The organism is Streptomyces sp. NBC_01244, assembly GCF_035987325.1.
In the GTDB taxonomy this organism is placed as follows: Bacteria; Actinomycetota; Actinomycetes; order Streptomycetales; family Streptomycetaceae; genus Streptomyces.
In genome coordinates this window covers 2,567,285-3,028,657 of sequence record NZ_CP108488.1, presented here as the reverse complement: position 1 = coordinate 3,028,657, position 461,373 = coordinate 2,567,285, and the positions used below count along the sequence as shown (strand labels likewise).

Here is a 461,373-nt window from a genome sequence, read left to right as displayed (position 1 = left end):
CGCCCGGGTGCTCGGCAGGGCCGTGACCGCCGCCGGGCTGCCGGCCGCGCTGGGCCCCCTGGCCCGGCGGATCGCCGTACGGGCATCCCGCGCGGGCGGAGGGGACCCGGCATCCCGCGCGGGCGGAGGGGACCCGGCCGACCCGGACCTCGTACGCCGCTGCTACCGGACCGGCCGGGTCTGGCGCGGAGCCCTGCTGGAGAACTCCCGCTACCCCGACACGGCCGCCGAGGTGCTGGCGCTGCGCGCGGAGCTGCCGCTGACCGTGCCCGCCACCGTCCTGGCCGGCCACGACCCCGGCGCGCGCCGCCCGGACCTGGCCTGGCTGGGCCGCCAGGCGGCGCTGGCCGATGCGCTGGGCGCCCGGTTCGAGGTGGCGGAGCCGGCCGGACACCTGGTCATGCTGGACCGCCCGCACCATGTGGCGCGGGCGGTCCTGTACACGGCGCGACCGGAGGCTCCGTCGGCTCCGTCGACTCCGGGGGCGGTCTAGCTCCGGGCGTAGACCTTCTCCGCCCAGCCGGCTATCTGCTCCTCCGACAGGTGCTTGGCCAGGTCGGCCTCGCTGATCATCCCGACCAGCCGCTTGTTGTCGATGACGGGAAGCCGGCGGATCTGGTGGCTCTGCATCTCCTCCAGCACCTCGGAGACGTCCGCGCCCGCGTCGATCCAGCGCGGGGTGCCCTGGGCCATGTCGCCGGCCGTGATCTTCGACGGGTCGTGCCCCTTGGCCACACAGCCGATGACGATGTCGCGGTCGGTCAGGATGCCGCAGAGGCGTTCGTTGGAATCACTGATGGGCAGCGCGCCCACATTGAGCCGGCTCATCAGTTGAGCGGCCCGGTCCAGGGTTTCGGTGGCGGGGATCCACTGGGCCCCGGGGTGCATGATCTCTCCGGCGGTGGTCATCGCGTCAACCTCCTGAGCACGCCGTAGCGGCCGGGCGCGGGTGCGCCCGCCTCGGCGTCCTCATCCTCATTCGCCCGTTCGGACCACGCGACCCCAGACGGGCGATACAGGGCCGTACGGGTGACCCCAAGGGTGCGGGCTCGGCGGTGCGGGGGCCCCTGCGGGACCCTGCGGTGTGGGTCCCCTACCCGCCCTTCGCCCGTTCCCCGGGGCTCCGCCCCAGACCCCGCGCCTCAAACGCCGGCGGGGCTGGAAATGCCCGCACGCGTCAGCTGACGCCGGGCAAATCCAGCCCCGCCGGCGTTTGAGGCGGCGGAGCCCCCAGGCGGCGGAGCCGCACACGGACAGTGGGTCACCCCGTGGCCGGCGGCTCCGCTCCGCGTTGCTTCAGCATGTCGGCCAGCAGCTGGAGCTCCGCCTGCTGGGCCTCCACCATGCCCTGGGCCAGCGCCCGCTCGGTCGGGTTCCCGCACTGGGTGGCGCACCCCTGGGCCATCGCGACGCCGCCCTTGTGGTGGTCGGTCATCAGCCGCAGGTAAAGCACCTCGGCGTCCCGGCCCTCGGCGGAGCCGAGCTGCGCCAGCTCCTCCTTGGTGGCCATGCCGGGCATCAGGGCGCCGGGCTTGGTGACGGTTCCGCCCATGGAGTGGCCCTCCATGCCGTGCGCGGAGCCATCGGCCTCCATCCAGGACATCGGCGGCTCGTCGGCCACCACCTTCGGCAGGCCCCACATGTCCAGCCAGCCCAGCAGCATGCCGCGCTGGTTGGCCTGGGTGTTGGCGATGTCGTAGGCGAGGGTGCGCACCGGCTCGTCCTTCGTGCGGTCGCGCACGATGAAGGACATCTCCACCGCCTGCTGGTGGTGCACCGCCATGTCCCGGGCGAAGCCCGCGTCGGCGGAGTAGAGCCCCGGCGTACGGGAGGACGCGGGTGCGGAATCGGCTCCCCCCGCGGTGGCGACCGTGGCCCCCACCGCGAAGAGCAGCGCCAGGCCCACGGCCGAGCCCGCGGCCCAGTACGTACGGGCCGCGGAGCCGCGGCCGGACGTCCGGGTCACTTGTCGGCCAGCCCGTTCGTGCAGGCCGCGCCCGGCTCGGGGGTCTGCGTGCCCTGCACGTACTTGGTGAGGAACGCCGCCACCCGGGCGTCGTCCGCCTTGTCCACGGTCAGCTGCTTGCCCCACGCGCTGAGCATGATCGCGCCGGACTGCTCCTTGACGGGGCTCATCAGCGTGTACGGGCGCTTGGACACCGTGGCGGCGAGCTTCTCCACGTCGGCCGGGGCGGCCTTCTCGTTGTACGTCACCCAGACGGCGCCGTGCTCCAGCGAGTGGACGGCGTTGATCTCGGGGATCGGGTTCTTGTAGACGTCGCCGTCGCAGTTCATCCAGCGGGGGTTGTGGTCCCCGCCGACCGGCGGGTTCATTTCGTACTTCACCGGGGTCTCGACGTGATTGCGGCCGAGCTTCTTGGCGTCCCAGGTCTGCTCGCCGGCGACGGGCGCCTTGAGGGCTGCCTCGTCGGCTTCCTTCTTGTTCTGCTGGTCGATCATCACCCACGCGCCGAACCCGATGAGCGCGGTGACGATGGCGGCCGACGCGGTGATCGCGATGGCCTTGTTGCGCCGGTCGCGCGAACGGTCGGCGCGGCGCATCTCGGCTATCCGCGCCTGGCGGGAGCTGTTGGTTTCGGACTTCCTGCTGGCCATGGCCCTGAATCCTTTTTGCTGAGGGGGGTGGGTGGAGAACGCGCTACCTGAGCGCCGCCGAACCGGACCGGTCAGGTCCGCAGCACTTGGAGGGCGTACAGGTCGGGGCCGCGCGCGAGCGCCGAGGGGGGCCGGATCCACGCCGCGGGCGCGGGGCCCACGGCGGGTACGGGCGTCCCGCCGGCCTCCAGGGCCGCGAGCGGCGCCGGGGGCAGCAGTCCGGGGAGAACGTGCGAGAGCGGGGAGCAGCCGGGCCCGTCGTGCGGCGCCACGCAGACCACGTGCTGCGCGCCGGGCCCGTGGGCGGTGTGCCCGGCCCGCGACACCGTCCCCGCGGCGGCCGGGTGCTCGGCTCCGGCCGGCCAGCACAGGAAGGCCGCGCCGGCCAGCACCCCGAAGGCCATCAGGAGGACGGCATGCCGGAGCGGCGGACGTCTCCGACGTCCCCGCTCGTCCTGCGCATGGCCCCCCATGGGCGCCGATGGTAATGCTCATGACCGGCCCAAGGTCAGTGCGGGGGTGCCACCGGCTTTCCGGGGTGCGTAATCTGGCGGAAACCACCGCTGGCGATACTGGGCCGGCCCGACTGTGCCCGTGCCCCCGCGGCAGTGGTGCACAGGCCGCCTGAACTGCGAGGATGAAGCCATGGACAAGCAGCAGGAATTCGTCCTCCGGACGCTCGAGGAGCGCGACATCCGCTTCGTGCGCCTGTGGTTCACCGACGTACTGGGCTTCCTGAAGTCCGTAGCGGTCGCGCCGGCGGAGCTGGAACAGGCCTTTGACGAGGGCATCGGATTCGACGGCTCGGCGATCGAGGGGTTCGCGCGGGTCTACGAATCCGACATGATCGCCAAGCCGGACCCCAGCACCTTCCAGATACTGCCGTGGCGCGCGGAGGCCCCCGGAACGGCGCGGATGTTCTGCGACATCCTCATGCCCGACGGCTCGCCCTCCTACGCGGACCCGCGGTACGTCCTCAAGCGCATCCTGAACAAGACCTCCGACCTGGGCTTCACCTTCTACACCCACCCGGAGATCGAGTTCTTCCTGCTGAAGGACAAGCCGCTGGACGGCACCCGGCCCACCCCGGCCGACAACTCGGGCTATTTCGACCACACCCCGCAGAACGTCGGCATGGACTTCCGCCGCCAGGCGATCACGATGCTCGAATCCATGGGCATCTCGGTCGAGTTCAGCCACCACGAGGGCGCCCCCGGCCAGCAGGAGATCGACCTGCGCTACGCCGACGCCCTCTCGACGGCCGACAACATCATGACCTTCCGCCTGGTCATGAAGCAGGTCGCCCTGGAACAGGGCGTCCAGGCCACCTTCATGCCGAAGCCGTTCTCGGAGTACCCCGGTTCGGGCATGCACACCCACCTCTCCCTCTTCGAGGGCGACCGCAACGCCTTCTACGAGTCGGGTGCCGAGTACCAGCTCTCCAAGGTCGGCCGCTCCTTCATCGCGGGCCTGCTCAAGCACGCGGCGGAAACCGCCGCCGTGACCAACCAGTGGGTCAACTCCTACAAGCGCATCTGGGGCGGCTCCTCGCGCACCGCCGGCTCCGGCGGCGAGGCCCCCTCGTACATCTGCTGGGGCCACAACAACCGTTCGGCCCTGATCCGCGTCCCGATGTACAAGCCGGGCAAGACGGGCTCCTCCCGCGTGGAGGTCCGCTCGATCGACTCGGGCGCCAACCCGTACCTCACGTACGCCGTCCTCCTGGCGGCGGGCCTCAAGGGCATCGAGGAGGGCTACGAACTCCCGGCCGGCGCCGACGACGACGTCTGGGCCCTCTCCGACGCGGAACGCCGCGCGATGGGCATCGAACCCCTCCCGCAGAACCTCGGCGAGGCCATCTCCCTGATGGAGCGCAGCGAACTGGTCGCCGAAACCCTCGGCGAGCACGTCTTCGACTTCTTCCTCCGCAACAAGAAGCAGGAGTGGGAGGAGTACCGCAGCGAGGTCACCGCCTTCGAGCTCCGCAAGATGATGCCGGTGCTGTAGCTCCGGGGCGCATACGCCGACGGCCGGCCCCCTCGGTCATGAGGGGGCCGGCCGTGCGACGTGACGGTGCACGTCAGCCGCGCAGCACGCGGCCCTGCTTGTCGGTGCGGTCATCCTTCACCAGGAACAGGATGCCGTCGATCAGGGCCCAGAAGCCGAGGCCGCCGCAGGTGACCAGCTGGGCGATGGCCATGCCGGTGTGGCCGGTGTAGAAACGGCCGATGCCGAAGCCGCCGAGGAAGATCTGCAGCAGCCCGGCCGTCAGCTTGGACTTGTCGGAGTACGGCTGACCGTTGGGGGCGATGTTCTGAGACATGCAAAAGCTCCTGGTGAACTGCTATATCGGTGGGGACGTGTGCCGCGACTGCGAGTCGTAGCGGAACTACTGACCTGCGACGGCCGTCCATGGTTGTCCTGCCGCCCACAACGTGATCAACCCGTGATCAACTGCCTGCGTTCCGGACGACCGCCCAGGTCAGGGCCACCCCAACGATGGCCGCCTGACCCCGGATTCCGATCGCCGGTTGGTACTTCCGCCCGCGCAGGCCTTCGGAGACCCAGCGGCCGTAGAGGAAGAGGGTGAGCGGCAGCCCCAGCAGGAACAGCACCGCGTTGTCGTGGAAGGCCGCGGCGAAGTCGCCGTGCAGGATGTCGTAACACATCCGGCTGGCACCGCAGGCCGGGCAGAGCAGGCCCGTCAGCCAGTTGAAAGGGCAGCGGGGAAGCCAGTGGCCGGGCTCGTGCGGATTGGTGCCCCAGAGGTACGCGGCTCCCGCGCCCAGCGCCGCGAGCGAGGCGAGCGGGGCTGCCGCCGGACGGCGGAGCAGCGGCGTGTGCGGGTCGGCCGACATGGGTGCTCCCTCCCTCCTTGGCGTATCCGTCCCCGCACGGGGTCGTGCGTGGGCAACCGGAGGGTCATCTTCGCACTGGGGGTCCGCCCGGTGTCGGGCCGGTGGTCGCAGGGGGCCGCCGGGGGGCGTCGACCGCGGGCCCCCGGGCTTGACCGGGCCGCTACTCGGGTGGCGGTTCCTCGCCGGGAGGGGAGCCGGGCGGGTCGTTCGCCGGGGGGCCGTCGACGGCCGGCAGTCCTGCCCTGGCGCGGACCATGTCCGCTTGGGCGCGCACCATTTCCGCGTTGGCGCGGACCAGGTCGGCATCCCGCTGGCCGCGGGCCTGAACGAGTTTGGACAGACCCGAGAGGACGCCGCCGACCAGGACGCCGATCACGGTCCCGATGCTGACGATCGACGCCACCGCGGCAGGAGCGTCCGAGGGCCCGAGCCCGTTCTCCCGGTAGCTCCCCAGCAGACTTCTCACGCTGATCCAGGCGATTCCCGCGAGCGAGAGCAGGAGGAGGGCGACCAGCGTTCTCAACCGCTCCTGGTTCGCCCCGCCGGCTGTTACGTGCCGGGCCTCTCGGTCGGCGGCCATGCCGTCCCCGCGCCTTCCCCCGGAATGCACTTCCGGCATGTCGGGATCCCGTCCGGACCTTGCCATGAGCGGTTCAATCTACGTCAGGCGGGCGGCTGTTGTCCTGAGTGTGGTGCTGCTCCGCTTCGTGCGCGTCACCAGGCTTCCGCCTCAGGCCCGCGGTACCGCGCGGTGCCAGGTGATGCGGGTGGGGGTGGCGAGGGAGGTGGCCACGTGGAGTTCGGCGTCCAGGCCCAGGACCGCCGTCGTCAAGGCGCCGCCCGATTCCTGGATGCCCGCCGGGGCGCCCGCGTAGAGCATCCCGGACTCGGTCCACGCGGGCGGGCCGCCGAGGCCCGTCGTGCTCACCGTGCCCGAGTCGGCGCGGCCCGCTATGAGGCGGCCCGCCACGCCCACCGCGCCGTAGCCCGCCCGGCCGCCGGCCTCCGTGACGCTGGACACCGACGGCTTCGCGGCGCCGGCCGCGGCCGTGACCACGGCGGTCCGCACGACCCCCGAATCGGGGCGCCGGAAGTAGAGACGGACGCCCGCTCCTTCCGGAGCGGCGGTGAGGGGGACGGTGGTGGCCGGGAGCCCGGTCGGGAAGGGGCCGGCCAGCGGGGCGCCCGGGGCGGGCTGGATCCAGGCCACCACCGAGTGGGTGGTGGCGGCGTAGACGTGGCGCCGCCCGGCGGAGTCGGTCGCCACGACCGGGTCGGACTGGAGGTCGGCGCCCCCCAGGTGCTGCCAGCCGCCGAAGACCCCCGAGGGCTCCTGGGTACGGGCGAGCAGGGTGCGCTTGGAGTCGCGGAGGTACACCGTCAGCCGCCCGTCCGGGTCGGAGACGGCCGAGGGCGCGCTGATCGAGGAGGTGCCGGGCCCGTCCCCGATCTCCGGGGTGCCGAGCGAGACCCACGCCCCGAACGGACCGCCGGGCACGGACTGGGCGGCGTAGACCATCTCGCGCCGGTAGTCCGCGGGCCGGTCGCCGAAGACGGTACGGGTGGCGAGGACGGCGACGCGTCCGTCGGGGAGGCGGGTGGTGGTCGCGCCCGGGTCGATGCCGGTACCCGGCAGCAGTACCGGGCCCTGCCAGGCGGCGCCGGGACCGGTGCCGGCGCCGCGGCTCCAGACGGCCATCTGGCCGTCGAGGACGGCGAAGGCGTACAGCCGGCCGGTCGTGCCCTGCACCAGCCAGGAGGAGTGGTCGCCGCGCGCGTACCGCAGCGACTGGGCCCAGTTGCCGCCGCTCGGGTTGCCCGCCACCTTGCGGTCGCCGCAGCCGGAGGGCGAGCCGCAGTAGTTCTGCTTGTCGTGCCAGCCGTACGTCTTCAGATAGCCGATCTTCGTCGCGGCCGTCTGCGGGTCCAGCGAGTGCGGCAGCGTGCCGTTGAGGTAGCCCAGGTAGCTCTGGACCGTGAAGCGCGGCCGCTGCCCGACCGGGACCCGCGCGGCGTACGAAGCGGCTCCGGCCTGCGCGAACCGTGCCCCGTACATGTGGTCCTGATGGTCGGTGAGCTTGCCGGAGCCGACGAACCGGCCCGGCGTCGGGTCCTGCATGCGTATCGTCGTCGGCTTGTACCGCTCCAGGATCCCCGATATGGCCGCTATCACCTGGTCCTTGGTGTACGTGAACGGCTGCCTGACGGGAGTGCCGGCGGTGAGCTGCGGGACGAGCGCCGGTATCCGGCCGTTCCACAGGCCGCGCATGCTCTGCGGGCTGTCGAAGACGGCGGCGCGGGCCTCGCGCATCTGCAGCCAGACCAGGTTGATGTGCGGCTTCGCCAGCAGGACGTCGAGCTCGGCGTGGCCGCCGCCCGCGGTGGGTATCGACGTACGGCGCCACGGGCTGGTGCGGTCGCCGGTGGCCATCTGCGCGTAGGCGGAGCGTATGCCGTTCTGACGGGCTTCCGCGTAGTGGCCGCGGTCGCTGGGCTGCTCGGGGTCCTTGACCCCGGGGCCCTTGGCCTGGTTCAGACCGTCGGCCTCGCCCGAGGTGAGGTACAGGGTGGTGAGCGGGGTGCCGGCCGCGAGGGAGCGGCTGACGTCCGGGTTCATGAAGAACAGGTCGTCGTCCGGGTGGGCGACGATCTGGACGACCGCACCGGCGGTGGCGCTCACGGGGAGGACGGCCGTGGAGGCGGGTCCCGGGACGGAGTCGGCCGCGGTCTGCTGGCCGGAGGCGACGGCGAGCGCACCAGTGACCCCGATGGTCATCATCGGGACCACCGTCGCGAGGAGGAAGCGTCGGCGGGATACGGGCATCGGCTACGCCTTGAGGTCGTTCCGGCAGGAAGAACCGCGTGAAACTGTCGGTCGGTCAGTGAGAGCTCATTCCGGTCAAGTTGGTTCACCCGGATCGCCGATGACTTCCGATTCGTGGAAATTGCCGCCTGGGCGCGGCTCGTGTGGGCGTTTCGTACGTGTCCTCGGTCACGGTGTGATCGAGCCGCTCGGCGAACCCGCCAGGCCCCACGGTGGGACCGCAGTACGGACCGCAGTACGGACCGCAGTACGGGCCGCGGTACGGGCCGCGGTCCCACCCCGCCGGGCGGGGCGCCGGCTCCCTCCCGCCGCACGGCTGCCGAGAATCCGACAATCCGCCCCATCGGGCATGCGGTGAGTCGAACGCCTGCTCCGGCTAGGCTCTCCCCGGGCGGAAGCGCGGACGCTGCCACCGGCGACACCCGCCGAAGGCGACACCCCCGCAACCGCCCGGCCAGGGCAGAGGCAGGCCGACGTACGCGGGAGGCGGCGGGATGACAGTCCCGGGACGCAGGAGCAGTACCTTCAGCCGGCTGCTGCGCAGCGGGTTCACCGACCCCTCGGCCGCCGCCCGGCTGCTCGACACCGACGCGCTGGCCGCCGTACGCGCCGATCCGGTGCTCCTCGACGCCCTCGGAGCCACCGCCGATCCCGACCTCGCCCTCCTCGGCCTGGTCAGGCTCGCCGAGGCGCAGACCCCCGAGGAGCTGCCCGGCCTCCTCGACACCCTCGTCAGCGCCAAACCCCTGCGCGACCGCCTCCTCGGCGTGCTCGGCGCCTCCGAGGCCCTCGGCGACCACCTCGCCCGCCACCCCCGGGACTGGCAGGCCCTCGTCACCTACGAGGCCGCCGATCTGCACCCCGGACTGCCCGAGTTCGAGAACGGACTGGCCGGCGCCGACGACCCCGTCACCCTGCGCGTCGCCTACCGCCGCTGCCTGCTCTCCATCGCCGCCCGCGACGTGTGCGGGACCATAGACGTAGCCCAGACCGCCGCCGAACTCGCCGACCTGGCCACCGCCACCCTCCGGGCGGCCCTGCGCATCGCGACCGCCGCCGCCCCCGAGGACGCGGCCGCCTGCCGGCTCGCCGTCATCGCCATGGGCAAGTGCGGCGGCAACGAGCTGAACTACGTCTCCGACGTCGACGTCATCTTCGTCGGCGACGCGGCCCCCGGCGCGGACGAGGGCAAGGCCGTCCAGGCCGCCGCCCGGCTCGCCTCCCACCTCATGCGGATCTGCTCCGAGACCACCGTCGAAGGCACCATCTGGCCCGTCGACGCCAACCTCCGCCCCGAGGGCAGAAACGGTCCGCTCGTCCGCACCCTCGCCTCCCACCTCGCCTATTACCAGCGCTGGGCCAAGACCTGGGAGTTCCAGGCCCTCCTCAAGGCCCGCGCCGTCGCCGGCGACGAGGCGCTCGGCGCCGAGTACATCGCCGCCATAACTCCCCTCGTCTGGCAGGCCGCCGAGCGCGAGAACTTCGTCCCCGACGTCCAGAAGATGCGCCGCCGGGTCGTCGACAACATCCCCGCCGCCCAGGTCGAGCGCGAACTGAAGCTCGGCCCCGGGGGCCTGCGCGACGTCGAGTTCGCCGTCCAGCTCCTCCAGCTCGTGCACGGACGCTCCGACGCCACCCTGCACTCCGGCACCACCCTCGACGCGCTGACCGCCCTCGCCGCCGGCGGCTACGTCGGGCGCGCCGACGCCGCCCAACTGCACGACGCGTACCGCTTCCTGCGGGCCATGGAACACCGCATCCAGCTCTACCGGCTGCGCCGCACCCACCTCGTCCCCGAGGACGAGGCCGACCTGCGGCGCCTGGGCCGCTCGCTCGGCCTGCGCACCGAACCGGTCGCCGAACTCAACAAGGCTTGGCGCCGGCACGCCTCCGTGGTCCGCCGCCTGCACGAGAAGATCTTCTACCGGCCGCTCCTCGACGCCGTGGCCCAGCTCGCCCCGGGCGAGACCCGGCTCTCCCCGCGCGCCGCCGGCCAGCGCCTCGAAGCCCTCGGGTACGCGGACCCGGCCGCGGCCCTGCGCCATCTCGAAGCCCTCGCCTCCGGCGTCACCCGCGCCGCCGCCATCCAGCGCACCCTGCTGCCCGTGCTCCTCGGCTGGTTCGCCGACTCCGCCGACCCGGACGCGGGTCTGCTCAACTTCCGCAAGGTCTCCGACGCCCTCGGACGCACCCCCTGGTACCTGCGCCTCCTGCGCGACGAGGGCGCCGCCGCGGAGAACCTCGCCCGGGTGCTCTCCGCCGGACGCCTCGCCCCCGACCTCCTCATGCGCGCCCCCGAGGCGGTGGCCCTGCTGGGCGACCCCGAAGGCCTGGTTCCCCGTACCCACGAGGCACTGGAGCAGGAGGTGCTGGCCGCCGTCGGCCGCGCCGAGAACCCGGAAGCCGGGGTGGCCGCAGCCCGCGGTGTCCGCCGCCGCGAGCTGTTCCGCACCACCGCCGCCGACATCATCGGCTCCTACGGTACGGAGGACAGCCCGGCCGAGGAGGACCACGGAGCCCTGGTCGACCGGGTCGGCCGCGCCGTCTCCGAACTCACCGCCGCCACCGTCGCCGGAGCCCTGCGCGCCGCCGTCCAGGGCCACTGGGGCGACACCCTGCCCACCCGCTTCGCCGTCATCGGCGTCGGCCGCTTCGGCGGGCACGAGCTCGGCTACGGCTCCGACGCCGATGTCCTGTTCGTCCACGAGCCGCGCGAGGGCGTCGACGAACAGGAAGCCGCCAAGGCCGCCCAGCACGTCGTCTCCGAAATGCGCAGGCTCCTCCAACTCCCCACCACCGACCCGCCGCTGCTCATCGACGCCGACCTGCGCCCCGAAGGCCGCTCCGGACCCCTGGTCCGCACCCTGCCCTCCTACGCCGCCTACTACCGCCGCTGGTCCCTGACCTGGGAGTCCCAGGCCCTGCTGCGCGCCGAACCGGTGGCCGGCGACCTCGAGCTCGGTCAGCGCTTCATCGACCTGATCGACCCGCTGCGCTACCCGATGGAAGGCCTCGGCGAGGACGCCGTCCGCGAGATCCGGCGCCTGAAGGCCCGGATGGAATCCGAGCGCCTGCCCAGGGGCGCCGACCCGACGCTGCACACCAAGCTCGGCCGCGGCGGCCTCAGCGACGTCGAGTGGACCGTCCAGCTGATCCAGATGCGGCACGCCTGGGCGGAACCGGGCCTGCGCACGACCCGGACCCGCGAGGCCCTGGCCGCCGCGCACGCGGCCGGCCTGATCCCGACCGAGGAGGCGCAGATCCTGGACGAGGCCTGGGTACTGGCCACCCGGGTCCGCAACGCCGTGATGCTGGTCCGCGGCCGCGCGGGCGACACCTTCCCCTCGGAGGCCCGCGAACTGGCGGCCGTCGGCCGCTACCTCGGCTACGCGGAGGGAACGGTCGGCGACATGCTGGAGGACTACCGCCGCATCACCCGCCGCGCGCGGGGCGTGGTGGACGAGCTGTTCTACGGGGCGTAGCCGCGCTACGGGACCCCGCCGCCGACCCCTGTGCGGCGGCGGGGTCCCGTAGCGCGGAACTCGGGACTCCGGGACTCCCGGGCTACGGGATGGGCTTGTCGTACGACCTGTCCTGGTCGGAGTCGTAGACCTGCTTGCCCTGGGCGTCGTAGCCCTTGACCCGCGGGGCCTTGGTGACGGACCGGTCGAGGATGCCGGTGGCGGCGAACCAGCCGTGGTCCAGGGCGGCTTCGACGGGCGTTCCGCCGTAGCTCACGGTGACCCGGGCGACGCCGGGGTCGACGGTGCCGATGCTGCCCCAGCGGTAGGGCAGCTTCCAGGGGCCCTCGGAGCTCAGCTTCTGCAGGTAGAGCTTGCCCCCGTTGATGTCGGGGCGGACGGGTCCGCCCTCGGGGTCCGAACCCCCGCCGAGCGAGGTGTTGAGACCGGAGGCCTGGCCGTCCTTGACGAGGCAGATGAGCCGGGTCTGCCTCGGGGCCTCCTTGACGGCGACGATGTACCGGCCGTCCCCGGGGGAGTTGTTGTTGCCGGTGCTGCGGTGCGCGAGCAGGATCCGGTAGTCGGAGGCCTTGCCCAGGTCCTCCCGGCCGAAGCCCGACGGAGCGGAGTGCCGCCGGTCGTACGCGAGGCACAGTTCGAGCCCGGCGGCCGCGGCCTGGAGGGTGATCCCGTCGGCGAGCTGTCCGGGGGTCGCGGGCGCGGCCGGTCCCGGGGGCAGCCGGGGCGAAGGCGGCGCCGCGGTCGGCGTCGGTCCGCCGCCCGCCGCGGCCGCGACCGCCGGACCGCCACCGGTGCGGGGGCCGTTGCCGGTGAGGACCAGGGTGGTGACCGGTACGACGGCCAGCGCGACCAGGGCGGCTCCCGCCGCCGCCAGCCTGCGGTTGCGCCGCTCCGCGCGGCCCTGGCGGACGATCTCCGGGTACGGCACGGCGGCGGGCCGCACGGCCTCGGCGCCCCGGGCCATCCAGTCCCTCAGATCCAGCTCGAACTCGTCGGCCTCGTCCCGTCGGGCATCGCCCTGCCCGTGGCCCTGCCCGTCGCCCTGCCCGTGGCCCCGTCCGTGGCCCCGCCCGTCGCCCTGCCCGTTCACAGGACCGCCCCCTCGTTCATCGCAGCGATCCGGCCCAGTCCGGGCCAGGCGCGCAGTTTCGCCAGTGCCTTGGAGGCCTGGCTCTTGACGGTGCCCTGGGAGCACCCCAGGACATCGGCGGTCTCGGCCTCGGAGAGGTCCTCCCAGTACCGCATCACCACCACTGCCCGCTGACGGGCGGGCAGTTGGGCCAGCGCCTCCATCAGCGCCCCGCGCTGGTCGGCCCACGCCGCGGCCTGGTCGCCCACCGACGTGTCCGGCACGCTGGCCGTCAGGCGCTCGGCGACCCGGCGCTTGCGGAACCGGTCGCTGTTGCAGGTGACCAGCATCCGGCGGACGTACGCCTCCGGGCTGTCCATGCGCGCCACGCGCCGCCACGACCGGTACGCCTTCGCGAGCGCGGCCTGGGTCACGTCCTCCGCATCGTGCGGATCGCCCGTCAACAGGTATGCGGTGCGCACCAGATGGCTCCAGCGCGCGGCGACGAACGACTGGAACTGCGCTTCTTCCTCGGCCTGCATCGGCACCTCCTCGCCCCCTTGACCACCACCCGCCCGGATTTGGTTGCCCGGAGGGGCAAACGAATCTCCTTGGTCCGGCCCCGGGTTCCCCGTCAGGTCCCGGAAGAGCCACTTCGGGCCACACCGTGTTCAAGGGGGAGAGGGCCGCCGGCCACCGCCTTCCAGGCCCTGCCACCCGGCCGGAACGGCCCCCTGATCCGTGATCATGGCCTGATATACGCTGCGCGCGTATGTGCATGCACCTCATGCACCTCATGCCCGGGGGGGCCTTTCCACATGACTCTGCATGCCCGCACGGCGCTCGGCGTCGCGCTCACTCCCGTCCTCGCGCTCGCGCTGGCCGCGCCGACCGCCCTCGCGGCGCCGACCGCCCTCGCGGCGCCGACGGCGGCCGCGGCCGTACCGGACCCCGCCCAGGATGCCGCCGCCACGGCCGCGGTCTCCACCGCCCCGGTGCAGCTCGGTCCGTGGACCAAGCCGACCCGGCTGGACCAGCCGATCAGCCGCATGGTGACGGCCAAGAACGGCACCGTGGTGGCGGTGTCGGGCGGTACGGTGCTGCGGCGTCCCGCGGGGGCGACGGGCTGGCTCCCGACGGGCTTCAAGCTGTTGGACACCAGCGCCGTACACCTCACCGCACTGCCCGACGGCTCCGTCCAACTGATGTGGCGGGACGGGAACCTGACCACGGACACGAAGGCCTGGACCGCGATGCTCGCACCGGGCGCCACCGAGTTCTCGGCAGCGCAGCACTTCATCGGGTCCTACGAAGCCCGCGTCGCGGGCAGCGCCTCGGGACACGCCGTCGCCGCCTGGTACGCGTCCGGCAAGGTCTACGCCTCCGAGCGGACGGCCCAGGGAGTCTGGTCGGCTCCGGCCGTCCTGGCCACCGCCGCCCAGCCCCGTGACGCCGGGGAGGTGTCCCTCGCGGTCGCCAACGACGGTACGGCGCTGGTGTCCTGGGGCGGCGTGCTCGTGCGGGGGGAAGCACGCCAGTACCGGACCATGGAGAAGGCCGCCGGCGCATCGCAGTGGAGCGCGCCGCAGGGTCTCGGCCTGGCAGGCTCGCCCCACGACCTGCAGGTCTTCGCACACCCCAAGGGCGGGTTCCACATGGTGTGGAACGGCCGGGCGGAGACCGCACTGTCTCCGGACGTCGCACTGTCCTACGCGCGGCTGGCGGCCGGCACCACGTCCTGGAGCCCCGCCGAGCTGGTTGGCACCGGGACCGCCCACCGTGTCAACGCACCGATGATTCTGCCGAACGGCGACGTCGTCCTGGTGGGTTCGAACCGCGTGCCCTGGTACAGCGTGCGCTCGGAGGCCAAGGGCACCTGGGCGGCGGAGCAGCGTTTCCCGTCCCCCCGCGCCGTTCACCACACTGTGCACAGTGTGCTCGCCGCCAACGGCACTGTGGCCGTCGTCTGGACCCGGGTCAGCGACCTGCGCGACCGCGCCTATGCATCCACGTTCGCGGGCGGCACCTGGTCGGCTCCCACGCTGCTCAGCGAGGCGCACAACTGGAACTTCGAGATGACCGTCGACGGTCAGGGTCGGCCGCTCGTGGCGTTCGGTCAGAACGAGCAGGACGCCGACGGCGTCCACCACACGGTCGGCTACCTCACGACCACCACCCCGCGCGAGCTTCCCGTACGGCGCGACATCACGGGCGACGGCAAGGCCGATGTCCTGGGGCTCTCGACCGCGGGCAACCTCAAGGTCTACTCGGGCACCGGCCTCACCGCGGCCCCGTTCACGGTGCCCGGCTGGGACCCGGCCGCCGAGGTGCTGCCCTTCGGGGACCTGAACGGGGACCGCTGCAACGACGTGTTCGTCCGCCTGCCCGGTGGCGAGGCCCGCATGTACACCCCGGCGTGCGGCGGACTCCCGTCGCCCGGATCGGCGTACAAGAAGATCGCCTCGGACTGGAAGGCCCACAACTCCTTCTCCGCTCCCGGTGACCTCACCGGTGACGGCCGCACCGACCTGCTGGCCCGCGACGCGGCCACCGGCAGCCTCTACCTCTACGCCGACAACGGCGCGGGCGGCTTCGCGGCGCGGGTCAAGGTCGGCACGGGCTGGAACGGGTACAAGAAGATCATCGGTGTGGGTGACCTCACCGGTGACGGCAAGGCCGACCTGCTCGGCCTCGACGCCTCCGGCGAGCTGTGGCGCTACAACGGCACCGGAAACGGCACCGGCACCGGCGTCTTCAAGGACCGCGTCCTGGTCTTCAAGGACTGGGGCGGCACCTACAAGGACGTCGTCGGCGCCGGCGACCTGAACGGCGACGGCAAGGCCGACCTCCTGTCCCGCGACACCGCGGGCCGGCCGTGGCTGAACGCGGGCAACGGCGCCGGAGGCTTCGGCAACCGGACCGCCATCGGCACCCAGCCGATCTGGGACTACACGAAGATCTCCTAGGGCTCGTACGCGACGGGGCGCCCCGGTCAACCGACCGGCCGGGGCGCCCCGTCCCGCAGTTCCAGCCGGTCACCGGCGAACGCCGCCCGGAAACGGGGGTCGTGGGAGACCGCGACCACCGCTCCCGGGTAGCCGGCGAGCGCCTGCTCCACCTCCTCGACCAGCGCGAGGGACACGTGGTTGGTCGGCTCGTCCAGCACGAGGACGTCGGCGGGCCGGGTCACCAGGCGGGCCAGTTCGAGGCGCCGCCGCTGCCCGGCGGACAGCGCCGCGACCGGTACCGGCAGATCCTCCTCACGGAACAGCCCGAGCGTCAGCAGTTCCTCCGCGTGCTCCTCGGGCAGCCCGGGAAGCCCCGCCGCGAACGCGGAGAGCAGCGGGAGCCGGACGGGGGAGTGGGGCAACTCCTGCGCCAGATAGCCGAGTCGTACGTGCTCCGCGCGGCGGACCGTGCCCGTGTCAGGGGTCAGGTCGCCGGCCAGGACCCGTAGCAGGGTGGTCTTCCCGGCCCCGTTCGGCCCCGAGACCAGCAGTCGCTGCCCCGGCCGCACGATGAGGGCGGGGAGGCGGAGCCGGTCGCCGACCCGGACCCCGGAGAGCTCGAGGAGGGGCCCGTCGAGGAGCGGCCCTTCGGGGGCGGCTTCGGGAGCGGCTTCGGGAGCGGCGATCCCGGCGCCGAAGCGCAGCGGCACCGGCGGCGGCGCCACCGGCTCGGCGCGCAGCCGTTCGAGGTGCTTGCGCGCCGCCCTGACCTGCCCGGACAGCTTCGCCTCGGAGGAGCGGCGGTGCTTGCCGAAGCCCTGCCCGGGGTCCTTGGCGGTGCGGTCGAGCCGCTGGCCCGCCGCCGCGACCAGGGCCTCGGTGCGCACCAGGTCCTCCCGCCACTCCGCGTGCCGCTGGGCCCACCGGCCGCGCGCGGCGGCCTTCGCCGCGAGGTAGCCCGCCCAGCCGTCCCCGTACCGCACGACCGTGCGCAGGTCCCGGTCGACCTCCAGGACCGTGCTGGTGATCCGTTCCAGGAAGTCCCGGTCGTGGGTGACGACGACGAGCGTGCCCCGGTGGGCGCGCAGCCGCTCCGCGAGCCAGTCGACGGCCCGCCGGTCGAGGTGGTTGGTCGGCTCGTCCAGGAGCAGGAGTTCGGGCGCGGCGGCCAGGACGCAGGCCAGCGCGAGCCGGGAGCACTCGCCGCCGGAGAGCGAGCCGAGGGTGCGGTCGCGGGTGAGGTGGGCGAGGCCGAGGCCGTGCAGCGCGGCGTCGGTGCGGGCTTCGGCCTGATAGCCGCCGCGTTCCTCGTAGGCGCTCAGGAGTTCGCCGTACGCGTCGAGGGCGGCGGGATCCGGTTCGCCGCCGGAGCCGAGCGCGGTTTCGGCGGCACGGATCCGGTCGGCCAGCTCCCGAAGGCCGGCGAGGGCGAGGTCGACGGCGTCCTGGACGGTCCGCCCGGGCGCGAGGCCGAGGGTCTGGGCGAGGTGTCCGGTGCCGCCGGGGAAGACGGCGGTGACCTCGCCGCCGTCCGGTTCCTCGACCCCGGCGAGCAGCCGGAGCAGGGTGGACTTGCCGGAGCCGTTCTCGCCGATGACGGCGGCCTTCTCGCCGGGCCGGACGGTCAGCGACACCTGGTCGAGCACGACCCGGTCGCCGTAGGTCTTGGTGACTGCGGACAGGGTGAGCTGGGACTGCTTGGGCTGGGATTGCTTGGGCTGGGACTGCTGATGGGCGCGTGCGCGCATGGGGGATCCCCTCGGGGTACTCGGTCTTCCGCCACGTTCTCCTTCTGGGTGCGGGCAGCGCGGGCACGCGGCGGAGGGGCAATGCCCTCACGCCGCGTCCGCGCCGCCGATCAGCGGAAGAAGTAGTACGAGTACGAACCCATGGGGCCAGGGTACTGCGAGGCGAGTCGTTGCGTCTCGCGGATTTCAGCCGGCGCTGCGTGCCGAGGTCACGGCCTCCGCGACCGTCTGCGCCAGCGGCGTCGTGGGGCGGCCGATCAGACGGGACAGGTCGCCGGAGGTGCCGGCCAGCCGGCCGCGCTCGATGGCGAGGTCCACGTCGACCAGGATCGCGGCGAACGGCGCCGGGACTCCCGCGCCGGTGAGGACCGCGTGGTGGGCCTCGGGGGTCACGGCGTGGTACGCGATCTCCCGGCCGGTGGTCTGCGCCACCGCCGCCGCGTACTCCGCGAAGGACCAGGCCACGTCGCCGCTCAGCTCGTACGCCCGGCCGAGGTGGCCCTCCCCGGTCAGCACGGCCGCGGCCGCCGCCGCGTAGTCGGCCCGCGCCGCCGAGGCCACCCGGCCCTCGCCCGCGTTGGAGAGGACCGCACCGTGCGCGAGCACCGGCGCCAGGTTGCCCGTGTAGTTCTCGGTGTACCAGCCGTTGCGCAGGAAGGTGTACGGCAGGCCCGAGGTGAGGATCAGCTCCTCGGTCGCCCGGTGCTCGGCGGCCAGGTCGAAGTCCGCGTCGGGCCCGCCCAGGACGCCGGTGTACGCGAACTGCGCCACCCCGGCCGCCTTCGCCGCGTCGATCACGGCGGAGTGCTGGGCCACCCGCTGCCCGACCTCGCTGCCGGAGATCATCAGGACCCGGTCGCCGGACCGGAAGGCCCCGGCGAGGGTCCCGGGCGCGCTGTAGTCGGCGATGCGCAGCTCGACGCCCAGGGCGGACAGCGGGGCGGCCTTCTCCTTGTCGCGGACGACGGCGGCGATCTCGGCGGCGGGGACGCCCCGGGCGAGCAGTTCGTCGATGACGAGACGGCCGAGGGCTCCGGTGGCTCCGGTGACGACGATGCTCATGGCGGGTTCACTCCTGGTCTGGGCCTTGCTCCCCGTTTCCGGGCTGTGTACTCACCGTACGGTGGGCACTATCGAAACGGCAGTACCCACTTTGAAGTAAGGTACTGGCATGGCAGTAAGTGAGAAGTGGACCCTCGCCGAGGGCATGTGCCCGCACCGGCTCGTCCTGGAGCACGTCACCAGCCGCTGGGGCGTCCTCGTACTGGACGCGCTGCTCGACCGCTCGTACCGGTTCAGCGAACTGCGCCGGCAGATCGGAACGCTCGCCAAGGTCAGCGAGAAGATGCTGACCCAGACCCTCCAGACGCTGGAGCGCGACGGCTTCGTGCACCGCGACGCCAAGCCCGTCATTCCGCCCCGTGTCGACTACTCGCTCACCCCGCTGGGCCGCGAGGCCGCCGAGCGGGTCCGCGCCCTCGCGCACTGGACCGGTGTGCGCATGGAAGAGGTGCAGCGGGCGCGCGAGGCCTACGACGAGTCGAAGCGCGAGGCCGCGGCACTGAACCAGGGCCTGGCGCCGTGAACCAGGGCCTGGCGCCCTGAACCAGGGCCTGGCCCAAGAAGCCGGCGGGACCTCACGCGCCGATGCGCACCAGCGCGAGCGTGATGTTGTCCGGGCCCCCGGCCTCGATGGCGGCCCGCCACAGCTCGAACGCCGCCTTGCCGTCGTCGTGCACGCGCAGCACCTCGTCGATGGCCTCGTCGGGCACCGGGTCGGTCAGTCCGTCGGTGCACACCAGGTAGCGGTCGCCCGTGGACAGCGGGAAGGTCGCCACGTGCGGGGTCAGGACGTGCTCGGCGCGGCTCCCGCCGAGGGTCTGGGTGACGGCCGACGTCGTGCGGTGACCCGGCAGCGGCGGGGGGCTGTCGTCCACGCTGACCTGGCGCAGTCCGTCCGCGGTCACGTGGAACACCTTGCTGTCGCCGACGTTGAACGACAGCAGCGAATCCGGCATGACCAGGGTCCCCGCGACCGTGGTCCCCATCGAGGTCAGCTCCGGACGGCCTTCGGCCGCGGAGTGCACCGCGCGATTGCAGAGGTTCAGCGCGTCCTCGATGGCCCCGGCGCCGTCCAGCGTGGGGCCCAGCAGTGCGAGTTCCCGGACGACCAGCTCGCTGGCGACCTCGCCCGCAGGCTGCCCGCCGAGCCCGTCGGCGACCGCGACGACGAGCGGTTTGCCGAGGGGGAACAGCAGTGTCTGCGGGCTGCGGGTCGTGGTCCCGCACAGCGTCCACGGCCCGATGACCAGGCTGTCCTCGTTGTGCTCGCGGACCAGCCCGACATGGCTCAGAGCGGTCACGGCTATGTACTCCACCACGAGGTCCCGCCTCTCGGCGACGGCAGACGCGTCCTTTCGTCGTCGCCACCATTGTCCCGCCGCCGGGCGCGCGGCGCGTGTCCGCGGCCGCTCCGGGGGTCAGTGCCGCGTCAGTACTGGGTCCCCCCGGCCGTGAACGGGCCGGTCGAGGGGGCCACGCACTTGTCCAGGACGGGCTCCACGCCACCACCCACCGAACCCTCCACGCAGAGCCGTCCGCCGTTCTCGCGGAGGTCGAGGTGGAAGTGCGTGGTCGCACCGGACTGCTTGAGGCCGTGGATGCGCTCGTCCGGGTAGCCGACGGCGTTCAGGGCCGCCCTGACCTTGGCCGGGGTGGGCTCCACGATCTTCTCGACGGCCACGTAGACGTGCTGCTCGTGGCTGACGCCCGCGCACCAGTCGCGGCCGTTCAGCTCCACTTCCGGGCCCGCCGTGGGCGCGATCGGCACGACGCCCGTGTCCACCGGCTCCTCACCGGGCGGTGCCGGCGGGGGAGTGCTCGGCGCACCCACGGGCGGGGCGCTCGACAGGGGGCACGACTGCGCGATGTGCTGCTGTATCTCCGCGAGGACCGGAGAGGACAGGCTTCCCATGGGCTTCGCGGCCGCTGCCGGCGTGGCCGGCGTGGCCGGCGCGGCGGGCTCTCCGCCGCCGGTCGCCTTCGCCGTGCCGCACGCGCCGAGTGCCAGCACGGCGAGGGCCGTCAGGGCGACGGAGAGCAGCGGCCGGTGCGAGGAGCGGGCGAACGTGCTGGTGGAGCCATGGGTTCGGGTCATGCGGACAGTCTCCGATCATGCCGAGCCCGGCGCGTGAGTACGCGTACTCACCTGGGCCGGGGGTACTCGCTCACGTCGTGTCCGCCTCCACGACCGCCCCGGCCCCGCCGCGCCGGTCCCGTGCGTACGCCAGGAACGCCGTCAGGCCCACCTCGAAGGCGGCCTCGGCGCGCCCCGGGCCCTGTGCGGCCAGGGCCTGTGCGAGCAGCGGGGTGTTCGGGGTCGGTTCCCACATGGCGTCCGGGGCCGCGAGGTCCAGGGCCGAGCCCAGGACGAGGTTCTCCAGGCCCGTGAGCAGCGGCATCACCTGCTCCGCGGCGAAGCCGGCCCGGAGCAGGAGGGCCACGGCCTGTTCGTACTGCGCGAGCACCGCGGGTGCCCGTACCGGGGTGGTCATCAGCAGCGGGATGGCCCGCGGATAGGCGGCGAAGGCGGCCCGGTACGAGCGGGCCCAGGTCTCCAGCGCCCGGTCCCAGGGCTCCGGGGCGGACAGGGTGCCCCCGTCGATCGCGGCGCACACCCGTTCGCGGATCAGCTCGATCACCCCGGCCCGGCCGTCCACATGGTGATACAGCGACCCGGTCTGCACCCCGAGCGCCCGGGCGATCTGAGGGACGCTGAACTCACCCTGTTCGGCGAGCAGTTGCAGGGCGGCAGTGCCGATCCGCTCCCGGTCGAGCAGTGGGGTGCGCGGCCGCGCCATCGTATTTCTCCCGCCGTCAGGTCTTCCCGTACGTCAAAACCGGAGGCTACATTGCCGCAAACCGAAAGCCTTTAGGTTTTCGCCTCCCCGCAGCCTGCCGTTCGCAGAAGGGTGCTCCCGCATGCCCGAAACAGCCGAGCCGCCAAGATCCGGAACAAGCACCGGTACCGACCTGCGCCGCGGCGCGCTCGGTACCGCCGACATCTCCTTCTTCGTCGTCTCCGCCGCCGCCCCGCTCACCGTCATGGCCGGCGTCGCCCCCGTGGCGATCCTCCTCGGCGGCATCGGCGCCCCCGCCGGCTACCTCCTCGCCGGCCTCACCCTCGCGATCTTCGCCGTCGGCTTCACCACCATGAGCCGCCACGTCCGCAGTGGCGGCGCCTTCTACGCCTACATCGCCCGCGGCCTCGGCAAGCGCGTCGGCATCGGCGCCGCCCTGCTCGCCCTCATCGGCTACAACGGCATGGAGATCGGCGTCTACGGGCTCCTCGGCACCACCACCGCCGACACCGGGCGGGCCCTCGCCGGCCTCGACATCCCCTGGCTGCCCGTCTCCCTCGCCGGCCTCGTCCTCATCTGGTACGGCGGTTTCCGCTCCATCGACTTCGGCGCCAAGCTGCTCGGCGTCCTGCTCGTCGCCGAAACCGGCATCCTCGTCCTGCTCGCGGGCGGAGTCCTCCTCGAGGGCGGCGCCCACGGACTCTCCGCCGGCTCGTTCGCCCCCGGCGCGGTGCTCGTCCCCGGCACCGCCGCCGTCCTGGCCTTCGCCTTCGCCGCGTTCACCGGCTTCGAGTCCACCGTCATCTACCGCCGCGAGGCCCGCGACCCCGACCGGACCATCCCGCGCGCCACCTACATCGCCGTCGCCTTCCTCGGCCTGTTCTACGCCTTCATCGTGTGGACCGTCATCCAGGCCTTCGGCTCCGAGGAAGTCCTCGCCGCGGCGGCCGAGGACCCCGCCGGCCTCTTCTTCACCGCCATCACCACCTACGTGGGCCCCTGGGCGGCCGACCTGATGCACGTCTTCATCGTCACCAGCGTCATCGCCTCCCTCCTCGCCTTCCACAACGCCATCAACCGGTACGCGCTCGCCCTCGCCGAGGAGGGCGTCCTGCCCGCCGCCCTCGGCCGGATCCACCCGCGCCACGGTTCCCCGTACGTCGCCGGCCTCGCCCAGACCGCGCTCGGCGCCGTCATCGTCCTCGCGTTCGCCCTCGCCGGGGCCGACCCGTACCAGCAGCTCCTGCTCTGGGTGAACACTCCGGGCATGATCGGGCTCATGGCCCTGATGCTGCTCGCCGCCATCGCCGTACCCGTCTACTTCCGCCGCGTCCGGCACGAGGAGGGGCCCTGGCGGACCCTGATCGCGCCCGTCACCGCCGCCGTGCTGCTGGCCGTCGCGATCTGCCTGGTCGTCTCCAAGGTGGCCCTCTTCACCATGGCCTCCACCACCGTCAACACCCTCCTCGTGGCCCTCGTCCCCGCCGTCTTCCTCACCGGGCTCGCACTCGCCCAGCGCCTGAAGACCCGACGGCCCGAGGTCTACGCCCGATTCGCCGAAGAGACCGCAACCGAAGCCCCCCAAGGAGCAGAGCCGTGCCCGCTGCCGACACCGTCCTCACCGGAGCCCGCGTCCGCACCCTCGACCCCGCCCGCCCCGAGGCCCGCGCGGTAGCCGTCCTCGGCGGCGAGATCGTCGCCGTCGGAGACGAGGCCGACGTCCGCGACTGGCGCGGCCCCGGCACCGAGACCGTCGATCTCGGCGGCGCCACCCTCACCCCCGGCCTCACCGACGCCCACAGCCACCCCGTCTGGGGCATCGAGATGGCAGAAGGCACCGACCTCTCCGCCGTCGCCGACCTCGACCAGCTCCGCGCCGCCCTGCGCACCGCGGAGCGGGGCCCCGGCGGCTGGGTCACCGGCTTCGGCCTCGACCACAACGCCTTCGGCGGGCGCCCCGTAGACAAGGCCCTGATCGAGGAGGCCCTTGCCGGAGCCCCCGCCTTCCTGCGCCTCTACGACGGCCACTCCGCCCTCGCCTCCGGCGCGGCCCTGGCCGCCGCAGGGATCACCGGCGCCCGCGCCTTCGCCCAGCGCTCCGAGATCGTCTGCGACCCCGACGGGCGGCCCACCGGCCACCTCGTCGAACACGCCGCCATGGCCCTGGTCGGCTCGCTCGCGCCGAAGCCCACGTACACCGAGCGCCGCGAACGCCTCACCCGGCTGCTCGGCGACATGGCCGCCACCGGCCTGACCGGCGCACACGTCATGGACCTCGGCGACGGGGACGTCCCCGCCCTGCTCGCGACCGCCGAGTACGAGGGGGACCTGCCGCTGCGCCTGAACCTCTCGCCCTGGTGCATGCCGGGCGCCACCGGCGAGGACCTGGAGGAACTGATCGGGCTCCAGCGGCTCACGGGCCGCCACTGGAAGGTCGGCGGGGTGAAGTTCTTCATGGACGGCACCGTCGAGGGCGGCACCGCCTGGCTGGAGCACGCCGACTGCCACGGCCGGGGCACCGACGCCTTCTGGCCCGACCCGCTCGCGTACGCCGAGGCGGTACGGGTCCTCGACGCGGCCGGGGTGCGCACCGCGACCCACGCCATCGGCGACGCGGCGGTCCGCCACGTCCTGGACACCGTGGAGTCCCTGGGCCCGCGGGGCCGGATGCGGCACCGGATCGAGCACATCGAGACCGTCCCGGACGGCCAGCTGAAGCGGTTCGCGGAGCTCGGGGTGATCGCCTCGATGCAGCCGCCGCACACCGCGTACACCCGGGCCGACCACAGCGACGAGTGGTCCAAGCGGCTGGGGGAGGAGCGGGCCGGCCGCGCCTGGCGCTGCCGGGACCTGCGCGAGGCGGGCGCGGTGCTCGCCCTGGGCTCGGACTGGCCCATCGCCCACTACGACGCCCGCCAGGTCCTGGCCACCGCCCGCGACCCCCGCGGCGCGGCCTCGGCCGGTACGGGGGCCTGGACCGGGGCGGCCCTGAGCGGGCTGATGGCCCTGGAGGGCATGACCTCGCACGCCGCGCTGGCGGCGGGGGAGGAAGCGGTGGCGGGCCGGATCGAGGCCGGCTTCCGGGCGGATCTGACCGCCTTCGGCCTGGACCCGGTTCGGGCTCCGGCGGACGAGCTGGCCGGGGCGCCGGTCCGGCTCACCATGTCGGGAGGCCGGATCACCCACAGGGAGGGGTGAACGGGGCCGGGGGCGGGAGGGGCCGGCGCTCAGCGCCGGAAGCGGCCCATCGCCGGGTGGTTCAGCACGGCCGCCGTCACCGGATGGCGGCCGGTTTCCTCGGGCCGGCGCGGCAGCCGGTGCGGGAGGGACCCGTACCAGGCGCGGGAGACGGCGTAGCCGAAGGCCAGGCAGAGCATGCCGCCGACGGCGTCGAGCCAGAAGTGGTTGGCGGTCGCCACGATCACGATCAGTGTCGCCGTCGGGTAGAGCAGGCCCAGGATCCGGGCCCAGGGGGCGGAGGCGACCGCGAAGATCGTCAGCCCGCACCAGAGCGACCACCCTATGTGCATGGACGGCATGGCCGCGTACTGGTTCGACATGTGCTTGAGGTTGCCCGAGGCCATGGAGCCCCAGGTGTGGTGGACCAGCACGGTGTCGACGAAGCCCCGCCCGCTCAAACCCTGCCCGTTCATCAGCCGGGGCGGCGCGAGCGGGTAGAAGTAGTAGCCGACCAGGGCCACGCCCGTGGTGGCGAAGAGGACGAGCCGCGTGGCCGCGTAACGCCCGGGATGAAAGCGGTAGATCCAGACCAGCACGCCGATGGTCATGACGAAGTGGAGCGTGGCGTAGTAGTAGTTCATGCTCACCACGAGCCAGGTCACCGAATTGACGGCGTGGTTGACCTTCTCCTCCACGGCGATGCCGAGCGCCTGCTCCGCCTTCCAGATCCAGTCGGCGTTCGCCAGCGCGGCCGCCTTCTGCTCGGGCACGGCGTTGCGGATCAGCGAGTACGTCCAGTAGCTGACCGCGATCAGCAGGACCTCGAACCAGATCCGGGGTCGCCGGGGGACGCGCAGCCTGGAGAGCAGTGCGCGCTCGGACGACTCCGGGCGGTCCTTGCTCTCGGTCACGGGGGGTGACGAGACGTCCGTCCGGGTATCCAGTGTCTTCACGCTCGCTTCACCCATAGGAAAAGAGTCTGCCAGATGCGGACTCGCCTTCGATCATCCCTTGGGACGGTCTTGGCCGCAGCCCCTCCGCCTCTGGGACGAGCGGAGGCCTTACGTCCCTAGGGGGAACGGCAGGGGCGTCCCTCAGGGGCGCGCGGGCCCTCGGCCCTGCTGGGGGCCCGAGGCGGTGGAACCGCGGACGACCAGCTCGGGGAGGAACACGAACTCGCTGTGCGGGGCCGGCGTACCGCCGATCTCCTCCAGCAGGGTCCGTACCGCGGCCTGGCCCATGGCCTGCACGGGCTGGCGGATGGTGGTCAGCGGCGGATCCGTGAACGCTATGAGCGGGGAGTCGTCGAAGCCGACCACCGACACGTCCTGCGGCACCTTGAGCCCCCGCTGCCGGGCCGCCCGGATCGCGCCGAGCGCCATCATGTCGCTCGCGCACACCACCGCCGTGCAGCCGCGCGAGATCAGCGCGGCCGCGGCGGCCTGGCCGCCCTCCAGCGTGTAGAGGGAGTGCTGGATCAGCTCCTCGACCTCGTCCTCGCCGAGTCCGAGCCGCTCCTTCATGCCGAGACGGAAGCCCTCGATCTTGCGGAGCACCGGCACGAACCGCTTGGGTCCGACGGCCAGCCCGATCCGGGTGTGCCCGAGCGCGGTCAGGTGCGTCACCGCGAGCTGCATCGCGGCCCGGTCGTCGGGGGAGACGAAGGGGGCCTGCACCTTGTCGGAGAAGCCGTTGATGAGGACGTACGGGACGCCCTGACCGCGGAGTTGGTCGTAGCGGCCCATGTCGGCCGTGGTGTCCGCGTGCAGTCCGGAGACGAAGATGATCCCGGAGACCCCGCGTTCGACGAGCATCTCCACGAGCTCGTCCTCGGTGGACCCGCCGGGCGTCTGCGTGGCCAGCACCGGGGTGTAGCCCTGCCGGGTCAGCGCCTGGCCGATGACCTGGGCGAGCGCCGGGAAGATGGGGTTGTCGAGCTCGGGGGTTATCAGGCCGACGAGCCCCGCGCTGCGCTGGCGCAGCCGTACGGGGCGTTCGTAGCCGAGCACGTCGAGTGCGGCCAGCACGGATTCACGGGTGCCTGCGGCCACACCGGGCTTGCCGTTGAGCACGCGGCTGACTGTGGCTTCGCTGACCCCCGCCTGGGCTGCGATGTCGGCTAGCCGTGCGGTCACGGGATTGGACTGTACCGGTCGGACGTTCACCATGACCACCACGTGCACGAATCCGGGGGAAGCCGGACGGTGCGGCCGTCCGTCTCCACCGGGGCGCTGGACAGGACGGGGCGCCCGGGCGAGGGCATTTCGAGCGCGACCGGTCGGGTGTTGAGCGTGCACGCGAAGCCGGGGCGGGTGAAGAGCAGCACCCCCTCGGGCGCGGGCAGCCACTGCATCCCGGGCTCCGCGGGCGCCCCGAGGCCCGGCATCGCGCGGCGCAGTTCCAGGGCGGCGCGGTAGAGCTCCAGGGTGGAGTGGGGGTCGCCGGTCTGCGCTGCGACGCTGAGCCCGCCCCAGCCGGCCGGCTGCGGGAGCCAGCTCCCGGCCGGCCCGAAGTCGTAGGGGGGCTCCTCGCCGGACCACGGGATCGGCACCCGGCAGCCGTCGCGCAGCCCGTCCTGCCCGGCGCTCCGGGTGAAGGCCGGGTCCCGGCGGACGGCGTCCGGGAGGTCGGTCACCTCGGGGAGGCCGAGCTCCTCGCCCTGGTAGACGTACGCCGATCCGGGCAGGGCCAGCATCAGCAGCGCGGCCGCCCGGGCCCGGGCCAGGCTGCCGTAGCGGGTGCGGTGGCGTACGACGTCGTGGTTGGACAGCACCCAGGTGGTCGGCGCGCCCACCGAGGCGGTGGCGGCCAGGGACTCGTCGATGACGGTCCGCAGCGCGGTGGTGTCCCACGGGCAGTTCAGGAAGCGGAAGTTGAAGGCCTGGTGGAGCTCGTCGGGCCGGACGTACAGCGCGAGCCGCTCGGAGGTGGGGGCCCAGGCCTCCGCGACACCGATGCGCGGGACCTCGTAGGAATCGAGCAGCCGCCGCCAGGAGCGGTGGATCTCGTGGACCCCGTCCTGGTCGAAGAAGGGGAGCGGCTCGGTGCCGATGAGGGTGGCCTGCGCGCCGCGGCCGATGTCCGGCAGGCCCGGGGCCTTGACCATGCCGTGCGCCACGTCCACCCGGAACCCGTCGACGCCGAGGTCGAGCCAGAAGCGCAGGACGGCGGAGAACTCCTCCGCGACCTCCGGGTTGTCCCAGTTCAGGTCGGGCTGCTCGGGGGCGAAGAGGTGCAGGTACCAGGCGCCGTCGGGGGTCCGGCTCCAGGCGGGGCCGCCGAAGACCGACTCCCAGTCGTTGGGCGGGAGCTCCCCGGCGGGCCCCCGGCCCGGGTGGAAGTGGTAGCGGTCGCGGGCCCCCGGCTCGCCGGCCAGCGCCGCCCGGAACCAGACGTGCTGCTCGGAGGTGTGGTTCGGGACCACGTCCACGATGACGCGCAGCCCCAGCGCGTGTGCGGCGCGGATGAGGTCGTCGGCGTCGGAGAGGTCCCCGAAGAGCGGGTCGACGGCCCGGTAGTCGGCGACGTCGTAGCCGCCGTCCGCCTGCGGGGATACGTAGAAGGGGGTCAGCCACACCGCGTCGACCCCGAGCCGGGCCAGGTGGGGCAGGTGCTCGCGGACCCCGCGCAGGTCCCCGATCCCGTCGCCGTCGCTGTCCGCGAAGGAGCGTACGTACACCTGGTAGATGACGGCATCACGCCACCAGCCGCCGCTCGCGGTGGCGTTGCTGGAAGCGCTTGCAAGCCGGGAGGCGGTCAACTCGTGGGTCATATCGGGTCAACGCGCGTACGCACCCCCTGGTTGCGGGCCCGGACAGTCGAAGAGGGTTCGAACTAACAGCAAGCTGCGGCAACCGTCCGGACACGTGGATGTAACGATCAACCCTTCTTGCAGAAAGTTCCCGCAAGGTCTTTCGGTCGGCTTTCAGGCTTGTTACGTTCTCGGCAACTCGGGACCGCGAGGCGCGGCCGGGATCATCGAAGGAGTTCATATGCGGCGTGGCATAGCGGCCACCGCGCTGGTCGCGGCTCTGGCGCTCGCGGCGACGGCTTGCGGCGGTGACACCAAGGACGGCGGCAGCAGCGGCGCCAAGGCCGACGGGGAGCTCTCCGGCACGGTCACGTGGTGGGACACCTCGAACGACGCCGAGAAGGCGTCCTTCCAGAAGATCGCCGAGGCGTTCACCGCCAAGCACCCCAAGGTGACCGTCAAGTACGTCAACGTCCCGTACGGCGACGCGCAGAACAAGGTCAAGAACGCCTTCAGCAGCGGCTCCGAGGCCCCTGACGTGATCCGTGCCGACGTGGGCTGGGTCGCCGACTTCGCCTCCCTCGGCTACCTCGCCGAGGTCCCGGCCGACACGGCCAAGAAGGTCGACACCGACTTCCTGCCCCAGGCCGCGGCCAGCGGCAAGTACGAGGGCAAGACCTACGCCGTCCCGCAGGTCATCGACACCATGGGCCTCTTCTACAACAAGAAGATGCTCGCCGACGCCGGCGTCGAGCCCCCCAAGACGCTGGAAGAGGTGAAGACCGCCGCCGCGGCCATCAAGGCCAAGACCGGCAAGGCCGGCCTCTACCTGCGCGGCGACGACTCCTACTGGTTCCTCCCCCTCATCTACGGAGAGGGCGGCGACCTCGTCGACGCGAAGACCAAGACGGTCACCGTCGACAACGCGGCGGGCGTCAAGGCCTTCAAGGCCGCCCGCGACCTGGTCACCTCGGGTGCGGCGATCACCAACGCCACCGACGGCTGGGTCAACATGCAGACCGCCTTCAAGACGGGCGAGGCCGCGATGATGATCAACGGCCCCTGGGCCGTGGCCGACAGCTACGCGGGCGACCAGTTCAAGGACAAGGCCAACCTCGGCATCGCCGCGGTCCCGGCCGGCTCCGTCAAGGCGGGCGCCCCGCAGGGCGGCCACGACCTCGCCGTCTACGCGGGCTCCAAGAACATCGCCGCGGCCAACGCCTTCGTCGACTACATGACCTCGCAGGAGGTGCAGGTCCAGTCCGCCAAGGAACTGAGCCTGCTCCCGACCCGGACCGCCGCCTACGAGCAGCCCGACGTCAAGTCCAGCGAGATGGTCCAGTTCTTCAAGCCGGCCGTGGACAAGGCCGTCGAGCGCGCCTGGATCCCGGAGAACGGATCCCTCTTCGCGCCGCTCCAGGTCGAATACACCAAGGCGATCACCGGGGCGTCGAGCCCGGAGGACGCGGCCAAGGCGGCCGGCGTCGAATTCCGCAAGATCCTCAAGGGCTGGAAGTAACGGAAACCATGGCTGCTCACACCAGCCAGTCGGTGGCGAAGGCCGCGGGCGGCGAGACCGGTCCTGACGCCGGTCCCGCCGCCCGCGGCCGGAGCCGCAGGACTGACAACAGGAACCGTCCCGGGCTGAAGCGGGCCCTGGCCACCCACTGGTACGCCTGGGCCATGATCACCCCCGTGGTGCTCGTGCTCGGCGTGATCATCGGCTGGCCCCTGGTCCGCGGCATCTACCTGTCGCTGACCGACGCCACCGAACGCAACGTCGGCCGCACCATCGGCGCCAACCACATCGAGGCGTCGTACGAGTTCATCGGGCTCGACAACTACGCCGCCGTCCTGGCCGACCCGGTGTTCCTGCAGCGGCTGGTGTGGACGGTCCTGTGGACCGTCGCCTGCGTCTCGATCACCTTCGCGCTCGGCCTCGGCCTGGCCACCGTGCTCAACCGCGAGTTCAAGGGCCGCGCCGCCTACCGGATGGCGCTCATCCTGCCCTGGGCGGTGCCCGGATTCGTCTCCGTCTTCGCCTGGCGGTTCCTCTTCAACCGCGACAACGGCATCCTCAACAAGATCCTCGAAGGCGGCGGCATCTCCGCCGTCCCGTGGCTCGACGACCCGACCTGGGCCAAGATCGCCGTCATCTCCGTCAACGTCTGGCTCGGCGTCCCCTTCATGATGGTCGCCCTGCTCGGCGGAATGCAGTCGATCCCCGGCGAGCTCTACGAGGCCGCCGAGATGGACGGGGCCCGGCCCTGGCAGCGGTTCCGCCACATCACCCTGCCCGGACTGCGCACGGTCAGCATGACCGTGATCCTGCTCTCCACCATCTGGACCTTCAACATGTTCCCGGTGATCTTCCTGCTCACCCGGGGCGGCCCGGGCGACTCCACCGAGATCCTGGTGACCCAGGCCTTCCGCGAGGCGTTCGTGTCGAGCCCGCGCGACTTCGCCGGCTCGGCGACCTGGGGCGTACTGATCCTCCTGCTGCTCATGATCTTCGCGCTGGTCTACCGGCGCTCGCTGCGCAAGCAGGGAGAGGTGTGGTGACCGTGACGACCAACTCCGCGCGTTCCGCGCGTTCCGCGAAGGCGGCCTCCGCCCGTCCCCGCGGCAAGCGCTCCCCGCTCGCCTCCGTCGGCCTGCACTCCACCCTGGCCGTCGCGTCCGTGATAGCCGTCTTCCCGGTGCTGTGGGTCCTGCTGACCTCGCTCAAGCCGGCCAAGCACGCCATCTCCACGGACTTCGTCAAGGAACCGACCCTCGACAACTACCACTACCTGGTGGAGTCGACCTCCTTCCTCTCCTGGTTCGGCAACTCCGTCCTGGTCGCCGGCATCACCACCGTCCTCGGGGTGTTCATCGCCGCCACCACCGGATACGCCGTCAGCCGCTTCAAGTTCCCCGGAATGAAGCCGCTGATGTGGACCCTGCTCATCACGCAGATGTTCCCGATGGCCATCCTCATCGTCCCGCTCTACAACCTCATGGGCGACCTCGGGCTGCTCAACCAGCCGCTCGGCCTGGTGATCACGTACCTCACCATCGCCGTGCCCTTCTGCGCCTGGATGATGAAGGGCTTCTTCGACACCATCCCGGTCGAGATCGACGAATCCGGCCGCGTCGACGGGCTCAACCCCTTCGGCACCTTCTGGCGCCTGATCCTCCCGCTCGCCAAGCCCGGCCTCGCCGTCACCGGCTTCTACGCCTTCATCACCGCCTGGGGCGAGGTCGCGTACGCCTCCGCCTTCATGGTCGGCGAGGACAACCTCACCCTGGCCGGCGGCCTGCAGACCTTCGTCACCCAGTACACCTCCAACTGGGGTGCGATGAGCGCGGCTTCCATCCTCATCGCCATCCCCGCGGCGTTCTTCTTCCTCTTCGCCCAGCGTCACCTCGTCGCCGGGATGACGGCAGGCGCGACCAAGGGCTGACCGCCCCGCGCGCACGGGCCGACCACCCGATGCCTGCCCCCTCTCACCCCCGGCCCGATCTCCCAAGGACGACATGACCCAGCACCTCGCCACTGTGCCTTCGAGTAGTGGCTTCCCCTCCTCCACCGGCACCCAGCCCGGCTGGTGGAGAGAAGCGGTGATCTATCAGGTCTATCCGCGCAGCTTCGCCGACTCCAACGGGGACGGCATGGGGGACCTCGAAGGCATCCGCAGCCGACTGCCCTACCTGAAGGACCTGGGCGTCGACGCCGTATGGCTCAGCCCCTTCTACGCCTCCCCGCAGGCCGACGCCGGCTACGACGTCGCCGATTACCGGGCCATCGACCCGATGTTCGGCGGCCTCCACGACGCCGACGCCGTGATCCGCGAAGCCCACGCGCTGGACCTGCGGATCATCGTGGACCTGGTCCCCAACCACTGCTCCGACCAGCACGAATGGTTCAAGCAGGCGCTGCGCGAAGGGCCGGGCACGCCGCTGCGCGAACGCTTCCACTTCCGCCCGGGCCGGGGCGACGGCGGGGCCGAGCCCCCCAACGACTGGGAGTCCATCTTCGGCGGACCCGCCTGGACCCGGGTCGCCGACGGCGAGTGGTACCTGCACCTCTTCGCGCCCGAGCAGCCCGACTTCAACTGGGAACACCCGGCCGTCCAGGACGAGTTCCGCTCGATCCTGCGCTTCTGGCTCGACCTCGGCGCCGACGGCTTCCGCATCGACGTGGCCCACGGCCTGGTCAAGGCCCCCGGCCTGCCCGACCTCGGCCGCGGCGAACAGCTCAAGCTGCTCGGCAACCAGGTGCTGCCCTTCTTCGACCAGGACGGCGTCCACGAGATCTACCGCTCCTGGCGCCGGGTCCTCGACGAGTACGCGGGCGACCGCATCGGCGTCGCCGAGGCCTGGACGCCCAGCGCCGACCGGACGGCCATGTACCTGCGGCCCGACGAGCTGCACCAGGCCTTCAACTTCCACTACCTGAACACCGGGTGGGACGCGCAGGCGCTGCGCGCCACCATCGACGAGTCCCTCGACGCGATGCGCCCGGTGGGCGCGCCCACGACGTGGGTGCTGTCGAACCACGACGTGGTGCGCCACGTCACGAGGTACGGGGGAGGGGCCGAGGGACTGGCCCGGGCGCGGGCGGCCGCGCTGCTGATGCTGGCCCTGCCCGGATCGGCGTACGTCTACCAGGGCGAGGAGCTCGGCCTGCCGGAGGTCCTCGACCTGCCGGACGGGGTGCGGCAGGACCCGGCCTTCACGCGCGGCGCCGGGCAGGACGGGATGCGCGACGGCTGCCGCGTACCGATCCCGTGGTCGGGTACGCAGGCCCCGTACGGCTTCGGCGACGGCGGCAGCTGGCTGCCGCAGCCGGCCGAGTGGGCGGGCCTGAGCGTGGCCGCGCAGACCGGAGACCCGGACTCGACCCTGGAGCTCTACCGCTCCGCACTGCACCTGCGCCGCTCGCACCCGGAGCTGGGCGCGGGCGACGCGGTGGAGTGGCTGGACGCCCCGGCGGGCGTCCTGGCCTTCCGCCGGGGAGAGTTCACCTGCACGGTCAACACCACGGCCGGGCCGGTACGGATGCCCGCGCCGGGCACCGTACTGCTGGCGAGCGGGCCCCTGCCCGACCCGTCGGAACTGCCGGCCGACACGGCGGTGTGGTGGAGGGGATGACCTCCCCGCTGCGGCTGACGGACATCGCCGCGCAGGCCGCGGTCAGCGAGGCGACCGTCAGCCGCGTGCTCAACGGCAAGGCGGGCGTGGCCTCCGGCACCCGGCACAAGGTGCTGGCCGCCATGGACCTGCTGGGCTACGAACGCCCGGTCCGGCTGCGCCGGCGCAGCAACGGCCTGGTCGGCCTGCTCACCCCGGAGCTGACCAACCCCATCTTCCCGGCGTTCGCCCAGGTCATCGAGCAGACCCTCGCGGGCCACGGCTACACCCCGGTGCTGTGCACGCAGAGCCCGGGCGGGGCCACCGAGGACGAGCTGGTGGAGCAGCTCGAGGAACGCGGGGTCACCGGCATCGTGTTCCTGTCGGGGCTGCACGCGGACTCCTCGGCGGACCCTTCGCGCTACCAGCGGCTCGCGGCGCGGGGGGTCCCCTTCGTCCTCATCAACGGCTTCAACGAGCAGGTCCAGGCCCCCTTCATCTCCCCGGACGACCGCGCGGCGGCGGACATGGCGGTCCGCCACCTGGAGGACCTGGGCCACCGCAGGATCGGCCTGGCCATCGGCCCGACCCGCTACGTCCCGTCGGCCCGCAAGGAGGCGGGTTTCGTCGCGGCCCTCCCCTCGGCCGCGGCCGAAGGCCTGATCCAGCGCACCCTCTTCACGGTCGAGGGCGGCCATGCGGCGGGCGGAGCCCTGCTGGACCGGGGCTGCACGGGCATCGTCTGCGGCAGCGACCCGATGGCCCTGGGCGTCATACGGGCCGCCCGCGAGCGGGGCCTGCGCGTCCCGGAGGACATCTCGGTGGTCGGCTTCGACGACTCCCCGCTCATCGCGTTCACGGACCCCCCGCTGACCACGGTCCGCCAGCCGGTCCGCGCCATGGCCACGGCAGCGGTGGGCGCCCTCCTGGAAGCGGTCGCCGGCACCCCCGTCCAGCGCACGGAGTACGTCTTCCAGCCGGAGCTGGTGGTCCGGGGCTCGACGGGGCAGGGGCCGGGGGCTTAGGGGGTCTGCGGGGGCGGGGCTTCTTCCCCCTCTCACCACCACCCTCAGCCGGTGGTTGCCCACCCGCCCCCTCGGCGATGAGGCGCGGGCACGGAGTGCTGCCGGTGGGGTCGGGGGCCGGCTTGGGCTGCGGGTTGATCTTTGGCTGCGTGGGGTTTCGGGGGGCGTCCCGGTAGTCCAGTGTTCTTTCGGCGTGGGCCGGTCCCTCAAGGGCGCTCCCTTCGGTCGCGTCGCTTCGCGATGGCCTTCGGCCACCCTTGACCGACCGACCCACGCCGAAAAGCCACAAGACTTCCGGGATCCCCCCGGGGAACGGCCGGGAGGGAAGTGTGGGGAGGAGCGGCCTCGTCTGAGATGCGCAGCCCCCTTGGGTCAGGGGTCATCTGGGTAGGGCCCCGGCAGGACCGTGACCTCGGCCGGTACGGACGCGCGGGGCGATCGGAGCATCCAGGACCGGGCGCCTGAACACCCTTCCCGTGACCGTCGACCGCCACCATGAGCGAGAGAGTGGCGAGAAGCCCCTCAGGGTCGGTGGGCGCGACAGATCGCTACGCACTCCCACTCGGCTAAGCGGATGCGGGCCGTCTTGGGCTGGGAAGCCCGGTCACCGGGCACGCGCCCGGATCGGGACGCATGAAATGCCCCCTTCATCGCGTGCTCGACCTCCTCGACCGCATCAAACAGCGCAGGGTGGGTTGAAGGCGAGCGCCGTGAAGTGGTGGCCCCATTGGGCTCTGGTGATTCGGGGGTGCGCGCTCTCGCAGATGCGGGAGGTGACCCTGTTCAGGTCGGTGTCCCACAGGCGGATCGTGAAGTCGTTGCCGCCGGTGGACAGGGTGGCGCCGTCCGGGCTGAATGTCACGGCCGGTACGGGGTTCGCGTGGCCGGTGAGGACGGTGGGGGTCGTTGCTCCGGCCACGTCCCAGAGCAGGGTCTTGCCGTCCGCGGCGCCGGCTGCCAGGCGGCGGCCGGCCGTGTCGAAGGCCAGCCGGTAGAGCCAGGAGCCGGACGCCGGCAGTCGCCGCACTCCGGTCGGGCGGCCGATGGTGTCGGTGTTCATCAGCCACACCGTCTTGTCCGTGCGGTGGAAGGCGGCCAGTCTTCGGCCGTCGGGGCTGAACACGCCGCCGGTCAGCGGGTCCGACCGGTACGGGGACGGCAGTTCCCGCGGGCTGCGCGGATCGCCGATGTCCCACAAGCGCAGGGAACCGGACTCGCCGCTGCTCGTCACCAGCGTCCGGCCGTCCGGACGGAACGAAGCCATGGTGACGTCCGGCCCGTCCTCGGCGATCCGGCTCAGCCGCCTGGGACTGCCCGGATCGGTCAGGTCCCAGAGCCCGGCCGCGCCCAGGGCCCAGACGGCCAGCAGACGGCCGTTCGGGGCGAAGCCGGCGCCGCCGACTTCGCCGCCGCCGGGGCTGAGGACCGACGCCAGGCGCGGTCTCCGGGGATCGGTCACGTCCCAGACGCGGACGGTGGCGTCCTCGCTCGCCGTGACGAGGGTGCGCCCGTCCGGGCTGAACGCCACGCACCGGACGAACCTGCTGTGCCCGCGCAGGACCGACAGCGGCCACAGGGCCCGACCGCCGGTGACCTGCCACAGCCGTGCGGTGCCGTCCCAGCTGGCGCTGGCGAGCAGTCGGCCGCCGGGGGCGTACGCCAGGGACGTGACCACGTCGTCGTGGGTCGCGAGGGACAGGTCACGCAGGTCCAGCAGTCGGTCGGAGGTGGCGAGCACGTGGCCGTCCGGGCTGAACGCGGTCTGGTAGAAGCCGCCCTGGAGCGTGCTGGTCCGTTTCGGGCTCGCGGGGGTGGCCATGTCCCAGAACTGAGTGGAACCCCCGACGGAGACGAGCGTGCTGCCGTCCGGGCTGAACGCCACGGACCAGACGATCGCGGGATGGCCGAGCAGGACGGCCGGTGGCTGCGTGCGCGCGATGTCCCAGACCCGTGCGGTGCGGTCCCAGCTCCCGGTCGCCACGGTCCGGCCGTCCGGGCTGAAGGCCGCCGAGGTCACCGTATCGGTGTGTCCGCGCAGGACGTCCTGGAGGGTGGGATGAGCGGGGTCGGTGACGTCCCACAGTCTGGTGGTGGTGTCGCCGGTCGTTGCCAGCGTGTGGCCGTCCGGGCTGAACGTCGCCGAGGTGACCTCGTGGGTGTGGCCCGGCAGGGTGGCCAGTAGGTGTGGGTGGCGGGGGTCGTTCGCCTTCCACAGCCGCGCCGTACCGTCGGCGTGGCCGGTGGCCAGGATGCCGTCCGGCCTGTACGCCACCCAGGTCGGCGCGGACCGCTGGTCCGGCAGCGTGCCCAGCGCGGCGGGCGCACGCCGGTCCGTCACGTCCCACAGCCGTACCGTGCGTTCGCTCGCCGTGGCCAGGACGCGGCCGCCCTCACCGAAGGCCACCGACATCAGCCGCTCCGGCTGGTTCAAGACGGCCAGTTGTACGGGGTGATGGGCGTCCGTCACGTTCCACAGCCGGACCGTGCGGTCCCAGCTCGCGGTGGCCAGGACCCGGCCCTCGGGAGCGAGGGAGACCGCGACCACGTCGGAGGTGTGGCCGGTGACACGGCTCGTGTACGGCGTCGCGAACGCGCTCATGAGCTGGTCGCGGACGTCGCCGGTGGCCGCCAGCCGGTACGCGGCCAGGTTCAGCTGGACCGAGAGGGAAGGGTCCTGCCGCCGCACCTCGGCCGCGTCCGCGGCCGCCTTCCGGGCAATGGCCACGTTGCGCTGGTGGATGGCCGAGTCGCGCGAGTCGACGGCCAGTCCGCCCGCGGTCGCCGCGATGACCACCAGGACCGTGAGCAGCGTGACCAGCTGCCGCAGGCGGACCGACCGGCGCCTGACCGCCGCCATCTCGCCGGCCTGCGCTGCCCGGCCCGCGTCGAGGAAGCGCCGCTCCCTGGAGGTCAGGCGGCTGCCGTCGGCGGCGGCCAGGTCCAGTGCCGCGGCCAGCCGGGCACCCCGGTAGAGGGCGTGCGGGTCGCGGTCCTGCGCCTCCCACCCGGCGGTCGCGTCGGTGAGCTGACGGTGCAGGAGCAGCCGGTCCCGGTCCTCGGTCAGCCAGCCGCGCAGCCTCGGCCAGCACCGGATGATCGCCTCGTGGGTGATCTCGACGCACCCCTGGTCCAGCGTCACCAGCCGTTGCCGGGCCAGGGATTCGAGCACGAAGGCCGTGTCGGGGGTCGGGTCCAGTTCGTCCCTGGTGATGCGGCGCCGGGTGTCCTCCGTACCGTCGCCCAGCGCGGTCAGCCGGAGGAACAGCGATCGGGCGAGGTCCTGCTGCACGGGGGACAGCCCCCGGTAGGCGGCCTCGGCGGTCTGCGCGAGCGCGTGCTGGATGCCGCCGGCCGCCAGATACCCGCCCAGGGTCAGGCGGCTGCCGCTGCGACGGCGCCAGGTCTCGACCATCGCGTGCGAGACCAGCGGCAAGGCACCCGGCTGACCGGTCGCGTCCGCGACCACGGCCGCCAGCAGCGGGCCGGTCACCGTGCAGTCGGCGAGCATCGCCGGCCGGGTGATGGCCTCGCGCAGTTCCTGACTGCTCATCGGACCGACCGCGATCTGAGCGTCGCGCACCGCCTCGACCAGCCGGGGGTCTTGGACGCAGTGGCCGTAGAAATCGGCGCGCACGCCGAGCACCACCCGGGTGCGGCTGGTCTCCGCCGTGGTGGCCGCGATCAGCATGGCGATGAACGCGTCCCGTTCGTCCCGGTCCCCGCAGAGGGTGAAGACCTCCTCGAACTGGTCGACCACGATCAGCACATCGACGTCGGGGGCCCGGTCGATCACCGTCTGCCGGATCCGCAGGTGCAGCGCCACGGGATCGCCCAGCAGCTCGGCCACCAGCGAGCCGGGAGCCACGCCCGTCTCCGCGGCCAGGTGGACGGCGCACTCCTCCACGGGATGCGAGCCCGGCGTGAACAGCATCACCGGCCACCCCGATGCCCGAGCGCGGGCCACGAGCCCGGCCCGCAGCACCGAGGACTTCCCCGATCCGGACGGTCCGAAGACCGCCAGGAACCGGCGCTCACGCACCTTCGCGACCACCTCGCCGGTCAGCCGCTCGCGCCCGAAGAAGCGGTCGGCGTCTTGCGGCTGGAACGCCGAGAGCCCCGCGTACGGTGCGCCCTGCCGGCTGGTCTCCCCGGGCTCGGCATCCTGTGCGCGCGCGGCGATCTCGGCGGCGACCGCATGCCAGCGGGCTTCCCATACGAGGCGGTCACCCCGGCACGCCTCGATGTACGCGAGCGTGACGCCAAGGCTCGGAAACGTGTGCCCGCCCGCCGCGTCCGACAGGGTCGTGGACGAATAGTGCGCCCTTTTGGCCAGTGCCCGATAAGGCGGCCGTCCCGCTGCCTCGCGCAGCTTTCGAAGGTCGGCGGCGAATTGTGTCAGCGGACCGGTGTCCGGGTCGAGCGGCCGTTCGGGGCGGGGCATGACCTTCCTTCCTGCGTCTTTCCGCAGTCGTGATGGGTGGTGTTTGTCCAGCTGTTGATGTCCGGAATCCCCGTTCCGGCACCGGACATCAACCGGCGGCTAGACATGGCCCAGCGCAACCTGCGCCAGGGCGACACGAAGGAGAATCCATGAGGTCCGTACGGCGACTGATGCTTCTGCTGGCGGCTACCGGACTGCTGGCCGGCGCCACCTTGACGGGCACACCCGCGGCTGCCGCGGCGCCCCTCCTCAAGTCCAACCTGAACGGGAGGTGCGCCGACATCTTCATGTACCACCAGGAGAACGGCGCCTCCGTCGTGGCGTACGACTGTCACGGCGGCTCCAACCAGCAGTGGTACTGGGACGGCGAGCAGATCCGTTCCAACCTGAACGGAAAGTGCCTGGAGATCTACGGCCCCCACATGGAGGACCAGGGCTCCGTGAGCATGTGGGACTGCAACGGCACCCGCCACCAGAAGTGGTTCCGCAACGGCGGCGAGATCCGCAACCGGGTGAACGGAAAGTGCCTCGACATCCTGGGTGGCCGGGCCGACAACGGCCAGCTCCTGGTCAGCTGGACCTGCAACGGTGCGCGCAGCCAGAGCTGGGACTTCTGAGCACCGGCCCGGTCCGGCACCTCACGTGCCGGACCGGGGCCCCCTCCCGTTTCGCATCGCATCATCAGAGGTCCGACTGCGACTTCGGCCTCCCGCACCTGTAGATCCGTCCTGCGCACGTGACGGCCGGTGGTCGCCGGGCCGGGCGGCCGTGCGGAGCGATCCGATGCGCCCACCAACCCCGACGGGCTGGTGGGCGTTCGCGCGCCCATGCCCCGACCTCATCCGGAAACAATTCTGCAATCTCTTGCGCAAGGTCTTGCAGCGCCTCCTCCTGGCACCTACGGTCGCTGCAATCCCCAACCAGGCCGTGACCGGTCCCCACCCGGTCCTGCGCCTCTCCGCCAGGAGGAACACCGCATGTCAACCCGTGCCCGCGCCGCCAGAGCCGCCGCCGCGCTGCTGTCCGTATCCGCCGTCACCGCCGTGACCGCCCTCGCCGTCGTCGGGGGGTCCGCCCAGCAGGCCGTGGCCGCCGCCCCAGGTGAGAAGGACGTCACCGCCGTCATGTTCGAGTGGAAGTTCGACTCCGTGGGGAAGGCCTGCGGGGAGAGCCTCGGGCCCGCCGGGTACGGCTACGTCCAGGTGTCGCCCCCGCAGGAGCACATCCAGGGGGGCCAGTGGTGGACCTCGTACCAGCCCGTCAGCTACAAGATCGCCGGGCGGCTGGGTGACCGTACCGCCTTCAAGGCCATGGTCGACGCCTGTCACGCCGCCGGCGTGAAGGTCGTCGCCGACTCCGTCATCAACCACATGGCGGCCGGGGACGGGGTGGGGACGGGGGGCAGTTCGTACACGAAGTACAACTACCCCGGCATCTACTCCGGTGGGGACATGGACGACTGCCGGTCCTCGATATCGAACTACGGCGATCGCGGGAACGTCCAGAACTGCGAGCTCGTGCAACTCGCCGACCTGGACACCGGCGAGGACTACGTGCGGGGCCGGATCGCCGGCTACCTCAACGACCTGCTCTCCCTCGGCGTGGACGGCTTCCGGATCGACGCCGCCAAGCACATGCCGGCCGCCGACCTCGCCAACATCAAGTCCCGGATGTCGAACCCGAACGCCTACTGGAAGCAGGAGGCGATCCACGGGGCGGGCGAGGCCGTCTCGCCGAGCGAGTACCTCGGGAGCGGGGACGTACAGGAGTTCCGGTACGCGCGGGACCTCAAGCGGGTCTTCCAGAGCGAGAACCTCGCCTACCTGAAGAACTTCGGCGAGGCGTGGGGGCACATGCCCTCCGGGCAGTCCGCCGTGTTCGTCGACAACCACGACACCGAGCGCGGCGGTGACACCCTCAGCTACAAGGACGGGTCCGCCTACACGCTCGGAAACGTCTTCATGCTGGCGTGGCCCTACGGCTCTCCCGACGTGCACTCCGGCTACGAGTGGACCGACCGGGATGCCGGACCGCCCAACGGCGGCACCGTGAACGCCTGTTACGCCGACGGGTGGAAGTGCCAGCACGCCTGGCGGGAGATCTCCTCCATGGTCGGCTTCCGCAACTCCGCGCGCGGCCAGGCCGTCACCGACTGGTGGGACAACGGCGCCGACCAGATCGCCTTCGGGCGGGGAACCAAGGCGTACGTCGCCATCAACCACGAGGGCTCGGCGCTGACGCGGACGTTCCAGACCTCCCTCGCGGGCGGCGACTACTGCGACGTGCAGAGCGGGCGGTCCGTGACCGTGGACTCCGGCGGGCGGTTCACCGCCACCCTCGGGGCCGGGACGGCCGTCGCCCTGCACGTGGGTGCCCGCGGCTGCGGCGCCACCTCGAGCCCGAGCCCGACTCCGACTCCGACGCCCACTCCCACGCCCACCGCCGCTGCCGGTGCCTCCTTCGCCGTCAACGCCACCACCGTCGTCGGCCAGAACATCCACGTCACCGGTGACCGCGCCGAGCTCGGCAGCTGGAACACCGGCGCCGCGCTCAAGCTCGACCCGGCCGCCTATCCCGTCTGGAAGCTCGACGTCACGCTCCCGCCCGGCACGGTCTTCGCGTACAAGTACGTCCGCAAGGACGCCGCCGGGAACGTCACCTGGGAGAGCGGAGCCAACCGCTCCGCGACGGTCCCCGCCAACGGCAAGGTCACGCTGACCGACACCTGGCGCAACTGACCCTCCCGCCCCATCCCGTCCCGCACCCGAGGAGATCCGCCTTGATACGCCCCGCCCTCGCCGGCGCCGCGGGAGTGCTCGCAGCCACCCTGGCCGTGACGCTCCTGCCCGCCCTTCCCGCCGCCGCGGCGGCCGCCGCCAAGGCGCCACCGGCCCCGCCCTCGGACGCCAAACTGGCCGCCGAGGCCGCGCGGCACGACCTGACCCGGGAGCAGTTCTACTTCGTGCTCCCGGACCGGTTCGCGAACGGCGACCCGCGCAACGACCGGGGCGGGCTGACCGGCTCCCGGCTGGAGACCGGCCTGGACCCGACGGACAAGGGCTTCTACCAGGGCGGGGACCTCCAGGGGATCACCGACCGGCTGGACTACATCAAGGGGCTCGGCACCACCGCCATCTGGATGGCGCCGATCTTCAAGAACCAGCCGGTGCAGGGGACGGGCAAGGACGCCTCGGCCGGCTACCACGGCTACTGGATCACCGACTTCACCCAGGTCGACCCGCACTTCGGGACCAACGCCGACCTGGAGCGGCTGATCGACAAGGCGCACGGGAAGGGGATGAAGGTCTTCTTCGACGTCATCACCAACCACACCGCCGACGTCGTCGACTACCGGGAGGCGTCCTACGGGTACCTCTCGAAGGGCGCCTTCCCGTACCTGACCAAGGACGGGGTGCCCTTCGAGGACTCCGACTACCAGGCGGGAGAGGGGAAGTTCCCGAAGACCGACGGCGACTCCTTCCCCCGCACCCCCTTCGTCCCCGCGGCGAAGAAGAACCTCAAGGTCCCGGCCTGGCTCAACGACCCGACGATGTACCACAACCGGGGCGACTCCACCTTCGCCGGGGAATCCTCCGACCAGGGTGACTTCTTCGGCCTCGACGACCTGTGGACCGAGCGTCCCGAGGTCGTGGAGGGGATGGAGAAGATCTACGAGAAGTGGGTCGAGGAGTTCGACGTCGACGGCTTCCGGATCGACACCGTCAAGCACGTGAACACCGGCTTCTGGACCCAGTGGGCCACCGCCCTCGACGCGTACGCGGCCCGGCACGGCCGCGAGGACTTCTTCATGTTCGGCGAGGTCTACTCCGCCGACACGGCGATCACCTCCCCGTACGTGACCCGGGGCCGCCTGGACGCCACGCTCGACTTCCCGCTCCAGGAGGCGATCCGCTCGTACGCCGCCCAGGGCGCGGAGGCCGGAAGGCTGGCCTCCGTCTTCGGCGACGACTACCGGTACACCACCGACAAGGCGAACGCCTACGAGCAGGTCACCTTCCTCGGCAACCACGACATGGGCCGCTTCGGGACCTTCCTGAAGCAGGACCGGCCGGGGGCGGGGGAGCAAGAGCTGCTGGACCGGTACCGACTGGCCAACGAGCTGATGTTCCTCTCCCGGGGCAACCCGGTGATCTACTCCGGCGACGAGCAGGGCTTCACCGGCGCGGGCGGGGACAAGGACGCCCGCCAGCCCCTCTTCGCCTCCGAGGCGGGCGACTACCTGGACGACGACCAGCTCGGAACGGCGCGCACCCACGCGAGCGATGCTTACGATCCGGAGCACCCGCTCTACAAGCAGATCAGTGCTCTCGCACAGCTGACGAAGGACCACCCGGCCCTCCGCGACGGCGTCCAGAGCGAACGTTTCTCCGACGGGTCGGCCTACGCCTTCGCCCGCACCGACACCCGCACGCGCACCGAGTACCTGGTCGCGGCCAACAACGCCACCGCGCCCCGCACCATCGACCTCGACGCCCCGGCAGGCGTCCAGTACGCCGCCCTCTACGGCGGCACGGCCACGCTGATCCGCTCCTCCGCGGCCGGCAAGCTGACCGTCACCCTCCCGGCCCTCGGCTCCGTGGTCCTCCAGGCCACCACCCCCGCCGCCAAGCCCACCACCAAGCCCACCCTGACCCTCAAGGCCCCGGCCCCCGGCGCCACCGGCACCGTCGAGCTCTCGGCCGAGGTCACCGGCGACCCCCTGAGCCGGGTCGTGTTCGCCGCCCAGACCGGCACGGACAAGTGGCAGGTCCTCGGCTCCGCCGACCACGCACCGTACAAGGTCACCCAGTTCGTCGACGCCGAAGCCGCCGCCGGCACCCCGCTGCGCTACAAGGCCGTGGTCGTCGACTCCGCCGGCCGCACCGCGAGCGCCCTCGCCACGTCGGCCACCGGCCAGCTCCCGCCCGTCGAAGTCCCCACCGCCACCCAGCGCGACTACGCGGTCGTCCACTACAACCGCCCCGACGGCGACTACACCGACTGGCGGCTCTACGCCTGGGGCGACCTCGCCGAGGGCGAAGCCACCCCCTGGCCCGCCGGCCACGACTTCACCGGCCGCGACGCCTACGGAGCCTTCGCCCACGTCAAGCTCAAGCCCGGTGCGAGCAGCGTCAGTTACCTCGTCATCGACAAGAACGGCACCAAGGACGTCGCCACCGACCGCACCATCGACGTGACGAAGACCGGGGAGATCTGGCTGGAGCAGGGCAAGGAGCCCGCCCGCACCGACCGCCCCGCCTACCCGCCGCAGGACACCTCGATGGCCGTCCTGCACTACCAGCGCCCCGACGGCGCCTACGAGGGCTGGGGCCTGCACGTCTGGACCGGAGCGGCCACGCCCACCGACTGGTCCAAGCCGGTCCTCCCCGTCCGCACCGACTCCTACGGCGCCGTCTACGAGGTCCCCCTCGCCGCCGGAGCCACCAGCCTCAGCTACATCCTCCACAACGGCGACGCCAAGGACCTCCCGTCCGACCAGTCCCTCGACCTGAAGAGCAACGGGCACGAGGTGTGGATGCTGGGCGGCAAGGAGAAGTACCTCCTCCCGCAGCCCGCCGGCAGCGCCGCGGCCCTGGACCTGACCAAGGCCCAGGCCGTCTGGATCGACCGTGACACCGTCGCCTGGAACGCCCCGCAGGCCGCCGCCTCCCTCCAGCTCCTCGCCTCCCGCGAAGGCGCCGTCAAGGCCGAGAACGGCACCCTGACCGGCGCCGGCAGTGCCCGGTGGCTGCGCCTGGCCACGACCGAGCTGACCGCCGCGCAGAAGCAGAAGTACCCGCACCTGGCCGCGTACGCCGCCTTCACCGTCGACCCGCGCGACCGCGACCGCGTCCGCGAAGCCCTGCGCGGCCAGCTCGTGGCCAGTGCCCGCGCCGCGAACGGCGCCGTCCTCGCCGCCACGGGAGTCCAGCTCGCCGGGGTCCTCGACGACCTGTACGCGACCGCCGACCGCCTCGGCCCGGTGTTCAAGGACGGCCGCCCCACCCTCTCCGTCTGGGCCCCGACCGCCCAGCAGGTGACCCTCGAACTGGACGGCCGCCGCCAGGTCCCGATGCGCCGCGACGACGCCACCGGCGTCTGGTCGGTGCGCGGCGACCGCGACTGGACCGGCAAGCGCTACCGCTTCGCCGTCACCGTCTGGGCCCCGAGCACCGGCCGGGTGGTCCGCAACCTGGTCACCGACCCGTACTCCACCGCCCTGACCACGGACTCCGCGTACAGCCTGGCCGTGGACCTCGCCGACCCGAAGCTCGCCCCGGCCGGCTGGCGCGAGCTGAAGAAGCCCGCGTCAGTCCCCTTCACCTCCGCGCAGATCCAGGAGCTGCACATCCGCGACTTCTCGGTCGCCGACACCACCAGCACCCACCCCGGCCGGTACCTGGCCTTCACGGACACCGCCTCGGCGGGCATGCGCCACCTGCGCGACCTGGCCGCCGCCGGCACCTCGTACGTCCACCTCCTGCCCGCCTTCGACATCGGCACCATCCCCGAGAAGCCCGGGGACCGCACCGAACCCGACTGCGACCTGAAGGTCTACGCCCCCGACTCCGAGGAGCAGCAGGCCTGCGTGGCCGCCGCGGCCGCGAAGGACGCCTACAACTGGGGCTACGACCCGCTGCACTACACGGTCCCCGAGGGCTCGTACGCGAGCGACCCGAACGGCACGGCCCGCACGGTGGAGTTCCGCCGCATGGTGCAGTCCCTGAACGGCGCGGGCCTGCGCACGGTCATGGACGTGGTCTACAACCACACCGTGGCCGCCGGCCAGTCCGACAAGTCGGTGCTCGACCGCATCGTCCCCGGCTACTACCAGCGGCTGCTGGCCGACGGCTCCGTCGCCACCTCCACCTGCTGCGCCAACACCGCCCCCGAGAACGCCATGATGGGCCGTCTCGTCGTGGACTCGGTGGTCACCTGGGCCAAGCAGTACAAGGTCGACGGCTTCCGTTTCGACCTCATGGGCCACCACCCGAAGGCCAACATCCTGGCCGTGCGCGCCGCACTGGACGCGCTGACCGTCGCGAAGGACGGGGTCGACGGGAAGAAGATCGTCCTCTACGGGGAGGGCTGGAACTTCGGCGAGGTCGCGAACGACGCCCGCTTCGTCCAGGCCACGCAGCAGAACATGGCCGGCACCGGCATCGCCACCTTCTCCGACCGGGCCCGCGACGCGGTCCGCGGCGGCGGCCCCTTCGACGAGGACCCGCGCGTCCAGGGCTTCGCCTCCGGCCTGTTCACCGCCCCCAACGCCTCCCCGGCGAACGGCACTCCGGAACAGCAGCGCGTCCGGCTCCTCCACGACCAGGACCTGATCAAGGTCGGGCTGACCGGCAACCTCGCCGGGTACGCCTTCACGGACTCCACCGGCCGGGCGGTCAAGGGCTCCGAGGTGGACTACAACGGAGCCCCGGCCGGGTACGCGGCGGCTCCCGGCGACGCGCTCGCGTACGTCGACGCCCACGACAACGAGACGCTCTTCGACGCCCTCGCGTTCAAGCTCCCCGAGGGCACCTCCACGGCCGACCGGGCCCGCTCCCAGGTCCTGGCCATGTCCGTGGCCGCCCTCTCCCAGGGCCCGGCCCTCTCCCAGGCGGGCACGGACCTGCTCCGCTCCAAGTCCCTGGACCGCAACTCCTACGACAGCGGCGACTGGTTCAACGCCATCCTGTGGGGCTGCAAGGACGGCAACGGCTTCGGCCGCGGCCTGCCCCCGGCGGCGGACAACCGCGCCAAGTGGCCCTACGCGAAGCCCCTGCTGGCAGCGCCCGCACCCGGCTGCGCGGAGATCGGCGGCGCCTCGTCCGCGTACCGGGACCTGCTGAAGATCCGTACGACGGAACCGGCCTTCGCCCTCACCACCACCGCGGCGGTCCAAGCGAAGCTGGCCTTCCCCCTCTCGGGGCCCGAGGAGACCCCGGGCGTGATCACGATGACCCTGGGCGACCTGGTGGTGGTCTTCAACGCCGCCCCCACCGCCCTGACCCAGCGGGTCCCGGCCCTCGCGGGCACGGCCTACGCCCTGCACCCGGTCCAGGCCTCGGGCGCGGACCCGGTGGTCCGCCGGGCGGCCTACGACCCGGCGAAGGGGGAGTTCGCCGTCCCGGCCCGCACGGCGGCGGTCTTCAAGCGGGGGTGACCCGCGTCGGGCAGGGGTACGGGTCGGCCGAGTTGACCAGGGGTACGGGTCAGGCCGAGTTGACCAGGGTGAGCTGATCCAGTCGCTTCTCCAGCAGGATCACCCCGTACACCTGCCCGTCCTTGCCCACCTTGTGGGGGAACTCCCCGACCACCCGGTAGCCCGCGGACTGGTAGTACGCGACCAGCCGGGGGTTCGTCGAGACGCAGTCCAGCCGCGCTCGTTCGCGGCCGGCCCTGGCGATGCGCCGCTCGAAGTGTTCGAGCAGCCGCCGGCCGGCCCCGGCGGGCGCGGCTTCGCGTTCGACCATGAGCCGGTGCACGTAGCCGGCCACGGGCGGCTGGATGCCCCAGGCGTCCTCGTCGGACCACCACAGCTCGTACGCCCCGACGGCGTGCCCGTTGCCGTCCGAGGCGATCCACACCTCGCCCTCGCGCATGACCGCACGGAAGTGGCCGGGGTCCTTCTGCCCGGGCTTCCACTGGTCGATCCCGTGCGCGGCCATCCAGTGGGCGGCCTGGTCGTACAGGGCCACCAGCGTGCCGGCGTCCTTCTCCTCGGCCTGCCGGAACACGATCCCGTCGTCAATGATCACGCGGGCATTATTGCGCACCATTCGATCAAGGACGGTCGGTCAGCGCGGACCGGGCACCGAGGGGCCGGATCCCGTCGGAACCAGGGCCACCAGCCGCCCCACCAGCTCCCCGAACGGCCCGTCGGCCGGCTCGTCCACGAGGATCCGTACGAGGATCCCCGCCATCTCCGCGTCGTACGCGGCGCTCACCGCGGCCAGCGCCGCGAAATCGTGCACCAGCTGCAACTCCAGCTCGGCGCGCGGGATCCGCCGGCCGTCCAGCCAGATCAGCGCCGTCGACTCGGCCAGCGACACCCACGAGCGCACCACGAGCTCCAGCCGGGCGGGCGGAGCCTGCCGGTCGACCCCCAGGTGCGAGAGGATCTGCTCGTACGCCGCCTGCCGCACCTCGTCGATCATCGCGTTGGCCCGGCTGCTGCCGACCGCCGGACCGCCCCGCATCAGCGCCGAGAATCCGGGCCCGTGCTCGTCGACGAAGGCGAAGAACCGCCCCATGACCCGGAGCAACCGCGCTCCGAGCGGCCCCTCCTGGGGCTCCACGAACCGCAGCGCGAGCTCGTCGGCGGCCCGCCGCAGCGCAGCCTCGTAGAGGCTCAGCTTGCCGGGGAAGTAGTGGTAGACCAGCGGCCGCGATATCCCCGCGGCCGCCGCGATCTCGTCGATGGACACATCGTCGGGCGACCGGTGGCTGAACAGTTCCAGCGCCACCCCGATCAGCTGCTGCCGCCGCTCCTCGACACCCATCCTGCGCCGCACCCCGGTTGTCATGCGAACACCCTACTGCGCACTCCCGCAGGGGCTCCCTACAGGTCCAGGACCAGGCGGTCCGAGGCCGCGCGGGAGACGCACAGGAGCATGGAGTCCTCGCGTTCGCCGTCCGTGAGGAGGGTGTCGCGGTGGTCGATGTCCCCCGACAGGACCCGGTGTTGGCAGGTGCCGCAGAAGCCCTGCTCGCAGGAGTACGGGGTACTGGGGAGCTCCCGGCGGACGGCGGTCAGGGCGGATTCCGCCGCCGCCACCTCCACGACCCGCCCCGAGCGGCGCAGTTCCACCGTGAAGGGCTTCGCGTCCCCGCCGGCCGCCGCCGGGGCGAACCGCTCCAAGTGGACCGCGGTGCCCGCCGGTGCGGCCGCCTCGACCGCGGCCATCAGCGGGGCCGGGCCGCAGCAGTAGACCGGCGCGTCCGGTCCGAGCGCGCCGAGCACGCTCAGGTCGGGGAAGCCCGCCTCGTCCTCGGGGACGACCGTGACCCGGTCCCCGTACCGGGCGAGTTCGGCCAGGAAGGGCATCGAGGCCCGCGAGCGGCCCCCGTAGAGCAGGGTCCAGTCCGCGCCGGCCTCCGTCGCCGCCCGGAGCATCGGGAGGACCGGGGTGATGCCGATCCCGCCCGCGACGAAGACGTAGGACGGGGAAGGGACGAGGGGGAAGCGGTTGCGGGGCGGGCGGACCGGGAGCTCCGCGCCCTCCACCAGCTGGGCGTGCGCCTCGCGCGAGCCGCCGCGGCCGTCCTCCACGAGCCGGACCGCGATCGTGTAGCGGCCCCGGTCGGCGGGGTCGCCGCACAGGGAGTACTGGCGGACCAGCCCCGAGGGGAGCCGCACGTCCAGGTGCGCGCCCGGGGCCCACTCCGGGAGCTCCGCCGATTCCAGGGTCAGGGACAGCACCCCGTCCGCCGGCTCCGTACGGGAGACGATCAGCGCCGGGATCCACCGGCGAGGCGAGTACCCCGAGACCGGGGTCTCCAGCGCGGGCAGCGGCCACAGGGGCGAACCGGAGTCGATGCGCCGGCCGATCGCGCGCTTCGCCAGCCATGCGGTGCCCGCGAGCGCGGTCACCGTGAGGGCGCGCCTCATCCGCGGGCACCGCCGTTCGCGCCGGGGGAGGAGGCAAGGTAGGCGACGGCCTGCGCCGTGGACCCCTCCTGCGAGGGGTGGTAGGTGCGCGAGAGGTAGGTCGGGATCGACTTCAGCATCGCGCCCGTGGACGGAAGGGTCCCCTTGCGGCCCGAGCGGTAGAACTGGCCCACCGAGGCCTTGGACCCGGGCGGGAGTCCGGGATCGTGCTCCATGAAGTAGCGCGATCCGCGCTGCCACAGGAAGACCAGCGCGGTGAAGGCCGTGGCCCAGGTGCGCGCCCGGCGCCGGTAGTTGCCGTCCAGGTGCATGAACAGGTCGAAGGCCACCGACCGGTGCTCGACCTCCTCCGCGCCGTGCCAGCGCAGCAGGTCCAGCATCACCGGGTCCGCGCCGCGCCGGTCCAGCTCGTCGGCGTTGAGCACCCAGTTGCCCAGGAAGGCCGTGTAGTGCTCGATCGCGGCGATCATCGCCACGCGCTCCATCAGCCACCACTTGCGGGGTGCGCCCGGCGGCAGCGTCCGGTCGCCGAGCAGCTTCTCGAAGAGCCAGTCGATCTGCGCCGTGTAGGGCGTCGGGTCCAGACCCAGCCGCTTGAGGTGGGGGAGCACGTCGTCGTGCGCGCTCGCGTGCATGGCCTCCTGGCCGATGAACCCGACGACGTCCTCGCGCAGCCGCTCGTCCGTGATGTACGGCAGCACCTGCTTGTAGACGTGCACGAACCAGCGCTCGCCCGCCGGGAGCAGCAGGTGCAGCACGTTGATGGTGTGGTTGGCGAAGGGATCGCCGGGCAGCCAGTGGAGCGGGGTGTCCTCCCAGGAGAAGGACACGTTGCGGGCCTTCAGCTCTATGTGTTCGGACGCCACGGGGGCGGGCGACGCGGGCGGCGTATTAGACATGGCGTCAATGTACTGATGGGTAGAGGGGAGGGAAACCCCTCTGCCGCCACTTCCTTCGGCCCCCGGGGCCGGGCCGGGACTACCTCAACACCCCCGCCTTCGAACCGTCCGTGAGCTTGCCCGTCAGCTCCACCTGCGCCCCCGCCGGAGCCTTCACCGCCAGCCGGTTGCCCACCGCGACCCCGCTCACCCGGCCGCCGCCCACGGTCAGCGAAGCGAACTGCGCACTGCCCGCCGCCAGGACGTACCACTGCCCGGCCTTGGACTTCCACAGCACTCCGGCCAGCACCCGCGGCTCCCGCGGCCCGCACGCCGGTGAGCCCTCGGCCTTCGCCGCCTGCGCCGCCAGCGGCGCACCCGGGGCCAGGAACTGCGCCTGCACCCGGTCCGCCGTGCCCTGCCAGGTCTCCGCGCGGGTGCACAGCCAGGTCGCCGTGCCGTCGCCCTCCGGCAGCGGCTGCTTCGCGTACGTCCACGCGTTGACCGTGCGCACCCCGTGCGAGCGCACCGAGGGCAGCAGGCACGCGATCCGCGACCAGTCGCCCAGCTCCGCGCCCTCCGTCACGTTCCGCTCGGCGCCCGGAGCCCCCGAGGTCAGCCGGGCCGGGGTCAGCTCGCCCAGGTCGGTGATCAGCCGGGTCGCGCCGTCGCCGGTCACGGCCAGGGCGTTCCAACTCGTACAGGTGCCGTCGGGGGCGGGGCTCGGCACCGGCGGAGTGACCCCCTGCGACGTCAGCTCGAGCCCCGTCGGGGCGTCCCCGGGCTTCAGCAGGTCCCGCCGCGTCATGCCCGTCACCCACGGAGCCGCCAGATAGCGGACGTTGCCGTCGACCCGGCTGAGCACCAGGGCCGCCGCCGTGTCCGCCGAGGCGCCGTCGGTCCGGGCGAAGTCGAGGGCGGCGATCTCGGTGCCCGAGCGCGGTTCGGCGTACCGCGCCACGCGCAGGCCGTCGTAGAGCAGGACCACGACGGCCTGGTCCACGGTCCCGGCGAACAGCAGCTGCGGTGGCCCCATCGGCGGCCCGGACGGGGTGCCGGGGGTGGCCGAGACCACGACCGAGCGGCCCGGCCGGGCCCAGACCGCCAGCGCCCGCCGCAGCAGCCCGGCATCGTCGACGCGGTCGCCGCGCGCGGGCCAGGCGGAGTAGTCGGTACGGGAGGAGGTGCCCCAGACCGTGGGCGCGACCCGGACCAGCTGCCCGGGGTCCAGGGCCTGCTCCGCCGCCGCGTTCCTCGCGTAGAGCGGGGCGGCGGCCCCGTCGGCCCCCCACCCGCCGCCGGGCAGCGCGAGCAGCACCCCGCACACGGCGAGGGCGACCCCGGCGGCGATCCCGGCCCGCACGAGCCGGCGGCGGCGCAGCAGGTCGGTGGGCCGGGCCTGCAGCACGCAGGGGTCGAACTCGGGGGAGGCGAACAGCTCGTCGGTCGACGGATCCCCCGACTCCGCGACGGCGGCGGCCGGGTTGGCCACCCCCGCCTCGGTCAGCACCCGCAGCACCTCGGGCTCGGGCAGCCGCTCCAGCGCCCGCAGCACGCACGCGGCCCGGCCCGGCCCGTCGAGGGTGGCCAGCCACTGGTCCAGCGCCAGCTCCTCGGCCCCGCCCGACCGCGGGAACAGCCGCAGCCCCCACACCTGGGGCAGCAGCGGCGGCAGTTGGGCCCGCCGGGGCAGCGCGCGGAACGTCACCGGGATCCCGGCCTCCAGCGCGGAGCGCAGCACCCGCAGCCGCACGTACGCGTACCCGGACTCGGGCCCCGCCCCGCCCCGCTGGCCCGGCACCCCGCCCTGCACCGCCGCCTGCGCGGCCGCCCCGTCCCGCCGCCCGCGCGGCAGGGCGCGCTGGGCCAGCGAGTGGGCGGTGAGCACCCGCCGGTTGCGGCCCAGGGCGGGCGGCAGCACCAGATAGGCCAGCCGCACCAGCCGTGGATAGTGCTCGACGATGGCGGCCTCGGCCTGCTCGACATCGGGCGGGAGGGGGCGGGTGGCGGTATCCGGCGCAGTCACGTTCAGCAGAACGAGCGAATGGTCGGATGGTCACCGGGTCCCAGCGCGCATGTTCGGGCGGGCCCTCCCGGCGCGGCCGGGAGGATCCCGGCGGAGGGCTCAGACGACGAGGCGGGCGCGCAGCGCCTCGACCGTTTCGTCGGGGACGCCGAGGCCCTCGCGCACGTACTTCTCCATCGAGCCGTAGCGCGTGTTCACCTCGTCCAGCGCGGCCTCCAGGTAGGAGGGGAAGACGCCGATCAGCGCCAGCGCGATGTCCGGGTCGCCGCCGGCCGCCGTGAAGCCCTCGATCATCGGGGCGAAGGCGATCCGCACCGCCGGATTGACCGACAGGTACTCGCTCATCAGCGTCTCGGCGTCGGCGCCGAGCAGGGACAGGACCACGGTCGCACCCCAGCCCGTACGGTCCTTGCCCGCCGTGCAGTGGAAGAGCAGCGGCCCGGACCGCGGGTCGGCGAGCTCGGTGAGCAGCAGCCGGTACGCGGCCTGCGCGGAGGCGGAGCTCACCAGGGAGCGGTAGATGCCGGCGAACAGGGCCTGCGCCTTGCCGCCGCCGAGGTGCTCCTCGGCCACCACCGGGTCGGACAGCAGGTCCTTGAGCTGGGCCGCGGGAATCTTCCCCGGGCCGCCGTTGCCCGTGCTGTCTCCCGCCATCTTGTCGGCCAGGGCGTCGGCTATGAGCAGCCGGGCGCCGGCCGGTATCCGGTCGGGGTGATCGCCGCGCTCGGCGCCGGAGCGGAAATCGATGACGGTGCCGATGCCCAGCGCGGCCACCGCCCGGTCGACGTCGAGGTCGAGTCGGTCGAGCTGCCCGGAGCGCAGCGCCAGGCCCGGGCGGACGCGGCGGCCGCCGGCGAGCGGGGTACCGCCGAGGTCCCGGAGGTTGGCGACGGTGGTGGCGGGGGTGGCGGTCATCGTGGCGGCTCCAACGTGATCAGGGAAACGCGATCAGAGAATCGAATGATCGGAGAAGTGGACGGATCGGGACGAAGCGCGTTGGGTGACGCGTGTCATCCCTACGATTTTCGGAGATTTCGCTCCGGAAAGGTAATCGGCGGCCAGTGAGACGCCGAGACCGAGGCCCAGGGCCACCAGGTGCCCGGCGTCGGTGAAGGTCCGCTCCCGCCGCAGTACCGGTCGGACGGCGAGGGCCAGCAGCCCGACCCGGGCGGTGGTGCGCACCGGCCCGCGCGGGAGCGCCGAGGTCAGCGCCCCGAGCACGGTGTTGAACCCGTAGCTGGTACCCACGTCCACCGCCCGCCGGGTCCGGGAGCCGGCCGTCCGGCGGAGCACCCCGTAGACCAGGAGGGTGGCCGTGACGTGCCCGAACAGGAAGGCCGTCGCCGTCCACCAGGCCCCGTAGGCGTACTCGGCGTACCCGAGGACCGCCACCAGCAGGAGCGCGTACGGCAGCGGCATCGGCTCCTCGACGAGGAGGGCGCTGGCCGGCAGGGTCTCCCAGCGGCCGGCGTCCAGGTTGTGGGCGTTCGTGGAGCAGCGGCGCAGCAGCCGCTCCCGCGCCGCCGGATCCAGCCGCTCCAGGGCGTACGCCCCGAGCTGGACCGTGCCCGTGTAGACCGCGCTCATCGGGACCGCCAGCGGCAGGGGGCTCATCGGACCATGATCGGCCACGGGGGCGCCGTTCGGCGAGGCGGGGGGCCGTGGCAACATTCCCAGGTCATGTCACACAGCCCCGCGCCGATGCGCGCCACGCGGGCCGCGATGTTCGCGGCGGTGGCCGTCGCACTGGGTGCGGCGGGGCATTCGTACATGTCCGGTACGGACCTTCCCGGGCTGGTGCTTCTGTCCGCATTCGGGCTGACCGGCGGGCTCGCCTGGCTCTCCGCCGGGCGCCGGCGCGGACCGCTCCCCATCGCCGCGGCGCTGCTCGCGGTGCAGGGGGTCCTGCACCTCCTCTTCTCCTCCGCCTCGGCCGGCGGCCGCCATCAGGCGGATACGGGCATGGACATGGGTGCGGGCATGGGCGCGGGCATGGGCATGGGCGCGGATGCCGGTATGGAGGGCGCGGCCGCCGATGCCGTGCACGGCATGCACTCCATGGACGGCATGGACGGCATGAGCGGCATGGAGGGCATGACCGGTATGGCCGGCATGGGTGACATGGCCGCCGGCCACGCCCATGACGGGCTCGGCATGATCGCCGCGCACGCCCTCGCCGGGCTGTTCTGCGCGCTCTGGCTGGCCTGGGGCGAGGCCGCCGTCTTCCGGCTCGCCGCCGCCCTCGCCGCCGGGGCGCTGCTCGCCGCCCGGCCGCTCTCCCGGGTCCTCGCCCTGCTCCGGGCGCGCGGGATCCCCGTACCGCCCGCGCGGGCGTTCCGGCCCGCCGGGTACGAGCGGCCGCGCACCCTGCGCGGCGCCGTGCACGCGCACACCGCCGAGCGGCGCGGGCCGCCCTCGCGCGGACGGATCCGTATCACGGCCCCCGGCCGTCCTGCCCGCGCCTGACCGAACGGCGCACCCCTGGCACAGGGGGGCGAGACCTGGGGCCGCTCACCCATGTCTTCGCCAACACCTAGGACACCCATGTCTCTCGACGAGGTCGGGGAACTCCGCGCAGCGGACCCCGACGCCCCCGAAACCCCCCTGGCCGCGGCCGCGGCCGAGCCGGCTCCCGCCCGCACGCCCGGCACCTGGGCCGCCCTGCGGCCGCTGCTCCTGCGCCTGCACTTCTACGCCGGGGTGCTGATCGCCCCGCTCCTGCTCGTCGCCGCCACCACCGGGCTGCTCTACGCCGGCTCCTGGCAGGCCGAGAGGATCCTCTACGCCGACCAGCTGACGGTCGACCGCGTCGGCGCGAGCGCGCAGCCGCTCAGCGCACAGGTCGGCGCGGCCGCCGACGCCGCGCCCCAGGGCACGGTGACGGCCGTATGGCCCGCGCCCGAGGCGGATGCCACCACCCGGGTGATCATGGAGAGCCCGGGACTCGCCGAGGGCGAGACCCTCACCGTGTTCGTCGATCCGTATACGGCCGAGGTCCGCGGGCAGCTCACCACCGTCGGGGACGCCCTGCCCCTGCGGGCCTGGCTGAGCGAGTTCCACGCCAGCCTCCACCTGGGCGAGTTCGGCCGGAACTACAGCGAGCTCGCCGCGAGCTGGCTGTGGGTGGTCGCGCTCGGCGGGCTCGCGCTGTGGATCGGCCGCAAGCGCGCCCGTAAGGCCGGCCGTGCCGCGCTCGTAGCGCCCGACCGCACGGCGACCGGCCGCCGCAAGACCCTGTCCTGGCACGGCTCCGTCGGCGTGTGGATCGCCGTCGGCCTCGTCGGTCTCTCCGCCACCGGCCTGACCTGGTCGAGGTACGCCGGCGAGAACATCGGGGAACTCAAGGACGGCCTCGGCGGGGGCACCCCGGCCGTGGCAGCCAAGCTCCCCGGCGCCCCGGCCTCCGACGCGGGCGGTGAGCACGCCGGGCACGGCGCGGCCGGCGGAACCCAGGAGGCGGCGCCCGCCCCGGCGGCGCCGGTCGATGGCATCGGCCTCGACGGAGCGGTGGCGGCGGCCCGGGCCGCCGGAGTCACCGAGTCGCTGCGGATCACCCTGCCCGCCCAGGGCAAGGGGTACGTGCTCAAGGAGCAGGACAAGCAGGTTCCGGTGCACCTGGACGCGGTCTCCGTGGACCCCGCCGACGGCCGGATCATCGACGAACTCCGCTTCGCCGACCACCCGCTGCTCGCCCAGCTGACCCGCTTCGGGATCGACCTGCACATGGGCCTGACCTTCGGGCTCGCCAACCAGCTGGCGCTGGCCGCGCTGGCGGTCCTGGTGATGTTCATGGTCGTCTGGGGCTACCGCATGTGGTGGCTGCGCCGCCCGACCAAGGAGCGCACCCTCTCGGCAGGCCGCCCCCAGCCGCGCGGAGCGTGGCGGAAGCTGCCGGTGACGCTGCTGCTGCCGCTGGCCGCCGCGACGGCCCTCGTGGGCTGGTTCGTACCGATGCTGGGCATCAGCCTGCTGGTGTTCCTGGCGGGGGACCTGGCGCTGGGCTTCGTCGCGTCAAAGCGCACCGCGAAGGCCTAGGCGGCGGGCGGCCGGTCGGGCCGGGCCCCTCTCCCGAGGGGTCCCGGCCCGACCGGCTGTCCGGCTGTCCGGCTGCCCCCGATCAGCCCTTCTTCCAGAGCGTGAGCGTGGTGACGTAGTCGGGCATGGAGCTGAGCGACCCCTTCTCCGTGTCGAGCACGACCTCGGTGATGCGGAGCATCGCCAGGTTCCCGTCGCTGGTCACCGTGCACAGCACGGCGCCCTTCTCGAGCTCCTTGCCCTGCTCCAGCTGGGAACCGGTCAGCGTGGAGGCCAGGGTGTTGGTGGCGGCGGCGTCCTCGCACTCCTCCGGCGTTCCGCCGCGGCTCTTGCCCGTGGCCGTCAGGAAGGTCAGTCCCGCGTCGCTCCACGCCTGGTAGGTGAGTTCCATTTCCTGGTCCTTGCCGATCTCCCCCTTGGGAACGATCTTCGGGGCGTCCAGGTCGACGTGGGTTCCGGTGCCGGTGTAGGGCCCGCGCAGCGTCAGGGGCTTGTCCTGGAAGACCACCGTGTACGCGGCCTTCGGCGCGGCGGAGGCCGAGGGCGAGGACTTCGGCGGGGAGGAGGCCTTGGCCGGATCCGGCGATCCGGACCCGGCCGGGTCCGGGGTCTCCTGCCGGGCGGCGGGGGCCTTCGCGTCGTCCTTGGAGTCGTCCCCGTCCAGCAGCCAGACCGTGCCGGCTCCCGCGCAGACGGCCAGGACGAGGCAGGCGGCGACGAGCCCGCCGCGGAACCCCTTCGGGGCCGGAGCGGGGACCGGAGCCGTACTCGGCGCGGGCGTCGGGTGGTTCGGCCGCGGCGGCCCCGGGGGCCGGGGCGGCGCGAACGCGGTGTCCGCGGCGTGCAACCCGCCGAAGGCGCCGGACGTACCGGCCGGACCGAACCCGCCCGCAGCAGCCGCGCCCGCAGCGCCCACGCCCACGCCCGCAGCGGCCGCGCCCGAGTCCGCGACCGTCGCCGGCGGCGGATTCTGCGCGGCCCGCACGCGGCGGGCGATCTCCTGCCCGACCGGCTCCGGGAGCCAGCCGTCGAAATCGTTCAGCGGCCGCCCGGCGAACAGTTCGCACAGCGCGGCGAGCTCGTCCGTGCCGATCCGCGCCGCCGGATCCGCCGTCAGACAGCGCTCCAGCAGCGGCCGCAGCTCGGCCGGGTAGCCGTTCAGGTCCGGAGGCAGCCGGTCGGTGTTGGCGATCCGCACGCCGAGGGCCGTGGCACCGCCGGTCCCGTACGGATGCCGCCCGGTGGCCGCGACCGCGGCGATGAGCCCGACCGCGAACAGGTCGCTCGCGGGGGTGACCTCGGCGCCCAGCGCGTGTTCGGGGGACATGTACTGCGGAGTGCCGATGACGCCGCCGGTGCGGGTGAGCTGCGTACTGTCGGCGGCCCGGGCGATCCCGAAGTCGATGACGTACGGACCGGCCGCGCCGAGCAGCAGGTTGGCGGGCTTCAGATCGCGGTGCACGACCCCCGCGGCGTGGATGGAGCCGAGGGCTCGCGCCGTGCAGCCGACCAGCTGGAAGACGGCGCTCAGCGGGAGCGGACCGTAGGTGTTCAGGGTGTCGTGCAGCGACAGCCCCGGTACGAACTCCGAGGCGAGCCAGGGCAGGGCGCCCGTGGTGTCGTGGTCGAGGACCGGTACGAGGTGGTATCCCTGCACCCGGCGCGCGGCCCGCACTTCCTGTTCGAACCGGCTGCGGAAGTCCGGGTCCTGCCCGAACTCCCGGCGGATCAGCTTCAGTGCGACCGGCTGCCCGCCGCGGGTGTGCGAGAGGTAGACGGTGCCCATGCCGCCCTCGCCGATCCGGGCGATCAGCCGGTAGCCGGCGGTCTCGCGGGGGTCCTGGGGCTCAAGTGGGGCAAGTACGCTGCCGCTTCCGATGGTCACGACGGAAAAGCCTACGGCAGGAACCGGGCCTGATCAGCACGGATGTGCGAGGAAATCCCCTTTGTGGCGGCCCGAGTTGATCAGCCGGTCCATGGGGGCCCGTACTCCCGTTCCCTCGCGTGAGTACGGGCCCGTCGTCATGTCCGAGGGCCGGCCGACGTCCCCGTCAGGGGGCGTACTTGTATCCCACCCGGCGCACGGTCTGGATCGCGCCGCGGTGGGCGGCTCCCAGCTTGCGGCGCAGCCGCGCGACGTGGACGTCGACCGTGCGGCCGTCGCCGACGTGGCCGTAGCCCCAGACGGTGGTCACCAACTGGTCGCGGCTGTGCACCCGGTGCGGGTGCGCGACCAGGTGGGCCAGCAGCTCGAACTCCAGGTAGGTCAGGTCCAGGACCTCGCCGTCCACCTCGGCGGTGCGCTGCGCGGGGTCGATGCGGACCAGGGCGTCGCCGGTGAGGGGCGTCGCACCGGGGGCCGGGGCGGTGGGAACGGACTGCGGGGCGAAGGAGACCGGCGGCTGCTGATCGGCCGGTACGAGCACCAGGTAGCCGACCATCGGAGGCTGGCCGGGCAGGCTGGGCAGGGTGTGCGCCGGGGCGGGCAGCCAGGTGGCGCCGGGCGGCAGGAAGTCCACGACGCGAGCCACCTCGTCGCGGTCCACGGCCCGCAGGCGGTGGCGCGGACTGGGCGGGAAGGCCGGGTAGGTCAGGGGAGAGGTCGCAGCGGAGGCGGCAGAAGCGAAGGAACGGGTGTTCGCCATGAGTGGTCAGCTCTTTCACGCGGAGTGGTCGGCAGGAGACGTACGTAAAGGCGTCGTCTTGTGTCGTACCGCGCAGACCGAAGGCCTCGGGGAAGGTCGGTTGGAGGTCCCGGAGGCTTTAGAGGGCCGGCGCGTTCTTCGCGCGGCAACACACCCGGTCGAAATCGTGGTCCTGACGGGAAGGCCAGAACGGCTCGAGGTCGCTGCGACCGGTCGAGGGGTGCGAGTAGCTGGCCATGGCCCCATTCAAGCAGATGCGCGGGCGCCGGGGCAGACCCCGTCTCACCTGCTGGAGCGGAATTCCAGATTCCGCGATCATGGCATGAACGGACCATTGCAATCCCGACAAACCGTCACCCGCCCAGCCGCTTCCCTCACTCCGTTCCGGTGGCCCGTATCGGATGGTGGGCGGATCCGTCCCAGGTCCGCGTCGGCCCCGCCGCGTCCGGGGCCGGGAGCCCGGGGCCCCGGGAGCCGCGGACGGCGCGGCGCCCGCCTTCCCCGAGGGGAGGGCGGGCGCCGCGGTGGTGTGTCAGGGGCGGTGTGTCAGGGGAGGCCGGCCGGGATCAGACCAGGCCGTCCTTCTCCAGGGCGGTGCAGCAGGTGTCCGTGATCAGGCGGGTCACCACGTACGGGTCCACGTTCGCGTTCGGGCGGCGGTCCTCGATGTAGCCCTTGCCGTCCTTCTCCACCTGCCACGGGATGCGGACGGAGGCGCCGCGGTCCGAGACGCCGTAGCTGTACTCGTTCCACGGGGCCGTCTCGTGCAGGCCCGTCAGGCGCTCGTCGATGCCCGCGCCGTAGTTCTTGACGTGGTCCAGCGGCTTGCTGCCCTCGCCCAGGGACTCGGCCGCGCAGATGATCGCGCGGTAGTCCTCGCGCATCGCCTTCGTGGAGAAGTTGGTGTGCGCGCCCGCGCCGTTCCAGTCGCCCTTGACCGGCTTCGGGTTCAGCGTCGCGGAGACGTTGAAGTCCTCGGCGGTGCGGTAGAGCAGCCAGCGCGCGATCCACAGCTGGTCGGAGACCTCCAGCGGGCCGACGGGGCCGACCTGGAACTCCCACTGGCCGGGCATGACCTCGGCGTTGATGCCGGAGATCGCCAGGCCCGCGGCGAGGCAGTGGTCCAGGTGCTTCTCCACGATGTCGCGGCCGAAGATCTCGTCCGAGCCGACACCGCAGTAGTAGCCGCCCTGCGCGGCCGGGAAGCCGTTGACCGGGAAGCCGAGCGGGCGGGTGCCGTCGAAGAAGGTGTACTCCTGCTCGATGCCGTAGATCGGCTCCTGAGCGGCGAACTTCTCGGCGACCGGGCGCAGCAGCGCGCGGGTGTTCGACTCGTGCGGGGTCATGTCGATGTTCAGGACCTCGCACAGGACGAGGACGTTGTCGCCGCCGCGGATCGGGTCCGGGCACGAGAACACCGGCTGCAGCACGCGGTCGGAGGCGTGGCCCTCGGCCTGGTTGGTGCTCGATCCGTCGAAGCCCCAGATCGGCAGCGCGTCGCCGTCGCCGAGGATCTTCGTCTTCGAGCGCAGCTTCGCAGTCGGCTCGGTTCCGTCGATCCAGATGTACTCAGCCTTGTAGCTCACGGGCCCCATCCTTCGGTGCGTCGCTCCGGCGCAGACTCTGCGGGTGCTGCGTTGCGTCCTGCGGCTCGCGTACGGCGGTTCACGTCCCTGTGGCTCGCGTACTGCGAATTCGTTCTGCGGTGTAGACCGCAGCGTGCCCGCTCGCGATTTCTCTTCCGTTGCCCGTGTGTGAACCCCGTGTTACCGAGGTTTACGCCGCAGGTGGGCGTGGTCGAGAGGGTTGGCGTCCGGACGCCCGTCCGGGTGGGGCAGACTGGGCGGGTGAGCATTTCGTACGATTTGACGTCCGCCGGAGATGCCGCCGCAGAGGCCGCTTCCGGTCCCCGCCCCCGGGTCGGGCTGCTGGGCACCGGCCCCTGGGCCCGCCGCACGCACGCCCCCGCCCTCGCCGCGCATCCCGGCTCCGAGTTCGCCGGAGTCTGGGGCCGGCGCCCCGAAGCCGCCGCCGAGCTGGCGCGCGAGTTCGGCGTGAAGGTGTACGAAGACCCCGACGCGCTGTTCGCCGACTGTGACGCCGTGGCCTTCGCGCTCCCGCCCGACGTGCAGGCCCCGCTCGCCGTGCGCGCGGCCGCCGCCGGCTGCCACCTGCTGCTCGACAAACCCGTCGCCACGACCCCGGCCGACGCCCGCGCGGTCGCCGACGCCGTGGCCGAGCACCGGGTCGCCTCCGTCGTCTTCCTCACCCTGCGCTTCGCCGAGCCGACCGCCGGCTGGGTGGTGGAGCAGGCGGAGCGCACGGGCTGGTTCACCGCCGCCGCGCACTGGCTCGGCGCGGTCTTCCCGCCGGACGGCGAGCCCAGCGCCTACGCGGACTCGCCCTGGCGCAAGGCCAAGGGCGGGCTGTGGGACGTGGGCCCGCACGCCCTGTCCGTACTCATCCCGGTCCTCGGTGACGTCACCGAGGTCAGCGCCACCCGCGGCCCCGCCGACGTCGTCCAGCTGGCCCTGCGCCACAGCTCCGGCGCCGCCAGCACCGCCGTGCTCAGCCTCAGCTCCCCGCGCGCGGCCGCCGGGGTGGGACTGGAACTGCGCGGGACCGCCGGCGTCTTCGGCCTGCCGGACTGGAGCGACGTACCGGGGGCCTACGGCCGCGCCCTGGACGCGCTCCTCACCTCGGCCCGCACCGGGGTGCCGGACGTACGGGGGGCCGAGTTCGGAGCCCGGCTGACGGAGATCCTGGCGGAGGCGGAGGGGCAGCTGTCGGAGTAGCCCCCGGTTCCCCTGCGGTGCCCGGTCCGGGTGACGCCCCCGCCACGCGTGGCGGGGGCGTCACTTGATGACCGCGTTGGCCGCGATGATGGCCAGTCCGATCGTGGCGTCGGCGACCCCGATGAGCAGGGCCGAGGCGAGCTTGTAGCCGACCCGGAGGGCTACGAAGGCGCCCCAGGCGAACAGCAGCGCGGTGTTCACGCCGAGCCCGACCGCCGTGACCCCGTGCGAGTCCCAGTCGGCGAGTCCGGCGACGAGCAGGAGCAGGACCGTGGGCAGGGTGGCCGCGATCATGGGCCACTCGTTCCACAGCGCGCGCCCCAGGATCCGCCACCGGTGCCCGGCGGATCCGGCCCGATGGGTGCTCATGTGGTGCGAGTATCCGTGCGCGAGACCGGCCGTGGCGGCGGTGACGAGCACCCAGCTGGCGTCGTAGAAGGGGGTGTACTCCCCGCCCTTCTGGTCGAGCGCGGCCAGCAGCCCGGACGCGAGGACGGTCCCGTACACCCCGCCGAACATCCAGTCGGCGCCGCGCCGGGGCGGGGGGAGCGGGGGGAGCGGAGGCGCCGGGAAGCCCGGCGGCACCGGCGGCGCCGGAGGCTCGCCGGGCGTGGTGGGCCTCGGGTGCTGCTGCTCGTTCACGATGGATCCTTTGGTGCGGTACGTCCCCTTTGTGCTGGCCCCACCCTACGAGGCGCGGGGTGGGGCCGAGGTGAAGGCCGGTGACGGGGCCGGGGCGCCGACCGTGGCAGGGAGGCCCCGCCACCGGTGGCGCAGCGGTGGAATACCGTGAATCGCGGGCGACTTGAACCCCACATGGCAACTCTTGCACTCATCGGAAGCGGCAATGTCGGAAGCACCCTCGCGCGGCTCGCCGTGGACGCGGGGCTGAACGTGGTCCTCAGCAACTCCAGGGGACCCCAGACGCTGGACGCCCTGGTCACCGAGCTCGGCCCGCGGGCCCGGGCCGCCACCCCCGCCGAGGCGGCCGCCGCCGGCGACTGGGTCGTGGCCACCATCCCGCTCAAGAACTACCGCGAGCTGCCCGCCGACGCACTGGCGGGCAAGGTCGTGCTCGACACGCTCAACTACTACCCGCAGCGGGACGGGGTCTTCCCCGCACTGGAGGCGGAGGAGACCACCACCAGCGAGCTCGTCCAGGAACACCTGTCCGGGGCACAGGTCGTCAAGACGTTCAGCAACATCTACTTCAAGCACCTGCTCTCCCTCGCCCGCCCGGCCGGCTCCCCGGACCGCTCGGCCCTGCCCCTCGCGGGCGAGGACCCGGCCGCCCGCGCGTCCGCCACCCGCCTCCTCGACCTGCTCGGCTACGACGCGGTCGACGCGGGAACGCTCGCCGAGAGCTGGCGCTTCCAGCGCGACACGCCCGTGTACGTCCTCCCGTACGCCGCGGACCCGGCCGGCCCGGGGGGCATCCCCGAGACCCCGGGGGCCGTCGCCGACGCGGCGGCCGTCCGCACCGCCCTGGCGAAGGCCGTCCGGCCCGGGGGCGCCGCCGGATGAGGATCCTGACGGTCGGAGCCGGCGCCGCGGGCGGCTACTTCGGCGCGCGCCTCGCCCGGGCCGGCCGGGACGTCACCTTCCTGGTGCGCCCCCGGCGGGCCGAGGCCCTGCGGGCGCGCGGGCTGCGGGTGAGCGGGCCGGGGGAGGAGTTCGCCCTCGCCCCGCGGCTCGTCACCGCCGACGCGCTGGCGGACACGTACGAACTCGTGCTGCTGTCGGTGAAGTCCACCTCCCTCGAAGCGGCCGTCCGGGACCTGGCCCCGGCCGTCGGTCCGGGCACGGCGATCCTGCCCCTGCTCAACGGGATGGCCCACCTCGACCACCTCGCGGACCGGTTCGGGGACGCGGCGGTGCTCGGCGGGGTGGCCAAGGTGGTCACCACCCTGAACGAGCACGGCGACATCCTCCGGCTGGCCCCGCCCACCGTGGTGCTCACCGGCGAACGCGACGGCAGCCCCTCGGCGCGGGTGGACGCCGTGCGCGAGGTGCTGGCCGGGGCGGGGATCGACACCCCCGAAGTGCCCGACATCATCGGCGCCATGTGGCACAAGTGGGTCTTCATCGCCACCCTGGCGTCGGTGACCTCCCTGGCGCGCGGAGCCGTCGGAGAGGTCACCGCAGTGCCCGGCGGGACCGGGTTCGGCCTCGCGGTCCTCGCGGAGGCGGCCGCGGTGTCGGCCGCCGCCGGATACCCGGTACCGGAGTCCGAACTCGCCTTCATCGCGCGGACGCTGGCCACACCGGAGTCGCCGCTGACCCCGTCGATGTACCGGGACCTGATCGCCGGGCATCCGACCGAGGTCGAGCACGTGCTCGGCGACCTGGCCGCCCGGGCCCGCGGCCTCGCCGTCCCCACTCCGCTCCTCGATCTCGCCGTCCTCCAACTGCGGGTGCACCAGCGGAGGGTGGCGGTGGGGGAGTAGGGCGGCGGGGGAGCAGGGCGGCGGGCCTCAGGGTCCGAACCCCCGGCCCCTCCGGGTGGCCTCGGGGTCCGGTCAGGGTGATCACCGATGGGCCGTGCGCGCCGGACGGAGGAGTGTTGGTGTCAGAGCCCACCGAGCCGCCTTCTCCAGGAGCCACCGATGAACGCACGCCCCCGCACCGCCCGCCGGATCGCCGTCACCGGCGTCGCCCTGGCGGTCCTCGCCGTGGGTGTGGGCGCCCCGGTCGCACTGGCCGCGCCCGGTGGGTCCGAAGGCTCCGCCGCGACGGCGCTCCACGCCCGGCAGGGGGCCACCCAGGACCCCGCCGCGCTGCGGGCCTTGCTGGCCTCCCTGCCCGACGGGTTCTCGACGGGGGCCCTGGTGCGGCTGTCCGGCGAGGGGCTGCGCACGCCGTGGACCGGGACCGGCGGGCCGGTCGCCGCCGACGCGGAGGTGCCGATCGGCAGCGTCACCAAGCTGTTCACCAACGCCCTGGTGCTGCGGCTCGTCGCGGAGCACCGGATAGAGATCGACGCGCCGGTGCGCCGCTACCTGCCCGACCTGATACCCGGGGCCTACGCCGGAGTGAGCGTCCGGCAGCTCATGGACCACACCGCCGACCTTCCGAAGGTCACCGGCGATTCCACCGACCCGCGGGCCCTCGTCGTCGAGACGTTCGCGCAGGACGCGGCCGCCCGCCCGGGCCGCACACCCGCCCCGGGCGCGGCCCAGCAGTACAACGGGACGAACACCTTCGTCGCGGGCCTGCTCGTGGAGCGGATATCCGGCCGGACCTACGCGGAGGAACTGCAGCGCCGCATCCTGCGCCCCCTGGGGCTGCGGCAGACCCGGATGTCGACGGATCCGCGGATGGCCAGGTTCTGGGCGGAGGGCGGCCTGGTCTCCACCGCGGCCGATCTGGACCGCTTCATGGCCGCACTGCTGGGCGGCCGACTGCTGCCGCCCGCCCAGCAGCGGCACCTGTACGAGGTCCCGGACGTGCCCAACGCCCAGGAGAACAAGTGCCTGTCGCCGAGGGCCTGCTTCAGCGCGGCCGGCTTGATGCGCCACGAGACGGCCGGCACCACGGTCTGGGGGAAGACGGGCTCCGGCCCCGGCTGGTCGACCGCGGTGTTCGCCACCGAGCACGCCGGGCGCAGGCTCGTCTTCGCCTCCAACCCGCGGCCCGGCACGAGCGGGACCCAGCAGGTCGGGCGCGTCGTGGAGTTCGTGAACGCGGGCTTCGCCGGCTAGGGCTGACCCTGGGCCGTGCGGGAGAGGGCCTCTCGGACGGCCTCCTCCGAGCGGGCCACCACCGCCGTGCCGTCCTCGGCCGTGATGATCGGGCGCTGGATCAGCTTCGGGTGCGCCGCCAGGTGGCTGATCCAGGCTCCGCGGGCCTCGTCGGTCTCCTCGCGCGGCAGGTCCCGTACGCCCGTCTCCTTGGCCAGGGGGTCCGAGGTGCGGGTGATGTCCCAGGGCTCCAGGCCCAGCCGGCCCAGGACCTCGCGGATCTCGGCTTCGGAGGGCACGTCCTCCAGGTAGCGGCGGACGGTGTACTCGGCGCCCTCCGCGTCCAGCAGGGTCAGTGCGCTGCGGCACTTCGAGCAGGCGGGATTGATCCAGATCTCCATGCCCGAAAGCTTAGCGAGGTGCTGTCTGGCCAGGTCCTTTGTCAGTGGTCGCCGGTAAAATTCAAGGAGAAGGACAGGACGCCAACTTGCCTTTGGGAGGCTGTAGATGGCCACTGCCATGACCCTGCGCACCATCGAGCCCGTCAAGAAGAAGCCGCTGCCGGCGGGGCTGCCCCGCGAGTGGTACGAGAGCCACAACCGGCGGCTGAAGGCGATGCGCCTGGCGATATCGCTGCTCGACTCGGGCACGTACGACGCCCAGCGCGCCACCAACCGCAAGATCCGCACGATGGCCGTCCGGACGGGGATCCGCCGGCCGTCGAACGTGACCTGCAAGCTGGTCCGTTCCTTCATCCGCGACGCCGGGTAGGCGGGGGCGGGGGCGGGCTGGGCCGGGCCGGCAGGCAGGCCTCAGCCCGCCTCGGGGATCTTCGGGAAGCTGAATCCGTAGCCCTGCTCCTTGAGCCACGGCAGCAGCTTTTCGAGGGCCTCGACGGACTGCGAGCGGTCGCCGCCCCCGTCGTGCATGAGGATCGTCGGCCCTTTGGTCTTCAACTGCTCCTGCACGGTGCTGACGATCGTGTCCGCGCCGGGCCGGTCGAAGTCGCCGGGGTCGACGTTCCAGCCGAGGTTGGCCATCCCGGCGCGGGCCGCGAACTCGCGGCTCTCGGGGGTGAAGGCGCCGCCGGGGGCGCGGTAGTACCAGATGCGGGCGGTACCGCTCGCCTCGTCGATCATCCGCTTCGCGTCCATGATCTCCTTCTCCTGGTACGCGACGTCCTTCTTGTCCATGGCCGTGTCGTGGCCGACCGCGTGGTTGCACAGGCGGTGGCCGGCCGAGGTGATCTCCTTCACCAGGTCCGGATGCTTCTTCGCGTTCGGCCCGGTCAGACAGAAGGTGGCCTTCGCGTCGTGGGCCTCGAGGAGTTCGAGCGCCTTCGGGGTCCACCTCGGGTCCGGGCCGTCGTCGAGGGTGAGGTTGACGACCTTGCCCCCGTCCTCGGCCGCGCGCACCAGGGCCGATCCCACCCGGAGCGGGGCGGGGGCCTCGATCTGCTGGTTCTGCGCCGAATCCGGTTCCGCCACCGCCTCTTCCCCGGCCAGGCCGACCACGATCGCGCCGGTGACCAGGGCGACGGCGCCGGCCGCCGCGATGACCGCCGTGATCCGCTGGTTGTGTTTGTACGGTGCGCGCATCGGTGGGGCCTCGATTTCCGTGCTCTGGGGGCTGGAAAACCCGAGCGAAACACGGAAATTGACCCAAATGGGCGATTGTCATCATGTGGTCATGTGATCAGTACGGCGTGGTCACCGTGCGCCGGGTCCCCCGCCCCGAGCCCGGCCCGGAGCCCGGTCCGGCGCCCCGCCCGGCTCCCCGCCCGGCTCCGGGGACAGGGACAGCACCAGCAGGGCCACGTCGTCGCGCGGCCCGCCCCCGGTGAAGGACCGCAAGTCCCGCCACACCGCCTCGGCCAGCCCCGCCGGATCCGACGCCAGTACGGGCACGCGCGCGGCCAGCGGGTAGAAGTTCCCCGCCGCGTCGCGAGCCTCCGTCACCCCGTCCGTATACATCACCAGCCGGTCCCCGGGGAGGATCCGGAGCTCCGCCGGCGCCGCCGGGGTGGGGCCGGCCAGGCCCAGGCCCAGCGGAGGCCCCGGGTCCACCTCGACCTCCGAGACCCCGAAACCCCGTAGCAGCAGGGGCGGGGGATGCCCGCACGACACGATCCGTACGAGGTCCAGCCCGGGCGGGAACTCCAGCAGCGCCGCCGTCGCGAAGAGCTCCGCGTGCGCCACCGACTCGGCCGCCGAGTCCGCGAGCAGCCGCCGGTCCAGCCGGGCCGCCACCGTCGTGAGCTCCGCGTCGTCCAGGACCCCTTCCCGGAAGGCGCCGAGCAGCGAGGCCACGGTGCCGACGGCGGCCAGGCCGTGGCCCTGGACGTCGCCGATCAGCGCGCGCACGCCGTAGGGGCCGACCCGTACGTCGTACAGGTCGCCGCCGACCAGGGTGCCGTGCTGGGCCGCCCGGTAGAGGCCCGCGCAGCCGACCGCGCCGACCCGTTCGGGGACGGGCGGCAGCACCGCGAGCTGCGCCGCCTCCGCGACGGTGCGCACGCTCACCAGCTGGGCGTCCCGGCGTTTTCGGACCCAGGCGACCACGATGCTGAGCAGCCCGATCACCGCGACGGTCCCGAGGTCGGAGCCCTGGGCGTGGGCGATCCCGAGCGAGGGCAGGCCGATGAGGACCAGCACCACTCCGGCGAAGACGGCGGTCCCGGCGGCCCCGTAGGCGAAGGCGGCCACCGGGGGGAGACCGGCCAGGAAGTAGCCCAGCTCGACGTCGCCCGGGGTGATCCGCTGCACGAACACCAGCACGACAAGGGCCACCGCCGGCGCGAGGCGGGCCCAGCGCGGCGGCGGCGCCCCGCGCAGCCAGCCCGGCTCCTCGCGTCGGCGTCTCACCCCTCCACCCTGATCCCGCCGCCGGAGGCGCGCACGCCGGGTGGCTCCGTAGGGCTGGGGCCGCGACAGTGGTGGCGTGACGGAAACGGATGGTGCGGCGGGGCGGAGCGCGGCGATCAGTACCCGGCTGAACTGGCTGCGCGCGGGGGTGCTCGGCGCGAACGACGGCATCATCTCCACGGCGGGGCTGGTCGTCGGTGTCGCCGGAGCCACGACCTCGCGGACGGCGATCCTGGCGGCGGGGGTCGCCGGGCTGCTGGCGGGCGCGCTGTCGATGGCGGCCGGGGAGTACGTGTCGGTCAGCTCCCAGCGGGACTCGGAGAAGGCTGCGCTGGACGTGGAGCGGCGCGAGCTGGCGGAGTCGCCGCAGGAGGAGCTGGAGGAGCTGACGGGGCTGCTGGTGGGCAGGGGGTTGAGCGAGCCGGTGGCCCGGGAGGCGGCGGAACAGCTGACGGAGCGGGACGCGCTGCGGGCGCACGCGCGGGTGGAGCTGGGGATCAACCCCGACGAGCTGGCCAACCCCTGGCACGCGGCGGTGGCGAGCCTGGTGGCGTTCACGGTCGGGGCGCTGCTGCCGCTGCTGGCGATCGTCCTGCCGGGGGCGTCCCAGAGGGTCCCGGTGACCGTGGTCGCGGTCCTGCTGTCCCTGACCCTGTGCGGGATGCTCAGCGCACGGCTGGGCGGCGCGCCCGCGGCCCGTGCGATCCTGCGCAACGTCACCGGCGGCGCGCTGGCCATGGCGGTGACCTACGCGGTCGGCACCTGGCTGGGAGCGGCCACCTGAGGGGCCCACCGCCACCACACCGGGGTGTACCCGGTTCCGCGCCGGAGCCCATGCGGCGGCGGCCGGGCGGCCCCGCGGTCACGGGTCCGCTGCCAAGATGGGGCCATGCGTATCGCGGTCACCGGTGCCACCGGGCTCATCGGCAGCGCCCTCGGGCGGTCACTGAAGGCGGACGGACACGAACTGGTCCGCTTCGTGCGGCGGGAGCCGGCCGGGCCCGGCGAGGCACGGTGGGACCCCGCGCGCGGGTACGTGGACCCGGCCGGGCTCGCCGGGTGCGCAGCCGTCGTGCACCTCGCCGGGGCCGGGGTCGGGGACCACCGCTGGACGGCCGCCTACAAGCGGGAGATCCGCGACAGCAGGGTCAAGGGCACGGCCGCCATCGCCTCCGCCGTGGCCGCCATGGACGAGCCGCCCGCGACGCTCGTCTGCGGCACCGCCGTCGGGTACTACGGCGACACGGGCGACCGGTGGATCGACGAGGACGCCCCGGCGGGGGAGGGGTTCCTCTCCGAGGTGTGCGTCGCGTGGGAGGCCGCCGCGGCGCCCGCCCGGGACGCCGGGATCCGGACCGTGTTCGCCCGTACCGGACTGGTCGTCTCCGCCGGGGGCGGGGCCTGGGGGAAGCTGTTCCCGATCTTCAAGGCCGGTATCGGCGGCCGCCTCGGCAACGGCCGCCAGTACTGGTCGCACATCTCGATGCACGACGAGATCGCCGCCCTGCGCCACATCATCGACACCCCGGCCCTGGCCGGGCCGGTGAACCTGACCGCCCCCGAGCCCCTGACCAACCGCGAGGTCACCGCCGCGATGGGCCGGGTCCTGCACCGCCCGGCGGTGTTCGCCGTGCCCGCGCCGGTCATGCGCGTGGTGCTCGGGGAGTTCGCCCAGGACGTGCTGGGCAGTCAGCGGGTGCGTCCCGCCCGGCTGCTGGAGTCCGGGTTCGTCTTCCGGTACCCGGGGATCGAGGAGTCGATCAGGGCCGCGCTGGAGGCCTGAAAGGCCCCGGCGCTCCGGGCCGGAAAGCCGCGGGGCTCCAGGGGGAGCGCCCCGGCGCACGCGTGCGACCATCCGTGAGCCGAATGCGACCGCCGTGCGACCGGAGTTGACCGCATCACCCGTAATGGCACACCCAACTCGGGTTCCGCTGGAGTCCGTTGGGGGAAGGAGGTTCCCCACACAGCCGGGCCGACCTCGGGGAGGGGCACGTGCTCAACAGCGCACACGCACACCATGCGGACGTGGTCATCGTAGGAGCCGGAGTCTCCGGACTCGCGGCAGCGCACCACCTGATCGCGGCCGGAGTCACGGTCATCGTCCTGGAGGGCGCCGACGATCCCGGCGGCCGGATGGCCACCGAGACGGTGGACGGCTTCCGGCTCGACCGGATCGGCCAGCTCCTCAACACCGCCTACACCGAACCGGCCCGCACCCCGGGCCTGGAAGGCCTGGTCCTCAAGCCCTTCGCACCCGGCGCCCTCGTCCACAGCGACGGCCGAACCCTGCGCGCCGGCGCCCTCACCCCCGCCCGCGCCCTGACCAGCGGCTCCCTCGACCAGGCCAGGATCGGCGCGGCGCTCGCCCGCCTCGCCGCCCTGCCCGAGGAACGCCTGCTGGCCCGCCCCGAGCGCACCGCGCACGCGGCCCTGAGCTCCAGGAGCCTCGGTACGACGCTGCGCCCGCTCCTCGCCGCGCTCCTGCGCGACCCCGCACTCGGCACCTCCAGCCGCGTCGCCGACGCGGCTCTGCGCACCTTCGCGCGCGGCCGCCTCGCCGTGCCCGAAGGAGGCGCCGCCACCCTGCCCGGACTGCTCGCCGCCGCGCTGCCGCCCGGCACCGTGCGCACCGGGGTCCGGGTCCGCTCCGTCGCCACCAACCTGGTCACCACCGAGGAACACGGCGACTTCAGCTGCCGCTCCGCCGTCCTGGCCACCGGCGCCCGGGCCGCCGCCGAACTGCTCCCGGGCCTGCGCGTGCCCGCCTTCCACCAGGTGACCGTGCTGCACCACGCCACCACCACCCCGCTCGCCTGGGACGGCTCGCTGCTCCTGGACGGGGACCCGGACTGGCCGGTCGCCCACACCGCGGTGATGAGCGCGGTCGACCCGACGCGCGCCCCGGCCGGCCGGAGCCTGGTCACCACCACCGTGCTCGGCCCGCCGCCGCCCACCCGGACGGTCGCGTCCCGCCTGGCCCGGCTCTACGAGACCGCGACCCGCGACTGGGAGCTGCTCGCCGTCCACCACACCCCCGAGGCCGTCCCCGCCATGCCGCCGCCGCAGGACACCCGGCGCACCGTCCGGGTCCTGGCCGGTCTGTACGTGTGCGGCGACCACCGGGACACCAACACCGTCGAGGGTGCCCTGCGCTCGTCCCGCCGCGCCGCGGCCGCGGTCCTCCGCGACTTCGGCATCCCCGTCCCGTCCACCCCACAAGCCGCCCTCCCGGTAGCGGCCTGACCCAACCCCCTACCGGTGCCCGCGGAGCAGCCCCGCCCCCGCGGGCAACCACGCACCTCAGGGGCCGGTGTCGCCTTCCCTGCGGGCAACCCCGCACCTCGGTGTCTGGTCGCCCGCAGGGCAAAAAACCAGCCCCCACCGGTCCGCCCGCAGGGCAAACGGTCCGCAGGGCAAACGGGCCCGCAGGGCAAATTCAGCCCCTCCGGCGTTTGAGGAGCGGGGTCCGGGGCGGAGCCCCGGGAGGCGACCCGCAGGGACTCCACGGCGCAGCCACCCGCCGGGCCGCCGGGCCCCCGGGCCGCGGCCGACACCCCGGCCGACCCGCAGGGTCACGACAAGGCGGCCACCCGGTCCCGATACCCCCGCACCGCCGACGCGTCCCGATACGGCTCGAGCCGACGCTCGAAGTCCCGTACGTACTCCACCGCCCGCACCGACCGCATCTCCATCGCCTGCTGCGCCGCCTCCGCACCCAGCGCGCACGCCTGGTCCAGCTCGCCCAGCCCCAGCCGCGCCGTGGCCAGCACCACCCGGCAGAACAGCCGCGAGCGCGCGTACGAGGGCGCCCGCAGCTGCAGGGACCGCTCCGCGTGCTGCGCCGAGGCCCGGTACTGCTGGAGGTCCCGGTGGCAGTGCCCGAACTCGTCCGCGAGCTGCGCCTCGTCGTAGTCCCGCGCCCAGTGCGGCACGTCGTCCCCCGGCCGGGCCGCGCCCAGCGCCCGCTCGGCCCGCACCAGCGAGGCCGTCGACGCCCTGACCTCCCCGAGCACCGCGTGCCCGCGCGCCTCCGCCGAGTGCAGCAGCGCCTGCACCACCGGCGGCGGCCCCGAGCCCACGCCCTGCTGGGCCACCCGGGCCAGCTGCACCGCCTCCCGGCCGTGCCCGAGGTAGACCGCCTGCCGGCTCATCGTGATCAGCACGTACGCCCCGTACGGCCGGTCCCCGGCGGCCTGGGCCAGGCGCAGCGCCTGGACGAAGTACCGCTGGGCGAGCCCGTGCGCGGCGATGTCGTACGAGGTCCAGCCCGCGAGCCGGGTCAGATCGGCGGCGGCGGAGAACAGCCTGCGCCCGGTGGTCTCCCCGTAGGTGCCGCGCAGCATCGGCTCGGCCTCGTGCTCCAGGTACCGGACCAGGGCCTGGCGGGCATGGCCGCCGCCGTAGGCGTGGTCCAGGGTGCGGAACAGCTCGCCCACCGATCTGAGCGCGGCGATGTCACCGCCCGTCACCCGCTGCCCGGGACCGCGGTCGATCTGCCGCTGCCGCGGCACCGAGGCCCGGCCCGGCAGGGGACGGCTCTGTTCGGGGCGGCCCTGTTCGGGAACGCGCGAGGCGGCCTGCTCGGCGCCCCGGCCGACCCGCTCGTCGGCGCGCCCGATCAGCCAGTCCCGGCTGGGCACCACCAGACCGGCCGGGGTGAAGGCGATCTTGCGCAGTTCGGCGTGCGAACCGGAGTCCTTGCGCCACAGCCCGCTCGCGATGTCGACGGCCTCCTCGGGGGTGGCCGCGAACTCCAGCCCCGCGTACACCGGGGCGCACGCGTCCAGGCCCAGGTCCTGGGCGGACAGCCGCCGCCCCAGGCGCCGGGTGAACACCTCCGCGATCAGCGCCGGGGTCGTGCCGCGCGGCTGCTGCCCGCGCAGCCAGCGGGTCACGGAGGTCTTGTCGTACCGCAGATCGAGACCGTGCTCCAGACCGAGCTGGTCGACACGGCGGGCGAGCCCGGCGTTGGAGAACCCGGCCTCGGCGATCAGTGCCGAGAGCTGCCGGTTGGGGACACGCTGGGCAGGTCGTTCCGTCATCGGCTCCACGGTCTCCTGACGTGACGGACCGGAGTCCCGGCCCTGTGAACGGCGTGAATGTAGCGGCGAACCTTGCCCGTACCGCCCTCTCTGTCCCACATTCATCCGATCGTGTGCAGAACCGGTGGGTCTCTTTACGGACGGACCCCCTCCACCCGCGTACGCTGCGGCCCATGACCCGCCGGCCCACCGGGGAGCTTTCCCCCGGCACTTGCGAGCGCCCCGACGGCGACGACAGCCACGCAGAGTCCACGGCCCTGCCGCGCGTACCCGAGCTGGCCGCGCCCGAGCTGACCGAGGCGGAGTGCAGGCGGTGCGGGACCTACATCGCGGGTCTCGACGGGCGTTACGCGTGCGGGGTCTGCGGCTGGGTGAACGACCACTCCGAAGGGCACCGCCGGCTGCCCCGGGCGGACGAGGACCCGGACCGGCCGCCGAAGGGCCGCCGACGGCCGAAACAGCTCCCCGGACCCCCGGATTCCGGGCCTTTCGCCGTGTCCGGGACGGGCGGCTGACGGGGCCCGCGGGGGCCGCCGTACCCTTGCTTGGTGCGATAGGTGCACACAGCAAGTTCGTCGGCAGGTTCAACGAGGAGGCGCCGCGGTGGCTGAGCTTGGGTTTGTCCGCATGGGCTTCGGCCCGGAGGCCGTCGAATACACGGTGGCCTGGGAAGAGCAGCGCCGGGTGCACGCGGCCCGCTTCGCGGACGAGATCGAGGACACCTGCCTGCTGCTGGAGCACCAGCCGGTCTACACGGCCGGCCGGCGCACCGCCGACAACGAGCGCCCGCTCGACGGCACGCCCGTCGTGGACGTGGACCGCGGCGGCAAGATCACCTGGCACGGCCCGGGCCAGCTGGTCGGCTACCCGATCATGAAGCTGCCCCGCCCGGTCGACGTGGTCGCCCACGTCCGCCGGCTGGAGGACGCGCTGATCCGCACGGCCGCCGAGTTCGGCCTGGAGACCACCCGTGTCGAGGGGCGCAGCGGGGTCTGGGTGCTCGGTGACCCGGTGGAGGAGCGCCCGAAGATCGGCGGCCTCTCGCTGGACTTCGACCCGCGGCTGCACGACGAGGAGTTCGACCCCCGGCTGAACGGCCCCGAGTACGCGCCGTCCAACGCCGGCCAGCGCCGCGAGGACCGCAAGCTCGCCGCCATCGGCATCCGGGTCGCCAAGGGCGTCACGATGCACGGCTTCGCGATCAACGTGAACCCCGACAACACCTGGTTCGACCGGATCGTCCCCTGCGGGATCCGCGACGCCGGTGTGACCTCGCTCTCGTACGAACTGGGCCGCGAGATCACCATCGCCGAGGTGCTGCCCGTGATCGAACGGCACCTGAAGGACGTACTGGAGCAGGCCGAGCCGCGCCCGCGGGAGATAGAGCCCGCTGCGGGCTGATCCCGGGGGACGCCGGGGAATGGGTCGGGCCGCCCGCAGGTTGGCCGAGTGAAGAGCGTATGAAATTACGGGCGTACCCTGGTGGGCGCCGAAGAATCGAAGTCACAGGGAGCCGGTCGTGTCCGCAGTCGCACCCGACGGACGCAAGATGCTGCGCCTAGAGGTCCGTAACGCCCAGACGCCCATCGAGCGCAAGCCCGAGTGGATCAAGACGCGGGCCAAGATGGGTCCCGAGTACACCAAGATGCAGGCCCTGGTGAAGGGCGAAGGACTGCACACGGTGTGCCAGGAAGCCGGCTGTCCGAACATTTACGAATGCTGGGAGGACCGCGAGGCCACCTTCCTCATCGGTGGCGACCAGTGCACCCGGCGCTGTGACTTCTGCCAGATCGACACGGGCAAGCCCGAGGCGCTGGACCGCGACGAGCCCCGCCGCGTGGGCGAGTCCGTCGTCACCATGGACCTGAACTACGCCACCATCACGGGCGTCGCGCGCGACGACCTGGCGGACGGCGGAGCCTGGCTCTACGCGGAGACCGTGCGCCAGATCCACCAGCAGACGGCGGGCCGCGAGAGCGGCCACACCAAGGTCGAGCTGCTCGCCCCGGACTTCAACGCGGTCCCGGAGCTGCTGGAAGAGGTCTTCGCCTCCCGCCCCGAGGTCTTCGCCCACAACATCGAGACCGTGCCGCGCATTTTCAAGCGGATCCGCCCCGGCTTCCGTTACGAGCGCTCGATGGACGTCATCACCCGGGCGCGGGCCTACGGCCTCATCACCAAGTCCAACCTGATCCTGGGCATGGGTGAGGAGCGCGAGGAGGTCAGCCAGGCGCTGAAGGACCTCCACGAGGCGGGCTGCGAGCTCATCACCATCACGCAGTACCTGCGGCCCTCGCCGCGGCACCACCCCGTCGAGCGCTGGGTGAAGCCGGCCGAGTTCGTGGAGCTGGCGCAGGAGGCCGAGGAGATCGGTTTCTCCGGCGTCATGTCCGGCCCGCTGGTCCGGTCCTCGTACCGTGCCGGTCGCCTTTACCAGCAGGCGATGGAGAAGCGCGCGACGGTCTGAATGCGCGCGGAGTGACGCGTGGTGCGGGAGGTATGTGAACTCGCGCACAAAGTCTTACTTACGGGTAACACCGCATCGATGCGGCCCCTAGGCTCTTTCTAGCGAGAGTCCTGGTGGGCCGCATCAAGGTTTCATCACTGTTTGACCAGTCGGTCATGCCCTGGTAACACCAGTCAGTGACGATTGTTCGACGCACCGCACACACGCTCGGCACCCCCCGGCGTGAGCTCCGTGAAAGGGTCGACACCATGCAGGCCGCGCCCGTACGCGCCATCGCCATCCCGTCCTTCACCGACGCCGTCCGCGGCCTGGAGTCGCTGCTCATGAGCGGCGCCCGCCGGAACGCCTGGACGGCCGTGCTCGAAGACCGCCGCAGGGCCCAGGACCGGGTCGAAACCGAGCACGTACTCGAGGCCGCGGCGACCCGGACCGAGAAGGCCACGTAAACTTCGCTGCATGGCGAGGAAGTCAAACGCAGAGACTGCTGCGAACCCCGGGCGACTGAAGCAGATCGCCCTGACGTACAAGATGACGCGCAAGGCCGACCCGAAGGTCGGTCTGATCGTCGCGGGCGTGGGAATCGTCACCTTTGGTGTCTTTCTTGCGATCGGCTTCCTGATCGACCACCCGGTCTACCTGGGCATCCTGGGCTTCCTGGTGGCGTTCCTGGCGATGGCGATCATCTTCGGACGGCGAGCCGAGACGGCCGCCTTCGGACAGATGGAGGGACAGCCGGGCGCGGCCGCGGCCGTACTGGACAACGTGGGCCGGGGCTGGAGCACCACCCCCGCCGTCGCGATGAGCAAGCAGCAGGACATCGTCCACCGTGCCGTGGGCAAGGCCGGCGTGGTCCTGATCGCCGAGGGCAACCCGAACCGGGTGAAGCCGATGCTCGCGAACGAGAAGAAGAAGCTGGCCCGGATCATGCCCGACATCCCGGTCCACGACTTCATCGTGGGCAAGGGCGAGGGCGAGGTGCCGCTCAAGAAGGTCCGTACGACCCTGATGAAGCTGCCCCGTGTGCTGTCCGGGCCCCAGATCACTCAGGTCAACGACAAACTGCGGGCCATGGGCGACTTGCTCAGCAACATGCCGATCCCGAAGGGCCCGATGCCCAAGGGGATGCGCATGCCGCGCGGCGGAAAGATGCGCTGATCCGCTTTTCGTATACGACACAGAGGGGCGCCCCGGGCCGATGGCCCGGGGCGCCCCTCTGTTGTCGGTCCTGGATGGCGTCGGTCCCGGATGGTGTCGGTCCGGGATCCTCGTCTCAGATCCTGACCTGCACGGCGCGGCTGAGGCGGTCGTGCAGGCCGCGGCCGTCGCGGTCCCAGACGAGGGCCGGGATCAGCAGGGCGAGCAGTGCGGTGCGCAGCACCACGCGGCCGAAGCCGAGCCGGCCGCCGTCCTGCGAAACGACCCGGAGGCCCAGGATCCGCTTCCCGGGGGTAAAGCCCACGGTGCCGACCGTCAGGATCGCCAGGGTGACGAAGACCGCCAGTGTCCAGTTCCCCGTGCCGTTCCAGTCACGGCCCGTGATCAGGCCGTACGCGATCAGCTGGCAGGCCATCCAGTCGATGGCCACGGCGCCGAGCCGGCGGCCGAAACGGGCCACCGAGCCGGACCCCTGCTGCGGCAGGCCGAGCTGTTTGCCGGGGTACCCGAAGTCGGCACCCATCCCCTCCGCGGCCTCGCGGGGGCCGGAGAGCCAGGATCCGATTGCTTGCCTCTTGTCCACCCGAACACGGTACCCGTGCCGCTCGGCGCCGTTCCGGCGGGACCCTGGTTAACTTGTGCGAAACAAATGGGTCATGCTTGAGAAACCCCGTCTGCTTATGGTCGGGTCAGCGTGCGGCACCGCACTGACGCACCACTAGCTATAAAAGCCCGCCCCTGCCCCGGGGTCGGGAGTAGGAGGAGTTGGATGTTCAAGAACGCCGACGAAGTGACGCAGTACATCCAGGACAACGACGTCAAGTTCGTTGACGTCCGCTTCTGCGACCTGCCTGGTGTGATGCAGCACTTCACCATCCCGGGGCGCGCGTTCGACCCGAACGAGGAGCTCGCCTTCGACGGCTCCTCGATCCGCGGCTTCCAGGCGATCCACGAGTCCGACATGGCGCTGCGTGCCGACATCACCACCGCGCGCCTGGACCCGTTCCGCAAGGACAAGACGCTCAACATCAACTTCTTCATCCACGACCCGATCACGGGCGAGGCCTACTCGCGCGACCCGCGCAACATCGCGAAGAAGGCCGAGGCGTACCTCGCCTCCACCGGCATCGCCGACACCGCGTTCTTCGGCCCCGAGGCCGAGTTCTACGTGTTCGACAGCGTGCGCTTCGCGACCTCCGCGAACGAGGGCTTCTACCACATCGACTCCGAGGCCGGCGCCTGGAACACGGGCTCCGAGGAGAACAACCGTGGTTACAAGGTCCGCTACAAGGGTGGTTACTTCCCCGTAGCCCCGGTCGACCACTTCGCCGACCTGCGCGCCGAGATCTCCCTCGAGCTGGACGCCCAGGGCCTCCAGGTCGAGCGTCAGCACCACGAGGTCGGCACCGGCGGCCAGGCCGAGATCAACTACAAGTTCAACACGCTGCTCGCCGCGGCCGACGACCTGATGCTCTTCAAGTACGTCGTGAAGAACGTCGCCTGGCGCAACGGCAAGACCGCGACCTTCATGCCGAAGCCGATCTTCGGCGACAACGGCTCGGGCATGCACGTGCACCAGTCGCTGTGGGCGAACGGCGACCCGCTGTTCTACGACGAGGCCGGCTACGCGGGCCTGTCGGACATGGCGCGCTACTACATCGGCGGCATCCTCAAGCACGCCCCGTCGCTGCTGGCGTTCACCAACCCGACGGTGAACTCCTACCACCGCCTGGTCCCGGGCTTCGAGGCGCCGATCAACATGGTGTACTCGCAGCGCAACCGCTCCGCCGCGATGCGCATCCCGATCACGGGCTCGAACCCGAAGGCCAAGCGCGTCGAGTTCCGCGCCCCGGACCCGTCCTCGAACCCGTACCTGGCGTTCTCGGCCCTCCTGCTGGCCGGCCTCGACGGCATCAAGAACAAGATCGAGCCGATGGAGCCGATCGACAAGGACCTCTACGAGCTCTCCCCGGACGAGCACGCGAGCGTCCCGCAGGTCCCGACCAGCCTCGAGGACGTCCTCAAGGCCCTCGAGGAGGACCACGAGTACCTCCTGGCCGGCGGTGTCTTCACCCCCGACCTGATCGAGACCTGGATCGACTACAAGCGCACCCACGAGATCGCCCCGATCGCGCTGCGCCCGCACCCGCACGAGTTCGAGCTCTACTTCGACCTCTAAGCCGTGCCGTGGTCGTGCTGACGCACTGATCGAACGAAGCCCCGTTCCCCTCCTTCAGAGGGGGGCGGGGCTTCTGCGTTGCGCCGGCGCGGCGCTAGCTTCGGGGGATGGACGACACCTGGAAGACCATCGGGGCCCTCGTGGCACGGTTCGACGAGCACGACCGGGAGCGCGGGATGGCGCACGAGGAGAGCGTGACGCTGCAGATCCTGAAGATCGGGGAGGAGTTCGGGGAGGCGGCGCAGGCCGTCATCGGGGCCAAGGGGACCAACCCCCGCAAGGGGAACTCGCACACGTGGAGCGACGTGGAGGCGGAGGTCGCCGACGTCATCGTCACGGCGATGGTCGCGCTGGCCCGGATGCGGCCCGACGCCCCCGCCTTCTTCGCGGAGCACCTGCGGGAGAAGTCCGCCAGGTTCCTCTGACGGGCGCGCCCTCTGACGGGCGCGCTCAGCGCATCAGGGGCATCGCGCCCGTGAGGTCGCGCAGGCAGCGGACCGCGAGTTCCGCAGGGGAGCCGGGGCCCGAGGGCGGGGTGTCCGTGGTGGACCACAGTTCCAGGGAGATGCGGATCGCGTCCGTGGCCGCCGCCGCGAGGAGGCGGACGGCGAGGGGTTCGGCCTCCGGGCCGGCGAGTCGGGCGACGACCGGGACCAGGCGCTCCTCGGAGTCCTGGTTGACCCGGTACCAGACGGCCCGCAGGGCCTCGTCGGTCGTGGCGGCGCGCAGCAGGCCGCGGGTGACCTCAAGGCCCTCGTCGAGGGCCTGGGGGTCCGTGAGGGAGCGGGTGACGGCGCGCTCCAGGGCCTCGGTCAGCGGGGTGCCGGGGTCCTCTTCGGCGAGCAGCGCGCGCCAGGCGTCGCCGCCGCCCGCGAGCAGGGGGGCGACGGCCTCCTGCTTGTTGCGGAAGTAGCGGTAGAACGTGCGCAGCGCGACGCCCGCGCGGTGGGCGATGTCCTCGGCGGTGGTGCCGTCGGGGCCGTGCTCGGCGAAGAGTTCGCAGGCGGCGCGGGCGATGTCGAGCTGGGTGGCCGCCTTGCGGCGCTCGTTCAGCGACGGGGCTCCGGGGCCGGCCTGGGGAGAGTACGGACGAGGGGATCTCACGGGGGAAGGATACCCCGGCCCCGAGGCGGAAATGCATGTTTTGACAGGGTGGCAAAACGTGCCATCGCGGGAGTACGCTCCCCCCATGAACCGTTACGAAGGACGTCGCGTCCTCATCACCGGCGGCGGCTCGGGCATCGGCCAGGCCACCGTCCACCGCATCCTCTCCGAGGGCGGCCGCGTCCACACCGTGGACGTCAACGAAGCCGGTCTCAAGGTCACTGCGGACCGGGCCGCCGCCGACGGCCACGCGGACCGCCTCACCACCGCGGTCCTCGACATATCCGACGAGGCCGCGGTCAAGGCGGGCGTGGCCGCCGCCGTCGACGCCCTCACCGGTATCGACGTACTGGTCAACGCCGCGGGCATCCTGCGCTCCGCGCACACCCACCAGACCACGCTCGAGTTCTGGAACAAGATCATCTCGGTGAACCTGACCGGTACGTTCCTGGTCATCCGCGAGTCGCTCCCGGCGCTGCTCGGGGGCGACCAGCCGGTCGTCGTCAACTTCAGCTCCACCTCGGCGTCCTTCGCCCACCCCTACATGTCCGCCTACGCGGCCAGCAAGGGCGGCATCCAGTCCATGACCCACGCGCTGGCCGCCGAGTACAGCAAACAGGGCCTGCGCTTCGTCGCCGTCGCACCGGGCTCCATCGAGAGCGGCATGACCACCGGCACCGGTCCCGGCCTGCCCGAGGACACCGACTGGAGCCTGTTCGCCAAGCTCGCCCCGGCCCTCGGCCAGGGCTTCGCCGGCCCGCAGACGGTCGCCGGCGTCGTCGCCATGCTGGGCTCCGAGGACGGTGCCTTCATCACCGGCACGGAGATCCGCATCGACGGCGGCACGCACTACTAGGCGGCCCCGTCGGCCCGTCGGCCCCGTCAGCCCCTGAAGCGGTCCCACAGCCGGGGGAAGCGCTCCGCGAGCACGGCTTCGTTCTCGAAGTCCAGCGCGGCGCCCTCCGGCTCCGCCGCCTGCAGCGGGATCCCCAGATCCGGCGCGACCGACCCGGTCAGCTGCTCGTACGCCTCGTCCGCCGCGTACCCCAGCTCCTCGCCGTCCCCGTCGATCTCCTCGTCGAACTCGTCGAGGAGCTCCGCGAGCTGGTCCGGGTCGTGCACCCCGCCCTCGAAGACCTCCCGGCCCTGGCCGATCAGCCAGCACCGGAAGTAGTCGAACGCGTCGTCGCTGGCCCCGTCGAGCAGGACCCAGGCCGCGCCCCACAGGTCCCAGGTGTACGCCCGGTTGTACCGCGACTCGAAGTGCCGGGCGAAGTCCAGGACGGAGTCCGGGTCGAGCTGTGCCAGCCGCTCCACGAGCAGCTCGGCGTGTTCCTCGGGGTCGCCCTCGGCGGCCTCGCGGGTACGGTCGACCATCTCCCAGAACTCCGTCTCGTCCATCACCGCTCAAGCATCACGGGTACACCCCCTCGCCGCCACCGCGCGTGCCGCGAAAGGCCGGTCCGAGACCCCCGCACGGCCGCATGCCCACGCGAAAGGCGGCCCGCTCCCGAAGGAACGGACCGCCTCACGGTCGTTCGGTGCACCGGCCGTACGGGCCGCCGGGGCCTACAGGCCGTAGCGCTCCCGGGCCTCCTTGATGGAGGACGCCGGGACCTCGCCGCGACGGGCGAGCTGGGCCAGCGCGGCCACCACGATCGACTGGGCGTCGACGCCGAAGTGGCGGCGGGCGCCCTCACGGGTGTCGGAGAGGCCGAAGCCGTCCGTACCCAGCGAGGTGTAGTCCTGCTCGACCCACTGGCTGATCTGGTCCGGGACCTGACGCATCCAGTCGGAGACGGCGAGCACCGGGCTGGTGACGCCCTCCAGCGCACGGGTGACGAACGGGGTGCGCATCTCCCCGCGCAGCAGCGCCTCGTCGCACTCCAGCGCGTCGCGGCGCAGCTCGCCCCAGGAGGTGGCGGACCAGACGTCGGCGGCCACGTTCCAGTCGGCGGCGAGCAGTTTCTGCGCGTCCAGCGCCCAGTGGATCGCCGTACCGGAGGCCATCAGCTGGATCTTCGGGGCGTCGGCGGCCGGGGCCGCCTCCGCGAGGTCCGCCGCCGTGTTGAAGCGGTAGAGGCCCTTGAGGATGCCCTCTTCCACGCCCTCGGGCATGGCCGGCTGCGGCTTCGGCTCGTTGTAGACCGTCAGGTAGTAGAAGACGTCTTCCGGCTTCTCGCCGTACATCCGGCGCAGACCGTCCTTGACGATCACCGCGATCTCGAACGCGAAGGCCGGGTCGTAGTTGAGCGACGCCGGGTTCGTGGACGCGATCAGGTGGGAGTGGCCGTCCGCGTGCTGCAGGCCCTCACCGGTCAGGGTGGTGCGGCCGGCGGTGGCGCCGACGATGAAGCCCTTGCCGAGCTGGTCGGCGAGCTGCCACATCTGGTCGGCCGTGCGCTGCCAGCCGAACATCGAGTAGAAGATGTAGAACGGGATCATCGGCTCGCCGTGCGTCGCGTACGACGTACAGGCGGCGATGAAGTCGGCCATGGCGCCGGCCTCGGTGATCCCCTCGTTGAGGATCTGGCCGTCCTTGGCTTCCTTGTAGTACATGAGCTGGTCGCGGTCGACCGGCTCGTACGTCTGGCCCAGCGGCGAGTAGATGCCGGCCGACGGGAAGAGGGACTCCATACCGAAGGTGCGGGCCTCGTCGGGGACGATCGGAACCCAGCGCTTGCCGGTCTCCTTGTCCCGCATCAGGTCCTTGACGAGCCGGACGAAGGCCATGGTGGTGGCCATCTCCTGCTTGCCGGAGCCCTTGAGCAGCGGGGCGAAGGAACGGTCCGCCGGAGCCGGCAGGGCCACGTGCTTGACCTTGCGGGCCGGGGCCGGACCGCCGAGCGCCGCGCGGCGCTCGTTCAGGTACTGGACCTCGGGGCTGTTCGCGCCCGGGTGGCCGTACGGGACCTGGCCGTCGGCGAAGGCGCTGTCCGGGATCGGGAGGCCAAGGAGGTCACGCATGTCCTTGAACTCGTCGATCGTCAGCTTCTTCATCTGGTGGTTCGCGTTCTTCGACTCGAACCCGGCGCCCAGCGTGTAGCCCTTGACGGTCTGCGCGAGGATGACCGTCGGCGCACCCTTGTGCTCCAGGGCGGCCTTGTACGCGGCGTAGACCTTGCGGGGCTCGTGGCCGCCGCGGGAGCTGTGGAAGCACTCGGCGATCTTCGCGTCGGAGAGCACACCGGCCAGCTGCACGAGCTCGGCGTTGGCGCCGAAGAAGTGCTGGCGGATGTAGGCCACGTCGCGGGTCGCGTACGTCTGGAACTGCGCGTCGGGTACCTCGCGCAGGCGGCGTACCAGGGCGCCCGTGGTGTCGAGCTGGAACAGCTCGTCCCAGGCGGAGCCCCACAGCGACTTGATGACGTTCCAGCCGGCGCCGCGGAACTGGGCTTCCAGCTCCTGCACCACGCGGAAGTTCGCGCGGACCGGACCGTCGAGGCGCTGCAGGTTGCAGTTGATGACGAAGGTCAGGTTGTCGAGCTGCTCGCGGGAGGCCAGGGCCAGGGCGGCGGTCGACTCGGGCTCGTCCATCTCGCCGTCGCCCAGGAAGGCCCAGACGTGCGAGTTGGCGGTGTCCTTGATGCTCCGGTTCTGCAGGTAGCGGTTGAAGCGCGCCTGGTAGATCGCGGAGAGCGGGCCGAGGCCCATGGAGACCGTCGGGAACTCCCACAGCCACGGCAGGCGCCGCGGGTGGGGGTAGGACGGCAGGCCGTTGCCGCCGGCCTCCTGGCGGAACTTGTCGAGCTGCTGCTCGGAGATCCGGCCGTCGAGGAAGGCGCGGGCGTAGATACCGGGGGAGGCGTGGCCCTGGATGTAGAGCTGGTCGCCCGATCCGTCGGCCTCCTTCCCGCGGAAGAAGTGCTGGAAGCCGGTCTCGTACAGCCACGCGGCGGAGGCGAAGGTGGCGATGTGGCCGCCGACGCCGTACTTGGAGCCGCGGGTCACCATGGCGGCCGCGTTCCAGCGGTTCCACGCGGTGATCCGGGCTTCCATCGCCTCGTCGCCGGGGAACTCCGGCTCGGCGGCGGTGGGGATGGTGTTGACGTAGTCCGTCTCAAGGAGCTTCGGCAGCGCGAGGCCGGCGGCCTCGGCGTGCTGAAGGGTGCGACGGAGCAGGTATTCGGCGCGGCGCGTACCGGCGGCCTTGGCGACGGCGTCGAGTGAGGCCGCCCATTCGGCGGTCTCCTCGGTGTCGCGGTCCGGGAGCTGGTCGAGCTCGCTCGGAAGCTTTCCTACGGGGTCGGACATCGGTGTGCGCCGCCTTCCGGACAAAGGAGAGGTGGTGAAGAAATCCCTGACGGGCAGGACAGGGTCGTTGGACCCGGTTGGGGTCCGCGGATGACTGTAAGGCGCTGATCGATGATCGATCAAATGAAAGTGACGAAGAAACGTCCATATGACAAAAGTCGGCACCGGGTGCCATGAAAATGGGCACCCAGTGCCGGGCAAAGCGGGATGAAGCGGGCGGTCGAGCGGGTCTCGAAGGGCGAGATCAAGCCCGCGGCGCGCAGCCCAGAACGTGCCGCTTCACGAGCAGGCCGATGTCCGGGTCCTGATTGCGGAAGGCGTCCACCAGGGCCTCGTGCTCTTCGGCGTAGGACTTCTGGACGGTTCCCAGCCACCGGATGGACAGGGCCGTGAAGACCTCGATGCCCAGGGACTCCCAGGTGTGCAGCAGCACGCTGTTGCCGGCGGCCCGCACCATCTCCCGGTGGAAGCCCACGGTGTGCCGCACCTGGGCCGTGCCGTCCGCACCGCGGTCGGCCTCCCACAGGGCCGCCACGTGCGGTTCCAGGGCCGAGCAGTCGGCCGCCAGCCGGGGCGCGGCCAGCTCGGCGGCGATCTGCTCCAGGCCCGCCCGGACCGGATAGATCTCCTCCAGGTCCGCCGCCGACAGGTTCCGTACGCGCACGCCCTTGTTCGGCGCCGACTCGATCAGCCGCAGCGTCTCCAGCTCGCGCAGGGCCTCGCGCACGGGCGTCTGGCTGACCTCCAGCTCCACCGCGATCCGGCGCTCCACGATCCGCTCACCGGGCTTCCAGCGCCCGCTGACGATCCCCTCCACGATGTGCTCGCGGATCTGCTCGCGCAGCGAGTGCACGACGGGTGGGGTGATCATCGGGGCTTCATCTCCTGGTGGGTGTGCAGGGTCACGCGGGGCCTGATGCGTAGACAATACGGCGGAGCCGCTCGTGGCGATGCGTTCCTGGTCAGAGGCGCAGGGTGAGGCTGGTTACAACCATCGGCCCGAGGGGCCAGGGTACGACGACGGCGCCCCCGCCCGGGACGTGTGACCCGGGCGGGGGCGCCGTGCGCGACAGGTGCGCCGCGAAGTGCCTTACAGGCCGAGCTCGACCTCGAACTCGCCGGCCTCGAGGATCGCCTTGACGGCCGAGAGGTACCGGGCCGCGTCCGCGCCGTCCACCAGGCGGTGGTCGTAGGACAGGGTCAGGTACGTCATGTCGCGGATGCCGATGTTCGTGCCCTCGGCGGTCTCGATGACCACCGGGCGCTTGACCGTCGCGCCGATGCCCAGGATGGCGACCTGGTTCGGGGGCACGATGACCGTGTCGAACAGCGCACCGCGCGAGCCGGTGTTGCTGATGGTGAAGGTCGCGCCCGACAGCTCGTCCGGCGTGATCTTGTTGCCGCGGACCTTGGAGGCCAGGTCGGCGGTCGCCTTGGAGATGCCCGCCAGGTTGAGGTCACCGGCACCCTTGATGACCGGGGTCATCAGGCCCTTCTCGGAGTCCACGGCGATGCCGATGTTCTCCGAGTCGAAGTAGGTGATGGTGCCCTCGTCCTCGTTGATCCGGGCGTTGACGACCGCGTGGGCCTTCAGCGCCTGGGCCGCGGCCTTGACGAAGAACGGCATCGGGGACAGCTTGACGCCCTCGCGGGCGAGGAAGCCGGCCTTGGCCTTCTCACGCAGCTTCATGATCTTGGTGATGTCCACCTCGACCACGGAGCTGAGCTGCGCCTGCGAGTGCAGGGCCTTCATCATGTTGTCGCCGATGACCTTGCGCATGCGGGTCATCTTGACCGTCTGACCGCGCAGCTCGGACACCGCGGCGGCCGGAGCCTTCGCGGCATGGCCTCCGGCAGTCACTGCAGCAGCCGGCGCCGGGGCGGCAGCGGCGGCCTTGGCGGCCTCGGCGGCGGCCAGGACGTCCTGCTTGCGGATGCGGCCACCGACACCGGTGCCCGAGACCACGGACAGGTCGACGCCGGACTCCGTGGCGAGCTTGCGCACCAGCGGGGTCACGTAGGCACCCTCGTCACCGGCGGAAACCGGGGCGGCGGGGGCGACCGGGGCCACGGGGGCGACCGGAGCCGGAGCCGCGACGGGCGCCGGAGCGGCGACGGGCGCCGGAGCGGCCACGACCGGAGCCGGGGCGGCGACCGGGGCGGCAGCGGCGACCGGAGCGGCGACCGGAGCGGCAGCGGCGACCGGAGCCGGAGCGGCGGCGGCCGGGGCGCCCGCGGGGGCCGCACCTGCCACGCCGATGACGGCCAGACGGGCGCCGACCTCGGCGTTCTCGTCCTCGGCGACCAGGATCTCCAGCAGGACGCCGGCGACCGGGGCGGGGATCTCGGTGTCGACCTTGTCGGTCGAGACCTCGAGCAGCGGCTCGTCGGCCTCGACGGACTCGCCGACCTGCTTCAGCCAGCGGGTGACGGTGCCCTCGGTGACGGACTCGCCCAGGGCGGGGAGCACGACATCGGTACCGGAGGCCGGAGCGGCGGCGGCCGGAGCCGCGGCCACGGGGGCCTCGGCGACCGGTGCCGGCGCGGCGGCGGCCGGGGCCGCGGGGGCCTCGGCGACCGGGGCCTCGGCGGCGGCCGGAGCGGCGGCCGCGGCCGGCGCGCCCGAGCCGTCGTCGATGACGGCCAGTTCGGCGCCGACCTCGACGGTCTCGTCCTCGGCGACCTTGATGGAGGCGAGGATGCCCGACACGGGGGAGGGGATCTCGGTGTCGACCTTGTCGGTCGAGACCTCGAGCAACGGCTCGTCGGCCTCGACGCGCTCGCCCTCGGCCTTCAGCCAACGGGTGACAGTGCCCTCGGTGACGCTCTCTCCGAGCGCCGGAAGGGTTACGGAAACCGACATGGTTTCAGTTGCTCCTAACGAATGTGCGGATGTGGTCGGTCGTCGCGCCCGTGACGATCAGTCGTGGTTGTGCAGCGGCTTGCCGGCCAGGGCCAGGTGGGCCTCGCCGAGCGCTTCGTTCTGGGTCGGGTGCGCGTGGATCAGCTGCGCGACCTCGGACGGAAGGGCTTCCCAGTTGTAGATCAGCTGGGCTTCGCCGACCTGCTCGCCCATCCGGTCACCGACCATGTGGATACCGACCACGGCACCATCCTTGACCTGGACGAGCTTGATCTCGCCCGCGGTCTTGAGGATCTTGCTCTTGCCGTTGCCCGCGAGGTTGAACTTCGCGGCGATGACCTTGTCCGCGCCGTAGATCTCCTTGGCCTTGGCCTCGGTGATGCCCACGGACGCGACCTCGGGGTGGCAGTACGTGACGCGCGGGACGCCGTCGTAGTCGATCGGGACGGTCTTGAGACCGGCCAGACGCTCGGCCACCAGGATGCCCTCGGCGAAGCCGACGTGCGCGAGCTGGAGGGTCGGGACGAGGTCGCCGACCGCCGAGATGGTCGCCACGTTGGTCTGCATGTACTCGTCGACCAGGACGTAGCCGCGGTCCATCGCGACGCCGTTCTCCTCGTAGCCGAGGCCCTGGGAGACCGGGCCGCGGCCGATGGCGACCAGCAGCACCTCGGCCTCGAAGGTCTTGCCGTCGGCGAGGGTGACCCGTACGCCGTTCTCGGTGTACTCGGCCTTGTCGAAGAAGGTGCCGAGGTTGAACTTGATGCCGCGCTTGCGGAACGCGCGCTCCAGAAGCTTCGAGCTGTTCTCGTCCTCGACCGGCACGAGGTGCTTGAGGCCCTCGATGACGGTGACCTCGGCCCCGAAGGACTTCCACGCCGAGGCGAACTCGACGCCGATGACGCCGCCGCCCAGGATGATCGCGGACTCGGGCACGCGGTCCAGGACCAGCGCGTGGTCCGAGGAGAGGATGCGGTTGCCGTCGATGTTCAGGCCCGGCAGCGACTTCGGCACGGAGCCGGTCGCCAGCAGGACGTGGCGGCCCTGGATGCGCTGGCCGTTCACGTCGACGGAGGTCGGCGAGGAGAGGCGGCCCTCACCCTCGATGTACGTCACCTTGCGGGAGGCCACCAGGCCCTGCAGGCCCTTGTACAGGCCCGAGATGACATCGTCCTTGTACTTGTGGACACCCGCGATGTCGATGCCCTCGAAGGAGGTCTTGACACCGAACTGCGCGGCCTCGCGAGCCGAGTCGGCGACCTCGCCCGCGTGCAGCAGAGCCTTCGTGGGGATGCAGCCGTTGTGCAGGCAGGTGCCGCCGAGCTTGTTCTTCTCGATCAGGGCAACGTCCAGACCCAGCTGGGATGCGCGCAGCGCCGCGGCGTAACCGCCACTGCCGCCGCCGAGGATCACTAGGTCGAAAACGGTGCTGGCGTCGTTCGCCACGTCACGTCCTCCATGCATGTGCGCCGAGCACCGGTCCTCTGTGACCGGGCGGCGGCTGGTATACGGCCGCTTTTTCTTCGGCCCTGTGGTGGGGGCCCTGTCCTGCCGAGAACCCATCTTCGCATTTGTCGGCGGAACGCGGGACGCCGGGCCTGCCCTGGGTCAGGTCGTTCTGCCCGAACCGGGGGTTACCGCAGCGTAGAAACCTACGGATTTCGTTGAGAGTGAACAGGCCCCGGGCCCGATCAGAAAATCTGATCATGCCCGGGGCCTGGTCTATCGCTGTACCGCTGTACCGCTGTACCGCTGTACCGCTCGGCTACGCCGTGGACGTCAGCCCAGGTCGCCGGTGGCGGTGCGCTCGGCCAGCCGCACCAGGGTGCGCACGGCCGAGCCGGTGCCGCCCTTGGGGGTGTAGCCGAACGGGGCGCCCTCGTGGAAGGCGGGGCCCGCGATGTCGAGGTGGGCCCAGGTGATGCCCTCGCCGACGAACTCCTGGAGGAAGAGGCCGGCCACCAGGCCGCCGCCCATCCGGACACCCATGTTGGCGATGTCGGCGGTGGGGGAGTCCATGGTCTTGCGCAGGTCCTCGGGGAGCGGCATCGGCCAGGAGGCCTCGCCGACCTCCTCGGCGATCTCGTGGATGGAGGTGCGGAAGGCGTCGTCGTTGGCCATGATGCCGAAGGTGCGGTCGCCCAGGGCCATCACCATGGCGCCGGTCAGGGTCGCCACGTCGACGATCGCGTCCGGGGTCTCCTCGGAGGCCTTGGTCAGCGCGTCGCCCAGGACCAGGCGGCCCTCGGCGTCCGTGTTGAGCACCTCGACGGTCTTGCCGCTGTACATGCGCAGCACGTCGCCCGGCTTGGTCGCCGAGCCGGAGGGCATGTTCTCCGCGAGCGCGAGCCAGCCGGTGATGTTGACCTGGAGGCCGAGCTTGGCGGCCGCGACGACGGAGGCGAAGACGGCGGCGGCGCCGGCCATGTCGCACTTCATCGTCTCGTTGTGGCCGGCCGGCTTCAGGGAGATGCCGCCGGAGTCGTAGGTGATGCCCTTGCCGACGAAGGCGAGGGTCTTCTCCGCCTTGGCGTGGGTGTAGGAGAGCTTCACCAGGCGCGGCGGGTTCTCGGAGCCCTTGCCGACGCCCATGATGCCGCCGTAGCCACCCTTGATCAGGGCCTTCTCGTCCAGGACCTGGACCTTGATGCCGTTCTCCTTCGCGGCCGCGCTCGCGACGGCGGCGAAGGCCTCGGGGGTGAGGTCGTTCGGCGGGGTGTTGACCAGGTCACGGGCGATGTTGATCTCGGTCGCGACGATCGTGGCGCGCTCGGCCGCGGCCTTGTGCTCCTTGTCGCGCGGCTTGGCGCCGAGCAGGGCGATCTCGGCGAGCGGCTGCTTCGGGCCGCTGTTCTTGTTGCCGTCCGAGGCCTTCCTCTCGCCGCCCTGGTACGCGGTGAACGCGTACGCGCCCAGCAGTGCGCCCTCGGCCACGGCCGTGACGGCGGAGGCGTCGTCCAGGGGGAGTGCGAAGGCGGCCTTCTTGGTGCCGTGCAGGGCACGGGCGGCGGCGCCGGCGGCGCGGCGCAGCGCCTCCTCGTCGTAGGACTCGTCCGTGTCGGGAAGGGCGCCCAGCCCGACCGCCAGCACGACCGGGACCTTGAGGCCGTCCGGGGCCGGCAGCTTGGTGGTCTCGCCTTCGGCGCCCGAGGCACCGAGCGCGTCGAGCACGGCGGCGAGCTTGCCGTCGTACGCCTTGTCCACGGCCTCGGCGCCCGCGGCGACGACGGGGCCCTTGGGGCCCTTCGCCACGCCGACGACGAGGGCGTCGGCGCGCAGCGTCGCCGGTCCGGCAGTGCTGAGAGTCAGAGCAGTCACGGTGGTGAATTCTCGCTTCCGTTTTGGTGGTGTGGGCCGAGTGGGTGGACGGCCGTCCGTAGCGATCGTATTCGGGCCCGATGGCCGCCGGAAATGAGCCTACGCGTACGTACTCGTCCGCACGCCACTCGAAGGTTTGGCAAGTTGTTCGATCACGAGGCGGGCAGGTTCACCCATCTGTGGCTTCTGCTCCAGGTTTGCCTCTCGGACCTGACGAGGTCCGAAACACTCGGACCACTCTCGCAAGGGGACGCGGGGTTCCTTTGCATCATTTCCACAGAGCCTCCCCGGTCTGGCTCAACGCCACAGGCCGAAGTCGAGGATCTGCGGGGGGAAAGGCCGAAATGGTCCACAAGAACCGGATGAACAGGCTCGCCGCCGTCTGCCTCGCGGCTGCCATAGCATCCGTCGCGGTACCCGGAGCGGCCGCGCAGGCGGCGGTCACTCCGCGAGTCGACCTTCGGGTCCTCGTCGTCGACGACGGCGGGAGCTCGGTCGAGGCGATCACGGCGGAGCTCCGCGACACGGGGGTTCCGTACACCCGCGTCGACCTGGCCAGCGGGAGCCGTCCGGTCGTCAACGCGGCGTTCCTCGCCGACACCGTCGACGGGCGGCCGCGCGCCAAGTTCCAGAGCGTGGTGCTGCCGAACGAGAACCCGTTCGGGGCGGGCTCGGCCGAGATGGCCGCGCTCACCGCGTACGAAACGGCGTACGGAATCCGTCAGGTCGACGCCTACACCTGGGCGCACCCGGGCGTCGGCCTGGAGTACACCGACAACGGCGGCTACAGCGGAACCCTCGACGGCACCCAGGCCGCCGTCACCGCCGCCGGCAAGGCGGGCCCCTTCGGCTACCTCGGGGGGCAGGTGGCCTTCGAGGACAACTCGCCGCTGATTCCCGAGAGCTACGGGTACATGGCCAAGCCGCGGCCGGGCTACACCAGCTACCTCGACGCCCCGGTCGGCTCCGGACGGGCCTCGCTCGTCGGCGAGTACGCCCACGACGGGCGCAGCGAACTGGTCGTCACCTTCGGCTACAACCAGTACCAGCAGCAGTTCCGGCTGCTGGCCCGGGGCATCGTCGAGTGGATGACCCAGGGCATCCACCTCGGCCAGGAGCGCAACTACTTCGCGGTCCACGTCGACGACGTCTTCGCCCCGGACGCCCGCTGGAACAAGGAGCTCAACTGCACGCCGGGCGACTACGCCTGCGCCGGCGGCGAGGGCCAGGAGTCCACGATCCGGATGACGGCCGCCGACGCCGTGTACGCGGCGCAGTGGCAGACGTCCAAGAACTTCAAGCTCGACATGCTCTTCAACGGCGGCGCCGGTGAGGAGTGGAAGGCCGAGAATGGCGGGGTCGACGCCCTGACCGCCCAGCTCGTCGCCGACCGGGCGAAGTACCGGTGGATGAACCACACCTACACCCACCCGTTCCTCGGCTGCGTCCAGGACACCACCACCGTCCCGTGGACCTGCACGAAGAACGGCGCCGGCGCGATCAACTGGATGAGCCGCGCCGAGATCTCGGCGCAGATCCGGGACAACAACAACTGGGCCGCCTCCAAGGGCATCACCACCGACCGCACCGAACTGGTCACCGGTGAGCACTCCGGCCTGAAGACCAACCCGCAGCAGGCCCAGGACAACCCCAACCTGGCCGGCGCGCTCGCCGACAACGGCGTGAAGTGGGCGGGCAGCGACAACTCCCGCGAGCCCGCGCAGCGGGCGGTCGGCGCCGCGCTGACCGTCCCCCGGCACCCGATGAACGTGTACTACAACACGGGCACCAACGCCGAGATGGCCGACGAGTACAACTGGATCTACACCAGCCGGGCCGACGGCGGCAGCGGCATCTGCGAGGACAACCCCGCCACCTCCACCTGCCTGCCGGCCCCCCTCGACGCCGCTTCGGGCTACCTGGACCACATCGTCCCGGCCGAGGCCAGGACCGCCATGCGGCACGTCCTGAACAACGACCCGCGCCCGCACTACGTCCACCAGTCCAACCTCGCCGAGGACCGCACCCTCTACCCGGTGCTCAACCAGGTCCTCGACACCTACCGCACGCTCTACGCACCCTCCGCGCCGATCGTGAACCAGAGCATGAAGGACACCGGCGTCGAGTTCCAGCGCCGCGCGGCATGGAACGCGGCGGTCGCCGCCAACCAGGTCACCGCCTACCGCATCGGCAAGGTCGTCACCGTCAAGGCGCCCTCCGGAGTCGTGGCCCCGGTCACCGCGCCCACCGGCACCAAGAAGCAGCTCCTGCTGGGCACCGCGGACTTCGGCACCGCCTACGCCGGCTCCCGCTCCACCTGGACGGCTCCCGAACTGCTCCAGAGCGCCGTCACGCTGAACACGCCCTGACGTTGCCCATGCCCTGACCATCCGGGCGGGCACGTACAAGACAGCCACGCGTACCACCTAGCGCCGGCGCTCCGAGAACCCCGGGCGCCGGCCCCTTTTCCGTCCTTGGGGGGACACACCGCATGAGCCATGGGCGCCATGTCACCATGCTCACCGAAGGCACCTACCCGCACGTCCACGGGGGCGTCAGCACGTGGTGCGACCAACTGGTCCGCGGCATGCCGGAGGTCGACTTCAACGTCATAGCCCTGACCGGCTCCGGACGGGAGCCGGTCACCTGGGAGTTGCCGCGCAACGTCTACCGCCACACCAGCGTCCCCCTCTGGGGCGCCCCGCAGGCCCGCAGACTGCGCTCGGGCCTGCGCGGCAAGGCCAAACGCGGATTCGCCGAGACCTACGAGACCTTCCTGCTCTCCCTGCTCGACCCCGCTCGCGGCGGATTCTCCGAATCCCTGCGCGAGCTGGCCCGGCTGGCCCGCTCCGGGCGGCTCGCCGCGGCCCTGCGCTCCGAATCGGTGCTGCGCCTGCTGATGACCGTCTGGACCCGCCCCGGCCTGGTCACCGCCGCCGCCGAGCCCACCATCCACGACGCGCTCACCGCCACCGACCTGCTGGAACACGCGCTGCGCCCGCTGTCCGTGCGGATCCCGCCCGACAGCGTCGCGCACGCCGTCAGCAGCGGACTGGCCACCCTCCCCGCGCTCGCCGCCAAGTACCTCGACGAGGTGCCCTTCCTCCTCACCGAGCACGGGATCTACCTCCGCGAGCGCTACCTCGGCTACCGCAGCGCCGAACAGCGCTGGCCCGTCAAGGCGCTCATGCTCGGCTTCTACCGCGAGCTCAACACCGAGGGCTACCGGCAGGCCGACCTGATCACCCCGTGCAACCAGTACAACCGCCGCTGGGAGGAGCGCGGAGGCGCCGACTCCGAGCGGATCCGCACCGTCTACAACGGCGTCGACCCGCACGCCTTCCCCGAGGCCGGCCCCGAACCGGAGGTCCCCACCCTCAGCTGGTGCGGCCGCATCGACCCCATCAAGGACCTCGAAACCCTCGTCCGCGCCTACGCGTTCATGCGCGAGGAGCTCCCCGCCCTGCGGCTGCGCCTCTTCGGCCCGGTCCCGGCCGGCTGCGAGGAGTACAAGCTCAGGCTGGAGAAGCTCGCCGCCGAACTGGGGGTGAGCGACGGGATCTCCTACGAGGGCCGCATCGAGAAGGTCGCGCAGGCCTACGCGGCCGGCTCCATCGTGATGCTCTCCTCCATCAGCGAGGGCTTCCCCTTCTCCATCATCGAGGCCATGTCCTGCGGCCGCACCACCGTCTCCACCGACGTGGGCGGGGTCCGCGAAGCCGTCGGCGACACCGGCCTCGTCGTCCCGCCGCGCGAGCCCGAGACCATGGCCCGCGCCACCCTCGCCCTGCTCCGCGACGACGAACGCCGCGCGGAACTGGGCCGGATGTCCCGCAAGCGGGTGGTGGAGAAGTTCACGCTCCACCAGTCCGTGGACGGCTTCCGCCACATCTACCGCGAGCTCGCCGGCCAGCCCGTCCTGCCCGTCCACGCGGGCGACCAGTGGACCCAGCGCCTCGCCGACCCCTGGTACAAGGAACTCGCCGCCGACGGGAGCCTGTGGTGAGCGGATCCCTCTGGCTGAAGCCCCCCGGCCCGGCCGGGGCCTGGGTGCCCGTCGGCCACGCCGCGGCCGCCGGGCGCGGTACGGCGCCCGCCGCGGACGCGGCCGACGCCCTGCCCGGCATCCCCCGGCCGCGCCGCGCAGGCCCGGCCGCCGACCCGATGGACGAACTCGCCGAGCGCCTCGACGTGTTCATCGCCGCCGCAGTCCACCCCGACGAGATCGCCGCCGTCCTGGAATCCGACGGCATGACCGACGAGCACATCCGCCTCGCCTACGGGCGCCAGGACTCCTTCGGTCTCGCCGAGGAGCTCTACGCCCGGGTGCCGCGCTCCTTCCCGGAGCCCGAGAAGGTCCCCGACCCCTGGAAGGTCCCCCTCACCGCCTGCCTCCTGCGCGGGGTGATCTTCGCCCTGCCCGGGCTCGCCTACCTGCTGGGCGCACCCCTGCTGGACGGCCCCAAGGACCGGCTCGGGCTGCCCGCCGGGACGCTCACCCTGCTCGCCGGGGCGCTCATCGGCTGGGTCTGGGACCAGACCCTGTCCCACCGGGCGTACTCCTGGCTCGGCCTCGGCGACCGGGCCGCCGCCGGGCGGACCCTGCTCGCCGGAGCCCCCGCCGGGGCCCTCCTGGGCACCGCCGCCGCGCTGGCGGTACCCGGCGGGCCCCCCTTCTCCTACGCCTTCGCCGCCGGTCAGGCCCTGTACGTCGGGGCCGCCACCGTGCTGCTCGTCCTCGGGCGGGAGCGGCTGCTGCTGGCCGCGCTCGCCCCGATGGCCGCCGGGGCGCTGCTCTCGCTCTTCCTGGAACCGCCCGTCCCCGTCCGGGTGTTCCTGCTGACGGCCTCCCTCCTGGCCGCCTGCGCCCTGGCCGTACGGGAACTGCCGCTGGCCGACGGCGTACGGGCCCTCGTGCTCCGCGTCCGCGGCTGGACGGAGCACCGGCCGGGCGAACGGGGCCCGGTGCGCTGGCAGATGCTGCGCGGCGCCGAGGAGGAGTACGGGCCGCGCGGTCCCCGGCTCGGGGACTCCGTCCCGTACGGGGTGTTCGGCCTGGGCACCGGTCTGCTCGTGCTGTACGCGGCCCTGGGGGAGGTGCTCGCCGGCGGCCCCGCCGAGGCGGTCGCGGCCCCCTCGGCGGTGGCGCTCACCCTCAGCATGGGCCCCGCCGAATGGCTGCTCCACCGGTTCCGCAGCGGCAGCCTCGCCGGCCTGCGCGCGGCCCGCTCGCCCCGGCAGTTCCGGCTGCGGATGCTCTCCACCCTGGCCCGGTGCCTCGCCACCTACCTGGCGGTGCTGCTGGTCCTCGGCCTCACCGGAACCCTGCTCTGGCCCGGCGCACCCGGCCTGACCGGGGTCCGGGTCGCCACCCTGCTGCTGCTCGGGGCCGTGATGTGGACCGGGCTGCTCCTGCAGTCCTTCGGAGCGGTCCGGCCCGCCGCGGTGGTCTGCGCCTCGGCCGCCGTCACGCAGAGCCTGGCCCTGCTCCTGGGGATCGGCCAGCCGCGCGCCGTGCAACTGGCCGTCGCCGGAGCCGCGGCGCTCGCCCTGGGCACGCTGGTCTGCCTGCTGCTCGGCCGCGCGACGGCCCACCGCTGACCACGGCCCCCCCCCGCCGTGTCACCCCCGATGCACGTGAACCCGTACGAGAAGAAGGACCTCATGCTCCTGGTGCCCCTCTACGAGCACCCCGCCGACCGCCCCGAGTACTGGGAGCGGCTCATCCGCTCCGCGGGCCGGCTGCACTCCGTGGTGCTCAACCCCGCCAGCGGGCCCGGCGAAGCCCCCGACGAGCGGTTCGCCGCCGTCGCGGAAAGGCTCCGCGGGGCCGGGGTGCCCGTCCTGGGGTACGCCGACACCGACTACGGGCGCCGCCCGCACGCCGCCGTGGTTCAGGACCTGCTGCGCCACCGCGACTGGTACGGCACGGACGGGACGTTCCTGGACCAGGCCGCGGCCGGCCCGGAGTTCCTGCCGCACTACCGGCGGCTCGTCGTCGCGGCGCGGGCCGCCGGGGCCCGTACGGTCGTCCTCAACCACGGAGTGCACCCGCACCCGGGCTACGCCGAACTCGCCGACCTGCTCGTCACCTTCGAGGGCCCCTGGGACGCCTACCGGGACGCGGCCGTTCCCCCGTGGACCGCGGACCACCCCGCCCACCGGTTCTGCCACCTCGTCTACGCCGTCCCGCCGGGCGCCCCGGCCGCCGAACTCGCCGAGCGGCTGGCGGCCCAGCGGGGGGCGGGGGTGCACTGCGCGGTCCCGGGGACCGGCGCGCACCCGTGGGGGACCCTGCCGTACGCCCTGGAGGCCGCCGGATGAGACGCCCGCCCACCCGCTCGAAGAGCCGCTGCCGCCTGCTGGTCCACGGTGTCGTCGCCGCCCTGCTGCTCGCGGCCTGCACCTCCGGACCGGACCGGGACCGCGACGAGGAGGCCGTGCCCGACGACCTCTCGCCCGCCCCCGCGCCGGGGGAGCGCTGGCAGCCGGCGCCCGGGGGCAGCTGGCAGTGGCAGCTCACCGGGAAGCTCGACACCTCGGTGAAGGCGGCGGTCTACGACATCGACGGGTTCACCACCACCAAGGAGCAGGTCGCCGAGCTGAAGGCGGCCGGCCGGCGGACCATCTGCTACCTCTCCACCGGTGCCTGGGAGGACTTCCGGCCGGACGCCGGGGCCTTCCCTCCGTCGATGCGCGGGGAGGGCAACGGCTGGGAGGGCGAGCGCTGGCTCGACATCCGGCGGCTCGCGGAACTGGAACCGCTGATCGCCGAACGCTTCGACATGTGCCGGAACAAGGGCTTCGACGCGGTGGAGCCGGACAACATGGACGCCTACCGCAACAAGTCCGGCTTCCCGCTCACCGCGGGCGACCAGCTGAACTACAACCGGCTGATCGTGCGGCTCGCACACGACCGGGGCCTGTCGGTCGGGCTCAAGAACGACCTGGACCAGATCCCGGAGCTGGTGGGGGACTTCGACTTCGCCGTCAACGAGCAGTGCGCCCAGTACGACGAGTGCGGCCGGCTGACCCCGTTCATCGCGGCGGGCAAGGCGGTCTTCCACGTGGAGTACGAGCTCCCGGCGAGCCGGTTCTGCCCGGCCTCGCGCGAGCTGAAGCTCAGCTCGCTGGAGAAGAAGTACGACCTCGGAGCCTGGCGAAAGGCCTGCTGACCGCCTGCCTACGGCCTACCGCCTACCGCCTACCGCCTACTGAGCGTCGGCCGGGCCGCCCGCCGCTCAGCCCACCGGAAGGATCGCGTGCACCCGGTAGCCGCCCCCGAAGCGGGGCCCGGCGAAGCAGGAGCCGCCCAGGGCCACGGCCCGCTCGCGCATGCCGAGCAGGCCGTGCCCGCCGCCGGGATCGCCGGGTTCCGGCGAGGGGTCCGCCGCGGAGCCGCCGTCGTCCAGCACGGTCACCTCCACCGAGCCGCCCACCCGCACCACGCTGACCTCGGCTCCGGCCCCCGGACCCGCGTGCTTGCGGACGTTGGTCAGCGCCTCCTGGATCACCCGGTACGCCGCCAGGTCCACGGCGGCCGGCAGCGGAACCGACGCGGCCGGGCCCAGCTGGACCATCACCTTCACCGGGAGCCCGGCGTGCCGGAAGGTTCCCACCAGGTCGTCCAGGACCGCCAGCCCGGGCGCGGGCTCGGTCGGCGCCTCCGGGTCGCCGGACTGGCGCAGCAGCCCGACGGTCGCCCGCAGCTCGTTCAGGGCCGAGCGGCTGGCGTCCCGTACGTGCGCCAGGGCCTCCTTGGCCTGGTCCGGGCGCTTGTCCATCACGTGCGCGGCCACCCCCGCCTGCACGTTGACCAGGGCGATGTGATGGGCCACCACGTCGTGCAGGTCCCGGGCGATCCGCAGCCGCTCCTCGGCGACCCGGCGCCGGGCCTCCTCCTCACGGGTCCGCTCGGCGCGCTCGGCCCGCTCCTGGATGGCGTCGATGAACGCCCGGCGGCTGCGCACCGCGTCCCCGGCGGCCGCGGCCATGCCGGTCCAGGCGAAGATGCCGAGGTTCTCCTGCGCGTACCAGGGCAGCGGTCCGGCCAGCATGGCCACGCCCGTCAGCCCGGCCATGGTGAGCAGGCCGAGCCTCCAGGTGGTGGGCCGGTCGGTGCGGGAGGCCACCGTGTAGAGGGCGATCACCGTGCACATGGCGACGGGTGCCCGCGGCTCCCCGGTGGTCAGCTCCAGCAGCGAGAGCCCGACGGCCACGGCCAGCACCGCGCGCGGCCGCCGGCGCCGCAGCACCAGGGTGCCCGCGCCGAGCACCATGAGGACCAGTGAGAAGGGCTCGGGGGTGCGGGTCCCGAAGGTCGGCCCGTGCTCCCCGTGCGGGTCGGCGAAGGACCCGACGACCATGGCGACGAGCGCCCCGAACGCCAGTACGGCGTCGGTGGCCAGCGGGTGGTCCCGCATCCACTGCCGCGTGGGGGCGAGCGGCCCGAGGTGTGTCGTCACCCCGATACGGTACGGCCCCGCGCGCGCTTTCAGACCCGGGGCGGCGGGGCGGGAGGCGCCGCGGGCCCGGGGGCGGGCGGGCGCCGCCCGAGCGGGGCGCGGGAGCGCTCCGGGCCCCACTTGGCCCGGACCAGGCAGATCAGCATCACCGCGGCGATGGCGGCCAGGTGTTCCTTGCCCGCCAGGTTGTCCTTGAAGAGCAGCTCGCCGATCATGACCAGGATCACGACGGATCCGGTCAGGTACGCCCGGTAGCGCCAGCAGACGTACACGGCGAGCCCGACCACCGCCGCCGAGGGCCCGGTGTCGTTGACGATCCGGTCCGACGCGGGCAGGCCGAAGGGGTGGTCCGGGCCCAGCGAGAGCCCGATCCGCGCGTACGTGGTCCCGGCCAGGGTGGCCACGTAGCCGATGACCAGCGTGCGCCACCAGCCGATGCAGATCTCAGAGATCCCGAAGACGAGCAGGATCTGCGCGAGCGCGCCCCACACCGGCAGGTCCAGCGCCGGGACGAACAGCGACAGCGGGGTCCGCAGCAGGGCCAGCCAGAGCGGGTCGACGGCCTTGACCGACCCGAGGTCCTGCACCGGCTGGAAGCCCCATGAGGTCTGCTGCACGACCTGGAAGACCGCGGTCAGGCAGACCGCGCCGAGGGTCATCGGGATCGCCCGCCACTTGTCGCGGACGAGCGCGTCCCGGACCGTCCGGTACAGGGGCCCCCACTCGCGGCGGGCGAACCGCCGCAGTGAGGCAGTGCTCAACGCTTGCTCTCCAGATGTCTGCGGTGCATCCACTTCGGCAGCCCGGGTGCTTCCAGGAAGCCCTCGGCCCGGCCCGCCGCGATCCCGATCCGCAGCAGGTCCGAACTCTTCTCGAAGAGCATGAACCGCGGTTCCCAGATCGGCCGGTATTTGGCGTTGGCCCGGTAGAGGGACTCGATCTGCCACCAGCGCGAGAAGAAGCTCAGCAGCGAGCGCCACAGACGCAGCACCGGACCGGCGCCGAGCTTCGACCCGCGCTCGAAGACGGAACGGAACATCGCGAAGTTCAGCGAGACCTGTGTGACCCCGATCTCCTTTGACCGCTCCAGGAGTTCGATGACCATGAACTCCATCAGACCGTTCTCGGAATCCCGGTCGCGGCGCATCAGGTCCAGGGAGAGGCCCTTGGGTCCCCAGGGGACGAAGGACAGCACGGCGCGCAGCTCGCCCGCGCCGTCGAAGCACTCCAGCATCACGCACTGGCCGTCGCCGGGATCGCCCAGCCGGCCCAGTGCCATCGAGAAGCCGCGCTCGGTCGCGCCGTCGCGCCAGTCGTCGGCGCGCAGCAGGAGTACGTCCATCTCCTCGGCCGGGATGTCGGCGTGGCGGCGGATGCGGACGGTGTACCCGGCCCGCTTGACCCGGTTGTACGCCTGGCGGACGGTCCGCATGGCGCGGCCTTCCAGGGTGAACTCGTCGGTCTCCACGATGGCCTCGTCGCCGAGCTCCAGCGCGTCCAGTCCGTGCCGGGCGTAGATCTGCCCGGCTTCCTCGCTCGCGCCCATCACGGCGGGGACCCAGCCGTGCTCGCGGGCCTCGGCCAGCCACGGGTCGATGGCGCCGGGCCAGGCCTCGGGGTCGCCGATCGGGTCGCCGGAGGCCAGTGAGACCCCGCCGACGACGCGGTAGGTGACCGCGGCCTTGCCGGTGGGGGACCAGATGACGGACTTCTCGCGGCGCAGCGCGAAGTAGCCCAGCGAGTCGCGGTCGCCGTGCCGGGCGAGCAGCAGACGGAGCTTCTCCTCGTCCTCCTCGCCGATCGGGTCCACGGCGCGGCGCGAGCGGAAGGCCGCGAACAGGACGGCGAGCAGCAGCAGCGTGGACATCACGTTGATCGCCACGTCCACCCAGCCCGGGGTGGTGATCGTGTTGTATGCCTTGTCGTCCGGCGCCAGGGTGACCAGCCGCATCACGCCGTACCGCCAGCGGGCCAGGAACGTGGCGTCCGCGGCGTCCGGATCGGTGTTGGTCGCGCCGACGAGCAGGGCGGCGACCAGCGAGGTCACCAGCAGGCCGACGGAGGCGACCAGGCTGGCCAGCAGCGGGTTGGAGCGGTCTCCCTTGGCGTAGAACTCCCGGCGGCCCAGCAGCAGGGCGCCGACGAAGAGCGCGGTCAGCCCGAAGGCCACCCAGTTCTGCGGGTGGACGCGGAACTCCGGATAGCAGAACTCGTACGAGCCCCCCGAGCACGGGGTGAAGGAGGCCACGGCGGCCATCGCGAAGGCCGCCAGGAGCAGCCCGCTGAGCACGAGGTTCAAGATCCAGGCCGCGCGTTTGCGGCGGCCCATGGTGGCGGTGAGCAGCAGCGAGAACGCCGCGGAGGCGAAGCCCGCCGTGAGCAGGTACGGGGTGTAGAAATCGGCGGTGCTGTGCCGGCGCAGGTCCTGGCCGAGCGAGAACCACACCGCGCTGAGCAGGTTGACGAAGGTGACGGCACGCAAATACCACACCGCGAAGGTGGCGCTGCGCCGCGAGCGGACGCTGCCCCGGCCGCTTCCCCGGGTGTCTCCCTGGGCACTGGTGTTGGCATTGGCATTGGCATTGGCCTGGGGGTTGGCCTGGGCGTTCCCCCGCCCGCCCCCCGGATTGTTTCTGCCGTTCGGATCCCCACCGGTTCCTCGGTCGGTCTTCCGATCGGTCTCTGCGCTGGTCAAACGGACCTCTCCCATAAAAAGCGATGATATGGGGCATCGCGGTCCGTGCTTCGCTCCGGAGGACCGCGGCCTGGTCGAGGCCGCGGGCTCCTGCGACTCATTCGGTGGGCTCGGCCGCTCGTTCGGGGAGTTCCGCCGCGAGTGCGGCGGCCGCCTGGACGAGGGGAAGAGCCAGCAGCGCCCCGGTTCCTTCTCCCACAGTGACGCCGTGGTCGAGCACGGGGTTGAGCGCCATCCGGTCCAGTGCCTTGGCCTGGCCGGGCTCTCCGCTGGCCTGTCCGGCCAGCCACCAGTCCGGGGCCCGGAAAGCGGCCCGCTGGGCCACCAGCCCGCAGGCCGCCGAAACGACCCCGTCGAGGATCACGGGGGTACGGCGCACCGCGCACTGGAGCAGGAAGCCGGTGATCGCGGCGACGTCGGCGCCGCCGACCGTCGCGAGCAGCGCGACCTGATCCCCGAGGACGGGCCGGGCGCGTCGCAGCGCGTCGCGGATCGCCGCGCACTTGCGCATCCAGGTCAGGTCGTCGATCGGCATGCCGCCGCGGCCGGTGACCACGGAGGCGTCGGTGCCGCACAGGGCGGCGACGAGGGTCGCGGCGACGGTGGTCCCGCCGACGCTCAGGTCACCGAGGACGACCAGGTCGGTCCCGGAGTCGGCCTCCTCGTCGGCGATCTGCATCCCGAGGCGCAGCGCGGCCTCGGCCTCCTCGGTCGTCAGCGCGTCCTCGACGTCGATCCGCCCGCTCCCGCGCCGGACGCGGTGCTTGGTGATCTCCTGGGGCAGCAGGTCGAGATGGCAGTCCAGGCCGGCGTCCACGATCCGTACGGAGGCGCCGAACCGCGCGGCCAGGACCGCCACCGGGCTCCGCCCGTCCAGGACGGCGCGCACCAACTCGTGGGCGCTGCCGGCGGGACGCACGGAGACCCCCTCGGAGGCCACCCCGTGGTCGGCGGCGAACAGCACGACGCGGGGCCGCTCGATCGGCTTGACCGGTACCCGCCCCTGCGCGGCGGCGAGCCACTCGGCGAGTTCGTCGAGCCGCCCCAGCGCCCCGATCGGCACGGCCAGCCGTTCACGGCGTTCCTCGGCGTCACGCCGGACGCCCCCGTCGGGGCGCTCGATCAGATCGGAGAAGTCGTCGAGATTCAGCGTGGTCATTTGCCAGAGGGTACAGCGGCCCCCAGGGCCTGTCGTCAAACTCCCGTCTGCCCCGCGACGCCTGGCCCCAGCGGTGCCCGAACGGTCCGTGCGCCGCGTTCCGTTGCCGGTGCCCGCGGCTATTGCTTGAGGACCAGAGCCTGCCCCGCCACCACCAGGAGGACGTGCTCGCACTCCCCGGCGACCCCCGCGTTCAGCCGCCCCAGCTCGTCCCGGAACCGGCGCCCCGACGCGGTCGCGGGGACCACGCCCGAGCCGACCTCGTTACTGACCAGCACCACCGGCCGGCGGGTCGCGCGGACGGCCGCCACGAGCGATGCGGTCCGTTCCCGCAGCTCCGCGGCGCCCTTGTCCGCCCAGACCGCGTCGTCCCAGGCCCCGGCCCGGTCCATGGCGTCCGTGAGCCACAGCGCCAGGCAGTCGACGAGCAGGGCCGGGCCGTCCTGCTCCAGCAGCGGCACCAGATCGCAGGTCTCCACCGTCCGCCAGGAAGCCGCCCTGCGCTCGCGGTGGAGCCCGACCCGCGCCGCCCATTCCGCATCGCCCTCGCGGGTACCGCCGGTGGCCACGTAGACGACCTCCGGGTAGCCGGTCAGCCGGCGCTCGGCCTCGTACGACTTGCCCGAGCGGGCACCGCCCAGGACCAGGGTCCGCCGCGGCACCTCCGGCGCCGGCCGGTACTCCCCGGCCGCCACCGTGGTCCCGTCCGCCACCGTCCGCGCGCCCGCGGCCGCGCACCGGCGCTCCAGTTCCGCTCCCGGCGGGGTGTCGTGGTCCAGGTGGACGGCGATCACGTCCGTCGCCGGGCCCACCGCCCCGCTGGCCCGAAGCCGCGCCAGCGCCTCCGGCCGGCCGAGCACGTCCGCGAGGACCACGTCGTACGGGCGCCGCCCGCTGGTGCCCGAGGTCCCGGCCGGGGCGCCGCCCGGCGGCAGGTACAGCATCCGGGCGCCGTCCGGCCCGGTCACCTCGTACCCGGTGCCCGGCGCGTCCATCGGCACGGCCCGCACCCGGTGCCCCGAGATCACCGCGAGCTCCCGCCCGTCCGGCACCCGCCCTGCCGCCGGCAGCCCCGGCGGCAGCTCCACGGCGGGGCCGTCGTGCGGGTGGGTCAGCAGGACCTGCCGTACGGCGGCCAGCGAATGCCCCGCCCGGGCGCCGGCGAGCACCGCCCCGGGGGTCAGGTCCAGCAGCAGCGCCCCGTCCACGAGCACGGAGGTGGCGGCGCGCGCCCGGGGCCCCACGGAGAGCGCGCAGGCGGCGCAGGGACAGCCGGGGCGGGGCAGTCCTTCGGGTGTGCCGGTGCCGAGCAGAGTGAGTTCCACAGGATGATCCTCCCGCGTCGCCGGGACTGCTGCGCGCCCGGTTAGTCTGCGGGCACACTCAAGGCGAGAAGCGTGTGAGAAGCGGACGAGCAACGGAGGCGGACATGGCGTGGACGTGGCGGTTCGAGACGGCCGACGGCGATGAGACGAGCCCGTCGGTGGTGCCGGAGGAGTTCACCACGCAGGGGGACGCCGAATCCTGGATCGGCGAGTACTGGAAGGACCTCCTCGAGGGCGGTACGGAACAGGTGAAGCTGTCCGACGACAACGGGGTCCAGCTCTACACGATGAGCCTGCGCGAGGCCGCCGAACTCTAACCGGCGCCGACCGGTTCCGGCCGGGTGCGCGAGAGCCCGGACTCCCTCGGGGGTCCGGGCTCTGCCGTGCAAGGGGTGCTCGGGCGCTCGTGCAAAGGGGTGCTCGGGCGCTCAGCCCCGTACGCCGCACAGGTGCAGCAGCGCGGCGACCCCGCGGTAGGGGTCGGTCCGCCCGGCGCGGTCCTCGGCGGCGAGCAGCCTCTCCAGCTCCTCGTCGGCGGGGAGCTGGTCCCCGGCCTCGGTGCCGTCGGTGAAGACGCGCACGCCGTACCAGGTCTGCAGCGGGGCGCCGATCCCCGACAGGGTCGCGGTCAGCGTGGCCAGCCGGTCGGCGCGTACGTCCAGGCCCAGCCGGTTCCTGTAGTCGACGCCGTCGAAGGCCGCCAGCGCGGCCGTCCAGTCGCCGTGCAGGCCGGGCCGCATCGCGAGGGCGTCGCCGTTGCGCACCAGCAGGGACAGCAGTCCGCCGGGGGCCAGCATCCGGGCGAGGCCGGCGAGCATGGCGTCCGGCTCGGGCACGTACATGAGGACGCCGTGGCAGAGCACGACGTCGAAGCTGCCCGGCAGGAAGTGTGCGCCGGTCTCCCGGCCGTCGCCCTCCATGAGGCGGACGCGGTCCTGGATCCCGGGGGGCTCGGCGGCCAGCACCTCACGGGCGACGGCCAGCATGGCCGGGTCCTGCTCCAGCCCGGTCACCATGTGCCCGGCTCGGGCCAGGCGCAGCGCCTGGGTGCCCTGGCCCATGCCGACGTCGAGGACGCGCAGCCGCTGCCCCACGGGGAAGCGGTGCGCGATCTGCTCGTCGACCTGACGGCCGACGAGTTCTTGGCGCACCACGTTGCGGAGCCCGCCCAGGCCTTCGAGCCAAAGCCGGGCCCCGTCCGTGAAGCCACCCCCGCCGAACGCTCCGGGCGTTCCTCGGCTCAGGGCCGTTCCCCGCGCTTGACCTGCGGCTTCGGCAGACGCAGTCGGCGCATCTGGAGCGTGCGCATCAGGCCGTACGCGACGGCGCCGCGCTTGGGCTCGTTCGGGAAGCGCTCGTTCAGGGCCTTGCGCAGGCGGATGAACATGCCGATGGAGTCGACGATGATCAGCGCGATCACGCCGAGCCACAGCAGGAGCGCGATGTTCTGGATGGACGGCACCCGCACCATGCTCAGCACCAGGATGATCACGGCCAGCGGCAGGAACATCTCGGCGACGGAGAAGCGGGAGTCCACGAAGTCGCGCACGTACCTGCGCACGGGACCCTTGTCGCGGTTGGGCAGATAACGCTCGTCGCCATTGGCGAGGGCCTCGCGCTGCTTGGTCATCTCGACCCGGCGGCGCTCACGAGCTCGCTTGGCATCCTCCTTGCGGTTGCCGGTCGAGGCCACCACGGCCTTGCGCTGCGACTGGGCCACAGCACGCTTCGGCGTCGGGCGGCCCTTCGGGGCCTGAGGGTCACGGGACTGCGAGAGGTCGGCGCTCACCTTGTCGGTGGCGGCGTCCTTCTCTTCCTTGGAGGATCGGCTACCAAACACAAAACCCAAGGGTACGTGGTTGAGGGCACGCGCCCCATCCCGGCGGGGAACGATCCGGCAACGGCGGGCGTCCTTCCTGGGGGAAGCACCTACTCCTTACGCCTGACACGGCGGACGAGCAGTCGTCCTGGAGGAGGAGCGCATCCCCGCTCGAACAGTGCGGTAATAGAGACAGGGCCCGTACTGTGGGTCTTGTTGGTGACCTGGAGCACAGTCCGTCTAGAAGGGGGCGCGCGAAGCCCATGAGCGGTGTCATGAAGCGTATGGGGATGATCTTCCGCGCGAAGGCGAACAAGGCCCTGGACCGGGCCGAGGACCCGCGCGAGACCCTCGACTACTCGTACCAGAAGCAGCTGGAGCTGCTTCAGAAGGTGCGCCGCGGCGTTGCCGACGTGGCGACCTCCCGCAAGCGGCTGGAACTGCAGCTCAACCAGCTCCAGGGCCAGTCCAGCAAGCTGGAGGACCAGGGCCGCAAGGCGCTGGCCCTGGGCCGCGAGGACCTGGCCCGTGAGGCCCTGTCCCGCCGCGCCTCGCTGCAGCAGCAGGTCAGCGACCTGGAGGTGCAGCACCAGACCCTCCAGGGCGAGGAGGAGAAGCTGACCCTCGCCGCGCAGCGGCTGCAGGCCAAGGTGGACGCCTTCCGCACGAAGAAGGAGACCATCAAGGCCACGTACACGGCCGCCCAGGCGCAGACGCGGATCGCCGAGTCCTTCTCCGGCATCTCCGAGGAGATGAGCGACGTCGGCCTCGCCATCCAGCGCGCCGAGGACAAGACGGCGCAGCTCCAGGCCCGCGCCGGCGCGATCGACGAGCTGCTGGCCTCCGGCGCGCTCGACGACCAGAGCGGCCTCGGCTCCAAGGACGACATCCAGGCCGAGCTCGACCGCCTCTCCGGCGGGACGGACGTGGAGCTGGAGCTCCAGCGCATGAAGGCCGAGCTGGCGGGCGGCACCTCCGCCCCGCAGTCGGCCATCGAGGGCGGCGCCCCGGGCGCCGGCCAGCAGCCGCAGACCCAGCACCGGTTCGACAAGCAGTAGGACGGGGCCCGTCATGATTGTCCGCATCATGGGGGAAGGTCAGGTGGAGCTGGCGGACAGCCACTTCACCGAGCTCAACAAGCTGGACGACGAACTGCTCGCGGAGATGGAGAGCGGTGACGAGGCAGGCTTCCGGCGCACGCTGGGCGAGCTCCTCGAAGCCGTACGGCGGCTCGGCAGACCGCTGCCCGACGAGGCGCTGGAGCCGTCGGAGCTGATCCTGCCCGCCCCCGACGCCTCACTGGACGAGGTGCGGGAGATGCTCAGCGACGACGGCCTGATCCCGGGCTGATCCCGGGCCGGGCCGCGGGCCGCGACGCGGGCCGCGACGCGGGCCGCGACGCGGGCCGTGGCCGTGGCCGTACGACGTGAACGCGAGGGCCCGTCCCCGAGGGGGCGGGCCCTCGCGCCGTCTCCGTAGCGGCCGCCGGGTCAGTGCGGCTTCTTCGTGACGGCCTTCTGCTCCGGGTCGGGCGTGCCGCCGATGAAGTTCTCGAACCTGCGCCGCGGCGAGGCCCACCGCCGGTCGTGGTGGAAGGCGCGCAGCCCGGCCTTGGCGCGGGCCTTCGGGCGGTTGGCGTAGAACTTCTTCGCGTACGGGGAACCGGGCCGGGCGAGGCGGATCGCGCCGATCAGCGCGACGAAGGGGATGACCGTGCCGAAGAACGCGGTGCGCGGTTTGCCCTTCCACAGGGCGATCAGGGCGAGGAAGAAGTTGGTCGCCGTGTTCATGGCGACCAGGCCGCGGTTGTGCCGCTCGTCCTCGGTGAGGTCGTTGACCCCGAAGGGCAGGAAGCCGCCCAGCACCAGCGCCACGATCGCCGCCGTCAGGACCACGATCTCCACGCTCTTGCGCCCCTGCTCGCTCCAGTAGACGTCGTCCAGGTGCAGGATCAGCGCGAACTCGTCCAGCACCAGCCCCGCGCCCAGCCCGAAGATCACGGCCGACAGCCCCGCCCCGAAGCTGTGCCGGGCGCTGCCGATCGCGCCGAAACCGCCGATGATCACGAGGATCACGCCGGGAACCACGTGGTGGATGTGCATGCCGCCCGGGGTGACGTTCTTGAAGGGTCCCCGGCCCGCCCGGATCATGCGGGTGATCACCCGGGTGACCAGGAAGGACAGGACGAAGGAGACCAGCGCGAGGAGCAGCGGGAGCTTCCCCGGCTCCATAATGTTGCGATACCACCAGTGACCCATGCCACCACCTCACCATTTGGGGCGTTATGGGTAACTTACCGGTCCCGTCGAGCGGGTAGCGTTCGCGCCGATGACAGATTCGTACGACGGCCCGCCCCTGACCCCGCCCCCGGACCGGGCCTCCCTGCTCGACGGGGTCCGCTTCGCCTTCGGCACGCTCACCGTGCTGCCCGCGCGCATCACCCGCTGGGACCGTCCCGCCGCCCGCACCGGCATGGCCTGCGCCCCGCTCGCCGGGCTCGTCGTGGGGCTCCTCGCCGCCGTGCCCGGGGTGCTCCTGCTGCTGTGCGGCGGTGGCCCGCTGCTCGCCGCGGCCGTCACCGTCGCCGTACCGGCGGCCCTGACCCGCGGCCTGCACCTGGACGGCCTCGCCGACACGGTGGACGGACTGGGCAGCGCCAAGCCGGCCGACGCCGCGCTGCGCATCATGAAGCAGTCCGACATCGGCCCCTTCGGGGTGGTGGCGCTGGTGTTCGTGCTGCTGGTCCAGGTCGCGGCGCTGGCCGACGTGTACGCCGACAGCTGGACCCGGGGTGCGCTGGCCGCCGTGGTCGCGGCCGTCACCGCCCGGCTCGCCATGACCCTGGCCTCCCGCGACGGGGTCCCCCCGGCCCGCCCCGAAGGACTGGGCGCGGCGGTCGCCGGAGTCGTCCCCTTCCGCACCGCCGCCCGGGTCGCCGTGCTCACGGTGCTCCTGTCCGCCGCCGCCGCGCTGCCGATGGGCCTGCCGGTCGCCGCGCAGCACGCGGTGGCGGTCCTGGCCGCCCTGTTGGCGGCGGAAGCCCTGCTCCGGCGCTGCGTGCGCCGCTTCGACGGGGTCACCGGCGACGTGTTCGGAGCCCTGGCCGAGGTCTCGGCGACGACGGCCCTGGTGGTACTGGCCCTGGGCTAGGCCGTCTGGCCGGTACCGCCTGGCCGGCGCCGCCGGTCCGGGCCCGCCGCGCGGGACGACGTAGGGTCGGGGCGTGGAAGAGACCTTGAACCAGGCCCCGACGCCCATCCGGGTGCTCCTCGCCGACGACCAGGCCCTGCTGCGCAGCGCGTTCAAGGTGCTCGTCGACTCCGAGGCCGACATGTGCGTCGTCGGGGAGGCCTCCGACGGGGCGCAGGCCTTCGAGCTGGCGCGCACGGCCCGGCCCGACGTCGTGCTCATGGACATCCGGATGCCCGGCACCGACGGGCTCGCCGCCACCCGGCTGATCAGCGCCGACCCCGAACTCGCCGCCGTGCGCGTGGTGATGCTGACGACCTTCGAGGTGGACGAGTACGTGGCGGCGGCCCTGCGGGCGGGCGCCTCCGGGTTCCTCGGCAAGGGCGCCGAGCCGGAGGAACTGCTCAACGCCATCCGCGTCGCCGCCGCCGGCGACGCGCTGCTCTCCCCGGCCGCCACCAAGGGGCTCATCGCCACCTTCCTCGCGCAGGGCGGCGGCGACGGGACCACCCCCGCCGCGGGCGCGGCCCACGTACAGCGCCTCGCCGCGCTGACCGGACGCGAGCGCGAGGTCCTCGTCCTCGTGGCGGCGGGCCTGTCCAACGACGAGATCGCCCGCAGGCTGGAAGTCAGCCCGCTCACCGTCAAGACCCACGTGAACCGGGCCATGTCCAAACTCGGTGCCCGTGACAGGGCGCAATTGGTGGTCATCGCGTATGAATCGGGACTAGTCCGGCCCAGGACCGAGTAATTCCGGGGAGTTCCGCGGGAGTCCGGAGCACTTCGGAGTAGGCCCGCCTACTGCGGACGCGGTATGCCCCGGATAAGGACGGGACCTGGGGGCGACGTCGGCGCGCCCGTGCGCACGAGAGGCTGAGGGGCCCCGCGCGTGCCCGAAGGCACGGCTCCGTCACGCCTCGTAGACGTCACCGCGTCCCTGCAGAGAGATCCCCATAGCCATGTTCCGGCTGTCCCGCTTCAGCCTCGCCCAAAGGGCGCTGGTCGGCCTCGTGTCGCTCGTCGCGCTCCTCTTCGGCGCCATAGCCATCCCGCAGCTCAAGCAGCAGCTGCTGCCCTCCATCGACCTGCCGATGGTGTCCGTGCTCGCGCCGTACCAGGGCGCCTCGCCCGACGTGGTGGAGAAGCAGGTCGTCGAACCGATCGAAGCCATGCTCAAGGGCGTCGACGGCATCACCGGCATCACCTCCACCGCCAGCGAGGGCAACGCCCTCATCATGGCGACCTTCGACTACGGCGACGACGGCACCAAGCAGCTCGTCGCCGACGTCCAGCAGGCCGTCAACCGGGCCCGCGTACGGCTGCCCGCCGAGGTGGACCCGCAGGTGATCGCCGGTTCCACCGACGACATCCCGACCGTGGTCCTCGCCGTCACCTCCGACAAGGACCAGCAGGCGCTGGCCGACCAGCTGAACCAGTCCGTGGTCCCCGTGCTGGAGGACATCGCGGGCGTCGGCCAGGTCACCGTGGACGGGGTCCGGGACCTCCAGGTCACCGTCACCCCCGACGACGCCAAGCTCGCCGCCGCAGGCCTCGACGGCGCCGCCCTGGCCCAGGGCCTCCAGGCGGGCGGCGCCACCGTCCCCGCCGGCTCCTTCGACGAAGCGGGCAAGAACCGCACCGTGCGCGTCGGTTCGGGCTTCACCTCGCTCGCCCAGCTGGAGGACCTGCGCCTCACCGCCGGACCGGGCAAGCCCGCCGTCCGCCTCGGTGACGTGGCCGGCGTGAAGCAGGAGCCCGCCAAGGCCGACTCCCTCACCCGCACCAACGGCAAGCCCAGCCTCGCCCTCATGCTGACCATGGACAAGGACGGCAGCGCCGTCGCCATCTCGGACGCGGTCAAGGACAAGCTGCCCGAGCTCCGCTCCACCCTCGGCTCCGGCGCCGACCTGACCGTGGTCAGCGACCAGGGCCCGGCCGTCGCCAAGTCCATCTCGGGCCTGACCACCGAGGGCCTGCTCGGCCTGGTCTTCGCGGTCGTCGTGATCCTGGTCTTCCTCGGCTCGCTGCGCTCGACGCTGGTCACCGCGGTCTCCATCCCGCTGTCCGTCGTCCTCGCGCTGATCGTGCTGTGGACCCGCGACCTGTCCCTCAACATGCTGACGCTGGGCGCGCTCACCATCGCCATCGGCCGGGTCGTCGACGACTCGATCGTGGTCCTGGAGAACATCAAGCGGCACCTCGGCTACGGCGAGGAGCGGCAGCACGCGATCATCACCGCGGTCAAGGAGGTGGCCGGCGCGGTCACCTCCTCCACGCTCACCACCGTCGCCGTCTTCCTGCCGATCGCCTTCGTGGGCGGCATGGTCGGCCAGTTCTTCGGCCCGTTCTCCATCACCGTCACCGCGGCCCTGCTGGCCTCGCTGCTCGTCTCCCTGACGGTCGTGCCGGTGCTCTCGTACTGGTTCCTGCGCGCGCCGAAGGGCGTCAGCGAGGGGGACGCCGCGAGCATCGAGAAGGCCCGCCGCGAGGCCGAGGAGAAGGAGTCCCGCAGCAAGCTCCAGCAGTTCTACGTACGGGCGCTGGGCCTGGTCACCCGCCGCCGGGCCGCCACCCTGGTCGTCGCCGTCGTGGTGTTCGTCGCGACGCTGGGCATGACCCCGCTGCTCAAGACGAACTTCTTCGACCAGGGCGAGCAGGAAGTCCTGAGCATCAAGCAGCAGTTGCCGCCCGGCACCTCGCTGGCCGCCGCCGACGAGGCGAGCCGCAAGGTCGAGAAGGTCCTGGACGGGACCGACGGGGTCAAGGACTACCAGGTCACCGTCGGCTCCTCCGGCTTCATGGCCGCCTTCGGCGGCGGTACGGGCTCCAACCAGGCCTCGTACCAGGTCACGCTGGAGAACTCGGGCAAGACCGAGTCGGCCAAGAAGCACATCGAGACCGCCCTGAAGGGTCTCGACGGCATAGGCCAGACCACCATCGCGGCCGGCGACGGCTTCGGCAGCCAGAACCTCAGCGTCGTCGTCAAGGCCGGTGACGGGGCCGTCCTCGCCCGGGCCGCCGAGCAGGTCCGCGCCGAGGTGGCGAAGATCGAGGACGTCACCGACGTCCAGAGCGACCTGTCCCAGTCCGTGCCCCGGATCTCGGTCACCGCCACCCCCAAGGCCGCGGAGTTCGGCCTGAACCAGGCCGCGCTCGGCGCCATCGTCGGCCAGGCCGTACGCGGCAACCCGGCGGGCAAGGCCGTACTGGACGACACCGAGCGGGACATCGTCATCAAGTCCGCACAGCCGGCCACCACCCTGGCCGAGCTGCGGGCGCTGCCCGTCGGCCCGGTGAAGCTCGGTGACATCGCCGAGGTCAAGGAGGTCCCCGGCCCCGTCGCGATGACCCGGATCGACGGCGCCCGCGCCGCGACCATCAGCGCGAAGCCGGTCGGCGACAACACCGGCGCCGTCAGCTCCACCCTGCAGTCGAAGATCAAGGCCCTGGACCTGCCCGCGGGCGCCACGGCCACCATCGGCGGCGTCGGACAGGACCAGAGCGAGGCCTTCGGCCAGCTGGGCCTGGCCATGCTCGCGGCCATCGCGATCGTGTTCATGCTGCTGGTCGCCACGTTCCGCTCGCTGGTCCAGCCGCTGATCCTGCTGGTCTCCATCCCCTTCGCGGCGACCGGCGCGCTCGGCCTGCTCCTGGTCACCGGCACCCCGCTCGGCGTCCCGGCGCTGATCGGCATGCTGATGCTCATCGGCATCGTCGTGACCAACGCGATCGTCCTGATCGACCTCGTCAACCAGTACCGGGCCCAGGGCTACGGCGTGATCGAGGCGGTCGTCGAGGGCGGCCGCCACCGTCTGCGCCCGATCCTGATGACGGCACTGGCGACGATCTTCGCGCTGCTCCCGATGGCGCTGGGCGTCACCGGCGAGGGCGGCTTCATCTCGCAGCCGCTCGCGGTGGTCGTCATCGGCGGCCTGATCAGCTCCACCCTGCTGACCCTGCTCCTGGTGCCGACCCTCTACACGATGCTGGAGCTCCGCAAGGAGCGCCGCAGCGCGAAGAAGACGGCCCGCCTGACCGTGGTCCCGGCCCCGTCCGCCTCCGCGGAGGACGAGAGCCCGGTCAAGGTCTGAGGTCTGAGGACGGAGGACGGAGGACTGAGGCCTGACGGCCGAGGTCCGTACGCACCCACACGCCGAAGGGCCGCCCCTCGCACGAGGGGCGGCCCTTCGGTCGTTGTCGCCGGTCGTTGCCGCCGGGCCGGGCTACGGAAGCGCGAGCATCCGCTCCAGGGCGAGCTTGGCGAAGCTCTCGGTCTCCTTGTCGACCTGGATCTGGTTGACGAGGTTGCCCTCGGCCAGGGACTCCAGGGTCCACACCAGGTGGGGGAGGTCGATGCGGTTCATGGTCGAGCAGAAGCAGACCGTCTTGTCGAGGAAGACGACCTGCTTGTCCTCGGCGGCAAACCGGTTCGCCAGACGCTGGACGAGGTTCAGCTCTGTGCCGATGGCCCACTTGGAGCCGGCCGGGGCCGCCTCCAGCGCCTTGATGATGTACTCGGTGGAGCCGACGTAGTCCGCGGCCGCCACGACCTCGTGCTTGCACTCCGGGTGGACCAGCACGTTCACGCCGGGGATGCGGGCGCGCACGTCGTTGACCGAGTCGACCGAGAACCGGCCGTGCACCGAGCAGTGACCGCGCCACAGGATCATCTTGGCGTTCCGCAGCTGCTCGACGGTCAGGCCGCCGTTCGGCTTGTGCGGGTTGTACAGCACGCAGTCGTCGAGGGTCATGCCCATGTCGCGGACGGCGGTGTTGCGGCCCAGGTGCTGGTCCGGGAGGAAGAGCACCTTCTCCCCCTGCTCGAACGCCCACTCCAGGGCCTTCTTCGCGTTGGACGAGGTGCAGATCGTGCCGCCGTGCTTGCCCGTGAAGGCCTTGATGTCGGCCGAGGAGTTCATGTACGAGACGGGGACGGTGGCTCCGGCGATACCGGCCTCGGTCAGCACGTCCCAGCACTCCGCGACCTGCTCGGCGGTGGCCATGTCGGCCATCGAGCAGCCGGCGGCCAGGTCCGGCAGGACCACCTTCTGGGCGTCCGAGGTGAGGATGTCCGCGGACTCGGCCATGAAGTGGACGCCGCAGAAGACGATGTACTCGGCCTCCGGCCTGGCGGCCGCGTCCTTGGCGAGCTTGAAGGAGTCACCGGTGACGTCGGCGAACTCGATGACCTCGTCACGCTGGTAGTGGTGGCCGAGGATGAAGACCTTGTCCCCGAGCTTCTCCTTGGCGGCGCGGGCGCGCGCCACGAGGTCCGGGTCCGACGGCGAGGGCAGGTCGCCGGGGCATTCCACCCCGCGCTCGCTCTTGGGGTCGGCCTCACGGCCGAGCAGCAGCAAGGCAAGGGGCGTCGGCTGGACGTCCAAAGGCTGGTTGTCCAAAGGCTGGGCGGTGGTCACGACACGCACCCTTTCTGTTCTGCGACAAGGGACTTCTGAAGCCACTCTGAAGCCATCGCTTCGACTTCTCGTCTATTTGACGTTATCTATCATAACTGCTTCACGTCACTTTGACGATGCCGATAGTGTCGATGTGACGAATTCGCCCGCCCGGCACGGAGACCTCGTGGGGACCCACCACCGCGCGGGGGTGTGCGAGCATGGAATTTCTGAAACACGCGTCGGGTCCCGGAATGAATCCGCGGTCCCGCTCGTTGCCACCGACGGCAAGAGTCCGACGTTTCCCCGCTCCCGGCGGGGAGCCGCCCACTTCGGGAGTGAATGCAGATGTCCGTACAGGACGAAAAGACCACCGTGAGCGACGGCATCCTCCTGTCCGACGCCGCCGCCGAAAAGGTCAGGACCCTGCTGGAGCAGGAAGGCCGCGATGACCTGGCGCTGCGCGTCGCCGTCCAGCCCGGTGGCTGCTCCGGCCTGCGCTACCAGCTCTTCTTCGACGAGCGCTCCCTCGACGGCGACGTCGTGAAGGACTTCGACGGTGTGAAGGTCGTCACCGACCGGATGAGCTCCCCGTACCTGCACGGTGCGTCCATCGACTTCGTCGACACCATCGAGAAGCAGGGCTTCACGATCGACAACCCGAACGCCACGGGCTCCTGCGCCTGCGGCGACTCGTTCAACTAAGCCCGGAAGGCCCGGCCGCCCCGTAGGGCAGGCCGGGCTCGTAGGGCCGACGAGAGGGGCCCGCCCGCGGACATCCGCGGGCGGGCCCCTCTCGTGCGTCCCGGCGCCTACTGGCGGGGGACGGCCTTGCCCGTGGTCGCGTCGACCACCTTGCGGTCGCCGAGCGGCTGCTGGAGCGTCCCCGTCACCGTCATCTCCTGCGCCAGCATGATGCAGGCCTGCCCCGGCTTGTTCGGGGTGTCCGTGATCTTCACCATCACCGACCCGGGCTGCTCGCGGACCTCCAGGGCGTACGTGCTGCACACCCCGCCCCAGAAGTTCACGGTCAGCGTCCGGTCGGCCGAGGCGTACGAGAAACCGGGCACGGTCTGCCCCTTCGCGCGCGGGTCGACCGGGGTGGGCAGGTCCACCGGGGGAGTCTCCCCGGTCAGGGCCGCCGGCTGGGCCACCGTGTGGCCGGGGCCGCCGCCCTTGCCCGCCACCTCGAACAGCCACGCCGGCACCAGGCCGCGGGCCCCGTCGACCGTGCCCGGGACCAGCCCGAGCTCGGCGCCACGGACCGACTCCGTCCGCGACGGCTTCATCGGCCGGGGCTCCGGGTTGCACGGCAGCGTGTCCGTGGCGCCGTCCGGGGTGTCCGGGGTCAGCGGGACGCTCGTGGCACAGCCGCTCGGGCCGGGGTCCGTGGAGCCGGAGCCCCGGGACTTGTCGTTCAGCCGGGCCAGCGCGTCCACGGCGCCGATCACCGGCTGCTCGGCGGCCCGCACCGGAACCTTCAGCTCGCCACTGCCCGACACCACCCGGGAGTCCGTCCCGACGCCGATCCGGGTGGACCAGCCCTGCGTGGGCAGGCCCCCGATCACCGGGTCGGCCGTCACCAGACGTACGGAGCCCTGCGCGATCCGGGCGTCGAGCGCGGCCGCGCCCTGGCCCACGGCCGCCAGCACGGGCGTGGCGGCGGCCTTGGCGGCCTCCTCGGAGACGGGCGTCCCCGTGGTGCCGCCGTGCTCGCGGCCCAGGTCCTGGGGGAGGGTGGCCGGTCCGCAGGTGTCCTTGCCGCGCACGCAGTCGTCCCCGGTGCCGCCGACCTGGAAGCGGGAGAAGTTCCAGGTCCCGGGAGCCTTGAGGTTCACCGTGAGCCGGGGCCCGGAACCGTCCGCGGTCTCCCCGGCCTGCCAGGTCTCCCCGACGAGCCGCGGCGCGCCGGAGATCCCGAGCGCCGTCGCGAGCCGCGCCACCTCGGCGGAGGTCACCTCACCGCTCGCACTGAAGGCAGGCGCCGTGGCCGGGCCGTCCGGGAGGGGGACGTCGGCCGTGTACGTGACCCCGCCGCCGGAGGGGTCGGGCTCGCCGGGGGCGATGCCGGGCCCGGGCGGAGTGGGCAGCGCGCGGGGCGCGGAGGCCGCGCTGTCGCCCGTACGGCCCTCGCCGTGGGCGGTCGACGCCCAGATGGCGGTGCCGCCGCCGGTGAGCAGGACGGCGGCCGCGATCGAACCGATGGCCCAGACCTGCCGCCGTCGTGTGGCACGTGACGCACCGGGGGTGCCGGGCACCTCGGGTGTCTCGGATGCATGGGGTGCATCGGGTTGTTCGCTGGTCACCGCATCGCTCCTTTGCCCGTCCCGCAGGGGGTGATGCGGGTGTGACGGAACAGACGCGGATCCGGTTCCGCCGGGTCCGGGCGCGATCTCGAAGGAGCCCGCCTACTAGTAGCCGTAGACCGCCGTGGAGGCGATGAGGCGGGCCGAGGCCGCCGGGACGCGGATCCCGCTGATCTGGGAGGGGGTCACCCGATCCGGCCGCGGATCCGCGGGAACCGGCCAGTGCGGGGCCATCCGGGCGCAGTCACCCAGCAGCTGCTCGAACTCGGTGCCCGCCGTGATCTCGGAGGGCCGGGCGTGCCCGAAGCGATCGGTGTAGGTCATGGGGCACGGTAGGCACGTCACCGCGGGTGAAGAAAGAGCTACTACGGGGTAGTTTCTGCCGGTCGGCCACGGTCCGTGGACCGGGTAGTTTTGAATGTCCCCTTGCCTTCCCCCGCAGGAGCGTCCACGCCGTGCGTATCGCAGTCACCGGCTCCATCGCCACCGACCACCTCATGACCTTCCCCGGCCGCTTCGCCGACCAGTTGGTCGCGGACCAGCTGCACACGGTCTCCCTCTCCTTCCTCGTCGACAACCTCGACGTACGGCGCGGCGGCGTCGGCCCGAACATCTGCTTCGGCATGGGGCAGCTCGGCGCCCGGCCGATCCTCGTCGGAGCGGCCGGCTCCGACTTCGACGAGTACCGCGCCTGGCTCGACCGGCACGGCGTCGACACCCAGTCCGTGCGGATCTCCGAGGTCCTGCACACCGCCCGCTTCGTCTGCACGACGGACGCCGACCACAACCAGATCGGCTCCTTCTACACGGGCGCGATGAGCGAGGCCCGCCTGATCGAGCTGAAGGCGGTCGCGGACCGGGTCGGCGGCCTGGACCTCGTCCTGATCGGCGCGGACGACCCCGAGGCGATGCTGCGCCACACGGAGGAGTGCCGCACGCGGGCGATCCCCTTCGCCGCGGACTTCTCGCAGCAGATCGCCCGGATGGACGGCGACAACATCCGCACCCTGATGGAGGGCGCGACGTACCTCTTCTCCAACGAATACGAGAAGGGCCTCATCGAGGCGAAGTCCGGCTGGACCGACGCGGAGATCCTGGCGAAGGTCGGCACCCGGGTCACCACGCTCGGCTCGAACGGCGTCCGCATCGACCGGGTCGGCCACGACCCCATCGTGGTCGGCTGCCCCGAGGAGACCGCGAAGGTCGACCCGACCGGTGTCGGCGACGCGTTCCGCGCGGGCTTCCTCACGGGTCTGGGCTGGGGCGTCGGCCTGGAGCGGGCCGCGCAGATCGGCTGCATGCTGGCCACCCTCGTCATCGAGACCCTCGGCACCCAGGAGTACACCCTGGGCCGGGCCCACTTCATGGAGCGCTTCACGAAGGCCTACGGCGACGAGGCGGCGGCGCAAGTCCAGTCCCACCTCCCGGCGTAGCCCCTCGCGGCGTCCGGCTCCGTGCCCGTCGGCGGGCGGGGCCCGGCGGGCGGGTGCGGGTGGCTCGGCCCTGCGGGGCAGCTCCCCCCGCAGGCAGGTCAGCGGGGGGCGACCCGGATCAGACCGCCCGGCGGACCGTGTACGCAGTACCGAGGGGACGCGGGGCCTCGCCCACATACACCTGCCCCCGCATCGCGCACCACGCCGGGATGTCCAGCCGCGCCACCTCGTCGTCCGACAGGACGGTCACCGTGCCACCCACCGGGACCCGGCCGATGGCCCGGGCCAGTTCGATCACCGGCTGCGGACACCGCAGGCCGAGGGTGTCCAGTTCCAGGGATTCGGCCTCCGGATCGGCGGCCATCACCGGTTCCGCCACGCCGAGTTGCTCGCGCACCCCCGCCACCAGCCCCGGCAGGACCTCCAGGAAGCCGTTGACCTCCGCCGCCGTCGTACCGGCCGGCAGGGACACCCGTACGTTCCCCTCCGACAGCACCCCCATCGCCCGCAGGACATGGGAGGGCGTCAGCGTCGAGCTGGTGCACGAGGACCCGGAGGAAACGGAGTAGCCGGCCCGGTCCAACCCGTGGAGCAGCGTCTCCCCGTCGACGTACAGGCAGGAGAAGGTGACCAGATGGGGGAGCCGGAGGTCGGGATGGCCGACCACCTCCACGTCCGGCACCAGGCGGGCAACCCGCCGCCGCAGCCGGTCCACCAGGACCCGCAGGCGGGCCGCCTCCGCCTCCGCCTCGGCGCGCACCGCCCGCAGGGAGGCCGCCGCGGCGACGGCCGCGGGGAGGTTGACGAAGCCGGGGGAGCGCCCCGACTCCCTTTCGTCGGCGGGGCCTTGGGGGGAGAAGCGCACTCCCTTGCGGACCGCCAGCAGGCCGACTCCGGCCGGGCCGCCCCATTTGTGGGCGCTCGCGCACAGCACGGACCAGTTCCCGGGGACCGGCCCCCAGCCCAGCGACTGCGCCGCGTCCACCAGCAGCGGGACCCCGGCGGCGGCGCACACCTCGGCGACCTCCATCACGGGCTGGACGGTGCCGACCTCGTGGTTGGCCGACTGGAGGCAGGCCAGTGCGGTGGAGGGCCCCACGCGTTCCCCGTAGGAGGAGGCGGAGACCCGGCCGAACCGGTCCACCGGGACCTCCTCGACCCGCCCGCCGCCCGCCGCGTGGAGCTCCGCCGCGTGCAGTACGGAACTGTGTTCCACCGCTGATACGACCAGATGCCCGCCGACACGCCGGCGCCCCGCCAGCACCCCGGCCATGCCCGAGTGAACCGCGTGCGTCCCCGAAGGAGTGAACACGAGCTCGTCGGGGCGGCAGCCCACCACCTCCGCCGCCGCCTCCCGCGCCGCGTCCAGCAGCAGTCGGGCCCGGCGCCCTTCGCGGTACAGCCGGGCCGGATCGGCCCAGCCTTCGTCAAGGGAGGCCTGGAGCGCCTGCCGGGCCACGGGGTGCAGCGGGGCGGCGGACGCGGTGTCGAAGTACGGCATCCGGTCACGCTAACCGGCCGCCGCGCCGACGCCGCGACCGGCGGGCCTGTCGTCAAAGTGCCGTCTGCCCCGCGACGCCTGGCACGCGCTCCAGACGCCGCGGGGCCGCCCTTCGGGCGACGACGGCACTTTGACGACAGGCCCGAGGTCAGGGCCCGTCAGATGCCGTCGGGACCCCGCCATTCGGGGTCCGTTGGGCCGTCCCCCGTACGGCGGATCCATCCCTTCGGGGTCAGTAACGGCGCGTTGGGCACCCTCCCCGCGCGACCCCAAATAGCGTCCAGTAGGGTTTGGTCCGCATAAACATCCAAACCCCTGCCTGCGTCAGGGCCGGCGACCGACCCGAATGCGGCCGCGGCCGGCCGCGCGGGCCGAGACTCTCGGGAAGGCGCTACGTGAGTCCCTACGGCTCCGACCGCTCGCCGCGGCGCCCGATGCGGCGGAAGCTGCTGCAGGCGCTGACTGCGGGCGTGGTCCTGGCGACCGCCACTGGTTGCTCGTATACATGGAAAGACTTCCCCCGCCTCGGATTGCCCACCCCGGTCACTGAAGAGGCGCCTCGCATCCTCTCCCTGTGGCAGGGGTCCTGGGCGGCCGCTCTGATCACCGGCATCCTCGTGTGGGGCCTGATCATGTGGAGCGTCATCTTCCACCGGCGCAGCCGGACCAAGGTCGAGGTTCCCCCGCAGACCCGGTACAACATGCCCATCGAGGCGCTGTACACCGTGGTCCCGCTCATCATCGTCTCGGTGCTCTTCTACTTCACCGCGCGCGACGAGTCGAAGCTGCTCTCCCTCTCCGCCAAGCCGGCGCACACGATCAACGTGGTCGGCTTCCAGTGGAGCTGGGGCTTCAACTACGTCGAGGACGTCGACGGCGATGCGGCGACTCCGAAGGCGGGCGAGGTTCCCAAGGAACTCGCCGCCATCCCGGACCGCTACACCAAGGACTTCCCGGCGGGCGCCGAAGGCGTCTACACCAAGGGCGTCCCGAGCGACCGGAACGCGGAGACCGGCAACCCGGGCCCGACGCTCTGGCTGCCGAAGGGTGAGAAGGTCCGCTTCATCCTGTCGTCCAACGACGTCATCCACTCCTTCTGGGTGGTCCCCTTCCTGTTCAAGCAGGACGTCATTCCGGGCCACACCAACGTCTTCGAGGTCACCCCGACCGAAGAGGGCGTCTTCATGGGCAAGTGCGCCGAGCTCTGCGGTGTCGACCACTCCCGAATGCTCTTCAACGTCAAGGTCGTCTCCCCGGAGGCGTACAAGGCGCACCTGAAGGAGCTCGCGGAGAAGGGTCAGACCGGCTTCCTCCCGGCCGGCATCCAGCAGACCGACCCGGCCCGCAATGCTGAGGTGAACAAACTGTGAGCATCCTCAACCAGCCTCAGGGTGCCGAGGCCGACTCGTACGAGAACGAGTTGCCGGTACGGAGCAAGCAGCCGGGCAATGTCGTCGTGAAGTGGTTGACCACCACCGACCACAAGACCATCGGCACGATGTACCTGCTCACATCGTTCGTGTTCTTCCTCATCGGCGGTCTGCTGGCGCTCTTCATGCGCGCCGAGCTGGCCCGTCCGGGTACGCAGATCATGTCGAACGAGCAGTTCAACCAGGCGTTCACCATGCATGGCACGATCATGCTGCTGATGTTCGCCACCCCGCTGTTCGCGGGCTTCGCGAACTGGATCATGCCGCTGCAGATCGGCGCGCCCGACGTGGCGTTCCCGCGGCTGAACATGTTCGCGTACTGGCTGTACCTCTTCGGTTCGACCATCGCGGTGGCCGGCTTCATCACCCCCTCGGGTGCCGCCGACTTCGGCTGGTTCGCCTACTCCCCGCTGTCGGACGCCGTCCGCTCGCCGGGCATCGGCGCCGACATGTGGATCATGGGTCTGGCCTTCTCCGGCTTCGGCACGATCCTCGGTTCGGTCAACTTCATCACCACGATCATCTGCATGCGCGCGCCCGGCATGACGATGTTCCGCATGCCGATCTTCACCTGGAACGTGCTGCTGACCGGTGTTCTGGTCCTGCTCGCCTTCCCGGTGCTGGCCGCCGCGCTGTTCGCGCTGGAGGCCGACCGGAAGTTCGGTTCGCACATCTTCGACGCGGCCAATGGCGGCGCGCTGCTGTGGCAACACCTCTTCTGGTTCTTCGGACACCCAGAGGTGTACATCATCGCGCTGCCGTTCTTCGGAATCGTTTCCGAAATCATCCCGGTCTTCTCGCGCAAGCCGATGTTCGGTTACATCGGTCTGATCGCCGCGACGATCTCGATCGCCGGCCTTTCGGTGACCGTGTGGGCCCACCACATGTACGTCACCGGCGGTGTACTGCTGCCGTTCTTCTCCTTCATGACGTTCCTCATCGCGGTTCCGACCGGTGTGAAGTTCTTCAACTGGATCGGCACCATGTGGAAGGGCTCACTGTCCTTCGAGACCCCGATGCTCTGGACGATCGGCTTCCTGGTCACCTTCACCTTCGGTGGTCTGACCGGCGTCATCCTGGCCTCGCCCCCGATGGACTTCCACGTCTCCGACTCGTACTTCGTCGTCGCGCACTTCCACTACGTCGTCTTCGGCACCGTGGTCTTCGCGATGTTCGCCGGCTTCCACTTCTGGTGGCCGAAGTTCACGGGCAAGATGCTGGACGAGCGCCTCGGCAAGATCACCTTCTGGACGCTGTTCATCGGCTTCCACGGCACCTTCCTGGTGCAGCACTGGCTGGGCGCCGAGGGCATGCCGCGTCGTTACGCGGACTACCTCGCGGCCGACGGCTTCACGCTGCTGAACACGATCTCGACGATCAGCTCGTTCCTGCTGGGCCTGTCGATGCTGCCGTTCATGTACAACGTCTGGAAGACGGCGAAGTACGGCAAGAAGGTCGAGGTCGACGACCCGTGGGGCTACGGCCGTTCGCTCGAATGGGCGACGTCTTGCCCGCCGCCGCGGCACAACTTCCTCACCCTGCCGAGGATCCGGTCCGAATCCCCGGCATTCGATCTGCACCACCCCGAGATCGCGGCCCTCGACCACCTTGAGGACCACTCCGTGGCCGCCAAGGCCGTCGCTGGTGGCAAGGAGGCCGGCAAGTGAAGATCCAGGGCAGGATGTTCCTGTGGCTCGCCGCCTTCATCCTGATCATGACCGTCGTGTACGGCGTGTGGTCGAAGGAGCCCGTCGGCACCACCGCGCTCGCTCTGGCCTTCGGCCTGAGCGCCATGATCGGCTACTACCTGGCCTTCACGGCCGCGCGCGTCGACCAGATGGCCCAGGACAACCTGGAGGCCGACGTCGCCGACGAGGCGGGCGAGCTGGGGTTCTTCGCCCCGCACAGCTGGCAGCCGCTCTCGCTGGCCATCGGTGGCGCCTTCGCCTTCATGGGCGTCGTCTTCGGCTGGTGGCTGATGTACTTCTCGGCGCCGCTGATCCTGATCGGTCTGTGGGGCTGGGTGTACGAGTACTACCGCGGCGAGAACCAGAACCAGTAGCCGCACCCGCGCCACTGCTTCCCGCAGCGGCCACAGCGTGAGACCAGGGGCCCGGACACCTCCAATGGAGGAGTCCGGGCCCCTCGTTTGCAGTCACCCCGCGCGCCGTAATTGTCATATCTTCATAGCGTTGGCCTCATGAACCAGTCACCGCGTCTTTGGACGGTTATCGGCTGCTCCCTGCTGGTCGCGTCCCTCGGGGCCGGCGCCACCGCATGCGGGTCGGGCGACGACAACCCGCTGTCCGCCCGCCCCTACGACGCGGGCGACCAAGTCGCCCTCAACCAGTCCTCCGGCAGTCGCCCGGTCGACCCGGACCGGCCCCTGGAAGTCACCGCCAAGAGCGGCGACGGCCGGATCACCGACGTCAGCGCCGTGGACACCCACGGACGCCGCCTGGCGGGCGAGTTGTCCGCCTCGGGCGACCGCTGGCACAGCACCGTCCCGATGGCCGCCGGCGTCCGCTACACCGTCCTCGTGAGCACCGAGGACGAACGGGGCGCCCCCGGGCAGCGCACGCTCACCTTCGACACCACCCCGGCGCAGAAGGTCCTCAAGGTGGAATTCGGCCCGGACGAGGGCAAGTACGGCGTCGGACAGCCCCTCACGGCCGAACTCAACGAACCCGTGAAGGACAAGGCCGCCCGCGCCGTCATCGAGCGCGGCCTGGTCGTCGACGCCCCGCCGGACGCCGTGGGCGCCTGGCACTGGGTGGACGACAAGAAGCTCCACTACCGGCCCAAGGAGTACTGGCCCGCCAACACCACCGTGTCCGTCCGGAGCAACCTGGAGGGCATCAAGATCTCCGACGACCTCCACGGCGCCGCCTCCAAGCCGCTGAAGCTGGAGATCGGCGACCGCGTCGAGGTCACCACGGACGCCTCCTCGCACTGGCTCACCTTCAAGCGCAACGGGGAAGTGATCAATTCCATCCCGGTGACCACCGGAAAGCCGGGCTTCTCCACCCGCAACGGCGTCAAGGTGGTCCTCGGCAAGCAGTACTACGTCCAGATGCGCGGAGACACCGTGGGCATCGGCGGCAGCGAGTACTACAACCTGCCCGTCTACTACGCGACCCGTGTCACCTGGAGCGGTGAATACGTCCACGCCGCGCCGTGGTCCGTCGGCTCCCAGGGCTACGAGAACGTCAGCCACGGCTGCACCGGCATGAGCACCGGCAACGCCGCCTGGTTCTACGAGAACATCACCGAAGGCGACATCGTCCGCGTCATCAACAGCATCGGCGACGACATGGACACCTTCGGCAACGGCTTCGGCGACTGGAACATGGACTGGAAGGACTGGCGCGAGGGCAGCGCCCTCCTCAAGGGCACCCAGGAGGGCCGCAGCCCGGTCGACCAGGCCCGCCTGCGCCCGCAGGTGTAACCACCGGGCCAGGAGCGCCGGGAGAGGCCGGGAACGGGGCACGGGTGCCCGTACGGACCGTACGGGCACCCGTGCCCCGCTATGCGCCGGTAAGAGGCTGTGCGGGGCGTACAGCCCCCGTCACGCCGCCGGGGAGAGCCGCGCGCGCAGCAGACCCGCCAGGGCCTGCGCGAAGTCCACCGGATCAACCGGAAGGGTGACCGCGGCGTCCGCGCGGCTCCAGGTGGCCAGCCAGGCGTCCTGCGGACGGCCCATCAGGAGCAGTACGGGCGGGCACTGGAAGATCTCGTCCTTGATCTGCCGGCACACGCCCATGCCCCCGGCCGGAACCGCCTCGCCGTCCAGCACGCACACGTCGATGCCGCCCGCGTCCAGTTCCTTCAGGACGGCCGGCAGCGTGGCGCACTCCAGGAACTCCACCGGCGGCAGGTCGGCGGCCGGCCTGCGCCCGGCCGCAAGCCGCACCTGCTCCCGGGTGCCCGCGTCGTCGCTGTAGACCAGAACCCGCGCAGTCGCCCGCATTTCGTTCCTCCACGTGTCCCGTGAATCACGTTGATGTTGCGCGGGATGCTACTCCGTCCGACCCGGTGTCAACATCGGTTCGCACAGCATCGCCCGAGGGATGGCCGGCGGCGTCCGAAGGGCGATCTGATGGGCCGTTCGGGCCTTGCACACGCCCCTGACACTCCGAACGGCACCCCCCGGGGTGAGGGCGGGATAAGGGACCGACATAATGTCGGTCGTGGCGACAGCAACGACAGTAGATACCGGGCACGCGCACCCGACGGTCAACAGGCCGAACCTCGTCAGCGTGGGAACCATCATCTGGTTGAGTTCCGAGCTGATGTTCTTCGCGGCCCTCTTCGCGATGTACTTCACCCTGCGATCCGTGACAGGCGCCGAGTACTGGACAGAACAGGCTTCGGCCTTGAATCTGCCCTTCTCGGCGACGAACACGACGATCCTGGTGCTTTCCTCGCTCACCTGCCAGCTCGGCGTATTCGCCGCCGAGCGCGGGGACGTGAAGAAGCTCAGGACGTGGTTCATCATCACGTTCGTCATGGGTGCGATCTTCATTGGCGGCCAGGTGTTCGAGTACACCGAGCTGGTCAAGCACGAGGGCATGAGCCTCTCGTCCGGTCCGTACGGCTCGGTCTTCTACCTGACCACCGGCTTCCACGGTCTGCACGTGACGGGCGGTCTCATCGCCTTCCTGCTGGTCCTCGGCCGGACGTACGCGGCCAAGAGGTTCACCCACGAACAGGCCACGTCGGCCATCGTCGTGTCCTACTACTGGCACTTCGTCGATGTCGTCTGGATCGGCCTCTTCGCGACGATCTACCTGATCAAGTAGCGAACACGTCGCCGGGCGGGACCCGGCACTCCATCCAGACACACCGACGCAGAAGATCCTGACACCGGGGTAATCCGTGAAAAAGCTCTCCGCACGACGACGCCATCCGCTGGCGGCGGTCGTCGTTCTACTCTTCGCGCTGGCGGTTACCGGGGGGCTGTACTCCGCCTTCGCGCCCGCGGGCAATGCGAAGGCCGACGAAACCGTCCAGTCCCTCGCCATCGAGGAGGGCCAGAAGCTCTACGCCGTCGGCTGCGCAAGCTGCCACGGAACCGGCGGTCAGGGTTCCTCTGACGGCCCCAGCCTGGTAGGCGTCGGCTCCGCTGCCGTCGACTTCCAGGTGATGACGGGCCGTATGCCCGCCCAGCAGCCCGGCGCCCAGGTGCCGAAGAAGCCCGTCATCTACACCCAGGCGCAGACCGACCAGCTCGCCGCGTACATCGCGTCCCTCGGCGCCGGCCCGATCGTGCCGTCCGAGAAGCAGTACGACCCGGCGGGTGCCGACATCGCGAAGGGTGGCGAACTGTTCCGCAACAACTGCGCGCAGTGCCACAACTTCACCGGCGAGGGCGGCGCACTGACGAACGGCAAGTACGCCCCCAACCTTGAGGGTGTCGAGCCGAAGCACGTCTACGAGGCCATGCTCACCGGCCCGCAGAACATGCCCTCCTTCCCCGACAGCACCATGCCGGAGAAGCAGAAGAAGGACATCATCGCGTACCTCCAGCACGTGAACGGCGAGAAGTCGACCAGCCCCGGTGGCCTCAAGCTCGGTGGCCTCGGCCCCGTCTCCGAGGGTCTCTTCGGCTGGATCTTCGGACTGGGTGCGCTGATCGCTGTCGCCGTCTGGGTCGCGGCCCACACCGCTAAGGCCAAGAAGTCATGAGTAGCCAAGACATTCCCGAAGAGAACCACCTGCCGAGCGAGCAGGGCGACGCGCACCACGGTGCCGCGGCAGTGCCGGACAGCGACCCGTTCGCCGACCCCGGCCTGCCGGTCCACCGGCCGCGGATCCAGGACATCGACGAGCGGGCCGCGAAGCGCTCCGAGCGCACGGTGGCCTTCCTGTTCACCCTGTCGATGCTGGCCACGATCGCCTTCATCGCCTCGTTCGTGACCCTGCCGGTCGACAAGATCGTCTACATCTTCCCCATCGGGAAGGTGAGCGCTCTCAACTTCGCCCTCGGCGTGAGCCTCGGCACGGCCCTCTTCTGCATCGGCGCGGGCGCGGTCCACTGGGCCCGCACCCTGATGTCCGACGCGGAGGTCGCCGACGAGCGCCACGAGATCGCGGCCTCGCCCGAGCTCAAGGCGCAGGTCATGCAGGACTTCGCGGACGGCGCGCGCGAGTCGGCCATCGGCCGCCGCCCGCTCATCCGCAACACGATGTTCGGTGCGCTGGCCCTGCTGCCGCTCTCCGCCGTCGTGATCCTGCGCGACCTCGGCCCGCTGCCCGAGGACAAGCTGCGCAAGACCATCTGGGCGAAGGGCAAGATGCTCATCAACCAGAACACGATGGAGCCGCTCCGTCCCGAGGACATCGTCGTCGGCTCGCTGACCTTCGCCATGCCGGAAGGCCTGGAGGAGCACGCGCACGACTTCCAGACGCAGATCGCCAAGGCCGCCCTGATGATCGTCCGCATCCAGCCGGAGAACATCAAGGACAAGAAGGAACTGGAGTGGTCCCACGACGGGATCGTGGCCTACTCCAAGATCTGCACCCACGTCGGCTGCCCGATCAGCCTGTACGAGCAGCAGTCGCACCACGTGCTCTGCCCGTGCCACCAGTCCACCTTCGACCTCTCCGACGGCGCCCGAGTCATCTTCGGCCCGGCTGGTCACGCGCTCCCGCAGCTGCGGATCGGCGTCAATGACGAAGGTTTCCTCGAGGCGCTCGGCGACTTCGAAGAGCCCGTCGGTCCCTCTTTCTGGGAGCGCGGATGAGCACTGCCACTCAAACCAAAGAGCGCAAGGCTCCGGCCGGCGAGCGCGTAGCCGACTGGGCCGACGGCCGGCTGGGCATCTACAGCCTCGCCAAGTCCAACATGCGCAAGATCTTCCCGGACCACTGGTCCTTCATGCTCGGCGAGATCTGCCTCTACAGCTTCATCATCCTCATCCTCACGGGTGTGTACCTGACGCTGTTCTTCCACCCGAGCATGAACGAGGTCGTGTACCACGGCTCGTACGTCCCCATGCAGGGCGTCACGATGTCAGAGGCCTTCTCCTCGACGCTCCACATCAGCTTCGACGTCCGCGGCGGCCTGCTCATCCGGCAGATCCACCACTGGGCGGCGCTGATCTTCATCGCGGCGATGCTCGTGCACATGATGCGCGTCTTCTTCACCGGCGCGTTCCGCAAGCCGCGCGAGGTGAACTGGGTCTTCGGCTTCCTGCTGCTGGTCCTCGGCATGTTCACCGGTTTCACCGGCTACTCCCTGCCGGACGACCTGCTCTCGGGCACCGGTGTCCGCTTCATGGAGGGCGCGGTCCTGGCCGTGCCGATCGTCGGCACGTACCTGTCGTTCTTCCTGTTCGGCGGAGAGTTCCCCGGCGGCGACTTCGTGGCCCGGTTCTACTCGGTCCACATCCTGCTGCTGCCCGGCATCATGATGGGCCTGCTGGTGGCCCACCTGATCCTGGTGATCTATCACAAGCACACCCAGTACGCGGGCCCCGGCCGGACCGAGAAGAACGTCGTCGGCATGCCGCTGCTCCCGGTCTACATGGCCAAGGCCGGAGGCTTCTTCTTCCTGGTCTTCGGTGTCATCGCGGTCGTCTCGGCGATCGCCACGATCAACCCGATCTGGGCGCTCGGCCCGTACCGTCCGGACCACGTGTCCACCGGTGCGCAGCCCGACTGGTACATGGGCTTCTCCGAGGGGCTCATCCGTGCCATGCCGGGCTGGGAGATCAACCTGTGGGGCCACACCCTCGTCCTGGGTGTCTTCATCCCGCTGGTGATCTTCCCGCTGGTCCTGGCTGTGATCGCGGTCTACCCGTTCATCGAGTCCTGGGTCACCGGGGACAAGCGCGAGCACCACATCCTGGACCGCCCGCGCAACGCCCCGACGCGCACGGCCTTCGGTGTGGCATGGCTGACGTGGTACGTCATCCTGCTGATCGCCGGTGGAAACGACCTGTTCGCGCAGTACTTCCACCTGTCGATCAACTCGATCACCTGGTTCGCCCGCATCGGGTTCTTCGTCGGACCGGTCATCGCGTTCGTCATCACCAAGCGGATCTGCCTCGGCCTGCAGCGCCGGGACAACGACAAGGTGCTGCACGGTCGCGAGACCGGCGTCATCAAGCGTCTGCCGCACGGTGAGTTCGTCGAGGTCCACGAGCCGCTCTCGCAGGGCAAGCTGCACACGCTCACCTCGCACGAGCAGTACGAGCCCGTCGAGATCGGCCCCACGGTCGACGAGAACGGTGTCGAGCGCAAGGTGAAGTCGCTGGAGAAGCTCCGCGTCAAGCTCAGCAAGGGCTACTTCGGGGAGAACAACCAGATCCCGAAGCCCACGGTCGAGGAGTACAAGGAGATCCAGAGCGGCCACGGCCACCACTGATCTCCCGCATCACGGCTTCACACGCTTCATACGCTTCAAGATTCACGCAGGCGCAGTACGCACCACGCATGACTGCTTGAGGGACTGATTTCGGTCAGTCCTGGTGTCGCCACGGCGAGAGCCCCGTCCAGTGTCTGGACGGGGCTCTTTGCCGTCCCCGGGGCTGGATAGGCTGATCCCCTTCCCATTCGACGTGGAATCCTCGATGAGCAGCAGGAGCGGACCATGAACCTGGTGACCCCGGCAGGCGGCGACAGCGTGGCGGCCCGCGGCTGGCCGGGCCTTCTGGACGCCCTGCTGACCGGCCGTGACCTCGGCGCCGACGACACGGCCTGGGCCATGGACCGGATCATGCGCGGGGAAGCCACCGACGCCCAGATCGCCGGCTTCGCCGTCGCCCTGCGGGCCAAGGGGGAGACCGTGGCCGAGATCAACGGCCTGGTCCGCGCCATGTACGAACACGCCAACCTGATCGAGGTGCCGGGCCGGACGGTGGACATCGTCGGCACCGGCGGCGACGGGGCCAAGACGGTCAACATCTCCACGATGTCGGCCATCGTGGTGGCCGGTACGGGCGCCAAGGTGGTCAAGCACGGCAACCGGGCCGCGTCCTCCGCGAGCGGCTCCTCGGACGTCCTGGAGAAGCTGGGCGTCAACCTCGACCTCACCCCCGCGCGGGTCGTGGAGGTGGCCGAGGAAGCCGGGATCACCTTCTGCTTCGCGGTCAAGTTCCACCCCGCGCTACGGCACGTGGCGGCGGCCCGCCGGGAACTGGGCATCCGGACCACCTTCAACTTCCTCGGCCCGCTGACCAACCCGGCGCGGGTCCGGGCGCAGGCCACCGGTGTGGCCGACGCGCGGGTGGCGCCGATCGTCGCGGGCGTCCTGGCGGAGCGGGGCTCCTCGGCGCTCGTCTTCCGCGGTGACGACGGGCTCGACGAGCTCACCACCACGGCGACCTCCCGGGTCTGGTGGGTCCGCGACGGCGAGGTCAGGGAGCAGGGCTTCGACCCGCGCGACATCGGCATCCCGCTGGTTCCGGTCTCCGCCCTGGCCGGGGCGGACGCCTCGTTCAACGCCGACGTGGCCCGCCGCCTCCTGGCCGGCGAGACCGGCCCCGTGCGCGACGCGGTGCTGCTGAACTCGGCGGCGGCCCTGGTCGCCCTGGACCCGGGCACGGGCACCTTGGAGGAGCAGCTCGCCGCCGGTGTCGTACGGGCGGCGGAGGCGGTGGACTCGGGCGCGGCCCGGGCGGCGCTGGCCCGCTGGGCGGCGGCGAGCAACGCGTAGCCGCTGCGGCCGGTGACCGCTGCGGCCGGTGACCGCTGCGGCCGGTGACCGCTGCGGCCGGTGACCGTTCCGACGGGATCCGGCCAAGATCAAGCAACGACCCCGGTCCGCCATGTGGACCGGGGTCTTGCGTTCGGAAGATCATGTGGCAGGATGCTCCTCAGGTCACGAGTGACAGCGTTTAGGCCCCGGCTTGCTGTCCGGCAACCCTCCTTCCGTGGCGGGGTGCCCCGGGTGATGACCAGGTCGTAGGCAGTGAGGTCTACGGCAAGCGCGGATCCCTCGAACGCCAGGGGTCCTGGTCTCTCGAGGAGCGTTTTCCGTGAGCAAGCGAATGCGATAGGGCGACTCCGCCCCTTCTTCACCCCTCTGAACAGGGTCACTTCCGCGTACCCGCAGCACACCTGCGGCAGCACATCCGTGTGCGGCGGCCGATCCGCGTTCCGGGGCACTCCCGTACCCCGAACGGCCGCAGCGCCGTATCCGCGTACGGGCACACCGAAGCCATTCACACCTGCCTGCCGGGAGATACCGCCATGTCCGCAACCCTGTCCGCGTCCTTTGACTCCAGCGTCGCCACCGCCACTGCCGCCGCCCTCGACCCCGCCTGTGCCGAGCCGCTGGCGGTCCTCGGCCGCGAGGTCACCGTGCCGCTCGTCACCGGCGGCGAGGTCACCTACGCCGCCCTCGACTACGCGGCCAGCGCCCCCGCGCTGCAGCGGGTCTGGGACGACGTGGCCGCGTACGCCCCGTACTACGGCAGCGTCCACCGCGGCGCCGGGTACCTCTCGCAGCTCTCCACCGACCTGTTCGAGCAGAGCCGGGTCACGGTCGCGGAGTTCCTCGACTGCCGCCCCTCCGACCAGGTGATCTTCACCCGGTCCACCACCGACTCGCTCAACCTGCTGGCCGCCGTGCTCCCGGCCGACTGCCAGGTCTTCGTCTTCGAGACCGAGCACCACGCCTCACTGCTCCCGTGGACGAACGCCCAGGTCACCTACCTCAACGCCCCGCGCACCCCGGACGAGGCCGTCGCCACCCTGGAGCGCGCCCTGGCCGACCGTGACCCTTACGGCCCCGCGCTGGTCTGCGTCACCGGAGCCTCCAACGTCACCGGCGAGCTGTGGCCCGTCAAGGAACTCGCCGCCGCCGCGCACGCCCACGGCGCCCGCATCGTCCTGGACGCCGCCCAGCTGGCCCCGCACCACCCCGTCTCGGTCCAGGACCTCGATGTGGACTGGGTCGCCTTCTCCGGACACAAGCTCTACGCCCCCTTCGGCTCGGGCGTGCTCGCCGGCCGCGCGGACTGGCTGCAGGAGGCCGAGCCGTACCTCGCGGGTGGCGGCGCCTCCCGCAAGGTCGCCCGCCGCGAGGACGGCGGCGTGGACGTCGAGTGGCACACCACCGCCGCCCGCCACGAGGCCGGCTCGCCGAACGTCATCGGTGTCTACTCCATCGCCTCCGCCTGCAAGGCCCTGAACGAGGCCGGCTTCGAGAACCTCGTCGCCCGCGAGCAGCACCTCATCGCCAAGGTCCGCGAAGGCCTCGCCGAGGTCCCGGCGGTCCGCGTCCTGTCCCTCTTCGGCGACGACGCCCCGCGCGTGGGCGTCATCTCCTTCGTCGTCGACGGCTGGAACAGCTCCCACTTCGCGGCCGCGCTCTCCGCCGAGTACGGCATCGGCGTCCGCGACGGCCTGTTCTGCGCCCACCCGCTGGTCCGCACCCTGCTCGGCAGCGAGCCGCAGGCCCAGGGCGAGTGCGGAGCCCCGGAGGCGGCCCCGGGGGAGCGGTCCCTGAACGCGATCCGCGTCAGCTTCGGCGCCGGCACCCCCGACGAGCACGTGGACCGCTTCGTCCGCGCCGTCAAGGAGCTCGTCGCGGACGGCGCCAAGTGGCAGTACCGCACCGAAGAGGGCCGCTGCGTCCCGGCGGTCTGACGGGCCGCGACGGGGACCGCGGGGGCCAGCTGCCCTGCGGGGCTGTCCCCTACCCGCCCTTCCACCATCCCCCAGACTCCGTCCGGGGGACCCCCAGCCGGGCGCTGCCCGGACCCCGGTCCTCAAGCGCCGGACGGCTGGGTTGGCGCGCCCGGGCTCGGTGCCGGCTGAAGCCCGGGACTGGGGCCCGAGCCCTGCCGAGGTTCCCCGTCCGGCCAGGTCCTACGCGTCCAGGCCGATCGCGAAGGCCGCTTCCAGGTCGTGCTGGGAGTACGTGCGGAAGGCCACGTGCGTGTCCGTCGCCTCCACGCCCGGGATCTTGCTGATGCGGCCGGGGATGATGTCGGCCAGGTCCTCGTGCCGGGACACCCGGACCAGTGCGATGAGGTCGTACGTACCCGTGACCGAGTAGACCTCGCTGACGCTGTCCAGCGCGGCGATGGCCTCGGCGATCTCGGGGATCCGGTCCACGCTGGTCTTGATGAGCACGAGTGCGGTGATCACGGTTGGCTGTCTCCCTCGCCTACTGTCACTGGTCGACCCACTCTAGTCCCACCCCGGTAGCGGGCCCACGCGTAGAGGAAGCCCACCGAGAAGCCCACCACGTGGGCCAGATAGGCGACTCCGGGTCCGCTCGCCGCCCGGTGTGCCGCCAGCCACTGCAGGCCGAACCAGAACATCAGCACGATCCACGCCGGGAACCGCAGCGGCAGGAAGAACAGGAACGGGAACAGGCTCGTCACCCGCGCCCTGGGGAACAGGTACAGGAAGGCACCCAGGACCGCGGAGATCGCCCCGGAGGCCCCGACCAGGGTCTGGTCCGAGGAGGCGTAGGCCGCCGCGTACGCCGCCAGGGCCAGGTAGCCCGTACAAACGTAGAAGCAGAGGAACCCGGCCCGGCCCATGCGCCGCTCCGTCATCGCCCCGAAGACGTAGAGGAAGAGCATGTTGCCCAGCAGGTGCAGCCAGCTCCCGTGCACGAACAGGGCCGTGAGGGGGGTGAGCGCCGCCCGGCCCGAGCCGGTGAACAGCTCGTCCGGGACCACGCCCCAGCGCCGGAAGTACGCCGTGCCCGTGGTCAGGAGCTGATCGCCCGTCCCGTAGACCGGGTTCAGCCCCGACGCCGGGCTCAGTACGAACACCACGCAGCAGCCGGCGATCAGCGCGTGGGTGACCACCGGGCCCCGGGCGGCCTCGCGTACGGCCTGCCACCTTACGATCATGCGACCGAGCATGACCCAGCCGGGCCCACCAGCGGGTGCGGCAGGCCGTAGGGTTACGAGCTACGCACGCACGCGCGCGCCACCCGCGACGACACGGGAGGGTGCGGAGCTTGCGCCATGTGAGCGATAGAAGGAGAGAGCGGCCTGATGACGGTTCCCCTGCCGACCGACACCACCCGGTGGCGCTGCACCCTGTGCGGCAACCTCACGCGCTTCGACGTCACCCGTTCGTCGAAGGTAGTGGAGTACGTCCACCTGGACCTCGCCGGGGAGCCCAAGGTCGAGGAGCGCGAGGTGGTCAATGAGACCATCGAGTCGGTCCGCTGTCGCTGGTGCAACGCGGTGGACCAGATCGAGCTCGTCGACAGGCCGGGCGCGGACTCCTGACGGAGCCCCGCCCACAGGTGAATGACGGTAGGGGTGACGGATTGTGGAGCCAGCAAGCGGCGCTGAGCCGGCCGACGCGGCCGGCGACGCCGCGGAGGTGCTCGACCGCCCGCTGCCGGAAGGCGTGCGGCGCCGGGTCGTCGCACTCGTCTCCGACGCCTTCGGCGGGCTGACGGTCGCGGACCTCCCGGCGCAGTTGCGCCAGTACGCCCGTTTCACCCCGACCCGGCGCGCCAAGTTCGCCGGCAACGCCATGGCCACGGCCGTGGAGAGCGACCCCGTCTTCCGGGGCCGGGTCGCGGAGAAGCTCCGCGAGACGCAGGCCGACCTGGCCACCGCGCTGGAGTCGGGCGCGCCGCCCGCTGCCGCCGATCCGCTGGACGTCGCGGCCGCCGCGTACGTCCTGCGGCCGGCCGGCTGGGTCAAGCTGGTCGCCGCCGCGGGCGAGGAGGCGCAGCGCGCCGACGCCGAGCGGGTCGACGAGGAGGCGCGCCGCGAGATGGAGCGGCTCCGCGAGGAGCTGGCCCACGTACGGGAACTGCAGCGCACGGGTGTCGACCAGGTGCGGGCCGAGCTGGAAGCGGCGCGCAAGGAAGCGGAATCGCTTCAGCGCAAGCTGCGCAGCGCCCTCAGCGACGTCAAGCGGGGCGACGCGGCCCTGCGCAAGATCAACGCGGAGGTCGACGGCATCCGCTCCGAGGCGGCCGCCCAGGTGACCACCGCGGAGAGCGAGACCCGGCGGCTCAAGTCCCGCCTCGCAGAAGTGGAATCGGCGCTGGAGACCTCGCGCCGGGCCACCCGCGAGGGGCGCAGCATCGAGGACATGCGGCTGCGCCTGCTCCTGGACACCGTGCTGGACGCGGCCGCGGGACTGCGCCGGGAGCTCGCGCTGCCGCCGGTCTCCACCCGGCCCGCCGACACGGTGGAGGCGGTGGAGCCGGGCCGGATGACCCCGAAGGACATCGCGGCGCGCGCCCTGTCGGAGACCGACCCCGCGCTGCTGGACCAGCTGCTGGCACTGCCCCAGGCCCATCTGGTGGTCGACGGCTACAACGTCACCAAGACCGGCTACCCGACGATGCCGCTGGAGAAGCAGCGCCTGCGGCTGCTGGGCGGGCTGTCGATGCTCGCCGCGCAGACGGGCGCCGAGATGACCTGCGTCTTCGACGGGGCGGAGCTGGCGGCCCCCGTGCTGCTCGCGCCGCCGCGCGGGGTGCGGGTGCTGTTCTCCAAGCCCGGGGTGACGGCGGACGAGCTGATCCGCCAGCTGGTGCGCGCCGAACCGTCGGGCCGTCCGGTGGTGGTGGTCTCCACCGACCGGGAGGTCGCCGACGGGGTGGCCAAGGCCGGGGCGCGGCCGGTGGCGTCCGCCTTGTTGCTGAAGCGGCTTTCGCGCGTTTCGTAACTGCTGGGCCCAATGCCGGAATTGGTAGGGCCTCGCAGGAACGTACCGTCAAGTCACCGACACAGAGCGTGCGCTGTAGGTAAAGAACCTGGTCGCACGGTGAGTTTTTTGCCGACAGGATTTGAACTGATCACAGAAGGGTCACTAGGGTCAGTCAAACCTTCGTGCGGTAGTTCACTCATTCGGGGTGGCAGCGAAGGTGTCGCTGAGTTTCTAGGACGGATTGCGTCCTTCGGCGGCTCTAGGAAGAAGGAGATCGCCTTCGTGGCGTCCCACCGTCGACCCAAGCAGCCGACCCGCATGCGCACGACCGTGCTCGGCGTCACCGCGGCAGCCGCCGTGGTCCTCTCGGGGCAGGCCGCTCACGCCGCCCCCGCCAAGCCGAACAAGGACGAGGTCAAGGCGAAGGTCGACGCCCTCTACGAAGAGGCGGAGCAGGCCACCGAGAAGTTCAACGGCGCCCAGGAGCGCCAGGACAAGCTCGAGACCGAGATCGGGCAGCTCCAGGACCAGGTCGCCCGCGGCCAGGCGGACCTCAACGCGCTGCGCGGCACGCTCGGTTCGATGGCCAGCGCCCAGTACCGCAGCGGCGGCATCGACCAGTCCCTCGCGCTCTTCCTCTCGGCCGACCCGGACAACTACCTCGACAAGGCCTCCACCCTGGAGCAGCTGAGCGGTCAGCAGGTCGAAGCGGTCCAGAAGATCCAGGCCAAGCAGCGCACCCTCGCGCAGCAGCGCCAGGAGGCCGCGGGCAAGCTCACCGACCTCGAGGCCACCCGCAAGGAGCTCGGCGAGAAGAAGAAGGCCTCCTCGGACAAGCTCGCCGCGGCCCAGGCCCTCCTCAACACCCTGACCGCCCAGGAGCGGCAGCAGATCAAGGACGACGACTCCCGCGCCAGCCGCGGCGCCGGCGAGCGCGTCCCCGATCTCGGCAACGCGAAGCCCTCCGGCCGGGCCGGCGCCGCCCTCGCGGCCGCCAAGACCAAGATCGGCAGCGCGTACATATCCGGGCACGAAGGGCCCAACTCGTTCGACTGCTCGGGCCTGACCCAATGGGCGTACAAGCAGGCCAACGTGTCGATATCGCGCACCACGTTCACGCAGATCAACGACGGCACCCGGATCGGCAGGAGCCAGCTCCAGCCGGGTGACCTGGTGTTCTTCTACGGCGACCTGCACCACGTCGGCCTGTACGCGGGCGGCAACACGGTGCTGCACGCCTCGAACCCGCGCAGCGGCGTCAAGTACGAATCGATCGACAACATGCCGTTCCAGTTCGGCGTGCGCGTCGGCTGACGCCCCCTCCGCCCAGGACCCGACCGGACGCGCCGTACACCGCCCATCCGGGCGAATTCCGAGGCCCCGCTCCGACCACACGCCCCGCCGGTGACCTGCGTCTCCGACGGGGCGTCACTGTGCGTGCCCACCGGAGGTCGTTGGCCGGTGCCCTCCCGCGCGGCTACTGTCTGCCAGCGCGGAACCCCGGCACACGGCCGTCCACGGAGGGCGGACCCGGGTCCCGCTCAGCAGGAGGGAGCGGTTTCACGTGGCGTCCCATCGCCGGTCCGGGCCCAGCGCCCTCGACCGGAACACCAAGGTCACCGTCCTCACCGCCACGGCGGCGGGAGCGGCGGCTCTCATGTCGGGCGCACCCGCCGGCGCGGCCCCCGGCCTCCCGCAGGAGCCCTCCACGGGCACCCGCGCCCAGGTCGACCGGCTCTTCGAAGAGGCCGAACAGGCCACCGAGCGCTTCAACCAGGCCGGCGAGCGCGCCGGCCGGCTGCGCGCCGAAGTCGACCGGGTCCAGGACGCGGTGGCCCGCGGACAGGACCGCATCAACACCATGCGCGGGGTGCTCGGCGCCTACGCCGGAGCCCAATACCGGGCCGGCGGCATCGACCCCTCCGTCGAGCTGATGCTCTCCGACGACCCGGACGACTACCTCGCCAAGGCCGCCGCCCTCGACCGGCTCTCCGGCCGCCAGGCCCGCCGGCTCGACGAACTGCGCGCCGAGCAGCGCCGGCTCGGCCAGGAACGCCAGGAGGCCTCCCGCAAGCTCTCCGAACTCGACGCCCTGCGCGCCGACGTGGCGAAGGAGAAGCGCGCCGTCACCGCCAAGCTCGCCGCGGCCCGCCGGCTGCTGAACGCGATGCCCACGCAGGAGCGCGCCGACTTCGACCGGGCCTCGCGCTCCGGCGGCCGCCCCGACGCCCTGCCGGAGCTCCCCGACACCGAGGCCTCCGGTCCCTCCTCCGGCCGCGCCGTGACCGCCGTGATGGCGGCCCGGTCCGCCGTCGGACGGCCCTACGTATGGGGTTCCACCGGCCCCTCCGGCTTCGACTGCTCCGGACTGATGGTGTGGTCGTACCGGCAGGCGGGCGTGGCCCTGCCCCGCACCTCGCAGGCGCAGCGGCACGCCGGACGGCGGGTTCCGCTGTCGGAGGCGCGCCCGGGGGACCTGGTGACGTACCGCTCGGACGCCAGCCACGTCGGCATGTACGTCGGCAACGGCCAGGTGGTGCACGCCCCGTACCCGGGGGCGCGCGTGCGGTACGACCCGGTCGGGATGATGCCGGTGTCCTCGGTGACCCGGCCCTAGGGGCTGTCGTCACGCTCCCGTCGTCGCCCGAAGGGCGTGCCAGGCGTCGCGAGGCGGACGGGAGTGTGACGACAGCCCCCCGGCGCTGCGCTGCGTACGATCGGGTGATGCTCCCGGTCCTGGGCCCCACCCTTCGCGGGCGCCCGCGCGCGCTGCCGCTGGTGCTGCTGTGCCTGCTGCTGCTGTGCGTGCCGCTCGCCGGATGCGGGTCCGGGCTCGGCGGGTCCGGGTCCGCCTCCGGCTCCGGGGTCCCTTCGGCGGACCCCGCCGAACGGGACGTCCGGAGGGCCGTCGCCGCCTGGTCGGCGGCCCCGCCCGCGGCCCTCGCGGCGATTCCGCTGGAGGGATGGGCGTACGAGGTCTCCGCGGTCCGGGTGGAAGGCGTACGGGCCTTCGCGCGCGCGGAGCTGCGCTACCGGCTCAGCGGATACGACGCCGCCCCGGCCGGCTCCGCCCGCGAAGTGGAGCTCACCCGGGGCGGCGGCTCCTGGGCGGTGACCGCCGACCGGCCCGCCCCGGGAGCCCTGCCGCAGCTGTGGGACCAGGGCCCGGTGTCCGTGGAGCGCGGGGCGCACGCCCTGGTGCTCGGCGGCTCCGGCCAGAGCTCCGGCTCCCTCTCCGAGATCGCCGCCGAAGCCGACAAGGCGGTGCCCGCGGCGAGCGCGGCCTGGCCGCGGCCGTGGGCGGGCCGGGTGGTGGTGCTGGTCCCCGGCTCGCTGGACGCGATGGCGGCGCTGCTGGGGCGGCCCGCGGACGAGTACCGGGGCCTGGGCGCGGTCACCACCGGGCGGACCGGCGAGGGCCCCGCCCCCGCCGACCGGGTCGTGGTGAACCCGGAGGGGTACGGGCAGCTCACGGCGGAGGGCCGCCAGGTGATCCTGACCCACGAGACCACCCACGTGGCCACCCGGGCTGCGACCACCGCCCGGACCCCGCTCTGGCTCTCCGAGGGCCTCGCGGACTGGGCCGCCTACCGTGACAGCGGCCGCACCCCGGCCGAAGCCGCGCCCTCCCTCGCCCGCGCGGTGCGGCGGGGCGACCTGCCGGGGGAGCTCCCCGCCGCCGGGGCCTTCACCTTCGGCGGGGACGCGGACGCACTGGCGCGGGCCTACGAGGGCTCCTGGCTGGCCTGCCGGCTCATCGCCCGCCGGTGGGGGGACGCGGCACTGGTCTCCCTCTACGAGAAGTCCGGCCGGGAGTCCCTCCCGACGGCGCTGGCGGACACGTTGCACACGGACCCCGCGGGCCTGACGCGAGCGTGGCAGCAGGACCTGACCCGGGAGTTCCGCTAGCCGGCGGACCCGGGGGTGGATCCTGCGGCGCCGTTGCCGGGGGCCAGCCCCCGGACCCCGCTCCTCAAACGCCGGAGGGGCTGATTTCGCCCCGGCGGCGTCGGACACCTCCGGTGGTCGGCGGACACGTCCGGGCCGCCGTCGGCCAAATCCAGCCCCTCCGGCGTTTGAGGAGCGGGGTCCGGGGCGGAGCCCCAGGGGCCTCGGGCGCAGCCCTGCTTCCGCCGGTCCGGGCGGCCCCGCACGCAGCCCCGTACGCCGGTCAGAGCCCCGCAGGGCCCCGCTCCGGTAGGGTCGGCAGGCGATGGACAAGACGCTGATCGTGACCAACGACTTCCCGCCGCGGCCGGGGGGCATCCAGGCCTTCCTGCACAACATGGCGCTGCGCCTGGACCCCGACCGGGTCGTGGTCTACGCCTCCACCTGGAAGCACTCGGCCGAGGCCCGCGCCGCCACCGCCGCCTTCGACGCGGAGCAGCCCTTCCAGGTGGTCCGCGACCGCACGACGATGCTGCTGCCGACCCCCAGGGTCACCCGCCGGGCCGTGGGCCTGCTGCGCGAACACGGCTGCTCGTCGGTGTGGTTCGGCGCGGCGGCCCCGCTGGGCCTGATGGGCCCCGCGCTGCGCCGGGCCGGAGCGCGCCGGATCGTGGCGACCACGCACGGGCACGAGGCGGGCTGGGCGCAGCTCCCGGTGGCGCGCCAACTGCTGCGGCGCATCGGCGAGGGCACGGACACCCTGACCTACCTGGGGGAGTACACCCGTTCGCGGATCGCCCCGGCGCTGACGGACCGGGCGGCGGCGCGGATGACGCAGCTCCCGCCGGGGGTGGACGAGAAGACCTTCCATCCGGGGTCGGGCGGCGCCGAGGTCCGGGCGAGGCTGGGCCTGACGGACCGGCCCGTGGTCGTCTGCGTCTCGCGGCTCGTGCCCCGCAAGGGCCAGGACACGCTGATCGAGGCGATGCCGCGGATCCTGGCGGAGCTGCCGGAGGCCGTCCTGCTGATCGTGGGCGGCGGCCCCTACGAGGCCGACCTGCGGGCCCTGGCCGCCTCGACCGGGGTCGCGGAGTCCGTCGTCTTCACGGGCGCCGTCCCGTGGTCCGAACTGCCCGCCCACTACGGGGCCGGTGACGTCTTCGCGATGCCCTGCCGGACCCGGCGCGGCGGGCTCGACGTGGAGGGCCTCGGCATCGTCTACCTGGAGGCCTCCGCCACCGGCCTGCCGGTGATCGCGGGCGACTCCGGCGGCGCCCCGGACGCCGTGCTGGACGGGGAGACGGGCTGGGTGGTCCGCGGCGGGGCCCCGGCCGAGACCGCCGACCGCGTCGTCGCCCTGCTCCGGGACCCGGCCCTGCGCGCACGCATGGGCGAGCGCGGCCGTGCCTGGGTCGAGGAGAAGTGGCGCTGGGACCTGCTGGCGGAGCGGCTGCGCGAGCTCCTGTAGTCCTGCGCGCCGGGCCCACGGCGCCGGGCCCGGCGCAGGGGGCCCTTTCCGTACGGAGGGGGGATTATCGCCCCCGAGGGCCCGATCGCGGGCAGAGTCGATCAAACCGTACGGGCCCGGGTGGTGCCCGCCTACGGTCGAGCCATGTCTGACTGTTACTCAGAAGCGTGTCAGTGCGGGTTATGGCCGGTTGGGCGGAATCCGCTCATGATGCGGCCATGACACCAAACCTGACACGTCGTCATGTTCTCGGTCTCGGCGCCCTGCAGACCGCGGCGGCCCTCGGCTTCACCCGGATCGGCCTGCAGTCCGCGGCCGCCGCCGAGCCCGCGGCCGCGACGTACGCCCCGGCCATCGTCGTCGGCTCCGGCTACGGATCCGCCGTCGCCGCGCTCCGCCTCGGGCAGGCGGGCGTGCGGACCGTCGTCCTGGAGATGGGCCGGCTCTGGGACACCGCGGGCGCCGACGGGAAGGTCTTCCCCGCCACCTCGGCCCCCGACCAGCGCTCGATGTGGTTCCGCAACCGCACCGAGGCCCCGCTCGCCCAGTTCCTCTGGCTGGACGTGGTCAACCGCAACATCAGCCCGTACCCCGGCGTCCTGGACCGGGTGAACTACGGGGACATGTCGGTGTACGTGGGCCGCGGCGTCGGCGGCGGGTCCCTCGTCAACGGCGGCATGGCGCCCACGCCGAAGCGCTCGTACTTCACCGAGGTCCTGCCCCGGGTCGACGCCGACGAGATGTACGGCACCTACTACCCCCGGGCCCGCGCCATGCTCGGGGTCAACGACATCGACCCGGCCTGGTTCGAGTCCACGGAGTGGTACCGGTTCGCCCGGATCTCCCGCAAGCACGCCCAGAAGACCGGCCTGAAGACCACCTTCGTCCCCAACGTCTACGACTTCGAGTACATGAAGCGCGAGGCCGCCGGGACCGCCACCAGGTCCGCCCTCGCGGGCGAGGTCATCTACGGCAACAACCACGGCAAGAAGAGCGTGGACAAGACCTACCTCGCCGCCGCCCTGGGCACGGGGAACGTCACCATCGAGACCATGCAGCGCGTGGTCGGCGTACGGCAGGACCCGGCCGGCGGCTACGTCCTGACCGTGCAGACCAGCGACCTCACCGGCCGCGTCACCCAGGTCCGCGAACTGGGCTGCAGACAGCTCTTCCTCGGCGCCGGCAGCCTCGGCACCACCGAGATCCTGCTGCGCGCCCGCGAGACGGGCACCCTGCCCGGCCTGAACGACAAGGTGGGCCTCGGCTGGGGCCACAACGGCAACGTCATGACCGCCCGCGCCAACCACCTGTGGGACACCGTCGGCGCCAACCAGGCCACCATGCCCGCCCTCGGCATCGACGACTGGGACAACGCCTCGAACCCGGTCTTCGCCGAGATCGCCCCGCTCCCGATGGGGTTCGAGCACTGGATCTCGATGTACCTGGCCATCACCAAGAACCCGGAGCGCGGGCACTTCACCTACGACGCCGCCAGCGACTCGGCGAAGCTCCAGTGGACCCGGGACCAGAACACCCCGTCCGTGCAGGCCGCCAAACGCCTCTTCGACCGGATCAACCGGGCCAACTTCACCATCTACCGCTACGACCTGTTCGGCGACAACAAGAACTTCGCCGACAACTTCACTTACCACCCGCTGGGCGGCTGCGTCCTCGGGGACGCGACCGACGACTTCGGCCGCGTCCGGGGCTACCAGGGCCTCTACGTCACCGACAGCTCGCTGATCCCCGGATCGCTCGGCGTGAACCCCTTCGTCACCGTCACCGCCCTCGCGGAGCGGAACATGGCGCGGGTCCTCGCCGACCCGCGCTGATCAGCGGCCTCCGGCGACGGGGCGCTAGGCGGCCCCGGGTCGCTTCTAGCCCCGGTAGAGGGCTTCGATCTCGTCCGCGAAGTCCTTCGCCACCACATTCCGCTTCAGCTTCAGCGAAGGCGTGATGTGCCCGGACTCCTCCGTGAACTGGGAGGGCAGAATGCGGAATTTCCGCACCGATTCCGCCTTGGAAACCGCCGCGTTGCCGTCGTCCACGGCCTTCTGGACGGCGGCGATCAGGTCCGCGTCCTCGCGCAGCTCCGCCGCCGTCACACCGGCGGGCTTGCCGTTCTCCGCAGCCCACCGGCCCAGGAACTCCTCGTCGATGGTGACCAGCGCCGCCACGAACGGCCGCGCGTCGCCGACCACCATGCACTCCGCGACCAGGGCGTGCGCCCGGATCCGGTCCTCGATGACCGCGGGCGCCACGTTCTTGCCGCCCGCCGTGACGATGAGCTCCTTCTTGCGCCCGGTGATCGCCAGATAGCCGTCCTCGTCGAGCGTGCCGACGTCGCCGGTGTGGAACCAGCCGTCGGTCAGCGCGTCGGCGGTGGCCGACGGGTTGTTCCAGTACTCCTTGAAGATGTGCTCGCCGTGCAGCAGCACCTCGCCGTCGTCGGCGATGCGCACCACCGAGCCCGGGAGCGGCTGGCCGACCGTACCGATCTTCGTCTTGTCCCACGGGTTGAAGGCCGTGGCCGCGCAGGACTCGGTCAGCCCGTAGCCCTCCAGCACGGTGAAGCCGATGCCGCGGAAGAAGTGGCCGAGCCGCTCGCCCAGCGGGGCCCCGCCGGAGATCGCGTACTCGCCGCGCCCGCCGAGGACCGTGTGCAGCTTGCTGTAGACCAGCTTGGAGAAGACCTTGTGCTTCAGCTTGAGCTTGAGGGACGGCCCGCCCGGCAGGTCCAGTGCACGGCTGTACGCGATCGCGGTCTCGGCCGCCGCGTCGAAGATCTTGCCCTTGCCGTCGGCCTGGGCCTTGGCGCGGGCCGAGTTGTAGACCTTCTCGAAGACGCGCGGCACACCGAGGATCAGCGTGGGCCGGAAGGACTGCAGCTCGTCTGTCAGGTTCTTGATGTCCGGTACGCAGCCCAGCCGGATCGGCGCCAGCACGGCCGCCACCTCCACCAGGCGGCCGAACACGTGCGCAGCCGGCAGGAAGAGCAGCACGGAGCACTCGCCGGTCCGGAAGAGCGGACGCAGCCGGGCCACGATGTTCCCGCACTCGGCGAAGAAGCTGCGGTGGGTCAGCACGCAGCCCTTGGGGCGGCCGGTGGTGCCGGAGGTGTAGACGATGGTGGCCGGGTCGTCGGCGCCCGCGAGCGCGCTGCGCTCGTCGACCTCGGCGTCGGAGATCCCGGCGCCGGCCGCCTTCAGCGTCTCCAGGGCACCCTGCTCGATCTCCCAGACCTCGCGCAGCTCCGGCAGCCGGTCGCGCAGGGCGGCCACGGCCGCGGCGTGCCCGGGGGACTCCACGACGACGGCGACGGCGCCGGAGTCGCCGAGGATCCACTGGATCTGCTCGGGGGAGCTGGTCTCGTACACGGGGACCGTGACGGCGCCCGCGCTCCAGATCGCGAAGTCGATCAGCACCCACTCGTAGCGGGTGCGGGAAATCAGGGCGACCCGGTCGCCGGGCCGGATGCCGGCCGCGATCAGGCCCTTCGCCGCGGTGCGGACCTCGGCGAGGAACTCCGTCGCGGTGACGTCCTGCCACGCGCCGCCGACCTTGCGGGCCATGACGGCGGTGTCGGGATGCTGCGCGGCATTGCGGCGGATGAGATCCGTCAGGTTCCCGTCCGACGGGACCTCGTACAGGGCCGGAAGGCTGAACTCGCGCAAGACTGCTGCTCCTCTGGGCGCCATCGCCACCATGTGGACCGACGCGACGTTACCCACCGGTAGGGGGTTCCGGATAGAGGGAACCGGCCAGATGTTCCCTGCGTCACATGTCGCGGCCGTGTCCTGTCGACAGTAGTCGACCCGGTTTGCGACTCGGAAGTAACCGCAGGTCCGGCCGCCTGACCCGATTCCCTCCCCACGGTGGCCCGGCGCGCCTAGGGTGGCCGCATGGGTGGCTCTATGGGTGGTACGAAGAACCGGACACGGATTCACGTCGTCAGCGACGTCCACGGCAACACCGAGGCGCTCGCGCGGGCCGGGGAAGGCGCCGACGCGCTGATCTGCCTCGGCGACCTCGTCCTCTTCCTCGACTACGCCGACCACTCGCGCGGCATCTTCCCCGACCTCTTCGGCGTCGAGAACGCCCACCACATCGTCGAACTGCGCACCGCCCGCCGTTTCGAGGAGGCCCGGGACTTCGCCCGCGGACTGTGGGCCGGGCTGGACCGGGAACGGCTCGTCGAAGGCGCGGTCCGGCGCCAGTACGCCGAAATGTTCGCCGCCTTCCCCCGGCCGACGTACGCCACGTACGGAAACGTGGACATCCCCGGACTCTGGGCCGAGTACGCCGGTCCCGGCCTCACCGTGCTCGACGGGCAGCGGGTCGAGATCGGGGGCCGGGTCTTCGGCTTCGTCGGGGGCGGACTGCCCTCGCCGATGCGCACCCCCTACGAGGTGCCCGAGGAGGAGTACGCGGCCAAGGTGGAGGCGCTGGGCGAGGTCGACGTGCTGTGCTCCCACATTCCGCCGGAGGTTCCGGAGCTCTGCTACGACACGGTTGCGCGGCGGTTCGAGCGGGGGAGCGGGGCGCTGCTCGCCGCGATCCGCCGGATGAGGCCCCGGTACGCGCTCTTCGGCCACGTCCACCAGCCGCTCGCCCGGCGGATGCGGATCGGCGCCACCGAGTGCGTGAACGTCGGACACTTCGCCGCCACGGGAAGGCCGTGGGCCCTGGAGTGGTGAGGTCTTGACGCGCGATAGCCTTCACGCGGCGGCCCAGTGCCGTCCGCACACTTCCTCGAACTCCCCCCGGAGGAGCGACCGCGATGGCGGAACACACCAGCTCGAGCATCATGATCGAGGCGACCCCTGCCGACGTCATGGCCGTGATCGCCGACTTCGCCCGCTACCCGGAGTGGACCGGCGAGGTGAAGGAGGCCGAGGTCCTGGCGAAGGACGACGCCGGCCGGGCCTCTCTCGTCCGCCTGCTGCTCGACGCGGGCGCGATCAAGGACGACCACACGCTGGCGTACACCTGGCCGGCGGAGAACACGGTCAGCTGGACGCTGGACAAGTCCCAGATGCTGAGGCAGCTCGACGGGTCCTATCAGCTGGCGCCGGTCGCGGGCGGTGCGCGCACCGAGGTGACGTACTCGCTGACCGTCGACGTCAAGATCCCGATGCTCGGCATGATCAAGCGCAAGGCGGAGAAGGTCATCATCGACCGTGCGCTGGCGGGCCTGAAGAAGCGCGTGGAGAGCCACGCCGCCCCGTCCTCTTAACGCGCCGCCCGCCTTCTTGCTGCGGTCCCTCGCACCGCTGCGCGGGCTTCGGTCCGCTGCGCCGGACTCCGTCCGTCGGTGGTGGGTCGGTGGTGCGCCACGGCCGTCCCGGTGCGGGGTCCGGTGGGCGGGTGAGGCTGGGTTGGCCCTGCGGGGCAAGGTCCCCTACCCGCCCTTCGCCCGTTCCCCGGGGCTGCGCCCCGGCCCCCCCGCTCCTCAAGCGCCGGAGGGGCTGGATTTTGGCAGGCGGGACTGCAATTGCCCTCAGGTAATTCCAGCCTGTCGCGCACAGCGCACAGCGCACTGCGCACTGCGTGCCGCGCATGGAGGGAGGCGCACCGCGTACCGCGCGCTGTGTGAGCTGCGCGCACGTCCGAGCCGGGGCCGGCTCAATCCAGCCCCGCCGGCGTTTCAGGCGTGGGGTCTGGGGCGGAGCCCCAGGGGGTCCGGGCGCAGCCCCGGGACCCCCTCCCAGCCCGTCCGGCGCTTGAGGACCGGGCCCCGGGCGGAGCCCGGTGGCATGTCCAGCCCGGCCGGCGTTTGAGGTGCAGGTCCGGGCAGTGCCCGGGGGCACACCCAGCCCCGCCGGCGTTTGAGGCGCGGGTCCGGGCAGCGCCCGGGGAACGGTGGAAGGGCGGGTAGGGGACCTTGCCCCGCGCAGCGGCAAGGGTGCTGCGGGGATTTTGCCCCGCGCAGCGGTAAGGGTCGCTGCGGGGACTTCGCCCGGCGCAGCGGTAAGGGTCGCTGCGGGGATTTCGCCCCGTGCAGCGGCGAGGGGGCTGTGGGGGCTTCGCCCCGCGCAGCGGTGTTCCGTGGGCGGGGCTGCGCGCGTGTCGGCCCGGCGTTGGCCGGAGGGGCGGGGCGGAGGCCCTGGGGGCCGGGCGGGCTCCGGGGGCGTGGCAGGCTGGCGGTGGCCGCCATCAGCCCCGCCGGGGATGCGGGGGCCAGGCACACGCGGAGCTAGGAGCAGCATGCACACCCTTCTCGTCACCGGCCCCGGCGGCGCCGGGCGGAGTACCGTCGCGGCGGCCACCGCACTGGCCGCCGCCCGGCAGGGCCACCGGGTGCTCCTGCTCTGCGCCGGCCCCGCCGACCCGCCCGTCGCCCCGGAAGGCACGCTCAGGGTGGCCCGCGTCGACTCCGGCGAGGAGTTCCGCCAGGAGCTGGTCTCGCTCCAGGAGCGCGGCTCCGCGGTGCTCGGGATGCTCGGCGCCCGCCCCCTGCACGCCGACGAGATCACCGAGCTGCCCGGCGCCGAGCAGTTCGCCCTGCTCCGCGCCCTGCGGCGGGCCGCGGCCGAGCCCGGCACGGACCTCGTGGTGGTCGACCTGCCCCCGCTGCACCAGGCGATCACCACCCTCGCCCTCCCCGCGCAGCTCCGCCGCTACCTCGCCCGGCTGCTCCCCGCGGAGCGCCAGGCGGCCCGCGCCCTGCGCCCCGTACTGGCCCAGCTGGCCGGTGTCCCGATGCCCGCGCAGTGGCTGTACGAGGCCGCCGCCCGCTGGGACGAGGACCTGGCGGCCGTCCAGGACGTCCTGGAGGCCCCGACCACCTCCGTACGGCTGGTGGCCGAACCGGGACCCGCAGCCGACGCCGCGCTGCGCCTGGGCAGGCTCGGGCTCGCCCTGCACCGGCTGCCCGTCTCGGCGCTCGTCGCCAACCGGATGCTGCCCGCCGGATCCCCCGACCCGTGGCTGGCGGGACTCGCCGCCCAGCAGGAGAAGTACGCCGCCCGGTGGGCCGGGAACGAGAGCCTTCCGGTGCTGCCCGTACCCCACCTGGGCCGGGACCCGCACGGCCCCGAGGACCTGGCGGAGCTGGCCCCGGCCCCCGCCCCGGCGATCGCGCCCCGCCCCGCCTGGGCCGTCGAGGACCGGATCGCCGAGGACGGGGTGCTGCTCTGGCGGGTTCCGCTGCCCGGCGCCGAGAAGCGGGAGCTGGGCCTGGTCCGGCGCGGCGACGAGCTTCTCCTCACGGTGGGCCCGTATCGCAGGATCGTTCCGCTCCCCGCCGCACTGCGCCGCTGCACCGTCTCCGGCGCGGCCCTCGCCGACGACGAGCTCCGCATCCGCTTCACCCCGGACCCGGACCTGTGGCCCCGAGGGACCGGGAAGCCGTAGTCGGCGCCGTCGGCGCCGCCGGCGTCCTCGGCGGCCTGGGGGGCGTACCGCCGTTCGGGTAACGTCGGAGGTAGTAGGAGTCCGTACCGCACGCCCAGCCGCCGCCGCAGGAGAGTCCGCCATGAGCGAGGCCACCGACCGCCCCACCGATGCCTCAGCCGGGGACGACGCCTGGGCCGAGGCCTGCGCCGAGGACCTCGCCGCCGAGCGGGAGCGCCGCAGGTCCGAGCAGGGCGCCTCCGCGGGCGCCGGCACCGGGACCGCCGCCGAGGAGCTGTTCAAGCTCTTCGAGGCCGTCGCCGACAAGGTGTCCGACAAGGTCTCCGCGCTGAACAACCCGCTGTTCGGCGTCGCCGCGCAGGGCGCCGTACGGCAGTTCGTCAACCAGGCGAAGAGCGCCGCCAAACCCGTCGTCGAGCGAAACCCCGAGGTCTTCGACCACCTCGCGGCGGCCGGCTCCGAGCTGCTCGCCGCCTACCGCTCCGCGGTCGAGGGCCACGAGCGCCGCTGGACGCGCGACGAACCGGCCCCGGGCCCGGGGAGCGGGACCACCGGCAACGCCGCTGGAAACGCCAAGGACCCCCGTGACGAGGGAGACGGCGGCCCGACGGAGCGGATCGATCTCGACTGAACCCCCTCCTCCCTCGGGTACGGTTGACAGCGGCGGGGTTTGACCGGAAACCGAGGGACTAATGGGACTCACCATCGGCGTCGACATCGGCGGCACGAAGATCGCGGCCGGCGTGGTCGACGAAGACGGCACCATCCTTGAGACGTACAAGGTGCCCACCCCGCCGACCCCGGACGGAGTGACGGACGCGATCTGCGCCGCCGTCTCCGAGGTCAGCGCCAGCCACACCATCGACGCGGTCGGCATCGGCGCCGCCGGATACGTCGACGACAAGCGCGCGACCGTACTCTTCGCGCCCAACATCAACTGGCGGCACGAGCCGCTGAAGGACAAGGTCGAGCAGCGCATCGGCCTGCCCGTGGTCGTCGAGAACGACGCCAACTGCGCCGCCTGGGGCGAGTACCGCTTCGGCGCCGGCCAGGGCCACGAGGACGTCATCTGCATCACGCTCGGCACGGGCCTGGGCGGCGGCATCATCATCGGCAACAAGCTCCGGCGCGGACGCTTCGGCGTGGCCGCCGAGTTCGGCCACATCCGGGTGGTCCCGGACGGCCTGCTGTGCGGCTGCGGCAGCCAGGGCTGCTGGGAGCAGTACGCCTCCGGGCGCGCGCTCGTCCGGTACGCCAAGCAGCGCGCCAACGCCACCCCCGAGAACGCGAAGGCCCTCCTCGCGCTCGGCGACGGCACCCCCGACGGCATCGAGGGCAAGCACATCAGCGAGGCGGCCCGCGCCGGCGACCTGGTGGCCATCGACTCCTTCCGCGAGCTGGCCCGTTGGGCGGGCGCGGGCCTCGCCGACCTGGCCTCGCTCTTCGACCCGTCGGCGTTCATCGTCGGCGGCGGCGTCTCGGACGAGGGCGACCTGGTCCTCGACCCGATCCGCAAGTCCTTCAAGCGCTGGCTGATCGGCGGCGCGTGGCGTCCGCACGCGCAGGTGCTCGCGGCGCAGCTCGGCGGCAAGGCCGGCCTGGTCGGCGCGGCCGACCTGGCGCGCCAGGGCTGAGCCCCGCGGCGACCCGTATCGGCGGACTGCCCGCCGCGCCCTCTGGGGTGCGGCGGGCAGTCTCGTTATGTTGCCTCGTATGGAACTCACCGAGCCGCCGAACTCCCGTACCGAAGCCGATGGTTCCGCCGTGATCCGGGTGCTCTCCTACAACGTCCGCTCGCTGCGCGACGACGAGGACGCGCTGGCGCGAGTGATCCGTGCCTGCGCCCCGGACCTGGTGTGCGTCCAGGAGGCGCCGCGGTTCTTCCGGTGGCGCAAGCACGCGGCGCGGCTGGCCTCGAAGTGTGACCTGGTGGTCCTGTCGGGCGGCGCGACGGCGGCGGGACCGCTGCTCCTGTGTTCCCTACGGGCCTTCGTGGAGCGGACCGAGGACATCCTGCTGCCGTTGACGCCGGGCCGCCACCGGCGGGGCTTCGCCACCGCGGTCGTACGGCTGGGCGGGGTCCGGGTCGGGGTGCTGAGCGCGCACCTGTCGCTGGACGGGGCCGAGCGGCTGGCACAGTCGGAACTGCTCCTGGACCGGCTCGCCGGGATGGACGTGCCGTACGTGATCGCGGCGGGGGACATCAACGAGGGGCCGTCGGGGGCGGCCTTCCGCCGGCTCGCGGGGGCCCTGCAGGACTGCCGGGCGGTGGCGCCGTGGGGTGGGGAGCACACGTGGGTGCGGTCTACGCCGCCGCGGCGCATCGATGCGGTCTTCGCCAGTGCGGGGGTGGAGGTCCTCGGCTGCGGTGTCCCCGAGGGACTGCCCGGAGTCACCTCCGCGGACCTCGCCCGCGCGACGGACCACCTCCCGGTCCTGGCCACCCTCCGGCTGGCACCTTCTTGACGCGCCGGTCGGGGTGCTCGCCACCGCCGTCCCGGCGTGGGTCCGGTGGGCGGGTGCGGGTGGTTCGGCCCTGCGGGGCTGGGTCCCCTACCCGCCCTTCCACCGTTCCCCGGGGCTCGGCCCCGGACCCGTTGCCGGGTGCGGCGCCGTTCCCGGGGGCCGGCCCCCGGACCCCTGCTCCTCAAACGCCGGAGGGGCTGGATTCAGCCGAGGCGGGCTGGATGGCGCGGAGCGCCATTTCAGCCTCGCCGGCGTTTGAGGCGCGGGGTCTGGGGCGGAGCCCCAGGGGGTCCGGGCGCAGCCCGGTACCCCGCTTTCAGCCCGTCCGGCGTTTGAGGACCGGGCCCCGGGCGGAGCCCGGTGGCACACTCAGCCCCGCCGGCGTTTGAGGCGCGGGTCCGGGCAGCGCCCGGGGAACGGTGGAAGGGCGGGTAGGGGACTTCGCCCCGCGCACTTCGCCCCGCGCAGCGGTAAGGGTCGCAGCGGGGACTTCGCCCCGCAGGGCCGACCACCCGCGCTCGCCCACCGGACCCCCACCGGGACGGCGGTGGCGGTAGCCCCGCCCAGCCACCGCCGGACGGAGTCCGGCGCAGCGGCGCGAAGCCCAGGAGGCCCGCCAGGGCCGAGTGGTGCGAGCGGCGCGCAAAAAATCAGACCACTGCGCCCCGACCGGGGTCGTCGTCATCGTCCTCGCCCGTGGACATCCGCGCGACCAGCGTGGCGAAGCCGCCAAGGAAGCCGCCGACGCCCAGCGTCGTCAGCCACCAGGTCATCTCCCACTGGAGCAGCACCGCCAGGAGCAGCAGGACCGGTCCGCCGACCACCGCCAGCCAGGCGAACTTCGACGTCGCGTCCGCCTCCGGCAGCTCCGGCTCCGGGGGGACGAAGTGCCCCTCGTCCTTCGCGGCCTCGGGGGAGTCGTCGGGGTCGGCCAGGGAGTGGTCCCGCGGCCCCGCGCCGCCCACGCCCGGGGCGAACACCACCGAGCTGCCCAGAGCCGCCGACGGCGGTTCCGGGGTGGCCGGGGTGGCCGGGGTGGCGGGAGAAGCCGGGGAGGCCGGGTTCGCCGGGTCGGCCGAAGGCGCCGGCGCGGCCGGTTTGACGTCCTCCTCCGGCAGGAGGAGGTTCTCGATCGGCCGGAACGGTCTCGCGCCCGGCGGGTCCGCGGGCTCCTGGCCGTAGCCGGCCACGATCGCCGCCCACGCCGCTTCCTCGTCCAGCGGGGGAACACCCCCGGAGGACTCCTCGTGCTCAGCCACCGCTGGCCGCCCCCTCCCTGCCCAAGCTCTCCGACAGCCGCCCGACGAACGCGTAGCTGTCCGCGAAGATCTGCTCCGCGTCATGGTCCAACGTCGCGACGTGGTAACTCTGTTCCAGCAGCGTCTCGGTGACGTCCGTGGAGGACACCCGCGCCAGGATCCGCGTCGAGTCCGTCGGCCGCACCACGTGGTCCTGCGGGCTGTGCAGCAGCAGCAGCGGCTGTGTCACCTGCGGCAGTTCGGTGTCCAGCATCTGCAGGAACTTGCGCAGCGAGTGCGCGGCCCGGGTCGGGACCCGGTCGTAGCCGACCTCGTCCGCACCCGGCTTGGCGATGTCACTCGCGATGCCCGGCGTCGACCGGACGAAGTGCTTGACCACCGGCAGGGCCACGGCCAGCGGGTCGTGGATCTTGTTGACCGGGTTGACGAGGACGATCCCGCTGATGGCGTCCCCGTGCTTCGCCGCCAGCCGCAGCGTCAGCGCGCCGCCCATCGACAGGCCGAAGACGAACACCTGCTCGCAGCGCTCCAGCAGCTCCCGCAGCGCGCGGTCCACCTCGGCGTACCAGTCCTGCCAGCCGGTGAGCTGCATGTCCTGCCAGCGAGTGCCGTGCCCGGGGAGCAGGGGCAGCGACACCGTCAGTCCCTGCGCGGCCAGATGGTCGGCCCAGGGCCGCATCGACTGGGGGGAACCGGTGAAGCCGTGGCAGAGGAGGACGCCGACCTTTCCGCCCTCGTGGCGGAACGGCTCGGCTCCAGGGAGGACGGGCACCAGGGTCTCCTTAGAGGGGGGCGTGGGGTGCGTAGCGCTGTGTGACTTCACCGTACGCGACGGGGGTGGCACCGACCAGGGTCGTCGGACGGCTCCGGGGACGACCAGGGGATAAGGTCTGTTCGACAGACACAGGAAGGCTTTCGAGTTGATCTACGGCGCAATGAAGTTCTCGATCGGCGGTTCCCTGAAGCTCGCCTTCAGGCCGTGGGTGGAGGGCCTCGAGAACATTCCCGCAGAGGGGCCGGCGATCCTCGCGAGCAACCACCTGTCCTTCTCCGACTCCTTCTTCCTCCCGGCCGTGCTGGACCGGAAGGTGACCTTCATCGCGAAGGCGGAGTACTTCACCTCCCCGGGCGTCAAGGGCAAGCTGACGGCCGCCTTCTTCAAGGGCGTCGGCCAGCTCCCGGTGGATCGTTCGGGTGCGCGCGGGGCCGGCGAGGCAGCCATCAAGAGCGGCATCGACGTCATCGAGCGCGGAGAGCTGTTCGGTATTTACCCCGAGGGGACGCGTTCACCCGACGGCCGGCTCTACCGTGGCAAGCCGGGTGGTCTGGCCCGGGTGGCGCTGGCCACCGGCGCGCCCGTGATCCCCGTCGCGATGATCGACACGGAGAAGATCCAGCCGCCCGGCAAGGTGGTGCCCAAGCTGATGCGCCCGGGCATCCGGATCGGCAAGCCGCTGGACTTCAGCCGCTACCACGGCATGGACGGGGACCGCTTCATCCTCCGCTCGGTGACCGACGAGGTCATGTACGAGATCATGAAGCTTTCCGGCCAGGAGTACGTCGACATCTACGCGACGGCCGCCAAGCGCCAGATCGCCGACGCGGAGAAGGCCGCCGCCCGGAGCGAGAAGGCCGAGAAGGCCGAGAAGGCGGACGCCGCCGAAAGCACCGCGAAGGCCGACCCGGCCGCCGCGGACAGCGACAAGTAGCAGCACACGGGCGGGACCGCCCGTACGGGGTGGGGGAGATGGCGAAGCGCGAGCGCGTCGTACGCATGTCGGTCGAGCAGCCGCTCTGGCGCGCCCTGACGGCCTATCGGCTGCTCACCATGGTCTACGCGGCGCTGCTGTTCGCCTCGGCCTACAAGCAGTTCGACCGCCCCTGGATCGCGGCCTCCTACCTCGCCTTCCTCGCGGGCTGGACCCTGATCACCCTCCCCAAGGTGGCGAACGCCGCCAGTTGCACCAAGCGGTTCCTGGGGGCCGACCTCACCGTCGCCTGCGTCGGAATCCTGCTCACCCCGCTCGCGGACGCCCAGGCGCGGATCGTGGACGGCGGCCCCACCCTCCCCTCGATTTGGACCGCGGGCTCCGTCCTGGCCTTCGCCATCAAGGGCGGCTGGCGCTGGGCCTGTTTCGCCTCGAGCTTCGTCGCCGCCGCCAACCTCGTCCAGCGCGGCGAGCCCACCCGGGACACCCTGCACAACGTGCTCCTGGTGTGGGTGGCCTCCATCGCCATCGGCTACGTCGTCGAGGTGGCCCGGGCCAGTGAAGCCACCCTGGCCCGCGCCCTGGAGATCGAGGCCGCCACCCGCGAACGCGAACGCCTCGCCCGCGACATCCACGACGGGGTCCTCCAGGTCCTCGCGATGGTCCAGCGGCGCGGTACCGAACTGGGCGGGGAGGCCGCCGAGCTGGGCCGGATGGCGGGGGAGCAGGAGGTCGCGCTGCGCACCCTGGTCTCCAGCGGGCTGGCCCGCCCCTCCCGGATCTCCCGCGACGAGTCACTCGGTGCGATCGTGGCCGCCTTCGAGGTGGAGGAACCCGGCGCCGACGAGGGCGAGCTGGATCTGCGGAGCCTCCTCGCCCCGCACGCCGGCTCGCGGGTGAGCTTCGCCGAACCGGGCACCCCGGTGCCGTTGCCGGTGCCCGCGGCGCGGGAACTTGCCGCGGCGGTCGGGGCCGCCCTCGACAACGTGCGCAAGCACGCGGGCGAGGGGGCCAGCGCCTGGATCCTGGTCGAGGACTGGGGCGACGAGGTGATCGTGACCGTCCGCGACGACGGCCCGGGCATCCCGGCCGGCCGGCTCGACCAGGCCGAGGGCGAGGGCCGGATGGGAGTGGCCCTGTCCATCCGGGGCCGGCTCCGTGACCTCGGCGGCAGCGCCGAGCTGGTGTCCGTCCCGGGGCAGGGCACCGAAGTGGAACTGAAAGTACCGAGGGGGAGCACCAAGTGAACGAGTCGAACGAGTCCAGCGGGCAGAACGGTCAGAGCGGGCCGGGCGGGCAGAACGACCTGGCCGGCATCAAAGTCATGGTCGTGGACGACCATCCGATGTGGCGGGACGCGGTCGCCCGCGACCTGTCCGCCGCCGGCTTCGACCTGGTGGCCACCGCCGGTGACGGACCCGAGGCCGTCCGCCGGGCCCGCGCGGCGGCCCCGCACGTCCTGGTCCTCGACCTCAACCTGCCCGGCATGCCCGGGGTTCAGGTCTGCAAGGAACTGGTCGGCGCCAACCCGGCCCTGAGGGTCCTCGTGCTCTCCGCGAGCGGCGAGCACGCCGACGTCCTGGAAGCGGTGAAGTCCGGCGCGACCGGCTACCTGCTGAAGTCCGCGGGCGCCCAGGAGCTCATCGACGCCGTGCGCCGCACGGCGGCCGGCGACCCCGTCTTCACCCCGGGCCTGGCCGGCCTGGTCCTCGGCGAGTACCGGCGCCTCGCCACCGACCCGGCGCCGGCCGCCTCCGACGAGCCGAGGGCACCGCAGCTCACCGACCGGGAGACCGAGGTGCTGCGGCTGGTGGCCAAGGGGCTCTCGTACAAGCAGATCGCGGAACGGCTGGTCATCTCCCACCGCACCGTGCAGAACCACGTGCAGAACACCCTGGGCAAGCTGCAGTTGCACAACCGGGTGGAGCTCGTCCGGTACGCGATAGAGCGCGGCCTCGACGACGCGTAAGGCGGGCCGGGGGCGCGGCAGCCGCTCGTACGAGTGAACGGGTGTACGCAACGCCCCGCGATTCCGCCGGAATTGACCCTTCCCGGCATCTTGCTGTGACCTGAGTCACCACTAGCGTGACCGTCATGCGGGCCCCGCGGCCTCAGCGGGCCCTGTGGCGAAGGGAAATTCCATGAAGGTCGGAGTGCTGACGGGCGGCGGCGACTGCCCCGGGCTCAACGCGGTGATCCGCAGTGTGGTGCGCAAGGGCGTGCAGGAGTACGCCTACGATTTCGTCGGGTTCAAGGACGGCTGGCGCGGCGCGGTCGAAGGCCGCACCGTCCCCCTCGACATCCCCGCCGTCCGCGGGATCCTGCCGCGCGGCGGGACCATCCTCGGCTCCTCGCGCACCAACCCGTTCAAGCTGGACGACGGCGTCCGCCAGATCAAGGAGAACCTCGCCAAGTACGAGGTCGACGCCCTCGTCGCGATCGGCGGCGAGGACACCCTGGGCGTGGCCGCGAAGCTCTACGAGGAGTACGGCATCCCGTGCGTCGGGGTCCCGAAGACCATCGACAACGACCTGTCGGCCACCGACTACACCTTCGGCTTCGACACCGCCGTCGGCATCGCCACCGAGGCCATCGACCGGCTGCACACCACCGCCGAATCGCACATGCGGGTGCTGGTCGTCGAGGTGATGGGCCGGCACGCCGGCTGGATCGCCCTGCACTCGGGACTCGCGGGCGGCGCCAACGTCATCCTCATCCCGGAGCAGCGCTTCGACGTGGACCAGGTCTGCGCCTGGGTGAACTCCCGGTTCAAGGCGAGCTACGCGCCGATCGTGTGCGTGGCCGAGGGCGCGATGCCCAAGGACGGGGACATGGTGCTGAAGGACGCGACGAAGGACTCCTTCGGGCACGTCCGGCTGTCGGGCGTGGGCGAGTGGCTGGCCAAGGAGATCGAGGCGCGGACCGGCAAGGAGGCCCGTACGACCGTACTCGGGCACGTCCAGCGGGGCGGCACGCCGAGCGCCTTCGACCGGTGGCTGGCCACCCGCTTCGGGCTGCACGCGATCGACGCGGTGCGTGACGGGGACTTCGGGAAGATGGTCGCGCTGAAGGGGACGGACATCGTGCGGGTGCCGATCGCCGAGGCGACGGCGAAGCTGAAGACGGTGGACCCGGCGCTCTACAAGGAGGCCGGAGTGTTCTTCGGCTGAGTCGGGAGCGCGGGCGCGGGCCATGGGTCGTAAGGTGACAAACGACCCATGGTCCAATTCTTTGCGCAGTACGGGAGCGAACGTGGAAATCCTGGCATTCGGGGTGACGGCGGACGAGAAGCCGCTCATCGAGGAGGCCTTCGCGGGACAGCACGAGGTGCGCTGTCTGGACGTCTTCCTGAGCGAGGACACCGCCCCCATCGCGGCCGGGTACGAGATCGTGTCGTCGAGCGTCAACGCGGACCTGAACGGCCGGGTGCTGCGGACCCTGGCGGCGGGCGGCACGAAGATGATCGCCCAGCGCTCCACCGGCTTCAACAACATCGACCTGGACGTCGCGCGGCAGCTGGGCCTGACGGTCAGCCGGGTGTCGTACTACTCCCCGTACTCGGTGGCCGAGTTCGCCTGGACCCTGGCCATGGCCGTGAACCGGCGGATCGTACGCGCCTCGAACCGGACGCGGGACTTCGACTTCCGGCTGAACGGCCTGATGGGCCGCGACATGCGCGGCCGCACGGTGGGCGTGCTCGGCACCGGCAAGATCGGCGAGGCGTTCACCCGGATCGCGCACGGGTTCGGCATGAACCTGCTGGGCTGGGACGTGGCGCAGAACCCGGCCTGCGTGGAGCTGGGCATGAAGTACGTGGACAAGGACGAGCTGTTCGCGTCCTCGGACCTGATCAGCCTGCACGTTCCGCTGCTGGAGTCCACGCACCACCTCATCGGCGCCCAGGCACTGAAGGCGATGAAGGACGACGCGATCCTGGTGAACTCCAGCCGCGGCGGGCTGGTGGACACGGACGCGCTGGTCACGGAGCTGCGGTCCGGGCGTTTCGCCGGGGTGGGCCTCGACGTGTACGAGGCGGAGGCCGGGCTCTTCTTCCTGGACAAGTCCCTGGTGGCCGTCGAGGACGACACCCTGGCCCGGCTGATCACCTTCCCGAACGTGGTCGTCACCTCCCACCAGGCGTACTACACCCACGACGCGGTGGGCCAGATCATCGACACCACCGTCGCCAACGTCGCGGACTACCTGGCGGGCCGCCGCTCGGAAAACACCCTCTCGCCCTCTTGACGCACCCCTCGTACCGCTAGATTCGGCCGCGTGTCCATACCTCCTGTCTTCTTCTGGATCCTGCTGGCCCTCGCGGCCGTACTGCTCTTCCACGCCGCCCGGGCGCTGCCACGCGCGCTCCGGGCCGAACCGGGCGCCCGGACCGACCCGTGGCTGACCTTCGCCGACCACGTGCTGTCGGTCCCGCCCACCGTCGCCCTCGCGCTCGGCGAGATGGAGGCGGCCTTCTACGCGACGCTCCTGCTGGGCCCCGTCCTCACCTGGAGCCTGGTCCGCTCCCTCCGCTCCGCCGCCGCGTCGAAGGCGACCGGCTAGGCCTTGGCCGGAGCCCGGACTCCGGCGATCAGGTCGCGGACCAGGTCCGCGCCGTGCAGGGTCAGGACCGACTCCGGGTGGAACTGGACCCCCGCGAAGCCGCCGGAGACGGAGCGCAGCGCGTGGACCTCGCCGGTGGCGGGGTCCCGGGACACCTCGATGCCCCGCAGGGCCAGGGACCGCGCCCGCTCCGCGGAGCAGTGCGCCGCGTACGTGTTGTAGAAGCCGACGACCTCCTCGGCCCCGAACAGCGGGATCCGTGTCTGCGCCCCTTGCGCCGGCTCCGCCTTGCGGACCAGCGGGAGCCCCAGCTCGGCCGCGAGCAGCTGGTGGCTGAGGCAGACCCCGAGCAGCCCGCCCCTGTGCGAGGCCAGGAGCTCCGCCGTCAGCTCGCGCATCGTCCGGATCTTCGGATCGCCGAAGTCCGCCGGGTCGCCCGGGCCGGGGCCGAGCACGATCGGCCCGTCCCAGGCCAGGGCGGCCGCCCGCAGCCCCGGATCGTCGTAGCGGCGTACGGTCACCTCCAGCCCGGCCACCCGCAGCACGTGCCCGAGCATCGAGGTGAAGGTGTCCTCCCCGTCCACCACCAGGGCGTGGCCCGTCACCTCCGCCGGCCGCTCCTGCATCCGCAGCCAGAACGGCGCCAGGTCCTCGCGGCGTGCCGCCAGGGCCGCCTGCACCCGGGGGTCGTCGGCCAGCCGGGCCCCTGCGAATGAGGGCCGCGCCGCCGCCGGGCGCACACCCAGCGCCGCCAGCACCCCCGCCGCCTTCGCGTGCGTCTCGGCCACCTCGCCGGCCGGGTCGGAGTGCCGTACGAGGGTGGCCCCGACGGGCACCCGCAGCGCGCCGTCCGGCGCGATGTCCGCCGTGCGGATGAGGATGGGGGAATCGAGGGTCTGGGCGCCCGAGGCGTCGAGACCCAGCAGGGCCAGCGCGCCCGCGTAATAGCCGCGGCCGACCCCGTCCCGCCCGAGGGGCTCGTACCGCTCGATGACCCGGCAGGCGTTCTGCACCGGCGATCCGGTCACCGTCGCCGCGAACATCGTTTCCTTCAGGACCTCGCGGACGTCCAGGGAGGAGCGGCCGCGCAGCTCGTACTCGGTGTGCGCGAGGTGCGCCATCTCCTTGAGCCGGGGACCGACGACCACCCCGCCCATGTCCCCGACCGTGCACATCATCTTGAGCTCCTCGTCCACCACCATGGACAGCTCCTCGGTCTCCTTGCGGTCGCCGAGGAAGGCGAGGAGGGAGTCGGCCGTCGGCCCCCCGGCCGGATGGCGGTACGTACCGCTGATCGGGTTCATCACGACCGTGCCCCCGGACATCCGCACGTGCACCTCGGGGCTGGCCCCGACGAGGGTGCGCTCCCCGGTGTGGACCACGTACGTCCAGTACGCGCCCCGCTCGCCCTCCAGCAGCCGCCGGAACAACGCCAGGGCGTCGGCGCGGCCGAAGCCCTCGATCCGCCCCTCGTAGGTGCGCCGGATGACGAAGTTCGCGCCCTCGCCCCGGCCGATCTCGTCCTCGATGACCCGCCGGACGGTGTCCGCGTACTCCTCGTCGGGGACGTCGAAGCCGCCGTCGTCGACCCGTACCTCGTGGGCCGGCAGCGCGGCCAGCGCCTCGGCGAGCGGGATCTCGTACGCCTCGTCGGCGACCAGCACGCTCAGCGGCGTGCCGTCGTCGCGTACGTCGAACCCGCGCTCACGGATCTGGCGGAAGGGGACGAGGGCCAGGGCGGGCCGCTCGCCGACGGGCAGGTCGGCCAGGAGCCCGGCCTCGTGGACCGGACCGATCAGCACCTCGACGGTGTCGTGGTCGCGGCCGGGCGTGCGGCGGCGCAGCAGTGCGAAGGGCGGGCAGGTGTCGTCGAGCAGGCGGCTCAGGAGCGAGTGCGAGTGCGGGTGCGGGTGCGAATGCGCGTGCATGGAGTGGGCGTCCTATCCGGTTTCGGAGGGTGGGACGGCCCGGTGTTCCAGCGGCTGTGTCGACTCACAGAACGCGGAAGGCCGCCCCTCGGGGCGGCCTTCGTTTCGCTCGTGTCTTCAGGTACGCGAGAGAAGTGGGCCGCCGGGAGCGGGCCACCACCAGTTCAGGTTCGAGTGCGCGTACATGCCCTGAACCCTAGCCCACCGGTCCGGCCCGGGCTGGTAAACGGGTCAGTAACACAGGGAGAGACATCCGTCTCACGTAGTGGTCGTCGACCGGGAGGTGCGGTGTGACGCCGTAATGTGTGTGGGGTGACCGTGAACGCAGAAACCCAAGCCCCCGCCTCCAAGGCGACCTGGCGAGACCTTCCCGCGGCGCAGCAGCCTTCGTACCCCGATGCCGAGGCCCTGCGCGCTGTCGTCGCGGACCTCGAGTCGTATCCGCCCCTCGTTTTCGCGGGCGAATGCGACCAGCTGCGCGCCCGCCTGGGAGCCGTCGCCAAGGGCGAGGCGTTCCTGCTGCAGGGTGGCGACTGCGCCGAGGCCTTCGATGCCGTCTCCGCCGACCACATCCGCGCCAAGCTGAAGACGCTGCTCCAGATGAGTGCCGTCCTGACGTACGCGGCCTCCGTGCCGGTCGTCAAGGTCGGCCGCATCGCGGGCCAGTACTCCAAGCCCCGCTCCAAGGACACCGAGACCCGCGACGGCATCACCCTGCCGACGTACCGCGGCGACTCCGTGAACGGCTTCGCCTTCACAGAGGAGTCCCGCGTCCCGGACCCCGAGCGCCTGAAGCGCATGTACCACGCGTCGGCCTCCACGCTGAACCTGGTGCGCGCCTTCACCACCGGTGGTTACGCCGACCTGCGCCAGGTGCACGCCTGGAACCAGGACTTCGTGAAGAACTCCCCGTCCGGGCAGCGCTACGAGCAGCTCGCGCGGGAGATCGACAACGCGCTGAACTTCATGAAGGCCTGCGGCACCGACCCGGCGGAGTTCAAGGCCGTCGAGTTCTACGCCTCGCACGAGGCGCTGCTCCTCGACTACGAGGGAGCCCTCACCCGTACGGACTCCCGCACCGGCCGGCTGTACGACACCTCGGCCCACATGGTGTGGATCGGTGAGCGCACCCGCCAGCTCGACCACGCGCACATCGAGTTCTGCTCGCAGATCGCCAACCCGATCGGCATCAAGCTCGGCCCCACCACCACGGTGGACGAGGCGCTCACCTACATCGACCGCCTGGACCCCGACCGCGAGCCGGGCCGGCTGACCTTCGTCGTCCGCATGGGCGCCGACAAGGTCCGCGACAAGCTCCCCGAGCTCGTCGAGAAGGTCACCGCCTCCGGTGCGACCGTCGCCTGGGTCACCGACCCGATGCACGGCAACACCTTCGAGGCGGCCTCCGGCCACAAGACGCGCCGTTTCGACGACGTGCTCGACGAGGTCAAGGGCTTCTTCGAGGTCCACAAGGGCCTCGGCACCCACCCGGGCGGCATCCACGTCGAGCTCACCGGTGACGATGTCACCGAGTGCGTGGGCGGCGGCGACGAGATCTTCGTCGACGACCTGCACCAGCGCTACGAGACGGCCTGCGACCCGCGCCTCAACCGCAGCCAGTCCCTGGACCTGGCGTTCCTGGTCGCCGAGATGTACCGCGACCAGTAAGCGTCGGCGCAGTGTGAGCACCTCGTGACGATGGGGCGCGGATCGAATGTGATCCGCGCCCCATCGTCGTACCCGGGTCTTTTAGGGAACCCTAAGTTTGGGTACGGTTAGGTAAGCCTCACCGAATGCGGGGAGAGGTGGTCGACCCGTTCCGGACAGGGAGGTGAACCGCGTGTACGTCTGCTCTTGTTTCGGGATCACCGACAAGCAGGTCAAGGACCACGCGGCCGCCGGGGCCTGCACCCCCCGCCAGATCGCCTCGGCCACCAAGGCCGGCACCGACTGTGGGTCCTGCGTGCGGACCATCCAGGGCCTCCTCGGCCGCGGGGCCTGCCCGCGCCGTGAGCTGCTGGAGAAGGGCGACGCCGTCGGCGTGCTCGCGGCCGATCCGCTGGTACCCGCGGGCGCCGAGCTCGCCGAAGCCGCGTAGGACGCCGAAACCGAGTGGAACGCCGTGCGGACCGGCTCGGCTGCTAGCTGGGCTGCTCGATGAGCTGCGCGATGTAGAGCGCCTCGCCGATGGACTCGATCAGCTCCAGCTGGGTGTCGAGGTAGTCGATGTGGTGCTCCTCGTCCTCCAGGATCTCCTCGAAGAGCCGCGCCGAGGTGACGTCACCCTTGCCGCGCATGACCTCGATGCCGCGCTTCAGGCGGTCGATCGCTTCGACCTCGACCTGCCGGTCGGCCTGGAACATCTCCGTCAGGGTCTGGCCCACCCGGACGTGGAAGAGGCGCTGGTAGTTCGGCAGACCGTCGAGCATCAGGATGCGCTCGGTGATCTTGTCCGCGTGCTTCATCTCATCGATGGACTCTTCGCGCGTGTACTTGGCGAGCTTCGTCCAACCCTTGTTGTCCTGGATCCGGTAGTGGAGCCAGTACTGGTTGATGGCCGTAAGTTCGCCGGTCAGCTGCTCGTTGAGAAACTCGAGGACCTCGGGGTCGCCCTGCATCGCAGAGGCTCCTTCCAAGCAATGTCAGCAATGTGACGGGGCAGGTGCGCGCATCCTTGCACCGCCACAGGAGGCCGTCCAGTAAGTGCCTCCTTAGTGGGAGTTACCGTGACTTGCCCGAATCCGGGCGAAGCTGGTCATGACCACCCCGCCAAGTCTGTCACCATGGAGACATGGGTCAGCCGGAAAGCCGGGAATCTCCGGGATCAGAGCAACTGGAGCTTCCCCCGGGGCAGCGGTTGCAGCGAGGCTGGCCGGTCACCCACTACGGGCCGGTACCCAAGTTCAAGCCCGAGCGCTGGGAGTTCCGCGTCTTCGGCGCGACGGCCGACGGCGAGAAGCACTGCTGGAACCACGAGGAGTTCGCGGCCCTGCCGTTCGACTCCGTCGAGGCGGACCTGCACTGCGTGACGAAGTTCAGCATGACCGGTGCCGAATGGGGCGGCGTTCTCGCCCGCACGGTCCTCGCCCTCGCTCCGCCGTCCCCGCAGGTCACGCACGTGATGGTGTGGGCCGAGTACGGCTTCAGCTCCAACCTGCGGCTCGCGGACTTCGCCTCCGAGCGGACCGTCTTCGCCACCCACCAGGGCGGTGAACTGCTCACCGCCGAGCACGGTTTCCCGCTCCGGCTGGTCGTGCCCCACCTCTACGCGTGGAAGGGCCCCAAGTGGGTCCGCGGCATCGAGTACATGACCGCCGACCGCCGCGGCTTCTGGGAGGAGCGCGGCTACCACAACATCGGCGACCCCTGGCGTGAGCAGCGCTACTCCTACCAGGAGGAGCCGGGGGACGGTCCCGAGCTGTAGCTCATCGGTTCGGTGGCTCAGTGGTGGTACCGGTGGACCACCGCGTGACCCTTGCCGCGGCCGATCATCCACTTGTTGACCGGCGTCGTGACGACGAAGGCCACCGCGAAGGCGATCCCGAGCGCCGTCCAGAACAGCGCGTCCGACAGCATCGCGTCCATGGCTCCGGGCCAGAGCAGGAGCACCCCGTTGTCGATCACTTCCATGACGGCGATCGAAAGGGTGTCCGCCGCCAACGCCACCCGGATGGCCGTACGGAAGTCCAGGCCGGCCGAGCGGATCCCGCGCAGGGTGAGCGCGTAGCCGAAGAAGAACGCGAGGATGATCGCGAGGACCATCGTCGGGGCGTTCCCCCAGCCGAGCGCGGTGCCGATGACCATGCCGAGCACCTCGCCGATGGCGCACCCGGTGAGGCAGTGGAGCGTGGCCCGCGCGGCGGCGGCCCAGGTGACCTTCCCGCCGCCGGTGGCGGTCCGGCCGTGCTGGTGGCCGTGGTGCTCGTGCCCAGCGTGCCCCTGGTGCTGCTGCCCCTGCTGCTGCTCGTGCGCGTGCTCCATGACAACCCCCTGGCGAGGAACGCCGGATAGCGGCTCTGTCGGTCGATATGACAGAACCGTATACCCCCCCAGGGTATTCCTCAACGGGTCAGCCGAGCTCGCGCAGCTCCTTCAGCAGCGCCACGTCCGCCGCGTGCCCTTCCTTGCCGCCGGGCGTCTCGGTGATCAGGGGCACGCCCTCCATCGCCGGATGCGTGAACAGTTCCGCGAAGGCGTCCCGGCCGATGTGTCCCTGCCCGATGTTCTCGTGCCGGTCCTTGTGGGCGCCCACGCCCTCCTTGGAGTCGTTGGCGTGCACCAGCTTCAGCCGGCCCTCGCCCACCGTGTCCACCAGCAGGTCCAGGGTCTGCTTCGTCCCGCCCGGCTCCGCGAGATCGTGCCCGGCCGCGAAGATGTGGCAGGTGTCGAGGCAGATCCCGAGCATCGGATGGCGGTCGAGGGCGTCGAAGTACGGGCCGAACTCCTCGGCGGTCGAGCACAGCGAGGAACCCTGACCGGCCGTGGACTCCAGCAGCAGGAAGGGGTCGTCGTCATGCGTCAGCTCGTCCAGCAGCGGCAGCATGTGCTCCCTGATCTGCGCGTACGCCGCCTCGCGCGGCCGCCCCCCGGTCGCCGAGCCGGTGTGCACGACCACCCCGAGCGCGCCGATCGCGCGAGCCCGGCGCAGCGAGTGCCGCAGCGATTCCACGGACTTCTCGACGGTCGCCTCGGTGTGCGAGCCGAAGTTGATCAGGTACGGCGCGTGGACGTAGGCCGGGATCCCCTGCGTCGCGCAGGCCTCGCGGAACAGCTCGTCCTGCGCCGGATTGCCGACCGGCGTGGCCCAGCCGCGCGGATTGGCGACGAAGACCTGTACGGCCTCGGCACCCATCTCGCGGGCGTACGCGAGCCCGACCGAGGCCAGCCCGCCCGCGACGGGCACGTGCCCGCCCACCGGATTGCGGCTCATTGAGTTGTTGTTCATGGCGTGCTGTTACAGCCCCTTGGTCCTGATGGTGATGGTGCTGCCCTCGGCGGCGTTCTGGCCCGCGGGGACCGACTGGGAGTCGACGGTGTTGCTGAAGGAGAGGAAGGGCTTGTCGACCTTCACTTTGAAGCCCAGGCCCTCCAGGGTCTTGCGGGCCGCGTCGGCCTCCTGGCCGGTGACGTCCGGGACCGGAATCTGGCGGGGGCCCTTGGACACGGTGAGGGTGACGGTGTCGCCCGCGGCGGCCTGGGTGCCGGCGCCGATCGACTGGTTGGCGACCGTACCGGCGGGGGAGGGGGAATTGACCTCCTCCGGGGCCGTCTCCACCTTCAGGCCGAGGCCCTCCAGGGTGGATCGGGCCTGGTCGAGGGAGATGCCCGTGACACGGGGGACCGGCACCGGGCGGCCCTTGCTGACCACCATCGCGACCAGGGTGTCGAGGGCCCGCTTCTGGCCGCCCGTCGGGTCCGTGCTGATCACCGAGCCCTGTGCCACGTCCTGACTGAAGGCCTGGGTGACGGCGCCCGGGGTCAGGCCCACCGAGGTCAGCTCGGCCTTCGCGGCCTCCAGGGGCTTGCCCTTGAGGTCGGGAACCATGACGACCTCGGGTCCGCGCGAGATGGTGAGCGTCACCGCGCCGTTGCCGCGGATGCGCTTGCCGCCGGCGGGATCCGTGTTCATCACGGTCCCCTTGTCGAAGGCCGCGCTGAACTTCCGGTCGACCCGCTTGACCCCGAGCCCGGCCGCCGACAGCTGGGACTTGGCCTCCGCCTCGGTCTTGCCGAGCAGATTGGGGACCCTCGTGAACTGGCCGGAGCTGATGTACCAGACCCCCGTACCGAGGCCGAGGCAGAGCAGGACGCCGAGCACGGCGAGCAGCACGCCGCCGGGGCGGCGGATCCGGGAGGCGGCCGGCGCCGGGGGCAGGGGCGGAGCCGCGAGCCGGGAGGTGTGGGACACGGGCTCGGCGTGCGAGGCGTGCGAGACGTGCACGGCGTGCGAGGTCACGGGGCGGGGGATCACGCTGGTGCGGTCCTCGGCGGCGGTCCGCTCCGCGGCCCGGGCCTGCGGCGGTACGGCATCCAGCTCGGCGTCGCCGAGCTGGGCGCGGGCGTCCATGGCCAGCCCGAGGAGGGCGGCGGCGTCGTAGGGGCGCAGGTCGGGGTTGCGTGCGGTGGCCTGGGCGACGAGCTCGTCCAGCGCGGCGGGCAGGCCGGGCACGGCGGCCGAAGGGGGCGGGACGTCCTCGTTGAGGTGCTGGTAGAGCACCTGGGCGGGGTTGGTGCCGGTGTGCGGCTTGGAGCCGGCGAGCATCTCGTAGAAGACGACGCCACAGGCGTAGACGTCCACGCGGGTGTCGGTGACGCCGTTCTCGATCTGCTCGGGGGCGAGGTAGGAGACGGTGCCGAGGACGGAACCGGTGGTGTTGGTCACGGAGTCCACGGACCGGACCAGCCCGAAGTCGGCCACCTTGACCCGGCCGTCGTCGCCGATCAGCACGTTCTCGGGCTTCATGTCCCGGTGCACGAAGCCGGCGCGGTGCGCGGCGCCGAGGGCGGCGAGCACCGGTTCGAGGATGTCGAGGGCCGCACGCGGCTGGAGCGCGCCGCGCTCGCGGAGCACGTCGCGCAGGGTGCATCCGGAGACGTACTCCATGGCGAGGTAGGTGTACGGGCCGTGCGTGCCCTGGTCGAAGACGGCCACGACGTTGGGGTGGGCCAGCCGGGCCACGGACTTCGCCTCACGGATGAACCGGTCGACGAAGCCGGGGTCGGCGGCGAGGGCCGGGTGCATCACCTTCAGGGCGAGGACCCGATCCAGGCGTGTGTCGACGGCCCGGTAGACCGTGGCCATGCCGCCGGCCGCGATACGGGCGTCCACGCGGTAGCGGCCGTCGAGCGTCTGCCCGACGAGGGGGTCATCCAGGGTCGTATCCACCCGGCGATTCTACGAGGGCCGGGTGGGGCGCGATCCCGGGTCCCCGGGGTTGCAGCCCAGCTTTGAATCCTCCCTGCCCTGAGGGGCGGGGATTCCTGGCTCACGCAGCCTGGCGGCCCAGCGGGCTGTCAGGTCTTCCGCGATCGGCACCAGCCGGGTTGAGACCAGCCCGGACCAGCATCACGTGGGCGGAGTTCTTGTCCCTGGGGGACACGGCTCCGCACGCGGTGCAGGTGTAGGTACGTTCTGAGAGAGGTAGTGCGTGCTTGGTTCTCGCTCCGCACTGCGCGCAGTCCATGGTGGTGTGCGCGGGATGGACAAGGTGCACGACGCGCCCGTGCTTGCGGGCCATGGCGATCAGCACCGACTTGGTGGCGGTAATCGCGGCGTCGGCGGCCTTGCGGGCCATGGTCGACTTGGCGAGGAACTTCGGCCGGAAGTCTTCCACGGCCAACGCGTCATGATGGCGGACCACGGACTTAGCCCATTTGCGGCCGGTGTCCTGGCGCTGCCGGGCTACCTTCTTGTGGAGCTTCGCCGTCAACTTCTTCGCGGCCCGGTAGCCCCGCGAACCGGGCTTGCCCTTGGCCGGTTTCCGGCGGGCCATCATCCGCTGGTAGTGGGCGAGCCCGGCGGCGGCCTTCCGCCCGTGCTCCTGGTGCGGGAGGTCGTGGGCGTCGCTGGTGGTGGTCGCGATCTCCCGCACACCCCAGTCGATACCGATCACCGCGCCCGTCTCCGGGAGCGGCTGGACTTCGGTGCAGACGACGAAGGACGCGTACCAGTGGCCGAGGCTGTCGCGGTAGATCCGCACCGACGACGGGTCTGTCGGGAGTGCGCGGGACCACACCACCCTCAGGCTGATCCCGCCCGCGACGTGCAGGCGGCCATCCTTGATCCGGAAACCGCGACGGGTGTAATTGAGCGTGGGATCGGCATGGGACTTCTTCTTGAACTTCGGCATCCCCGCCCGCTGCCGCATCGGCAACCGGGCCTTGATGTCCTTGAGCGCCTTGGCCCGGGACTTCCCGAAGTCCCGGATCAGCTGCTGCTGCGGAACACTGCTGCCATCGCGCAACCACGCATTCATGGTGCGGGTTTCGGTCAGCATCTTGTCCAGTCGTGCGGGACCGCACTCCTCGTTCTCGGTGTGGGCTTTCTTCGACCGAGCGGTGCATTCGTTCCAGATCCACCGGCACCGGTCCCACTCACCCAACAGCTTGGCGAGCGCGGTCGACGACACGCGAAGCCGGTAGGTGAACCGGGCGTGCCCGGTCTCTTCCGTCTCCTGAGATGCCGTCACGCGGTCAACCTAACCGTGGTGAACTCGCGGCCGGACCCGTCGCGGATTTGGGACGGCTCCATCGAGCGCTCGTGGGTGACGGAGTCTGAGACGCTCATGTGGATCAAGGCCATGAACTCCCCCTCATTGCCGCAAGCGAGGTCGCGGACACGGTGGCGCAGAAGCCGATGAGGGACGTACTCGTAGCGCTCACTCATCCGACGCTCCCTCAAAGGTGCTGAGGAAGCGCTCCCAGCCGACCAGCGCACGATCGAGTAGGTCCGTACTGGGCTCGACAGCCGCGACCACCGCGGCCGGGGGTGCGTCTGAGGTGCTCACTGTCTCGGAGGCCGAGGTGTCTATGGGGAGCTGACGCATGTGCGCGTTTCCTTTGCGTAGCAGGGGAGCGCCCCGATCGCGCTGGGTAGCAGCTCGACTACGAAGCTAATCGCAGCGATTCTGTGAGTCAAGAAACTCTGCTACTCGCAGAAATTCTGTGCACCTGCGAGACTGGCCGCGACTCGAAGGGAGCACGTATGAGCGAGGGATTCGGCCTGGTCGTGCGCTTCTCGCTGCGCGACCAGGAAGCCGCGACGGCATTTGATGAGCTGTGTGCAACCACCCTGGAGGGCATCAAGAGCGCAGAGCCGGGCACGCTGGTCTATGTGGTGCACGTACCGGAGGGCGATCCTCTAGCGCGAGTGTTCTACGAGCTGTATGCGGATCGCGCCGCGTTCGACGTCCACGAGGCGCAGTCGCACACGAAGTACTTCCTCGCCGAACGGGAGCAGTACCTTGCCGGTGTCGAGGTCACCTTCCTCGACGTGACCGGCGGGAAGGTGACAGCGCAGCAGTGAGTTCCGAGGAGCGGCGTGCCTTTGGCGCGCGAGTGGCCGATCTGCGAAAGCAGCGGAGTATGACGCAGGGGGAACTCGCCACGGCCATCGGCCGTACGGCGAGCTGGCTGTCCCAGGTCGAGCGGGGCATCCAGCCGGTGAACCGTCTGGACGTGCTGAGGCTCCTCGCTGACGGCCTTGGTGTGCCGCTCCAGGTGCTGCAGCCCGATGCCCCAGCCCCGGCAGGGACAGAGACTGCATCCGAACCAGACACGAACGATCTCGATCAGGCTCGTCTGGTGCTCTCCGGGCACTCTGCGCTCGATGTCCTCCTGAACCCGCGTCAGGACTTCAGATCGGATTCCCTTACCGAACTTCGAGCATCGGTTGACAGGATCTGGGAGCTCACGCACGGCGGTCAGTTCGCCGAACTGAGTGCGGCCATAAGCTCGTCGGTTCCGGTGCTGGAGCGGGCCGTGCGAACGGCGCCGGATGAGTACCTACCCGAATTGCATGATCTGCTGGCCAGAATTTACCAAGCCCTGTCTGCGGCTTTCGTTCGCCAGAACGAGGCGGATGCTGCATGGGTTGCGGCGGATCGGGCGATCCGCGAAGCGGAGCTTTCCGGCAGTACCCTCGGCGTCTTCGCTGGGATCTACCGCCTCTGCCACGCCTTCGTTCGTCTGAAGCGCCTCGACCAGGCCGAGCACACCGCCGCCACGGCGGTCAGCGCCCTCCTGCATCATGTCGAGAGCAATGAGCCCACACCTCAACACCTCTCCGTGCTGGGATCGCTGCACCTGATGCTGGCACTCGTGCACGCCCGCTCGGGCGAGAGGGCGTCGACACGGCGCCAGATCGACGCCGCCCGAAGCGTCGCCAGTCTGCTGGGCGAGAACCGTAACGACTTCAATCTTGAATTCGGTCCCACGAATGTGGAGATCCAGGCCGTCTCGACCGCAGTCGAGCTCGGCGATGCCGGCGAGGCGCTCGACATTGCGAATGGACTCCGCATGGACGGTCTGTCCTCCGAGCGGCAGGCGCGTCTGCTGATGGACCTCGGCCGAGCCCACGCGCAACGTCGCCAGTATGCCGACTCGCTCGGCTGCCTGCTGCGCGCCGAGGAGCTGGCACCCGAGGTGATCCACACTCATGCGGCGGCCCGGGCAGTTGTGCGTGACCTCGTACTCGTCGCGGGCCGGACCGCGCCAGACAGCCTCCGTGCATTGGCGGAGCGTACGGACAGCCTCGCATGAGTGCACGACGCGGCGGAAGTCACTGCTGTGACCAGCAGTGCTCAACGGACGCAACCTCCTCACCATGCGGTGAGGGCTGGTTCCAGGCATCAGCCCCGGACGGGCCGGAGTCTGCCCCTACCCGCAGTGAGGCCGGACATCCCTGACCGGCCCGTCCTTGGAATCTTTGGTCCGGCCCGCCACGGAAGGACGATGAGGCTGACGGGAAACCCCCGAAGCCTTCGCCGCTTCCGGCCGGGCCCGGTCCCGTCTTTCCCCGGTCCCGCCTCGGTGCCGAGGGTGGGCGGGTGGGCAGCCACCGGCCCGGGGTGGAGCGCGAGGGGGCTAGGGCCCCACGTGCGCGGGAACCCGTACGCCGCCATCAGGCCCCGCATCCGCGGGAACCCGTACCGGCTCCTCAGAACGCCGGGCGTTCCGGGTCCAGGGTTGCGCGGCCCTCCACCGGGGAGGAGGCTTCCGCGAAGCGGCGTTGGGGGATGCGGCCCGCGCGGTGGGCCAGGCGGCCCGCCGATACCGCGTCGCGCATGGCCGCGGCCATCAGGACGGGGAGCTGCGCCCGGGTCACCGCCGAGGCGAGCATGACCGCCGCGCAGCCCAGTTCCATGGCCAGGGCCACGTCCGAGGCCGTTCCGGCCCCGGCGTCCAGGATGACCGGGACCCCGGCCCGTTCGGTGATCAGCTCGAAGTTGTGCGGGTTGCGGATGCCCATGCCGGAGCCGATGGGGGAGCCGAGCGGCATGATCGCCGCGCAGCCCACGTCCTCCAGTTTGCGGGCGAGGACCGGGTCGTCGTTCGTGTACGGGAGGACGGTGAAGCCCTCGTCGACCAGGATCTCCGCCGCGTCGAGCAGTTCGACCCCGTCCGGGAGGAGGGTGCGTTCGTCCGCGACGACCTCCAGCTTGATCCAGTCCGTGCCGAGGGCCTCCCGGGCCAGCCGGGCCGTCAGTACGGCCTCGCCCGCCGTGAAGCAGCCCGCGGTGTTGGGGAGGACGGCGATGCCGAGGCGGTTCAGGACGGACAGGACCGAGCCCTGGACCGTCGGGTCGAGGCGCCGCATCGCGACCGTGGTGAGTTCCGTGCCGGACGCGACCAGCGCCCGTTCCAGGATGTCCAGGCTCGGCGCCCCGCCAGTGCCCATGATCAGGCGCGAGGAGAAGGTCCGGCCGGCGAGGGTGAAGACGTCGTCCGCCATGGGTTCAGCCTCCCTGGACCGCGGTGAGGACCTCGACGCGGTCGCCGTCGGTCACGGAGGTGTAGGGCCACTGGCCGCGCGGAACCACGGTCTCGTTGAGGGCGGCCGCGACCCCCTTGGTGGCCTCGGTGAGGGTGGCGACCACCGTGGCGAGCATGGTCCCGTCCGCGATCTCGCGCGGCTCGCCGTTGACGGAAATGGTCATGCGAACGACTCCTGTCGCGTGAGGGTCGACGTGGGGGCCGACGTGAGGGTCGACGTGGGGGTCGAAGTGAGGCCGAAACGGCGCGGGGTGAAGGGGCGGGCGATCTCCGGCAGTTCGCCGGTGGTCAGCAGGTCCGCCATCACATCCCCGGTCAGCGGGGTCAGCAGGACCCCGTTGCGGTAGTGCCCGGTGGCCAGGTGCAGCCCCGGGAGTTCCGTCGGACCGAGGAGGGGGGCGTTGTCCGGCGATCCGGGCCGCAGTCCGGCCCGGGTCTCCACCAGGGGGAGTTCGGTGATCCCGGGCACCAGCTCGTGGGCGTCGCGCAGGAGTTCGTAGACCCCGCCCGCGGTGACGGTGGTGTCCCAGCCGAGTTCCTCGCTGGTGGCGCCGAGGACGAGTTCGCCGTTCTCGCGGGGTACGAGATAGACGTGGCTGCCGCGCACCACGGCCCGTACGGTCCGTGACAGGAACGGGGCGTAGGACGGTGGCACCGCGAGGCGCAGCACCTGACCCTTGACCGGCCGTACGGGGGCCACGGCCTCGGGCGGTACGCCGTCCAGCCGGCCGCTGAGCGAGCCCGCCGCCAGCACCACCTGGTCGGCGCGCAGTGCCGTACCGCCGTTGTCGTCGAGGACCGCGCCGCAGGCTCGGTCGGCGGTGGTCAGCAGCCGCGCCGCCCCGGCACGGTGCAGGGTGACCCCGGCCCGTTCGCAGGCGGCCAGCAGGGCGGCCGCGAGACGGCGCGGGTCGACCTGGTGGTCGCCGTCCACGCGCAGGCCGCCGCGTACTCCCGGAGCCAGCATCGGTTCCAGGCGGCGGCACTCGCGGCCGGTCAGCCACTCGGACTCCAGGCCGCAGCGGCGCTGGAGGGCGTGCAGTTCGCGCAGGTGCAGCCGGTCGTCGGCGTCGAGGGCGACGGCGAGGGTGCCGCAGGCGCGGTATCCGATGTCCATGCCGCCGCTGGCTTCGGCGAGCTCGGCGGCGAATTCGGGGTAGCGGGCGGCGGAGGCGAGGTTGAGCCCGAGCAGGGTCTCCTCGCCGTAGTGCAGCTCGGTGACGGCGGCCAGCATGCCGGCCGCGACCTGGGCGGCGCCGCCGCCGGGGGCCGGATCGGCCAGCGCGGTGCGCAGCCCGCGCCGGGCCGCCCGCCAAGCGGTGACCAGGCCGATGATGCCGCCCCCGATGACGAGGACGTCGTAGCCGGGACTCCGGCCGTTCCTGGATGAATGCATGGGCGTCCAGCCCCTCCCTTCGCCGGCATGACCCGGATCAGGTTCGTACGGTCGGAGGCCGGCCAGCCTCCCTCTCAGCCCGGTGCGCCCGGACTCCCGCGATAGGTTCGGTGCCAGAGTAACGCCGAGGCCGACGGCCGGTAAGGCTGCCTCCCCGGTGCCGGCCTCCGCCTGGGCCCCGCCTGGGCTCCGCCGGGCCTCCGCCCGGTCTCCGCTGCGTCTCCGCCCCGGTCTCCGCACGCTATTCCTGGCGAACCGTCAGTTGATTAGGGTGGGCCGCGTGAGCGAGCAGACGCAACAGCAGAGGCAGCAGGCGGACGGCACGGGGCGCGGCGTGGTCGTCGTCGGCGCCGGGATGGCCGGGGTCCAGACGGCGGTCGCCCTCAGGGAGCAGGGCTGGACCGGCCCCGTCACCCTGCTGGGAGCCGAACCCCACCAGCCCTACGACCGGCCCCCGCTGTCCAAGGCGGTGCTCCTCGGCAAGGCCGAGGACTCGGCCTTCGACGTCGACTTCGAGGAGCTCGGCATCGAGCTCCGGCTGGGGGTCGAGGTCACCGGGCTGCGGGCCGCCGACCGGGAGGTGGACACCGAGGCGGGACCGGTCCCGTACGAGTTCCTCGTGCTGGCCACCGGCGCCCTCCCGCTGAACCTGCCCGGCGCGGAGGGCGTCCCCGGGGTGCACCTGCTGCGCACCCTGGACGACGCGGCCCGGCTGCGGCCCGTACTGGCGGACGGTTCGGCGGTGGTGGTGGTCGGGGCCGGGTGGATCGGCGCGGAATTCGCCACCGCCGCCCGCGAGGCGGGCTGCGCGGTGACGGTGGTCGAGGCGGCCGACCGGGTACTGGCGGGCGCGCTGCCGCCGGAGGTCGCCGAGCCGATGGGGCACTGGTACGCCCAGGCGGGCGCCGAGCTGCTGACGGGCGCGCGGGTGGCCTCCGTGGAGCCGGGCCGGGTCCTGCTGGCCGACGGGCGGGAGCTGCCGGCGGAGGCGGTGGTGGTGGGCATCGGCGCCCGCCCCGCCACCGGATGGCTGGCCGGGTCCGGCGTGGAGCTCGGCCCGGACGGAGCGGTCACCGCCGACGAGTGGCTGCGTACCTCGGTGCCCGGGGTGTACGCCGTGGGGGACTGCGCCTCCTTCCCGTCGGCGCGTTACGGATCCCGGTTGCTGGTGCACCACTGGGACAACGCGCTCCAGGGCCCGCGGGTGGTGGCGGCGGACATCCTGGCCGGGGGCTCGGGGGAGCAGGTCTACGACCCGGTCCCGTACTTCTGGTCGGAGCAGTTCGGCCGCTTCGTGCAGTACGCCGGGCACCACACCGGCGCGGAAGCACCGCTGTGGCGCGGCGACCCGGAGTCCGACACCTGGTCGGTCTGCTGGCTGCGGGAAGGCCGGCTGGCCGCGGTGCTGGCGGTGGGCCGCCCGCGCGACCTGGCCCAGGGGCGCCGCCTGATCGAGTCGGGCGCCCTCGTGGACCCGGAGAAGGTCGCCGACCCGGCGGTCGCGCTGAAGTCGGCGGTGCGCTGACCCGGCGGGGCGCGGGCCGGGAACGGGTGCGCCCGCGCGGGGGTTCCGTTCCGAGCCTGGCCGGGCCCCGCCCGGGGCCACTGCCCGGGCCCCGGCCCCGCCCGGCCCCGCGTCAGGTCTCGTTCCGGGCCTGTTCAGGCCCGGCTCGGCCCCGCTCCCGGTGCCGTCCGGACCCCGGACGGGGTCGCTCGGGTACCGGCAGCCAGTCCGAGATGGCAGGCTTGTGCTCGTGACCGAGATTGACGCAAAGATCGATGCCCTTGTTCCCGCCTGGCTGTACCTCCCCGACATCGCGGAGATGCTCGACATCGAAGTGACCAAGGTTCGCCAGCTGGTCAAGGAGGGTCAGCTGCTCGCGGTGCGCCGCGGCGAGAACCGCTCCCTCCAGGTCCCCGCGGCCTTCATCGACGGAGACAAGATCGTCAAGGGCCTGGTCGGGCTGCTGACCGTGCTTCGCGACGACCGCTTCACCGACGCGGAGATCCTGGAGTGGCTCTTCACCGCCGACGAGACCCTGCCCGGCACCCCCGTGCAGGCACTGAGCGAGAATCGCGGTACGGAGGTGAAGCGCCGCGCTCAGGCGCTCGCCCTCTGACCTGACTCCGCCTCACGCGCGGTGTGCGGGCCCCGGCCGGGGCCCGCACACCGCTTACGTACGTACGACACACCACCCGGGGGTACCCATGTCCGCCATCGCCGCCCAGCTGTCCGATGCCCGGCTCTACCTGTGCACGGACGCCCGCAAGCGGCAGGGCGACCTCCCCGAGTTCCTGGACGCCGTCCTCGCCGGCGGGGTGGACATCGTCCAGCTCCGCGACAAGGGCATGGAGGCGGGCGAGGAGCTGGAGCACCTCCAGGTCTTCGCCGAAGCGGCCCGCCGCCACGGCAAGCTGCTCGCCGTCAACGACCGGGCCGACGTCGCGCACGCCATCGGCTCGGACGTGCTGCACCTCGGGCAGGGCGACATCCCGGTGCCCGCCGCCCGCGCCATCCTGGGCCGGGAGGTCCTCATCGGACGCTCCTGCCACTCGGAGGCGGAGGTCGACGCGGCCGCCGCCGAGCCCGGCGTGGACTACTTCTGCACCGGCCCCTGCTGGCCCACCCCCACCAAGCCCGGCCGGTTCGCCCCCGGCCTCGGCCTCGTCCGGCACGCGGCCTCCCTCGTCCAGGACCGGCCGTGGTTCGCCATCGGCGGGATCGACGCGGGGAATCTGGACGAAGTACTGGACGCGGGCGCCTCCCGCGTCGTGGTCGTACGGGCCCTCACCGAGGCCTCCGACCCCGGCGCCGCCGCCGCTGACCTCGCCAAGCGGGTCCGCGCCCGGCTCGGCTAGCAGGTCCGGGACGGCCCCGGCCGCCCGCACCGCGCCACCGCAGGCGTCTCATTTCCGCGTCCAGTCCGTGGACAGCGCTTCGATGGACACCGGACCGCGTCTAACCTCCCGGTATGGCCCTTGGTACCTCTTCCACCTGGTCGGACCGTGCACACACGGTCCGCGACCTCATCGCGTCCGGGCGCTCGTACTCCTTCGAGTTCTGGGCTCCCAAGACGGAGAAGGGCGAGCGCAACCTCTGGAACGCGCTGCGCCGGGTCGAGGCCGTGGCCCCGAGCTTCGTCTCCGTCACCTACGGGGCCGGCGGCTCCACCCGCGGCGGCACCGTCCGGGCCACCGAGCAGATCGCCGCGGACACCACCCTGACCCCGGTCGCGCACCTCACCGCCGTCGACCACTCGATCGCCGAGCTGCGCAACGTCATCGGACAGTTCGCCGACGCGGGCATCCGCAACATGCTCGTCGTGCGCGGAGACCCGCCGGGCAACCCCATGGGCGAGTGGGTGCCGCACCCCGAGGGCGTGCACTACGCGGCCGACCTGGTCCGGCTCGTCAAGGAGTCCGGCGACTTCTGCGTCGGTGTCGCAGCCTTCCCCGAGATGCACCCGCGCTCCACGGACTGGGACACGGACATCCGGCACTTCGTGGACAAGTGCCGCGCGGGCGCCGACTATGCGATCACCCAGATGTTCTTCGATCCGGAGCACTATCTCCGGATGCGCGACAGCGTCGAGAAGGCGGGCTGCGACACCCCGATCATCCCCGAGGTCATGCCTGTTGTGAACATCAAGCAGCTCGACCGGCTCCCGCAACTCAGCAACGCAATCTTCCCCGCGGCCGTGAAAGAGCGCATGCTCGCGGTCAAGGACGACGCGGCCGCTGTACGCTCCATTGGCATCGAGTTCGCCACGGAGTTCTGCGCGCGGCTGCTGTCCGAGGGTGTCCCGGGGCTGCACTTCATCACGCTGAACAATTCCACGGCGACGCTGGAGATCTACGAGAACTTGGGCCTGCACCAGCGGGCCTGACCGGCCGGCCCCGTTCCCCGCGCGGGCGGCCGTACCGAGAGGGGCCCCGCATGGGAATGACGGTCCTCTACATCGCGTTCGGTTTCGTCGCGCTGTGGCTGCTTGCCGAGGTCCTGATGCAGTACAAGGCCCGGCTGCGCTGGCGCCTGCTCGCCTTCGCCGGGTTCGTCGGCGTGGTCGCCGGTGTCGTGCTGCCCTCGGTGCTCGTCATCGGGGCGGGCGCCGTCGCGTTCGCGATCGGCCAGACGCTGGTGACCCTCTCCTTCCGCAAGGGCTTCGTGTCCGGCTGGGCGCTGCGCCGGGGCAAGGCCCCCGAGCCCGAGCTCCCGCAGAGCAGGCGCCGCCGGTCCGGGGGCGGACCGCGTCCGGAGCCGGCCCTGGAGGTGACGGCCCTGGAGTACGGGCCCGACGCGGCCGAGGACGAGGACTCCGACGAGGAACCCGGTCTGTTCACCGCGGGGCCCGTGCGCGAACAGGTCCAGGAGTACCACCCCGGGCAGCCGGCCGACGCGGCCACCTCGTACGGGGCGCCCGGCGAGACCACCACCTTCGCCTCCCCGTTCATCCCGGCCGAGCAGGACGCGCACCAGTACGCGGCGTACTACGACCCGCAGACCCAGGGCGGTTACGACTACACCACCGGCTATCAGGCCCCCGGCGAGCAGCAGGTCTACGCCGCCTACTCGGACCCGTACATCGGCACCGGCGGGGCCGTCGCTCCACAGCAGCCGTACGGCTACGCGGCCCCGTACGGCGGCTACGCCCCGGACTCGTACGCCACGGACCCGTACGCCCCGGACCCCTACGCCCCGGACCCGTACGCGACCGCGCAGCAGGAGCAGTACTCCATGGACACCCCGCCCGGCGGGGTCTGGGTCCCGCAGCAGCGCGACGTGAACCAGCCCTACCCGGCCGAGGACCCGCAGCAGCAGCCCTACCCGTATCCGTACCAGGGCACGGGCGAGTACGAGCAGTACCGCTACTAGGCCGCCCCTTCCGGTTGGTCCCCTCCGGTCGGTTCTTTCCGGTCGGTCCCTTCCGGATCCTGCCTACCGCGAGCCGCGGAAGTCCGCGCCCTCCACGATCAGCCCGGCCACCAGGGCCCCCGTCATTCCCGCATGCGCCAGCCCGCCGCCCGGGTGCGCCCAGCCGCCGGCCAGGTACAGCCCGGGCACGGCGGCGGCGTTCGCCGGGTGCAGCAGCCGGCCCCCGGCCCCGGCCAGCGCGGGCGCGGGCACCCGGCCGTCCACCGAACCCGTGGCCGCCTCGACGTCGGCCGGGGTGCGCAGCTCGTGCCACAGCAGCCGCTCCCGCAGCCCGGGGACGGCCCGCGCGGCCGCCGTCAGCAGCTCCTCGACGGACGGAGCGGGCGCCGACGCCCCGGTCAGCACGGTGTGCACGGTGACCGCCTCGTGCTCGGCGTCCGGCCGGGTGGCCGGGTCGTCGGGGCGCAGTACGGTCACCGGGCCCAGCAGCGTGCGGTGCGCGGCGTCGGCTTCCCGGGCTCCGCGCAGCGCGGCGAACAGGGTGTACCAGCGGGCGGGTTCCGCCGTACGGGCGGACGCGGGGTCCGGGGGGAGCGGGATCCGCAGCCGGCCGGGGTCGACCGCGCAGACCACGTGGTCGGCCGCGACCTCGGTGCCGTCGGCCGTCACCAGCCCGGCCGCCCGGCCCTCGCGCACCAGGACCTCCCGCACCTCGGCGCCGAACTCGAAGGCGACCTTCCGCTCCAGGCACCGCTCGTACACGGCGGTGGCCAGCTCCCGGATCCCGCCGCGCACGTACCAGCTGCCGAAGGTCTGCTCCATGTAGGGCAGCACCGCCGCCGAGGCGGGCGCGGTCGCCGGATCGACCCCGTACGCCCGTACGCGGGAGGTGAGCAGCTCGTCGAAGCCGCCGCCGCCGAGCTCGCGGGCGGCGACCTCGGCCAGGGTCGGCGGCCGGCGGCGCAGCAGTCCGCTCCCGCGCAGCGCGGGGTACGGATCGCGGCCCAGCGCCGACCGGTCCTGCTTCAGGGGCTCCTCCAGGAGCGGCCGGCGGGTGGCGTCCCAGGCGTCCCGGGCACGGCCCAGGACCGCGCTCCAGCGGTCGCCGGAGCCGGGCCCGAAGGCCGCGTCCACGGCGGCGGCGGCGCCGCCGTGCGAGCCGCCGGGGAAGGTGAGGGTACGGCCGTCCGGGAGGAGGTAGCGGACGGCGGGGTCGATCTGGACCAGCTCCGCGCACTCCTCCAGGGGGCGCTTGCCGGTCTTGACGAAGAGATCGCGGTAGACGGCGGGCAGGTGCACCAGCCCGGGGCCGGTGTCGAAGACGAAGCCGTCGCGGGCGTACCGTCCGACGGCTCCGCCGTAGGTCGTCCCGCGCTCGTACACCGTCACCTGATGTCCGGCCACGGCCAGCCGTGCCGCCGTCGCCATCGCGCCCATCCCGGCGCCGATCACCGCAATTCGTGCCATGCCGCTGAGCCTATCGAGCGACGCGGGCCACCTCGGCGGCGAGTCTCTTCTCCTCGCGGCGCTGGGCGCGGCGGCGCAGGTAGCGGCGGATTTTGGCCCAGAGGTAGATCAGCAGGGCGAGTCCGATGATCAGCAGGACGGCGCAGATGATCGCGGCGGCCTCGGGATTGAACATCGCGAAGGTGACGATCCCGCCCACGCCGAGGTCCTCGGCGGTGCTCATGGCGATGTTGCTGAACGGCTCGGGCGAGGTGTTGATCGCCATGCGCGTGCCGGCCTTGACGAAATGGCTGGCCAGGGCGGTGGAGCCGCCGACCGCGCCGGCCGTGATGTCGGAGAGCGAGCCGCTCTGCCCGGCCAGCAGCGCGCCGACCACCGCTCCGGACACGGGGCGGATCACGGTGTGGACGGTGTCCCAGAGGGAGTCCACGTACGGGATCTTGTCGGCGACCGCCTCACAGAGGAAGAGGGCTGCCGCCACGATCAGCACGTCGGTACGTTGCAGGGACGCGGGGACCTCGTCGGTCAGTCCGGTCCTGCCGAAGATGCCGAGCAGCAGGACCACGGCGTAGGCGTTGATCCCACTGGCCCAGCCGCTGGTGAAGACCAGGGGGAGCACACTCATCTGATCATCATGTCCCAGCATCCGGGATCCGGCGCGGAATCGCGGAATCGGGCAGACGCACAGCAGTGAGGGGACGGCCGCCTTCCGGCGGCCGTCCCCTCACCCGAGTCTGTCCGTAGGGCCTACTGCCCCTGTTCGTCACGGCGGCGCTGCCACCGTTCCTCGATACGGGTCATCATCGACCGACGCTGCCGGTTCTGCCCTTGGGGCGAACCGCCTGCACTACCGGAGGCGGGCTGCTCACCAGGCTTGGGTGCCTTGCGCCAACCGGTGACCACGAGCACCGTACAGCCCAGCATGACGAGGAATCCCACCACGCTGATCCACAGTACGTTCGGCACGATCACACCGGTCATGAGGAGCGCGATACCCACCACAATGCCTGCGACTGCCTGGTAGACCCGTCGCCGGGTGTACGTGCGCAGTCCGCTTCCCTCAAGCGCTGTAGCGAATTTGGGATCTTCGGCGTACAGCGCTCGCTCCATCTGCTCGAGCATTCGCTGCTCGTGCTCCGAGAGCGGCACGGGAGTCCTCCTCATCCGTCGGTCGCGGGGGGTAGCGACCAGGGGTCCCCTTCAGGATAGGCGGGGAATCGCCCCCGTGATACCCGCCCTCTACGCCACGTTCTAAAAAAACACTGCCCGTAAAAAGTACCGCTTGGGGAATGCTCAGCGCCGTCTTGAACGGCCCACTGAGGGCGTTATTCCCCAGAGGTCCGCTCGGCATGCCGGGCGCTGACCCCGATCATACGGGTCACGACGCCGGTTCGGAGGGTGAGTGGCGCACCGCGTTCCCGTCAATCCGCAGATCAGGCGGGCTTCTCGCCCAGGACGTGCAGCTGCGTGGCGACCGCGTGGAACGCGGGGAGCTCGGCGGCGGCCTCTTCCAGGCGCAGCAGGGCCTCGACGGCGCCCGGCTCGGTGTCGACCAGGACGCCCGGGACGAGGTCGGCGAAGATCCGGACCCCGTGCACCGAGCCCACGGCCAGACCGGCCTCGGAAACCAGGGCGGAGAGCTGCTCGGCGGTGAAGCGGCGCGGTACCGGATCGCCCGCGCCCCAGCGGCCGGCCGGGTCGGTCAGGGCCGTACGGGCCTCCGTGAAGTGCCCGGCCAGGGCGCGGGCCAGGACGGCCCCGCCGAGTCCGGCGCCGAGCAGGCTGAGGATGCCGCCGGGCCGCAGGGCGGCCACCGCGTTGGCCACGCCCTCGGCCGGGTCGTCCACGTACTCCAGCACGCCGTGGCAGATCACCACGTCGTAGGAATCGCGCTCGACGACATCGAGCAGACCCTGGGCGTCGCCCTGCACCCCGCGGACCAGATCGGCCACACCGGCTTCGGCGACCCGGCGCTCCAGCCCGAACAGCGCGTTGGGGCTCGGGTCGACCACGGTGACCCGGTGGCCGAGGTGGGCCACGGGCACGGCGAACTTGCCGGTACCACCACCCGTGTCGAGCACGTCCAGCACGTCCCGCCCGGTCGCCTTCACCCGGCGGTCGAGCGCCTCCTTGAGGACCTCCCACACCACGGCGGTGCGGAGGGAGGCGCGGGGGCGGGAAGTGTCCGACACGGCTGATGGCTCCTCGGCACGTTGGGTGAGCGGTCGCTGCCCACCCTATTGCCTCTGACTGCCGGGCAGGTCATCCCGCGTCCGGACGCTCCGTCCGAGGCGGCGGCAGGCCCTGGGCCGGGCCTGCCGGCGCCGGCGGGCGGAGCGAGAGCATCCGCTCCACCAGGCGCAGGAACATCGCTACGGCACGCACCAGATCGTCCGCGTCCCGGCCGGTGGCCGCTCCCGCTATGCCGGCCTCCGCCCGTGCCCGGCGGGCCGCGCCGGAGGCGAAGAGCGCGCTCCACTCGGTCAGTTCGGGCGCTATCTCCGGGAGCACCTCCCACGCGCTGCGGATCCGAGGCCTGCGCCGCGGATGTACCGGCTCGGGCCGCCCGCGCGTGGCGAGCACGGCCGCGGCGGCGCGCAGCGCGGCGAGATGGGCGGTGGCGTACCGCTCGTTGGGCCGGGTCAGCCGGGCGGCTTCGGCCAGGCCCTCGTGGGCCTTGGCGAGCAGGTCGAGGGCGGCGGGGGGTGCCGCCGACTTCCGGGGGACGGGGTGGACAGGGGACGGGGACGGTGTGGCCATGACGAACCTCCTGTCGTTGCGTGCGCTTAGCGCTGCCTGGTGTAGCTCCTACGTTTTGAGCCGTTCTTGCATGTCCCCATCGTGACGGCGCCCACTGACAATCGCGCTGACCTGCAGTTTCGCCCCTAGGTCCGGATCCGTGGCCGGTCAACTGCCGCCCTCTGCGCAGCGGGTGCGGCGGAGGATGCTAGTTTTTGAACTGACTGGTCAGTTCAAAAGAAGGGGGAGGGTGTGGACAGCCCGCACGGCGCGGCCGTCAAGGCCGAGGACTTCGGAGTGAAGGGCCCGCGCGGCTGGGTGTTCCGGGGCGTCGGCATCGACGCGGCGCCCGGCTCGCTCATCGCGGTCGAAGGCCCCTCCGGAAGCGGGCGGACCTGCCTGCTCCTCGCCCTCACCGGCCGGATGAAGCCCACCGAGGGCCACGCCGAGATCGGCCGCCACCGGCTGCCGAAGAAGATGGCCGCGGTCCGCCGCATCGCCGCCCTCGGCCCGGTACCCGGGGTCAACGACCTCGACCAGGCCCTCACCGTCGCCGAGCAGCTGCGCGAGGGAGCACTCCTCCAGCGCCGCTACGACGGCCCCGTCCGCGCCCTGCTCCGCCCGCGCGGGGAGCGCCGCGCCTCCACCGCGGCCCGGATCGACGCCGCGCTGGACGCCGCCGGACTGGACGTCGCCGCCCTGCCGAAGGGTCCGCGCACCTCCGTACGGGACCTGGAACGGCTGGAATCCGTACGCCTGTCGGTGGCCATCGCGCTGCTCGGCTCGCCGCGCCTGCTGGCCGTGGACGACCTGGACCTCAAGCTCTCGGGCGCCGAGCGCGCCGAGGCCTGGGACCTGCTGCGCTCCCTCGCCGCCCGCGGGACCACGGTCCTCGCGGTGTGCAGCGAGGCCCCGTCCGACGCGACGGTCCTGCGCACCGGCCCCGAGGCCGCCGCCGACCCGCCCGCGGAACCCGTCACCGACCCGGCCGAGGGATCCGCCGTGGTGCCCCGGCCCATGAACTCCAAGGTCACCTGGGGTGCCGAGTCCACCACCCCGCACGACTCCGACGGCAACACCGGCACGAGCACTGACACCGGCGCCGACACCAGCACTGATGCCGACGCCGACGTCACGGCCGCCGCCCACGACTCGCACGACACGAAGGGGGACGACGATGCGCTCGCCGAAGCTGGCCGCGCTTGAGCTGAAGCGGTTCGGGCGGGGGAAGCTGCCCCGGGCCGCCCTCGTCGCGCTGCTCCTGCTGCCGCTGCTCTACGGAGCCCTGTACCTCTGGTCCTTCTGGGATCCCTACAGCCGTCTCGACAAGGTGCCGGTCGCCCTCGTCAACTCCGACCGGGGCGCCACCGTCGACGGGAAGCAGATCGACGCCGGCGGCGAGATCACCCGCAAGCTGCACGACAGCAAGACCTTCGACTGGCGCGAGGTGAGCGCCGAGGAGGCGGCCGAGGGGCTGGAGAACGGCACGTACTACCTCTCCCTCACCATGCCCGCCGACTTCAGCGCGAAGATCGCCTCCAGTTCCGGCGAGGACCCCGCCACCGGAGCCCTCCAGGTCCGCACCAACGACGCGAACAACTACATCGTCGGCTCGATCTCGCGCACCGTCTTCTCCGAGGTCCGCTCGGCGGCGTCCACCAACGCCTCCCGCGGCTTCCTCGACAAGATCTTCGTGAACTTCTCCGACCTCCACGACAAGACCGCCGAGGCCGCCGACGGAGCCGACAAGCTCACGGACGGGGCGGGCAAGGCGCAGAAGGGCGCCAAGGACCTCGCCAACGGCCTGGACACGGCGAAGGAGAAGAACGGCGAGCTCACCGGCGGACTGAAGAAGCTGAACGAGGCCGCCGGACAGCTGGAAACGGGTACGAAGGACGTCGCGGCCGGCACCCAGACGCTCGCCGACAAGGTCGGCGGCGTCGCCGACAAGGCCCGTCCCTTCCTCAAGGACCCCAAGGGCCTCGCGGCCAGCGCCGAACTCGTCGCCGACACCGCCAAGGTCGTCAACAAGCACCTCGAAGCCTTCGCGAAGGCGGCCCCGGCCGCCGCCACCGTCACCCAGCGCGTCTCCACCGGCGCCGCCGAGGTCTACGCGAAGACCTGCACCACCGGCGCCAAGCCGCTCCCCGAAACCTGCCCGCAGCTGAAGAAGCTCAAGGACGACGCAGCCGAAGCCGCCGAACTCGCCGGTGACGTCGACACCCTGGTCAAGAACGCGAACGGCGACCTCGCCACCCTCCACAAGCAGCTCGCCGACCTGGAGCGCGAAGCCCGGCTCCTCGCCACGAAGGCCCCCGGCCTCTCCGCGGACCTCGAAGCCGCGGTCACCCGGGTGAACGCCCTCAACGACGGCGCCCACAAGGTCTCCGCCGGCATGGTCCGGCTGCACACCGGCATCGGCTCCGCCACCAAGGGCTCCGGCGAACTCGGCACGGGCGTCGGCAAGCTCGGCGCCGGCGCGCACGACCTCGACGGCGGCCTGGTCAAGCTCGTCGACGGCAACGGCGAACTCGCCGGCGGCCTGCACGACGGCGCGGGCAAGATCCCGGCCTACGACCAGCAGCAGCGCGACGCCCGGACCGAGGTCATGGCCGACCCGGTGCGGCTCGCCAACCAGTCCCTGCACAAGGCGCCCAACTACGGCACCGGCTTCGCCCCGTACTTCATCCCGCTCTCCCTCTGGGTCGGCGCGATGGTCGCCTACATGCTGATCGCACCCCTCAACCGGCGGGCCCTCGCCGCCGGAGCCTCGCCCTGGCGGATCGCCTTCGCGGGCTGGCTGCCCGTGGCCGGGATCGGCGCCGCGCAGGTGGGCGCACTGATGTCCGTACTGCACTGGGGACTCGGCCTGCAGATGGCCCGGCCGGCGCTCACCGTCGGCTTCCTGATGCTGGTCACCGCCTGCTTCGCCGCGATCGTCCAGTGGCTCAACGCCAAGTTCGGCGCGGCCGGCCGGATCCTGGTGCTGGCCGTCCTGATGCTCCAGCTGACCTCGGCGGGCGGCACCTACCCCGTCCAGACCAGCCCCGGCTTCTTCAACGCCATCCACCCCTACCTGCCCATGTCGTACGTGGTCGAGAGCCTGCGCCGGCTCATCACCGGCGGCGACCTCGCCCCGGTCTGGCAGGGCTGCGCCGTCCTCACCGCCTTCACGGCCGGCGCCCTCGCGCTCACCGCACTCGCCGCCCGCGGCAAGCAGGTGTGGACGATGGACCGGCTGCGCCCCGAACTGAGCCTGTAGCCCGAAGGGACAGGGTGACCTGTGAGAATCAGCGCCATGGAAAGCAGCAGCACCGGTACGGCCGGGGGCGGCGGCCGCCGCCAGGCCACACGGCAGAAGCTCTACGAAGCGGCCGTCACCCTCATAGCGGAGCAGGGTTTCTCCGCGACCACGGTGGACGAGATCGCCGAGCGGGCGGGCGTGGCGAAGGGCACCGTCTACTACAACTTCGCCAGCAAGAACGACCTCTTCGAGGAGCTGCTGCGGCACGGCGTCGGACTCCTGACCGAGTCCCTGCGGACGGCGGCGGAATCCACCGAGGCCAGGGGCGGGACCCGGGTCGAGGCGCTCGACGAGATGATCCGGGCCGGACTGGTCTTCATCGACCGGTACCCCGCCTTCACCCAGCTCTACGTCGCCGAACTGTGGCGCACCAACCGGACCTGGCAGTCCACGCTGATGGTCGTCCGGCGGGAGGCCGTCGCCGTCGTCGAGACCGTGCTCCGCGAAGGCGTGGAACGGGGTGAGCTGAGCGCGGAGATCGACGTGCCGCTGACGGCCGCGGCGCTGGTGGGGATGGTGCTGGTGGCGGCGCTGGACTGGCAGTCCTTCCAGAGCGAACGGTCGCTGGACGACGTGCACTCGGCGCTGTCGCTGCTGCTGCGGGGCCGGGTGAGCGGGAACCGCTGACGGGTGACCGCTGTGCTTGACCGGTGTGCCAGGTGCCCCCCGATCGGCGGTGCCGCGGGGGCGGTGGGGCCGCGTAGAACTGGTGGGGCGGGTGAGTATCCGTACCTAGACGCGGAAATGAGTACCTGCGCGGATGGGGTGCGGGTCGTCGGCACGCCAGACTGGGGGCGACGGACAGGGACCCGGCTCGCACCGCCGACACGGGGCGGCAGGTGCGGACCGGGTCTCTCCGGCCGACGGGGTGGGAACACGGCCGGGGCCGGGGCTCGGGGGGATCGAGCCCCGGCCCCGGCCCTTTTCGCGTTCCGCGTACGAAGCCCGGCCCCGGCCGCGGGTGGTGCCCCTGCGAGGGGCAAAGTTCCCTACCCGCCCTTCGCCCGTTCCCCGGGCTCTGCCCGGACCCGGTCCTCAAACGCCGGACGGGCTGGATACATCCAGCCTCGCCGGCGTTTGAGGCGCGGGGTCTGGGGCGGAGCCCCAGGGAACGGTGGAAGGGCGGGTAGGGGACAGCCCCGCAGGCTCCGCCCGCCCGCCGTCAGCCGCGGCCGCGCAGCGGGATCTGGGTACGCATCCGGGCCGCGGCCGAAGCCGCGCGGTCGGTCAGTGCCGCCCACCGGGCCGAGGCGGCCCAGCCGACCCGGGCCGCCGAGCGGGGGAGGAACAGCGCGCGCAGCCGGGACCGGCGGGACACCCCGGCGAGCAGCCCGGCGCGGGCCGCCAGGACGTCCCGCGCCAGCTCCCCGTACGAGGGCTCCGCGCCCGGCGGTGCGTACAGTTCCCGCTCCACCGCGCCCGCGACCCGGCGTACGGCATCGGCCGCCTCCGCGTCCAGCCGGCCCAGGGACACCACCCGGTCCGCCGCCCCCCGGGGGGACAGCGCCTCGTCCGGGGTGATCCCGACGTCCCACGCGGTGTCGCCCAGCTCCCGCCAGGCGGCCAGGACCTGCCCCGAGCCGAGCCGCCGCGCCCGCAGCCGGCCGCGCCACAGGAACGGGAGGACCGGCAGGGCGAGCAGCAGGATGCCGGCGGCCGTCCAGGCCAGGACGGTGCCCGCCGAGGGGCCGTCGCCACCCGCGCCCGTGTTCCGCTGCGCCGCGGCCGGACCGCACTCGCCCAGCTTCTTCTGGTCCGCGGGGCAGTCGTCCGCCGTCGAGGGCCCGGCCGAAGGCTGCGCCGCACTCGCGGACGGGGCCGCGGTCGGCACGTTCGGCAGGGTTTGCGGGGTGGCGGGCCGGCTGTAGTCCGGCACCGTGATGCCCGACCGGGGCGTCGGCTCGAAGCGGGTCCAGCCCACGCCCTCGAAGTACAGCTCCGGCCAGGCGTGCGCGTCCCGCATCGAGACGTTGACGACGCCGTCGGACTGCTTCACCCCAGGGGTGAACCCGACCGCGACCCGCGCCGGGATCCCGAGCGTGCGCGCCATCGAGGCCATCGAGAAGGCGAAGTGGACGCAGAAGCCCTCCTTGTCGGCGAGGAACTTGGCGATGGCCTGCGAACCCGTACCCGAGGACACCTTCGTGTCGTAGCGGAACCCGCCGCTCACCGCGAAGTAGTCCTGGAGTTTGACCGCCGCCGAGTAGTCGTCCTTCGTGCCGCGGGTCACCTCGCGGGCCGTCCGGACGACGACCTCCGGCAGATTGTCCGGAACCTTCGTGTACTCGGTCGCGATCTCGGGGTTCGCGGCCGGCGCGCTGCGCAGCTGCGCCGCCGTCGGGTTCAGCAGCAGGCTGCGCACCGAGTACTGCACGCCCTGGGCGTTCTGGAACTTGTCCTTGCCCAGCTGGTCCCCGACGAGCGTCCGCCCGGCCGGTTCGAACCGCCACTTCCCGGCGATGTCCACCCCCGTCGCCGGATACGGCATCGGCAGGTAGCGCTGCGCGTACGTCTGCGCCGAGGAGATGAAGGTCTGCACCTCGGTCGCGCCGTTCAGCACGCCGTCGCTGACCCCGGGCGGGTTGGGCATCCGCTTCGGGACGTCCGTCAGGGCCCGCCCCGACGCCTCCCACTTGATGCCGTTGAACTCGTCCAGCGCCAGGATCCGCAGGTACTGCTCGCTGAGCTGCGGGCTGTCCGTGCGGTAGCGCAGCACCACCCGGTTGTCCTGGGTGTTCAGGCTGCTCTGCAGGGAGACCAGCGGGTTGACCGCCTGGATCGACGGGCCGAGGCCGTTGCCCTCGCCCTCGCCCGTGCCGCCGCCCGTGCCCAGCACTCCGGTGCCCAGGGAGGGCAGCACCGCGGGCACGGCCAGCGCCAGACCCAGCGCGACCGCGCCGATCCGCCGCCCGGTGCGCACCGGGGCGAGTGCCTGTGCGCCGCCGGTGTATCCGGCCGCCACCTTGCCGCGTGAGGGCGCAGCCGCGCCGAAGACCCGCCCCCACTGCGCGAGCCGGTCGCGGCCCTCGGACAGCAGGAGCAGGAGGTAGCCGGTGCCCGCCAGCAGGAAGGAGAACCAGGACGCGCCGCCGGAGCCGGTGGCCGCGCCCGAAAGGCCCGCCGCCACCGAGTACAGCGCGAGGAGCGGCAGCCCGGCCGCGGCGGCCGTCCGTACGGTCACCGCCAGCAGGTCGACCAGCAGCCCGATCAGCAGCACCCCGGACACCAGCAGCAGCCGGATCCCGTCCGTCAGCGGCGCCGGCATCGAGAACTCGTTCACGTCCTGCACGCCCTGGCGGAACAGCGCGCCGAAGTCCGTCACGAGATAGTCCAGCAGTCCGTCGCCGGCGACGGACTGCATCTTCCCGCCGAACAGCAGCATCAGCGCCAGCAGCGATACGAGGACCTGCGCCGCCACGGTCAGCGTCCGGGCCAGCGGCACGCGCCGCGCCCCCGCGCCCACCGCGCTCTGCAGCGCCAGCAGCAGCGCCGCCTGCGGCAGCCAGCCGCCCGATTCCACCAGCGGGTTCAGCGACCAGGCGGTGAACAGCGTCGCCAGGGCCGCGAAGACCGTCAGTCTCGCCCGTCCGCTCATCCCCAGCCCCCCGCCGAACCCGAACCGCCCGCCGTGCCGATCGGCGCGTTGCCCGCCTGCCGCCACAGCTCCCCGAAGGCCACCCCGGGCGGGGCGGCCAGCGCCGTCCAGCCCGCGTCGCGCAGCCCGGCCAGGCGCTCCTCCAGCGGGGGCAGCCCCTGGGACATCACCGAAGCCAGCCCCGGCGGACGCCCGGACCAGTCCGCGGAATCCAGTACGAAGGCCACGGCGCCTCCGCCGCGGCGGCACATCTTGGCCGCCAGTCCCGTCTGTACGTCGTCCAGGTCTCCGAAGAAGGCGATGAGGAGCCCGTCCCCGCCCGCTCCGCCGAGGCCACTGCCGGCGCCGTTGCTCCGTACCGCGTCGCAGGCCCGCGAGAGGCCCGCGCCGTCGGAGTGGCCGACCACCGCGAGGGTGTCCATCAGCAGCCCCGCCGCCTCCGCGGACTCCTGGCCGCCGGAGGTGAAGCCGCCGCCCTCGCGGGGCACGCAGTCCCCGGTATCGGTCAGCAGCCGCACCGAGAAGCCCTGCTCCAGCAGGTGCACCAGGGCCGACGCGGCGGCGGAGACGGCCCATTCGAAGGCGGAGTCGGGGCCGGCGCCCTCGTAGGCGAGGCGCCGGGTGTCCAGCAGGACGGTGGCCCGGCTGCGCTGCGGCTGCTCCTCGCGGCGCACCATCAGCTCGCCGTAGCGGGCGGTGGAGCGCCAGTGCACGCGGCGCAGGTCGTCGCCGCGCCGGTAGCCGCGCGGGATCACGTCGTCCTCGCCCGCCAGGGCCAGCGAGCGGCGGCTGCCGTCTCCGTAGCCGGAGGACTCGCCGGCGAAGCGGACCTGGGGCAGCGCCTCGGTGCGCGGGATGACGGTGAGGGTGTCGTAGGCGGAGAAGGAGCGGGTCAGCTCGACCAGCCCGAAGGGGTCGGTGAGGCGCAGCTGGAGCGGGCCTAGCGGGTAGCGGCCGCGCAGATCGGAGCGGACCCGGTACGACACCTCGCGGCGGCCGCCGGGCTCCACCCGGTCCAGGACGAAGCGCGGCCGGGGCCCCAGCACGTACGGCACCCGGTCCTGGAGCATCAGCAGGCCGGTCGGCATCCGGGAGGTGTTGTCGAGCCGCAGCTGCACCCGGGCCTCGGAGCCGGCGGGCACCCGCATCGGGGTCAGCCGGCGGGTGCCGGAGACCCGGTGGCGGGTGCGGTGCAGGGCCAGGACGCAGAGCAGCGGCAGGACGGCGAGCAGCATCCCGACCCGGAGCAGCTCGGACTGTCCGAGGACGTACGCGCACAGCCCGGCGGCGATCCCGGCGGCCAGGAAGGACCGGCCGCGGGTGGTCAGCCCGGCCAGCGACGCGCGCAGCCCGGCCGTGCTCCCGGCGGACTGCGGACCCCGGCCGCCCGCGTCGTGCGGGGCGCCGGCGCTCATCAGAAGCCCCGGATGCCCGCGCCGGGCGGGATCTCGCCGCGCGAGGGCGCGGCCGGTACGGGGGTGCGCTGGAGGATGTCGGCGACGACCTGCTCGGCGGTGCGCCGGCTCAGCTGGGCCTGCGCGGTGGGCAGCAGCCGGTGCGCGAGCACCGGTCCGGCCAGGGCCTGGACGTCGTCGGGCAGGACGTAGTCCCGCCCGGCCAGGGCGGCGGAGGCCTTCACGGCCCGCAGCAGGTGCAGGGTGGCGCGGGGCGAGGCGCCCAGGCGCAGGTCCGGGTGGCTGCGGGTGGCGGAGACCAGGTCGACGACGTAGCGCCGCACGGGCGGGGCCACGTACACCTCGCGGACGGCTTCGATGAGCTTGCCGATGTCGTGGGCGTGCGCGACGGCCGTCAGATCGTCGAGCGGGGAGAGCCCGCCGTGCACGTCGAGCATCCGCAGCTCGGCCTCGGGGCTGGGGTAGCCCACCGACACCCGGGCCATGAAGCGGTCGCGCTGGGCCTCGGGGAGGGGATAGGTGCCCTCCATCTCCACCGGGTTCTGGGTGGCGACGACCATGAAGGGGCTCGGCAGCACGTAGGTGGTGCCGTCGATGGTGACCTGACGCTCCTCCATCGACTCCAGCAGCGCGGACTGGGTCTTGGGGGAGGCGCGGTTGATCTCGTCGCCGATGACGATCTGCGCGAAGATCGCACCCGGCTTGAACTCGAACTCCCGGCGCTGCTGGTCGTAGATGCTGACGCCGGTGATGTCCGAGGGCAGCAGGTCGGGCGTGAACTGGATCCGCTGGACCGAGCAGTCGATGGACTTGGCGAGGGCCTTGGCCAGCATCGTCTTGCCGACGCCGGGAACGTCCTCGATCAGCAGATGCCCCTCGGCGAGCAGGACGGTCAGCGCGAGGCGGACCACTTCCGGCTTGCCCTCGATCACGCTTTCGATCGATTCCCGCACCTGCTGCGCCGTGCTGGTCAGATCCGCGAGGCTCGCTCGGTCGTCATACGTGGTCACCTGGTTCTCCTCGACCCTTTCCCAGGGCCGGCGCACCATGGCGCATGACCGGCCCACCCCGAAACACCTCAGAAATCGCGAGCAATCAACAACGCGGACACCGGCCCGGAAGTGTTTCCGGGTGACGTCTCCCCGCATTCTTGACGGCGCTTGGCCCTGGTGTCACTCAAGAGGTGGGATCGATCTCCCGCAGGAGCCCGGTGTGCACGTCGAAGACGAAGCCTCGCACATCGTCCTTGTGGGGCAGGAAGGGGTTCGTACGGACCCGCTGCATGGACTGGCGGACGTCCTGGTCCACGTCGCGGAAGGCCTCGACGGCCCAGGCGGGGCGCTGGCCGACCTCGTCCTCCAGCTCGTGCCGGAAGTCCTCGGTCAGGCTTTCGAGACCGCATCCGGTGTGGTGGATGAGTATCACCGTGCGGGTGCCGAGCGCCCGCTGGCTGATGGTGAGCGAGCGGATGGTGTCGTCGGTGACCACCCCGCCGGCGTTGCGGATCGTGTGGCAGTCGCCCAGTTCCAGGCCGAGGGCGGCGTGCAGGTCGAGGCGGGCATCCATACAGGCCACGACGGCCACCTGGAGGACCGGGCGGGCGTCCATGCCGGGGTCGGCGAACTTCGCGGCGTAGACGCGGTTCGAGTCGACCAGGCGATCGGTGACGGAGGGCGCCTCGGCGGCCTTGGGCGCGGAGGCGGCGGGCAGGGGTACGGAAGTCGTCATGCATACGACGTTAGTGGTCACAGCCCGTATGAGCATGGAGTGAGGGTGGACAAAGAAGGTCACCCGGTCCTGTTGTGAGCTAACCCACAGGGGTGAGGCGCACGCAGCCGTCCGGGTGATTCGCGGCATTCGCCGCTTCGGTCGCAGCGGGGCGCACGGCGCGCGGGGCGGTTCGTTGACCGCGGCGACCGTTGCACTAAAGTGACGCGAACCGGCCGGAGCCCGGCCCTGACCGGCCGCCCGGCCCTTTGGTAAGACTCCGCGTGCGCGGCGCGGCGTATGCCTGCCGCGCCGTTATCTGAGAGGGCGCTTTGACTAGCGAGTCCCGACACGTCCCGGTGATGCTCCAGCGGTGCCTGGACCTGTTGGCCCCGGCACTGGAGAGGCCCGGGGCCGTCGTCGTCGACTGCACCCTCGGCCTCGGCGGCCACAGCGAGGCCCTGCTCACCCGGTTCCCCGAGGCCCACCTGATCGGCCTGGACCGCGACAAGGAAGCCCTGCGCCTCTCCGGGGAGCGCCTCGCGCCCTTCGGCGACCGGGTCACCCTCGTCCACGCCATCTACGCCGACCTCGCCGAGGTACTGGACGGCCTGCGCATCCCCACCGTGCAGGGCATCCTCTTCGACCTCGGCGTCTCCTCCATGCAGCTGGACGAGGCCGACCGCGGCTTCGCCTACGCGCAGGACGCCCCGCTCGACATGCGGATGGACCAGACGACGGGCATCAGCGCGGCCGAGGTCCTCAACACCTACGCCCCCGGCGAGCTGGTCCGGATCCTGCGCCAGTACGGCGAGGAGAAGCAGGCCAAGCGGATCGTGTCCGCGGTGGTGCGCGAACGGGACAAGGATCCCTTCACCAACAGCGCCCGCCTCGTCGAACTGATCCGCGACTCCCTGCCGCAGGCCGCGAAGAGGACCGGCGGAAACCCGGCCAAGCGCACCTTCCAGGCCCTGCGCATCGAGGTCAACGGCGAGCTGTCCGGACTGGAGCGGGCCATCCCCGCGGCCGTGGACCGGATCGCGGTCGGCGGCCGGATCGTGGTGCTCTCGTACCAGTCCCTGGAGGACCGCCTCGTCAAGCAGGTCTTCGCCGCAGGCGCGACCTCGACGGCCCCGCCCGGGCTGCCGGTCGTACCGGAGAAGTACCAGCCGAAGCTGAAGCTCCTGACGCGCGGCGCGGAACTGCCGACGGAGGAGGAGATCGCGGAGAACCGGCGTGCGGCGCCGGCCCGCTGCCGCGGGGTGGAGCGCATCCGGGAGGCGCGGCTGTGAAACGCCTGGGGCGGGTGCTGGGGGGACCGGTCGCCGGACAGGCGGCACGGACCCCGTTCGTCCTGCTGGTCGTGGCGCTGCTCGGCGGCGGGCTGATCAGCCTGCTGCTGCTGAACTCGGCGCTGAACGAGGGCTCCTTCCAGCTGAGCAAGCTGAAGCGGGAGACCACCACGCTCACGGACGAGGAGCAGGCGCTGCAGCGGGACGTGGACGGCTACTCGGCGCCCGACGCGTTGCAGCGGCGGGCGCACGAGCTGGGTCTGGTGCCCGGTGGCAGCCCGGTCTTCATCGGTCCCGACGGCAAGGTCGCCGGGGCAGCGTCGCCGGCCGCCGAGCCCCCGCCCCCGTCGCCGCCGGCCGTCTCCGTGTCGCCCGTTTCGGCGTCCGCCGGCGGGGCGGTGCCGAGCCCGGCCGGCGCTCCGGCCCCTGCCCCCTCGGGCACCGCCGCCCCAGCCTCCCCGGGGCAGGCCCCCGCCGCCCCCGCCGCCCCGTCGGGCGGAGCCACGCAGCCTTCCCAGACCCCTGGACGGTGACGTAGTGACGCGTACCCCTGCGGGGCTGGTCCCCTACCCGCCCTTCCACCGTTCCCCGGGGCTCCGCCCCGGACCCGTTGCCGCGCGCGGCGCCGTCGCCGGGGGCCGGCCCCCGGACCCCCGCTCCTCAAACGCCGGAGGGGCTGGAATGGCCCTTCGGGCCATTCAGCTCACAGACGTGCACGTTCAGGCTGACGCCGGCCAAATCCAGCCCCTCCGGCGTTTGAGGAGCGGGGTCTGGGGCGGAGCCCCAGGGGCCCCGGCGCAGCCGGGTTCCGCATACTTCCGGGGGGCTGCCGCATGAGCCCTCAGGAGCCGCCGCGGCGGCGGGTGCCCGGGCCCGGGCGGCCCCGGCCCGGCGGGGACCGGGCGCGGGCTTCCGCGCGGCCGGCCGCCAGGCCCGCCACCCGCCGCCCCGCCCCCGCGAGGAAGCCGCACACGATCCGGCTCGGCGCCCCCAAGCCCCGCCTGCGGCTGGTCAGCGTCGGGCTGACGCTGGTGATGCTGGCGTTCGTCGTACGGCTGCTCCAGGTGCAGGCGGTCGACGCGTCCGCGTACTCCGCCAAGGCCTCCGAGAACCGGTTCGCCAGCCACACCCTGGCCGCCGAGCGCGGGGAGATCACCGACCGCAAGGGCGTGGCGCTGGCCACCAGCGTGGACGCGTACGACATCACGGCCGACCCGCACATGTTCACCGTGCAGGAGAGCAAGGCCCCCGACGCCCCCGAGCAGGCGGCCGCCCTCCTGGCGCCGATCCTCGGTAAGGACGCCAAGGAGCTCACCGCGCGGCTGAAGACGAAGAACACCCGCTACGTCATCCTCGCGCGCCGCCAGACCCCCCAGGTCTGGAACCAGATCAAGGGCCTCAAGAAGGTCTTCGCCGAGAAGGCGTCCGCCGACAAGGCCAACAACGGGCCCGGCGCCAACGTCCTGGCCGGAGTGTTCAACGAGAACAGCAGCAAGCGCGTGTACCCGAACGGCGACCTCGCCGCCGGGATACTGGGTTACGTCAACGCCGAGGGCAAGGGCGGCGGCGGCCTGGAGTCCTCCCTCGACAAGAAGCTGTCCGGCAAGGACGGCGAGCTCACGTACGCCCAGTCGGGCGGCCGCCGCGTGCCGACCGCCGGTTCCAGCGAGAAGCCCGCCGTGCCCGGCGAGGACATCGAGCTGACCATCGACCGCGACATCCAGTGGGCCGCGCAGAGCGCCATCACCGAGCAGGTCGCCAAGTCGGAGGCCGACCGCGGGTACGTCATCGTCCAGGACACCCGCACCGGCGAGGTCCTCGCCATGGCCAACGCCCCCGGCTTCGACCCCAACGACCTGTCCAAGGCCAGCTCCGCCGCCATGGGCAACGCCGCGCTCCAGGACGTGTACGAGCCCGGCTCCACCGCCAAGGTGATGTCGATGGCGGCCGTCCTGGAGGAGAAGAAGGCCAAGCCCGACACCCACGTCGAGGTCCCCAACCGGCTGCACCGCGGCGACCGGCTCTTCAAGGACGACATCGACCACCCGACCTGGTACCTGACCCTCAACGGGGTCCTGGCCAAGTCCTCCAACATCGGCACCATCCTGGCCACCGGCCAGCTCGGCCCGACACAGCCCGAGGCCAACAAGGTCCTGTTCTCGTACCTGGACAAGTTCGGCATCGGCAGGCCCACCGGCCTGAACTACCCGGGCGAGTCCCGCGGCATCCTCGCCCCGCCCGAGAAGTGGTCCACTTCCCAGCAGTACACGATCCCCTTCGGCCAGGGCCTGTCCCTCAACGCCATGCAGGCGGCCTCCGTGTACTCGACGATCGCCAACGGCGGGGTCCGCATCGCCCCGACCCTGGTGCGCGGCACCAGGGGCCCCGACGGCCGCTTCACCCCGGCCCCGGCGCCCGCGAAGAACCAGGTGGTCAGCCAGGAGACCGCCAAGACCCTCGCGGAAATGCTGGAGTCGGTGGTCGACGACCAGGAGGGCACCGGCACCAGGGCCCGGATCCCCGGCTACCGGGTCGGCGGCAAGACCGGCACCTCCAACCGGGTGGATCCGGCCACCGGCCGCTACAAGGGCTACACCGCCTCCTTCGCGGGCTTCGCACCCGCGGACAACCCCCGCATCACCGTGTACTGCGCCATCCAGAACCCCACCAAGGGCAGTTACTTCGGTGGCCAGATCTGCGGGCCCATCTACAAGAAGGTCATGGAGTTCGCCCTCAAAACCCTCCAGGTCGCTCCCACCGGAACCGCCCCCGCCGGACTCCCGGTCACCTACGAAGCCGGCGCGCAGCCCGGCTCCCAGCCGAGCCCGCAGCCCGGCCGGTGACCGCCGTCCCGGCCGGCCCGCCCCAGAAAAGCGTGAGGCCCCATCAGTGACAACGATCACCCCCGAATCCGGGAACCACGCGTCCGCCGCCCCCGAGGCCGGGCCCTCGCTTCGCGAGCGGCCCGCCGGGCCCGGTACGCTCACCGCCGTGCCCCACGCTGATCAGCCCAGAACCACCCAGAACGACGCACCGGCAGCGCCGCCGGGAGCGCCACGTCCCCTGTCCGTCCGCCCGATCCCCCTCGGCGAGCTGGCGGAGCTGCTGGGAGTGGAAGTTCCCGGCGCGCAGACGCGGATCACCGGCATCACGCACGACTCCCGTGCCGTGCGCCCCGGAGACCTGTACGCGGCCCTGCCGGGCGCCAAGCTGCACGGCGCGGACTTCGCCGCGCAGGCGGCCGCCCTCGGCGCCGCCGCCGTGCTGACCGACCCGGCGGGCGCGGAGCGCGCCGCGGCCACCGGACTCCCGGTCCTCGCCGTCGTCGACCCGCGCGGCCGGATGGGAGAACTGGCCGCGGCGGTCTACGGACGGCCGGGCCGGGACCTGCTCCAGATCGGCATCACCGGCACCTCCGGCAAGACCACCACGGCGTACCTCGTCGAGGGCGGACTGCGCGGCGGCGGACGCAGGACGGGGCTCATCGGCACCGTCGAGATGCGCGTCGGCGACGAGCGCATCAAGTCCGAGCGCACCACGCCCGAGGCCACCGACCTGCAGGCGCTCTTCGCGGTCATGCGCGAACGCGGCGTCGAGGCGGTCGCCATGGAGGTCTCCAGCCACGCCCTGGTGCTCGGCCGGGTCGACGGCTGCGTCTTCGACGTGGCCGTCTTCAACAACCTGAGCCCGGAGCACATGGAGTTCCACTCCGACATGGAGGACTACTTCCAGGCCAAGGCGCAGCTCTTCACCGAGCGCCGCGCCCGCCTCGGCGTGGTCAACATCGACGACGAGTACGGCCGCCGCCTGGCCAAGGAGTCGCCGATCCCGGTCGTCACCTTCTCGGCCGCGGGCGACCCGGCCGCCGACTGGCGGGCCGAGGACGTGGTCTCGCGTCACATGGACTCGACCCTGACCCTGGTGGGTCCGGCGGGCGAGCGGGTCACGGCCACCGCCCCGCTGCCCGGCCCGTTCAACGTGGCCAACACCGTCGCCGCCGTCGTCACGCTCGCCGCCGCCGGCCTCGACCCGCAGACCGCCGCCGACGGCGTCGCCGCGGTCCCCGGGGTGCCCGGCCGTCTCGAGCGGGTCGACGCGGGGCAGTCGTACCTGGCCGTCGTGGACTACGCGCACAAGACGGACGCCGTCGAATCGGTCCTGCGGGCCCTGCGCGAGGTCACCACCGGCAAACTGCACGTCGTCATCGGCTGCGGCGGCGACCGCGACACCACCAAGCGGGCCCCGATGGGCGCCGCGGCCGCCCGGTTCGCCGACACCGCCGTACTGACCTCCGACAACCCGCGCTCCGAGGACCCCCTCGCGATCCTCGCCGCGATGTTCCGCGGCGCCGTCTCCGTGCCGCCCGCCGAGCGGGGCACCGTCCTCGTCGACGCCGACCGGGCGGCGGCCATCGCCGCCGTCGTCGCGCGCGCCGAGGCCGGCGACACCGTGCTGGTGGCCGGCAAGGGCCACGAGCAGGGCCAGGACACCGCGGGCGTCGTACGCCCCTTCGACGACCGCGCGGTCCTGCGCGCGGCCATCGAGACCCAAGCACGCCAGCGTCCCCGACAGGCCGAGGTGAACCAGTGATCGCCCTTTCCCTCGCCGAGATCGCCGAGATCACCGGCGGGCAGCCCCACGACATACCGGATCCGTCCGTCATGGTCACCGGTCCCGTGGTCTACGACTCCCGCGAGGTCGCGGCCGGCAGTCTGTTCGCCGCCTTCGTCGGGGAGCGGGTGGACGGCCACGACTATGCCGAACGCGCCCTGGCCGCCGGAGCGGTGGCGGTCCTCGCGACCCGGCCCGTCGGCGTCCCGGCCATCGTCGTCCCCGACGTGGTGGCCGCCCTCGGTGCGCTCGCCCGTGCCGTGGTCGAACGTCTGGGCACCGATGTGGTGGCCCTCACCGGCTCCGCCGGCAAGACCTCCACCAAGGACCTGATCGCCCAGGTCCTGCAGCACCACGCGCCGACCGTGTGGACCCCGGGGAACCTCAACAACGAGATCGGCCTACCGATCACGACGCTGCGGGTCACCGAGGACACGCAGCACCTGGTCCTGGAGATGGGCGCCCGCGGCATCGGCCACATCGCCTACCTCGCCGGACTGACGCCCCCGCGCATCGGCCTGGTCCTCAACGTGGGCACCGCGCACATCGGAGAGTTCGGCGGCCGGGAGCAGATCGCGCAGGCCAAGGGCGAGCTCGTGGAGGCCCTGCCGTCCGAGGCGGAGGGCGGCATCGCCGTCCTCAACGCCGATGACCTGCTGGTACGCGCCATGGCCGGGCGCACGAAGGCCCGTACGGTGCTGTTCGGCGAGGCCGAGGACGCCGACATCAGGGCCACCGAGGTCCGGATGACGGACAGGGGACAGCCTTCCTTCACATTGCGAACACCGACCGGGTGCAGCGACGTGACCTTGCGGCTGTACGGTGAGCACCACGTGTCGAACGCGCTCGCCGCGGCCGCCGTCGCCCACGTACTGGGCATGTCCGCACTGGAGATCGCCACCGCGCTCTCCGGGGCGGGCAGCCTGTCCCGGTGGCGGATGGAGGTCACCGAGCGGGCGGACGGCGTGACGATCGTCAACGACGCCTACAACGCAAACCCCGAGTCCATGCGGGCCGCACTGCGCGCACTCGCCGCGATGGGCGGTGCCGGCAAGGCGAACGGGGGCCGCACGTGGGCGGTGCTCGGCCCGATGGCCGAGCTCGGAGACGACGCGCTCGCCGAGCACGACGCGGTCGGACGGCTTGTCGTCCGGCTCAACGTGAGCAAGCTGGTCGCGGTCGGGGGCAGGGAAGCCTCCTGGCTGCAACTGGGCGCATATAACGAGGGTTCGTGGGGTGAGGAGTCGGTGCTCGTGTCCGACGCACAGGCGGCGGTCGACCTGTTGCGCAGTGAACTGCGCCCGGGGGACGTCGTGCTGGTGAAGGCTTCCAGGTCAGCCGGCCTGGAGCGGGTGGCCCAGGCCCTGCTCGACGGCGAGGTCGCCGGCCGATGAGGCAGATCCTGTTCTCCGGAGTCATCGGACTCTTCCTCACGCTCATCGGCACCCCGCTGCTGATCAAGGGGCTGGCCCGCAAGGGCTACGGCCAGTTCATCCGGGACGACGGGCCGCGCGGTCACGCCGGGAAGAAGGGCACGCCCACCATGGGCGGCATCTCCTTCATCCTGGCCACGCTGATCGCGTACGCCCTCACCAAGGTGATCACCGGAAGCCAGCCGACCTTCTCGGGCGTGCTGGTGCTCATGCTGATGGCGGGCATGGGCGTGGTCGGGTTCCTCGACGACTACATCAAGATCGTCAAGCAGCGTTCGCTCGGTCTGCGGGCCAAGGCCAAGATGGCCGGCCAGCTGATCGTCGGCATCGCCTTCGCGGTGCTCTCCCTGCAGTTCAAGGACGCGCGCGACCTCGCCCCGGCCTCCACCAAGCTGTCGTTCGTCACGGACTTCGGCTGGTCGATCGGCCCGGTGCTGTTCGTGGTCTGGGCGCTGTTCATGATCCTGGCGATGTCCAACGGCGTGAACCTGACCGACGGTCTCGACGGCCTGGCCACCGGCGCCGCCGTGATGGTCTTCGGCGCCTACACCTTCATCGGCGTCTGGCAGTACCAGGAGTCCTGCGCCAACGCGCAGACCCTGACCAACCCGAACGCCTGTTTCGAAGTGCGCGACCCACTGGACCTCGCGGTCGTCGCCGCCGCCCTGATGGGCGCCTGCTTCGGCTTCCTGTGGTGGAACACCTCGCCCGCCAAGATCTTCATGGGTGACACCGGTTCGCTGGCCCTCGGCGGCGCGCTCGCCGGCCTCGCGATCTGCTCCCGCACGGAGTTCCTGATGGCCCTCCTCGGCGGCCTCTTCGTCCTGATCACCATGTCGGTCGTCATCCAGGTCGGCTCCTTCAAGCTGACCGGCAAGCGCGTCTTCCGGATGGCACCGCTCCAGCACCACTTCGAACTCAAGGGGTGGTCGGAGGTCCTGGTCGTCGTCCGGTTCTGGATCATCCAGGGCATGTGCGTGATCGTGGGCCTCGGAGTCTTCTACGCGGGATGGGCAGCCGACAAGTGACCGCCTGGCACGGCAAGAACATCACCGTCGCCGGCCTCGGCGTGAGCGGCATCAGCGCCGCGCGCGCCCTGGCCGGGCTGGGCGCGGTCGTCACCGTCGTGGACGGCGGCGACAGCGAGGGCCACCGCGCGAGGGCCGCGGAGCTGGAGGCGGCGGGCATCTCCGTACGCCTCGCGGACGCGCAGACCCTGCCCGAGGGGACGGACCTCGTGGTCACCTCGCCCGGCTGGAAGCCCGACAGCCCGCTGTTCGCGGCAGCCGCCGCCGCCGGCGTGGACGTCGTCGGCGACGTCGAGATCGCCTGGCTGCTGCGCGAGGTCGCCGAGGACCAGCGCGCCGCCCGGTCCGGTGAGACCCGCAGGGAACCGGCTCCCTGGCTCGCCATCACCGGAACCAACGGCAAGACCACCACCACCCAGATGCTCGCCTCCATCCTCAAGGCGGCCGGGCTGCGGACGGCGGCCGTCGGCAACATCGGCACCCCGATCATCGACGTGGTGCTCGGCGAGGAGCAGTACGACGTACTCGCCGTCGAGCTCTCCAGCTACCAGCTGCACTGGGCGCCCTCGGTGCGCCCCCACTCCGCGGCCGTCCTGAACCTGGCACCGGACCACCTCGACTGGCACGGCTCCATGGAGGCGTACGCCGCCGACAAGGGCCGGATCTACGAGGGCAACACGGTGGCCTGCGTCTACAACGCGTCGGACAAGGCCACCGAGGACCTGGTCGTCGAGGCCGACGTGGAAGAGGGCTGCCGGGCCATCGGCTTCACCCTCGGCGCCCCCGGCCCCTCCATGTTCGGCGTCGTCGACGGCATCCTCGTCGACCGGGCCTTCGTGGAGAACCGCCGGAAGAACGCCCAGGAACTCGCCGAGGTCGCGGACGTCAACCCGCCGGCCCCGCACAACATCGCCAACGCCCTCGCCGCGGCGGCCCTGGCCCGCGCCTTCGGCGTGGAGCCGCGCGCCGTCCGCGACGGACTGCGCGACTTCCGGCCGGACGCCCACCGGGTCAGCCACGTCGACGAGGTCGGCGGGGTCACGTACGTGGACGACTCCAAGGCCACCAACACCCACGCCGCGGAAGCCTCCCTGGCGGCCTTCGAGCCGGTCGTCTGGATCGCCGGCGGCCTCGCCAAGGGCGCCACCTTCGACGAGCTCGTGCAGAAGGCGGCGAAGCGGCTGCGGGGCGTCGTCCTGATCGGCGCCGACCGGGCCCTGATCGCCGAGGCACTGGCGCGACACGCCCCGGAGGTCCCGGTCGTGGACCTCGCACGGACCGACACTGGGGCGATGCTCGCGGCGGTCCGGGAAGCGGCCGGGCTCGCGGAGCCCGGCGACACGGTTCTGCTGGCACCTGCCTGCGCCTCGATGGACATGTTCGCGAACTACAGCAAGCGTGGGGACGCGTTCGCCGACGCGGTGCGTGAACTGGCCGCCGAGCGGGCCTAGGAACGAACCCCTGGGATCCGCTCGATCCAGGGCGGGTTCCCTCCGGCCGGCCGACCGGCTGCTCGCCTCGTACGAGTTGGAGGGGAAGATCACAGATGCCGGCCAAGCAAGTGCTGCCGGGGCGACGGCCGTCCGCCGACAAGGCCCCCAAGGACGCCAGAGCCAGAGCGCCCAGGACCGCCAGGGTGCTGGGCAGGGGCCGCCCCGCGGCGCGGCCCGGGCGGCCCGCCGCCGGCGGGCCGCTGGCCCGGCTGCGGCGCACACAACGGCAGTTGCGCCGGGCCTGGGATCGGCCCCTCACGGCGTATTACCTGATCTTCGGCAGCTCGCTGCTCATCACCGTGCTCGGCCTGGTGATGGTCTACTCGGCCTCCATGATCAAGGCGCTCCAGCTCGGCCTGGGCGACGCGTACTTCTTCAAGAAGCAGTTCCTGGCCGCCCTGATCGGCACCGGACTGCTGCTGCTCGCCTCCCGGATGCCCGTCAAACTCCACCGGGCCCTGTCCTATCCGGTGCTCACCGGCACGCTCTTCCTCATGGTCCTGGTCCAGGTCCCCGGGATAGGAGTGTCGGTCAACGGGAACCAGAATTGGATCTCCCTTGGTGGTCCGTTCATGCTCCAGCCCAGTGAGTTCGGCAAACTGGCCCTCATCCTCTGGGGAGCCGACCTGCTGGCACGCAAGGGCGAAAGGGACCTGCTGAGCCAGTGGAAGCACCTGCTGGTGCCGCTGGTGCCGGTCACCTTCCTGCTGCTCGGGCTCATCATGCTGGGCGGGGACATGGGCACCGCGATGATCCTCGGAGCCATCCTGTTCGGCCTGTTGTGGCTGGCCGGGGCGCCGACCAGGATGTTCGCGGGGGTACTGGCCGTCGCGGGCGTGCTCGTCCTGCTGCTCATCAAGACCAGCCCGCACCGCATGGACCGGCTCGCCTGCATCGGAGCGACCGAACCGGGCAAGAACGACCTGTGCTGGCAGGCCGTCCACGGAATCTACGCCCTCGCATCGGGCGGATGGTTCGGTTCCGGGCTGGGTGCCAGTGTGGAAAAATGGGGGCAACTACCGGAAGCCCACACCGACTTCATCTTCGCCATCACCGGCGAGGAACTGGGTCTGGCGGGGACGCTGTCGGTGCTCGCCCTGTTCGCGGCCCTAGGCTATGCGGGTATCCGCGTGGCCGGACGCACGGAGGACCCCTTCGTACGGTTTGCCGCGGGAGGCGTGACCACCTGGATCACGGCGCAAGCCGTGATCAACATCGGTGCGGTGCTCGGTCTGCTGCCGATCGCCGGGGTCCCGCTCCCGCTGTTCTCCTACGGTGGGTCAGCCTTGCTGCCGACCATGTTCGCGGTCGGACTGCTCATCGCCTTCGCGCGTGAGGAGCCGGCGGCACGGGCGGCGCTCGCGATGCGGAGGCCCAAGAACGGCCGGCCGCGGACCGGGCAGAGATGGAAGTCGATGAGACGGCGCGTCAAGAAGCGTCCGTCCGGAGAGCGGTGAATTTCGGTGCATGTCGTACTCGCCGGTGGGGGGACCGCCGGCCACATCGAGCCGGCGCTGGCCCTCGCGGACGCCCTGCGCAGGCAGGACCCTTCTGTGGGCATCACCGCCCTCGGCACTGAACGCGGACTCGAAACCCGCCTGGTGCCCGAGCGCGGCTACGAGCTGGGACTGATCCCGGCCGTCCCGCTGCCCCGTAGGCCCACGCCCGAGCTGATCACCGTCCCAGGGCGGCTGCGCGGCACCATCAAGGCCGCGGAGGAGATCCTCCTGCGCACCAAGGCCGACTGCGTCGTCGGCTTCGGCGGCTACGTGGCCCTGCCCGGCTACCTCGCGGCCAAGCGCCTCGGGGTGCCGATCATCGTCCACGAGGCCAACGCGCGGCCCGGACTGGCCAACAAGATCGGCTCCCGGTACGCGTTCGCCGTCGCGGTCTCCACCCCCGACAGCAAACTGCGCGGCGCCCGCTACGTGGGCATCCCGCTGCGCCGCTCCATCTCCACCCTCGACCGGGCACTGGTCCGCCCGGAGGCGCGCGCCGCCTTCGGTCTGGACCCGAACCTGCCGACGCTTCTGGTCTCGGGCGGCTCGCAGGGCGCCCGCCGCCTCAATGAGGTGATCGAGCAGGTCGCGCCGACCCTCCAGCGCTCCGGGGTCCAGATCCTGCACGCGGTCGGCCCGAAGAACGAACTGCCGCGTGTCGACAACATGCCCGGGATGCCGCCTTATGTGCCGGTACCGTACGTGGACCGGATGGATCTCGCGTACGCCGCCGCCGACATGATGCTCTGCCGCGCGGGCGCGATGACCGTCGCCGAACTGTCCGCCGTCGGGCTGCCCGCCGCCTACGTCCCGCTGCCGATCGGCAACGGCGAACAGCGGCTCAACGCCCAGCCGGTGGTCAAGGCCGGCGGCGGCCTGCTCGTGGACGACGCGGAACTGACGCCCCAGTGGGTGCTCAGCCAGGTCCTCCCGGTCCTCGCCGACCCGCACCGCCTGTACGAGATGTCCCGCGCCGCCGCCGAGTTCGGCCGGCGGGATGCCGACGAGCTGCTCGTCGGCATGGTGTACGAGGCGATCGCAGCCAACAGAGCCCGCTGACGCGGGAAGCACCGACGCAGGAGGCACAGGAGTGGCCGGAGCGAGCACCGCACAGCGTGGCGGCCCCGGAGCCGGCGGGAAGGGCTCCGGCCCGCTCCGGCGGCCGGGGGCCCCGAAGGCCCCCAAGTCGCCGAAGCCGCCCAAGGGGTCCGGCCCCGGGAAACCCCGCGGGCCGCGCCCCGGCGGGCGGCTCCCGGGAGGACTGCGCCGGGGACCCCTCGTGGTCGCCGGCCTGGTCCTCGCGCTGCTGCTGGCCGCCGGCTGCACCTGGATCCTCTACGGGTCCTCCTGGCTCCGGGTCGAGAAGGTCACCGCCGCCGGCACCGAGGTCCTCACCCGGGAACAGGTGCTGGCGGCGGCGGCCGTTCCCGTCGGCGCACCCCTGATGTCCGTGGACACCGACGAGATCGCGGCCCGGATCCGCGGCCGCCTGCCCCGCATCGATTCGGTCGATGTGGTGCGGGCCTGGCCGCACGGAATCGGGTTGAAGGTGACGGAACGCAAGCCCGTTCTGCTCATCAGGAAGGACGCGCAGTTCGTGGAAGTGGACGCTTCCGGTGTGCGATTCGACACGGTCGGACAAGCACCGACAGGTGTTCCGCTCCTCGAACTGAGCGCCCGGCAGTCTCCGAGCGGCCGCCGGTTCGACGAGGAACGGCTGCTGCACGAGGCCGTCGCCATCGCCGGCGTCCTCCCGGAATCCGTCCGCAAGGAGACCGTGCAGGTCAAGGTCCGGTCCTACGACTCGGTGATGCTGGAGTTGACCGGCGGCCGGACGGTGGTCTGGGGGAGCGGCGAACAGGGCGACGCGAAGGGTCGCGCGCTGACGGCGCTCCTGAAGGCCTCGCCCAAGGCTGACCGATTCGACGTGAGCGTCCCCACCGCCCCGGCGGTGTCCGGTAGTTGACGTCCGGTCGAACAGCGTCGCACCCTGGTTGGCCACCGATACGGGTGATCACATAGGGTGAAAAGAAAAACGGGAGGTTCGGCGTGTTCGTTGAACACGCGCTACTTGTCGACTTAGTGTCCTGTTCGGAAGAGTCCAAGGAACAGACACACTCATAACCCTAAACTTCAGGGTTAGGGTTCGGGTCGGCGTGTACGGACCGTCCCAATTTCGGCATCAGTCGTCGCACCGCAGGCCCGCGAGGCGAACGACACGTAACTCGAGGCGAGAGGCCTTCGACGTGGCAGCACCGCAGAACTACCTCGCAGTCATCAAGGTCATCGGTGTCGGCGGCGGTGGTGTCAATGCCATCAACCGAATGATCGAGGTCGGTCTCAAGGGCGTCGAGTTCATCGCCATCAACACAGACGCCCAGGCGCTGTTGATGAGCGACGCCGACGTCAAGCTCGACGTCGGCCGCGAACTCACCCGGGGCCTTGGCGCCGGCGCCAACCCGGATGTCGGCCGCAAGGCGGCAGAGGACCACCGCGAGGAGATCGAGGAGGTCCTCAAGGGGGCCGACATGGTCTTCGTCACCGCCGGTGAAGGCGGCGGCACCGGAACGGGCGGCGCACCCGTCGTCGCCAACATCGCGCGCTCGCTGGGCGCCCTGACGATCGGTGTGGTCACCCGGCCGTTCACCTTCGAGGGCCGGCGCCGCGCGAACCAGGCCGAGGACGGCATCGCCCAGCTCCGCGAGCAGGTCGACACCCTCATCGTCATCCCCAACGACCGCCTGCTGTCCATCTCGGACCGCCAGGTCAGCGTCCTCGACGCCTTCAAGTCGGCCGACCAGGTCCTGCTGTCCGGCGTCCAGGGCATCACCGACCTGATCACGACCCCGGGTCTGATCAACCTCGACTTCGCGGACGTCAAGTCCGTGATGTCCGAGGCCGGATCCGCCCTGATGGGCATCGGCTCGGCCCGCGGCGACGACCGCGCGGTGGCCGCCGCCGAGATGGCGATCTCCTCGCCGCTGCTCGAGGCGTCCATCGACGGCGCCCGCGGCGTGCTGCTCTCCATCTCCGGTGGCTCGGACCTCGGTCTCTTCGAGATCAACGAGGCCGCGCAGCTGGTGAGCGAGGCCGCGCACCCCGAGGCGAACATCATCTTCGGAGCCGTCATCGACGACGCGCTCGGCGACGAGGTACGGGTCACCGTCATCGCGGCCGGGTTCGACGGCGGACAGCCCCCGGCCCGCCGTGACAACGTCATCGGCGCGGCCTCCACCAAGCGCGAGGAGCCGGCCCCGGCTCCGGTCCGTGCCGCCGAGCCGGCCCGCCCGGCCTTCGGCGGACTCGGCTCGGTCACCCCGCGCGAGGAGCCGGTCCGCAGCGAGCCGGTCCCGGTCGCCGAGGCTCCGGCCCCGCAGGTCCCGACGGCCCGGCCGTACCAGGACAGCCCGGCCGAGGAACTGGACGTCCCGGACTTCTTGAAGTGACCTTGGAGCAGTACAGCGAGAGCGGCGCCCACTTCGCCTTCACCGACCGGTGGGGCGGGGTGAGCGCCGTTCCGTACGAGGAGCTCAATCTCGGCGGCGCGGTCGGAGACGACCCGGCCGCCGTTCGCGCGAACCGGGCCGCCGCGGCGAAGGCGCTGGGCATCGCGCCGGACCGGGTGGTCTGGATGAACCAGGTGCACGGCCGGGACGTGGCGGTGGTCGACGGCCCGTGGGGCCCGGACCGGGCCGATGGGATGAGGCGCAGTCCGGCGGTGGACGCGGTGGTGACCGCCCGTCGGGGTCTCGCCCTCGCGGTCCTCACCGCCGACTGCACGCCCGTCCTGCTGGCCGACCCCGTCGCCGGCATCGCGGGAGCCGCCCACGCCGGGCGGCCCGGACTGGTCGCCGGGGTCGTGGGCGCCGCCGTCGAGGCGATGGTCTCGCTCGGGGCCGACCCCGCGCGCATGGTGGCCCGTACCGGACCGGCGGTGTGCGGGCGCTGCTACGAGGTTCCGGCCGGGATGCGGGCGGCGGTCGCCGAGGTGGTGCCGGCCGCGTACGCCGAGACGAGCTGGGGGACACCGGCCGTCGACGTGGTCGCCGGGGTGCACGCGCAGCTCGCTGAGGCGGGGGTGGCCGACATCGGCCGGTCCCCGGTCTGCACACTGGAGTCGCGGGACCACTTCTCGTACCGCCGCGACCGGATGACCGGGCGGCTTGCCGGATATGTCTGGTTGGACTGAAGAATGACGGATCGTAAGTCCGAGCTCGCCGAGAACCTCGCGCGGGTGGAGGAGCGGATCGGGGCCGCCTGCGCGGCCGCCGGGCGCAAGCGGGAAGAGGTGACCCTCATCGTGGTCACCAAGACCTACCCGGCGAGCGACGTACGACTGCTGGCGGACCTGGGTGTCCGTCACGTGGCGGAAAACCGGGACCAGGATGCGGCCCCCAAGGCCGAGGCCTGTGCGGATCTGCCGCTCACCTGGCACTTCGTCGGCCAGTTGCAGACGAACAAAGTCCGTTCCGTGGCGGGATACGCGCACCTCGTGCAGTCCGTCGACCGCCCCAAGCTCGTCACGGCCCTCTCGGCGGCCGCGGAGGGAGCGGGACGGGAACTCGGCTGCCTGGTGCAGATCGCCCTCGACGCCGAGTCGGGCGAACGGGGGGCCCGCGGCGGCGCGGCGCCCGAGCAGCTCGCCGAGTTGGCGGACCTCGTGGCGGCGGCCCCCGGACTGCGCATCGACGGTCTCATGACGGTCGCTCCGCTGGCCGGGCACTACGCGGGACGCGAACAAGCGGCCTTCGAGCGGCTGGTGGAATTGTCATCCCGCCTGCGCGCGGACCATCCGGCTGCCACGATGGTCTCGGCCGGGATGAGCGCAGACCTGGAACAGGCCGTTGCGGCCGGTGCGACACATGTACGCGTCGGCACTGCGGTACTCGGCGCGAGACCCCGGCTCGGGTAACGTCGCGAAGAAAGTCGGACCACAGCAGAAAATATGGTCATTTCCGCTGATGAGCGGACAGGCCACGTGGATCGCGGGCAGTTGGTGACATTCGTGACACGGCGAGACACCTGCGACAGGGCGATCCACCACAGAGCGGAGGACTCAGAGAATGGCCGGCGCGATGCGCAAGATGGCGGTCTACCTCGGCCTCGTGGAGGACGACCGGTACGACAACCCGGGGTACGACCCCGACGACGAGTTCGAACCCGAGCCGGAGCCGGAGCGGTCGCGCGAGCGGGACCGCCGACAGCCACCCGTTTCGCATCAAACGCCCGTATCGGACGAACCGGTACGAGTTGCCCAGCCTCCGGCACCAAGGGAACCCATCCCAATGCCGGTTGAAAATGGACGTCCTGCGCGAATCGCCCCCGTGGCGTCCATCACACCCGAACGCTCGAATCTGGAGAAGAACGCCCCCGTGATCATGCCCAAGGTCGTCTCCGAGCGGGAGCCGTACCGCATCACGACGCTGCACCCCCGGACCTACAACGAGGCCCGTACCATCGGGGAACACTTCCGTGAGGGCACTCCGGTGATCATGAATCTCACGGAGATGGACGACACGGACGCGAAGCGTCTGGTCGACTTCGCCGCAGGTCTCGTCTTCGGTCTGCACGGCAGCATTGAACGCGTGACACAGAAGGTGTTCCTGCTGTCTCCTGCTAACGTCGATGTCACGGCGGAGGACAAGGCCCGCATCGCGGAGGGCGGGTTCTTCAACCAAAGCTAGACCGATCCGTCAGATACGGGACCGGGTACAGGGCGGAAGCAGGGGAGAGGGAAGCGCGGGATGGGCGTAGCACTGCAAGTGGTTTACATCGCGCTGATGTGCTTCCTCATCGTGCTGATCTTCCGACTGGTCATGGACTACGTGTTCCAGTTCGCACGTTCATGGACACCCGGCAAGGCGATGGTGGTCGTTCTGGAGGCCACCTACACTGTCACCGATCCACCGCTCAAGCTCCTTCGGCGGCTCATCCCGCCGTTGCGTCTCGGGGGCGTGGCACTCGACCTGTCCTTCTTCGTTCTGATGATCATCGTTTACATCCTCATCAGTTTCGTGAGCACCGCTGCGAGAAGCGTGTGAACGATGAGCTCCCCCGCAGGCGCGGGGACAGTCCCGATACGGTCCTGCCGACTGCCGACGACTACGTAGAGGTGAAGAAGACATGCCGCTGACTCCCGAGGACGTGCGGAACAAGCAGTTCACGACCGTCCGCCTGCGAGAAGGCTATGACGAGGACGAGGTCGACGCCTTCCTCGACGAGGTCGAGTCCGAACTGACGCGCCTGCTGCGCGAGAACGAGGACCTGCGCGCCAAGCTGGCGGCCGCCACGCGTGCTGCCGCTCAGAACCAGCAGCAGGGCATGCGCAAGCCGGACCCCCAGGACGGTGGAGGCCAGCGCGGCCCCGGCGCCCCCGTGCCCGCGGCCATATCCGGCCCCCCGCAGCAGCAGCCCCAGATGGGTCAGCCGCAGCTTCCGGGTGGCCCGCCCCAGCTTCCGGCCGGTCCCGGTCAGCACGGCCAGCAGGGTCCCGGCCCGATGGGCAACCCCATGCAGCAGCACACCATGGGTGGGCAGCAGCAGATGGGCCAGCAGGGCATGGGGCAGCAGGGCATGGGCCAGCAGGGTCCCGGCCCGATGGGCAACCCCATGCAGCAGCAGTCCATGGGTGGCCAGAACCCGCTCGGCCAGCAGATGGGCCAGCCGATGGGCCAGCAGATGCAGCCCATGGGGCAGCAGATGCAGCCGATGGGCCAGCAGATGCACCAGCAGCCGCAGCAGCTTCCCCAGCAGGGTCCCGGTGGTGACAGCGCCGCCCGCGTCCTGTCGCTCGCGCAGCAGACCGCCGACCAGGCGATCGCGGAGGCCCGCTCCGAGGCCAACAAGATCGTCGGCGAGGCCCGGTCGCGCGCCGAGGGCCTGGAGCGGGACGCCCGCGCCAAGGCCGACGCGCTGGAGCGGGACGCGCAGGAGAAGCACCGCGTCGCGATGGGCTCCCTGGAGTCCGCCCGCGCCACGCTGGAGCGCAAGGTCGAGGACCTGCGGGGCTTCGAGCGCGAGTACCGCACCCGTCTGAAGTCCTACCTGGAGTCGCAGCTGCGCCAGCTGGAGACGCAGGCCGACGACTCGCTGGCTCCGCCGCGGAACCCCGCCGGTCCCGCGCTGCCGCCGTCGCCGACCCCGTCGATGGCTCCGGCCGGTGCGATGCACTCCATGGGTGGTCCGTCGATGGGTGGCCCGTCGCCGATGGGTGGTCCGTCCCCGATGGCCCCCTCCTACGGTGGCGGCCAGCAGCAGATGTCCCCGGCGATGACGCAGCCGATGGCTCCGGTGCGGCCGGCTGGTCCGCAGCCGATGCAGCAGGCGCCGTCTCCCATGCGGGGCTTCCTGATCGACGAGGACGACAACTAAGCGGTAGCCCGTCGGCAGACGGTCGGGCCGGGCCCGGTTCCCCTTCGGGGGCACCGGGCCCGGCCCGTTTGCGTACCCCGTCCCGGGCGGGCTGGTGCGGGCGCCGCTGCGCGGGGCGAGGTCCCCTACCCGCCCTTCGCCCGTTCCCCAGGCTCTGCCCAGACCCCGCGCCTCAAACGCCGGCGAGGCTGGAGTGTGCCGCGCAGCGGCATCTCCAGCCCGTCCGGCGTTTGAGGACCGGGCCGTGGCAGAGCCTGGGGAACGGTGGAAGGGCGGGTAGGGGACAGAAACACCTGTGGCCCGGACCCCGTGAGGGGGCCGGGCCACAGCCGCGTAGGGCTACGCCTTGCGGAGGCGGAACGTGAGGCCGAGGGGCTCGTCCTCGAACGGGTCGCCGTACGACGGGTCCGCCTCGCCGGAGGCGTAGTCCGTGGCCAGGACCTCGTCCGCGATGAGCGAAGCGTGGTCCGTCAGGGCCGTCACCAGCTCCGGGTCCGACGTGGACCAGCGCAGGGCGATGCGGTCCGCGACGTCGAGGCCGGAGTTCTTCCGGGCCTCCTGGATCAGGCGGATCGCGTCACGCGCCAGGCCCGCGAGCCGCAGCTCCGGAGTGATCTCCAGGTCCAGGGCGACCGTCGCGCCGGAGTCGGACGCCACCGACCAGCCCTCGCGCGGGGTCTCCGTGATGATGACCTCCTCCGGGGTGAGGGTGACGGGCGAGCCGTCCACCTCGATCTCGGCGGAGCCGGAGCGCAGGGCCAGGGACAGCGCCGCCGCGTCGGCCGCGGCCACCGCCTTCGCCACGTCCTGCACGCCCTTGCCGAAGCGCTTGCCGAGCGCACGGAAGTTCGCCTTGGCCGTGGTGTCGACCAGGGACCCGCCGACCTCCGAGAGGGAGGCCAGTGAGGAGACGTTCAGCTCCTCCGTGATCTGGGAGTGCAGCTCGGGGGAGAGGGTCTCGAAGCCCGATACGGCGACCAGCGCGCGGGACAGCGGCTGGCGGGTCTTCACGCCCGACTCGGCCCGCGTCGCGCGGCCCAGCTCCACGAGGCGGCGTACCAGCAGCATCTGCCGGGACAGCTCCGGGTCGATCGCCGAGGCGTCCGGGACCGGCCACGTGGTCAGGTGCACCGACTCCGGGGCGTCCGGGGTGACCGGGACGATCATGTCCTGCCAGACCCGCTCCGTGATGAAGGGGGTGAGGGGGGCGAGGAGGCGGGTGACCGTCTCCACGACCTCGTGCAGCGTGCGCAGCGCGGCCGCGTCGCCCTGCCAGAAGCGGCGGCGCGAGCGGCGGACGTACCAGTTGGAGAGGTCGTCCACGAAGGCGGAGAGGAGCTTGCCGGCGCGCTGGGTGTCGTAGGCCTCCATCGCCTCCGTGACCTCGGTGGTGAGGGTGTGGAGCTCCGAGAGCAGCCAGCGGTCGAGGACCGTGCGGTCCGCCGGCGCCGGGTCGGAGGCCGACGGGGCCCAGTTCGACGTACGGGCGTACAGGGCCTGGAAGGCGACCGTGTTCCAGTACGTGAGGAGCGTCTTGCGGACGACCTCCTGGATGGTGCCGTGACCGACGCGGCGCGCCGCCCACGGGGAGCCGCCGGCCGCCATGAACCAGCGGACGGCGTCCGCGCCGTGCGTGTCCATCAGCTGGATCGGTTCGAGGGTGTTACCCAGGTGCTTGGACATCTTGCGGCCGTCCTCGGCGAGGATGTGGCCCAGGCAGACCACGTTCTCGTAGGAGGACTTGTCGAAGACGAGGGTGCCGACCGCCATCAGGGTGTAGAACCACCCGCGGGTCTGGTCGATGGCCTCCGAGATGAACTGCGCCGGATAACGCTTCTCGAAGATCTCCTTGTTCTTGTGCGGGTAGCCCCACTGCGCGAACGGCATCGAACCCGAGTCGTACCAGGCGTCGATGACCTCCGGCACGCGGACCGCGGTGAGCTCGCAGCCCTCCGCCGTGCAGGGGAAGGTGACCTCGTCGATGTACGGGCGGTGCGGGTCCAGGTTCGACTGGTCCGTGCCCGTCAGCTCGCCGAGCTCCTTGAGGGAGCCGACGCAGGTGAGGTGGTTCTCCTCGCAGCGCCAGATGGGCAGCGGGGTGCCCCAGTAGCGGTTGCGGGACAGCGCCCAGTCGATGTTGTTGTTCAGCCAGTCGCCGAAGCGGCCCTGCTTGACGGAGTCCGGGAACCAGTTGGTCTTCTCGTTCTCCCGCAGCATCGCGTCCTTGACGGCGGTGGTGCGGACGTACCAGGACGGCTGCGCGTAGTAGAGCAGGGCGGTGTGGCAGCGCCAGCAGTGCGGGTAGCTGTGCTCGTAGGCGATGTGCTTGAAGAGCAGGCCGCGCGCGTCGAGGTCCGCGGTCAGCTTCTCGTCGGCCTTCTTGAAGAAGATCCCGCCGACCAGCGGGACCTCCTCCTCGAAGGTGCCGTCGGGGCGGACCGGGTTCACGACGGGCAGGCCGTACGCGCGGCAGACCGCGAGGTCGTCGGCGCCGAAGGCGGGGGACTGGTGGACCAGACCCGTGCCGTCCTCGGTCGTGACGTAGTCGGCGTTCACGACGTAGTGGGCGGGGGCGGGGAACTCCACCAGGTCGAAGGGGCGCTGGTACGTCCAGCGCTCCATCTCCTTGCCCGTGAAGGACTCGCCGGTGGCCGTCCAGCCCTCGCCGAGGGACTTCTCCAGCAGCGGCTGGGCGACGACCAGCTTCTCTTCGCCATTGGTGGCGACGACGTAGGTGACGTCGGGGTGCGCGGCCACGGCGGTGTTGGAGACCAGGGTCCAGGGGGTGGTCGTCCAGACGACCAGCGCCGCCTCGCCCGCGAGGGGGCCGGAGGTCAGCGGGAAGCGGACGTAGACCGAGGGGTCGACGACCGTCTCGTAGCCCTGGGCCAGCTCGTGGTCCGAGAGGCCGGTGCCGCAGCGGGGGCACCAGGGGGCGACGCGGTGGTCCTGGGTGAGCAGGCCCTTGTTGAAGATCTCCTTCAGCGACCACCACACGGACTCGACGTACTCGGGGTCCATGGTGCGGTAGGCGTCGTCGAGGTCGACCCAGTAGCCCATCCGGTTCGTGAGCTCGGTGAACGCGTCGGTGTGGCGGGTCACCGACTCCCGGCACTTGGCGTTGAACTCGGCGATGCCGTACGCCTCGATGTCCTTCTTGCCGTTGAAGCCCAGTTCCTTCTCGACGGCGAGCTCGACGGGCAGACCGTGGCAGTCCCAGCCGGCCTTGCGGGCCACGTGGTAGCCGCGCATGGTGCGGAAGCGGGGGAAGACGTCCTTGAAGACGCGTGCCTCGATGTGGTGCGCGCCGGGCATGCCGTTCGCGGTGGGCGGGCCCTCGTAGAAGACCCACTCGGGGCGGCCCTCGGACTGCTCCAGGGTCTTGGCGAAGGTCTTGCTCTCGCGCCAGAAGTCGAGGACCGCGTGCTCGAGGGCAGGCAGGTCGACCTGGGCGGGTACCGGGCGGTACTGCGGCGGTGTGGTCATGAGGCTGAACTCTTCCTCCGGCGGGGTGTCACTTCCGTCCGGAGGGACGAGAGCCGCCCTCCCCCGAATCAGGGAAAAGCTGTTCCCGCGGTACCACCCTCCTTGGCCTGCGGACCTGTGGTCCGTCGGCCCCCTCATTGGGGTGCGAAGCCGGTTCTACTCGCCCTACGGGTATCCCGGTGGGCTTTCTTCCGGCGGCTCCGGGGTGATCCTTCGCATCGCGCTCGCCCCCGGGCTCTCACCGTCCCCGGGTCGCTCCTGGCTGCGTCCGACGCTACTCGTCCCCATCCATGCTTCTCGCTGGGCCCAGTGTACGGGCCGGGGGGCGCGTCGGCAGACCGGTTTACGGGGCGTGGCGCGGGGGTCCGGGCGGGGCGCGGACCGGGGTCTGGACCGGGGCTCGGACCCGGGCGCGGACCCGGGCGCGGACCGGGCTCGGATTGACCCGAATGGGCCGACGGGCCGTTCCGGGGTGCGGTGGGGCGGGTGGGGCGGATTACCGGGCTCTGCGCTGGGCACAACGGATGCAGGTTGACCTCGATGGACGCGTGCCCCGTTGCCGCGGGGCCGGAGTCGATTTATCGTTCCGGCACGATTCGCGAGCAATGATCACAGTATGTGAAGGGGCCGCGGCCATGGTGGCGAAGAAGACCGCCGGGAGTACTGCCAAGAAGGCTGTCGGGAAGGCTGCGGAGAAGCCGGCGCAGGATCCGGTGACGGAGGTGGCGGCCCCGGATCCGGAGGCCGGACCGGTGGAAGGCACCGCCGCCGGGAAGAAGGCGGCGGCCACGAAGAAGGCGGCGGCCGGCACCAGGACGGCGGCGGCCGGGACGAAGGCCGCCGACGCGAAGAAGGCGGCAGCCGGGAAGGCGCCCGCCGAGGAGACGGCCGCCGTCAAGAAGACGGCCGTCAAGAAGACGGCCGCGAAGAAGGCCACGGCCAAGACGGCCGGGGCCGAGGGGGCGGCGCAGGCCGCGCACGAGACGGGAGCCCGGAAAGTGGTTGCCAAGAAGAGCACCGGCACGGCCAGGAAGACGGCCGCGACCGCGACCAGCGGGCTGCCCAAGGCGCGGGGCACGGCGGGCCTGGCGCCCGGCGAGCTCGCCGTGCGGCCCGGCGAGGACCCCTGGACCCCGGCGGAGGTCGCCGAGGCGCGGGCCGAGCTGGAGAGCGAGGTGCTGCGGTTGCGCGCCGAGCTCCAGGCCTCCGACGCGGCCATCTCCGGGCTGATGAGGGACTCCGGCGACGGCGCGGGCGACGACCAGGCCGACACCGGGACCAAGAACATCACCCGGGAGTCCGAGCTGGCCCTCGCCGCGAACGCCAACTCGATGCTGGAGCAGACCGAGCGCGCGCTGGAACGGCTGGAGGCGGGCACGTACGGCCTCTGCGAGAACTGCGGCCAGCCCATCGGCAAGGCGCGGATGCAGGCCTTCCCCCGGGCCACGCTGTGCGTGGACTGCAAGCAGAAGCAGGAGCGGCGGCACTGAGTGGGGGCTGAGCGGGTCCCGGAAGGGCGCCCGGCGGGCGCCGGAGGGCCGCGGGCCGGCGCAGGCGGGCTCCGGTCGAGGTGTGGCCGGGGCGGCGGCCTGAGGGCGCCCTGACGTACCCTCGTGTCTCGTCAGGGTCCATGAACCTGGCGGGTCGGTCGGCGCGGTGCCGTCCAACAACTGGTTCGAGCTAGTTCGAGGGACTCACGTGGCAGAGGCGGAGCGCATCATCGGTACGCCGGAGGTCGGGGAAGACGGCACCCAGCCCGAATCCGCGCCGCCCAAGGGGCGGCGGCGGATCGTCGCGCTGCTCGTCGTGGCGCTCCTCGCCTACCTCGTCGACCTGGGCAGCAAGATGCTGGTCGTCGCGAAGCTGGAGCACCAGCCGTCGATCCAGGTCATCGGAGACCTGCTGAAGTTCGACGCCATCCGCAACCCCGGCGCCGCCTTCGGCTTCGGCGAGGCCTTCACGATCATCTTCACCTGCATCGCCGCCACCGTCATCGTGGTGATCGTGCGGCTGGCGCGGAAGCTCTACAGCCTGCCCTGGGCGATCGCGCTGGGCCTGCTGCTCGGCGGGGCGCTGGGCAATCTGACCGACCGGATCTTCCGCTCGCCGGGCGTCTTCCGCGGGGCGGTCGTCGACTTCATCGCACCGGCCCACTTCGCCGTCTTCAACCTCGCGGACTCGGCGATCGTGTGCGGCGGGATCCTGATCGTCCTGCTGTCCTTCAAGGGCCTGGACCCGGACGGCACCGTCCACAAGGACTGACCCGGCGAGCGAGCCGCAGGGCGATCGCGGGCCGATCGCGGGCCGAGCGCGGGAATGGTCTTCTGCCGAGTCCTGCATACTCGACAGGTGAGTACGATTCCCGAGATCCGCACCCTGCCCGTACCCGATGGCCTCGAGGGCGAGCGCGTCGACGCCGCGATCGCCCGTATGTTCGGTTTTTCCCGGACGAAGGCGGCCGAACTCGCGGCCGCGGGAAAGGTGCTGGTCGACGGCAGTGTCGTCGGGAAGTCCGAGCGTGTGCACGGTGGCGCCTGGCTCGAAGTCGAGATGCCCGAGCCGCCGCGGAAGGTCGAGCTCGTCGCCGAGCCCGTTCCCGGCATGGAGATCGTCCATGACGACGACGACATCGTCGTCATCATGAAGCCGGTCGGCGTCGCCGCGCACCCCAGCCCCGGCTGGACCGGCACCACCGTCATCGGCGGCCTCGCCGCCGCCGGCTACCGCATCTCCACCTCCGGCGCCTCCGAGCGCCAGGGCATCGTGCACCGGCTCGACGTCGGCACCTCCGGCCTGATGGCCGTCGCCAAGTCGGAGCGCGCGTACACCTCGCTGAAGAACCAGTTCCGCGAGCGGATCGTCGACAAGCGCTACCACGCGCTGGTGCAGGGCCACCCGGACCCGATGAGCGGCACGATCGACGCGCCGATCGGACGGCACCCCAGCGCCGACTACAAGTGGGCCGTGACCCAGGAGGGCAAGCCCTCCGTCACCCACTACGACCTGATCGAGGCCTTCCGCGCCGCCTCGCTGCTGGACATCAAGCTGGAGACCGGGCGCACGCACCAGATCCGCGTGCACATGGCCGCCCACAAGCACCCCTGCGTCGGCGACCTGACCTACGGCGCCGACCCGACCGTCGCGAAGCGCCTCGGGCTCACGCGGCAGTGGCTGCACGCGGTGCGGCTCGGCTTCGAGCACCCGTCGGACGGGCAGTGGGTCGAGTTCGCGAGCACGTACCCGGCGGACCTGCAGAACGCGCTGGACGTGATCCGCAAGGAGAGCGAGTGACCGCCGGCGACGCCTTCGGCGATGCCGGCGGTGTCGCCGTGCGGGTCGTCGTCACGGAGGCGGACCTGAAGGCCTGCTTCGCCGTGCGGACCGAGGTCTTCGTGGTCGAGCAGTCGGTGCCGGAGTCGATCGAGTACGACGCGTACGACGAGATCGCGCTGCACGTGCTGGCCGAGGGGCCGGACGGGGTCGCGCTGGGCACCGGCCGGCTGTTGTACGGGCCCCGGGCCCTGGGCAAGACGGGCTCCCCGGAAGTCGGCTCGCTCGGACGGCTGGCCGTCACCAAGTCCGCGCGCGGGCTCGGGGTGGGGGTCGCGCTGGTACGGGCGATCGAGGCCGAGGCGGTTCGGCTGGGCCTTGCGGCCGTCGACTTGGGCGCGCAGACCCATGCGATGGGGTTCTACGAGCGGCTGGGGTACGTGGCCTACGGGCCGGAGTTCCAGGACGCGGGGATTGCGCACCGGTCGATGCGGCGCCCCCTGCCGTAGTCCGGGTCGGGGTGCGCAGCCCTGCGGGGCCGTCCCCCACCCGCCCTTCCACCGTTCCCCGGGGCTCCGCCCCGGACCCCCCGCCTCAAACGCCGGTGAGGCTGGATTTCGGTCGGCGTGGGCTGGATAGGGCCCGGCGGGGGCTGGATCCTGTCGAGGCCGACACGCGCCCCGGTCCGCGTCGCCGGGCGCGGCGGACTGGCAGTGTGTGGGAGTGGATCAGCTCCTGCTGTTGTTCGTGTTGTTGCTCGGGGCCGTGGTGACGGTGCCGCTCGGGGACCGGCTGGGGCTGCCCGCGCCGGTGTTGATGACGCTCGGCGGGGTGGTGCTCGCCCTGGTGCCCGTGGTGCCCAATGTCGACATCCCGCCCGAGTACATCCTGCCGCTGGTGCTGCCCCCGCTGCTGTACGCCTCCGTGCAGCGGACCTCGTGGCGGCAGTTCGCCGCCAATGTGCGGCCCATCCTGCTGCTGGCCGTCGCCCTCGTCTTCGTCACCACCGTGGTCGTCGCCTTCACCGCGCACGCCCTGGTGCCGGGGCTCTCGATCGCCGCGGCCGTCGCGCTCGGCGCGCTCGTCGCCCCGCCCGACCCCGTCGCCGCCACCGCCGTGGCCGGATCGCTCGGGCTGCCCCGGCGCATGGTGTCGATCCTGGAGGGCGAGGGGCTCTTCAACGACGTCACCGCCATCGTGCTCTACCACGTGGCCATCGCCGCCGCCGTCAGCGGCACCTTCTCGTGGCCCGAGGCGCTCGGCGAGTTCGTGCTGTCGGCCGTCGTGGCCGTCGTGGTGGGGCTCGGGCTCGGCTGGGCCGCCAACCGGCTCATGGGACGGCTCGGCGACGCCACGCTCCAGATCGGGCTGACGCTGCTCGTGCCGTTCGTGGCGTACGTGGTGGCGGAGGAGTTCAGGGGCTCCGGCGTGCTGGCCGTGCTGACCACGGCGCTGTTCCTCGCCGAGTACGCGACCGACGCCGACGACGTGCTGGGCCGGCTCGCCGGGCACACGTTCTGGGAGGTCGTCGACATGCTGGTCACCGGTGTCGCCTTCGGCCTGATCGGGCTGGAGCTGCACAACGTGTTCGGGGCGGCCAGCGGCCGGGCCTGGGAGATGGCCGGGTGGGCGGCGGCCGTGGTCGCGGTGGTGATCGGCGTACGGCTGGTGTGGCTGCTGCCGGCCGGATGGCTCGCGAAACGGCTCCACTCGCGGCGCGACTACGACGAGGAGATTCCGCTGAGCTGGCGGGAGTCCGTGGTCATGTGGTGGGCGGGGATGCGGGGCGTGGCTTCCGTGGCGCTGGCGCTCGCCATTCCCTTCGAGACGGACGCGGGGGAGCCCTTCCCGGCCCGGCAGGAGATCGTCTTCATCGCCTTCGCCGTGATCATGACCACCCTGGTGGTCCAGGGGCTGACCCTGCCGTGGCTGGTCCGCCGGCTCGGCGTGGAGGCCGACCCGGACGCGGAGGCGGAGGTCGCCCGTGCGCTGGCGATCCGCGCCGCCAAGGCCGCGAAGCGGCGGCTGAAGGAGATCGAGGAGGTGGAGGACCTGCCCGAGGACCTGGTGGAGGTGCTCTACCGCAGGGCGTACGACGTGGGCGCCAGGATCAGCCCCGACATGGTGGACGAGGAGCGGCGGGAGGCGTACGCGAAGCGGGTGGAGCGGATCCGCGACGTGCAGCGCATCCAGCGGGAGATGATGTCCGCCGCCCGGCACGAGGTGCTGGCCGCGCGCAGCGAGCCGGGCGCCGATCCGGAGATCGTCGACCGGGTGCTGCGGCACCTGGACGTCCGCAGCCTGCGCAGTCCGTAGGGGCGGTCCGCAGGCGCGCGGTCCCTGCGCGCGGGCCATCCGGGCGGGGTGCGGGGTCCGTACGGCATGGCGCCCGGGGCCGCGCGGTCCCCGGGCGGGATGCTGATGGCTCCCTCTCGCAGGAGAGTTCCGTGAGCGAACCCAGCCCCCGGGCGATCCCGGGGAATCCCGCGTCCGCGGCGGCGGGCGGTGACCTTCCGGCTCCCGGTGTCATCGGCATCGGGCTCGCCGCAGTGCTGACCTTCGCGCTCGCCCAGGGGTCGTGGCAGTGGTTCGCCACCTTCATCGGGGTGACGCTCCTCGCCGTGCTGCTCGCCTTCCAGCGAAGGGCGCAGTGGTCGCCCGGCCTCCGCTCGGCCTACCTGCGCGGCCTGGTCGCGTACGCGCTGATCGTCGGCCTGTGCGTGGCGATCGCGCTTGCCCCCCTGCTCCAGCGCCGGGCCTGGCTGTTCCCGATGCCGGGAACCCGCGGCGAGTGCGGGCTGCTGGGCAGGTACGAGTCCCTCCAGACGCGGGCCGCGCTCGGGAACCTGGCGGGCCGTGACGGCGCGGCCCTGGCGTTCGCGCAGGAGACCCACGCCCGTGCGGCGGTCGCCGAGTGCCTGGCGGCCACGACGACCCTGTGGCTGCCGCTGTACGGGGTGGGGGTGGCGGTGCTGGTGGGAACGGTCGTCTGGTTCCGCGACCGGGCCCGGTCCCGCGCCGGGGACCGGGCCCGCACCGTCCTCCCGGACCGGGCCTGACCCGGGAGGGAACGCCCTACACCTGGTAGCGGTCCGGGGCGAAGAGGTGGAGGTGGGCGGCCACCCACTCCGAGGTGCGGGTCAGGCCCTCCCGGAGGGAGACCTCGGGCTTCCAGCCGGCCCAGTCGCGGGCCCGGGAGTTGTCCGACAGCAGGCGCTGGACCTCGCTGCCGGAGGGACGCAGCCGGGCCGGGTCGACGACGACCTCCGCGTCCCGGCCGGACGCCGCGATCAGGGCCCGGGCCAGGTCGCCGATGGAGATCTCCTCGCCGCTGCCGAGGTTGACCACCTGGCCCAGGGCCCGGTCGCACTCCGCGACCGCGAGGAAGCCGGCCGCGGTGTCGGTCACGTAGGTGAAGTCCCGGGTCGGGGTCAGGGAGCCCAGGCGGACCTCCCGGGCGCCCGAGTGGAGCTGGGCCAGGATGGTGGGGATGACCGCGCGGGCCGACTGGCGCGGGCCGTAGGTGTTGAACGGCCGGACCACCGTCACCGGCAGTTCGAACGCGTGGTGGAAGGAGAGCGCCATCATGTCGGCGCCGATCTTCGAAGCGGAGTACGGGGACTGCGGCTGGAGCGGGTGGCTCTCGGAGATCGGGGCCGTCAGGGCCGTCCCGTAGACCTCGCTGGTGGAGGTGTGGACGAGGCGGCGCACGCCGTGGCGGCGGCAGGCCTCGGCCATGTTCTCGGTCCCGGTGACGTTGGTCTGGACGTACGCGCCGGGCGAGGCGTAGCTGTACGGGATCCCGATCAGCGCCGCCAGGTGAAAGACGGTGTCGCAGCCGGCCACCGCGTCGCTGACCCGGCCCGCGTCGCGGACGTCGCCGGCCCACATCTCCACCGGGCCGCCCGGGTCGGCCAGGTAGCGGGCCAGGTGGCCCTTCTCCGCGTACGGCTTGTAGTGCACGAAGGCGCGCACCTTCGCGCCCCGCGCGACCAGCAGGTCGACGAGGGCGGAGCCGATGAAGCCCTCGGCGCCCGTGACGAGGACCGTACGGCCGGTCCAGTCGGCGGGGGTGCGCGCCGGGGTGAGGGCGAGTGTGGGCGTGGGGGCGTGCGTGGTCATACGAGCTCCAGGGGGGTGGGGGAGAGGGAGGGGAAGCCGGCGACCCGCAGGACCTGCGAGGCCAGCAGTTCGGCGGCCCGTGCGTGCGGTCCCGGGTCGGCCGCGCCGGCCATCGCCGCCAGCCGCGCCGGGTCGGCCAGCAGCGGGGCGAGCAGGTCCGCGAGGCGGCCGGCCGTCGCCTCGGCGTCCGCCAGCAGGAGGCCCGCACCGGCGTCGGACAGCACCCGGGCGTTGTGGGTCTGGTGGTCGCCCGGGGCGTACGGGTAGGGGACCAGCACCGAGGGGACCCCGGTCGCCGCGAGCTCCGCCACCGTCGCCGAGCCCGCCCGGCACACCACCAGGTCGGCGGCCGCGTAGACCAGGTCCATCCGGTCCAGGTACGGCACGGCCCGTGCGATCCGCCGGCCGCCCGAGGCGGACAGCCCGGCCGCGGTGTCCGCGAGCGCCGCCGGGCCGGTCTTGATCAGCAGCTGTACGTCGTCACGGGCCTGCCAGGCGGCCGCCAGCCCGGCCGCGGCCGCGGTCAGGCGTACGGCGCCCAGGCTGCCGCCGTTGAACACCACCAGCCGCCGCCCGTCCGGCACCCCCAGCTCCCGCCGGGCCCCGGCGCGCCAGGCCGCCCGCTCGGGGCGGGACAGTCGGGCGAGGCCCGACAGTGCCGCGGAGATGGGCATTCCGGTGGTCAGTGCCCGCGCCCCGCCCGCCAGGTGCTCCCGGCTGCGGTCGAAGGCCACCGCCATGTGCGGGGTGAGGCGGGCCGCGAACTGGTTGGCCCGGCCCGGTACCGCATTGGACTCGTGGATGACCGCGGGCAGTCCGGCCAGCCGGGCCCCGAGCACGGCGGGCGCACTCGGATAGCCGCCCATGCCGACGGCCACCTGCGCGCCCTGCGCCCGGATCACGGCCCGCGCCTGCCCGGCCGAGCGCAGCAGCGCCGCCGGAAGGAGGTAGCGCTTGGCGCCCAGCGCCGGGTCGAAGGGGATCATGTCCACGGTGTGCAGGCGGTAGCCGGCGGCCGGGATCAGCTCGGTCTCCAGACCGCGTTCGGTGCCGATGAACGAGACCACGGCGTCCGGGACGGCGGCACGCAGCGCCTCCGCCAGGGCGAGGCCGGGATAGATGTGGCCGCCGGTGCCGCCCGCGCCGATCACGACGGACAGCGGCCGGTACGAGGACCGGGGCGAGGCGGAGCGTGAGGGTGAGGAGGTCATGGACGCAGACTTCCGGTGCGCCCTAAGAAGGTTCTAAGAGGTTCTCCCGGAGTATTTGGGAGGCTTTGCCGCATGCAGCGGATTCTGGTGGTGGACGACGAGCCCGAGGTGCGGGCCGCCGTCGAAGACGGCCTCGCCGTCGAGGGGTACGAGGTGCGCGGCGCGGCCGACGGGCTGGCGGCACTGTCCGAGGTGGCGCTCTGGCAGCCGGACGCGGTGGTCCTCGACGTGATGATGCCGGTGCTGGACGGGCTCGCCGTGTGCCGGCAACTGCGCGCGGTGGGCGACCGTACGCCCGTCCTCGTCCTCACGGCCCTGGACGCGGTGAGCGACCGCGTCGACGGGCTGGAGGCGGGCGCCGACGACTACCTGGTCAAACCGTTCGCGCTCGACGAGCTCGTGGCCCGGGTACGGGCCCTCCTGCGGCGGGCCGCCCCCGAACCGGCCGGGGGCGCGCCCGTGCTCGCGTACGGGGACCTCGTCCTCGACCCCGCCACCCGCACCGGGCGGCGCGGCGAGCGGCCGCTGGAGTTCAGCCGCACCGAGTCGGCGCTGCTCGAACTCCTCCTGCGCCACCCCGGCCAGGTGCTGCCGCGCGAGCTGATCCTGGAACTGGTGTGGGGCCGGGACTTCGGGCCGGACTCCAACTCCCTGGCCGTCTACGTCGGATACCTGCGCCGCAAGCTGGAGGCCGGCGGCGAGCCCCGGCTGGTGCACACCGTGCACGGGGTCGGCTACCGACTGGACGCCGCGTGAGCCGGCGGGGGCTCGGCGCGCGGTGGCGGCGCAGGCGGCCGCTGCGCACCCGGCTGGCGCTGGCCGTGACCGCCGCGGTGGCCTTCGTGGCCCTCGGCGTGTGCACCGCCGCCTTCCTGGAGGGGCGGGCCGCGCTCTACCAGCAGCTCGACCTGAGCCTGAACCAGGCCGCCCGGCTCGCCGCGAAGCAGTACGGCGACTCCCCGCCCGGGACCGCGGCCTGGGACTGCCGGTACCTGGCCGCGCCCGCCTGCGTCCAGATCGTCCCGGCCGACCCGCGGAAGGACCCGGGGGGCGGGGAGGGCGCGTACCGGATGCCCGTGGCCTCGGCCACCCGGCTGGTGGCCGTGCGGGAGCGGGCCCCCTTCTACACGGACATCGTCGTCGAGGGGCATCCCGCGCGGATGCTCACCACCGACTTCCTCAAGGACCGGGCCCTCCAGGTCGCCGTACGCTCCGACTCGGTGGAGACCGGCATCGACCGGGCCGCCCGGCGGCTCGCCGTCACCGCCGCCGCCGGGGTGCTGCTGGCCGCGCTGCTCGGCCACTGGGTCGCGCGGACGGGTCTGGCACCGGTCACCCGGCTCACGGCCACCGCCGAGCGGATCGCCGCCACCCGGGATCCGAGGCACCGGATCGAACTGCCGCCTCCGGGCCGCGGCCGCGAGGACGAGGTCACCCGGCTCGCCGGGAGCTTCAACACCATGCTGGGCGAACTGGAACAGTCCGTCACCGCGCAGCGCAGGCTCGTCGCGGACGCCTCGCACGAGCTGCGGACCCCGCTGACCGCGCTGCGGACGAACGCGGAGCTGCTGGCGCGGGGGGACCGGCTGACGGCCGAGCAGCGGGAGCGGGCCTCGCTGGCGCTCGGTCGGCAGTTGCGGGAGGTGACGGGGCTGGTCAACGACCTGATCGAGCTGGCCCGCGACGAGGAGCCGCAGCTGCTGGTGGAACAGGTGCGGCTGGTTCCGCTGGTGGAGTACTGCGTGGGGGCCGCGCGGGCGCACTGGCCGGGCGTGGCCTTCCGGGTGCGGGCGCCGTCGCCGTCGCCGTCCCGTGGGGAGGGGGAGGCGGTGGTGGCGGGGGTACCGGCGCGGCTCAGCAGGTTGCTGGGGAACCTGCTGGACAACGCGGCGAAGTTCAGCCCGCCGGGGGCGGAGGTGGAGGTGGCGCTGACGGTTCGGGGGGACGGTCGCGCGGAGGTGACCGTACGGGATCACGGGCCGGGGATCTCGGAGGCGGATCTGCCGTACGTCTTCGACCGGTTCTACCGGGCGGGGGCGGCGCGGGCGCTGCCCGGGTCGGGGCTCGGGCTGGCGATGGCCCGGCAGATCGCGCGGGCGCACGAGGCGCGGCTGGCGGCCGAGGCCGCCCCGGGCGGGGGCGCGATGTTCCGGCTGACGTTCGCGGCCCCGGGCCGGGTGAACTGATCGCAGGGGACGCCGGTCGCCGGACCGGGTCGCCGGACCGGATTGTCGGACCGGATTGCCGGACCCCGGCCGGGCGGGGGATCAGCGCAGGCCGGCGAAGAGGTCGTTCTCGGGTACGGCCGCGCCCGTGGAGTCCTTGACGCGCACGAAGGTCTCCGTGCCCATCAGCTCGCCGAACTTCTCCTTGCCCATCTTGAGGAAGAAGATGCCCTCGCCCTGACTGGCGTGTGCGGCCAGCGCGTCGTACTTCTGACCGCTGAACGCGAGGGTGTCCACCCACGTGCTGATCTCGTCGTCGGGGAGGCCGATCTCGGCCAGCGCGGCGGCCTCGGCGGGATCCGGCTCCGGCATGTCGTCCTGGAACTCCCGCATGATCGCGCCGAACTGCCGCATCAGCGAGTGGGGCATCGTCGTCCAGTACACCTTCGGCGTCAGCTCGGTCATCTCCAGCGCCGCCATCGTGATCCGGTGGGCCTGGATGTGGTCGGGGTGGCCGTAGAAGCCGTTCTCGTCATAGGTGACGACCACGTCGGGCCGGTACTGCCGCATGAGTTCCGCGAGCCGGGCGGCGCCTTCCTCCACGGGGGTCTGCCAGAAGGAACCGGGGGCGTCGTTGCTGGGCCAGCCCATCATCCCGGAGTCGGCGTAGTCGAGCGTCTCCAGGTCGGAGATCTTCAGGACGCCACAGCTCGCGTCGAGTTCCCGGCGGCGCATGGCGGCGACGGCCGCCGGATCGTGCCCGGGATCGCCCGGCTTGGAGCCTCCCGGTCCGTCACCGCAGCGGCCGTCGGTACACGTCACGAGAACCGTGCGGATGCCCTCCGCCGCGTACCGCGCGAGGACCCCTCCCGTTCCGGTGGCCTCGTCGTCGGGGTGGGCGTGCACTGCCATGAGCGTCAACGGCCGGTCAGCCATGGAACGGTCCTCCTGCGGACGTACGTGGTGGTCCGGGCCCGTGCGGCGCCGGTCCCTCGGTCGGTGCAACCGTGGCGGCCGTACCGGGTGTTCCCGGTCCGGCCGCCCGGTCTTGGGGATCAGCCCGTGGGGCGGGCGCCGGCCGCGCGGGGCGGTGCGTCGGCCGAGATCGCTCCGAGGACCGCGTCGAGCAGTCCGGGGAAGCGCGCGTCGAGGTCCTCGCGCCGCAGGGACAGGAGCAGTTCTCTGCCGGACGGGCGCTGCCAGATGATGCCGCCCTCGCGCAGGACCCGCCAATGGTGGGTGAGCGTCGATTTGGAGACGCCTTCGAGCAGGCTCCCGCACGGGTGCTCGCCGCCGGCCGCCAGGGCGCGGACCACGGTGAGCCGCATGGGGTTGCCCAGGGCCGTGAACACGTTCTCCAGCGTGATCTGGTCCCTGGCCGGGTGATTGACAGTCATGCCTCAAAAGTAGCTCGTATGTCCAAGGATGGTCGAACGGTTGACAGGCCTCTCCTTATCGTACGACTATCCGTGGACAGTAATTGTACGTACTTTCTCGTACTGTCTGGTCCCGGAAAGGTCGCCACTCCCATGCCCGTCACCCGTTCCGCCTCCCCGTCAGGCGCGGGGACTCCCCGCCTCGGCTGGATCCTCGCCCTCCTGGCCTTCGCCCAGCTGATCATTTCCCTGGACTTCAACATCGTCTACGTGGCCCTGCCGGAGATCGGCGAGGAGCTGGGCTTCACCGACCAGTCGCTCCAGTGGGTGGTCAGCGCCTACGCGGTGGTCTTTGGCGGCTTCCTCCTCCTCGGCGGGCGCGCAGCCGACCTGCTCGGCAAGCGCACCGTGTTCGCCCTCGCCCTCGGCCTGTACGCCGTGTCCTCACTGGTCGGCGGCTTCGCCGGCAACCCGGAGACGATGATCGCGGTCCGCGCGGTGCAGGGCCTGGGCGGTGCGCTGCTCTTCCCGGCCACGCTGTCACTGATCAACACCCTGTTCACCGAGGGCAAGGAGCGCAACAAGGCGCTCGCGATCTGGGGCGGCGCCGGCGCCTCCGGGCTCACCCTCGGCTCGCTCCTCGGCGGAGTCCTCACCGGCGCCTTCGGCTGGGCCTCGGTCTTCTTCGTCAACGTCCCGCTGGCCGGCATCGTGCTCATCGCCGCCCTCGCCGTCATGCCGCGCGATACGAAGGCCACCGAACGCCGCAGCTTCGACCTGCCCGGCGCCGTCACCGCCACGCTCGGTGTGACCCTGCTGGTCTACGTGCTGGTCCAGGGCCCCGACAGCGGCTGGACCTCCACCGGGATCATCGTCAGCGCCGTCGCCGCCGTGGCCCTGCTCGCCCTCTTCGCCCTCATCGAGGCGAAGAGCGCGGACCCGCTGATGCCGCTGCGGCTCTTCGGCAACCGCAGCCTCGCGGTCGCCATGGCCGTCACCTTCCTCTTCATGGGCACCTTCAGCGCCCTGCCGTACTTCCTCACCGTCCTCTTCCAGAGCGTGCACGGCTTCAGCGCCCTGGAGACCGGCCTGGCCTTCCTGGTCCCCTCGCTCTCCATCGCCGCGGGCACCCAGGCCGGCGAGCGCATGGCCACCCGCACCGCGACCCGGACGACCCTCGTCACCGGCCTCGCCGTCGGCGCGACCGGTACCGCCGTCCTCGCCTCCTCGATCTCCGCCGACGGCGGCTACGCGACCCTCGTCCCCGGCCTCGTCATCGCGGGCGTCGGGCAGGGCATCGCCTGGACCGGCATGTGGATCGCCGCCGCCTCCGGCGTGGCCCCGCACGAGCAGGGCATCGCCTCCGGCATGGCCTCCACCACCCAGCAGATCGGCGGCGCGGTCGGCCTCGCCGTCCTGATCGCCATCGCCCACGCCGGCATCGACGGTCCCGCCGGGGACGCGCTCGGGACCGGCATGGCGGACGGCACCCGGACCGCCGTCTACATCGCCGCCGCGGGCATCCTGCTCGGCGCGCTCATCTCGCTCGCCCTCCCCGGCAAGCCCCCGGCCGCCACCCGGCCCCCCGTCCAGGGGGCCCCGGAGCAGCGGGGCGAGGAGCAGCGGGGCGACGAGCAGCGGGGTGAGGAGCACACCGCCGGATCCCCCGCCAAGGTGTGATCTCGGCCTGCGCCGAGTAGGTCAGGGGCCGGGCGGAGGCACCGCTTCCGTCGTGATGACGCGCGGCAGGGCGTACGGGTGGTGGGCCGTCAGCCAGGTGATGAGGCGTTCGCGGACCGCGCAGCGGACGGTCCAGACGGCGTCGCCGTCCTTCGCCGTGACCACCGCGCGGATCTGGATGGTGTGCGGGGTGGTGTCGGTGACCGCCAGGGAGCCGGTGCGGCCGTCCCATTCCGGGATGTCCCGCAGGATCCGCTGGAGTTGCTCGCGCATCAGGTCCACCGGGGCGCTGTGGTCCAGGTGCCAGAACACGGTGCCCGTCATCTGCGCGCCACCGCGCGACCAGTTCTCGTACGGCTTGCTCGTGAAGTACGAGACCGGCATCGTGATCCGGCGCTCGTCCCAGGTGCGGACCGTCAGGAAGGTGAGGGTGATCTCCTCCACCGTGCCCCACTCCTTGTCCACCACCACCGTGTCGCCGATCCGGACGGTGTCGCCGAAGGCGATCTGGAGTCCGGCGAAGAGGTTGCCGAGGGCGGCCTGCGCCGCGATGCCCGCCACGATGCCGAGTACGCCCGCCGAGGCCAGCATCGAGGTGCCCACCGTCCGCATCTCGGGGAACGTCAGGAGCATCGCGCCGAGGGCCACGACGATCACCACCGCCGTAACCACCCGCTGGATCAGCGTGACCTGCGTACGGACCCGGCGGACCCTGGCCTGGTCGGAGGCGTCGGCCGCGTAGCGGGCGTACGTGGAGTCCACGATCGCCGTCGTGATGCGGATCAGCAGCCACGCGGCCGCCGCGATCAGCACCAGGGTCAGCACGTGCCCGGGGCCGTCCGCGCGCCGGCGCACGGCCTGGAGCAGGGAGGCGGCCAGGACCACCAGGAACGGCGGGCGGCAGCGGCGCAGCAGCCCCCACAGCGGGGTCTCGCTGTGTCGGGCGTCGGCCCGGCGCAGCAGCAGGTCCAGCAGCCAGCCCGCGAGCAGGGTGACGGCCAGGGTGCCGGCGACGGCCGCGATCGGGCGCAGGAAGGAGTCCGTGTCCATGCAGGCCAACGTAACCGGAGGAGGGTCGCTCGAAACTGGCACGATGGGGGCATGAACATCATGCTTTTCCATTCGACCTACGGGCTGCGGCCCGCCGTGCGGGAGGCGGCCGACCGGCTGCGCGCGGCCGGGCACCAGGTCCAAGTGCCGGACCTCTTCGAGGGGCGCACCTTCGAGACCGTCGAGGAGGGCATGGCCCACCAGGAGGAGATCGGCCGCGACGAGCTGCTCAAGCGGGCGGTACTGGCCTCGGCCCCCCACTCCGACCAGGGCCTGGTCTATGCCGGCTTCTCCTTCGGGGGCTCGATCGCCCAGCACCTGGCGCTCGCCGACGAGAAGGCGCGCGGGCTGCTGCTCCTGCACGGGACGGCCGACCTGGAGGAGGGCGTCTACGTCGACGAGCTGCCGGTGCAGCTGCACATCGCGGACCCGGACCCCTTCGAGCCGCACGACTGGCTGACGGCCTGGTACCTGCGGATGCGCAAGGCCGGGGCGGACGTGGAGGTCCACGGCTATCCGGGGGCCGGGCACCTGTTCACGGACCCGGGGCTGGACGACTACGACGCCGAGGCGGCGGAGAAGGCCTGGGCGGTCGCCCTCGCCTTCCTCGACGGTCTGTAGGCCGGACACGGCAATGGGGCCCCGCGTGCGGGGCCCCATCGTCATGAGTGCGTCACATCGTCACACCGTCACATCGGCACAGTGCCGGAGCGTCAGGCGCGGTAGGCCGTCCACATGCTCTTCATGCGGGTCACCTGGCCCGCGGTGAACTGGTACATGCAGGAGTCGTACGTGTAGTCCATGAAGTTGTGGATCGGGTCGACGCCCGCCTTGCTGGCGCAGGTGTCGCGCCCGGTCGGGCACTCGAAGGCCGCGCTCTTCTCGGCCGGGGTGTCCGAGACGGAGTCGCCGGCGCCGTTACAGCCGCCCTGGAAGGTGTGGTACAGACCCATCCAGTGGCCGACCTCGTGGGTCGCGGTGTCGCCCTCGTTGTAGTTGGCGGCGGAGCCGCCCGGCAGCGAGGTGTCCAGGACGACCACGCCGTCCATCTTCGGCTGCGAGGCGTAGGAGCTGGGGAAGGTGGCCCAGCCCAGCAGCCCGCCGGAGAGGTTGGCGGTGTAGAAGTTGAGGGCGTTCGCGCCGCCCTTGCGCAGGGTGTTCTTCATGTTCTTCTCGGCCGTGGAGCCGGAAGCCAGGTTGTACCAGCTCGCGTTGTCCGTGTAGTCGGTGCCCGCCAGGGTGAACTGGTAGCTGCTGTCGACGTTTCCGGAGCCCTGGCCGGCGTAGGCCGCGTTCAGGACCGCCAGCTGCTTGCCGATGTCGGTGGACGTCAGCTTTCCGGTGGTGCCGGAGTGGATGACGTGGAAGTACACCGGGATGCTCGTGGCCGCCTCGGCGGCGCGCAGGCTGCGCGGCTCCTTCGAGATCTTGTCCAGCTTCGCCTTGAGATCGGCGTCCATCGCCTTGGACTGGGTCTCGGTGACCTCGTTCGGCTCGGCCGCGTGCTGGTCCTTCGGGCGCGCCACGCGGGCGTTCGCCGCGGTGCCCGCGTCCTCGGCGCACACCTCGGCGCCGGTCTTGGCGGCGGCGACCGTGGTGGGGGCGGCGAGCGGGGTGAAGGCCAGGGTGCCGGTGAGTACGGCGGCACCCATCAGGCGGCGGCGAAGAAGGGGGGATATGCGGGCAAGAGCGCGCACGTGTGCTCCTCGCGAGTGGGGGGTTGAGCGGGAGGGATCTCCTCAGCTGGCGGGAATCTTACGTGCGCATGTCATAAACAGGTCAAGTGTTCTACGTAAAAGATTTGTTGCTTCTGATGTCAAAGGGGCGCCTGGTCTACGCCAAGCGCCCCTCCGAACGGGAAATCTGGCTGAGTGTCAGCGCACGGGCCGATCCGCCCGCTCGACCTTCTGGGTCCCGTTCAGGGTGCGGTACGAGCGCGCCCAGGCGGCCGTGGCGTCCTGGCGCCGCTTGTCCGAAATCACGTAGTAGTCCATCTGGGAACGCTCGGCCGTCACGTCCAGCACGCCGTAGCCGTGGGCGTCCATGTCCAGCCATTTCACGTGCCGGTTGGCGGCCTTGATGGCCGTCTCGGCGACCAGCGAGGCGGTATCGGCCGGCACGTGCAGCAGGTCGTCGATGTTGTCGGAGGTCACCGACGTCACCACGAACTCCACGCCCGCCGACCGCGACCACGGGTAGGTGGCGGCCGTCACCGGCACGTCGTTCGCCCAGGCCATGTGGATGTCACCGGTCAGGAAGACGGTGTTGCGCACGGAACGATCCGTCAGGTGACCCAGCAGCTCGCGGCGGTCGTCCGTGTACCCGTCCCACTGGTCCACGTTGACCGCGAGGCCGCCCGCGGGCAGGCCGAGCAGTTCGGCGAGCGGACCCAGCAGGTGCGCCGGCAGCGAGCCGAAGGCCACCGGCGAGATCATCACCGAGGTGCCCACCAGCTTCCAGGTGGCCTGCGAGCCGGCCAGCCCGGCCTTCAGCCAGTCCAGCTGGGCCCGCCCGGTGAGGGTGCGCTCCGGGTCGTCCACCGCGCCGCTGCCGATGCCCGCCTGCTGCGAGCGGAAGGTGCGCAGGTCCAACAGGTGCAGGTCGGCGAGGGTGCCGAAGCGCAGCCGGCGGTAGACGGTGCCCTCGGTGGAGGTGCGGACCGGCATCCACTCGAAGTACGCCTGCCGGGCGGCTGCCGCGCGGGCCGCGAAGGAGCCCTCGGTGGCGGGATCGTGGTTCTCCGCGCCGCCGGACCAGGTGTCGTTGGCTATCTCGTGGTCGTCCCAGATCGCGATGACCGGGTGGGCCTGGTGCAGGGCCTGCAGATCGGGGTCGGTCTTGTACCTGCCGTGGCGGGTGCGGTAGTCGGCCAGGGTGAGGATCTCGTGCAGCGGCTCGTGCCGGCGCACGACGTACTTCGCCTCGGGGTAGCCGCCGCTCTGGTACTCGTAGATGTAGTCGCCCAGGTGCAGTACGGCGTCCAGATCGGCCCGCGCGGCCAGGTGGCGGTACGCGGAGAAGTAGCCGGACTCCCAGTTGGCGCAGGAGACCACGCCGAAGCGGACCCCGGCGGGCGCGCTCGCGGTGGCGGGGGCGGTACGGGTGCGCCCGGCCGGGGAGACGGTGGCGCCGGCGGTGAACCGGTACCAGTAGGCCGTCTGCGGCCGCAGGCCCCGTACGTCTGCCTTGACGGTGTGGTCCGAGGCCGCGCTCGCGGTGACGGTGCCGCTCGCGACGATCCGGGAGAAGGCCTTGTCCTCGGCCACCTCCCAGCCCACCGCGACGGCCGGGCCCGCGCCGGAGCCCGGTACGGCATCGGCGGTCGGGGTGACGCGGGTCCACAGCAGGACCCCGTCGGGGAGCGGGTCGCCCGAGGCGACGCCGTGCAGGAAGGAAGGGCCGGCGTCGGCGGTTCCCGTGGCGGCGTGGGCGGCTTCGGCGCCCAGCGCGGCGATCGGGACGAGTGCCGCCGTGGCCGCCGCGGCCAGGACGACCGTACGGCGGCGGGGGGTCGGCGCGAGCGCCGATTCCGGGGCGGAAGGGGAGAGTTGACTGGTCACGGATGATCATATTACCGACGGGTATCCGCTGGGGACCAGCCCCGTGAAAGCAACGGACGGGCGAACTCTGGGAGTTCGCCCGTCCGCCGGGATGACCTGAGGGGAGGGATCAGCCGGCGATGGCCTTGTCGATCGCCGTCGTGAACGCCTCGGGCGACTGCGGCAGCGGGTCGATCTTCTTGCCGTCCATCTTCAGCGTCGGCGTGCCCTTCACACCGCTCTTGTCGAAGGTCTTCGACATCTCCAGCGCCCACCGGTCGTAGGTGCCCTCGTCGAGCGCCTTCTTGAACTCGGCGTTCCCCTTGAGCGCCGGGACCTGGTCCGCGACCGACAGCAGGTAGTCGTCCTTGGCGAACTTGTCGTCCTTCTCCTCCGGGTGGTTCGCCGCGGAGTAGAGGGCCGTCTTGTACTCCAGGAACGCCTCGGGGCTGACGTTGAGGGCCGCGCCCAGCGCGCTCAGGGCGTTCTTCGAGCCGCTGCCGGGGAAGCCGTTGTCCAGGAAGGTGGCGCCGACGAACTGGATCTTGTACTTGCCGGCGTCGACGTCCTTCTTGACCTGCGGGCCGACCGCCTGCTCGAAGCTCGCGCAGACCGGGCAGCGCGCGTCCTCGTACAGCTCCAGGGTCTTCTTCGCGTCGGCCTTGCCGACGACCACCGTCGTACCGTTCTCGCCCGAGGTGTTCTTCGGCTTGACCAGGGGGGCGTCGGCGGCCTTCTCCCAGGCGCCCGGCTTGTTGGACTGGACGACGGCGTAACCGACGCCGCCGGCCAGGGCGAGGGCGGCCACGACGCCGCCCGCCACGAACACCTGCCGGCGGATCTTGGCCTTCTTGGCCTGCTGCTCGCGCTCGATGCGCAGCTTCTCGCGGGCCGCCGCCTTGTTCGCCTGGCTGTTGCGTGCGCTCATCGTTCTCTCCGTGGGGGTGTGGCTCCGCGGTGGAGCCGGCTGTCAGGGGGGACTGTCTTCGGACCTCAGGCGCGAGCGAACGCGCCGGGTACGCGAGGAGGTCCCCGCCGTCCCACGGAGTGCGCGGGGAAGCGGGTACGGGCCACCGCGCTCCGCAGCGCCGCCGGGGGCCAGAGCCGTACCGGGGCCAGGGCCCGCGCCGCGCGGGCCGAGGCCATCCGCAGCGGCCGGAAGGCGCAGGCGGACGCCGCGCGCAGCAGCCGGCCGAGCGCCCGCTCCCCGCAGTGCAGCCACAGCGAGGCGAGCAGTCCGACCGAAACGTGCGCGCCCAGCAGCAGCCAGGGCGCCCACGGTCCGGGCGCGGCCAGCAGCGCTCCCGGGTCGGCGGGCCCGCCCACCTCGGCCAGCGCCCCGCCCACCGGGCCGCCCCCGCAGAAGTCGGCCAGCCCCAGGGCACGCAGCGGACCCGAGACGGGGCCGCCCGCGGGGCCGTAGCAAAGGTGCTGGCCGGAGGTCAGGACGGTGTCGGCGGCCAGTTCCAGGGGGACGAGCAGCCCGGCGATGTGACCGAGGCCCCGCTCCCGGCCGGCCAGGGCGAAAGCGATCGCGAACACCGCGGCGAAGGCCCCTCCCACCAGGGCGGGAGGCAGCGGCACCCGGGACAGCAGGACGTGCGAGCCCGTGGAGAGCAGCACGACGACCGCGCTGAACAGCGCGGCTCGCAGCCCTCGGAGTCCCACCCCTGATATGTCCATCGTCGCGAGTCTGCCATGCGTCCCTGTGAGGACGGGCCGAAGGTCCCTGCCTAGGCCAGGATCCGGCCGTTGCGGAACAGGTCCACGAAGATCTGGTGGTCGGCGCGGGCCCGGGCACCGTAGGCGTGCGCGAAGTCCACCAGCAGGTCCGCGAAACCCTCCTCGTCGGCGGCGATGGCCGCGTCGATGGCCCGCTCGGTGGAGAACGGGACCAGCGTGTGACCGCTCTCCTGCTCGTCCGCCGCGCCGTGCATGGTCGCCGTGGCCCGGCCGAGGTCCGCGACCACCGCCGCGATCTCCTCCGGGTCGTCCAGGTCCGACCAGTCCAGGTCCACCGCGTACGGGGAGACCTCCGCGACCAGCTGCCCGGCCCCGTCCAGCTCCGTCCAGCCGAGCCACGGGTCGGCGTGCGCCTGCAGGGCCCGCTGGGAGATCACGGTGCGGTGCCCCTCGTGCAGGAAGTACTCGCGCACCGACCGGTCGGTGACGTGCCGGGACACGGCCGGGGTCTGCGCCTGCTTGAGGTAGATCACGACGTCGTTCTCCAGGGCGTCGCTGTGCCCCTCCAGCAGGATGTTGTACGAGGGCAGGCCCGCCGAGCCGATCCCGACGCCCCGGCGGCCCACCACGTCCTTGACCCGGTAGGAGTCCGGGCGGACCAGGGACTCGTCGGGAAGGGTCTCCAGGTACCCGTCGAACGCGGCGAGCACCTTGTACCGGGTGGCCGCGTCCAGCTCGATGGTCCCGGGGCCGGGGGAGAAGCGGCGCTCGAACTCGCGGATCTCGGTCATCGAGTCGAGGAGCGAGAAACGCGTGCGGCGGCGGGCGTGGCGCAGGGCGTCCAGCAGCGGGCCCTCGGCGGTGTCCATGGTGAAGGCGGGCAGCTCCGACGAATTACAGGTCTTCGCCCCGGTGGCCAGTGCGTGGATGCGCTCCCGGTAGGCGGCCGCGTAGATCCGTACCAGCTCGCTGATCTGGTCGTCGCTGAGCGCCTTGGTGTAGCCGAGCAGCGCCACGGAGGCGGAGAACCGCTTCAGGTCCCAGGTGAAGGGGCCCACGTAGGCCTCGTCGAAGTCGTTGACGTTGAAGACCAGCCGGCCCTGGGCGTTCATGTAGGTGCCGAAGTTCTCGGCGTGCAGATCGCCGTGGATCCACACCCGGCCGGTGCGCTCGTCCAGGTACGGGCCGCCGTGCCGCTCGCGCTCCAGGTCGGCGTAGAAGAGGCAGGCGGTGCCCCGGTAGAAGGCGAAGGCCGAGGCCGCCATCTTGCGGAACTTGACGCGGAAGGCCGCGGGGTCGGCGGTGATCAGCTCGCCGAAGGCGATGTCGAACACGTCGAGTATCTGCTCGGCGCGCTGCTCGTCGGTCGTCTCGGGAACCGCCATGGCGGGTGCCTCCAGGTGGTGCGGGGTGGAACGCATATCGGACACGGGTCCTTGGGTCTGCAACGGATGAAGCTACCCCGCCGTGCCCGGGAACTGTCACTCGGGCCACGTAGGATTCATAGCTGCCGCCCCCTCTCTCCCCGCCCGGAGGCCCCCACCGTGACCAAGACGCCGTTCACGCACCTGCACGTCCACACCCAGTACTCCCTGCTGGACGGTGCCGCGCGGCTGAAGGACATGTTCAACGCGTGCAACGAGATGGGCATGACGCACATCGCCATGTCCGACCACGGCAACCTGCACGGCGCCTATGACTTCTTCCACACGGCGAAGAAGGCCGGCGTGACGCCGATCATCGGCATCGAGGCGTACGTCGCCCCGGAGTCCCGGCGCAACAAGCGGCGCATCCAGTGGGGCCAGCCGCACCAGAAGCGCGACGACGTCTCCGGTTCCGGTGGTTACACCCACAAGACGATCTGGGCGGCGAACTCCACCGGGCTGCACAACCTCTTCCGGCTGTCCTCCGACGCGTACGCCGAGGGCTGGCTCACGAAGTGGCCGCGCATGGACAAGGAGACCATCTCCCAGTGGTCCGAAGGCCTGATCGCCTCCACCGGCTGCCCCTCGGGTGAGCTGCAGACCAGGCTGCGCCTCGGCCAGTTCGACGAGGCCCTGAAGGCCGCCTCCGAATACCAGGACATCTTCGGCAAGGACCGCTACTTCCTGGAGCTGATGGACCACGGCATCGAGATCGAGCGCCGGGTCCGCGACGGGCTGCTGGAGGTCGGCAAGAAGCTCGGCATCCCGCCGCTGGTCACCAACGACTCGCACTACACGTACGCGCACGAGTCGGCCGCGCACGACGCCCTGCTGTGCATCCAGACCGGCAAGAACCTCTCGGACCCGGACCGCTTCCGCTTCGACGGCACCGGCTACTACCTGAAGTCCACGGAGGAGATGTACGCCGTCGACTCCTCGGACGCCTGGCAGGAGGGGTGCCGCAACACCCTCCTGGTGGCGGAGCAGATCGACACCACCGGCATGTTCGAGGCCAAGAACCTCATGCCGAAGTTCGAGATCCCCGAAGAGGGCTACACCGAGATCACCTGGTTCAAGGAGGAAGTGCGGCGCGGCATGGCCCGCCGCTACCCCGGAGGGGTCCCCGAGGACCGGCAGAAGCAGGCCGAGTACGAGCTGGACGTCATCATCCAGATGGGGTTCCCGGGCTACTTCCTCGTCGTCGCCGACTTCATCATGTGGGCCAAGAACCAGGGCATCGCGGTGGGCCCCGGCCGTGGCTCCGCCGCCGGCTCGATCGTCGCGTACGCCATGGGCATCACCGACCTCGACCCGATCACCCACGGCCTGATCTTCGAGCGCTTCCTCAACCCCGAGCGCGTCTCCATGCCCGATGTCGACATCGACTTCGACGAGCGCAGGCGCGTCGAAGTGATCCGGTACGTGACCGACAAGTACGGCGACGACAAGGTCGCCATGATCGGCACGTACGGAAAGATCAAGGCGAAGAACGCCATCAAGGACTCCGCCCGGGTCCTCGGCTACCCGTACGCCATGGGCGACCGCCTCACCAAGGCCATGCCCGCCGACGTCCTCGGCAAGGGCATCGACCTCAACGGCATCACCGACCCCTCGCACCCGCGCTACGGCGAGGCCGGCGAGATCCGGGCGATGTACGAGAACGAGCCGGACGTGAAGAAGGTCATCGACACCGCCCGCGGTGTGGAGGGCCTGGTCCGCCAGATGGGCGTGCACGCCGCCGGCGTGATCATGTCCAGCGAGCCGATCGTCGACCACGCCCCGGTCTGGGTCCGGCACACGGACGGCGTGACCATCACGCAGTGGGACTACCCCCAGTGCGAGTCGCTCGGCCTGATCAAGATGGACTTCCTGGGCCTGCGCAACCTCACGATCATGGACGACGCCGTCAAGATGGTGAAGGCCAACAAGGGGATCGACCTCGATCTCCTCGGCCTGCCGCTCGACGACCCCAAGACCTTCGAACTGCTCGGCCGCGGCGACACGCTCGGCGTCTTCCAGTTCGACGGCGGGCCCATGCGCTCCCTGCTGCGCCTGATGAAGCCCGACAACTTCGAGGACATCTCCGCCGTCTCGGCCCTGTACCGGCCGGGCCCGATGGGCATGAACTCGCACACCAACTACGCCCTGCGCAAGAACAAGCAGCAGGAGATCACCCCGATCCACCCGGAGCTGGAGGAGCCGCTCAGGGAGATCCTCGGCGTCACCTACGGCCTCATCGTGTACCAGGAGCAGGTCCAGAAGGCCGCCCAGATCATCGCCGGCTACTCGCTCGGCGAGGCCGACATCCTGCGCCGCGTGATGGGCAAGAAGAAGCCCGACGAACTGGCGAAGAACTTCGTCATCTTCGAGGCGGGCGCCAAGGAGAAGGGCTTCAGCGACCAGGCGATCAAGGCGCTGTGGGACGTCCTGGTCCCCTTCGCCGGCTACGCCTTCAACAAGGCCCACTCGGCCGCGTACGGCCTGGTCTCCTACTGGACCGCCTACCTCAAGGCCAATTTCCCGGCCGAGTACATGGCGGGCCTGCTCACTTCGGTCAAGGACGACAAGGACAAGTCCGCGATCTACCTGAACGAGTGCCGCCGGATGGGCATCAAGGTGCTCCCGCCGAACGTGAACGAGTCCGAGGCGAACTTCGCCGCACAGGGCGACGACGTGATCCTCTTCGGCCTCACCGCCGTGCGCAACGTCGGCACCAACGTCGTCGAGTCGATCATCAAGAGCAGGAAGGCCAAGGGGAAGTACTCCACCTTCCCCGACTTCCTCGACAAGGTCGAAGCCGTCGTCTGCAACAAGCGCACCGTCGAGTCCCTGATCAAGGCCGGCGCCTTCGACGAGATGGGCCACACCCGCAAGGGCCTGGTCGCCCACCACGAACCGATGATCGACAACGTGGTCGCCGTCAAGCGCAAGGAGGCCGAGGGACAGTTCGACCTCTTCGGCGGAATGGGCGACGAGAGCGCGGGCGACGAGCCCGGGTTCGGCCTCGACGTGGAGTTCTCCGACGTCGAGTGGGAGAAGGCCTACCTGCTCGCCCAGGAGCGCGAGATGCTCGGCCTCTACGTCTCCGACCACCCGCTCTTCGGCCTGGAGCACGTGCTCTCCGACAAGACCGACGCCGGCATCTCCCAGCTCACCGGCGGAGAGCACGGCGACGGCGCGGTCGTCACCATCGGCGGCATCATCTCGGGCCTCCAGCGCAAGATGACCAAGCAGGGCAACGCCTGGGCCATCGCCACCGTCGAGGACCTGGCCGGCTCCATCGAGTGCATGTTCTTCCCGGCGACCTACCAGCTCGTCTCCACCCAGCTGGTCGAGGACACCGTCGTCTTCGTCAAGGGCCGCCTGGACAAGCGCGAGGACGTCCCCCGGCTGGTCGCCATGGAGATGATGGTCCCCGACCTCTCCAACGCCGGCACGAACGCCCCCGTCGTCCTCACCATCCCGACCGTCAAGGTCACCCCGCCGATGGTGACCCGGCTCGGCGAGATCCTGCGCCACCACCAGGGCAACAGCGAGGTGCGGATCAAGCTCCAGGGGCCGCGCACCACCACCGTGCTCCGGCTCGACAAGCACCGGGTCAAGCCCGACCCGGCGCTCTTCGGCGACCTCAAGGTGCTGCTCGGCCCGTCCTGCCTGGCCGGCTAGGCACTGCCCGCTCCACACGCGGGAAGGCCCGCCCCTGTCGACGGGGGCGGGCCTTCCCGCGTGCGTGGGGAGTCGTCAGTTGTGGCCGAACTTCTTTTCCCTCTTCTTGCCGGCCATCTGCAGCGGACTCGGGGCCGCCGGGGCGGAGGCCGCGGGCGAGGACTCCATCGAGGTCTTCGCCGGATCCTGTGCGGCCGAGCGGTCCTGTGACTTGGCGGGCTGCTGGCGGTTCTTGTTCTTGGCCATGGGATGCCTCCGTGGGGGGTTTAGGGGCCAGGGCCGCCTTCACACTCACACAGCGCCGTAAACGGCGCATTTTGGATCATTACCGCGCGTAGTCGGGGCTCCTGCCGGGGGACTCCGAGAGATACGCCACGCCGATGATCGAGTTCCGGCCGTCAAGGCCGTTGCCGTCGGGCAGACTCGGGGAAACCGCGAAAGACACAGAGGACCCCCAGGGAAGAAGAGGGTGGTACGCGTGGACCGCTGCGTCGTCCTGGTGGACGCCGGCTATCTGCTGGGCGCCGCCGCGAGCCTCCTCGCAGGAGAGCCGTCCCGCTCCCGGATCACCGTCGACCATGCGGCGCTCATCCAGGGCCTGCGCGAGCGCGCCGAAGCCGACACCGAGCAGCCGCTCCTGCGGATCTACTGGTTCGACGGCGCACCCGACCGGGTCCCCCAGCCCGAGCACCGGCGACTGCGCGTCATGCCCCGCGTCACCGTCCGCCTCGGCGCACTGACCCGCAGCGACGGCCGCTGGGCCCAGAAGGGCGTCGACGCGGCCATGCACGCCGAGCTCACCGAACTCGCCCGCAACCGGGCCTGCTCGGACGTCGTACTCGTCACCGGCGACGGGGACCTGCTGCCCGGCCTCATGTCCGCCAAGGAACACGGGGTCGCCGTCCACCTGTGGGCCGTCCAGGCCGCCGACGGCGACTACAACCAGTCCGAGGACCTCGTCGCCGAAGCCGACGAACGCCGCGTCCTGGACCGCACCTGGATCACCCGCGCCGTCCGCGCCCGCGACCTCACCGGACTCTGCGCCCCGGCGCCGGCCCCGCGCCCCGAGATCGCCGCCATCCTCTCCGCACCGCTGCCCGAGGCCGCCCTCGCCGAAGCCGCCCGCGGCAACGGCAACGGAACCCGGCCCGCGGCCCCCGTGGAGCCCGAGGAGGGCGGCGCGGCGGCCACCGGCTCCGCCGCCACCGCCAACGGCAAGACCGTCCCCACCCCGAAGGACCTCGCGGGAGCCCTGCGCGCACCCGGCGCCGCCGCACCCGCCCCCGGGCCCGGCCAGGCCCAGGCCCTCGGCGCGGCCCCGGCCGGCAGCGCCCTGCGGTGGTCCTCCGACAAGGGGTGGATCGACCGCGCCGGGCCGCTCGGCGAGCCCGCCGAGACCGCCTCGCTGCCCACCCTCGCCCAGCTCACCTCCGCCGAGCAGCGCTGGGCGGACCGCGAGGAGGACATCACCACCGTCGGCGGCGACCCCTTCGAGGTCGGCCAGGTGTTCGCCCGCCGCTGGATGGAACGGCTCCCCGAGACCGTGCACCTGCAGAAGCTCGCCACCATGTACCCGCGGATCCCGCACCGCATCGACGGCGAGCTGCTGCGCTACGCCGCCCGGTTCGGACTCCTCGCGCACAAGGACGACCAGATCGACGAGCACGACCGCTACGCCATCCGGGCCGGGTTCTGGCGCGAGATCGACGTACGGGCGGCCGCGGAACACGTGGCCGGCGCCGGATCGGCGGCCGGTCCGGCCGCCGCCCCCGGTGCCCCCGTGGCCCCCGCCGTGGCCCCCGTCGCGGTCGCCCCGGCGGCCCCGGCAGCCGAGTAGGGGCCGCAACCCCGTAGGCTGCTCCCTCGTGAGTACGGGGACAGCACAGGCGGATACGGACACGGCAGGAGCCGCTGGACCGGCCCCCGACGTGATCTGCGTGGTACGTGACCTGGTCAAGACGTATCCCGCGGTACGAGGACGGCGCGGGGCCCCGGCCCTGCCCGAGACCCGTGCCACCGACGGGATCTCCCTGGACGTGCGGCGCGGCGAGATCTTCGGGCTGCTCGGCCCCAACGGCGCCGGCAAATCGACCCTGGTCCGCCAGCTCACCGGCCTCCTGCGGCCCGACTCCGGCTCGGTGACCCTGCTCGGCCACGACCTCGTACGCCACCCCGACCGGTCGGCCCGGCTGCTCGCCTACCTCGGCCAGGAATCCACCGCCCTCGACGAGCTCACGGTCTCGCTGGCCGCCGAGACGACCGGCCGGCTGCGCGGGCTGGGCCTGCGCGAGGCGCGGGCCGCACGGGACTCCGTACTGGAAGAACTCGGACTGACCGGGATCGCCGGACGCCCCCTGAAGAAGCTGTCCGGCGGGCAGCGGCGCCTCGCGTGCTTCGCCGCCGCCCTGGTGGGGGAGCGGCCCGTCCTGGTGCTCGACGAGCCCACGACCGGCATGGACCCGGTGGCCCGGCGGGCCGTCTGGGCCGCCGTCGACCGGCGCCGCGCCGAGGCCGGGGCCACCGTGCTGCTGGTCACCCACAACGTCATCGAGGCCGAAACCGTCCTCGACCGGGTCGCCGTCATCGACCAGGGCCGGGTCATCGCCTGCGACACCCCGGCCGGGCTCAAGGCCCAGGTGTCCGGAGAGGTCCGGCTCGAACTGGTCTGGCGCACCGCGCCGCCGCTGGAGCTCCCGGAGGTCGCCTCGCTCGCCACGGCGGCCACCCAATCCGGGCGGCGCTGGGTGCTGCGCCTGCGACCCGACGAGGCGCGGGCGGCGGTGGCGGCCGTCACCGGCGGCCCGGCCTTCGCCGCCCTCGACGATTTCACGCTGGCCACGCCGAGCCTGGAGGACGTGTACCTCGCCCTGGGCGGACGCACCTCGAAGGGACTGGTGAAGGCGTGAGCGCCATCGCGACCACGGCCACGGCCGCCACCCCGGCCGGACCCGCCAACCCGGCCGCACTCACAACGGTGGGCGCCCTGGCCCCGCGCGCCCGGTTCTTCCCGGCGCTGGCCGCCGTCTACCGGGCCCAGCTGTCCCGCGCGCGGGTCTCGCGGATCCCCCTGCTGTTCGTGGCCACCTTCCAGTCCGTCGGGATCATGATCCTGATGCGGGGCGTGGTCGACGGGGGCTCCGAAGCACGGGCCGTCGTCGCCGGTTCCTCCGTCCTGGTCGTCGCCTTCGTCGCGCTGAACCTGCTCGCGCAGTACTTCGGGCAGCTCCGGGCCGGCGGCGGACTCGACCACTACGCCACCCTGCCGGTGCCGCCCGCCTCCGTGGTGCTGGGCGCGGCCGGCGCGTACGCCTCCTTCACGCTGCCCGGCACCCTCGTGACGGCCGTCTTCGGCAGCGTGCTGTTCGGGCTGCCGATGGGCGGCCTGTGGATCCTGGCCGCCGTCGTGCCGCTGGCCGGCGCCGCCCTCGCCGGACTCGGCGCGGCCCTGGGCCTGCTCGCCCCCCGGCAGGAGCTGGCCACCCTCGCCGGACAGCTCGGCATGTCCGCGGCCCTGCTGCTGGGCGTCCTTCCGCCCGAGCGGATGCCGGACGTCATCGTCTGGGCACGGGACCTGCTGCCGTCCACGTACGGCGTGGAGGCCTTCGCCCGGACCTTCGAGCCGCATCCCGACTGGACGGCGGTCCTCCTCGACCTCGGCGTGTGCGCGGGGGTGGGGGTCCTGTCCCTCGCCGTCGCGACCTGGGCCTATCGGCGGGCAGCGGTCCGCTGACGCCCGCCGGGGCCGATCGTTAAATCAAACACTTCCTGGCACGATGTGGGGGTGACCGAAGCCGTGACCCCCTATGACAAGCCCGACCAGCCGCCGGCGGAGCCGTCTTCCGCTCCGGCCGCGCCCGCGTCCGAGCCCGCCTTCTCCCCGTCCGACATCCGCGACGGGGCCGCCATCGCCCTCGTGATCGGCGTGGCCGGCGTACTCCTCGGGCTGCTGTGGGTATGGCTCGCGCCGAGGGTGCAGTACGTCTCCAACGGTGAGGCGGTGTTCCTCCGGGACACCGAGAGCGAGGCCCGCATCGGGGCCGACGGAACCTTCCTGCTGCTGTCGGTGGGATTCGGCGTGCTGAGCGCGCTGGCCGTCTTCCTGTGGCGCCGCGGCGGGGGCGCCGCGCAGGTGATCGGGCTCGCGGTCGGTTCGGTCTTCGCCGCGCTGGTCGGCTGGCGCGTGGGCCTGTGGCTGGGCCCGTCCTCGGACCTGGTGGCGGCCGCGCGGAAGGCGGGGAAGGGTGTCCCCTTCGAGGCCCCGCTGGAGCTCCTCGCGCACGGGGCGCTGCTCGGCTGGCCGATGGCCGCGGTCGTCGTCCACCTGGCCCTGACGGCCCTGTGGGGCACGCGGGATCCGGCGCCTGAGCTCGCGCTGTGGCCTTCGGGTTATTACCAGGCCCCTGCGGGCCCTGCCGACTCCTCCGGCTCCGCCGTGTACCCGCCTGCGGACCCGTCCGGCACGGAGCCTCCGCGGCGGTAGGCCCGGCCGGGGGAGGCGGGCCCTGCGGGGCTGTCCCCTACCCGCCCTTCCACCGTTCCCCGGGCTCTGCCCGGACCCCGGTCCTCAAACGCCGGACGGGCTGAAAAGATCGCCTCAAACGCCGGGTCCGGGGCGGAGCCCCGGGGAACGGTGGAAGGGCGGGTAGGGGAACTCCGCGCGCAGCGTTCCCGGGGCGTTACGCGCGGGCGATCGGGGACAAGTCGGCCTTGGTCAGAGCGGCGAGGGTGGCCGGGGCAAGTTCGACCTCCAGGCCGCGGCGGCCCGCCGAGACGCAGATCGTGGGGAACTCCGACGCCGAGGCGTCCAGGACCGTGCGGAGGCGCTTGCGCTGGCCCAGCGGGGAGATGCCGCCCAGTACGTACCCCGTGGTGCGCTCCGCCAGCGCCGGGTCGGCCATCGCCGCGCGCTTGCCGCCCACCGCGGCGGCCAGGGCCTTCAGGTCGAGGCTGCCCGAGACCGGGACCACCGCTACCACCAGCGAGCCGTCCACTTCCGCCAGCAGCGTCTTGAAGACCTGCGCGGGCGAGACCCCGAGGGCCTGGGCCGCCTCCTCGCCGTAGGACGGGTGGGCCGGGTCGTGCTCGTAGGCGTGCACGGTGAAATCGGCGCCGGCCGCCGTCAGGGCCACGATCGCCGGGGTGCCCGCCGGCTTCTTCTTCGCCATGGGTCCTTCGCGTCAGTTGGGGCTCGTCGGGGCGCGGGTGAGGTCCACGGCCGGGAGCGAGGGCAGGTGGCGGATGACGGCCGTCTCGGTACGCAGCAGCTTCAGCTCCTCCGCGAGGCGGGTCGCCGTGTCCGGGGCCTGGAGCAGGCGCTGCTTCGCCGGGATGTCCAGCACCGCGGCCGCCGCCACCAGGTACGAGACCACCGAGGGCTCGTCGGGGAGGTCCATGCCGGTCAGGGACCGTTCGCGGGCCCCCGCCAGCCGCTTCTGGTACGCGCGGAACGCCCGCAGCACGCCCTCCGCCAGCGCGCCCGCGCCCTCGCCCGCGTCCTCCGGAAGCTCCTCCAGTTCCGCCACGAGAAAGGGGCCGGAGGCGTCGACCGACAGCAGCCGGACCCGGACGGTGCCGGTCGCCATGACTTCGAAGCTGCCGTCCTCCCGCTCCCGGATCGAGGCCGCGTCCGCGATGCAGCCCACCCGGTGGAAGGCCTGGACCGGGTCCGCGCCGAAACCGGCGGCCGGCCCGCGCTCGGGCACGGCCGTCTGGTCCGGCAGGCCGGGCGCGGTCGGGGCGACTTCCCGGCCATCGCGGATCGCGACGACCGCGAAACGGCGGGGCTCGTCCTCTCCCGCCTTCAGCAGCTCGCGCATCATGGCGCGATAACGCTCCTCGAAGATGTTCAGCGGGAGGACGAGTCCCGGGAACAGCACCGAGTTCAGCGGGAAGAGGGGCAGGCGAACGGTGGTCACCAGGCACAGGGTAGTGGCCGTGGCCCCGGGGTCGTCACCCCCGCCTCAGCACGCGGGAAGCGCCCGCCGCGACCGTTGTGGCCAGGATCCAGCCCAGGATGACCAGGGCCGCCGTGCCCCACTGCCAGCCGCCCCGCAGAATCCACTGGTCCTGCTGGCCCAGGTCGATCACCGGGAGCAGCAGGTCCAGGGCGAACAGCACCGGGTTCCAGTCCGGGTGCTCCTCCGCCTTGAGCGGCGGTGGCTCGCCGTGCACCGTGAAGAGCACGGCTCCGGCTGCCCACAGCACGGCCATCCACAGCGCCGCCCGCCCCGGCCGGTAGCCGTAGACCACCGTCCAGTCCTGGAGGTACCCCCACGCGCGCAGCGCCGGCGGCAGCGTCGTGCGCCGGCGCCGCTGCTTGGCCAGCAGCACCGCGCGGGCGTCCGCGTCCTCCCCGGAGGCCCGCAGGACGGAGGCGAGCCGCTCGTACGGTTCCGGGGAGTACTCGGGGGTGGCCGCCTCGACCCACTCCAGCCGGCGGGCCGTCGGGAAGAGGCCCCGGGGCGCGAGGTTCTCGTAGGCGAAGCCCTCGATGGACAGCCGGCCCGGGCGGGCCGGCCAGCTCGTGGCCGTGTCCACGAGCTTGACCACCTGCGAGCCCGACAGCACCACCCGCCCCCGCTCCGGCCGCTCGCCGACGAACCGCAGCTCCGGGGTGTGGATGCGGCGCAGCGAGACCTCCTGGTCCTCCGTGAGGGTGAACCGGGCCCCGTAGAAGTCCACGGCGTCCCCGAAGCGGCCGTCGTCCAGCCGCAGGCCGCCCCGGCACTCGAAGTGCCGCGCGGGCTCGCCCCGCAGGGGGGTGTAGCCCTGCCCGTAGGCGGGAGTGGTGGAGCCGGAGTCGTCCATGGCGATGGAGGTCAGGTAGAGGGTGCGCTCGACGGTGAGCTGCGGGGCGTTCAGCGCCCGCTTCCCGGTCGGATTGCTCAGGCGGGCCCCGCGCAGGCTCATCGACACGCCCACCTTGGCGCCGCGCAGGCTCAGCTCCCCGTACGTCTGGAGCAGCTCGCCCTGGAAGTCCTGCGCCACCGACATGCCGTCGGCGGCCAGGGCCCGGCCCTTGCCGTCGCGCTGCACCACCGCCTCGCTGATCAGCAGGTCGGTGCCGATCTGCGCGTCGGTCAGCCGGATCCCGCGCGCCACCCGGCAGCGCGGCAGGTGCAGGTCGCCCTCCGTCTGCAGGCGGGCCGCCTCCAGCCGGGGTATCGCGCAGTTGACCAGGCGAAGCGTGCCGAACCGGGTCTCCGAGAGCTGCACCTCCCCGTCGAAGCGGCAGGACTGCAGCTCGACGTACGGGGCGACCGTGCCTCCGGAGAGGTCGAGGCGGCCGGTGATCCGCACGCCCCGCAGCTTCAGCGAGGCCACCCGGCCCGGCACCGGGCCCGGCCCGTGGAGCAGCAGCAGCGCCACCACCGCCGCGCGGACGCTGCGCTCGTGGCCCCAGACCCGGTCGGCGTGCGGATCGTCCCGTTCGGCGGTGCGGGTGCTGAGATCGCAGACGCTGCCGGTCCGGTACGCGTCCCACATGAGCCGTTCGGGACCGGTGAGATCGGACGGTTCCCCGCCCGGGCGTGCTTCGGCCATGGCGGCCCCCCTCCGCTCGTCCGCGCGGACGGTCGCCGCGCGGCCCCTCTCGCAGGTACGCGCGGACGAGCCGCGCGGCCCCTCCCTCTTGTACGCGCGGACGAGCCGCGCGTACCTGCACGCTAGAGGGCCGCTGTGACATCGGGAAACGTCCGTGGCCTGTATCAGCCAGTGATACGGACGAACAGTGCCGCGAGGCGGTCTGAGAGAATTGGCAGGTGATCTCTCGTATCGACCTGCGCGGCGACACCCTCCCCGAGGGTGGAGCCCTGCGCGATCTGCTGCCCCGTGCCGAGTTCGACGTGGAAGCCGCCCTGGAGAAGGTGCGGCCCATCTGCGAGGACGTCCACCATCGTGGAACGGCGGCGCTGATCGAGTACGCGCAGAAGTTCGACGGGGTCGAGCTCGAGCAGGTCAGGGTGCCCGTCGAGGCCCTGCAGGCCGCTCTCGACCAGCTCGACCCGGCCGTCCGCGCCGCCCTGGAGGAGTCGATCCGGCGCGCCCGGATCGTGCACCGCAGCCAGCGCCGGTCCGAGCACGTCACCCAGGTGGTCCCCGGCGGCACCGTGACCGAGAAGTGGGTTCCCGTGGAGCGCGTGGGGCTGTACGCCCCGGGCGGCCGCTCGGTGTACCCGTCCTCCGTCGTCATGAACGTCGTACCGGCCCAGGAGGCGGGCGTCGAGTCCATCGCGCTCGCGTCCCCGCCGCAGAAAGAGTTCGGGGGCCTGCCGCACCCGACGATCCTCGCCGCGTGCGCGCTGCTCGGCGTCGCGGAGGTGTACGCGGTCGGAGGGGCCCAGGCCGTCGCGATGTTCGCGTACGGGACGGAAGACTGCCTGCCCACCAACATGGTGACCGGCCCCGGCAACATCTGGGTCGCCGCCGCCAAGCGCTACTTCACCGGAAAGATCGGCATCGACACCGAGGCCGGCCCGACCGAGATCGCGGTCCTCGCGGACTCCACGGCCGACCCGGTGCACGTCGCCGCCGACCTGATCAGCCAGGCCGAGCACGACCCGCTGGCCGCCGCCGTCCTCGTCACGGACTCCGCGGAACTCGCGGCCGCCGTCGAGAAGGAACTCGAGCCGCAGGTCGCGGCCACCAAGCACGTCGAGGACCGGATCAAGCCCGCGCTGGCCGGCCGCCAGTCCGCGATCGTGCTGGTCGACAGCCTGGAGGACGGCCTCAAGGTCGTCGACGCGTACGGCGCCGAGCACCTGGAGATCCAGACCGCCGACGCGGCCGCCTGGGCCGCCCGCGTGCGCAACGCCGGCGCGATCTTCGTCGGGCCGTGGTCCCCGGTCTCGCTCGGCGACTACTGCGCCGGCTCCAACCACGTGCTGCCCACCGGCGGCTGCGCCTGCCACTCCTCGGGCCTGTCCGTGCAGTCCTTCCTGCGCGGCATCCACATCGTCGACTACACGCGCGACGCCCTCGCCGAGGTCACCCACCACGTGGTGACCCTCGCCGAGGCCGAGGACCTGCCCGCCCACGGCGCGGCTCTCAAGGCACGTTTCGGGTGGAAGGTTCCGCAGGCATGATCGAACCCACTGACAGCACCGACAGCACTGACGGCACCGACGCCCCGGGTACCACGGCCGTCATCGGCATCGACGACCTTCCCATCCGGGACGAGCTGCGCGGCAAGACCCCGTACGGCGCCCCGCAGCTGGACGTGCCCGTCCAGCTCAACACCAACGAGAACCCGTACGGGCTGCCCGAGGAGCTCGTCGCGCGCATCGCCGAGCGGGTCGCCGAGGCGGCCCGCACCCTCAACCGGTACCCCGACCGGGACGCCGTCGAGCTGCGCACCGAGCTGGCCGCCTACCTCACCCGCACCGGCAAGCACCCGGTCGCGCGGGAGAACGTATGGGCGGCCAACGGGTCCAACGAGGTCCTCCAGCAGCTGCTGCAGACCTTCGGCGGGCCCGGCCGCACCGCGATCGGCTTCGAGCCCTCGTACTCGATGCACGCGCTGATCGCGCGCGGCACCGGCACGGAGTGGATCTCGGGCCCGCGCAACGCCGACTTCACCATCGACGTGGAGGCCGCCGAGCAGGCGATCGCCGCGCACCGGCCCAACGTCGTCTTCATCACCTCGCCCAACAACCCCACGGGCACCGCGGTCGGGGCGGAGACGGTCCTGGCCCTCTACGAGGCCGCGCAGGCGGCCGGGCCCAGCCTGGTCGTCGTGGACGAGGCCTACGTGGAGTTCAGCCACCGGGACTCGCTGCTGCCGCTGATCGAGGGCCGCCCGAACATGGTGGTCTCCCGGACCATGTCCAAGGCCTTCGGCGCCGCGGGCCTGCGCCTGGGCTACCTGGCCGCGCACCCGGCCGTGGTCGACGCCGTACAGCTCGTACGCCTGCCGTACCACCTGTCGGCCGTCACCCAGGCGACCGCGCTGGCCGCCCTGGAATTCACCGACACCCTGCTCGGCTACGTCGAGCAGCTCAAGGCCGAGCGCGACCGCCTGGTCACCGAGCTGCGGGGGATCGGCTTCGAGGTCACCGACTCCGACTCGAACTTCGTACAGTTCGGCCGGTTCGAGAACTCCCACACCGCCTGGCGGAAGATCCTCGACCAGGGCGTCCTGGTCCGGGACAACGGCGTACCGGGATGGCTGCGGGTCACCGCGGGCACCCCGGCCGAGAACGACGCGTTCCTGGAAGCGGTTCGCGCACTGAAGAAGGAGCAGCACGCATGAGCCGCATCGGACGGGTCGAACGGACCACGAAGGAGACCTCGGTCGTCGTCGAGATAAACCTCGACGGCACCGGCAAGGTCGACGTTTCGACGGGCGTGGGCTTCTACGACCACATGCTCGACCAGCTCGGCCGCCACGGCCTCTTCGACCTCACGGTCAAGACCGAGGGCGACCTGCACATCGACAGCCACCACACCATCGAGGACAGCGCGCTCGCGCTCGGCGCCGCCTTCAAGCAGGCCCTCGGCGACAAGGTCGGCATCTACCGCTTCGGCAACTGCACCGTGCCGCTCGACGAGTCCCTCGCCCAGGTGACCGTCGACCTGTCGGGCCGCCCGTACCTCGTGCACACCGAGCCCGAGAACATGGCGCCGATGATCGGCTCGTACGACACGACGATGACCCGGCACATCTTCGAGTCCTTCGTCGCGCAGGCCCAGATCGCCCTGCACATCCACGTGCCGTACGGCCGCAACGCCCACCACATCGTGGAGTGCCAGTTCAAGGCGCTGGCCCGGGCCCTGCGCTACGCCGCCGAGTTCGACCCGCGCGCCGCCGGGATCCTGCCTTCCACGAAGGGCGCCCTCTAGCGTGAACGGGCTCAACACGATCCTGATCGTCCTCGGCCTGTTCCTGGCCGGCGGCGTCTACTCCTTCAAGAAGCAGGGGATGCCCGCCTCGGTCATCGCCCTGCTCGCCATCGGCTCCGTGATGTGCCTGGTCGCCGGAGTCCTGCGGATCCAGGGAATTTGGGAATGAGCGCAGTCAGCCCCACCAAGAAGGTCGTGGTCTTCGACTACGGCTTCGGAAACGTCCGCTCCGCCGAGCGCGCCCTCGCGCGCGCCGGCGCGGACGTGGAGATCACCCGCGACTACGACAAGGCCATGGACGCCGACGGACTCCTCGTCCCCGGTGTCGGAGCCTTCTCCGCCTGCATGCAGGGACTCAAGGACGCGCGCGGCGACTGGATCATCGGCCGCCGGCTCTCCGGCGGCCGCCCGGTCATGGGCATCTGCGTCGGCATGCAGATCCTCTTCGAGCGCGGCATCGAGCACGGCGTGGAGACCGAGGGACTGGACGAGTGGCCCGGCACGGTCGGCCCGCTCCAGGCCCCGATCGTCCCCCACATGGGCTGGAACACCGTGGACGCGCCGTCCGACAGCCAGGCCTTCGCCGGCCTGGACGAGGACGCCCGCTTCTACTTCGTGCACTCCTACGCGGCCCACGACTGGTCGCTGGAAGTCACCAACCCGCTGATCAAGGCCCCCAAGGTCACCTGGGCCACGCACGGCGAGCGGTTCGTCGCGGCGGTGGAGAACGGGGCCCTGTGGGCCACCCAGTTCCACCCCGAGAAGTCCGGGGACGCCGGCGCCCAGCTCCTCACCAACTGGATCGAGACCCTGTGATGACGACGTCGAAGAAGCTCGAACTGCTCCCCGCCGTCGACGTCCGCGACGGCCAGGCCGTCCGCCTCGTCCATGGTGTCTCCGGCAGCGAGACCTCCTACGGCTCCCCGCTCCAGGCCGCCCTCGCCTGGCAGGCCTCCGGCGCCGAATGGCTCCACCTGGTCGACCTCGACGCCGCCTTCGGCACCGGTGACAACCGCGCGCTCGTCGCCGAGATCACCGGCGCGATGGACATCAAGGTCGAGCTGTCCGGCGGCATCCGCGACGACGCCACGCTCGCCGCGGCCCTCGCCACCGGCTGCACCCGCGTCAACCTCGGCACCGCTGCCCTGGAGACGCCCGACTGGGCGGCCAAGGCCATCGCCGAGCACGGCGACAAGATCGCCGTCGGCCTCGACGTACGCGGCACCACCCTCAAGGGCCGCGGCTGGACCAGCGAGGGCGGGGACCTCTACGAGACCCTCGCGCGCCTGGACTCCGAGGGCTGCGCCCGGTACGTCGTCACCGACATCGGCAAGGACGGCACCCTCACCGGCCCCAACTTGGAGCTGCTGAAGAACGTCTGCGCCGCCACCGACCGGCCCGTCGTCGCCTCCGGCGGCATCTCCTCCCTCGACGACCTGCGCGCACTCGCCGGACTCGTCGGGGCCGGCGTCGAGGGCGCCATCGTAGGCAAGGCCCTGTACGCCAAGGCGTTCACGCTCGAAGAAGCCCTGAAGGTGGTCTCCGCATGAGTTCCGAGAACGGTTCCGCGAACAGTTCCGACGTCCGACGCATCTCTTCCGGCGGCGCCTACGAGGACGTACTCGGCTACTCCCGCGCCGTCCAGCTCCCCAACGGGCTGGTCCTGGTCTCCGGCTGCACCGGGGCCGACGCGGGCGGCCCGTACGACCAGACGAAGAAGGCCTTCGACGTGGCCTTCAAGGCGCTGGAGCAGGCCGGACTCGGCCCCGAGCACGTGGTCCGCACCCGCCTCTACCTCACGCACGCCCGTGACGTGGACGAGGTCGGCCGCGCCCACAGCGAGCTCTTCGACAAGATCCGCCCCGCCTCGACGCTGATCATCGTCAACGGGTTCGTGGACCCGAGCATGGTCGTCGAGGTGGAGGTCGAGGCCTTCGGCCCCGTAGCGGGAGGCGCGGCATGACCCTCGCCGTACGGGTGATCCCCTGCCTGGACGTGGACAACGGCCGCGTGGTCAAGGGCGTCAACTTCCAGAACCTGCGCGACGCCGGCGACCCCGTCGAGATGGCCAAGCTCTACGACGCCGAAGGCGCCGACGAGCTGACCTTCCTCGACATCACCGCGTCCTCCGGGAACCGGGAGACCACCTACGACGTGGTGCGCCGCACCGCCGAGCAGGTCTTCATCCCGCTGACCGTGGGCGGCGGCGTCCGCACCGCCGACGACGTCGACAAGCTGCTGCGGGCCGGCGCCGACAAGGTCGGCGTCAACACCGCCGCCATCGCCCGGCCCGAGCTCATCCAGGAGATCGCCGAGCGCTTCGGCCGGCAGGTGCTGGTGCTGTCGGTCGACGCACGCCGCACCGCCTCCGGTTCCTTCGAGGTCACCACCCACGGCGGCCGGCAGAGCGCCGGCATCGACGCCGTCGAGTGGGCGCACCGGGCGGCCGAGCTGGGCGCCGGGGAAATCCTGTTGAACTCGATGGACGCGGACGGTACCAAGGACGGCTACGACACCGAGATGATCGCGGCCGTGCGCAAGCACGTCACGGTCCCGGTGATCGCCTCGGGCGGCGCGGGCAAGCTCGCGCACTTCCCGCCGGCGATCGCGGCGGGCGCCGACGCGGTGCTCGCGGCGTCGGTGTTCCACTTCGGAGACCTGCGCATCGGCCAGGTCAAGGACGCGCTGAGGGAAGCGGGCCACCCGGTCCGCTGAGGTTCACTTCGCCCGTGGGGGGCCGGTTCGTGAACGGGAACGTGTGGCGGGACGGCAACGTCCTGCGCTGGCTGGCCGCCTACGGGGCATCGCTCGTCGGGGACGGGGTCTACTTCCTCGCCCTCGGCTGGGCGGCCGCCCAGAGCGCCGGCCCGGCCGAAGTCGGCCTGGTCATGGCGGTCGGTGCGATACCGAGGGCCCTGCTCATGCTGGGCGGCGGGGTGGTAGCCGACCGCTTCGGCCCCCGGCTCGTGGTCATCTCCTCCGACGCGGTGCGGTGCGGTGTCGTCCTGGCGCTGGCGCTCGTCCTCGCCCTCGGCTCCCCGGGCCTGTGGGTCCTGGTGCTCGTCGCGCTGGTCTTCGGCATCGTGGACGCGCTGTTCATGCCGGCCGTCGGCGCGCTGCCGCCGCGGATCGCGGGGCCCGGGCAGCTGGTACGGGTCCAGGGGCTGCGCAGCCTCGCGGAACGCGTCGGGCACACCGCCGGGCCGCCGGTGGCGGGGCTCGCGATGGGGCTGGGCGGGCCGGCTTCGGCCTTCGCGGTGGCCTCGGCGCTGTTCGGGGTGTCGCTGGTGCTGCTGGTGGCGGTACGGATCGCCCCGCTGCCGGCTTCCCCGGAGCCTGCCGCGGCTTCCTCCTCCGCCGCCGCCTCCTCCGAGAGTCCTTGGAGGCAGCTCCGCTCGGGGCTCGGCTACATACGGCGGCACGGGCTGATCGGGCCCCTGGTCCTGTCGGGGGCACTGAGCCAGCTCGGCACGTCCGCACCGATGACGCTGGGGCTGATCCTGGTCTCGGAGGAGCGCGGCTGGGGGCCGGGCGGGGTCGGCTGGATCATCGGCGGGATGGGCCTGGGCGCGGCGTCGAGCGCGCTGGTGCTGACCCTGATCCCGAGGTTCCCGCGGGCCGGGGCGATCCAGAACCTCACCCTCATCATCGGCTCCGCGGGCATCGGCGGCCTGGTGCTGGCGCCGAGCCTGCCGGTGGCGGTCGGGCTGGCCGTGCTGACGGGGCTGGTCTGCGGAATCTGCGGAGGCCTGGCCATCGCCCTCATCCAGACAGCCACGGACCCCTCGTACCTGGGGCGGGTCAGCTCCGTGATGGCCTTCACGGCGGTCGGCCTGGCCCCGCTGGCCTATCCCGTCTTCGGCTTCGCCGCGGATGTGTGGGGCGTGACCCCGGTGTTCCTGGCGGGGGCGGCGGTGAGCATGGCGGGCGCGATAGTCGGCACCTCGGCCCCCGAGGTCCGCCGCGCGGAGCTGGCCTTCGCCTGAGCGGGCCGCCCCTTGTTACGCGCCCTCGCACCGCTGCGCCGGATGCCGTCCGGCCGTGGTTGGTCGGGGTGCTCGCCGCCGCTGTCTCGGCCTGGGGCGGGTGGGCGGGTCCGGGTGGTCGGGCCCTGCGGGGCGAGGTCCCCTACCCGCCCTTCGCCCGTTCCCCGGGGCTGCGCCCCGGACCCCCTGGGGCTCCGCCCCAGACCCCGCGCCTCAAACGCCGGCGAGGCTGGATTGTGCCGCGCAGCGGCACATTCAGCCCGTCCGGCGTTTGAGGACCGGGTCCGGGCGGAGCCCGGGGAACGGCGGAAGGGCGGGTAGGGGACTCTGCCCCGCAGGGCCGACCCACCCGCACCCGCCCACTGGCCCCGCGCCGGGACGGCGGTGGCGAGCACCGCGCCCGGCCATCGCCGGACGGAGTCCGGCGCAGCGGCGCGAAGCCGGGGAGGCCCGCCAGGGCCGAGCCGCGCGAGCGGCGCGTAAAGAAGGGTGGGGTGGGGCTACATGCCCAGGCGGGCCACCGTGAGTTTGGCGATGGCTTCCTTCGGGCCGTCCAGTTCCACCGCGGCAGCGTCCTGGCGGCCGAACAGGAACAGGGTCAGTTCGCCCGGTTCGCCCGTGACCGTCACCACCGGCGCGCCCTTGTGGGCCACCGCCGTCTGGCCGTTCGGGCGGCGCAGGACCAGGCCCACCGGCGAGCGGCGGCCCGTCAGGCGGGACAGCTTCTCCAGGCGGGACCAGAGGGAGTCGGAGAAGACGGGGTCCAGGACGCGCGGGGACCAGTCCGGCTGGGCGCGGCGGACGTCCTCGGAGTGGACGTAGAACTCCACCGCGTTCGCCAGCTCGTCGATCTGCTTCAGCGAGTAGAGGGACATCTTCGGCGGGCCGGTCCGGATCAGCTGGATGAGCTCCTCGTACGGCTTGGCCCCGTACTCCTCCATCGCCTTGTCCAGGCGCGCCTTCAGCACGTTCAGCAGGAGTCCGCCCGCCGCGTCCGGGCGACGCTCCCGGACCACCACGTGCGCGGCGAGCTCCCGCGTCCGCCAGCCGTCGCACAGCGTCGGCGCCTCCGGGCCGGCCGACTCCAACAGGTCGGCCAGCAGCAGTCGTTCACGCTTCGCATGGGTAGACATGCGGGCCAGCCTACGGCTGGAACCCGCCCCGTGCCTGCCCATCAGGCGGACAGGGATCCTTGATCGTCCCCCCGGCCCGGCACAATGGCTCCCATGAGTACGTCCTCCCTCGATCCCGCCATCGCCGCCCGCCTCAAGCGCTCCGCGGACGGTCTGGTCCCGGCCATCGCCCAGCAGTACGACACCGGTGAGGTGCTCATGCTCGGCTGGATGGACGACGAGGCCCTGCACCGCACCCTGACCACCGGCCGCTGCACGTACTGGTCGCGCAGTCGTCAGGAGTACTGGGTGAAGGGGGACACTTCCGGCCACTTCCAGCACGTGAAGTCCGTCGCGCTCGACTGCGACGCCGACACCGTGCTCGTCCAGGTGGACCAGGTCGGGGCGGCCTGCCACACCGGTGCCCGGACGTGTTTCGATGCCGACGTCCTGCCCCTGGCCGGTCCCTCCGGCCCCACCGCCGAAGCCGAATAGCCGAAGCCGATCATAGGTAAGGTCCCACGCCATGGATCTTGAGACGTTCCGCAAGCTCGCGGCCGACCGCCGCGTCATCCCCGTCAGCCGCAAGCTGCTGGCGGACGGTGACACGCCCGTCGGGCTCTACCGCAAGCTGGCCGCCGAACGCCCCGGGACGTTCCTCCTGGAGTCCGCCGAGAACGGCCGCTCCTGGTCGCGCTACTCCTTCGTCGGCGTCCGCAGCGACTCCACCCTCACCGTCCGGGACGGCCAGGCCCACTGGATCGGCACGCCTCCCGTCGGCGTCCCGACCTCCGGCGACCCCCTGGAGGCCCTGCGGCAGACCGTGGAGGCCCTGCACACCCCCCGGGACCTGGCCTCCGGCATGCCGCCCTTCACCGGCGGCATGGTCGGCTACCTCGGCTACGACATCGTGCGCCGCCTCGAGCGCATCGGCGAGCACACCGAGGACGACCTGCAGCTGCCCGAGCTGACGATGCTGCTCACCTCCGACCTGGCGGTCCTGGACCACTGGGACGGCACCGTCCAGCTCATCGCCAACGCCATCAACCACAACGACCTGGCCGCAGGCGTGGACGAGGCGTACTCGGACGCGGTGGCCCGCCTCGACGCGATGGAGGCGGACCTCGCGCGGCCGGCCCCGTACGCGCCGATGCCGCTGCCGGCCTCCGAGCTGCCGGAGTACTCGGCCCTGTGGGGCGGCGAGAAGTACCAGGCCGCCGTGGAGGACGTGAAGGAGCGGATCCGGGCCGGCGAGGCCTTCCAGGTGGTGCCCTCGCAACGGTTCGAGACCCCGTGCAGCGCCTCCGCGCTCGACGTGTACCGGGTGCTGCGGGCCACCAACCCCTCCCCGTACATGTACCTCTTCCGCTTCGAGAACGGCTTCGACGTCGTCGGGTCCAGCCCCGAGGCGCTGGTCAAGGTCGAGGACGGGCGGGCCATGGTCCACCCCATCGCCGGCACCCGGCACCGGGGCGCCACCCCGCAGCAGGACAACGAGCTCGCCGACGAGCTGCTGGCCGACCCCAAGGAGCGCGCCGAGCACCTCATGCTCGTCGACCTCGGCCGCAACGACCTCGGCCGGGTCTGCGAGCCGGGATCGGTGGAGGTCGTCGACTTCATGAGCATCGAGCGGTACTCGCACGTCATGCACATCGTCTCCACCGTCACCGGTCGCGTCGCCGAGGGCAGGACCGCCTTCGACGTGCTCACCGCCTGCTTCCCGGCCGGCACCCTGTCCGGGGCGCCCAAGCCGCGCGCCATGCAGATCATCGAGGAGCTGGAGCCCACCCGCCGCGGGCTCTACGGCGGCTGCGTCGGCTACCTCGACTTCGCCGGGGACTCCGACACCGCCATCGCCATCCGCACCGCCCTGCTGCGCGACGGGAAGGCGTACGTCCAGGCGGGCGCCGGTGTCGTCGCCGACTCGGTGCCCGAGCTGGAGGACGCCGAGTGCCGCAACAAGGCCGCCGCGGTGCTGCGGGCGGTGGCAGCGGCGAACCGCCTCCACGGCGCCTGAGCCCGTAGGGGATAGTGGGGTACGTGAGTGCCGTACCCCCGCCCCGAACCGAACACGCCGATGCCGCCGCCGATCCCGGGCCCCCCTCGGGTCGCGGCGGCCGCCGCAGCGTGGCCGTCGCGCTGCTGTTCGGCGCGCTCGGCGCCACCGTCGTCCTGCTCGCCTCCGGCCGCGTCTGGGCCCGGGGCGTCGCCGCCATCGGCGGCGGCTCGCTGCCGGTGACCGCCGACGGGCGGGCCGTCACCGGCCTGCCCGCCGCCCTGGCCATCGTCGGGCTCGCCGCCCTGGTCGCCGTCTTCGCCGTCCGCGGCAGGAGCCGGCTGCTGGTCTCGGCGCTGCTCGCGCTGAGCGGCCTGGGCGCCGGGGCCGCCGCCCTGGCCAACGCGGACGGCCGACGCGCCCTGGACGCGCAGGCGGCCCGTACGACGGCCGACACCGCGGCCCACGTGGCCGGCCTCACCCACACGGCATGGCCGTACGTGACGGCCGTCGGCGGTGCGCTGATCCTGCTGGCCGGACTGCTCGCGCTGCGCTTCGGGAGCAGCTGGCCCACGATGGGCGGCCGCTACGAGCGCGACGGCAGCCCGCGACCCCGCAAGGCGGCCGTGGTGGACCCGGACCGGCCGGAGGACCTGTGGAAGGCTCTGGACCGGGGCGAGGACCCCACCGGCCCGGACCCGGCACCGTGAACCCCGACCCGGCACCGTGAACCCGGAGCCGTGAACCCGGCACCGTGATCCCGGGAACGACACCGTGAACCCGGAGCCGACCCCGTGAACGAGGTCGCCGCCTGGTACGGGACAATGACCATCGAGCGTTCGACACAGCACCGTTCGACACAGCACGTGCGGCGTGCGACAGAGCACACCCGAGTACGAGGAGCAACTCATGGCGGGCACTAGCCACGGACACACCCCGGCCGCCTGGACCGGTGTCATCATCGCGGTCATCGGTTTCTGCATCTCCGGCGCCTTCATGGTGCTGGCGAACCCGCTGGGCTTCTACGCGGGCCTCGTCGTCGTCGTCATCGGCGGTGTCGTGGGCATGGCGATGAAGGCCGCGGGCATGGGCGCGCCGAAGGCCGCGCACCACGACCTCGCCGAGGTCATCGCCGCGAACCGCGTCGCCGCCAAGGTCTGACCTGACGGATTCGGTACGCGGGTTTTCGAAAGGCGCGGCCCTGTCGGGCTGCGCCTTTTGTCATGAGCGGAGAGAATCAGCGGGTGGACCCCTCCTCCGGAACGACCGATCTCGCACCGCCTCCCGCGCCCGTCTCCCGGGCCGGCCGGCTGGCGCGTCCGGCGCTCACGCTGGCGGCGGCCGCCGCGGCCCTCGCGTACGTGGGGACCGTGGACCCGAACGAACCCGGCCACTATCCGGCCTGCCCGCTGTTCCGCCTGACCGGGGTCCTGTGTCCGGGCTGCGGAGGATTGCGCAGTGCGCACGCGTTCGCCCATGGCGATCTCGTGACAGCTATCGGGGCAAATGCCATGGCGGTCGCCGGCTACTTCTTCTTCGCCGGTTTCATGGTCCTGTGGCTGGTTCGCGCCTATCGCGGGGTGCCCGCCCCGAGGCTCGTCGTACGGCCGTTGTACTGGTGGGGGATCGGCGTGGTGGCCCTGGCTTTCTCCGTTGTCCGGAACCTGCCCCTGGGCTCTTTCCTGGCGCCCTGAGGTATAGCTGAAGTAAAGATTCCGAATGTCCATTTAATGGGACGCCGTCAACCGCGTGCGGAGGGCGAGGCGTCCTGCGGATACCATTTGAACTGCTGACCTTGCAGTTGTACGTGTCTGCAAGGCGGCCGACCGTCATCGACCCGGAAGGGGGCCGCTCGCGTGAGTGTGCTCGACGAGATCATCGAAGGGGTCCGCGAAGACCTTGCCGAACGGCAGGCGCGCGTCAGCCTCGACGAGCTCAAGGAGCGTGCCGCCAAGGCGCCCCAGGCCAAGGACGGCGTCGCTGCCCTGCGCGGCGACAGCGTCAAGGTGATCTGCGAGGTCAAGCGCTCCAGCCCCTCCAAGGGCGCGCTGGCCGCCATCGCCGATCCGGCCGGGCTCGCCGCCGACTACGAAGCGGGCGGTGCGGCGGTCATTTCCGTCCTCACCGAGCAGCGTCGTTTCGGTGGCTCGCTGGCCGACCTGGAGGCCGTCCGCGCCCGCGTGGACATCCCGATCCTGCGCAAGGACTTCATCGTCACGGCGTACCAGCTGTGGGAGGCCCGCGCCTACGGCGCCGACCTCGTGCTGCTGATCGTCGCGGCCCTGGAGCAGGAGGCCCTCGTCTCCCTCATCGAGCGGGCCGAGTCCATCGGCCTCACCCCGCTCGTCGAGGTCCACGACGAGGAGGAAGTGGAGCGCGCGGTCGCCGCCGGGGCCAAGATCATCGGCGTCAACGCCCGCAACCTCAAGGACCTCAAGGTCGACCGCTCCACCTTCGAGCGCGTCGTCGGCGAGATCCCGGCCCACATCGTCAAGGTTGCCGAGTCCGGCATCCGCGGACCGCACGACCTGATCGCCTATGCGAACGAGGGCGCGGACGCCGTCCTCGTCGGGGAGTCCCTGGTGACCGGCCGCGACCCGAAGTCGGCCGTGGCCGACCTCGTCGCCGCCGGCGCCCACCCCGCCCTGCGCCACGGGCGGAGCTGACCCGAACCCATGGCCCAAAACCGCCCCTCCGTCCGCACCCGACCGGGCTCCGGCCTGGCCGCCGTGCCGACGGCGCACGCGCCCCTGGCGCGCGGCTGCCGCCCTCGCGGCTGCCGCGCCCCGGCCCGGCGCGTCCACGGGCGGCGGGTCCGGTACGTGATCGGCTCCGAGCCCGGTCAGGTCAACGGCATGCGATGGCGACCCGGAGCCGCGTCGTAAGGAGAGCTCCCGGATGGTGTACGCCGTACACCGCCCGTCGGGCTCCCCGCACGGACCGCCCCCCGAGCCGCCGGCTCCGGGGCGGACCGCTCCGCACCGCCGTACGTCCATGCCCCAGCGGGGTGTGCGCGTCGCGGGCGGACGGCGCCATACGGTGAAGACATCCGCGTCGCATCCGTAGGAGTACCTGGGCATGTCCAGCGCCAGCAATTTCTTCATCCCGGACCCCGAGGGTCACATCCCCAACGCCGAGGGCTACTTCGGCGACTTCGGCGGCAAGTTCATCCCGGAGGCGCTCGTCGCCGCCGTGGACGAGGTCGCCGTCGAGTACGAGAAGGCCAAGGGCGACCCGGCCTTCGCGGCCGAGCTCAACGACCTGATGGTCAACTACACCGGCCGCCCCAGCTCCCTCACCGAGGTGCCCCGGTTCGCCGAGCACGCCGGCGGCGCGCGGATCTTCCTCAAGCGCGAGGACCTGAACCACACCGGCTCGCACAAGATCAACAACGTGCTGGGCCAGGCGCTGCTCACCAAGCGCATGGGCAAGACCCGCGTCATCGCCGAGACCGGAGCCGGCCAGCACGGCGTGGCCACCGCCACCGCCTGCGCCCTGTTCGGCCTCGAGTGCACCATCTACATGGGCGAGATCGACACCGAGCGCCAGGCCCTGAACGTGGCCCGGATGCGCATCCTGGGCGCCGAGGTCATCGCGGTGAAGTCCGGCTCCCGGACGCTGAAGGACGCCATCAACGAGGCGTTCCGCGACTGGGTCGCCAACGTGGACCGCACCCACTACCTCTTCGGCACCGTCGCGGGCCCCCACCCCTTCCCCGCCATGGTCCGCGACTTCCACCGGGTCATCGGCGTCGAGGCCCGCCGCCAGATCCTGGAGCGCACCGGCAGGCTGCCCGACGCCGTCGCGGCCTGCGTCGGCGGCGGCTCCAACGCCATCGGCCTGTTCCACGCCTTCATCCCGGACGCGGACGTCCGCCTGGTCGGCTTCGAGCCCGCCGGGCACGGCGTGGAAACCGGTGAGCACGCGGCCACGCTGACCGCGGGCGAGCCCGGCATCCTGCACGGATCGCGCTCCTACGTCCTCCAGGACGAGGAGGGCCAGATCACCGAGCCGTACTCCATCTCGGCCGGTCTGGACTACCCGGGCATCGGCCCCGAGCACTCCTACCTCAAGGACGCGGGCCGCGCCGAGTACCGGGCCGTCACCGACGACCAGGCGATGCAGGCCCTGCGGCTGCTCTCGCGCACCGAGGGCATCATCCCGGCCATCGAGTCCGCGCACGCCCTCGCGGGCGCCCTGGACCTCGGCAAGGAACTCGGCAAGGACGGCCTGCTCGTCGTCAACCTGTCCGGCCGCGGCGACAAGGACATGGACACCGCCGCCCGTTACTTCGACCTGTACGACGCGAACGCCTCCGAGGGGGAGTCCAAGTGAGCGGCACCATCGAACTCCTGTCGGCGACCCTCGCGAAGGCGAAGTCCGAGGACCGCGCGGCCCTCGTCGCCTACCTCCCGGCCGGCTTCCCGACCGTCGACGGTGCCATCGAGGCCGTCAAGGCCGTCATCGCCGGCGGCGCGGACGTGGTCGAGATCGGCCTCCCGCACAGCGACCCGGTCCTGGACGGCGCGATCATCCAGACCGCCGACGACATCGCCCTGCGCGGCGGCGTCAAGATCGCCGACACGCTGCGGACCGTCCGCGAGGCGTACGAGGCGACCGGCGCCCCGATCCTGGTCATGACGTACTGGAACCCCATCGACCGCTACGGCGTCGAGCGGTTCACCGCCGAGCTCGCCGAGGCCGGCGGCGCGGGCTGCATCCTGCCCGACCTGCCCGTCCAGGAGTCCGCGCTGTGGCGCGAGCACGCGGCCAAGCACGGTCTGGCGACCGTCTTCGTCGTGGCTCCCAGCAGCAAGGACGAGCGCCTCGCCACCATCACGGCGGCCGGCTCCGGCTTCGTCTACGCCGCGTCGCTGATGGGCGTCACCGGCACCCGCGAGTCGGTCGGCAACCAGGCGTCCGACCTGGTGCGCCGTACCCGCGCCACCAGCGACCTGCCGGTCTGCGTGGGACTGGGCGTCTCCAACGCCGTCCAGGCCAAGGAGGTCGCCGCCTTCGCCGACGGCGTGATCGTCGGCTCCGCCTTCGTGAAGCTGCTGCTCGACGCGCCGGACCTGCCCGCCGGGCTGGCCGCCGTCAAGGCACTGGCGGGCGAGCTCGCCGAGGGCGTGCGCCGGAGCTGACGGGCGGAGCGTTCGATCGGCCGACCGGACCCCTGAGCGGGTTCTGTAGCCCGATCGGGTGGAAGTAGGGGCAGGGAGGCACGAGAGTGCCTCCCTGCTTCGTTTGGCCGAACGTGAGCGACATGAACGACGGTGCGAACCGCGATGCGACGAAACGATCGGCCCGTGAGCGACTCCAGGCGGAGCGCGAGAAGCAGAAGGCGAGGGACAAGCGCCGGCGGACCCTCGTCGTGTCGGCGGCGGTGGTCGGCGTGCTCGGGCTGGCGGCCGTCGTCGGCCTGATCGCGGCGAACACCGGCAAGGGCGGGTCCTCCGCCAAGGGCGGCCCGCTGGTGGCCCCGTCCGGGGCCACGGGCAAGGACGCCCTCGCCATCCAGACCGGCAAGGACGGGGCCCCCTCCACGCTGACCGTCTGGGAGGACTTCCGCTGCCCGGCCTGCAAGGCCTTCGAGACCAACTACCGGGACATCGTCCACGACCTCGAGGCCAAGGGCCTCCTCAAGGTCGAGTACCACCTCGTCACCCTGATCGACGGGAACATGGGCGGCACCGGCTCGCTCAAGAGCGCCAACGCGGCCGCCTGCGCACAGGACTCCGGGAAGTTCGCCCCGTACCACGACGTGCTCTTCGACAACCAGCCCGAGGAGACCAACGACGCCTACGGCAACAACGCCAAGCTGCTGGAGCTGGCCGGGAAGGTCGACGGACTCGACACGGCCGCGTTCCGCACGTGCGTCGAGGACGGGACGCACGACAGCTGGGTGAACAAGTCGCAGGAGGCCTTCCGCGCGGGCAAGTTCCGCGGGACCCCGACCGTGCTGCTCGACGGCAAGGACATCTTCGGGGACCAGGCCAACCCGCTGACCCCGCAGAAGCTGAGGGAGAAGGTGGAGGCGGCAGGCAAGGGCGGCCCGGGCGCGGTGAAGGGCTCTCCGTCCCCGTCGGCGTCCGGCTCCCCGGCCAAGTCCAAGCCCGGATCCGGGTCCGCGTCGCCGTCCGCGTCCGCGTCCGGCTCGGCGAAGGCCTCCTCCGCCCGCACGGGCACGTCCTCGGGCTCCTCCGCGGGTTCCTCTTCCGGTTCCTCCTCATCCCCGGCCGCGCGCTCCGCGGGCCGGCCGGCCACGGGCGGTTCGGGCTCCGCCGACGACTCCCCGGACCACGCCGGGATGCCCATGGGGCACTGACGGCCGTCTCGATTCGGCAGCAGCTTGCCGGACGGGTTGCGGTCACCACCGTCCGGCAAGGTAGCGTCGGGTCTTGCCATGAACCTTGCCTTCATTCCCAGTCCGTCGACGGGCGTGCTCCAACTCGGACCGATCCCGCTGCGCGGCTACGCGTTCTGCATCATCATCGGCGTCTTCGTCGCCGTCTGGCTCGGCAACAAGCGCTGGATCGCGCGCGGCGGTAAGCCGGGCACGGTCGCGGACATTGCCGTGTGGGCGGTGCCGTTCGGCCTGGTCGGCGGTCGCCTCTACCACGTGATCACCGACTACCAGCTCTACTTCGGCGAGGGCCGCGACTGGGTCGACGCCTTCAAGATCTGGGAAGGCGGCCTCGGCATCTGGGGCGCCATCGCGCTGGGCGCCGTCGGTGCCTGGATCGGCTGTCGCCGGCGGGGCATCCCGCTGCCGGCCTGGGCCGACGCCCTGGCCCCCGGCATCGCGCTGGCCCAGGCCTGCGGACGCTGGGGCAACTGGTTCAACCAGGAGCTGTACGGCCGCGCCACCGATCTGCCGTGGGCGGTGGAGATCACCGACGGCCCGAACCGGGTCGCCGGGACCTACCACCCGACCTTCCTCTACGAGTCCCTCTGGTGCGTCGGTGTCGCCCTGCTGGTGATCTGGGCCGACCGCCGCTTCACGCTCGGACACGGGCGGGCGTTCGCGCTGTACGTCGCCGCGTACTGCGTGGGGCGCGGCTGGATCGAGTACATGCGGGTCGACGAGGCCCACCACGTCCTCGGCCTGCGCCTCAACGTCTGGACCTCGATCGTCGTCTTCGTGCTCGCCGTCGTCTACCTGGTGCTGTCGGCGAAGCTGCGGCCGGGCCGCGAGGCGGTCGTCGAACCGGACGCGAACGCCGTGCCCGGCGCCAAGGACGCTGACACGGTGGCCGGCGCCGAGGGCGGGGACACCCCGGCCGGGGAGGCCGCAGCCGAGGGCGACGAGGCCGATGCCGGGGCCGCGGCCGCCGAGGCCGAGCCGGCGGACGCTGCGGACGCCGAAGGCGAAGCCGAAGCCGACGGCGAGGACAAGGCAGGGGCCCCCGGGGCCAAGAAGCTCTGACCGGGATTCCGGTCGAAACGGGAGGGGCGCCGCGCACACCGCGCGGCGCCCCTCCCGTTTCGCGTGCGCCGGGTCAGGAGAGGACCGGCGCGTCCCGGCGGGACAGGGCCACGACCCGTTCCGCGCCCGCCAGCATCGCCGGGTCGACGAAGCGGCCGTCGGGCAGGGCCACCGCGCCCGGGGTGCGGCGGGCCGCGGCCACGATCTCCTCGGCGGCGCTGACCTCCGCCGGGCCGGGCAGGTAGGCCCGCTCGATCACCGGGAGCTGGCGCGGGTGGATCGCCGCGCGCCCCAGGAAGCCGAGGGCCCGGCCCCGGGCGCAGGAGGCCGCCAGCGCCTCCAGGTTCCGGATGTCGGGGAACACCGACTGGGCCGGCGGCGCCAGCCCGGCCGCCCGGGCCGCGACCACCACCCGGGAGCGCGGCCAGTCCAGGCCGGACTCCGAGGTGACGCCCAGGTCCGCCCGCAGGTCCGCCTCGCCCAGGGACAGGCCGCGCAGGGCGGGGTGCGCGCGGGCGATCTCGTAGGCACGTTCCACGCCGATCGCCGACTCCAGCAGGGCGTACAGGGCCACCCCCGCGGTGCGGTCGGCGGTGGCGACGATCTGCGCCGGCGAGGAGATCTTGGGCAGGCGCAGCCCGGCGAGGCCGCCGAGCCCGGCCAGCGCGCTGAGGTCGGCGCCGCCCCAGGGGGAGTCGAGGGCGTTGACGCGGACGTGGACCGGTACCGGGTGCCGGTCGCCGAGGAGTTCGGCGGTGGCGCCGCGGGCGTACTCCTTGCGGGAGGCCGACACCGCGTCCTCCAGGTCCACGATGACGGCGTCGGCCCCGGCCTGCAGGGCCTTGGACACCACCTCCGGGCGGTCGCCGGGTACGTAGAGCCAGGTCAGGATCACAGGGCCCCCTCCGTGCGGAGAGCGGTGATCTCGGCCGGGGAGAGGCCGATCTCGGCGAGGACGGCATCGGTGTCCGCGCCGTGCGGGCGGCCCGCCCAGCGGATGGAGCCGGGGGTCTCCGACAGTCGGAACAGGACGTTCTGCATGCGGATCGGGCCCAGCTCCGGGTCCTCGACCTCGGTGATCGTGTCCAGGGCCGCGTACTGCGGATCGGCCATGACGTCCCGTACGTCGTAGACCAGCGCGACCGCGGCCTCGGCCTCCTCGAAGGCGGCCGTCACCTCGTCCGCCTTGTGACGGGCGATCCAGCCGCCGACCGCCTCGTCGAGCACGTCCGCGTGACCGGCCCGACCGGAACCCGACGCGAACCACGGCTCGGAGATCAGCTCGGGCCGGCCCACGAGCCGCATCACGCGCTCGGCGATGGACTGGGCGGAGGTGGAGACCGCCAGCCAGCGGCCGTCCAGGCTGCGGTACGTATTGCGGGGCGCGTTGTTGGTGGAACGGTTGCCGGTGCGCGGCTGGACGTAGCCGAGCTGGTCGTACCAGAGCGGGTGCGGCCCGAGGACGGTCAGGATCGGCTCGATGATCGCCAGGTCCACCACCTGCCCGTGCCCGGTGCGGTCGCGTCCGGCGAGCGCCGCCATCACGGCGTACGCGGTGGTCAGCGCGGCGATCGAGTCCGCGAGCCCGAACGGCGGCAGGGTCGGCGGACCCTCCGGCTCCCCGGTGATCGCCGCGAAGCCGCTCATCGCCTCCGCGAGGGTGCCGAAGCCGGGGCGGTGGGCGTACGGGCCCTCCTGGCCGAAGGCCGTCACGCGGGTCAGGATCAGCCGCGGGTTCGCGGCGGACAGCTCGGGCCAGCCCAGACCCCAGCGCTCCAGGGTTCCGGGGCGGAAGTTCTCGATCACCACGTCGGCGGTGGCGACGAGGCGCAGCAGGGTCTCCCGGCCGCCGGGCGTGGACAGATCGAGGGTCATCGTCCGCTTGTTGCGGCCGAGCAGCTTCCACCAGAGGCCGATGCCGTCCTTGGCGGGGCCGTGGCCGCGGGAGGGGTCGGGGCGGGTCGGGTGCTCGACCTTGACGACCTCGGCGCCGAAGTCGCCGAGGAGGGTGGCGGCGAGGGGACCTGCGAAGAGGGTGGCGAGGTCGAGGACGCGGAGCCCTTGCAGGGGCGGGGCGGCGGCGGTGGTGCCGGTCCCGGTCCCGGTCCCGGTGGTGTCCTGGCCGGTGTAGGTCACGAGGCGGCTCCGGAGCGGGCGAAGGTGTCGGTCTGGGAGCGGGTCGGCATCGAGTCCTGGGCGCCGGGGCGCTGCACGGACAGGGCGGCTGCCGCCGAGGCCCAGCTCAGGGCTACGGGCATCGGCCGGCCCTCGCTCAGGGCCACGGCGAGCGCGCCGACGAAGGTGTCTCCGGCGGCGGTGGTGTCCACGGCCCGTACGTGCGGCGCGGGCACGGCCAGCGGCTCGCGGCCGCGGGCGGCGTACAGCACCCCGGCCGCGCCGAGGGTGACGACCACCTCCGGCACGTCCTGGAGCAGGGCCGCCGCGGCCAGGTGGACGTCGGTGAGCCCGGTGAGCGCGGCGGCCTCGTGCTCGTTGGGCACCAACAGGTCGGTCGCGGCGAGGAGTTCGGCCGGCAGCGGCTGGGCGGGGGCCGGGGTGAGGATGGTCCGGACCCCGTGGGCGCGGGCGGCGAGGGCGCCGGCGAGCACGGCCTCCAGGGGCAGTTCGAGCTGGAGGAGCAGGGAGTCGGCGGCGCCGATGCGGGCGGCGTCGCCCGGTTCAAGGGAGGTGACGAGGGCGTTGGCGCCGGGGATGACGATGATGCTGTTGCCGCCCTCGTCGTCCACGGTGATGTGCGCGGTGCCGCTGGCGCCCTCGACGGTGCGCAGGGCCGCCGTCTCGACCCCGGCGCCGGCGAGCGCCGAGCGCAGCCGTACGCCGAACTCGTCGGCCCCGACCGCACCGATCATCACCACCTCCGCGCCCGAACGGGCGGCGGCGACGGCCTGGTTGGCACCCTTTCCGCCGGGAACGGTGCGGAAGGAGCGGCCGGTGACGGTCTCCCCGAGACGGGGGGCCTTGGCCACGTAGGCGACGAGGTCCATGTTGGTACTGCCGAGCACGGCGATGGCCGTCATGAGCGGGCTGCCTCCTGTGCGGTGAGGTGGGCGAGGGTGTCGAAGCCGATGCCGTCGAAGCCGGGGACGGTGGTGGCGAGGCGGTTCTTCAGCGGGGCGGTCCAGCGGTGCGGGATGGCTTCGGGGGAGCCGGTGATCAGTCCGGCGAGGGCGCCCGCGGTGGCGCCGTTGGAGTCGGTGTCCCAGCCGCCGGAGACGGCGCGGCAGACGGAGTGGGTGAAGTCCCCGTCGGCGTGGGTGAGGGCGGCGGCGATCACTGCGGTGTTGGGGACGGAGTGGACCCAGTGGTAGTGGCCGTAGCGGGCGTGGAGCAGGTCGACGACGGTATCGAATCCGGTACCGGTGTTCCGCGCGTCCGAGGCCGTACGGATCCCGAAGCGGACGGCCTCGGCGAGGCGGGAACGGGGCGGTACGACGGCCAGGCCGGCCCGGAGCGCGGTGTGCACGTCGGCCCGGCCGGTGGCCGCGGTGGCGGTGGCGGCGGCCACGAAGGTGGCGGCGTGGGCGCCGTTGCCGGTGTGGGTGAGGGCGGCGTCCCGGTACGCCTGGGCCGCGGCGGCGGCCGGGGCGCCCGGGTTGGTCCAGCCGTGGACGTCGGCGCGGATCAGGGCGCCGATCCATTCGCGGAAGGGGTTGTGGTGGGTGGCGGTGGCGGGGGGCTCCAGGCCCTGGAGGAGGTTGCGGTACGCGACCCGCTCGGCCGTGAACGTACGGCCGGCCGGGAGCTCGTCGAGCCAGAGCCGGCCGACGTCGGCGGTGGTGAAGCCCTTGCCGTGGCGCTGGAGCAGGAGCAGGCCGAGGAGGGGGTAGTTGAGGTCGTCGTCCTCGGGGGTGCCGTCGATGTTCTCGGCGAGGGAGGTGGGCGCGGAGCGGCGGTTCCAGGGGTGCGCGGCGAGTACCTCCGGCGGTACGCCGCGCTCGGTGAACCAGTCGTCGAGCGGCCAGTTCCCCGCGGCCCGGGCCAGGGCCCGGATCCCGTGCAGGGGCAGCTTCTCCACGGGCTTCCCGAGCACGCAGCCGACGGCACGGCCGAGCCAGGCCGCCTCCAGCCTGCGGCGCAGGGCGGGGCCGCCTGAGGCGGCATCCGCCGGGCCCCTTGCGAAGCGGGCCCGGGCCTCGGCCCCGGCTCCGACCCGGACCTCCGTCCCGGCCTCGGCTCCGGCCCCGGCCTCGTCTCCGGCCTCGTCTCCGGCCCCTGCTCCGGTTCCGGCCCCGGCCCCCGCTCCTGCTCCGGCCTCGGCCTCGGCCCCGGCCCCCGCTCCGGCTTCGGCTCCGGTTCCGGCTCCTGCTCCGGCCTCGGGCCCAGGCCCGGCCCCGGCCCCGGCCCCGGCCCCGGCCCCGGCCCCGGCCCCGGCCCCGGCCCCGGCCTCGGGCACGGGCACGGCTCCGGCTTCGGCCCCGGGCACGGCTCCGGTCCTGGCTCCGGCCTCGGGCACGACATCGGACTCGGCCTCGGGCACGACATCGGCCTCGGCCTCGGCCTCGGCCTCGGTTTCTGGGTGGTGGGGCGGGGTGGGGGTGGAGAGTTTCCCCACCCCGCCCCTTCCCGGAGCCAGGGGCAGGCCCCTGGACCCCGGGGCGCGGGCGGCCCGGTGACCCGCGGGGTCGGGCCGAGGGGTCGGTTCGGCGGGTGTGGGGAGGGCCGCGAGGGCCGTCAGGAGGTCCGTGGCCAGGGCGCGGAGCGCCGGTGGGGCCGGTGTGGGGGAGGCGCCCGCCCGGGCCGGGGCGAGGTGGCCGCCCGCCGCGAGCCAGACCCGCAGCAGCGGCTCCGCGGCTTCCCCGCGGCCGTCCTCGGCTGCCTGCCGGAACTCGTGGCCGACCAGGTCCTCGGGCTGGACCCAGGTCAGCCGGACGGGCCCGGCTCCGCCGGCCGGGGCCGGTTCGGCGTCCCGGGTGGGCAGGCTCGGTCCGGGGGTGGGGACCGGTTCGCCGTCCGGGGCCGGCAGGCCCGGGTGGTCGGGGTTCAGGGGGGTGACCCTGGTTTCGGGGTGGGGTGGGGTGGGGGAAGTCTCGGGCCGGGCCGGGCCGGGGGTGGGCGTGGGTGGGGCCGAGTCGAGGGTCCCTGCTCCCGTGGCGCCCAGGGTGGCCGCGTCCGGGGCCGGGGGAGCGGGCGGGGGCGCCGGCCGGGTGGGGGTCATCGGGGGGCCGTCAGCGCCGCGAAGGCGGCTTCGTGGGTCCGGCGGCGGGAACGGTCGCGTGCGAAGACCTCCCGGGTCACCGCGGCCAGCGCAACGGCCGGGGCGCGCAGGTCCAGGCGGCTGGCCTCCGCGACCCGGTCCGCCCAGGCGGGGGGGACGGCAGGAACGCCCGACAGGGCGCCCGCGATCGCGCCGGCCATGGTCGCGATGGAGTCGCAGTCCCGGCCGTAGTTGACCGCGCCGAGCACGGAGGTCTCGTAGCAGCCGTCGCCGACGAGCAGCATGCCGAGCGCGACCGGGAGTTCCTCGATGGAGTGCAGGCGGGAGGGGCGCCGTGCGCCCAGGGACGGCGTGCGGTAGTCCGGGCCGACCGAGTCGTACGGGGCGACCGCCGCCCGGAGGGGGGCCAGCGCCGACTCGAAGTCCCGGTGCCCGGCGGCGACTTCGCAGACCGCCGCGATGGCCGCGCGGGTGCCGTCCTTGGCCAGGGAGAGGGCCGTGTCCACCACGGAGGCGGCCGTCGCCCCCGGCACGCAGGCCGCGGCCACCGCGGCCGCGAACACGCCCGCCGCCTCCCGCCCGTACGAGGACTGGTGCGCGCCGGTGACGTCCAGTGCCTCCGCGTACGCCCCGGCCGGATTGCCCGCGTTGACGAGGCCGACCGGCGCCATGTACATCGCCGCGCCGCAGTTCACGATGTTGCCGTTGCCCGCCTCCCGCGGGTCCGCGTGCGCGTAGTGCAGCCGGGTCACGATCCATTTCTCGGCGAGGAAGATCCGCTGGAGGGGGAGGGCGTCCGCCTCCAGCTCCGGGATCCAGCGGGGGGTGGTCATCAGGTCCGGCACCAGGTGCTCGGCGATCGCGTACGCGTCCAGGTGGTCCCGTACGGCCTCGTAGACCCGTACCAGCGCGTGCGTCATCAGGGTGTCGTCCGTGACGTGGCCGTCGCCCTTGTGGTACGGGGCGATCGGGCGCGCCGTACGCCAGTCCTCGTGCCACGGGCCGACGATGCCGCGCACCCGGCCGCCGTGCCGCTCCACGATCTGTTCCGGGGTCCAGCCCTCCACCGGGCCGCCCAGCGCGTCGCCGACGGCCGCGCCGACGAGGGCGCCGACGATCCGGTCGTCCAGGGTGGGGGAGGAAGTGTGGGTGCCGGGAGCGGGGTCCACGGGGGTCAGGGTCGTCATGTCGGTCGTCATGTCCGGGGCTTTCCTTGGGGCTTGGGTGAGGTGAGTTCCGTACGGGTGAGCAGCGCGGCCAGTTCGACGAGGTCGGTGCCCGCGAGGCGGGGGAGGGCGCAGCCGGAAAGGGTGCGGCACGCTTCGCGCCAGGCGGCGGGGAGCGAGTCGCCGCCGCCGAGGGCGCCGGTCAGCGCCCCGGCGAGGGCGGGGGCGGAGTCCGCGACGCGTGACAGGCAGGCGGCGGCCGGGACCGCCTCGCCGACCCGGCCGCGGGCGGCGGTGGCGAGGGCCAGGGCCACGGGAACGGTTTCCGCGGCGGCGATGCCGTAGCTGTAGACGTGGTCGACGATCTGGTGCTCCAGGAGCGGGACGATGGCGAAGGCCCCGCCGGTCGTCTCGGCGCGGGCGAGTTTCACCGCGTGCCGGGCGTTGCGGCCGATCTCGGTGGACTCCGGGAGCTGCGCGAGGGCCGCGTCGACGGCGGCGTCGGTGTCCGCGGCCGTGCAGGTCCCGGCGGAGGCGAGGGCGGTGGCGATGGCGGCGGCCATGGCGCGGGCGCCGTGGACCCCGTCGCCGTCCTGGGTGTAGCGGGCGTCGAACTCGGCGAGGTCCGCGGCGGCTTCGGGGTCCCCGGGATGGACGACGGCCAGGACGCAGGCACGGATGCAGGCGGCGTCGTCGAAGTAGTGCGGGTTGTCGTGGCCGGTGGCGGGCGGGCGCAGGCCGGCGGCGAGGTTGCCGAGGCCCGCGCGGACGGAGATCCGGGCGCGCAGGGGAAGGACGGCGGACTCGACCTCGGGCGCGCGTTCCGCTGCCGCGGCCACCTCGCTGGCCAGGGCGTTCCAGGCGAGATCGATGGCGGCGCGCATGCGGCGGGACCGGGAGAGGTCGCTGAGCAGCACTCCGGCGGCGGTGAGGACGGACTCGGCGGCGAAGGCGGCCCACTCGGCGTCGTCGGAGGGGCCGAGTCGGAGCGGTTCCGGGGGCTGGTTGAGGGCGATCGGGACGGGGAGCGTGGTGGTGGCGTTCTGCTCGGCGAAGGTGTCGAGCTCGCGGGTGAGGCGACGGGTCCACTCGGGCATGCGGCTGGCCCGGTGGCGTGCCGCGGGCCACCCGGCGGCGTCGCCCGCGGCGAGCCCGAGCAGCAGCCCCTCGATCCGGCGGGGCCCCGCGGGGGCGGGCCCGGGGGTCGCCTCGGCGCGCGGCTCGGCGGTGGCCGTGGCCGTGGCCGTACGGGGCTGCGCTCCCCGCGGAGCGGCGGGTCCCGCCGGGGCCGGCCCCGGCGGAGCGGCGGTGGCCGCCGGGGGGACGGTGAGCGGGCCTGCGGTGGCCTCCGTGGGGGCGGTACGGGCCTGCGTGCGCGGCGGGGCGGCGTGCCCCGCGGCGGTCGGCTCCGGGGCGGGCGGGCTTTCTTCGCCCCCGCCCCTTCCCGACACCGGGGGCGGGCTCCCGGGCCCCCGGACCGGCGCGGCCGACACCTCGGCGGGCCCGGGGGCGGCATGGCCCCGTACCCCGGTCGCGGCGCGAAGGAACTCGGGCACCGGCACGTCCCGGCCCCGCGCCGGTTCGGGCCCGCAGGCCGCAGGGGCGACGGGCTCGCCCGCTTCGTGGGTCAGGGTGTCGCCTTCCGGGGGTCGCGCGGCCCGGGCGCCGTCCTGGGGGGTGGCCTCCTCGGGTGGGGCGGTCGGTGGGAGGGGTGGGTTCGTGGTGGTGGCGGGGGAGGTGGAGGGGGAGGTGGGCGGGGAGGTCGGGGTCAGGGTCATCGGGGGGTCTCGGTTTCCGGGGTGAGGAGGTCCGCGATGTCCAGGACGTGGTAGCCGCGCATCGAGGGGAGGCAGCTGCCGCGGACCGGGCCGATCGCCGAGGACCAGGCGGCCGGGATGGCGGGGGCGCCGGCCATCGCGCCGGCGAGTGCGCCCGCAACGGCCGCCGTGGTGTCCGCGTCGCGGCCCATGTTGACCGCCATGAGGACGGAGGAGGCGAAGTCGCCACCGCACGCGGCGAACGCGCCGAAGGCGAGGCCGACCGCCTCGGGGGCCAGGTCCGTCCAGGGGTAGCCGCCGATGACCACCGCCGAGCGGACCGCCCGCTCGCCGCGCGGGGCGGCCGTCACGGCTCGGCGCAGGGAGCGGGCCGTCCAGGAGTCGGAGGGGATGACGGAGAGGGCCGCCGAGATGACGGAGGCCGCGGACCCGCCGGCCATCGCCGCCGCGACCCCGGCCGCGACGGCCTGGCCGCCGTAGATGCCCTCGCCGTCGTGGCTGACGCAACCGTCGATGGCGACGAGCCGGGCGGCCTCGGCCGGGCGGCCCGCCGCGAAGACGCCGAAGGGGGCCGCCCGCATGGCCAGACCGTCCGACCAGGCGTGCCGGTGCTGGGCGGAGATGGGGGCCGCCAGGCCACGCCGGAGGTTCTCCAGGGTGCCGCGCTCCGAGAAGCCCGCGCCGCGGAAGGGGCCTTCGTCCAGATCCGCGATCCAGTGGTGCCACGCGCGTTCGACGTGGGCGACCGTCAGCGCCGACCCGTGGCGGGCCAGCAGCAGGCCCGAGAAGATCGCGTACTCCGTATCGTCCGTGCCCGCCGGGTCGTCCGAGACGAAGCCCTCGATCCGGCCCCACTTCGCCCGGATCTCCGAGGGCTTCATGTTCTCCGCGGGGGCGCCCAGCGCGTCACCCACCGCGAGTCCGAGAAGAGCGCCCCGGGCCCGTTCGAGGAGGACCTGCGGATTGCATGCAATCAGCTCCATGGCGCGCCTCTCCACTTGATGGGACTCATATTGAGCCCTTGGGGGATTTGTGCCATGGCATGTGGTTTGTCGCTCGTCGCGAAACACCCGCCGCGGGCCGCCGTCACCCGGTCGCCGATCCCCAAAACCCCAGGTAAGTACGGCCTTCCTTGCTGGCGGGCGGCAAAAATCGTGCGTAGTTTCGAGGTGTTCCGGGGGAGTGGGTGTCCGCGCGTCGTCCATGGCACAGCTCTGTGCACTCACTCGTACAAAAGGGGAGATAGTCGGCATGTCCATCATTGATATCGAAGCACCGCTTCACGCCGCCCACCGCGACAACCACACCCACCGTGACGTCAACGGCGGATGGCTGCGCCCGGCGGTCTTCGGTGCGATGGACGGGCTGGTCTCGAACCTCGCGCTGATGACCGGCGTGGCGGGCGGCGCCGTCGCCCCGCACGTCATCGTCGTCACCGGCCTGGCCGGCCTCGCCGCCGGAGCCTTCTCCATGGCGGCGGGGGAGTACACCTCGGTCGCCTCGCAGCGTGAGCTCGTGCTCGCCGAACTCGACATAGAGCGCCAGCAGTTGCGCAAGCACCCCATCGACGAGATGGAGGAGCTGGCCGAGCTCTACGTCTCGCGCGGCGTCGAGCCGGCGCTGGCCCGCGAGGTCGCCATGCAGCTCTCCCGCGACCCCGAGCAGGCGCTGGAGATCCACGCCCGCGAGGAGCTCGGGATCGACCCGGACGACCTGCCGTCGCCGATGGTCGCCGCGGTGTCCTCCTTCGGATCGTTCGCGCTCGGCGCGCTGCTCCCGCTGCTGCCGTACCTGCTCGGCGCGGTCACCCTGTGGCCGGCGGTCCTGCTGGCGCTGCTGGGCCTCTTCGCCTGCGGCGCGGTGGTCTCCCGGGTCACGGCCCGGTCCTGGTGGTACAGCGGGCTGCGCCAGCTCGTCCTGGGTGGCGCGGCCGCGGGTGTGACGTACATCCTGGGAACCTGGATCGGCGGGGCCGTAGGCTGACCGTGCAGGGAGTGAGACACTATGCAGTACGCAACATAAGTAGTCAGTTACTCGGCGGTTTCGATTCCGTGTCCGCCGGGCATCAGACCCTGGGCGCCGGGCAATGAGGCCCGCCCCGTGCCGGGACCTTCGTCCCGTGTCCCGATGGCAGGACACCCGCGAAAGTCCCCTCTTGTCTGCCCCGTGCAGTGTCCGCATGCTGGAATGACGTATCCGCTTCTCGGGATTGTCGTCATCATGTAATCTGCACGAAATTTCGCAGAGGGCCAACGTCGTCCCTCGGCTATGCACATATGCCACGACGACGACGGGAGAGCCGATGCGTTCCGCATCCACGCACTCCGCGACCGGCCTCAGCAACACCGCCTGGTCGCCCATGGACGGTCGCCCCGCCCAGCAGGGCATGTACGACCCGCGCAACGAGCACGACGCCTGTGGCGTCGGCTTTGTGGCCAACCTCACCGGCGAGGCCAGCCACACGCTGGTCGAGCAGGCGCTGACCGTATTGCGGAACCTCGAGCACCGAGGCGCCACCGGATCCGAGCCCGACTCGGGCGACGGCGCCGGCATCCTCTCCCAGGTCCCCGACGCGTTCCTGCGCGAGGTGGCCGGTTTCGACCTCCCCGAGGCCGGCGCGTACGCCGTCGGCATCGCCTTCCTCCCCGCCGACGGCACCGCACAGGCCGTCGCCGTGGAGCAGATCGAGGCCATCGCCGCCGAGGAGAACCTGACGGTTCTCGGCTGGCGCGAGGTGCCGGTCACCCCCGACCTGCTCGGCAACGGCGCCCGCGCCACCATGCCGGCCTTCTCGCAGCTCTTCGTGAGCAACGGGACGAGCGGGATCGAGCTGGACCGCAAGGCCTTCGTGCTGCGCAAGCGCGCCGAGCGCGAGGCCGGGGTCTACTTCCCGTCGCTCTCCGCCCGCACGATCGTCTACAAGGGCATGCTGACCACCGGCCAGCTCGAGCCCTTCTTCCCGGACCTCTCGGACCGCCGCTTCGCCTCCGCGATCGCCCTGGTCCACTCCCGGTTCTCGACGAACACCTTCCCGTCGTGGCCGCTGGCCCACCCGTACCGCTTCGTCGCGCACAACGGCGAGATCAACACGGTCAAGGGCAACCGGAACTGGATGCGGGCCCGCGAGTCCCAGCTGGCCTCCGGCCTCTTCGGTGAGGGCGCCCTCGAGCGGATCTTCCCGATCTGCACCCCGGACGCCTCCGACTCGGCCTCCTTCGACGAGGTCCTGGAGCTGCTCCACCTCGGCGGCCGGTCCCTCCCGCACAGCGTGCTGATGATGATCCCGGAGGCGTGGGAGAACCACACCTCCATGTCGCCGGCCCGCCGCGCGTTCTACAAGTACCACTCCACGCAGATGGAGCCGTGGGACGGCCCCGCCTGCGTCACCTTCACCGACGGCACCCAGGTCGGCGCGGTCCTCGACCGCAACGGTCTGCGCCCCGGCCGCTACTGGGTCACCGACGACGACTTCGTCGTGCTCTCCTCCGAGGTCGGTGTCCTGGACATCGACCCGGCCAAGGTCGTCCGCAAGGGCCGCCTGCAGCCCGGCAAGATGTTCCTCGTCGACACCGCCCAGAAGCGGATCATCGAAGACGACGAGATCAAGGACGCGCTGGCCGCCGAGCACCCGTACGCCGAATGGCTGGAGACGGGCGAGATCGAGCTGACGGACCTGCCCGAGCGTGAGCACATCGTGCACACCCACGCCTCGGTCACCCGCCGCCAGCAGACCTTCGGCTACACCGAGGAAGAGCTCCGCGTCATCCTCGCGCCGATGGCCCGCACCGCGGGCGAGCCGCTCGGCTCCATGGGCACGGACTCCCCGATCGCCGCCCTGTCCGAGCGCCCCCGGCTGCTCTTCGACTACTTCACCCAGCTCTTCGCGCAGGTCACCAACCCGCCGCTGGACGCCATCCGCGAGGAGCTCGTCACCTCGCTGCTGTCCTCGCTCGGCCCGCAGGGCAACCTGCTGGAGCCGACCGCCGCGTCCTGCCGCAGCGTCACGCTGCCGTTCCCGGTGATCGACAACGACGAGCTGGCCAAGCTCATCCACGTCAACGCCGACGGCGACATGCCGGGCATGAAGGCCGCCACCCTCTCGGGCCTGTACCGGGTCTCGGGCGGAGGTGCGGCGCTGGCCGCCCGCCTGGAGGAGATCCGCGGCGAGGTCGACGCGGCCATCGAGAACGGCGCGCACCTGATCGTCCTCTCGGACCGTCACTCCGACGCCGAGCACGCGCCGATCCCGTCGCTGCTGCTCACCTCCGCGGTGCACCACCACCTCATCGCCACCAAGCAGCGCACCCAGGTGGGTCTGCTGGTCGAGGCCGGCGACGTCCGCGAGGTCCACCACGTCGCGCTGCTCATCGGCTACGGCGCCGCCGCGGTCAACCCGTACCTCGCCATGGAGTCCGTCGAGGACCTCCTGAGCGCCGGTACCTTCCTGTCCGGCCTCGCGCCGGAGCAGGCCATCAAGAACCTGATCTACGCGCTCGGCAAGGGCGTCCTGAAGGTCATGTCCAAGATGGGCATCTCCACCGTCGCCTCCTACCGCGGCGCGCAGGTCTTCGAGGCCGTCGGCCTGAACGAGGAGTTCGTCGCGGCGTACTTCGCGGGCACCGCCACCAAGATCGGCGGCGCCGGCCTGGACGTCATCGCCAAGGAGGTGGCCGCGCGCCACACCAAGGCGTACCCGGCCTCCGGCATCGCGGCCACGCACCGCGCGCTGGAGATCGGTGGCGAGTACCAGTGGCGCCGCGAGGGCGAGCCGCACCTGTTCGACCCGGACACGGTCTTCCGCCTGCAGCACGCCACGCGCAACCGCCGGTACGACATCTTCAAGCAGTACACGGACCGGGTGAACGAGCAGTCCGAGCGCCTGATGACGCTCCGCGGGCTCTTCGGCTTCAAGACGGAAGACCGTCCGTCGATCTCCATCGACGAGGTCGAGTCGGTCGCCGACATCGTCAAGCGCTTCTCCACCGGCGCCATGTCGTACGGCTCCATCTCCAAGGAGGCGCACGAGACCCTCGCCATCGCCATGAACCAGTTGGGCGCCAAGTCCAACACCGGTGAGGGCGGCGAGGACCCGGACCGCCTGTACGACCCGGCGCGCCGCTCCTCCATCAAGCAGGTCGCCTCCGGCCGCTTCGGTGTCACGAGCGAGTACCTGGTCAACGCGGACGACATCCAGATCAAGATGGCGCAGGGTGCCAAGCCCGGCGAGGGCGGCCAGCTGCCCGGCCACAAGGTCTACCCGTGGGTCGCCAAGACCCGGCACTCCACCCCGGGCGTCGGCCTGATCTCCCCGCCGCCGCACCACGACATCTACTCCATCGAGGACCTGGCTCAGCTGATCCACGACCTCAAGAACGCCAACCCGGTCGCCCGCATCCACGTGAAGCTGGTCTCCGAGGTCGGCGTGGGTACGGTCGCGGCCGGTGTCTCCAAGGCCCACGCGGACGTCGTCCTCATCTCCGGCCACGACGGCGGTACGGGCGCGTCTCCCTTGACGTCCCTGAAGCACGCGGGCGGTCCCTGGGAGCTCGGCCTCGCCGAGACCCAGCAGACCCTGCTGCTCAACGGGCTGCGCGACCGCATCGTGGTCCAGACGGACGGCCAGCTCAAGACCGGCCGCGACGTCGTCATCGCCGCGCTGCTCGGCGCCGAGGAGTTCGGTTTCGCGACCGCGCCGCTCGTCGTCTCCGGCTGCGTCATGATGCGCGTCTGCCACCTGGACACTTGCCCGGTCGGCATCGCCACCCAGAACCCGGTCCTGCGCGACCGCTTCTCCGGCAAGCCCGAGTTCGTCGTCAACTTCTTCGAGTTCATCGCGGAGGAGGTGCGCGAGCTCCTCGCCGAGCTGGGCTTCCGCACGATCGAGGAGGCCGTCGGCCACGCCGAGCTCCTCGACACCAGCAAGGCCGTCACGCACTGGAAGGCGCAGGGTCTCGACCTGGAGCCGCTCTTCTACGTGCCGGAGCTGCCCGAGGGCGCGGTCCGCCACGCCCTGATCGAGCAGGACCACGGTCTGGAGAAGGCGCTCGACAACGAGCTCATCCGCCTCGCCGCGGACGCGCTGAACGCCGACTCGGCCGAGACCGCGCAGCCGGTCCGCGCCCAGGTCGCGATCCGCAACATCAACCGGACGGTCGGCACCATGCTCGGCCACGAGGTGACGAAGAAGTTCGGTGGCGCGGGCCTGCCCGACAACACCATCGACCTGACCTTCACCGGTTCCGCCGGCCAGTCCTTCGGCGCCTTCCTCCCGCGCGGTGTGACGCTGCGCCTCGAGGGTGACGCCAACGACTACGTCGGCAAGGGCCTCTCCGGCGGCCGCGTCGTGGTCCGTCCCGACCGCGGCGCCGACCACCTGGCCGAGTACTCGACCATCGCGGGCAACACGATCGGCTACGGCGCCACCGGCGGCGAGCTGTTCCTGCGCGGCCGCACCGGCGAGCGCTTCTGCGTCCGCAACTCCGGCGCCCTGGTCGTCTCGGAAGGCGTGGGCGACCACGGCTGCGAGTACATGACCGGCGGCACCGCGGTCGTCCTCGGTGAGACGGGCCGCAACTTCGCGGCGGGCATGTCGGGCGGCGTCGCGTACGTCATCGACCTGGACCCGGCCAACGTCAACGTCGGCAACACGGGCGCGCTCGAAGCCCTCTCCGACACCGACTCCCAGTGGCTGCACGATGTGGTGCGCCGCCACGAGGAGGAGACCGGCTCGACCGTGGCCGCGAAGCTCCTGGCTGACTGGACCGCCTCGGCGGCCCGCTTCAGCAAGATCATCCCGACCACGTACAAGGCAGTGCTCGCCGCCAAGGACGCCGCTGAGCTCGCCGGACTCTCCGAGTCCGAGACCACGGAGAAGATGATGGAGGCGGCGACCAATGGCTGACCCGAAGGGCTTCCTCACCACCCCGCGCGAGACCGCCTGCACCCGTCCTGTGGCCGAGCGCCTCAAGGACTGGAACGAGGTCTACGTTCCGGGCTCGCTGCTGCCGATCATCAGCAAGCAGGCCGGCCGCTGCATGGACTGCGGCATCCCGTTCTGCCACAACGGCTGCCCGCTCGGGAACCTGATCCCCGAGTGGAACGACTTCGCGTACCGCGAGGACTGGACCGCCGCCTCCGAGCGGCTGCACGCGACGAACAACTTCCCGGAGTTCACCGGGCGGCTGTGCCCGGCGCCGTGCGAGTCCGCCTGCGTGCTCGGCATCAACCAGCCGGCCGTCACCATCAAGAACGTCGAAGTCTCGATCATCGACAAGGCGTGGGACAACGGCGACGTCACCCCGCAGGCGCCCGAGCGCCTGTCGGGCAAGACCGCCGCGGTCATCGGCTCCGGCCCGGCGGGTCTCGCCGCGGCCCAGCAGCTGACCCGGGCCGGCCACACCGTGGTCGTGTACGAGCGCGCCGACCGCATCGGCGGGCTGCTGCGCTACGGCATCCCCGAGTTCAAGATGGAGAAGGTGCACATCAACCGCCGCATCGAGCAGATGCGTGCGGAGGGCACCAAGTTCCGTACCGGTGTCGAGGTCGGCCGCGACATCACCGCCACCGACCTGCGCAAGCGGTTCGACGCGGTGGTCATCGCGGCGGGCGCGACCGTCTCCCGCGACCTCCCGGTCCCGGGCCGCGAGCTCAAGGGCATCCACTTCGCGATGGAGTACCTGCCCCTCGCGAACAAGGTCCAGGAGGGCGACTTCATGGCGCCCCCCATCACGGCCGAGGGCAAGCACGTGGTCGTCATCGGCGGTGGCGACACCGGCGCGGACTGCGTGGGCACCGCCCACCGCCAGGGCGCGGCCTCGGTCACGCAGCTGGAGATCATGCCGCGCCCCTCCGAGGACCGGCCCACCGGCCAGCCCTGGCCGACCTTCCCCATGCTGTACAAGGTCACCTCTGCTCACGAGGAGGGCGGCGAGCGGATCTACTCCGTCTCCACCACCCACTTCGAGGGCGACGAGGACGGCAACGTCCAGGCCCTCCACCTGGTCGAGGTCGCCTTCGAGGACGGCAAGCTCGTCCAGAAGCCCGGCACCGAGCGCGTCCTCCCCGCGCAGCTGGTCACCCTGGCGATGGGCTTCACCGGCACCGACCAGGAGAACGGCCTCACGGCGCAGTTCGGCCTGGCCATGGACGCCCGCGGCAACATCGAGCGCGACGCCTCCTACGCGACCAACGTCGACGGCGTCTTCGTCGCCGGCGACGCCGGCCGCGGCCAGTCGCTGATCGTGTGGGCCATCGCGGAAGGCCGTTCGGCCGCCCGCGGCGTGGACCGCTTCCTGACCGGCACCAGCGCCCTCCCGTACCCGGTCAAGCCGACGGACCGCTCGATCACCGTCTGATTCTCGACGCCGTGCTCGCACCGCTCGGCCGCAGGCGGCCTCCCGGGCTTCGCCCGGCTGCGCCGGCCTCCGGCCGTCGGGTGGTGGCTGAGGTCTCGCAGTACCCCCGGCCCCGGCCGGGACCCCTCATACGGTCCGTACAACGAAGTACGGCACGCCGACACAGCGCCCGCCACGTCCCCGACCAGGGGTGGCGGGCGTTGTGGCGTTCCGGATGCGGGCTACTCGGCCCGGGGTGCGGTTGCTCTCGTTGTGGTCCAGCCGGTGTCGGTCATGGTGCCTCCTGATGGTCCGTTGCCGACTGGTGATGTGCAGGTTCGGGGGTCGTCAGAGGGGCCTGGGGGAGGTGTAGCCGACCACGTACCGGGATGTCGCCGACTGCTTGGTGTTCTTGTAGGTCAGTTTGTCGCTCGAGTTGCCCTCCACGGAGAAGTAGGCCTTGTACCTGGTGCTGTAGGCGGTCAGTACGCCGACGTGGTCGATGACGCCGTCGGCGTTCCAGTCGTAGCTGACGACGTCTCCCTTCTTGGGGACGTATGCCTTGGCCTCCACCTGGGCGCGCGTGTGCCAGGTGCCGTTGGCGCGGCCGTAGTCGCGGAAGGAGGCTGCCGAGGCGTTGAGGCCGGTGACCTTGGCGCCGCCCCAGTACCACGTGTACTTCGCGAAGTCGGAACACCAGGCGCGGGACTTCCAGTTCGCGGTGGTCCAGGTCTTGGTGCCGTTGACGTACATGTAGCCCTTGCTCTTGCCGCAGGCGGCGCCGTTGGTGCCGGTGCGCGGGGCGCTCGTACCGTCGAAACGGCGGTTGCGCGGGTCGGTCCAGAAGCCCGTGTAGAAGTTGCAGTTGTTCTTGGCGTTGACGCCGTCGGCCGCGCCCTCGTACCTGCGCTTGCGGACCTCGGCGTTGTCGCTGGTGTACTGGCCGAGGGCCTGCGCGGCTATGCCGTCGCCGAGCGTGGCGGCCTGTGCCGCCCCCGCCATGGTGAGGTCGCCGAGTGTCAGGCCGGCCGTCAGGGCCAGTACGGCCGCCGCCTTGAGGGCGCGGTGTCGTCCCGTGCCGTGAAGGGGTGCCGGGGGTATCGGAATTGGCGTCGTCATGCCATGACCTCGCGAAGTCGGACCGGATGGGGGTGGTGCGGGGTGGTGAGCCGGCCCCATGGGGCTGAGCCCAGGCCTGGATGCCCGCCGACCGACCATCACCCGGACGGGAAAGCAGCGTCCAGCGATCTCCCTGTCCCGGACACCGGACGGCCGTCCGGGCTGGTCAGGGGGCCGGGAGGCTGGCAACTCGGTCTGGAAGATGGCGGGTTCTGCTGTAGCTGACAGGGCCTCGGACTGGAAAGCATGTGCACCATGGATCCCGCCGACGACCTGGAACCGGGAAGAGCCGACAGCGCCACCGCGTTCATCGCTCTGCTCCGGGAGCTGAAGAGCCGTTCCGGACTGACCTACCGGCAGCTCGAACGCCGCGCCGCCGACCAGGGCGGGGTGCTCGCCCGCAGTACGCTCGCCGACGTGCTGGCGGGCAAGAAGCTTCCGCGCCCCGAACTCCTCTCGGACTTCGTACGGGCCTGCGGCGACGGTGCGCGGGCCGATGAGTGGCTCGGGGCATGGAGCCGCATCGCCGCGCAGCCGCCTACCGTTCCCGCCGTTCCCGCCGAGCGGACAGCCGCGCCGTCGGCCGAGTCGCCCGTTCTGCCCGGCCGGCGCCGGCGGCTCCTGGTGGGGCTGGCGGTCGTCGGGGTGCTGGCGGCAGCGGCCGTGGTCGCGGGCATCACCGGCTGGCCGCGCACCGGCTCCGGCGCCCCGGCGAAGTCGGCCTTGCGCGAACCGCTGCCGGCGCACCTGCCCGTCGGCAGCGCGCTGTGGATCCGGCCGGCTCTGGCGCCGGGGCTCTGCCTGAGCGACGGCGTCGTCAGGGACCACCGCTACGACTCCCTGGTGGCCGTACAGCGTCCGTGCGAGGAGACCGCGCCGCAGCGCACGACCCTGGTGAACGCGGGCGTCGGCACGTACCGCATCCAGTGGTACCGGCCCGAGCTGGGTGCCGGATGCCTTCGATTGCGCGGGCAGGGGGCGGGCGCCGAACTGCTGGAGCCGTGGGACAAGTGCGACCTCGCGAGCCACTTCCGCTTCGAGCCGGCGCGGGCCGCGAACGCGAGCGGCTATCGCATCCGGGTCAACGGGCAGGGCTGCGTGGGAATCAAGGGCGGCGGCGCCGAGCCGGGAACGGAGGCCGTGGTCGAACCGTGTGCCCAGGACGCCAGGCAGATCTTCACCGTCACCCCGGTGTCCCCGGTGTCCCCGGCGTCCCCCGAGACCTCCACCGCGCCGACGGCGTCGTAGCCGAGGTCACCTGGCCGGTGGCTCGGCCAGGAGGACGACCCGCGGTGACCCGGGGAGTATGCCGAGCTGCGGTGTCGGTGGGGGCGGGTTATCAAGGGGAGTGAAGGCGAGCCCGGGTGGTGTGGGGGTCGTCGCCCCCACGGTTGAGGAGTGCGTCTCGTGGAGTTCGAGGTCAATGGCGTCCCGTGTGCGGTGGACGTGGACGGTGATCCGGCTGCCGTGGAGGTCGTGCGGGAGCAGTTGGGGCTGACCGGGACCAAGCTGGTCTGCGCCGGCGGGGTCTGCGGGGCGTGCACGATCCAGGTCGACGGCGAGCCACGGGTGGCGTGTCTGACGCCGGCGGCGCGGCTGAGCGGGCGGCGGGTGACGACGGTGGAGGGGCTGGCCGGTCACCCGGTCGGGCGTGCCTTCGCCGGGGAGGACGCCTTGCAGTGCGGGTACTGCACGCCCGGGTTCGTGGTCGAGGCGGCCGCGTTCTTCGAGCGGTGGCGGGCCGCGCACGGGCGGGCCAGGCCGGGGCGGGAGGAGATCGCCGAGGCGCTGGCGGGCCACCTGTGCCGTTGCGGCGCCTATGAGGGGATCTTCAGAGCCGTGGCGGCGGCCTGCGCGGGCGAGTACGAGACGGATGCGGTGCAGGGGCCGGTCCCGCGTGCCGAGGCCGCCGAGAAGGTCGACGGGTCGGCCCGGTACACCACCGATCAGCGGCCCGAGGGGCTGCTGGAGGGGGTGATCATCCGCTCGCCGCACGCGCATGCGTACGTACGGTCCCTGGAAGCCGGGGATCTGCCGCTGGTGCCGCTGCTGCCGCCCGACGGCGTGGTGCGGTACGTCGGGCAGCCCGTGGCGGCGGTCGCCGCGGCGGACCGGGCCTCCGCGCGGGCGGCCGCCGGACGGGTCACGGTGGAGTACGAGGTGCTGCCGGCGGCCCTCGACGTGGATCGGGCGCGGGCCGGCGAGGGGCCGCTGGTCTACGAGGACAAGGCGGCGCGGAAGCTGGCGCCCGGATCGGGTGAGGCCCCACAGCTGACGCCCGCCCGCTGGCGCGGCAACCGGCGCGGGCCCTCCGCCATGAGCAAGCGGCCCGCCACGGCCGTGCGCCGGATCATCGAGGCGCGCAAGAACAGCCCCGAGCGGGTGGTGGAGGGGCTGTTCACGACCGCCGCGCAGACCCACACCCCGCTCGAACCGCACGCCTGCCTGGCCCGCTGGGACGACGGCACCCTCCACCTGGAGGTGTCCACGCAGTCGGTCAAACAGGTGGCCGTACTCGCCGCCGAGCGCTTCGGCGTGCCCCTCGAACGGGTGGTGGCCCGGGCCGTGCACGTGGGCGGCGGCTTCGGCTGCAAGATGGGGCTGACCTCCGACGTGGTCGCCGCGGTGGAGCTGGCCCGGCTGCACGGCGCCCCCGTGCGGGTGGTGCTGGACCGGGACGAGGAGCTCACCGACGGCGGGTACCGGCCCGGCACCCGGATCCGGCTGGCGATGGCCGCGGACGCCGCCGGGGAGCTGAGCGCGCTGGCCATCGACGTGGACACCGACGGCGGGGTCTCGGTGGGCGGCACCGTCGCGGCGCTGGCCCGGTTCATGTACGGCAAGGCACCGCGCCGGCTACGGGACTTCGACACCGTCACCCACCGGCCTCCGGGCGCGCCCTTCCGCGGCCCGGGCGGACCCACGATGTGCTGGGCCCTGGAACAGGCCGTCGACGAGATGGCCCACCGGCTCGGCCAGGACCCCATCGCCCTGCGCCGCCGCTGGGACGGCAACCCCAAACGCCACGCCCTGTACGACCTGGCCGCGGCCCTTCCGGCCTGGTCGGGCACCCGCGGCGGCACCGGGCGGTTCCGCCGGGGCGTCGGCGTCGCGGCGGCCAACTGGCTGTACTTCCTCGACCCCGCCACCGAGGTCGAGCTCACCGTCGAGGACGGGATCGTGGTCGCCCGCTGCGCCGTACAGGACATGGGTACGGGCGCGCGCACCGTGCTGCGCCGGGCCGTCGCCGAAGGACTCGGCGTGGCGGAGGACAGGGTCCGGGCGGAGGTCGGGCACAGCGACACCGTCCACGGCCCCACCTCCGGCGGCAGCCGCACCACGCCGTCGATCGTGCCCGCCGCCGCGGACGCCGCCGCACGGCTGCGCAAGGCGCTCGGCGAGGGCGGCGGTGACGGCGGCGGCGACATGGCCGCCCGGCTGGACGGGGCACACGGCGTACGGGTCACCGGCCGGCGCACCCGGGACCACCGGGGCTTCGTGACCCCCCTCAACCTGACCATGGGCGGCGTGGCCATCGGCCGCGGCTTCACCGGATCGGTGCAGGTCGCCGAGGTGGAGGTGGACACCCGGCTCGGCCGGATCCGCCCGCTGCGCGTGTGGAGCGGCATCGCCGCGGGCCGCATCCACGAGGAACGCCTCGCCCGCAGCCAGTGCGAGGGCGCCGTCATCCAGGGCGTCGGCTACGCCCTGTTCGAGGAGCGGCGCACCGACCCGGCCACCGGCCGGGTGCTGACCGACAACCTGGAGGACTACCGCATCCCCGGCATCGCGGACACCCCCGAGATCACCGTCCACTTCCACCAGGAGGGCTTCGACCACGTCCCCGGCGGCGGAGTCGGCCTCGGCGAGATCTCCACCCTGCCCACCGCCGCCGCCCTGGCCAACGCGGTCCACGACGCCACCGGCCGGCGCCCGTACGACATGCCCATCCGCCCCGACCGGCTCCTGGAAGGACTGGGTACGTGAGCACCGAGCCCACCCTCACCGACCTCTCGGCCGCCGTCCTGGCACGCGGCGGGGAGCTGCGCGCCGGAGGCACCGACACCACCGCCCGGCAGCGCTCGGGCATCACCCCGGGCCCGTTCACCGACCTCGACGGCGTGGACGGCCTGCGCGGCTGCACGCCGATGCCCGGCGGCGGGCTGCGGATCGGCGCCCTGACCACGCTCGCCGCGCTGGCCGCAGATCCGCGGGTGCGCTCCGGCTGGCCCGCCCTGGCGGTGTCGGCCGGGATCGCCGCGACCCCGCAGATCCGCGCCGCCGGCACCCTGGGCGGCAACCTGCTCCAGCGCAACCGCTGCTGGTACTACCGCAATCCGCACGTCAGCTGCCTCCAGAAGGGCGGCTCCGGCTGCCCCGCGCGCGAGGGCGACCACCACTTCGGCGTGGTCAGCGGCGACGGCCCGTGCGTCGCCCCGCACCCGTCGACCCTCGCGATGGCCCTGCTCACCTACGACGCCGGGGCCGAGATCCACGGCGAATCGCCGCGCACCGTCGCCGAGTTGTACGGGGACGGCGACCGGCTCCACCAAGCCGACCACCTGCTGGCACCGGACCGCATCCTCACCGCGGTCCTGCTGCCGCCGCCGCTGCCGGGCGAACGCGCCGCATGCCACCGCGCCACCAGCCGGGCCCTCGGCGAATGGCCCCTGGTCGAGGCCACCGCCCGGCTCGCGCTGGACGGCGCCACCGTCACGCACGCCGCGGTCGCGGCGGGCGGGGTGGCACGGGTTCCGCTGCGGCTGCCGGAGGTGGAGGCCGCCCTGATCGGGCGGGAGGCCACCCCCGAGGTCCTCGAGGCCGCGGCCGCGACGGTGCTCGCCCGCTGCCGCCCGCTGCCGCAGACCGGCTACAAGACCACCCTGTTCCGCGACACCGTCCTGGAGGTACTGGAACGGGCCGCGGCCCCCGCCCCCACCCCTGCCGGTTAGCGTCCGGCCGGCCGTCCGACCGGCCGGCCGGACGGACGGACGTTCGGCCCGCGCCCCCGTCCCTACGGCTGCCGCACCCGTGCCATGGCCCGGTAGGCGGTCGGAGTGAGGCCCGTGGAGCGGACCAGGTGGGCGCGGAGGGAGTCCGCCGTGCCGAGGCCGCTCCGGGCGGCCACCTGGTCCACGGGGAGGCCGGTCGTCTCCAGGATCTCGCGGGCTCGGTGGAGGCGCTGGTGCAGGAGCCACTGCAGGGGGCTGAGACCGGTTTCGGAGCGGAAGCGGCGGGTCAGGGTGCGCACGCTCAGACCCGCGTGCCGGGCCAGGTCGGCCAGGGCGGTCGGTTCGTGCAGGCGGGCCAGGGCCCACGCGCGGGTCGCGGCCAGGGAGGTGCCGTGGTCGGCCGGGAGCGGCGTCTCGATGAACTGCGCCTGGCCGCCCGGTCGTACGGGAGCCGCGACCACCAGACGGGCGGTGGCGTTCGCGACGGCGGCCCCGTAGTCGCCGCGCACCATGTGCAGGCACAGGTCGATCCCCGCGGAGAGCCCCGCCGAGGTCAGCACTCCGTCGTCCTCGACGAACAGCACGCCCGGCACGAGGTCGACCGCGGGGAAGCGCTCCCTGAACTCCTCCGACATGCTCCAGAAGGTCGTGGCGCGGCGGGAGTCGAGCAGACCGGCCTGCGCGAGGACGAAGGCGCCCGTGCAGATGGAGGCGATGCGCCGGCCCCGCGCGGCGGCGGCCCGCAGGGCGTCCAGTGCCCGCGGGTCTCCGCTGACCCGGGCGCCCGTCCCCGTGACGATCACCGTGTCGGCCCCCTCGACCGCCTCCAGGCCGTGGCGTACGACGATGTCGATGCCGATCGCCGCAGGGACGACGCCGGGGGTGGGCGTGCAGATCGTCACCTCGTAGGCCGGGTCCGCCCCGACGCGCGTCGCGCCGAAGACCACCTCCGGGATCGACAGGTCGAAGGTGGTCACCGGGGGGACCGCGATGACCGCCACCCGGTGCGGACGGTGGGGTGCAAGAAGGGATTCAGGAGGAGTCGTCATGGCTCGAATCTCCGGATTGCTGGCATTCAGGCCACTACTGTACGGCGCGGCACGGAGCGAGAGTTGATTCATCGAGTGCACAACTCAAGCTTTCAGCAGGGGAGTACAGCCATGTCCGTGCACGTCATCACCGGCGCCGGTCCGATCGGTACCGCCACCGCGCGCTTGCTCGCCGCATCCGGCGAGCGGGTCCGTGTCGTCACCCGCACCGGCGGCGGGCCCGAGCATCCGCTCGTCGAGCGGGTCGCCGCCGACATCACCGACACCGACCGCCTCACCGAGCTGCTCCGGGGTGCGCGCACCCTCTACAACGCCGCCGCTCCCGCCTACCAGGACTGGCGCACCGCCTTCCCGCCGCTGGCGGCCTCCCTGCTCACCGCCGCGGAGCGGACCGGCACGGACTACGTGATGCTGGGGAACCTCTACGGGTACGGGCCCGTGGCCGAGCCCCTGACCCCCGGCCTGCCCCTGCGGCCGACCTCGGACAAGGGGCGGGTGCGCGCCGCGATGTGGGAGGAGGCGCTGGCCGCCCACAAGGCCGGGCGCGTGCGCGTCGCCGAGGTCCGGGCCAGCGACTTCCTCGGCGAAGGGGCGCTCTCCCTGTTCACCTGGACGGTCGTCCCCGCCGTGCTCGCGGGCACGGAGGCGCTGCTCCCCGTCGGCCTCGACGAGGCGCACGCCTGGTCCTACGCGGACGACGTGGCCCGCACGCTCATCGCGGTCGGCGGCCGGGAGGACGGCTGGGGCCGCGCCTGGCACGTGCCGTCCACCTCGGAGCTGTCCGTCCGGGCCCTGGCCGGCCGGCTCGCCGCAGCCGCGGGTGCGCCGGACCCGCGGCTGCGGCGGATGACCCCCGGGGAGCTGGCGGAGCTGGCCGCCCGGGATGCGGTGATGGCCGAGGTCCCGGAGATGGCGTACCTGTACGACCGGGCGCTGCGCCTCGACGCCTCCGAGACCGAGCGAGTGCTCGGCGTACGGGCCACCGCGCTGGACCTCGTCCTCAAGGAGCTGGTGGAGAGCGGGAGCTGATACCCCCAGGCGCCCCTACCCGCGAGTATTGACTATTAGTCAATTCGGGCCCACGCTCGACGCGAGCCGTCGTGTCGTCTTTGGTGTGGGAGGTCGTCCCGTGCGTACAGATGAGGAAATGGGCCGTTTGGCAGGGGAGTTGGGAGGCGCCCGGCCTCCCGCCTCCTTCGCGGAGCTGGATGCCGGGGAGCTCGCGCGGCTCGCCGAAGCGCTCAAAGCGGAGCGGGCGCGCCAGGCCGAAGGCCTGAACCAGGCCGCCGAGGAGGCGCTGGGGCTGGTCCCCGCCCTCGCGCGCGGGGCCGTGCGCAAGGTGCTCTTCCGGTGAGCCGCGCCGAAGTGGAGAAGATCGCCCGGCTGGTGGGCACGGACGCCGGGGAGCTCGGCTTCCTGCGCGGGCTGCCGGACGAGGACGTACGGGCGTTCCGCGAACAGGTCAGCGGCGTCCTGAACGACGGCGCACCCGAGATGCTCGACCGGATCGCCGCCGCGACCAAGCTCGTGCCCGCCGGGGTGGCGGCCGCCATCTCACAGAAGGCGCTCGGGCCCCGACTGGCCGCAGGCGTCGCCGGCCGGCTGGAGTCGGGCCGGGCCGCCGCCATCATCGAGAAGCTGCCCGTCTCCTTCACCGCCGAGGCCTGCGGACACCTGGACCCGCGGAAGATCTCCGGGATCGTCGACCGGCTCGACGAGGGGCTCGTCGTACGGATCGCCACCACCCTCGCCGAGAACCGCGACCACCTCACCATGGGCCGGTTCGTCGGCCACATGCGGGACCAGGTGCTCCGCCGGATCCTGGACCAGGTCGACGACGCGGCGGTGCTGCGCGCCGGTTTCTACGTGGACCTGCCCGAGCGGCTGCCCCGGATCCTGGAACTCATGGGCGACGACCGCCTCGGCGCGGTCGTACGGGCCGCTGCCGCCGAGGGGCTCTGGGAAGAGGCCCTGGGCGTGGCCGCGATGGTCGGCGGCGACCAGCGGCTGCGGATCGCCGAGCTCACCGCCCGCCTCGGCGCGGCCGAACTCGACTCGCTCGTACGGGTGACGCACGCCGAGGGCCTGTGGGAGTCCCTGCTCCCGCTCGTGGCCCTGCTCGGCGAGGAGGACCGGCTCGCGGTGGCCCGGCTGGAGTCCCTGCGGGACCCGCTCGTGCTGGCCGGGGTGGTACGGGCCGTCGTGGCGACCGCACTGTGGGGCGCCTTCCTGCCGCTGGTCGGCGCACTGCCCGAGGAGGCGCGCAAGGTGGTGGCCGATGCCGCCGCCGGACTGGGCGACGCGGAGCTCGATGGCCTCGTGCGCGAGGTCGACAAGCAGGACCTGTGGGAGCTGGTGCTGCCGCTGGTCGAGCTGATGGAGGAGGCGGGGAAGGAGCGGATCTTCGCCCTGCCCGCATTCCGGGAACAGCAGGAGTAGCGGAGCGTCCCCCGGGACGACGGTCGGGCGGGTGGTGCGGCGGCCCAGGGCGCACAGAGCGGCGCGCACCACGGCCTCCGGCCTCTGGGCCAGGCGGGTGTGGGGGTGCGGGCGGGTCCGGGGCCGGGGACGTCGGCTCCGACTCCGGACCCGCGGCGGTGGGGCCGGGGCTCCCGCGTACCGGACGTATCGGGTGCCCCGGCAGTGCGCGAGGTGCGGTGCCGGGCGGCGCGGGCCGGGAAAGTCCGAAGGCTGCGCCGCGCCGGGAGAGGTCCGAAAGAGACGGCCTGGCGGCCGCGGCGTGCGGTCAGCGCTCGGAGGACGGGACGAGGCCCGGGGAGAAGCGGTGGGACACGGCTTCCATCAGGGGCCTGCGCTTGGTGTTCTGGAACGCGGCGATCCGCCACGGCCCGTCCGGGTCGCGGACGAGGGTGTGCGTCTGGATCTTGGTGGGCTTCGCCGGGCGCTTGCCCCTGTAGGTGTCCCCGCGGCCGTTCACCACGGCGGTGCCGGGCCCGTAGAAGCGGACGTCGAGGATCTCGTCGGCCGGCCGGGTGCCCTTGAGGAAGCCGGCGAAGAGGGTGCGGCGGCTGTCCACGATGTCGCGGCGGCCCCGGTAGAAGGTGCCGACGTAGGTGATGTACGTGGCGTCCTCGCTGAAGAGCTCGCCGTACGCCTCGGCGTCGTGGCGCTCCCAGGCGGCGGCGAGCCGGTCGAGCACGGCCGGACGGAGGCGGAGTCCACGGACTCGCCGGTGGGCTGCTGCATGGCGGACCACTCCCCCATTGGCCGGACCGCATCGAGGACGTGGTCGGACCGGCCCGCCGGCACATCGCGACCGTGATCGGGTCCTACACCCCGGAGCAGCAGGCCCTGCTCTTCGACTGCTTCGCCCGCGCCGCACCCGCGTTCCGCGCGGCCACGGAGGAGATCCGCGGCGCCACCGCCCCCCGTCGGAGCAAGGGCCGCCCGGCGGCGGAGTAGGGGAGCGGGGGGAGCGAGGGAAGTGGGGGCGGCCGTCCGCGGCGCGGCGCGGTGCGGTGCGGCCGTCCCGTCAACAGGTGGCCGCGGGCTCTCGTGCCTCTGCGTCAACCCCCGGGCCTTCTGGTAACAGTGGGTCACATGCTCCCCACCCACATGATGTTGAGCTGCCTGCTGGGCGCCGCGCTGCTCGCTCCCGTCCCCCTCGGGGCCGTCGAGGGTCCCACCGCCGACGGCCGCACCGTCGACTACCGCGGGCTGCGCCTCACCGTGCCCGCCGACTGGCGGGTCGTCGACCTCGACCGGAACCCCGACGCCTGCCTGCGCCTGGACCTGCCCACCCTCTACCTCGGGCACGCGGGCGGCCAACGCGAATGCGGAGCCGCCCGCGCCGCCGCCCACCGCTCCGACACCCTGCACCTGGAGCCGCTCGACGGGGCCCCGCCGCGCGCCGACATCCCCACCGTCGGGGGTGACGAGGGCGACCCCCTGGCCAAGGTCCGGGGCGACAGCAACGAGATCCGCTACGCCCTGCGCCGCGCCGGGGTGATGGCCACCGTCTCCTACGCTTCCACCCCCGAGGCCGTCCGCGCGGTCCTCACCCGGGCCCGCGCCCTCACGCCCCCGGCGGCCCCCGGCCCGGTCCCCGTCGATCCGGCCGGGGTCGTCGGCGGGGGTCCCCGCACCACCGTCCAGGTGCCCTTCACCGGCGAGGGCTTCGACGCCTGCACGGCCCCCACCCAGCGCACCATGAACGCGTGGCGGGCCGACTCGCCCTTCGGCGCCGTCGGCGTCTACATCGGCGGCCGCGCCCGGGCCTGCGCCCAGCCGCAGCTCACCGCCGGATGGGTGAGCAGGCAGGCCGAGGCGGGCTGGCACCTCATGCCGATCTGGGTCGGCCCCCAGCCCTGGAACAGCTCCTCCACGGGGCTCTCCACCGACCCCTCGGAGGCCAACGAGCAGGGCCGGGCCGAGGCCGAGGGCGCGGCCCACGCGGCCGAGGCACTGGGCCTGGCCGAGGGCACCGTCCTCTACAACGACCTGGAGAACTACACGGACCGGGCCACCTGGGACGCCCCGGTCGTCGCCTACCTCACGGCCTGGACGGTGCGCCTGCACGAACTGGGCTACGGCGCCGCCGCCTACGTCGCGGCGAGCTCCGGGGCCAAGGCGCTGAGCGCCCACTACGCCCAGGCCCCGGAGGCCATGCCCGACGTGCTGTGGGTGGCCCGCTGGAACGGCGCGGCCTCCGTCGCCGACGCCGACCTGGGGCTGCCCGCCGGTACGACCCAGTGGACGGGGGGCCGCCGCGCCCACCAGTTCCGCGGGGACCACGACGCCACGTACGGGGACGTGACGCTCAACATCGACCGGAGCTGGCTGGACGTCGGAGCCCCGGCCATGAAGGCCCCGGCCCCGGCGAAGGCTCCGAAGGCCCCGGGCAAGACGCCCAAGACCTCCAAGGCCCCCGCCAAGAACCCGAAGGCCCCTGCCAAGACCCCGCCCGGGATCCTGGCGGACGTCCTGACCCGGACCCCGGCCAGGACCTAGGCCCGGCTCAGCCCGCCGCGGGCTCCTCGCGGGCCGGCTCGTCGTCATTGCCCCGGCGCAGGGTGCGCAGCCCGTGCTCCGGGGTCCACGAGCGGACCACCAGGTCGTCGCCCTCGACGCCGACGTGCACCACCTCCGTCAGCTCGGCGCGGAACAGGTCGAAGGGGTGCGGGGTGTCGTTCTCCTCGGCCTCCTCCGCGTACCGGTGGAGCTCGGGCTGTTCCACGATCTCCACCGCGCGCCCGGCGATCCGCACGTCCCCGTCGGGCATGGTCTCGCCCGGACCCGGGTTGGTGTGCAGGGCGAAGCGCCCGTCGCGCCGCAGGTCCTTCCCCTTCATCGAGCCCGGCATCATGCCCAGCCACAGCTCGCCGCCGCGGATCTCGACGTTCAGTCCGGTCGCGCGCGGGGAGCCGTCCTTGCGCAGGGTCGCCAGGACGTGATGCGGGAACTGTGCGAAGCGGGCCTGCACGGCCGCCGCGAAGTCCGGCTCCGCCTTCTCGAATACGGCCCAGTTGTTCGTCGTCATACCTCCATCAAAGCGCGAGGTACCGACAACCGCCCCTCAGGCGCGCACGATTCCGGCCGCCCGGGCCGCCGCCAGCCACCCCGGGAACTCCCCGACCAGCCGGTCGTACAGCTCCGAGTCGGGGACGGTCCGCGGGTCCGGGCCGGCATGGAAGTAGCCGGCGTTGTCCACGACCCGCTTGCCCGGCACGGGCAGTTCGTCCAGCCGCCGCAGGAAGTCGAACTGCGAGCTGCGCGTGTTGCCGAAGCCGACGAACTGCCAGAAGAGCGGCAGCCGGGCCGCCTTGCACAGGTACTTCTCGGCGGCCGACTTACTGGTGGGCCCGCCGTCGGTCTGGAAGACGACGAGTGCCGGGGCGGACGGCCCCGAATCCAGGTAGTGGTCAATCACAGCGTCCATCGCCGCGTGGTAGGCCGTCCTGCCCATGTGGCCGAGTCCTGCGGCGATCGCGGTGACCCGCCCCTCGTGGCCGGCCAGGGAAATCTCCTCCATCGCGTCGACCTCCGTGGAGAAGAAGACAACGGGTACGCGGCCGTCGTCGTCCAGGTGGGCAGACAGTCCCAGTACCTGGTCGGCGAGGGCCTGCACGCTGCCGTCCTCGTAGTACGGGCGCATCGAGCCGGAGTAATCGAGCACGAGGTAGACCGCGGCGCGTCCACCCTCCAGGCCGTGCTTGCGGAGCGAGACCCCGGCGCTTTTGTAGAGGTTCACGAGCGCCGGAGCGGTCCGTTCGATCTTCCGGAGGTCTATCGCACTGCCGGTCATGGGCCGAGGGTACGACAGCCCGCGGTCCCCACGCTGTCGTTCGGAAGGAACCCCAGCCGGGCCGCCAGCCGTTCACGGTGCGCGGCGGGGGAACCGAAGAGCAGGGCCGAGCCGTGCGCCCGCTTGAAGTACTCGTGCGCCTCGTGCTCCCAGGTGATGCCGATGCCGCCGTGCAGCTGGATCATCTCGCCCGTCACGTACGCGTAGGCCTCCGAGCAGGCCGACTTGGCGGCGGCCGCCGGCTCCGGGGCCGCGTCGGAAGCGGCCGCCGCGAGGGCGAGCGAGCGGGCGCCCTCCACCGCGGTGTGCAGGTCGGCGAGCCGGTGTTTGACCGCCTGGAAGGAGCCGATGGGCCGCCCGAACTGCACCCGGTCCTTCGCGTACCGGACCGTCGCCTCCAGCGCCCGCGCCGCCGCGCCCACCTGTTCGGCGGCGAGCGCCGTGCAGGCCAGGTCCCGGACCCGGGCGAGGACCCCGGCGCCGTCGGCCGAGAGCAGCCGGGCCGGGGTCCGGTCCAGGGTCAGCTCCGCGAGCGGTCGGGTGCGGTCCATCGTGGACCGTACGGTGAAGGCCGCCGGTGCGGCGAGGAGCTCGAACAGCCCGAGCCGGTCCGGGTCCGTGCCGGCGGCGCCGTCCATCCGGGCGAACGCCAGCAGCAGGGACGGTTCGGCGGGGCCGGCCAGGACGTACCGTTTCGTGCCCGTGAGCAGCCAGTCCGGTCCGGCCGGCTCGGCCCGGGCCGACAGGTCGCCGGGCTCCCACCCGCCCCCCGGGGCGAGCGGGCCGTCCGCGGATTCCGGGGACTCCGCCCAGGCCAGGGCCCCCACGACCGTGCCCTCCGCCAGGTGCGGCAGGTGCTTCGCGCAGGCCTCCCGGTCGCCGGACGCGAGCAGGGCCCCCACGGTCAGCACCGCCGAGCCCAGGTACGGTACGGGGCTCAGCGCGCGCCCCAGCTCCGTCATGACCACCGCGACTTCGGCCGGCCCGCAGCCCAGCCCGCCGTACTCCTCGGGGACGGCCAGCGCGGCCGCGCCGATCTGCGCCGTCAGCGGAGCCCAGGCCGTGTGGCCGGGGTGGCGGGCCAGGACCGCCCGTACCGCGTCCCGGAGTTCCTCCTGTTCCGCGGTCGCTTCCAGCGGCCTCACGCCGACTCCCTTCACGTCGACTCCCCTCGCGCCGTGCGGCGCAGCTCCGTCTTCAGCAGCTTGCCGCCCGCGTTGCGCGGGAGCTCCTCCAGCAGGGTGAACCGGCGCGGCACCTTGAAGTTGGCCAGGCGTTCCCGGGTCCAGGCGGTCAGCTCCTCGGGGGTGACCGGCCCGGTGGTGACGACGTAGGCGACTCCGACCTCGCCGAGCCGCTCGTCGGGGGCGCCGACGACCGCCGCGTCGGTGATGGCGGGGTGGGTCAGCAGCACGTTCTCCACCTCCGCCGGGTAGGCGTTGAACCCGCCGACCACGTACATGTCCTTCAGCCGGTCGGTGATGGCGAGGTAGCCCCGCCCGTCGAGCACGCCGATGTCCCCGGTGCGCAGCCAGCCGCCGGGCAGCACGGTTTCGGCGGTGCTCGCCGGGTCGTCCAGGTAGCCGGGGGTGATGTGGTAGCCGCGGACCTGCACCTCGCCCGGCTCCCCGGCGGGCAGCACCGCGCCGAGCGGGTCGGTGATCCGTACCTCGGTGTCCGGCAGCGGCAGCCCCACGGTGTGGGCGAGGGTCCGGGCGTCGGCGTCGGTGGGGCAGACGGACACGACCCCGCCGGACTCGGTGAGCCCGTACGCGGTGAACACCTCGGGCGCCCCCAGTTCGCCGCGGATCTCCTCGACGAGGGAGGTGGGCACCGAGGCGGCTCCGGTGCCGGCCAGGCGCAGCGCGGACAGGTCGTGCGCGGCCCGTGCCGGGTGGCGGATCAGGCCGTGGAAGACGGTCGGCGGGCCCATCAGGCAGGTCACGCGCTCGGCGGCCATGCGGTGCAGGATGCGGTCGGTGTCGTAGACGGCCTCGGGGAGCATGGTGACTCCGCGCAGGAGGCAGGCGAGCACTCCGGCCTTGTAGCCGAAGGTGTGGAAGAAGGGGTTGACCAGCAGGTACCGGTCTCCGGGGCGCAGGCCGACGAGGCCGGACCAGGAGGCGTAGAGCCCGACGGTCTGGCCGTGGGTGGTCATGACGCCCTTGGAGCGGCCGGTGGTGCCGGAGGTGTAGAGGATGTCGCTGAGGTCCTCGGGGCGTACGGCGGCCGCGCGCGCGGCCCGCTCCGCCTCGGGGACGGCCTCGCCGGCGTGCAGGTACGCCTCCCAGGAGAGGGTTCCGGGCGGGCCGTCGGGACCGCCCGTGCCGCCGCGCCCCCCGCGCCCGTCCCGCAGGATCACCGTCGAGGCGAGCGCCCCGAGGTCCTCGCCGGAGGCGTGCAGGTCACGGGCGTAGTCGGTACCGAGGAACCCGCGCTCGGTGAGCAGGACGCGGGCGCCGCTGCGCCGGATGACGTCGGCGGCCTCGGCGGGCTTGTAGCGGGTGTTGACCGGTACGAGGACCGCTCCGGCGCCGACCGCGCCGAGGGCGGCGGTGATCCACCGGCGGCTGTTGGGTGCCCAGATCGCGACCCGGTCGCCGGGCCGGATGCCGTGGGCGATGGCGGCGCGGGCGGCCGCGGAGATCTCGGCGGCGAGGCGGGCGAAGGTCCAGCGGACCTCTCCGTCGGCGAGCGCCTCGCGCTCCCCGTACGCGGCGGCGGCGTACTCGGGGAGCCGGGCGAGCGTGGCGGGTGGCTGTGGCTGCGCCTCAGGCCGGGGCTGGGGCGGGGGTGGTGGCATCGGATCGGACCCTCCCTACTTGACGAGCGAGCGTGGGCGGTATCCAATCACAGGTGTTTCGGTTAGGCATATACCTAGTAGAAATAATCAGGGAGGGTTCTCATGAGGGAGGAAGCCATGTCCGACATGAAGTCGGTCCTGTCCAGCTTCTGCACCGGCGTCGCCGTCATCACGGCATGCGGAGCCGACGGCCGTCCCGTGGGGATGGCCGTTCAGTCCTTCTCTTCCGTATCCCTGGACCCGCCGCTGGTCTGCTTCTGCCCGGCGCGCACGTCCACCACGTGGCCCCGGATCCAGGCGGCGGGAGCTTTCGCCGTCAACATCCTCGCCGCCGACCAGCAGGAGCTGTGCCGTCGGTTCGCCGTCACCGGGGGCGACAAGTTCGCCGGGGTCCCCTGGCGGGCCGGCGGGAACGGCGCGCCCCTGCTGGACGGGGTCCTCGCCACCGTCGCATGCGATCTCGAGGCCGTCCTGGACGGCGGCGACCACGCCATCGCGCTGGGCCGGGTCACCGCCCTGACGGCGCACCGCGAAGGCGCGCCGCTGCTCTACTTCCGGCGCACCTACGGGCGCTTGCCGGGCTTGCCGGGCTTGGCGGGCTTGGCGGGCGCCGAATCCGGGGCCGGGGCGGGGCCCGGGGTGCGCCCGTTCTCCAGCGCCGCAATGTCGTCGAGCATGGCGGCGGCCAGGTCGCGCTCGGAGGCGTAGTACCGCTCCGCCCACTTGAGGGTGAGCGTCGGGTACGCCCACGAGGCCTCTTCCCTGGCACCCTCCGCGTCGGCCACCGCGCGCCGCCGCATCTTCTCCGCGAACTCCTGGTGCTGTGCGAGGACTTCGCGCATCTGCTCCGGCTCCAGCAGGTGGCCGAGCCACAGCCGCAGCATCGGCCCGTGCTTGAGCACCGGCGGGTCCACGGGTGCTTCGCGCGCCCAGTGCCGTACGGCCGTCATGCCCTCGTCCGTGATCCGGTACACCCGCTTGTCGCGGCTGCCGGTCTCCTGGGCGACCATCCGCGAAGAGGCGTAGCCGGCCTTCTCCAGCCGCTTGAGCTCGCTGTAGATCTGGCTGAAGGACGGGCTCCAGTAGAAGAAGCGCAGCGACCAGTCCGACCACTTCTTCAGGTCGTAACCGGAGAGCTCCTCTCCGAAGGAGAGCAGCCCGAGCACCGCCCAGCTGGTCGCGGGGAGCGTCCGCCCGTTCGTCTCTTCTGCCGCCTCGTTCGTCACGCAGCGCAGTCTACGACCGGTCTTCGTGGCGGCCCTTCCCCCGACAGGTTATGACTGCTAGAAGTATTCCTATTCGAAATACATCTCTGATGTGCCGTGCGCAGCGCACGGCTGGGAGGTCCCCCGTGAAGTTCTCGATGATCTTCGAGGCGCAGCTCGTCGACCCGACGCCCGAACGCGAGCGCCAAGTCATCCACGACTGCGTCGAACAGGCCGTGTTCGCCGAGGAGATGGGCTTCGACCGGATCTGGGCCGTGGAACACCACGCCCTCACCCAGTACGCCCACATGAGCGCCTCCGAGATCTTCCTGACCTGGGTCGCCGCCCGGACCGAGAAGATCCGCATCGGCCACGGCGTCGTCACCATGCCCTTCGGCTACCAGCACCCGGTGCGCGTGGCCGAACGCGCCGCCATGCTCGACGTGCTCTCCGGCGGCCGCGTGGACATCGGCGCCGGCCGCGGCGCCACCCGCCAGGAGATGTCCATGTACGGGGTCCGCCCCGAGGACACCTACCCGCAGATGGAAGAGGCGCTGCGGATCTTCTCCTCCGCGTGGCGCGAGGAGAAGTTCGAGTGGCACGGCTCCATCGACATCGGCCCCGGCGCGATCCTGCCCCGCCCGGTCCAAGGCCCGCACCCGCCGCTCTTCATGGCGTGCTCCAAGCACGACACCCTCAAGCTCGCCGCCGAACTGGGCATCGGAGCCCTCGTGATGGGCTTCGCCGGCGCCGACGACGTCCGCACCATGCGCAAGGTCTACGACGAGGCCATCGCCACCCGCAGCGGCGACCGGTTCGTCTCCACCGAGGTCAACGACCACCTCTCCGCGCTCTGCCCCACCATCGTCCTCGACGACGCCGAACGCGCCCTGCGCCTGGGCACCCGCGGCCAGCGCTTCTTCGCCGAGTCCATCGCCCACTGGTACGGCAACGCCCCCGAGCCGACCGGCTACTCCGAGGACGAGACCGCCGAGGAGCACGTGGCCGCACTGGACAGGGGCCGCGAGGAGCTGGTCGCCAAGCTCCACGGAGCGAACATCCCGGCCCGCCCCGTAGACACCGGCACCTACAACGCCGAGCATGCCTACGGCAACGCCCAGACGGCCATCGCCTACGTCGAGCAGCTGCGCGAGATCGGCGTCGACGAGGTCATGTGCCTGATCCAGATGGGCACCGTCCCCCAGGAGGCCTGTATGGAGACCATCCGCCAGTGGGGCGAGAGCGTCATCCCGCACTTCCGCGCCCTGGAGGGCTGACCCGTGAGTCCCTCCCTCGACGGCAAGCTCCCCAACGGCAAGGTCCCCAACGGCAAGGTCCTCGACGGCAAGGTCGTCGTCATCACCGGCGCCGGACGCGGCCAGGGCGCGGCCGAGGCCCGGCTGTGCGCCGAGGCCGGAGCGCGGGTCGTGGTCACCGACATCCGGGAGGAGGAGGGCCGCGCGGTCGCCGCCTCCCTCGGTGGCCAAGGCCTCTACGTACGCCACGACGTGGCCGACGCCGACAGCTGGGCGGAGGTGGTCCGCGAGGCCGTACGCGCCTTCGGCACGGTCTCCGCCCTGGTCAACAACGCCGCGCTGTGGCGCACGGCCCACGTGGAGCGCCAGGGCCTCGAGGACTTCGAAACCCTCCTGCGGGTCAACCTGCTCGGGCCGTTCCTCGGCATCCAGGCCGTGGCCCCGGTCCTGCGCGCCGCCGGAGGCGGCTCGATCGTCAACGTCTCCTCCACCGCCGGACTGGTCGGCATCCCGGGCCACGCGGCGTACGGATCGAGCAAGTTCGCCCTGCGCGGGCTGACGAAGTCCGCCGCACTGGACCTGGCCGGGGACCGGATCAGGATCAACTCCGTGCATCCGGGGGCGATCGACACCCCGATGGTCAGCGAGGCCGTCGCGGGACGGGACTGGTCGCACCTGCCGCTGGGGCGGATCGGGCGGCCCGAGGAGGTCGCGGAGCTGGTCCTCTTCCTCTGCTCCGAGGGCTCCTCGTACATCACGGGCGCGGAGTTCACGGTCGACGGCGGGATGACGGCGCGATGAGCGGCACCGGTACGGGATCCCTGTCCCCGGCGGCCCGCGGGCTGTGCGACGCGATGGCGGCCGTCTTCCCCGGCCCGGGGGACGTGGCGGCCCTGCGGGCGGCCGCGTCGGGCTCCCCGCGCGGCGGCGTGGAGGTGGCCTCCGTACGGGACGCGGTCGCGGACGGCGTCCCCGTGCGGATCTACGACCCGGCGCCCGGCTCCGGAGGCCGCCCGCTGACGGTGTTCTTCCACGGCGGGGGCTGGGTGATGTGCGGGCTGGACACCCACGACGCGCTGTGCCGGGCGCTGGCCGTGGCCTCGGGCGCGGTGGTGGTGTCCGCGGACTACCGCCTCGCGCCCGAACACCCGTGGCCGGCGGCGCCCGACGACGCGCTGACGGTGCTGCTGTGGGCCCGGGCGCGGGCGGCCGAACTGGGCTGCGACGCCGCGCGGCTGTTCCTCGCCGGGGACTCCAGCGGAGGCAACCTCGCAGCCGTGACGGCCCTGCGGGCCCCCGGACTGGCCGCCGGCCAGCTGCTGTTCTACCCGCCGCTGGACGCCTCGATGGAGCACCCCTCCGTAGCCGAGTTCGCGCAGGGGTACTTCCACACGGCCGCGCACATGGCCTGGTACTGGGACCAGTACGGCGGCGACCCGGCCCACCCGCACGTCTCCCCGCTGCGGGCCCCCGACCTCTCGGGGCTGCCGCGCACCCTGCTGGTCCTGGCCGACTGCGACGTCCTGCGGGACGAGGGCCTGGCCTACGGGCGCAGGCTGGGGGAAGCCGGCGTGGACTGCGGGATCCAGCTGGTCCCCGGGGTCTTCCACGGGTTCCTCGGCCTGCCGCTCCCCGCCGCGGGCGCGGCGATCGCGGCGGCGGGGGCGTGGGTGGCGGCGACGGCCGCGAAGTAGGGGGGAGGGGAGGGGGGCTGGGCGGCCGGATTCGAACCGGCGTCCTCCTCCATGCTGTGTAGGCGCACTACCTCTGTGCTACGACCCAGCCCTTGCCCCGGATCCTAGCCGCGGCCCCGCCGAAGGCGCACGCGGATATCCCCGGCATGATGTGCGCATGTCGATATCGGTCCCGGGGGCCCTGGCGCGCAACTCCCTAGCCCTCGCAGCGGAGTTCGCCGCCGCGCTACTGATGCGCGGCTCCCAGCCGCACTGGCTTCCGATCATGCTGGCCCTGGTCGCCCTCGTGTCCGGACTGCCACACGGCACCGAGGCCGGCTTCGTCCACCGGATCGTCCTCGCGCTCGGCGCGGTGGCGATCGCCCTGTCCGCGGCCCAGGGCCTGGACGCACCCGACCCGCTCCTCTGGCAGGCCCTGACCGGAGCCCTCGCCCTGACCCAGACGGTCTCCCTGACCCGCCTCTCGCGCCGTGCCGCCGTCTGAAAAGGGCTGGTCGGAGCCGTGGCCGCCCGCCTACGCTGCGCCCATGTCCCCTACAACGACCCTGTGGCGCCCGACGGGCCCGGTGGAGCTCGGACTGGTCCGCGACCTCGACTGGCGTGCCTGGCCGCCGCGGCTGCCGGAGCAGCCCATCTTCTACCCCGTGCTGAACGAGGACTACGCGGTCCGCATCGCCAGTGACTGGAACGTCAAGCACGGCGGTGCGGGGTACGTGACGCGGTTCGAGGTGGACTCGGCGTTCCTGGAGCGCTACCCGGTCCAGCAGGCCGGCGGGGAGACCATCCTGGAGCTGTGGGTTCCGGCGGAGGAGCTGGACGAGTTCAACGCGCACATCGTGGGGCGGATCGAAGTGGTGCGCGAGTTCCATGCGTGAGCGGGGCGGGAGGGGGCTTGTCCCCTACCCGCCCTTCGCCCGTTCCCCGGGCTGCGCCCGGACCCCTCCTGGGGCTGCGCCCGGACCCCTCCGGGGGCTGGCCCCCGGGAGCGGCGCCGCCCCGGACGACCCGCCGGAGGCTAGAGCCGCTCGATGATGGTGACGTTGGCCTGGCCGCCGCCCTCGCACATGGTCTGGAGTCCGAAGCGGCCGCCCGTGCGCTCCAGTTCGTGCAGGAGGGTCGTCATCAGCTTGACGCCCGTCGCGCCCAGGGGGTGTCCCAGGGCGATCGCGCCGCCGTTGACGTTGACCCGCTCCGGGTCCGCGCCCGTTTCCTTCAGCCAGGCCAGGACCACCGGGGCGAAGGCCTCGTTGATCTCGACCAGGTCGATGTCGGAGAGGGACATGCCCGTCTTCTTCAGGGCGTACGCCGTCGCCGGGATCGGCGCCGACAGCATGCGGATCGGGTCCTCGCCGCGCACCGACAGGTGGTGGATGCGGGCCCGCGGGCGCAGCCCGTGTTCCCGTACCGCCCGCTCCGAGGCCAGCAGCATCGCCGCCGCGCCGTCCGAGACCTGGGAGGACACCGCCGCCGTGATCGTGCCGCCCTCCATGACGGGCTTGAGACCCGCCATCCTCTCCAGGGTGGTGTCGCGGCGCGGGCCCTCGTCCACCGACACGGCCCCGTAGGGCACGATCTCCCGCTCGAAGCGGCCCTCGTCGATCGCGCGCAGCGCCCGCCGGTGCGAGCGCAGGGCGAACTCCTCCATGTCGAGGCGGGAGATGCCCCACTTCTCGGCGATCAGCTGGGCCCCGTGGAACTGGTTGACGGGGGAGTCCCCGTACCGGGCGCGCCACCCCGCCGAGCCCAGGTACGGGCCCTCGATGAAGCCCAGCGGCTCCGCCGCCTGCCGCGAGGCGAAGGCGATCGGGATCATCGACATGTTCTGGGTGCCGCCCGCGACCACCAGGTCCTGGGTGCCGGACATGACGCCCTGCGCCGCGAAGTGCACGGCCTGCTGCGAGGATCCGCACTGGCGGTCGATGGTGACGCCGGGGACCTCCTCGGGGAGCCCCGCCGCCAGCCAGGCCGTCCGGGCGATGTCGCCCGCCTGCGGCCCCACCGTGTCGAGGCAGCCGAACACCACGTCCTCCACGGCCGACGGGTCGATCCCGGACCGTTCGACGAGGGCCCTCAGAACGTGTGCCCCGAGGTCGGCCGGGTGGACCTCGGACAGGCCCCCCTTGCGCCGCCCCACGGGGGTGCGTACCGCTTCGACTATGTAGGCCTCGGGCATCGGAACTCCTCAGGGATATCCAGGCATGTGCCGGGGATGTGCGGGATTACGTTCGTGTGGCGATGCCGTCCAGAACCATCGACAGGTACTGGCGGGCGATCTCCTCGGGGCTGTGCTGGCCGCCCGGCCGGTACCAGGAGGCCGCCACCCACACCGTGTCGCGCACGAAGCGGTAGGTGAGGCGGATGTCCAGGTCGGCGCGGAAGACCCCGTCCGCGACCCCTCGCTCCAGCGTCCCCAGCCACGCCTTCTCGAACTTGACCTGCGAGTCGGAGAGGTAGTGGAAGCGTGGCTGGACCGACAGGTGCCGGGACTCCTTCTGGTAGATGGCGACCGCGGCGCGGTGCCGGTCGATCTCCCGGAACGATTCGGTGACGAGGGCCTCGATGGTCTCCCTGGGGCCGAGACCGGCGGCGAGGACGGTGTCGTACCCCTCCCACAGCTCGGTCAGGAAGGCGGAGAGGATCTCGTCGAGCATCGATTCCTTGGAATCGAAGTGGTAGTAGAGGCTGCCGGCGAGCATGCCGGCGGCGTCGGCGATCTTGCGGACGGTGGTGGCGTTGTAGCCCTGCGCGGCGAAGACCTCGGCGGCGGTGTCGAGGAGTTCGCGGCGGCGTTCGGGCGACGCCGTCACCTGGGGCTTCTTCTTGGCCGTCGGTGCGATCGGCTTGTTCGTTGGCACGGGTCCATTCTGGTACTGCGCCGGCCGGTCATCCGACGCCCTACGCGTGCTGACTGCTGACCGACACGGTCTCGCCCGTCATGTACGACGAGTAGCCGCTGGCCAGGAACACGATGACGTTGGCCACCTCCCAGGGCTCGGCGTACCGGCCGAAGGCCTCGCGGGCGGTGAGTTCGGCGAGCAGCTCCTCGCTGGTGACCTTCACCAGGTGCGGGTGCATCGCCAGGCTCGGCGCGACCGCGTTGATCCGTACGCCGAACTCCGCGGCCTCCAGCGCGGCGCAGCGGGTCAGCGCCATCACCCCGGCCTTGGCGGCGGCGTAGTGGGCCTGACCGGTCTGGGCGCGCCAGCCGATGACGGAGGCGTTGTTGACGATCACCCCGCCCGCGCCGGAGGCCTTCATGGACCGCATCGCGGTGCGGGTGCAGCGGAAGGTGCCGTTCAGGGTGACGTCGAGGACGCGGGACCACTGGTCGTCGGTCATGTCGACGAGGTTCGCCGTGCCGCCGAGCCCGGCGTTGTTGACGACGAGGTCGAGGCGGCCGTGGAGCCGCTCGGCGAGCGCGAAGAAGGCACCCACCTGCTCCTCGTCGGTGACGTCGCAGGGCAGCGAGGCGACCCGGTCCGCGCCGAACTCAGCGGCCAGCGCCTCCTCGCTCTCCTTGAGGCGGCGGGCGTGCGCGTCGCCGATGAGGACGCGGGCGCCCTCCTCCAAGAAGCGCCGTGCGGTCGCCCCGCCGATGCCGGCCCCGGCGGCCGCGGTGATCACGGCGCTCCGGCCGGTCAGCAGTCCGTGGCCGGCCACGTACTCGGGTGCGTTGCGGAGCACGTTGCCGGAGCGGTCTTCCGGTGCGTTCATGCCCGGACCTCCTTGGGAAGGCCGAGGATGCGCTCGGCGACGATGGTGCGCTGGATCTCGTCGGAGCCCGCGTAGAGGGTGTCGGAGCGGGAGAAGAGGAAGAGCCGCTGCCAGTCGTCGAGGTCGTACGGGTCTCCGTGCGCCCCCGCCGCCAGGAGCGAGGCGGCTCCGCAGACGTCCATGGCGAGTTCGCCGAGGTCCCGGTGCCAGCGGGCCCAGTACAGCTTGGCCGTGGACGGGGCGACTCCGGGCCGCAGTGCGGAGGCGCGCATGGTCTCCAGGCCGATCCAGGCCCGGACGAGCCGGTCGCGGATCAGCGGATCGGCCATCGCGCCGTTGCGCTTCGCCAGCGCGGCCAGGTCCTCGAGCTCGCGGCGGAAGCCGACCTGCTGGCCGAGGGTGGAGACGCCGCGTTCGAAGCCGAGGGTGGCCATGGCGACGGCCCAGCCCTCGCCGGGCGCGCCGACCACGTGGGCGGCGTCGGTGCGGGCCCCGTCGAAGAAGACCTCGTTGAACTCGGAGGTCCCGGTCAGCTGCACGATGGGCCGGACCTCCACCCCGGGCTGGTCCATCGGGACCAGGAGGTAGGACAGCCCCGCGTGCCGGCGGGAGCCCGGCTCGGTGCGGGCGACGACGAAGCACCACTGGGAGGCGTGGGCCAGGGAGGTCCAGATCTTCTGGCCGTCCACCACCCACGCGCCGTCCACCAGGGCGGCCCGGGTGCGGATGTTGGCCAGGTCCGAGCCGGCGTCGGGCTCGCTGTAGCCCTGGCACCACAGCTCCTCCACGGCCCGGATGGGCGGCAGGAAGCGCCGCCGCTGCTCCTCGGTGCCGTGCGCGATGAGAGTGGGGCCGAGGAGCTGCTCGCCTATGTGGTTCACGCGCGCGGGCGCGTCGGCCAGCGCGTACTCCTCGTGGAAGGCGATCTGCTGCGCGGTGCTCGCGCCGCGGCCTCCGTACTCCACGGGCCAGCCCACGCAGGTCCAGCCGTGCGCCGCCATGTGCCGCTCCCACGCGAGGCGTTCGGCGAAGGCCTCGTGCTCCCGGCCCGGTCCGCCGCGGCCCTTGAGGGCGGCGAACTCACCGGTGAGGTGGGCCCGTAGCCAACTCCGAACCTCGGTGCGGAACTCCTCGACGCTGCTCATGGCCGTACGTTAACCTACCAAACACTTGTTAGGGAAGGATCCAAGGATGCCCGATGACACCCCCGCCCCGGTGCTCTACGAGCGCCGCGGCCCGGTCGCGTACGTGACCATGAACCGCCCCCGCTACCGCAACGCCCAGAACAGCGCGATGACCTACGCCCTCGACGACGCCTTCTACCGCGCCGCCGACGATCCCGCGGTCAAGGTCGTCGTCCTGGCCGGGGCCGGCGAACACTTCTCGGCGGGCCACGACATCGGCACCCCGGAGCGCGACGCGCACCTGCCCTTCGAACGCAGGGCGGGCCTGTGGTGGGACCACTCCCGGCGCTCCGGCGCCGAATCCCGCTTCGCCCGCGAATCCGAGGTCTACCTCGGCATGTGCCGGCGCTGGCGCGAACTGCCCAAGCCCGTCATCGCCTCCGTCCACGGCGCGTGCGTGGCCGGCGGGCTGATGCTCGCCTGGGTCTGCGACCTGATCGTGGCCGGCGAGGACGCCTTCTTCGCCGACCCCGTCGTGCGGATGGGCATCCCGGGCGTCGAGTACTTCGCCCACCCGTGGGCGATGCCCCCGCGCATCGCCAAGGAGTTCCTCTACACCGGCGACCGGATGACCGCCCGCCGCGCCTACGAGATCGGCATGGTCAACCGGGTCGTCGAGCGCGCCGAACTGGCGGAGACCACCGACCGGCTCGCCCTGCGGATCGCCGAAATGCCCTCCTTCGGCCTCGCCCTCACCAAGCGGGCCGTCAACCAGGCCGAGGACCTCCAGGGCCTGCACACCGGCATGGACTCCGTCTTCGGGCTGCACCACCTCGCCCACGCCCACAACGCCGAGACCACGGCGGACTCGCTCGGCGGCATGGACATATCGGGAATGAAAGGTGCCGCGATGAAGGGCTCGGCGATGAAGGGCTCCGCGATGAAGGAGGCGAACAGCTGATGGACCTGAACCATGCGCCGCACGTGGAGGCCTTCCGGGCCGAGGCGCGCGACTGGCTGGCCGCCCACGTGCCCGCCACCCCCCTGCCCTCCCTGGAGACCCGCGAGGGCTTCGCCGCCCACCGGGAATGGGAGGCGCTCCTGCACTCCGCCCGCTGGGCGGTGGTGTCCTGGCCCGAGGAGTACGGCGGCCGCGGCGTGGACATCGAGCACTGGCTGGTCTTCGAGGAGGAGTACTGGGCCGCCGGCGCGCCCGGCCGGGTCTCGCAGAACGGCATCAACCTGCTCGCCCCCACCCTCTTCGACCACGCCACCGACGAGCAGCGCGCCCGCGTCCTGCCCTCCATGGCGAGCGGCGAGACGATCTGGGCCCAGGCCTGGTCCGAGCCGGAATCCGGCTCCGACCTCGCCTCCCTGAAGTCCCGCGCCGTGCGCACCGAAGGCGGCTGGCTGCTGTCCGGGCAGAAGACCTGGTCCTCACGGGCCGCCTTCGCCGACCGCGCCTTCGGCATCTTCCGCACCGACCCCGACGCCCCCAAACCCCACCAGGGCCTCACCTATCTGATGTTCGACCTGCACGCCCCCGGGGTCACCGTGCGGCCCATCGGCCGCCTCGACGGCAAGCCCGCCTTCGCGGAACTCTTCCTCGACGAGGTCTTCGTCCCCGACGCGGACGTCATCGGGGAGCCCGGACAGGGCTGGCGGATCGCCATGTCCACCACCGGCAACGAGCGCGGGCTCACCCTGCGCGCCCCCGGCCGCTTCCTCGCCGCCGCCGACCGCCTCGTGGACCTGTGGCGGAGCCACGGGGACCCGGCCGACACCGCACTGCGCGACCGGGTCGCCGACGCGGTGGTCGGAGCCCGCGCCTACCAGCTCTTCACCTGGGCCAACGCCTCCCGCTTCGCCTCCGGCGAGACGATCGGCGCCGAGTCCAGCCTGAACAAGGTGTTCTGGTCCCAGTACGACATCGCCCTGCACGAGAGCGCCCTCGACCTGCTGGGCCCCGACGCGGAACTCGCCGACGGGGAATGGGCCGAGCCGTGGATCTTCTCCCTCGCCGGACCCATCTACGCGGGGACCAACGAGATCCAGCGCGACATCATCGCCGAGCGGCTGCTCGGCCTCCCGAAGGGCCGTCGCTGATGCGCTTCCTGCCGACGGAAGAACAGTCGGACTTCGCCCGCACCCTGCACGGACTGCTCGCCGCCTCGGACGTCCCGGCGGCGGTACGGGCCTGGGGCGCGGGCGACCACACCCCCGGCCGGGCCGTGTGGGCGCGGCTCGCGGACACCGGGCTGTTCGCCCTCGCGGCCGACGAGGCCCACGGGGGCCTGGGCCTCATGCCGCCGGAGCTGGCGGGCGGGTTCGTGGAGCTGGGCCGCGCGGGAGTCCCGGGCCCGGTGGTGGAGACGGCCGCCGCCGCCGTACTCCTGACCCGGCTCGGAGACGAAGCACTGGCCAAGCGGTTCCTCCCCGGGCTGGTGGCGGGGGAGACCTCGGCCACCCTCACGCTGCCCGGCGGGGGCCCGTACGCCCTGGACGCGGACGCGGCCACCCACCTCTTCACGGTGTCCCCGGCCGGGGAGCTCCGGCTGGCCTCCGCCGCCGGCCCGCTCCGCACGTCCCTCGACCCCGCCCGCCGCCTGGCCCTCCCGGACGGCGGCGGCGAACTCCTCGCCACCGGCCCGGCGGTCACCGCGGCGGCCCGGGACGCCGCGCACTGGGCCCGGCTGCTCACCGCCGCCCAGTGCCTCGGCACCGGCGAGGCACTCCTCGCGCGCACGGTGGAGTACGCGAAGCAGCGCACCCAGTTCGGCACGGCGATCGGCGGCTTCCAGGCGGTGAAGCACCGGCTGGCCGACACCCTGCTCGGCCTGGAGTTCGCCCGGCCGCTCCTCTGGGCGGCCGCGCTCTCCCTGGCCCCCGGGGAGGTCGCCGCGGCGAAGCTGACCGCGGGCGAGGCTGCGTACGCGGCCGCCATGACCGCGCTCCAGCTCCACGGGGCCGTCGGCTACACCGAGGAACTCGACCTCTCCCTGTGGCTGCGCAAGGCCCGCCCGCTGCGCGACGCCTGGGGGAGCCCCTCGCAGTGCCGGGCCGCGGTGCTTCAGGAGCGGCTGCGGGCGCCGTAAATCCGAAGCGGGGTCGCCAGGGCGGTGTTCACCACCACGACCACCGTGAACCAGAGGGACGGCAGCCGGTGCCCGAGTGCGAGCAGCGCCAGGGCGGCGGCGCCGAACACCACCGCCTTCACCCCGAGCCGAGCGGCGAGCGGGACGGCGAACCGGGCCTTCGGCGCGGCGAACATCCCCCAGAGCACGGCGGCGGCGAGCGGCGCGGCCACCGCCAGGGCGATCGACCCCACCCGCCCGATGTCACGGGTGAAACCCCACCAGGCGAGCAGGCCCAGGGCCAGCAGCTCCAGCAGGAAGGCGAGGCCCTCGTTGGCGAGGAAGAACACCTTGACGGCAGGGGGCAGCGGAGAAGAAGAGGAGGACATGCCCGCCAGCCTCGTGCGGCCGGGGCGGAGGGTGCCACTCCGCCCCGGGCCGTCTCACAAGACGGCCACGCTGACGCTCACCACGTAGGGCTCCTGCACCGTCCCGTCCGGAAAGAGCGGGTCCAGCCGCTCCCGCTCGGCCTCCAGGAACGCCCGCGTCCCCGCCTCGCCCAGCAGCAGGAACGCGGAGTGGCTGGCCAGGTTCGCCAGGTGCGCATCCAGTGGGATCCGCCGGGACCACCGGACGGTCCGCGCGGTGAAACCCGAGTCGAGTCCGCGCGGGAGCGTGCGGAAGCCCAGCGCCCGGGCGCTCCCGCCGACCGCGCCGGCGCCGCCCGCGACATCGCCGCCCGGGCCGTCGGCCGCGAAGAAGGCACGGATCCGCTCGCCCTGCCCCGCGACCCAGCCGGCCGACTCGTCCAGGTCGTTCCACCAGATCGCGAGCGCCCCGCCGGGCTTCAGCACCCGGCGGGCCTCGGGCACGGACCGCGCCGGATCCGTCCAGTGCCAGGCCTGGGCGTACGTCAGGAAGTCGAAGGCGGCCCCGGCCAGCGGCAGCCGGTCCCCGTCCCCGCGCACGATCGGGATCCCCGGCCGGGTGCGCCGGAACTCCTCCGCCATCCCGTCCCCGGGCTCCACCGCCACCACCTCGGCTCCCCGGGCGCGCATCGGCGCCGTCCCGATCCCGGTCCCCGCGCCCACGTCGGCGACCCGGGCCCCGGCGAACCGGCGTCCGGCCAGCTCCTCGACGGCGTCGTACAGCGCCTCGGGATAGCCGGGCCGGTGCTGCCCGTAGAGAGCGGCGGCGCTGTCGAAGGACCGGGCCCGGGAGCGGGGAGTCGTCCGAGCTGTCGTCATGGTTGCCATTGTTTTCGACCGGGTCCGCTCCGGCCAGCCCTTCCGGGCAGGGCTCACGCGGCGCGGACCAGCCCCGCCTCGTAGGCGAGGATCGCGGCCTGGGTCCGGTTGGAGAGGTCGAGCTGAGTCAGGATCCGCGAGACGTACGTCTTCACGCTCGCCGGGGACAGGTGCAGCGCCTGCGCTATCTGCAGGTTGGTCCGGCCCTCGCCGACGAGCGCGAGGACGTCCCGCTCGCCGGGGGACAGGGTGGAGAGCTGCTCCGCGTGGTCGGGGGCCTCGGTGCGGGTGTCCGCCCGTTCCAGCAGCACCCGCATCACCCCGGGAGCCAGGGCGCTGCCGCCCGCCGCGACCGTGCGGATACCGGCGAAGAGCTCCTCGGGGCGCAGGTCCTTCAGCAGGAATCCGGCCGCTCCGGCCCGCAGCGCGTCCAGGACCAGGTCGTCCGCCGTGTAGCCGGTGAGGACGAGCACGCGCGGCGGATCCGGCAGCCGCAGCAGCTGCAAGGTCGCCTCCAGGCCGTCGACCTTCGGCATCACCAGGTCCATCAGCACCACATCGGGCCGGTGCGTGCGCGCCAGCGGCACGGCCTCAGCCCCGTCGGCGGCTTCCGCGACCACCTCGATGTCGGGCGCGCTCGCGAGCAGGGTCACCAGCCCCGACCGTATGAGGCTCTGGTCGTCGACCACCATCACGCGGATCGTCATGTGACCCACCTCCCCTGAATCCCCGTCTCATTGCGGAGATTACCGGCATAGCGGGACTTACGGCCCCTCAACCCTCCCTCCCCAGTCCCCTTTTGCTGTCCCGCTTGTCCTCTTTCGGCGACTTCGGGGACCCCCGTCCTCCCGGACGGTGGTTACCGAGGCAGAACGCACCACCGCTTCACCCGGTGCACCGGCCTCCGCCAATGTCCCCGAAGTCAGGAACTCCGCATGTCTTTCCCGTCTGCTCGTACCCTCGCCGGTCTCGTTGTCGCCGGTATCGCCGCACCCGCCGCCGTGGGTCTCGTGGCACAGCCCGCGTCCGCCGCGTCGGTCGGCACGTGGGACAAGGTCGCCCAGTGCGAGTCGACCAACGACTGGAGCATCGACACCGGCAACGGCTACTACGGCGGCCTGCAGTTCTCCTCCAGTACGTGGGCGGAGTTCGGCGGCCGGCAGTACGCCCCCCAGGCCGACCAGGCCACCAAGGCGCAGCAGATCGCCATCGCCGAGAAGGTCCTGGCGACCCAGGGCCCCGGCGCCTGGCCCTCCTGCGGCAAGCTCGCCGGCCTGCAGCGCGGCGGACCGGCCCCCGAGGCTCCCGCAGCTCCCGCCAGGGGCGCGGGCACCTCGACCGCGGACGAGAGCGCCGAGGCCCCGGCCGCCCCGAAGGCCCAGGGCGCGAACAACTACACCGTGGTCAGCGGCGACACCCTCGGCACCATCGGCTCCGAACTCGGCGTCAGCTGGGAGTCCCTCTACTCCGAGAACCGCTCGGTGATCGGGTCCGACCCGGACATGATCTTCCCGGGCCAGCGCCTCGCGTACGGCTCCGACTCCGGCGGCAGCACCCAGGCCGCACCGAAGCCCTCCACCTCGTCCACCTCGTCCACCTCGTCCAGCTCCTCGGAGTCCTCCGACTCCTCCGGCTCCTCCGACTCCTCGGATTCTTCGGAGTCCTCCGGCTCCTCCGACAGCGGCTCCAGCAGCAGCGCCGAAGGCGCCCTGCCCGTCTCGGGCGGCAGCATCTCCGCGCGCTACCACCAGGCGGGCGGCTGGGCCGCCGGCTACCACACCGGCATCGACTTCGCGGTGTCCACCGGCACCCCGGTCCGGGCCGCGGCCGCGGGCACCGTCGTCTCCTCCGGCTGGCAGGGCGCGTACGGCAACGCCGTGGTCATCAAGCACGACGACGGCCGCTACACCCTGTCCGCCCACCTCTCCTCGGCGACCGCCTCCGAAGGCGAGCGCGTCTCCGCCGGTGAGCAGATCGGCCGCTCCGGCAACACCGGCAACTCCACCGGCCCGCACCTCCACTTCGAGGTCCGCTCCAGCAACAGCTACGGCGCCGACGTCAACCCGGTCACCTGGCTGAACGGCCTCGGCGTCTCCGTATAAGGAGTCGGCCGGGCCGGCACGAGCCGGTTCACCAAGACCGGTTGACCCCACACGTGTCCCCCCGGGATGCCCCTTCGGCGGAAGGAGGGCAACCTGGGGGGACGTTTTGGCATGTTCTGCGCACTTCTGTGCGCCGACGGGGGGTGGTGGAGTCATGCAGGCCGTGCCCGGTCGCGCCGGACAGCTGCTGGAACAGGGTCTGCGGACCCTGACCGGGGAGGGCAGCGGGGCGCCGGACCCCGTGCGCGCCCGCCGCACCGACATCTGGCTCGCCCTCCTCTGCGGACTGCTCACCACGCTCAACCTCCACGACGTCCACCGCTTCGGCCTCGTCACGGACTACCGCACGAGCTTGGCCGCCGGCTGGCTCGCGGCGCTCTCCCTGCTCTGGCGCCGTTCCCACCCCTGGATGCCGGCCCTCGTGGCCACCGCCGCCACCGTCGTCTCCGACGACCGCGGCCCCCTCGTCTTCGCCGCCTACGCCCTGGCCGCGTACGGCCGCACCCACCGCTGGGGCGGGATCCTGCTGATGGCCGTCGTCTACGCCGCCACCCGTGACCTGTTCCTGCCGCTCGGGTACGCCGGGCGCGACCCCGCCTCCTTCGTCCTCGGCTCCATCCTCGTGCCCGCCCTGTACGGGGAGACCGTGCGCCGCAACCGGCACGTGGTGACCGCGCTGCGCGAGCGGGCCCGCCAGGCGCACGCCGCCGTCGACCAGGCGGCCGACCTGGCCGTCGTCCAGGAGCGCACCCGTTTGGCCCAGCGCACCCACGACGGGCTCGGTCACCGCCTCACGGCCCTCACGATGCAGGCCGCCGCCCTGCGCCTGGACGCCGAGGCCGATCCCCGGGTGCGGGAGGCCGCCGGCGCCGTGGAGGAGTCGGCGCGGGCCGCGATGGCCGAGGTGAGGGAGGTGCTGGACATGCTGACCGACCCCGCCGGCAGCCGGGCGTACACCTCGCCCGTGGACGTGGGCCGCTTCCTCGGCTCCCTCGCCCGGAACATGCGGGCCACCGGCATGGAGATCACCCACCACACCCAGCCCGGCCTGGGACCCTTCCCGGCGGCCGACGGGCGGCTGCTGCTGCGGATAGCCCGCGAGGGGCTCACCAACGCGGCGAAGTACGCCCCCGGCTCCGCCGTCCGGATGAATCTGTCCGCCGAGAGCGGGGAGATCCGCCTCGATGTGATCAACACCGCTCCGGAGGGGGAACGGATCGTCCTCGACTCCGGCGGGATGGGCATTCCGGGGCTCCGCCGCGCCCTCACGGAGGTGGGCGGGAAGCTGCGCGCCGGACCCACTCAGGACGGAGGTCACATGCTCGCGGCGACACTCCCCGACCGACGTGTGCTAGCTTAGAGCTCGTTGCAGTTGTGGTACCCATGAACTTTATGTGCGCCTGACGGGAATGCTCCGACAGGCGCTTTTATTGTTTTGCCGGAATCTCCGGATGGGGCCCTTTGCCGCCTATTCAGGAGATTTAAAATGGCACTTGGCACCGTGAAGTGGTTCAACTCGGAAAAGGGCTTCGGCTTCATCGAGCAGGACGGTGGCGGCCCGGACGTCTTCGCCCACTACTCGAACATCGCCACCCAGGGCTTCCGTGAGCTCAACGAGGGCCAGCGCGTGTCCTTCGACGTCACCCAGGGCCAGAAGGGCCCCCAGGCGGAGAACATCCTCCCCGCCTAAGGCAGTCAGCACGCCGGGGTCCGCACCGAGTAGGTGCGGGCCCCGGCTTGTCTGCTGTTTCGAACCATTTGATTGCAGTGCCTTAGTAGTACCTGCCGGTTTCAGGAGGGCTTTCCCGCATGACCAGCTCCAGCTCCGCACGACCCAGCCGCCGCCCCACCCGGGGTCGAGGTGCGGCCCAGGGACGTCCGAAGGCTGGCGCGGGACGGCAGAAGTCCGCCCCCGTAGCCAGGCCCCAAGAATTCACCATGCCCGAACCGCTGACCCCGGCCCTGCCGCCGGTGGAATCGTTCGGGGACATGGACATGCCCGAGGCGCTGCTGAAGACCCTCGCCGCCCAGGGCGTCACCGAGCCGTTCCCGATCCAGGCCGCGACCCTGCCGAACTCCCTCGTCGGCCGTGACCTGCTCGGCCGCGGCCGTACCGGCTCCGGCAAGACGCTGGCCTTCGGCCTGGCCCTGCTGGCCCGCACCGCAGGCCGCCGCGCCCAGCCGAAGCAGCCGCTCGCCCTGGTCCTCGTACCGACCCGTGAGCTCGCGCAGCAGGTCACCGACGCGATGGCCCCGTACGCCACGGCCGTCAACCTGCGGATCACGACCGTCGTCGGCGGCATGTCGATCAACCGGCAGTCCGGCGCCCTGCGCCGCGGCGCCGAGGTGCTCGTCGCCACCCCCGGCCGCCTGAAGGACCTCATCGACCGCGGTGACGCCGACCTCTCCCAGGTCTCCATCACGGTCCTCGACGAGGCCGACCAGATGACCGACATGGGCTTCATGCCGCAGGTCACCGCCCTGCTCAAGCAGGTCCAGCCCGAGGGCCAGACCATGCTGTTCTCGGCGACCCTCGACAAGAACATCGACAAGCTCGTCAAGATGTTCCTCACCGACCCGGTCGCCTTCTCCGTCGACCCGTCCGCCGGTGCGGTCAGCACGATGGAGCACCACGTCCTGTACGTCATGGACGAGACCGACAAGAAGGCCGTGGCCACGCGCATAGCCGCTCGCGACGGCCGGGTGATCATGTTCGTCGACACCAAGCGCGGAGTCGACCGCATGGTCAAGAAGCTCCTCGCCGACGGCGTCCGCGCCTCCGGCCTGCACGGCGGCCGCTCGCAGCCGCAGCGCAACCGGACCCTCGACTGGTTCAAGACGGGCGAGGTCACCGCGCTGGTCGCCACCAACGTGGCCGCGCGAGGCATCCACATCGACGACCTCGACCTCGTCGTCAACGTGGACCCGCCGACCGACCACAAGGACTACCTGCACCGCGGCGGCCGTACCGCCCGCGCCGGCGAGTCCGGCAGCGTCGTCACCCTGGTCCTGCCGGACCAGAAGCGCGACATGACCCGCCTGATGTCGGACGCCGGCATCTCCCCGCACACCGCGCAGATCAAGTCCTCCGACGAGGAGCTCGCGCGCATCACCGGCGCCAAGGAGCCCTCGGGCATCCCGGTCGTCATGGACGTGCCGCAGGCGACCCCGCCGCGTCAGCGTTCCGCCGGCCAGGCCGGCGGGGGCTCGGGCTCCGGCGCGCGCCGCCGCTCGGGCGGACCGCGTACGGGCTCCGGCACGGGCGCGGCTCCGGCGGCCGGGGGCGGCCGCGGCCGTCGCACCGGTGGCGGCGCCGCCGGTCAGGCTCCGGCCTCCGGCTCCGGCCAGGCCCGCCGTGGCCAGGGCGGACAGGGCGGTTCCACGGGCGGTTCCGGCGAGCGCGGCCGGCGTACCGGCGGCGCCCCCTCCGGTGGTGCGGCCGCGGCTTCGGCCCGCAGCCGCGTGGGTGGCGCCGGCCAGGGCCGCCGCCGCTCCGCCTGATCCGAGAAGTACGTAGGAACCACTGCACCTGTAAACCACTGCACCTGTAAACCACTGCGCCGGGCGGCACACGCCGCCCGGCGCAGTGGTGTTTTCCGGGGCCGGAGGCCAGGCCGGTGCCTAGCGGACCATCTTCACCTGGAGCTTCGCCAGGGTCCGCAGGTCCAGGCCGAGGCCGTCGGTGAGGTAGCCGTAAAGGCTGCCGTAGTCGGCCTCCATCTGCGCGGTCGCCGCGTCCAGGTAGTCCTGGCGGACCTCCTGGAGCGGGATCAGCAGATCGGGGTTCTGCATCCGGCCGGATGCCTTGACGCCCGCCCGCACCTGGGCGTCGTACGCCGCGCGGAAGGTGTTCGAGGCCAGGTAGTCGCGCTCGGCCGTGGCCTTCGGGACGGCCAGGGCGTTCAGCAGGACGTAGCTCATCCAGCCCGTCCGGTCCTTGCCCGAGGTGCAGTGGTAGAGCAGCGGGCCCTGGTTCCCGTCGGCGATCTCGCGGAGGGTGGCCGCGAACTGCGCCCGGTTCTCGGGGTTGGTCACGAACGCGCGGTAGACGTCGCGCATGTACGCCTCGGCGCGGCCGCCGCCGAGCATCTGCTCCTGCTTCACGGGGTCACCGCTGCCTATCGCGGAGATCAGCAGCCCGTACAGGCCGTTGTCGTTGACCGGGCGGGCGGTGGAGGTCAGACCGGCGGGCAGCTTGTCGGCCCCGTCGTACTGGACCTCCATGGGGATGCGGAAATCGAGGACCTTTTTGAGGCCCAGACCGCCGACGGCTGTGATGTCCGAGGCGGTCAGCTTGCCCAGTGCGTCGGAGCGGTAGACCAGTCCCTGACGAACTTGGCCTCCCGTCCAGGTGCGGTAGCCGCCGAGGTCGCGGACGTTGACCGCGCCCTGGAGGGGGATCTGGCGGATCGTTTCCGTCGACTGCGCGGGCCAGTGGTGGCGCGAGACGGAGGTGCTGTCGGCCGGCGCGGCGTACGCGGCGGCGGGCAGGGTCCCGATGGCGAGGGCGGAAGCGAGCACCGCGGTCGCCAGGCGGATTCGGGCACGGCTCATCTGGGTCAACTCCTGGAACGGAGAAGGGGAATCACCCTGGTGGTGGCAGGGTGCCGATCGGGTGTGGGGGGAGGGGGAGAAGCTGTGGGGGAGCGAGGCCCTGCAGCCGGTCCAGCACGGCGTGGGCCTCGGCCATGACGCGGGTGACGAGCTCCGCACAGGACGGAAGATCCTCGATCACGCCCGCGACCTGGCCCGATGCCATGACACCGAGGTCCGTACGGCCCTCGACCATGGACGCCTTGAGGAGCATGGGGGTGTTCGCGGCGAGCAGCACCTGGCTCCAGGACAGGTCCTTGCCGTGTTTCATCGCGAGGCCGTCCCGGACCATCTCCGCCCAGGTCAGACCCGAAAGCTTCTTGAAGCCGGCCGCGTGCCGCACCGCCTTGGCCAGGGCCTTCGCCCGGCCGGCCCGCTCCAGGGAAGCGACCAGCTCGCTGCGCAGCATCCGGTGCGGGAGCCCGTCCACGGCCGTGGTGACCGTGACGTCCTTCACGCCGGCCTTCAGGTACTCGGCCTTCACCGCGTCCGGGACCGTCGAGTCGGAGGTCAGCAGGAACCGGGTGCCCATGGCGATGCCCGCGGCCCCGTAGGCCAGCGCCGCCACCAGACCGCGGCCGTCGCTGAAACCGCCCGCCGCGATCACCGGGATGTCCACCGCGTCGACCACCTGCGGCAGCAGCACGGTCGTGGCCACGTCACCGGTGTGCCCGCCGCCCTCGCCGCCCTGCACGATCACCGCGTCCGCGCCCCACGCCGCGACCTTCTCGGCGTGCCGGCGGGCCCCGATCGAGGGGATCACGACCACGCCCGCGTCCTTGAGCCGCGCGATCAGCTCCCTGGACGGCGCCAGCGCGAAGGAGGCCACCCGGACGCCCTCGTCGATGATCAGCTGCGCCCGCTCGGCCGCGTCCCCGGCGTCCGCGCGCAGATTGACCCCGAACGGGGCGTCCGTACGGGACTTGACCTCGTGGACCGCCGCCCGCAGCTGCTCCATCGTCATGGTCGCCGAGGCCAGGATGCCGAGCGCGCCCGCGTTGGCCGCCCCCGACACCAGGCGCGGACCCGCGACCCAGCCCATGCCCGTCTGCACGATCGGATGTTCGACCCCGACCAGCTTGGTGAATGCCGTCTCCATCGGCTCAGACCCGCACTTCGCGGTCGCGCAGGCCCTTGGGGTCGATGACCTCGCGGATCAGCCGCAGCTCCTCGGGCGTCGGCTCCCGCGTGTACGGGACCTCCTCGGGGAGGTCCAGCTCGAAGCCGGTGGCCGCCCGCACCTGCTCCACCGTGACCCCGGGGTGCAGGGAGACCAGGCGCATCGCGTGGCCGGGGCCGGTGAAGTCGAAGACGCCGAGATCGCTGACCACCCGGGGGAGCCGGTGGAAGCGGGTCACCCCGGCCGCCTCGGCACGGTCGTAGCCCACACCGCTCACCATGTCGACGCGCTCGACGAACACCCGGGTGGAGTGCTTGGGGATCCAGTAGCTCACCGGATTGTTCAGGGTGTTCACCGGGGCGCCACGCACCCCGAGGAGCTGGCGGGCGGGCTGCTCCCAGTCCCCGATGCAGGAGATGTTCTGGTTGCCGAACCGGTCGATCTGGCTGGCGCCCATCATCACGTGCCGGCGGCCGCCGGTGACCATCGTCAGGTGACGGCGGTACGGGAGCCAGCCCTCGGCCGAGCCGTCGAGCCCGACCAGCATGGCTTCGCCGTCGGTCAGCAGCAGGTCGGGGGAGAAGGTCCGCTTCGCCAGCCGGGCCCCGAAGGAGGGCACCAGGCCCATCGGGCTGGCCAGCACCTCGCCGTTGTCCCGCCAGGCCTCGGCGCAGGCGATCACGCAGTACTCGGCGCGGGTCACCGCGGCTGTGGTCGTCGTGGAGGGCGTGCTCACTTCTGCTCCTCGTGCCAGGCCTGGACGGCGGACTGGTAGGCGTGCTCGCTGCCGCCGGAGAGGAAGCGCTCGGCGAACTCGGGCCAGGGGGTGGTCGCGTACAGCTTCTGGAAGGCCTCGTCGCGGTCGTAGTCGGGGGCGCAGGAGGTGAAGTGCGCGCCGTTCGGGGTCTCCACGACCCCGGTCACCGAGTGCCGGCTGACGAGCAGGGACTGCGGCGGCCCGGACTTGGCGAGCTCCGCGGTCTCCACGAGCTGCTCGCAGGAGACGTAGGCGGCGTCGGCGGCCTCGCAGAAGAGGTCGTCGAAGTACGGGTCGGGGCCCAGGTACTGGGCGTTGCCGAGCCGGTCGGCCCGGTTGAGGTGGACCAGGGCGGCGTCCATGCGCAGGGCGGGGACCGCCACGAACTCCTCCCCGTCGGCGTACGGGGAGGTGACGGTGCGCAGCTCGGGGTTGACGCGCATGACGTCGGAGCCGAGGCCGGCGCGGACCGGGAGGAAGGGCATCCGGTTGGCGGCCGCGTGCAGGCCCCACATGAACATGGCCTCGTCGAGCTCGGTGAGGGCGAAGGCGCGGCTCTCGCGGGCGGCCCGATAGTGCGGCTCCAGCGGGATGGAGTCGAGGGTGACGAAGGGGGTGACCAGTTTGCGGATCCGGCCGGCCGCGGCGAGCAGGCCGACGTCGGGGCCGCCGTACGAGATCACGGTGAGATCGGTGATCTCGGAGCGGAGCAGGGCGCGCACCAGGGCCATGGGCTTGCGCCGCGAACCCCAGCCGCCGATGCCGACGGTCATTCCGCTGCTGAGGCGGCCGACGGCCTCTTCGGGGGTCATGCTCTTGTCGGTCATGCCGATTCCGCCCTTGCTTCGGTGCTTCCGGAGGGGCCGCCGCCGCCGAAGGTGTCGCGGACCCGGTCGGCCACGCCGCTGAGGTTGGCCTCGAAGGTGAAGCCCTGCTCGAAGCGGTAGCTGCGGCGCACGTCCACGGGGTCGATGCCGTTGATGGCCGCCTTGGCGAGCCGGATGAGGTACCCGTCCTTCTTCGCGATCTCGGCGGCCAGCTCCAGGGCGGCCGCCCGCAGTTCGCCCGGCGGGACCACCTTCCACACCGAGCCGTGCGCGTGCAGTTCCGCGGCGGTGGCGGTGCGCGAGGTGTAGTACAGGGTCCGCATGAGGTGCTGCGGGACGAGCCGGGCCAGGTGGGTGGCGGCCCCGAGGGCGCCCCGGTCCAGCTCCGGCAGCCCGAAGGTCGCGTCCTCGGAGGCGACGATGGCGTCGGCGTTGCCGACCAGGCCGATCCCGCCGCCGAGGCAGAAGCCGTTCACGGCCGCCACGACCGGCACCTCGCACTCGTAGACGGCGGCGAAGGCCTCGTAGCAGCCCCGGTTGGCGCCGATGAGCGAGGCGTGGCCGGTGTCGCGCTGCATCTCCTTGATGTCGACGCCGGCGTTGAAACCGCGGCCCTCGGCGGCCAGGACCACGCACCGGACCTCCGGGTCGCGGCCCGCCGCGCGCAGGGCGTCGGCCAGGTCGTACCAGCCCTGCACGGGCAGCGCGTTGACCGGCGGGTAGTCGACTGTGACGAGTGCGATGCCCTTGTCGGGGCTTGAGGTGGAGACACCCATGAGCGGATCAGCTACCTTTCCACCAAACATTTGTTAGGTGAGGAAGGTAGCAGCCGATGGAGCTCAACGGGAGGGTTGTCGTCGTCACCGGCGGAACCCGGGGCGTCGGCGCCGGGATCGCGCGGTCGTTCCTCGCGGCGGGCGCCGAGGTCGTCGTCTGCGCGCGCCGGCCGCCGGAGGAACCGGTCGCGGCGAAGGGCCGTGCGGCGGTCTTCACCGCCCTGGACCTGCGCGATCCGGCCGCCGTGCAGGAATTCTTCGGATCGGTCGCCGCGCGCCACGGGCGCCTCGACTGCCTGGTGAACAACGCCGGCGGAACCCCGTACCGCCTGCTGGGGGAGGGCGAAGCCGAGCGCCACGCACGGGTCGTCGAGCTCAACCTCATCGCCCCGATGGCCGCCTCGGTCGCCGCGTACCCCTGGCTCCGGGAGACCCGGGGCTCGATCGTGATGATCGGCAGCGTCAGCGGGACCCGGCCCTCGCCGGGCACGGCGGCCTACGGGGCGGCGAAGGCGGGACTGGAGAACCTGGCCCGCTCCATGGCCGTCGAATGGGCCCCCGAGGTACGGGTCAACTCGCTGGTCCTGGGCATGGTGCGGACCGAGCTGTCCCACCTGCACTACGGCGACGAGAGCGGGATCGCGGCGGTCGGCGCGACCGTACCGCTGGGGCGGCTGGCGGAGCCCTCGGACGTGGGCGAGGCCGCCGTCTTCCTGGCCTCCGACCGGGCGGGGTACGTGAGCGGGGCGAGCCTGCTCGTGCACGGGGGCGGCGAGCGACCGGCCTTTCTGGATGCGGCAACTGCGAACAAGGAGAGCTGACATGGGACTTGCCGAAGGCCGTGTGGTCATCGTGACGGGCGCCGGACGGGGGCTGGGCCGGGCCCACGCGCTGGCCTTCGCCGAAGAAGGGGCCCGGGTCGTGGTGAACGACCTCGGCGTCGGCCTGGACGGGCTGCCGGGGCCGGAGAGTCCGGCGGCGCTGGTCGTCGCCGAGATCCGGGCCATGGGCGGGGAGGCGGTGGCGCACGGCGGCGACATCGCGACGGCACAAGGCGCGGCGTCACTGGTCGAGACGGCCGTCTCGACCTTCGGAAGACTGGACACCCTCGTCAACAACGCGGGGTTCCTGCGCGACCGGATGCTGGTGAACCTGGAGGAGGACGACTGGGACGCCGTGATGCGGGTCCACCTGAAGGGGCACTTCCTGCCGCTCAAGCACGCGGCGGCCTACTGGCGGGCCGAGGCGAAGGAGGGCCGGCAGGTCGCCGCCCGGGTCGTCAACACCTCCTCGGGGGCGGGGCTGCTCGGGTCCGTGGGCCAGGGCAACTACAGCGCGGCCAAGGCCGGGATCCTCGGGCTGACCCTGGTGTCCGCCGCGGAGATGGGCCGCTACGGGGTCCAGGTCAACGCGATCGCCCCCGCGGCACGGACCCGGATGACGGAGCAGACCTTCTCGGACACCATGGCCGCCCCGGAAGCCGGGGCCTTCGACGCGATGGCCCCGGAGAACGTGTCCCCGCTGGTGGTGTGGCTCGGCTCCGACGCCTCCGCCGGGGTCACGGGCCGCGTCTTCGAGACGGAGGGCGGCCGCATCACGGTCATGGAGGGCTGGCGGCCCGGCCCCACGGCCGACTGCGGAGCGCGATGGACTCCGTCGGAGGCGGGGGAGGCGACGACGAAGCTCCTCGCCCAGTCGGAGCCGCCGCAGCCGGTGTACGGGGCGCGCTGACGCTGGGGGCTGGGCTGGGCTGGGCTGGGCTGGTCCGGGTCCGGGTCCGGGTCCGGGCTCGGGCTCGGGCTCGGGGTCACGTCCGGGGGCCGGCCCCCGCTCCGTGCCGGCCGCGGCTGCGGGGCGGGCAAGGTGCGGAGCGGGGGCCGTAGCCTCAGCCGGTGACGGGCTTCGGGTCCGGGGAGGGCTTCGGCGTGGGGGCCGCCGGGACCACCACGAAGGCGTATTCGTGTTCCGCGCCCGCGTGACCGCAGACGCCGTCCTTCCCGGCGTACCGGCTGACCTCGAAGGCGGAGCCGTCACCGGCCTTCGACCGGCGGTCGGCCCGCACCCGCATCTTCACGTCGGAGCGGGCGCCGGGCTTCAGGGCCCCGGCGACGATGGCGAACTCCGCCACGCTCGTGGGCATCGGCCGCCACTTCCTCGCGGCCTTGTCGTACCACTGCTGCGTGATCTTGATGTGCGGGGAGCCGCCCCCCCCCAGCCACGCGGTGGTGTCCACGTTCGCGCCGATCGCCGTCAGCGGGACCGCGGAGATGTTGACCGTGCGGAACGTGAACGTGGACCAGGTTCCCGCGACGAGCCGGTTCGGGAACCCCACCAGCTCGGTGGAGGCCCGCGCGGTCTGCGTCCAGGCCGTGCAGGAGGCGAAGGGGTCGGCGGGCGGCGTCGTCGTCGTGGTCGGTCGGGCGGCGGCAGGAGCCGCGCCGAGCAGGGCGGGCGCCACGACGGTCGTCACGGCAAGGGTCGCCAGGATGCGGCGAAGGTTCATGGAGTTCTCTTTGCTGCTGTTCCGTTGATGCTCCGGGTGGTGTGCCGCCCGGGCCCGTGCGCGGTGGCGCATGTGTGAGCCGCAGTTAAGACCCCCAAACCGCTCCCGAGGTTGCCCCGAGCACCCGGATTTCCTTCCGGACGGACCTTTCCCGGTGGCCGGGAAAACGCCCTCCCGGCGCCGGATGCGGGCCGTCTAGCCTCGCCGCACCGAACCCGCCCCCACCGCACGCAAGGACCCGCACATGCTCTCGGACCGCCACCGGCTCCACGTCGCGCAGCAGCTGCGATCCGCCGAGCACGCGCGGACGCCCGTCGCACCGCTCGGCGCCCGCTTCCCCGGCATCGACACCGAGGACGCCTACGAGATCCAGCTCCTGAACATCCGTCACCGCATCGAGGCCGGCGACCGCGTCACCGGGCACAAGGTCGGGCTGTCGTCCCCCGTCATGCAGGCCATGATGGGCGTCGACGAACCCGACTACGGGCACCTGCTGCACTCCATGGAGCTGTACGAGAACACCCCGGTCCCCGCCGCCGCGTACTGCGCGCCCCGCGTCGAGGTCGAGGTCGGCTTCGTGCTCGGCGACGACCTCCCCGGCGCGGGCTGCACCGTCGCCGACGTCCTGGCCGCCACCGAGCGGGTCGTCCCGGCCTTGGAGCTCATCGACAGCCGGATCGCCGACTGGCGGATCACCATCGCCGACACCATCGCCGACAACGCCTCCTCCGCCGGATACGTCATCGGCGAGGGCCGCGACCCGCGCGAGCTGGACCTGAAGGCCGTCGACGCCACCCTGACCAGCGGATCCGACACCCTGGCGAGCGGCCGCAGCGACGCCGTGCTCGGGGATCCGGCCGCCTCCGTCGCCTGGCTGGCCCGCACCGTCGCCCGCTTCGGGGTCCACCTCCGCAAGGGCCACCTGATCCTGCCCGGGTCCTGCACCCGCGCCGTGGACGTGGTCGCCGGGCGGACGTACACCGCCGACTTCACCGGGCTCGGCCCGGTGTCCCTCTCCTTCTCCTGAGGTGATCACGATCAGCACGCACACGCACACGCACACGAACGCGAAGGCGTCTGCGAAAGCGACCGCCGCCATCGTCGGCTCCGGGAACATCGGAACCGACCTGCTCTACAAGCTCCTGCGCTCCCCGCACATAGAACCCCGCTGGATGATCGGCGTGGACCCCGCCAGCGAGGGCCTGGCCCGCGCCCGCCGCTCCGGACTCGAAGCCTCCCACGAGGGAGTGGACTGGCTGCTGGCCCAGGACGAGCTGCCGGACCTGGTCTTCGAGGCCACCTCCGCCCACGTGCACCGCGCCAACGCTCCGCGCTACGCCGAACTCGGCATCAAGGCCGTCGACCTGACCCCCGCCGCCGTCGGCCCCGCCGTCGTCCCGCCCGCGAATCTGACCGCCCACCTCGACCGGGCCAACGTCAACATGATCACTTGCGGCGGCCAGGCCACCATCCCCATGGTGTACGCCGTCTCCCGCGTGGTCCCCGTCGCCTACGCGGAGATCGTCGCCTCGGTCGCCTCCGTCTCGGCCGGCCCCGGCACGCGCGCCAACATCGACGAGTTCACCCGTACCACCTCCCGGGGCATCGAGGAGATCGGCGGCGCCGCCCGCGGCAAGGCCATCATCATCCTCAACCCCGCCGACCCTCCTGTGATCATGCGCGACACCGTCTTCTGCGCGATCCCGGCCGACGCCGACCGCGAGGCCATCGCGGCCTCCGTCAAACAGGTCGCCGAGGACGTGGCCTCGTACGTACCCGGCTACCGGCTGCGCACCGAGCCGCAGTTCGACGACCCCTCCCCGCTGAACGGGGGCATGGCCCGGGTCGCGATCTTCCTGGAGGTGGAGGGCGCCGGCGACTACCTGCCGCCCTACGCCGGAAACCTGGACATCATGACCGCCGCCGCCACCAAGGTCGGCGAGGAGTTCGCGAAGGGGCTGCGGAAGTGACCACCTACTCGACCCACTCGGACGCCCTCGACATCCGGATCACCGACTCCTCCCTGCGTGACGGCTCGCACGCCAAGCGCCACCAGTTCACGGGCGAGGACGTACGGTCGATCGTCTCCGCCCTCGACGGCGCGGGCGTCCCCGTCATCGAGGTCACGCACGGCGACGGACTCGGCGGGTCCTCCTTCAACTACGGCTTCTCGAAGACCCCCGAGCAGGAACTCATCAAGATCGCCGCCGACACGGCGCAGAACGCGAAGATCGCCTTCCTGATGCTTCCGGGCCTGGGCGTCAAGGACGACATCCGCGCCGCCCACGGCAACGGCGGACGGATCTGCCGGATCGCCACCCACTGCACCGAGGCGGACATCTCCGTCCAGCACTTCGGGCTCGCCCGCGAGATGGGCCTGGAGACCGTCGGCTTCCTGATGATGGCCCACTCCACCACCCCCGAGAACCTGGCCCGCCAGGCCCGGATCATGGCCGACGCCGGCTGCCAGTGCGTGTACGTGGTCGACTCCGCGGGCGCCATGGTCATGGACGAGGTCACCGACCGGGTCGCGGCGCTCGTCGCCGAGCTGGGCCCCGACGCCCAGGTCGGCTTCCACGGCCACGAGAACCTCGGCCTGGGCGTGGGCAATTCGGTCGCCGCCGTCCGTGCGGGCGCGCTCCAGATCGACGGTTCCACCCGGCGCCTCGGGGCGGGCGCCGGGAACACGCCCGTCGAGGCCTTCGCCGCCGTCTGCCGGAAGATGGGCATCCGGACCGGCATCGACGTCCTGAAGATCATCGACGCGGCCGAGGACGTGGTCCGCCCCGTCATGGACGACGAGTGCACCCTCGACCGCATGGCCCTGCTCATGGGCCACGCCGGCGTCTACTCCAGCTTCCTCAAGCACGCCTACCGCCAGGCCGAGCGCTACGGGGTCTCCGGCGCGCAGATCCTCCTGCGCGCGGGCGAACGCCGCCTCGTCGGCGGCCAGGAGGACCAGCTCATCGACATCGCGATCGAGCTCGCCGCCGAAGCCCGCTAGTCACCCCCATCCCAGCGCAGCACACCCACAACGAAGTGGAGGGCCACCCCGTGACCGCAATTGAAGAGGCGCCCCGCGTCATCGAAGCCGCCGCCGTACCCGCGAGGTTCGCCCGCGGCTGGCACTGCCTCGGCCTCGCCGCCGCCTTCCGGGACGGAACCCCGCACGAGGTCGAGGCCTTCGGCACGAAACTCGTCGTATTCCAAGGGCAGTCGGCGACGGGAGGGGCGAGCGGCGAGCTGAGCGTCCTCAACGCCCACTGCCCCCACATGGGCGGCAACCTCGCCCACGGCACCGTCAAGGGCGACACCATCGCCTGCCCCTTCCACGACTGGCGCTGGTCCGGAGACGGCCGTTGCGCCGCCATCCCCTACGCCCGCCGCGTCCCGCCCCGCGCCAGGACCCGCGCCTGGACCACGCTGGAGCAGAGCGGCCAGCTCTACGTCTGGCACGACCCGGAGGGCAACCCGCCGCCGCCCGAGGTCACGATCCCCGTCATCGAGGGCGTCGGCGACCCCGAGTGGAGCGACTGGAGCTGGAACTCCCTGCGCGTGGAGAACTCCAACTGCCGCGAGATCGTCGACAACGTCGTCGACATGGCGCACTTCTACTACGTGCACTACGCCTTCCCGCACTACTTCAAGAACGTCTTCGACGGTCACGTCGCCACCCAGTACATGGAGTCCACCCCGCGCGGCGACGTGGACCTCGGCACCCTGTCCACCGGTGGCGGCCTGCGCTCGGACGCCTCGTACTACGGCCCCTCCTACATGATCGACAAGCTGTGGAGCGACATCGGCGGCGGCGTCGAACTCGAATCGGTCCTCATCAACTGCCATTACCCGATCGACGAGAACAGCTTCATGCTCATGTACGGGACCATCGTCAGGAAGCTCCCCGGAATGAGCGACGAACAGGCCGCCGAAGCCGCCCGCCTCACCTCCGAGGGCCTCGCCGTCGGCTTCGAGCAGGACGTCGAGATCTGGAAGAACAAGACCCGCATCGACAACCCCCTCCTCACCGAGGAGGACGGCCCCGTCTACCAGCTCCGCCGCTGGTACGAGCAGTTCTACGTGGACGCCGCCGACGTCAAGGACGAGATGGTCCGCCGCTTCGAGTTCGAGATCGACACCGCCCGCGCCACCGCCGCCTGGAAGGCCGAGGTCGCCGAGAACCTCGCCCGCCGCACGGCCGGGACCCCGTGATGACCCCCGTGGTGTGCGGGGAGTGCGGCACGCAGGTGCTCTGTGAGAAGTTCAGCCCCGCCCACACCCAGGTCCAGTGGGCCGACGAGGCCGTCGCGGTGTGCCCGCGCATCGCCTCGCAGGCCGGGACGGGCCGCCCCAGCGGCCGCGTCCGCTCCTGCGAGGCCCTGCGCGCGGGCATCGAGGCCGCCGTCCTGGCGGGCCGCCTGGAGGTGCCGGCCGATGTCTGACACCGACAGCCGTACGAAGTCCCGCGCCGCGGGAGTCCGGAGCCCGGCCCCGGCTGCCGCCCGGGGCGGAGCCGGCGGCAGGCTGCCGGCCCGCGTCACGGACCGGATCCAGGAGACCCCGGAGGCGGTCTCCCTCGTACTCGACGCGGAACTCCCGTACAAGCCCGGGCAGTTCCTGACCGTCCGGATTCCCTCGCCGAGCGGCGCGGGCAGCACGGCCCGCTGTTACTCCCTGGCCGGGTCCCCGCACGCAGGGGACCCGCTGCGCATCACCGTCAAACGGGTGCCCGGCGGCGTCGGCTCCGGCTGGCTGTGCCAGGACGTGCGCATCGGCGACGAGCTGGAGATCCTGCCCCCCGCCGGCACCTTCACCCTGACCGACCTCGACCGGGACCTGCTGCTCGTGGCGGGGGGCAGTGGCATCACCCCGGTGCTCTCCCTCGCGAAGTCGGCGCTCGTGGCCGGCCGGGGCCACGTCGCCCTGGTGTACGCCAACCGCGACCCCGCCTCGGTGATCTTCCGCGACGAGCTGTGGGGGCTCGCCGAGGAACACCCCGGGCGGCTCACCGTCGTGCACTGGCTGGAGACCCTCCAGGGACTGCCGACCGCCCCGCAGCTGGGCCCGCTCGTGGCCCCGTACGCGACCCGCGAGACCTACCTGTGCGGACCCGTTCCGCTGATGGACGCGGCGGAGACGGCGGTTCGCTCCGGGGGCGGACGGGGGCGGGCGATCCACCGCGAGCGGTACTTCTCGCTGAGCGGCGACGTCTTCACCGGCCCGGCTCCGGCCTCCGGTCCGGCTCCCGCCTCGGGTCAGGTTCCCGCCTCCGGTCCGGCTCCCGCCACCGTCGCCGCCCCGGCCGCGGGGGACGGCGCCACCGCCGAGGTGGAGTTCGAGGGGAGCGTGCACACCGTGGACTGGCCCGCCGGGACCCCGCTGCTGGACGTCCTGCTCGCCGCAGGCGTCTGCGCTCCGTACTCCTGCCGCGAAGGCGCCTGCAGTGCCTGCTGCTGCCGGGTGCTGGAGGGCGAGGTCACGATGGTCCGCAACGATGTCCTGGCCCCCGAGGACCTGGCCGACGGCTACGTCCTGGCCTGCCAGGCCCTGCCGCTCGGCGACCGCGTCCGTATCAGCTACGACGGCTGAACGGCCCCGCCGGCCCCGCCGGCCCCGCCGGCCCCGCCGGCCCCGCCGGCCCCGCCGGCCCCGCCGGCCCCGCCGGCCCCGCCGGCCCCGCCGGACGACCGCGGGCCCGGCCCCCTGGCGAGGGGTCGGGCCCGAAGTCGTTCACTCGTGCGTGGGGATACCACTACCCACTACATCCACTCGCTGAACCGCAGCCATCCCATCATGTTGTCCATCGCCTGCGCGGAGACCGCCGGCTCCAGGTCCCGCGCCGGCGCGGCCGCAGCCCGCCCCGGCCGGCCCGGCCCGTACAGCTCCCGCCACACCGACCGCGCGCAGGCCAGTACCGCCGGCGCGAGGCGGGCCGTCTCCCGGTCGCCCCGGCAGGAGGACACCGACACGGCGGCCACGGCCCGCCCGGCGCCCCGCAGCGGCGCGGCCACGCAGGAGATGCCCCGGAAGCTCTCCTCCCGGTCGAAGGCCACCCCGCGCTCGCGGACCGCCGCCAGCTCCGAACGCAGCGCGAGCGGCCGGATCAGGGTGCGCGCGGTGCGCGGGCGCAGCCCCTGCGCGAGGACGTGTTCCACCGCGGCGGGATCACTGAACGCGAGGATCGCCTTCCCGGCGGCCGTGCAGTACGCCGGCATCCGGCCGCCGACCCGCGAGGGCACCGTGGTGGCCTCCGAACCGCCGATCCGCTCCAGGCACACCACCTCGGCCCCGTCGAGCACCGACAGGTGCACCACCCGGCCCGTCTGCTCGTGCAGCGCGTGCAGCAGCGGCAGCGCGGCCCGGCGCAGCCGGTTGTGGTGGGAGGCGAGCGCGCCCAGTTCCAGCATGCGCATGCCCATGCGGTAGTCCCGGCCCTCGCGGTCCAGCCAGCGCAACCGCACCAGCTGGTCGAGGATCCGGTGGGCGGAAGAACGTGGGATTCCGGAGCGGCGTACGACCTCGGTGAGCGACAGCCGCGGCTGTGGACCCTCGAAGGCACCCAGCACCTTCGCGGCCTTCTCCAGCAGCGAAAGCGGTGCGAGCTCGGTCTCCGCGACCTGCTCCATGAACTGGTCCAGCACGAGAAAACCCCCTGCGTGAGGCGTTGGGGCGACCCTGCCACGCGCGCCCGGCCGGAGGGAAGCACCCGGAGGGCTCTATTTCATTCAGTAATACTTCAAGTAGTCGCTTCGAGGAGTCGCGAGGAGTCGCGAGGAGTTCCGAGGAGTTCCGAGGAGTTCCGAGGAGCTTCCCGCTCAGCGGGAACAGCTCGTTCCGCGCCCCGCACCACCCGGCGTACGTTCCTCGCCATCGATCCGGAAACCGATCCCGAACACCCGAAGATCCTTGATCTGAGAAGGGGACACCATGAGTGACGAAGAGGTCCTCGCAGCGGTCCGCGCCCTCGCCCCCGCCCTGCGCGAGCGCAGCGCAGAGGCCGAAACCCTGCGCAAAGTCCCCGAGGCGAGCATCAAGGAACTCGCCGACACCGGCTTCTTCCGGCTGCTCCAGCCCAAGGCCCACGGCGGGCACGCCGCCGACCCCGCCCTCTTCTACGCCGCCGTCAAGGACATAGCCAAGGCCTGCGGCTCCACCGGCTGGGTCGCCTCCGTCGTCGGCGTCCACCCCTGGCACGTCGCCCTCTACGACCCCCGCGCCCAGGAAGAGGTCTGGGGCCAGGACCGCGACACGCGGATCTGCTCCTCCTACGCCCCCACCGGCAAGGTCACCCCCGTCGACGGAGGCTTCACCCTCAGCGGCCGCTGGCACTTCTCCTCCGGCTGCGACCACACCGACTGGGCCCTGCTCGGCGGACTGGTCACCGACGCCGAAGGCCGCCCCGTCGACATGCGGACCTTCCTGATCCCGCGCTCCCAGTACCGCATCGACGAGGTCTGGGACACCGTCGGACTGCGCGGCTCCGGCTCCAACGACATCGTCGTCGAAGAGGTGTTCGTCCCCGAACACCGCGCCCTCAGCTTCGGCCCCGTCACCGCCCTCCAGGTGCCCGGCCACCGCCTCAACCCCGAGCCGCTCTACCGGCTCCCCTACGCCTCCGTCTTCACCACCACCATCTCCACCCCCATCGTCGGCATCGCCGAAGGCGCCTACGAGGACTACGTCACCGCGACCCGCGAACGCTTCCGCATCTCCTACGGCCAGCAGGTCGCCGAAGACCCCTTCGCCCAGGTCCGCATCGCCCGCGCCGCCAGCGACATCGACGCCTCATGGCTCCAGCTCCGGCGCAACATCTCCGAGCTCTACGCCCTCGCCGAACGCGGCGAGGAACTCCCCACGCCGCTGCGCACCCGGGCCCGCCGCGACCAGGTCCTCGCCACCGAGCGCTGTGTCGCCGCCGTCGACCTCCTCATGGAGAACGCGGGCGGCAGCGCCATGCGCACCGGCCCCAACCCCGTCCAGCGCGCCTGGCGCGACGTCCACACCGGCCGCGGCCACGCCGCCAACGACCCGGAGCGGGCCCTGGTCCTCTTTGGCCAGGGCGCACTCGGGCTCGATATCCAGGACACGATGCTTTGAATCCTCCCCCTCCGAAGACGGGGATTCCTAGCTCACGCTGCCTGGTGGACCAGCGGCCCATCAGGTCTTCCACGATCAACGCCAGCCGGGTTGAAACCAGCCCGGATAGTAGTTATGTGAAAGGAGGACGTGCGTGCTTGGTTCTCGCGACGCAATGTCCACAATGCGCGCTACTGGTCCGGGCGGGGGCCCGTACACGTTTCACAACACCTCCCGCACCGCCAAGGCCGGCGCCCTGAGCCTGCACTACCACGAGGCCGGCCCGCTCGACGCGCCCGTCGTGATCATGCTGCACGGCGGTGGGCCCGGCGCCTCCGGCTGGTCCAACTTCGGCGGCAACCTGCCCCACTTCGCCGCACGCTTCCGCACCCTGCTCGTCGACCAGCCCTGCTACGGCCGCTCCGACAAGCCGGAACCCGACCGCGACTACTTCGGCTTCAGCGCGAACGCCGTCCTCGCCCTCATGGACGAACTCGGCATCGAGCGGGCGCACTTCATCGGCAACTCCCTCGGCGGAGGCACCGCCACCCGGCTCGTCCTGGACCACCCCGAACGGGTCGGCAAGCTCCTGCTCATGGGCCCCGGCGGGATCTCGCTGAACCTCTTCTCCGCCGACCCCACCGAAGGCATCAAGCGGCTCTTCGAGTTCAGCCTGGCGCCCGAACCCACCCGCGAGCAGATGCGGACCTTCCTCACCACCCTCGCCCACGACCCGGCGATCGTCACCGACGCCCTCGTCGAGGAGCGCTACGCCCAGGCCACCGACCCCGAAGCCAGGCTCGGCAACGCCCGCATGGGCGCCTCCTTCGCCAAGTGGCCCGAGGCCGCGATGCTCTGGCGCGAAGCGCACCGCATCAGCCGCCCCGTCCTGCTGACCTGGGGCCGCGAGGACCGCGTCAACCCGGTCGACGGCGCCTTCCTCGCTCTGAAGACCATCCCGGACGCCCGCCTGCACGTCTTCCCGCACTGCGGGCACTGGGCGCAGACCGAGGCCGCCGACGAGTTCAACCGCCTCGCCACCGACTTCTTCCTCCACTGATCCCGGCGCCGATCCCGGCGCCGATCCCGGCACTGATCCCGGCACTGATCCCCGCACCGATCCCACCGAGGAGTTCCCTCATGGACATCCGCGCACTCGGCTACCTCCGCATCGAGACCGCCGACCTCGCCGCCTGGCGCACCTACGTCCTCGACATCCTCGGCATGGCCGAAGCCGCAGGCACCACGGACACCCGGCTCAACATCCGCATCGACGACCGCACCCACCGCTTCCAGTTCGTCGCCGGCGCCCAGGACCGGCTGCTCGCCGCCGGCTTCGAAGTGGCGGGCGCCCGCGCCCTGCAAGACGCCGCCGCCGAACTGGAGAGCGCCGGACACCCCGTCAAGCAGGGCGACGCCGAGACCCTCGCCGACCGCCGCGTCCAGGGCCTCATCCACTGCGAGGACCCCAGCGGCAACCCCCTGGAGATCTACTGGGGCCAGGCCCAGGACCACACCCCGCTCGCAGCCCGGTACGGCAACCGGTTCGTCACCGGCGGCCGCGAGGGCGGCCTCGGCCTCGGCCACGTCGTCCTGCCCGCCGCCGACACCGAGGCCACCCTCGACTTCTACGAGAACCTCCTCGGCTTCCAGCTGCGCGACTCGATGCGGCTGCCCCCGGTCGCCGTCCCCACCGGCAAGCCCGGCCGGGACTTCTACTGGATGCACTTCCTCAGCCCCAACCGCCGCCACCACAGCCTCGGCCTCTACCCCGGCTCGCTGCCGCCCGGCATCGTCCACTTCATGGTCGAGCTGGAGACCCTCGACGACGTCGGCTACTGCCTCGACCGCATGAACAAGGCGGGCATCCCCATCGCCTCCACCCTCGGCCGGCACTCCAACGACCACATGGTCTCCTTCTACGCCCAGGCCCCCGGCGGCTTCCAGGTCGAGTACGGATGGGACGGCCTGCTCGTCGACCCCGCCACCTGGACCGCGAAGGAGATCACCGCGGACAGCTTCTGGGGCCACCAGTGGAACGGCTGACCGGCCCCGCCGCCGGCACGGTCGACCCGGCTCTGTTCCGCGAGGTCCTCGGCGCCTTCGCCTCCGGCATCACCGTCGTCGCGGCCGTCGCGGACGACGGCCGCCCGGCCGGGCTGGCCTGCCAGTCCTTCGCCTCCCTCTCCCTCGACCCGCCGCTGGTCCTGCTCTGCGTGGGCAAGGGCTCCTCCAGCTGGCCCAAGGTGCGGGCCGCCGGCCGCTTCGGCGTCAGCATCCTCGCCGAGGAGCAGCGCGCCGTGTGCGAGGCACTCGGCCGCCGCGGCGAGGACAAGTTCGCGGACGTCGACTGGGAACTGTCCGCCCACGGAGCCGTCCGCGTCACCGGCGCCCTCGCCACCGTCGACTGCGCCCTCGAAGAGGTCCACGAGGCGGGCGACCACTACCTCGTCACCGCCCGGGTCCTCGAACTGGACGCCCGCGACGGCGGATCACCCCTCCTCTACTACCGCAGCGACTACGCCACGGGAGCCTTCGGATGACAACCGGGCACACCACCGAGCACACCACCGAGCACGCCTACGACGTGGTGGTCGTCGGCTCCGGCGCCGCCGGATTCGCCGCCGCCGTCACCGCCCGACTGCGCGGCCTGAGCGTCCTCGTGGTGGAGAAGACCGACACCTACGGGGGTTCCACCGCCCTGTCCGGCGGCGCGATCTGGGTCCCCGGCAACTTCCACCTCGACCGCGCCGGCCTCGCCGACACCCCCGAGAAGGCCCGCGCCTACCTCGACGCCACCGTCGGCGACCGGGTCCCGGCCGCGCGCAAGGACGCGTACCTCAGCCACGGGCCGCGCATGGTCCGGGAGTTCCACGACCGCACCGAGATCCGCTTCATGTACACCCCCGGCTACTCGGACTACTTCCCCGAGGCCCAGGGCGGCATGGCACAGGGCCGCTCCATCGAGCCGTGCATCGTCGACCTCAAGCGGCTCGGCGCGCTCGGCGCCACCATGCGCCGGGCCGGACTGCCCACGTACGGGCTGACCATGACCTCGTACGACTTCCGCTTCCTGAACATGGTCAGCCGGACCTGGGCGGGCAAGAAGACCTCCGTCAAGGTCGGCCTGCGGGCCGTCAAGGCCCTGGCCACCGGCCGCAAACTGCTCTCCCTCGGCGAGGCGCTCGTCGCCCGCATGCGCCTCTCCCTGGACGCGCTCGGCGGCGAACTGTGGCTGTCGGCGCCCCTGACCGCCCTGGTCACGGACCGGGCCGGCCGGGTGACGGGCGTACGGGTCCTGCGCGCCGGGCGCGAGGCGACCGTAGCGGCGCGGGGCGGGGTGGTGCTGGCCTCGGGCGGGTTCTCGCACGACCAGGCACTGCGCGAGAAACACCTGCCCGCGCCCACCTCCACCGTCTGGACGCACGCCTCGGAGGGCCAGACCGGAGACGCCCTGAAGCTCGGTGAGGAACTGGGGGCCGCCACCGATCTGCTGGACAAGGTGTGGGGCGCGCCGTCGGTGTGCCCGCCGGGGGAGAAGCCCTTCTTCCTCGTCGCTGACCGGGGCATCCCCGGCATGGTCATCGTCAACGAGGCGGGGGAGCGCTACGCCAACGAGGCCCTGCCGTACCACGCGTTCGTGGACCGGATGTACGCCGCCGACCGGCCCGACGCCAGGACGGTGCCGTCCTGGCTGATCCTGGACGCCCGCTCCAAGGCCCGGTACATCTTCGCCGGACTCTTCCCCGGGCAGCCCTTCCCCAAGAAGTGGCTGGAGAGCGGCTTCCTGAAGAAGGCCGACACCGTGGAGGAACTGGCCCGGCAGATCTCCGCGCCCGACCTGCCCGCCGCGATCAGCCGCTTCAACTCCTTCGCCGAGGTGGGCACCGACAAGGATCACGGGCGGGGCGAGAGCGTCTACGACCGCTACTACGGCGACCCGACGCTGCCCAACCCGAACCTGGCGCCGATCGACAGGGGCCCCTTCTACGCCGTCCCCGTGCACCCGGGGGACATCGGCACCAAGGGCGGCCTCGTCACGGACACCGACGGCCGGGTGCTGCGCGAGGACTCCACGCCGATCCCGGGGCTCTACGCCTCCGGCAACTGCTCGGCGGCGGTGATGGGGGAGACCTACCCCGGGCCGGGCGCCACGATCGGGCCGGCGATGGCCTTCGGCTGGGCCGCCGTCAACGCGATCGCCGCCGGGCTGGACTAGGCCTCGCGCCCCGTCTCGGCCTAGGAGAGCTTGCCGTTGTAGTCAGGCAGCTTGACGGTGCGCTCGGCGTGGCCGCCGACCAGGTCGCTCTGGTTGTTGCCGATGTTGGCGATGATCGTGTAGCCGCGCGCCTCGATCTCCGCGCGCTTGGCCGTCTTGTAGGCGCTGACCTCGCCGAACAGGGCGGGCAGGTCGCGGACGTAGAGGCCCGAGACGGGGTAGCCGACCGCCTTGAGGTTGCGCTCGGTGAGGGAGTAGACGATCCCCGGGCGGGCGGTGACGAAGAAGATGGCGACCCCGCGGTCGTTCGCGTACCGGGTCAGGTCGCGGACCTGGGCGATCGCGGGGGTCGGGAAGGTCCAGAACCAGTGGAAGTCCGTCTCCAGCGACGAGTTGTCGATGTCGAGGACGATCGCCGGCTTCTCGCCGGCCGGCGAGGCGGCGATGCGCTGCTCGATCCCGGGGCGGGCCGCGCCGATGACGGCGGACACGTCGCGCTGCCAGGTGCCGTAATCGATGCCCAGGATCGCCGCGTTGCCGCCCGGCGCGGAGGCGGTGACGGCGGTCACGGCGGGGGCGGCCGTCGTGGCGGGGGCCGCCTGGGCGGCGGTGGCCGGAACCAGGGCCAGTACGGCTGCGGCTACGGCCACTGCGGCGGCAGTGGTACGGGTGCGGGTGCTGCGCATGGGGGACGCTCCTCGATCACGTGTTGGCATGTACGTGACCAGGCTGGAGATCGTCCGCCCTGATGTCTACTGGCTGGTAAGTAACTTTTCATGACCGCGCGGTGAATCTCCGTCACTCGTCACTCGTCACACCTGGAGCCGGGTCCGCGGGTGGGCGGCGGAGTGGGGTGTTCCGCCCTTGGGGACCGGGCACAGCGTCCGTATGAGTGAAGGCGTCATCGCGCTGATCGTCGTGTCCGGGACCATCGTCGCTTGGGGCGCGATCTACTTCGCGGCCCACCGCTCGACCTATGGCGGCAGCCACTCGACGGTCACCCGCAGGAGCGGCAGCGACAGCGGGGGTGGTGACGCGGGCTGCGGCGGGGGAGTCGGCTGCGGCGGCGACTCCGGGGGCTGCGGCGGCGACTGACCGCTCAGGTGTCGCAGTCCAGCACCGTGCGGCACAGCCCGCAGCGTGCCCGGACCGGTCCGCCGTGCGCGGGCAGCCGCAGCCGCTGGCCGCACACCGGGCACGGGAAGCTCACCCGTAGTCCGCCCGCGTGCTCCTCGAAGCCGTACGGGGCCCCGGGCGGGGCGGCCCCGCTCCGGCGGGCCGCCGCGTACCGCAGCCGCTCCCGCCGGCCCGCGGCCGCGAGGGGGGCCCGGTGCAGGTCCCGGTCGGCCAGGGCGCGGCCGCGCACGTACGCCTCGTAGGCCTGCGGGCTGGTGAACCACGCGGAGAGGTCCTCGCCGCCGAGGAACCGGCCGCGTCGGGCGAGGACGTAGCCGAACTCCTCCGGGGTGAGGTAGCCGAGCTTCTGGTGGGTCAGCTCGTCCTCCCGGTAGGCGTCGAGCAGCAGCCAGCCGGCGCCCAGGTAGGCGGCGGCGGTGTCGGTGAGGATCTCGTTGCCGATGGTCGAGGGGAAACGCAGGTCCAGGCGGTGCAGCAGCACGTGCGTGACCTCGTGGGCAAGGGCGGCCGCCAGATCGCCGCGGTGGGCGCGGAAGCGGTCGTTGACCTCGACGAAGTACTCGGGGCCGGCGGCCAGTTCCACGGTCGCCGCCTCCTCCATCGGCCGGAACCCCACGATCAGGCGCGCGTCGGGCAGCCGCAGGGCGCGGACCATCGCGGACGCCACCCGGTGGGCCCCGAGGTGCAGGTCCTCGGAGGCGGGGAAGGCCGCGTCGGCGGGGGCGAAGGGCGTGTCGTAGGCGCGGATCCCGTCGGCGGACAGCCGCCGGAACAGCGCGGTGACGGCCGCGCGGACCGTCTCCAGGTGCGGAAATCCGTGCTCGATCGGGCTGCTCCGCCGACCGTTGTGCGTCATCGGGCACCTCCGGCCGGAAGTTGTCCGAAAACGCGTTCTTGAAGCCCTCCGTGCGGGCAGTGTGTCATGTCCCCGTCACCCATGCGGTCCATCCCACCCGTCATGGAGTGACGCGCACGGCCCAACCCCCCACGAAAGGCAGTGTGTCGACTGTGTCCAGCCTCGTCACCACCCTCAAGCGCGCCCTCGCCGTCGGAGCGGTGGCCCTCGCGGCCGTCAGCCTCCAGCCCGGCACCGCAACCGCCGGCACGGCGCCCGTCGTCGGCGGAACCCGCGCCGCCCAGGGCGAGTTCCCCTTCATGGTCCGCCTCTCCATGGGCTGCGGCGGCGCCCTCTACACCCAGCAGATCGTGCTCACCGCCGCCCACTGCGTCGGCAGCTCCGGCAACAACACCTCCATCACCGCCACCGCCGGAGTCGTCGACCTCAACAGCTCCAGCGCCATCAAGGTCAAGTCCACCAAGGTGCTCCGGGCCCCCGGCTACAACGGCACGGGCAAGGACTGGGCCCTGATCAAACTCGCCAAGCCCATCAACCTGCCCACCCTCAAGATCGCCGACACCAAGGCCTACGACAACGGCACCTTCACCGTCGCCGGCTGGGGCGCCACCCGGGAAGGCGGAGGCCAGCAGCGCTACCTGTACAAGGCCACCGTCCCCTTCGTCTCCGACGCCTCCTGCCAGGACTCCTACGGCAGCTCCCTCGTGCCCGCCGAGGAGATCTGCGCCGGATTCGACGCGGGCGGCGTCGACACCTGCCAGGGCGACTCCGGCGGCCCCATGTTCCGCCGGGACAACGCCAACGCCTGGATCCAGGTCGGCATAGTCAGCTGGGGAGAGGGCTGCGCCCGCCCCGACTACCCCGGCGTCTACACGGAGGTCTCCACCTTCGCGGCGGCGATCAAGAGCGCGGCCGCCACGCTCTGACCGACCCCCGGCCCCGTTGACCTCCTCCTCCCGGCCCGCCCGACAGTGGCCGGAAGAATGAGGCGCGATGCCCCACATGTCCGTAAGGTCGACCGCAGTACCGTGAGGCCGGAACGAAGCCGTTCCGGCCTCACGGCATGCTCCCGACGGTCTGCTGTGCGGTTGCGGGCCGAGGCGCCCGCAGGTCCCATGGAGAGATCCCACCGGGTGGGAAAGCCGGGGAAGCCGGACCAGCACAGGCAACGGGCGACAGTGGGGCAGGCGGCGCATGACGATCAGAGTGATCATCGCGGACGACCAGGAGATGGTCAGGACCGGCTTCCGGATGATCCTCGAAAGCCAGCCGGACATCGAGGTGGTGGCCGACGTCGAAGACGGCGAAGCGGCCCTCGCAGCCGTCGCCGAACACCGGCCCGACGTCCTGCTCCTCGACATCCGCATGCCCAAACTCGACGGACTCGAAGTCACCCGCCGGCTCTCCGGCCGCGAAACCCCCCGCATCGTCATCGTCACCACCTTCGACCTCGACGAGTACGTCCACGCGGCGCTCCACGGCGGAGCGTCTGGCTTCCTCCTCAAAGACGCGAGCCCGGCCATGCTGGTTGAAGCGGTGCGGGCGGCAGCCGTCGGAGACTCCCTCGTCTCACCCGCCATCACCGTACGGCTGCTGCGCGAAATGGCCCTCCGCACCCCGGCCGCCTCCGCCGCCGCCCGCCGCCCCGCCGAACCCCTGACGGACCGGGAACGCGAGGTCGTACGCTGCCTCGCGCGCGGGCTGACCAACGCCGAGATCGCGGGCGAGCTCTTCGTCTCCCTCTCCACCGTCAAGACCCACCTGGCCAACGTCCAGGCCAAACTCGACGCCCGCAACCGCGTGGAAATCGCCGCCTGGGCCTGGGAGAGCGGCCTGGCAGGCACCCCGGCGTGACCCGCCCCCACCTCCTGAACACCGCCGGCCCAATTCAGCCTCGCCGGCGTGTGAGGCACGGGGCCCGGGGCGACGCCCCAGGAAGCCGGCGCACGCCGCCCCCGACGACACCGGCCGCGACGGGTACGGGCGGCGCCTGGGCGAGCGACCGCCCCCACACCCCGGGCGGAGCCACCCGAGGTATGGGGGCAGCCCCCTCGATGGCGCCCCGCACCCCGGGCGGAGCCGCCCGCGCCCCGGGCGCAGCCCCCTCGACGGAGCCCCGCACCCTCGGCGGAGCCACCCGCACGGCGTCCCCGACGACACCGGCCGCGACGGGTACGGGCAGGGCCCCGGCGAGCGACCGCTCCCACACCTCGGGCGGAGCCGCCCGCGCCCCGGGCGCAGCCCCCTCGACGGAGCCCCGCGCCCCCGGCGGAGCCACCCGCACGCTCCGGGGCCCGACGTGAGCCCCCTGGGGCCATGGGCCCGCCGCCACCCCCACGCCGCGGACTGGATCCGCATCCTCCTCTCCGTCACCCTCCTCTCCCTCGTCACCTTCGAGGGCGTCGTCCTGGCCCGCCAGCCCAGCACCCCGCACGCCGCCGTCTGGGTGTCGGGCCTCCTCGTCTGCCTCAGCGCCGCGCCCTGGCCGGGCATCCCCCTCCTCGTCCGCGCCTGGTTCGCCGCCGCCGTCACCTGGACCGTCACCCTCTCCCTGATCTTCAGCAACCTCCCCCTGGTCGTCTGGGGCGGCGGCGAGGCCATCGCCCTGCTCGTCCTCCTCACCCAGGTCCTGCTCCGCGCCCCCGCCCGCACCGCCGCCGTCCTCGGCCCCCTCCTCGGCCTCGGCTCGATGGCGGCCCCCGTCCGCGACGCGGACCCGGGCCGCTTCACGCTGCTCTTCTCCGTGCTCGCCGTCGTCGTCACCGCGTACTCCCTGCTCCTGCGCCTGCAGTCCGTCCAGCGCGTCCGCGAACTGCGCGCCGTACGCAGCGCCGAGCGCCTGGAACTGGCCCGCGAGCTCCACGACCTCGTCGCCCACCACGTGACGGGGATCGTCGTCGAGGCGCGCGCCGCCCGCTACACCAAGGTCTCCGCCGAACGCGCCGGCGAAATCTTCGGCCGCATCGAGTCCGCCGGGGACGAGGCGCTCGGCTCCATGCGCCGCCTGGTCAAGATCCTCCGCGAGGGCGCCGCCGACACCGACCCGGAGACGGGCAAGGGCACCGGCAACCCCGGCCCCGCCGGTACGGCCCCCGTCGCGGGCCTCCGCGAGATCCGCGGGCTGACGGAACGGTTCGCCGCCACCGGCCCGCCCGTCGTCCTCTACGTGGAGGAAGGCCTGGAGGCCCGGCTCCCCGCCGACGTCGCCGCCACCGCCCACCGCATCGTCCTCGAAGCCCTCACCAACATCGGCAAACACGCCGCCACCGCCACCGCCCTCCGGATCGGCCTGCGCACCGTCCCGGCCGGCCTGGAAGTACGGATCGCCGACGACGGCGGCCGCCCCGCGAAACTCTCCGAGAACGCCCGCGGCGGCGGCTACGGCCTCGTCGGCATGGCCGAACGCGCCGAAGCCCTCGGCGGCTCCCTCACCGCCGGCCCCGCCCCCGAAGGCGGCTGGCTGGTCACAGCCGTCCTACCCCTCTAGGCCGCCTCTTCCGACCCTTACCCCGGTCGTCCCGCCCCAACGGCCCTGCCTGAGCCCGTACCCGTACCGGGCCGGGTTGCCGGGGGCTCCCTCCGGTCGTGTCGCCGGGGACGGAACCGGCCCCTCCGCTCGGCCCCGTACCGTCCCACCCGCGGAGCGACCCTCGGGGGTCCGCGCGGTCCGTACCCGGCGCGCTCCGAACCTCGGCGCGCACCAGCGCGCCCCCGCGCCCGTCCCGTCTCAATGGCCGATCGGCCGACGAACCGAACGTGCACGCCACGTATTCTCGTGGACCATGAACACCAGGGACATCGACGAGAACGTCACCGCCGAGCTGGCCCGGCTCAGGGACAGCATCGACAACATCGACGCGGCCGTGGTCCACATGCTCGCCGAGCGGTTCAAGTGCACCCAGCAGGTCGGCCACCTCAAGGCCCGCCACCAGCTGCCCCCGGCCGACCCGGGTCGCGAGGCCAGCCAGATCGCCCGGCTGCGACAGCTCGCCGAGAACGCCAAACTCGACCCCGCCTTCGCCGAGAAGCTCCTGAACTTCATCATCGCCGAGGTCATCCGCCACCACGAGACGATCGCCGCCGGCGAAGGCGAAGACGCCGAATAGAAGCCGGGGCCCGGCGCCGGCACCACCATCCGGCAGCATGGGCCCCATGTCCGCACTGACGCGCAACGAAGCGCAGCTCCGAGCCCGACTCATCGACGTCCGGCACTACGAGGTCGCCCTCGACCTCACCACCGGCGACGAGACCTTCGAGTCCCGCACCGTCATCCGGTTCACCGCCCGTGCCGCCGGCGACACCTTCGTCGAGCTGAAACCGGACGAACTGCGCTCCGCCGCCCTCGACGGACACCCCCTGGACCCGGCCTCCCTCACCGACGGCCGCCTCCCCCTCACCGGCCTCACCGAGGGCCCCCACGAGCTCCGCATCGCCGCCCGCATGCGCTACTCCCGCACCGGCGAAGGCCTGCACCGCTTCACCGACCCCGCGGACGGGGAGACGTACGTCTACACCCAGATGTTCCTGGACGACGTCCAGCGCGTCTTCCCGGCCTTCGACCAGCCCGACCTCAAGGCCGTGTTCGAGTTCACCGTCACCGCCCCCGCGCACTGGACCGTCCTCGCCAACGGCATCACCTCCCGCATCGGCGAACGCCTCGGCGACGGCGCTGGCGGCTCGGGCGACGGCTCCGCCTCCGAGGCCGGCATCTGGGCCTCCGCCCCCACCCCCGTCATCTCCACCTACCTCGCCGCCGTCGCCGCCGGCCCCTGGCACAGCGTCCGCATCGAACACGCCGGGATCCCCTTCGGCATCCACTGCCGCCGCTCCCTCGCCCCCCACCTCGACGCCGACGCGCGAGAGATCCTCGACCTCACCACCGCCTGCTACGACCGCTTCCACGAGAAGTTCACCGAGCCCTACCCCTTCGACTCCTACGACCAGGCCTTCGTACCCGAGTTCAACGCCGGCGCCATGGAGAACCCGGGACTGGTCACCTTCCGCGACGACTACGTCTTCCGCTCCGCCGTCACCGACGCCGAACGCCAGCGCCGCGCCGTCACCATCGCCCACGAGATGGCCCACATGTGGTTCGGCGACCTCGTCACCCTCAGCTGGTGGGACGACATCTGGCTGAACGAGTCCTTCGCCGAGTTCATGGGCTACCAGACCCTCATCGAAGCCACCCGCTTCACCGAGACCTGGACCGGCTTCGGCATGGAACGCAAACCCTGGGGCTACGACGCCGACCAGCGCCCCTCCACCCACCCCGTCGCCCCGGACGCCGCCTCCGTCCCCGACACCGCCTCCGCCCTCCTCAACTTCGACGGCATCTCCTACGCCAAGGGCGCCTCCGCCCTGCGCCAACTCGTCGCCTGGCTCGGCGACAAGGACTTCCTGGCCGGCATCAACACCCACTTCGCCCGCCACAAGTTCGCCAACGCCTCCCTCGCCGACTTCGTCGACTCCCTCGCCGCCCACACCGACCGCGACGTCCACACCTGGGCCGAGACCTGGCTGCGCACCACCGGCGTCGACACCCTCACCCCCCGGCTCGAAGAGAGCCACGGAGGCTGGACCCTCACCGTCGACCGCACCGGCAACCGCCCCCACCACATCGCAGCCGGCCTTTACGACCGCGCCCCCGACGGCGTCATCGAACCGCGCGAGGTCCTCGCCCTCGACGTCCCCTCCGACGAGGTCCTCTCCGTGAGCGGCCCGCGCCCCGCCCTCCTCGTCCTCAACGACGGAGACCTCACCTACGCCAAGGTCCGCCTCGACGAGACCTCACTGGAAACCGCCCTGCGCGGCATGTCCCGCATCCCCGACCCGCTCACCCGCGCCGTCGTCTGGAACTCCCTGCGCGACATGGTCCGCGACGGCGAACTGGGCGCCGCCGACTACCTGGCGACCGCCGAAGCCCACGTACCCGAGGAAACCGACCTCGCGATCGTCCAGGGCGTCCTCACCTTCACCCGCGCCCAGATCGCCGACCGCTACCTCACCCCCGACCGCCGGGGCGACGCCCTCACCACCCTCACCGCCATCGCCCGCGACCTGCTGCGGCGCACCGAGGACGGCTCCGACCCCGGCCTGCGGCTCGTCGCCGTCCGCACCCTCGTCGACAGCGCCACCCAGCCCGACACCATCGCCGGCTGGCTCGCCGAAGGCACCGTCCCCGGCGGCCCCGAACTCGACCCCGAACTGCGCTGGCGCATCCTCGCCCGCCTGTCCGTCCTCGGCGCGGCCGGCGAAGCCGAGATCGACGAGGCCCTCGCCGCCGACCCCAGCGCCACCGGCCGCGAAGGCGCCGCCCGCTGCCGGGCCGCCCTCCCGACGGCCGAGGCCAAGGCCGCAGCCTGGCAGCGCCTCTTCCACGACGACTCCCTGTCCAACTACCTCTTCACCGCCACCGCCCAAGGCTTCTGGCAGCCCGAACAGGCCGACCTGGTACGGGAGTACGTGCCGCAGGCCTACTCCGAGGCCGTCACCCTCGCCGCCCGCCGAGGCCCCGCCATCGCCGACGCGGCAGGCCGCTGGGCCCTCCCCGGCCACGAGATCACCGAAGCCAACCTCCAGGCCGGCCACACCGCCCTGACCTCCCCCGACATCACCCCGCTCCTCCACCGCAAGCTCGTCGACCACCTCGACGACCTCACCCGCGCCCTACGCGCCCGCCCCTAACCCACAGCACCGGCGAAACCCGACCGCGCCCACCCGGCCCCCACCCCCACCGCGGGCTGGGGGCCCACCACAAGCCCACCCCCACCCAGAAGCCACCACCCCGCCCGCGCCGCCCACTCCGCCTCGCTTGCCCTGCCCGCCCCGCCTGACGGCGTTCGCCCGCCCCGCCGGGCCACGCCCGCCCGGCGGCGTTCGCGCACTCCGCCCGGCGTGGTGCCTCCGCCTGCCCTGCCCCTCCGCCTCGCCCGGCCGCTCCCGCTCCGCCTCACCGGCCCCGCCCAGCCCAGCCCCGGCCACGCCCAGCCCAGCCCCGGCCACGCCCAGCCCAGCCCCGGCCACGCCCAGCCCAGCCCCGGCCACGCCCAGCCCTGACCTGGTCGCGCCCAGCCCAACTGGCCGCGCTCGCCCGCCCAGTTGGGCTCGCCCTGCCCCGCCTGTCCTCCACTGGAGTGGCTCCGACTCCACTGCCCGCACCGCCTCGCCCGGCCGGGTCCGCTCCGCCTCGCCGGCCACGCCCAGCCCTGGCGGCGTTCGCCCGCCCAGTTGGGCCCGCCCTGCCCCGCCTGGCGGCGTTCGCCCGCCCCGCCCCGCCTCGCCCGCCCGCCCCGCCTCGCCCGCCCGGCCCGCCCGGCCCGCCCGGCCCGCCCGGCCCGCCCGGCCCGCCCGGCCCGCCCGGCCCGGCGGGGCCCGCCCCTCGGGCTGCAGGCCCCCTGTACGTGCCCGCCCGTCTCGCCGCACCCGCGCCATCGCCCAGAACGCCACCGTGTCGACCAGCGCGCCGATCAGCAGCGCAGCGTAGACGGACCGCTGGCCCCCACGCCCATGCCCAGGGACCGAAGGCCGATGGATCCGCCACCTCGTCGGCGGCAGGCGGCCGCAGGCGGCCTCAGCGCGCCCCCGCCACCGTCGGCGCGACGCGCACCTCCCCCTCCCGGCCACCGCCGACGGCTTGAAATCAACCACTCATAAACCCGGGCGGTTACCCCATTCGGGTCGGATCGTTGTACCCCCCGGGTCCCCGACCCAGCGAGCGGCACCACCCGCCGCCGAACCGTTCCCGTGAGGACAACCGCATGACAGCGCCCCCCGGCACAGGCAGACGCGGCAACGCCCCGCTCGCCGGAGGACCCCACGGACCCGACGCCCTGCAACCACTCCTCGCCACCGTCCTCGACGCCCTGCGCACCGGAGCCCGCGCCCGCGGCGGACCACTCCCGGCCGGCGGACCCGAGGCCGTCACCGACCGCGTCACCGCAGCACTGGGCGAGGTGTTCCCCGACCACGGACACGGCGACCACGAAGCGCTACGGACCCTCGTCCACACCCTCACCGCCGGCGCCGCCGACCCCGCCGACCCCCTGTGCGCAGCCCACCTGCACTGCCCGCCCCTCGCCGTCGCGGCCGCCGCCGACCTCGCCGCCAGCGCCCTCAACGCCTCCCTCGACTCCTGGGACCAGGCCCCCGCCGCCTCCGCCCTCGAAGCCCTCCTCACCCGCACACTCGCCGCCGAGTTCCACGACACCCCCCACCCCGACGCCGTCCTCACCACCGGCGGCACCGAAGCCAACCACCTCGCCCTCCTCCTCGCCCGCGAACGCCACGGCCCCCACCTCACCGTCCTGCACGGCGCCAACGCCCACCACTCCATCCCGCGCGCCGCCTGGCTCCTCGGCCTGCCCCCCGCCCGCAGCCTCCCCACCCCCACCGGAACCCTCACCCCCGCCACCCTCGCCGAAGCCCTCGCCACCACCACCGGCCCCGTCCTCGTCACTGCCACCGCCGGCACCACCGACGCCGGACTCATCGACCCCCTCGACGCCCTCGCCGACCTCTGCGACCAGCACGGCGCCGACCTCCACATCGACGCCGCCTACGGCGGCCTCCTCCACCTCAGCCCCCGCCACCGACCCAAACTCGCCGGCCTCCACCGCGCCCGGTCGATCACCATCGACCTCCACAAACTCGGCTGGCAACCCATCGCCGCCGGACTCCTCACCGTCCCCGACACCACCCTGCTCGCCCCCCTCACCCACCAGGCCGACTACCTCAACGCCCCCGACGACACCCAAGCCGGCCTGCCCGACCTCCTCGGCCGCTCCCTGCGCACCACCCGCCGCGCAGACGCCCTCAAAATCGCCGCCACCCTGCGCTCCCTCGGCCGAGACGGCCTCACCCACCTCATCGACCGCACCTGCGCCCGCGCCGAACAACTCGCCCGACTCCTCGAAGCACACCCCGCCTTCGAACTCCACGCGGCGCCCACCATCAGCACCGTCCTGTTCCGGCCCACCCACGCCGACGACACCGCACTGGCCACCCTGCGCCGCACCCTCCTCCAGGGCGGCACCGCCGTACTGGGCCGAGCCACCGCCGACGGCCGCCTCTGGCTCAAGGCCACCCTGCTCAACCCCCACACCACGGCGGGGGACCTGGACGCCCTCGTGAACCTCCTGGAAGGCAGCACCCACCGATGACCGCCCAGCACGATGCACCCCACGACCTCGTCGGAATCGGCATCGGCCCCTTCAACCTCTCCCTCGCGGCCCTAGCCCACGGCCTGCCCCAACAAGGCGCCGCGGAACTCGCCACCGCCTTCTACGACCAGCGCCGAGACTTCCGCTGGCACCCCGGACTCCTCATCGACGGAACCACCCTCCAAGTCCCCTTCCTCGCCGACCTCGTCACCCTCGCCGACCCCACCAGCCCCTGGTCATTCCTCAGCTACCTCAAGCACAAGGAACGCCTCTTCCCCTTCTACTTCGCCGAGAGCTTCCACATCCAGCGCGCCGAATACGACGCCTACTGCCGGTGGGTCGCCGGCCGCCTGCCCGGACTCCACTTCGGCCACCAGGTCGACGCCGTCCGCTGGAACCCCGAACACGACCTCTTCGAAGTCGACTTCACCCAAATCGACGCCGACGGAGAAGCCGAAGCCCTCGGCCGCACCTACACCCGCAACCTCGCCCTCGGCATCGGGACCGCCCCCTACATCCCCGAACCGCTGCGCCCCCTCGCCGAAGCCCCCACCGTCCCGGTGATCCACTCCTCCGAGTACCTCGACAACCGGCAGCGCATCCTCGGCGCCGACCACGTCACCGTCATCGGATCGGGCCAGTCCGGAGCCGAGGTCTTCCTCGACCTGCTCCGCTCCCGCCCCGCCGGCCGCGAACGCCTCACCTGGCTGGCCCGCACCCCCTCCTTCGCCCCCATGGAGTACTCCAAGCTCGGACTGGAACACTTCACCCCCGACTACACCCGCTACTTCCACTCCCTCCCCGAACCGGTCCGCGACCGCCTCGTCCCCGCCCAATGGCAACTCCACAAGGGCATCGACGCCGCCACCATCGCCGCCATCCACGAGGAGCTCTACCGCCGCACCCTCGACGGAGGCTGGCCCGACGCCGTCCTCACCCCCGGAGTCAGCGTCCGCACCGCCGGCCGCGTCGCCACCACCAAGGTCGAACTCCACCTCGAACACGTGGACCAGGGCGCCCGCTCCCGCCTCACCACCGACGCCGTCGTCCTCGCCACCGGCTACCGCGAACGCCCCCTCTCCCGCCTCCTCGCCGGACTCGACCCCTACCTGCGCAAGGACTCCTCCGGCCGCCCCCGCATCGACGACCGCTACCGGATGATCACCGACCCGGCCGTCACCGGAAGCGTCTTCGTCCAGAACGGCGAACGCCACACCCACGGCGTCGGAGCCCCCGACCTCGGCCTCGCCGCCTGGCGCAGCGCCGCCATCCTGAACACCCTGACGGGCAAAGAGCCCTACCCCCAGCCCACCCGCACGGCCTTCACCACCTTCGGCCTCGAACAGCGGGAGCACACCCGGCCCCAACCCGCCGGCGAACTGCTCCCACTGGTCGAGCACCCGTAAGGAGAAACGTTTAGAGCACCATCGGCTAGAAGACAGGTGCCCCGGCTCGGGTCAGCCGCCAGTCCACGGACGCGAACTGCGCCGGGTCCACCGTCCCCTTCGCCTTCACCCACTGGATGATCGTGTTGCGTATTTCATCCGAGTTCGCCCACAACTGCTTCGACTGCGGCACATGCGGGAAGTTCCCACCACCCGAAGCCCGGTAGTTGTTCACCGCCAGCACGAACTGCGCCGCCGGATCCACCGGCTTCCCCTGGAAGGACAACCCCGAGATCCGCGAACCCACCGCCTCGGAGATGTCGACGTCGTACGTCAACCCGTACACCGCGTCATAGTTGTAGTCCGGCGTACCCTCCGCGTTCGTCAGCTTCGCCGGATCCACCACATCGCCCGGCGCCGTGCGCACGTAGTACCTCGCCGAATACTCCAGGTAGTCCTTGACCTGCGCACCCGTCAGCAGCCGCGCCTCCAGCGTGTTCTCGAACGGATACAGACCCGCCGCATCCCTGATCGTCACCTGCCCGGCCGGAATCGCCGCCGTCCGCGAGAAACACGAAGCCTGCGACAGCACCGGCAGCGCAGCCCACTCCGTACCCGCCAGCGCACCCTTCACCGTCTCCGCCTGCACGTGGTTGATCAGATCGATGATCGCCACGTCCTTCACCGGACCGTCCGCCGAAGACATCGCCTGCGTCGACGTACCGATCACCTGGTTCACATACGCCACGACCTTGCGGTGCTCGTCCGACAGCAGGCCCACGATCTTCGGGTCCTCCACCGCCGTATTCGAGTTCAGCACCCGGGCCGACACCTTCGACACCGACCAGCAGCCCTTCGCCCACGTCAGCTCGAAGTCGAACAGCGTCAGCCGCTGCCCCCACTTCAGCGGCTCGGACAACACCACATCCTTGCCCGTCGCCTTGTTCCGCACCCGGTACTCCGGGATCTCCGTATGCGCGTGCCCCACCAGGATCGCGTCGATCCCCGGCACCTGCTCCGCCACCAGACCCGCCGCGTTCTCGATGTGCGGCAGCTGGTCCCCGTAACTCGACGTACCACTCGAACCCGAATGCGCCGACACGATCACCACATCCGCACCCAGCGACCGCAGCCGCGGCACGTACTTCGCGGCCTGCTCCTCAAGACCCGGGAACGTCATCTTCCCCTGCACGTTCGCCTTGTCCCAGATCGCGATCCCCGGATTCGTCAGACCCAGCACCGCCACCTTCACGTCCCGCCCGTGCGGAGTACGCAGCCGGTGCATGCTGTACGGCGGGAACGCCGGCCGCAGCGTCTTCGCATCCAGCGCGTTCGCCCCCAGCAGCGGGAAGTCGCACTGCTCCTCGAACTTCCGCAGCACCGGAATACCGTAATTGAACTCGTGGTTCCCCAGCGCCGCCGCGTCATAACCGATCGCGTTCATCGCCTGCGCCATCGGGTGAACCGGACCGCGCCGCGCGGTGATCGGATCCACCTTCGCGTAGTAGTACGAAAGCTGCGTCCCCTGAATGGTGTCCCCGGCATCGATCAGCAGCGTGTTGCGCCGCCCCTTCTCCGCCCGCACCTGGTTCACCAGCGTGGAGATCTTCGCCAGACCGACGTCGTTGTGCGCCTTGTCGTCGAACTCCTTGTCCGTGAAGTAGTCCCAGTTGAAGACGTTCCCGTGCAGGTCCGTCGTCCCCATCACCGTGAACGCGTACGTCCTCGCCCCCGCCGCCGAAGCGCCGCCGGCCACCGCGTCAGCCGCGGCGGCCGGGGTGCTCGTGGCCCCCGCCAACGCCACAGCCGCACCTGTCGCAGCCGAAGTACCCAGAAATGTCCTACGGTCCAAAGCCATGCCATCTCCCCTTGTGAGGTGCGTGCACAGATAGGCAACGCGCGTAGATTCTGACCCAGCAGTAACAAGCCGCAACACCCCCACCAGGTTTCGATCCGATGACCACCCCCGTACGAGCAGCAGTGCGAGAGTGAATCCCATGACCCAGGACGCATCGCACCAGCCCTACGGAACCCCCGAAGTCCCCCGCGTCGCAGTCCGCGGCGAAGCCACCCTCGAAGTCGACCCCGAAATCGCCCGCATCGGCATCACCGTCAGCGCCCGCGGCACCGACCGGCGCACCGCCCTCGAAGACCTCACCCGCCGCAACAACGCCGTCCTCGACCTCGTCAAAAGCTACGGCGACCCCGTCGAAAAACTCGAAACCGGCGCCTTCTCCATCACCCCCGAACTCACCCGCCACGGCCGCGGCGAACGCATCCGCGCCTACCACGGACGCGTCCACCTCACCGCCGAACTCAACGACTTCACCACCCTCGGCGAACTCACCACCCGCCTCGCCGACCTCGAACTGACCCAGGTCGACGGACCCTGGTGGGCCCTGCGCCCCACCTCCCCCGCCCACGGCGAAGCCCGCCGCCAAGCCGTCCTCGAAGCCGTCCAGCGCGCCCGCGAATACGCCGCCGCCCTCGGAGCCGACCTCGCCGCCCTCGTCGAACTCGCCGACCTCGGGGCCGAAAACGCCCCCGCCCCCTTCCAGGCAGCCGGCGCCGGCATGCGCACCATGGCCTTCAGCGCCGCCGAAGACGCAGGCGCCCCCGCCCTCGACCTCGAACCCCAGCGCCAGACCGTCTACGCGCAGGTGAACGCACGCTTCACGATGACCCCTCCCCAGCTCTGAAAACCTGAACGATCAGCGCCCCGGGGGTGCTCATCAGAGCACCCCCATGCACATTCAACAATTGTCAACAAGCTTTTGCTCAAAGGTTGTTGAGTGGACACTCGGAACCAATTTCCTACTCCCTGGTAGGGGCATACGCTCGCCTCATGCGCCGAGCGAAAATCGTATGTACCCTGGGCCCCGCCACCGACTCATACGACCAGATCAAAGCCCTGGTCGAAGCCGGAATGGACATCGCCCGCTTCAACCTCAGCCACGGCACCTACGCCGAACACGAGGACCGCTACCAGCGCGTCCGCAAGGCTGCCGACGAAACCGGCCGCAGCGTCGGCATCCTCGCGGACCTTCAAGGCCCGAAGATCCGCCTGGGCCGCTTCCGCGAAGGCCCCGTACTCCTTGAACGCGGCGACGAATTCACCATCACCGTCGAAGACCACGAAGGCGACCGCCACACCTGCGGCACCACCTACAAAGGCCTCGCCGGAGACGTCACCACCGGCGAACGCATCCTCGTAGACGACGGCCGCGTCACCCTCGAAGTCACCGCCGTCGACGGCCCCCGCGTCCACACCCGCGTCATCGAAGGCGGCATGGTCTCCGACAACAAGGGACTCAACCTCCCCGGCGTCGCAGTCTCCGTACCCGCCCTCTCCGAAAAAGACATCGACGACCTCCGCTGGGCCCTGCGCATCGGCGCCGACACCATCGCCCTCTCCTTCGTCCGCAGCGGCAGCGACATCGAAGACGTCCACCGCATCATGGACGAAGAAGGCCGACGCCTCCCCGTCATCGCCAAGGTCGAAAAGCCCCAAGCAGTCGAAAACATCGACGACATCGTCGCCGCCTTCGACGGCATCATGGTCGCCCGCGGAGACCTCGGCGTCGAAATGCCCCTGGAACAAGTCCCCATCGTCCAGAAGCGCGCCGTCAAGCTCGCCAAGCGCAACGCCAAGCCCGTCATCGTCGCCACCCAAATGCTCGACTCGATGATCGACAACTCCCGGCCCACCCGCGCCGAAGCCTCCGACGTCGCCAACGCCATCATCGACGGCACCGACGCCGTCATGCTCTCCGGCGAAACCAGCGTCGGCAAATACGCCATCGAAACCGTCCGCACCATGGCCCGCATCGTCGAAGCCGCCGAAGAAGACATCCTCGCCAAGGGCCTCCCCCCACTCACCGACCGCAACAAGCCCCGCACCCAAGGCGGAGCAGTCGCCCGCGCCGCCGCCGAAATGGGCGACTTCCTCGGCGCCAAATTCCTCGTCGCCTTCACCCAGAGCGGAGACACCGTCCGCCGGCTCTCCCGCTACCGCTCACCCATCCCCCTCCTCGCCTTCACCCCCGACCCCGCCACCCGCTCCCAGCTCAACCTCACCTGGGGCGTCGAAACCTTCCTCGGACCCCACGTCGACTCCACCGACGCCATGGTCGCCCAGGTCGAAGAAGAACTCCTGCGCATCGGCCGCTGCGTACCCGGCGACGTCGTCGTCATCACCGCCGGCTCACCCCCCGGCGTCAGCGGATCCACCAACCTGGTCCGCATCCACCACATCGGCGACGCAGTCCGCTGACACCGCCCGCAGGCAACTGCAGCGACTACAGCACCTCACGTATAAGACGCACCGCGTCGGGCAACACCAAACGGCTCTCACCCGTACTCGGGAAGTGCCCGCCCGACGCGGTCACCCGCGCCTCGGCGCCCAGCTCCCGCACGAACCGCAGCACGTGCTCACCCGTCGCCTCCCCGGTCACCGGGTCATCCGCCGCGTGCAGCACACGGAACTCCCGTGCAGCCTTACGGATCCGCTGCCAGTCGAACTCCGGCGAGAAGAACGGCGCCAACGCGTCATACCCCACCTCGCCGGACATCGACGCCACGAACACCACCCCCGCGAACGCCCCCTCGGCCTCCGTGTCGTGCTCCAGCAGCAGCCGCAGCACATTCACCCCACCCAGACTGTGACCCACCAGCACCGTCTCACCGGCCGGCGCACCCTCCACCGCCGCCTCCAGCTCCTTCAGCCACACACCGGGCTCCGGAGCGAACGGCTCGGGGAAGTTCGGAATCCGCACCTCATGCCCCTCCGCGGCGAACTCCTCGCCCGTCGCCGCATACCAGTGCTCCCCGGCATGCATCCCGTACCCGTGCGCGATCACGATCTTGCCCATGACTCCACCCCTCGTATCCCTCGGCATCTCTCAGCCTCGGCGGATCCTTCAATCGAAACGCTACGCCGCGTTTCGATAAAACGCTAGGGCTATCGTGAAGCCGTGTCAATCACTCCTTCGGGCAACCCGCCCCGCACCGGCGGCCGCCTCCGCAACGAAGACGCCCACCACTCCGTCCTCGAGGCCACCGCCGCACTCCTCGTCGAGAACGGCTACGGCGCCCTCACCATCGAAGGCGTCGCCAAGCGCGCCAACGTCGCCAAGAGCACCGTCTACCGCTGGTGGAAATCCAAGCCCGCCCTCGTCATGGACGCCTACGCCCACGAAACCGCCGCCCGCGTCCCCGAACCCGACACCGGCACCCTCACCGGCGACCTCACCGCCTTCGTCACCGACCTCTACCGCATCGGCCGCGACCCCGTCCGCGCCAAAGCCCTCACCGGCCTCATGGCCGAAGCCCAGCTCGACCCCGCCTTCGCCGAACCCTTCCGCGCCTGGGTCGCCACCCGCCGCGAGGTCGTCGCCACCCTCCTGACGAGGGCGGTCACCCGCGAGGAACTCCCCGCCGCCACGGACCTCGACCACGCGGTCGACCTGGTCTTCGGGCCGTTCTGGTACCGCCTCCTCATCGCCCACGCCCCCCTCGACCCCGCCGACGCGGAAGCCCACGTGGCGACGGTCCTCCACGGCCTGGCAGGCGCCAAGTAGCCTTGACCTCAAGCAGACTTGAGGTCATAGCCTCCTGGCATGACGGCGATCAAGCAGTACTCACAGGACCAGCTCGCGGCCCAGCCCATCGGCTACTGGGCCCGCGAGGCCGCGAACCTCGTCATAGGCGGCCTCAGGGCCGCCCTGGCCGAGGAAAACCTCACCCAGCCCCACTGGTGGACCCTCAACCACGTGGCAGCCGCCCCGGCCCACTGGAAGCGGGCGGCCCTCACGGAGAAGCTCACCGCGTACGACGACCAGGACACCGACTTCGAGGCCCTCTACGACGACCTGGCGGCCCGAGGCTGGCTTACGGAGACGGACGGCGTGTTGACCCTCACGGAACAGGGCGAAGCCGGCCGGGTCCGTGCGCACGACCGCAACGCGAAGGTGCACGCGCGGATGCGGGAGGGTATGGACGATGCCGCCTACGCGGCGACCATCGACGGCCTGCGCCGCATGGTCGCCAACCTGGGCGGCAGCGGCGACCTGCCGGGCTAGTACTTCGGCCCGATGTGGGCGTCCATGAGCGCGACGGAGTCCTTGCGGGCGATGGACACGTTGAAGGGGTCGCAGCCCCGGGCCAGGATCGTCCACTGGACGCCGACCTTCGCCAGGGTGTCCGTGCAGAGCTTCCGAATGTCGTCGGACTTGTTCGTGAAGAAGTACCGGGGGTACTCGTAGCGCTTGCCGTTGCGGACAGTCCAGTTGGTGATCCGGCACCCGTCGGAGTGGATCAGTCCACGGAGGAACTCCCAGGGGTGGGCGTCGACGATGGCCTGCTGCCAGCCCTCCAGGACGATGCGCCGATCATGCTTCTTGCCGGGCCCGTGCTGCGGGAACAGGCAGGTCCAATGGTGGGTGTAGGACTTGACCTCCACGCAACCCTGCCGCTGCACGCGTCCCACCTTGGGCAACGACATGACGCGGTGCATCGCCGCTTCGGCGGCGTCGATGAGACCGGGCCAGGAGGCGTCGCAGGAGACGGACAGGTGGTGCTGCTTGTACTTGGAGATGATGTGGCCGTCACCGAGGTAGAGACCCAGGAGATAGGCGTACGCGGGCTGGTCGGCTTCGCGGCCAGTACATCTCGGGCAGTCGGTCGGACGGACGTACACCTCACCGCGGTGTCTTCGGTCCTCGGACCGCCACCAGCCGATGGTGCCGCGCGGTATGCCCAGGTGTTCGGCGACCACTCGATTGGTCACGCCCCGGCGCATCAGCAGGACTGCTTCTTCGCGTATCGAAGGATTGTGCTCCACGCTTGGGAGCTTCGCCGCTGTTCGTCCAGATAGTCGCAATTCGAAGCTGCGTTCACTGTGACGAGTGAAGATCCTAAAATCGCTTGGCGACCTTGGAAACGAAGGAGAAGTGCCCCGAGTCGGATTCGAACCGACGCTGAATGGGTTTTGAATCCATGGCCTCTGCCGCTGGGCTACCGGGGCCCCTTCGAAACAAAGGATACCTAAGACCCTCCGTGTCACAAACATACAGGAGCTAGGTAGGCTCGGGGGAGCTGAATCGCCTTGCACCAAGGAGCCCCCGTGACCGCCGAGCACGAGTCGACGCCCACGCCCGACGCCGACCAGTCGCACGTTCCGCCGCTGACGACGCGCGTCGTCATCGCCGAGGACGAGGCGCTCATCCGTCTCGACCTCAAGGAGATGCTCGAAGAGGAGGGCTACGCCGTTGTCGGTGAGGCCGGAGACGGCCAGACCGCCGTCGAGCTGGCCCGGGAGCACCGTCCCGACCTGGTCATCCTTGATGTGAAGATGCCCGTCCTGGACGGGATCTCCGCCGCCGAGAAGATCGCGGAGGAGTCCATCGCCCCCGTGCTGATGCTCACCGCGTTCTCGCAGCGGGATCTCGTGGAGCGGGCGCGGGACGCCGGGGCCATGGCGTACCTCGTGAAGCCCTTCAGCAAGAGCGACGTCGTCCCCGCCATCGAGATGGCCGTGTCCCGCTTCGCCGAGCTCCGCGCGCTGGAGAAGGAGGTCGCCGACCTTTCCCTCCGCCTGGAGACGCGCAAGCTGGTGGACCGGGCGAAGAGCATCCTGCAGACGCAGTACGGGCTCTCCGAGCCGGCCGCCTTCCGGTGGATCCAGAAGACCTCGATGGACCGCCGCATGTCCATGCAGCAGGTCGCCGAGGCCGTCATCGAGGACGCCGAGGAGAAGAAGGCCGCCGCCGGCAAGGGCGAGTAGGCCCCCAGCACAGCAACGAGTGAGGCCCGCCTCCGGATCCTGGATCCGGAGGCGGGCCTCACTCGTACGCGAAGGGTGCTCAGTCCTCGCCGAGGTACGCCTTGCGGACGTCCTCGTTGACCAGGAGCTCGCGGCCCGGGCCCGACAGGACGACCTTGCCGATCTCCATCACGTGGCCCTGGTCGGCCAGGGAGAGCGCCGCCTGGGCGTTCTGCTCGACCAGCAGGATGGTGGTGCCCTGTGACTTGAGCTCGGAGATGGTCGCCATGATCTTCTGCATCATGATCGGCGAGAGGCCCATGGAGGGCTCGTCGAGCATCAGCAGCTTCGGGCGGGACATGAGCGCGCGGCCCATGGCGAGCATCTGCTGCTCGCCGCCCGAGAGGGTGCCGGCGGCCTGCTTGCGGCGCTCTCCCAGGATCGGGAAGAGGTCGTAGGCACGCTGGACGTCCTTCTGGATGCCGTCCTTGTCCTTGCGGAGGAAGGCGCCCAGGAGGAGGTTGTCCTCGATGGTCATGCGCGGGAAGATGTGCCGCCCCTCGGGGGAGTGGGCGAGTCCGAGCGCGACGATGTCGTGCGCGGGGATCTTCTTGAGGGACTTGCCCTGGAACTTGATCTGGCCGCCGCGCGGTTTGATCAGGCCCGACAGGGTGCGCAGGGTCGTCGTCTTGCCGGCGCCGTTGGTGCCGATGAGGGTGACGATCTGGCCGGCGTCGACGCTGAACGAGATGCCCTTGACGGCTTCGATCTTGCCGTAGGCGACGCGGAGGTCCTCGACCTCGAGGAGTGCGGTCACCGGTCTTCTCCGTCCGTGCTGGTCGCGCTGGTCGTGCTGTCCGTCGCCTCGTCGGCCGCGTCCGCGACCGCGGCCGCCTCGTCGTGTGCGGCCTCGCTGTGTGCTTCGGCTGCTTCGACTTCGGCGAGTTCTTCGGCGCCGGGGGCGCCTTCGAAGGGTTCGCCGAGGTAGGCGGCGATGACGCGCTCGTCGCCCTGGACTTCGGCGGCGGTGCCTTCGATGAGCTTTTCGCCCTGGACGAGGCAGGCGACGCGGTCGCAGAGGTTGAAGATGAAGCGCATGTCGTGCTCGATGACGAGGACGGCGATGCCCTGGTCCCGGATGGCGAAGATGAGTTCTTCGGTGGCGCGGGTCTCCTGCGGGTTCATGCCGGCGGTGGGCTCGTCCAGGAGGATGAGGCCGGGGTCGCTGGCGAGCGCGCGGGCGATTTCGAGCTTGCGCTGCTCTCCGTAGGGGAGGTTGCGGGCGAGGTGCTCGGCCTTGTGGGCGAGGCCGATGAACTCGAGGAGTTCCATGGCCTTCTCGCGGCTCGCCGCTTCCTCCCGGCCGAAGCTGGGGAGGCGCAGGAGGGAGGCCCAGAGGCCGACCTTGGTGCGGGTGTGGCGTCCGACGAGGACGTTTTCCAGGACCGTCATGTTGTTGAAGAGACGGATGTTCTGGAAGGTGCGGGCGACGCCGGCGGCGGTGACCTTGTACGACTTGGGCGGCAGGACCTTGTCCTTGTACCGGACTTCACCCTCGGTGGGGATGTAGAGGCCGGTGAGGCAGTTGAAGAAGGTGGTCTTGCCGGCGCCGTTGGGGCCGATGAGGCCGACGATCTCGCCGCTGCGCACGGTCAGGTCGACGTTCTTGACGGCGGTGAGGCCGCCGAAGCGCATCGTGACGCCGCGTGCGTCGAGGACGGTCTCCGCCGTGGTGGCGGGGGGCGTGTCGGTGGTGGTGGTCGTCATGGGTTCAGACCCCTGCCTTGCCGAGAACCGTGGGCGCTTCCATGTCCTCGTGGAGTTCGAGCTGGTTGCGCCGGTTGGGGATGATGCCTTCGGGGCGCAGGCGCATCAGGACGATGAGGGCGAAGCCGAAGACGAGGAGCTGGTATTCGCCGAGGAACTGGAGCTTGTTGGGGATCAGGAAGAGCAGCGATCCGCCGACGAGGGGTCCGGAGATGGTGCCCATGCCGCCGAGGACGACCGCGGCGAGCAGGAACGCGGAGTTCGGGGGCACGGCGTTGGCGAAGGTGTACTGGTCGGGGGTGACCGTGTAGCTGACGTGTGCCTGGACGGCTCCGGCGAGGCCTGCGAGGGTGGCGCCGAGGGCGAAGGCGATGAGCTTGACGCGGAAGCCGTTGATGCCCATGGCTTCGGCGGCGGTTTCGTCTTCGCGGATGGCGACCCAGGCGCGGCCGATGCGGGATTCCGCGCTGCGGCGGAAGACGAGGATCACGATGAGGGTGATCAGCAGCATCAGCAGGAAGTAGTTCGCGAAGCGGCCGATGGTGAATCCGGCGATGGTGTGTGTGGCGCCGAAGTCGAATCCGAAGAGGTTGACGTTCGGGATGCCGGCGATGCCGTTGGGCCCGTTGGTGATGTCGGGGCCGGAGGTGCCGTCGAGGTTGTTCATGGAGATGCGGAAGATCTCACCGAAGCCGAGCGTCACGATGGCGAGGTAGTCGCCGCGCAGGCGCAGGGTGGGTGCTCCGATGAGGACGCCGAAGACCATGGAGGCGGCGGCGCCGAGCAGGATTGCGGCCCAGAAGGGGAAGTGCACGCCGAAGGGGGAGTTCGGGGAGCCGGAGACCAGGGCCGCGGTGTAGGCGCCGACGCCGAGGAAGGCGACGTAGCCGAGGTCGAGGAGGCCGGTGAGGCCGACGACGATGTTCAGGCCGAGTGCGACGGTGGCGAAGATCAGGATGTTGACGCCGAGGTTCGCGTACTGGTCGTCGGTCTGGGTGAGGGGGAAGGCGGCCGCGGCGGCGAAGGCGCCCACGAGGGCGACGTTGCGGTGGCGGGTGGTGAGGGCGGTGACGCGGGCGAAGAGGCCCGCCTTGTTGAGCGCTGCGGCACCGAATCCGGCGGTGATCAGGAAGCCGACGAAGAGTTCCTGGTACGGGGTGGTGATGCCGTAGGTGAAGACGGTGAGCGCGAGGCCGAGGACGGCGGCGATCAGGAGGATCTCGGCCCAGGCCGGGAGGGTGCGGGCGGGCTTGACGGGGCCGGAGGCGAAGGCGGCCTTGAAGGTCGTCCAGCGGTTGCCGGCTTCGTGCTTGTACTTGTCCCAGGCGGTGTCGTCGGGGTCGGGGCCTTCGAGCGCGGGGCGTTCGAAGGGGAGTCCGAAGGCGCCGATGACGGCGAGGAGGCTGACCAGGGCGGCGATGCCGGCTCCGGGTTCGAGGTCTGCGAGGAGTCCGAGTTCGAGGACGATCGAGACGACGGTGTACCAGGTGGTGGCGAACGCGGCGAGGGCGGCGAGTTTGATCGCTGCGTCGGCGCCGGCGGGGGTGAGCCAGCCCAGGCCCTTGGTGCCGTAGGAGGCGAGTCCGAAGAGGGCGGTGAGTGCGCCGCCGATGAGGACGAGCCACTGGAGGCCGGCGGGGGAGCCGTAGTAGGTGAGGTCCCCGGGGAAGGCGGTGCTCCAGGTCCAGGAGAGGAACGCGGAGACGACGGTGAGTGCGCCGCCGGCGGTGGCCAGCGCGCGGGCCGTCTTCTCGGGGAGGGGGATGAGCCCCTTGGCCGGTGCGGTGGTCTTCACGGTGTTCTCGGGGTTCGCGGTGTCCGCGGTGATGTTCGTCATGGAGGTCACACCCTGTCCGCCACGCGCTGGCCCAGCAGGCCTTGTGGCCGGAAGAGGAGCACGAGGATGAGAAGTACGAACGCCCAGGTGTTACCCCAGGACTGGCCGCCGAGCTGTTCGAAGCCGGGGATGTCGGCTACGTAGACGGTGGTCAGGGTTTCGGCGAGTCCGAGGACGAGGCCGCCGACCATGGCGCCGTAGATGTTGCCGATGCCTCCGAGGACGGCGGCGGTGAAGGCCTTGAGGCCGAGGAGGAAGCCCATTTTGAACTGGACTTCGCCGTACTTGAGGCCGTAGGCGACGGCTCCGATGGCGGCGAAGACGGCTCCGAGCGCGAACGCGGTGGTGATGATGCGGTCGGTGTTGATGCCCATGAGCTTGGCGGTGTCGGGGTCCTGGGCGGTTGCCTGCATGCCGCGGCCGGTGCGGGTCTTCTTGACGAAGAAGCCGAGGAAGGCCATGGATATGGGGGCTGCGATCAGGAGGAAGACGTCGCCGGTCTGGATGGTGACGCTGCCGAGGTGGAAGGGTCCGCCGGGGATCTCGGGGAAGATCAGGGAGGATTCCGCTCCGGGGTACCAGGCCCATACCGCCTGCTGGAGGGCGATGGAGAGGCCGATGGCGGTGATGAGGGGGGCGAGGCGGGGAGCGTTGCGCAGGGGTCGGTAGGCGAAGCGTTCGGCACCGACGGCGATGAGGGTGGCGACGATGACCGCGCCAATGATCATGAGCGGAAGGGCGATCCACATGGTGGTGCCCCCGGGGAGCATCAGCCAGACGGTGAGCGCTCCGAATCCTCCGGTCATGAAGATCTCGCCATGCGCGAAGTTGATGAGCTGGACAATGCCATAGACCATCGTGTAGCCGATGGCGACGAGCCCGTACATGGATCCCAGTAGCAGGCCGTTGACCAGCTGTTGCGGCAGTTCGTGCACCGCAGGTCCTCCGAGTCTTTCGACGGATGTGACTCCGCGCGGGGCGCTTTTTGTGCGCGCCCCGCGCGGCAGGTGGGTCGTGCTCCCGTGGCCGGCCGTTCGAGCGGACTACCGGCTACGGGTCGTTCGGGTGGTCAGTGGAGGTCAGCCGAGGGTGCCGGACTCGACGGACTTCCACTCGGTGCCCTCGACCTTGTAGACGGTGAGCTGCTTGTTGGTGGCGTCACCGAACTCGTCGAAGGAGACCTTGCCGGTCACACCGTCGAAGGAGACGCCCTGGACGGCGGCGAGGACCTTGGCGCGGGCGTCGGCGGGGAGCTTGCCGTTGTTGGCGTCGACGGTGGCCTTGACGGCCTCGATGATCGCCCAGGCGGAGTCGTAGGAGTAACCGCCGTAGGCGGCGAAGGGCTCCTTGTATCCGGCCTTGGTGTAGTTGGCGACGAAGTCCTTGGCGGACGGCAGGCTCTCGACCGGGGCGCCGACCGAGGTGGCGAGGTCGCCCGCGGATTCGGCGCCGGCGAGCTCGACGTACTTCTTGTCGTAGATGCCGTCACCGCCGACGAGCGGGATCTTGGTGCCGGAGGCCTTGATCTGCTTGCTGAGCGGGCCGGCCGCCGGGTACTCGCCGCCGTAGTAGACCACGTCGGCGCCGGAGCTCTTGACCTCGGTCACGATCGCGGAGAAGTCCTTGCTCTCCGGGTCGATGTGGCCTTCGCCGACGACCTGGCCGCCGAGCTTGGTGAACTCGCCCTTGAAGGTGCCGGCGAGGCCCGCGCCGTAGGTCTTCTTGTCGTCGATCAGGAAGACCTTCTTCTTGCCCGCCTTGTTGAAGAGGTACTGCGCCGCGAACGGGCCCTGGATGGCGTCCGTGGTGGCGGTGCGGAAGTAGCTCTTGTAGGTGCGGACCTTCTCGCCGCTGGCCCACTTCGGCCCCTGGGAGAGGGACGGGCTGGTGTTGGCCGGGGAGATCTGGGCGAGCTTGGCGTCGTCGAAGACCTTCTGCATGGACTCCGAGACGGAGGAGTTCAGCGGGCCGACGACACCGAGGACGTCCTTGTCGGCGACGAGCTTGGTGGCGTTCTGCTGGCCGGAGGAGGCCTGGGCCTGGTCGTCGAGGGCCTGGATCTTGAAGGTGACGCCCTTGACGTACTTCTTCTCGTTGGCCTGCTTGGCAGCCAGGTCGGCGGAGTTCTTGATGCCGAGGCCGAGGGCGGAGAGGTCGCCGGTCAGCGGGGCGTCGACGCCGATGACCACCGTGGTGTCGCCGCTGCCGGCGTCGTTGGTCTTTTCTCCGCGCGATCCGCAGGCGGTGAGGGTGAGGGCGCCCGCAGCGAGCGCGGCGGTCACGGCAATGAGAGAACGCTGACGCACGATCAGTCCTTTCCTGGCACTGCGTCCCCCGTGGGACGCACCGTGTCGAACGCGGGGAACCGAACTGAAAGGAATCCGGCTGGTCGCGGTGACTGGCCGTGACTCTAAGCGGGTCTTAGGACGTTATGGAGGGCTGAGGCCAATGATGTGACTCTCTTGTTATGCCACGGCGTAATGCATAGCGGATGTCTGCGGGTGGAAAGGGGGAAATCCGGCCGGTTCGTCTTGTCCGCATGCTGAGACCGGTGAGGACCGTTGGGTGGTTTGGGTACTGTCGCGCCAGGACTCTGGGCCCTTTTGGTCATGACGGCGGCGAGGTGCTCGCGTCTCGATCTTCGGGACAGGCCCTGGTCAGGGCGGTGGAGAGATCTCGCGCATAACGGTCACCGGGGATGTAGCTGTGATCCTCTTTCTCAAACCCATTACTTAGGGTTACTTCCAGGAAAGGGAGTCCGGAATTCCGTGCCACATGCACGCAGTCTGTGACTCGAATCCGTACGGCGAGGTCACGGGCCTCGCCCGGGGCGAGTGTGGCCGGAAGTGGTGGCTGGACCTCGATCGTCAGCGCCCGCGAGGACTGCGTCAGCCGCTCCAGGGTGACGGCCGGACCGGCCCCGGCGCGCACACGCACGGTGAACGCGAAGGCCGCGGCGGAGGGGGTCTGCCCGGGATCCTGCCCGGGGTCCCGTCCGGCGTCCTGCCCGGCCGGATCGACGTACGCGAGGGAGAACACCTGCGAGGGTGCGGGCGGCCGGTACGGGGCGGGGCGCGGCCGGGCCGCGTACAGCGCGGCCCCGGCGGCGAAGACGGCGGACGCGCAGGTCAGCGCCCCGAGGGCCAGGACGGCCCGCCGGTGGCCCTCGTAGACCTCACGGAGCCGCCGGACGGCCGGCGGCGTGCGCGGCGCGTGGGGGGCGGCGTGCGGGTCCTCGTGGGGCTCCGTGCCCTCCCCGGGTTCCACCGGGCCGATGCCGCCGCTCACTGCCAGGGACCGCCCGTCGGGGTGCCCGACCGGTAGCGGTCCGCGCAGCGGCGCTCCGCCTCCCGGGCGGTGAGCTCGCGCGCGGCCGCCGGGCCCTTGGCGTCCCGCTCGGCGCGGGCGTCGGCGAGGACGGCGCGCAGGATGTCGTTCTGGCCGCCGGACAGGCCCATGGACTGGTAGTCGAGGGCGACGGCGTCGCGGCCCTCGCCCGCGTCGAGGATCACGCCCGCCCAGTGGGTGATCAGGCGGGTGCAGACGTCCTGGGGCGCCGTCGGGGCGGAGCTGGTGGCGGGAGGGGGCCCGGGATCGCCGCCGGCGCAGCCGAGCGGTGCGGCGGCCAGCAGCGCCGTCGTCGCCGCTGCGGCCAAGGCGCGCCGCGGCGCCGGTCCGGATCCCATGCGGGCACGCTAGACCGGCGCCGCTGCGAGGGCAACGGCTAGTTGTGGCCGTCCTGTTGCGGGTTCACGTCGCGCAGCAGGCAGGTCAGGCGGGCGGTGCAGACCCGGCGGTCCTGTTCGTCCGTGATGACCACCTCGTAGGTGGCGGTCGAGCGGCCCCGGTGCACGGGGGTCGCGACTCCGGTGACCAGGCCGGACCGGGCGCCGCGGTGGTGGGTGCAGTTCAGGTCGACGCCGACGGCGACCTTGGTGATGCCGCCGTGCATCATCGCGCCGACCGAGCCGAGGGTCTCGGCGAGGACGGCGGAGGCCCCGCCGTGGAGGAGTCCGTAGGGCTGGGTGTTGCCCTCGACGGGCATGGTGGCGACGACGCGCTCCGCGGAGGCTTCGAGGATGCGGATGTCCATCCGCTTGCCGAGGTCACCCGCCGAGAACAGCGCGGGCAGGTCGATGCCCAGGGCCGTGTACTCGTCGAGGACCTCCTGTGGGAACTTCACCGCGTGCTGCTGCTCGCCCATGGGCCGACTCCGTTCGTCAACGTTCGTTAACCATCTTGTCCTGAGGTCGTTCTATCAGGACGGCTCGAAGCGCACGACGACGGACTTGCTCGCCGGGGTATTGCTGGTGTCCGCCGTGGAGTCGAGGGGCACCAGCACGTTGGTCTCGGGGTAGTAGGCGGCGGCGCAGCCGCGGGCGGTCGGGTAGTGCACGACGCGGAAGCCGGGGGCGCGCCGCTCCACGCCGTCGCGCCACTCGCCGACGAGGTCGGTGTACGAGCCGTCGGGGAGCCCGATCTCGGCGGCGTCCTCGGGGTTGACCATGACCACGCGGCGGCCGCCGGTGATCCCGCGGTAGCGGTCGTCGAGGCCGTAGATGGTGGTGTTGTACTGGTCGTGGCTGCGCAGGGTCTGCAGGAGCAGGCGCCCCGGCGGGAGGTGCGGGTACTCCACGGGGGCGGCGGTGAAGTTCGCCTTGCCGGTCTTCGTGGGGAAGCGGCGCTCGTCGCGCGGGGCGTGCGGGAGCTGGAAGCCGCCCGGGCGGGCGACGCGGGCGTTGAAGTCCTCGAAGCCGGGGACGACGCGGGAGATCCGGTCGCGGATGGCGGCGTAGTCGTGTTCGAAGTCCTCCCACGGGGTGCGGGAGGCCTCGCCGAGGACGGCGCGGGCCATGCGGGCCACGATCGCGGGCTCGGAGAGCAGGTGCGGGGAGGCGGGGGCGAGGTTGCCGCGCGAGGAGTGGACCATGCCCATGGAGTCCTCGACGGTCACGAACTGCGCTGTGCCCTTTTTGCCGAGAGCGCCGGCCTGGACGTCCTTGTCGGTGCGCCCGAGGGTGGGCAGGATCAGGGCGCGCCTGCCGGTGACCGCGTGGGAGCGGTTGAGCTTGGTGGAGACGTGCACGGTCAGGGAGGCGCGGCGGATCGCGGCCTCGGTGACCTCGGTGTCGGGGGTGGCGCCGACGAAGTTGCCGCCCATGGCGAAGAGCACCTTGGCCTCGCCGTCGCGCAGGGCCTGGATGGAGCGGACCACGTCGAAGCCGTGCTCGCGGGGCGAGGTGATGCCGAATTCCTTGTCGAGGGCGTCGAGGAAGGCGGGTGCGGGGCGCTCGAAGATCCCCATGGTGCGGTCGCCCTGCACGTTGGAGTGGCCGCGTACGGGGCAGACGCCGGCGCCGGGGCGGCCGATGTTGCCGCGCAGGAGCAGCAGGTTGACGACCTCGCGGATGGTGGCGACGGAGTGCTTGTGCTGGGTCAGGCCCATGGCCCAGCAGACGATGGTGCGCTTCGAGGCCAGGATCATGGCGAGGGCGCGCTCGATGTCGGGGCGGGTCAGGCCGGTGGCGGTGAGGGTCGCGTCCCAGTCGGTGTCCTTGGCGGTGGCCGCGAACTCCTCGTAGCCGTGGGTGTGTTCGCGGATGAACTCCTCGTCGGTGGCGCCGCCCGCCTCGATGACCAGCTTGTTCAGGAGGCGGAAGAGGGCCTGGTCGCCGCCGATGCGGATCTGGAGGAACAGGTCGTTGAGGGCGGTGCCCTTGAGCATGCCGAGGGGGGTCTGCGGGTTCTTGAACCGTTCCATGCCGGCCTCGGGCAGCGGATTCACCGAGATGATCTTCGCGCCGGCGGACTTGGCCTTCTCCAGGGCGGAGAGCATGCGCGGGTGGTTGGTGCCCGGGTTCTGCCCGGCGACGATGATCAGGTCGGCCTGGTGGAGGTCTTCGAGGGAGACGCTGCCCTTGCCGATGCCGATCGTCTCGTTCAGTGCGGAGCCCGAGGACTCGTGGCACATGTTCGAGCAGTCGGGGAGGTTGTTCGTGCCGAACTCGCGGACGAACAGCTGGAAGAGGAAGGCCGCTTCGTTGCTGGTGCGGCCCGAGGTGTAGAAGAGGGCCTCGTCGGGGGAGTCCAGGGCGCGCAGCTCCTGCGCGATCACCGCGAAGGCCCGCTCCCAGCTGACCGGCTCGTAGCGGTCGGCGCCCGCCTCCATGAGCATCGGCTGGGTGATCCGGCCCTGCTGGCCCAGCCAGTAGCCGGAGCGGGTCTCCAGGTCGGCCAGGGGGTGCTCGGCGAAGAAGGCGGGGGTGACCCGGCGCAGGGTGGCCTCCTCCGCGACGGCCTTGGCGCCGTTCTCGCAGAACTCGGCGGTGTGCCGCTTGTCGCCCTCGGGCCAGGCGCAGCCCGGGCAGTCGAAGCCGTTCTTCTGGTTGACCTTGAGGAGGGTGCGGGCGGTACGGGCCAGGCCCATCTGCTCCTGCGCGATCCGCAGGGTGTGCCCGATCGCGGGCAGGCCCGCGGCCGCGTGCTTGGGGGGCGTCACCTGGGGTGCGTCCTGTACGGGATCCCCTGCGGGCGGCTTGGTGGCCATGGCGCTCCCCTTCGAGCGTGTGTGCGAATGCAGCACATAGTGCCGCACTTCCGATCCTTTCACGGCCGCCGGGTGGCCGGGAGGGCGGTACGGAGCGTCCGGAGTCCGGACGAGTGCGCCGGGGGCGGCCGCTGCGACGGATGCGCCGGGGGAGCCGGGAGAGCTGGGAGAGCTGGGGGGAAGTCGGACGGGGAGGCTCCCCGGGAGGCGGCGGACCGGCCCCGGGAGGGACGGCGGCCGGACCCGCCCGGGGCCGGGCCCGGACGGCCGTCCACTGACCGGGTGACCACCGGCGCCGGAAATGTCAGTGCGGCGGCCTAGGATCGGGGGCGTGGCAGATTCAGCATCGAAGAAGACCGACCAGCCGACCGCAGCGGACCGCCCCCGCCTGATGCTCATGGACGGGCACTCCATGGCGTACCGGGCGTTCTTCGCGCTGCCCGCGGAGAATTTCACGCTCGCGACGGGGCAGTCGACGAACGCCGTCTACGGATTCGCGTCGATGCTGGCGAACACGCTGCGCGACGAGGCGCCCACGCACTTCGCGGTGGCGTTCGACGTGTCCCGCAAGACGTGGCGCGCGGCGGAGTTCCCCGAGTACAAGGCGAACCGTTCCAAGACCCCCGACGAGTTCAAGGGACAGGTGGAGCTGATCGGCGAGCTCCTCGACGCGATGAGCGTGCCGCGGTTCGCGGTCGACGGCTTCGAGGCCGACGACGTGATCGCGACGCTGGCCACGCAGGCCGAGGCCCTCGGCTTCGACGTGCTCATCGTCACCGGCGACCGTGACTCCTTCCAACTGGTCTCCGAGCACACCACCGTGCTCTACCCGACCAAGGGAGTCTCCGAGCTGACCCGGTTCACCCCGGGAGAGGTCGAGGAGAAGTACGGCCTCACCCCCCAGCAGTACCCGGACTTCGCGGCCCTGCGCGGCGACCCGTCCGACAACCTCCCCGGCATCCCGGGCGTCGGCCCGAAGACCGCCACCAAGTGGATCACCCAGTTCGGGTCGTTCGCGGAGCTCGTGGAGCGCGCCGACGAGGTCAAGGGCAAGGCCGGGGAGAGCCTCCGGGAGAACCTGGACGCCGTGAAGCTCAACCGGGTCCTGACCGAGATGGTCAAGGACGTCGCCCTGCCCAAGACCCCCGCGGAGCTGGCCCGCGCCCCCTACGACCGGAGCGCCGTCACCGGGGTCCTGGACGTACTGGAGATCCGCAACGCCTCCCTGCGCGAGCGACTGCTCGCCGTGGACCCGGGCGCCGCCGGGGAAGAGGCCCCGGCCCCGGCGGCCGCCGCCGCCGTGGAGCTGGACGGCTCCGTCCTCGGCGCCGGCGAGCTCGCGCCGTGGCTGGAGAGCCACGCGGGCACCCCGCTCGGCATCTCCACCGTCGACACCTGGGCACTCGGCGCCGGCAACGTCTCCGAGATCGCCCTGGCCTCGGCCGGGGGAGCCGCCGCCTGGTTCGAGCCGTCCGCACTGGACGAGGCCGACGAGCGGGCCTTCGCCGCCTGGGCCGCCGACGCCGCCAAGCCCAAGGTGGTGCACAACGCCAAGGCCCTGATGAGGGTCTTCCCCGAGCACGGCTGGACCCTGGCCGGGGTCGCCATGGACACCGCGCTCGCCGCCTACCTGGTCAAGCCGGGCCGCCGCTCCTTCGCACTGGACGTCCTCTCCCAGGAGTACCTGCACCGGGAGCTGGCGCCCGCCGCCGCCGACGGGCAGCTCGCCTTCGGCGCCGACGACACCGCCGAGGCGGAAGCCCTGATGGCGCAGGCCCGCGCCGTCCTGGACCTCGGGGACGCCTTCGCGGTGAAGCTGCCCGAGGTGGGCGCCGCCGAGCTGCTCCACGACATGGAGCTGCCCACCTCCGAGCTGCTGGCCCGCCTGGAGCGGGCCGGCATCGCCGTGGACCGGAGCCACCTCGAAGCGATGGAGCAGCAGTTCGCCGCGGCCGTGCAGCAGGCGGTGAAGGAGGCCCACGCGGCGGTCGGCCACGAGTTCAACCTCGGCTCGCCCAAGCAGCTCCAGGAGGTCTTCTTCGGCGAGCTGGACCTGCCGAAGACGAAGAAGACCAAGACCGGCTACACCACGGACGCCGACGCGCTCGCCTGGCTGGCCACCCAGACCGACCACGAACTGCCCGTGATCATGCTCCGCCACCGGGAGCAGGCCAAGCTGCGCGTCACCGTCGAGGGCCTGGTCAAGATGATCGCCGCCGACGGCCGGGTCCACACCAGCTTCAGCCAGACCGTCGCCGCGACCGGCCGGCTGTCCTCCACCGACCCCAACCTGCAGAACGTGCCGGTGCGCACCGATGAGGGCCGGGCCATCCGCCGCGGCTTCGTCGTCGGCGAGGGCTACGAATCCCTCATGACCGCCGACTACAGCCAGATCGAGCTGCGCGTCATGGCCCACCTCTCCGAGGACGAGGGCCTGCTCGAAGCCTTCCAGTCGGGCGAGGACCTGCACACCACCGTCGCCTCCCAGGTGTTCGGCGTCGAGCGCTCCGAGGTCGACGCCGAGATGCGGCGCAAGATCAAGGCCATGTCCTACGGCCTGGCCTACGGACTCTCCGCGTTCGGTCTCGCCCAGCAGCTGAACATCGAGCCCGGTGAGGCCCGCGGCCTGATGGAGACCTTCTTCGAGCGCTTCGGCGGGGTCCGGGACTACCTGGGCCGCGTCGTCGAGGAAGCCCGTGCCACCGGCTACACGGCCACCGTCTTCGGCCGCCGCCGCTACCTCCCGGACCTCAACAGCGACAACCGCCAGCGCCGCGAGGCCGCCGAGCGGATGGCGCTGAACGCGCCGATCCAGGGCACCGCCGCCGACATCGTCAAGGTCGCGATGCTGCGCGTGGACCAGGCGATCACCGGGGCGGGGCTGAAGTCGCGGATGCTGCTCCAGGTCCACGACGAAATCGTGCTGGAGATCGCGCCCGGAGAGCGCAAGCAGGTGGAGGAGCTGGTGCGCCGCGAGATGGCCGCCGCCGTCGACCTGCGGGCCCCGCTGGACGTGTCCGTGGGGGTCGGCCCCGACTGGGAGTCCGCCGCGCACTGACCGCCCGCACCCGTGATCCGGGCAGCGCCCGTTCCCGCCTACTGGGCGGGGACGGGCGTTCTCGTGTCGGTGTCGGTGTCCGCGTCGGCCTCCGCGGTCGGGAGGTCGCGGACCCGCCGGTGGAGCAGGCGCACGAGGACCCCGTAGAGCAGCAGCCCCACGGCGAGACCGCCGCCCGCGCCGAAACAGACGGTCGGGATGATGTCGAGCGGCGTGCGGATCCGGTCGAAGTAGGTGAAGAAGCGCAGCACGCGCAAGGTCACCCCCACCGCCACGCAGACCAGGACCAGCGCGAGCGCGCCCCACACCCCGGCCCGGCCGAGCACCGGGACGGACGCGGGGGCCGGCGAGTCCGGCAGCCGGCGCAGCGCGGTCGCCGTGAACCAGACCAGGACACAGGCCGCGAGCGCCGAAGTCCCGTACTGCAGGTACGAGTAGAGGGGCAGCCCGAGGGCGAGCGGCTCGCCCAGCTGCGGCAGGATGCGCGTCCCGAAGCGGTCGACGTGCGTGAAGGCGTCCCACACCACGTGGGTGAGGGAGCCGATGGCCGCCGAGAGGTAGAACCACAGGGCCAGTGCGGGCAGTCGGCGCCCGCGCCATTCCTCGCCCCGGACGAAGGCGTGCACCCTGCCCTGCCGCCCGCGGGGCAGGAGTGCGATCAACGGTTCGCGCAGCAGCAGCCAGCACGCCGCGAGGACGGCGGTCAGGACCGCGTCGGCGGTCAGGACGCCGGGCAGGGAGTGCGTGAAGGTGCTGTACGGCCTGAGGCCCGGCACCACGATGTCGACGAAGTAGAGGGTGTCCGGAGCGAACGACCCGAGGACCAGGGCCGATACGACGAGGGGGCCGCGCGCACGACCGGACCGGCGGACGGCCGGAAGTACGGCGGCCGCGTGGCTGAGAGTGAACGGCATGGGGACCTTGTCTCGGGTGGCTCGGCTCATCGACCGTGCGGTGAGCCCGGTGCCTCCAGTATGGGTGGCCTGCGGAACTCATGAGGAAATCGTGAATTCCCGCACACGATGCGTGCCCTGTTCAGCGAGTTGACGTAGGGTCACGCGGACGTCGAGGGGGAGGGGGGTCCGGCTCATGACGGCTCGGATTCGAATACCGGCAGGCGCGTCCGCGGGGATACCGGCGCGGTTCGGCCGGGTGGTGCGCAAGGGCGGGGCCGCCGTGCTCGTCTCCGCTGTCGTGGCCGCCGTACTGACCGCCTCGCAGGGACCGCTCGCGGCCGGCGCCGACGCGTCCGCGGTCGCGGAACCCGCGCCCGAGGGCTCCGCGGGCGACGGCTCCTACTTCACCGCGCTGCCGCCGCTGGTGAGCCCCGAACCGCCGGCCGTGCTGCTCCCCGAGGGCGGGGCGACGCCGCCCCCCGTGGCGCCGGCCGCCGCGGATCCGGGGCCGCGCACCGAGCCCGCGGCCACGGGTGGCGCCGAGGGCGCGCAGGGCATACCGGCGAGCGTGCTCGCCGCGTACCGGGGCGCGGAGCTGACGGTCGGCAGGAACGACCCCGGATGCGGACTGCGCTGGCAGCTCCTCGCGGCGATCGGCAAGGTCGAGTCCGGGCAGGCGCGCGGCGGTCAGGTCGACGCCTCCGGTACGACGCTGCGGCCGATCCGGGGGCCCGTGCTCGACGGCAACGGCTTCGCGAACATCCCGGACACCGACGGCGGGGCCTACGACGGGGACTCCCGCTACGACCGTGCGGTCGGGCCGATGCAGTTCATCCCGTCCACGTGGGCCTCGTGGGGCCAGGACGCCAACGGGGACGGCCGCCGTGACCCCAACAACGTGCACGACGCCGCGCTCGCGGCGGGCCGCTACCTGTGCGCCGGTACGCGTGACCTGCGGGTGGAAGCGGATCTGGACCGGGCCGTGCTGTCGTACAACAACTCCTCCGCGTACCTGCGGACGGTGCGGTCGTGGTTCGCGTACTACCTGAAGGGCGCGCACGAGGTCCCGGACGGCCGTGGCGGTGGTGGTGCCGGTACCGGTACGGGTGGCAAGGGCACCCCGGCGGTGACACCTCCGCCGCCGTCCCCGACGCCGAAGCCCACGCCTTCGCCCACGCCCACGCCTTCGCCGAAGCCGACGCCTACTCCGAGCCCGACGCCGACTCCGAGCCCGACGCCCACGCCGAGCCCGACGCCCACGCCGAAGCCGACGCCGACTCCGAGCCCGACGCCGACTCCGAGCCCGACGCCGACTCCGAGCCCGACGCCCACGCCGAGCCCCACGCCCACGCCGAGCCCCACGCCGAGTCCGAAGCCGACCCCCAGCCCGACCCCGAGTCCGAAGCCGACCCCGTCGCCGACGCCCGAGCCCGCTCCGAAGCCCACGGCTTCGGTCTCCCCGTCGCCGAAGCCCAAGCCGTCGCCCAAGCCTTCACCGTCACCGTCACCGTCCGCGTCCGCCGCCGCTCCGGCGCCCACGCCGGCCCCCTGACGCGCCGACGCCCCTGACCCGCGCCGCCCCCGCCTCCCAGGCGGGGGCGGCGCCTCGGTGTGAGCCCGCGCGGCCCGGGTCCCCGCGCGAGCAGTGGCGCAAACGGTTCTCATCTGTCACCCGCATTGCTACGGTGCCACCGCCCTGACGACCAATCAGATTCCGGAGGCCCCGGCATGCGCGCATTCGTCGCCGCCGCCAGCGGTCTCGTCCTCGCGGCGCTCCTCGTCTTCGCCATCACGGCGACGGGGGCGCCGGAAGGCAAGACCTCACCGAAGCCCCTGCTCACCACCGCGCCCGCCGCGCCCGGAAAGTAGAGGAGGGCCCGGCCATGCGACGCAGAGCAAGCCTCGTCCTGCTAGCCGTAGCCGTGTTCTGTGCAGCTCTCGCGCCGCTGCTGCGCTGGTACGCGTACCCCAGGCTCGCGAAGATCCCGCCGAGCCAGTACCAGGAGATGGTGCTGGAGGCGAAGGACGCGACCCTCATCGACTACGCCACCATGCAGCCGAAGAAGGTCTCCAAGGTCACCATCGTCCAGACCCTCAAGGGCAACGTCGAGGCGTCGAAGGAGATCGAGGCCAGCGCCGGCAAGGACGTCGTGGTCTGGGACACGCTGACCCACATCATGGGTCCGGACGGGAAGATGGTGTCCCAGATCCCCGAGCGCTACATCTTCGACGCGCACAGCCAGGACCCGGTGCACGCCACCGGCGAGGCGGTGGACGGGGACCCGGTCAGGCGCGAGGGCATCGAGTTCAAGTGGCCGTTCTTCACCGAGCCGCGCGACTACCTCTACTTCGACCAGCAGACCCGCACCTCCTCGCCCATCCACTACGTGGGGCCGCGCACGTTCAAGGGCGTGGACGTCTACTACTTCGAGCAGACCGTTCCCTGGACGAAGGTCGGGCTGCCGAAGAAGATGCCCTTCGAGGGGATCGACCCGGCGACGTTCGAGCAGACCACCGGGACCAGCCTCTGGTACACGACCAAGGCGAAGTTCTGGGTCGACCCGGTGACCGGTGCGCCCGTCAACGCCGAGCAGGAGATCCAGCAGGAGATGCGCGGCGGGAGCATCGCGGGCAGCGCGCCCGACGGAAAGCTCACCGTCTTCGCCGGGCACGTGAAGATCCGCGAGGACTACAGCGACTACACCGTCGACCTCGTCAAGTCGAACCGGATCATGGTCCTCGCGCTGCACACGTACGCCCCGATCGGCCTGGCGGCCGGCGGGCTCGCGCTCTTCGGACTCGCCCTGCTGCTGGAGGCGCGCAGCCGGCGCCCCGGGCGCGAGGGGCCGCTCAGCGCTTGAGCCGGGCGTTGGTGTGCCGGGTGGGCTCGGCCGTCGCCGGGTCCTCGGGCCACGGGTGCTTGGGATAGCGGCCGCGGAGCTCGGCGCGGACGGCGCGGTAGCCGCCCTGCCAGAACGAAGCCAGGTCGGCGGTGACCGCGGCGGGACGGCCGGCGGGCGACAGGAGATGGACGAGTACGGGGACCCCCGCGATCCGGGGGGTTTCGGCCAGCCCGAACAGTTCCTGGAGCTTGACCGCGAGTACGGGCTGCCCGTGCTCGGCGGCGTAGTCGACGCGGATCCGCGAGCCGCTCGGCACCTCGATCCGCTCGGGGGCCAGCTCGTCGAGCCGGGCGGCCTCCCCGGTGGCCCAGGGGAGCAGCCGGTTCAGCGCCTGCCCGGCGTCGATCCGCGCGAGGTCGCCGCGGCGCCGGGCCCGCGACAGCTCGGGCTCCAGCCAGTCGTCGGCCCGCTCCAGCAGCTCCCCGTCGTCCGCCACGTCGGGCCAGGGCGGGCCGAGCGTGCGGTGCAGGAAGCCGAGCCGCGCCCGGAGCGCCTGCGCGTCCGGGGTCCAGCGCAGCAGGCCGAGCCCATCGGTGCGCAGCCCGTCGAGCAGTGCGGCCCTGACGAGGTCCCGGTCGGGGTCGCGCAGGGGCCGCGCGGCGAGCTCGATGGCACCGAGGCGGGTGACCCGGCGGGCCACGAGGTCGCCGTCCTCCCAGTGCACCTCTTCGCCCTCGCGGAACAGGTGGCCCGCCGCCGTGCGGGCGGTCTCCTCGTCGAGGAGGGCCCCGAGGCGGACGCGGGCGGAGGCGGAGTGCGGGGGCCTGTCGGCGACTGCGATCGCCAGCCAGGGCGCGCTGCGCAGGCCGGATCCCTCGCCGAGCTCGGCCCCGGTCCCGGAGGCCATGAGGAAGGCCCCCTGGCCCTTGGCCCTGGCGACCCGCTCCGGGAACGCCAGCGCGGCCACGAGCCCGGCGGCGGCGTCGTTGGGGAGGTTGCTTTCCCCCACCCCGCCCCTTCCCGAAACCGGGGCTCCGCCCCGGACCCCGTACGTGCGCTGCGCGGGGTCCGGGGCGGAGCTCCGGGAATCGGGAAGGGGCGGGGTGGGGGAAAGCCCCGCAGGGTCCCGCTCCGCAGCCGCGCGTTCCAATCGCTTGGCCTCCGCCCGCCAGCGGGATCCGTAGCTGTCGCCGCCCGCCAGGGCCCGCCGCCAGGCCGCGGCCAGGTCGTCGCCGTACTCCCGCGGCGGCTCCTCGCTGAGCAGGGCCACCAGTTCCGCCGCCCGCCGGGGGCCCAGCGCGGCGGAGCCGTCGAGCAGGGCCCGGGCGAGGCGCGGGTGCAGGCCGAGCCGGGCCATCCGCAGCCCCCGCGGGGTCGGCCGCCCCGCCGGGGACACCGCGCCCACGGCGAGCAGCACCTCCCGCGCCGCGGCCATGGCTCCGGCCGGCGGCGGATCGAGCAGGGCCAGGCCGGTCGCGTCCGGGTCGCCCCAGCAGGCGGCCTGGAGGGCGAACTGCGCGAGGTCCGCGATCCGGATCTCGGGGGAGGGGTACGAGGGCAGCCGCCCGTCCTCCGCTTCGGCCCAGCAGCGGTACACCGTGCCGGGGGCCTCGCGCCCGGCCCGGCCCGCGCGCTGGCGGCCGGCTGCGCGGGACGCCCGTACGGTGGCCAGCGCTCCCAGGCCCCGGGCGTGGTCGACCCGGGGTTCGCGGGCCAGCCCCGAGTCCACGACGATCCGTACGCCGGGCACGGTCAGGCTGGACTCCGCGACGGCGGTGGAGAGGATGACCCGGCGGTGCGGCGCGGGGGACAGCGCCGCGTCCTGGACGGAGGCGGGCGCGCGGCCGTGTATCTGGAGGACCTCCGCGTCGGCCGCGCCGAGCTGCCCGGCGACCCGGGCGATCTCACCGACGCCGGGCAGGAAGCAGAGGATGTCGCCGGAACGTTCCGCCAGTGCCCGCCGCACCACCGAGGCCACGTGCGTGAGCTGCGCCGGATCCACCCGCATCCCGTGCGGGGGCCGCACCGGGCGGGCCGGCGGGGCCCACACGGTCTCCACCGGATGGGAGACCCCGGCAGCTTCCACGACGGGCGCGTCCCCCAGGAGGCGGGCCCAGCCGGCCGCGTCCGTGGTCGCCGAGGCCGCGAGGAGCCGCAGCTCCGGGCGCAGGGTCTCCCGTACGTCCAGGAGGAAGGCGGCGACGGTGTCGGCGTCCAGGTGCCGCTCGTGGCACTCGTCCAGGATCACCAGGTCGGTCCCGGAGAGCTCCTGGTCGCGCTGGAGCCGCTGGAGCAGCACCCCGGTGGTGACCACCTCGACCACGGTGGACGGTCCGACCGTCCGCTCGCCGCGCACCGTGAAGCCCACGGAGGCGCCGACCTGCTCGCCGAGCAGCCAGGCCATCCGGCGGGCCGCCGCGCGGGCGGCGATCCGGCGGGGTTCGGCGACGACGATCCTGCGGCGCGGCCCGCCTCCCACCAACCCCGCCAGTACCAGCGGCACCAGCGTGGTCTTGCCGGTGCCGGGCGGGGCGCAGAGCACGGCGGCGCCGTGGGCGTCGAGCGCCGAGACGAGCGCGGGCAGGGCTTCCCGTACGGGAAGGGCGTCGAGGTCGGCCGTACGGATCACGCGCTGTCCCGTCACCTGCTCAGTCCCGCTCGCACACGAAGATCGCCGTACCGGGGATGAGGTTGCCGCGCAGCGGGGACCAGCCGCCCCACTCCTGGCTGTTCCACGCGGGCCACTCCGGCTCGACCAGGTCGACGAGGCGGAAACCGCCCGCGACCACGTCCCGTACCCGGTCGCCGATCGTGCGGTGGTGCTCCACATATACGGCGCGGCCCTGCTCGTCCTGTTCGACGTACGGGGTGCGGTCGAAGTAGGAGGCGGCGACGGACAGCCCCTCGGGGCCCGGCTCGTCGGGGAAGGCCCAGCGGACGGGATGGGTGACGGAGAAGACCCAGCGGCCGCCGGGGCGCAGGACGCGGCGCACCTCGCGCATGACGTTCACGGGGTCGGCGACGAAGGGGACGGCCCCGTAGGCGGAGCAGGCGAGGTCGAAGGAGGCGTCGCGGAAGGGGAGGCGCCCGGCGTCGGCCTCGATCAGCCGGGCCGCCGGCACATCGCTGCCGCCGATCCGCAGGGCGTGCTGGAGCTGGCGGTGGGAGAGGTCCAGGGCGACGGGGCGGGCGCCCTGGGCGGCCAGCCAGCGGGAGCACTGGGCGGCGCCGGCGCCGATCTCCAGGACGTCCTTGCCCTTGAGGGAGGCGGCGGGCCCGAGGAGGGCCGCTTCCGCCTCGTCCAGGCCCTCGGGTCCCCAGACGAAGCGGTCGTCGCCGAGGAAGGCGCCGTGCTCGCTCTGGTACTCGTCGGCGTTGCGGTCCCACCAGCCCCGGCTCGCCCGGCTGCTCTCCGCTTCCCCCGCGTCACGCCGCGTGGCCTCGGAATCGTCTTCGGTGGCCGATCCGGCTTCGTACGCCTCTTCGGGGGCGCAGTCCTCTTGGTTCATGGGGCCCGTCGTCGTAGTCTGCGAATGTCTGCGGAAAGCGGGCGGGAAGGGCCATCGGCGCCTGCCCGCCCACTAATTGTGCCGGTTGTGCGGTGATCCGCCCGGGGTGTGCGCCTTCGCGCATTGACCCTGTCCGGCTGCCCCCGTATGCTACAAGTTGCGCTGCGAGCCTGTGCTCCTCAGACCTAGCAGGCTGCGCTTGTATCTGTCGATGTCCCCTCGGTTTTCGAGGCCCCCACCCCGCATTTCGCGGAACTGGGGCTTCCTTGGCTGTCCGGCTTCTTCGGCAGATGCCGATAAGGGCTCCCGGCGTAGCAGTACCTACGACTTTCTGTCCGTAACCGGAGCCCTTACCCACATGACGAGCAGCACCGAGACCACCGCCACCACCCCGCAGGTTGCGGTCAACGACATCGGTGACGAGGCCGCGTTCCTCGCCGCGATCGACGAGACGATCAAGTACTTCAACGACGGCGACATCGTCGACGGCGTCATCGTGAAGGTCGACCGTGACGAGGTTCTCCTCGACATCGGTTACAAGACCGAGGGCGTCATCCCGAGCCGCGAGCTCTCGATCAAGCACGACGTCGACCCGAACGAGGTCGTCAAGGTCGGCGACGAGATCGAGGCTCTTGTTCTCCAGAAGGAGGACAAGGAAGGCCGTCTGATCCTGTCCAAGAAGCGTGCGCAGTACGAGCGCGCCTGGGGCACGATCGAGAAGATCAAGGAAGAAGACGGCATCGTCACCGGTACCGTCATCGAGGTCGTCAAGGGTGGACTCATCCTCGACATCGGCCTCCGTGGCTTCCTTCCGGCCTCCCTCGTCGAGATGCGTCGCGTCCGCGACCTCCAGCCCTACGTGGGCAAGGAGCTCGAGGCGAAGATCATCGAGCTGGACAAGAACCGCAACAACGTGGTCCTGTCCCGCCGCGCCTGGCTCGAGCAGACCCAGTCCGAGGTTCGCCAGACGTTCCTCACCACCCTGCAGAAGGGTCAGGTCCGCTCCGGCGTCGTTTCCTCGATCGTCAACTTCGGTGCCTTCGTGGACCTGGGTGGCGTCGACGGTCTCGTTCACGTCTCCGAGCTGTCCTGGAAGCACATCGACCACCCGTCCGAGGTTGTCGAGGTCGGCCAGGAAGTCACCGTCGAGGTCCTCGACGTCGACATGGACCGCGAGCGTGTCTCCCTGTCGCTGAAGGCGACGCAGGAAGACCCGTGGCAGCAGTTCGCCCGGACGCACCAGATCGGTCAGGTCGTCCCGGGTAAGGTCACCAAGCTGGTTCCGTTCGGTGCGTTCGTCCGCGTGGACGAGGGCATCGAGGGTCTGGTCCACATCTCCGAGCTGGCCGAGCGCCACGTGGAGATCCCGGAGCAGGTCGTCCAGGTCAACGACGAGATCTTCGTCAAGGTCATCGACATCGACCTCGAGCGTCGCCGGATCTCGCTGTCCCTGAAGCAGGCCAACGAGTCCTTCGGTGCCGACCCGGCCTCGGTCGAGTTCGACCCGACCCTCTACGGTATGGCTGCCTCGTACGACGACGCGGGCAACTACATCTACCCCGAGGGCTTCGACCCCGAGACCAACGACTGGCTCGAGGGCTTCGACAAGCAGCGCGAAGCCTGGGAGGGCCAGTACGCCGAGGCGCAGACGCGCTTCGAGCAGCACCAGGCTCAGGTCATCAAGAGCCGCGAGGCCGACGAGGCCGCCGCTGCCGAGGGTGCGGCCGCTCCGGCCGCGGGCAGCAGCAGCAGCGCCGGTGCGGGCATCTCGGGTGGTTCGTACTCCTCCGAGGGTGCGGACGAGACCTCTGGCGCCCTGGCGTCCGACGAGGCCCTCGCCGCGCTCCGCGAGAAGCTGGCCGGCGGCCAGAGCTGATCGCAGCAGCACGGTGTGAGCCGAGCTGATCTTCACCGGTAAGGCCCGTCCCCTCAGGGGGGCGGGCCTTACCGCGTTGTGCGGCCGTGCCGCGCGTTCCTGTGAACGCCGCCTCGTGAACACCGCCTCGTGAATACGGTCAGAACCGTCAACTGGGGAATGGTCACGGTTCCTTGGACGTTCTTGCCAGAGAACGCGGCGGAGGAGGAGTGGTGGCAGTGCTTGATCCACAGGGTTTGTACGAATGGGACGCCAAGGGCCTGGCGGTGGCCGACTTGGCGCTCGCCCAGGACTCGGCCGGGCTGGTCATGCTCTACCACTTCGAGGGGTACATAGACGCGGGTGAAACCGGCGAGCAGATCGTCGAGCGGCTGCTCGACACGCTGCCCCACCAGGTCGTGGCCCGGTTCGACGCGGACCGTCTGGTGGACTACCGGGCGCGCCGTCCGCTGCTGACGTTCCAGCGCGACCACTGGACGGAGTTCGAGGAACCCCTGCTCGAGGTGCGCCTCGTCCAGGACGCCACGGGCGCACCCTTCCTGCTGCTGTCCGGCCCCGAGCCGGACGTGGAGTGGGAGCGCTTCTGTGTCGCCGTCCGGCAGATCGTCGAGCGCCTGGGCGTGCGGCTCTCCGTCAACTTCCACGGCATCCCCATGGGCGTCCCCCACACCCGGCCCGTCGGGATCACCCCGCACGGCAACCGGACCGACCTCATGCCGGGTCACCGCAGCCCCTTCGACGAGGCCCAGGTCCCCGGCAGCGCCGAGTCGCTGGTCGAGTTCCGGCTCGGTCAGGCCGGGCACGACGTACTGGGCGTCGCCGCCCACGTACCGCACTACGTGGCGCGCTCCCCGTATCCCGACGCCGCGCTGACCGCCCTGGAGGCCATCACCGCCGCGACGGGGCTGGTCCTGCCGTCGGTCGCGCACGCGCTGCGCACCGAGGCGCACCGCACGCAGACGGAGATCGACCGGCAGATCCGGGAGGGCGACGAGGAGCTGGTCAGTCTGGTGCAGGGGCTGGAGCACCAGTACGACGCGGCGGCCGGCGCCGAGACCCGGGGCAACATGATCGCGGAGCCCGCGGAGATTCCGTCGGCGGACGAGATCGGCCTCGAGTTCGAGCGGTTCCTCGCGGAGCGCGAGGGCGAGGGCTGAGGTACCGCCCCGGGCAGGGGGTCCGTACGGGCCCCAGGACGCGGGGGCTAGTCTGCCGGGCATGTTGAAAGTTGGCCTGACAGGCGGAATCGGCGCCGGCAAGAGCGAGGTCTCGCGGCTGCTGGCGGGGTACGGGGCGGTCGTCGTGGACGCCGACCGGATCGCGCGGGAGGTCGTGGAGCCGGGTACGCCCGGGCTCGCGGCGGTGGTGGAGGCCTTCGGGGAGTCCGTACTGGCTCCCGGAGGCGGGCTGGACCGGCCGAAGCTGGGGTCGATCGTGTTCGCCGACCCGGCGAAGCTGCGGATCCTCAACGCAATCGTGCACCCGCTGGTCGGGGCCCGGTCCGCGGAGCTCGAAGCGGCCGCGGGGCCCGACGCGATCGTGGTGCACGACGTACCGCTGCTCGCGGAGAACGGGCTCGCTCCCCTGTACGACCTGGTCGTCGTCGTGGACGCGGCGCCCGCCACGCAGCTCGCGCGGCTCACGGGGCTGCGGGGCATGGAGGAGCCGGAAGCCCGGGCCCGGATGGCCGCGCAGGCCACGCGCGAACAGCGGCTGGCCGTGGCCACGCTCGTGATCGACAACGACGGGCCGCTGGAGGCGCTGGAGCCGCAGGTGCGCAAGGTGTGGGAGGAGCTCACGGCGCGGGCGGCGGGCGGCGGGGAGTGACCGGGGCCGCGTGACCGGAGCCGTGTGAAGGGGACCCTGTGAAGGGGGCCGCGGCCGCGTGACGCTGATCGCGACAGCCGGCCGCTGCTCGCCCGACGGCCGGCCTCCGGTGGCGGCGTCCGGTGGCGGCGTCCGGGGCGTGACCGCACGATGCGAGACACGGAGCCGATCCGCCGCTCCCTCCAGCGCTCCGGGCGCGTCCCGCCGAAGAAGGGTGCCGCGCATGCCCGTCGACCCGTCCATCGCCGCCGTACTCGACCAGGTCAACGCCCACCCCGCCCCCCGGGTCATCGACACCGATCCCGAGGTGCTGCGCGAGGCGAACCGCGCGATGGGCGCCGGCTTCGCACTGCCGGAGGCGATCGAGGTCGGCTCGGTGGAGGACACCGCCGTCCCCGGACCCGCCGGACGGATCCCCGTCCGCGTCTACCGGCCCGAGGGCGGCGGACCCGTTCCCACGGTGGTCTTCTTCCACGGCGGCGGCTGGCTCACCGGAGACCTCGACACCCATGACGACGTCACCCGGCGGATGTGCCGCGACGTGAACGCCGTGGTCGTGGCCGTCGACTACCGGCTGGCCCCCGAGCACCCCTTCCCCGCCGCCTACGACGACTGCCTCGCCGCCGCCCACCACGTCGCCGACCACGCCGACGACTACGGAGGCCGCCGCGACCGCCTCGCCGTGGCCGGTGACAGCGCCGGAGGCAACCTGGCCGCCGCCGTCGCCCTCACCTTCCGCGACGAAGGCCGACCGCTCGCCGCGCAACTGCTGGTCTACCCCGCCACCGACTTCGTCGGCGACCACCCCTCACGCACCGAGAATGCCACCGGCTACGTCCTGCGCACCCAGGACGTCCTGGATCTCCAACACCTCTACGCGGGCGACGACCCCGCCGTACGCGGCTCCTTCCGGGTCTCCCCGCTGCGCGCCGAGAAGTTCACCGGCCTCGCCCCCGCGGTCATCGGCACCGCCCGTTACGACCCCCTGCGCGACGAGGGCAACGCCTACGCCGAAGCCCTCACCGACGCCGGCGTGGACGTCTTCGCCCGTACCTACGACGGACTGATCCACGCCTTCCTCAACCTCTTCCCCGTCTCCCCGGCCGCCGACGCCGCCGTCACCGAGCTGTACGCCCAACTCAAGGAGCGGCTCGGCTGACGGAATAGCGGGCGGCGTGCGAGGCGTTGAACGCGCCTGTAGAGGGAAGGAACAGACCGTGTCCGACACCACGCCGCAGCTCCCGCCGCCCCCTCGGTCCCCGTCGCCCGAGACGCACGTCATCGACTACCGGGCCGCGGAGCAGCTCCTCGCCGCGCGCGACCCGCGCGGTGCGGTGAAGCTGCTCGACTCGGTCATAGCCGCCCACCCGGAGAACACGGCGGCCAGGCTGCTGCGCGCCCGGGCCTTCTTCGCCGCCGCCCAATTGCGGCCGGCGGAGCTGGAGTTCGAGATCGTGCTGGAGCGGGAGCCGGACAACGCGTTCGCCCACTTCGCGCTGGCCCGCACCCACGAGCGCGCCGGCCGCCCGGACCAGGCCCGCAAGCACTTCCGCCTCGCGGCCGCCCTGGACCCCCAGCCGGACTACCTGGCGGCGGCCCGCTTCGAGAAGTAGCCCGCAGGGCTCGGGGCCTGCGACGGCAGGCCCTAGTGGCCCGGGGGCTCGTACGGGGGGATGTCGCGGCCCGGCTGGTAGTGCGGGCCCTGGTGGATGCGGCGGAGCACCACGGCCAGGTCCACGGCCGCGAGCACGGCGACGGCGGCGCAGGCCGCGGCCCACCCGGGCCGGGCGGCGAGCGAGAACGCCGCCGCCCCGGCACCGGACCAGATCAGCCCCCACAGGCTCAGCCAGAAGCGCAGCCGCAGCGCGCTGCGGGCGGTCACCGGCTCGTTTCCGCTGCGCATGGCCATCGCCGCCTCGACGTCGTCGCCCACCCCGGCTTCCCCGTCCCTTCCATGGTCCCACCGGGGGCGCGGAGCGTCAGGGGTTGAGCTTGTTCACGGCCCTGACGGTCGTCTTCTTGAAGGCCGGGACGGGTGCCTCGTGCAGGTACCCCATCTGCCCCCACCTCACGAACGTCACCGTGGAGCCGTCGCGCCCGATGCCGAACAGGTGGACGCCGGGCTCGGACTCCGGCATGGAGGTGTGCACCCCGTAGACGTGCGCGCCCTCCTCGACGCTGAGCTTCCCGTAGTCCTGCCAGGAGGCCGTACCGCCCGGGGTCTTGCGCAGCCAGTCGGCGGCGCAGGCCGCCACCTTGCGCTCCAGGGCCGCCTTGAGCTTGATGGCCGCGGCGCTGGAGGACGTACGTACGGACACCTGTACCGCGTTCGTGTCGAACTCGGTGCCGAAGTCGCGGTACCAGCTCCCGGTGGCGGGGAGCACGCCGTCCGCGCAGAACGGCGCGAACTCGGGCAGCCCCTTGGTGACCTTCCCGGCGTACCAGGCGGAGCCGGGGTGCGGGGGCAGGTCGGTGCCCGCCAGGAAGCCGGGCGCGGTGACGGCGGCCGTGGAGGTGGTGGAGGCGGCGAGGACGAGGGCGGTGGCGGCGGCCGCGGTGGCCGCGAGGACGGCGGCGGTCCGGGCGGTCCGGGCGGTCCGGGTGGGTCCGGTGGATCGGGCGGATCGGGCGGTGCGTCGGAACATGGTCGGTTCTCCCCGTGTGGTTCGTGACGGTGCGGTGGTGTCTCTGGAGAAGGCTGTACCCCGGCTCGGGCCCCCGCCGACGTTTCGGGACGAACTCGGGACGGTGGAACGGCCGTACGCACCGCCATCTGCGGGAACATCGTTGGCATGGAACGGAACTCCGGGACGGGGAGATCGGCCGAGGCGCAGGCGTTCGCGCGGTCGATGAGGGAATTGAAGGAGCGGAGCGGGCGGAGCTACGGGGCCCTCGCGCGAGGGCTCCACACGAGCACGTCGACCCTGCACCGGTATTGCAGCGGTGAGGCGCTGCCCGCGGAGTTCGCGGTGGTGGACCGCTTCGCGCGGGCCTGCGGGGCGACTCCGGCGGAGGCGGTGGAACTGCACCGGGCCTGGCTGCTGGCGGATGCCCGGCGGCGCGCGGTCTCGGTGGTGGTGGAGGAGGCGGCGGAGGCGGTGGGGGCGTCGCCCGCGGATGAGGGGGGCCGGGAGGACCCGGAGGCCGGCCCGGAGGAGGTGGCCGCGGATCCCGATGTTCCGGGGGCGCCGCTGCCGCGCCGGTCCGGGCGCCGGCTGCGGCTGGCCGGGGTGGCGGCCGCCGCGGTCGTGGCCCTCGCGGTGGGCGTCTGGTGGCTTCCGCAGACGGGTCCGGACCACCGGGCACCCCAGGCCGCACCGACGGCGCCGGTGGGGGCCACGGGGACGGCCGGGGCCACGGGGACGGCGGCGACGGCCGGGCCGACGGCGTCGGAGACTGCGCCGGGAGGGACCGGGCCCGCGGCGACGCCCACGGTGACCGGGCCGGGGGCGGGCCCTACGGGCGCTTCGGCGGGCGCGACGGGAGCGCCGGCGCCGACCGGGCCCGCCGCGACGGGCGGCCCCACACCGGCCTCCCCGCCCCTGCGCGCGGCCGTACGGTCGCACGTGTGGGCGGCGGCCTGCGACCACGCGTACCTGGCCCAACCGGCGCCCTCGGCGGTGCCCCCGCCCCCGGTGGAGGCGGACGCGCCGGCCTGGGCGGCGGGGCGCAAGGCCGTCCACGCGGGGACGCAGATCGTGGAGATCACCCTGCTGGGCACGGGGTCGGCCGCAGTGGTCCTGGAGGACCTGGAGGTACGGGTGGCCGGGCGCCGGTCCCCGCTGGCATGGAACGTCTATGAGATGTCGCAGGGCTGCGGCGGAGGGCTCACCCCGGCCGGCTTCGCGGTCAACCTGGACGCATCACGCCCACTGGCCCGGCCGGTGGCCGGCAACAACGAGGGAGAGAAGATCGAAGCCCCCGCCTTCCCGATCCGGGTCTCGGCCGCCGAACCGGCCGTCCTGCGGGTGGTGGCGAGCAGCACCGGCTGCGACTGCGACTGGTCCCTCGACCTCCATTGGAGCGGCCCCACCGGCTCCGGCACCCTCCGCCTCGACGAGGCCGGCCGGCCCTGGCGCATCTCCGCCGTCTCCTCGGACCGGCCGGTGTACGGGTACGCAACCGAACAGGGCCGCTGGGCCCGCTGACCGCCGGGCGGGAGCACCGCCCGTACCGGCCGCCCCGCGGCGCTCCCGGGCCGCGGGGCCGCGGACGGCCGTGCTGCCGGGCCGTAGGACCGCCGAGCCGCCGGGGCTGCGGGGCTGCGGCACCGGCGTGCTGCCGTGCTGCCGGGCCGCGGCGCTGCCGTACCTGCCGGTCCGCGGGCGGCCGAACCGCCGTGCTGCCGGGCTGTCGTGCGCCGTGCCGTCGTACCTCTGGAGCGCCGGGCCGCCGGGTTCCCCGGTCTCCGGGTCTCCGGGCTTCGGGGAAGACGCAGCTCAGCGGCATTGTCAGTGCCCCCGCCTAGACTCGACGCAGACGGGATCCGTCTGACCGTGGAGACCGCGGAGACCGCGAGAGGGGGGACACGATGGCCACGCCGACGACGCGGCACGCACCGGCGCAGCCGCCCGCGCCCGGGTCCGGCCTGGCGCGGCACGCCGCCGTGTTCCTTCCCGCAGCCGTGCCCCGCGAGAGCCGCATCGCGTTCTGGGCCCCCGACGGGGACCCGCTGCCCGCCGAAGGCGCCCCGGACACGCTCCAGGTGGTCCGCCCCCATGGCGAGGGCGTCCGTACCCGCACGGTGCCCGCCGCCACGCTGACGGTCACCGCCGCCCTGCCCGTGCTCGTCCGCGCGGTCCGCAGGCCCGGCACCCACCCCGCGACCCGCGCCTGGGGGACCGCCGCCGTCCAGGCGCTGTCCCTCGTCGCGCGGGGCCGGCTGCTGCCCGGGCTGACCCCCGAAGGTGTCGACGCCTGGCGGGCCGGGCCCCTGGACGCCGAGGACATCGCGCATCTGCGCGCGGTCGCCGCCGCCCTGCCCCACGAGGGGTACGCCACCCCGCTCGCCGGACGCCGCCCGCTCCATCTGCCCGAACCGGAGGCGCTGGTCAGGGCGTTCCTCGATGCCGTCGCCGACAGCCTGCCCCGCACCCCGGCGGCGCCCTTCGCCGCGGGCCGGCCGTTCGCGGCCCGCGAGCCACAGCAGGTCCCGGGGATGCGGGACTGGGCCGCGCAGGTGGCCTCGGGCGCGGACACCGGAGTCGGGATCTCGCTCCGCCTCGACCTGTCCTCCTTCCGCCTCTTCGACGAGGCCGAGAGCGGGACGGAACCGGGGGAGGACCTGCGCCGCGCCGGGGCCGCCGTCGTCCAGGTGCACAGCCTCGCCGACCCGACCCTGGTCACGGACGCCTCGATGCTCTGGGCGGGCGCCGCCGCGGCCGGCTTCGGACCCCGTGCCCGGATCGACGCCGTCCTCGCGCTGCGCCGGGCGGCCCGGGTGTGGCCGCCGCTGCTGCGGCTGCTCGACCAGCCGGTTCCCGACGTGCTGGCCCTCTCGGACCCCGAGCTCGAAGACCTGCTGGGCCGGGCCGCGACCCGGCTGGCGGAGGCCGGAGTCCCGGTCCACTGGCCGCGCGAGCTGGCTCGTACGTTGTCCGCGACCGCGGTCGTACGGTCCACCGCGCCCGGTTCCGCCACCGACGGCACCGCCTTCTTCGACGCCGAGCACCTCTTCGCCTTCTCCTGGGAACTGGCGCTCGGCGGGGACCGGCTCACCCCGGGGGAGATGGACGCGCTCGCGCAGGCCCACCGGCCCGTGGTGCGGCTGCGCGACCAGTGGGTGCGGGTCGATCCGGAGCTGGTGCGCAAGGCGCGCAAGCGGGAGCTGGGTCTGCTGGACCCGGTGGACGCGCTGGCCGCCGTACTGACGGGGACCGCCGAGGTCGAGGGGGAGCCGGTGGCCGCGGTGCCCGTGGGGGCGCTGGCCGCCCTGCGGGACCGGCTGACCGGAGAGCTGGCGCCGCTGCCCCAGCCGGCCGGGCTCAAGGCCACCCTGCGCGACTACCAGGCCCGCGGTCTGGCCTGGCTGGACCTGATGACCTCGCTCGGACTCGGCGGCTGCCTCGCCGACGACATGGGCCTGGGCAAGACCGTCACCCTGATCGCGCTCCACCTGCACCGCGATCGCCCCGAGCCGACGCTGGTGGTCTGCCCGGCCTCGCTGCTGGGCAACTGGCAGCGGGAGATCGAGAGGTTCGCCCCCGGTACGCCGGTGCGCCGCTTCCACGGTGCCGGCCGCAGCCTCGAAGGACTGTCCGACCAGCCCGCCGGGGGATTCGTCCTCACCACCTACGGAACCATGCGCGCGGGAGCGGCCCGGCTGGCCGAGCAGCCCTGGGGCATGGTCGTCGCGGACGAGGCCCAGCACGTCAAGAACCCGCACTCGGCGACCGCGAAGGCGCTGCGCACGATCCCGGCGCCCGCCCGGGTGGCGCTGACCGGCACCCCGGTGGAGAACAACCTCTCCGAGCTGTGGGCGCTCCTCGACTGGACCACGCCCGGACTGCTCGGCCCGCTCACCGCGTTCCGGGCCCGGCACGCCCGGCCCGTGGAGCACCAGACCGAGGAGGACGGGGGCAACGAGGCCGCGGTCGCCCGACTGGCCGCGCTGGTCCGGCCGTTCCTGCTGCGGCGCAAGAAATCCGATCCCGGGATCGCCCCCGAACTGCCGCCGAAGACGGAGACCGACCACCCCGTCTCCCTCACCCGCGAGCAGGCCTCCCTCTACCAGGCGGCGGTCGACGAGGCGATGGCGGTGATCGGCGCGAGCGAGGGCATCGAGCGGCGCGGCATGATCATGAAGCTGCTGGCCTCGCTCAAGCAGATCTGCAACCACCCCGCCCAGTATTTGAAGGAAGAAGAGCCGCGGATCGCGCACCGTTCCGGGAAGCTGGCCCTCCTCGACGAGCTGCTCGACACGATCCTGGCCGAGGGTGGCTCGGTGCTGGTCTTCACGCAGTACGTGACGATGGCCCGGCTCCTCGAGCGCCACCTGACGGCGCGCGGGATCTCCCACCAACTGCTGCACGGGGGCACGCCCGTTCCGCGCCGAGAAGAGCTCGTGGACCGGTTCCAGGCGGGCGAGGTGCCCGTGTTCCTGCTCTCCCTCAAGGCGGCCGGCACCGGCCTCAACCTCACCCGGGCCGGGCACGTCATCCACTACGACCGCTGGTGGAACCCGGCCGTCGAGGAACAGGCCACCGACCGCGCCTACCGAATCGGCCAGACCCAGCCCGTCCAGGTCCACCGCATCATCGCGGAGGGCACCGTCGAGGACCGGATCGCCGAAATGCTGGAGGCGAAGCGGGCACTGGCCGATGCCGTGCTGGGCTCCGGCGAGACGGCGCTGACCGAGCTCACCGACCGCGAGCTGGCCGACCTCGTCTCCCTGCGGAGGCCCGGATGATCACCGCGCGCGACGACCGCCGCCGCACCTTCGAGACCGTGCCGCCGGGGGTGGAGGCCGTCAGCTGGTGGGGCCGGGCCTGGGTGTCCGCCCTGGAGGAGGTGGCCCGCGACGGAGCCCGCCTGACCCGGGGGCGGACGTACGCCGCCGAGGGCCACGTCGACGCCGTCACCGTCACCCCGGGCCGGATCGTGGCCTACGTACGGGGCAGCCGGCCGCGACCGTACCGCACCGAGCTGTCCCTGCCCGCCTTCTCGGACACCGAGTGGAGCGAGCTGCTGGAATCGGTGGTCGCCGATCCGACGGCGCTCGCCGCACTGCTGGAGCGGGAGGTCCCGGAGTCGCTCTCCGAGTCGGTCCTGCCCGGTGCGGGGGAGCTCGTGCCGCGCTGCTCCTGCCCGGACGTCGCCCGACCGCCCTGCAAGCACGCCGCGGCCCTCTGCTACCGCGCGGCCCGGCTCCTGGACGCCGACCCCTTCGTCCTGCTCCTGCTGCGCGGCCGCGGCGAGCGGGAGCTGCTCGAGGAGCTCACCCGCCGCAACGCCGCCCACGCCGCGCGCGAACAGCCCGACGGGACGCCGGACTTCCCCGGGGTACCGGCCCGCGCCGCGCTCGTACGCACCGTGCTGCCGCCGCTGCCCGCTCCGCTGGCGGCGCCCTCCGCCGTCGGGATGCCGCCCGCGTATCCGGCCGACCCGGCGGCCCCGGACCCGCTCGCCCTGGACCAGCTCGCCGCGGACGCGGCCGCCCGCGCCCTGGCGCTGCTGCGCACCGCCGAGGATCCGATGGGCGGGCTGAGCCGCTGGCAGGACGCCGTCCGGCTGGCCTCGGCCCACCCCACGGCCGGGCTCACCGGCGCCGCCCGCACGCTCTACCGCGAGCTGGCCCGCGCCACGGGACGCAGTACCACCGACCTGGCCCGGGGAGCGGCCGCCTGGAGGCAGGGCGGTCTGTCCGCCCTGCTCGCGCTCGAAGAGCCCTGGGACCCGCCCGCGGGCCCCTTCGACCGGGCCCGCCCGGCTCTCCTCGCCGCCGCCCAGGGCTCGTTCCGCCCCGACCGCAACCGGCTCACGGGCGCCGGCCGGCAGCTCCGGCTCGGCCGGGACGCCCTCTGGTACTCCTACGAGAACCGCCTGGGTGACGACGACTGGTGGCCGACGGGCCGCCGCCCCTCAGCGGATCCGGTCACGGCCCTGCTGGGCTGAGCCCGGCCGCCCAGCGGTCGAGGGTGGTGAAGTCCTGTGGGCGCAGGCCGTGGCGGGGGTGGATGCGCAGGAGCAGGGCCGGGGCCGGGTGGTGGGCGGCGACCCAGGCGCGGTCCCGGGGCGTGATCAGGTCGTCGACCCAGGCGAAGGGGCGGCCGGCCGCCCATTCCACGAGCGGGCGGGTCTTCCAGAAGAGGCCGTCGGGGTCGCGGCTGAAGGGTTCCGGCCATTCGATGACAGGAAGATCAGCGGGTAGTCCGATGTGCGGGGAGATCAGCGTGTTGGCCTCGTGCGTCCAGGCGGTGGCCCAGGCGATCTCGTAGGGCAGGGCCAGCAGCCGGGCGCCGTGGGCCGGGTGCAGGCGCACCCGCACCCCGCGCCTGGCGCTGCGGGATTCCGGTGCGCGGTAGGACAGCCAGATGCTCGGACGCATCCGGTGGCTGGTGTATCCGCGGAGCCCCGCGAGGCGGGACCGGAACGGGTTGAGGGGGCCGTCCACGTCGAGGAGGAGCAGTGGGCGAGTCATGAAGTAGGGATTACCCAGTACACGATGGAGTGAAATGCCTACCGGCCCTATAACCCGAATGGGGTTACGGCGTTGTTTCCGGTACGGGTGCAAGGCCCGTGGACCCTTCCGGAAGGCAGGAAATCTGATGCGTCACAGTCGTCGGAATGGCTTGATCGCGGCGGTGGTTGCGGGGGGTGGACTCGCGGTCGCGGGTGCGGGTGGCTTCGCCTACGCCGACGCGGAGGCGGGCGGGCAGGCCGTGCGTTCGCCGGGGGTGTTGTCGGGGAACCTGCTGCAACTGCCGGTACACGCCCCGGTGAACGTGTGCGGCAACACCGTGAGCGTGGTGGGCGTGCTCAACTCGGCGGCCGGGAACCGGTGCGTCAACGCGGACCGGGGCGCCGGGCAGCAGGGCAAGCCGGGTCATCCCGGGTCGCGGCCGTCCGACCGCTCGCACCCCTCGAAACCCGGCGCCGGAAACGGTGCGGGGAACGGCGGGCGCAGTGGTCACGACGGGGACGGCGGGCAGGGAGGGCCCGGCCGGGGTGCGGTGGCCGATGGGCGCGGAAAGGATTCTCCGGGGCTGCTCTCCGGCAATGGGCTCCAGCTCCCCGTCCAGGTACCGGTCAACATCAGCGGCAACTCGGTGAGCGTCGTCGGCGTCGGCAACCCCTCCGTGGGCAACACCTCGGTCAACGGTTCGACCCCGGTCGTCGGCCGGCCCGTCCGGCCTCCCGTCGCCGTGCGGCCGGTCGCCCCGCAGACCCCGCCCGCCACGCCCCGGGGTCCCGCGCTCGCCCACACCGGGGCCGAGAACGTCGGCTACCTGCTGTCCGGCGGCGGCGCCATGCTGCTCGGCGGAGTGCTGCTCTACCGGCGCTTCCGGCTCAACTAGCCTGCGCGGGCGCCTCGGAAGCCGCCCGCCAGCCGTCCAGGATCGCGTCGATCCGGGGCGCCAGCCGGGCCCGGGCCGCGAACCGGGGCACGCCCCCCATCAGCAGGGCGTCGTACTCGGTGTCGAGGTGCCGCACGGCCGCCCGTACCGCCGCGTACACGGCGGGCGGGTCCAGAGCCCGGCCGGCCGCACTGCGGCCCACCCGGCCGCTGCCGCGCACCGAAGCGTGCGCGGCGATGGCCTGGGCCCGGTCGGAGGGGCACCCGGGGAACAGGCGCAGGATCTCGGCGGCGAAGGCCGCCGTGAACCGGGTGTCCTCGGCCGCCCGGCGCAGCCGGTCGCGCTCCCGGCGGCGGGCCCGTGCCTCGGCGTCCGCGAGGCAGGCCCGCTCGGCTCGGGCCAGGGCCGCGTCCTCGACGAGGATTCCCATGCGCTCGTAGCGGCGGCGGCGCCGGTGGAAGCGGACCACGACGGCGGACAGCGAACTGGCCTCGTGGGCCCTCCGGGTGAGGGCGGTGTCGCCGCGCGGCAGGTAGAGCAGGTGTCCGAGGTCGGCGCAGTCCAGGCAGCGGGGCACGCCGGCCTCGCGGACGACTCGGCGCAGTGGTCCCTGCCTGCACTCCGCGCAGTGGATCTGCTTCGTCGACTCGAAAACGACCAGGCTCATGTCGAAGTGATACCGCCGTTCAGGCCGTATATCACCTTGTAAGTATGGGTACTTGCGGTTTCACGGAGTCTTCCCTGACCTCATGGTGTCCTCCTACCGTGAGTCGAGTGGGCCGCGGCCGGTCCATGGAGGAGGGAAACATGGCTGGACGGCAGGCGACGGCCGGGCGCCCGAGGGTTGCGGGCAGGCGTCCGAAAGCGGAGGTGGCCTCCGACCTCGTGGTGAGAGAGGTCGAGATAGAGCCCGGAGGCTGCACCGGCTGGCACTACCACCGCGTCCCGTTGATGGCGGTGGTCAAGTCCGGCACCCTGACCCGGATCCTGCGCGACGGTACGGTCGAGGTGCATCACACCGGCACCAGCTTCGTCGAGCCCGCCGGCCGGCGCCACGTCCACCTCGGCCGCAACCTGGGCACCGAGCGGGTCGTGCTCTGTGTGACCGCCGCCCTCGCCGAGGGCGACCCCTTCGCGCACCCCGCCGAGGCTCCGCCCGGGGCCACGCCGTGCGCGTGCCCCACGCGGACGCGATGAGCTCCGGCCCCGTGAACCAGGGCGCCGCTCAGACGAGCCGGCGGATCTCCCCGCGCACGCGGTAGAAGCCTCCGGCCGCCGGGTGCAGGCCGTCCACCACGTACCGGGCGCCGGGCTCCCGTATCCCGCGGGGGAACTGCACGTTCCACGAGGGCTCGAAGCCGCCCGACACCACCTGCACGCGCATCCGCTGGCCCTGCTGCACGCACTCGACGACCACACCGCCCGCGGGCACGGAGGACACGGACACCGTCGCCACCGCGGCGGGAGTGGCGGCCGGGGTGAAGACGGGCAGGGCGGCCGCCGACTTCACGTCCACGGCCGTCGGCACCGACCCTTCCCGGGCGGCCGCGATCGCGGCCTCGGTCGCGTCCACGCACACCAGCGAACCGTCCGTGGTCACCAAGTACAGCCGTTCGTCCAGGTACTGCATGGACAGAGCGGCCCCGCTGCCGGTGCCCAGCTTCCACAGCCGCCGCCCGTCGGCGTCGAAGCAGTACACGGACGAGGCCAGGTCGCCGGCGAAGACGTGCCGGCCGTCCGGCGAGGTCGCGCAGGAGTAGACCGCCGCGTCGCACCGGTACGAGGCCTCCAGCGCGCCCGTCGCTTTCGACAGCCGCTGCACCGTGTTGCGGCCGGTCCCCGCGTACACCGCGTGGTCCTCCTGCCAGCCGAACAGGACCGACCCGTTGGTCGGTGTGTGCCACAACTGCCCGCTGCCGTCCGGGGCGTAGGCCGTGACCCCCTTGCTGTGGCCGTGGTAGACCGCCCTCTCGTCCGCGCGCACCATCCACGCGTTCTCGCCGGCCGAGCGCCGCGACCACTGGAACTCGTCCTCGTGGTCGATGACCGTCAGCCCGCCGCTGCGGTCGGACACGTTCAGCACGCCCTCGCGGATGTCGAGCCAGAAGATGTCCACGTCGGCCGCGATGTCGTACGCCCCGAACGGAACCTTCGAGGACAGGTCGTACACCGTGCCGTCGTCACAGCCCGCGTAGATCCAGAACTCGTCCGCCACCAGGCACTTCACCCCGTCCGGCAGCGAGTACCGGGCCAGCACCTCACCGTCGTGGCTCACCGTGTAGACGTCCCCGGCCTGGTTGCCCACCCAGCAGCGGTCCTCGTCCACATGGATCCCGAAGGCGGAGGACCCCGTACGGAACCGCCACAGCACCGGGGCCACCGCGCGTGCGGTGGACGGGGTCGAGGTCACCTGGCGCCGCGTCACCGACCGGGCCGCGCGTGCTCCCCGCACCGCCGGGGCGTAGCCCTTGCGGACCTTCTCCCCGACCTTCTTGGCGGCGGCCGCCCGTGCCTTCTCGGCGGTCGGGAAGGAGGAGCTCTGCAGCTGGCCGTCCGCGCCGATGCGTCCGTACCGCACGGAGACGGCGGTGCCGTCGACGGTGACCTCGTAGAACTTGTGGGCACCGCCGTCCTCCTGGGACAGCTCCAGATACGTCGTCTCCCGAGCCATGACAGACCCCTCCCCAAGGCCGGGCCGCCGGCCCCCTGTGCGCCGGTGATCCCTCTTGAAAAACGTTAGGGGCCACCACTGACAATGGGCTGGTGCAGCTGGAAGCGATCACATGGCAGCGGATGGCCGAGCGGCTCGCCGGTCACCTCGACGACAGCGAGAAGGACGGTGAGAAGGACAGCGAGAAGGACGGCGGCAAGGACGAGGCCGGCCCGGAGGGCCGATGGCGGCGCGTGGGCATCGACGGGGCGCCCGCCGCCCGCACCGGCGTCCTCGCCGCGGAACTCGCCGACGCGCTGCGCCTGCGCGGGCGTTCGGTCCTGGTCGTGGCGGCCGAGGGGTTCCTGCGCCCGGCCTCCCTCCGCTTCGAGTTCGGCCGCGAGGACGTGGACTCCTACCTCGACGGCTGGTACGACACGGCGGCGCTCTGGCGGGAGGTCTTCGGCCCGACCGACCCCGGCGGCACCGGCCGGGTGCTGCCCGACCTCTGGGACCCGGCCACCGACCGGGCGACCCGCAGCCCCTACGCCGAACTCCCGGCCGGCGGCGTGCTCGTCGTGCACGGCCCGCTGCTGCTGGGCCACTGGTTCCCCTTCGACCTCAGCATCCACATCGGCCTCTCCCCGGGCGCGCTCGCCCGCCGCACCGAGGAGTCCGCCCGCTGGACCCTCCCCGCCTTCGCGCGGTACGAGGCCGAGACCGGCCCGGCGGACCGGGCAGACGCCCTGGTCCGGGCCGACGATCCGCGCCACCCCGCCTGGACGGGCCTGCGCCCGGGGCGCACCGACTGACTCCGCGGGGCCGCCGCGCGTACGTCCGCGTACGTCCGCGTACGTCCGCGTCCGCGTGCATCTGCGTACGCCCGCGTACGTCTTCGCACTCCCGCCCCGTCACGGAGGTCCGGGAACCGCAACAGGGGGATTCCGGCACGGTGACGATCGGTTCCGGCCATCGCTCCGGCCGGAACCGCACGCTACGTTGACGCCACGCTTCGACGGTGGCCACCCCGGTGGCGCCTTGGCAGAGGGAGAAGGCAATGCGCGCACACGGCACGGTGGTTCGGGACGAGAGACGGCCCCGCACGCAGGCGGCGCTCGCAGCGCTGGCCCTGTGCGCGACCCTGGCCCTCACGGCGTGCAACGGGGACGGCGAGACCGGCGCGGCGGGCACCCCCGCGAGCCCCGCCACCAGCGCGGCGGCCACGGCCACCACCTCGCCGTCGGCTTCGCCGTCGTCCTCCTCGGCCCCGTCGAAGAAGCCGGCTCCCACCGCCACTTCGACCGGCACCCCGGCGGGCACGAAGAAGCCGCCGGCGCCCGGTTCCACCTGCGACCACAAGATGCCGATCTCGCCCGACGAGGTCGCCGTCTACCGCTACACCCCCGAGGGCGGGGTCCACAGCCTGATCGTGAAGCACGGCAACTGGGGCTGCGCCGCACCCGGCATGGACGCCGCCCCCTTCGACACGGTGGGCAAGGAGACCTACCTCAACATCGCCGAGGATGCCAAGATCACGGCCGTCACCCCCATCATCGCCAGCCCGGTGAGCAAGCCGATCACGCTCCAGCAGCTCATCGACTGGCTGATCGCCCACCCGAACCAGGGCCGCGTCTTCCGCTACCACCTGGACGGCGCGGGCGTGATCGACTGGATGGACCAGCAGTACACGTCGTAACGCCCACAGGCGCGGCCGTCCGGTCTTCCCCCTTCCCCTTCTCCCCTCTCCCTACGGCCGCCCGCCCAGCCGGGTCACCGCGAGCGCGGCCGCCCGGCAGCCGGCCCCGGCGGCCCACGCCGAGCCCGCTCCCGCCAGCCGGGCCGCGAGGAAGGCGCCCGTGAAGGCGTCCCCGGCGCCCGTGGAATCCACCGCCTCGGCGCTCTCCGCCGCGACCTCGGCCGTCACCCGGCCGTCCTCGGCGATGAGCGCTCCGGCCCCGCCCCGGGTGACCACCACCAACGGCACCCGCCGGCTCAGCTCCGCCGCGGCCCGCGCGACCGCGGCGGCCCCGGCCGGCCCGTGCGACCCCGCGAGCAGCAGCGCCTCGTCCGAGTTCGGCAGCAGTACGCCGGCCCCCGCCGCGGCGGCCAGGAAGCGCTCCGGACCCAGCGCGGCCAGGAACCCGGCCGAGGCCGGGTCCACGCTCACCGGTACGTTCCGGGTGCGGGCGGCCCGGAGCGCGACCAGGGCCAGCTCCCGGCTCGCGTCGGCGAAGAACAGGTAACCCGACAGGTGGAGATGGGCGACCCCGTCCAGCAGTCCGGGCTCCCAGTCGGCGGGGGAGAGGCGCAGCGAGGCCCCGCTGTCGGTCAGGAAGGTCCGCTCCGCGTCCTCGCCGACCAGCGCCACCACCGTCCCGGTCGGCTCGGCGGGATCGACCACCAGCCTGGGCCGCACCCCCGCGTCGAGCAGCGCCCGCTCGTGCCACCCGGCCGAGTCGGCGCCGACCCGCGCGAGGAGGCGCACCTCGGGGGCGCCCGCGTGGGCGGCCCAGCAGGCGGCGTTGGCCCCGGCACCGCCCGGCAGGGTCCGGATCCGGGCCGGGGTGTCGGTACCCGGAGCCAGTGGCTCCGCATGCACCGCCACGACGTCCGTCACCACGTCCCCGACGACCAGCAGCGCCCCCGGCCCGGCGGGAGCGGCCGGCGCCGCGGTCACGGCCGGGCCGCCCAGGCCCGCGCGATCCGGGCCCCGAGGCGCACGTTGCCCCGTACCGCCGCGAGGTTGGCCTCCAGGGAGGCGCCGCCCGTCGCGCGCACCAGGAACCCGAGCAGGAACGGTGTCACCGCCTGCCCCGTGATGCCCCGCTCCCGGCACTCCGACAGCGCCTCGGCCAGGACCCGGTCGTGCAGTTCCGGATCGAGCTGCCGCTCCCGGTCCACGGGATGGGCGACGAGGAGCGCAGACTCCGCGCCGCCGAGGAGGTCCTGAGCGGCCATCACGGCCGCCACCTCCTCGGGGCGGTGCACGGTCCAGTCGACAGGCTCGCCGGAATCGGCCAGGTAGAACCCGGGGAAACGATCCGTCCCGTAGCCGAGGACCGCCACCCCCAGCGTCTCCAGCCGCTGGAGCGTCGCGGGCACGTCCAGGATCGACTTCACCCCCGCGCACACCACGGTGATCCGGGTCCGCGCCAACAGCGCGAGGTCCGCCGACTCGTCCTGCGACCGCGTCCAGTCCCGGTGTACGCCGCCCAGCCCGCCGGTGGCGAAGACCCGCAGCCCCGCCCGCGCGGCGAGGAAGGCCGTGGCCGAGACCGTCGTCGCGCCCGTCGCCCCCGTCGCGAGGGCGGGGGCCAGATCCCGGTGGCCGAGCTTGCGCACGCCCTCGCCGCCCGCGATGCGCTCCAGCCGGGCCTTGTCCAGCCCGGCGTACGCGACCCCGTCGACCACCGCGATCGTCGCCGGAACGGCTCCCTCCGCCCGGACCAGCTCCTCCAGTTCCAGGCCCACCGCCAGATTGCGGGGGCGGGGCAGGCCGTGGGCGAGGATCGTGGACTCCAGCGCCACGACGGGCTGCCGGCGGTCCAGCGCCTCGCGCACCTCCTCCGACAGGACCGGGACCGGGACCGGGACCGGGACCGAGGCCGAGGCCGAGGCCGTCCCGACCGAGGACGATGCCGTGTGCTCAGATGCTGTGTGCTGTGACATGTCCCCATCCCTGGCACGCGATCCGGCCCCTCAAACGCCCGGACACCGCACCGGCGCGAACCCGCCCCGGTGGCGGGCCCTGGGGCTGGCCGCCCTCGGCCACCGGGTCACCGGCACTGACCGGAGCCCCGGCTCCGTCGCACGTGCCGCCCGTGCCGTCCATGAGGCGGGTGCGCGGGGGCTGGCCCTGCGGGGCTGGGTCCCCTACCCACCCTTCCACCGTTCCCCGGGCCGGCCCGGACCCGAAAGGCCCGGGGCTCCGCCCCGGACCCCGCGCCTCAGACGCCGGCGGGGCTGGATTCGGTCGACGCCGCCGGGAGGCGGTTCGCAGCGGGCGCGGAGCGATCCCCGGGCTGCGCCGGAGCTCCTGGGGCTCCCGCCCCGGACCCCGCGCCGCGGCATTTCCAGCCCGTCCGACGTGTGAGGACCGCGCCCGGGCCGGCCCGGGGGCACACCCAGCCCCGCCGGCGTTTGAGGCGCGGGTCCGGGCAGCGCCCGGGGAACGGTGGAAGGGCGGGTAGGGGACCCAGCCCCGCAGGGCCCAGCCACCCGCACCCGCCCACCGGGCCCCGCGCCGGGACGGCGGTGGCGAGCACCCCGCCCGGTCACCGCCGGACGGAGTCCGGCGCAGCGGCGCGAAGCCGAGGAGGCCCGCCAGGGCCGCACCGCGCGAGCGGCGCGTCGAAAAGGTGAGCGGCGCGTCGAAAAGGTGAGCGGCGCGTCGAAAAGGTGAGCGGCGCGTCGAAAAGGGCGACAGGGTGACGGGTGGGGCGGGCGCGCGCTGGACGCTCTGGTCACCCCGACGCGCCGGGCGCCCCGATTAGGCTCCCGGACCATGAGCACAAGTGATCACCGCGATGCCCCCGCCCCCGCCCCCGCTTCTTTCGCCGTCTCCGTCCCGGACTTCCCCGACTCCGAGCTGGAGGTGGACGAGCTCGACCCCGCTCAGATCGTCTCCGGGAACCCCGTCGTGACGGGCAAGGTGCTGTGGGAGGCGCCGGACGGTTCCCAGGTGCGCGGGATCTGGCAGATCACCCCGGGCGTCGTCACCGACACCGAGGCGAACGAGCTGTTCGTGGTGGTCAGCGGCCGCGCCACCGTCGAGGTGGAGGGCGGCGAGACCCTGGAGGTCGGTCCCGGCTCCGCGTGTGTCCTGCGCGAGGGCGACAAGACCACCTGGACCGTCCACGAGACCCTCCGCAAGGCCTACCACATCAGCTACTGACCGGTACTGGTCTCGGCCCCGGTCCCGGTCCCGGTGTCCGGGGCCTTCACCGGACGGCGGCGCGAGGTGAACAGCGCGAGCGCCGCCATGGGCAGCAGCAGGGCGGCGGCCGCCGCGTTGAGCCAGCCGTAGCCCGCCTGGGACATGACCAGTCCGGCGGCGGCGCCGCCGACCCCGGCGGCCGTGTTCATGGTGAGGTCGCCCAGCCCCTGCACGGCGGCCCGCGCGGGCTGCGGCACCGAGTCGGTCAGCAGCGCCGAGCCGGACACCATGCCGGCGGACCAGCCCAGGCCGAGCAGGAAGAGGCCGACGCCGCTCTGGGTGTGGTTCCCGTCGGCCGTGCCGGCGAGCAGCGCGGCGATGGACAGCAGTCCGGCCGCGAGCCCGATCACGGACAGCCGGCCGATCCGGTCCGCGAGCCAGCCCATCACCGGCGAGAAGCCGAACATGCCCGCGATGTGCCCGCTGATGACCAGCCCGATGAGCTGGAGCCCGGCTCCGTGGTGCCCGAGGTCGACCGGGGTCATCACCATGATCGAGACCATGGTGGTGTGTGACACCGCGATGGTGAGCAGCGCCAGCCGGGCCCGGGGTGAGGCCTTGACCGCCGCGAACCCGGCGCGCAGCGAACGCCCGGCGCGGGTCTGGTCCTCGGCCGGGGCGAGCGCGCGGGCCGTCAGCAGCGGGTCCGGGCGCAGGAGTACGCCGATCAGCGTGGCGGTGAGCAGGAAGACGGCGCCGGCCCAGATGAAGGGCCCCGCCGTCGGGGGTATGGAGGTGCCGGCGAAGCTGCGGCTGGCCGGGGCGGAGAGGTTGGGGCCGAGCACGGCGCCGATGGTGGAGGCCCAGACGACGACGGAGATCGCCCGTGCCCGGTGGTCGGGCTCGGCGAGGTCGGCGGCGGCGAAGCGGGCCTGGAGGTTGGCGGAGGAGGCGGCTCCGAAGGCGGCCATGCCGAGCATCAGCAGGGGGAAGCTCTTGATCGAGGCGGCGAGCACGACGAGCGCGGCCCCGGCCGCGCCGATCACGTAGGCCAGGACCAGGCCGGGCCGGCGGCCGCGCGCGGTCATCAGCGCGGCGAGCGGCAGGGAGACGGCCGCGGTGCCGATCACGGAGGCGGTCGAGGCGAAACCGGAGAGCGACTCGGTGCCGCTGACCTCGGTGGCCAGGACCGGGGCCAGGGCGATGCTGATGGGCACGCCGATCCCGCCCAGCACCTGTCCGGCGATCAGTACCCCGGAGGTGCGGCGCCGCAGCCTGGGCAGGTCGGCGATGGTGACCGGGACGGAGGGCCGGGCGGTGCCGGGTGCGGTGCTCACGCGGTCCACCTCCGACACGGATGCGAGGGGGCTGCCGGCGCGGCGCAAGGTGTGGTCACCGCCGCAGTTTCGCACCCCTCGCCAAGCGGGGGGAACAGGGTTTCCGGGAGTGCGGGGAGCATCGGGAGCACGGCCCGCCGCCTCAGAACAGCGGCTGGGGGAGTACCCCTTCCAGGGCCAGGAGGCGGCGCTTGGTCTCCACGCCGCCGCCGAAGCCGCCGATGCCCCCGTCGTTCTCCACGACCCGGTGGCAGGCCACCACCAGCGGCAGCGGGTTCGAGCCCATGGCGTTCCCGACGGCCTGGGCCGCGCCGGGGGCCCCGGCGCGGGCGGCCAGTTCGCCGTACCCCACGACCGCCCCGTAGGGAACGGTGCGGTCCAGCTCCAGCAGGACCTGTCGGTTGAAGCCGGAGCTGAGCCGCCAGTCCAGCGGCAGCTCGAAGCGGCGCAGGGTCCCGGCGAAGTAGGCGTTCAGCTGGCGTATCGGCTCGGCCAGCAGGACTTCCTCGCCCGGCGGCGGGCGCCGGGCGTCGGCGCCGAGACGGGAGATCAGCACGGCGATCATCTTCTCGGCCCGGTCAGGTCCGGCATGGAACTCGACCTTGACCAGGCCCTCGGGGGTGGCGGCGAGGAGCAGCGGCCCGATGCCGGTGCCGCCGCTGTCGACGACGGTCCATTCGAGGTGCGGCCCGCGGGGCTCAGGAGTATCCACCTCTTCACGGTACGGCCCCCCACTGACAGTGCCCCGCCCGTCAGTAGCCGCCGACCGCTTCCCGTACGACGTCGGGGTTGTCGGTGATGATCCCGTCCACGCCCATGTCCTGGACCTTCCGGGCGGTCGCGGCGTCGTCCACGATCCAGGTGTCCACTTCCAGCGCCTTGCCGTGGGCGCCGACCAGTCCGTGCACCGCGGCGACCCAGTCGCTGTTGATGGTGGTGTGCCAGGGGTTGATCCGGTCGGTGAACTCGGCGTACCGCGGCAGGTCGGCGAGGGCCGGGGTGCCGAGGAAGGCCGTGATCAGGTCGGGGCGCAGCTCGTGCACGGTGCGGACCGAGGCGGCGCTGAAGCTCTGGACCACCAGCCGGCGGGCCACGCGGTTCTCCTCGAGCCAGCCGGTCTCGCCCAGCAGGTCCAGGGTCTGCCGCTCGATCCCCGGGTAGAGCTCCGGCTTCTTGATCTCCAGCAGGAGCCGCTGCTGGTTGCGCTGGACCCGGTTCATGTAGGCCCGCAGGGTCGGTACGCGGGCGCCCGCGAACTCCTGCCCGAACCAGCTCCCCGCGTCCAGCCGGGCGATCTCCGCCGCGGTGAAGTCCCTCACCCGCCAGGGCTTGCGGTCGGGGAACACCTGCTCGACGTCGGTCGTCCGGGCCAGGGTCTCGTCGTGGATGACCACGAGCTCCCCGTCCTTGGTGCGCTGGACGTCGTTCTCCACCCAGTCGAAGCCCATCTCCATGGCGAGGTCGATCGCCTCCAGGGTGTTCTCCGGGGCGTACGCCGAAGCCCCCCGGTGGGCGTACACGATCGGGTTGGACAGCCAGTCCGGACCGGGCGCGGCCGAGGCGGAGCCCGCACCGCAGATGGTCAGGGTGAGTCCCAGAAAGGCGGCGGTGGCCGCGGCGGCGGATCGGACGTACATGCGCGTTCTCCTCGGGTCGGGGGCCCTGCTCCTGCCGTCAAACGGGCGCGGAGCGGCATTCGTTGCGGCGACGCACGGGCGGCGGTGCGTTTCCGACGCACTTTCAGGGAGAGCCGCGTACGGCGATCATGGGGTTGACGATCACCGAGCCGCCACCGAACTACGACAAACGGACCAGGCCCGCACGGCTCCGCACGGGGCGGGCGGGCACCGAGTGTCAGTGGGGGGTCGTACGGTTGACCCATGCGGCCCGTATCGAAGATCGAACGCACGGTGGCGCCTTTCGAGGTCGTCAGCTCCTACACGCCCAGCGGCGACCAGCCGGCGGCCATCGCCGAGCTGGAGAAGCGCATCCGTGCAGGTGAGAAGGACGTCGTACTGCTCGGCGCGACCGGAACCGGCAAGTCGGCGACGACCGCCTGGATGATCGAGAAGCTCCAGCGGCCCACCCTGGTGATGGCGCCGAACAAGACGCTCGCCGCCCAGCTGGCGAACGAGTTCCGCGAGCTCCTGCCGAACAACGCGGTCGAGTACTTCGTCTCGTACTACGACTACTACCAGCCCGAGGCGTACGTACCGCAGTCGGACACCTACATCGAGAAGGACTCCTCGATCAACGAGGAGGTGGAGCGGCTGCGCCACTCCGCGACCAATTCCCTCCTCACCCGGCGCGACGTCATCGTCGTCGCCTCCGTGTCCTGCATCTACGGCCTCGGCACCCCGCAGGAGTACGTGGACCGGATGGTCCCGCTCAAGGTCGGCGAGGAGACGGACCGGGACCAGCTCCTGCGCCGCTTCGTCGACATCCAGTACACGCGCAACGACGTGGCCTTCACCCGCGGCACCTTCCGGGTGCGCGGCGACACCATCGAGATCTTCCCGGTCTACGAGGAACTGGCCGTCCGCATCGAGATGTTCGGCGACGAGATCGAGGCCCTGTCCACCCTGCACCCGCTGACCGGCGAGGTGATCAGCGAGGACCGCGAGCTCTACGTCTTCCCCGCCAGCCACTACGTCGCCGGCCCCGAGCGCATGGAGAAGGCGGTCCGCGGCATCGAGGCCGAGCTCGCCGAGCGCCTCGCCGAGCTGGAGAAGCAGGGCAAGATGCTGGAGGCGCAGCGCCTGCGCATGCGCACCACCTACGACCTGGAGATGATGCGCCAGATCGGTTCCTGCTCCGGCATCGAGAACTACTCGCTGCACATGGACGACCGCGAGCGCGGCTCCGCGCCGAACACCCTCATCGACTACTTCCCCGAGGACTTCCTCCTCGTCATCGACGAGTCGCACGTGACCGTGCCCCAGATCGGCGCGATGTACGAGGGTGACGCCTCCCGCAAGCGGACCCTCGTCGACCACGGTTTCCGCCTCCCCTCGGCCCTCGACAACCGGCCGCTGAAGTGGGAGGAGTTCCAGGAGCGGATCGGCCAGACCGTCTACCTGTCGGCCACTCCGGGGAAGTACGAGCTCTCGCGCGGCGACGGCTTCGTCGAGCAGATCATCCGCCCGACCGGACTCATCGACCCGGAGGTCGTGGTCAAGCCCACCGAGGGCCAGATCGACGACCTGGTGCACGAGATCCGCCGGCGGGTGGAGAAGGACGAGCGGGTCCTGGTCACCACCCTCACCAAGAAGATGGCCGAGGACCTCACCGACTACTTCCTGGAGCTCGGCATCCAGGTCCGCTACCTGCACAGCGACGTGGACACCCTGCGCCGCATCGAGCTGCTGCGCGAGCTGCGGGCCGGCGAGTACGACGTCCTGGTCGGCATCAACCTGCTCCGCGAAGGCCTCGACCTGCCCGAGGTGTCGCTGGTGGCCATCCTCGACGCCGACAAGCAGGGCTTCCTGCGGTCGGGGACCTCGCTGATCCAGACCATCGGCCGCGCGGCGCGCAACGTCTCCGGCCAGGTCCACATGTACGCGGACAGCATCACCCCGGCGATGGCCCAGGCGATCGACGAGACGAACCGGCGCCGCGAGAAGCAGGTCGCCTACAACACGGCCCACGGGATCGACCCGCAGCCGCTGCGCAAGAAGATCAACGACATCGTGGCCACGATCGCCCGCGAGGAGCTCGACACCGAGGAGCTCCTCGGTACCGGCTACCGGCAGACGAAGGACGGCAAGGCCCTCAAGGCGCCCGTCCCGGCGCTGGGCGGCAAGGCCTCGCAGGCCGCGTCGGGCGGCAAGGCCGGCGCCAAGGGGGTCAAGGGGGCGAAGGGTCCCGTGGTCGCGACCGACCGTCCCGCCGCCGAACTGGCCGCACTCATCGAGCAGATGACCGAACGGATGCGGGGCGCGGCCGCGGAGCTGCAGTTCGAGGTCGCCGCCCGGATCCGGGACGAGGTCGGCGAGCTGAAGAAGGAGCTGCGACAGATGAAGGAAGCGGGCCTCGCCTGACCCGGAGGCGGTCAGTAGGGTTGGCACCAGCCGCAGGTACACGCTGCGCACCCCCATCGGGGGAGGGCTATGGAGAGGGGACAGCGCGTGACGGTCAACATGACCAAGGGTCAGGCCATCAATCTGCAGAAGGCGGACGGAGGCACGCTGACCGCGGTCCGGATGGGCCTCGGATGGCAGGCGGCCAAGCGCCGGGGGCTGTTCGGCTCGCGGACCCGGGAGATCGACCTCGACGCCTCGGCGGTGCTCTTCGCCGACAAGCAGCCCGTGGACGTCGTCTTCTTCCGGCACCTGCAGAGCGACGACGGCTCGGTCAAGCACACCGGTGACAACCTCGTCGGCGGCGTCGGCCAGGGCGGGGACGACGAGTCGATCCTCGTCGACCTGCAGCGCGTGCCGGTGCACATCGACCAGATCGTCTTCACGGTGAACTCCTTCACCGGCCAGACGTTCCAGGAGGTGGAGAACGCCTTCTGCCGCATCGTCGACGAGACCAACGGCCAGGAGCTGGCCCGCTACACGCTGGACGGTGGCGGCCAGTACACCGCTCAGATCATGGCGAAGGTGTCGCGCGTCGGCGCCGGCTGGCAGATGACGGCCCTCGGGAACCCGGCCAACGGCCGTACCTTCCAGGACCTGATGCCGGCGATCCTGCCGCACCTGTAAGGACGGTAGAAGAGCCCGGCCGGTAGAAGAAGACCGGCCGGTAGAAGAGCCCGGCCGGTGGAACAGCACGGCACAGCAGGACCGGGCACGATCGAGGGCCCGGCGGAAGAACGGGTACGGGGGAGGGGCTGCACGATGACGGCCGAACTGGTCCGGGGGCAGAACCACCCCTTGTCCCGGAGCCGGGTGGAGGTCAGGGTCTCGGCGGGCACACCCGTGCTCGCCCTGGCCCAGCTCGGTGACGACACGGGCCGGCTCGCCGGCCCCGGTGCGGTCGCCCACCCGGGCGCCCGCACCCTCCCCGGGCTGGAAGTGCCCGGGGAGGCCTCCGGGCAGCACCGCATAGTGGTCGACCTCGACGCGGTCGCACCGGCCGTCCACCGGGTCGGCTTCGTCCTGGCCCTGCCGCCCGGCGGGCCGGTGCAGTTCGGGGCGGTCCCCGCCTCCTACGTGTCCGTGGCCGACCCGGAGGGCGTGGAGCTCGCCGGGTACACGCTGACCGGACTGGAGTCGGAGACCGCGGTCGTGGCCCTGGAGCTGTACCGGCGCCAGGGCGCCTGGAAGGTGCGCGCTGTCGGCCAGGGGTACGCCGCCGGCCTCGGTGCGCTCCTGACCGACGCCGGGCTGCCCGCGCCGGCCGCGGCCGAACTGGCCGCCGCCGCCCTGGGCACGGCTCCGGCCGGGGACATCACCCTGGCCGTCATGCCCGGCGGGCCGGCCCCGACCGTTCCGCGCGGGCTCCGGGCCCCGGCCACGGCCCAGACGCCGGCCCCGGCGCCACAGGACGTTCCGGCCGCCCCCGCACCCCCGCCGATGCCCCCGCAGCCGGGCCCGGACACCGCGGGCGGCCCGCCCACCATCAGCTACGCCCACCCGCGCCGCCGCACCAGCACCGAGTCGCCCGAGCCCGGGCCGCGCCGCGCCGCGCCGCCGCGGCCGGGCGAGGCGCCCCGCCCCGTCGCCGGGGACGCGAGCGGCTGGTCCATGGAGGAGCGGCTCTACAACCAGGTCTGGGGCATGTTCGAGGACCTGGCCCGCGCCGTCGCCGCCTACCGCGGCGCCGTCGAGTTCGCCGACTCCCGGATGGACCGCGAACTCGACGAGGCGCTGTCCGACCCCCGTCACCGGCTCGGCGGCTCCGCGAACGCCGCCCGGGACACCGCCCGGGCCCGCCGCGAGGAACTGGTCGCGCGGGCGCAGGAAGTCCTCGACCGGGACCTGGTCCAGCTCACCGCCGAGTCCGAGGTGGTCGAGCCCGCGCTGCCCGCGGCGTACGCGCGCTGGGACAACCCGGTCTGGCAGGCGCACTCCGTACCCGCCGAAGCCCCCCTCGCCCTGCGCCTGGGCGACCTCCACCTGCCCGAGCGGCCCGACCTGCGCATCCCCATGCTGGCCCGGGTCCCGCTGGAACGCGGCCTGTGGATCGACAACGGCCGCACCGGCTCCGAGGCTGCCATGGCGATGGACACCGACCGGCTGCGCCGGGCCGCCATGGACATGGCCGTCGCGCACGCGGCGCGGATGCTGGCCGCGCACCCCGCCGACCGGTTCGCCGTCCACGTCATCGACGCGGCCGGCGCCGGAGCCGCCTCGCTGGCCCCGCTGGTGCGCGCCGGAGTCCTTGCCGGGCCGCCCGCCGCCGGGGCCGCGGGGGTCACCGAGACCCTGGAGCGGCTGACCCGCCGGGTGGACCTCGTACAGATGGCGGTGCGGGCCGGGGCTCCGGAGGACCTGCCGCCCGATGTGGACACCTCCGACCAACTGCTGATCGTGCACGACTTCCCGCACGGCTTCGACGACCGCGCCGTCACCCGTTTGCGCTATCTCGCCGACGAGGGCCCGGCGGTCGGCGTGCACCTCCTGATGGTCGCGGACCGTGACGAGGCCTCGGCCTACGGGCCGCTGCTGGACCCGCTGTGGCGCTCGCTGATGCGGCTGTCGCCCGTACCGGACAACCACCTCGCCGACCCCTGGGTCCACCACGCCTGGACCTTCGAGCCGGATCTGCCCCCGCAGGGCAGCCGCGTCCTCGACCAGGCACTGCAGCGGGTCGCGGCCGCCCGGGGCGGCGCGCGGTAGCGGCGGCCGGGCGGTCCGCCGCCCGGCCCTGATGACCGGCCGCTGACCAGTTCTTGGGGTCCCCTTTACCTTCGGTGTCCACGGCGGGTACCCTGGTGAGTGCGGAGGGGAGTATTCCTGCTTTCCTGCTACGGCGTGCCCGTCAATACGGACTGCAATCGGTCCCGGGGCGCCGGCCCGTGGCCTCCTGGCCGTCCGGGTGGAAGAGACCTCCGGCAGCGATGACGCTGACAAAGTTCTGAGCCATCTGCCGGAGGCGTGTAAATAGTGGACGTTTCGTTGCTCCTATGGGTGCTGACCATTCTCGGTCTGAGCATCCTCATCGGCGCCGATTTCTTCATCGGCCGCAAGCCGCACGACGTTTCCATGAAGGAAGCGGGCATCTGGACGGTCGTCTGGATCGTCCTCGCGGTGCTCTTCGGCCTCGGCCTGCTGGTGTTCGGGCACGGCCAGGCCTCGCAGGAGTTCTTCGCCGGTTTCATCACCGAGAAGTCCCTGAGCGTGGACAACCTCTTCGTCTTCGTCCTGATCATGGCGAAGTTCGCGGTCCCCTCGCAGCTCCAGCAGCGCGTGCTGCTGATCGGCGTGCTGATCGCCCTGGTCCTGCGCGCCATCTTCATCGCCGCGGGCGCCGCGATCATCACCAACTTCTCGTGGGTCTTCTACATCTTCGGCGCGTTCCTCATCTACACCGCGTGGAAGCTGATCCAGGAAGCCCGCAAGGACGAGGAGGAAGAGGAGTTCGAGGAGAACCGCCTCCTCAAGTCCATCGAGAAGAAGTTCGGCGTCGCCGACCGCTACCACGGCACCAAGCTCTTCATCCAGAGCAACGGCAAGCGCGTCCTGACCCCGCTGATGGTCGTCATGCTCGCCATCGGCACCACCGACGTGCTGTTCGCCCTGGACTCGATCCCGGCGATCTTCGGCCTCACCCAGGACCCGTACATCGTCTTCACGGCCAACGCCTTCGCGCTGATGGGTCTGCGCCAGCTGTACTTCCTCATCGGCGGCCTGCTCAAGAAACTGGTCCACCTCAGCTACGGCCTCTCCGTCATCCTCGGCTTCATCGGCATCAAGCTCGTGCTGCACGCCCTGCACGAGTCGGGCCTGCACGTCCCGCAGATCTCCATCCCGGTCTCCCTGGGCGTCATCTGCGGTGTCCTGGTGATCACCACGATCACCAGCCTGATCGCCTCGAAGAAGCAGTCCGAGGCCGAAGCCGAGGCCGAGGCCGCCGAGGCCGCCGCCGGCCCGGAGCACATCGACGCCTGATCCGGTGCCACCCCGGTCGCCGCGCGACCGGGGTGGTGCGGACCTAGGCTGGTGGGACGTTGCCCTCGTCGTCGTACGACAGGAGGCCGACCCATGAGGCCGACCCGCATCAGGATGCGCAGGGCCTGTGTGGCGGTTGCCGCCGCCGGCCTGCTCATCACCCCGGCCGTCGCGGGCTCCGCGTACGGGGCGACCGTCCCGGCGCCTTCCGTGTCCGCAGCTCCCTCACCGGACGGCGACACGGAGTTCCCGCAGCTCACGCCGGCCGTCGCCGCCCGACTGGACGCGGCCGTGCGCGAGGTGATGGACCTGGCGAAGGTGCCGGGCGTGACCGTGGGCCTGTGGGCACCCGGCAAGGGCAGCTACGTGAAGTCCTTCGGCGTGGCCGACAAAGCGACCGGCGCGCCCATGAAGCCCGATCTCGGGGTACGGATCGGCAGCGAGACCAAGACGTTCACGGTCACCGCCCTCCTCCAGCTCGTCGACCAGGGCAAGCTCTCGCTGGACGACCCGATCGGCAAGTACATCAGCGGCGTCCCGAACGGGGACCGCATCACCCTGCGCGAGCTGGCGGGCATGCGCAGCGGGCTCTTCAACTACAGCGAGGACCCCGGCTTCGACAAGGAGCTCAACGGCACCTCCACCTTCACGCCGCAGCAGCTGCTCGACATCTCCTTCAAACACCCGGTGAACTTCGAGCCGGGCGCGAAGTTCGAGTACTCCAACACCAACCTGATCCTGCTCGGCCTGCTCGTGGAGAAGATCACCGGCCGGCCGATCCAGGAGGTCATCGGGCAGGACGTGGTGAAGCCCGCCGGGCTGAGCAGCCGCACGCTCTTCCCCGTCGGCAAGGAGTTCCCCGAGCCGCACGCACACGGTTACACCAACGACCTGCCCGGCGGGAAGATCGTGGACGCGACCGACTTCGACCCGTCCTGGGCCTGGGCCGCCGGAGCGATGGTCTCCGACCTGGAGGACCTGCGCAGCTGGGCGAAGACCCTCGCCACCGGCACCCTGCTGACCCCCGCGACCCAGGCCGAGCGGCTGAAGACCCAGCCCATCGGCATCATCCCCGGCGCGGGTTACGGGCTCGGCATCTTCAACGTCCAGGGCTGGATCGGCCACAACGGCTCGCTCCCCGGGTACGAGACGCTGACCGTCTACCTGCCGGAGGAGCAGGCCACCATGGTCATCGTGCTGACCACCGACGACCTGTACAAGGGCCAGGAGCCCAGCACCCTCTTCGGCGAGGCCGTCACCGGCATCGTGACCCCCGGCCACCTGTACCCGGGACACAAGCCGACCGAGGACAAGAGCGGCTGAGCGGCTACACGGGGGCGGCCGCTTGGGCCGCCCCCTTCTCCGACTCGGCGCCCGTCCGCTGCCGGACGACCACCGGGTTGGTCTCCGGCAGCAGCGCGAAGCAGGCCAGCGAGACCAGGGCGATCGCCGTCAGGTACACGGCCACGGCCCACGGCGGGCCGGAGCCGTCCGCCAGTGCCGTCGCCACGATCGGGGTGAGCGCACCGCCCAGCACCCCGCCGAGGTTGTAGCCCACGGCCGCGCCCGTGCAGCGGATCCGCGGGGCGTACAGCTCGGGCAGGTACGCGCCCACCACCGCGAACATCGTCACCATGCCGAGCAGGGCTCCGAACAGGCCCACGGTCATCAGCAGCGGCTCCGCCGTGCGCAGCAGCGCCACGAACGGGAACATCCACAGCGCGGAGGCCGTGCAGCCCGCCAGGCACAGCGGGCGCCGGCCGTAGCGGTCGCCGAGCACCGCGATCACCGGGGTGGCCGCTCCCTTGAGGGCGACGGCCACCATGATGCAGGCCAGCATCACGGAGCGGTGCACGCCGAGGTGCTCGGTGGCGTACGCGAGGGACCAGGTGGTGACCGCGTAGAAGACGGCGTAGCCCACGGCCAGTGCCCCGCCGGTCAGCAGGAGCAGGCGCCAGTGGCCCCGTAGGACCTCGGCCAGGGGGGCTTCGGCCCGGTGGCCGGTCTCGGCCAGCGCGCGGAACTGCGGGGTCTCCTCCACCGAGCGGCGCAGCCACAGCCCGGTCAGGGCCAGCAGTCCCGCCACCCAGAACGGCACCCGCCAGCCCCAGGCGGCGAACTGCCCGTCGGACAGCGTGCTCGACAGGGTCAGCATCAGGCCGTTGGCCAGCAGGAACCCCACCGCCGGACCCATCTGCGGGAAGCTCGACCAGAGCCCGCGCCGCCCCTCGGGGGCATGCTCCGAGGTCAGCAGCACCGCGCCGCCCCACTCCCCGCCGAGGCCGAGGCCCTGGAGGAAGCGCAGCAGGACCAGCAGGATCGGCGCGGCCATCCCGATGGAGGCGTACGAGGGCACGCAGCCCACCGCCACCGTGGCCAGGCCGGTGAGCAGCAGGGAGGCGAGGAGCACCGGGCGGCGGCCGTACCGGTCGCCGATGTGGCCGAAGACGGCGGCGCCGAGGGGCCGGGCGAGGAAGCCGACGCCGAAGGTGCCGAAGGCGGCGAGGGTCCCGGCGAGCGGGGAGAAGGAGGGGAAGAAGAGCGGGCCGAGCACCAGGGCGGCGGCGGTGCCGTAGACGAAGAAGTCGTAGAACTCGATGGCGGTGCCGACGAGGGAGGCCGCGGCGAGCCGGAGCATCGAGGGGGAGGGGGAGGGTGAGGACGGCTCGGCGGTGGCCGGGACGGCCTTGGCCTGGGGGAGGGGAGCGGGGGAGGGATCCTGTTGCATGGTGCAGCAATTACCCCGCCCCGCCCCCTCAGGACGTGCGTTCGGCCATCAATGACCGGAAGGGAGTGCGGTCCGGCGTGAGGTTGACGGGCCGGCGCCCTCCCTCGGTGCCCGCTACCAGCCGCGCTCGCGCCATTCGGCCAGGTGGGGGCGCTCGGCGCCGAGCGTGGTGTCGTTGCCGTGGCCGGGGTAGACCCAGGTCTCGTCCGACAGCTCGCCGAACAGCTTGTTCTCCACGTCGTCGAGCAGGCTGGTGAAGGCCTTCCGGTCGCCCGAGGTGTTGCCGACGCCGCCCGGGAAGAGGCAGTCGCCGGTGAACACGTGCGCGTGGCCGTGCGGGTCGTCGTAGACCAGCGCGATCGAGCCGGGGGTGTGGCCGACCAGGTGGCGGGCGGTCAGCGTGACCCGTCCGACCGTGATCGTGTCCCCGTCCGCGACGAGCACGTCGGTGCTGACCGGGATGCCCTCCGCGTCGTGGGCGCCCGCGTACGTCCGCGCGCCGGTCGCCGCGACCACGTCCGCCAGCGCGCCCCAGTGGTCGCCGTGCCGGTGGGTGGTGACCACGGAGGCGATGCCGCCGTCGCCGATCAGGCTCAGCAGGGTCTCCGGCTCCGCGGCCGCGTCGATCAGCAGCTGCTCGTCGGTGGCCCGGCAGCGCAGCAGGTAGGCGTTGTTGTTCATGCCGCCCACCGCGACTTTGGAAATCATCAGGTCCGAGAGTTCGTGCACGTCGGCCGGACCGCCGACCTTGACCGCTCCGCTGTACGTCATGGACCGATCCTAGAGCGGAGGGAGGGCCGGCAGGGGTCCGCCCTCGGTGGTCAGGGAGGCTCCCTTGTCCGCGCGGCCGGCCAGCCAGCCCAGGAGCGCGGCGGCGGTGCCGGTGACGGTGACGGCCGGGTCGCCCGCGGAGCCGGTCCGCCAGTGGCGCCCGTCGGTGGCGGACAGGGCGGTGGACGGCACGTCCGGGCGTCCCGACCAGCGCTCGGCCAGGAACTCGATCTCCCGGCCGGTGAACTCCTCGGGCAGGTCGGAGAGCTCGTAGCCGATGTTCAGGTCGACGTGGTGCAGCTCGACCTCGATCAGGCGCCGGAAGGGCACCCGGGCCGCCGAGTCGGTGACCCCGTTGCGTAGTTCCACGGTGCGGGTCCAGTCCTGCGGGCGCTCGGCGACGGCCTGCCAGCGGTCCGCGGAATTCCGGACGTCCTCGAGCTGTTGCAGCAGGGGACGCCCCGCATCGCGCTCGATGTCGGACTCCCGGGAGCTGGCGCTCTCGTACATCGGGCGGCCCTCGAAAACCTCGACCAGGGCGTCCGCGTTCCGGGCGAGGTGCGCCAGGACGTGGCCGCGGGTCCAGCCGGGGAGCAGTGACTCTTCGGCCAGCTTCGCGTTGTCCAGCTTCGCGACCGCGGTCAGCAGCCGATCGGTGGCCTCATGAACGGATCGCAGGTCGTGCGCATGATCAATCATGCGGCCGAGCCTAGTGGTTGAGGGGTCCTCGCCACACGATCGGGTGAAGCGGGCTACGGAGTGCCGAAAATCGAATGCACGTGCTATACGCTCGGAGTCCAGTCTCCCACTCCACCGCAGAGGCGCCCCCCAATACCCTGGGACGGGGGCCAGTGCCCCCGCTCTCTCAAGAAAGGTGCGGACCGGCGTGACCGACCGTCTCATCGTTCGTGGCGCTCGCGAGCACAACCTCAAGAACGTCTCTCTTGACCTGCCGCGCGACTCGCTCATCGTCTTCACCGGACTCTCCGGGTCGGGCAAGTCCTCCCTGGCCTTCGACACGATCTTCGCCGAGGGCCAGCGCCGCTACGTCGAGTCGCTGTCCTCGTACGCTCGCCAGTTCCTCGGGCAGATGGACAAGCCCGACGTCGACTTCATCGAGGGCCTCTCCCCGGCCGTCTCCATCGACCAGAAGTCCACCTCGCGCAACCCCCGCTCCACCGTCGGCACCATCACCGAGGTCTACGACTACCTCCGCCTGCTCTTCGCGCGCATCGGCAAGCCCCACTGCCCCGAGTGCAGCCGGCCGATCTCGCGGCAGTCGCCGCAGGCGATCGTCGACAAGGTGCTCGCGCTGCCCGAGGGCAGCCGCTTCCAGGTGCTCTCGCCGCTGGTGCGCGAGCGCAAGGGCGAGTTCGTCGACCTCTTCGCCGACCTCCAGACCAAGGGCTACAGCCGGGCCCGGGTGGACGGGGAGACGATCCAGCTCTCCGAGCCGCCCACGCTGAAGAAGCAGGAGAAGCACACCATCGAGGTGGTCATCGACCGCCTCACCGTCAAGGACAGCGCCAAGCGCCGGCTGACGGACTCCGTGGAGACCGCCCTCGGGCTGTCGGGCGGCATGGTGATCCTGGACTTCGTCGACCTCGCGGAGGACGACCCGGAGCGTGAGCGGATGTACTCCGAGCACCTCTACTGCCCGTACGACGATCTCTCCTTCGAGGAGCTGGAGCCGCGTTCCTTCTCCTTCAACTCGCCCTTCGGCGCCTGCCCCGAGTGCACCGGCATCGGTACGCGCATGGAGGTGGACCCGGAGCTGATCGTCCCGGACGAGGACAAGTCCCTCGACGAGGGAGCGGTCTCGCCGTGGTCGCTCGGCCACACCAAGGACTACTTCCAGCGACTGGTCGGCGCGCTCGCCACGGAGCTCGGCTTCCGCACCGACATCGCCTGGGCGGGGCTGCCGCTGCGGGCGAAGAAGGCCCTGCTGTACGGCCACAAGACGCAGATCGAGGTCCGCTACCGCAACCGGTACGGGCGCGAGCGCGCCTACACCACGGCCTTCGAGGGCGCGGTGCCGTTCGTGAAGCGGCGCCACTCGGAGTCCGAGAGCGACGCGAGCCGCGAGCGCTTCGAGGGCTACATGCGCGAGGTGCCCTGTCCCACCTGCCAGGGCACCCGGCTCAAGCCGATCGTGCTCGCGGTGACGGTGATGGACCGCTCGATCGCGGACGTCGCCGCGATGTCGATCAGCGAGTGCGCGGACTTCCTCGGGCGCCTCAAGCTCGACGCCCGCGACAAGAAGATCGCCGAGCGGGTCCTCAAGGAGGTCAACGAGCGACTCCGCTTCCTCGTCGACGTCGGCCTGGACTACCTCTCGCTCAACCGCGCCGCCGGCACCCTCTCGGGCGGCGAGGCCCAGCGCATCCGCCTCGCCACGCAGATCGGCTCCGGCCTGGTCGGCGTGCTGTACGTCCTGGACGAGCCCTCCATCGGTCTGCACCAGCGCGACAACCACCGGCTGATCGAGACCCTCGTCCGGCTGCGGGACATGGGCAACACCCTGATCGTCGTCGAGCACGACGAGGACACCATCAAGGTGGCCGACTGGGTCGTGGACATCGGCCCGGGCGCCGGTGAGCACGGCGGCAAGGTCGTGCACAGCGGCTCGCTGAAGGACTTGCTGAAGAACCCCGAGTCGATCACCGGTCAGTACCTGTCCGGCAAGCGGTCCATCCCGCTCCCGGACGTACGCCGCCCCGTGGACCCCTCGCGCAAGCTGACGGTCCACGGCGCCAAGGAGAACAACCTGCGGGACATCGACGTGTCCTTCCCGCTGGGCGTGCTCACGGCGGTGACGGGCGTATCGGGCTCCGGCAAGTCGACGCTGGTCAACGACATCCTCTACACGCACCTCGCCCGTGAGCTCAACGGCGCGCGTTCGGTGCCCGGGCGGCACACCCGGGTGGACGGCGACGACCTCGTCGACAAGGTCGTGCACGTGGACCAGTCGCCGATCGGCCGGACCCCCCGGTCCAATCCGGCCACGTACACCGGTGTCTTCGACCACGTCCGCAAGCTCTTCGCGGAGACGATGGAGGCGAAGGTGCGCGGCTATCTGCCGGGCCGCTTCTCCTTCAACGTGAAGGGCGGCCGGTGCGAGAACTGCTCCGGCGACGGCACGATCAAGATCGAGATGAACTTCCTGCCGGACGTGTACGTCCCGTGCGAGGTCTGCCACGGCGACCGGTACAACCGGGAGACGCTGGAGGTCCACTACAAGGGCAAGTCCATCGCCGAGGTCCTGAACATGCCGATCGAGGAGGCCGCGGGCTTCTTCGAGGCGGTCCCGACGATCTCGCGGCACCTCAAGACGCTGAACGAGGTCGGGCTCGGGTACGTCCGCCTCGGTCAGTCCGCGCCGACGCTCTCGGGCGGCGAGGCGCAGCGCGTGAAGCTGGCCTCGGAGCTCCAGAAGCGGTCGACGGGGCGGACGGTGTACGTCCTGGACGAGCCGACGACGGGTCTGCACTTCGAGGACATCTCGAAGCTGATCAAGGTGCTGTCGGGGCTGGTCGACAAGGGCAACACGGTGATCGTCATCGAGCACAACCTCGATGTCGTCAAGACCGCCGACTGGGTCGTGGACATGGGGCCCGAGGGTGGGTACGGAGGCGGCCTGGTCGTCGCCGAGGGCACGCCGGAGCAGGTCGCCTCGGTGGGCGCGAGCCACACGGGCAAGTTCCTGCGGGACATCCTGGGCGCGGACCGCATCTCCGACGCGGCCTCCGAGTCGGCCCGGCCGGTGAAGAAGGCGGTCGCGCGGAAGAAGGCGTCGGCTCCCGCCAAGAAGGCGGCGGCCCCGGCTGCTGCCGCGAAGAAGGCCACGCGGGCCCGCAAGGCGTAGCCCTTCTCACGCCGGCGGGGCGGCTCCCCTCTTCCCTCAGACCGAGTCGGGGAGGAAGGGGGGAACTGCCCCGCGCAGCGGCACGCCCGGCCGAGGGCTATGCGGCGATGCCGATGGCGTGGCCCGCGGTCGACGGGTCGGACAGGGTGGTCAGGAGGGCGTCGGCGACGTCCGCCCGGCCGATCACCTTGCCGCCCGGAACGTTGGCGTCGACCGCCCGCCGGTACGTCCCCGTGAACGGCCGGTTCAGCAGCTTCGGCGGCCGGATCACCGTCCACTGCGTACCGCTGGCGGCGATCGCCGATTCCATGACCGCGAGGTCCGCGTACAGGTCCCGCAGGGCCCTGCGCAGGATCGGGTAGACCACCACCCGGGTGAAGGCGTCGTCCTCCGGTCCGTCCGGGGCCACCGGCGCGGCACTGACCGCCGACAGGCGGCTCACCCCTGCCCGGTCCATGGCGGAGACGATCGACCGCAGGGCCGGGCCCGCGATCGGGGTGAGCCTGGCCTGCTTGTTGTTCGCCGCGCCGAGCGCGGAGACCACCGCCTCCCGGCCCTCCAGCACCGACGCGAGCGCGCCCTCGTCGGAGAGGTCCCGTATCACCGCCACCCGGAGCCGTTCGTGCGCCGGCACGTCCAGCCGCGCCGGGTCGCGGACGACCGCCGTCACCTCGTGGCCCGCTTCCAGTGCCTGGCGGACCACCTCGTGGCCGACCCCGCCCGTGGCTCCGAACACCGTGAGTTTCATCCTGGCTCCCGCATTCATGTGACGCATGACGTGTGGCGCATGGCGTGTGAGGCATGGCGTGTGGGGCATGGTGCGCGCGGCGGTGGGTGAGTGCTTACTCACCCCCTGCTTCCGCTATGGTGAGTGAATGCTCACCCCGAAGTCAAGCCGGTCCACCCCGGAGCGCCTGCTCGATGCGGCCGAGACCCTGATGCGCACCACCGGTCTGGCCAACGCCACCACGAAGGCCATCGCCCGGGAGGCGGGCTGCTCGGAGGCCGCGCTCTACAAGTACTTCGCGAACAAGGAAGAACTGTTCGTCCGCGTGCTGATGGAGCGCCGTCCCAACGCCGGGGCGATGATGGCGGCGCTGACCGGCGATCCGGGGGACCAGCCGGTCGAGGAGCGGCTGACGGAGATCGCCCGGTACGCCTCGCTCTTCTACGCCGAGGCCATGCCCCTGTCCGCCTCGCTCTTCGCCGATCCCGTCCTGCTCACCCGCCACCGCGAGGGCGTACGGAGCATCGGCGCGGGTCCGCACGTGGTGCTGGAAGCCCTCACCGGCCACCTCTTCCGGGAGCTGGAACGCGGCCGGCTGCGCCCCGACGCAGACCCGGCGGCCGCCGCCGCACTGCTGCTCGGCGCCTGCTTCCAGCGGGCCTTCTTCCTGCACTTCTCCGGGCCCGACACGGTCGGGCCGGTCGAGGAGTTCGCCCCCGCGGTGGCCGCTACGGTGTGGGCCGCCCTCCGCTGAGCTCGGAGGCGTACGGAGGCTCCGCGCCCGCCCTGGTGCAGGTCAGCGCGGCCGCCGCGGCGGCGTAGGACAGCACCTCGGGCCAGTCCACCGGGCCCGGGCCCCCCGCGCCGGCCGCGAGCCGGTGCAGCAGGGCCGCGTTCACGGTGTCGCCCGCGCCGATGGTGTCCACCACCGCGACCCGGCGTGCGGGCACCGAGTGCTCCGCGCCCTCCCGCGTCCACACCGTCAGGCCGCCGGCGCCCCGGGTGAGCACCACCGCCGAGGGCCCGGCCGCCAGCCAGTCGCCGGCGCGGCCGCCCAGCCACGCCGCGTCCTCCTCCGACAGCTTCAGCACACCGACGTGCGGCAGCCAGGACAGAAAGCGGGCCCGGTAGGCCGCCGGGTCGGCGATCAGCGCCGGGCGGATGTTGGGGTCGAGCAGCGTCAGCAGCCCGCGCCCGGACTCGCGGCGCAGCAGGGTCTCGTAGGCGCCGGCGCCCGGCTCCAGCACCAGTGAGCAGGTGCCGAGCGCGAGGGCCCGTACCCCCTCGGGGAGCGCGGGCGGCAGCCGGAACAGCCGGTCGGCCGTGCCCTCGACGTAGAAGCCGTACGCCGCCGAGCCGTCCGGGGCCAGCGAGGGCACCGCCAGCGTGGTCGGCTCCGGTCCGCGCTGCACCAGGGAGAGGTCCACCCCGGCCGCGCGCAGCCCCTCGAGCAGCGAGGCGCCGAAGCCGTCCGTCGAGATCCGGGAGCAGAAGGCGGTCCGCACGCCGAGCCGGCCGAGCGCGACGGCGGTGTTGTACGGTCCGCCGCCCGGCCGCGGCAGCAGGGCGCCCGGCGGCTGTGCGAGGGGCACCAGGTCGATCAGGGCTTCTCCACCGACGACGATCACGCGGGGGAAGGTATCCCATCGGGCGCGGGTATCGTCGGGTGGGCCCGCCGGGCCTGGCCGATTCCGGCCCCACCGCATCCGTCACCGTCCTGACGCCATCCTCACTCCGGGAGAACCGCATGTCCGCCTCGCAGTCCGCCGCCCGCCGTACCGTCCTCAAGGGCGCCGCCGCGATCGTCGGAGCCGTCGGCGGCGGTGCTGCGCTCACGGCCTGCTCCACCGAGACCAACAGCGGCTCCGGCTCCCCGGCGGTCCCCGTCGAGCCCGTCGAGCTGGGTGCGGCGGCCGAGGTCCCGGTCGGCGGCGCCAAGCTGTTCCGGGAGAAGAAGCTCGTGGTCAGCTGCGCGGAGGCGGGCCAGTACAAGGCCTTCAGCGCCCAGTGCACCCACTCCGGCTGCGTCCTGGACAAGATCGTCGAGGGTGAGGGCAACTGCCCCTGCCACGGCAGCCGCTTCGACGTGACCACGGGCAAGGTGCTGCGCGGCCCGGCCACCGACCCGCTGCCGGAGGTCCCGGTGAAGGTCGAGGCCGGCAAGCTCGTCGCGGGCTGACCGCCCGACGGCCCGACCGACCGGCCGACCGGCCGACCACCCGAGGGCCCGACGGCCCGACCGTCTGACCGGCGCCGCGGCGCCGCCGGCCGCCGGGAACCGCCGCTCCCTCATTCCCAGTCCCACCCGATCCCCAGGATCCCGCGCCGCACCCCTTGCTCCACCAGGTGCACGGCCCGGTGCGGCCCGCTCGGGTTCAGGTCCGCGAGCCGCCCGCGCGGCGCGTCCGGCCCGCTGCGCGTGAAGCGGCGGCAGCGCACCGGCAGCGCCGCCTCGTCGAAGCGGACCTGGAGCACGTACTGCCCGCCGGTGTAGCTGAAGCCGCGCACGTACTCGGTGCTGCGGCCGGCGGTGCCGTCCTCGAAGCCGTAGCCGAAGACATAGGTGTCCCCGGCGCGCAGCCGGGCGTCGAAGAGGAGCTCGGCGACGACCAGTTCCGCTTCGGGGTGGCGGCGGATCCGCCCGGTCCGGCAGTTCTCGTCGGCCCGGACCCGGATCCGCTCCGGATCGCAGCCGGGGTCGCCGTGGTGGACCGCGATGTACCGGTCGACCCCGTCGCGGTGGGCCCGTACGACGTGCTGCGATTCGCGGCCGAGCAGTTCCCCGGCGGGCCCGATCCGCACCCGCTCGTGGTGGCCGACGGTGTGCAGGCCGCCGTCGGCGGGCAGCTCCATGCCGGCCAGCAGCTCCTCCACGGCCCCGCCCACGCTGAACAGCGCCCGGTACGAACGCGCGGGCGGCCGGGCCGTGCCGGGCGCGGCGGGATCCGGGGCGGCCAGCAGCCGCAGCAGGGCGCCCTCGGGCAGCTCCAGGATCTGCTCCAGGGCCCGTACGGCCTTCAGGGACTCGGGGCGGCGCGGCCGCCGGGCGCCCTGCTGCCAGTAACTGAGGCTGGTCACCCCGAGCTTGATGCCCCGAGCGGCGAGCCGGTGCTGCACCCGGTGCAAGGGCAGGCCGCGGGCGGTGAGGGCGGCGCGGAGCGCGAGGGGGAAGGGGCCGTCGCGCAGCAGGTGCGGCAGCTCCCGGGCGGCCTGCGCGCGGGCGTCGTCCGAAGGGGGGCCGGCCGGACGGAAACCGTCCGCGGGCGGTCTGGCCGAGAAGGTGCCGTTCGCGCTCGACCGCATGGCGGCTCCTCCTGTGAACGTTCACGCGACGGGGTGCGGGCGGTCCGGCGGGTGGCGCCCGTGCTCCCGGTGGGTCCAGGTGGGATGACGGCGGACGTTCACACTCTGGCCCCACCGTTCACACCGCGATGTCACGCCGTATTGAAGCGTGTTGACCTGTTCCCGACAACACCCCGATGCTCCTCCACAGCGTCCGGACGCGCTCCTCCACCCCCACTCCCCACCTGGGAGGAACGCGATGCGCCACACAAAGCGGCGGCTCACCCTCGCCGCCTTCGTCACCGCCCTGCTCCTCGCCCTGCCCACCGCTGCCGCCACCGCCGCCGATGCCGCCGCCGGTACGGGCACCACGACCGCCACCTCTTCCTCAGCCGCCGCACCCGCCGAGAGCACGGCCCTGGCGTCGAAGCGGCTGAACATCACCATGCAGGCCCAGCAGAAGACCAACTGGTGCTGGGCCGCCGGCGGGAACACCATCGCCACCTGGTTCGGCCGCACCTACAGCCAGAACCAGTTCTGCAACGCCGCCTTCAACCGCCAGCAGGGCTACGACTGCCCCAACAACCAAGCCACCCTCGGCAACGTGCAGACCGGCCTGCGCTGGGCCGGCATCAACTCCGGCTCCTACGTGAACGGCTGGCTCCAGTACTCCACCGTCCAGACCGAGATCAACGCCAACCGCCCGATCGAGACCCGTATCCAGTGGTCCAACGGCGGTGGCCACATGCACGTGATCTACGGCTACGACACGGCGAACAGCTGGGTGTACTGGGGAGACCCGTGGCCCTCCAGCGACCGCTACAACTGGGCCTCCCACGCCTGGTACGTGGACAACAGCACCTTCTCCTGGACCCACTCGCTCTACCGGATCGGGGCGTGACCTCATGAATCGCCGCCTCATGAATCGCCGCCTCATGAACCCCCGCCTCGCCGCGGCGGCCGTCGCCGCGACCGCCGTACTGGCCCTGGCCCCCGCCCAGGCGTCCGCGGCGCCCGTACCGCAGCCCCGGAGCGCCACCTCCGAGAACCTGGCCGCCGCGGGTCGGGCGGCGGCCGCCCCCGACACGCTCGCCACCCTGTCCCGCTTCTTCGCCCGCGAGGGCAAGGTCTCCCTCGCCGCCGCGCAGCCCCGCATCGAGGGCGACACGGTTCCCGTGCACTACCTCTCCCCGGAGTTCGTCGCGGGGAAGGCGGGCGCGAGCGTGGCCCGGCTGGAGTTCCTCGCCAGCCAGGCCGTCTCCTCGGACGGACAGCAGGCCGCCCTGTGGACCGCCCGGACCGCGGCGGGCTGGCAGGTGGTGAACATCGCCACCGGCGACGACGAGTTCCGCTACGCACGGCTCGGCGCGGCGAAACTCCCCGGCGGGACCGTGTTCCGCGAACCGCAGATCGACGCCTGGTACGTGGCGGGCGGCGAGCGGGTACTGCCCCTGGACGAGGACGCGGCCACGGCCGTGGGCGCACGGGGCACGAGCCTGGCCGCCTACCGGACCCGGGTCGTGAAGGCCTACGGGGACAAGCTGCCGGGATCCGCCTACGGCAAGTCCGGGAAGGCCGGTGGCTTCGCCCCCACGGAAGCCACGGCCACGGCCGCGACGGCCACCGCATCGCCGGCGTACGCCCTCGCCGGACTCCCGACGGCCGCCGGAGCCGTGGCTCTGGCGCTGGGCGCGGCCGGCGCGGTGGCCGCCCGGCGCGCCCGGCGGCAGCGGGTGGTGCGGGCGTAACCACCCGAGGGGCCCGGCCGCCCGGCCGCCTGCCGGGCGGCCGGGCCCTGCGGGGCTAGGCGGCCGTCTCTTTCGGATCTTGCCTGACCGGCAAGATCCGAAAGAGACGGCCTCGGCCCGCTTGTCGGCGGGCGACAGTAGGGTGGTTGGCATGGCCGACCCTTCCAGCTACCGCCCCGAGCCGGGGCAGATCCCCGACTCCCCGGGGGTCTACAAGTTCCGCGACGAGCACCGCCGGGTGATCTACGTAGGGAAGGCCAAGAGCCTGCGCCAGCGGCTGGCCAGCTACTTCCAGGACCTCGCAGGGCTGCACCCCCGTACCGCCACCATGGTGACCACGGCCGCCTCCGTCGAGTGGACCGTGGTCTCCACCGAGGTCGAGGCGCTCCAGCTCGAATACTCCTGGATCAAGGAGTTCGACCCCCGGTTCAACGTCAAGTACCGGGACGACAAGAGCTACCCCTCCCTCGCCGTCACCATGAACGAGGACTACCCGCGGGTCCAGGTCATGCGCGGACCCAAGAAGAAGGGCGTGCGCTACTTCGGCCCGTACGGGCACGCCTGGGCCATCCGCGAGACCGTCGACCTGATGCTCCGGGTCTTCCCCGTCCGCACCTGCTCCGCCGGGGTGTTCAAGCGCTCCGCCCAGATCGGCCGCCCCTGCCTGCTCGGCTACATCGGCAAGTGCTCCGCGCCCTGCGTCGGCCGGGTCACCCCCGAGGAGCACCGCGAACTCGCCGAGGACTTCTGCGACTTCATGGCCGGCCGCACCGGCACCTACCTCACCCGCCTCGAACAGCAGATGCACGAGGCCGCGGAGGAGATGGAGTACGAGAAGGCCGCCCGGCTGCGCGACGACATAGGGGCCCTGCGCCGGGCGATGGAGAAGAACGCGGTCGTGCTCGCCGACGCCACCGACGCCGACCTGTTCGCGGTCGCCGAGGACGAGCTCGAAGCCGCCGTGCAGATCTTCCACGTCCGCGGCGGCCGGGTCCGCGGCCAGCGCGGCTGGGTCACCGACAAGGTCGAGGCCGTCGACACCGCCGGTCTGGTCGAGCACGCCCTCCAGCAGCTGTACGGGGAGGAGAAGGGCGAGGCCGTCCCCAAGGAGGTGCTGGTCCCCGCCCTCCCCGAGGACACCCCGGCCCTGAGCCAGTGGCTCGCCGAGCGGCGCGGTTCGCAGGTGAGCCTGCGCATCCCGCAGCGCGGGGACAAGAAGGCGCTGATGGAGACCGTCCACCGCAACGCCCAGCAGTCCCTCGCCCTGCACAAGACCAAGCGCGCCGCCGACCTCACCACCCGCTCGCGGGCCCTGGAGGAGATCGCCGAGGCGCTGGAGCTGGACGGCGCGCCGCTGCGCATCGAGTGCTTCGACATCTCCCACCTACAGGGAGACGACGTCGTGGCCTCCATGGTCGTCTTCGAGGACGGGCTGGCGCGCAAGGGCGAGTACCGGCGCTTCCAGATCAAGTCCTTCGAGGGGCAGGACGACGTCCGCTCCATGCACGAAGTGGTCTCCCGGCGCTTCCGCCGCTACCTCCAGGAGAAGCTGAAGACGGGGGAGTGGTCGCCCGAGTCCCCGGGGCCCGCCGCGGGCGGGGAAGTCGACCAGGACACGCCCGAGGACGACGGGCGTCCCAGACGCTTCGCCTACCCGCCGCAGCTCGTCGTGGTCGACGGCGGGCAGCCCCAGGTGGCGGCCGCCAAGCGGGCCCTGGAGGAGCTGGGGATCGACGACGTCGCCGTGTGCGGCCTCGCCAAGCGCCTGGAGGAGGTCTGGCTGCCCGGGGAGGACGACCCGGTGGTGCTGCCCCGTACCAGCGAGGGCCTGTACCTGCTCCAGCGGGTCCGTGACGAAGCCCACCGGTTCGCCATCCAGTACCAGCGCAACAAGCGTGGCAAACGCCTGAAGGCCGGCCCCCTCGACGAGGTCCCCGGGCTCGGCGAGAGCCGCAGGCTGGCCCTGATCAAGCACTTCGGTTCGGTGAAAAAGCTGAGACAGGCGACAATCGACCAGATCTGCGAGGTCCCGGGCATAGGCCGCAAGACGGCCGAGACCGTGGCCGTGGCCCTCGCCCAGGCGGTTCCCGCCGGTCCCGCCGTCAATACGGCGACCGGGGAGATCATTGAGGATGAGACCCCCGCGTCCGCGGGAGCAGCATCCGATCGGGGGACCGAGCAATGACCGAGCGCGAGACCCGCCACGACCGAGGATCCGAGCAGGATTCCGGAAGTGGCACCGCAGACATCGCATCCGAGTACGACCGAGACGGAGCACAGGTGAGTACGGGCACGACAGTGGAGCCCGGAGATACCGCCGAGGCGGCCATCCCCGAGCTGGTGATCATCTCCGGTATGTCCGGGGCCGGCCGCAGTACGGCGGCCAAGTGCCTCGAGGACCTCGGCTGGTTCGTCGTCGACAACCTCCCGCCCGCGCTGATCACCACCATGGTGGAACTCGGCGCCCGCTCGCAGGGCAACGTGGCGCGCATCGCCGTCGTCGTCGACGTCCGCGGCCGCCAGTTCTTCGACGCGCTGCGCGAATCCCTCGCCGACCTGGAGACCCGCGGGGTCACCCGGCGGATCGTCTTCCTGGAGTCCTCGGACGACGCCCTCGTCCGCCGCTTCGAGTCGGTCCGCCGCCCGCACCCGCTCCAGGGCGACGGACGCATCGTCGACGGCATCGCCGCCGAGCGCGACCTGCTGCGCGAGCTGCGCGGCGACGCCGACCTGGTCATCGACACCTCCAGCCTGAACGTGCACGAGCTGCGCGCCAAGATGGACGCCCAGTTCGCCGGCGACGAGGAGCCCGAGCTGCGGGCCACCGTCATGTCCTTCGGCTACAAGTACGGACTCCCCGTCGACGCCGACCTCGTCGTCGACTGCCGCTTCATCCCCAACCCGCACTGGGTCCCGGAGCTGCGCCCCTTCACCGGCCTGAACGAGGAGGTGTCGGGCTACGTCTTCAGCCAGCCCGGTGCCAAGGAGTTCCTCGACCGCTACACCGAGCTGCTCCAGCTCATCGCCACCGGCTACCGCCGCGAGGGCAAGCGGTACGTGACCATCGCGGTCGGCTGTACCGGCGGCAAGCACCGCAGCGTCGCCATGTCGGAGAAGCTCGCCGCCCGCCTCGCCTCCGAAGGAGTCGAGACCGTCGTCGTCCACAGGGACATGGGGCGCGAGTGACCGGACGTACCATGCGGCTCCGCCGCCTGCGCCGGCTCACCAACGGCAAGGGCGGGGACGGCGCGGGCCGCACGGGCCTGCGCCGGGGCGAGGCCCCCGAGGTGGTCTCGCCCAAGGTCGTGGCGCTCGGCGGCGGCATGGGCCTCTCGGCCTCGCTGACCGCCCTGCGCCGGATCACGGGCGAGCTGACCGCCGTCGTCACCGTCGCCGACGACGGCGGCTCCAGCGGCAGGCTGCGCGAGGAGCTCGGCGTCCTGCCTCCCGGTGACCTGCGCAAGGCGCTGGCCGCGCTGTGCGGTGACGACGACTGGGGCCAGACCTGGTCGCGGGTGATCCAGCACCGCTTCCAGTCCCAGGGCGACCTGCACGAGCACGCCGTCGGCAACCTGCTGATCGTCGCGCTGTGGGAACAGCTCGGCGACCCCGTCCAGGCCCTGGACCTCGTCGGCAAGCTGCTCGGCGCCCAGGGCCGGGTGCTGCCGATGTCGGCGGTCCCGCTGGAGCTCCAGGCCCTGGTCAAGGGCCACGATCCGGCCCGCCCCGAGGACGTGGACACCGTACGGGGACAGGCCACCGTGGCGCTGACCCCCGGCGAGGTGCTCTCCGTACAGGTGGTGCCGAGCGACCCGCCGGCGGTGCCGGAAGCGGTCGCGGCGGTGCTCGACGCGGACTGGGTCGTGCTCGGTCCGGGATCCTGGTTCTCGTCGGTGATTCCGCACCTGCTGGTGCCCGAATTGCTCGACGCGCTGGTCGAGACGAAGGCCAGAAGGGTGCTCTCGCTGAACCTCGCACCACAACCCGGCGAAACAGAGGGCTTCTCTCCGCAGCGTCATTTGGAGGTTTTGGCCCGACACGCCCCTAAACTCGCCCTGGACGTGGTGCTGGCCGATCAGGCTGCCGTGCCCGATCGCGAGTCCCTCGCCGATGCCGCAAAACGGTTCGGTGCCGCGGTCGAGCTGGCGCCGGTTGCCAGGCTGGACGGCTCTCCGAAACATGATCCGGAGCTGCTGGCCGCCGCGTACGACCGTATTTTTCGGATGCATGGAAGGATCGGCCCATGGCGATGACGCCCGCGGTGAAGGATGAGATCGCCCGCCTGCCTGTCACCCGCACCTGCTGCAGGAAGGCGGAGGTCTCGGCGATCCTTCGGTTCGCGGGCGGGTTGCACCTGGTGAGCGGCCGGATCGTCATCGAGGCGGAACTGGACGCGGGGATCGCGGCCCGCCGCCTGCGCAAGGACATCCTGGAGATCTTCGGACACTCCTCGGATCTGGTGATCATGGCTCCGGGGGGCCTGCGCCGGGGCAACCGGTACGTGGTCCGCGTGGTCGCCGGCGGCGACCAGCTCGCGCGTCAGACCGGCCTCGTGGACGGCCGCGGCCGTCCGATCCGGGGTCTGCCCCCCCAGGTGGTCTCCGGGGCCACCTGCGACGCCGAGGCGGCCTGGCGCGGGGCCTTCCTGGCCCACGGCTCGCTGACCGAGCCGGGGCGCTCCTCTTCCCTGGAGGTCACCTGCCCCGGTCCGGAGGCCGCCCTGGCCCTGGTCGGCGCCGCCCGCCGGCTCTCCATCGCCGCGAAGGCCCGTGAGGTCCGCGGCGTGGACCGGGTCGTCGTACGGGACGGGGACGCCATCGGCGCCCTGCTGACCAGGCTCGGCGCCCACGACTCGGTGCTGGCCTGGGAGGAGCGGCGGATGCGGCGCGAGGTGCGCGCCACCGCGAACCGCCTCGCCAACTTCGACGACGCCAACCTGCGCCGCTCGGCGCGGGCCGCGGTGGCCGCCGGAGCCCGGGTCCAGCGCGCGCTGGAGATCCTCGCCGAGGAGGTCCCCGAGCACCTCGCCGCGGCCGGCCGGCTGCGCATGGAGCACAAGCAGGCCTCCCTGGAGGAGCTGGGCGCGCTCGCCGACCCGCCGCTGACCAAGGACGCGGTCGCGGGCCGGATCCGCCGCCTGCTGGCGATGGCCGACAAGCGGGCCCAGGACCTCGGGATCCCGGGCACCGAGTCGAACCTCGACCTCAGCGACAGCGAGGAGCTGGCCGACAACATGGCCGGCTGAGCAGGGAAGCCGAGCGGGAAAGCCGAGCAGGAAAGCCCAGCGGGAAGGGGCCTCCGAAAGGGGCCCGCACGATCACTCGTGCGGGCCCCTTTCCGGTATGCCCCATTGACATGAGCATGGGCTGGTCGTGAGCCTGTCGTCCGAAGCTTTCGTGGCAGACGACGCCCAGGGGGGCACATGAGGCACCGCGCGAGATCGATCCTCGCCGCAAGCGCATTCGTCTTCGGCACCACACTGGCCGCACTACCCGCAGCGGCCCAGGCCCAGCCAGGTCCGGCGGACCGGGCCGCCGCCGACGAGGTACGGGTCTACGACGCCGACATCACCAAGGAGCAGGTCCCGCTGGTCCTGGCGGCCGGGCAGGACGCACACGAGCTCTCCGAACGCGCCCCCGAGACCGGGACCGCCAAGGTCGAGCTCTTCCTCACCGGCGGACAGGCCAAGGAACTGGCGGCGAAGGGGATCAAGCTCGCCGAACGCAAGGTCCCGGCCAAGGCCGCGGCGCGCACCCTGGCGGCCGGCGACGGCGTGTTCCGCCCGTACAGCGGCAAGGGCGGGCTCCAGGAGGAGATCCTGCGCACCGCCCAGGAGAACCCCGGCCTCACCAAGGTCGTCTCCATCGGCAAGACCGTCCAGGGCAAGGACATCCTCGCCCTCAAGGTCACCAAGAACGCCAAGAAGACCCGGGACGGAGGCAAGCCCTCCACGCTGTTCATGTCGAACCAGCACGCCCGTGAGTGGATCACCCCCGAGATGACCCGGCGGCTGATGCACCACACCCTCGACAGCTACGGCAAGGACCCGCGGATCACCAAGCTGGTGGACTCCACCGAGCTGTGGTTCCTGCTCTCCGCCAACCCCGACGGCTACGACTACACCTTCGCCCCCGACGGCCAGCGGCTGTGGCGCAAGAACCTGCGCGACAACAACGCCGACGGCAAGATCACCGCGGGCGACGGCGTCGACCTCAACCGCAACTTCGCCTACAAGTGGGGTTACGACAACGAGGGTTCCTCGCCCAACGAGTCGAGCGAGACCTACCGCGGCGCCAAGGCGGCCTCCGAGCCCGAGACCGTCGCCCTGGACACGTTCCAGAAGCGCATCGGCTTCGACTACGCGATCAACTACCACTCCGCCGCCGAGCTGATCCTGTACGGCGTGGGCTGGCAGGTGGCCACCCCCACCCCCGACGACGTCGCCTACAAGGCGCTCGCCGGCACCCCGGAGAACCCGGCCGTCCCCGGCTACTACCCGCAGGTCTCCTCCGAGCTCTACACCACCAACGGCGAAGCGGACAGCCAGGCCGCCAACGCCAACGGCATCATGATGTTCACGCCGGAGATGACCACCTGCCAGACGGCCTCCGCCATCGATCCGGACGACCAGTGGAAGCCCGAGGACTGCGCCTCCGGCTTCAACTTCCCGGACGACGAGAAGCTCATCCAGGCCGAGTTCGCCAAGAACATCCCCTTCGCGCTCTCCGTGGCCGAGAGCGCCGAACGCCCGGACCGGCCGAAGTCCTCCCTGGGCCTGACCGCCGCGGACTTCACCCTCGACCCCTTCACCACCTCCTACGCGGCCCGCGGCGAGGACCAGAAGGTCGCGGTCACGGCCCGCAAGGCGCTGAAGGACAAGGAGCTGAACTACCGCGTCAACGGGGGCCGCACCCACGACGAGGACCTCGAGGCCTGGAAGGGTGGTGAGGTCTACGGCGGGGACGACAACAACTGGTTCGACGAGTACCGCGCCGAGGTCGAGGGCGCCAGGCCCGGCGACAAGGTCGAGGTCTGGTTCACCGGCCGCGACCGCGGCAAGCAGGTCTCCAGCGAGCACTTCACGTACACGGTGGCCCAGCGCCCCCGCGCCGACGTGCTGGTGATCGCCGAGGAGGGCGCCCCGGCGCAGCACGCACAGGCCTACGTCGACGCCCTGCGCGCCAACGGCAAGAGCGCGGCGGTCTGGGACGTGGCCGTCCAGGGAGCCCCGCACCACCTCGGAGCCCTCTCCCACTTCCGCACGGCCGTCCACTACACCGGGGCCAAGTCCCCGGGCGGCGACACCCAGCTCGCGGTGCGCGACTTCCTCAACGAGGGCGGCAAGCTGATCGAGGCCGGCGAGCTGGCGGGCGGCAACGCCCAGGTCGGCCGCGCCGTCACCAACGACTTCAGCCAGTACTTCCTCGGCGCCTACGGCCGCGCGGGGGTCACCGGCCCCACCGGATTCACCGGCGCGGGCTCCCTGACCGGAGCCAAGGGCGCCCTCGGCGACGCCACGGGCAACCCGCTCGACCGCCCGGGCTCCTACACGGTCACCTCCGACACCCTGCCCGCGGCGCAGTTCCCGCAGTTCAAGAGCGCGCAGTCGGGCCAGTACGCCGGAGTCGTGAACCCGTACGCCCCGTACGCCGGAGCGTCCATGGCCTCGGCCACGCACGCGGACGACGACTGGAAGCGCCTCACCCGCACCATCGACCTCACCGGGGTCACCGCGGCCGACCAGCCGAAGCTCAAGATGGCGCTCAACTGGAACACCGAGGAGGGCTACGACCACGCGGTGCTGGAGTCCCGTACCGCGGGCGCTGACGACTGGACCACGCTGCCCGAGGCGGAGGGCCTGACCACCACCACCGTTCCGGAGGAGTGCGGGGCCGGGTTCTTCATCAACGGCCACCCGTTCCTGCGCCGCTACCTCACCCTCGACGCCGGTGGCTGCACCCCGCAGGGCACCAGCGGCATGTGGAACTCCTTCACCGGGTCCTCCGGCGGCTGGAAGCAGGTCTCCTTCGACCTGAGCGCGTACGCGGGCAAGACCGTCGAGGTCTCCCTCGCCTACATCACCGACCCGGGCTCGGGCGGCCGCGGAGTGTTCGCGGACGAGGCCCGCGTATCGATCGGCGGCACGGACCAGGCGGCCGAGGGCTTCGAGTCCTCGTTCGGTGTCTGGACCGCCCAGGGCGCACCTGCCGGAAGCCCTGATGTTCCGGGCGATTGGTCCCGGTCGGGCGAGCTGTTCAAGTCCTACGCCTCCGTCACTACGCGTGACACCGTGCTCCTGGGCTTCGGCCTGGAACACGTGCCGGCCGCGGCGGACCGCGCCGTACTCGTCGGTAAGGCGCTCCGCTCGCTGAACCACTGATCAGAGGCCTTGACCGCGCTCACCGTGAGTGACCGGGCACAAAGTCCCCGAGGTCCCGTACTCGTCCGAGAGTGCGGGGCTTCGGGGCGTGTCAGACGACGGTCGATGTCACTCCGAAGCTCACGGAGAGGTAGTGTCGTAAGCGGTCGGGGACATCCCATACAGCTCGCTGGCGGACAGGCCGGCGCACCAACGAGGAGATCGGTTCGTGACGATCCGCGTAGGCATCAATGGTTTTGGCCGAATTGGCCGCAACTACTTCCGGGCGCTCCTGGAGCAGGGAGCGGACATCGAGATCGTCGGTGTCAACGACCTGACTGACAACGCAACCCTGGTTCACCTCCTCAAGTACGACACGATCCTGGGCCGTCTCAAGGCCGAGGTCAGCCACACCGACGACACCATCACCGTCGGTGGCAACACCTTCAAGACCTTTGCCGAGCGCGACCCCGCGAACCTCCCCTGGGGCGAGCTGGGTGCCGACATCGTCATCGAGTCGACCGGCATCTTCACGAAGAAGGCCGACGCCGCCAAGCACATCGCGGCCGGCGCGAAGAAGGTCCTCATCTCGGCTCCGGCCAAGGACGAGGACATCACGATCGTGATGGGCGTCAACCAGGAGAAGTACGACGCGGCGAACCACCACGTCATCTCCAACGCCTCCTGCACCACCAACTGCGTGGCGCCGATGGCCAAGGTCCTCCTGGAGAACTTCGGCATCGTCAAGGGCATGATGACGACGGTCCACGCCTACACGAACGACCAGCGCATCCTGGACTTCCCGCACTCGGACCTGCGCCGCGCCCGCGCCGCCGCCGAGAACATCATCCCGACCACCACGGGTGCCGCCAAGGCCACCGCGCTGGTCATCCCGGAGCTGGCGGGCAAGCTCGACGGCATCGCGATGCGCGTCCCGGTCCCCACCGGTTCCGTGACCGACCTGGTCATCGAGCTGGAGCGCGAAGTCACCAAGGACGAGGTCAACTCGGCCTTCCAGAAGGCCTCTCAGGGCCAGCTCAAGGGCATCCTGGACTACACCGAGGACGCGATCGTCTCTTCCGACATCGTGAACTGGCCGTATTCCTGCACCTTCGACTCCTCCCTGACGATGGTCCAGGGCAAGAGCGTCAAGGTCATCGGCTGGTACGACAACGAGTGGGGCTACTCCAACCGCCTCGTCGACCTGACCGTGTTCGTCGGCGGTCAGCTCTAAGCACCAAGACAGGCACCACGATGTGAGCACCGGGGCTCGGGCAGCGCGATGAAGCGCTGTACGGGCCCTGTTGCTTGCCTCGTACCCCTCTCGCCCCGCACGGGTAAAGTCCTGGGCTGGGAAAAGGAGTAGAAAACAGCATGAAGACGATCGACGAACTTCTCGCCGAGGGCGTGTCCGGCAAGCGTGTCTTCGTACGCGCCGACCTGAACGTGCCGCTCTCCAACGGTGAGATCACCGATGACGGCCGCATCCGCGCCGTGCAGCCCACCATCGCGAAGCTCGCCGAGGCCGGCGCCCGCGTGGTCGTGGCTTCGCACCTGGGCCGCCCCAAGGGCGCCCCGGACCCGGCCTTCTCGCTGGCGCCCGCCGCCGCCCGCCTCGGCGAGCTGCTGGCCGTGGACGTCGCCTTCGCCACCGACACCGTCGGCGCCTCCGCCAAGGAGACCGTCGCGGGCCTCGCCGACGGCCAGGTCGCCGTCATCGAGAACCTGCGCTTCAACGCCGGTGAGACCGCCAAGGACGACGCCGAGCGCGGCGCCTTCGCGGACCAGCTCGCCGAGCTGGCCGACATCTACGTCGGCGACGGCTTCGGCGCTGTCCACCGCAAGCACGCCTCGGTCTTCGACCTCCCCGCGCGCCTCCCGCACGCGGCCGGCTACCTCATCGCCACCGAGGTCGGCGTCCTGAAGAAGCTGACCGCCGAGGTCAAGCGCCCGTACGTGGTCATCCTCGGCGGCGCCAAGGTCTCCGACAAGCTCGCCGTCATCGACGAGCTGCTCGGCAAGGCCGACCGCCTGCTCATCGGCGGCGGCATGGCGTACACCTTCCTCTACGCCAAGGGCTACGAGGTCGGCATCTCCCTGCTCCAGAAGGACCAGGTGGACGTCGTCAAGGAGTACATGGAGCGCGCCGAGAAGAACGGTGTCGAGCTGGTCCTCCCCGTCGACATCCTCGCCTCCAAGGACTTCCCGGACCTGAAGACCAAGGCCCCGGCGGACTTCATCACCGTCGACGCGGACAAGATCCCCGCCGACCAGGAGGGTCTGGACATCGGTCCCAAGACCCGCGAGCTGTACGCCACGAAGATCGCCGACGCCGAGACCGTCTTCTGGAACGGCCCCGTGGGCGTCTTCGAGCACCCCGACTACGCCGGCGGCACCCGCGCCATCGCGCAGGCGCTCGTCGACAGCAGCGCCTTCACCGTCGTCGGCGGTGGCGACTCGGCCGCCGCCGTGCGCACGCTCGGCTTCGACGAGAACGCTTTCGGCCACATTTCGACCGGTGGCGGCGCCTCCCTCGAGTACCTCGAGGGCAAGACGCTCCCCGGCCTCGCCGCACTGGAGGTCTGAACCCCGATGACTGACAACACCGCCGGCCGTACCCCGCTGATGGCGGGCAACTGGAAGATGAACCTCAACCACCTCGAGGCCATCGCCCACGTCCAGAAGCTCGCCTTCGCCCTGGCCGACAAGGACTACGACTTCGTCGAGGTCGCGGTCCTGCCGCCCTTCGTCGACCTCCGTTCGGTCCAGACCCTGGTCGACGGCGACAAGCTGAAGATCAAGTACGGCGCCCAGGACATCTCGGCCCACGACTCCGGTGCCTACACCGGCGAGATCTCCGGCCCGATGCTCTCGAAGCTCAAGTGCACCTTCGTGGCCGTCGGCCACAGCGAGCGCCGCCAGTACCACGGCGAGAGCGACGAGATCTGCAACGCCAAGGTCAAGGCCGCCTACAAGCACGGGATCACCCCGATCCTGTGCGTCGGCGAGGGCCTGGACATCCGCAAGGCCGGCCAGCAGGTCCCGTACACGCTGAACCAGCTCGACGGCGGCCTCAAGGACGTCCCGGCCGAGCAGGTCGAGTCCATCGTGATCGCGTACGAGCCCGTCTGGGCGATCGGGACCGGCGAGGTCGCCACCCCCGAGGACGCGCAGGAGGTCTGCGGTGCCATCCGCGTCCGTCTCGCGGAGCTGTACTCGCAGGAGCTGGCCGACAAGGTCCGCATCCAGTACGGCGGCTCGGTCAAGTCCGGCAACATCGCCGCGATCATGGCCCAGCCCGACGTCGACGGCGCCCTGATCGGCGGCGCGGCGCTGGACGCGGACGAGTTCGTGAAGATCGTCCGGTTCCGCGACCAGTGACGTTCATCGTGAGTATGCGGTAGGGCGGATCCGTCGTACCCTTGCGGGGGCCAGCAGGCTGAATCAGCCGCTGGCCCCCGTGCTCGTAATCGGCAATGCGGGAAAGCCGGAAAGCCAGTAAGCCCAGAAAGTAGGAATCAGCCGTGATTTTGGGGTTCGAGATCGCCTTGGTCGTCTTCAGCGCCCTGCTGATGCTGCTCGTGCTGATGCACAAGGGCAAGGGCGGCGGTCTTTCCGACATGTTCGGCGGCGGTATGCAGTCGTCGGTCGGCGGCTCCTCGGTCGCGGAGCGCAACCTCGACCGCATCACCGTGGTGATCGGTCTGCTCTGGTTCGCCTGCATCGTCGCGCTCGGCCTGCTCATGAAGACCGGCAGCTGAACCGTTCTGGCCATTCCGGCCGTCCGGTCGGCTCCCCCCGGCCTATCATGAGGTTCGGCGTTCGTGTCTGGAATGGGTAACTCCACTCCTGGACGGGCGCCCCGCCTTACGTAGACTTGGGCGCCCGCGACGGAATCCACTCACGCTTCGCGGCACCATCACGCAGGGAGTTACGACCGTGGCAAGTGGCAACGCGATCCGTGGTAGTCGGGTCGGAGCGGGGCCGATGGGCGAGGCCGAGCGCGGCGAGTCCGCGCCCCGCCTGCGCATCTCCTTCTGGTGCTCGAACGGGCACGAGACGCAGCCGAGCTTCGCCAGCGACGCGCAGGTGCCGGATACCTGGGACTGCCCGCGCTGCGGGTTCCCGGCCGGCCAGGACCGGGACAACCCGCCCGCGCCGCCGCGCACCGAGCCGTACAAGACGCACCTGGCGTACGTACGGGAGCGGCGCACGGACGCCGACGGCGAGGCGATCCTCGCCGAGGCCCTCGCGAAGCTGCGCGGCGAGATCTGACGCGTCCCCACCGAACAACCGAAGTGGCAACCGGCCCGGCCCGCAGGAGACTTCTCTCCTGCGGGCCGGGCCGCTTTGTGTCGGTTGTGCCGCTTCCCATCCCTTAGGTTGGAACCGGCGGGGCACGACAGGACAGGAAGTGGGTTGATGTCCGAGATGAACGCAAACCAGGCCGCCGCGCGAAGCGCGTCAAGCGAGGGCGGTGGTGGGCGACGGGAGGGCCGTACGAGGCTCAACCGGACGCCCGAGTGGCACGCACTCGGCAAGCACCGGGACGAGTTGGGGCAGACGCATCTGCGGGAGCTGTTCGAGACGGATCCGGGCCGGGGCACCGGCTACACGCTGCAGGTCGGCGACCTGCACATCGACTACTCGAAGCACCTCGTGACCGACGAGACGCTGACGCTGCTGCGCGAACTGGCCGCGGCGACCGGCGTGGCCGGGCTGCGCGAGGCCATGTTCCGCGGCGAGAAGATCAACACGACCGAGGACCGGGCGGTCCTGCACACCGCGCTGCGCGCACCGGCCGACGCGGTCGTCGAGGTGGACGGGGAGAACGTCGTACCCGGCGTCCACGCGGTCCTCGACAAGATGGCGGCCTTCGCCGGCCGCATCCGGTCGGGGGAGTGGACCGGCGCCACCGGCAAGCGCATCAAGAACGTCGTCAACATCGGCATCGGCGGCTCCGACTTGGGTCCGGCGATGGCGTACGAGGCGCTGCGCGCCTTCTCCGACCGGGGCCTGACCCTGCGCTTCGTGTCCAACGTGGACGGCGCCGACCTGCACGAGGCCGTGCGGGACCTGGACCCGCTGGAGACGCTCTTCATCATCGCGTCGAAGACGTTCACGACGATCGAGACCATCACCAACGCCACCTCGGCGCGCGCGTGGCTGCTCGCGGGCGTGGGCGGCGACCAGGCGGCCGTGGCACGGCACTTCGTGGCACTGTCGACCAACGAGGAGAAGGTCTCCGAGTTCGGCATCGACACGGCCAACATGTTCGAGTTCTGGGACTGGGTCGGCGGGCGCTACTCCTTCGACTCCGCGATCGGGCTGTCCCTGATGATCGCGATCGGCCCGGACGCGTTCCGGGAACTGCTCGGCGGATTCCACGCCATGGACGTGCACTTCCGCACGGCGCCCGCCGAGGAGAACGCCCCGCTGCTGCTGGGCCTGTTGGGGATCTGGTACGGGGCGTTCTTCGACGCCCAGTCGCACGCGGTGCTCCCGTACAGCCACTACCTCTCCCGGTTCACCGCGTACTTGCAGCAGCTGGACATGGAGTCCAACGGCAAGTCCGTGGACCGCGAGGGCAACCCGGTGGACTGGCAGACCGGGCCGGTGGTGTGGGGCACGCCCGGCACCAACGGCCAGCACGCCTACTACCAGTTGATCCACCAGGGCACCCGGGTGATCCCGGCGGACTTCATCGGCTTCGCACGGCCGGTGGGCGAACTGGCGCCCGCGCTGGCGGCCCAGCACGACCTGTTGATGGCGAACTTCTTCGCGCAGACGCAGGCGCTGGCCTTCGGCAAGACGGCGGACGAGGTCCGGGCGGAGGGCGTCGCCGAACCGCTGGTCCCGCACAAGACCTTCGCGGGCAACCACCCGACGACCACGATCCTGGCGACCGAGCTGACCCCGTCCGTACTGGGCCAGCTCATCGCGCTCTACGAGCACAAGGTCTTCGTCCAGGGCGCGGTGTGGAACATCGACTCCTTCGACCAGTGGGGCGTGGAGCTCGGGAAGGTGCTGGCCAGGCGGATCGAGCCCGCGCTCACCGACGGCACGGAGGTACCGGGCCTGGACCAGTCGACGCGGGCGCTGGTGGCCACGTACCGCTCGCTGCGGGGCCGCTGACGGCAACCGCCGACAAAGCTGACCAACGCTGACCAACGCTGACAGGGCCCGCTCTCCCCGGGGAGAGCGGGCCCTGTCGTGTCCTACGGGATCAGGCGGAGGCCGGCGGGTACATGTCGGCGGGGAGCTTTGCCGCCGCCGCGCGGTCGAGGAGCCACAGGGTGCGCGCGCTGCCGCGGGCCTCGGCCGCCGGAGCCTGGACTCCGCCCGCGCCGCCCAGCGCGATCGCCACCGCTCCGGCCTTGTCCTCGCCGGCCGCCAGCAGCCAGACCTCGCGGGCCGCCCGGATCGCCGGGAGGGTGAGCGAGATCCGGGTCGGCGGCGGCTTGGGCGCGCCGTGGACGCCGACCACCGTGCGCTCGCTCTCGCGGGACGCGGGGTGCTCGGGGAAGAGGGAGGCCACGTGGGTGTCCGGGCCCACGCCCAGCATCAGGACGTCGAAGCGGGGGACCGGGCCGTGGTCCTCGGGGCCGGAGGCCTTCCGGAGCTCCGCCGCGTAGGAGGCGGCCGCCGCGTCCACGTCGACCCCGTACGGGCCGTCGGAGGCGGGCATGGCGTGGACCCGCGCGGGGTCCACCGGGACGGAGTCCAGCAGGGCCTCACGGGCCTGGACGTGGTTGCGCTCGGGGTCGTCGGCGGGCACGTAGCGCTCGTCGCCCCACCACAGGTCGATCCGGGACCAGTCGATGGCGTCCCGGGCCGGGGCCGCGGCCAGCGCGGCGAGCAGGCCGTTGCCGTTGCGGCCGCCGGTGAGGACCACGGAGGCGGTGCCGCGGGCGGCCTGTGCGTCCACGATCTTCGTGATCAGCCGGGCGGCCGCGGCCTGGGCCATCAGCTCCTTGTCCCGGTGGACGACGACCTGGGGAGTCGTCATACCCATGTGCTGCCGCCTTGTCGGTAGTTCTGAGTGCGAGTACGGGTCCGGATACCGCTGCGCGGAGCCTGTTCCCCACCCCGCCCCTTCCCGAAACCGAGGGCTCTGCCCCCAGACCCCCGCGCCTCAAACGCCGGCGAGGCTGGATGATGCCGCGCAGCGGCATGTCCAGCCCGCCCGGCGTTTGAGGGCCGGGTCCGGGCGGAGCCCGGTTTCGGGAAGCGGCGGGGTGGGGGAGGCCCCGCGCAGCGGCCCGTTCGTGCTACTTGGCCGCGGCCTTCTTGGCCGGCTTCGCCGGAGCGGGCTTCGAGGCCGGGGCCTCAGCCTTGGCCGGGGCCTCCGCCTTGGCGGGAGCCGGCTTCGCGGGTGCCGGCGTCTGCCCGGCCGCGGGGGCTAGGCGGGCCACGCCGAACTTCAGCGAGGCCTCGTAGGTGTTGTCCGGGTCCAGGCGGCGGAGTTCCTCCGCCAGGAGCTCGGCCGTGTCGCGGCGCTTCAGCGCCACCGCACGGTCGGGCTGCCCCGGCATGCACAGCGTGGCCAGTGCCCCGTCCGCCCGGTCCAGGACGATCTCGCCGTCCTTGGTCTCCAGGCGCACCGCGGTGAGCCCGGGGCCCGCCGAGGAGGTGCGCTTGACGGGGACCCCGAGCCGGTCCGCGAGCCACATCGCCAGCAGCTCGCAGCTCGGGTTGTCGTCCTCGCCCTCGACCGTGGCCGAGGACACCGAGTGGGTCTGCTGGTCGAGCGCCGCCGCCAGCATGGAGCGCCACGGGGTGATCCGGGTCCAGGACAGGTCCGTGTCCCCGGGGGCGTACGCCGCGGCCCGGCTGCCGAGCGCCTCGATCGGGTCCTCGGCGGAGTAGGTGTCCGTGATCCGGCGCTGGCCGAGCGCCCCCAGGGGGTCGCCCGCCAGGTCCTGCGGAGCACCCTCGGGCCACCAGACGACGACGGGCGCGTCCGGCAGGAGCAGCGGGAGCACCACCGACTGGGCGTGGTCGACCAGTTCGCCGTGCAGGCGGAGCACGACCGTCTCGCCGGTGCCGGAGTCCGTCCCCACGCGGACTTCCGCGTCGAGACGGGCATCGCGGCGGCTGCGCGGCGAGCGGCTGACCCGCTTGATGACCACGACGATCCGCGAAGGGTGTTCGCGGGACGCGTCGTTCGCCGACTTGAGCGCGTCGTACGCGTTCTCCTCGTCGGTCACGATCACCAGCGTGAGCACCATCCCGATGGCGGGCGTGCCGATGTCCCGGCGCGCCTGCACCAACGAGGCGTTGATCTTGCTGGAGTTGGTCTCCGTGAGATCGATCTTCATGGCCGGCGCCAGCTCCGTCCGTCTCGTGCGAGCATCTCGTCCGCCTCGACCGGTCCCCAGGTGCCCGACGGGTACTGGGCGGGCTTGCCGTGCGTGTCCCAGTACCGCTCGATCGGGTCGAGGATGTTCCAGGACAGCTCGACCTCCTGGTGGCGCGGGAACAGGTTCGCGTCGCCGAGGAGCACGTCGAGGATGAGTCGCTCGTAGGCCTCGGGGCTCGACTCCGTGAAGGACTCGCCGTAGGCGAAGTCCATCGTCACGTCCCGGACCTCCATGGAGGTGCCCGGAACCTTGGAACCGAAGCGCACCGTCACGCCCTCGTCCGGCTGGACCCGGATGACCAGGGCGTTCTGCCCCAGCTCCTCGGTCGCGCCCGATTCGAACGGCAGGTACGGGGCCCGCTTGAAGACGACCGCGATCTCGGTCACCCGGCGGCCCAGGCGCTTGCCCGTCCGCAGGTAGAACGGGACGCCCGCCCAGCGGCGGTTGTTGATCTCCAGGCGGATGGCCGCGTAGGTGTCGGTCTTCGACTTGGGGTCGATGCCGTCCTCTTCGAGGTACCCGACGACCTTCTCGCCGCCCTGCCACGCCGCCGAGTACTGGCCGCGCACGGTGTGCTTGCCCAGGTCCTCGGGCAGCTCCACGGCGGTCAGCACCTTGAGCTTCTCGGCCACCAGCGCCTTGGGGTGGAAGGAGCCGGGCTCCTCCATCGCGGTCAGCGCCAGCAGCTGGAGCAGGTGGTTCTGGATGACGTCGCGGGCCGCGCCGATGCCGTCGTAGTAGCCGGCCCGGCCGCCGATGCCGATGTCCTCGGCCATCGTGATCTGCACGTGGTCGACGTACGACCGGTTCCAGATCGGCTCGAACATCGTGTTGGCGAAGCGGAGCGCCAGGATGTTCTGGACGGTCTCCTTGCCCAGGTAGTGGTCGATCCGGAAGACCTCGTTGGGCGGGAAGACGTCGTGCACGAGCTGGTTGAGCTCCTGCGCACTGGTCAGGTCGTGCCCGAACGGCTTCTCGATGACCGCGCGCCGCCAGGAGCCTTCCTTCTGCGCCAGCCCGTGCTTCTTGAGCTGGGCGACGACCTTGGGGAAGAACTTCGGCGGGACGGACAGGTAGAAGGCGAAGTTGCCGCCGGTGCCCTGCGCCTTGTCCAGCTCCTCGATCGTCGACTTCAGCGTCTCGAACGCCTGGTCGTCGTCGAAGTCGCCCTGGACGAAGCGGCAGCCCTGGACGAGCTGCTGCCAGACCTCTTCACGGAAGGGGGTGCGCGCGTGCTGCTTGACCGCGTCGTGAACCTCCTGCGCGAAGTCCTCGTCCTGCCATTCCCGTCGGGCGAAGCCGATCAGGGAGAAGCCCGGCGGGAGCAGGCCGCGGTTGGCGAGGTCGTAGACGGCAGGCATCAGCTTCTTGCGCGACAGGTCACCCGTAACGCCGAAAATGACCAGGCCGGACGGCCCCGCGATGCGCGGGAGCCGCCGGTCCTGTGCGTCACGAAGCGGGTTCGCTCCGTTTACAGACAAAGTGTTCAGGCCTCCGTGGGGGCGAGGCGCTCAAGCTCCGCCTCGGTCGACTTCAGCAGGTCGTTCCAGGACACCGCGAACTTCTCGACGCCCTCTTCCTCGAGCAGCTGCACCACATCGTCGTACGAAATGCCCAGCTTCGCGACCGCTGCGAGCTCGGCGCGCGACTCCTCGTACGTGCCGCGGATGGTGTCGCCCTCCACCACGCCGTGGTCGGCGGTGGCCTCGAGGGTGCCCTCGGGCATGGTGTTCACGGTGCCGGGGGCGACCAGGTCCACCACGTACAGGGTGTCCTTGTACGCCGGGTCCTTGACGCCGGTCGAGGCCCAGAGCGGACGCTGCTTGTTGGCGTGCGCCTTGTCCAGGGCGGCCCAGCGCTCGGTGGAGAAGACCTCCTCGTAGGCCTCGTAGGCCAGACGGGCGTTCGCGAGCGCCGCCTTGCCCTTGAGGGCCTTGGCCTCGTCGGTGCCGACGGCGTCCAGGCGCTTGTCGATCTCGGAGTCCACGCGGGACACGAAGAAGGAGGCGACCGAGTGGATCTTGGAGAGGTCCAGGCCCGCGGCCTTCGCCTTCTCCAGGCCCGCCAGGTACGCGTCCATGACCTCGCGGTAGCGCTCCAGCGAGAAGATCAGCGTGACGTTGACGCTGATCCCCTTGCCGATGACCTCGGTGATGGCCGGCAGGCCGGCCTTGGTCGCCGGGATCTTGATGAGCGTGTTCGGGCGGTCCACCAGCCACGCGAGCTGCTTGGCCTCGGCGATCGTCGCCTCGGTGTTGTGGGCCAGCCGCGGGTCGACCTCGATCGAGACACGGCCGTCCTGGCCCTCGGTCGAGTCGTAGACCGGGCGCAGGATGTCGGCGGCGTCGCGGACGTCCGCCGTGGTGATCATGCGGATCGCCTCTTCGACGGTGACCTTGCGGGCGGCCAGGTCGGCGAGCTGCTGCCCGTATCCCTCGCCGCCGCTGATCGCCTTCTGGAAGATCGCCGGGTTGGTGGTGACACCGACCACGTGCTGCTGGTCGATGAGCTCGGCCAGGTTGCCGGACGTGATGCGCTTGCGGGACAGGTCGTCCAGCCAGATCGCCACGCCCTCGTCGGAAAGGCGCTTCAGTGCGTCTGTCATGGGAATTGCATCTCCTACTGGTCTGGGTACGGGAGTCAGCGCGCGGCGGCGGCGAGCGACTCGCGTGCGGCGGCGGTCACGGCTTCGGCGGTCAGGCCGAACTCGCGGTACAGCACGGCGCCGTCCGCGGAGGCACCGAAGTGCTCGAGCGAGACGATCCGGCCCGCGTCGCCGACGTAGCGGTGCCAGGTCAGGCCGATGCCGGCCTCGACCGCGACACGCGCCTTGACCGAAGGCGGCAGGACGCTGTCCTTGTATTCCTGGGACTGCTCCTCGAACCACTCGACGGACGGCATCGAGACGACCCGGGCCGGGACGCCCTCCGCCTGCAGCGCCTCGCGCGCGGCGACGGCGAGCTGGACCTCGGAACCGGTGCCGATGAGGACGACCTGGGCTTCGCCACCCTCCGCCTCGAAGAGCACGTACCCGCCCTTGGCGGCGTCCTCGTTGCGCTCGTAGGTCGGCACGCCCTGGCGGGTCAGCGCCAGTCCGTGCGGGGCGCCCTTGCCGAAGACCTTGGTGTGGCGCTTCAGGATCTCGCGCCAGGCCACGGCGGTCTCGTTCGCGTCGGCCGGGCGGACCACGTTCAGGCCCGGGATGGCGCGCAGCGCGGCGACGTGCTCGACGGGCTGGTGGGTCGGGCCGTCCTCGCCGAGGCCGATGGAGTCGTGCGTCCACACGTAGGTGACCGGCACGTGCATCAGCGCGGAGAGGCGCACGGCGTTGCGCATGTAGTCGGAGAACACCAGGAAGGTGCCGCCGTAGATGCGGGTGTGGCCGTGCAGGGCGATGCCGTTCATGGCCGCGGCCATGGCGTGCTCGCGGATGCCGAAGTGGATGGTGCGGCCGTACGGGTCGGCCTCCGGCAGCGGGTTGCCCACCGGCAGGAACGAGGAGTTCTTGTCGATGGTGGTGTTGTTGGAGCCGGCGAGGTCGGCCGAGCCGCCCCACAGCTCCGGGATGACCGCGCCGAGCGCTGCGAGGACCTTGCCCGAGGCGGCGCGGGTGGCGACGCCCTTGCCGGCCTCGAAGACGGGGAGCTTGTCCTCCCAGCCCGCGGGGAGCTCGTTGGCGTTGACGCGGTCGAACTCGGCGGCGCGCTCCGGGTTGGCGGTGCGCCAGGCGGAGAACTCCTTCTCCCAGGCGGCGCGGGCCTCGCGGCCGCGGTCGCCGAGGGAACGGGTGTGCGCGATGACCTCGTCGGAGACCTCGAAGGTCTGCTCCGGGTCGAAGCCGAGCACGCGCTTGGTGGCGGCGACCTCGTCGTTGCCGAGGGCCGAGCCGTGCGAGGCCTCGGTGCCCTGGGCGTGCGGGGCCGGCCAGGCGATGATCGAACGGGCCGCGATGAAGGAGGGGCGCTCCGTCTCGGCCTTGGCGGCCTGCAGCGCGGCGAACAGCGCCTTCGGGTCGAGGTCGCCGTTCTCCTGCTGCGCGACGCGCTGGACGTGCCAGCCGTACGCCTCGTAACGCTTCAGGGTGTCCTCGGAGACGGCCGTCTCCGTGTCGCCCTCGATGGAGATGTGGTTGTCGTCCCACAGCAGCACCAGGTTGCCCAGCTTCTGGTGGCCCGCCAGTGCGGACGCCTCGTGGGAGATGCCCTCCTGGAGGCAGCCGTCGCCCGCGATCGCGTAGATCATGTGGTCGAACGGGGAGGCGCCCGTGGGAGCCTCGGGGTCGAACAGGCCGCGCTCGTAGCGGGCGGCCATGGCCATGCCCACCGCGTTGGCGATGCCCTGGCCCAGCGGGCCGGTGGTGGTCTCGACGCCCGCGGTGTGGCCGTACTCCGGGTGGCCGGGGGTCTTGGAACCCCAGGTGCGGAAGGCCTTCAGGTCGTCCAGCTCGAGCCCGAACCCGCCGAGGTACAGCTGGGTGTAGAGGGTCAGCGAGGAGTGACCGGCAGAGAGCACGAAACGGTCGCGGCCGACCCACTCCGGGTCCGCCGGGTCGTGCCGCATCACCTTCTGGAAGAGGGTGTACGCGGCGGGGGCCAGGCTCATGGCCGTGCCGGGGTGGCCGTTACCGACCTTCTGGACCGCGTCGGCGGCCAGGATCCGGGCGGTGTCGACAGCACGCTGGTCCAGTTCGGTCCAGTCGAGCTCTGTGGTCGTCGGCTTGGTGCTCACCGTGGGTCAGGGCTCCTCTCCACATGTCTGGTTCCCGGTGACGAACGGTGCACCGGCGCGATTCCGAGCCTACCCCCGCCACAGCGTGCAGCTATTCGAGTACCCGCGGTCCGCTCGTGACGTCTGAGCGCCGATCGGACCAACACGGGGCGACCCCCGCGCGGGACGAGCCAATGGCTACGTCTAGAGTGGCGTGGTACGCGCAAGCCTTTACGGGACCTTCATGTTTAAAAGGTTCACGTCGGAGCTTGCTGGATTCTCTGTCAGGGGTGTGCGTGACGGCCGTCGAATCCCGTCCAGCGGGGGTGCTCGGGACGAGCCCCAACCACCGGCCGTTCGGGGCCCGGGCCATGGCTTTCGTGGCACTGACCAAGCCGCGGATCATCGAGCTTCTGCTCATCACGACCGTGCCGGTGATGTTCCTCGCCGAGCAGGGCGTGCCCTCGCTGTGGCTGGTCCTCGCCACCTGCTTCGGCGGGTACCTGTCCGCGGGCGGCGCCAACGCGCTGAACATGTACATCGACCGCGACATCGACGCGCTGATGGACCGGACCTCGGGACGCCCGCTGGTGACCGGCATGGTCAGCCCGCGCGAATGCCTGGTCTTCGGCATCAGCCTCGGGATCGCCTCCACCCTGTTCTTCGGGCTGCTGATCAACTGGCTCTCGGCCGCGCTCGCGCTCGGCGCGCTCCTCTTCTATGTCGTCGTCTACACGATGCTGTTGAAGCGGCGCACCTCGCAGAACATCGTCTGGGGCGGCATCGCGGGCTGCATGCCGGTGCTCATCGGCTGGTCGGCCGTGAAGAACGAGGTCTCCTGGGCCGCCGTCATCCTCTTCCTCGTCATCTTCTTCTGGACGCCGCCGCACTACTGGCCGCTGTCGATGAAGGTGAAGGACGACTACGCGCGCGTCGGTGTGCCGATGCTGCCGGTCGTGGCGGGCAACAAGGCCGTGGCCAAGCAGATCGTCCTCTACAGCTGGGTGATGGTGGCGGTCTCGCTGCTGCTGACCCCGCTGGGGTACACCGGCTGGTTCTACACCTCGGTCGCCCTGGTGGCCGGCGGCTGGTGGCTGTGGGAGGCGCACGGGCTGAACGCGCGCGCCAAGTCGGGCGTGACGGGCGCGAAGCTCAAGGAGATGCGGCTGTTCCACTGGTCGATCACCTACGTGTCGCTGCTCTTCGTCGCCGTTGCGGTGGATCCCTTCCTCCGCTGAGGCTTCCCCCGTCCAGGCGTCCTCCGTTGATCCGGTCGATCGTTGATCCGGTCGATGCCTTCTCGGTCGATGCCTTCGGGGTTACGGCTCCTCCGTGCATGCTTCCTCCGTTGGCTACTCGCCGGTAGCATGCTGCCCATGGCAGACACCGAGGAGACCGCCGCCACGGCGGACAAGAAGCAGGACCGTACGGCCGCGAAGCTGGCCAAGCAGATCGGCGCGTTCGCCAAGCAGCACGGCGGCGCCGAGGGCCACCTGGCGCACATCGGCCAGGCGGGCACCCGGATCGTCCTCGTCGGCGCCGACGGAGGCTGGGGCGACCTGGTGGCCCCGGCGTACGACACCGCGCGGCTCGCGGCCGAGAAGGCCGGGCTGACCCTCCACGAGGAGTTCGACGGCGAGTTCGCCGCGCGGGTGCGGACCGGTCCGTACGAGTGGTCCCGGATGGCCGGCATGCAGCTCGGCGGAACCGCGAACCCGGCGGCCTGACCCGATCGATCTTGGCCTGATTGTTGCCCTGATCATTGGCTTGATCGTTTCCATTTCTTGGTCACCTCCGTTTCTTGATCATCTCCGCGTCACCCGCTCGGTCAACAGCACGAGCAACACCTCACACCCCGCTCACCCGTTAGGACGTGTGGAAGCCCCTTCCTCACGTCCGCAACGGGATGCCCGGATGATCGAAACGCCGCCGCTGGTGGACCAGTACTGCCAGGGAGTGCTCCGTGCGGAGCTCGGCCTCGCCACCTTCGAGGCCCAGCTCGCCCCCTCGGCCGGCCCGCCCGCCTCCGGCACCACCTTCTTCGACACCCAGACCGGCTTCGCGGTGCGCCGCTGGTGCCCGCCGCTGCTCGGGCTCGAACCGCACTGCGCCCCCGCCCGCTACCTCGCCCGGCGGCGCGAGCTGGGCGCCGCCGAGTCGGCCCGCCGGCTGCTGCGCGGCTGCGGGGTCGGCGCCCGGCTCGTCGACTCCGGGATGCCCGGGGACCTCACCGGGCCCAAGGAACTGGCCCTGGCCGGCGAGGCGGAGGCCTTCGAGCTGGTGCGGCCGGAGAGGCTGGCCGAGCAGGCGGCGGACACCTCCGGGACCGTGGCCGACTTCCTGGCCAACCTCGCGGGGGCGGTCCACCACGCCGCGGCCGGGGCCGTGGCCTTCACCTGCGGGGCAGCAGCCGGAGCCCGGCCCGCTGCGGAGAGTGATGCCCGGGACTGGGGAGCGGCCCTCGAAGCCGCGCCCGAGCCGCCCGGTCCGGGCGAGGTGCGGGGCGCGGCCGGGCGCTGGCTGGCCGCGCGGGCCGAGGGCGGGGCCCTGCGGGATCCCGTACTCCTGCGGCACCTGGCGTGGAGCGCGGTGTCCGCCGGGCTGCCGCTCCAACTGCACACGGGCGGGGAGCCGGGGGAGCCGGAGCGGCTGACCGGGTTCCTGCGGGCGACCGAGGGCCTGGGGGCGCGGCTGGTGCTGATCGGCGGGTACCCCCACCACCGGCAGGCCGCGCGGCTGGCCGCGGCCTTCCCGCACGTCCACGCCGACCTCGGCGCGGCGCTGGGGCCCACGGGGGCGCGGGCGGCCGCCGTTCTGGCGGAGTGCCTGGAGACCGCGCCGTTCGGGAAGCTGATGTTCTCGGGCGGCGGACGGCAGCTGCCCGAACTGCACGCGGTGGGCGCGCTGGTCTTCCGGGAGGCGCTCGGCCGGGTGCTCGGCGGCTGGGTCGCCGACGGCTCCTGGTCCTGGCGGGACGCGGAGCGCGTGGCGGCGATGGTCGCGGCGGGCAATGCCCGCCGCGTCTACCGGCTGGACGAACGGGGCTGACGGGCGGGGCTGACGAGCGGGGCTGACCGGCGGTCGGCCCCGGTGGGTCAGTGGGTCAGACCGCGGCGAGGCGGGCGTCGCCCTGGGCCGGGATCCCGGCCTCCTCGGACGGACGTTCGCGCAGGCTCAGGACCACCCGGACGACCGAGATCCACACCAGGCAGGAGCCGAGCATGTGGGCCGCCACGAGGGCCTCGGGCACCTCGGTGAAGTACTGGACGTAACCGATGGCGCCCTGGGAGAGCAGCACGATCAGCAGGTCGCGGGCGCGCGCCCGGGTGTCCACGGGGGCGTCGACCACGCGCAGCACCAGCCACATCGCGACGGCGAGCGCGCACACCACCCAGGCGGAGACCGCGTGTACGTGGGCGGTGGCCGACCAGTCGAACGGCATCCGCTTGATCTCGCTGCTGTCACCGGCGTGCGGGCCGGAACCGGTGACGACCGTTCCCGCCGCGATCAGCACGGCGGTGGCCGCGAGCAGCGCCCACGAGAGCTTGCGCACCGGAGCGGGCACGCGCGGCCGGGCCGGGCCGTCACCCTCGAGGGTGCGCTGCCAGGTGATCGTCGTCACGGCGATCAGCGAGGTGGCGAGCAGGAAGTGCCCGGCCACGCTGTAGGGGTTGAGGCCCGTGCGGACGGTGATGCCGCCGAGGACCGCGTTGCCCATCACGATGGCGAACTGGAGCCAGCCGAGCCGGGTCAGTGAACGGCGCCACGGCTTGGCGCAGCGGGCGGCGGTGATCGCCCAGCCAACGGCCGCGCAGAGCACGTACGTCAGCATGCGGTTGCCGAACTCGATGGCGCCGTGGAAGCCCTGTTCCTGGGTCACGATCAGGCTGTCGCTCGTGCACTTGGGCCAGGTGTCGCAGCCGAGACCGGATCCGGTCAGCCGCACCGCGCCGCCGGTGATGACGATGGCGACGCTCATGAGCACCGCTGCGAGCGCGGCTCGCCGGACGGTCCGGGGTGACGGCGTCCAGCGGCTGGCGAGATATGAGAGGGGGGTCAACACGGCCCTTATCGTACGCGGACACTTGTGCAAAGTTTCACGAGGGGGTGGCGGTTGCTCCCTCAGGGCCGATGACCAGCCGGAACCGGGCCCCGGCGGGGTCGCCTTCCGTGTGCCACCAGACGCGGATCCGCCAAGGGGCGCCCTCGCCCGGGTAGTCGGCCGAGGCCGCGAATCCCCGAACCAATTCAGCCCCTACATCCTCGGCTGTCCTATTTCTGACTTCTGCCCCGCTATGCCAGGGATGTGGCTGTACGTTCCACAGTCCGTCGGGGCCGCGGACCTCGACGCGCCACACCGCGACCCAGGGGGTCACCTCCAGCATCGTGTGGACCTGGTCGGCCTCCAGGCCCAGCCCGGCGGCGATCTCCGCCTCGGGGACGCCCTGGACGCGGGCGGCCACCACGGCCTGGGGCAGCAGCCGTTCGGGCAGCAGCCCGCGCGTGCGCAGGCCGGCCAGGGAGGCGAAGGACAGGAAGCGCAGCCGCAGTTCGAGCTGGCGGCCGATGTGGTCCAGGGCCTCCTCGGCCTCCTGCGACTCGTCGGAGCCGGGAGCGGCGAGCAGCAGCCGCCGGAAGGAGCCCTCCGCGTCGACCGCCCAGGCCACGGACTCCTCGGCCAGGCCCAGCTCCGCGAGCCGGTCGCCGAGGAACACCTTCGCCTGCGCGAGGCCCCGCTGATTGACCGGATCCTCCTGGTCCAGGGCCGCCCAGACCTCGACCGCGCCGCGCGTCAGGTCCCGGGCCCGCTCGCCGGCGGCCCGTTCCATGGGGCTCGGGCCGCTCTCGGAGCCGGGGCCCAGCGGGTGCTTCGGCAGCCGCTCCCCGTCGCTGAGCGGCCAGGACAGCCAGACGCCCTGGTTGATCAGGCCCCGGGCGTACCAGCGGGCGTACTCGGCCGCGTGCCCGGCCGCCTGCTGCGAGAACCGCAGCCCCTCCTCGATGGCGGCCAGCGCCCCACCCCGGTCCCCGCCCGCGAACCGGCGGGCCGCCAGGTCGCCGAGGCGCAGACCCAGCCGGGCCGCGCACTCGGCGTCGGCGCGGGCCGGCTCGCGCAGGGCTCCGATCAGCTCGGCCAGCAGGGCGTCGGCCTCCGCGGGCTCCGCGTGCGCCGCGCCCGACCGGATCCGTGCCCACTGTTCGTCCAGCCGCAGAACGGCCTCCCGCTGCGCCATGTCAGCCCCCCGGCTCCATGCGTGAAGGTGCTCATCCTCCCAGGGAACGCCCGGCCGGGTGCGGGTGTTCCGATCAAACCCCAGGCCATTCGAGTGATGGTATGGTGACGCTGCGTAACCAGGCGGGTCGCAACCCGGGTGGCATTGATCGCGGAAGACTTATCCGTCCGCTGGACGGGTGAGCGGCGTGAGCCAGGAAGTTCCCCCGCCTGCGGGGGAGCGGGGTCAATCCCAGCGGAACCAGCGCCCAGCAGCGCCGAGTCCGAGTACGGCCCAGCAGGTCAGCACGGCCGCGTCGCCCCAGGGCAGCGCGGCCCCGTGCTGGAGCACCTCGCGCAGTCCGTCGGAGAGCGCGGAGATCGGGAGCAGGCCGAGCACGGACTGGACCGCTCCGGGGAACTTGTCCATCGGAACGATCACCCCGCCGCCGACGAGGAGCAGCAGGAAGACCAGGTTGGCGGCGGCCAGGGTGGCCTCCGCCCGCAGGGTGCCCGCCATCAGCAGGCCGAGCCCGGAGAAGGCGGCGGTGCCGAGCAGGATCAGCAGGGCGACGGACAGCGGGTTCCCGTGCGGCGACCAGCCCAGGGCGAAGGCGATCACCGTCAGCAGCGCGATCTGCAGCACCTCGGTGACCAGGACCGACAGCGTCTTGGCGGCCATCAGCGCCCAGCGCGGCAGCGGGGAGGCCCCGAGCCGCTTGAGGACCCCGTAGCGGCGGTCGAAGCCGGTGGCGATGGCCTGCCCGGTGAAGGCGGTGGACATCACGGCCAGCGCCAGGATCCCGGGGGCGAGGAAGTCCACCGACTTGCCCGAGCCCCCCTCTTGAACGGGCACAGTGACGATGTCGACCGCGGAGAAGAGGGTCAGCAGCAGCGCCGGGATGATCACGGTCAGCAGGAGCTGCTCCCCGTTGCGCAGCAGCATCCGGGTCTCCAGAGCCGTCTGCGCCAGGATCATGCGGGACACGGGCGCGGCCCCCGGGCGGGGGGTGAACGTACCGGCGCTCATGCGCGCAGCTCCTTACCGGTGAGCTCAAGAAAGACGTCTTCGAGGGTGTGCCGCTCCACCGAGAGGCTGGCGGGCATCACCCCGTGCTGCGCGCACCAGGAGGCGACGGTGGCCAGCAGCTGGGGATCCACGTCGCCGGTGACCCGGTAGACGCCGGGGAGGAGCTCGGCGGCCTGGGTGCCGTCGGGCAGGGCCTTCAGCAGGGAGCCGACGTCGAGGGAGGGGCGGCCGGTGAAGCGCAGGGTGTTCTCGGCGCCGCCACGGCACAGCGCGTCGGGGGTGCCGTGGGCGATGACCTTGCCGGCGTCGACGATGGCGACCTCGTCCGCGAGCTGCTCGGCCTCGTCCATGTGGTGGGTGGTGAGCACGACCGAGACCCCGTCGGCGCGCAGTTCCCGTACGAGTTCCCAGGTCGCGCGGCGGGCCTGCGGGTCGAGGCCGGCGGTCGGCTCGTCCAGGAAGACCAGCTCGGGGCGGCCGACGACGGCCATGGCGAGGGCGAGGCGCTGCTGCTGGCCGCCGGAGAGCCGGCGGTAGGGGGTGCGGCCGCAGCCGCCGAGGCCGAGGCGTTCCACCAGGGTGGGGACGTCCAGGGGGTCGGCGTACAGCTTGGCCATGTGGCGCAGCATCTCGACGGCCCGGGCGCCGGAGTAGACCCCGCCGGACTGGAGCATCACGCCGATGCGCGGGCGCAGGGACTCGGCCCGGGTCACGGGGTCGAGGCCGAGGACGCGGACGGATCCGGCGTCGGGGCGGCGGTAGCCCTCGCAGGTTTCCACAGTGGTCGTCTTGCCCGCGCCGTTGGGACCAAGGACTGCGGTGACCGAGGCCCTCCGGACGGTGAGGTCCAGGCCGTCCACCGCCGTTTTGGGGCCGTACCGCTTCACCAGTCCGCGGATTTCCACGGCGGGGTCGTTGCTCATGGGGAGTGAGTCTACGGAGCCGTGGGAGGTGACCGGGGTGGGGTCGTAGGTCCCGCCCCCGAAGGGTCACGGACCTGCGCATTCGTGACTTTATCGTCCGCCCCGGGATGCGGCCGGACCCTAACGTCGAATGGTGAACAGCATCGCTCAGAACGTCGAAGCCACCTCGGGGCAGGCCGAGCACAAGGCCCATGACCTCGGGCATCCGCCGCGCTACTTCGTGTCGGCGATGCTCGCGGGCGCCTACATCGCCATCGGCGAGGTGCTGCTCCTGGTCGCGATCTCGCCGTTCGTGGCCAAGGGCTCGCCGGCCGTGAAGCTGCTGGAGGGTGCGGTCTTCCCGATCGCCCTGACCATCGTGATGTTCGCCGGCGCCCAGCTCTTCACCAGCAACGTGATGGTCATGCTGGTCGGCGCCCTGTCCGGGCGGACCGGTCCGAGGGACTTGATCCTGTCCTGGACGCTCTCGCTGGCCGGGAACCTGGCCGGGGCCTTCGCCTTCGGGGCCATGGTGCACGCCTCCGGCGTGGTCTCCTCGCCCTCGGCGCGGTCCATGCTCACCGAAATGGTGCACGGGAAGATGGCGCTGAGCGGCGGGCAGCTGTTCTGGCGCGCGGTCCTCTGCAACATGCTGGTCTGCCTGGCCATCTGGATGTTCACCCGGGCCCGCGGCGATGCCGCCAAGATTTTCGTCCTGTGGCTGCCCGTGGCTGTTTTTGTTGCCGTCGGATTCGAACACTGTGTAGCGAACATGGCTGTTTTCAGCCTCGCGATCCTGGATGGCTCAGCGGGGTTCGGTGATCTTTTCCGGAATCTGATGTTCACCGTGCCGGGGAACGTCGTGGGCGGGGGTTTGCTGGTGGGAGCCGTTTACTGGTTCACCGGCGGGGCCCTGCGGGAAGCCGGAGAGTCGACTTCCGCTTAACGCTCCGTAGATAAATAAGGTAACCCTTAGTGATGGAGGCCACCAGAGGTGGCCTCCATCACGGCTTGTCGGGGCCCGACTAATTACGCAACAATGGCGTTGTGAAATACGGCGAACGGATGAGCGAGGCCCCCCAGGGCGAACTCGCGACCGGGGAGCGGTCAACCCGCAACCGGGTCGCGCGGTCGATCCTGGACCACGGTCCCTCCACCGTCGCCGACCTCGCCCAGCGCCTCGGCCTCACCCAGGCCGCCGTTCGCCGCCACCTCGACACGCTCGTCGCCGACGACGTCGTCGAACCCCGTGAGCAGCGTGTGTACGGCGCGCGGACCCGAGGTCGGCCCGCCAAGGTCTTCGCCCTGACCGACTGCGGTCGGGACGCCTTCGACCAGTCCTACGACTCGCTCGCCGCCGACGCCATGCGCTGGATCGCGCAGGCCGCCGGGGGCGGGGAGCAGGGCGAGGCGGCCGTGGCCGCCTTCGCGAAGGCCAGGCTGACGGCGCAGGCGGAGACCTACCGCGAGGCCGTGGAAGCGGCCGACCCCGCGGAACGTACCGAGGCCCTTGCCAAGGCGTTGACCGGAGACGGGTACGCTGCTACGGCGAAGAGCGCTCCCGGTCCGCACAGCGGTGAACAGCTCTGCCAGCACCACTGCCCGGTCGCACACGTCGCCGAGCAGTTCCCGCAGCTCTGCGAGGCGGAGACCGAGGTCTTCTCCCGCCTGCTCGGGACGCACGTGCAGCGTCTCGCCACGATCGCCCACGGCGACGGGGTGTGCACGACGTTCATTCCACGCAGTGGGAACGGCGTCCGTGCCACAGGCGCCACACAGACCGACACATCAGTATCTGCAAGTACGGCCGGGAGGAACCCCGCATGACCACGGAGACTGCTCACCCTGAGCTCGATGGCCTGGGCACCTACGAATACGGATGGGTCGACTCCGACGCGGCCGGTGCGGTCGCCAAGCGAGGCCTTTCCGAGGAGGTCGTCCGCGACATCTCGGCGAAGAAGTCCGAGCCGGAGTGGATGCTGAACCTCCGCCTCAAGGGCCTCAAGCTGTTCGGCAAGAAGCCCATGCCCAACTGGGGTTCCGACCTCTCGGGCATCGACTTCGACAACATCAAGTACTTCGTGCGTTCCACCGAGAAGCAGGCCGCTTCGTGGGAGGACCTGCCGGAGGACATCAAGAACACGTACGACAGGCTCGGCATCCCGGAGGCGGAGAAGCAGCGCCTCGTCGCCGGTGTCGCGGCCCAGTACGAGTCCGAGGTCGTCTACCACCAGATCCGTGAGGACCTGGAGGAGCAGGGCGTCATCTTCCTCGACACGGACACCGCGCTCAAGGAGCACCCGGAGCTCTTCCAGGAGTACTTCGGCACGGTCATCCCGGTCGGCGACAACAAGTTCGCCTCGCTGAACACCGCCGTGTGGTCGGGCGGCTCGTTCATCTACGTCCCCAAGGGCGTCAAGGTCGACATCCCGCTCCAGGCCTACTTCCGTATCAACACGGAGAACATGGGCCAGTTCGAGCGGACGCTGATCATCGTCGACGAGGACGCCTACGTCCACTACGTCGAGGGCTGTACCGCCCCGATCTACTCCTCGGACTCGCTGCACAGCGCCGTGGTCGAGATCATCGTGAAGAAGGGCGGCCGCTGCCGCTACACGACGATCCAGAACTGGTCGAACAACGTCTACAACCTGGTCACCAAGCGCGCCGTGGCGTACGAGGGCGCGACCATGGAGTGGATCGACGGCAACATCGGTTCCAAGGTCACCATGAAGTACCCGGCGGTCTACCTGATGGGCGAGCACGCCAAGGGCGAGACGCTCTCCATCGCCTTCGCGGGCGAGGGCCAGCACCAGGACGCCGGATCCAAGATGGTCCACATGGCGCCGAACACCTCCTCCAACATCGTCTCGAAGTCGGTGGCCCGAGGCGGCGGCCGCACCTCGTACCGCGGTCTGGTCGAGATCGGCGAAGGGGCCCACGGCTCCAAGTCCAACGTGCTGTGCGACGCGCTCCTGGTCGACACCATCTCCCGCTCGGACACCTACCCCTACGTGGACGTCCGCGAGGACGACGTGTCCATGGGCCACGAGGCGACCGTCTCCAAGGTCTCCGACGACCAGCTCTTCTACCTGATGAGCCGCGGTCTGACGGAGTTCGAGGCCATGGCGATGATCGTGCGCGGCTTCGTCGAGCCGATCGCCCGTGAGCTGCCGATGGAGTACGCGCTGGAGCTGAACCGGCTGATCGAGCTGCAGATGGAAGGCTCGGTCGGTTAGTCCCGGCCCGCCCGACGTCCCGCAGCAGATTCTTTAAGGAAGAGAGCAACACGACAGCCATGGCTGAGGCTCAGAACATTCCGGCGGGTTCGACCACCGCCGGCGCGATCGCGGTGGCCGCCGAGTCCACCGTCGCCACCCGGATGAGTGCCCCCCCGTCCTTCGACGTGGCGGACTTCCCCGTGCCCACCGGCCGCGAGGAGGAGTGGCGCTTCACGCCGCTCGCCCGCCTCAAGGGTCTGCACGACGGCACCGCGGTCGCCAACGGCACCATGAAGGCCCAGATCGACGCGCCGGAAGGCGTCACGATCGAATCCGTCGAGCGCGACGACGCCCGCGTCGGCAAGGCCGGCACCCCGGTGGACCGGGTCGCCGCCCAGGCGTTCTCGTCCTTCGCCAAGGCCACGGTCGTGACCGTGCCCAAGGAGGCGGTGCTCACCGAGCCCGTGCGCGTCACGCTGCACGGCGAGGGCGGCACCACCTTCGGCCACACCGTCTTCGACGTGAAGGCCTTCGCCGAGGCCGTCATCGTCATCGACCACACCGGTGACGGCGTGCGCGCGGCCAACGTGGACTTCCTCGTCGGCGACGGCGCCAAGCTCACCGTGGTCTCCGTGCAGGACTGGGACGACACCGCCGTCCACTGCTCCCAGCACAACGCCCTGGTCGGCCGCGACGCGACCTTCAAGTCGATCGTGGTCACCTTCGGCGGAGACCTCGTACGCCTCCACCCGCGCGTGAACTACGCCGGTCCCGGCGGCGAGGCCGAGCTCTTCGGCCTGTACTTCACGGACGCCGGTCAGCACCAGGAGCACCGCCTCCTGGTCGACCACAAGGCCCCGCACTGCAAGTCGAACGTGGTCTACAAGGGCGCGCTCCAGGGCCAGGACGCCCACGCCGTCTGGATCGGTGACGTGCTCATCGAGAAGACCGCCGAGGGCACCGACACCTACGAGATGAACCGCAACCTCGTCCTCACGGACGGCGCGCGGGTCGACTCGGTGCCGAACCTGGAGATCGAGACCGGCGAGATCGTCGGCGCCGGCCACGCCTCCGCGACCGGCCGCTTCGACGACGAGCAGCTCTTCTACCTGCAGTCCCGAGGCATCCCGGCCGACGAGGCCCGTCGTCTGGTCGTGCGCGGCTTCTTCGCCGAGCTCGTCCAGCAGATCGGTGTCGACGACATCGAAGAGCGCCTGCTCTCCAAGATCGAGACCGAGCTCCAGGGTTCCGTCTGATGACCTACATCAAGGCCTGTGCGCTGAGCGAGCTCGAGGAGAACGCCCCCAAGAGGGTCGAGCTCGAGGGCACTGCGGTATCCATCATCCGCGCCGAGGGTGAGGTGTTCGCGATCAACGACATCTGCTCGCACGCGAACGTCTCGCTCTCCGAGGGCGAGGTCGAAGACTGCATGATCGAGTGCTGGCTGCACGGCTCGTCCTTCGACCTGCGCACCGGCAAGCCGTCCGGTCTGCCCGCGACGCGCCCTGTCCCCGTTTACCCCGTAAAGATCGAAGGGGACGACGTGCTCGTCTCCCTCACCCAGGAGTCCTGAGGTATCCATGGCAACGCTTGAAATCCACGACCTGCACGTCTCCGTCGAGGCCGAGCAGGGCGCCCGCGAGATCCTCAAGGGCGTCGACCTCACCATCAAGCAGGGTGAGACGCACGCCATCATGGGTCCGAACGGCTCCGGCAAGTCCACCCTGGCGTACTCGCTGGCCGGTCACCCGAAGTACACCATCACCGGTGGAACCGTGACCCTCGACGGCGAAGACGTCCTGGAGATGTCCGTCGACGAGCGCGCCCGCGCCGGCCTGTTCCTCGCGATGCAGTACCCGGTGGAGATCCCCGGCGTCTCGGTCTCCAACTTCCTGCGCACCTCGGCCACCGCCATCCGCGGCGAGGCGCCGAAGCTGCGCACCTGGGTGAAGGAGGTCAAGTCCGCGATGGAGCAGCTCCAGATGGACCCGGCCTTCGCCGAGCGCAACGTCAACGAGGGCTTCTCCGGCGGTGAGAAGAAGCGCCACGAGATCCTGCAGCTGGAGCTCCTCAAGCCGAAGATCGCGATCCTCGACGAGACCGACTCCGGCCTCGACGTGGACGCCCTGCGTCAGGTCTCCGAGGGCGTCAACCGCGTCCACGCGACCGGTGAGGTCGGCACCCTGCTGATCACGCACTACACGCGGATCCTCCGCTACATCAAGCCCGACTTCGTCCACGTCTTCTCCGAGGGCCGCATCGCCGAGTCCGGTGGCGCCGAGCTCGCCGACAAGCTGGAGGCCGAAGGCTACGAGTCGTACAGCACGAAGGGTGGCGCGACCGCGTGACACAGCTGCCTGGCCTCCTCGACATCGAGGCGATCCGCAAGGACTTCCCCCTTCTGGATCGTGTGGTCCACGACGGGAAGAAGATCGTTTACCTGGACAACGCGGCGACTTCGCAGAAGCCCCGCCAGGTACTCGACGCGCTGAACGAGTACTACGAGCAGCACAACGCCAACGTCCACCGCGGCGTGCACGTGCTCGCCGAGGAGGCCACGGCGCTGTACGAGGGCGCTCGCGACAAGGTCGCCGCCTTCATCAACGCTCCGAGCCGCAACGAGGTGATCTTCACCAAGAACGCCTCGGAGTCGCTCAACCTGGTCGCGAACATGCTCGGCTGGGCGGACGAGCCCTACCGGGTCGACCGCGAGACCGAGATCGCCATCACGGAGATGGAGCACCACTCCAACATCGTCCCGTGGCAGCTGCTCTCGCAGCGCACCGGCGCGAAGCTGAAGTGGTTCGGCCTCACCGACGACGGCCGGCTCGACCTGTCCAACATCGAAGAGGTCATCACGGAGAAGACGAAGATCGTCTCCTTCACGCTGGTCTCCAACATCATGGGCACGGTCAACCCGACCGAGGCGATCGTCCGGCGCGCGCAGGAGGTCGGCGCACTGGTGCTGATCGACGCCTCGCAGGCCGCTCCGCACATGCCGCTCGACGTGCAGGCGCTCGGTGCGGACTTCGTGGCCTTCACCGGTCACAAGATGTGCGGCCCGACCGGCATCGGCGTCCTCTGGGGCCGCCAGGAGCTGCTCGAGGACCTGCCGCCCTTCCTGGGTGGCGGCGAGATGATCGAAACCGTCTCGATGCACTCCTCGACGTACGCCCCGGCGCCCCACAAGTTCGAGGCCGGTACGCCCCCGATCGCCCAGGCCGTCGGCCTCGGCGCGGCCGTGGACTACCTGACCGCGATCGGCATGGACAAGATCGCCGCGCACGAGCACGCGATCACCGAGTACGCGATCAAGCGCCTCGCGGAGGTCCCGGACCTGCGCATCATCGGCCCGACCACGGCCGAGGACCGCGGCGCCGCGATCTCCTTCGTGCTCGGTGACATCCACCCGCACGACGTCGGCCAGGTACTGGACGAGCAGGGCATCGCGGTCCGCGTGGGACACCACTGCGCCCGCCCGGTCTGCCTCCGGTACGGAATTCCGGCGACGACGCGAGCGTCTTTCTACCTGTACTCCTCTCCGGCCGAGGTCGACGCACTGATCGACGGGCTGGAGCACGTACGGAACTTCTTCGGATAAGACGAAGCGACGAAGGCGACGAGGGCGCAGTGAAGCTGGAATCCCTGTACCAGGAACTGATCCTGGACCACTACAAGCACCCGCGCGGGCGAGGCCTGCGCGACGGCGACGCCGAGGTGCACCACGTCAACCCGACGTGCGGTGACGAGATCACCCTGCGCGTGAAGTACGACGGCGAGACCCTCACGGACATCTCGTACGAGGGCCAGGGCTGCTCCATCAGCCAGGCCGGCGCGTCGATACTGAACGAGCTGCTCGTCGGCAAGGAGCTGGGCGAGGCGCGGAAGATCCAGGAAGTCTTCCTGGAGCTGATGCAGTCCAAGGGCAAGATCGAGCCCGACGAGGCCATGGAGGAGGTGCTGGAGGACGCGGTCGCGTTCGCCGGCGTCTCCAAGTACCCGGCCCGGGTGAAGTGTGCTCTGCTGAGCTGGATGGCCTGGAAGGACGCGACCGCCCAGGCACTGGGCGACGCCGAGAGGAAGACGGCATGACCGAGAACGCGACGCCCGAGGCGTCCATCAAGCCGGCCACCGAGGAAGAGGTCCGCGAGGCCCTCTACGACGTGGTCGACCCCGAGCTGGGCATCGACGTCGTCAACCTGGGCCTGATCTACGGCATCCACGTCGACGACGCGAACATCGCGACCCTCGACATGACGCTCACCTCGGCGGCCTGCCCGCTGACGGACGTCATCGAGGACCAGGCGAAGTCGGCTACGGACGGCATCGTCAGCGAACTGCGCATCAACTGGGTGTGGATGCCGCCGTGGGGCCCGGACAAGATCACCGACGACGGCCGCGAGCAGCTGCGCGCGCTCGGCTTCAACGTCTGATCGACGCCTGCCCCAGGCAAGACCCCGCACGACGGCCGTCCGACGGCCGAATGAACAGACGACCCCCGGCACGGATGTGCCGGGGGTCGTCTGTTTTCCCGGCGGACCGGCCGCGTGCACCGGGAGTTGGCCACGGTGGCCGAATCTTCTCGACGGCCGTCACATCGTGACGGCGCAGACGAGAGGACCTCCGTTGACCGTTCGCCCTTCACCGGCACGCCGCCTCGGTGCCGTGGGAGCCGCCGGAGCCGCCGCCCTGCTCGCCGCAGGACTGGCCGCGCCCGCGCACGCCGCCCAGGAAGCCGCCGCCGAACCGAGCATCGCGCTCTCCGCCGGGCACCTGTCCGGGGCCGTCGGCGCGATCGGCGACCCGGCCGTCACCGTGGACATCGCGCAGGAGGGGATGCCCGCCGCCTTCCTCAAGGTCGAGGTCCTCTCCTCCAGCAACCCGGCGGTCGCCGGGCCCGGCGACGTGCGCATCGCGCGGACCTGGCAGGGCGACCGCGAACTGACCGTCCACCCGCGGGCCCAGGGGTACACCGACCTGACGCTCCGGGTGACCGGCCGCGGCGGCAAGACGGCCACGGCCACCCTTTCCTACGCCGCTTCGGCGCGGGTGGGCACCGGCGCCTTCACCACCCGCTACCTCACGGGCTCCGCCGACTCCTCGGCCGCCGTGGACGTCGGCGGCGGCTACGCGCTGGTGGCCGACGACGAGACCAACGTGCTGCGCCTGTACGACCGGCTGCGCTCGGGCGCCCCCGTGAAGACCTGGGACCTCGGCCCCGCGCTCGGCATCAAGAAGGAAGCCGACATCGAGGCGGCCGCCCGCGTCGGCGACACCGTCTACTGGACGGGCTCGCTCGGCAACAACAAGGACGGCAAGTACAAGGCCGAGCGCAACACCGTCTTCACCACCCGGCTCACCGGGACGGGAGCCGACACCGAGATCGTCTTCGGCTCCGCCTACAAGGGCCTGCGCGAGGACCTGATCGCCTGGGACACGGCCCACGGGAACCGCTACGGCTTCGCGGCGGGCACGGCGGCCGGCAAGATCCCCAAGAGCATCGACGGGTTCAACGTCGAGGGCCTGGAGTTCGCTCCCGGTTCCACCACCACCGCCTACCTGGGCTTCCGCGCCCCGCTGGCGCCCGCGGTGCCCGGCGGCAAGGCACTGGTCGTGCCCGTCACCAACATCGACCAGGTCGTGGCCGGCGCGGCCAAGCCGGTCTTCGGCGAAGCGATCGAGATGGACCTCGGCGGGCTCGCGATCCGTGACATCCGCAAGAACGCCGCCGACCAGTACCTGGTCCTGGCCGGCTCCTGGGCGGCGGACGACAACTCCGACCCGTACGCCCTCTACCAGTGGGACGGCGTCCCGGGCCACGCCCCGGTCAAGCGGGCCGACCTGCCGACCACCGACCCCGGCGGCTGGGAAGCCGTGGTCTCCGTACCCGACCTGCGGCTGCCCGGCGCCCGCGTCCAGCTGATCACCGACAGCGGCTCCGCCGACCTGTACGGCGACGGCACCGAAGCCAAGGACCTCGACCACCCGGAGTGGAAGAAGTCCCGGTCGGGATGGTTCGCGCTCAGCCCGATTCGCGGAGGTCACCGATGAACACGCAGCATGGGAAGACGATGAAGAAGACGTACCTCGGGGCCGCCGGCATCGCCGCCCTGCTGATCGCCGCCACGACGATGCCCGCGCAGGCGGTGACGTACGGCACGCCCACCATCTCGCTGTCCGCCTCCTACCTGTCCGGGGCCGTCGGCGCGACGGGTGACCCGACGGTGGACGTGACCGTGGCGCAGAGCGGCGCGGACGTCTCCGCGCTCACCGTGAGCGCCTCGGCGTCCAGCAAGGCCACGGTCGCCGGGACCGGCGACGTGAGCGTGACCGGGACCGGCGCGGTCCGCAAGCTGGCGGTCGCCGCGCGCGGCCGCGGTTACACCAACCTCACCGTCAAGGTGACCGGGCTGGGCGGCAAGACCGCCACCAAGACGCTGTACTTCGCGGCCTCCGCGGCGGTGCAGAACCCGGCCGAAGCGCGCTACTTCACCGGTGCCTCCGACTCCTCGGCCGCCGTGGACGTCGGCGGCGGGTACACGGTCGTCGCCGACGACGAGAGCAACGTGCTGCGCCTGTACGACCGCGCCAACTCCGCGGCCCCGGTCAGGACCTGGGACTTCAGCTCGCAGCTCGGCGTCACCAAGGAGGTGGACATCGAGGGCGCGACCCTGATCGGCGGCACCATCTACTGGACGGGCTCGCTGGGCAACAACAAGGACGGCGAGTACAAGGCGCCCCGCAACACGGTGTTCACCACCACGCTGAGCGGCTCGGGCTCCACCGCGCAGCTCGCGTACGGGCGTTCGTACAAGAAGGTCCGCGAGGACCTGGTCGCCTGGGACAAGGCCAACGGCAACCGCTACGGCTTCGCCGCCGGTACGGCCGCCGGTGAGGCGCCGAAGCAGATCGACGGGTTCAACGTGGAGGGCCTGGAGTTCGCTCCCGGTTCCACCACCACCGCCTACCTGGGCTTCCGCGCCCCGCTGGCCCCGGCGGTGATCGGCGGCAAGGCGCTGGTCGTGCCCGTCACCAACTTCGACAAGGTGATCTCCAGCGGGACCAAGGCCACCTTCGGCGCGGGCATCGAGCTCGACCTCGGCGGGCTCGCGATCCGTGACATCCGCAAGAACGCCGCCGACCAGTACCTGATCCTGGCCGGCTCCCGGGCGGCGGACGACAACTCCGACCCCTATGCCCTTTACCAGTGGGACGGGATCGCGGGCCACGCCCCGGTCAAGCGCGCCGACCTGCCGACCACCGACCCCGGCGGCTGGGAGGCCATCGTGGCGGTGCCCGACCTTTCGGTCGCGGGCGCGCGGGTGCAGCTGATCACCGACAGTGGCTCCGCCGACCTGTACGGGGACGGCGCCGAAGCCAAGGACCTCACCCACCCGGAGTGGAAGAAGTCCCGCGCGGCCTGGTTCACGCTGAACTGAGCTCCCCTGATTGCGCAGACTGCCTGGTGAGCTCCTCGGTCAGGTGCTCGCGGCGGATCCGCCGGTCTGCGTAGAGCAGACCGGCGGTGAGCTGCGGGAAGCAGAGCAGCAGTGTCTGCGCGAGCATCCCGCCGAGTGCGGTGAGGGCCGCGTGCACGAAGCCGCCGTCCACCGCCGGGATCAGGCTGAGCGCCCCGGCGAAGGCGAAGGGCAACTGGACGGCGTACGCCGCTGCGAGCGCGATCGCGGCGGCGAGAGCGGTGAGGCCGAGCGTGCGCCACCAGGCCCCGCGCACCAGGCGGGCCGAGCGGCGCAGGGCGCCGAGCGGGCCGCGCCCCTCGCAGGCCGCGACCGTGGGCGCGAGCGCGAACAGGACCCCGCATCCGAGTGCGGCCGGCAGGGTGGCCGCCGCCAGGAGCGGGGGCAGCCCGGCGGCCAGAACGGCGGCGCCCGGTCCGGCCACGGCTCCGAGGATCAGGAGCTGGGTGCCGAGGACGGCCGCGCAGCGGGGGCCGGCGGCGCGCAGCAGCGTACGGGCGGTCGCGGGGCGGCCGAGTACCGCCGGGAGGAGCACGGCGCCCGTCAGGGCGGAGGCCAGGGCGCAGGTCGCCAGGGTGGCCAGGGCCGCGGCGGGAACCAGGGCGTCGACGGGCCGGGCGTGCAGCGCGAGCGCGGTCAGGACGGCCGCGGCGACCAGCAGTAGCGCGGCGAGCTGGCCGAGGAGCATGGCGGTGGCGAGGCGGACCCCGTAGCGGGCGAGGGCGGCGAAGGCCCCGCCGAGTATCTCGCCGGGGGTGAGCGGCCGCAGGGATATCACCCCGGGCCGGGGAGCCTGCGGGGGCAGCCAGCCGCCGCCCCAGGGCGTCCACCGCGACCCGCCCCTCGCTCCGTCCTGGGTCATGCGGATCTCCCGTCCCCCGGTGGGCGCGCCCCGGTGCCGCCGCGCCGACACCGTAGCGGCCGGGGCCGGAGAAGTCCCGGGGACACGCAGATATGTACGACTGTCCATAACGATGTGTACTGTCGTACGCATGCCCTACATACTGCTCGCCGCCGCCATCGTCGCAGAGGTCGCCGGTACCACCGCCATGAAGTTCAGCGAGGGCTTCACGAAGCTGTGGCCCTCGCTGATCACGCTGGTGGGCTACGTCATCGCCTTCACCCTGCTCGCGCAG

At 72.1% G+C, this 461,373-nt stretch carries 409 protein-coding genes, 2 tRNA genes, 2 pseudogenes and 2 riboswitches (2 of these 415 only partly in view); of the genes and pseudogenes, 244 read left to right on the top strand and 169 right to left on the bottom strand.

What is annotated here, in order from left to right; genetic code table 11:
• Positions 1–493, top strand: the 3' portion of a protein-coding gene (locus OG247_RS13380) for an alpha/beta fold hydrolase (RefSeq protein ID WP_327252455.1). 392 nt of this gene lie to the left of the window's left edge; 493 of the gene's 885 nt are visible here — the last part of the coding sequence; its start codon lies beyond the left edge, outside the window; the stop codon is at positions 491–493.
• Here OG247_RS13380 and OG247_RS13375 read toward each other — a convergent pair.
• The 4 genes from OG247_RS13375 to OG247_RS13360 all read right to left on the bottom strand — a co-directional run bounded on the left by OG247_RS13375 (position 490) and on the right by OG247_RS13360 (position 3,089).
• The gene (locus tag OG247_RS13375; protein WP_327252454.1) at positions 490–909 is read right to left on the bottom strand and encodes a CBS domain-containing protein; all 420 of its coding nucleotides are present in this window, start codon (positions 907–909) and stop codon (positions 490–492) included. The genes OG247_RS13380 and OG247_RS13375 overlap by 4 nt on opposite strands.
• 352 nt (positions 910–1,261) lie before the next feature.
• Positions 1,262–1,894: a DUF305 domain-containing protein gene (locus tag OG247_RS13370; RefSeq protein WP_327257456.1), complete on the bottom strand. Its 633-nt coding sequence runs from the start codon at positions 1,892–1,894 to the stop codon at positions 1,262–1,264.
• A gap of 68 nt (positions 1,895–1,962) precedes the next feature.
• The gene (locus OG247_RS13365; protein WP_327252453.1) at positions 1,963–2,616 is read right to left on the bottom strand and encodes a DUF3105 domain-containing protein; all 654 of its coding nucleotides are present in this window, start codon (positions 2,614–2,616) and stop codon (positions 1,963–1,965) included.
• Positions 2,617–2,687: 71 nt separating this feature from the next.
• A complete protein-coding gene (locus tag OG247_RS13360) occupies positions 2,688–3,089 on the bottom strand; it encodes a hypothetical protein (RefSeq protein ID WP_327252452.1) in 402 nt (133 codons plus the stop codon).
• Positions 3,090–3,261: 172 nt separating this feature from the next.
• Here OG247_RS13360 and glnA (OG247_RS13355) point away from each other — a divergent pair, with 172 nt between their 5' ends.
• A complete protein-coding gene (gene glnA, locus OG247_RS13355) occupies positions 3,262–4,623 on the top strand; it encodes a type I glutamate--ammonia ligase (RefSeq protein ID WP_214952336.1) in 1,362 nt (453 codons plus the stop codon).
• Positions 4,624–4,696: 73 nt separating this feature from the next.
• Here glnA (OG247_RS13355) and OG247_RS13350 read toward each other — a convergent pair whose 3' ends face one another.
• The 4 genes from OG247_RS13350 to OG247_RS13335 form a co-directional block, all read right to left on the bottom strand.
• On the bottom strand, positions 4,697–4,939 hold the full coding sequence (locus OG247_RS13350; RefSeq protein WP_327252451.1) for a TM2 domain-containing protein: 243 nt from the start codon (positions 4,937–4,939) through the stop codon (positions 4,697–4,699).
• A gap of 127 nt (positions 4,940–5,066) precedes the next feature.
• Entirely contained in the window at positions 5,067–5,474 is a 408-nt protein-coding gene (locus OG247_RS13345) for a DUF2752 domain-containing protein (protein ID WP_327252450.1), read from the bottom strand.
• A 160-nt stretch (positions 5,475–5,634) separates the two neighbouring features.
• Positions 5,635–6,054: a hypothetical protein gene (locus OG247_RS13340; protein WP_327252449.1), complete on the bottom strand. Its 420-nt coding sequence runs from the start codon at positions 6,052–6,054 to the stop codon at positions 5,635–5,637.
• 150 nt (positions 6,055–6,204) lie between these two features.
• Positions 6,205–8,298: a PIG-L family deacetylase gene (locus tag OG247_RS13335; protein ID WP_327252448.1), complete on the bottom strand. Its 2,094-nt coding sequence runs from the start codon at positions 8,296–8,298 to the stop codon at positions 6,205–6,207.
• Positions 8,299–8,792: 494 nt separating this feature from the next.
• Here OG247_RS13335 and OG247_RS13330 point away from each other — a divergent pair, with 494 nt between their 5' ends.
• Positions 8,793–11,780: a bifunctional [glutamine synthetase] adenylyltransferase/[glutamine synthetase]-adenylyl-L-tyrosine phosphorylase gene (locus OG247_RS13330; RefSeq protein WP_327252447.1), complete on the top strand. Its 2,988-nt coding sequence runs from the start codon at positions 8,793–8,795 to the stop codon at positions 11,778–11,780.
• A gap of 82 nt (positions 11,781–11,862) precedes the next feature.
• Here OG247_RS13330 and OG247_RS13325 read toward each other — a convergent pair whose 3' ends face one another.
• Positions 11,863–12,870 (bottom strand): hypothetical protein, encoded by a 1,008-nt coding sequence (locus tag OG247_RS13325; RefSeq protein ID WP_327252446.1) that lies wholly within the window; start codon positions 12,868–12,870, stop codon positions 11,863–11,865.
• Positions 12,867–13,391, bottom strand: coding sequence for a SigE family RNA polymerase sigma factor (locus OG247_RS13320; protein WP_327252445.1), 525 nt, complete (start codon positions 13,389–13,391; stop codon positions 12,867–12,869). Before OG247_RS13320 ends, OG247_RS13325 begins: the two co-directional genes overlap by 4 nt.
• Positions 13,392–13,667: 276 nt before the next feature.
• Between OG247_RS13320 and OG247_RS13315 the strand changes: the two genes are divergently transcribed.
• Complete coding sequence (locus tag OG247_RS13315) at positions 13,668–15,815, top strand: FG-GAP repeat domain-containing protein (RefSeq protein WP_327252444.1); 2,148 nt, start codon at positions 13,668–13,670, stop codon at positions 15,813–15,815.
• Positions 15,816–15,841: 26 nt separating this feature from the next.
• On the opposite strand, the gene abc-f is transcribed toward OG247_RS13315, so the two are convergent.
• Together abc-f and OG247_RS13305 are read right to left on the bottom strand one after the other, a co-directional pair.
• Positions 15,842–17,545, bottom strand: coding sequence for a ribosomal protection-like ABC-F family protein (abc-f, locus tag OG247_RS13310; protein WP_327252443.1), 1,704 nt, complete (start codon positions 17,543–17,545; stop codon positions 15,842–15,844).
• Between the two features lie 186 nt (positions 17,546–17,731).
• Positions 17,732–18,607: an SDR family oxidoreductase gene (locus tag OG247_RS13305; protein WP_327252442.1), complete on the bottom strand. Its 876-nt coding sequence runs from the start codon at positions 18,605–18,607 to the stop codon at positions 17,732–17,734.
• Between the two features lie 109 nt (positions 18,608–18,716).
• Between OG247_RS13305 and OG247_RS13300 the strand changes: the two genes are divergently transcribed.
• Positions 18,717–19,130 carry a winged helix-turn-helix transcriptional regulator gene (locus OG247_RS13300; protein WP_327252441.1) on the top strand — a complete coding sequence of 138 codons (414 nt, stop codon included), beginning with the start codon at positions 18,717–18,719 and terminating at the stop codon, positions 19,128–19,130.
• Between the two features lie 52 nt (positions 19,131–19,182).
• Here OG247_RS13300 and OG247_RS13295 read toward each other — a convergent pair whose 3' ends face one another.
• From OG247_RS13295 to OG247_RS13285, 3 genes are all read right to left on the bottom strand, one after another.
• On the bottom strand, positions 19,183–19,923 hold the full coding sequence (locus OG247_RS13295; protein WP_327257455.1) for a PP2C family protein-serine/threonine phosphatase: 741 nt from the start codon (positions 19,921–19,923) through the stop codon (positions 19,183–19,185).
• A gap of 113 nt (positions 19,924–20,036) precedes the next feature.
• Positions 20,037–20,702, bottom strand: a complete 666-nt coding sequence (locus tag OG247_RS13290; RefSeq protein WP_327252440.1) for a hypothetical protein — start codon at positions 20,700–20,702, stop codon at positions 20,037–20,039.
• Between the two features lie 70 nt (positions 20,703–20,772).
• On the bottom strand, positions 20,773–21,405 hold the full coding sequence (locus OG247_RS13285; protein ID WP_327252439.1) for a TetR/AcrR family transcriptional regulator C-terminal domain-containing protein: 633 nt from the start codon (positions 21,403–21,405) through the stop codon (positions 20,773–20,775).
• A 121-nt stretch (positions 21,406–21,526) separates the two neighbouring features.
• Between OG247_RS13285 and OG247_RS13280 the strand changes: the two genes are divergently transcribed.
• Together OG247_RS13280 and OG247_RS13275 are read left to right on the top strand one after the other, a co-directional pair.
• Positions 21,527–23,080 (top strand): APC family permease, encoded by a 1,554-nt coding sequence (locus OG247_RS13280; protein WP_327252438.1) that lies wholly within the window; start codon positions 21,527–21,529, stop codon positions 23,078–23,080.
• Positions 23,002–24,603, top strand: coding sequence for an amidohydrolase (locus tag OG247_RS13275; protein WP_327252437.1), 1,602 nt, complete (start codon positions 23,002–23,004; stop codon positions 24,601–24,603). The genes OG247_RS13280 and OG247_RS13275 overlap by 79 nt, the downstream gene beginning before the upstream one ends.
• A 29-nt stretch (positions 24,604–24,632) precedes the next feature.
• On the opposite strand, the gene OG247_RS13270 is transcribed toward OG247_RS13275, so the two are convergent.
• The 3 genes from OG247_RS13270 to OG247_RS13260 all read right to left on the bottom strand — a co-directional run bounded on the left by OG247_RS13270 (position 24,633) and on the right by OG247_RS13260 (position 28,357).
• A complete protein-coding gene (locus OG247_RS13270; protein ID WP_327252436.1) occupies positions 24,633–25,553 on the bottom strand; it encodes a phosphatase PAP2 family protein in 921 nt (306 codons plus the stop codon).
• 126 nt (positions 25,554–25,679) lie between these two features.
• Positions 25,680–26,720 carry a LacI family DNA-binding transcriptional regulator gene (locus OG247_RS13265; RefSeq protein WP_327252435.1) on the bottom strand — a complete coding sequence of 347 codons (1,041 nt, stop codon included), beginning with the start codon at positions 26,718–26,720 and terminating at the stop codon, positions 25,680–25,682.
• 26 nt (positions 26,721–26,746) lie between these two features.
• Positions 26,747–28,357 (bottom strand): glycoside hydrolase family 13 protein, encoded by a 1,611-nt coding sequence (locus OG247_RS13260; RefSeq protein ID WP_327252434.1) that lies wholly within the window; start codon positions 28,355–28,357, stop codon positions 26,747–26,749.
• A gap of 220 nt (positions 28,358–28,577) precedes the next feature.
• Here OG247_RS13260 and OG247_RS13255 point away from each other — a divergent pair, with 220 nt between their 5' ends.
• The 5 genes from OG247_RS13255 (at position 28,578) to OG247_RS13235 (ending at position 34,476) form a co-directional block, all read left to right on the top strand.
• Positions 28,578–29,855: an extracellular solute-binding protein gene (locus tag OG247_RS13255; RefSeq protein ID WP_327252433.1), complete on the top strand. Its 1,278-nt coding sequence runs from the start codon at positions 28,578–28,580 to the stop codon at positions 29,853–29,855.
• A gap of 8 nt (positions 29,856–29,863) precedes the next feature.
• Positions 29,864–30,898 carry a carbohydrate ABC transporter permease gene (locus tag OG247_RS13250; RefSeq protein ID WP_327252432.1) on the top strand — a complete coding sequence of 345 codons (1,035 nt, stop codon included), beginning with the start codon at positions 29,864–29,866 and terminating at the stop codon, positions 30,896–30,898.
• A 2-nt stretch (positions 30,899–30,900) separates the two neighbouring features.
• The gene (locus tag OG247_RS13245; RefSeq protein ID WP_442813271.1) at positions 30,901–31,782 is read left to right on the top strand and encodes a sugar ABC transporter permease; all 882 of its coding nucleotides are present in this window, start codon (positions 30,901–30,903) and stop codon (positions 31,780–31,782) included.
• A 73-nt stretch (positions 31,783–31,855) separates the two neighbouring features.
• Positions 31,856–33,472 (top strand): glycoside hydrolase family 13 protein, encoded by a 1,617-nt coding sequence (locus tag OG247_RS13240; RefSeq protein WP_327252430.1) that lies wholly within the window; start codon positions 31,856–31,858, stop codon positions 33,470–33,472.
• Positions 33,469–34,476, top strand: coding sequence for a LacI family DNA-binding transcriptional regulator (locus OG247_RS13235; RefSeq protein ID WP_327252429.1), 1,008 nt, complete (start codon positions 33,469–33,471; stop codon positions 34,474–34,476). The genes OG247_RS13240 and OG247_RS13235 overlap by 4 nt, the downstream gene beginning before the upstream one ends.
• A gap of 676 nt (positions 34,477–35,152) precedes the next feature.
• Here OG247_RS13235 and OG247_RS13230 read toward each other — a convergent pair.
• On the bottom strand, positions 35,153–38,917 hold the full coding sequence (locus tag OG247_RS13230; protein WP_327252428.1) for an nSTAND1 domain-containing NTPase: 3,765 nt from the start codon (positions 38,915–38,917) through the stop codon (positions 35,153–35,155).
• A 149-nt stretch (positions 38,918–39,066) separates the two neighbouring features.
• On the opposite strand from OG247_RS13230, the gene OG247_RS13225 reads away from it, so the two are divergent.
• From OG247_RS13225 to pulA, 3 genes are all read left to right on the top strand, one after another.
• The gene (locus tag OG247_RS13225; RefSeq protein ID WP_327252427.1) at positions 39,067–39,534 is read left to right on the top strand and encodes an RICIN domain-containing protein; all 468 of its coding nucleotides are present in this window, start codon (positions 39,067–39,069) and stop codon (positions 39,532–39,534) included.
• 360 nt (positions 39,535–39,894) lie between these two features.
• Entirely contained in the window at positions 39,895–41,655 is a 1,761-nt protein-coding gene (locus tag OG247_RS13220) for a carbohydrate-binding module family 20 domain-containing protein (RefSeq protein WP_327252426.1), read from the top strand.
• 41 nt (positions 41,656–41,696) lie between these two features.
• The gene (pulA, locus tag OG247_RS13215) at positions 41,697–47,075 is read left to right on the top strand and encodes a pullulanase-type alpha-1,6-glucosidase (RefSeq protein WP_442813270.1); all 5,379 of its coding nucleotides are present in this window, start codon (positions 41,697–41,699) and stop codon (positions 47,073–47,075) included.
• Between the two features lie 49 nt (positions 47,076–47,124).
• Here the strand turns inward: pulA and OG247_RS13210 are convergent, their stop codons facing one another.
• The 7 genes from OG247_RS13210 to OG247_RS13180 form a co-directional block, all read right to left on the bottom strand.
• Positions 47,125–47,670: a GNAT family N-acetyltransferase gene (locus tag OG247_RS13210; RefSeq protein WP_327252425.1), complete on the bottom strand. Its 546-nt coding sequence runs from the start codon at positions 47,668–47,670 to the stop codon at positions 47,125–47,127.
• A gap of 39 nt (positions 47,671–47,709) precedes the next feature.
• The gene (locus OG247_RS13205) at positions 47,710–48,438 is read right to left on the bottom strand and encodes a TetR/AcrR family transcriptional regulator (RefSeq protein ID WP_327252424.1); all 729 of its coding nucleotides are present in this window, start codon (positions 48,436–48,438) and stop codon (positions 47,710–47,712) included.
• Positions 48,439–48,473: 35 nt separating this feature from the next.
• Positions 48,474–49,523 (bottom strand): PDR/VanB family oxidoreductase, encoded by a 1,050-nt coding sequence (locus OG247_RS13200; RefSeq protein WP_327252423.1) that lies wholly within the window; start codon positions 49,521–49,523, stop codon positions 48,474–48,476.
• Entirely contained in the window at positions 49,520–50,422 is a 903-nt protein-coding gene (locus tag OG247_RS13195) for a metal-dependent hydrolase (protein WP_327252422.1), read from the bottom strand. Before OG247_RS13195 ends, OG247_RS13200 begins: the two co-directional genes overlap by 4 nt.
• A 79-nt stretch (positions 50,423–50,501) precedes the next feature.
• The gene (locus OG247_RS13190; protein ID WP_327252421.1) at positions 50,502–52,427 is read right to left on the bottom strand and encodes a hypothetical protein; all 1,926 of its coding nucleotides are present in this window, start codon (positions 52,425–52,427) and stop codon (positions 50,502–50,504) included.
• A 99-nt stretch (positions 52,428–52,526) separates the two neighbouring features.
• Entirely contained in the window at positions 52,527–53,342 is an 816-nt protein-coding gene (locus tag OG247_RS13185) for a tyrosine-protein phosphatase (RefSeq protein ID WP_327252420.1), read from the bottom strand.
• A 33-nt stretch (positions 53,343–53,375) separates the two neighbouring features.
• Entirely contained in the window at positions 53,376–54,041 is a 666-nt protein-coding gene (locus tag OG247_RS13180) for a rhomboid-like protein (protein ID WP_327252419.1), read from the bottom strand.
• Between the two features lie 66 nt (positions 54,042–54,107).
• Here OG247_RS13180 and OG247_RS13175 point away from each other — a divergent pair, with 66 nt between their 5' ends.
• Both OG247_RS13175 and OG247_RS13170 read left to right on the top strand, forming a co-directional pair.
• Complete coding sequence (locus OG247_RS13175; protein WP_327252418.1) at positions 54,108–54,893, top strand: hypothetical protein; 786 nt, start codon at positions 54,108–54,110, stop codon at positions 54,891–54,893.
• Between the two features lie 78 nt (positions 54,894–54,971).
• Positions 54,972–56,462 carry a PepSY-associated TM helix domain-containing protein gene (locus OG247_RS13170; protein WP_327252417.1) on the top strand — a complete coding sequence of 497 codons (1,491 nt, stop codon included), beginning with the start codon at positions 54,972–54,974 and terminating at the stop codon, positions 56,460–56,462.
• An 82-nt stretch (positions 56,463–56,544) separates the two neighbouring features.
• Here the strand turns inward: OG247_RS13170 and OG247_RS13165 are convergent, their stop codons facing one another.
• From OG247_RS13165 to glnII, 3 genes are all read right to left on the bottom strand, one after another.
• Complete coding sequence (locus OG247_RS13165; protein WP_327252416.1) at positions 56,545–58,347, bottom strand: serine/threonine-protein kinase; 1,803 nt, start codon at positions 58,345–58,347, stop codon at positions 56,545–56,547.
• 166 nt (positions 58,348–58,513) lie between these two features.
• Positions 58,514–59,107 (bottom strand): winged helix-turn-helix domain-containing protein, encoded by a 594-nt coding sequence (locus OG247_RS13160; RefSeq protein ID WP_327252415.1) that lies wholly within the window; start codon positions 59,105–59,107, stop codon positions 58,514–58,516.
• Positions 59,108–59,673: 566 nt separating this feature from the next.
• Positions 59,674–60,693 carry a glutamine synthetase gene (gene glnII / locus OG247_RS13155; RefSeq protein WP_327252414.1) on the bottom strand — a complete coding sequence of 340 codons (1,020 nt, stop codon included), beginning with the start codon at positions 60,691–60,693 and terminating at the stop codon, positions 59,674–59,676.
• 279 nt (positions 60,694–60,972) lie between these two features.
• On the opposite strand from glnII, the gene OG247_RS13150 reads away from it, so the two are divergent.
• The gene (locus OG247_RS13150; protein ID WP_442813608.1) at positions 60,973–61,902 is read left to right on the top strand and encodes a Gfo/Idh/MocA family protein; all 930 of its coding nucleotides are present in this window, start codon (positions 60,973–60,975) and stop codon (positions 61,900–61,902) included.
• Between the two features lie 60 nt (positions 61,903–61,962).
• Here the strand turns inward: OG247_RS13150 and OG247_RS13145 are convergent, their stop codons facing one another.
• On the bottom strand, positions 61,963–62,544 hold the full coding sequence (locus OG247_RS13145) for a hypothetical protein (protein WP_327252413.1): 582 nt from the start codon (positions 62,542–62,544) through the stop codon (positions 61,963–61,965).
• 174 nt (positions 62,545–62,718) lie between these two features.
• Here OG247_RS13145 and OG247_RS13140 point away from each other — a divergent pair, with 174 nt between their 5' ends.
• From OG247_RS13140 to OG247_RS13130, 3 genes are all read left to right on the top strand, one after another.
• Entirely contained in the window at positions 62,719–63,426 is a 708-nt protein-coding gene (locus tag OG247_RS13140; protein WP_327252412.1) for an NADPH-dependent F420 reductase, read from the top strand.
• A complete protein-coding gene (locus OG247_RS13135) occupies positions 63,423–64,349 on the top strand; it encodes a 2-dehydropantoate 2-reductase (RefSeq protein ID WP_327252411.1) in 927 nt (308 codons plus the stop codon). Before OG247_RS13140 ends, OG247_RS13135 begins: the two co-directional genes overlap by 4 nt.
• 159 nt (positions 64,350–64,508) lie before the next feature.
• On the top strand, positions 64,509–65,603 hold the full coding sequence (locus tag OG247_RS13130) for a serine hydrolase domain-containing protein (protein WP_327252410.1): 1,095 nt from the start codon (positions 64,509–64,511) through the stop codon (positions 65,601–65,603).
• On the opposite strand, the gene OG247_RS13125 is transcribed toward OG247_RS13130, so the two are convergent.
• Positions 65,600–65,983 (bottom strand): ArsC/Spx/MgsR family protein, encoded by a 384-nt coding sequence (locus tag OG247_RS13125; protein WP_327252409.1) that lies wholly within the window; start codon positions 65,981–65,983, stop codon positions 65,600–65,602. The genes OG247_RS13130 and OG247_RS13125 overlap by 4 nt on opposite strands.
• 106 nt (positions 65,984–66,089) lie before the next feature.
• On the opposite strand from OG247_RS13125, the gene OG247_RS13120 reads away from it, so the two are divergent.
• Complete coding sequence (locus OG247_RS13120) at positions 66,090–66,353, top strand: hypothetical protein (RefSeq protein WP_327252408.1); 264 nt, start codon at positions 66,090–66,092, stop codon at positions 66,351–66,353.
• Positions 66,354–66,394: 41 nt separating this feature from the next.
• Here OG247_RS13120 and OG247_RS13115 read toward each other — a convergent pair whose 3' ends face one another.
• Both OG247_RS13115 and OG247_RS13110 read right to left on the bottom strand, forming a co-directional pair.
• Entirely contained in the window at positions 66,395–67,180 is a 786-nt protein-coding gene (locus tag OG247_RS13115) for a polysaccharide deacetylase family protein (RefSeq protein WP_327252407.1), read from the bottom strand.
• Between the two features lie 111 nt (positions 67,181–67,291).
• Positions 67,292–68,446 carry a PP2C family protein-serine/threonine phosphatase gene (locus tag OG247_RS13110; RefSeq protein WP_327252406.1) on the bottom strand — a complete coding sequence of 385 codons (1,155 nt, stop codon included), beginning with the start codon at positions 68,444–68,446 and terminating at the stop codon, positions 67,292–67,294.
• Between the two features lie 76 nt (positions 68,447–68,522).
• Between OG247_RS13110 and OG247_RS13105 the strand changes: the two genes are divergently transcribed.
• The 3 genes from OG247_RS13105 to OG247_RS13095 all read left to right on the top strand — a co-directional run bounded on the left by OG247_RS13105 (position 68,523) and on the right by OG247_RS13095 (position 71,689).
• Positions 68,523–69,230, top strand: coding sequence for a VIT1/CCC1 transporter family protein (locus OG247_RS13105; protein WP_327252405.1), 708 nt, complete (start codon positions 68,523–68,525; stop codon positions 69,228–69,230).
• Between the two features lie 105 nt (positions 69,231–69,335).
• Complete coding sequence (locus tag OG247_RS13100; RefSeq protein ID WP_327252404.1) at positions 69,336–70,229, top strand: TIGR01777 family oxidoreductase; 894 nt, start codon at positions 69,336–69,338, stop codon at positions 70,227–70,229.
• 209 nt (positions 70,230–70,438) lie between these two features.
• A complete protein-coding gene (locus tag OG247_RS13095) occupies positions 70,439–71,689 on the top strand; it encodes an FAD-dependent oxidoreductase (RefSeq protein ID WP_327252403.1) in 1,251 nt (416 codons plus the stop codon).
• Positions 71,690–72,018: 329 nt separating this feature from the next.
• Here the strand turns inward: OG247_RS13095 and OG247_RS13090 are convergent, their stop codons facing one another.
• A complete protein-coding gene (locus OG247_RS13090; protein ID WP_327252402.1) occupies positions 72,019–73,488 on the bottom strand; it encodes a regulator in 1,470 nt (489 codons plus the stop codon).
• Between the two features lie 173 nt (positions 73,489–73,661).
• On the opposite strand from OG247_RS13090, the gene OG247_RS13085 reads away from it, so the two are divergent.
• From OG247_RS13085 to OG247_RS13065, 5 genes are all read left to right on the top strand, one after another.
• Positions 73,662–74,003, top strand: coding sequence for a hypothetical protein (locus tag OG247_RS13085; RefSeq protein WP_327252401.1), 342 nt, complete (start codon positions 73,662–73,664; stop codon positions 74,001–74,003).
• 88 nt (positions 74,004–74,091) lie between these two features.
• Complete coding sequence (gene lipB, locus OG247_RS13080; RefSeq protein WP_327252400.1) at positions 74,092–74,889, top strand: lipoyl(octanoyl) transferase LipB; 798 nt, start codon at positions 74,092–74,094, stop codon at positions 74,887–74,889.
• A gap of 118 nt (positions 74,890–75,007) precedes the next feature.
• Positions 75,008–75,955: a lipoyl synthase gene (gene lipA, locus OG247_RS13075; RefSeq protein ID WP_327252399.1), complete on the top strand. Its 948-nt coding sequence runs from the start codon at positions 75,008–75,010 to the stop codon at positions 75,953–75,955.
• Between the two features lie 248 nt (positions 75,956–76,203).
• Complete coding sequence (locus tag OG247_RS13070) at positions 76,204–76,401, top strand: SCO2195 family GlnR-regulated protein (RefSeq protein WP_266909348.1); 198 nt, start codon at positions 76,204–76,206, stop codon at positions 76,399–76,401.
• Between the two features lie 10 nt (positions 76,402–76,411).
• The gene (locus OG247_RS13065; RefSeq protein WP_327252398.1) at positions 76,412–77,110 is read left to right on the top strand and encodes a DUF4191 domain-containing protein; all 699 of its coding nucleotides are present in this window, start codon (positions 76,412–76,414) and stop codon (positions 77,108–77,110) included.
• Positions 77,111–77,225: 115 nt separating this feature from the next.
• Here OG247_RS13065 and OG247_RS13060 read toward each other — a convergent pair whose 3' ends face one another.
• Complete coding sequence (locus tag OG247_RS13060) at positions 77,226–77,693, bottom strand: RDD family protein (protein WP_327252397.1); 468 nt, start codon at positions 77,691–77,693, stop codon at positions 77,226–77,228.
• Positions 77,694–77,879: 186 nt separating this feature from the next.
• Here OG247_RS13060 and glnA (OG247_RS13055) point away from each other — a divergent pair, with 186 nt between their 5' ends.
• Both glnA (OG247_RS13055) and OG247_RS13050 read left to right on the top strand, forming a co-directional pair.
• A complete protein-coding gene (gene glnA / locus OG247_RS13055; protein ID WP_327252396.1) occupies positions 77,880–79,289 on the top strand; it encodes a type I glutamate--ammonia ligase in 1,410 nt (469 codons plus the stop codon).
• A gap of 107 nt (positions 79,290–79,396) precedes the next feature.
• Positions 79,397–79,714, top strand: a complete 318-nt coding sequence (locus OG247_RS13050; protein WP_327252395.1) for a MazG-like family protein — start codon at positions 79,397–79,399, stop codon at positions 79,712–79,714.
• A 25-nt stretch (positions 79,715–79,739) separates the two neighbouring features.
• On the opposite strand, the gene OG247_RS13045 is transcribed toward OG247_RS13050, so the two are convergent.
• Entirely contained in the window at positions 79,740–80,393 is a 654-nt protein-coding gene (locus OG247_RS13045) for a TetR/AcrR family transcriptional regulator (RefSeq protein WP_327252394.1), read from the bottom strand.
• Between the two features lie 85 nt (positions 80,394–80,478).
• On the opposite strand from OG247_RS13045, the gene OG247_RS13040 reads away from it, so the two are divergent.
• Positions 80,479–81,249 (top strand): SDR family NAD(P)-dependent oxidoreductase, encoded by a 771-nt coding sequence (locus tag OG247_RS13040; RefSeq protein ID WP_327252393.1) that lies wholly within the window; start codon positions 80,479–80,481, stop codon positions 81,247–81,249.
• Between the two features lie 26 nt (positions 81,250–81,275).
• Here OG247_RS13040 and OG247_RS13035 read toward each other — a convergent pair whose 3' ends face one another.
• The 6 genes from OG247_RS13035 to OG247_RS13010 all read right to left on the bottom strand — a co-directional run bounded on the left by OG247_RS13035 (position 81,276) and on the right by OG247_RS13010 (position 90,828).
• Positions 81,276–81,794: a DUF4240 domain-containing protein gene (locus OG247_RS13035; RefSeq protein WP_243330439.1), complete on the bottom strand. Its 519-nt coding sequence runs from the start codon at positions 81,792–81,794 to the stop codon at positions 81,276–81,278.
• Between the two features lie 168 nt (positions 81,795–81,962).
• Complete coding sequence (gene aceE / locus OG247_RS13030; RefSeq protein ID WP_327252392.1) at positions 81,963–84,647, bottom strand: pyruvate dehydrogenase (acetyl-transferring), homodimeric type; 2,685 nt, start codon at positions 84,645–84,647, stop codon at positions 81,963–81,965.
• A gap of 244 nt (positions 84,648–84,891) precedes the next feature.
• On the bottom strand, positions 84,892–85,515 hold the full coding sequence (locus tag OG247_RS13025; RefSeq protein WP_327257452.1) for a GntR family transcriptional regulator: 624 nt from the start codon (positions 85,513–85,515) through the stop codon (positions 84,892–84,894).
• 222 nt (positions 85,516–85,737) lie between these two features.
• Positions 85,738–87,510: a 2-oxoglutarate dehydrogenase, E2 component, dihydrolipoamide succinyltransferase gene (sucB, locus tag OG247_RS13020; protein WP_327252391.1), complete on the bottom strand. Its 1,773-nt coding sequence runs from the start codon at positions 87,508–87,510 to the stop codon at positions 85,738–85,740.
• A gap of 57 nt (positions 87,511–87,567) precedes the next feature.
• Positions 87,568–88,956, bottom strand: coding sequence for a dihydrolipoyl dehydrogenase (lpdA, locus tag OG247_RS13015; RefSeq protein WP_327252390.1), 1,389 nt, complete (start codon positions 88,954–88,956; stop codon positions 87,568–87,570).
• A gap of 333 nt (positions 88,957–89,289) precedes the next feature.
• Positions 89,290–90,828, bottom strand: a complete 1,539-nt coding sequence (locus tag OG247_RS13010; RefSeq protein ID WP_327252389.1) for a leucyl aminopeptidase — start codon at positions 90,826–90,828, stop codon at positions 89,290–89,292.
• Positions 90,829–91,172: 344 nt separating this feature from the next.
• On the opposite strand from OG247_RS13010, the gene OG247_RS13005 reads away from it, so the two are divergent.
• From OG247_RS13005 to OG247_RS12985, 5 genes are all read left to right on the top strand, one after another.
• Positions 91,173–93,197, top strand: coding sequence for a hypothetical protein (locus tag OG247_RS13005; protein ID WP_327252388.1), 2,025 nt, complete (start codon positions 91,173–91,175; stop codon positions 93,195–93,197).
• A gap of 122 nt (positions 93,198–93,319) precedes the next feature.
• Positions 93,320–94,834 carry a GT4 family glycosyltransferase PelF gene (gene pelF, locus OG247_RS13000; RefSeq protein ID WP_327252387.1) on the top strand — a complete coding sequence of 505 codons (1,515 nt, stop codon included), beginning with the start codon at positions 93,320–93,322 and terminating at the stop codon, positions 94,832–94,834.
• Complete coding sequence (locus tag OG247_RS12995) at positions 94,831–96,429, top strand: hypothetical protein (protein ID WP_327252386.1); 1,599 nt, start codon at positions 94,831–94,833, stop codon at positions 96,427–96,429. Before pelF ends, OG247_RS12995 begins: the two co-directional genes overlap by 4 nt.
• 63 nt (positions 96,430–96,492) lie before the next feature.
• Positions 96,493–97,152: a spherulation-specific family 4 protein gene (locus OG247_RS12990; protein ID WP_327257451.1), complete on the top strand. Its 660-nt coding sequence runs from the start codon at positions 96,493–96,495 to the stop codon at positions 97,150–97,152.
• Positions 97,149–98,003 carry an endo alpha-1,4 polygalactosaminidase gene (locus OG247_RS12985; RefSeq protein ID WP_327252385.1) on the top strand — a complete coding sequence of 285 codons (855 nt, stop codon included), beginning with the start codon at positions 97,149–97,151 and terminating at the stop codon, positions 98,001–98,003. The genes OG247_RS12990 and OG247_RS12985 overlap by 4 nt, the downstream gene beginning before the upstream one ends.
• Before the next feature lie 66 nt (positions 98,004–98,069).
• Here OG247_RS12985 and OG247_RS12980 read toward each other — a convergent pair whose 3' ends face one another.
• The 5 genes from OG247_RS12980 to OG247_RS12960 all read right to left on the bottom strand — a co-directional run bounded on the left by OG247_RS12980 (position 98,070) and on the right by OG247_RS12960 (position 104,472).
• Positions 98,070–99,251: a sensor histidine kinase gene (locus tag OG247_RS12980; protein WP_327257450.1), complete on the bottom strand. Its 1,182-nt coding sequence runs from the start codon at positions 99,249–99,251 to the stop codon at positions 98,070–98,072.
• Positions 99,252–99,322: 71 nt separating this feature from the next.
• A complete protein-coding gene (locus tag OG247_RS12975) occupies positions 99,323–100,054 on the bottom strand; it encodes a hypothetical protein (RefSeq protein ID WP_327252384.1) in 732 nt (243 codons plus the stop codon).
• Entirely contained in the window at positions 100,051–102,003 is a 1,953-nt protein-coding gene (locus OG247_RS12970) for a phosphatidylglycerol lysyltransferase domain-containing protein (RefSeq protein ID WP_327252383.1), read from the bottom strand. Before OG247_RS12970 ends, OG247_RS12975 begins: the two co-directional genes overlap by 4 nt.
• Positions 102,004–102,085: 82 nt before the next feature.
• The gene (gene cobT / locus OG247_RS12965; protein WP_327252382.1) at positions 102,086–103,147 is read right to left on the bottom strand and encodes a nicotinate-nucleotide--dimethylbenzimidazole phosphoribosyltransferase; all 1,062 of its coding nucleotides are present in this window, start codon (positions 103,145–103,147) and stop codon (positions 102,086–102,088) included.
• A gap of 119 nt (positions 103,148–103,266) precedes the next feature.
• Positions 103,267–104,472 carry a bifunctional adenosylcobinamide kinase/adenosylcobinamide-phosphate guanylyltransferase gene (locus OG247_RS12960; protein WP_327252381.1) on the bottom strand — a complete coding sequence of 402 codons (1,206 nt, stop codon included), beginning with the start codon at positions 104,470–104,472 and terminating at the stop codon, positions 103,267–103,269.
• A gap of 104 nt (positions 104,473–104,576) precedes the next feature.
• Between OG247_RS12960 and OG247_RS12955 the strand changes: the two genes are divergently transcribed.
• Complete coding sequence (locus OG247_RS12955) at positions 104,577–104,789, top strand: hypothetical protein (RefSeq protein ID WP_266909368.1); 213 nt, start codon at positions 104,577–104,579, stop codon at positions 104,787–104,789.
• Positions 104,790–104,900: 111 nt separating this feature from the next.
• On the opposite strand, the gene OG247_RS12950 is transcribed toward OG247_RS12955, so the two are convergent.
• Both OG247_RS12950 and OG247_RS12945 read right to left on the bottom strand, forming a co-directional pair.
• Positions 104,901–105,623, bottom strand: a complete 723-nt coding sequence (locus tag OG247_RS12950; protein WP_327257449.1) for a class I SAM-dependent methyltransferase — start codon at positions 105,621–105,623, stop codon at positions 104,901–104,903.
• A gap of 89 nt (positions 105,624–105,712) precedes the next feature.
• Positions 105,713–106,312: a DUF3043 domain-containing protein gene (locus OG247_RS12945; RefSeq protein ID WP_327252380.1), complete on the bottom strand. Its 600-nt coding sequence runs from the start codon at positions 106,310–106,312 to the stop codon at positions 105,713–105,715.
• A 242-nt stretch (positions 106,313–106,554) separates the two neighbouring features.
• On the opposite strand from OG247_RS12945, the gene OG247_RS12940 reads away from it, so the two are divergent.
• Positions 106,555–107,349 (top strand): PspA/IM30 family protein, encoded by a 795-nt coding sequence (locus OG247_RS12940; protein WP_327252379.1) that lies wholly within the window; start codon positions 106,555–106,557, stop codon positions 107,347–107,349.
• A gap of 13 nt (positions 107,350–107,362) precedes the next feature.
• Positions 107,363–107,641, top strand: a complete 279-nt coding sequence (gene pspAA, locus OG247_RS12935; RefSeq protein ID WP_327252378.1) for a PspA-associated protein PspAA — start codon at positions 107,363–107,365, stop codon at positions 107,639–107,641.
• Positions 107,642–107,781: 140 nt separating this feature from the next.
• On the opposite strand, the gene OG247_RS12930 is transcribed toward pspAA, so the two are convergent.
• Positions 107,782–108,549: a hypothetical protein gene (locus tag OG247_RS12930; RefSeq protein ID WP_327252377.1), complete on the bottom strand. Its 768-nt coding sequence runs from the start codon at positions 108,547–108,549 to the stop codon at positions 107,782–107,784.
• Positions 108,550–108,619: 70 nt separating this feature from the next.
• Here OG247_RS12930 and cobS point away from each other — a divergent pair, with 70 nt between their 5' ends.
• The 3 genes from cobS to OG247_RS12915 all read left to right on the top strand — a co-directional run bounded on the left by cobS (position 108,620) and on the right by OG247_RS12915 (position 113,571).
• Complete coding sequence (gene cobS, locus OG247_RS12925) at positions 108,620–109,441, top strand: adenosylcobinamide-GDP ribazoletransferase (RefSeq protein WP_327252376.1); 822 nt, start codon at positions 108,620–108,622, stop codon at positions 109,439–109,441.
• Between the two features lie 73 nt (positions 109,442–109,514).
• Positions 109,515–110,231 (top strand): response regulator transcription factor, encoded by a 717-nt coding sequence (locus OG247_RS12920; RefSeq protein WP_327252375.1) that lies wholly within the window; start codon positions 109,515–109,517, stop codon positions 110,229–110,231.
• A 208-nt stretch (positions 110,232–110,439) separates the two neighbouring features.
• The gene (locus tag OG247_RS12915; protein ID WP_327252374.1) at positions 110,440–113,571 is read left to right on the top strand and encodes an efflux RND transporter permease subunit; all 3,132 of its coding nucleotides are present in this window, start codon (positions 110,440–110,442) and stop codon (positions 113,569–113,571) included.
• A 132-nt stretch (positions 113,572–113,703) separates the two neighbouring features.
• Here OG247_RS12915 and nadA read toward each other — a convergent pair whose 3' ends face one another.
• The gene (gene nadA, locus OG247_RS12910; RefSeq protein ID WP_327252373.1) at positions 113,704–114,906 is read right to left on the bottom strand and encodes a quinolinate synthase NadA; all 1,203 of its coding nucleotides are present in this window, start codon (positions 114,904–114,906) and stop codon (positions 113,704–113,706) included.
• Positions 114,907–115,224: 318 nt separating this feature from the next.
• Here nadA and erpA point away from each other — a divergent pair, with 318 nt between their 5' ends.
• Positions 115,225–115,581, top strand: a complete 357-nt coding sequence (gene erpA / locus OG247_RS12905) for an iron-sulfur cluster insertion protein ErpA (protein WP_243330017.1) — start codon at positions 115,225–115,227, stop codon at positions 115,579–115,581.
• 107 nt (positions 115,582–115,688) lie between these two features.
• Here erpA and OG247_RS12900 read toward each other — a convergent pair whose 3' ends face one another.
• Positions 115,689–117,182, bottom strand: a complete 1,494-nt coding sequence (locus OG247_RS12900; protein ID WP_327252372.1) for a hypothetical protein — start codon at positions 117,180–117,182, stop codon at positions 115,689–115,691.
• A 105-nt stretch (positions 117,183–117,287) separates the two neighbouring features.
• Positions 117,288–117,506 (bottom strand): hypothetical protein, encoded by a 219-nt coding sequence (locus OG247_RS12895; protein ID WP_327252371.1) that lies wholly within the window; start codon positions 117,504–117,506, stop codon positions 117,288–117,290.
• A gap of 131 nt (positions 117,507–117,637) precedes the next feature.
• Between OG247_RS12895 and OG247_RS12890 the strand changes: the two genes are divergently transcribed.
• Positions 117,638–118,615, top strand: a complete 978-nt coding sequence (locus OG247_RS12890; RefSeq protein ID WP_327252370.1) for a carbohydrate kinase family protein — start codon at positions 117,638–117,640, stop codon at positions 118,613–118,615.
• A 118-nt stretch (positions 118,616–118,733) separates the two neighbouring features.
• On the opposite strand, the gene OG247_RS12885 is transcribed toward OG247_RS12890, so the two are convergent.
• Positions 118,734–120,116 (bottom strand): cysteine desulfurase/sulfurtransferase TusA family protein, encoded by a 1,383-nt coding sequence (locus tag OG247_RS12885; RefSeq protein WP_327252369.1) that lies wholly within the window; start codon positions 120,114–120,116, stop codon positions 118,734–118,736.
• A gap of 395 nt (positions 120,117–120,511) precedes the next feature.
• Here OG247_RS12885 and ctaC point away from each other — a divergent pair, with 395 nt between their 5' ends.
• The 4 genes from ctaC to OG247_RS12865 all read left to right on the top strand — a co-directional run bounded on the left by ctaC (position 120,512) and on the right by OG247_RS12865 (position 124,994).
• A complete protein-coding gene (gene ctaC / locus OG247_RS12880) occupies positions 120,512–121,486 on the top strand; it encodes an aa3-type cytochrome oxidase subunit II (protein WP_327252368.1) in 975 nt (324 codons plus the stop codon).
• On the top strand, positions 121,483–123,213 hold the full coding sequence (ctaD, locus tag OG247_RS12875; protein ID WP_327252367.1) for an aa3-type cytochrome oxidase subunit I: 1,731 nt from the start codon (positions 121,483–121,485) through the stop codon (positions 123,211–123,213). The genes ctaC and ctaD overlap by 4 nt, the downstream gene beginning before the upstream one ends.
• The gene (locus OG247_RS12870; RefSeq protein ID WP_327252366.1) at positions 123,210–123,608 is read left to right on the top strand and encodes a cytochrome c oxidase subunit 4; all 399 of its coding nucleotides are present in this window, start codon (positions 123,210–123,212) and stop codon (positions 123,606–123,608) included. The genes ctaD and OG247_RS12870 overlap by 4 nt, the downstream gene beginning before the upstream one ends.
• A 138-nt stretch (positions 123,609–123,746) precedes the next feature.
• Positions 123,747–124,994 carry a L,D-transpeptidase gene (locus OG247_RS12865; protein ID WP_327252365.1) on the top strand — a complete coding sequence of 416 codons (1,248 nt, stop codon included), beginning with the start codon at positions 123,747–123,749 and terminating at the stop codon, positions 124,992–124,994.
• Between the two features lie 120 nt (positions 124,995–125,114).
• Here OG247_RS12865 and OG247_RS12860 read toward each other — a convergent pair whose 3' ends face one another.
• Entirely contained in the window at positions 125,115–125,516 is a 402-nt protein-coding gene (locus OG247_RS12860) for a hypothetical protein (RefSeq protein WP_250742508.1), read from the bottom strand.
• Positions 125,517–125,727: 211 nt separating this feature from the next.
• On the opposite strand from OG247_RS12860, the gene ctaE reads away from it, so the two are divergent.
• The 6 genes from ctaE to OG247_RS12830 all read left to right on the top strand — a co-directional run bounded on the left by ctaE (position 125,728) and on the right by OG247_RS12830 (position 133,144).
• On the top strand, positions 125,728–126,348 hold the full coding sequence (gene ctaE, locus OG247_RS12855; RefSeq protein WP_008738823.1) for an aa3-type cytochrome oxidase subunit III: 621 nt from the start codon (positions 125,728–125,730) through the stop codon (positions 126,346–126,348).
• A gap of 76 nt (positions 126,349–126,424) precedes the next feature.
• On the top strand, positions 126,425–127,234 hold the full coding sequence (gene qcrC / locus OG247_RS12850; protein ID WP_327252364.1) for a cytochrome bc1 complex diheme cytochrome c subunit: 810 nt from the start codon (positions 126,425–126,427) through the stop codon (positions 127,232–127,234).
• Positions 127,231–128,292, top strand: a complete 1,062-nt coding sequence (qcrA, locus tag OG247_RS12845) for a cytochrome bc1 complex Rieske iron-sulfur subunit (protein WP_327252363.1) — start codon at positions 127,231–127,233, stop codon at positions 128,290–128,292. Before qcrC ends, qcrA begins: the two co-directional genes overlap by 4 nt.
• Positions 128,289–129,917, top strand: a complete 1,629-nt coding sequence (gene qcrB, locus OG247_RS12840) for a cytochrome bc1 complex cytochrome b subunit (protein ID WP_327252362.1) — start codon at positions 128,289–128,291, stop codon at positions 129,915–129,917. The genes qcrA and qcrB overlap by 4 nt, the downstream gene beginning before the upstream one ends.
• Before the next feature lie 225 nt (positions 129,918–130,142).
• Positions 130,143–131,207 carry an anthranilate phosphoribosyltransferase gene (trpD, locus tag OG247_RS12835; RefSeq protein WP_327252361.1) on the top strand — a complete coding sequence of 355 codons (1,065 nt, stop codon included), beginning with the start codon at positions 130,143–130,145 and terminating at the stop codon, positions 131,205–131,207.
• A gap of 163 nt (positions 131,208–131,370) precedes the next feature.
• A riboswitch (SAM riboswitch) is annotated at positions 131,371–131,487 on the top strand.
• A 256-nt stretch (positions 131,488–131,743) separates the two neighbouring features.
• On the top strand, positions 131,744–133,144 hold the full coding sequence (locus tag OG247_RS12830; RefSeq protein WP_327252360.1) for an aminotransferase class V-fold PLP-dependent enzyme: 1,401 nt from the start codon (positions 131,744–131,746) through the stop codon (positions 133,142–133,144).
• 222 nt (positions 133,145–133,366) lie between these two features.
• Here OG247_RS12830 and OG247_RS12825 read toward each other — a convergent pair whose 3' ends face one another.
• Both OG247_RS12825 and OG247_RS12820 read right to left on the bottom strand, forming a co-directional pair.
• Positions 133,367–133,648 (bottom strand): Lrp/AsnC family transcriptional regulator, encoded by a 282-nt coding sequence (locus OG247_RS12825; protein ID WP_243330042.1) that lies wholly within the window; start codon positions 133,646–133,648, stop codon positions 133,367–133,369.
• The gene (locus OG247_RS12820; RefSeq protein ID WP_327252359.1) at positions 133,645–134,379 is read right to left on the bottom strand and encodes a rhomboid family intramembrane serine protease; all 735 of its coding nucleotides are present in this window, start codon (positions 134,377–134,379) and stop codon (positions 133,645–133,647) included. Before OG247_RS12820 ends, OG247_RS12825 begins: the two co-directional genes overlap by 4 nt.
• Before the next feature lie 135 nt (positions 134,380–134,514).
• Between OG247_RS12820 and OG247_RS12815 the strand changes: the two genes are divergently transcribed.
• The 7 genes from OG247_RS12815 (at position 134,515) to OG247_RS12785 (ending at position 143,329) form a co-directional block, all read left to right on the top strand.
• Positions 134,515–134,754, top strand: coding sequence for a hypothetical protein (locus OG247_RS12815; protein ID WP_008738811.1), 240 nt, complete (start codon positions 134,515–134,517; stop codon positions 134,752–134,754).
• 40 nt (positions 134,755–134,794) lie between these two features.
• Complete coding sequence (locus OG247_RS12810) at positions 134,795–136,159, top strand: NYN domain-containing protein (protein WP_327257448.1); 1,365 nt, start codon at positions 134,795–134,797, stop codon at positions 136,157–136,159.
• 264 nt (positions 136,160–136,423) lie between these two features.
• A complete protein-coding gene (locus tag OG247_RS12805; protein ID WP_327252358.1) occupies positions 136,424–137,455 on the top strand; it encodes a C40 family peptidase in 1,032 nt (343 codons plus the stop codon).
• 250 nt (positions 137,456–137,705) lie between these two features.
• Positions 137,706–138,758 (top strand): C40 family peptidase, encoded by a 1,053-nt coding sequence (locus OG247_RS12800; RefSeq protein ID WP_327252357.1) that lies wholly within the window; start codon positions 137,706–137,708, stop codon positions 138,756–138,758.
• Positions 138,759–138,865: 107 nt separating this feature from the next.
• Entirely contained in the window at positions 138,866–140,050 is a 1,185-nt protein-coding gene (locus OG247_RS12795; RefSeq protein ID WP_327252356.1) for a hypothetical protein, read from the top strand.
• Positions 140,051–140,354: 304 nt separating this feature from the next.
• The gene (locus tag OG247_RS12790; protein WP_327252355.1) at positions 140,355–141,497 is read left to right on the top strand and encodes a glycosyltransferase family 4 protein; all 1,143 of its coding nucleotides are present in this window, start codon (positions 140,355–140,357) and stop codon (positions 141,495–141,497) included.
• A gap of 218 nt (positions 141,498–141,715) precedes the next feature.
• Entirely contained in the window at positions 141,716–143,329 is a 1,614-nt protein-coding gene (locus tag OG247_RS12785) for a GMC oxidoreductase (RefSeq protein WP_327252354.1), read from the top strand.
• Between the two features lie 45 nt (positions 143,330–143,374).
• Here the strand turns inward: OG247_RS12785 and OG247_RS12780 are convergent, their stop codons facing one another.
• Positions 143,375–145,171 (bottom strand): AMP-dependent synthetase/ligase, encoded by a 1,797-nt coding sequence (locus tag OG247_RS12780; protein WP_327252353.1) that lies wholly within the window; start codon positions 145,169–145,171, stop codon positions 143,375–143,377.
• Between the two features lie 228 nt (positions 145,172–145,399).
• Between OG247_RS12780 and OG247_RS12775 the strand changes: the two genes are divergently transcribed.
• From OG247_RS12775 to OG247_RS12750, 6 genes are all read left to right on the top strand, one after another.
• Positions 145,400–146,194 carry a metallophosphoesterase family protein gene (locus OG247_RS12775; protein WP_327252352.1) on the top strand — a complete coding sequence of 265 codons (795 nt, stop codon included), beginning with the start codon at positions 145,400–145,402 and terminating at the stop codon, positions 146,192–146,194.
• Between the two features lie 83 nt (positions 146,195–146,277).
• A complete protein-coding gene (locus OG247_RS12770) occupies positions 146,278–146,733 on the top strand; it encodes an SRPBCC family protein (protein WP_327252351.1) in 456 nt (151 codons plus the stop codon).
• Positions 146,734–147,704: 971 nt separating this feature from the next.
• On the top strand, positions 147,705–148,853 hold the full coding sequence (locus tag OG247_RS12765; protein WP_327252350.1) for an ArsA family ATPase: 1,149 nt from the start codon (positions 147,705–147,707) through the stop codon (positions 148,851–148,853).
• Between the two features lie 121 nt (positions 148,854–148,974).
• Entirely contained in the window at positions 148,975–149,484 is a 510-nt protein-coding gene (locus OG247_RS12760; RefSeq protein WP_327252349.1) for a DUF5304 domain-containing protein, read from the top strand.
• 61 nt (positions 149,485–149,545) lie between these two features.
• Positions 149,546–150,487, top strand: coding sequence for an ROK family glucokinase (locus tag OG247_RS12755; protein WP_250743712.1), 942 nt, complete (start codon positions 149,546–149,548; stop codon positions 150,485–150,487).
• A 79-nt stretch (positions 150,488–150,566) separates the two neighbouring features.
• On the top strand, positions 150,567–151,319 hold the full coding sequence (locus tag OG247_RS12750; RefSeq protein WP_327252348.1) for an endonuclease/exonuclease/phosphatase family protein: 753 nt from the start codon (positions 150,567–150,569) through the stop codon (positions 151,317–151,319).
• A 650-nt stretch (positions 151,320–151,969) separates the two neighbouring features.
• On the opposite strand, the gene OG247_RS12745 is transcribed toward OG247_RS12750, so the two are convergent.
• Together OG247_RS12745 and OG247_RS12740 are read right to left on the bottom strand one after the other, a co-directional pair.
• Complete coding sequence (locus OG247_RS12745; RefSeq protein ID WP_327252347.1) at positions 151,970–152,578, bottom strand: hypothetical protein; 609 nt, start codon at positions 152,576–152,578, stop codon at positions 151,970–151,972.
• Positions 152,571–153,350 (bottom strand): alpha/beta hydrolase, encoded by a 780-nt coding sequence (locus OG247_RS12740; protein ID WP_327252346.1) that lies wholly within the window; start codon positions 153,348–153,350, stop codon positions 152,571–152,573. Before OG247_RS12740 ends, OG247_RS12745 begins: the two co-directional genes overlap by 8 nt.
• A gap of 163 nt (positions 153,351–153,513) precedes the next feature.
• Here OG247_RS12740 and OG247_RS12735 point away from each other — a divergent pair, with 163 nt between their 5' ends.
• The 6 genes from OG247_RS12735 (at position 153,514) to OG247_RS12710 (ending at position 158,847) form a co-directional block, all read left to right on the top strand.
• The gene (locus OG247_RS12735; RefSeq protein ID WP_327257447.1) at positions 153,514–154,287 is read left to right on the top strand and encodes a lysophospholipid acyltransferase family protein; all 774 of its coding nucleotides are present in this window, start codon (positions 153,514–153,516) and stop codon (positions 154,285–154,287) included.
• Between the two features lie 38 nt (positions 154,288–154,325).
• Complete coding sequence (gene macS / locus OG247_RS12730; RefSeq protein WP_327252345.1) at positions 154,326–155,534, top strand: MacS family sensor histidine kinase; 1,209 nt, start codon at positions 154,326–154,328, stop codon at positions 155,532–155,534.
• A gap of 77 nt (positions 155,535–155,611) precedes the next feature.
• The gene (locus OG247_RS12725; protein ID WP_327257446.1) at positions 155,612–156,256 is read left to right on the top strand and encodes a response regulator transcription factor; all 645 of its coding nucleotides are present in this window, start codon (positions 155,612–155,614) and stop codon (positions 156,254–156,256) included.
• 172 nt (positions 156,257–156,428) lie between these two features.
• Positions 156,429–157,457, top strand: a complete 1,029-nt coding sequence (locus OG247_RS12720; RefSeq protein WP_327252344.1) for a 6-phosphofructokinase — start codon at positions 156,429–156,431, stop codon at positions 157,455–157,457.
• A gap of 82 nt (positions 157,458–157,539) precedes the next feature.
• Positions 157,540–158,532 carry a 2-hydroxyacid dehydrogenase gene (locus OG247_RS12715; protein WP_327252343.1) on the top strand — a complete coding sequence of 331 codons (993 nt, stop codon included), beginning with the start codon at positions 157,540–157,542 and terminating at the stop codon, positions 158,530–158,532.
• Between the two features lie 30 nt (positions 158,533–158,562).
• Positions 158,563–158,847, top strand: coding sequence for a hypothetical protein (locus tag OG247_RS12710; RefSeq protein ID WP_327252342.1), 285 nt, complete (start codon positions 158,563–158,565; stop codon positions 158,845–158,847).
• Here OG247_RS12710 and OG247_RS12705 read toward each other — a convergent pair.
• Entirely contained in the window at positions 158,844–160,775 is a 1,932-nt protein-coding gene (locus OG247_RS12705) for an anthranilate synthase family protein (protein ID WP_327252341.1), read from the bottom strand. The two genes, OG247_RS12710 and OG247_RS12705, sit on opposite strands and share 4 nt — an antisense overlap.
• Before the next feature lie 303 nt (positions 160,776–161,078).
• On the opposite strand from OG247_RS12705, the gene OG247_RS12700 reads away from it, so the two are divergent.
• A complete protein-coding gene (locus OG247_RS12700; RefSeq protein WP_442813265.1) occupies positions 161,079–162,443 on the top strand; it encodes a class II 3-deoxy-7-phosphoheptulonate synthase in 1,365 nt (454 codons plus the stop codon).
• Positions 162,444–162,606: 163 nt separating this feature from the next.
• Positions 162,607–162,873: a (2Fe-2S)-binding protein gene (locus OG247_RS12695; protein ID WP_327252339.1), complete on the top strand. Its 267-nt coding sequence runs from the start codon at positions 162,607–162,609 to the stop codon at positions 162,871–162,873.
• Between the two features lie 43 nt (positions 162,874–162,916).
• On the opposite strand, the gene bfr is transcribed toward OG247_RS12695, so the two are convergent.
• Positions 162,917–163,393, bottom strand: coding sequence for a bacterioferritin (gene bfr, locus OG247_RS12690; protein ID WP_112446344.1), 477 nt, complete (start codon positions 163,391–163,393; stop codon positions 162,917–162,919).
• A 173-nt stretch (positions 163,394–163,566) separates the two neighbouring features.
• Between bfr and OG247_RS12685 the strand changes: the two genes are divergently transcribed.
• On the top strand, positions 163,567–164,199 hold the full coding sequence (locus tag OG247_RS12685; RefSeq protein WP_327252338.1) for a sulfite oxidase-like oxidoreductase: 633 nt from the start codon (positions 163,567–163,569) through the stop codon (positions 164,197–164,199).
• 17 nt (positions 164,200–164,216) lie between these two features.
• Here OG247_RS12685 and OG247_RS12680 read toward each other — a convergent pair whose 3' ends face one another.
• From OG247_RS12680 to OG247_RS12660, 5 genes are all read right to left on the bottom strand, one after another.
• Complete coding sequence (locus OG247_RS12680) at positions 164,217–164,756, bottom strand: DUF4396 domain-containing protein (RefSeq protein ID WP_327252337.1); 540 nt, start codon at positions 164,754–164,756, stop codon at positions 164,217–164,219.
• A gap of 88 nt (positions 164,757–164,844) precedes the next feature.
• A complete protein-coding gene (locus OG247_RS12675) occupies positions 164,845–165,720 on the bottom strand; it encodes a deoxyribonuclease IV (protein WP_327252336.1) in 876 nt (291 codons plus the stop codon).
• 9 nt (positions 165,721–165,729) lie between these two features.
• Complete coding sequence (pknB, locus tag OG247_RS12670; protein WP_327252335.1) at positions 165,730–167,661, bottom strand: Stk1 family PASTA domain-containing Ser/Thr kinase; 1,932 nt, start codon at positions 167,659–167,661, stop codon at positions 165,730–165,732.
• Positions 167,662–167,761: 100 nt separating this feature from the next.
• Positions 167,762–168,964: an RNA-guided endonuclease InsQ/TnpB family protein gene (locus OG247_RS12665; RefSeq protein ID WP_327252334.1), complete on the bottom strand. Its 1,203-nt coding sequence runs from the start codon at positions 168,962–168,964 to the stop codon at positions 167,762–167,764.
• The gene (locus OG247_RS12660; protein ID WP_327252333.1) at positions 168,961–169,161 is read right to left on the bottom strand and encodes a hypothetical protein; all 201 of its coding nucleotides are present in this window, start codon (positions 169,159–169,161) and stop codon (positions 168,961–168,963) included. The genes OG247_RS12665 and OG247_RS12660 overlap by 4 nt, the downstream gene beginning before the upstream one ends.
• Before the next feature lie 318 nt (positions 169,162–169,479).
• On the opposite strand from OG247_RS12660, the gene OG247_RS12655 reads away from it, so the two are divergent.
• Together OG247_RS12655 and OG247_RS12650 are read left to right on the top strand one after the other, a co-directional pair.
• On the top strand, positions 169,480–169,800 hold the full coding sequence (locus OG247_RS12655) for a putative quinol monooxygenase (protein ID WP_327252332.1): 321 nt from the start codon (positions 169,480–169,482) through the stop codon (positions 169,798–169,800).
• A complete protein-coding gene (locus OG247_RS12650) occupies positions 169,797–171,035 on the top strand; it encodes a helix-turn-helix domain-containing protein (RefSeq protein WP_327252331.1) in 1,239 nt (412 codons plus the stop codon). The genes OG247_RS12655 and OG247_RS12650 overlap by 4 nt, the downstream gene beginning before the upstream one ends.
• A gap of 397 nt (positions 171,036–171,432) precedes the next feature.
• On the opposite strand, the gene OG247_RS12645 is transcribed toward OG247_RS12650, so the two are convergent.
• The 3 genes from OG247_RS12645 to thiO form a co-directional block, all read right to left on the bottom strand.
• On the bottom strand, positions 171,433–172,227 hold the full coding sequence (locus tag OG247_RS12645; protein WP_327252330.1) for a thiazole synthase: 795 nt from the start codon (positions 172,225–172,227) through the stop codon (positions 171,433–171,435).
• Between the two features lie 4 nt (positions 172,228–172,231).
• Complete coding sequence (gene thiS, locus OG247_RS12640; protein ID WP_243330100.1) at positions 172,232–172,432, bottom strand: sulfur carrier protein ThiS; 201 nt, start codon at positions 172,430–172,432, stop codon at positions 172,232–172,234.
• Positions 172,429–173,664: a glycine oxidase ThiO gene (gene thiO / locus OG247_RS12635; RefSeq protein WP_327252329.1), complete on the bottom strand. Its 1,236-nt coding sequence runs from the start codon at positions 173,662–173,664 to the stop codon at positions 172,429–172,431. Before thiO ends, thiS begins: the two co-directional genes overlap by 4 nt.
• Positions 173,662–173,774, bottom strand: a riboswitch (TPP riboswitch). Its footprint overlaps the gene before it by 3 nt.
• Positions 173,775–173,944: 170 nt before the next feature.
• On the opposite strand from thiO, the gene OG247_RS12630 reads away from it, so the two are divergent.
• The 5 genes from OG247_RS12630 to OG247_RS12610 all read left to right on the top strand — a co-directional run bounded on the left by OG247_RS12630 (position 173,945) and on the right by OG247_RS12610 (position 178,537).
• Positions 173,945–175,189 (top strand): NAD(P)/FAD-dependent oxidoreductase, encoded by a 1,245-nt coding sequence (locus OG247_RS12630; RefSeq protein WP_442813264.1) that lies wholly within the window; start codon positions 173,945–173,947, stop codon positions 175,187–175,189.
• Positions 175,190–175,418: 229 nt separating this feature from the next.
• Positions 175,419–175,784 (top strand): Rv2175c family DNA-binding protein, encoded by a 366-nt coding sequence (locus OG247_RS12625; protein ID WP_327252328.1) that lies wholly within the window; start codon positions 175,419–175,421, stop codon positions 175,782–175,784.
• A gap of 88 nt (positions 175,785–175,872) precedes the next feature.
• Positions 175,873–176,523 (top strand): thiamine phosphate synthase, encoded by a 651-nt coding sequence (gene thiE / locus OG247_RS12620; RefSeq protein WP_327252327.1) that lies wholly within the window; start codon positions 175,873–175,875, stop codon positions 176,521–176,523.
• A 113-nt stretch (positions 176,524–176,636) separates the two neighbouring features.
• A complete protein-coding gene (metF, locus tag OG247_RS12615) occupies positions 176,637–177,551 on the top strand; it encodes a methylenetetrahydrofolate reductase [NAD(P)H] (protein WP_327252326.1) in 915 nt (304 codons plus the stop codon).
• A gap of 50 nt (positions 177,552–177,601) precedes the next feature.
• On the top strand, positions 177,602–178,537 hold the full coding sequence (locus tag OG247_RS12610; protein ID WP_327252325.1) for a hypothetical protein: 936 nt from the start codon (positions 177,602–177,604) through the stop codon (positions 178,535–178,537).
• A 63-nt stretch (positions 178,538–178,600) separates the two neighbouring features.
• Here OG247_RS12610 and OG247_RS12605 read toward each other — a convergent pair whose 3' ends face one another.
• The 5 genes from OG247_RS12605 to OG247_RS12585 all read right to left on the bottom strand — a co-directional run bounded on the left by OG247_RS12605 (position 178,601) and on the right by OG247_RS12585 (position 182,764).
• Entirely contained in the window at positions 178,601–180,004 is a 1,404-nt protein-coding gene (locus tag OG247_RS12605; RefSeq protein WP_327252324.1) for a phytoene desaturase family protein, read from the bottom strand.
• Between the two features lie 10 nt (positions 180,005–180,014).
• Positions 180,015–180,629 carry a DUF4126 domain-containing protein gene (locus OG247_RS12600; RefSeq protein WP_327252323.1) on the bottom strand — a complete coding sequence of 205 codons (615 nt, stop codon included), beginning with the start codon at positions 180,627–180,629 and terminating at the stop codon, positions 180,015–180,017.
• Positions 180,630–180,751: 122 nt separating this feature from the next.
• Positions 180,752–181,153: a DUF3040 domain-containing protein gene (locus tag OG247_RS12595; protein WP_266909422.1), complete on the bottom strand. Its 402-nt coding sequence runs from the start codon at positions 181,151–181,153 to the stop codon at positions 180,752–180,754.
• Positions 181,154–181,437: 284 nt separating this feature from the next.
• Complete coding sequence (locus tag OG247_RS12590; RefSeq protein ID WP_327252322.1) at positions 181,438–182,196, bottom strand: class I SAM-dependent methyltransferase; 759 nt, start codon at positions 182,194–182,196, stop codon at positions 181,438–181,440.
• 70 nt (positions 182,197–182,266) lie between these two features.
• On the bottom strand, positions 182,267–182,764 hold the full coding sequence (locus tag OG247_RS12585; RefSeq protein ID WP_327252321.1) for an SAV_6107 family HEPN domain-containing protein: 498 nt from the start codon (positions 182,762–182,764) through the stop codon (positions 182,267–182,269).
• A 231-nt stretch (positions 182,765–182,995) separates the two neighbouring features.
• On the opposite strand from OG247_RS12585, the gene OG247_RS12580 reads away from it, so the two are divergent.
• From OG247_RS12580 to OG247_RS12570, 3 genes are read left to right on the top strand one after another with little or no spacing between them, the layout of a single operon-like run.
• The gene (locus tag OG247_RS12580) at positions 182,996–183,949 is read left to right on the top strand and encodes an ATP-binding cassette domain-containing protein (protein WP_327252320.1); all 954 of its coding nucleotides are present in this window, start codon (positions 182,996–182,998) and stop codon (positions 183,947–183,949) included.
• A complete protein-coding gene (locus tag OG247_RS12575; protein ID WP_327252319.1) occupies positions 183,921–186,005 on the top strand; it encodes a YhgE/Pip domain-containing protein in 2,085 nt (694 codons plus the stop codon). The genes OG247_RS12580 and OG247_RS12575 overlap by 29 nt, the downstream gene beginning before the upstream one ends.
• 21 nt (positions 186,006–186,026) lie before the next feature.
• A complete protein-coding gene (locus OG247_RS12570) occupies positions 186,027–186,674 on the top strand; it encodes a TetR/AcrR family transcriptional regulator (protein WP_327252318.1) in 648 nt (215 codons plus the stop codon).
• A gap of 535 nt (positions 186,675–187,209) precedes the next feature.
• Here OG247_RS12570 and OG247_RS12565 read toward each other — a convergent pair.
• The 4 genes from OG247_RS12565 to OG247_RS12550 all read right to left on the bottom strand — a co-directional run bounded on the left by OG247_RS12565 (position 187,210) and on the right by OG247_RS12550 (position 192,785).
• Positions 187,210–189,642 (bottom strand): transglutaminase family protein, encoded by a 2,433-nt coding sequence (locus OG247_RS12565; RefSeq protein WP_327252317.1) that lies wholly within the window; start codon positions 189,640–189,642, stop codon positions 187,210–187,212.
• The gene (locus tag OG247_RS12560) at positions 189,639–191,057 is read right to left on the bottom strand and encodes a DUF58 domain-containing protein (protein WP_327252316.1); all 1,419 of its coding nucleotides are present in this window, start codon (positions 191,055–191,057) and stop codon (positions 189,639–189,641) included. Before OG247_RS12560 ends, OG247_RS12565 begins: the two co-directional genes overlap by 4 nt.
• Complete coding sequence (locus OG247_RS12555) at positions 191,057–192,067, bottom strand: AAA family ATPase (RefSeq protein WP_327252315.1); 1,011 nt, start codon at positions 192,065–192,067, stop codon at positions 191,057–191,059. The genes OG247_RS12560 and OG247_RS12555 overlap by 1 nt, the downstream gene beginning before the upstream one ends.
• A gap of 166 nt (positions 192,068–192,233) precedes the next feature.
• Positions 192,234–192,785 (bottom strand): beta-class carbonic anhydrase, encoded by a 552-nt coding sequence (locus OG247_RS12550; RefSeq protein WP_327252314.1) that lies wholly within the window; start codon positions 192,783–192,785, stop codon positions 192,234–192,236.
• Positions 192,786–193,126: 341 nt separating this feature from the next.
• Here OG247_RS12550 and rsmH point away from each other — a divergent pair, with 341 nt between their 5' ends.
• The 16 genes from rsmH to OG247_RS12470 all read left to right on the top strand — a co-directional run bounded on the left by rsmH (position 193,127) and on the right by OG247_RS12470 (position 211,491).
• Entirely contained in the window at positions 193,127–194,056 is a 930-nt protein-coding gene (gene rsmH, locus OG247_RS12545; RefSeq protein ID WP_430625757.1) for a 16S rRNA (cytosine(1402)-N(4))-methyltransferase RsmH, read from the top strand.
• A complete protein-coding gene (locus tag OG247_RS12540; RefSeq protein WP_327252313.1) occupies positions 194,053–194,589 on the top strand; it encodes a hypothetical protein in 537 nt (178 codons plus the stop codon). The genes rsmH and OG247_RS12540 overlap by 4 nt, the downstream gene beginning before the upstream one ends.
• Positions 194,590–194,889: 300 nt before the next feature.
• Positions 194,890–196,899 (top strand): peptidoglycan D,D-transpeptidase FtsI family protein, encoded by a 2,010-nt coding sequence (locus tag OG247_RS12535; RefSeq protein ID WP_327252312.1) that lies wholly within the window; start codon positions 194,890–194,892, stop codon positions 196,897–196,899.
• 46 nt (positions 196,900–196,945) lie between these two features.
• Positions 196,946–198,646: a UDP-N-acetylmuramoyl-L-alanyl-D-glutamate--2,6-diaminopimelate ligase gene (locus OG247_RS12530; protein WP_327252311.1), complete on the top strand. Its 1,701-nt coding sequence runs from the start codon at positions 196,946–196,948 to the stop codon at positions 198,644–198,646.
• On the top strand, positions 198,643–200,061 hold the full coding sequence (locus tag OG247_RS12525; protein WP_327252310.1) for a UDP-N-acetylmuramoyl-tripeptide--D-alanyl-D-alanine ligase: 1,419 nt from the start codon (positions 198,643–198,645) through the stop codon (positions 200,059–200,061). The genes OG247_RS12530 and OG247_RS12525 overlap by 4 nt, the downstream gene beginning before the upstream one ends.
• Positions 200,058–201,128: a phospho-N-acetylmuramoyl-pentapeptide-transferase gene (gene mraY / locus OG247_RS12520; RefSeq protein WP_327252309.1), complete on the top strand. Its 1,071-nt coding sequence runs from the start codon at positions 200,058–200,060 to the stop codon at positions 201,126–201,128. The genes OG247_RS12525 and mraY overlap by 4 nt, the downstream gene beginning before the upstream one ends.
• Positions 201,110–202,579 carry a UDP-N-acetylmuramoyl-L-alanine--D-glutamate ligase gene (gene murD / locus OG247_RS12515; protein ID WP_327252308.1) on the top strand — a complete coding sequence of 490 codons (1,470 nt, stop codon included), beginning with the start codon at positions 201,110–201,112 and terminating at the stop codon, positions 202,577–202,579. Before mraY ends, murD begins: the two co-directional genes overlap by 19 nt.
• Positions 202,580–202,674: 95 nt before the next feature.
• On the top strand, positions 202,675–204,078 hold the full coding sequence (gene ftsW / locus OG247_RS12510; protein WP_327252307.1) for a putative lipid II flippase FtsW: 1,404 nt from the start codon (positions 202,675–202,677) through the stop codon (positions 204,076–204,078).
• Positions 204,079–204,084: 6 nt separating this feature from the next.
• Positions 204,085–205,179: an undecaprenyldiphospho-muramoylpentapeptide beta-N-acetylglucosaminyltransferase gene (murG, locus tag OG247_RS12505; RefSeq protein ID WP_243330148.1), complete on the top strand. Its 1,095-nt coding sequence runs from the start codon at positions 204,085–204,087 to the stop codon at positions 205,177–205,179.
• A gap of 31 nt (positions 205,180–205,210) precedes the next feature.
• Positions 205,211–206,086 carry a cell division protein FtsQ/DivIB gene (locus OG247_RS12500; protein ID WP_442813262.1) on the top strand — a complete coding sequence of 292 codons (876 nt, stop codon included), beginning with the start codon at positions 205,211–205,213 and terminating at the stop codon, positions 206,084–206,086.
• A 280-nt stretch (positions 206,087–206,366) separates the two neighbouring features.
• Positions 206,367–207,566 carry a cell division protein FtsZ gene (ftsZ, locus tag OG247_RS12495; RefSeq protein WP_243330151.1) on the top strand — a complete coding sequence of 400 codons (1,200 nt, stop codon included), beginning with the start codon at positions 206,367–206,369 and terminating at the stop codon, positions 207,564–207,566.
• Entirely contained in the window at positions 207,563–208,309 is a 747-nt protein-coding gene (gene pgeF, locus OG247_RS12490) for a peptidoglycan editing factor PgeF (RefSeq protein WP_327252306.1), read from the top strand. The genes ftsZ and pgeF overlap by 4 nt, the downstream gene beginning before the upstream one ends.
• A 3-nt stretch (positions 208,310–208,312) precedes the next feature.
• Complete coding sequence (locus OG247_RS12485; protein WP_327252305.1) at positions 208,313–209,032, top strand: YggS family pyridoxal phosphate-dependent enzyme; 720 nt, start codon at positions 208,313–208,315, stop codon at positions 209,030–209,032.
• A gap of 151 nt (positions 209,033–209,183) precedes the next feature.
• Positions 209,184–209,804, top strand: a complete 621-nt coding sequence (locus OG247_RS12480) for a cell division protein SepF (protein WP_327252304.1) — start codon at positions 209,184–209,186, stop codon at positions 209,802–209,804.
• A gap of 60 nt (positions 209,805–209,864) precedes the next feature.
• Positions 209,865–210,161 (top strand): YggT family protein, encoded by a 297-nt coding sequence (locus OG247_RS12475; protein ID WP_112450285.1) that lies wholly within the window; start codon positions 209,865–209,867, stop codon positions 210,159–210,161.
• Positions 210,162–210,243: 82 nt separating this feature from the next.
• Positions 210,244–211,491 (top strand): DivIVA domain-containing protein, encoded by a 1,248-nt coding sequence (locus OG247_RS12470; protein WP_327252303.1) that lies wholly within the window; start codon positions 210,244–210,246, stop codon positions 211,489–211,491.
• Between the two features lie 339 nt (positions 211,492–211,830).
• On the opposite strand, the gene ileS is transcribed toward OG247_RS12470, so the two are convergent.
• Complete coding sequence (ileS, locus tag OG247_RS12465; protein ID WP_327252302.1) at positions 211,831–214,977, bottom strand: isoleucine--tRNA ligase; 3,147 nt, start codon at positions 214,975–214,977, stop codon at positions 211,831–211,833.
• A gap of 635 nt (positions 214,978–215,612) precedes the next feature.
• Here ileS and OG247_RS12460 point away from each other — a divergent pair.
• From OG247_RS12460 to OG247_RS12435, 6 genes are all read left to right on the top strand, one after another.
• Positions 215,613–216,467: a TraR/DksA family transcriptional regulator gene (locus tag OG247_RS12460; protein ID WP_327252301.1), complete on the top strand. Its 855-nt coding sequence runs from the start codon at positions 215,613–215,615 to the stop codon at positions 216,465–216,467.
• A gap of 208 nt (positions 216,468–216,675) precedes the next feature.
• On the top strand, positions 216,676–217,239 hold the full coding sequence (lspA, locus tag OG247_RS12455; RefSeq protein WP_327252300.1) for a signal peptidase II: 564 nt from the start codon (positions 216,676–216,678) through the stop codon (positions 217,237–217,239).
• Positions 217,240–217,326: 87 nt separating this feature from the next.
• The gene (locus tag OG247_RS12450) at positions 217,327–218,268 is read left to right on the top strand and encodes an RluA family pseudouridine synthase (protein ID WP_250743762.1); all 942 of its coding nucleotides are present in this window, start codon (positions 217,327–217,329) and stop codon (positions 218,266–218,268) included.
• Positions 218,265–218,756: a GNAT family N-acetyltransferase gene (locus tag OG247_RS12445; protein WP_327252299.1), complete on the top strand. Its 492-nt coding sequence runs from the start codon at positions 218,265–218,267 to the stop codon at positions 218,754–218,756. The genes OG247_RS12450 and OG247_RS12445 overlap by 4 nt, the downstream gene beginning before the upstream one ends.
• Positions 218,757–218,970: 214 nt before the next feature.
• Positions 218,971–220,563, top strand: coding sequence for a Na+/H+ antiporter (locus OG247_RS12440; RefSeq protein ID WP_327252298.1), 1,593 nt, complete (start codon positions 218,971–218,973; stop codon positions 220,561–220,563).
• A gap of 131 nt (positions 220,564–220,694) precedes the next feature.
• The gene (locus OG247_RS12435) at positions 220,695–221,306 is read left to right on the top strand and encodes a hypothetical protein (RefSeq protein WP_327252297.1); all 612 of its coding nucleotides are present in this window, start codon (positions 220,695–220,697) and stop codon (positions 221,304–221,306) included.
• Positions 221,307–221,322: 16 nt separating this feature from the next.
• Here OG247_RS12435 and OG247_RS12430 read toward each other — a convergent pair whose 3' ends face one another.
• A complete protein-coding gene (locus OG247_RS12430) occupies positions 221,323–222,369 on the bottom strand; it encodes an SDR family NAD(P)-dependent oxidoreductase (protein WP_327252296.1) in 1,047 nt (348 codons plus the stop codon).
• Positions 222,366–223,580 carry a UDP-N-acetylglucosamine--N-acetylmuramyl-(pentapeptide) pyrophosphoryl-undecaprenol N-acetylglucosamine transferase gene (locus OG247_RS12425; RefSeq protein WP_327252295.1) on the bottom strand — a complete coding sequence of 405 codons (1,215 nt, stop codon included), beginning with the start codon at positions 223,578–223,580 and terminating at the stop codon, positions 222,366–222,368. Before OG247_RS12425 ends, OG247_RS12430 begins: the two co-directional genes overlap by 4 nt.
• A 72-nt stretch (positions 223,581–223,652) precedes the next feature.
• Here OG247_RS12425 and OG247_RS12420 point away from each other — a divergent pair, with 72 nt between their 5' ends.
• Complete coding sequence (locus OG247_RS12420; protein ID WP_327252294.1) at positions 223,653–224,336, top strand: response regulator transcription factor; 684 nt, start codon at positions 223,653–223,655, stop codon at positions 224,334–224,336.
• Entirely contained in the window at positions 224,333–225,766 is a 1,434-nt protein-coding gene (locus OG247_RS12415) for a sensor histidine kinase (protein ID WP_327252293.1), read from the top strand. Before OG247_RS12420 ends, OG247_RS12415 begins: the two co-directional genes overlap by 4 nt.
• Before the next feature lie 81 nt (positions 225,767–225,847).
• Here OG247_RS12415 and OG247_RS12410 read toward each other — a convergent pair whose 3' ends face one another.
• Together OG247_RS12410 and OG247_RS12405 are read right to left on the bottom strand one after the other, a co-directional pair.
• Complete coding sequence (locus tag OG247_RS12410) at positions 225,848–226,681, bottom strand: PIG-L family deacetylase (RefSeq protein WP_327252292.1); 834 nt, start codon at positions 226,679–226,681, stop codon at positions 225,848–225,850.
• A 119-nt stretch (positions 226,682–226,800) separates the two neighbouring features.
• A complete protein-coding gene (locus OG247_RS12405) occupies positions 226,801–227,142 on the bottom strand; it encodes an ArsR/SmtB family transcription factor (RefSeq protein WP_327252291.1) in 342 nt (113 codons plus the stop codon).
• Positions 227,143–227,274: 132 nt separating this feature from the next.
• On the opposite strand from OG247_RS12405, the gene OG247_RS12400 reads away from it, so the two are divergent.
• Positions 227,275–228,801: an MFS transporter gene (locus OG247_RS12400; protein ID WP_327252290.1), complete on the top strand. Its 1,527-nt coding sequence runs from the start codon at positions 227,275–227,277 to the stop codon at positions 228,799–228,801.
• 21 nt (positions 228,802–228,822) lie between these two features.
• Here the strand turns inward: OG247_RS12400 and OG247_RS12395 are convergent, their stop codons facing one another.
• Complete coding sequence (locus OG247_RS12395) at positions 228,823–229,851, bottom strand: mechanosensitive ion channel family protein (RefSeq protein ID WP_327252289.1); 1,029 nt, start codon at positions 229,849–229,851, stop codon at positions 228,823–228,825.
• Between the two features lie 51 nt (positions 229,852–229,902).
• Between OG247_RS12395 and OG247_RS12390 the strand changes: the two genes are divergently transcribed.
• The gene (locus OG247_RS12390; RefSeq protein ID WP_327252288.1) at positions 229,903–230,472 is read left to right on the top strand and encodes a dienelactone hydrolase family protein; all 570 of its coding nucleotides are present in this window, start codon (positions 229,903–229,905) and stop codon (positions 230,470–230,472) included.
• A gap of 92 nt (positions 230,473–230,564) precedes the next feature.
• On the opposite strand, the gene OG247_RS12385 is transcribed toward OG247_RS12390, so the two are convergent.
• The 5 genes from OG247_RS12385 to OG247_RS12365 form a co-directional block, all read right to left on the bottom strand.
• The gene (locus OG247_RS12385) at positions 230,565–231,503 is read right to left on the bottom strand and encodes a zinc metalloprotease (RefSeq protein ID WP_327257443.1); all 939 of its coding nucleotides are present in this window, start codon (positions 231,501–231,503) and stop codon (positions 230,565–230,567) included.
• Positions 231,504–231,725: 222 nt separating this feature from the next.
• On the bottom strand, positions 231,726–233,411 hold the full coding sequence (locus OG247_RS12380; protein ID WP_327252287.1) for an alkaline phosphatase D family protein: 1,686 nt from the start codon (positions 233,409–233,411) through the stop codon (positions 231,726–231,728).
• A gap of 109 nt (positions 233,412–233,520) precedes the next feature.
• Entirely contained in the window at positions 233,521–234,318 is a 798-nt protein-coding gene (locus OG247_RS12375) for a DsbA family protein (RefSeq protein WP_327252286.1), read from the bottom strand.
• Positions 234,319–234,383: 65 nt separating this feature from the next.
• Positions 234,384–235,073, bottom strand: coding sequence for a hypothetical protein (locus OG247_RS12370; protein ID WP_327252285.1), 690 nt, complete (start codon positions 235,071–235,073; stop codon positions 234,384–234,386).
• 50 nt (positions 235,074–235,123) lie between these two features.
• Complete coding sequence (locus OG247_RS12365) at positions 235,124–236,458, bottom strand: DUF2252 domain-containing protein (RefSeq protein WP_327257442.1); 1,335 nt, start codon at positions 236,456–236,458, stop codon at positions 235,124–235,126.
• A 159-nt stretch (positions 236,459–236,617) separates the two neighbouring features.
• On the opposite strand from OG247_RS12365, the gene dnaE reads away from it, so the two are divergent.
• The gene (gene dnaE, locus OG247_RS12360) at positions 236,618–240,163 is read left to right on the top strand and encodes a DNA polymerase III subunit alpha (RefSeq protein WP_327252284.1); all 3,546 of its coding nucleotides are present in this window, start codon (positions 236,618–236,620) and stop codon (positions 240,161–240,163) included.
• A gap of 75 nt (positions 240,164–240,238) precedes the next feature.
• On the opposite strand, the gene OG247_RS12355 is transcribed toward dnaE, so the two are convergent.
• Positions 240,239–240,409, bottom strand: coding sequence for a hypothetical protein (locus OG247_RS12355; protein WP_327252283.1), 171 nt, complete (start codon positions 240,407–240,409; stop codon positions 240,239–240,241).
• Between the two features lie 232 nt (positions 240,410–240,641).
• Here OG247_RS12355 and OG247_RS12350 point away from each other — a divergent pair, with 232 nt between their 5' ends.
• The 4 genes from OG247_RS12350 to OG247_RS12335 are packed head-to-tail and all read left to right on the top strand — an operon-like array spanning position 240,642 to position 244,643.
• On the top strand, positions 240,642–242,000 hold the full coding sequence (locus OG247_RS12350; RefSeq protein ID WP_327252282.1) for an NYN domain-containing protein: 1,359 nt from the start codon (positions 240,642–240,644) through the stop codon (positions 241,998–242,000).
• A gap of 28 nt (positions 242,001–242,028) precedes the next feature.
• Positions 242,029–243,069 (top strand): ABC transporter ATP-binding protein, encoded by a 1,041-nt coding sequence (locus OG247_RS12345; protein WP_442813261.1) that lies wholly within the window; start codon positions 242,029–242,031, stop codon positions 243,067–243,069.
• 5 nt (positions 243,070–243,074) lie between these two features.
• Positions 243,075–243,893: an ABC transporter permease gene (locus OG247_RS12340; protein WP_442813605.1), complete on the top strand. Its 819-nt coding sequence runs from the start codon at positions 243,075–243,077 to the stop codon at positions 243,891–243,893.
• Positions 243,894–243,944: 51 nt separating this feature from the next.
• On the top strand, positions 243,945–244,643 hold the full coding sequence (locus OG247_RS12335) for a hypothetical protein (RefSeq protein ID WP_327252281.1): 699 nt from the start codon (positions 243,945–243,947) through the stop codon (positions 244,641–244,643).
• A gap of 196 nt (positions 244,644–244,839) precedes the next feature.
• On the opposite strand, the gene ybaK is transcribed toward OG247_RS12335, so the two are convergent.
• Genes ybaK through OG247_RS12320 form a run of 3 tightly spaced genes read right to left on the bottom strand, consistent with a single transcriptional unit; the run spans position 244,840 to position 247,705 of the window.
• Positions 244,840–245,328 (bottom strand): Cys-tRNA(Pro) deacylase, encoded by a 489-nt coding sequence (ybaK, locus tag OG247_RS12330; protein WP_327252280.1) that lies wholly within the window; start codon positions 245,326–245,328, stop codon positions 244,840–244,842.
• Between the two features lie 12 nt (positions 245,329–245,340).
• Entirely contained in the window at positions 245,341–246,078 is a 738-nt protein-coding gene (locus OG247_RS12325) for an LON peptidase substrate-binding domain-containing protein (RefSeq protein ID WP_327252279.1), read from the bottom strand.
• A gap of 34 nt (positions 246,079–246,112) precedes the next feature.
• Positions 246,113–247,705, bottom strand: a complete 1,593-nt coding sequence (locus OG247_RS12320; protein WP_327252278.1) for an oxidoreductase — start codon at positions 247,703–247,705, stop codon at positions 246,113–246,115.
• Positions 247,706–247,923: 218 nt separating this feature from the next.
• On the opposite strand from OG247_RS12320, the gene hisD reads away from it, so the two are divergent.
• From hisD to OG247_RS12275, 9 genes are read left to right on the top strand one after another with little or no spacing between them, the layout of a single operon-like run.
• A complete protein-coding gene (hisD, locus tag OG247_RS12315) occupies positions 247,924–249,246 on the top strand; it encodes a histidinol dehydrogenase (RefSeq protein WP_327252277.1) in 1,323 nt (440 codons plus the stop codon).
• Positions 249,243–250,412, top strand: a complete 1,170-nt coding sequence (locus OG247_RS12310; protein WP_327252276.1) for a histidinol-phosphate transaminase — start codon at positions 249,243–249,245, stop codon at positions 250,410–250,412. Before hisD ends, OG247_RS12310 begins: the two co-directional genes overlap by 4 nt.
• Positions 250,409–251,002: an imidazoleglycerol-phosphate dehydratase HisB gene (gene hisB / locus OG247_RS12305; RefSeq protein ID WP_267800852.1), complete on the top strand. Its 594-nt coding sequence runs from the start codon at positions 250,409–250,411 to the stop codon at positions 251,000–251,002. Before OG247_RS12310 ends, hisB begins: the two co-directional genes overlap by 4 nt.
• Position 251,003: 1 nt before the next feature.
• Positions 251,004–251,171 (top strand): hypothetical protein, encoded by a 168-nt coding sequence (locus OG247_RS12300; protein WP_327252275.1) that lies wholly within the window; start codon positions 251,004–251,006, stop codon positions 251,169–251,171.
• The gene (hisH, locus tag OG247_RS12295; RefSeq protein WP_327252274.1) at positions 251,168–251,818 is read left to right on the top strand and encodes an imidazole glycerol phosphate synthase subunit HisH; all 651 of its coding nucleotides are present in this window, start codon (positions 251,168–251,170) and stop codon (positions 251,816–251,818) included. The genes OG247_RS12300 and hisH overlap by 4 nt, the downstream gene beginning before the upstream one ends.
• Positions 251,818–252,552 carry a bifunctional 1-(5-phosphoribosyl)-5-((5-phosphoribosylamino)methylideneamino)imidazole-4-carboxamide isomerase/phosphoribosylanthranilate isomerase PriA gene (priA, locus tag OG247_RS12290; protein WP_327252273.1) on the top strand — a complete coding sequence of 245 codons (735 nt, stop codon included), beginning with the start codon at positions 251,818–251,820 and terminating at the stop codon, positions 252,550–252,552. The genes hisH and priA overlap by 1 nt, the downstream gene beginning before the upstream one ends.
• Positions 252,549–252,965, top strand: a complete 417-nt coding sequence (locus OG247_RS12285; protein ID WP_327252272.1) for a RidA family protein — start codon at positions 252,549–252,551, stop codon at positions 252,963–252,965. Before priA ends, OG247_RS12285 begins: the two co-directional genes overlap by 4 nt.
• The gene (gene hisF, locus OG247_RS12280; protein ID WP_266909499.1) at positions 252,962–253,717 is read left to right on the top strand and encodes an imidazole glycerol phosphate synthase subunit HisF; all 756 of its coding nucleotides are present in this window, start codon (positions 252,962–252,964) and stop codon (positions 253,715–253,717) included. Before OG247_RS12285 ends, hisF begins: the two co-directional genes overlap by 4 nt.
• A 29-nt stretch (positions 253,718–253,746) precedes the next feature.
• Positions 253,747–254,988, top strand: a complete 1,242-nt coding sequence (locus OG247_RS12275) for an MFS transporter (protein WP_327252271.1) — start codon at positions 253,747–253,749, stop codon at positions 254,986–254,988.
• A gap of 500 nt (positions 254,989–255,488) precedes the next feature.
• Here OG247_RS12275 and OG247_RS12270 read toward each other — a convergent pair whose 3' ends face one another.
• Positions 255,489–256,121, bottom strand: coding sequence for a TIGR03085 family metal-binding protein (locus OG247_RS12270; protein WP_327252270.1), 633 nt, complete (start codon positions 256,119–256,121; stop codon positions 255,489–255,491).
• Between the two features lie 84 nt (positions 256,122–256,205).
• Here OG247_RS12270 and hisI point away from each other — a divergent pair, with 84 nt between their 5' ends.
• From hisI to lgt, 11 genes and pseudogenes are all read left to right on the top strand, one after another.
• Positions 256,206–256,595, top strand: coding sequence for a phosphoribosyl-AMP cyclohydrolase (hisI, locus tag OG247_RS12265; RefSeq protein WP_243330280.1), 390 nt, complete (start codon positions 256,206–256,208; stop codon positions 256,593–256,595).
• A 31-nt stretch (positions 256,596–256,626) separates the two neighbouring features.
• Entirely contained in the window at positions 256,627–258,117 is a 1,491-nt protein-coding gene (locus OG247_RS12260; protein ID WP_327252268.1) for an anthranilate synthase component I, read from the top strand.
• 14 nt (positions 258,118–258,131) lie between these two features.
• Positions 258,132–258,806, top strand: coding sequence for a TIGR02234 family membrane protein (locus OG247_RS12255; RefSeq protein ID WP_327252267.1), 675 nt, complete (start codon positions 258,132–258,134; stop codon positions 258,804–258,806).
• A gap of 199 nt (positions 258,807–259,005) precedes the next feature.
• A complete protein-coding gene (locus tag OG247_RS12250; RefSeq protein WP_327252266.1) occupies positions 259,006–259,257 on the top strand; it encodes an HGxxPAAW family protein in 252 nt (83 codons plus the stop codon).
• A 62-nt stretch (positions 259,258–259,319) separates the two neighbouring features.
• Entirely contained in the window at positions 259,320–259,790 is a 471-nt protein-coding gene (locus tag OG247_RS12245; RefSeq protein WP_327252265.1) for a DUF2752 domain-containing protein, read from the top strand.
• 162 nt (positions 259,791–259,952) lie between these two features.
• Complete coding sequence (trpC, locus tag OG247_RS12240) at positions 259,953–260,762, top strand: indole-3-glycerol phosphate synthase TrpC (RefSeq protein WP_243330285.1); 810 nt, start codon at positions 259,953–259,955, stop codon at positions 260,760–260,762.
• A gap of 9 nt (positions 260,763–260,771) precedes the next feature.
• Positions 260,772–260,981, top strand: coding sequence for a tryptophan biosynthesis modulator TrpM (gene trpM / locus OG247_RS12235; RefSeq protein WP_327252264.1), 210 nt, complete (start codon positions 260,772–260,774; stop codon positions 260,979–260,981).
• 193 nt (positions 260,982–261,174) lie between these two features.
• Positions 261,175–262,431 (top strand): tryptophan synthase subunit beta, encoded by a 1,257-nt coding sequence (trpB, locus tag OG247_RS12230; RefSeq protein WP_327252263.1) that lies wholly within the window; start codon positions 261,175–261,177, stop codon positions 262,429–262,431.
• Positions 262,428–263,240 (top strand): tryptophan synthase subunit alpha, encoded by an 813-nt coding sequence (gene trpA / locus OG247_RS12225; RefSeq protein WP_327252262.1) that lies wholly within the window; start codon positions 262,428–262,430, stop codon positions 263,238–263,240. Before trpB ends, trpA begins: the two co-directional genes overlap by 4 nt.
• Positions 263,241–263,362: 122 nt before the next feature.
• Positions 263,363–264,148: pseudogene (locus tag OG247_RS12220) on the top strand (DsbA family protein); the annotation flags it as partial.
• Between the two features lie 354 nt (positions 264,149–264,502).
• A complete protein-coding gene (gene lgt, locus OG247_RS12215; protein WP_327252261.1) occupies positions 264,503–265,525 on the top strand; it encodes a prolipoprotein diacylglyceryl transferase in 1,023 nt (340 codons plus the stop codon).
• A 73-nt stretch (positions 265,526–265,598) separates the two neighbouring features.
• Here the strand turns inward: lgt and OG247_RS12210 are convergent, their stop codons facing one another.
• From OG247_RS12210 to OG247_RS12180, 7 genes are all read right to left on the bottom strand, one after another.
• On the bottom strand, positions 265,599–266,420 hold the full coding sequence (locus tag OG247_RS12210) for an HpcH/HpaI aldolase/citrate lyase family protein (RefSeq protein ID WP_327252260.1): 822 nt from the start codon (positions 266,418–266,420) through the stop codon (positions 265,599–265,601).
• Positions 266,417–267,592 (bottom strand): CaiB/BaiF CoA transferase family protein, encoded by a 1,176-nt coding sequence (locus tag OG247_RS12205; protein ID WP_327257439.1) that lies wholly within the window; start codon positions 267,590–267,592, stop codon positions 266,417–266,419. The genes OG247_RS12210 and OG247_RS12205 overlap by 4 nt, the downstream gene beginning before the upstream one ends.
• Positions 267,593–267,657: 65 nt before the next feature.
• Complete coding sequence (gene rbsK / locus OG247_RS12200) at positions 267,658–268,563, bottom strand: ribokinase (RefSeq protein WP_327252259.1); 906 nt, start codon at positions 268,561–268,563, stop codon at positions 267,658–267,660.
• Positions 268,560–269,969 carry an ADP-ribosylglycohydrolase family protein gene (locus OG247_RS12195; RefSeq protein WP_442813604.1) on the bottom strand — a complete coding sequence of 470 codons (1,410 nt, stop codon included), beginning with the start codon at positions 269,967–269,969 and terminating at the stop codon, positions 268,560–268,562. The genes rbsK and OG247_RS12195 overlap by 4 nt, the downstream gene beginning before the upstream one ends.
• Before the next feature lie 728 nt (positions 269,970–270,697).
• Positions 270,698–271,900, bottom strand: coding sequence for an ADP-ribosylglycohydrolase family protein (locus OG247_RS12190; protein ID WP_442813260.1), 1,203 nt, complete (start codon positions 271,898–271,900; stop codon positions 270,698–270,700).
• On the bottom strand, positions 271,897–273,360 hold the full coding sequence (locus OG247_RS12185; protein ID WP_442813603.1) for an ADP-ribosylglycohydrolase family protein: 1,464 nt from the start codon (positions 273,358–273,360) through the stop codon (positions 271,897–271,899). Before OG247_RS12185 ends, OG247_RS12190 begins: the two co-directional genes overlap by 4 nt.
• Before the next feature lie 281 nt (positions 273,361–273,641).
• Positions 273,642–274,628 (bottom strand): ADP-ribosylglycohydrolase family protein, encoded by a 987-nt coding sequence (locus OG247_RS12180; protein WP_327252258.1) that lies wholly within the window; start codon positions 274,626–274,628, stop codon positions 273,642–273,644.
• Between the two features lie 268 nt (positions 274,629–274,896).
• Here OG247_RS12180 and OG247_RS12175 point away from each other — a divergent pair, with 268 nt between their 5' ends.
• From OG247_RS12175 to OG247_RS12165, 3 genes are all read left to right on the top strand, one after another.
• Positions 274,897–275,628, top strand: a complete 732-nt coding sequence (locus OG247_RS12175) for a VIT1/CCC1 transporter family protein (RefSeq protein ID WP_327252257.1) — start codon at positions 274,897–274,899, stop codon at positions 275,626–275,628.
• 376 nt (positions 275,629–276,004) lie between these two features.
• Positions 276,005–280,546, top strand: a complete 4,542-nt coding sequence (gene gltB / locus OG247_RS12170; protein WP_327257435.1) for a glutamate synthase large subunit — start codon at positions 276,005–276,007, stop codon at positions 280,544–280,546.
• On the top strand, positions 280,539–281,999 hold the full coding sequence (locus OG247_RS12165; protein ID WP_327252256.1) for a glutamate synthase subunit beta: 1,461 nt from the start codon (positions 280,539–280,541) through the stop codon (positions 281,997–281,999). Before gltB ends, OG247_RS12165 begins: the two co-directional genes overlap by 8 nt.
• A gap of 327 nt (positions 282,000–282,326) precedes the next feature.
• Here the strand turns inward: OG247_RS12165 and OG247_RS12160 are convergent, their stop codons facing one another.
• Entirely contained in the window at positions 282,327–283,097 is a 771-nt protein-coding gene (locus tag OG247_RS12160; RefSeq protein ID WP_327252255.1) for a hypothetical protein, read from the bottom strand.
• A gap of 255 nt (positions 283,098–283,352) precedes the next feature.
• On the opposite strand from OG247_RS12160, the gene OG247_RS12155 reads away from it, so the two are divergent.
• The 3 genes from OG247_RS12155 (at position 283,353) to OG247_RS12145 (ending at position 288,049) form a co-directional block, all read left to right on the top strand.
• Positions 283,353–284,345 carry a helix-turn-helix transcriptional regulator gene (locus tag OG247_RS12155; RefSeq protein WP_327252254.1) on the top strand — a complete coding sequence of 331 codons (993 nt, stop codon included), beginning with the start codon at positions 283,353–283,355 and terminating at the stop codon, positions 284,343–284,345.
• Positions 284,346–284,504: 159 nt separating this feature from the next.
• The gene (locus OG247_RS12150) at positions 284,505–287,084 is read left to right on the top strand and encodes a molybdopterin-dependent oxidoreductase (protein WP_327252253.1); all 2,580 of its coding nucleotides are present in this window, start codon (positions 284,505–284,507) and stop codon (positions 287,082–287,084) included.
• Positions 287,081–288,049, top strand: a complete 969-nt coding sequence (locus OG247_RS12145) for an FAD binding domain-containing protein (RefSeq protein ID WP_327252252.1) — start codon at positions 287,081–287,083, stop codon at positions 288,047–288,049. Before OG247_RS12150 ends, OG247_RS12145 begins: the two co-directional genes overlap by 4 nt.
• Positions 288,050–288,111: 62 nt before the next feature.
• On the opposite strand, the gene OG247_RS12140 is transcribed toward OG247_RS12145, so the two are convergent.
• Positions 288,112–289,098: a GlxA family transcriptional regulator gene (locus tag OG247_RS12140; RefSeq protein WP_327252251.1), complete on the bottom strand. Its 987-nt coding sequence runs from the start codon at positions 289,096–289,098 to the stop codon at positions 288,112–288,114.
• Positions 289,099–289,209: 111 nt separating this feature from the next.
• Between OG247_RS12140 and OG247_RS12135 the strand changes: the two genes are divergently transcribed.
• From OG247_RS12135 to OG247_RS12125, 3 genes are all read left to right on the top strand, one after another.
• Complete coding sequence (locus OG247_RS12135; protein ID WP_327252250.1) at positions 289,210–290,127, top strand: NAD-dependent epimerase/dehydratase family protein; 918 nt, start codon at positions 289,210–289,212, stop codon at positions 290,125–290,127.
• Positions 290,128–290,227: 100 nt separating this feature from the next.
• The gene (locus OG247_RS12130; RefSeq protein WP_327252249.1) at positions 290,228–290,452 is read left to right on the top strand and encodes a hypothetical protein; all 225 of its coding nucleotides are present in this window, start codon (positions 290,228–290,230) and stop codon (positions 290,450–290,452) included.
• Positions 290,449–291,537 (top strand): hypothetical protein, encoded by a 1,089-nt coding sequence (locus OG247_RS12125; protein WP_327252248.1) that lies wholly within the window; start codon positions 290,449–290,451, stop codon positions 291,535–291,537. Before OG247_RS12130 ends, OG247_RS12125 begins: the two co-directional genes overlap by 4 nt.
• 307 nt (positions 291,538–291,844) lie before the next feature.
• Here the strand turns inward: OG247_RS12125 and OG247_RS12120 are convergent, their stop codons facing one another.
• On the bottom strand, positions 291,845–292,258 hold the full coding sequence (locus OG247_RS12120) for an SgcJ/EcaC family oxidoreductase (RefSeq protein ID WP_327252247.1): 414 nt from the start codon (positions 292,256–292,258) through the stop codon (positions 291,845–291,847).
• Positions 292,259–292,344: 86 nt separating this feature from the next.
• Here OG247_RS12120 and OG247_RS12115 point away from each other — a divergent pair, with 86 nt between their 5' ends.
• Positions 292,345–292,521, top strand: a complete 177-nt coding sequence (locus tag OG247_RS12115; RefSeq protein ID WP_327252246.1) for a hypothetical protein — start codon at positions 292,345–292,347, stop codon at positions 292,519–292,521.
• 138 nt (positions 292,522–292,659) lie between these two features.
• Positions 292,660–294,069: a DUF1906 domain-containing protein gene (locus OG247_RS12110; RefSeq protein WP_327252245.1), complete on the top strand. Its 1,410-nt coding sequence runs from the start codon at positions 292,660–292,662 to the stop codon at positions 294,067–294,069.
• Between the two features lie 7 nt (positions 294,070–294,076).
• Here the strand turns inward: OG247_RS12110 and OG247_RS12105 are convergent, their stop codons facing one another.
• From OG247_RS12105 to OG247_RS12090, 4 genes are read right to left on the bottom strand one after another with little or no spacing between them, the layout of a single operon-like run.
• The gene (locus OG247_RS12105) at positions 294,077–294,598 is read right to left on the bottom strand and encodes a pyridoxamine 5'-phosphate oxidase family protein (protein WP_327252244.1); all 522 of its coding nucleotides are present in this window, start codon (positions 294,596–294,598) and stop codon (positions 294,077–294,079) included.
• A gap of 36 nt (positions 294,599–294,634) precedes the next feature.
• A complete protein-coding gene (locus tag OG247_RS12100) occupies positions 294,635–295,363 on the bottom strand; it encodes a vWA domain-containing protein (protein ID WP_327252243.1) in 729 nt (242 codons plus the stop codon).
• Positions 295,360–296,508: an acyl-CoA dehydrogenase family protein gene (locus tag OG247_RS12095; protein ID WP_327252242.1), complete on the bottom strand. Its 1,149-nt coding sequence runs from the start codon at positions 296,506–296,508 to the stop codon at positions 295,360–295,362. The genes OG247_RS12100 and OG247_RS12095 overlap by 4 nt, the downstream gene beginning before the upstream one ends.
• 11 nt (positions 296,509–296,519) lie before the next feature.
• Positions 296,520–298,166: a FadD3 family acyl-CoA ligase gene (locus OG247_RS12090; RefSeq protein ID WP_327252241.1), complete on the bottom strand. Its 1,647-nt coding sequence runs from the start codon at positions 298,164–298,166 to the stop codon at positions 296,520–296,522.
• 102 nt (positions 298,167–298,268) lie between these two features.
• On the opposite strand from OG247_RS12090, the pseudogene OG247_RS12085 reads away from it, so the two are divergent.
• A pseudogene (locus OG247_RS12085) lies at positions 298,269–298,682 on the top strand (flavin reductase family protein); the annotation flags it as partial.
• A 47-nt stretch (positions 298,683–298,729) separates the two neighbouring features.
• Here the strand turns inward: OG247_RS12085 and OG247_RS12080 are convergent.
• Positions 298,730–299,401 carry a PadR family transcriptional regulator gene (locus OG247_RS12080; RefSeq protein ID WP_442813602.1) on the bottom strand — a complete coding sequence of 224 codons (672 nt, stop codon included), beginning with the start codon at positions 299,399–299,401 and terminating at the stop codon, positions 298,730–298,732.
• 116 nt (positions 299,402–299,517) lie between these two features.
• On the opposite strand from OG247_RS12080, the gene OG247_RS12075 reads away from it, so the two are divergent.
• The 3 genes from OG247_RS12075 to OG247_RS12065 are packed head-to-tail and all read left to right on the top strand — an operon-like array spanning position 299,518 to position 302,321.
• Positions 299,518–300,648 carry an LLM class flavin-dependent oxidoreductase gene (locus OG247_RS12075; RefSeq protein ID WP_327252239.1) on the top strand — a complete coding sequence of 377 codons (1,131 nt, stop codon included), beginning with the start codon at positions 299,518–299,520 and terminating at the stop codon, positions 300,646–300,648.
• Between the two features lie 3 nt (positions 300,649–300,651).
• The gene (locus OG247_RS12070; protein WP_327252238.1) at positions 300,652–301,428 is read left to right on the top strand and encodes an SDR family NAD(P)-dependent oxidoreductase; all 777 of its coding nucleotides are present in this window, start codon (positions 300,652–300,654) and stop codon (positions 301,426–301,428) included.
• Positions 301,425–302,321 carry an alpha/beta hydrolase gene (locus OG247_RS12065; protein ID WP_327252237.1) on the top strand — a complete coding sequence of 299 codons (897 nt, stop codon included), beginning with the start codon at positions 301,425–301,427 and terminating at the stop codon, positions 302,319–302,321. The genes OG247_RS12070 and OG247_RS12065 overlap by 4 nt, the downstream gene beginning before the upstream one ends.
• Before the next feature lie 15 nt (positions 302,322–302,336).
• Here OG247_RS12065 and OG247_RS12060 read toward each other — a convergent pair.
• Positions 302,337–302,411: transfer RNA gene (locus tag OG247_RS12060), tRNA-Ala, on the bottom strand.
• A gap of 67 nt (positions 302,412–302,478) precedes the next feature.
• Here OG247_RS12060 and OG247_RS12055 point away from each other — a divergent pair.
• Positions 302,479–302,805 carry a hypothetical protein gene (locus tag OG247_RS12055; RefSeq protein ID WP_327252236.1) on the top strand — a complete coding sequence of 109 codons (327 nt, stop codon included), beginning with the start codon at positions 302,479–302,481 and terminating at the stop codon, positions 302,803–302,805.
• A 43-nt stretch (positions 302,806–302,848) separates the two neighbouring features.
• Positions 302,849–303,196: a hypothetical protein gene (locus tag OG247_RS12050; protein ID WP_327252235.1), complete on the top strand. Its 348-nt coding sequence runs from the start codon at positions 302,849–302,851 to the stop codon at positions 303,194–303,196.
• A 140-nt stretch (positions 303,197–303,336) separates the two neighbouring features.
• On the opposite strand, the gene OG247_RS12045 is transcribed toward OG247_RS12050, so the two are convergent.
• Genes OG247_RS12045 through OG247_RS12030 form a run of 4 tightly spaced genes read right to left on the bottom strand, consistent with a single transcriptional unit; the run spans position 303,337 to position 307,180 of the window.
• The gene (locus OG247_RS12045) at positions 303,337–304,494 is read right to left on the bottom strand and encodes an acetyl-CoA C-acetyltransferase (protein WP_327252234.1); all 1,158 of its coding nucleotides are present in this window, start codon (positions 304,492–304,494) and stop codon (positions 303,337–303,339) included.
• 46 nt (positions 304,495–304,540) lie between these two features.
• Positions 304,541–305,176: a TetR/AcrR family transcriptional regulator gene (locus OG247_RS12040; RefSeq protein ID WP_243330338.1), complete on the bottom strand. Its 636-nt coding sequence runs from the start codon at positions 305,174–305,176 to the stop codon at positions 304,541–304,543.
• Between the two features lie 40 nt (positions 305,177–305,216).
• Positions 305,217–306,035 (bottom strand): SDR family oxidoreductase, encoded by an 819-nt coding sequence (locus tag OG247_RS12035; protein ID WP_327252233.1) that lies wholly within the window; start codon positions 306,033–306,035, stop codon positions 305,217–305,219.
• Positions 306,032–307,180 carry an acyl-CoA dehydrogenase family protein gene (locus tag OG247_RS12030; RefSeq protein ID WP_327252232.1) on the bottom strand — a complete coding sequence of 383 codons (1,149 nt, stop codon included), beginning with the start codon at positions 307,178–307,180 and terminating at the stop codon, positions 306,032–306,034. Before OG247_RS12030 ends, OG247_RS12035 begins: the two co-directional genes overlap by 4 nt.
• 46 nt (positions 307,181–307,226) lie before the next feature.
• Between OG247_RS12030 and OG247_RS12025 the strand changes: the two genes are divergently transcribed.
• The 3 genes from OG247_RS12025 to OG247_RS12015 are packed head-to-tail and all read left to right on the top strand — an operon-like array spanning position 307,227 to position 310,254.
• The gene (locus tag OG247_RS12025; protein WP_327252231.1) at positions 307,227–308,120 is read left to right on the top strand and encodes an enoyl-CoA hydratase; all 894 of its coding nucleotides are present in this window, start codon (positions 307,227–307,229) and stop codon (positions 308,118–308,120) included.
• Positions 308,120–309,265, top strand: a complete 1,146-nt coding sequence (locus OG247_RS12020) for an acyl-CoA dehydrogenase family protein (RefSeq protein ID WP_327252230.1) — start codon at positions 308,120–308,122, stop codon at positions 309,263–309,265. The genes OG247_RS12025 and OG247_RS12020 overlap by 1 nt, the downstream gene beginning before the upstream one ends.
• Positions 309,265–310,254, top strand: a complete 990-nt coding sequence (locus tag OG247_RS12015) for an acyl-CoA dehydrogenase family protein (RefSeq protein WP_327252229.1) — start codon at positions 309,265–309,267, stop codon at positions 310,252–310,254. The genes OG247_RS12020 and OG247_RS12015 overlap by 1 nt, the downstream gene beginning before the upstream one ends.
• Here the strand turns inward: OG247_RS12015 and OG247_RS12010 are convergent.
• From OG247_RS12010 to OG247_RS12000, 3 genes are read right to left on the bottom strand one after another with little or no spacing between them, the layout of a single operon-like run.
• The gene (locus OG247_RS12010) at positions 310,230–310,622 is read right to left on the bottom strand and encodes a YrdB family protein (RefSeq protein WP_327252228.1); all 393 of its coding nucleotides are present in this window, start codon (positions 310,620–310,622) and stop codon (positions 310,230–310,232) included. The genes OG247_RS12015 and OG247_RS12010 overlap by 25 nt on opposite strands.
• A 54-nt stretch (positions 310,623–310,676) precedes the next feature.
• Positions 310,677–311,480, bottom strand: a complete 804-nt coding sequence (locus OG247_RS12005; protein ID WP_327252227.1) for a class I SAM-dependent methyltransferase — start codon at positions 311,478–311,480, stop codon at positions 310,677–310,679.
• 53 nt (positions 311,481–311,533) lie between these two features.
• On the bottom strand, positions 311,534–312,187 hold the full coding sequence (locus OG247_RS12000; RefSeq protein ID WP_327252226.1) for a response regulator transcription factor: 654 nt from the start codon (positions 312,185–312,187) through the stop codon (positions 311,534–311,536).
• Positions 312,188–312,415: 228 nt separating this feature from the next.
• Here OG247_RS12000 and OG247_RS11995 point away from each other — a divergent pair, with 228 nt between their 5' ends.
• The 4 genes from OG247_RS11995 to OG247_RS11980 all read left to right on the top strand — a co-directional run bounded on the left by OG247_RS11995 (position 312,416) and on the right by OG247_RS11980 (position 317,083).
• The gene (locus tag OG247_RS11995) at positions 312,416–313,582 is read left to right on the top strand and encodes a peptidoglycan DD-metalloendopeptidase family protein (protein WP_327252225.1); all 1,167 of its coding nucleotides are present in this window, start codon (positions 312,416–312,418) and stop codon (positions 313,580–313,582) included.
• A 154-nt stretch (positions 313,583–313,736) separates the two neighbouring features.
• The gene (locus tag OG247_RS11990; RefSeq protein WP_327252224.1) at positions 313,737–314,942 is read left to right on the top strand and encodes a sensor histidine kinase; all 1,206 of its coding nucleotides are present in this window, start codon (positions 313,737–313,739) and stop codon (positions 314,940–314,942) included.
• A gap of 126 nt (positions 314,943–315,068) precedes the next feature.
• On the top strand, positions 315,069–315,272 hold the full coding sequence (locus OG247_RS11985; RefSeq protein WP_112447913.1) for a cold-shock protein: 204 nt from the start codon (positions 315,069–315,071) through the stop codon (positions 315,270–315,272).
• Between the two features lie 119 nt (positions 315,273–315,391).
• Entirely contained in the window at positions 315,392–317,083 is a 1,692-nt protein-coding gene (locus OG247_RS11980) for a DEAD/DEAH box helicase (RefSeq protein WP_327252223.1), read from the top strand.
• 120 nt (positions 317,084–317,203) lie between these two features.
• Here the strand turns inward: OG247_RS11980 and OG247_RS11975 are convergent, their stop codons facing one another.
• Genes OG247_RS11975 through OG247_RS11955 form a run of 5 tightly spaced genes read right to left on the bottom strand, consistent with a single transcriptional unit; the run spans position 317,204 to position 321,655 of the window.
• Complete coding sequence (locus tag OG247_RS11975; protein ID WP_327252222.1) at positions 317,204–318,136, bottom strand: tyrosine-protein phosphatase; 933 nt, start codon at positions 318,134–318,136, stop codon at positions 317,204–317,206.
• Positions 318,137–318,167: 31 nt separating this feature from the next.
• Positions 318,168–319,274, bottom strand: a complete 1,107-nt coding sequence (locus OG247_RS11970; RefSeq protein WP_327252221.1) for an NAD(P)H-dependent flavin oxidoreductase — start codon at positions 319,272–319,274, stop codon at positions 318,168–318,170.
• Between the two features lie 4 nt (positions 319,275–319,278).
• On the bottom strand, positions 319,279–320,031 hold the full coding sequence (locus tag OG247_RS11965) for a CoA-transferase subunit beta (RefSeq protein ID WP_327252220.1): 753 nt from the start codon (positions 320,029–320,031) through the stop codon (positions 319,279–319,281).
• Entirely contained in the window at positions 320,028–320,879 is an 852-nt protein-coding gene (locus OG247_RS11960; protein ID WP_327252219.1) for a CoA transferase subunit A, read from the bottom strand. Before OG247_RS11960 ends, OG247_RS11965 begins: the two co-directional genes overlap by 4 nt.
• Positions 320,876–321,655 (bottom strand): enoyl-CoA hydratase family protein, encoded by a 780-nt coding sequence (locus OG247_RS11955; protein ID WP_327252218.1) that lies wholly within the window; start codon positions 321,653–321,655, stop codon positions 320,876–320,878. Before OG247_RS11955 ends, OG247_RS11960 begins: the two co-directional genes overlap by 4 nt.
• A gap of 56 nt (positions 321,656–321,711) precedes the next feature.
• On the opposite strand from OG247_RS11955, the gene OG247_RS11950 reads away from it, so the two are divergent.
• Both OG247_RS11950 and OG247_RS11945 read left to right on the top strand, forming a co-directional pair.
• Positions 321,712–322,476 carry an SDR family oxidoreductase gene (locus OG247_RS11950; protein ID WP_327252217.1) on the top strand — a complete coding sequence of 255 codons (765 nt, stop codon included), beginning with the start codon at positions 321,712–321,714 and terminating at the stop codon, positions 322,474–322,476.
• 1 nt (position 322,477) lies between these two features.
• The gene (locus OG247_RS11945; protein WP_327252216.1) at positions 322,478–323,386 is read left to right on the top strand and encodes an SDR family oxidoreductase; all 909 of its coding nucleotides are present in this window, start codon (positions 322,478–322,480) and stop codon (positions 323,384–323,386) included.
• 154 nt (positions 323,387–323,540) lie between these two features.
• Here the strand turns inward: OG247_RS11945 and OG247_RS11940 are convergent, their stop codons facing one another.
• Positions 323,541–324,158, bottom strand: a complete 618-nt coding sequence (locus OG247_RS11940) for a hypothetical protein (RefSeq protein WP_327252215.1) — start codon at positions 324,156–324,158, stop codon at positions 323,541–323,543.
• A gap of 244 nt (positions 324,159–324,402) precedes the next feature.
• Between OG247_RS11940 and OG247_RS11935 the strand changes: the two genes are divergently transcribed.
• Genes OG247_RS11935 through OG247_RS11910 form a run of 6 tightly spaced genes read left to right on the top strand, consistent with a single transcriptional unit; the run spans position 324,403 to position 329,744 of the window.
• Positions 324,403–325,185 carry a 2-keto-4-pentenoate hydratase gene (locus tag OG247_RS11935; RefSeq protein WP_327252214.1) on the top strand — a complete coding sequence of 261 codons (783 nt, stop codon included), beginning with the start codon at positions 324,403–324,405 and terminating at the stop codon, positions 325,183–325,185.
• Between the two features lies 1 nt (position 325,186).
• Positions 325,187–326,128, top strand: coding sequence for an acetaldehyde dehydrogenase (acetylating) (locus tag OG247_RS11930; protein ID WP_442813259.1), 942 nt, complete (start codon positions 325,187–325,189; stop codon positions 326,126–326,128).
• Entirely contained in the window at positions 326,125–327,162 is a 1,038-nt protein-coding gene (gene dmpG / locus OG247_RS11925; protein ID WP_327252213.1) for a 4-hydroxy-2-oxovalerate aldolase, read from the top strand. Before OG247_RS11930 ends, dmpG begins: the two co-directional genes overlap by 4 nt.
• 50 nt (positions 327,163–327,212) lie before the next feature.
• Positions 327,213–328,367, top strand: a complete 1,155-nt coding sequence (locus tag OG247_RS11920; RefSeq protein ID WP_327252212.1) for a Rieske 2Fe-2S domain-containing protein — start codon at positions 327,213–327,215, stop codon at positions 328,365–328,367.
• The gene (locus OG247_RS11915; protein WP_327252211.1) at positions 328,367–328,597 is read left to right on the top strand and encodes a hypothetical protein; all 231 of its coding nucleotides are present in this window, start codon (positions 328,367–328,369) and stop codon (positions 328,595–328,597) included. Before OG247_RS11920 ends, OG247_RS11915 begins: the two co-directional genes overlap by 1 nt.
• Entirely contained in the window at positions 328,590–329,744 is a 1,155-nt protein-coding gene (locus tag OG247_RS11910) for a ferredoxin--NADP reductase (protein WP_327252210.1), read from the top strand. Before OG247_RS11915 ends, OG247_RS11910 begins: the two co-directional genes overlap by 8 nt.
• A gap of 170 nt (positions 329,745–329,914) precedes the next feature.
• Here OG247_RS11910 and OG247_RS11905 read toward each other — a convergent pair whose 3' ends face one another.
• A complete protein-coding gene (locus OG247_RS11905; RefSeq protein WP_327252209.1) occupies positions 329,915–330,796 on the bottom strand; it encodes an IclR family transcriptional regulator in 882 nt (293 codons plus the stop codon).
• A gap of 286 nt (positions 330,797–331,082) precedes the next feature.
• Between OG247_RS11905 and hsaA the strand changes: the two genes are divergently transcribed.
• From hsaA to OG247_RS11880, 5 genes are all read left to right on the top strand, one after another.
• Entirely contained in the window at positions 331,083–332,252 is a 1,170-nt protein-coding gene (gene hsaA / locus OG247_RS11900) for a 3-hydroxy-9,10-secoandrosta-1,3,5(10)-triene-9,17-dione monooxygenase oxygenase subunit (protein WP_327252208.1), read from the top strand.
• 163 nt (positions 332,253–332,415) lie between these two features.
• A complete protein-coding gene (gene hsaD, locus OG247_RS11895) occupies positions 332,416–333,291 on the top strand; it encodes a 4,5:9,10-diseco-3-hydroxy-5,9,17-trioxoandrosta-1(10),2-diene-4-oate hydrolase (protein ID WP_327252207.1) in 876 nt (291 codons plus the stop codon).
• An 80-nt stretch (positions 333,292–333,371) separates the two neighbouring features.
• Positions 333,372–334,277, top strand: coding sequence for a VOC family protein (locus OG247_RS11890; protein WP_327252206.1), 906 nt, complete (start codon positions 333,372–333,374; stop codon positions 334,275–334,277).
• Entirely contained in the window at positions 334,265–334,774 is a 510-nt protein-coding gene (locus tag OG247_RS11885) for a flavin reductase family protein (protein ID WP_327252205.1), read from the top strand. Before OG247_RS11890 ends, OG247_RS11885 begins: the two co-directional genes overlap by 13 nt.
• Positions 334,771–336,450 carry an FAD-dependent oxidoreductase gene (locus OG247_RS11880; RefSeq protein WP_327252204.1) on the top strand — a complete coding sequence of 560 codons (1,680 nt, stop codon included), beginning with the start codon at positions 334,771–334,773 and terminating at the stop codon, positions 336,448–336,450. The genes OG247_RS11885 and OG247_RS11880 overlap by 4 nt, the downstream gene beginning before the upstream one ends.
• 20 nt (positions 336,451–336,470) lie before the next feature.
• Here OG247_RS11880 and OG247_RS11875 read toward each other — a convergent pair whose 3' ends face one another.
• Complete coding sequence (locus tag OG247_RS11875) at positions 336,471–337,136, bottom strand: HAD family acid phosphatase (RefSeq protein WP_327252203.1); 666 nt, start codon at positions 337,134–337,136, stop codon at positions 336,471–336,473.
• 202 nt (positions 337,137–337,338) lie between these two features.
• Between OG247_RS11875 and OG247_RS11870 the strand changes: the two genes are divergently transcribed.
• Positions 337,339–337,545, top strand: a complete 207-nt coding sequence (locus OG247_RS11870) for a hypothetical protein (RefSeq protein ID WP_327252202.1) — start codon at positions 337,339–337,341, stop codon at positions 337,543–337,545.
• Positions 337,546–337,549: 4 nt separating this feature from the next.
• Here OG247_RS11870 and OG247_RS11865 read toward each other — a convergent pair whose 3' ends face one another.
• Positions 337,550–338,443, bottom strand: a complete 894-nt coding sequence (locus tag OG247_RS11865) for a hypothetical protein (RefSeq protein ID WP_327252201.1) — start codon at positions 338,441–338,443, stop codon at positions 337,550–337,552.
• Positions 338,444–338,586: 143 nt separating this feature from the next.
• Here OG247_RS11865 and OG247_RS11860 point away from each other — a divergent pair, with 143 nt between their 5' ends.
• The 9 genes from OG247_RS11860 to OG247_RS11820 all read left to right on the top strand — a co-directional run bounded on the left by OG247_RS11860 (position 338,587) and on the right by OG247_RS11820 (position 349,007).
• A complete protein-coding gene (locus OG247_RS11860) occupies positions 338,587–339,369 on the top strand; it encodes a serine protease (protein ID WP_442813258.1) in 783 nt (260 codons plus the stop codon).
• A gap of 268 nt (positions 339,370–339,637) precedes the next feature.
• A complete protein-coding gene (locus OG247_RS11855) occupies positions 339,638–340,297 on the top strand; it encodes a response regulator transcription factor (RefSeq protein WP_327252199.1) in 660 nt (219 codons plus the stop codon).
• 182 nt (positions 340,298–340,479) lie between these two features.
• Positions 340,480–340,746 (top strand): hypothetical protein, encoded by a 267-nt coding sequence (locus OG247_RS11850; RefSeq protein WP_327252198.1) that lies wholly within the window; start codon positions 340,480–340,482, stop codon positions 340,744–340,746.
• Entirely contained in the window at positions 340,743–341,930 is a 1,188-nt protein-coding gene (locus OG247_RS11845) for a sensor histidine kinase (RefSeq protein WP_327252197.1), read from the top strand. Before OG247_RS11850 ends, OG247_RS11845 begins: the two co-directional genes overlap by 4 nt.
• A 295-nt stretch (positions 341,931–342,225) precedes the next feature.
• Positions 342,226–342,549 (top strand): chorismate mutase, encoded by a 324-nt coding sequence (locus tag OG247_RS11840; RefSeq protein WP_327252196.1) that lies wholly within the window; start codon positions 342,226–342,228, stop codon positions 342,547–342,549.
• Positions 342,550–342,586: 37 nt separating this feature from the next.
• A complete protein-coding gene (gene pepN, locus OG247_RS11835) occupies positions 342,587–345,127 on the top strand; it encodes an aminopeptidase N (RefSeq protein ID WP_327252195.1) in 2,541 nt (846 codons plus the stop codon).
• A 210-nt stretch (positions 345,128–345,337) separates the two neighbouring features.
• On the top strand, positions 345,338–345,499 hold the full coding sequence (locus OG247_RS11830; protein ID WP_327252194.1) for a hypothetical protein: 162 nt from the start codon (positions 345,338–345,340) through the stop codon (positions 345,497–345,499).
• A gap of 701 nt (positions 345,500–346,200) precedes the next feature.
• Positions 346,201–347,601: a pyridoxal phosphate-dependent decarboxylase family protein gene (locus OG247_RS11825; RefSeq protein WP_327252193.1), complete on the top strand. Its 1,401-nt coding sequence runs from the start codon at positions 346,201–346,203 to the stop codon at positions 347,599–347,601.
• Positions 347,598–349,007 carry a lysine N(6)-hydroxylase/L-ornithine N(5)-oxygenase family protein gene (locus tag OG247_RS11820; RefSeq protein ID WP_327252192.1) on the top strand — a complete coding sequence of 470 codons (1,410 nt, stop codon included), beginning with the start codon at positions 347,598–347,600 and terminating at the stop codon, positions 349,005–349,007. The genes OG247_RS11825 and OG247_RS11820 overlap by 4 nt, the downstream gene beginning before the upstream one ends.
• A 25-nt stretch (positions 349,008–349,032) precedes the next feature.
• On the opposite strand, the gene OG247_RS11815 is transcribed toward OG247_RS11820, so the two are convergent.
• A complete protein-coding gene (locus OG247_RS11815; protein ID WP_327252191.1) occupies positions 349,033–350,844 on the bottom strand; it encodes a bifunctional metallophosphatase/5'-nucleotidase in 1,812 nt (603 codons plus the stop codon).
• Between the two features lie 139 nt (positions 350,845–350,983).
• On the opposite strand from OG247_RS11815, the gene OG247_RS11810 reads away from it, so the two are divergent.
• The gene (locus OG247_RS11810) at positions 350,984–351,685 is read left to right on the top strand and encodes an SIMPL domain-containing protein (protein WP_327252190.1); all 702 of its coding nucleotides are present in this window, start codon (positions 350,984–350,986) and stop codon (positions 351,683–351,685) included.
• Positions 351,686–351,831: 146 nt separating this feature from the next.
• A complete protein-coding gene (gene pyk, locus OG247_RS11805; protein ID WP_327252189.1) occupies positions 351,832–353,259 on the top strand; it encodes a pyruvate kinase in 1,428 nt (475 codons plus the stop codon).
• A 25-nt stretch (positions 353,260–353,284) separates the two neighbouring features.
• Here the strand turns inward: pyk and OG247_RS11800 are convergent, their stop codons facing one another.
• The gene (locus OG247_RS11800; protein WP_327252188.1) at positions 353,285–353,857 is read right to left on the bottom strand and encodes an RBBP9/YdeN family alpha/beta hydrolase; all 573 of its coding nucleotides are present in this window, start codon (positions 353,855–353,857) and stop codon (positions 353,285–353,287) included.
• Positions 353,858–353,959: 102 nt separating this feature from the next.
• Between OG247_RS11800 and OG247_RS11795 the strand changes: the two genes are divergently transcribed.
• On the top strand, positions 353,960–354,565 hold the full coding sequence (locus OG247_RS11795; protein WP_327252187.1) for a TetR/AcrR family transcriptional regulator: 606 nt from the start codon (positions 353,960–353,962) through the stop codon (positions 354,563–354,565).
• A gap of 39 nt (positions 354,566–354,604) precedes the next feature.
• Positions 354,605–355,066, top strand: coding sequence for a MarR family winged helix-turn-helix transcriptional regulator (locus OG247_RS11790; RefSeq protein WP_327252186.1), 462 nt, complete (start codon positions 354,605–354,607; stop codon positions 355,064–355,066).
• Here the strand turns inward: OG247_RS11790 and OG247_RS11785 are convergent.
• Complete coding sequence (locus tag OG247_RS11785) at positions 355,063–355,785, bottom strand: helix-turn-helix domain-containing protein (RefSeq protein WP_327257433.1); 723 nt, start codon at positions 355,783–355,785, stop codon at positions 355,063–355,065. The genes OG247_RS11790 and OG247_RS11785 overlap by 4 nt on opposite strands.
• Before the next feature lie 152 nt (positions 355,786–355,937).
• Positions 355,938–356,010, bottom strand: a tRNA-Leu gene (locus OG247_RS11780).
• Positions 356,011–356,109: 99 nt separating this feature from the next.
• Here OG247_RS11780 and OG247_RS11775 point away from each other — a divergent pair.
• On the top strand, positions 356,110–356,769 hold the full coding sequence (locus OG247_RS11775; RefSeq protein WP_250744985.1) for an ANTAR domain-containing response regulator: 660 nt from the start codon (positions 356,110–356,112) through the stop codon (positions 356,767–356,769).
• Positions 356,770–356,848: 79 nt separating this feature from the next.
• Here the strand turns inward: OG247_RS11775 and OG247_RS11770 are convergent, their stop codons facing one another.
• The 9 genes from OG247_RS11770 to OG247_RS11730 all read right to left on the bottom strand — a co-directional run bounded on the left by OG247_RS11770 (position 356,849) and on the right by OG247_RS11730 (position 366,899).
• Entirely contained in the window at positions 356,849–357,565 is a 717-nt protein-coding gene (locus OG247_RS11770) for an ABC transporter ATP-binding protein (protein ID WP_327252185.1), read from the bottom strand.
• The gene (locus OG247_RS11765) at positions 357,562–358,515 is read right to left on the bottom strand and encodes an ABC transporter ATP-binding protein (protein WP_327252184.1); all 954 of its coding nucleotides are present in this window, start codon (positions 358,513–358,515) and stop codon (positions 357,562–357,564) included. Before OG247_RS11765 ends, OG247_RS11770 begins: the two co-directional genes overlap by 4 nt.
• Positions 358,516–358,519: 4 nt before the next feature.
• Positions 358,520–360,352 carry a branched-chain amino acid ABC transporter permease gene (locus tag OG247_RS11760; RefSeq protein ID WP_327252183.1) on the bottom strand — a complete coding sequence of 611 codons (1,833 nt, stop codon included), beginning with the start codon at positions 360,350–360,352 and terminating at the stop codon, positions 358,520–358,522.
• Between the two features lie 5 nt (positions 360,353–360,357).
• Positions 360,358–361,287, bottom strand: coding sequence for a branched-chain amino acid ABC transporter permease (locus tag OG247_RS11755; protein ID WP_250744988.1), 930 nt, complete (start codon positions 361,285–361,287; stop codon positions 360,358–360,360).
• Between the two features lie 144 nt (positions 361,288–361,431).
• Entirely contained in the window at positions 361,432–362,658 is a 1,227-nt protein-coding gene (locus OG247_RS11750; RefSeq protein ID WP_327252182.1) for a branched-chain amino acid ABC transporter substrate-binding protein, read from the bottom strand.
• Positions 362,659–362,959: 301 nt separating this feature from the next.
• Positions 362,960–363,640 carry a Tat pathway signal sequence domain protein gene (locus OG247_RS11745; protein WP_327252181.1) on the bottom strand — a complete coding sequence of 227 codons (681 nt, stop codon included), beginning with the start codon at positions 363,638–363,640 and terminating at the stop codon, positions 362,960–362,962.
• Entirely contained in the window at positions 363,637–364,038 is a 402-nt protein-coding gene (locus tag OG247_RS11740; protein WP_327252180.1) for a hypothetical protein, read from the bottom strand. Before OG247_RS11740 ends, OG247_RS11745 begins: the two co-directional genes overlap by 4 nt.
• A gap of 38 nt (positions 364,039–364,076) precedes the next feature.
• A complete protein-coding gene (locus tag OG247_RS11735; protein ID WP_327252179.1) occupies positions 364,077–364,556 on the bottom strand; it encodes a PaaI family thioesterase in 480 nt (159 codons plus the stop codon).
• Between the two features lie 54 nt (positions 364,557–364,610).
• Complete coding sequence (locus OG247_RS11730; protein ID WP_327252178.1) at positions 364,611–366,899, bottom strand: FdhF/YdeP family oxidoreductase; 2,289 nt, start codon at positions 366,897–366,899, stop codon at positions 364,611–364,613.
• A 331-nt stretch (positions 366,900–367,230) separates the two neighbouring features.
• On the opposite strand from OG247_RS11730, the gene polA reads away from it, so the two are divergent.
• Complete coding sequence (gene polA / locus OG247_RS11725) at positions 367,231–369,957, top strand: DNA polymerase I (protein ID WP_327252177.1); 2,727 nt, start codon at positions 367,231–367,233, stop codon at positions 369,955–369,957.
• Positions 369,958–369,995: 38 nt separating this feature from the next.
• Here polA and OG247_RS11720 read toward each other — a convergent pair whose 3' ends face one another.
• Positions 369,996–370,871 (bottom strand): DUF4184 family protein, encoded by an 876-nt coding sequence (locus OG247_RS11720; protein WP_327252176.1) that lies wholly within the window; start codon positions 370,869–370,871, stop codon positions 369,996–369,998.
• Between the two features lie 175 nt (positions 370,872–371,046).
• Between OG247_RS11720 and OG247_RS11715 the strand changes: the two genes are divergently transcribed.
• The 3 genes from OG247_RS11715 (at position 371,047) to OG247_RS11705 (ending at position 373,714) form a co-directional block, all read left to right on the top strand.
• Positions 371,047–372,405, top strand: coding sequence for a lytic transglycosylase domain-containing protein (locus OG247_RS11715; protein WP_327252175.1), 1,359 nt, complete (start codon positions 371,047–371,049; stop codon positions 372,403–372,405).
• A 176-nt stretch (positions 372,406–372,581) separates the two neighbouring features.
• Positions 372,582–372,722, top strand: coding sequence for an SPW_0924 family protein (locus OG247_RS11710; protein ID WP_250744997.1), 141 nt, complete (start codon positions 372,582–372,584; stop codon positions 372,720–372,722).
• A 14-nt stretch (positions 372,723–372,736) separates the two neighbouring features.
• Positions 372,737–373,714 (top strand): DUF3068 domain-containing protein, encoded by a 978-nt coding sequence (locus OG247_RS11705; RefSeq protein ID WP_327252174.1) that lies wholly within the window; start codon positions 372,737–372,739, stop codon positions 373,712–373,714.
• On the opposite strand, the gene OG247_RS11700 is transcribed toward OG247_RS11705, so the two are convergent.
• Both OG247_RS11700 and OG247_RS11695 read right to left on the bottom strand, forming a co-directional pair.
• Positions 373,704–376,325: an ATP-dependent RNA helicase gene (locus OG247_RS11700; RefSeq protein WP_327257432.1), complete on the bottom strand. Its 2,622-nt coding sequence runs from the start codon at positions 376,323–376,325 to the stop codon at positions 373,704–373,706. The genes OG247_RS11705 and OG247_RS11700 overlap by 11 nt on opposite strands.
• A gap of 19 nt (positions 376,326–376,344) precedes the next feature.
• On the bottom strand, positions 376,345–377,205 hold the full coding sequence (locus OG247_RS11695; RefSeq protein ID WP_327252173.1) for a class I SAM-dependent methyltransferase: 861 nt from the start codon (positions 377,203–377,205) through the stop codon (positions 376,345–376,347).
• Between the two features lie 358 nt (positions 377,206–377,563).
• Between OG247_RS11695 and rpsA the strand changes: the two genes are divergently transcribed.
• The 5 genes from rpsA (at position 377,564) to OG247_RS11670 (ending at position 382,521) form a co-directional block, all read left to right on the top strand.
• Entirely contained in the window at positions 377,564–379,081 is a 1,518-nt protein-coding gene (gene rpsA / locus OG247_RS11690; RefSeq protein WP_243338283.1) for a 30S ribosomal protein S1, read from the top strand.
• Positions 379,082–379,299: 218 nt separating this feature from the next.
• Positions 379,300–380,238 (top strand): PAC2 family protein, encoded by a 939-nt coding sequence (locus OG247_RS11685; RefSeq protein ID WP_266909595.1) that lies wholly within the window; start codon positions 379,300–379,302, stop codon positions 380,236–380,238.
• 61 nt (positions 380,239–380,299) lie between these two features.
• Positions 380,300–380,908 (top strand): dephospho-CoA kinase, encoded by a 609-nt coding sequence (gene coaE / locus OG247_RS11680; protein ID WP_327252172.1) that lies wholly within the window; start codon positions 380,300–380,302, stop codon positions 380,906–380,908.
• Between the two features lie 223 nt (positions 380,909–381,131).
• A complete protein-coding gene (locus OG247_RS11675) occupies positions 381,132–382,067 on the top strand; it encodes an alpha/beta hydrolase (protein WP_327252171.1) in 936 nt (311 codons plus the stop codon).
• A 58-nt stretch (positions 382,068–382,125) separates the two neighbouring features.
• Entirely contained in the window at positions 382,126–382,521 is a 396-nt protein-coding gene (locus OG247_RS11670; RefSeq protein ID WP_327252170.1) for a tetratricopeptide repeat protein, read from the top strand.
• A gap of 32 nt (positions 382,522–382,553) precedes the next feature.
• On the opposite strand, the gene OG247_RS11665 is transcribed toward OG247_RS11670, so the two are convergent.
• Positions 382,554–382,811 (bottom strand): DUF6343 family protein, encoded by a 258-nt coding sequence (locus OG247_RS11665; RefSeq protein WP_327257431.1) that lies wholly within the window; start codon positions 382,809–382,811, stop codon positions 382,554–382,556.
• 76 nt (positions 382,812–382,887) lie between these two features.
• The gene (locus OG247_RS11660; RefSeq protein WP_327252169.1) at positions 382,888–383,553 is read right to left on the bottom strand and encodes a hypothetical protein; all 666 of its coding nucleotides are present in this window, start codon (positions 383,551–383,553) and stop codon (positions 382,888–382,890) included.
• A 147-nt stretch (positions 383,554–383,700) separates the two neighbouring features.
• On the opposite strand from OG247_RS11660, the gene OG247_RS11655 reads away from it, so the two are divergent.
• From OG247_RS11655 to OG247_RS11645, 3 genes are all read left to right on the top strand, one after another.
• A complete protein-coding gene (locus OG247_RS11655) occupies positions 383,701–385,056 on the top strand; it encodes a helix-turn-helix domain-containing protein (protein WP_327252168.1) in 1,356 nt (451 codons plus the stop codon).
• Between the two features lie 383 nt (positions 385,057–385,439).
• Entirely contained in the window at positions 385,440–388,316 is a 2,877-nt protein-coding gene (locus OG247_RS11650; RefSeq protein WP_327252167.1) for a DEAD/DEAH box helicase, read from the top strand.
• Entirely contained in the window at positions 388,313–389,521 is a 1,209-nt protein-coding gene (locus OG247_RS11645; RefSeq protein ID WP_327252166.1) for an SWIM zinc finger family protein, read from the top strand. The genes OG247_RS11650 and OG247_RS11645 overlap by 4 nt, the downstream gene beginning before the upstream one ends.
• Here the strand turns inward: OG247_RS11645 and OG247_RS11640 are convergent.
• Positions 389,502–390,047, bottom strand: a complete 546-nt coding sequence (locus OG247_RS11640) for a hypothetical protein (RefSeq protein WP_327252165.1) — start codon at positions 390,045–390,047, stop codon at positions 389,502–389,504. The genes OG247_RS11645 and OG247_RS11640 overlap by 20 nt on opposite strands.
• Before the next feature lie 163 nt (positions 390,048–390,210).
• Here OG247_RS11640 and OG247_RS11635 point away from each other — a divergent pair, with 163 nt between their 5' ends.
• On the top strand, positions 390,211–390,924 hold the full coding sequence (locus OG247_RS11635) for a chaplin (RefSeq protein WP_327252164.1): 714 nt from the start codon (positions 390,211–390,213) through the stop codon (positions 390,922–390,924).
• On the opposite strand, the gene OG247_RS11630 is transcribed toward OG247_RS11635, so the two are convergent.
• On the bottom strand, positions 390,917–391,591 hold the full coding sequence (locus OG247_RS11630) for a DUF2293 domain-containing protein (RefSeq protein ID WP_327252163.1): 675 nt from the start codon (positions 391,589–391,591) through the stop codon (positions 390,917–390,919). The two genes, OG247_RS11635 and OG247_RS11630, sit on opposite strands and share 8 nt — an antisense overlap.
• 140 nt (positions 391,592–391,731) lie before the next feature.
• On the opposite strand from OG247_RS11630, the gene OG247_RS11625 reads away from it, so the two are divergent.
• Positions 391,732–392,121 (top strand): cupin domain-containing protein, encoded by a 390-nt coding sequence (locus tag OG247_RS11625; RefSeq protein ID WP_327252162.1) that lies wholly within the window; start codon positions 391,732–391,734, stop codon positions 392,119–392,121.
• A gap of 28 nt (positions 392,122–392,149) precedes the next feature.
• On the opposite strand, the gene OG247_RS11620 is transcribed toward OG247_RS11625, so the two are convergent.
• Positions 392,150–393,595 (bottom strand): WGR domain-containing protein, encoded by a 1,446-nt coding sequence (locus OG247_RS11620; RefSeq protein WP_327252161.1) that lies wholly within the window; start codon positions 393,593–393,595, stop codon positions 392,150–392,152.
• Between the two features lie 92 nt (positions 393,596–393,687).
• On the opposite strand from OG247_RS11620, the gene OG247_RS11615 reads away from it, so the two are divergent.
• Both OG247_RS11615 and OG247_RS11610 read left to right on the top strand, forming a co-directional pair.
• The gene (locus OG247_RS11615) at positions 393,688–394,386 is read left to right on the top strand and encodes a uridine kinase (protein ID WP_327252160.1); all 699 of its coding nucleotides are present in this window, start codon (positions 393,688–393,690) and stop codon (positions 394,384–394,386) included.
• A 245-nt stretch (positions 394,387–394,631) separates the two neighbouring features.
• Positions 394,632–395,270, top strand: a complete 639-nt coding sequence (locus OG247_RS11610) for a hypothetical protein (protein ID WP_327252159.1) — start codon at positions 394,632–394,634, stop codon at positions 395,268–395,270.
• Between the two features lie 51 nt (positions 395,271–395,321).
• On the opposite strand, the gene OG247_RS11605 is transcribed toward OG247_RS11610, so the two are convergent.
• Both OG247_RS11605 and OG247_RS11600 read right to left on the bottom strand, forming a co-directional pair.
• Complete coding sequence (locus OG247_RS11605) at positions 395,322–396,251, bottom strand: carbohydrate kinase family protein (protein ID WP_327252158.1); 930 nt, start codon at positions 396,249–396,251, stop codon at positions 395,322–395,324.
• On the bottom strand, positions 396,248–397,243 hold the full coding sequence (locus tag OG247_RS11600; protein ID WP_327252157.1) for a pseudouridine-5'-phosphate glycosidase: 996 nt from the start codon (positions 397,241–397,243) through the stop codon (positions 396,248–396,250). The genes OG247_RS11605 and OG247_RS11600 overlap by 4 nt, the downstream gene beginning before the upstream one ends.
• Before the next feature lie 835 nt (positions 397,244–398,078).
• Between OG247_RS11600 and OG247_RS11595 the strand changes: the two genes are divergently transcribed.
• Entirely contained in the window at positions 398,079–398,468 is a 390-nt protein-coding gene (locus OG247_RS11595) for a cupin domain-containing protein (RefSeq protein ID WP_327252156.1), read from the top strand.
• Here the strand turns inward: OG247_RS11595 and OG247_RS11590 are convergent.
• The 3 genes from OG247_RS11590 to OG247_RS11580 form a co-directional block, all read right to left on the bottom strand.
• Positions 398,462–399,787: an MFS transporter gene (locus tag OG247_RS11590; protein ID WP_327252155.1), complete on the bottom strand. Its 1,326-nt coding sequence runs from the start codon at positions 399,785–399,787 to the stop codon at positions 398,462–398,464. The two genes, OG247_RS11595 and OG247_RS11590, sit on opposite strands and share 7 nt — an antisense overlap.
• Positions 399,788–399,929: 142 nt before the next feature.
• Positions 399,930–400,499, bottom strand: coding sequence for a methylated-DNA--[protein]-cysteine S-methyltransferase (locus OG247_RS11585; RefSeq protein WP_327252154.1), 570 nt, complete (start codon positions 400,497–400,499; stop codon positions 399,930–399,932).
• A gap of 40 nt (positions 400,500–400,539) precedes the next feature.
• Positions 400,540–401,424 carry a glycerophosphodiester phosphodiesterase gene (locus OG247_RS11580; RefSeq protein ID WP_327252153.1) on the bottom strand — a complete coding sequence of 295 codons (885 nt, stop codon included), beginning with the start codon at positions 401,422–401,424 and terminating at the stop codon, positions 400,540–400,542.
• A gap of 243 nt (positions 401,425–401,667) precedes the next feature.
• Here OG247_RS11580 and uvrB point away from each other — a divergent pair, with 243 nt between their 5' ends.
• From uvrB to OG247_RS11555, 5 genes are all read left to right on the top strand, one after another.
• Entirely contained in the window at positions 401,668–403,827 is a 2,160-nt protein-coding gene (uvrB, locus tag OG247_RS11575) for an excinuclease ABC subunit UvrB (RefSeq protein WP_327252152.1), read from the top strand.
• 87 nt (positions 403,828–403,914) lie between these two features.
• A complete protein-coding gene (locus OG247_RS11570; protein WP_267821693.1) occupies positions 403,915–404,493 on the top strand; it encodes a TerD family protein in 579 nt (192 codons plus the stop codon).
• A gap of 135 nt (positions 404,494–404,628) precedes the next feature.
• Positions 404,629–406,572, top strand: coding sequence for a TerD family protein (locus OG247_RS11565; protein ID WP_327252151.1), 1,944 nt, complete (start codon positions 404,629–404,631; stop codon positions 406,570–406,572).
• A 267-nt stretch (positions 406,573–406,839) separates the two neighbouring features.
• Entirely contained in the window at positions 406,840–407,844 is a 1,005-nt protein-coding gene (locus OG247_RS11560; RefSeq protein WP_327252150.1) for a TerC family protein, read from the top strand.
• Between the two features lie 93 nt (positions 407,845–407,937).
• Complete coding sequence (locus tag OG247_RS11555) at positions 407,938–409,167, top strand: serine hydrolase domain-containing protein (RefSeq protein ID WP_327252149.1); 1,230 nt, start codon at positions 407,938–407,940, stop codon at positions 409,165–409,167.
• 4 nt (positions 409,168–409,171) lie between these two features.
• Here OG247_RS11555 and OG247_RS11550 read toward each other — a convergent pair whose 3' ends face one another.
• The 3 genes from OG247_RS11550 to OG247_RS11540 form a co-directional block, all read right to left on the bottom strand.
• Positions 409,172–410,482: an MFS transporter gene (locus OG247_RS11550; RefSeq protein ID WP_327257430.1), complete on the bottom strand. Its 1,311-nt coding sequence runs from the start codon at positions 410,480–410,482 to the stop codon at positions 409,172–409,174.
• Positions 410,483–410,686: 204 nt separating this feature from the next.
• Positions 410,687–411,343, bottom strand: coding sequence for an MBL fold metallo-hydrolase (locus OG247_RS11545; protein WP_327252148.1), 657 nt, complete (start codon positions 411,341–411,343; stop codon positions 410,687–410,689).
• 9 nt (positions 411,344–411,352) lie between these two features.
• Positions 411,353–412,042, bottom strand: a complete 690-nt coding sequence (locus OG247_RS11540) for a maleylpyruvate isomerase family mycothiol-dependent enzyme (RefSeq protein WP_327252147.1) — start codon at positions 412,040–412,042, stop codon at positions 411,353–411,355.
• A 175-nt stretch (positions 412,043–412,217) separates the two neighbouring features.
• On the opposite strand from OG247_RS11540, the gene uvrA reads away from it, so the two are divergent.
• A complete protein-coding gene (uvrA, locus tag OG247_RS11535) occupies positions 412,218–415,208 on the top strand; it encodes an excinuclease ABC subunit UvrA (RefSeq protein ID WP_442813257.1) in 2,991 nt (996 codons plus the stop codon).
• Between the two features lie 97 nt (positions 415,209–415,305).
• Here uvrA and OG247_RS11530 read toward each other — a convergent pair whose 3' ends face one another.
• Positions 415,306–415,956 (bottom strand): NAD(P)-dependent oxidoreductase, encoded by a 651-nt coding sequence (locus tag OG247_RS11530; RefSeq protein ID WP_327252145.1) that lies wholly within the window; start codon positions 415,954–415,956, stop codon positions 415,306–415,308.
• A 127-nt stretch (positions 415,957–416,083) separates the two neighbouring features.
• On the opposite strand from OG247_RS11530, the gene OG247_RS11525 reads away from it, so the two are divergent.
• Positions 416,084–416,689, top strand: coding sequence for a TetR/AcrR family transcriptional regulator (locus OG247_RS11525; RefSeq protein ID WP_327252144.1), 606 nt, complete (start codon positions 416,084–416,086; stop codon positions 416,687–416,689).
• On the opposite strand, the gene OG247_RS11520 is transcribed toward OG247_RS11525, so the two are convergent.
• Positions 416,664–417,563 carry a carbohydrate kinase family protein gene (locus tag OG247_RS11520; protein WP_327252143.1) on the bottom strand — a complete coding sequence of 300 codons (900 nt, stop codon included), beginning with the start codon at positions 417,561–417,563 and terminating at the stop codon, positions 416,664–416,666. The genes OG247_RS11525 and OG247_RS11520 overlap by 26 nt on opposite strands.
• A 119-nt stretch (positions 417,564–417,682) precedes the next feature.
• On the opposite strand from OG247_RS11520, the gene OG247_RS11515 reads away from it, so the two are divergent.
• The gene (locus OG247_RS11515; protein WP_327252142.1) at positions 417,683–418,114 is read left to right on the top strand and encodes a Rieske (2Fe-2S) protein; all 432 of its coding nucleotides are present in this window, start codon (positions 417,683–417,685) and stop codon (positions 418,112–418,114) included.
• Between the two features lie 110 nt (positions 418,115–418,224).
• On the opposite strand, the gene OG247_RS11510 is transcribed toward OG247_RS11515, so the two are convergent.
• Complete coding sequence (locus tag OG247_RS11510; protein WP_327252141.1) at positions 418,225–419,238, bottom strand: hypothetical protein; 1,014 nt, start codon at positions 419,236–419,238, stop codon at positions 418,225–418,227.
• A gap of 238 nt (positions 419,239–419,476) precedes the next feature.
• Here OG247_RS11510 and OG247_RS11505 point away from each other — a divergent pair, with 238 nt between their 5' ends.
• From OG247_RS11505 to pgi, 13 genes are all read left to right on the top strand, one after another.
• Positions 419,477–420,118, top strand: coding sequence for a papain-like cysteine protease family protein (locus tag OG247_RS11505; protein ID WP_327252140.1), 642 nt, complete (start codon positions 419,477–419,479; stop codon positions 420,116–420,118).
• Positions 420,119–420,137: 19 nt separating this feature from the next.
• Positions 420,138–420,965, top strand: a complete 828-nt coding sequence (locus OG247_RS11500) for a hypothetical protein (protein WP_327252139.1) — start codon at positions 420,138–420,140, stop codon at positions 420,963–420,965.
• 151 nt (positions 420,966–421,116) lie between these two features.
• Positions 421,117–423,150, top strand: a complete 2,034-nt coding sequence (uvrC, locus tag OG247_RS11495) for an excinuclease ABC subunit UvrC (RefSeq protein WP_327252138.1) — start codon at positions 421,117–421,119, stop codon at positions 423,148–423,150.
• The gene (rapZ, locus tag OG247_RS11490; RefSeq protein ID WP_327252137.1) at positions 423,147–424,151 is read left to right on the top strand and encodes an RNase adapter RapZ; all 1,005 of its coding nucleotides are present in this window, start codon (positions 423,147–423,149) and stop codon (positions 424,149–424,151) included. The genes uvrC and rapZ overlap by 4 nt, the downstream gene beginning before the upstream one ends.
• Positions 424,148–425,218 (top strand): gluconeogenesis factor YvcK family protein, encoded by a 1,071-nt coding sequence (locus tag OG247_RS11485; RefSeq protein WP_327252136.1) that lies wholly within the window; start codon positions 424,148–424,150, stop codon positions 425,216–425,218. The genes rapZ and OG247_RS11485 overlap by 4 nt, the downstream gene beginning before the upstream one ends.
• Positions 425,209–426,210: a DNA-binding protein WhiA gene (gene whiA / locus OG247_RS11480; RefSeq protein WP_112449750.1), complete on the top strand. Its 1,002-nt coding sequence runs from the start codon at positions 425,209–425,211 to the stop codon at positions 426,208–426,210. Before OG247_RS11485 ends, whiA begins: the two co-directional genes overlap by 10 nt.
• A gap of 177 nt (positions 426,211–426,387) precedes the next feature.
• Positions 426,388–429,345: a M14 family metallopeptidase gene (locus OG247_RS11475; protein ID WP_327252135.1), complete on the top strand. Its 2,958-nt coding sequence runs from the start codon at positions 426,388–426,390 to the stop codon at positions 429,343–429,345.
• Between the two features lie 208 nt (positions 429,346–429,553).
• Positions 429,554–430,558 carry a type I glyceraldehyde-3-phosphate dehydrogenase gene (gap, locus tag OG247_RS11470; protein WP_243338363.1) on the top strand — a complete coding sequence of 335 codons (1,005 nt, stop codon included), beginning with the start codon at positions 429,554–429,556 and terminating at the stop codon, positions 430,556–430,558.
• A gap of 140 nt (positions 430,559–430,698) precedes the next feature.
• Positions 430,699–431,910 (top strand): phosphoglycerate kinase, encoded by a 1,212-nt coding sequence (locus tag OG247_RS11465; protein ID WP_327252134.1) that lies wholly within the window; start codon positions 430,699–430,701, stop codon positions 431,908–431,910.
• Between the two features lie 6 nt (positions 431,911–431,916).
• Positions 431,917–432,705 (top strand): triose-phosphate isomerase, encoded by a 789-nt coding sequence (gene tpiA / locus OG247_RS11460; RefSeq protein ID WP_327252133.1) that lies wholly within the window; start codon positions 431,917–431,919, stop codon positions 432,703–432,705.
• Between the two features lie 143 nt (positions 432,706–432,848).
• On the top strand, positions 432,849–433,085 hold the full coding sequence (gene secG / locus OG247_RS11455) for a preprotein translocase subunit SecG (RefSeq protein ID WP_266909659.1): 237 nt from the start codon (positions 432,849–432,851) through the stop codon (positions 433,083–433,085).
• 178 nt (positions 433,086–433,263) lie between these two features.
• Positions 433,264–433,599: an RNA polymerase-binding protein RbpA gene (locus tag OG247_RS11450; RefSeq protein WP_007263454.1), complete on the top strand. Its 336-nt coding sequence runs from the start codon at positions 433,264–433,266 to the stop codon at positions 433,597–433,599.
• Between the two features lie 156 nt (positions 433,600–433,755).
• Positions 433,756–435,459, top strand: a complete 1,704-nt coding sequence (gene pgi / locus OG247_RS11445) for a glucose-6-phosphate isomerase (RefSeq protein ID WP_327257429.1) — start codon at positions 433,756–433,758, stop codon at positions 435,457–435,459.
• A 91-nt stretch (positions 435,460–435,550) separates the two neighbouring features.
• Here pgi and pgl read toward each other — a convergent pair whose 3' ends face one another.
• From pgl to tkt, 5 genes are all read right to left on the bottom strand, one after another.
• Positions 435,551–436,333: a 6-phosphogluconolactonase gene (gene pgl / locus OG247_RS11440; RefSeq protein WP_327252132.1), complete on the bottom strand. Its 783-nt coding sequence runs from the start codon at positions 436,331–436,333 to the stop codon at positions 435,551–435,553.
• 262 nt (positions 436,334–436,595) lie between these two features.
• Positions 436,596–437,645, bottom strand: a complete 1,050-nt coding sequence (opcA, locus tag OG247_RS11435; protein WP_327252131.1) for a glucose-6-phosphate dehydrogenase assembly protein OpcA — start codon at positions 437,643–437,645, stop codon at positions 436,596–436,598.
• On the bottom strand, positions 437,642–439,168 hold the full coding sequence (zwf, locus tag OG247_RS11430) for a glucose-6-phosphate dehydrogenase (RefSeq protein WP_243338381.1): 1,527 nt from the start codon (positions 439,166–439,168) through the stop codon (positions 437,642–437,644). The genes opcA and zwf overlap by 4 nt, the downstream gene beginning before the upstream one ends.
• A 5-nt stretch (positions 439,169–439,173) precedes the next feature.
• Positions 439,174–440,292 (bottom strand): transaldolase, encoded by a 1,119-nt coding sequence (gene tal, locus OG247_RS11425; protein ID WP_327252130.1) that lies wholly within the window; start codon positions 440,290–440,292, stop codon positions 439,174–439,176.
• A gap of 35 nt (positions 440,293–440,327) precedes the next feature.
• Positions 440,328–442,415 carry a transketolase gene (gene tkt, locus OG247_RS11420; protein WP_327252129.1) on the bottom strand — a complete coding sequence of 696 codons (2,088 nt, stop codon included), beginning with the start codon at positions 442,413–442,415 and terminating at the stop codon, positions 440,328–440,330.
• A 269-nt stretch (positions 442,416–442,684) separates the two neighbouring features.
• Here tkt and OG247_RS11415 point away from each other — a divergent pair, with 269 nt between their 5' ends.
• From OG247_RS11415 to OG247_RS11405, 3 genes are all read left to right on the top strand, one after another.
• The gene (locus OG247_RS11415; RefSeq protein WP_327257428.1) at positions 442,685–443,632 is read left to right on the top strand and encodes a heme o synthase; all 948 of its coding nucleotides are present in this window, start codon (positions 442,685–442,687) and stop codon (positions 443,630–443,632) included.
• Positions 443,633–443,770: 138 nt separating this feature from the next.
• Positions 443,771–444,121 carry a hypothetical protein gene (locus tag OG247_RS11410; RefSeq protein WP_327252128.1) on the top strand — a complete coding sequence of 117 codons (351 nt, stop codon included), beginning with the start codon at positions 443,771–443,773 and terminating at the stop codon, positions 444,119–444,121.
• Between the two features lie 187 nt (positions 444,122–444,308).
• On the top strand, positions 444,309–445,442 hold the full coding sequence (locus OG247_RS11405; RefSeq protein ID WP_327252127.1) for an amidohydrolase: 1,134 nt from the start codon (positions 444,309–444,311) through the stop codon (positions 445,440–445,442).
• Positions 445,443–445,497: 55 nt separating this feature from the next.
• Here OG247_RS11405 and OG247_RS11400 read toward each other — a convergent pair whose 3' ends face one another.
• The 4 genes from OG247_RS11400 to OG247_RS11385 form a co-directional block, all read right to left on the bottom strand.
• A complete protein-coding gene (locus OG247_RS11400; RefSeq protein ID WP_442813256.1) occupies positions 445,498–446,487 on the bottom strand; it encodes a COX15/CtaA family protein in 990 nt (329 codons plus the stop codon).
• Between the two features lie 4 nt (positions 446,488–446,491).
• Positions 446,492–447,628 (bottom strand): hypothetical protein, encoded by a 1,137-nt coding sequence (locus OG247_RS11395; protein WP_327252126.1) that lies wholly within the window; start codon positions 447,626–447,628, stop codon positions 446,492–446,494.
• Positions 447,629–447,853: 225 nt separating this feature from the next.
• A complete protein-coding gene (locus OG247_RS11390; protein WP_327252125.1) occupies positions 447,854–448,636 on the bottom strand; it encodes an ABC transporter permease in 783 nt (260 codons plus the stop codon).
• Positions 448,633–449,559, bottom strand: coding sequence for an ABC transporter ATP-binding protein (locus tag OG247_RS11385; protein WP_327252124.1), 927 nt, complete (start codon positions 449,557–449,559; stop codon positions 448,633–448,635). Before OG247_RS11385 ends, OG247_RS11390 begins: the two co-directional genes overlap by 4 nt.
• A 133-nt stretch (positions 449,560–449,692) precedes the next feature.
• Here OG247_RS11385 and OG247_RS11380 point away from each other — a divergent pair, with 133 nt between their 5' ends.
• From OG247_RS11380 to OG247_RS11330, 11 genes are all read left to right on the top strand, one after another.
• Complete coding sequence (locus OG247_RS11380) at positions 449,693–450,484, top strand: formate/nitrite transporter family protein (protein WP_327252123.1); 792 nt, start codon at positions 449,693–449,695, stop codon at positions 450,482–450,484.
• 119 nt (positions 450,485–450,603) lie between these two features.
• Positions 450,604–451,365 (top strand): helix-turn-helix transcriptional regulator, encoded by a 762-nt coding sequence (locus OG247_RS11375; protein ID WP_327252122.1) that lies wholly within the window; start codon positions 450,604–450,606, stop codon positions 451,363–451,365.
• On the top strand, positions 451,362–452,777 hold the full coding sequence (gene sufB / locus OG247_RS11370; RefSeq protein ID WP_243338403.1) for a Fe-S cluster assembly protein SufB: 1,416 nt from the start codon (positions 451,362–451,364) through the stop codon (positions 452,775–452,777). Before OG247_RS11375 ends, sufB begins: the two co-directional genes overlap by 4 nt.
• A gap of 59 nt (positions 452,778–452,836) precedes the next feature.
• Positions 452,837–454,015 carry a Fe-S cluster assembly protein SufD gene (sufD, locus tag OG247_RS11365; RefSeq protein ID WP_327252121.1) on the top strand — a complete coding sequence of 393 codons (1,179 nt, stop codon included), beginning with the start codon at positions 452,837–452,839 and terminating at the stop codon, positions 454,013–454,015.
• Positions 454,015–454,332: a bifunctional 3-phenylpropionate/cinnamic acid dioxygenase ferredoxin subunit gene (locus OG247_RS11360; RefSeq protein WP_327252120.1), complete on the top strand. Its 318-nt coding sequence runs from the start codon at positions 454,015–454,017 to the stop codon at positions 454,330–454,332. The genes sufD and OG247_RS11360 overlap by 1 nt, the downstream gene beginning before the upstream one ends.
• A gap of 7 nt (positions 454,333–454,339) precedes the next feature.
• A complete protein-coding gene (sufC, locus tag OG247_RS11355; protein ID WP_327252119.1) occupies positions 454,340–455,107 on the top strand; it encodes a Fe-S cluster assembly ATPase SufC in 768 nt (255 codons plus the stop codon).
• Positions 455,104–456,360, top strand: coding sequence for a cysteine desulfurase (locus OG247_RS11350; RefSeq protein WP_327252118.1), 1,257 nt, complete (start codon positions 455,104–455,106; stop codon positions 456,358–456,360). The genes sufC and OG247_RS11350 overlap by 4 nt, the downstream gene beginning before the upstream one ends.
• Before the next feature lie 29 nt (positions 456,361–456,389).
• Positions 456,390–456,851: a Fe-S cluster assembly sulfur transfer protein SufU gene (gene sufU / locus OG247_RS11345; RefSeq protein ID WP_266909696.1), complete on the top strand. Its 462-nt coding sequence runs from the start codon at positions 456,390–456,392 to the stop codon at positions 456,849–456,851.
• A complete protein-coding gene (locus tag OG247_RS11340; protein WP_073913993.1) occupies positions 456,848–457,192 on the top strand; it encodes a metal-sulfur cluster assembly factor in 345 nt (114 codons plus the stop codon). Before sufU ends, OG247_RS11340 begins: the two co-directional genes overlap by 4 nt.
• Positions 457,193–457,385: 193 nt before the next feature.
• The gene (locus tag OG247_RS11335; protein WP_327252117.1) at positions 457,386–458,810 is read left to right on the top strand and encodes a hypothetical protein; all 1,425 of its coding nucleotides are present in this window, start codon (positions 457,386–457,388) and stop codon (positions 458,808–458,810) included.
• Complete coding sequence (locus tag OG247_RS11330) at positions 458,807–460,198, top strand: DUF3616 domain-containing protein (protein WP_442813255.1); 1,392 nt, start codon at positions 458,807–458,809, stop codon at positions 460,196–460,198. The genes OG247_RS11335 and OG247_RS11330 overlap by 4 nt, the downstream gene beginning before the upstream one ends.
• Here the strand turns inward: OG247_RS11330 and OG247_RS11325 are convergent.
• Complete coding sequence (locus OG247_RS11325) at positions 460,185–461,099, bottom strand: hypothetical protein (RefSeq protein ID WP_327252116.1); 915 nt, start codon at positions 461,097–461,099, stop codon at positions 460,185–460,187. The genes OG247_RS11330 and OG247_RS11325 overlap by 14 nt on opposite strands.
• Positions 461,100–461,229: 130 nt before the next feature.
• On the opposite strand from OG247_RS11325, the gene OG247_RS11320 reads away from it, so the two are divergent.
• On the top strand, positions 461,230–461,373 hold the beginning of the coding sequence (locus OG247_RS11320; protein WP_327252115.1) for a DMT family transporter. The gene runs 180 nt beyond the window's last position; 144 of the gene's 324 nt are visible here — the first part of the coding sequence; its start codon is at positions 461,230–461,232; the stop codon falls past the right edge of the window.

Coding starts and splice junctions, on each gene's coding strand:
- OG247_RS13375 (WP_327252454.1), bottom strand. CDS start 909: ATGACCACCGCCGGAGAGATCATGCACCCCGGGGCCCAGTGGATCCCC.
- OG247_RS13365 (WP_327252453.1), bottom strand. CDS start 2,616: ATGGCCAGCAGGAAGTCCGAAACCAACAGCTCCCGCCAGGCGCGGATA.
- OG247_RS13360 (WP_327252452.1), bottom strand. CDS start 3,089: ATGGGGGGCCATGCGCAGGACGAGCGGGGACGTCGGAGACGTCCGCCG.
- glnA (WP_214952336.1), top strand. CDS start 3,262: ATGGACAAGCAGCAGGAATTCGTCCTCCGGACGCTCGAGGAGCGCGAC.
- OG247_RS13350 (WP_327252451.1), bottom strand. CDS start 4,939: ATGTCTCAGAACATCGCCCCCAACGGTCAGCCGTACTCCGACAAGTCC.
- OG247_RS13345 (WP_327252450.1), bottom strand. CDS start 5,474: ATGTCGGCCGACCCGCACACGCCGCTGCTCCGCCGTCCGGCGGCAGCC.
- OG247_RS13340 (WP_327252449.1), bottom strand. CDS start 6,054: ATGGCCGCCGACCGAGAGGCCCGGCACGTAACAGCCGGCGGGGCGAAC.
- OG247_RS13335 (WP_327252448.1), bottom strand. CDS start 8,298: ATGCCCGTATCCCGCCGACGCTTCCTCCTCGCGACGGTGGTCCCGATG.
- OG247_RS13330 (WP_327252447.1), top strand. CDS start 8,793: ATGACAGTCCCGGGACGCAGGAGCAGTACCTTCAGCCGGCTGCTGCGC.
- OG247_RS13320 (WP_327252445.1), bottom strand. CDS start 13,391: ATGCAGGCCGAGGAAGAAGCGCAGTTCCAGTCGTTCGTCGCCGCGCGC.
- OG247_RS13315 (WP_327252444.1), top strand. CDS start 13,668: ATGACTCTGCATGCCCGCACGGCGCTCGGCGTCGCGCTCACTCCCGTC.
- abc-f (WP_327252443.1), bottom strand. CDS start 17,545: ATGCGCGCACGCGCCCATCAGCAGTCCCAGCCCAAGCAATCCCAGCCC.
- OG247_RS13305 (WP_327252442.1), bottom strand. CDS start 18,607: ATGAGCATCGTCGTCACCGGAGCCACCGGAGCCCTCGGCCGTCTCGTC.
- OG247_RS13300 (WP_327252441.1), top strand. CDS start 18,717: ATGGCAGTAAGTGAGAAGTGGACCCTCGCCGAGGGCATGTGCCCGCAC.
- OG247_RS13290 (WP_327252440.1), bottom strand. CDS start 20,702: ATGACCCGAACCCATGGCTCCACCAGCACGTTCGCCCGCTCCTCGCAC.
- OG247_RS13285 (WP_327252439.1), bottom strand. CDS start 21,405: ATGGCGCGGCCGCGCACCCCACTGCTCGACCGGGAGCGGATCGGCACT.
- OG247_RS13280 (WP_327252438.1), top strand. CDS start 21,527: ATGCCCGAAACAGCCGAGCCGCCAAGATCCGGAACAAGCACCGGTACC.
- OG247_RS13270 (WP_327252436.1), bottom strand. CDS start 25,553: ATGGGTGAAGCGAGCGTGAAGACACTGGATACCCGGACGGACGTCTCG.
- OG247_RS13260 (WP_327252434.1), bottom strand. CDS start 28,357: ATGACCCACGAGTTGACCGCCTCCCGGCTTGCAAGCGCTTCCAGCAAC.
- OG247_RS13255 (WP_327252433.1), top strand. CDS start 28,578: ATGCGGCGTGGCATAGCGGCCACCGCGCTGGTCGCGGCTCTGGCGCTC.
- OG247_RS13250 (WP_327252432.1), top strand. CDS start 29,864: ATGGCTGCTCACACCAGCCAGTCGGTGGCGAAGGCCGCGGGCGGCGAG.
- OG247_RS13240 (WP_327252430.1), top strand. CDS start 31,856: ATGACCCAGCACCTCGCCACTGTGCCTTCGAGTAGTGGCTTCCCCTCC.
- OG247_RS13235 (WP_327252429.1), top strand. CDS start 33,469: ATGACCTCCCCGCTGCGGCTGACGGACATCGCCGCGCAGGCCGCGGTC.
- OG247_RS13230 (WP_327252428.1), bottom strand. CDS start 38,917: ATGCCCCGCCCCGAACGGCCGCTCGACCCGGACACCGGTCCGCTGACA.
- OG247_RS13225 (WP_327252427.1), top strand. CDS start 39,067: ATGAGGTCCGTACGGCGACTGATGCTTCTGCTGGCGGCTACCGGACTG.
- OG247_RS13220 (WP_327252426.1), top strand. CDS start 39,895: ATGTCAACCCGTGCCCGCGCCGCCAGAGCCGCCGCCGCGCTGCTGTCC.
- OG247_RS13205 (WP_327252424.1), bottom strand. CDS start 48,438: ATGACAACCGGGGTGCGGCGCAGGATGGGTGTCGAGGAGCGGCGGCAG.
- OG247_RS13200 (WP_327252423.1), bottom strand. CDS start 49,523: ATGAGGCGCGCCCTCACGGTGACCGCGCTCGCGGGCACCGCATGGCTG.
- OG247_RS13195 (WP_327252422.1), bottom strand. CDS start 50,422: ATGTCTAATACGCCGCCCGCGTCGCCCGCCCCCGTGGCGTCCGAACAC.
- OG247_RS13185 (WP_327252420.1), bottom strand. CDS start 53,342: ATGACCGCCACCCCCGCCACCACCGTCGCCAACCTCCGGGACCTCGGC.
- OG247_RS13180 (WP_327252419.1), bottom strand. CDS start 54,041: ATGAGCCCCCTGCCGCTGGCGGTCCCGATGAGCGCGGTCTACACGGGC.
- OG247_RS13175 (WP_327252418.1), top strand. CDS start 54,108: ATGTCACACAGCCCCGCGCCGATGCGCGCCACGCGGGCCGCGATGTTC.
- OG247_RS13170 (WP_327252417.1), top strand. CDS start 54,972: ATGTCTCTCGACGAGGTCGGGGAACTCCGCGCAGCGGACCCCGACGCC.
- OG247_RS13160 (WP_327252415.1), bottom strand. CDS start 59,107: ATGGCGAACACCCGTTCCTTCGCTTCTGCCGCCTCCGCTGCGACCTCT.
- OG247_RS13140 (WP_327252412.1), top strand. CDS start 62,719: ATGGCAACTCTTGCACTCATCGGAAGCGGCAATGTCGGAAGCACCCTC.
- OG247_RS13135 (WP_327252411.1), top strand. CDS start 63,423: ATGAGGATCCTGACGGTCGGAGCCGGCGCCGCGGGCGGCTACTTCGGC.
- OG247_RS13130 (WP_327252410.1), top strand. CDS start 64,509: ATGAACGCACGCCCCCGCACCGCCCGCCGGATCGCCGTCACCGGCGTC.
- OG247_RS13125 (WP_327252409.1), bottom strand. CDS start 65,983: ATGGAGATCTGGATCAATCCCGCCTGCTCGAAGTGCCGCAGCGCACTG.
- OG247_RS13120 (WP_327252408.1), top strand. CDS start 66,090: ATGGCCACTGCCATGACCCTGCGCACCATCGAGCCCGTCAAGAAGAAG.
- OG247_RS13115 (WP_327252407.1), bottom strand. CDS start 67,180: ATGCGCGCACCGTACAAACACAACCAGCGGATCACGGCGGTCATCGCG.
- OG247_RS13100 (WP_327252404.1), top strand. CDS start 69,336: ATGCGTATCGCGGTCACCGGTGCCACCGGGCTCATCGGCAGCGCCCTC.
- OG247_RS13090 (WP_327252402.1), bottom strand. CDS start 73,488: ATGACGGAACGACCTGCCCAGCGTGTCCCCAACCGGCAGCTCTCGGCA.
- OG247_RS13085 (WP_327252401.1), top strand. CDS start 73,662: ATGACCCGCCGGCCCACCGGGGAGCTTTCCCCCGGCACTTGCGAGCGC.
- OG247_RS13070 (WP_266909348.1), top strand. CDS start 76,204: ATGCAGGCCGCGCCCGTACGCGCCATCGCCATCCCGTCCTTCACCGAC.
- OG247_RS13065 (WP_327252398.1), top strand. CDS start 76,412: ATGGCGAGGAAGTCAAACGCAGAGACTGCTGCGAACCCCGGGCGACTG.
- glnA (WP_327252396.1), top strand. CDS start 77,880: ATGTTCAAGAACGCCGACGAAGTGACGCAGTACATCCAGGACAACGAC.
- OG247_RS13050 (WP_327252395.1), top strand. CDS start 79,397: ATGGACGACACCTGGAAGACCATCGGGGCCCTCGTGGCACGGTTCGAC.
- OG247_RS13040 (WP_327252393.1), top strand. CDS start 80,479: ATGAACCGTTACGAAGGACGTCGCGTCCTCATCACCGGCGGCGGCTCG.
- OG247_RS13035 (WP_243330439.1), bottom strand. CDS start 81,794: ATGGACGAGACGGAGTTCTGGGAGATGGTCGACCGTACCCGCGAGGCC.
- aceE (WP_327252392.1), bottom strand. CDS start 84,647: ATGTCCGACCCCGTAGGAAAGCTTCCGAGCGAGCTCGACCAGCTCCCG.
- sucB (WP_327252391.1), bottom strand. CDS start 87,510: ATGTCGGTTTCCGTAACCCTTCCGGCGCTCGGAGAGAGCGTCACCGAG.
- OG247_RS13005 (WP_327252388.1), top strand. CDS start 91,173: ATGGTCCACAAGAACCGGATGAACAGGCTCGCCGCCGTCTGCCTCGCG.
- pelF (WP_327252387.1), top strand. CDS start 93,320: ATGAGCCATGGGCGCCATGTCACCATGCTCACCGAAGGCACCTACCCG.
- OG247_RS12990 (WP_327257451.1), top strand. CDS start 96,493: ATGCTCCTGGTGCCCCTCTACGAGCACCCCGCCGACCGCCCCGAGTAC.
- OG247_RS12985 (WP_327252385.1), top strand. CDS start 97,149: ATGAGACGCCCGCCCACCCGCTCGAAGAGCCGCTGCCGCCTGCTGGTC.
- OG247_RS12980 (WP_327257450.1), bottom strand. CDS start 99,251: ATGCGGGACCACCCGCTGGCCACCGACGCCGTACTGGCGTTCGGGGCG.
- OG247_RS12970 (WP_327252383.1), bottom strand. CDS start 102,003: ATGGGAGAGGTCCGTTTGACCAGCGCAGAGACCGATCGGAAGACCGAC.
- cobT (WP_327252382.1), bottom strand. CDS start 103,147: ATGACCACGCTGAATCTCGACGACTTCTCCGATCTGATCGAGCGCCCC.
- OG247_RS12955 (WP_266909368.1), top strand. CDS start 104,577: ATGGCGTGGACGTGGCGGTTCGAGACGGCCGACGGCGATGAGACGAGC.
- OG247_RS12940 (WP_327252379.1), top strand. CDS start 106,555: ATGAGCGGTGTCATGAAGCGTATGGGGATGATCTTCCGCGCGAAGGCG.
- pspAA (WP_327252378.1), top strand. CDS start 107,363: ATGATTGTCCGCATCATGGGGGAAGGTCAGGTGGAGCTGGCGGACAGC.
- OG247_RS12930 (WP_327252377.1), bottom strand. CDS start 108,549: ATGGGTCACTGGTGGTATCGCAACATTATGGAGCCGGGGAAGCTCCCG.
- cobS (WP_327252376.1), top strand. CDS start 108,620: ATGACAGATTCGTACGACGGCCCGCCCCTGACCCCGCCCCCGGACCGG.
- OG247_RS12915 (WP_327252374.1), top strand. CDS start 110,440: ATGTTCCGGCTGTCCCGCTTCAGCCTCGCCCAAAGGGCGCTGGTCGGC.
- erpA (WP_243330017.1), top strand. CDS start 115,225: ATGTCCGTACAGGACGAAAAGACCACCGTGAGCGACGGCATCCTCCTG.
- OG247_RS12895 (WP_327252371.1), bottom strand. CDS start 117,506: ATGACCTACACCGATCGCTTCGGGCACGCCCGGCCCTCCGAGATCACG.
- OG247_RS12885 (WP_327252369.1), bottom strand. CDS start 120,116: ATGCCGTACTTCGACACCGCGTCCGCCGCCCCGCTGCACCCCGTGGCC.
- OG247_RS12865 (WP_327252365.1), top strand. CDS start 123,747: ATGAACCAGTCACCGCGTCTTTGGACGGTTATCGGCTGCTCCCTGCTG.
- OG247_RS12860 (WP_250742508.1), bottom strand. CDS start 125,516: ATGCGGGCGACTGCGCGGGTTCTGGTCTACAGCGACGACGCGGGCACC.
- ctaE (WP_008738823.1), top strand. CDS start 125,728: ATGTCGGTCGTGGCGACAGCAACGACAGTAGATACCGGGCACGCGCAC.
- qcrA (WP_327252363.1), top strand. CDS start 127,231: ATGAGTAGCCAAGACATTCCCGAAGAGAACCACCTGCCGAGCGAGCAG.
- qcrB (WP_327252362.1), top strand. CDS start 128,289: ATGAGCACTGCCACTCAAACCAAAGAGCGCAAGGCTCCGGCCGGCGAG.
- trpD (WP_327252361.1), top strand. CDS start 130,143: ATGAACCTGGTGACCCCGGCAGGCGGCGACAGCGTGGCGGCCCGCGGC.
- OG247_RS12830 (WP_327252360.1), top strand. CDS start 131,744: ATGTCCGCAACCCTGTCCGCGTCCTTTGACTCCAGCGTCGCCACCGCC.
- OG247_RS12820 (WP_327252359.1), bottom strand. CDS start 134,379: ATGCTCGGTCGCATGATCGTAAGGTGGCAGGCCGTACGCGAGGCCGCC.
- OG247_RS12815 (WP_008738811.1), top strand. CDS start 134,515: ATGACGGTTCCCCTGCCGACCGACACCACCCGGTGGCGCTGCACCCTG.
- OG247_RS12795 (WP_327252356.1), top strand. CDS start 138,866: ATGCTCCCGGTCCTGGGCCCCACCCTTCGCGGGCGCCCGCGCGCGCTG.
- OG247_RS12790 (WP_327252355.1), top strand. CDS start 140,355: ATGGACAAGACGCTGATCGTGACCAACGACTTCCCGCCGCGGCCGGGG.
- OG247_RS12785 (WP_327252354.1), top strand. CDS start 141,716: ATGACACCAAACCTGACACGTCGTCATGTTCTCGGTCTCGGCGCCCTG.
- OG247_RS12775 (WP_327252352.1), top strand. CDS start 145,400: ATGGGTGGCTCTATGGGTGGTACGAAGAACCGGACACGGATTCACGTC.
- OG247_RS12770 (WP_327252351.1), top strand. CDS start 146,278: ATGGCGGAACACACCAGCTCGAGCATCATGATCGAGGCGACCCCTGCC.
- OG247_RS12765 (WP_327252350.1), top strand. CDS start 147,705: ATGCACACCCTTCTCGTCACCGGCCCCGGCGGCGCCGGGCGGAGTACC.
- OG247_RS12760 (WP_327252349.1), top strand. CDS start 148,975: ATGAGCGAGGCCACCGACCGCCCCACCGATGCCTCAGCCGGGGACGAC.
- OG247_RS12755 (WP_250743712.1), top strand. CDS start 149,546: ATGGGACTCACCATCGGCGTCGACATCGGCGGCACGAAGATCGCGGCC.
- OG247_RS12750 (WP_327252348.1), top strand. CDS start 150,567: ATGGAACTCACCGAGCCGCCGAACTCCCGTACCGAAGCCGATGGTTCC.
- OG247_RS12735 (WP_327257447.1), top strand. CDS start 153,514: ATGAAGTTCTCGATCGGCGGTTCCCTGAAGCTCGCCTTCAGGCCGTGG.
- macS (WP_327252345.1), top strand. CDS start 154,326: ATGGCGAAGCGCGAGCGCGTCGTACGCATGTCGGTCGAGCAGCCGCTC.
- OG247_RS12725 (WP_327257446.1), top strand. CDS start 155,612: ATGGTCGTGGACGACCATCCGATGTGGCGGGACGCGGTCGCCCGCGAC.
- OG247_RS12720 (WP_327252344.1), top strand. CDS start 156,429: ATGAAGGTCGGAGTGCTGACGGGCGGCGGCGACTGCCCCGGGCTCAAC.
- OG247_RS12705 (WP_327252341.1), bottom strand. CDS start 160,775: ATGCACGCGCATTCGCACCCGCACCCGCACTCGCACTCGCTCCTGAGC.
- bfr (WP_112446344.1), bottom strand. CDS start 163,393: ATGCAGGGCGACCCCGAGGTCCTCGAGTTTCTCAACGAGCAGCTGACC.
- OG247_RS12685 (WP_327252338.1), top strand. CDS start 163,567: ATGGGTCAGCCGGAAAGCCGGGAATCTCCGGGATCAGAGCAACTGGAG.
- OG247_RS12680 (WP_327252337.1), bottom strand. CDS start 164,756: ATGGAGCACGCGCACGAGCAGCAGCAGGGGCAGCAGCACCAGGGGCAC.
- OG247_RS12675 (WP_327252336.1), bottom strand. CDS start 165,720: ATGAACAACAACTCAATGAGCCGCAATCCGGTGGGCGGGCACGTGCCC.
- OG247_RS12660 (WP_327252333.1), bottom strand. CDS start 169,161: ATGAGTGAGCGCTACGAGTACGTCCCTCATCGGCTTCTGCGCCACCGT.
- OG247_RS12655 (WP_327252332.1), top strand. CDS start 169,480: ATGAGCGAGGGATTCGGCCTGGTCGTGCGCTTCTCGCTGCGCGACCAG.
- OG247_RS12645 (WP_327252330.1), bottom strand. CDS start 172,227: ATGGCGGACGACGTCTTCACCCTCGCCGGCCGGACCTTCTCCTCGCGC.
- thiS (WP_243330100.1), bottom strand. CDS start 172,432: ATGACCATTTCCGTCAACGGCGAGCCGCGCGAGATCGCGGACGGGACC.
- thiO (WP_327252329.1), bottom strand. CDS start 173,664: ATGCATTCATCCAGGAACGGCCGGAGTCCCGGCTACGACGTCCTCGTC.
- thiE (WP_327252327.1), top strand. CDS start 175,873: ATGTCCGCCATCGCCGCCCAGCTGTCCGATGCCCGGCTCTACCTGTGC.
- metF (WP_327252326.1), top strand. CDS start 176,637: ATGGCCCTTGGTACCTCTTCCACCTGGTCGGACCGTGCACACACGGTC.
- OG247_RS12610 (WP_327252325.1), top strand. CDS start 177,602: ATGGGAATGACGGTCCTCTACATCGCGTTCGGTTTCGTCGCGCTGTGG.
- OG247_RS12605 (WP_327252324.1), bottom strand. CDS start 180,004: ATGGCACGAATTGCGGTGATCGGCGCCGGGATGGGCGCGATGGCGACG.
- OG247_RS12600 (WP_327252323.1), bottom strand. CDS start 180,629: ATGAGTGTGCTCCCCCTGGTCTTCACCAGCGGCTGGGCCAGTGGGATC.
- OG247_RS12585 (WP_327252321.1), bottom strand. CDS start 182,764: ATGGCCACACCGTCCCCGTCCCCTGTCCACCCCGTCCCCCGGAAGTCG.
- OG247_RS12575 (WP_327252319.1), top strand. CDS start 183,921: ATGCGCTCGCCGAAGCTGGCCGCGCTTGAGCTGAAGCGGTTCGGGCGG.
- OG247_RS12565 (WP_327252317.1), bottom strand. CDS start 189,642: ATGAGCGGACGGGCGAGACTGACGGTCTTCGCGGCCCTGGCGACGCTG.
- OG247_RS12560 (WP_327252316.1), bottom strand. CDS start 191,057: ATGAGCGCCGGCGCCCCGCACGACGCGGGCGGCCGGGGTCCGCAGTCC.
- OG247_RS12550 (WP_327252314.1), bottom strand. CDS start 192,785: ATGACGACTTCCGTACCCCTGCCCGCCGCCTCCGCGCCCAAGGCCGCC.
- rsmH (WP_430625757.1), top strand. CDS start 193,127: ATGCTCCAGCGGTGCCTGGACCTGTTGGCCCCGGCACTGGAGAGGCCC.
- OG247_RS12535 (WP_327252312.1), top strand. CDS start 194,890: ATGAGCCCTCAGGAGCCGCCGCGGCGGCGGGTGCCCGGGCCCGGGCGG.
- mraY (WP_327252309.1), top strand. CDS start 200,058: ATGAGGCAGATCCTGTTCTCCGGAGTCATCGGACTCTTCCTCACGCTC.
- murD (WP_327252308.1), top strand. CDS start 201,110: ATGGGCAGCCGACAAGTGACCGCCTGGCACGGCAAGAACATCACCGTC.
- ftsW (WP_327252307.1), top strand. CDS start 202,675: ATGCCGGCCAAGCAAGTGCTGCCGGGGCGACGGCCGTCCGCCGACAAG.
- OG247_RS12485 (WP_327252305.1), top strand. CDS start 208,313: ATGACGGATCGTAAGTCCGAGCTCGCCGAGAACCTCGCGCGGGTGGAG.
- OG247_RS12480 (WP_327252304.1), top strand. CDS start 209,184: ATGGCCGGCGCGATGCGCAAGATGGCGGTCTACCTCGGCCTCGTGGAG.
- OG247_RS12475 (WP_112450285.1), top strand. CDS start 209,865: ATGGGCGTAGCACTGCAAGTGGTTTACATCGCGCTGATGTGCTTCCTC.
- OG247_RS12470 (WP_327252303.1), top strand. CDS start 210,244: ATGCCGCTGACTCCCGAGGACGTGCGGAACAAGCAGTTCACGACCGTC.
- ileS (WP_327252302.1), bottom strand. CDS start 214,977: ATGACCACACCGCCGCAGTACCGCCCGGTACCCGCCCAGGTCGACCTG.
- OG247_RS12460 (WP_327252301.1), top strand. CDS start 215,613: ATGGTGGCGAAGAAGACCGCCGGGAGTACTGCCAAGAAGGCTGTCGGG.
- OG247_RS12430 (WP_327252296.1), bottom strand. CDS start 222,369: ATGACCACGCACGCCCCCACGCCCACACTCGCCCTCACCCCGGCGCGC.
- OG247_RS12425 (WP_327252295.1), bottom strand. CDS start 223,580: ATGACCTCCTCACCCTCACGCTCCGCCTCGCCCCGGTCCTCGTACCGG.
- OG247_RS12420 (WP_327252294.1), top strand. CDS start 223,653: ATGCAGCGGATTCTGGTGGTGGACGACGAGCCCGAGGTGCGGGCCGCC.
- OG247_RS12410 (WP_327252292.1), bottom strand. CDS start 226,681: ATGGCTGACCGGCCGTTGACGCTCATGGCAGTGCACGCCCACCCCGAC.
- OG247_RS12405 (WP_327252291.1), bottom strand. CDS start 227,142: ATGACTGTCAATCACCCGGCCAGGGACCAGATCACGCTGGAGAACGTG.
- OG247_RS12400 (WP_327252290.1), top strand. CDS start 227,275: ATGCCCGTCACCCGTTCCGCCTCCCCGTCAGGCGCGGGGACTCCCCGC.
- OG247_RS12395 (WP_327252289.1), bottom strand. CDS start 229,851: ATGGACACGGACTCCTTCCTGCGCCCGATCGCGGCCGTCGCCGGCACC.
- OG247_RS12390 (WP_327252288.1), top strand. CDS start 229,903: ATGAACATCATGCTTTTCCATTCGACCTACGGGCTGCGGCCCGCCGTG.
- OG247_RS12385 (WP_327257443.1), bottom strand. CDS start 231,503: ATGGGTGCCGCCGTACTCACCGGCACCCTGGCCTTCACCCCGCTCGCC.
- OG247_RS12375 (WP_327252286.1), bottom strand. CDS start 234,318: ATGAGCGCACGCAACAGCCAGGCGAACAAGGCGGCGGCCCGCGAGAAG.
- OG247_RS12370 (WP_327252285.1), bottom strand. CDS start 235,073: ATGGACATATCAGGGGTGGGACTCCGAGGGCTGCGAGCCGCGCTGTTC.
- OG247_RS12365 (WP_327257442.1), bottom strand. CDS start 236,458: ATGGCGGTTCCCGAGACGACCGACGAGCAGCGCGCCGAGCAGATACTC.
- OG247_RS12355 (WP_327252283.1), bottom strand. CDS start 240,409: ATGGCCAAGAACAAGAACCGCCAGCAGCCCGCCAAGTCACAGGACCGC.
- ybaK (WP_327252280.1), bottom strand. CDS start 245,328: ATGGCGAAGAAGAAGCCGGCGGGCACCCCGGCGATCGTGGCCCTGACG.
- OG247_RS12320 (WP_327252278.1), bottom strand. CDS start 247,705: ATGGCCGAAGCACGCCCGGGCGGGGAACCGTCCGATCTCACCGGTCCC.
- OG247_RS12310 (WP_327252276.1), top strand. CDS start 249,243: ATGATCGAACCCACTGACAGCACCGACAGCACTGACGGCACCGACGCC.
- hisB (WP_267800852.1), top strand. CDS start 250,409: ATGAGCCGCATCGGACGGGTCGAACGGACCACGAAGGAGACCTCGGTC.
- hisH (WP_327252274.1), top strand. CDS start 251,168: ATGAGCGCAGTCAGCCCCACCAAGAAGGTCGTGGTCTTCGACTACGGC.
- priA (WP_327252273.1), top strand. CDS start 251,818: ATGACGACGTCGAAGAAGCTCGAACTGCTCCCCGCCGTCGACGTCCGC.
- OG247_RS12285 (WP_327252272.1), top strand. CDS start 252,549: ATGAGTTCCGAGAACGGTTCCGCGAACAGTTCCGACGTCCGACGCATC.
- hisF (WP_266909499.1), top strand. CDS start 252,962: ATGACCCTCGCCGTACGGGTGATCCCCTGCCTGGACGTGGACAACGGC.
- OG247_RS12270 (WP_327252270.1), bottom strand. CDS start 256,121: ATGTCTACCCATGCGAAGCGTGAACGACTGCTGCTGGCCGACCTGTTG.
- hisI (WP_243330280.1), top strand. CDS start 256,206: ATGGCTCCCATGAGTACGTCCTCCCTCGATCCCGCCATCGCCGCCCGC.
- OG247_RS12260 (WP_327252268.1), top strand. CDS start 256,627: ATGGATCTTGAGACGTTCCGCAAGCTCGCGGCCGACCGCCGCGTCATC.
- OG247_RS12250 (WP_327252266.1), top strand. CDS start 259,006: ATGGCGGGCACTAGCCACGGACACACCCCGGCCGCCTGGACCGGTGTC.
- OG247_RS12245 (WP_327252265.1), top strand. CDS start 259,320: ATGAGCGGAGAGAATCAGCGGGTGGACCCCTCCTCCGGAACGACCGAT.
- trpM (WP_327252264.1), top strand. CDS start 260,772: ATGGCCCAAAACCGCCCCTCCGTCCGCACCCGACCGGGCTCCGGCCTG.
- trpB (WP_327252263.1), top strand. CDS start 261,175: ATGTCCAGCGCCAGCAATTTCTTCATCCCGGACCCCGAGGGTCACATC.
- lgt (WP_327252261.1), top strand. CDS start 264,503: ATGAACCTTGCCTTCATTCCCAGTCCGTCGACGGGCGTGCTCCAACTC.
- rbsK (WP_327252259.1), bottom strand. CDS start 268,563: ATGACGGCCATCGCCGTGCTCGGCAGTACCAACATGGACCTCGTCGCC.
- OG247_RS12190 (WP_442813260.1), bottom strand. CDS start 271,900: ATGACGACCGACATGACGACCCTGACCCCCGTGGACCCCGCTCCCGGC.
- OG247_RS12180 (WP_327252258.1), bottom strand. CDS start 274,628: ATGGAGCTGATTGCATGCAATCCGCAGGTCCTCCTCGAACGGGCCCGG.
- OG247_RS12175 (WP_327252257.1), top strand. CDS start 274,897: ATGTCCATCATTGATATCGAAGCACCGCTTCACGCCGCCCACCGCGAC.
- gltB (WP_327257435.1), top strand. CDS start 276,005: ATGGACGGTCGCCCCGCCCAGCAGGGCATGTACGACCCGCGCAACGAG.
- OG247_RS12165 (WP_327252256.1), top strand. CDS start 280,539: ATGGCTGACCCGAAGGGCTTCCTCACCACCCCGCGCGAGACCGCCTGC.
- OG247_RS12160 (WP_327252255.1), bottom strand. CDS start 283,097: ATGACGACGCCAATTCCGATACCCCCGGCACCCCTTCACGGCACGGGA.
- OG247_RS12155 (WP_327252254.1), top strand. CDS start 283,353: ATGGATCCCGCCGACGACCTGGAACCGGGAAGAGCCGACAGCGCCACC.
- OG247_RS12140 (WP_327252251.1), bottom strand. CDS start 289,098: ATGACGACTCCTCCTGAATCCCTTCTTGCACCCCACCGTCCGCACCGG.
- OG247_RS12135 (WP_327252250.1), top strand. CDS start 289,210: ATGTCCGTGCACGTCATCACCGGCGCCGGTCCGATCGGTACCGCCACC.
- OG247_RS12110 (WP_327252245.1), top strand. CDS start 292,660: ATGCTCCCCACCCACATGATGTTGAGCTGCCTGCTGGGCGCCGCGCTG.
- OG247_RS12105 (WP_327252244.1), bottom strand. CDS start 294,598: ATGACGACGAACAACTGGGCCGTATTCGAGAAGGCGGAGCCGGACTTC.
- OG247_RS12100 (WP_327252243.1), bottom strand. CDS start 295,363: ATGACCGGCAGTGCGATAGACCTCCGGAAGATCGAACGGACCGCTCCG.
- OG247_RS12090 (WP_327252241.1), bottom strand. CDS start 298,166: ATGCCACCACCCCCGCCCCAGCCCCGGCCTGAGGCGCAGCCACAGCCA.
- OG247_RS12065 (WP_327252237.1), top strand. CDS start 301,425: ATGAGCGGCACCGGTACGGGATCCCTGTCCCCGGCGGCCCGCGGGCTG.
- OG247_RS12055 (WP_327252236.1), top strand. CDS start 302,479: ATGTCGATATCGGTCCCGGGGGCCCTGGCGCGCAACTCCCTAGCCCTC.
- OG247_RS12050 (WP_327252235.1), top strand. CDS start 302,849: ATGTCCCCTACAACGACCCTGTGGCGCCCGACGGGCCCGGTGGAGCTC.
- OG247_RS12045 (WP_327252234.1), bottom strand. CDS start 304,494: ATGCCCGAGGCCTACATAGTCGAAGCGGTACGCACCCCCGTGGGGCGG.
- OG247_RS12035 (WP_327252233.1), bottom strand. CDS start 306,035: ATGAACGCACCGGAAGACCGCTCCGGCAACGTGCTCCGCAACGCACCC.
- OG247_RS12030 (WP_327252232.1), bottom strand. CDS start 307,180: ATGAGCAGCGTCGAGGAGTTCCGCACCGAGGTTCGGAGTTGGCTACGG.
- OG247_RS12025 (WP_327252231.1), top strand. CDS start 307,227: ATGCCCGATGACACCCCCGCCCCGGTGCTCTACGAGCGCCGCGGCCCG.
- OG247_RS12020 (WP_327252230.1), top strand. CDS start 308,120: ATGGACCTGAACCATGCGCCGCACGTGGAGGCCTTCCGGGCCGAGGCG.
- OG247_RS12015 (WP_327252229.1), top strand. CDS start 309,265: ATGCGCTTCCTGCCGACGGAAGAACAGTCGGACTTCGCCCGCACCCTG.
- OG247_RS12010 (WP_327252228.1), bottom strand. CDS start 310,622: ATGTCCTCCTCTTCTTCTCCGCTGCCCCCTGCCGTCAAGGTGTTCTTC.
- OG247_RS12005 (WP_327252227.1), bottom strand. CDS start 311,480: ATGACGACAGCTCGGACGACTCCCCGCTCCCGGGCCCGGTCCTTCGAC.
- OG247_RS12000 (WP_327252226.1), bottom strand. CDS start 312,187: ATGACGATCCGCGTGATGGTGGTCGACGACCAGAGCCTCATACGGTCG.
- OG247_RS11995 (WP_327252225.1), top strand. CDS start 312,416: ATGTCTTTCCCGTCTGCTCGTACCCTCGCCGGTCTCGTTGTCGCCGGT.
- OG247_RS11990 (WP_327252224.1), top strand. CDS start 313,737: ATGCAGGCCGTGCCCGGTCGCGCCGGACAGCTGCTGGAACAGGGTCTG.
- OG247_RS11985 (WP_112447913.1), top strand. CDS start 315,069: ATGGCACTTGGCACCGTGAAGTGGTTCAACTCGGAAAAGGGCTTCGGC.
- OG247_RS11980 (WP_327252223.1), top strand. CDS start 315,392: ATGACCAGCTCCAGCTCCGCACGACCCAGCCGCCGCCCCACCCGGGGT.
- OG247_RS11975 (WP_327252222.1), bottom strand. CDS start 318,136: ATGAGCCGTGCCCGAATCCGCCTGGCGACCGCGGTGCTCGCTTCCGCC.
- OG247_RS11970 (WP_327252221.1), bottom strand. CDS start 319,274: ATGGAGACGGCATTCACCAAGCTGGTCGGGGTCGAACATCCGATCGTG.
- OG247_RS11960 (WP_327252219.1), bottom strand. CDS start 320,879: ATGACCGACAAGAGCATGACCCCCGAAGAGGCCGTCGGCCGCCTCAGC.
- OG247_RS11955 (WP_327252218.1), bottom strand. CDS start 321,655: ATGGGTGTCTCCACCTCAAGCCCCGACAAGGGCATCGCACTCGTCACA.
- OG247_RS11950 (WP_327252217.1), top strand. CDS start 321,712: ATGGAGCTCAACGGGAGGGTTGTCGTCGTCACCGGCGGAACCCGGGGC.
- OG247_RS11945 (WP_327252216.1), top strand. CDS start 322,478: ATGGGACTTGCCGAAGGCCGTGTGGTCATCGTGACGGGCGCCGGACGG.
- OG247_RS11940 (WP_327252215.1), bottom strand. CDS start 324,158: ATGAACCTTCGCCGCATCCTGGCGACCCTTGCCGTGACGACCGTCGTG.
- OG247_RS11935 (WP_327252214.1), top strand. CDS start 324,403: ATGCTCTCGGACCGCCACCGGCTCCACGTCGCGCAGCAGCTGCGATCC.
- OG247_RS11915 (WP_327252211.1), top strand. CDS start 328,367: ATGACCCCCGTGGTGTGCGGGGAGTGCGGCACGCAGGTGCTCTGTGAG.
- OG247_RS11910 (WP_327252210.1), top strand. CDS start 328,590: ATGTCTGACACCGACAGCCGTACGAAGTCCCGCGCCGCGGGAGTCCGG.
- hsaA (WP_327252208.1), top strand. CDS start 331,083: ATGAGTGACGAAGAGGTCCTCGCAGCGGTCCGCGCCCTCGCCCCCGCC.
- hsaD (WP_327252207.1), top strand. CDS start 332,416: ATGCGCGCTACTGGTCCGGGCGGGGGCCCGTACACGTTTCACAACACC.
- OG247_RS11890 (WP_327252206.1), top strand. CDS start 333,372: ATGGACATCCGCGCACTCGGCTACCTCCGCATCGAGACCGCCGACCTC.
- OG247_RS11880 (WP_327252204.1), top strand. CDS start 334,771: ATGACAACCGGGCACACCACCGAGCACACCACCGAGCACGCCTACGAC.
- OG247_RS11875 (WP_327252203.1), bottom strand. CDS start 337,136: ATGCGCAGCACCCGCACCCGTACCACTGCCGCCGCAGTGGCCGTAGCC.
- OG247_RS11870 (WP_327252202.1), top strand. CDS start 337,339: ATGAGTGAAGGCGTCATCGCGCTGATCGTCGTGTCCGGGACCATCGTC.
- OG247_RS11865 (WP_327252201.1), bottom strand. CDS start 338,443: ATGACGCACAACGGTCGGCGGAGCAGCCCGATCGAGCACGGATTTCCG.
- OG247_RS11855 (WP_327252199.1), top strand. CDS start 339,638: ATGACGATCAGAGTGATCATCGCGGACGACCAGGAGATGGTCAGGACC.
- OG247_RS11850 (WP_327252198.1), top strand. CDS start 340,480: ATGGGGGCAGCCCCCTCGATGGCGCCCCGCACCCCGGGCGGAGCCGCC.
- OG247_RS11840 (WP_327252196.1), top strand. CDS start 342,226: ATGAACACCAGGGACATCGACGAGAACGTCACCGCCGAGCTGGCCCGG.
- pepN (WP_327252195.1), top strand. CDS start 342,587: ATGGGCCCCATGTCCGCACTGACGCGCAACGAAGCGCAGCTCCGAGCC.
- OG247_RS11825 (WP_327252193.1), top strand. CDS start 346,201: ATGACAGCGCCCCCCGGCACAGGCAGACGCGGCAACGCCCCGCTCGCC.
- OG247_RS11820 (WP_327252192.1), top strand. CDS start 347,598: ATGACCGCCCAGCACGATGCACCCCACGACCTCGTCGGAATCGGCATC.
- OG247_RS11815 (WP_327252191.1), bottom strand. CDS start 350,844: ATGGCTTTGGACCGTAGGACATTTCTGGGTACTTCGGCTGCGACAGGT.
- OG247_RS11810 (WP_327252190.1), top strand. CDS start 350,984: ATGACCCAGGACGCATCGCACCAGCCCTACGGAACCCCCGAAGTCCCC.
- pyk (WP_327252189.1), top strand. CDS start 351,832: ATGCGCCGAGCGAAAATCGTATGTACCCTGGGCCCCGCCACCGACTCA.
- OG247_RS11800 (WP_327252188.1), bottom strand. CDS start 353,857: ATGGGCAAGATCGTGATCGCGCACGGGTACGGGATGCATGCCGGGGAG.
- OG247_RS11790 (WP_327252186.1), top strand. CDS start 354,605: ATGACGGCGATCAAGCAGTACTCACAGGACCAGCTCGCGGCCCAGCCC.
- OG247_RS11785 (WP_327257433.1), bottom strand. CDS start 355,785: ATGCGCCGGGGCGTGACCAATCGAGTGGTCGCCGAACACCTGGGCATA.
- OG247_RS11765 (WP_327252184.1), bottom strand. CDS start 358,515: ATGACGACCACCACCACCGACACGCCCCCCGCCACCACGGCGGAGACC.
- OG247_RS11760 (WP_327252183.1), bottom strand. CDS start 360,352: ATGACGAACATCACCGCGGACACCGCGAACCCCGAGAACACCGTGAAG.
- OG247_RS11740 (WP_327252180.1), bottom strand. CDS start 364,038: ATGGGATCCGGACCGGCGCCGCGGCGCGCCTTGGCCGCAGCGGCGACG.
- OG247_RS11735 (WP_327252179.1), bottom strand. CDS start 364,556: ATGGGCGAGCAGCAGCACGCGGTGAAGTTCCCACAGGAGGTCCTCGAC.
- OG247_RS11730 (WP_327252178.1), bottom strand. CDS start 366,899: ATGGCCACCAAGCCGCCCGCAGGGGATCCCGTACAGGACGCACCCCAG.
- OG247_RS11720 (WP_327252176.1), bottom strand. CDS start 370,871: ATGCCGTTCACTCTCAGCCACGCGGCCGCCGTACTTCCGGCCGTCCGC.
- OG247_RS11715 (WP_327252175.1), top strand. CDS start 371,047: ATGACGGCTCGGATTCGAATACCGGCAGGCGCGTCCGCGGGGATACCG.
- OG247_RS11710 (WP_250744997.1), top strand. CDS start 372,582: ATGCGCGCATTCGTCGCCGCCGCCAGCGGTCTCGTCCTCGCGGCGCTC.
- OG247_RS11705 (WP_327252174.1), top strand. CDS start 372,737: ATGCGACGCAGAGCAAGCCTCGTCCTGCTAGCCGTAGCCGTGTTCTGT.
- OG247_RS11695 (WP_327252173.1), bottom strand. CDS start 377,205: ATGAACCAAGAGGACTGCGCCCCCGAAGAGGCGTACGAAGCCGGATCG.
- rpsA (WP_243338283.1), top strand. CDS start 377,564: ATGACGAGCAGCACCGAGACCACCGCCACCACCCCGCAGGTTGCGGTC.
- coaE (WP_327252172.1), top strand. CDS start 380,300: ATGTTGAAAGTTGGCCTGACAGGCGGAATCGGCGCCGGCAAGAGCGAG.
- OG247_RS11675 (WP_327252171.1), top strand. CDS start 381,132: ATGCCCGTCGACCCGTCCATCGCCGCCGTACTCGACCAGGTCAACGCC.
- OG247_RS11665 (WP_327257431.1), bottom strand. CDS start 382,811: ATGCGCAGCGGAAACGAGCCGGTGACCGCCCGCAGCGCGCTGCGGCTG.
- OG247_RS11660 (WP_327252169.1), bottom strand. CDS start 383,553: ATGTTCCGACGCACCGCCCGATCCGCCCGATCCACCGGACCCACCCGG.
- OG247_RS11655 (WP_327252168.1), top strand. CDS start 383,701: ATGGAACGGAACTCCGGGACGGGGAGATCGGCCGAGGCGCAGGCGTTC.
- OG247_RS11650 (WP_327252167.1), top strand. CDS start 385,440: ATGGCCACGCCGACGACGCGGCACGCACCGGCGCAGCCGCCCGCGCCC.
- OG247_RS11645 (WP_327252166.1), top strand. CDS start 388,313: ATGATCACCGCGCGCGACGACCGCCGCCGCACCTTCGAGACCGTGCCG.
- OG247_RS11640 (WP_327252165.1), bottom strand. CDS start 390,047: ATGACTCGCCCACTGCTCCTCCTCGACGTGGACGGCCCCCTCAACCCG.
- OG247_RS11630 (WP_327252163.1), bottom strand. CDS start 391,591: ATGAGCCTGGTCGTTTTCGAGTCGACGAAGCAGATCCACTGCGCGGAG.
- OG247_RS11625 (WP_327252162.1), top strand. CDS start 391,732: ATGGCTGGACGGCAGGCGACGGCCGGGCGCCCGAGGGTTGCGGGCAGG.
- OG247_RS11620 (WP_327252161.1), bottom strand. CDS start 393,595: ATGGCTCGGGAGACGACGTATCTGGAGCTGTCCCAGGAGGACGGCGGT.
- OG247_RS11610 (WP_327252159.1), top strand. CDS start 394,632: ATGCGCGCACACGGCACGGTGGTTCGGGACGAGAGACGGCCCCGCACG.
- OG247_RS11600 (WP_327252157.1), bottom strand. CDS start 397,243: ATGTCACAGCACACAGCATCTGAGCACACGGCATCGTCCTCGGTCGGG.
- OG247_RS11595 (WP_327252156.1), top strand. CDS start 398,079: ATGAGCACAAGTGATCACCGCGATGCCCCCGCCCCCGCCCCCGCTTCT.
- OG247_RS11580 (WP_327252153.1), bottom strand. CDS start 401,424: ATGTACGTCCGATCCGCCGCCGCGGCCACCGCCGCCTTTCTGGGACTC.
- uvrB (WP_327252152.1), top strand. CDS start 401,668: ATGCGGCCCGTATCGAAGATCGAACGCACGGTGGCGCCTTTCGAGGTC.
- OG247_RS11565 (WP_327252151.1), top strand. CDS start 404,629: ATGACGGCCGAACTGGTCCGGGGGCAGAACCACCCCTTGTCCCGGAGC.
- OG247_RS11555 (WP_327252149.1), top strand. CDS start 407,938: ATGAGGCCGACCCGCATCAGGATGCGCAGGGCCTGTGTGGCGGTTGCC.
- OG247_RS11550 (WP_327257430.1), bottom strand. CDS start 410,482: ATGCTCCGGCTCGCCGCGGCCTCCCTCGTCGGCACCGCCATCGAGTTC.
- OG247_RS11545 (WP_327252148.1), bottom strand. CDS start 411,343: ATGACGTACAGCGGAGCGGTCAAGGTCGGCGGTCCGGCCGACGTGCAC.
- OG247_RS11540 (WP_327252147.1), bottom strand. CDS start 412,042: ATGATTGATCATGCGCACGACCTGCGATCCGTTCATGAGGCCACCGAT.
- OG247_RS11530 (WP_327252145.1), bottom strand. CDS start 415,956: ATGAAACTCACGGTGTTCGGAGCCACGGGCGGGGTCGGCCACGAGGTG.
- OG247_RS11525 (WP_327252144.1), top strand. CDS start 416,084: ATGCTCACCCCGAAGTCAAGCCGGTCCACCCCGGAGCGCCTGCTCGAT.
- OG247_RS11515 (WP_327252142.1), top strand. CDS start 417,683: ATGTCCGCCTCGCAGTCCGCCGCCCGCCGTACCGTCCTCAAGGGCGCC.
- OG247_RS11510 (WP_327252141.1), bottom strand. CDS start 419,238: ATGCGGTCGAGCGCGAACGGCACCTTCTCGGCCAGACCGCCCGCGGAC.
- OG247_RS11505 (WP_327252140.1), top strand. CDS start 419,477: ATGCGCCACACAAAGCGGCGGCTCACCCTCGCCGCCTTCGTCACCGCC.
- OG247_RS11500 (WP_327252139.1), top strand. CDS start 420,138: ATGAATCGCCGCCTCATGAACCCCCGCCTCGCCGCGGCGGCCGTCGCC.
- uvrC (WP_327252138.1), top strand. CDS start 421,117: ATGGCCGACCCTTCCAGCTACCGCCCCGAGCCGGGGCAGATCCCCGAC.
- rapZ (WP_327252137.1), top strand. CDS start 423,147: ATGACCGAGCGCGAGACCCGCCACGACCGAGGATCCGAGCAGGATTCC.
- whiA (WP_112449750.1), top strand. CDS start 425,209: ATGGCGATGACGCCCGCGGTGAAGGATGAGATCGCCCGCCTGCCTGTC.
- OG247_RS11475 (WP_327252135.1), top strand. CDS start 426,388: ATGAGGCACCGCGCGAGATCGATCCTCGCCGCAAGCGCATTCGTCTTC.
- OG247_RS11465 (WP_327252134.1), top strand. CDS start 430,699: ATGAAGACGATCGACGAACTTCTCGCCGAGGGCGTGTCCGGCAAGCGT.
- tpiA (WP_327252133.1), top strand. CDS start 431,917: ATGACTGACAACACCGCCGGCCGTACCCCGCTGATGGCGGGCAACTGG.
- pgi (WP_327257429.1), top strand. CDS start 433,756: ATGAACGCAAACCAGGCCGCCGCGCGAAGCGCGTCAAGCGAGGGCGGT.
- pgl (WP_327252132.1), bottom strand. CDS start 436,333: ATGACGACTCCCCAGGTCGTCGTCCACCGGGACAAGGAGCTGATGGCC.
- opcA (WP_327252131.1), bottom strand. CDS start 437,645: ATGAAGATCGATCTCACGGAGACCAACTCCAGCAAGATCAACGCCTCG.
- tal (WP_327252130.1), bottom strand. CDS start 440,292: ATGACAGACGCACTGAAGCGCCTTTCCGACGAGGGCGTGGCGATCTGG.
- OG247_RS11410 (WP_327252128.1), top strand. CDS start 443,771: ATGGCAGACACCGAGGAGACCGCCGCCACGGCGGACAAGAAGCAGGAC.
- OG247_RS11405 (WP_327252127.1), top strand. CDS start 444,309: ATGATCGAAACGCCGCCGCTGGTGGACCAGTACTGCCAGGGAGTGCTC.
- OG247_RS11395 (WP_327252126.1), bottom strand. CDS start 447,628: ATGGCGCAGCGGGAGGCCGTTCTGCGGCTGGACGAACAGTGGGCACGG.
- OG247_RS11390 (WP_327252125.1), bottom strand. CDS start 448,636: ATGAGCGCCGGTACGTTCACCCCCCGCCCGGGGGCCGCGCCCGTGTCC.
- OG247_RS11385 (WP_327252124.1), bottom strand. CDS start 449,559: ATGAGCAACGACCCCGCCGTGGAAATCCGCGGACTGGTGAAGCGGTAC.
- OG247_RS11375 (WP_327252122.1), top strand. CDS start 450,604: ATGAGCGAGGCCCCCCAGGGCGAACTCGCGACCGGGGAGCGGTCAACC.
- sufB (WP_243338403.1), top strand. CDS start 451,362: ATGACCACGGAGACTGCTCACCCTGAGCTCGATGGCCTGGGCACCTAC.
- sufD (WP_327252121.1), top strand. CDS start 452,837: ATGGCTGAGGCTCAGAACATTCCGGCGGGTTCGACCACCGCCGGCGCG.
- OG247_RS11360 (WP_327252120.1), top strand. CDS start 454,015: ATGACCTACATCAAGGCCTGTGCGCTGAGCGAGCTCGAGGAGAACGCC.
- sufC (WP_327252119.1), top strand. CDS start 454,340: ATGGCAACGCTTGAAATCCACGACCTGCACGTCTCCGTCGAGGCCGAG.
- OG247_RS11340 (WP_073913993.1), top strand. CDS start 456,848: ATGACCGAGAACGCGACGCCCGAGGCGTCCATCAAGCCGGCCACCGAG.
- OG247_RS11330 (WP_442813255.1), top strand. CDS start 458,807: ATGAACACGCAGCATGGGAAGACGATGAAGAAGACGTACCTCGGGGCC.
- OG247_RS11325 (WP_327252116.1), bottom strand. CDS start 461,099: ATGACCCAGGACGGAGCGAGGGGCGGGTCGCGGTGGACGCCCTGGGGC.